The sequence below is a fragment of the Luteimonas arsenica genome, assembly GCF_004352825.1.
GTDB classification, from domain to species: Bacteria; Pseudomonadota; Gammaproteobacteria; order Xanthomonadales; family Xanthomonadaceae; genus Luteimonas; species Luteimonas arsenica.
In genome coordinates this window covers 901530-1361525 of sequence record NZ_SJRW01000001.1, presented here as the reverse complement: position 1 = coordinate 1361525, position 459996 = coordinate 901530, and the positions used below count along the sequence as shown (strand labels likewise).

Sequence of the window (459996 nt, the reverse complement as noted above, 5' to 3'; positions counted from 1 at the left end):
GGATTGCGCCTTGCCGTGAGTGCTGGATGGAAAGGAAAATCCGCGCGGCGGCATGCCACGCGGGACCATCTGCTGCGGAGGTTTCAGGCCGCGCGGCCGGGCACCAGGGCCAGGACGCGTTCGACCACGACGTCGATGCCCTGGCCGGTGGTATCGATGCGGACGGCGTCTTCGGCCGGTCGCAAGGGCGCCACCGCGCGGCTGGCATCGCGCGCGTCGCGGGCCAGAATCTCCCGCAGCAGACCATCCAATGTAACCGAAACCCCCTTGTCCTTCAACTGCTTATAGCGCCTTTCGGCGCGCTCCTCGGCGCTGGCGGTCAGGAACACCTTGATGGCGGCATCGGGGAAGATCACGGTGCCCATGTCGCGGCCGTCCGCGACCAGGCCCGGGGGTTGGCGGAACACCCGCTGGCGCTCCTTCAGCGCCGAGCGCACCTCGGGAATGGCGGCGATCGCGGAGGCCGCGGCGCCGGCGGTCTCGGTGCGCAGCTCGTCGGTGGCGTCGTGGCCGTTCACCAGCACCCGCGGCTCGCCGTCGGCGCTGTCGCGGAAGCCGATGTCGGTGTCGAAGGCGCAGCGGACCAGGGCCCCGGCATCATCGAGGTCGAGGTCGGCCCAGCCCGCGGCCACGCCGACGGCGCGGTACAGCGCGCCGGAATCCAGGTAGTGCCAGCCCAGGCGGGCGGCCACCGCGCGACTGATGGTGCCCTTGCCCGAGCCCGAGGGGCCGTCGATGGTCAATACGGGAATGGCGGCTTCGGTCATGGCGGGCTCCGGGTAAGATCGAACATTCTAGACCGCATGGCGGCGGAAGCCCCGCAAGTACTTGATCCGGGGCGGATGTACCCGCTAGAATTGCCGGCTTGTTTGCCCCAACCCTTTTCCGAGGTTCGTCATGAAGGTCCTGTCCTCCCTGAAGTCGGCGAAGGCCCGTCACCGCGACTGCAAGGTCGTTCGTCGCCGTGGCAAGGTCTTCGTGATCTGCAAGTCCAACCCCCGTTTCAAGGCCCGCCAGCGCTGAGCTGAGCGCCCGGCAGCCGCGTGCCCGTGCACGCAAGGCCGCCAGGAACGTCCGGAAGGCCGCAGAAATGCGGCCTTCCGCGTTTCCGGCCGCGCCCGGCGGCGTGACCGCGGCCCCGATTCCAGGCCCCGTCCGCGCTGCAGTGGCCCGCGATCTGTTAAAACGCTGCGGCTGCAACCGATGCAGCACTCCGGGGAGACCACCATGCGCCTGTTCCTTGCACTGACCACCGCCGCCCTGCTCGCCACCGCCGGCAGCGTCAGCGCCGACACCCTGCTGATCGACCGCGTCCAGCAGGAGGCCGGCACGCCCATGCCCACCCGCGGCATGAGCATGTCCCAGGTCGAGGCGCGCTTCGGCGCCCCCAGCCAGCGCCTGGACCCGCGTGGCGGCCAGAAGCGCCAGTGGCCGACCATCAACCGCTGGTCCTACCCGGGCTTCACCGTGTACTTCGAGAACAGCCGCGTGATCGACGCCGTCGCCAACCAGGCCACGCCGGGCGAGACCGGCCCCAAGCCACCCATCCGCTGAACCGATGACCGAGAAGACCCTGCGTTTCCCCGCGGAGTGGGAGCCCCAGTCCGCGATCCTTCTGGCGTGGCCGCACGCCGGCACCGACTGGGCCGAGCGCCTGGCCGAGGTCGAGGAAACCTACATCGCCCACGTGGCGGCGATCACCCGCTTCCAGCGCGTGCTGGTCTGCGTGGCCGACGACGACGTCGAGGCCTATGCGCGCGCGCGCCTGGCCTCGAACCGGATCGACATGGGCCGGGTGGATTTCATCCCCCTGCCCTACAACGACACCTGGCTGCGCGACACCGGGCCGATCACCCTGGCCGGCGGCAACGGTTTCGAGCTGCTCGACTTCCGCTTCACCGGCTGGGGCGGGAAATTCGAGGCCAGCGAGGACGACCTCCTGGTGCAGCGCCTGCACGAAGCTGGAACCTTTCTCAAGAGTTCGCTTCAATCCATTGATTTTGCACTCGAAGGTGGCGCCATCGAGACCGATGGCCAGGGCAGCCTGCTGACCACCTGGCGCTGCCTGCACGAGCGCCATCCCGACGCCAGCCGCGAGGAACTCGACCGGCGCCTGCGCGACTGGCTGCGCCAGGACCGGGTGCTCTGGCTCGACCATGGCTACCTCGAAGGCGACGACACCGACGCCCACGTCGACACCCTGGCCCGCTTCGCGCCCGACGACGCCATCGTGTTCCAGGCCTGCGACGACCCGGCCGACCCGCACCACGCCGAACTCGCCGCCATGGCCGCGGAGATCGCCGAGCTGCGCACCGCCGACGGCCAGCCCTACCGGCTGTTCCCGCTGCCGTGGCCGCAACCGATCATCGACGACGGCCGCCGGCTGGCCGCGAGCTACGCCAACTACCTGGTCATCAACGGCGCGGTGCTGATGCCCGCCTACGGCGACCCCGCCGACGATGCCGCCGCCGCCGTGCTTGCCCAGGCCCACCCCGGTCGCGAAGTGGTCCAGGTGCCCTGCCGCGCCCTGATCTGGCAGAACGGCAGCCTGCACTGCATTTCCATGCAACTGCCCGAAGGCCTCACCTGAGGGACAGCATTGCCGGCCTACAATGCCCGGCTCCACGCATGACCCCCGCAGGCCCGTCCCGATGAAGACCCGTACCCTTCCCGTCGCGCTCGTCCAGGAGCGCAACCACGGCGATGCCGCGGCCAACCTCGAGGTGATCGAGGCGCGCGTGGCCGAGGCCGCAAACCAGGGCGCGAAGCTGGTCCTGCTGCAGGAGCTGCACAACGGTCCCTATTTCTGCCAGCACGAGTCGGTCGACGAGTTCGATCTCGCCGAGACCATCCCCGGCCCGAGCACCGAACGCCTGGGCGCGCTGGCGAAGCAGCACGGCGTGGTCCTGGTCAGTTCGCTGTTCGAGAAGCGCGCCACCGGCCTGTACCACAACACCGCCGTGGTCTTCGACGCCGACGGCTCGATGGCCGGCAAGTACCGCAAGATGCACATTCCGGACGACCCGGGGTTCTACGAGAAGTTCTACTTCACCCCCGGCGACCTCGGCTTCGAGCCGATCGACACCTCGGTCGGCCGCCTCGGCGTGCTGGTGTGCTGGGACCAGTGGTACCCGGAAGCCGCGCGCCTGATGGCGCTGGCCGGCGCCGAACTGCTGCTCTACCCGACCGCCATCGGCTGGGACCCCGGCGACGACCCGGCCGAGAAGCAGCGCCAGCGCGACGCCTGGATCCTGAGCCATCGCGGCCACGCGGTCGCCAACGGCCTGCCGGTGCTGTCCTGCAACCGCGTCGGGCATGAGCCGTCGCCGCTCGGCGCGGCCGGCATCGACTTCTGGGGCAACAGCCACGTGCTGGGCCCGCAGGGCGAGTTCATCGCCGAGGCCGACGGCGACGCCACGATCCTCACCTGCGAAGTCGACCTCGGCCGCAGCGAGCACGTGCGCCGCATCTGGCCCTTCCTCCGCGACCGCCGCATCGACGCCTACGGCGACCTGCTGCGCCGCTATCGCGATTGAGCGCGCCGTCACGCTGCACCCGACCTCCCGGATCCCCATGACCGAGATTTCCACCCCGCCCACCGCGGGGACCGACCACGCCGATCCGGCCACTACCGGCTTCGACCTCGCGGAGCAGCCGCACGCCATCGTCGAGCGCAACGGCATCCGCTACACCCTGCTAGGCACCGCCCACGTCTCACGCGCCAGCGTGGACGCGGTCCGTGCCGCGATCGCCACCGGCGACTACGACACGGTCGCCGTCGAGCTCGACGAGCAGCGGCTGGCGGCGATGAACGATCCCGACGCCCTCGCACGCCTGGACCTGGTCAAGGTGCTGCGCGAGGGCAAGACCCCGCTGTTCGCCGCCAACCTGGCGCTGGCCGCCTACCAGCGCCGGCTGGCCGAACAGATGGGCGTGGAGCCCGGTGCCGAGCTCAAGGCCGCGGCCGCCGATGCCGGCGCCGCAGGCCTGCCTCTGGAGCTGATCGACCGTGATGTCGGCCTCACCTTCAAGCGCGCCATGCAGCGCCTGGGCTGGTGGGGCCGCGCCAAGCTCGGCGCCAGCCTGCTGATGGGCCTGCTCTCCAGCGACGAGGTCGGCGAGGAGGAGATCGAACGCCTGAAGCAGGGCGACGTGCTGGAATCGAGCTTTACCGAATTCGCCGGCGAAACGCCCGAGCTGTATGAAACGATCATCGCCGAGCGCGACCGCTACATGGCCGCGCGCCTGCGCGAAGCGCCCAGCGGCGCGCGCGAGGTGCTTGCGGTGGTCGGCGCCGGCCACCTCAAGGGCTTGGCCGAACACCTGCGCACCGACACCACGCCGCCGTCGGAAGTCCGCGGATCGCTGGAACAGGTGAAGCCGAAGTCCCGCGTGCCGTGGATGGAGATCATCATCGGCACGATCGTGATCGGCGGTTTCGCCTGGGGCTTCTGGCGCGGCGGCTTCGACGTCGGCACCGACCTGATGCTGCAATGGGTGCTGGTCACCGGCGGCCTGGGCGCGCTGGGCTGCGCGATCGCCGGCGGGCATCCGCTGAGCATCCTGTCGGCCTTCGTCGCCTCGCCGCTGACGCCGCTGCACCCCGCGCTCGCCTCGGGCACGGTCAGCGCCGTGGTCGAGGCCATGTTGCGCAAGCCGACGTATGCCGACTTCATGGCCCTGCGCGACGACGTCAACAGCGCGCGTGGCTGGTGGCGAAACCGTGTCGCGCGCGTGCTGCTCAACTTCTTCCTCACCAGCCTCGGAACCGCCATCGGCGTGTGGACTGGCGGACTGCGGATCCTCCGCACCATCTTCGTCTGAGCCCGCGTCCCCGGGAGGCACGGCAAACCACCCGGGCCTGCATGGCAATGCAATTGCCAAAACAGGCCCGGAGCGGCGATCCGCTACAGCGCCTCGATAATGTCGCAGACGATCTTGAACATCTCGCAGAAGCCCTTGTCGCGCGGGCTCTTCTCCTCCGCATTCGCGGTGCCGGCGAGGAAGGATGCCAGCAGCAGTACTGCGAACAGCGGCATTTTCATTCTGGACATAACCACTCCCTTGGTTGACAGGCGCCCATGGCGCCGGCCCGAATGCTTGCACGCACCCGGTTGCCGTTCAACTACGTCGCCCTGAGCGCTGGAGCCGCTCCTCTGCGCTGCCGCGCCCGCTGCCACAGGCGCGACGTACCGTTGGCAAGATCATCGAGGATCGCGTAGATCGTCGGCAGGAACAGCAGGCTGACCACGGTCGAGAACGCCAGGCCGCCGGCCACCGCGCGCGCCATCGGCGAGTAAGCCAGGCCGAGCACCACGGTCTCGCTGAGCGAGATCGGCACCATCGCCAGGATCGCCGTGCCCATGGTCATCAGGATCGGACGCAGGCGCTCGCGGCTGCCCTCCACCAGCGCATCGGTGCGGGAAAGGCCCCGCCGCCGCAGGGTGTTGATGTGCTCGACCATCACGATGCCGTTGTTCACCACCACGCCCATCAGCACCAGGATGCCGATGAAGGCCATGATCGTGAACGAGGTGCCGGTGATCCAGAACAGCCAGAACACGCCCAGGATCGAGAACAGCACGCAGCTCATGATGGCTGACGGGAACAGCAGCGACTCGAACACCGCCGCCATCACCACGTAGACCATCACCAGCGCCAGCACGAAGTTGAACAGCATCTGGTTCACGGCCTGCTGCTCGTCCTCGAAGCTGCTGCCCGCGAAACTGTGGCCGTAGCCCGGCGGCAGCGACACCGCGCCAAGGACGCTTTCCATCGCCTTGCGTGCCTCTTCCATGGTCGCCCCGCCCTCCAGGTTGGCCTGGATGGCGAGCGCCGTCTGCCGGTCGTGGCGGGTGATCTGCGTGGCCGACGGCGTCACGTCCAGCGACACCATGGCCGACAACGGCACCTGGCGACCGTCCGGCGCGCGGACCATGAAGCCGGCGATGTCCGCGGGCCCGTACTGCTGGGCACCGCTGAAACGCACCCATACCGGGACCTCGGAGTCGCCACGACGGTACTCGCGCAGCTGGGTGCCGCGCAGGGCCATCGAAACAAAGGACGACACCTGTTCCGCACTGAACCCGAACGCCGCTGCACGCTCGCGGTCCACCCGCACGGCCAGCTCGTCGGTACGGGTACCGCCGTCGATGGCGACGTCGCGCAGCTCCGGCCTCGCTTCGAGCATGGGAACGATGTCCGCGGCCAGTTCGCGCAGCACGGTCGCGCTGTCACCCACCAGCTGCACGCCGACGTTCTGCCCCAGGCCGCCGCCACCACCACCCTGGCCACCGGCGCTTGCCACGCCGATCTCGGCACGCGCAGACCGCGGCAGGTCCTTGCTGATCGCCTCCGACAGCGGCCTGACGTCGGCTATGCCATCCTCGAAGGTGATCATCGTTCCACCCTCGTTGCCCTCGCTGAAGTACGAGTACACCTGGATGATCCGGAAGCGTTCGCGGTTGGCATCGAGGTAGGCCTCCACGCGCGCGACCTCCTCCGACATCTGCGGCAGCGTGTAGCCGCCCTTCCACTTGTAGTAGAGCTGGATCTCGCCGGAGTCGCCGCCTCCGAACATGTCGAAGCTCGTGCCCTTCATCGGCACCATGCTGACCGCCACCACCAGAACGATGCCGAGCACGCTCCAGCCGCGATGTGCCAGGGTCCAGCGCAGCAGCCGCGCGTAGCGATCCTGCAGGCGACGGATCAACCCGCCCTTCTCGACCACCGCCGGCGGCGTACGCATGCGCGCGGACAGCATCGGGATCAGGCTCACCGCCACCAGCCACGAGGCCAGCAGCGAGACCGAAATCGTGATCGCGATCTGGGCCATGAAGATGCTGATGTTGTTGACCTCGCCCAGCAGGTTCGGCAGGAACACGATGCAGTGGCACAGGGTGCCGGCCGACAGCGCGATGGCGACGTGCCTGGTGCCGATGAGTGATGCCCTGAGCGGATTGTCGGGGTCCCGCTCGCGCTCCTGGTAGATACTCTCGACCACGACCACGGCGTTGTCGACCAGCATGCCGACGGCCAACAACAGGCCCATCAGACTGAGCACGTTCAGGGTGACCCCGAAGAAGTGCATGAAGCCAAGCGTCATGATGAAGCAGATCGGGATCGCGAGCGTCACCATCAGCGTCGACGGCCAGTGGCGCAGGAAGAAGAACAGCACCACGATTGACAGCAGCAGGCCCACGGCGCCGGCCTCGGCCAGTTCGACCAGCGAGCTGGTCACCTCATCGCCCATGTCGTGCATGACCTTGAACTCGATGCCCTCCAGGCCCGGATCGCGGCCGGCGGCGTTCATTTCCGCCAATACGGCACGCGAGACCTCCACGAGGTTGGCATCACGCTCCTTGAAGACTTCCAGCCCCACCGCCTTGCGCCCGTCGAGCCGGCGCGCATAGTCGATGCGCTCGGGCTTCAACCTGACTTCGGCAAGGTCGCCCAGGCGCAGGCCGCTGGCATCGATGACCAGCCCGCGCAGCTGATCGAGCGAATCGATCTCCCCCTGGGGCTGCACCCGCAGGCGCACGCCACCGTCTTCGACCATGCCGGCGGAGACCGAAAAATTGACCCCGCGCAGGCGCTCGGCAAGCGTGTTCAGCGCCACGCCGTGGGCGTTGAGGCGATCGGGATCGATGGCGATCTCGACCTCGTTGGCCGGGGCGCCGTTGATCTCCACCCGGGCCACACCGGGTACGCGCTCCAACCGGCGCTTGAGCAGGCGATCGAGCAGGTCGTAGGACGCCGACAGGTCCACGTTGCCCGCCAGGCGCACGCGCAGGATCGCCTGGTCACTGCTGGACCACTTGAAGACGAAGTAGCGGCGGAAATCGTCGGGCAACTCGTCGCGGATCGCATCCAGGCGCTCACGCGCCTCGGAGGCGGTGATCGCAATGTCGCGGTCCCAGTCGCGGAACTCCATGAAGATGCCGGCGCCATTGGCGTCGGCCTGGCCGCGCATGCGCTTGATGCCGGTCATCGTCGCCAGCGCCTCTTCGGCCGGGCGCAGCAGGTTGCGCTCCACCTCTTCCGGTGACGAGCCCTCGTAGGGCAACTGCACGAACAGGAACGGCGCCGACACGTCGGGCAGTGCCTCCAGCGGCAGCCGGAAAGCCGCGATCAGGCCGACCACCACCAGCGACACGAACAGCATCACCGTGGTGACAGGGCGCCTGAGGCTGAACTCGGCGACGGTCATGCAGGCAGGCCCTCGCGATCATCATCGTCGAGGTCATCGCCCGCGGCGATGCGCGCGCGGCGACCGCGCTCCAGGTACCAGGCATCGCCGCGCCGGTCGAGCAGGTCATAGACCACCGGAATCACCAGCAGGGTCAGCAGCGTCGACACCAGCAGGCCGCCGATCACCGTGATCGCCATCGGCGAGCGCACCTCGGCGCCCTCGCCGAAGGCCAGCGCCAGCGGCATGAAGCCGAACAGGGTCGACAGCGTGGTCATCACGATCGGGCGCAGGCGCGAGCGCGCGCCCTCGACCAGGGCTTCGCGCTTGGCCATTCCGTCCTCGCGCAGCTGGTTGACTTTGTCGATCAGGATGATCGCGTTCTTCACCACCAGGCCGACCATCAGGATCAGGCCGATGAACACCACCACCGAGATCGTGTTGCCGGTCAACAGCAGCGCCAGCACCGCACCGACCATCGCCAGCGGGATGGTGAACAGGATCACGAAGGGGTGCAGCAGCGACTCGAACTGCGAGGCCATCACGAGATACACCATGAAGATCGCCAGGCCGAAGGCGAACAGCAGCGAGGACATCGACTCCGCCAGTTCCTCGCCCTGGCCACCGACGTGCATGCCGATGCCGGCGCCCAGCGGGTTGGCGGCCACCAGCGCGCGAACTTCCTCCACCGCGGCACCCAGGTCGATGCCGCGAAGGTTGGCCGAGACCACGGCCACCCGGCCCATATCGGCGCGGTGGATCTCGCTGGGGCCGGTGGTCGCCACGATGTCGGCGACCGTCGACAGCCGCACCGGGCGCGCGGCGCCGGGGTTCACGATCAGGTCGCGGATCGCCTGCACCGAGTCGCGCTCGGACTCGCGGGCGCGCACCAGCACGTCGATCTTGCGGTCGCGGAAGTCGTAGCGCGTGGCCACCTCGCCGCGCACCGAATTCACCACCGCGTCGGCGACCTGGCGCGTGGTCAGGCCAAGGGCACCGGCGCGTTCCTGATCGAAGACGATGCGGATCTCGGGGGCGCCCTGCTCGACCGTCGACTTCACGTCGGCGTAGTGCGGGTTGTCGCGCAGCAGGTCGGCCAGGCGGTTGCCGGCGGCCGCCAGCGCGTCGAGGTCGTAGCCGCGCAGCTCGATTTCCAGCGGGCTGGAGAAGCTGAAGAGCGCCGGCCGGCTGAAGTCGACCTGGGCCCCGGCCTGGTCCTGCATCGTGCGCCGCAGGCCCTCGGTCAGGCGCGCCTCGACCGCGGCGCTGCCGCCGCCCTCCATCACCACCGAAAGCTTGCCGATGTTCTCGCCGCTGTCGGTGGGGTTCGCGTCCAGGCGGGTACCGGTACCGCTGACACCGAACAGCACGGACACGCCCTCGTCGCCCGCGTGCGCCTGCTGCACGCGGCGCATCATGGCGTCGGTCTCGCGCAGCGGCGTGCCCGGCGGCAGGCGCACGGTCATCTCGAAACGGTCCTGGGCCAGCTGCGGAATCAGATCGGTGCCCAGGGTCGGCACGATCGCCACGGCGACCGCGAAGGCCGCCGCCGCGATTCCCAATACCAGCCCCGGCCGCGCCAGCGCGCCGGGAAGCACGCGCAGGTAGCCGCGCTCGGCGCGATCGTAGGGCGCCATCGCGATCCGGCTGGCGGCGCCCATGGGCCTGCCGACGACCAACGCCAGCAGCCGGCCGATGCGGATCGCCACCCAAGCGATGGCGAAAAACACCCAGCGCACGCCCGCCCCGATCCAGCGCGCCACGGCGGCGAACGGACGCTGCCAGCGCGACGCCGGCCGCCACTGCGGGTGCGGCGCCTCTTCCGGAAAGGCCATCGGCGCCTGCGACTTCAGCCCGCTCAGCATCGGGATCAGGGTCATCGCCACGACCAGCGAAATGCCCACCGCCAGCGCGATGGTCAGCGCCTGGTCGCGGAACAGCTGCCCGGCGATGCCCTCGACGAACACCAGCGGCAGGAACACCGCGATGATGGTGAGCGTGGATGCCACCACCGCCATGCCGACCTCGCGCGTGCCGGCGATGGCCGCATCGATGACGCCCAGCCCGCGCTCGCGCGCCTTGGCGATGCTTTCCAGCACCACGATCGAATCGTCCACCACCAGTCCGGTGGCCAGCGCCAGGCCGCCCAGCGACATGACGTTGAGGCTCAGCCCCATCCGGTCCATGAAGAAGAAGGTCGCGACGATCGACACCGGCAGCGAGACGCCGACCACGAAGGTGCTCCAGCCGCTGCGCAGGAACAGGAAGATCACCAGGATCGCCAGGGTGCCGCCGAAGACGGCGTCGGTGCGCACGTCCGAGATCGCGGCGCGGATAAAGCGCGCCTGGTCGTCCACCACGTCCAGGCGCACGCCCGGCGGCAACTCGCCGCGGATCCGCTGCAGGCGCTGTTCGACCGCCTCGGCGGTGGCCACGGTGTTGGCGTCGCCTTCCTTGTAGATCGCGAGCTCCACGGCCTCGCGGCCGTCCAGACGGATGATCGCCTCGCGCTCCTTCCAGCCCTGGCGCACCTCGGCGACGTCGCCGAGGCGCACCGCGCGGCCGTCGGCCACGGCCCGGTTGGACGAGGCCGCGGCGCTCTGCGCCGACATCGCCGCGGCCATGACCGAGGCGTCGCCCGAGGCCGCCGCGATGCGCGCGACCTCGTCGGCACCACCGCCGCTGCCACCGGCCGACTGCGTGGCGACCAGCATCCCGCGGATCTCGTCGACGCTCGCGAACTGGTTGATCGTGCGCACCAGGTAACGCTGGGTGCCCTGCTCCAGGCGCCCGCCGGACAGGTTGATGTTCTCCTCGCGCAGGCGCTGCACCACCGCGTCGACCGACAGGCCGATGCGCGCCAGCGCCTGAAGGTCGAGCTCGACCTGGATTTCGTCCTCGAGGCCGCCACCGACCTTGACCGCGGCCACGCCGGTCACCGGCTCCAGCTTCTTCTTCAGGTCGTCGTCGGCGTAGCGACGCAGCAGGGTCAGCTGGCGCGTGGCGTCGCCCTCGCCCTCCTCCGCGCTCAACGCAAGCCGCAGGATCGGCTCGGTTGAAGGATTGAAGCGCAGCAGCACCGGCGGCTCGACCTCCAGCGGCAGCGCCAGGGTGTCGAGCTTGTCGCGCACCTCCAGGCTGGCCTGGTCCATGTCGGTGCCCCAGGCGAACTCCAGCACGACGTCGCTCTGGCCGGTGCGCGAGACCGAGCGCAGCTTGCGCACGCCCTTGACCACGCCCAGGGCCTCTTCGACCGGCTCACTGACCAGGGTCTCGATCTCCTGCGGCGCGGCACCGGTGTATTCCGTGCGCACCGTCAGCGTCGGATAGCTGATGTCCGGCAGCAGGTTGACCTTGAGATTGCCCAGTGCGATCAGGCCGAACAGCAGCATGCTGACCGTCACCATCGCCACCGTCACCCGGCGGCGCACCGAGAACCCGACCAGGCCGTCGGCACGCACGGTGCCGTCCACGCCGTGTTCCATGCCCTCCCCCTGCGCGCCGCTCATTGCAGCTCGCCGTCGGCCTTGGCGTCGCCGCCCGCTTCGGCGACCTCGACCGGATCATCGCCGATCACCTGCACCGCGCTGCCGTCGCGCAGCGCGACCTTGCCGGCGGTGACCACGCGATCGCCTTCGGCCAGGCCGTCGCGCACTTCGACGAAGCCGCCGTCGACGTAGCCGGTGGTGAGGGACGTACGCACGGCCTTGCCGTCGCGGACCACGTAGACCGCGGGTTCGCCATCGTCTTCCAGCAGTGCGACGCGCGGGATCGCCAGCGCTGCGGCTCGGCTGTCGTAGTCGATGCCGATGCGCGCGAACATGCCCGGCTGCAGCACGCCGTCGTCGGGATCGAAGGCACAGACCACGCGGAAGGTGCCGCTGCCCGAATCGACCACCGGGGCGATGCGGTCGACCACGCCCTCGAACACCTGGCCCGCCAGCGCATCGACCTGCATGCGCACCGGCAGCCCCGCGCGCAGCGTGGTCAGGTCGCGCTCGGGCACGTTGAGCGTGGCCTCCAGGCGCGAGTTGTCGACGATGCGGATGATCGGGGTGTTGATCTGGACGAAGTTGCCCGGCTTGATCGAGCGCGAGGCGACCACGCCGGAAATCGGCGCGACGACATTGGTGTAGGACAGCTCCAGCTGCGCCATGCGCAGCGTGGCCCGCGCGTTCTCCAGGTCGTAGCGCAGCTGGTCGTGGTCGCCCACGCTGACCATCTGCTGCTTCACCAGTTCGCTGGCGCGGCGGAAGTTGGCTTCGAGCTTCTTCACCTGCACGTCGGCCTGGGCCACGCTGAGCCGCGCGCGGTCGGCATCGATGCGCACCAGCGGCTGGCCGGCGCGGACCACGTCGCCCTCTTCCACCAGCACCTGGAGCGCGACGCCGGAGGTCTTGGCCACCACCTGCGACTCGGCGCGCGCCTCCAGCGAAGCGCTGCCGCTGTAGCTGGCGGCCATCGCACGCGGCTCGGCGGCCACCGCCTCGACGGTGACCGCGGGTGGCGTCGCCGTCTCTTCGGCCGCGGCATTTCCGGCCTTGCCGCCGCAGCCGGAAAGCAGGAGCCCCACTGCCACGAACAGGGCGGCGGGGCCGGCGGAGGAGCGTCGGACACGGGAATCGATAGCGTGCATTGGGGCGGGCCAGAATGGTGTGGTAGGAATGTACATCACCACCCCACCATGGCGTATGCGCCGAAGGTCATGCTGGCATCCGGCATGTTGGGGTGGGTGCAAGCGAGTCGGCCCGGCGGATCGCGACCTTTAACAGGCCTCCGGTCGGTCGCTATACTGGGTCGATGCCCGCGACGGGGGATGTCGCCGGTACGACCATTCTCACACAGCCATACAGCCACAGGAATCGGACCCCGACATGATGCGCCCGTTGCCGATCGTCGCCTGCGTCGCCCTCGCCTTTGCCGCGCACGCGCCCGCAGCCACCGCCCAGCAGGTCACGGGCAACGCCGAGACCGGCCGCGGGCTCACCTACACCTGCGTGGGCTGCCACGGCATCGAGGGCTACAAGAACGCCTATCCGCATTACCACGTGCCGAAGATCGGCGGCCAGTCGACCGAGTACCTGATGAATGCCCTCACCGAGTACCGCAACGGCACGCGCAAGCACCCCACGATGGAAGTCCAGGCGCAGAGCTTCTCCGACCAGGACATCGCCGATATCGCCGCCTTCCTCTCGGGCCTGACGAAGTGAGCCGCGCCATGAAGATTCCCGCACTCGTCCTCGCGCTCGGCGCAACCGCCCTCCTGTCCGCCTGCGGCGGTTCGCCGGCCGAACCGGGCCTGGCGCGCGCCACCACCGTCAACGCCCTGCCCGAAGGCCGCATCGCCGAAGGCGAGGCCAGGGCCAACGTCAAGGGCGCGGCCACCGGCCAGTCCTGCATCGACTGCCACGGCGCCGACGGCAACGTCCCGCTGGACCCGACCTATCCGAAGATCGGCGGCCAGTACCGCGACTATCTCGCGCACGCGCTGCAGGCCTACCGCTCGGGCAGCCGCGAGCACGCGCTGATGTCCAACCAGGCCACCGACCTCGACGACCAGCAGATCGCCGACCTCGCCGCCTACTTCGCCTCGAGGCCGGCGCAGATCCGCGACCTGCGCGGCGCGCACAGCATCAACTGAGTCACCCCGCCCGGCACGCCGCCGGGCCAGGCCATCCCACGCGAAGCCCGCCATGTGCGGGCTTCGTGCTGTCTGGCGACATACCGTCTGGCCGCGTGCAGTCCGGCGACGCGCCGGCTGGCGGGCGCCTCAGGAGCCAGACGGCGGCCCGAGGCTGTCCTGGTCTTCCTGCAGTTCGCGCTTGAATGGCACGTCCGGCGGCGGACGGGCCATCGCAGGTTGTTCCTGCAGGTTCGGATCGACGATGTCGCAGGCACCGCCAAGGGCCAGCATCACGGTGACGCAGCGGATCGATTTGGTGGTGCCCGGGATCGGGATCCGTACCTCGGTTACGCTCTTGCGCACCCACTCCTCGAGCAGGGTTTCGCTCGGCATCCAGAACCGGTCGAAGGCGGTCGGCTCGTAGTCGTAGGGCGGCCGCTTGAGCCAGGTCCCGTGACGGTCGATGTTCTCGAAGTCCTCGGTGATGGCGCCTGGCGGCAGGCCGCCGCCGACCCGGCCGCCATCGGCCAGCCGCGGGCGACCGTCCGCGTTGAACAGCCCGGAAGCACCCGGGGTACCGGCCTGGCGACCCGGCTGGCTGCGCGTGGAGTCGCCCCAGTCGTCGCTGCCGCGCGTGGAAGGCAGCGCCCCCGGCGGCTGGCCCTGGAGTTGCCCTGCGCCCGGCGCGGTATCGGCACTGCGCGCGCCGCTGCCGGCGACATCGGGACGTCCGCCCGGCGGTGTCGACGCTGGCGCCGCCACCCTGCCATCGCCCGTGGCCGGACTGGCGCTGGCCGCGGACGATGGCGCCTGTCCGCGCTCCACCGCCGGCGCCCCGGCAGGCATCGGCACCGCGCGCTCACGCACGGCGGGCACGGAGGCGCCCGGTTCGCGGGTCTGGATCGTGGACAGATCGCGAGTGCGGGCCGCGGATACCTCGCGGGTCTCGGCCAGCTCGATCCGGCGCTCGGCCACCGACACCCCACGCGGCGCGGCCTCGGGCACCGACACCTCGACTTCGCGCGGGGCGCGCGCGGACGGCGCCTGGACCTGGGCCTGCGCATCCACGTCGATGTCGCGGCGGCGCACGCTGACCTCCGCCGCCCGGGGGGCTTCAGGCACATCGACCACGACCTCGCGCGGCGGCGGCACCTCGAAGCGGCTGTCGGCCACCTCCACCTCGGTCACCTGCAGTGCCTGCGCCGCAACCTGCACTTCGGGCGCGGCCAGCGTCGGCACTTCGATCACCAGCTCACGCTCGGGCACCGGGGGTGGCTGGGTCTCGGCGAGCGGCTCGGGCAGCGGCTGCGTCGCCTCCGCAACAGGCTCGGGCCGGTCCTCAGGTTGCGGGGCGCCGGCCAACCCGGCCCCAGCCGCGGGTGTGGGCGAAGGTTCGGCAGGATCCGGGATATCCACCGGAGACTCCGCCGCACCGCCGCCGGCATCGGCCGGGGTGCCCTCGCCGATGTATTCGACCTGCAGCACGTGCTCTTCGCCGTCGCGGGCATCGGCCTCCGGCGCCGGGAAATGGAAGCGCACGAGCATCAGCCACACTATCGCCAGCAGGAACAGCAGGTGCAGCAGCAGGCTGCCGCTCATCGAGGCGATGCGCGTCCAGCGTTCGTCGCTGCTGGCCGGTTGCCAGTCCTGGCGCCACAGCGTGGCGAAGGCGCGCCAGCGGCCCAGGTCCTCCAGGGCCCGCGGCGGGACCAACGGTTCGCGCGCGGCCATCGCCGCGACCATGTCTTCGGCAGATGCGCCCGAAACCCGGCCGGGGCGCGAGGCCATGGCCGCGAACCACTCGCGCCAGGCGGGCGGGAATTCGCCCGGCGGCGGCAAGGGACGCAGGGAGCGCCGCATGCGGCGGCGCAGGGCTTCGATCAGTTCGGCGGAGGAGAACATCCGTCGCGGTCGAAGCGGTCCGGGGGATCAGGCCGAGGCGCGCGGGATGTAAGGCGCCGCACCGGTGTCGTGGTCGGTCGCATCGCGCACCGCGGTCACACCCGGTACCTGTTCCATCAGGGTCTTCTCGATGCCCTGCTTCAGGGTGACGTCGGCCATGCCGCAGCCGTGGCAGCCGCCGCCGAAGCGCAGCACCACCACGCCGTCGGCGCCGACTTCCTGCACGGCGACATGCCCACCGTGCGAAGCCAGCTGCGGATTGACCACGTGTTCGACCGTCCAGCGCACGCGCTCGACCAGCGAGGCCGCCTCGTCGGGCTTCGCACCCTTGATCCGCGGCGCGCGGATCTGCAGCTGGCCGCCGGTGGCCGCGGTCGCGTAGTCGATCTCGGCGCCCTCGAGGAAGGGCACGCTCTCGGCGTCCAGCCACAGGGTGAAGCCGTCGCAGTCCACGGCCCATTCGTCCCCACTCAGTTCGTCGGGGGCGGCGAACTCCAGGCGCACGTCGGCCTGCGGCGTGCCGGCGCGCATGGCGGCCAGGCGCACGCCCATGCCGGGCACCGCCTCGCGTTCGACCAGCTTGCGGAAATGGGCCTGTGCGGAATCGGATATCTGGATCATGCGCGTATTCTATCCATCCCGCCCAGGAGCCGACCATGACCGACCTCATCCCGCTCGCCCGCGCCCACTGCCTGCCGCGCCGCGGCTCCGAGCACCGCCTGGCCGACGCGCGCGTGCGCGAGCTGCTGCCCGAGGTGCCGGAATGGGCCCTGGCCGAGGAGGGCAAGGCCCTGGTGCGCACCTTCCGCTTCCCGGACTACCGGCACACGATGTCGTTCGTGAATGCGCTGGCGCACATGGCCAATCGCGAAGACCACCATCCCGACCTCGGCGTGCACTACGACCGCTGCGAGGTCCGCTGGTCGACCCACGACGTCGGCGGCCTGAGCGAGAACGACTTCATCTGCGCCGCGCGCACGGACGAGCTGGCGTCCTGAACCCGGGCGCTGCCGCCCGCCGCCACGGGCGCCGTACGGCCTGATTCAGCCCAGCCGGTCCAGGGCATCCACGAGGTCGGTCGCCAGCGGCGCGTTGAGCACGTAAGGCGTCTTCCCGCCGTCCAGTGCGAACTCCAGCGAGGTCGCGTGCAGGAACAGGCGGCGCAGGCCGACCTTGTCGCGCAGCCTGCGGTTGGCCTCGGCGTCGCCATACTTGTCGTCACCGGCGACCGCGTGGCCGATGTGCCGGGCGTGCACGCGGATCTGGTGGGTGCGGCCGGTCTCGATCCGCACCTCGCAGTAGGAATGCCCGCCGCGGCGCTCCAGCACGCGGAAATGGCTGAGCGAGGGCTTGCCCGCCGGGTCGACCTGCACGTGGCGCTCCCCGCCCTGGCGCAGGCCGACGTGCAGCGGCGCATCGACGCTCATCACCCCGTCAGGCATGCGGCCCAGCAGCAGCGCCAGATAGCGCTTGCGCAGGCCGGCACCGTGATCCTCGCGCATCAGCGCCTGCAGTTCGGTCAGGGCGGAGCGCTTCTTGGCCACCACCATCAGGCCCGAGGTGTCGCGATCCAGGCGATGGACCAGCTCCAGCTCCTGGTTCGGGCGCAGGGCGCGCAGGGTCTCGATGACTCCGAAGCTGATCCCGCTGCCGCCGTGGCTGGCGATGCCCGAGGGCTTGCTGATCGCCAGCAGGCGCGCGTCCTCGAACACGATGCTGGCGGCCATGGCCTCGAGCAGGCCCGGCGAGGGGCTGCCCTTGGCGGCGGGGTCCTCGATCCGCACCGGCGGGATCCGGACCTCGTCGCCCCCTTCCAGGCGCCGGTCGGCGCGGACCCGACCCCCGTTCACGCGGACCTGCCCGCTGCGCACGATCTTGTAGACCAGCGAACGCGGCGCCCCCTTCAGGTAGCCGAGCAGGAAGTTGTCGAGCCGCTGGCCGTCGCGGTCCTCGGCGATGCGGACCAGGCGCACGCCGCCGGTTGCTGGGGTCTTGCCTGGGTCGGTCATGCACGGGTTCCTGTGGGGTGGTGCCGGGGCCGGCGCGGACATCCGGGCCGAATGCTTTTCTGCTACACTCGATGAGCGAGCCAAGGTCCTGATTTCGCAGGAAGTTCCCCGGCCAAAAGCCGGCCTTCCGCGGGTTCGTCCAGTACGCGGCCACTGCCCCCGGGGCAGCCATGTTAGCGGCTGGACGGCAGGTGCTGCGATCGCCCGGTGCCCAGGCACCGGCGCTGAACATGTCCCGCGCGGCGCGCAGGCCTGCCCTCTTCAGGGCGTTCCTGCGCAGCCGCCGGCCCGAAACGACTGCAATAACGGAACAAGCGCTCCCGCGGCCCGCCGTGGTGTGCAGCGCTGGAAGCAACCAGGGTCGCCAGGCGCTCGCGCGCCGGCGGCAGGCCACATCCAGGCGAAACGCCCCGGCGTTCCGCGTGCGAGAGCGCGCGAGGAACGCAACAATGAAGCGCATGCTGATCAACGCGACGCAGGCAGAGGAACTGCGCGTCGCCACCGTCGATGGCCAGACGCTGTACGACATCGACATCGAGCAACCCTCGAAGGAACAGAAGAAGTCCAACATCTACAAGGGCCGCATCACCCGCATCGAGCCCTCGCTTGAAGCCGCCTTCATCGAATACGGCGCCGAACGCCACGGCTTCCTGCCGCTGAAGGAAATCTCCCGCGACTACTTCGCCTCCGGCGTCGACCACAACAAGGCCGGCATCAAGGAGCTCCTGCGCGAAGGCCAGGAGGTCGTCGTCCAGGTCGACAAGGACGAGCGCGGCAACAAGGGCGCCGCCCTGACCACGTTCATTTCGCTGGCCGGCCGCTACATGGTGCTGATGCCGAACTCGCCGACCGCCGGCGGCGTCTCGCGCCGGATCGAGGGCGAGGACCGCGCCGAGCTGAAGAAGGCGATGGACGCCCTGCAGATCCCCGACGATATGGGCGTGATCATCCGCACCGCCGGCGTCGGCCGCGATGCCGAAGAGCTGCAGTGGGACCTCGACTACCTGCTGTCGGTGTGGAAGGCCGTGGCCGAGGCCGCGCTGTCCAAGCCGGCCCCGTTCCTGATCTACCAGGAATCGCGCCTGATCATCCGCGCCCTGCGCGACTACATGCGCGCCGACATCGGCGAGATCCTGGTCGACACGCCCGAGATGTATGCCGAGGCCCGCGAGTTCGTCGAGCAGGTGATGCCGCACAACCTGCGCAAGCTCAAGCACTACACCGACGACGTCCCGCTGTTCAACCGCTTCCAGATCGAGTCGCAGATCGAGAACGCCTACGAGCGCACCATCCGCCTGCCCTCGGGCGGCGCGCTGGTGATCGACCAGACCGAGGCCCTGACCGCGGTCGACGTCAACTCGGCGCGCGCCACCAAGGGCGGCGACATCGAGGAGACCGCGTTCCACACCAACCTGGAGGCGGCCGAGGAAGTGGCGCGCCAGCTGCGCCTGCGCGACCTCGGCGGCCTGGTGGTGATCGACTTCATCGACATGTCGTCGAACAAGCACCAGCGCGAGGTCGAGAACCGCCTGCAGAACGCGCTCAAGTACGATCGCGCGCGCGTGCAGCTGGGGCGCATCTCGCGCTTCGGCCTGCTGGAAATGAGCCGCCAGCGGCTGCGCGCGAGCCTGGGCGAATCCAGCCAGATCGTCTGCCCGCGCTGCGAGGGCCACGGCCGCATGCGCAGCGTGGAATCGCTGGCCCTGGCCATCATCCGCCTCGCCGAAGAGCACGCGATGAAGGACAACACCGGACAGGTGCTGGTGCAGGCCCCGGTGGAGATCGCCAACTACCTGCTCAACGAGAAGCGCAGCGCCCTGCGCGAGATCGAGACCCGCCACGACGCGCCGATCGTGATCGTGGCCGACGAGCAGCTGCACACCCCGCACTACGAGGTCACCCGCCTGCGCGCGAACGAGCTGGACGAGGAAGCCGCGAAGCCGAGCTACCGCCGCGGCACCCCGCGCAAGGTGGCGACCATCGCCCTGACGAAGGCCAACCTCAACGTGCCCGCGGCCGCGGTCACCAAGGTCCAGCACGCGCGCCCGGCGCCCGTGCGCGAGCCGCGCCCGGAACCGGCACCCGCTCCCGCACCGGCACCCGCGCCGGTCGTGGCGGTGGCGCCCGTGGCCGCAAGCGGCGGCATCGTCGGCTGGCTGAAGTCGCTGTTCGGCGCGCAGCCTGCGGTGGAAGCGCCTGCCCGCGGCGATGGCCGCAGCGACGGCGAACAGCGTCGCGCCGAGCGCGGCCAGCGCCAGGAACGCGACGGCCGTGGCAACCGGAATGGCGGCCGCGACGGCGGTCGTCGCAGCGGGCGCCGCGGCGGCGGCAACGCCGACGACGCTGGCCAGGGTGGCGGCAAGCAGGCGCGCTCCGGCAACCAGAATGACGGCCAGAACGGCAAGGCCACGGCGCAGAAGCCGCCGCGCGAGAAGCCCGCGCGCGATGGCAAGCGCGGTGAGCGCGGCGATCGCCCGGAGCGCAATGAAGGCGAGCGCGGCGGCCAGGGCCGCCAGCGTCGCGGTGGCGGCGGTGAACAGTCACAAGCAGCCACGGCCACCCCGGCCAATTCGCAGGACGTGACCGACAAGGCCGCCTTCGCCGCCACCGCCGCCGCGGCCGCTTCGGCGACCGCCACGGCCGTGGCTCAAGGCGTGGGCACCGAAACCGACGCTCCGGTGCCGGACACGGAAGCTCAGCGGAAGGCGCCTCCCCCCGTGCCGGCGGCGACCGAAGCCGACGAGACCCGCGCCAGGCAGGAATCGGACAGCAGCGATGCCAATGCCTCTGCCCTGCCCGAAGCCAGTGACGAAGATGCGGGCAATGTTTCGGGCGAAGGCACGCAGAAGCGTCGCCGTGGACGCCGCGGTGGTCGCCGCCGCCGTCGCGGTGGTGGCGAAGGCAGCGCCGCGGAAAACGCCTCGGCCTCGGTCGTGGACGGTGATGGCGATGGCGCCGACGGCGATGCCGAACTGCCCGTCGCCCGCAGCTCACAGCCCGAATTCGACTTCGCGGACGATGCCGGCGACAGCCGCCCCGCCGCGTCCACCTCCGCGACGCCCGCGACCGTGGCGACGACAGCCGCCGTGGCCGCATCGGCCAGCGCAGCTGCGGCCAGTGCCAACGTGACGGAAGACCGCTCCGAGGCTGGCAAGGCAGGCAGCCCGGAAACCGCGACCGTGGTCCAGGCCGCTGCGCCTGCACCCGCTCCGACTCCGGCTCCGGCTCCCGCTCCGGCAGCAGCGGCTCCCGAGGTGGAAGCCGAACCCGTGACCGCTCCCGTCACGATTGATGAGCCGGCTCCGGCGCAGACACCGTCCTCGGTGCAGGCGGCACCCGAATCGCCTGGACTGTTCGATGGCCTCGAACCGGAGACTTCGGCAGCGAAGGCGGGCCCGGCACTGATGGCGACCCAGGAGCCGGTTGCCGCCGGAACCGAAGCCGCGTCGCCCGCGGAAGAAGCGGCCATCGCCGCAGCCGACGTGGATGCAGCCGAACCCGCTGACGCCGTATCCGCGCCGGAAGCGGAAGCCCAGCCTGAAGACGACGAGTCCCCTGCCCCGGCCGCCAAGGCCGCGGATGCGGCCGCCGCCGCCCAGGCTGCGAGCCAGGACGACGACCAGGCGCCTACCGGCGCCTGACCATGGCGCAGCTCCCGCACACGCGAACGCGTGTGCGGGAGTGACGACATGACGGAACGATCAGCCGGCCCGTTGCCGGCGACAGCTAGATGATGGCGTGGGCGGGATCGGCCATGCCGTACTGGCTGGCCAGGCGCGCGAGCGCGATGCTGTCGTGTACCTGCAGCTTCTCGAACAGCCGCGTCTTGTGCGTGTTGATGGTCTTGGCGCTGAGGCTCAGCCGACGCGCGATCTCCTCCTGGCGCATGCCCTGGATCAGCAGCATCGCGACTTCGGTCTCGCGCGGCGACAGCGAATCGAACGGCGACTGGTCGGCGTCCAGCCCCGACAGCGCCAGGGACTGGGCGACCCGGCTCGCCAGGAAACGACGGCCGCTCGCAACCTCGCGCACCGCGCGCAGCAGCTCTTTGGCGTCACCACCCTTGCCGACGTAGCCCGCGGCGCCCGCGGCGATCATCCGCCGCGGCATCGGCCCGTCCTCCAGCACCGACACCACGATCACCCTCGGCCCGTACTCACCACGGACGATGCGCTCGGTGACCTCCAGCCCGCTGACGCCGGGCAGGTGCAGGTCGCAGAGCACGATGTCGGGCTTGAGTGCCCGGATCTCGGGCAGCGCATCCTCGCCCGATTCCGCTTCGCCCACGACTTCGATGTCGGCCTCTGCCGACAGGATCATGCGCATCCCGGCGCGTACCAGTGCGTGGTCATCCACCACGTAGACCCTGATGGTCATCCTTGTCCCCTCATGACACCTTCGTGACCCCCTGTTCCGGTGAGCGAGGCTAACCCCGACACCAGTACGCCGCAAGCCGATCGCGGACGCAGTTCCACACGCAGTGTGACGGCGCGAACAGGATCCCGGTGGAACCGCAAAAACCCCGCATTCAGTGGTGGAAGAGGTGGGATTCGAACCCACGAAAGGTTGCCCTTTGCCGGTTTTCAAGACCGGTGCCTTCAACCGCTCGGCCACTCTTCCGGAACATCCTCGCGGCAATGCCCTACAGCCCGCCGGACATCCAGGCCGACGCGCGGGTCGCCACGCGACGGCGATTGTCGCACGCCGGACGCTCAGGCCGCTGCGGCTGCCTCGCGTGCATCCGCTTCGCGCCGCCCCTCTTCGCGCTCGTGGCAGCTCTGGCAGTCCAGGCGCGAGGACTCGATCAGCGGAGGCAGCTTCTCGGCCAGGAAGTCGATGAACACCCGCACCGCCGGCAGCAGGCCGCGTCGTGAGGCGAACACCAGGTGGGCGATGCCCTGCGGCAGGTGCCATTGCGGGAGCACCACCTCCAGCTCGCCGTTGCGCACGGCTTCGGCGCACAGCGTTTCCGGCAGCATGGTGATGCCCAGGCCCTGGCGTGCGAGCGCCATCAGCATCGGGAAGTCGCCGCCCGCCACGCGCGGCTTGAGGTCGATCCGGCGCACTTCGCCGTCCGCGCCCTGCAGCTCCCAGCGCTGGCGGACTTCGTCCTCGCCCATGGTCATCGTGGTGTGGTCGTTGAGCTCCTCGGGGGTCGTCGGACGGCCGGCGCGATCGAGATACGTCGGGCTGGCGACCAGCAGCTCCTGGATCTGGCCGAAGCTGCGCATCACCAGGCTGCCGTCGTCGTCGAGCTTGTTGCGCACGCGGATGGCGACGTCGAAGCCTTCGTTGATGACGTCCACGCGGCGGTTGCTGACGTGCATCTGCACCCGCACCTGCGGGTAGCGCGCGAGGAATTCGGGAAGCAGCTGCGGCATCTGCTGCTGCGCCAGGCCCACCGGCACGCTGGCACGCACCACGCCCCGCGGCTCGGCGCTGAGGCGGTCGACGACCTCGCGCGCGGCGGTGGCCTCGGCCAGCATCGACTGCGCATGCCGGTACACGCTCTGACCCACGTCGGTCACCGCGAAGCGACGCGTGGAACGCTGGAGCAGGCGCACGCCCAGTTCGGTCTCGAGCTGGCTGATGCGCCGCGAAAGCCGTGACTTGGGGATGCCCAGCGCGCGCTCGGCCGCGGCGAAACCGCCGTGGTCCACGACCATGGCGAAGTAATAGAGATCGTTCAGATCCTGCATTGCCGCGGCTCCAATAGAACAATTGGCCGCAATTTGACCAGCAAACCGATAAAAACGCAACGAAACAGGACCGCGATGGTCAGAATTATGCGCCGCGACCGGGCACACGTCCCGGGAATGACAGCGCCCGCGGCCGCCGCGATTGCCGCAAACCGCCGGTATCGCCGCTCAGGAAATGGTCTCGACCCCGCCCATGTAGGGCCGCAGCGCCTCGGGCACCACGATCGAGCCGTCGGCCTGCTGGCCGTTCTCCATCACCGCGATCAGTGCGCGCCCCACCGCCACGCCCGAACCATTGAGCGTGTGCACCGGATCCGGCTTGCCGCCAGCCTCGCCGCGCCAGCGCGCCAGCATGCGCCGGGCCTGGAAGTCACCGCAGTTCGAGCACGAGGAAATCTCGCGGTAGGTCTGCTGCGAGGGCAGCCAGACCTCGAGGTCGTAGGTTTTGCGGGCAGAGAAACCCATGTCGCCCGAGCACAGCAGCATGCGCCGGTACGGCAGGCCCAGGCGCTCCAGCACGACCTCGGCGCAGCGGGTCATGCGCTCGTGCTCGGCGTCGCTGTCCTCGGGTCGGGTGACCGAGACCAGCTCGACCTTCTCGAACTGGTGCTGGCGGATCATGCCGCGGGTGTCGCGGCCGTAGGCACCGGCTTCGGCACGGAAGCACATCGAATGCGCGGCCATGCGCAGCGGCAGGTCGGCACCGTCGACGATCGAATCGGCGACCAGGTTGGTCAGCGGCACTTCCGCGGTGGGGATCAGGTAGCGCTTCGAAGCGGCCTCGCCCTCGCCCACCGTGGTCGCGAACAGGTCGTCCTCGAACTTCGGCAGTTGGCCGGTGCCACGCATGGCGCCGGCGTTGACCAGCACCGGGACGTTGGTTTCGACGTAGCCGTGCTCGCCCGCGTGCAGGTCGAGCATGAACTGGGCGAGCGCGCGGTGCAGGCGCGCGAGCTGGCCGCGCAGCACGGTGAAGCGGGCGCCGGAGAGCTTCGCGGCGGCCTCGCCGTCGAGCCAGCCGTGGCGGGCGCCGAGGTCGACGTGATCACGCACCTCGAAATCGAATTCGCGCGGCGTGCCCCAGCGGTGCTGCTCGACGTTGCCCGATTCGTCGCTGCCGGCCGGCACGCTCCCGTCAGGCAGGTTGGGCAGGCCCAGTGCAATTGATTCGAGCTCGCCGCGGATGCGGTCCAGCTCGACTTCGGACGCCTTGAGTTCCTCGCCCAGGCCAGCGACCTCGGCCAGCAGCGGCGCAACATCCTCGCCCCTGGCCTTGGCCTGGCCGATGGCCTTGCTGCGGGTGTTGCGCTGGTTCTGCAGCTCCTGGGTGCGCACCTGCAGCGCCTTGCGCGCGGACTCGAGGCGATCGAGCGCTTCGGCGTCGAGCTCGAAACCGCGGGTCTCGCGCAGGCGCAGGGCCAGGGCGGCGGGGTCTTGGCGCAGCAGGTTGGGGTCGAGCATCGCGTCGCTTCAGGCAGTGTCTGGATCGGCCATTATCGCGTGTCACGGCAGGGTTTGCTGCGCGGCAGCGTGGCAGAATCGGGCCAACACACGCGCAAGGCTTTCCATGTCCGCACCATCCCCACGCCGTCCCCTGCCCCTTCCCACCGGCCGCGGCTGGTGGCTGGTGGCCGGTGGCATCGCCGTCGGCCTGCTGGTTTTCCTCGCGCTCTGGCTGGGCCAGCGCGACAGCACGCCCTGGCGCCCCGACGAGCAGCCACCCGCGGCAGCCGCCCCGGTGTTCCAGCCGCTACCTGCGCCGCCCACGTCGGGGGTGTCCGGCGGGCCGACCATGCCCGAGCCGCCCGAATCCGGGGCACGCATCGAGGAACCGCCTGCGCCGCCGCCGATTGCCGGTCCCGCGCCGGCGGCCACGCCGCCGCCGGCAGAGACCGCGCCGACCGAGCTTTCGGCGAGTTCGCCGGTGCCGATCGAATCGCCCGGCCCCCGCTACCCCTCGCGCGCCCTGCGCCGCGGCGAATCCGGCGAAGTGCTGCTCCGGATCCATGTCGACGCACGCGGCGTGCCCGCACAGGTCGACGTCGCGTCCACCAGCGGCTCGCGGGACCTGGACCGGGCGGCCCAGGCCGCTGCCCGGCGCTGGCGCTTCCGCCCCGCCATGCGCGACGGCAACCCGGTGGCCGGGGTGGTGAACGTGCCGATCACCTTCGAAAGCCCCCGCTGAACAGGGCCGCGTGCACACGCGGCGTCGACCCGGTTCATGGAAGGCTCCCGGTACTGCACCCGCAGACAAGGAGCACGCCATGGCCGATCCCAACCCGAACATTCCCCCGCAGTCCCCGCCGCCGCCGCACGAGCCGGAACGCAAGACCGCCTCGCCGCTCATCTGGATCCTGTTGCTGCTGGCCCTGCTCGCGTTCGGCTGGCTGATCTACAGCCAGCGATCGGGCGTCACCACCGCTCCGGAAACGCTGCCGCCGCCGGCCGCCGACATCGGCGACGGTCAGGACGCGGCCGCCGAGCGTGAGCGCGCCGCCGACGATGCACGCCGTGCCGCACGAGAGGCCGATGCCCGCGCCCGGGCCGAGACGCCGGCACCCGTGGCCGGCGCCGACCGCGAAGCCACCCCGCTGACCCGCGTCGAGCCGGAGTATCCGGTCGAGGCTTACCGCAAGCGCGAGGAAGGCACCGTACTGGTCGGCGCCAGCATCGACGCCGCCGGCAAGCCGCTGGACGTCCAGGTCGTCCGTCGCAGCGGCTCACGCGAGCTCGACCAGGCCGCCCTGGACGCCGTGCGCCAATGGACCTTCGAGCCTGCCGTCCGCGACGGCCAGGCCATCGCCTCCGACGTGCAGGTTCCGGTGACCTTCCGCATCGACCGCTGAGGCGGCTTCTCAGGCTTGGCGCAGGCCGAATCCCGCGGCCTGCGCCAGCGCCTCGAATCCAGGGAACGACGTCGCCACATTGGCGACGTCGTCGATTCCGACCTCGCCTTCCGCCTGCTGCGCCGCCACCGCGAAGGCCATCGCGATGCGGTGGTCGCCCAGGCTGTCGACCCGCCCGCCGCCCAGCCGGCCGCCTTCGAGCAGCATGCCGTCGGCGGTTTCCTCCACGCGGGCGCCCAAGGCCGCCAGGCCCGAAGCCATGGCATGGATGCGGTCGGACTCTTTCACCCGGAGCTCGCCGGCACCTGTGACGCGGGTGCAGCCTTTGGCGCAGGCCGCGGCCACCGCGAACACGGGGAACTCGTCGATCATGTCGGCGACCAGCGCTTCCGGCAGGTCGATGCCGTGCAGCGGCGCGTGCCGCACCTCGATATCGGCCACCGGCCCACAGACGCCGTCGCGGCGCCCGGTCTCGCGGATGTCGGCGCCCATCATGCGCAGCGCCTCCAGCAGCCCGGTGCGGCGCGGATCCACGCCCACCGAGCGCAGCCGCAGCGACGACCCCGGCACCAGGGTCGCGGCGACGATGAAGAAGGCCGCCGAGGAGAAATCGCCGGGAACCTCGATGTCCCGGGCCTGCAGGCGATGTCCGCCCGACAACCGCGCCTCGCCCGGCGCGAACTCCACCGGCCAGCCGAAGGCGGCGAGCATGCGCTCGGTGTAGTCGCGCGTGGGCCGCGGCTCACGAACCGCGGTCTCGCCCTGCGCGTACAGCCCCGCCAGCAGCACGGCGGACTTCACCTGCGCGCTGGCCACCGGGGAATCGAAGGCGATGCCGCGCAGCGGCCGGCCGCCGGAGATCCGCAGCGGCGGGCGCTCGCCGTCATCCGAATCGATCGTCGCGCCCATTTCGCGCAGCGGCGCCATCACCCGCAGCATCGGCCGCTTCGACAGCGAAGCGTCGCCCGCGAGTACGCAGTCGAAGCGCTGCCCGGCGAGCAGGCCCGCCAGCAGGCGCATCGCGGTGCCGGAGTTGCCGCAGTCAAGCACGTCCGCGGGCGCGCGCAGGCCGTCAATGCCGACGCCATGGACGATGCGGCACGAAGGCGACGGCGCTTCGATGCACACGCCCATCGCCGAGAAGATCGCCGCGGTGGCGCGGGTGTCCTCGCCTTCAAGGAAGCCATCGATGCGCGAGCGGCCGTCGGCCAGCGCGGCGAACATCACCGCGCGATGCGACACCGACTTGTCGCCGGGCACGCTGAGGTCGCCCGAAAGCGCACGGCCGCGCGAGGCGATCCAGGACCGCTCCGCGGCCTCGTGCGCCGACCCCGGGCCGGCCGCTCCACTCACGGCACCGCCACCGGGTACGAGCCCAGCACCCGCACCTCGCCGGCGAAGGCATCGATCTCGGCCAGCGCGTCCTTCAGCGGCGACTCCTCGACGTGGCCGCCGACATCGATGAAGAAGGCGTACTCCCACAGCGCGCCGTGCGCCGGCCGCGACTCGATGCGGTTCATGCTGATGCCGTGGCGCGCCAGCGGCTCCAGGATCCGATACAGCGCACCGGGCTGGTCGCGGATCGACACCATCAGCGAGGTGCGGTCGTGCCCCGAAGGCGGAAACGCGGCGCGTCCCAGCACCAGGAAGCGCGTGGTGTTGTCGCTGCGGTCCTCGATCGGGCCGGCCACGACCTTGAGCCCGTAGACATGGCCGGCGGTGTCGCCGGCGATCGCGGCCGCGTCGTCGGCGTTGCGTGCCCGGCGCGCGCCCTCGGCGTTGCTCGACACCGCCACCTTCTCCGCCAGCGGCAGGTGCTGGCGCAGCCAGTTCCTGCACTGCGCCAGCGACAGGCCGTGCGAGTAGATGCGCTCGACGTCCTCGATCCGGCCGGTGCGCGACATCAGGTACTGGTGCACGCGCAGCTCGACCTCGCCGCAGATCATCAGCGGCGAGGTCAGGAACATGTCGAGCGTGGACTGGATCGTGCCCTGCCCCGAATTTTCCACCGGCACCACGCCGAAGTCGGCGGCGCCGGAGGCGACCTCGTCGAACACCTCCTCGACGCTGGCCAGCGGCAGCCCGCGCGCGGAGTGGCCGAAGTGCTTGTGCACCGCCTGCTGCGAGAACGTGCCCTCGGGCCCGAGGAAGCCGACCTTCAGCGGCTCCTGCTGGGCGAGGCAGGCCGACATGATCTCGCGGAACAGGCGCACCAGCACCTCGTCCTGCAGCGGGCCGTCGTTGCGGTCGACCACGCGGCGCAGCACCTGCGCCTCGCGCTCGGGGCGGTAGTAGTCGATGGCGGCGGCCAGCTTGCCCTTGGCGCGGCCGACCTGGCGCGCGAACAGCGCACGCTCGGCGATCAGGGCCTGGATCTCGCGGTCGATGCCGTCGATCTGGGCGCGCACCGCGGCCAGGTCGGGCTTTTTCTCGTTCTCAGCCATGGCTGCGCTGGAATTCCTTCATGTGGTCGACGAGCGCCTGCACGCCTTCCAGCGGCATCGGGTTGTAGATCGAGGCGCGCATGCCGCCGACCACGCGATGGCCCTTGAGGCCGACCAGCCCGGCATCGCGCGCGCCGGCGAGGAAGGCCGCGTCCAACGCCGGGTCGGGCAGGAAGAATGGCACGTTCATGCGCGAGCGCACCGCCGGGTCGACCTCGTTGCGGTAGAAGCCGCCGGAGCCGTCGATGGCCGCGTACAGCAGTTTCGCCTTCTCGTCGCTGCGGCGCGCGAAGGCCTCCACCCCGCCCTCGTCGAGCATCCAGCGGAAGGTCAGGCCGGCGACGTACCAGTTCCAGGTCGGCGGCGTGTTGAGCATCGACTCGGCCGCCAGCTGCAGGCGGTAGTCGAAGATGTCCGCGCGCGGCTGGCCGGCGCGCTCGAGCAGGTCGCGGCGCACGATCACCACGCCGATGCCGACCGGACCGAGATTCTTCTGCGCACCGGCGTAGATGGCCCCGAAGCGCGAGACGTCGACCGGCTCGGAGGCGATGCTGGAGCTGAAGTCGGCGAACAGCGGCACCTCGCCGGTGTCCGGGAAGGCGTGGCCGCCCGGAGCCGGCGGCCGGAACTCGACGCCGTGGATGGTCTCGTTGGCGGTGACGTGGACGTAGGCCGCGTTCGCGGACAGTTTCCACTCATCCACCGCCGGGATGCTGCGGTAGCCGTCGGCTTCGCTGCTGGCGGCCACGTTCAGGTCGACGTAGGGCGCGGCCTGACGGGTCGCGGTCGCGCCCCAATGGCCGGTCAGCACGTAGTCCGCGCGCTGCCCGGGGGCGGCGAAGTTCAGCGGCAGCAGCGCCTGCTGGGTGGTGGCGCCGCCGGGCAGGAACAGCACGGCGTAGTCGGCCGGGATCGAGAGCAGCTCGCGCAGGTCGGCCTCGGCGCGGGCCGCGATGTCCAGGAATTCGGGCCCGCGATGGCTGATCTCCGCGATCGAGGCGCCGGCATCGCCGTACTCGAGCATCGTCTCGCGCGCCTCGAGCAGCACGGACTCCGGGAGCATGGCGGGTCCGGGGCTGAAGTTGTAGGCGCGCGACATGGTGGATCCTCGGTGGGTGGGAGCAATCCAGTATGCCGCAATGCAGCACTGGCGCACGCCGTGTCCATAACAGGCGCTGCCGTAGGATCGGGCGTGATCTCCTCACGAGGAATGCGCGCATGTCCCGATGCCGCCTGCCCCCCACGCCAGCGTCCCAGATCACCGGCGAAGCGGTCTATCGCGACCGCCGCCGCCTGCTCAAGGCCCTGGCCCTGGCGCCGGCCCTGTCAGTGGCCGGCTGCCGCGGCGAACCGCCACCTCCGCAGGACATCCCGCGCGCCGCCGGGACTGACGCGACCGGCACCGGCGCGGATGCCGCCGGGCCGCTGACCCGCTACGAGGACGCCACCAGCTACAACAACTTCTACGAGTTCGGCAGCGGCAAGGCCGATCCCTCGCGCGCGGCCAAGACCCTGGTCACCTCGCCCTGGTCGGTGGCCGTAGGCGGCGAATGCGCAAAGCCCGGGACCGTGCCGCTGGAAACCCTGCTCAAGGGCCTGGTGCCGGAGGAGCGCGTCTACCGCATGCGCTGCGTCGAGGGCTGGTCGATGGTCATCCCCTGGCTGGGCGTGCCGCTGGGCGAGGTGCTCAAGCGCTTCGAGCCCTCGTCGGACGCGAAGTACGTCGCCTTCACCACCCTCGCCGATCCGCGGCAGATGCCCGGCATACGTGCGCCGATCCTGGACTGGCCCTACCGCGAGGGCCTGCGCATCGACGAGGCCATGCATCCGCTGGCCCTGCTGGTGACCGGCATGTACGGCAGGCCGCTGCCACAGCAGAACGGCGCGCCGCTGCGGCTGGTGGTGCCGTGGAAGTACGGCTTCAAGGGCATCAAGTCGATCGTCGCCATCGAGTTCACGCGCAAGGCGCCGCGCACCTCGTGGAACGACATGCAGCCGCGAGAGTACGGCTTCTTCGCCAACGTGAACCCGGCGGTCGACCACCCGCGCTGGAGCCAGAAGAGCGAGCGCCGGATCGCCGGCGACGGCAACCGCCTGTTCGCCGACCGCATCGCCACCCAGCCCTTCAACGGCTATGCGGCGCAGGTCGCGTCGCTCTACCAGGGCATGGACCTTGCGCGCTGGTACTGAGCGCGGCGCGGGCGCGATGGTCGCGGCCAAGGCCGCCCTGCACGCGCTGGTGCTGGTTCCGCTCGTGCTGCTGGGCTGGAAGGCCTGGCAGGTCGGCAGCGGTACCGACCTCGACGCGCTGGGCGCCGACCCGGTGACCGCGATCGAACACGAACTCGGGCTGTGGGCGCTGCGCCTGCTGCTGGTCACCCTGGTGGTGACGCCGCTGCGCCAGCTCACCGGGCAGCCGCAGCTGCTGCGATTCCGGCGGATGCTCGGGCTCTGGGCCTTCGCCTACGCCAGCCTGCACTTCATGGCCTGGCTGGTGCTCGACCTGCGCGGCTGGTGGGGCCAGGTGTTCGCCGACATCGTCGAACGACCCTACATCACCGTCGGCTTCGCCGCCTGGCTGCTGCTGGTGCCGCTGGCCGTGACCTCGACCCGCGGCTGGATGCGGCGGCTGGGGCGCCACTGGGGCCGCCTGCACCGCCTGGTCTACGCCATCGCGGCGCTGGCGGTGCTGCACTTCTGGTGGGTGGTGAAGTCCGACTTCCGCGAGCCGCTGCTGTACGCCGTGATCCTGGCGGTGCTCCTGGGCTGGCGCGTTGCCAGGCGGCGGCGCCACGCGGACCCGCGCCCGCGCCCAGCGGCTTCAGCCGGCGCCGAACAGCAGTAGCAGGGCCAGCAGCCCCGCCAGCAGCGCAGCCACGATGACCAGCCAGGGCAGGCGCATGGCGCCGCCGCGGCGGACCGGTTCGTCGTTCGCGACGACCGGCTCCATCGACCCGGCCTCCTGCGTGGATGCACTCGAAGGGGCCTCCAGCACGAAGCGGTGGTGGGCGTCGAACACCACCTGGTCGCCCGGCTGCAGCACGGCGTCGCGCACCGGCTCGCCGTTGACCAGGCTGCCCTCGGCCGAGCCGAGGTCTCGCAGCACGACCTCGCCACGCAGGACCTCCAGCCGCGCGTGGCGCTCGGCGAAGGCCGCCTCGTCGATGCGGATGTCCGCCTCCGGGGCCCGTCCGACCAGGCGCGGACGCTCGAGGGTGAAGCTGCGGCCGTGGTAATGGCCGCCGACGCCGCGCAGCACGACACGCACGTCGCCGGCTTCGCCCGTGCTGTCGCCGAAGCCGGCCTCGGGCTGCCGCGGCGGCCGCGCCGACACCAGGCGGATGCCGCTGCCGTCCACGAACACCGCGTCGCCCACCCGCAGCATCGCCATGCGTTGCACCGGCCGCCCGTTCACGTGCACGCCCCGGGTGCCGTCGGGCACCGTCAGCCAGACGCCGCGGCGATCGACGCAGAAGTTGACCAGCGGCGACGCATCCACCGGCCCGAGCCCGGCCCCCGACCCCACCCGACCCATGCCGTGAACGCCCGCGGCCAGCGGGTATTCGTCGCCATCGGAATCAAATCGGAGCCTGAGGGTATTCATGCGCCGGGGAATCTATCACGCGCGCCCCCTTGGATCGCGGCCGCCACGCACCCAGAATGTCCGCCCCTTTCCACGGAACCCGCCATGGCCGGCATCGACATCAACCACCCTCATCGGCTTTCGATGCCGCAGGCGCGCGAGGCGGTGCAGCAGCTGGCCGACAAGCTGGTCGAGCGCTTCGGGGTGGACTGCAGCTGGCAGGGTGACGTGCTGTCCTTCAATGGGGCCGGCGTCGACGGCAACATCGCCGTGGACCCCGGAACGGTGCGCGTGCAGGCCCAGCTGGGCTTCCTGCTGTCCGCCATGCAGGGCCCGATCGAAGCCGAGATCCGGCGCGTGCTGGACAAGCATTTCGCCTGACCGCCGCCGCCCTGCCCGCGCCTTCACGCCGGCACCATCTATCCTTCTTCGCATCGGACTACGAGGTAATACGCATGCTGCAGTGGCTATCCGCGATCCTGGCGACCCTCGCCGTGGGCGGTCTGGCCACCTGGCTGGCGCAAGGCCCGCTGCGCCGCCGCGACGAGACCGCCGCCGGCATCGCCGCGCTTTCGGCGCTGTCCTGGCGCGAGTTCACCGGCATCGTCCTTGAAGCGCTGTCCAAGCGTGGCTACCAGCGCGTGGACGATCGCGGCAATCCCAGCGGCGACGCGGACTACACCCTTGTCCGCGACGGCGAACACTGGCTGCTGTCGGCCAAACACGGCAGCGCTTACGTGCTCGGCCGTCCGTCGGTGAACGAACTGGCTGCGGCCATGAGCCTGGCCGGCGCGGTCGGGGGACTGCTGGTCACCCAGGGAGCGATCGACGACGACGGCCGCGCGGCTGCCAAGGGCCGGCCGATCGAACTGCTTGATGGTCCCGTCCTCTGGCCGTGGCTCCGCCCACTGCTGCCGGGATCGGTGGTGTCGCCGATCGTGGCTTCGGCCGCCAAGCACGCGCGCGAGCGCAGCCTGGCGGGCTGGCTGCTGGCGCTGCTCGTGGGCGTGGGCGTGTTCTCCCTGGGCTTCCTGTCGCCGTCCGCGCCCGCCACCGCAACGCCTTCGCCTCCCGCCGCCGCGGCGGCCATGGACGCGCCCGCCGGCCAGACCGCGACGGACGGCACCGACGATGCCGCGGCGCCGAAGCAGGAGGCCCCCGGTGCCGCTCCCGACGCCAACCCGGACGCGGCGACCCTGGAGGCCCAGCGTCGCGAGCTGGCCAGCACGGTGGCTACGCTCCCGATGGTCCTGCGAGCGATCTGGACGAGCAGTTCGACCCTGGAGATCTTCCTCGGCGATACCAGCGACGATCCGGTCGCGGCGATCTGCCCGCTGGTCGAGCGCTATCCGGCCCTGGCCTCGTCGCGCATCCAGCTGACGCCGCCGGCGGACAGCGGCAAGCCGGTCCGCTTCCGCCAGTGCCGCAGCTACTGAAGCCACGCGGCGCTGTCACGAAGCAGTCACCGGAACGACATCATCGGGTCACCGCGCGCGCCTTGAATATGCGCCGAAGCCGGCGTGCGCGACATGCAGCGCGCACCCGCCTGCCGAACTCCTCCTCTCCTGACATTGCTTCCAGCTTCGCTTCGGGCCCTTCGGGGCCCGTTCTTTTTTGCGATTCTCCGCCGCCGGCCGCGGTCCCGATCCGGGCAGTGTCATGAAGCGGTCATAAAAACATCATCCAATGTCCGCACGCCGCCCGCGGCGCCTGCCCACACTGGAACCCCGACATGACCCTTCCCAAGCTGCGCATCGCTTCGCTCGCGCTCGCCACGGCCCTGCTCGCCGCCGCCTGCCAGCCTTCGGGCGACAAGCCCGCGGACGGCACCACCGGCAGCGCCTCGACACAGGTTTCCGGGGCCGGCGCCTCGTTCATCTATCCGCTGGTCTCCAAGTGGTCGGCCGACTACAACGCCGCCACCGGCCGCCAGGTCAATTACCAGTCGATCGGCTCGGGCGGCGGCATCGCCCAGGTCAAGGCCGGCACGGTCGACTTCGGCTCCAGCGACAAGCCGCTGTCGAGCGAGGAACTCGCCGAGGCCAACCTGGGCCAGTTCCCGTCGGCGATCGGCGGCGTGGTGCCGGTGGTCAACATCGAAGGGCTGGCGCCCGGCGCGCTGAAGCTCACCGGCCCGCTGCTGGCGGACATCTTCCTCGGCAAGGTGGCCACCTGGAACGCGCCGGAGATCACCGCCCTCAACCCCGGCCTGGCGCTGCCGGACGCCAAGATCAGCATCGTCCATCGCTCCGACGGCTCGGGCACCAGCTTCAACTTCACCAACTACCTGTCCAAGGTCAGCCCGGACTGGAAGCAGCGCGTCGGCGAAGGCACCTCGGTGTCCTGGCCGCTGGGCGTGGGTGGCAAGGGCAACGAGGGCGTCGCGTCCTACGTGCAGCAGATCAAGGGCGCGATCGGCTACGTCGAACTCGCCTACGCGCTGCAGAACACCATGCCCTACGCCTCGCTGCAGAACTCCGCCGGCAACTTCGTCGAGCCCAGCGCCGAGAGCTTCGCCGCCGCCGCGCGCACCGCCGACTGGGCTTCGGCCAGCGACTTCAATCTCGTGATCACCGACGCCCCGGGCGCGGATGCCTGGCCGATCACCGCCACCAACTTCATGCTGATGCCGAAGCAGCCGCGCGATCCGGCGCGCAGCCAGGCCGCCCTGGAGTTCTTCAAGTGGGCCTTCGAGGAAGGCCAGGCCCAGGCCAGCGAGTTGCACTACGTGCCGCTTCCCGAGGAACTGGTCGAGCAGGTCGAGGCCTACTGGGCCGCCGAGTTCAAGTAAGGCGCCCCGGCCCGCAGCCGCCGCTGCGGGCCGCCCCACCGCTCCGGGAAGCCCATGAACGCCACCACCGTTCCCGCCATCGCCCCCAGCCGCCGCGACCAGCGTGACGCCCGCGCCGACCGCTGGTTCCGCTATGCCCTGGTCGGCACCGTCGCCTTCGTGCTGCTGGCGCTCGCCAGTGCCGCGCTGTCGATGCTCTGGGGCGGTCGCGACGCCCTGCAGTCGCAGGGCCTGTCGTTCTTCCTGTCGGCCGAGTGGAACCCGGTCGAAAACCGCTACGGCGCGCTGGCGCCGATCTACGGCACCGTGGTCACCGCGATCATCGCCATGCTGCTGGCGGTGCCGCTGAGCTTCGGCATCGCGGTGTTCCTGACCGAGGTGGCACCGCGCTGGATGCGGGGCCCGGTGAGCGCGGCGATCGAGCTGCTGGCCGGCATCCCCTCGATCATCTACGGCATGTGGGGCCTGTTCGTGCTGGTGCCGGTGATGACCGCGCACGTCACGCCCTGGCTCAACGAGCACCTGGGCACCATCCCGGGCCTGGGCATCCTGTTCCAGGGGCCGCCGCTGGGCATCGGCGTGCTCACCGCCGGCCTGGTGCTGGCGATCATGGTCGTGCCCTTCATCACCTCGGTGATGCGCGAGGTGTTCCTGACCGTGCCCACGCGGCTGAAGGAGTCGGCCTACGCGCTGGGCTCCACGCGCTGGGAAGTGACCTGGGACATCGTCCTGCCCTACACCCGTTCGGCGGTGATCGGCGGCGTGTTCCTGGGCCTCGGCCGCGCGCTCGGCGAGACCATGGCGGTGGCCTTCGTCGTCGGCAACAGCGTGCGCCTGACGCCTTCGCTGCTCGAGCCCGGCACCACCATCGCCGCGCTGATCGCCAACGACTTCGGCGAGGCCACCGACACCTACCGCTCGGCGCTGCTCCTGCTGGGCTTCGTGCTGTTCATCGTCACCTTCGTGGTGCTGGCGCTCGCACGATTGATGTTGGCGCGGCTCGCGCGCAAGGAGGGCAACTGATGTCCGCCGCGCCTCCCGCAGTCCACGCAGCCGACGGCCTGTACCTGCGCCGCCGCATCGTCAACGTCGCCGCGCTGGCGCTGTCGTGCGTCGCCGCCGTGGTCGGCCTGCTGTTCCTGGGCTGGATCCTGTGGACCCTGGTGTCCAAGGGCATCACCGGCATCAACTGGGACCTGTTCACCAAGGACACACCGCCGCCGATGGCTGAAGGCGGCCTGCGCAACGCGCTGTTCGGATCCGCCGTGATGTGCGGCCTGGCGATCCTGATCGGTGCTCCGCTGGGCGTCGCCGCCGGCACCTGGCTGGCCGAGTATGGCGCCAACAGCCGCACCGCCATCGTCGTGCGCTTCGTCAACGACATCCTGCTGTCGGCACCGTCGATCGTGCTCGGCCTGTTCGTCTACACCCTGCTGGTGATGCATTCGGGTGGAAACTTCTCCGCGCTTGCCGGCGCGGTGGCACTGGCCTTCATCGTGCTGCCGGTGGTCCTGCGCACCACCGACGAGATGCTGCGCCTGGTGCCGGCGCAGATGCGCGAAGCGGCGCTGTCGCTGGGCGTCCCGCAGTGGAAGGTGATCGTGCAGGTGCTCTACCGCAGCGCCTCGGCGGGCATCGTCACCGGCATCCTCCTGTCGCTGGCGCGGATCAGCGGCGAGACCGCGCCGCTGCTGTTCACCGCCTTCGGCAACCTGTACTGGAACAGCGACGTCACCCAGCCGATGGCCAGCGTGCCGGTGGTCATGTACCAGTTCGCCGGCAGCCCCTACGAAAGCTGGCAGCAGCTGGCCTGGGCCGGTGCGCTGGTGCTCACCACCTTCGTCCTCCTGATCAGCCTGGCAGCACGTGCGCTGCTGCTGCGCAACCGTGTTTCCCATGACTGAGTCGACCACCGTCCCACGGATCCCGCCGATGAACGACAGCCACGCCCCCATCGAAACCGGACGCGCTACGCTGTCCACCGCCACCCCGCGCCGTGTCGATGCCGGCCCCGCGCCGGTGAAGCTCTCGGTGCGCGGACTGGACTTCCACTACGGCAAGTTCCACGCCATCAAGGGCGTGAACATGGAGATCCCGGAAAAGCGCGTGACCGCGCTGATCGGCCCCTCGGGCTGTGGCAAGTCGACCCTGCTGCGGGTGTTCAATCGCATCTACGCCCTGTACCCGGGCCAGGTCGCCAGCGGCAGCATCCTGCTCGACGGCGAGGACATCCTCTCGCCGAAGTACCCGATGAACCGCCTGCGCTCCAAGGTCGGCATGGTGTTCCAGAAGCCGGTGCCGTTCCCGATGACCATCTACGAGAACATCGCCTACGCGATCCGCCACCACGAGAAGCTGTCGAAGGCGGAGATGGACGCGCGGGTGGAGTCGGCGCTGCGCCAGGGCGCGCTCTGGGACGAAGTCAAGGACAAGCTGGGCCAGAGCGCCCTGGGCCTGTCCGGCGGCCAGCAGCAGCGCCTGTGCATCGCGCGCGCGGTGGCGCTGAAGCCGGAGGTGCTGCTGCTCGACGAGCCGACCTCGGCGCTCGATCCGATCTCGACCAGCCGCATCGAGCAGCTGATCGAGGAGCTGAAGGTCGACTACACCATCGTCATCGTCACCCACAACATGCAGCAGGCCGCGCGTGTCTCGGACTACACCGCCTTCATGTACCTCGGCGACCTGATCGAGCACGATACGACCGAGACCATCTTCTCCAATCCCTCGAAGCGCCAGACCGAGGACTACATCACCGGACGGTTCGGATGAACAACCAGCCCCATGACCACATCGTTCGCAGCCACGACGAAGAGCGCGAGCGCCTGATCGGCGAGATCCTGCGCATGGGCGAGCTGTCCGCCGCCCAGCTGGAGGCCGCGCTGGACGTGGTCGAGCGCCGCGATGACCGCGCCGCCGGCCACATCGTCGCCAACGACGAGGCCATCGACGAACTCGAGCGCGTGGTCAGCCACGACGTCATGAAGCTCTCGCTGCGCGGCCCGCTGGCGCGCGACCTGCGCGAGGTGCTCGCGGCCCTGCGCATCGTCTCCGACATCGAGCGCATCGGCGACTACGCGGCGAACATCGCCAAGCGCTCGATCGCGCTCAACCAGGCGCCGGCGCTGCCGGTGGCCGGCGGCCTGGCCCACCTGGGCACGCTGGCCGTGCGCCAGGTGCGCGACGTGCTCGCCGCCTACCGCGACCTGGATCCCGAGGCCGCTCACGCCGTTCGCGACCGCGATGCCGCCCTGGACGCCGAGTACACCCGCCTGTTCCGCGAGCTGCTGACCTACATGATGGAGGATGCGCGCGCGATCACCGGCTGCACCCACCTGCTGTTCATGGCCAAGAACCTCGAGCGCATCGGTGACCACGCCACCAACATCGCCGAGAACATCTGGTTCCTGGTGCACGGCGACGACAACCTGCCGCCACGCGAAAAGGCCGACGAAACCAACACCACCGCCTGAACAGGCAACGCGTCGACATGGCGTGAACATGGCTTGGGCATACTGGCGCCCCAGCGGTCGTCCGGCCGCACCAATGAGGAGCGCCAGCATGTCGAAGTCCCCTGCCAAACCCGTCGCCCTGGCCGTGGCCACCGCCCTGGGCGGCATCGCGCTGTCCGGCGCCGTCTTCGCGATGACGCCGCTGGCCAGCGGCTACATGGTTGCCGCCCCCGAGGCTGCGGCCGACGACGGCAAGGCGGACAAGGCCGAAGGCCGCTGCGGCGTCGAGCGCGCGGACAGCGATGGCGACGGCCGCATCTCGGCCGCGGAATTCGCCGCCGCCCATCCGGAGAAGGATCCCTCGTACTTCGCCGGCATCGACACCAACGGCGATGGCTTCATCGACCAGGCCGAACACGACGCCCACCACGCCACGAAAAAGGCCGGATCGGGCGACAAGGACGCCGACAAGGCCGCACACGAAGGCAAGTGCGGCGAAGGCAAGTGTGGCGGCGGCGCTGCCTGAGCCGGCCTTGATCGCGGTGTGCGCACCCGCGCGTGCCGCCCGGCCGTGGTGACACCGCTGCATCCGCGCGCCGTCGGCCTTGGCCTGCGCCGCGCCCTGCTGCCCGGGCTTCGCGCCGCGAAGCCAGGCAGTTTCGATTTCCTCGAAGCCGCGCCGGAGAACTGGATCGGGGTCGGCGGCGCCCTTGGCGATGCCTTCGCCGAACTCGCCTCGAAGCACCCGCTGGCCTGCCACGGGCTGTCGCTCTCGCTCGGCGGCCCGGCACCGCTGGACGAAACCTTCCTGCACAGGCTCCGGCGCTTCCTGGACACGCACCATGTGGCGCTCTACAGCGAACACCTGAGCGCCTGCGGCGACCGCATGGGCCAGCTCTACGACCTGTTGCCGCTGCCCTTCAGCGATGAGGCGGTGCGCCACGTTTCAAGCCGCATCCGGCGCGCGCAGGACATCCTCGGCCGGCGCATCGCGGTCGAGAACATCTCCTATTACGCGACCATCCATCAGGATCCTGCGGGCTCGCCACCGCTGACCGAACTCGAATTCGTCGACGCCGTGCTTGCCGAAGCCGACTGCGACCTGCTGCTCGACGTCAACAACATCGTGGTCAACGCCACCAACCACGGCTACGACGCCAGCGGCTTCCTGCGAGGGCTTGCCGGCGCACGCGTGGCCTGCATCCACGTCGCCGGCCACCGCGACGAGGAGCCGGGGCTGAAGATCGACACCCACGGCGCAGCGGTCGCCGATCCGGTCTGGGCGCTGCTGGCCGAGGCCTACGCCCTGTTCGGCCCGCGGCCGACCCTGCTGGAGCGCGACTTCGACTTCCCGCCGTTCGAAGAGCTGCTGGGCGAACTCGACATCGTCCGCGGCCACCTGGCCCATGCACCGGCACGCAGCCATGTCGCCTGACCTGCACGCGCAGCAGGAGGCCTTCACCGCCCACATCCGCGACCCCGAGCGCCACCCGCCGCCGCCCGGCGTGGACCCGCGGCGGATGCAGGTCTACCGCGACCTGTTCTTCAACAACGTATCCAGCCTGCTGGCCGGCAACTTCCCGGTGATCCGGCGCATCCATGGCGACGCCTGGGCGGCGCTGGTGCGCGATTTCTACCGCGGCCACGGCTGCCGCACGCCGCTGTTCCCGGAGCTGCCGCGCGAATTCCTGCGCTGGCTGGCGGACAGTGGTGGCCGCGAGCCCTGGCTGCCGGAGCTGGCGCACTACGAGTGGATCGAGCTGGCGCTGCAGATCAGCGAGGCGCGCCTGGACGATGTCGCGCACGACCGGCTGGATGCGCCCGACACCGACGCCGCCGCCGCGCTGCTCGACGGCCGTCCCCTGCTTTCGCCGCTGGCCTGGCCCCTCGCCTACACCTGGCCGGTGCACCGCATCGGCCCGGAGTTCCTGCCCGAGGCGCCGCCGGAGGCGCCGACGCTCCTGCTCCTGCACCGCGGCGGGGACGGCCGCGTGCGCTTCCACGCACCCAGTCCGCTGGCGTGGCGCCTGCTGCAGCGGCTGGACGAAGCACCGGAGCTCACCGGCCGTGCGCAGTTGGACGCGCTGGCGGTGGAAGCCGGTGCCGCCGCGGACGCGGTGTTCATCGAACAGGGCGTGGCGATGCTGCTGCGCTGGCACCGCGAGGGCATCGTGCCGGGCATTCGCGCATGAGGCCGCGCCGCCCGGCTCGGCTAGACTAGCGCCGGTGACCAGCCAGCCCCCGCCCCAGGCCGACCAGGCCACCCCCGCCTTCGCCCCCATGGCCACCCGCTTCCGCGGCTACCTGCCCGTGGTCGTGGACGTGGAGACCGGCGGCTTCGACTGGAACCGGCACGCGCTGCTGGAGATCGCGGTGCTGCCGATCGACCTCGACGACCAGGGCCGCTACGTGCCCGGCGAAGGCGCCAGCGCCCACGTCGTTCCCGCGCCCGGCACCGACATCGACCCGAAGTCGCTGCAGGTCACCGGCATCGACCTCGACCACCCCTTCCGCTTCGCCAAGCAGGAGCGCGACGCGCTCGAGCACGTGTTCACGACCGTGCGCGCCGCAGTGAAGAAGCACGGCTGCCAACGCGCGATCCTGGTCGGCCACAACGCCCACTTCGACCTGAACTTCGTCAACGCTGCGGTCGCCCGCAGCGGCCACAAGCGCAACCCCTTCCACCCCTTCAGCGTCTTCGACACCGTCACCCTGGCCGGCCTGGCCTACGGCCAGACCGTGCTCGCCCGCGCGGTGCAGGCCGCCGGCCTGGAGTGGAACAGCGACGACGCCCACTCCGCCGTCTACGACACCGAACGCACCGCCCAGCTCTTCTGCACCATCGCCAACACCTGCGGCCGCTTCGCGACCCCCGCAACCTGAGGGCTTCGGCTGCGGGAGGGCGTGTGGAAGAGCTTTTGCCACGGATTTACGCGGATAACGCGGATTTACACGGATAGAGCGGAAAAGGCAGAAAAAGCGGAAAGCTTTTTTGGCCACGGATTTGCGCGGATTACGCGGATCTGGCTGAGGCCAGTGCATGCACCACGCACTGCACCTGCTCTTTTCAGGTGGGCTTTCTGGCGTCAATCTTGCCTCGGCCAGATCCGCGTAATCCGCCAAATCCGTGGCTAAAGAGCGTTTTCTCCTGCTTCTGCTTTATCCGTGTAAATCCGCGTTATCCGCGTAAATCCGTGGCAAAAGCTTTCCCGGCGCCCCGCCTAGAGCCTCTGCCGGACGGCTTCGAAGAGGCATACCCCGGCGGCGACGGAGACGTTGAGGCTTTCGACGCCGGCTTCGGCGGCGCCGGGCATCGGCAGGGCGACGAGCTGGTCGCAGTGTTCGCGGGTCAGGCGGCGCAGGCCTTCGCCTTCGCCGCCCAGGACCAGGGCGACGTTGCCGCGCAGGTCGACGGTGTACAGGGAGGCTTCGGATTCGCCGGCCAGGCCGTAGATCCAGACGCCCTGCTTCTGCAGCTCGCGCAGGCTGCGCGAGAGGTTGGTGACGCGCACCACCGGGATGCTGTCGGCGGCGCCGGCCGAGGTCTTGCGCACGGTGGCGTTGACCTGCACCGCCTTGTCCTTGGGGATCACCACCGCGGTCACGCCAGCCGCGGCGGCGCTGCGCAGGCAGGCGCCGAGGTTGTGCGGGTCCTGAACGCCGTCGAGCACCAGCAGCAGGGCGCGGCCTTCGGCGGACTCGACCAGGCCCGGCAGGTCGTCCTCGTCATGGGTCTTCGCCGCGGCGTAGCGCGCGACCGCGCCCTGGTGGCGCAGGCCGCCGGCGACGCCGTCGAGCGCGTTCTGGGCGACCCGGCGCACGTCGATGCCGCGACGCCGCGCCTCGTCCTCGATCGAACCGATGCGCGGGTTCTTAGCACCCGCCTCCAGCAGCACTTCGCGCACGTTGTCGGCGTCGTGCTCGACCGCCGAGGCCACGGCGTTGATGCCGACGATCCACTGGTTCTGCTTGTTGCCTGCCATCCGGCCTGGGTCCTCAGTACTTCTTCTTGGCGCGCTTGGCCGGCTGGCCGCGCGGGGTCGGCGGCCTGGGCTCGCCCTTCTGGCGCTGGCCCTCTTCCACCAGCCTGAAATCGATCTTCAGCTCTTCCACGCTGGCCTTCAGCACCACTATGCGCACACGGTCGCCCAGCCGGTACTCACGCTCGGAGCGCTGGCCGGTGAGCGTCTTGCGGATCGGGTCGAAGTGGTAGAAGTCGTTGGGCAGCTGGGTCACGTGCACCAGGCCGTTGACCTTGGACTCGTCGAGTTCCACGAACAGGCCGAAGCTGGTGACGCCGCTGACCACGCCGTCGAACTCGCGGCCGACGTGTTCCTCCATCCAGGCCGCGCGGTAGCGCTCGTCGACCTCGCGCTGGGCCTCGTCGGCGCGGCGCGACCGCTCCGAGCACTGCAGCGACAGCGCCGCCATCTCGTGCGCGCTGTACTTGTACTGCACCGCATTGCCGCCGCGCAGCGCGTGCTTGATCGCGCGGTGCACCAGCAGGTCGGCGTAGCGGCGGATCGGCGAAGTGAAGTGCGCGTAGGCCTCCAGCGCCAGGCCGAAGTGGCCGATGTTGTCCGGCGAGTACACCGCCAGCGACTGGCTGCGCAGCAGCACCGACTCCAGCAGCGCCGCATCGGGGCGCTCGCGCACGGCCTCCAGCAGCTTGCGGAAATCCTTGGGCCGTACCTTCTGCCAGGTCGGCAGGCGCAGCTGGAACTCCTTCAGGAACTCCAGCAGGTCGGCGTACTTGCCCTCCGGCGGGCGGTCGTGGTCCCGGAACGGCGCCGGGATGCCGGATTCCAGCAGCGCATGCGCGGCCGCGACGTTCGCCGCGATCATGCATTCCTCGATCAGCTTGTGGGCATCGTTGCGCTGGATCATGCCGGCCTGGGTGACCTCGCCCTGCGGGCCGAGCACGAAGCGCACTTCGGAGGTCTCGAAGTCGATCGCGCCACGCTGCTGGCGCGCCTTGTCGAACACCTTGTACAGCTGGTGCAGGCGCCTGACCTGCTCCATCTGCGGGCCGATGAAGGCCTGCGCGGCCTCGCGATCGGCGTCGGGGATGCCGTCGCCGACCGCGTTCCAGACCTGGGTGTAGGTCAGGCGCGCGTGCGAATGCATCACCGCCTCATGGAAGGAATACGACACCACCTGGCCGCGGCGGTCGACCTGCATGTCGCAGGCGAAGCACAGGCGGTCGACCTTCGGCTTCAGCGAGCAGATGCCGTTGGACAGCGTCTCCGGCAGCATCGGCACGACGTAGCCGGGGAAGTACACCGAGGTCGCACGGTTCTGCGCCTCGACGTCGAGCGGGTCGCCGGGCAGCACGTAGCTGGAGACATCGGCGATGGCCACGATCAGGCGGAAGCCCTCGCGGTTGGGCTCGCAGTACACCGCGTCATCGAAGTCCTTGGCGTCCTCGCCGTCGATGGTCACCAGGGGCAGCTTGCGCAGGTCGAGACGGCGGTTGGCGGTGGCGGCATCGACCTCCACCGGGATCCGCGCCGCGGCGTCGAGCACCTCGGGCGGGAACTCGTGCGGGATGTCGTGGCCGTGGATCGCGGCCTCGACCGCGATCGAGGCGGTCAGCCGGTCGCCCAGCACCGCCAGCACGCGGCCGATCGGCGGCCGGTGGTTGTCGGGCGGCGTCACGATCTCGCAGACCACCAGTTGGCCGTCGCGCGCGTCCAGGCGCTCGTCGGCCGGGATCTGCACGTTGCGCTGGATCCTGCGGTCGTCGGGGACCACGTAGCTGATGCCATGCTCGAGCGCGAAGCGGCCGATCAGGCGCGTCACCCGACGCTCCAGCACTTCCACGATCACGCCTTCGCGGCGGCCGCGGCGGTCGACGCCGGTGACGCTGCCGAGCACGCGGTCGCCGTGCATGACCTTGCGCATTTCGAAGGGCGGCAGGAACAGGTCGTCGCCGACGCCGCTTTCGGGGCGCAGGAAGCCGAAGCCTTCGGGATTGGCGATGACCGTGCCGGGGATCAGGTCCGCGCGCGCGGCCGGCACGAAGCCGCCGCGGCGGTTCTTCAGCACCTGGCCGTCGCGCAGCATCGCCGCCAGGCGCTTGTCCAGCGCCACGGCGCGCTCGGGCTCGGCCAGGCCAAGCACCTGCTGGAGCTTTTCCGCGTCCAGCGGACCGTCGGCGTCGGACAGCACCTGGAGGATCGCTTCGCGGCTGGCGATCGGGTTCTCGTAGCGGTCGGCCTCGCGCGCGGCCTGGGGATCGCTGTAACCCCGGGTCTTGCCGGCAGCGCCACCAGGGCGCGGGGCCGTGCCGGCCTTCTTCGCCACGGGCGTGCGGGCCGCGGGTTCTGCCGGAGGGGCGCGATTCGTGTCGGCAGCAACCGGGCCGCGCGGTTTCATCGCGCGCAGCAGACCGGGATCGGGCATCCACCCCGGCAGCGCGCCCGACTTCGCCTTGCCGCCGCCCGGACCGCGTCCGCCAGCCTTCTTCGCCGGCGCCGCGGCCGCCTTCCTGCCAGCGCCCGATGCGCCCTTCTCCGCCCCCGCCTTCGCAGGCGTCTTGCCGCGGCCGGTGCCGCGCTTGCCGGTGGTCTTCGTCATCCGGCGATTGTACGCGGCCGCCGTGGACGCTCCGTTGGCGAAGTTTGTGAAACACCGTTGACAGACTCGTCGCCGCGCTGCACCATACGCGCCCACCTGCCCAGGTGGCGGAATTGGTAGACGCACTAGCTTCAGGTGCTAGCGGGGGCAACTCCGTGGAGGTTCGAGTCCTCTTCTGGGCACCATCTTCGGGTTCCGGCGGTCACCACCGGAATCCAGCGATGACAAGAAACCCCGCGAAAGCGGGGTTTTTTGTGCCCGGAGGTGTCGCGCGGCCGCCTGTCACCCCGCCATGCGCTGGGGTATCAGCGGGCGCCCGCGCCATCGCCACCGCGCGGCACGAACGGCAGCGCGTTGTGGGCATGGGTGGCCGCGATCGCGGCGTGCCCCACCGCCACCGAGATCTGGTTCAGCCCGCTGACGACGTCGCCGATGGCGTACAGCCCCGGCAGCCGCGTCTGCTGGTCGGCATCGACGATGATCTCGCCCTCCGGCGTGAGCCCGGCGCCGGCCGCCGCCGCGATCCCGGCGCTGGTGTCGGACCCCAGGTAGGCATAGACGGTGTCGAAGGCCACGGCCTCGCCGCCCGGCGGCGCATAGCTGCAGCGCTGCCCGTCGAAGGCCAGGCGCCCGCCGCCCTGCAGCCACTGCACGCCCGCCCCGCGCGATGCATCGCCGTCTTCGCCACCGTCGCCGTCGTCCGTGGGGAGGGCATGCACCGAGGCCGAGTAGCCGCGCAGGAATAGCGCATGGCCACCCAGCCCCTCGCTCGGCCCGTACACGCCGATGGCGAGGTCGCTGGCCTCGTAGGCGTCGCAGATCGAACACAGGCGAAGGGCGCCGCAGCCCACGGCGGCCTCGATCCAGTCGTCCCCCGGCAGGCGATCGCTGAGCCCGGTGGCGAGGATCACCTTTCGCGCCCGCCAGCGTCGTCCACCGGCCCGCACCTCGAAGCCTCCGTCCACGAGTGCGAGTCCATCGACCACGGCGCTCTCGAACGCGGCGTCGACCGCGCGAGCCTGCTCGCGCATGCGCCGCAGCAGCTCGGTGCCGGACACGCCGTGCGGGAAGCCGGGGCAGTTGTTGCTCTCCGGGATCCGGCGCGCCCGGCTGTCACCGGCGTCGAGCACCAGGCAGGAGCGGTGGAAGCGCCGCAGGTAGGCTGCCGCGGTCAGTCCGGCCGGACCGCCGCCGACCACGATCACGTCGATGTCCATCCGCGCATTCTCGTCCACCGGATCGGCAAGCCCGCGTGAGTACCGGGCATGGCGGAACCGACGCCGCTGCGGCTAGGCTTCCCTTCCCTGCCACGACCCGACTGCCCCGGAGCCCGAAATGCGCGCACTGCGCACCGCATGGATCGCCGCCCTCGTGATGGCCGGGGTCCTGGCCTTCCCCGCCGATGCGAACAAGAACGCGTCGCCCCTCACTCCCGAACTGCGCAAAGCGGTCCGCGCGGCCGAAGCGATCTTCGAACGCGGCGACCCCGGCACCTCGGCGATCGCGATGGAGGCGGTGGCATCGCACGCCGACTTCGGGGCGCTGGAGGCCAACGAACGTTCGGCCTACCTGCTGCGCGCGGCATGGCTGGCCACCGAAGCCAGGGACATGCCTCGTGCGCACAGGCTTGCGCAGGCCGCCGTCGATGCCGAGGGCAACGACCCCGATGCCTGGTTCCTGCTGGGACAGCTGGCCGCGGACCAGGGCCAGGACGAGACCGCCGCCCGGGCGCTGGCCCACCTGGCGTCCACCTGGCCCGCGCTCGTGGGGCACCTGCGCACGGAGCTGGTCAATCCACTGCTGCACAGGCTGGGCGTCACCTCGCCGCAGACCCTGGAACTCCTGGAGGCCCTGTATGCAGCCGACTGGACCGTAGATGGCATCGAACCGGACCATGCGTGGGCCCGGCTGGCGCTGATGCGCGCCGACCGCGGCGACCACGACGGCGCCCGCGCCGCGCTGGCCGGCGTCACTTCGGCAACCGTCATCACCTGGCTGCGCAGCGACCGGCGCTTCGATGCGCTGATCAAGCGCGACGATCCCCGCTACGAGCCCCGGAAGGCGGCCGCGGCCGAGGTCGACACGCTCCGTGGCCGGGCCGCCGGATCCCCGTCGTCGCTGGCCCTGCAGCGCGAACTGGCCTATTCGCTGCTCGTCGCGGGACGCCCCGGCGAGGCGCTTGCGCTGGCCGAGCAGGCACTGGCCGATCCGGGACGCTTCGACGACACCGACGACCTGCACTGGATGGCCAACCAGCGCGCCATTGCGCTGCGGCGCCTGTCGCGAACCGACGAGGCCCTGGCCGCGCTGACTGCCGCCGCCGCGATGGACGAGTCCGGCCAGGCCAACGTCAGCCAGACGCTGAACCTCGGGACCCTGCTTGTGGACATGGAGCGCCCCGAACAGGCCCTGGCCGCCATCGCCCGCGTCGACGGCATGAGCGGCTATGGCCTCCTCGTGCAGTCGATGGTGCGCCTGCGGGCCTACCGGCAGATGGGCCGCGACGACGACGCGGCCATCTGGCTGCAGCGGATCCGCGATGGCCGCGACGAGGGAACGATCCTGCACCTTGAGGCCCTGCTCCTCGCCGGCCACGAGGACGAGGCCGCGAACTGGCTGGCGGAACTGCTGGACGATCCCGATCGCCGCGCGGAAGCGCTCGCCTGGTGCCAGGACTACCTGGGTTCGGAGCCACTGGCCGGCCGCGTGCCGCTGCGCGAGGCCCGGGCGTCGCTGCTGGCACGCAGCGACGTGCTCGCGGCGGTCAACGCCGTGGGCCGGATCGAGGACACCGGCATCCACGACATCGTCGGCATCGACTGACTCCGGTGCCGCGGGGGCGGCAACCTCCGCGCGCCCGGTAGAATCACCCGTCCCGATGCCACTGCAGTCCCGATGAACGACCCCGTACGCCCCGTCTTCCACGGTTTCGAACAGATTCCCCTGCGCGAATACGCCGAGCGCGCCTACCTCGATTACTCGATGTACGTGGTGCTCGACCGCGCCCTGCCCTTCATCGGCGACGGCCTGAAGCCGGTGCAGCGGCGGATCATCTACGCGATGAGCGAGCTCGGGCTCAACGCCTCGGCCAAGCCCAAGAAGTCGGCGCGCACGGTCGGCGACGTGATCGGCAAGTTCCATCCCCACGGCGACAGCGCCTGCTACGAGGCCCTGGTGCTGATGGCCCAGCCCTTCAGCTACCGCTACCCGCTGATCGAGGGCCAGGGCAACTTCGGCTCCACCGACGACCCGAAGTCGTTCGCGGCCATGCGCTATACCGAGTCGAAGCTGACCCCGATCGCCGAGGTGCTGCTGGGCGAGCTCGGACACGGCACGGTCGACTGGACCCCCAACTTCGACGGCACGCTCGAAGAACCGACCTGGCTGCCCGCGCGCCTGCCGCACCTGCTGCTCAACGGCACCACCGGCATCGCCGTGGGCATGGCCACCGACGTGCCGCCGCACAACCTCAACGAAGTGGTCAGCGCCTGCGTGCGCCTGCTCGACGACCCCGAGGCGACCGTTGCCGACCTGTGCGAGCACGTGCGCGGGCCCGACTACCCGACCGCGGCCGAGATCATCACCCCGGCCGCCGACCTGCGCGCCATGTACGAGACCGGCCACGGCAGCGTGCGCGCCCGCGCCACCTTCGTGAAGGAAGGCCAGAACATCGTGGTCACCGCGCTGCCCTACCAGGTCAGCCCGGGCAAGGTGATCGAGCAGATCGCGGCGCAGATGCGCGCCAAGAAACTGCCCTGGCTGGAGGACATCCGCGACGAGTCCGACCACGCCAACCCGGTGCGCGTGGTGCTGATCCCGCGCTCCAACCGCATCGACGTGGACCAGCTGATGGGCCACCTGTTCGCGACCACGGACCTTGAGAAGAGCTACCGGGTCAACCTCAACATCATCGGCCGCGACGGCCGGCCGCAGGTCAAGGACCTGCGCAGCCTGCTGCTGGAGTGGCTGTCGTTCCGCTCCGACACGGTCACCCGCCGCCTGCAGCACCGCCTGGACAAGGTCGAGCGCCGCCTGCACCTGCTGGAGGGCCTGCTGGTGGCCTTCCTCAACCTGGACGAGGTGATCCGCATCATCCGCACCGAGGACGAGCCGCGCGCGGTGCTGCAGGCGCGCTTCGAACTCAGCGACGACCAGGTCGACTACATCCTCGAGACCCGGCTGCGCCAGCTGGCGCGACTGGAGGAAATGAAGATCCGCGGCGAGCAGGACGAGCTCGACCGCGAGCGCGACCAGCTGATCGCCACGCTGGGCAGCAAGGCGAAGCTGCGCAAGCTGATCAAGGACGAACTGCTGGCGGACGCGAAGAAATTCGGCGACGAGCGCCGCTCGCCCCTGGTCGCCCGCGACGCGGCGCAGGCCCTGGCCGAGACCGACCTGGTCGCCAGCGAGCCGGTCACCGTGGTGCTCAGCCAGAAGGGCTGGGTGCGCGCGGCCAAGGGCCATGACGTCGATGCCTCGACCCTGTCCTACCGCGAGGGCGACGGCCTGCTGGCGGCGGTGCGCGGGCGCAGCACGCAGCAGGTGGCCTTCCTGGATTCCAGCGGCCGCGCCTATTCCACGCTGGCCCACGGCCTGCCTTCGGCGCGCGGCAACGGCGAGCCGCTGACCGCGCGCTTCTCGCCGGCGGCCGGCACCTCGTTCGTGGCCATGGCCAGCGGCGAGGCCGACGCGCGCTTCACGCTGGCGTCCTCGGCCGGCTACGGCTTCGTCACCCGCTTCGAGAACCTGGTCGGTCGGCAGAAGGCCGGCAAGGCCATGCTCACCCTGCCCGAAGGTGCGCGCGTGCTGCAGCCCGCACCGGTCGCCAGCGTCGAGGGCGACCGCATCGTGGCGGTGACCAGCGCCGGCCACCTGCTGGCCTTCCCGGTGTCCGAGCTGCCCGAGCTCGACCGCGGCAAGGGCAACAAGATCATCGAGATCCCCAAGGCCAAGCGCGGTACCGAGCGCGTGGTCGCGGTGGCCGCGGTACCGGCGGGCGGCAGCCTGCTGGTGCATTCGGGCGCGCGCACGATGACGCTGTCCTGGCGCGACCTCGAAGCCTACCTCGGCGCGCGTGGCAGCCGCGGCGGCCTGCTGCCGCGCGGCTGGCAGAAGGTGGACGCGCTTTCGATCGAATAAGCCCGCATCATGGGGCGTCCGCCGGGGAGAGGATGACCGATGGTCCGCTGGATCCTGCGCATCGCGCTGCTGCTTGGAGTGATCGCCGCGCTGCTGGCCCTGGCCGCGTGGTGGGCGCTGCGCGGGAGCCTGCCGCGGCTTGACGGCAACGCCCCGCTGACGGGGCTGTCCGCACCTGCCAGCGTCTCCCGCGATGCGCTGGGCGTGGTCGGCATCGAGGCCGCGGACGAGATCGACGCGATGCGTGCGCTGGGCTATGTGCACGCGCAGGAGCGCTGGTTCGAGATGGACCTGATGCGGCGCTCGGCGGCGGGCGAGCTGGCCGCACTGTTCGGCCCGATCGCGCTCGACACCGACCGCCGGCAGCGTCTGCATCGCATGCGTACCCGTGCCGCAGCCGAGGTGACCGCCGCGCCCGAAGCCGAGCGCACCCTGCTCCAGGCCTATGCCGATGGCGCCAACGCGGGCCGCGAAGCCCTCCGCGCGCGCCCCTGGCCCTACCTGCTGCTGCGCACCACGCCCGAACCCTGGCGCCCGGAAGACTCGGTGCTGGTCGGCCACGCCATGTACTTCGACCTGCAGGACGCCGGCAACGCGCGCGAACTGGCGCTGTGGAAGGCGCGTCCGCACCTGCCCGAAACGCTGTATGCGCTGCTCGCGCACGCGGGATCGAGCTGGGATTCACCGCTGGTGGGCGCAGCGGTGGGCGATGCCGTACTGCCGGGAGCGGACGCGCTCGACCTGCGCCTGCTGCCGTCGCCCGATGTCGATGCGGCGGAAACCCACAGTCCCGGGCAGGCTTCAATCCCTGGGGCTGGCGCCATCGACGCAGGCCGTCGGGCCGCGATTGCCGCCGCACTCGAACCCGAAGCGCCGGGCAGCAACAACTTCGCCGTCGCCGGCGCGCTCACCGCGCATGGCGCCGCCCTGGTCGCCGACGACATGCACCTGGGCCTGCGCGCGCCGGGAATCTGGTTCCGCGCGCGCCTGGCCTACGCGGACGAGCGCGCGCCCGGCGGCCGCGTCGACGTCTCCGGCTTCACCTTGCCCGGCCTCCCGGCGGTGGTCGTCGGCAGCAACGGCCACGTCGCCTGGGGCTTCACCAACAGCTACGGCGACTACCTGGACTGGAAGCTGGAGACGCCCTGCGCGGGCGATGCCGCGCAGCCGGCCGTGGACGGCGATGGCGATGACGAAGACTGCGTCCACCTCGTGCGCCACCGCGAGACGATCGAGGTCGCCGGCGGCGAACCCGTGGCCCTCGACATCGAGGAATCGGACTGGGGGCCGGTGCTCCACCGCAGCGACGACGGCCGCGTGCTCAGCCTGCGCTGGACCGCACACCTGCCCGGCGCGATCAACCTCGGCCTCACCGGCATGGCGCGGATGCCCGACGTGGAGCGCGCCCTGGTGCTGGCGCGCGGGATCGCCTTGCCCAACCAGAACCTGGTGATCGGCGACCGCAACGGCCGCATCGCCTGGCGCCTGGTCGGGCCGATGCCACAGCGCGCCGAGGCCTGCGACGCCACCGCGCCGATGGAAGGCGCTGCGGCGGCCGCGTGCCCGCCCTGGACGATGAGCACCCGCCGCGGCCCCACCGTCGCCTCGCCCACCGCGGACCGCATCTGGACCGCGAACGCGCGCGTGGTCGGCGGCCCGGCGCTGGCGGCCATCGGCGACGGCGGCTATGCCCTGGGCGCGCGCGGCGCGCAGATCCGCGACGCGCTGAGGGCGCGCGAGCGTTTCGACGAACGCGACCTGCTGGCCATCCAGCTCGATGACCGCGCCCTGTTCCTCGAGCGCTGGCACGTGCTGCTGCTCGAGCGCGCGCGCGCGCAGGACGCCCCCGCCCTCCGGGCACTGGCCGATGCCAGCGCCGACTGGGATGGACGCGCATCGGTCGACTCCACCGGCTACCGGCTGGTGCGGGCCTGGCGCCTCGCGGTCAACGAGCGCATCGCCCTCGGACTGCTGGGGCCCGCGCGCGCCGCCCTTGGCGATGCGTTCGAGATGCCGGCGCTGCCCCAGCTGGAGGGTGTGGCCTGGCCGCTGGTGATGCAGCGTCCGCCGCACCTGCTGCCGTCGCACTACGCGGATTGGGACGCGCTGTTCGAGCAGGCCGCGGCCGCCGTGCGCGACGAGCTCGCGCCGGCCGGGCCGCTGGCCGAGCGCAGCTGGGGCGAGGCCAACACCGCACGCATCTGCCATCCGCTGGCCCAGGCCCTGCCGGGACCATTGCGCCAAGCGCTGTGCATGCCGGCCGACCCGCTGCCCGGCGACAGCCACATGCCACGCGTGCAGGCACCGGCGATGGGCGCCTCGCAGCGCATGGTGGTCGCACCGGGCCGTGAAGCCGAGGGCATCATCCACCAGCCCGGGGGCCAGAGCGGACACCCGCTGTCGCCGTTCTGGGGCGCCGGGCACGAGGACTGGGTGTCGGGACGGCCGTCGCCGTTCCTGCCCGGCCCGGCACGCCATTCCCTCGTGCTGGAGAGGCGCTGAGGGCGGCCGTCAAGGACGATCACCGCGGATTCATCACGCATGCGGAAAGTGTTCCGCATCGTCCCGACCACTCGAAGGAGCCCACCATGGCGATCCGCAGACTCGACATCCTGGCGCTTGCGCTCGGCATCGGCCTTGCAAGCGCGGCGACGGCCGCCGCGGCGCAGACCGTCGGCTACAACGTCCGCACCGGCGACGTCTGGGTCGACGCGCGCCTGGGCGAGATCAACGACTATGGCCGACGCTACCGCGATCCGTTCATCGACGAGATGCACGGCTACTACGGTGCCCCGCGCCCCTTGCTGGTCGACCTGCTCGACCGCCGTGGCTGGGCGCCTGGCGATGTCTATTACGCCTGTGCCATCGCGCATGCACTCGGGGTGCCCTGCCTGGACGTCGTGCACGAATACGATCGCAACCCGGGCCAGGGCTGGGGCGCGGTGGCGCAGCGCATGGGCATCAAGCCCGGGTCCGCGGCCTTCCACGCCCTCAAGCGCGGCCAGGTCGACACCTATGGCCGCTGGGGCCAGACCGTGGTGATCGATCGCCCGGTGCGGGTCGACTGGTCGCGCCACAGCCCCGGTCGCGACCATGGCCACAAGGGCAACGGCAACGGCGGCAACAACCGTGGCAACAATGGCAACAGCGGCCGTGGGAACAGCGGCAACAATGATCGCGGCAACAGTGGCAACGGCAACAAGGGCCGCGGCAACAATGGCAACAACGGCAAGGGCCGCGGCAAGGACTGAGCCACCATCGCCGATCCGACGACGGCCACCGCCCGCGGTGGCCGTCTGCGTTCCGGGCCCCGCGCCGGTCACCAGCGTCGAGGGCGACCGCATCGTGGCGGTGCCCGAGGGCGGCAGCCTGCTGGTGCATTCCGCGCAGCGACCGCGGCAACATCGCGACGCAAGGCGCTATAGCGCCGCCGCGTGCACCCCGGCCACCGCCCGCCCGGAAGGATCGGCCGCAGCCGCGAAGGCCGCGTCCCAGGCGATCGCCGCCGGCGACGAACAGGCGATCGACGGCCCGCCCGGCACCGTCCGCGCGCAGGCTTGGCCCGGGAACGCGGCTTCGAACAGGCTGCGGTACCAGTAGGCCTCGCGCGTGACCGGCGGGTCGTGCGGAAAACGCTTCGCGGCATCGGCGAAGGCGGCATCGCCCACGACCTCCGCGGCCCGCGCCTTCAGCGCATCGATCCAGCCATAGCCGACGCCGTCGCTGAACTGTTCCTTCTGCCGCCACAGGATCGACGCCGGCAGCACGCCTTCGAAGGCCTCGCGCAGCACCGCCTTCTCGATCGGCGGGCGGCCGTTAGGGCGCGGCGCGACCATCTTCGCCTCCGCGTCCATGCCCATCGCCAGCTCCAGGAATTCCAGGTCCAGGAACGGAACGCGCGCCTCCACGCCCCAGGCCATCATCGACTTGTTGGCGCGCAGGCAGTCGTACTGGTGCAGGGCGTCCAACTTGCGCACGGTTTCCTCGTGGAAGGCGTCGGCGTCGGGCGCGCGATGGAAGTAGAGGTAGCCGCCGAAGACCTCGTCGCTGCCCTCGCCGGACAGCACCATCTTCACGCCCATGGCCTTGATCCGGCGCGCCAGCAGGTACATCGGCGTCGACGCGCGCACGGTGGTGACGTCGAAGCTTTCGATGTGGCGGATCACCTCCGGCAGGGCGTCGATGCCCTCCTCCAGCGTGTAGGTGAAGCCGTGGTGCACCGTGCCCAGCGCTTTCGCCGCGACCTCGGCCGCGGCCAGGTCGGGCGAGCCCTCCAGGCCGATGGCGAAGGAGTGCAGGCGCGGCCACCAGGCTTCGGAGGCATCGTCGTCCTCGATGCGGCGACGTGCGAAACGCGCGGCGCAGGCTGCGACCAGCGAGGAATCGAGGCCGCCGGAAAGCAGGACGCCATAGGGCACGTCGGCCATCATCTGCCGGTGCACGGCGGCTTCGAAGGCCTCGCGCAGCGCCGCCGGTTCGACGCGGCGGCCCAGCGTGGCCCCGCGCTCGCGCCAGGGACGCTCGTAGTAGCGGCGAAGTTCGCCGGTGGCGGTGTCGTACCAGTGCCCCGGCGGGAAGACCTCGACGTCGGCGCAGCTGCGGGCCAGCGCCTTCATCTCGGAAGCCACCCACAGCCGGCCATCGCCGTCATGACCCCAGTACAGCGGGCAGACGCCGATCGGGTCGCGGGCGATGATCGCTCGGCCGCGGTCGCGATCCCACAGGGCGAAGGCGAAGATGCCGTTGAGGCGCGACAGCCATGCGCCGATGTCCTCGCAGGCAGCCCGTCGACGGCCCTCCACGCCGTCCATCGTTGCGGCGTAGAGCGCATTGATCACCTCGCAGTCGGAGCCGCTCTGGAAGTCATAGCCATCGCCGGTCGCGTCCTCCAGCTCGCGGTGGTTGTAGATCTCGCCGTTGACCGCCAGCACCAGCTGGCCATCGGCCGAGCGCAGCGGCTGCGCACCGCCCAGCGGATCGACGATGGCCAGGCGCTCGTGCACCAGCAGCGCGTTGGCATCGGCGTGCACGCCGCTCCAATCGGGGCCGCGGTGGCGCTGCAGCGCGGACAGCGACAGTGCGAGGGGACGCAGCACCGAGACATCGGCGCCGCGGCGGAGGTCGAAGATCCCGAGGATCGAACACATGATGGGGCTCCTTGTGCCGGACGGCCGGCGATGGATGCTCCCTGCGCGGAAAAAGCGAAACCCGCGCCGGGCGCGGGTTTCGGGGGGTATCGCGGTTGCCGCCGCCTAGCCTCCCGCCCACGCCGGGCGCGCGCGATTGTTCGAGCCGCGGTTGTTGGCGCGGTCGTTGCGGGCGTTGGCGGAGGTGGAGTGGCGGTGCATGTGGCGAACGTAGCAGGGAGACCCGGGGGGTCGCAAGGAAGGGGTTTGCGCGGGATTGCCCCCGTGACCCACTTCGGTGGTGACCGGAGCGAAAAAGCTGCGCCCCCCGACTCCGCCGCCTAACCCATCAGCAGCCTTTCCATCAGCGCCAGGTAAACCTCCGGCAGCGCCTCGAGGTCGGCGACGGACACATGTTCATCCACCTTGTGGATGCTCGCGTTCACCGGGCCGACCTCGATGCATTGCGCTCCCAGGGGCGCGATGAAGCGCGCATCCGAGGTACCGCCGCCGGTGCTCTCCTCGGGCGGCTCACCCGCCACGTTTGCAAGCACTGCCCGCGCCGCGGCGCGCAGCGGACCTTCAGGCGTGAAGAACGGCTCGCCGCTGCGGTGCCAGCGCAGTTCGAAGTCCAGGCCGTGCCGTGCCAGCATCGCCTCGATCTCCGACTCCAGCCGCGGCGCATCCCAGTGCGGGTTGTAGCGGAGGTTGAAGCCCACCCGCAGCTCGCCGGGGATGACATTGCTCGCGCCGGCGCCTGCGCCGACGTTGCTGATCTGCAGGCTCGTCGGCGGGAACGTCTCGTAGCCCTCGTCCCAGCGCCGCGCCGCAAGTTCGGCCAGCGCCGGCAGCGCCTGGTGCACGGGATTGCGCGCCTTCTCCGGGTAGGCGACGTGGCCCTGCACCCCGCGCACGGTGAGCGCGGCCGTCAGCGAACCCCGGCGCCCGACGCGCAGCAGGTCGCCCAGCCGCGCGGTGGACGAAGGCTCGCCGGTGATGCACCAGTCGATGCCCTGGCCGCGGCGGCGGAACTCTTCGGCCACGCGGCGCACGCCGTCGATGGCGTCGCCCTCCTCGTCCGAGGTCAGCAGCAGGGCCACCGTGCCTGGATGCGCGGGATGCGCGGCCACGAAGCGCTCCAGGGCGACGACGAAGGCGGCCACGCTGCCCTTCATGTCGGCGGCGCCGCGGCCGTACAGCACGCCGTCGCGGATTTCCGGCACGAAGGGGTCGCTGGCCCAGGCCTCGCGCGGGCCCGGCGGCACCACGTCGGTGTGGCCGAGCAGCACCAGCACCGGGCCGCCTTCGCCGTGCGTGGCCCAGAGGTTGTCGACCTCGCCGAAGCGCAGCTGCTCGCAGCGGAAGCCCGCGCGCCCGAGCCGCGCGGCCAGCAGCGCCTGGCAGCCGGCATCCTCCGGCGTCACCGAAGGCCGCGCGATCAGCTCGCCGGCCAGCGCCAGCACCTCGCTCATCCCCCGATCCCGAAGCGCTGCTTGAAGCCGTTGTCGCTGAAGCCCTGGCTCACGCCGCCGTCGCCGGTCACCACCAGCGGGCGGCGGACCAGCTGCGGGTACTCGCGCAGCAGCAGCTTCCATTCCGCGTCCGAACCCGCGGCCTTGCGGTGGTCGGGCAGCTGGCGCCAGGTGGTCGAGGACTTGTTGACCATGGCCTCGAAGCCGCCGAGCTTCCCGGCCCATTCCACCAGCGTTTCCGGCGAGGGCTTGTCGTCGCGGTAGTCGACGAAGGCGTGTTCGACGCCGAAGCGGTCGAGCCACTTCCGCGCCTTCTTGCAGGTGTCGCAGTTCTTCAGTCCATAGAGCGTGGTCGTCATCGGCCTTCCTCCCGGCTCAGAGCGCGTGGCCGCGCAGCAGGTCGTTGACCGAGGTCTTGGCACGCGTCTTCGCGTCGACCTGCTTCACGATCACCGCGCAATAGAGCGAATGCGAGCCGTCCGCGGCCGGCAGCGAACCCGCCACCACCACGCTGCCCGGGGGCACCACGCCGTAGCTGGTCTCGCCGGTCATGCGGTTGTAGATGCGCGTGGACTGCCCCAGGAACACACCCATGCCGATCACGCTGTGGTGGCCGACGATCACGCCCTCCACCACTTCCGAGCGCGCGCCGATGAAACAGTGGTCCTCGATGATCGTCGGCGCGGCCTGCAGCGGCTCCAGCACGCCGCCGATGCCGGCGCCGCCGGAGATGTGGCAGTGCCTGCCGACCTGGGCGCAGGAGCCGACCGTGGCCCAGGTATCGACCATGGTGCCCTCGCCGATCCACGCGCCGATGTTCACGAACGACGGCATCAGCACCACGTCACGGCCGATGTAGGCGCCGCGGCGTGCGATCGCGCCCGGAAGCACGCGCGCGCCGAGCTTGCGGAAGGCGGCTTCGTCGAAGTCGGCGAAGCGCATCGGGATCTTGTCCCAGTACGGCGCCGGATACTGCTCGCCGGCCTCCATCTCCTGCACGCGGAAGTACAGCAGCACCGCCTTCTTCAACCATTCGTTGACGATCCAGCCGCCGGCGCCATCGGGCTCGGCCACGCGCAGGCGGCCGGCCTCCAGGCCCTCGATCGCCTGCTCGACCAGGGGCCGGGTGGAGCCTTCGATCTCCTCCGGCGTCAGCATCGAACGGCGCTCCCAGGCGCTGTCGATCATGAAGGCGAGTTCGCGGTCGGCATCCGCCGGCTTCGGAGAGGCCGGCAGCTTCACCGCGGGCTTCTTCGCCAGCTTCGTCGCAGGCTTCACCGCGGAAACGTTCTTCGCGGCCACCTTCGTCACCGCGGCCTTCTTCGCTGGCGCCTTCTTCGCCCCCCCTTTTGTGGCGGCGGTCTTCTTCGTGGCCGCCTTCTTCGCGACAACCTTCTTCGCCGCCACCTTCTTGCCGGTACTCATCGTTGTGCTTCTCCATCGATCCTTGCCAGCAGGGCGTCGCGCAGCCTCGCGCACGCCGCCTCGCCGAGCGGTTGCTTGTCTTCACCGGTCACCCGGAACACGTCCTCGGCACGGGCGCCGAAGGTCGCGATGCGCGCGTCGTGCACGCGCAGGCCCTCGCTGCGCAGCACGTGTGCGACGTCGGCCAGCAGGCCGGGCCGGTCGGTGCTCACCAGGCTCAGCACCGTGGCGGTGCCGTCGCCGCTGGTGTCGAAACCGACCTGGGGCACGATGCGAAAATGGCGCAAGTGCCGCGGCTGCGTGCGCTGCGCCGGGCGCACGCGATCCAGCGGCCCGGCGAGCACCGCGGCCAGCTTGCGCGCCACCACCTGCGGGTCGCAGTCGGCGCGGCTGTCACCGGGCAGCACCTGGAAGCTGTCGAATACCGCGCCGCCGGGGCCGTCGAGCACGCGCGCCTGCTGGATCGCCAGCCCCAGCCGGTCCAGCGTCACCACGATCGCCGCGAACAGGCCGTCGCGGTCGGGGCCGTGGACGAACACCTCCATCGCCGCGCTGCCGGGCGCGACCAGGCGCACCTTGACCACCATCCGCTCCGGATCCTCGCCGGTGGCCTCGTGCAGGGCCCGGGCCTGCCATGCGACCTGCTCCGGGCGGGCACGCAGGAAACTGGCGGCCGGGAACCGGTCCAGCAGGACCTCGGTGGCGGCGGCATCGATGCCTTCGCCGGCCAGCATCGCCGCCACCGCGAAGCGAGCTTCGGCAATGCGCTCGGCGGCGGCCACCGGATGTTCCAGCCCGCGGCGCAGCGCCAGCCGGGTGGCATCGCGCAGGTCGGCCAGCAGCCGGTCCTTCCACGCGTTCCAGAGCTTGGGCGAGGTGCCGGCGATGTCGGCGCAGGTCAGCAGGTACAGATAGTCCAGGCGCTCGCGGTCGGCGACCTCGGTGGCAAAGCGGTGGATCACCGCCGGATCGGCGATGTCCTGCTTCTGCGCGGTCACCGACATCAGCAGGTGGCGCAGCACCAGCCACTCGACCAGGGCGGTGTCGGCCTCGCCCAGGCCGTGGGCCTCGCAGAAGGCTCGCGCGTCGACCGCGCCGAGTTCGGAATGGTCGCCGCCACGGCCCTTGGCGATGTCGTGGAACAGGCCGGCCAGCAGCAGCAGCTCCGGCTTTCGCAGCCCCGGCCAGACTTCGTGCGTGCGCGAAAAGCGCTCGTCGGGCTCGCCGGTCGCGAACGAGGCCAGGTTGCGCAGCACCGCCAGCGTGTGCTGGTCGACGGTGTAGACGTGGAACAGGTCGAACTGCATCCGCCCCGACACCTGCGCAAAGGCCGGGATCCAGCGCCCGAGCACGCCCAGCCGTGCCATGCGCTCCAGGCTGCGCACCGGCGAGGGCCCGCGCAGCAGGTCGAGGAAGGCGGCGCGCTGCGCGTCGCCGGCCGCGGTGTATGGCGAAAGCGCATCCAGCGCTTCGGCCAGGGCGCGCGCGGTGTGCGTGTGCAGGCCGCGCAGCTCGCCCAGCTGCGCCCAGGCGGCGAACAGCGAGAACACCTCGCCCACGTCGCCATGCGGCCAGCCGTGGTCGCGCGCGGCCAGGTAGCCGCGACGCAGTTCGAAGCGTTCGTCGACCGGTTCCGGCACCGCGGCGCCGTCGAAATGCTCCTCGAAGCGCTGCTGCAGGCGGTCGCCGATGCGGCGCACCACCGCCGCGCTGCGGTAAAAGCCCTGCATCATCTGCTCGACGCCGAGGTTGCGGGCGTCGTCGGCATAGCCCAGGCGCTCGGCCAGGGGCTTCTGGTGGTCGAAGCGGAGGCGGTCCTCGCCGCGGCCCGCCACCAGATGCAGGCCGTAGCGCAGCCGTGCCAGGGCCAGGCGCTCGCGCTCCAGGGCCGCCGCCTCATCGGCGCCGACGTGGCCCAGGGCCACCAGCGGATCGAGTTCATGGGTGCCGAAGGCGCGGCGCGCCATCCAGCCCAGGGTCTGCAGGTCGCGCAGGCCGCCGGGGCCGTCCTTCAGATTCGGCTCGAGGTTGTCGGAGGTGTCGCCGAAGCGCGCGTGCCGCTGCTCCTGCTCCTTCGCCTTGGCCAGGAAGAAGTCGCGCGCAGGCCAGGCGCGATCGGGCGCGATCGCGCGCGCCAGCGCCGCGCGCGCGACATCATCGGCCGCGATCGGGCGCGCATCGAGCAGCGCCGTCATCACCGTCAGGTCCTCGGCAGCAACCTCCGTGCACTGCGCCGCGCTGCGCACCGAATGGCTGACCGGCAGGCCGCAGTCCCAGAGCAGGGCGAACAGGCGCGACAGCGCGGAACCCGCCGCCATGCCGGGATCTTCATCGGACAGCACCAGCAGGTCGATGTCGGAGTGCGGGAACAGCTCGCCGCGGCCGTAGCCGCCGACCGCGAACAGGGCCAGCCCCGCCGGCTGCGGGAAACAGCGCCGCCAGGCGCCGGCGACCATCGCGTCCACCGCGCGCGCGCGCTCCACGGCCAGCCGGCCGGCGTCCTCGCCGCGGTCGAAGCGTGCGGCCAGCGCCGCGTCCGCCGCGGCCAATGCGTCCCGGCTAGCCTGCACCCAGGCCGCGTCGCCGGCATCGCCGGCGTCGTCGCTGCGGCCGGGCGCGTCGGGGGGCGCGGCCGCGTCCACGTCAGAGGTAGCTGTCGTTGTCGTCGCCGGGCACGCGCGTAAGGACGTCAGCGCCGTCGGCGGTCACCGCGATCATGTGCTCCCACTGCGCCGAAAGCTTGCGGTCCTTGGTGACCACGGTCCAGCCGTCGGGCAGCAGGCGAGTGTGGCGCGTGCCCTCGTTGATCATCGGCTCGATGGTGAAGGTCATGCCCTCCTCCAGCACCAGGCCCTCGCCCGGGCGGCCGTAGTGCAGCACCTGCGGCTCCTCGTGGTACACGCGGCCGATGCCGTGGCCGCAGTACTCGCGCACCACGCTGAAACGCTCGGCTTCGGCATAGCTCTGGATGGCATGGCCCACGTCGCCGAGCGTCGCGCCCGGCTTCACCGCGCGGATTCCGCGGAACATGGCCTCGCGGGTCACTTCCACCAGACGCTTCGCCATCACCGACGGCGTGCCGGCGAAGTACATGCGACTGGTGTCGCCGTGCCAGCCGTCCTTGATGACGGTGACGTCGATATTGACGATGTCGCCGTCCTTCAGGATCTTGGCCTCGTTCGGGATGCCGTGGCAGATGACGTTGTTGACCGAGATGCAGGTGGCCTTGGGATAGCCCTTGTAGCCGACGTTGGCCGGCGTGGCCTGCTGCACGTTGACGATGTGCTCGTGGCAGATGCGGTCGAGCTCCTCGGTGCTGACGCCCGGCTTCACGTGCGGGGCGACGACCTGCAGGACCTCGGCGGCCAGGCGGCCGGCGATGCGCATCTTCTCGATCTGTTCGGGGGTCTTGGGCGTGATCATGGCGGCCATTATCGCCGATCCGGTGGCCTCCGGGCCCGGTTCTTGCCCGGAACTGGCCTGCGAGCTAGAATTCGCGGGTTCGGTTGGCCGATTCCGGCCCCCGGACCGCCCACGACGGGCGTCACCGTCGAATACACACCTGCCGCAACAGCCCGTCCCGGGGTGTCCAGCGCGACAGGGGCCGCCAGGCCCCCGCCACGCCGGATTCGGAGACGGAAGCGGCAGGGAGGCCCAACCCCGGAATCCATCGCCCGCCTCGCGCGGGCAAGCCGCCCCTACCCTTTCCCGGCGGCCGGGTTCCACACCAGGAGTCACATCAATGCCCCAGATCACCATGCGCCAGATGCTGGAAGCCGGCGTCCACTTCGGCCACCAGACGCGCTACTGGAATCCCAAGATGTCGCCGTACATCTTCGGCGCCCGCGGCAAGATCCACATCATCAACCTCGAGAAGACGGTCCCGCTGTTCTCGGACGCGATGAACTTCATCTCGGGCATCGCCCAGAAGCGCGGCATGATCCTGTTCGTCGGCACCAAGCGCAGCGCGCGCGAGGCGATCAAGGAAGAGGCCGAGCGTTGCGGCATGCCGTACATGACCCAGCGCTGGCTGGGCGGCACCCTGACCAACTTCCGCACCGTCAAGGGCTCGGTCTCGCGCCTGAAGACCCTGGAAGCCGGCGAGACCGACGGCAGCTTCGAAAAGCTGGTCAAGCACGAAGTGCTGGGCCTGCGCCGCGAGCGCGAGAAGCTGGAAGCCTCGCTGGGCGGCATCAAGGAGATGAACCGCCTGCCCGACGCCCTGTTCGTGATCGACATCGGCCATGAAGACATCGCCATCAAGGAAGCCAAGAAGCTCGGCATCCCGGTGATCGCCGTGGTCGACACCAACTACGACCCGGCCCTGGTCGACTACCCGATCCCGGGCAACGACGACGCCATCCGCGCCGTGCAGCTCTACGCCCGTGCCGCCGCCGACGCCGTGCTCGAGGGCAAGGCCGCCGCGCCGAGCGCCGCGACCGTGCGCGAGGAGGAGTTCTCCGAGGCCGCCGAAGGCGACAAGCCGCGCCGCGCCCCGGCCCGCAAGAAGGCCGAGGTCGCCGAGGCCAAGCCCGAAGCGACCCAGGACGAGGCCCCGGCCGCCGAATAGGGCCGCCGGCGTCGCAGCCCTGACACGCGGCCGCGCCACCATGCGCGGCCGCGAACTTTGAACACCCACAGATCCCGAGGTCCCCAATGGAAATCACCGCTTCCCTGGTCAAGGAACTGCGCGAGCGCACCGGCGCCGGCATGATGGAGTGCAAGAAGGCGCTCACCGAGGCCGGCGGCAACATCGACGCCGCCGCCGAGGCGCTGCGCAAGTCCGGCCTGGCCAAGGCCGACAAGAAGGCCGACCGCGTCACCGCCGAGGGCCGCGTCGCCTTCGCCCAGGACGGCAACCGCGCCGCCATCGTCGAGATCAACTGCGAAACCGACTTCGTCGGCAAGGACGAGAACTTCCTGGCCTTCTGCGAGGCCGTGGCCAAGGCCGCCGTCGGCGTCGACGATGTCGAGGCCCTGAAGGGCGCTGACGTCGGCGGCCAGACCGTCGAGGAAGCCCGCGCCGCGCTGATCGCCAAGGTCGGCGAGAACGTCCAGGTCCGCCGCATGATCGCCCTGCAGAGCGACGACACCGTTGCCGGCTACGTCCACGGCGGCCGCATCGGCGTGCTGGTCGAGCTCAAGGGCGGCGACGCCGAGCTCGCCCGCGGCCTGGCCATGCACGTGGCGGCGATGAACCCGCCGCACAACAAGGCCTCCGACGTCCCGGCCGACTTCCTCGCCAAGGAGAAGGAAATCGAGCTGGCGAAGATGAGCGACAAGGACCGCGCCAAGCCGGCCGAGATCCTCGAGAAGATCATCAGCGGCAAGGTCGCCAAGATCGTCAACGAGGTCACCCTGTACGGCCAGCCGTACGTGCTCGACACCGACAAGTCGGTCGAGCAGGTGCTGAAGGCCGCCGGTGCCGACGTCGTGCGCTTCGAGCGCCTGGCCGTGGGCGAAGGCATCGAGAAGGTGGTGGAAGACTACGCCGCCGAAGTGATGAAGCAGGCCGGCCTGGCCTGATTCCCTGCCCTTCCCCGCAGCGCGGGGAAGGTGCCTGAAGGGCCGATGGGGGCAACCCCGCGAAAAACACGAAGGGCCGCGGATCAAACCGCGGCCCTTCGCTTTTCCGCTAGAATTCACGCCGCTTTCCGCCGGAGCCCCACCCCATGTCGCAACTCGCCTACCGCCGCATCCTGCTCAAGCTCTCCGGCGAGGCGCTGATGGGCGACGAGGACTACGGCATCGACCCCAAGGTCATCAACCGCCTGGCCGCCGAGATCATCGAGGCCCAGGCCGCCGGCGCCGAGATCGGCGTGGTGATCGGGGGCGGCAACATCTTCCGCGGCGCCGGCCTGGCCGCCGGCGGCATGGATCGGGTCACCGGCGACCAGATGGGCATGCTCGCCACCGTCATCAACGCGCTGGCCATGCAGGACGCGCTGGAGAAGCTCGGCGCCCGGGTCCGGGTGATGAGCGCGATCAAGATCAACGACGTCTGCGAGGACTACATCCGCCGGCGCGCGATCCGCCACCTGGAGAAGGGCCGGATCGGCATCTTCGCCGCGGGCACCGGCAATCCCTTCTTCACCACGGACTCCGGTGCCGCCCTGCGCGCGATCGAGATCGGCGCCGACCTGCTGCTCAAGGCCACCAAGGTCGATGGCGTCTACGACTCGGACCCGAAGAAGAACCCCGACGCCGTCCGCTTCGACCGCCTGACCTACGACGAAGTGATCGGCCGCGACCTGCAGGTGATGGACACCGCCGCCTTCGCGCTGTGCCGCGACAGCGACCTGCCGCTGCGCATCTTCGACATGGAGCAGCCGGGCCAGCTGCTGCGCATCCTCAAGGGCGAGCCGATCGGCACCCTGGTCCAGGGCCGCGGCTGACGCATCCAGTGGCAGCCTGAACGCATGCACTCGCATCACGGCCACCACGATCACCACCACGCACCGGCGCCGGGCACCGCCACCCGCACCTTCGCCATCGTCACCCTGGTCAACCTCGGCTACACGGTGGTGGAGGCGGCCTACGGCTTCCTGACCAATTCGCTGGCCCTGCTGTCCGACGCCCTGCACAACCTGGGCGACGTGCTGGGCCTGGCCATGGCCTGGGGCGCGGCGGTGATCGCGCAGTGGCCGGCCACCGACCGCCACACCTACGGTTGGCGCCGCGCCACCCTGCTCTCGCCGCTGGCCAACGCGGTGCTGCTGGTGGGCCTGTCCGGGGCGCTGGCCTGGGAGGCGCTGCGGCGGATGTGGGCGCCGCCCGAGGTGCCCGGTATGACCATCATCGTGGTCGCCTCGATCGGCATCGCGGTCAACCTGGGCACCGCGCTGATGCTCAGCGGCGGCCATGCGCACGACCTCAACCGGCGCGGCGCCTACCTGCACCTGATGGCCGACGCCGCCATCTCGCTGGCCACCGTGGTCGCGGGCGCGGGCATGCTGGTCTGGGGCTGGGCCTGGCTGGACCCGGCCACCGCGCTGCTGGTCGGCGTGGTGGTCGCCTGGGGTGCCATCGGCCTGCTGCGCGACAGCTTCAACGCGGCCATGGACGCGGTGCCGCCGGACATCGACGCCGCCGAGGTCCGCGACTTCATCGCCGGCCAGCCGGGCGTGGCCTCGGTGCACCACCTGCACATCTGGTCGCTGGGCGCGGGCGGCGTGGCGCTCACGGCCCACCTGGTGCGGCCCTCGGGCGAAGACGACGACGCCTTCATCCACGCCACCGGCGAGGCGCTGCGCGACCGCTTCGGCATCAACCATGCCACGCTGCAGCTGGAGCGGGGTGATGGAGCCTGCATGGACCCGGATCACGGCGGCCACGCCCATGGCGATGGCCATGGGCACGAACACGGGCACCCGCATCGCCTATAATCCCGCGATTGCGAACTGGAGCCGGCAGCCGATGCTCAACGAGATCAAGAAGGACGCGCAGACGCGCATGGCCAAGAGCGTGGACTCGCTGCGCCACGACCTGACCAAGGTGCGCACCGGTCGAGCCTCCACCGCGCTGGTCGACCACCTCAAGGTCAACTATTACGGCTCCGACATGCCGCTGACCCAGGTGGCCTCGGTGACCGTCAGCGACGCGCGCACGCTCACCATCACGCCGTGGGAGAAGCCGATGGTCGCCGCGGTCGAGAAGGCGATCCTGGCCTCCGACCTGGGCCTGACGCCCAACACCGCCGGCACCACCATCCGCATCAACCTGCCCGCGCTCACCGAAGAGCGCCGCCGCGAGTTGAGCAAGCTGGTGCATTCCGAAGGCGAGTCGGCCAAGGTCGCGATCCGCAACATCCGCCGCGACGCCAACCAGCAGGCCAAGGACCTGCTGAAGGAAAAGGCGATCAGCGAGGACGACGAGCGCCGCATGGAGACCGAGATCCAGAAGGTCACCGACGACGCCATCAAGGACGTCGACGAGGTGGTCAAGGCCAAGGAACAGGAGCTGATGGCGGTCTGATGGCGCCTGCATGAGCGCCCCGCCCGCCACCGCACCACGCACCCCGCGCCACGTCGCCATCATCATGGATGGCAACGGCCGCTGGGCCGCGCGCCGCCGCCGGCCGCGCATGATCGGCCACCGCGCCGGTGCCCGCGCGGTGAACCTGTGCATCGACTTCTGCCTCGAGCGCGGCATCGGGGCGCTGACCCTGTTCGCCTTTTCCAGCGAGAACTGGGGGCGTCCGGCCGACGAGGTCGGGGCGCTGATGAAGCTGTTCCTCAACGCCCTGGACCGCGAGGTCGTGGAGCTGCACCGCCGCGGCGTGCGCGTGCGCTTCATCGGCGACCGCAGCCGCTTCGACGCCGGCATCATCGCGCGCATGGACGCCGCCGAGGGCCTGACCTCGGGCAACACCGGCCTGGCGCTGTCGATCGCGGCCAGCTACGGCGGCCGCCAGGACATCGCCACCGCCGCCCGCGCGCTCGCGGTCGAGGTCGCCGCAGGCCGCCTGCGCCCGGAGGACATCGACGAGGCCGCCCTGGCCGGCCGCGTGGCCCTGGCCGACCTGCCTCCGCCGGACCTCTTCATCCGCACCGGCGGCGACCTGCGCATCAGCAACTTCCTGCTCTGGCAGCTGGCCTACACCGAGCTCTGGTTCACCGAGACCCTCTGGCCCGACCTCGACGCCGGCGTCCTGCAGCAGGCGCTGGACGACTTCGCCAGCCGCGAGCGCCGCTTCGGCCTCACCGGCGAGCAGGTGGCCTCCGCCTCCGCGACGGATACCATGGCGCCATGACCCGTACCCGAATCCTCGCCGCGCTGGTGATGGCGCCGCTGGCCATCGCCGCGGTGCTGCTCCTGCCCACGCCCTGGCTGATGCTGCTGGTCGCGATCCTGTTCATGGGGGCGCTATGGGAATGGTTCGCCCTGGCCGAGATCGAGGACTCGCTGGCGCGCAGTGCGCTGCTGGTGCTCAACCTGATGCTCATGGTCGTCCTTGTCTGGGGCACCGGCGGCACGGCGGCGACCCTGGTGCTGTTCAAGCTGGCGGTGATGCTGGGCGTGATCTGGTGGCTGCTGGCCATGCTGTGGCTGGTTCACTACGACTTCGCCTCCGACCACGACACCCACGCGCGGGTGTTCAAGCTCGCGGCCGCCACCTTCGCCGTGGTCCCCGCATGGTGCGGGCTCGCCCTGCTGCACAACGACGGCCCCGGCTGGCTGCTGCTGGTGCTGATGGTGGTCTGGGGCACCGACACCGGCGCCTACTTCGCCGGCCGCGCCTTCGGCAAGCGCAAGCTGGCCCCGCGGATCAGCCCCAACAAGACCGTCGCGGGACTGGTCGGCGGCACGGCCCTGGGCGTGCTGGTGGCCGTCGCGGGCGCGTGGATCCTCGACACCCCGCCTGCCCAACTGCCGCTGGTGGCCCTGGTCGGCCTGGTGACCGTGCTGTTTTCCGTGGTCGGCGACCTGTTCGAAAGCCTGCTCAAGCGCCACGTCGACGTGAAGGACTCCGGCCACCTGATCCCCGGCCACGGCGGCATCATGGACCGCGCCGACAGCGTGCTCGCGGCGCTTCCGGTGTTCGCGCTGGGCAAGATCTGGCTGGGCTTCTGATGCAGCGCGTCGCCGTCCTCGGCGCCACGGGCTCGATCGGTACGTCGGCGCTCGACGTCATCGCCCGCCATCCCGATGCCATGCGCGCCTCGGTGCTGGCCGCCGGCCGCCAGGTCGAGGCCTTGCTGGAGCTCTGTCGCCGGCACCGCCCGGACGACGCCGCGATCGCGGACGAGGCCGCCCTGCCCCGCCTGCGCGAAGGCCTGCGTGAAGCCGGCCTCGCCACCCGCGCCCACGCCGGCATGGACGCGATCGCCGCGCTGGCGGGCGACGGCGGCAGCGACACCGTGGTCGCCGCCATCGTCGGCGCCGCAGGCCTCGACTCGACGCTGGCCGCTGCGCGCGCGGGCAAGCGCCTGCTGCTGGCCAACAAGGAATCGCTGGTGCTCGCCGGCGAACTGGTGATGGCCACCGCCCGCGACCACGGCGCCCGCATCATCCCCATCGACAGCGAGCACAACGCCATCTTCCAGTGCCTGCCCGCCGACGGCCGCTGCGGCGACGTGCGCCGGCTGGTGCTGACCGCGTCCGGTGGGCCGTTCCGCGGCCGCGACCGCGATTCGCTGGCCGCGGTGACGCCGGCCCAGGCCGTCGCGCATCCGAAGTGGTCGATGGGCCCCAAGATCTCGGTCGACTCGGCCACCCTGATGAACAAGGGCCTGGAGGTGATCGAGGCCCACCACCTGTTCGGGCTGCCCGCGGCGCGCATCGACGTGCTGGTCCACCCGCAGAGCCTGGTGCATTCGCTGGTGGAGTTCATCGACGGTTCCACACTGGCCCAGCTGGGCCTGCCGGACATGCGCACCGCGCTGGCGGTCGGCCTGGGCTGGCCACGGCGCATCGAATCCGGCGTCGGCGGGCTGGACCTGCTGGCCCAGGGCCGCCTGGACTTCGAGCCACCGGACACCACGGCCTTCCCCTGCCTGGCGCTGGCCTTCGACGCCCTGCGCGCCGGCGGCACCGCGCCGGCCGTGCTCAACGCCGCCAACGAGGAAGCGGTTTCAGCCTTCCTTCAGGGCCGGATCGGTTTCCTGTCCATTCCCGCGCTGGTCGAAGAAGTGCTGGCAGCACTGCCGGCCGCACCCGCCGTGTCCCTGGAGGCGCTGCGGGAGGCCGACGCGCTCGCCCGCGACGCGACCCGCCGCGCCCTCGCCCACCACGCCGCCTGAGCACGCCAATGACTACGTTCCTCGGATCGGTGTGGTGGATGATCGTCAGCCTCGGCGTGCTGGTGACCTTCCACGAGTTCGGCCACTTCTGGGTGGCCCGCCGCAACGGCGTCAAGGTGTTGCGATTCTCGGTCGGCTTCGGCCGGCCGCTGTGGAAGCGCCTGGGCCGCGACGGCACCGAGTACGTGGTCGCCGCCCTGCCGCTGGGCGGCTACGTGCGCATGCTCGACGAACGCGAGGGCAACGTCGCCGAGGCCGAGCGCGACTCCGCCTTCAACCGCAAAAGTGTCTGGCAGCGCATCGCGATCGTGGCCGCGGGGCCGGTCGCCAACCTGCTGCTGTGCATCGCCCTGCTGTGGGCGATGTTCGTGATCGGCCGCCCCGACTACCAGCCGGTGCTGGGCCAGGTGCAGGGCGTCGCGGCCGAATCCGGGCTGTCCCGCGGCGACACCCTGCTCGCCATCGGCGACCGCCCGACGCCGACCTGGAGCGAGGCCGCGATGGCCCTGGTCACCCTGGCCGCGGACCGCGAGGACGTCAACGTCCGGCTGCGCACGGCCCAGGGCCAGGAGGCGACGCGCAGCCTGCGCCTGTCCACCCTGCCCGAGGGCACCGACGAGCGACGGGCCATCCAGGCCATCGGCCTGGTCCCCCAGGCCTTCGTGCTCCCTGCCGACGTCGGCCGGGTGGTCGAGGACTCCGCCGCCTGGGGCGTGCTGGCCGAAGGCGACCGCGTCACCGCGATCGACGGCAGCCGGGTCCATGCCTTCGCCGACATCCGCCCGCTGGTCCAGGAGCTGGGCGCGCGTGGCGATGGCGGCATGGTCGAGGTCGAGCGCGACGGCGAGCGCCTGGCGCTGGAGATCACGCCCAGGCTGGCCACGCCCGACGGCGGCGGCGAGCCCTTCTGGGCGCTGGGCATCGAGCCGGACGCCTCCGCGGCGGCGGAGTTCGACGCGACCCTCCGCCACGGCCCGCTGGCGGCGCTGCCGGCCGCGACCCGCGAGACCTGGCGCCTGGCCCGCGACACCCTGGGCATGGTCGGGCGCATGCTGACCGGCCGCGCCTCGACCGAGAACATCTCCGGGCCGATCACCATCGCCCGCTACGCCAATGCCTCGGCCAGCCGCGGCACCGCGTGGTTCCTCAGTTTCCTCGCCCTGCTTTCACTCAGCCTGGCGATCATCAACCTGCTGCCGATCCCGATCTTGGACGGCGGTCACCTGTTGTATTACCTTATCGAGTTGGTCAAGGGCAGCCCCTTGAGCGAGCGGGCGATGGTCGCAGGCCAGTATGTCGGCCTGGCCATGCTCGCAGGCCTGATGGGCCTGGCGTTCTACAACGACATCCTGCAACTGGTGCGATGACGCCCGCATGCACGACCGCCGAGCCCACCGCCCCACCCCCACGCAACGCCATACCCGGACGCCATTGATGACGCGACTCCCGAACCGCCGCCTGCTTGCCATCGCCCTCGCCTCGACGCTCGCCGCGCCGGCCTGGGCCCAGCAGCCGGTCGATCCCCAGGCCGCCTTCGGCTTCCCGGCCCAGCCCGCCACCGCCCCCATGCCGGGTGCCTTCACGGTCTCCGACATCCGCGTCGACGGCCTGCAGCGCATCGGCGCGGGCACCGTGTTCACCTACCTGCCGATCGAACGCGGCGACACGGTGGACGCCGGCCGCATCGGCGATGCCATCCGCGCCCTGTACGCCACCGGCTTCTTCGAGGACGTCACCGTCGGCCGCCAGGGCGACATCCTGGTGGTCGAGGTCCGCGAGCGCCCGGCGATCAACAAGCTCACGCTGACCGGCAACAAGGACATCCAGACCGAGGACCTGACCAAGGGCCTGCGCGACATCGGCCTGTCCGAGGGCGAGACCTTCGACCGCCTCGCGCTCGACCGCGTCACCCAGGAGCTCACCCGCCAGTACAACAACCGCGGCAAGTACAACGTCAGCATCGAGCCCACGGTTTCACCTCTGGACCGCAACCGCGTCGACGTCGCCATCAAGATCGACGAAGGCAAGGCCGCGAAGATCCGCCACATCAACCTGGTCGGCAACGAGACCTACGACGACGAGCAGCTGACCGACGCCTGGGAATCAGGCGAGACCAACTGGCTGAGCTGGTACCGCCGTGACGACCAGTACTCGCGCGAGAAGCTCGAGGGCGACCGCGAGAAGCTGCGCAACTTCTACCTCGACCGCGGCCACATCGACTTCAGCGAGGACAACATCCAGGTCGCGATCAGCCCCGACAAGCGCGACATGTACATCACCGCCGGTCTCACCGAGGGCGAGGTGTACACCGTGTCCAGCGTCGAGGTCACCGGCGACACCGTCCTCCCGAAGGAGGACATCGAGCGCCAGGTGCTGATCAAGCCCGAGATGACCTTCTCGCGCGCGCTGCTGGAATTCAGCTCCGACCAGATCTCGGCCACGCTCAGCAACATCGGCTACGCCTTCGCCCAGGTGAACGTGATCCCCGAGGTCGACCGGGAGAACCGCAAGGTCGCCATCAACCTGCAGGTCGTCCCCGGCCCCCGCGTCTCCGTGCGCCGGATCGTGTTCAAGGGCAACGCGCGCACCGCCGACGAGGTCCTGCGCCGCGAAATGCGCCAGTTCGAGGGCGCCTGGTACTCGCAGGCGGCGATCGACCGCTCCAAGGTGCGCCTGCAGCGCCTGGGCTTCTTTGAATCCGGCAGCGTCAACGTCGAAAGCAAGCCCGTGCCCGGCAGCAACGACCTGGTCGACGTCGAATTCAGCGTCACCGAGACCGCCTCGGGCAGCTTCATGTTCGGCCTCGGCTATTCACAGCTGACCGGCATGACCACCTCGGTGCAGCTGTCGCAGAACAACTTCCTCGGCAGCGGCAACCGCATCTCGATCGAGGCCCAGCGCAACGTCTACCTGCAGCGCTACTCGTTCTCGTACATGAATCCGTATTTCACCGACAACGGGCTGTCGCTGGGCTACAACCTGTGGTGGCGCGAATTCGACAACTCCGAATTCAATACCGCCCAGTACTCGTCGACCAGCCGTGCGGCGCAGATGGTCCTGGGCGTGCCGATCACCGAGCACGACACCGTCTCGGCGATGTTCGGCATCGACAGCAACCAGATCTTCGCCTACCGCGGCAGCACGCCGCAGTCGATCGTCGATTACATCGACGTCATCGGCCAGCGCACCTTCCACGCCTGGCGCGGCGAGGTGGCCTGGGCCCGGGATACCCGCAACGACTACCTGCAGCCCACGCGCGGCACCCTGCAGCGCGTGTCGGCCGAGGTCTCGCTGCCGGGCTCGACCGCCGAGTACTACAAGCTCAACTACGAGTTCTCCAAGTACTGGCAACTCTCGCGGGCGCTGGTGCTCAATACCCGCCTCGAGATCGGCTACGGCGACAGCTACGGCGACGCACGCTACGGCATCGTCTACGACCCCGACGGTCCCGAGGACACGGACGACGAGCCGGATGCCCGCATGGCCGTGGCCGACGGCCTGCCGTTCTTCGAGAACTTCTACGCGGGCGGCGCGCGCTCGGTGCGCGGCTTCCGCGACAACACCCTGGGCCCGCGCGAAGCGGCGTGGGGCAGCACCTACCAGCAGGTCATCGGCGGCGCGGTCAAGACCGTGGGCTCGGTGGAGATGTTCTTCCCGACCCTGCTCGACTCGCCGGCCGCGCGCATCTCCGCCTTCGTCGACTTCGGCAACGTGTTCAAGGACGTCGACGCCTTCGATGCCGGCGAGCTCCGTGCCTCGGCGGGCGTGGCACTGATGTGGCGCGCCCCGGTGGGTCCGATCTCGATCAGCTACGCCATGCCCGTCCGCAAGGAAGACGGCGACGAGCTCGAGCGCCTGCAGTTCACCTTCGGCGGCGCGTTCTAAGCCGCCGGGGACGCGGACGATGGAGTCCAGCATGTTGACGGCGGCGGCCCTGGCCGAGCGCTTCGGCCTCGCCCTGCGCGGCGACGGCGCCACCGCCATCGACTCGGTGGCCACCCTTGCCGGGGCTGGCCCGGGGCAACTCTCGTTCCTGTCCAATCCACGCTACCGCAGCCAGCTGGCGGAGTCCGCCGCCGGCATCGTGGTCGTCCGCGAGGACGATGCCGAAGGGCTGGATCGCACCCTGCTGGTCGCGCGCGACCCCTACGTGGCGTTCGCGAAGATCGCCGCCCTGTTCGATCCGCCTCCGGCGGCCAACCCCGGCGTGCATCCCTCCGCCGTGGTCGACGCCTCGGCCGAGGTCGATCCCGCCGCCGAAATCGGCCCGCTCGCCTTCGTGGGCGCGCGCTCTCGCATCGGCGCCGGCGCGATCGTCGGCCCAGGCTGCGTGATCGGCGAGGACTGCGTGGTCGGCGTCGGCAGCCGCCTGGTCGCGCGCGTCAGCCTCGTGCGCCGCGTGCGCCTGGGCGAACGCGTGCTGGTCCATCCCGGCGCCGTGCTCGGCGCAGACGGCTTCGGCCTGGCGATGGACGCGGGGCGCTGGATCAAGGTGCCGCAGCAGGGCGGCGTGGTCGTCGGCGACGACTGCGAGATCGGGGCCAACACCACGATCGACCGCGGTGCCATCGAGGACACCGTGCTCGGCGAGGACGTGCGCCTGGACAACCAGATCCAGATCGCCCACAACGTCCGCATCGGTGCGCACACGGCCATGGCCGGCTGCGTCGCGGTGGCGGGCAGTACGACCATCGGCCGCTACTGCCTGATCGGGGGCGCCGCGGGCATCGTCGGCCACATCAGCATCTGCGACCGGGTGACCATCACCGCGATGGCCCTGGTCACCGCTTCGATCGACGAGCCAGGGGAATATTCCTCGGGCACGCCGCTCATGGACAATCGGAGCTGGCGCCGCAGTGCGGCCCGGTTCCGGCAACTCGATGCGCTGGCCCGCCAGGTCCAGGCGCTCGCCAAGGAGAAGACATGACCGCCGACAAGCCGACCCTTCCGATCGGCGTCGAGGGCATCCGCGTGATGCTCCCGCACCGCTACCCCTTCCTGCTGCTCGACCGCGTGGTGGAGTTCGACGACGAAGGCAAGCGCGTGCTCGCATACAAGAACGTGACCGCGAACGAGGCCTATTTCCAGGGCCACTTCCCCGACCGCCCGGTGATGCCCGGCGTGCTGGTGGTCGAGGCCATGGCCCAGGCCGGCGGCGTGCTGACCCAGCTCCTGCGCGGCGGCGCCAGCCACGAGGGCCGCCTGTCCTACCTGGTCAAGGTGGACAACGCCCGCTTCGCGAACATGGTCGTCCCCGGCGACCGCATGGACATCGAGGTCACGATCAAGCGCGAGATCCGCAACATGACCCTGTACTGCGGCGTCGCCCGCGTCGACGGTGGCCAGGTGGCCAGCGCCGACATCCTCTGCGCCGAGGTCGATGCCTGACATGGCCGCGGCGTCGATCCACGCCAGCGCGGTCGTCGATCCCTCGGCGATCATCGGCGACGGCGCCAGCATCGGCGCCTTCACCATCGTCGGCCCCGGCGTCGAGATCGGCGAAGGCACGCGCATCGGCCCGCACTGCAGCGTGACCGGCCCGACCCGCATCGGCCGCGACAACCACGTCCACGGCCACGCCGCGATCGGCGGCGAGCCGCAGGACAAGAAGTTCCGCGGCGAAGACGTGCGCCTGGAGATCGGCGACCGCAACGTCATCCGCGAGTTCACCACCATCAACCGCGGCACCGGCGACGGCGGCGGCGTGACCCGCATCGGCAACGACAACTGGCTGCTGGCCTATACCCACGTCGCCCACGACTGCATCGTCGGCGACCACTGCGTGTTCTCGAACAACGCGACGCTCGCCGGCCATGTCGTGGTCGGTGACCACGTCATCCTCAGCGGCTTCGCCGGCGTGCACCAGTTCTGCCGCATCGGCGACCACGCCTTCATCGGCATGGGGGCCTTCGTCAACGGCGACGTGCCGCCCTTCCTGATGGTCGCGCAGGAAGGCTATGGCCGCCCGCGCGGCATCAATGCCGAAGGCCTCAAGCGCCGCGGCTTCGACCCCGACCGCATCGCCGCGATCCGCCGCGCCTACCGCGCGGTGTACATGTCCGGCGACAGCCTGGACGATGCCCGCGGCAAGCTGGCCGAGCTTGCCGGCGGCAGCGAGGACGTGCGCCGGATGCTGGACTTCATCGAGGGCGGCGACCGGCCGCTGCTGCGGTGACCGGCGGCGGGCCGCGCTTCGCGCTGGTCGCCGGCGAGGCCTCCGGCGACCTGCTCGGCGCGGGATTGGTCGAAGGACTGCGCGAACGCTTCCCCGACGCGGAATTCGCCGGCGTCGGCGGCGACGCCATGCGCGCGGCCGGCATGGACACCTGGCACGACGCCGGCGAACTCGCCGTCATGGGCCTGTCCGAAGTGCTGGCCCACCTGCCGCGCCTGCTGCGCCTGCGCCGGGGCCTGCAGCGCAGGATCCTGGACTGGAAGCCCGACGCCTTCATCGGCATCGACGCCCCCGACTTCAACCTCGGACTGGAGCGCCGGCTGAAGGCGAAGGGCGTCTGCACCGTGCACTACGTCAGCCCTTCGGTCTGGGCCTGGCGCCAGGGCCGTGCGGCGAAGATCGGCCGCAGCGCCGACCGCGTGCTGTGCCTGTTCCCGATGGAGCCGCCGATCTACGCCCGCCACGGCGTGGATGCGCGCTTCGTCGGCCACCCGATGGCCGACGCCATGCCGCTCAACCCCGACCGCCGCGGCGCGCGCATCGCGCTGGAGGTCGACCAGGACGCGCCGGTGCTGGCGGTGCTGCCGGGTTCGCGCCTGGGCGAGATCGAACGCCTGGGGCCGGCCTTCCTGCAGGCCGCGGCCCTGGTCGCCGAGCGCATTCCCGGGCTGCAGGTGCTGGTGCCGGCGGCCAACGCCGCCTGCCGCGAGGCCCTGGCCGCGATGCTCCCGGCGCCGGGCGCCACCGCGCCCGCGGTGCGTCTGCTCGACGGTTCCGCGCGCGCGGCGATGGTCGCGTCCGACGTGGTGCTGCTGGCCTCGGGCACCGCGACCCTGGAGGCCATGCTGGCCAAGCGCCCGATGGTGGTCGGCTACCGCATCTCCCCGACCACCCACGCCATCGTCAAGGGCCTGGGTATGCTCAAGGTCGACCGCTACGCACTACCCAACGTGCTCGCCGGCGAGACCATCGCGCCCGAGCTGATGCAGGACGACTGCACCCCGCTGAAGCTGGCCGAGGCCGTCATGGCCTGGTTCTCCGACCCCGACGCGGTCAAGCTGCTGGAACCGCGCTACCGCGAACTGCACCTGCTGCTGCGCCGCGACGCCTCGCGCGAGGCCGCGACCGCGGTGGCCGAGCTGCTCGACCCCCGGCCTTCCGCGCCAGAAGCCGCCAGCAGCGCCATGCCACCGCCGTGAGGCAGCGCGCGCCCCGCGGCGGCGTGAAGCTGCAGCCGGCGCCGCCCGGCAGGGTGGCGGTCTCCGCGCTGGTCGCAGGCGTCGACGAGGCCGGGCGCGGCCCGCTCGCCGGCCCGGTGGTGGTCGCGGCCGTGGTGTTCGATCCCGCGCAGGCGCGGATCAACGGCCTGGACGACTCCAAGGCGCTGAAGGCCGGGCGCCGCGACGAACTCTACGAACGCATCGTCGAACGCGCCCTGGCCTGGCGGGTCGTGTCGATCGAGGCCGCGGAGATCGACCGCATCAACATCTACCAGGCCACCCTGCTCGGCATGCGCCGCGCGATCGAGGCGGTCGCCCACGTCGCCGGCACCGCGCGCATCGACGGCAACGCGATCCCGCCCGGCCTGCCCTGCGCGGCCGAGGCCTGGGTCGGCGGCGACGCCCTCGACCGCAGCATCATGGCCGCCTCGATCCTGGCCAAGGTCAGCCGCGACCGCGCCATGCTCGAACTGCATGCACGACACCCCGAGTACGGCTTCGACGGCCACAAGGGCTACGGCACGCCGGCCCACCTCGCAGCGCTGCGCGCGCACGGACCCTGCCCGCAGCATCGCAGGAGCTTCGCTCCGGTCCGCGAGGCCGAAGCGCGCGACCTTTTCCCGCCTCCCTAGCCGGATCGCCGATCGCTGGGCCTAGTTCTTGCCCGACGGGCCGCCAGGCTTGGGCTTGTGCGGAATGGCGACCGGCCCCGTTGGGGGTGGCTTCACCGGCGGCACGGTCGGGCCAGCGCCCTTCCTCAGTGGATGCCCTGCCACGGACGGTGGCTGCTTGTTCGCCATGATGTGGCCCTCCTTTCACGTGATGCCCCTCGCGGGGCGGATCAGCCGCGCCCTTCGCTGGACACGGCCGCCTGCGCCTTCTGCAGTACCGGGCTGGCCCGGATGCGGGCTTCGTCGAGCCCCTCGCGAAGCGCGCGCGCGACCTCGGCCCGGGACGCTTCGCGCTCGCCCAGCAGGGCCAGCGTCTCGGCGTTGTAGAGCGCGATCTCGGCGGGGTCGCCGCGTCCCGACTCGCGCGCCAGTCCCACCTTTTCCAGCGCCTCGTCGCGCTTGCCCAGGTTCGCGCAGTACCAGCCCAGCGCGGCCAGCGCGTAGCCGTCGCCGGGATCGACCGCCAGGTAGCGACGCACCCGGCGCTCCGCCTCGGAAAACGTCTCGACCACGTCGCCCGGGGGCGCACCACTCTCGCGGAGACCGTCGCCGAGGAGGCCCCAGTTGACGTAGTCGTCGGGATCGAGTTCCAGCGCGCGCCGGTACAGTGGGACCGAAGCCGCATGCTCTCCGGACCATGCGCGCAGGGTGCCGAGATTGGCGAGCACGTCGGCCGTGGGCCTGATCGCGATCGAACGCTCGAAGGCGCGCGCGGCCTCGCCGGTATCCCCGCGCAGCATGTGCAGGAAGCCGTAGGTGTTCCAGTTGCCGGCGTTGTCGGGATCCAGCGCCAGGGATTCCCGGTAGTGGCCGATCGCGTCGTCGATGCGACCGTCGCGATAGGCCTGGAAGCCGACCTCGGCGCGTATCCGGGCACTGGCCGGGGCCAGCGCCAGCGCCTGCCTGAAATGCTCTTCCGCCAGTTCGGCCTGGCCGCGCGCCGCATGTACCTTGGCGATGCCGACCTGGGCCATGGCGGCGGTGCCCGGATCGGCCGCCGCGCGCTCGAACTGCGCCATCGCCCGGTCGAAATCGCCGCCGACGCGCTCGAGGTTGCCCAGCGCCAGCGCCGCTTCGGGCGGTGCCGGCTCGAAGTCCGCGGCGCGCGCGCAGGCCGCCAGGGCGCGCTTGTGGGCATCGACGTCGTTCCAGTATTCGAAGCGGGCGGTCTCCGTGGTGCACAGCGCGGCCTGTGCGCGCGCGAAACCCGCATCCTCCGCCAGCGCGGCGCGAAAGGCCTCGGCAGCCTGCGAACTGCGCTCCGGCGTCGCTGGCGCGCGCGCCAGGTACAGGCCGCGCAGGTAGGCGTCGAAGGCGGCCACGCTGCGCGTGGGTGCGAGCCGCCGCCGCAGCGACTCGCGCTGCTCGGGCATTGCGCCCAGCATCGACTCCACCACTTCGCCGGCGATCGCGCCCTGGGTGGCGAACAACTCGGCCATGGAATGTTCGTAGCGCCGGCTCCACAGCACGTAGCCGCTACGGGTGTCGCTGAGCCTGGCGCTGATGCGCAACCTGTCGCCGTCGCGGCGGATGCTGGCATCGAGGATCGCATCGACCGCGAGCTCGCGCCCGAGTTCGCGGACGTCTGCGCTGCGGCGCGGATCGTCGCCATCCATCAGCGCCGCCACCTCGAGGCCCGGCACCCCCGCCAGTGCATCGTGCATCTCCAGCGCCAGGCCTTCGGCGAACCAGACATCCCCCTCGCTTCCACCCAGCATCGAGAATGGCCGGACCGCCACCGCGGCGCCCGTCCGGGCCAGTGCCGGATCGCTCCCCCGCCACCACCAGCCCACCGCCGCCACCAGAAGCACCAGCAGCAGGGCCAGGCCGGGTGCCCAGCCCCAGGGCGGAGCGCGCTCCCCGGCCACCAGCCTGGCGGCGGCGTCCGTGTCGGCTGCATCAGCCGCTTCCCCCGCAGCGACCACCGCCTCCGCGTCGGCGGAAATTTCGCGCCCCTCCATCGACGGGGAAATTTCCGCCTCGGCCGCCTCCTGGGGCACTGATATCTCCGGCGCGCACATGAACCGGTAGCCGACCGCATGCAGGGTCTGGATGTAATGCGGATGCTCGGCCTCGTCCCCCAGCGCCTTGCGCAGCTGCGCCACCACCCGGTTGAGCACGCCTGGCGTGACGTGGCGGTGCCCCCAGACCCGGTCGAGCAGGTCGTCGCGCGCGATCGCGTGCCCGGGGTGCTCCAGCAGGGCCAGCAGGACCGAGTAGGCCTTGGGCTCCAGCGCCAGCTCGCGCCCGCCGCGCACGACGCGGTGCGCAGCGGTGTCGACCTCGACGTCGCCGAAGCGGTAGATGCGCGCTTCATCCGGCATTGCAGCCCCTTGGTCGGGTCCGCCCAGCAGCGAGCCCCGGTTTGAACGCAGGAATCAGCAAAAACCGGCTTCCATCGCGATTCCATCACCTGCTCCGCCGGTTTCCCTCAAGCTTCGACGGCGCGGCGGCGCGATCCTGCAGCTGCGCCAATCCGGCGCCCCCGATCCGGAGACAGCCATGAACGCCATCCTCGACAACCTGCCCCTGCCGACCGTCCGTCCGCAGTACGCCCGCCGCCACCGCATCGCCGGCCTGGAACCCAAGGCCCGCGGCGTCGAACGCTTCCATTCCGTGGCCCGCTCGCTCGCGGCCCATGGCAACGTGCCCAGCGTGGACGGCATCGCCAGCGCCGCGCGCAGCCTGGCCCAGGCCTATGCCGGCCATCCCTGGGCACCCTGCATCCACCAGCGCCGTCGCTGTCTGCAGGCGCTGCGGATGCTGGCGCGTGAACCCGGCTGGCGGCTGGATCCCGACCAGCTGGAGCGGATCGCCCTGCTGGCGGACTACGCCCGCGGCGGAGACCGCCTGGTGCCCGACAACGTGCCGGTGGTCGGCGGCCTGGACACCGCGGTGCTGCTCGACCTGGCCTGGCCCGCGCTGGCCGCCGACGCCGAGGCCTACCTGGACTTCCGCCGCCTGCGCGCCGAGGAAGCGATCCTCCGCGGCGAGCGCCCGGGCCGGTTCAGCTTCGGCCGGGACGAGTGGCTGGAGGCCCGCCGCGCCGAGATCGCCCTGCGCGCACACGTCGCCATGCGTGGCGCCGCGAGCTATGTCCCGGGTGTCGGCGCGTCGATGTTCCGCGTCCACTGAGGGGACGCCCCGCGCGGACCAGGCTGTCAAGCCTTGTCCCCGCGGGGGCTGGCACCTAACCTGCGGGGCTGCACCAGCGGCCCCGTGATGTCCCGACGCTTCGTCCACCTGACCCTGCACAGCGAGTATTCACTCGCCGATTCGACGATCCGGATCCCGGAGCTCGTCAAGCGCTGCGTGGCCCTGGGCCAGCCTTCGGTGGCGGTCACCGACCGCAACAACCTGTTCTCGCTGGTCAAGTTCTTCCGCGCCGCCGAGGGCGCCGGAATCAAGCCGATCGCCGGCGCCGACATCAGCCTGGCGGAGGGCGACGAGGCTCCCGCCACCCTCACCCTGCTCTGCCGCGACCATGACGGCTACCTGTCGCTGTCGCGCCTGCTCACGCGCGCCTGGATGGAGGGCCAGCGCCACGACGGCGTGGTGGTGCGCCCGCAGTGGCTGCGCGACGAGCACCAGGGCCTGTTCGCGCTGGCCGGGCGCCATTCGCCCGCCGGCCGCCTGCTCGCGGCCGGGCGCCACGACCAGGCCGAAGCCTGGATCCGCGACTGGCGCGGCGTCTTCGACGACGGCCTGCACCTGGCGCTGGCGCGCTGCGGCTTCGCCGACGAGGCGGCGTTCAACGACTTCGCGCTGCAGGCCTCGTCGCTGTGCGCGGTGCCGGTGGTGGCCGGCAACGAGGTCCGCTTCATCGACCGCGAGGGCTTCGATGCCCACGAGGCGCGCGTCTGCATCGCCTCGGGCCGCGTGCTCGACGACCCGCGGCGGCCGCGCGACTACACCGCCGAACAGCACCTCAAATCCGGCCAGGAGATGGCGGAGCTGTTCGCCGACGCGCCCGACGCGCTCGACAACGCCGTGGCCCTGGCCCAGCGCTGCAACCTCGAGCTGCGCCTGGGCACCTACCACCTGCCGGCCTTCCCGGTACCCGCCGAGCACACGCTCGATTCCTGGATCCGCAGCGAAGCCCGCGACGGCCTGGCGCGCCGGCTCGAGCACGCGCCGCTGGCCGCCGGCCACGACCGCGCCAGCTACGAGGCGCGGCTGGAGACCGAGCTCGACGTCATCATCCGGATGGGCTTCCCCGGCTACTTCCTGATCGTCTCGGACTTCATCCGCTGGGCGAAGGAGCACGGCATCCCGGTGGGCCCGGGCCGCGGTTCGGGCGCCGGCTCGCTGGTGGCCTGGGCGCTGGAGATCACCGACCTCGACCCCCTGCCCTACGACCTGCTGTTCGAGCGCTTCCTCAACCCCGAGCGCGTGTCGATGCCCGACTTCGACATCGACTTCTGCATGGACCGGCGCGACGAAGTGATCGAGTACGTCGCGCGCAAGTACGGCCGCGACCGCGTCAGCCAGATCATCACCTACGGCACCATGGCCGCGAAGGCGGTGCTGCGCGATGCCGGGCGGGCGCTGGGCTATCCCTTCGGCCTCGTCGACGGCGTCGCCAAGCTGGTGCCGATGACGCTGGGCGTGTCGCTGGAAGACGCGCTGGGCAAGACCGAGAAGTCGCAGAAGGACGACGCCTGGCGCTCGGACGAGCTGATCGCGCGCTACCGCGACGAGGAAGACGTCCGCGACCTGATCGACCTCGCCCTGCAGCTCGAGGACCTGACCCGCAACGCCGGCAAGCACGCCGGCGGCGTGGTGATCGCGCCGCAGCCGCTGTCCGAGTTCTGCCCGCTGTTCGCCGAACACGACGGCGAGGGCGGCGGCCGCAACCCGGTGACCCAGTTCGACAAGGACGACGTGGAAGCGGTCGGCCTGGTGAAGTTCGACTTCCTGGGCCTGCGCACGCTGACGATCATCGACTGGGCGGTGAAGGCGATCAACCGACGGGCGGCAGGCGGGGACGCGCCCGCGCTGGACATCTCCAAGCTGCCGCTGGACGACGTCGCCACCTACGAGCTGTTCGCGCGCGGCGATACCGTCGCGGTGTTCCAGTTCGAATCGCGCGGCATGCGCGAGCTGCTCAAGCGCGCGAAGCCCGACCGCTTCGACGACCTGATCGCCCTGGTCTCGCTGTACCGCCCCGGCCCGATGGACCTGATCCCGGACTTCATCGAGCGCAAGCACGGGCGCGCCGCGGTCGAGTACCCGCACGACCTGCTGGAACCGGTGCTGGCGCCGACCTACGGCGTGGTGGTGTACCAGGAACAGGTGATGCAGACCGCGCAGATCCTGGGCGGCTACTCGCTGGGCGGCGCCGACCTGCTGCGCCGCGCGATGGGCAAGAAGAAGGTCGAGGAGATGGCGAAGGAGCGCGCCAAGTTCGAGGCCGGCGCGCTGGAGACCCACGGCATCGAGCCGAAGGTCGCGGGCCCGATCTTCGACCTGCTCGAGAAGTTCGCCGGCTACGGCTTCAACAAGTCGCATGCCGCGGCGTATGCGCTGGTGTCCTACCAGACCGCTTGGCTGAAGGCGCACTACCCCGCCGAGTTCATGGCCGCGGTGCTGTCCAGCGACATGGACAGCACCGACAAGGTGGTCGGCTTCCTCACCGAGGCGCAGGCGCTGGGGCTCGAAGTGCTGCCGCCGGACGTGAACCATTCGACCTACATGTTCGAGGCCATCGACGCGCGCACGCTGCGCTACGGCCTGGGCGCGGTGAAGGGCGTGGGCCAGGGCGCCTGCGAGGCGATCGCCGCCGAGCGTGGACGCGACGGTGCATACACCGACCTGCTCGATTTCTGCCGCCGCAACGAATCCGCGCGCCTGAACCGCCGCACCCTCGAGGCCCTGGTCAACGCCGGCGCCCTCGATGCCCTGGGCCGCAACCGCGCCTCGCTGATGCTGCAGCTGCCGGAAGTGCTGAAGGCGACCGAGCAGCTGGCGCGCGAGCGCGAGGCCGGCCAGTCCTCGCTGTTCGGCGGCTTCGCCGAACCGGCGGCCGCCGCGGCGCAGATCACCCTGCCCGAGGTCGCCGAGTGGCCGCTGGCGCAGAAGCTCGCCGGCGAACGCGAGACGCTGGGCCACTATCTCAGCGGCCACCCGCTCGATCCCTGGCGCAACGAACTGAAGGCGCTGGTCGGCACCGATCTGGGCCAGCTCGACGCGCTCTGGGAATCCGGCAGTTCCGCGCGCAAGGGCGGCAATGGCGAAGGCGGCCGCGGCGGCTGGCGCCAGGAAGTCACTGCGATCGTCGCCGGCCAGGTGACCGGCATCCGCAAGCGCGGCGAGAGCCAGGCCTTCGTGGTGCTGGAGGACGGCCGCGGCCGCATCGAATGCGCCTTCTTCTCCGAAGCCTGGATGGAGCACGCCTCGCTGCTGGCCGGCAACCGCATCGTGATCGTCGAGGGCGGCCTGCGCGAGGACGAGTTCAGCGGCGGCTTCTCGCTGCGCGCGCGCCGCGCCTGGGACTTCCACGAGGTCTGCAACCAGTCTGCGCGCCGCCTGTCGCTGCGCCTGGACCTGGCCCAGCCGGGCATCCTCGACCGGATCGATGCCCTGCTCTCGGCGCACCGCCCGGGCGCCACCCCGCTGCGGCTGGACCTGCTGCTGCCGGCCGGCGCCGCCGGCAGCCTCGACATCAACGGCAGCCAGTCGGTGCGCGTGGATCCCGACCTGCTCGGCCAGCTGCGCGTGGAACCGGGCGTCCGCGCCGTCCACGTCGCCATGGGCAGCCGGCCCTGGGCGAACTGAACCGGCGATCGCCACACGGCCGGGTACGGGGTTCTGGCCGCGGTCGGCTAGACTGTCCGTTTTCCGGCCTCCAGGCCCACGGATGAACCCGAACTACCTCGATTTCGAACAGCCCATCGCCGACCTTGAGGCGAAGATCCAGGACCTGCGCCAGGCCAGTTCCGGCCAGGCCGTGAACATCGACGCCGAGCTGCGCACCCTGCAGGACAAGCTGCGCCTGCGCACCGCGCAGATCTTCCGCGACCTCAGCCCCTGGCAGGTGTCCCAGCTGGCGCGCCACCCGGCGCGGCCCTACACCAACGACTACATCCGCTACATCTGCGATGAATTCCAGGAGCTGGCCGGCGACCGCGCCTACTCCGACGACGCCGCGATCGTGGGCGGCATCGGCCGCATCAACGGCCGCAGCGTGATGATCATCGGCCACCAGAAGGGCCGCGACACCAAGGCCAAGGTGCGCCGCAACTTCGGCATGCCGCGCCCGGAGGGCTACCGCAAGGCGCTGCGCCTGATGAAGATGGCCGAACGCTTCAGGCTGCCCCTGTTCACCTTCATCGACACCCCGGGTGCCTATCCCGGCATCGGCGCCGAGGAGCGCGGCCAGTCCGAGGCCATCGCCCGCAACCTGATGGAAATGGCGGAGCTCAAGATCCCGATCGTGTGCACGGTGATCGGCGAAGGCGGCTCCGGCGGCGCGCTGGCGATCGGCGTCGGCGACCGCACGGTGATGCTGGAATACAGCACGTACTCGGTGATCTCGCCCGAGGGCTGCGCCTCGATCCTGTGGAAGGACGCCGGCAAGGCCAAGGACGCCGCCGAGCAGCTGGGCCTCACCGCGAAGCGCCTGCTCGGCCTGGGCCTGGTCGACAAGCTGGTGCGCGAGCCCATCGGTGGCGCCCACCGCAACCCGAAGCAGATGGCGCTGCGCCTGAAGGCGGTCCTGCTCAACGAGCTCGACGCGCTGGAAGGCCTGCCGGTGGAGACGCTGCTGGAGAAGCGCTACCGCCGCCTGCGCGGCTACGGCGCCTACGAGGCCGCCTGATCCCGTCCATGGGGCTGCGGCCTTGCGCCGTGGCACCATCCGCGCATGGACCCCGCCGATATCGCCCTCCCCGCGCTGCCATCGGCGCACGCGCAGGCACCGGTGTGCATCGCGCTCAGCGGCGGCCTCGACTCCAGCGTGCTGCTGGCGCTGGCCGCCGCCAGCCCGGCGCTGCGCGGCAACGGCCTGCGCGCGCTGCACGTGCACCATGGCCTGCACCCCGAAGCCGATGCATGGCGCGAACACTGCCGGCGGAGCTGCGACGCGTTCGGCGTGCCGCTGGAGGTGATCGAGGTCGCGGTCGAACCTGCCGGCGACGGTCCCGAGGCCGCGGCGCGGCGCGCGCGCCATGCCGCCTTCGCCAAAGCCCTGCGCCACGGCGAGGTGCTGGCGCTTGCGCACCATCGCGACGACCAGGCCGAAACCTTCCTGTTGCGCGCGCTGCGCGCCTCCGGCATTGACGGACTGGCGGCGATGCGACCGTGGCGCGCACTGGGAGCGGGCTGGCTGTGGCGACCCCTGCTGGACCTGCCACGGGCGCAGCTGCTGGCGCATGCGCAGTCGCGCGGGCTGGCATGGATCGAAGACCCGTCCAACGCCGACCTCCACCTCGACCGCAACTTCCTGCGCCACCGCGTGCTGCCGCTGCTGCGCGAACGCTGGCCGCAGGCCGATGCCGCCTTCGCCGCCAGCGCGCGGCTGGCGGCCGACGCCTCGGCCCTGCTCGACGGCGGAGACGAAGCGGCGCTTGCGACCGTCCGCGGCACCTCACCGCAGTCGCTGTCGGTGCAGGGCCTGCACGCCCTGCCGCCAGCGCGCCGCGCGCGCGTGCTGCGCCGCTGGATCGCGGCGCAGGGCCTGCCTCCGCTGCCGGCACGTGGCGTGGCACAGATCGAGGCCGACCTGCTGGGCGATGCCGCGGAGGATGGCCAGGCCCGCTTCGCCTGGTCGGGTGCCCTGGTCCGACGCTGGCGCGATGAACTGCACGCCATGCGTCCCGGGCCGGCGTTGCCGGGCGGCTACCGCGCAACCTGGGACGGTCGGACGCCCCTGCGCCTTCCAACCGGCGAAACCCTTGCGCTGATCCCGGGCGACGACGGAGCCACCGCCTCGACCCCAGGCACCCTCGCGGACATGCCCGACGCAGCCGCGTCGCCACCTTGGACCGTCCACGCACGCGCCGGCGGTGAGCGCATCGTGCTGCCGGGGCGGACGCATTCGCACTTGCTCAAGCACGTGCTGCAGGACGCCAACGTGCCGCCCTGGCTGCGCGCGCGGCTGCCGCTGCTGTCGGCCACGGACGGCCGCGTGCTGGCCGCTGGCGACGTGCTGCGCTCCGCCGCCTTCGACGCCTGGCTGCGCCACCATGGACTGCGCCTGCGCCTACAAAGCGCTCCGGGCTTCCCGTAGACTTCGGGCATGGCCCGCAAGACCACCCCGCAAGCCACCGAAGACACCTCGCCGGTGGCCGACTTCGAGACCTCGCTCGACGCGCTCGAGCAGCTGGTGGAGAAGATGGAGCACGGCGAGATGAGCCTCGAAGACTCACTCGCCGCCTACGAACGCGGCGTCGGCCTCTACCGCCGCTGCCAGCAGGCGCTGGAGGCGGCCGAACTTCGCGTGCGGCTGCTCACCGATCCGCAGCAGCCGGAGTCGGCCACGCCCTTCCCGGCCAGCGGCGACGGCGACCGTGCCTGAGGCGGGCGCCGGCGCGGCCGGCACCGCGGCAAGACTCGAGGACTGGCGGCAGCGCATCGACCGCGTGCTCGAAGCCGCCCTGGCCCGCCACCCCGCCGCCGAGCAGCGCCTGGGCGCCGCCATGCGCCACGCCGTGCTGCTCGGCGGCAAGCGCATGCGTCCGCTGCTGGCCTATGCCGCCGGTACCGCCTTCGGCGCCGACGAAGCCGCGCTCGACGCACCCGCCGCCGCGATCGAACTGGTCCACGCCTATTCCCTGGTCCACGACGACCTGCCGGCCATGGACGACGACGCCCTGCGCCGCGGCCAGCCCACCGTGCACGTCGCCTTCGACGAGGCCACCGCGATCCTCGCAGGCGACGCCCTGCAGTCGCTGGCCTTCGCCGTCCTCGCCGATGCGGCCTGTGACGACGCCGCGCGTGTGGCGATGTTGCGCGAACTGGCGGTGGCCGCCGGCGCGGGCGGCATGTGCGGCGGCCAGGCGATCGACCTGGCCGCCACCGGCAGCGGTGGCTCCGCCGGCCTCGAAGCGCTGGAGCGCCTGCACGCGCTCAAGACCGGCGCCCTGATCCGCGCCGCGGTGCGCATTGGCGCGATCGCCGCGGGTGCCGGCGCCGACGACCGCCGGAGCCTGGACGCCTATGCCGACGCGCTCGGCCTGGCCTTCCAGGTCCGCGACGACCTGCTCGACGTCGAGGGCGAAAGCGCCACCCTCGGCAAGACCGCCGGCAAGGACGCGGCCCAGGACAAGGCGACCTTCCCGGCGCTGATCGGCATCGAAGCTTCGCGTGCGCGGCTGCACGCGCTGTCCGCCGCCATGGACGCGGCGCTGGCACCGCTGGGCACGCGCACCGCCGAGTTGGCCGCGCTGGGCGAACTCGCGATCAAGCGCTCGCACTGAAGCCGGCGGCCAGGGCCGCCGGCGCCGATCTCACTTGATCAGTCGAAGCGTCAGCGGATAGCGGTAGGCCACGCCTTCGTTGGCCTTGATCGCCGCGATGATGGTCAGCACCAGCCAGGCGATACCCACGACCACGAACAGCGGCCCGGTGATGATGATGCCGATGCCGAGCGTGAAGATCGTCATCAGGAACAGCACCAGGAAGATGATCGCCACGGTGATGTTGAAGTTCAGCGCTTCCTTGGCCTGGTCGTCGACGAAGGGCATGGTGTCCTTCTTGACCAGCCAGATCACCAGCGGGCCGATGAAGCAGCCGAGACTGCCGCCCCAGGCCGTGGTCAGCAGGCCACCGAGCAGCGATGAAAGGTGCGCGAACATCGCCCACTGGCGCTGCTGCGGATCGCTGGAGCCGTCTCCCGCCGCCTGCGGAATCCCGTCCTGATTGCCTTCTTCGAACATGCTGTGCCTCCCCTGGCGTGATTGCCTCCAAGTCTACACGTCATCCGAGACCGGCAACCGTCACCCCGCCGACCAGGATCGAGCCGGTGCGGATGTGCGAGCGCGGGTCGACGTCGCTGCCCACCGCCTCGATGGCCATGAACATGTCGCGCAGGTTGCCGGCCACGGTGATGCCATCGACCGGGTGCGCGATCGCGCCGTTCTCGATCCAGAACCCCGAAGCGCCGCGTGAATAGTCGCCGGTCACGGTATTGACGCCCTGCCCCATCAGGCTAGTGACGAGCAGGCCGCGGCCCATGCCGCGCACCATTTCGTCGAGGCCGCCGGCACTCGCCGCGACCTCCAGGTTGTGCACGCCGCCGGCGTTGGCCGTGGTCTCCAGGCCCAGGCGACGCGCCGAATAGCTTCCGAGCACGTAGCGCTGCAGCACGCCACCCTCGACCAGCGGGGTTTCACGGGTGGCCACGCCCTCGGCATCGAAGGCCGCCGAGCGCAGGCCGCGCTGCAGGAAGGGCCGCTCGTGGATCGAGAACCAGGCGGGGAACAGCTGCTTCCCGGCGGAATCGACCAGGAAGCTGGCACCGCGGTACAGGGCGCCACCGGACACCGCGCCCAGCAGGTGGCCGATGAGTGAACGCGCGACCTCGGCCGAGAAGATCACGGGATAGCGCCCGGTCGCGAGCGGCCGGGGATCCAGCCGCTCCAGCGTGCGCTGCGCGGCCTTGCGGCCGATGGCGGCCGCGGGCTCCAGGTCGTCGGGCGACAGTACGTAGCTGTACCAGCCATCGCGCTGCATGTCCTCGCCGCGGCCGGCGATCAGGGCGCAGGACAGGCTGTGGTGGGTGCTGCGCTCGGCGCCGACGAAGCCATGCGAGTTCGCATACACCGAGAGCGAGCTGCCACTGCCGACGCCGGCACCGTCGGAGTTGCCGATCCGGGCGTCGGCGTCGCGCCCCGCCTGCTCGGCGGCCAGGGCCAGCTCGACCGCGTCCTGCGCGTCCAGCGCCCAGGGATGCCAGGCGTCGAACTCGCGCAGGTCACGCGCCATCAGCGCCGGATCGGCCAGCCCGGACGCGGCATCGTCCTCGGTGTGGCGCGCGATCGCGCAGGCCTGCTCCACTGTCGCGGCCAGGCTCTCCTCGCGCAGGTCGGCGGTGCTGGCGCTGCCCTTGCGCTGGCCGAAATAGACGGTGACCGCGATGCCGCGGTCACGGGTGGACTCGACCGACTCCACCTCGCCCATGCGCACGTTCACGTTCAGGCCGCGGTCCTCGCTGCAGGCCACCTCGGCCTGGCTGGCGCCGGCGTCGCGGCAGCGCTGCAACAGCTGGCCGGCGATGCCCTCCAGGCGCGCCAGGCGCTCGCGGCTGTCGTCGTGGTTCGGGCTGGCGTCGGTGATGGCGGTGGTCAATGCCTTATCCTTCGAGGTTCTTGAATGGTTCAACGGGCGGCTGGAACGACATGCGCGGCAAGGACGAAGACACCGGCGAATTCCTCGGTCCCAGCCGCAGCGCGCAGCGCCGCGAGGCGCTGGACGTGCTGGACCTGGCGAAAGTCCTGGTCGAGCTCGACCCGGGCCGGCTGGCCAAGCTGCCGCTGGGCGAGCACCTGCTGCCCTTCATCGCCCAGGCCCGGCGCATCAGCTCGCACATCGCGCGCAAGCGCGAGGTCGCGTTCCTGGCCAAGCAGCTGCGCCGCGAGGACGAGGAGGCGCTGGACGCCCTGCGCGACGCGCTCGACACCGATGGCGAGGCCGCGCGCCTGGACACCGCGCGCCTGCACCTGGCCGAGCAGTGGCGCGAGCGGCTGCTGGGCGAGGACGGCGCCGCGGCGCTGTCGGAACTGATGGACCAGTTCCCGGGCGCCGACAGCCAGCGCATCCGCCAGCTGGTGCGCAACACCCATGCCGAGCGCAAGGCCAACAAGCCGCCGCGCTCGTTCCGCGAGCTGTACCGCGAAATCCGCGCCCTGCTCGACCAGCCCGCCTGAGCCACCGTGCCTTGTGGGAGCGGCTATAGCCGCGATCCCCGCACCGCCTGCAGATCCGATCGCGGGTATAGCCGCTCCCACAGTTCCAACAGCTTCCAGAGCTTCCACAGCTCCCACGGCACCGGCGTTCCTCACGCTTTGGTGCCGCCCACGGTGATCGCCTCGACCAACAGCGAAGGCTGGCCCACGCCCACCGGCACGCTCTGGCCGTCCTTGCCGCAGGTGCCGACGCCGTCGTCGAGCGCCATGTCGTGGCCGACCATGCGCACCTTCTGCATCGTCTCCGGGCCGTTGCCGATCAGGGTGGCGCCCTTCACCGGCGCGGTCACCTTGCCGTCCTCGATCAGGTAGGCCTCGGTCGCCGAGAACACGTACTTGCCGTTGGTGATGTCGACCTGGCCGCCGCCGAAGTTGACCGCGTACAGGCCCTTCTTCACCGAGCGGATCATGTCGGCGGGATCGTCCTGGCCGGCGCGCATGTAGGTATTGGTCATTCGCGGCATCACCAGGTGAGCGAATGATTCGCGGCGGCCGTTGCCGGTCGGCGCCACGCCCATCAGGCGCGCGTTGAGCGTGTCCTGCATGTAGCCGGTGAGCACGCCGTCCTCGATCAGCGTGGTGCATTGCGTGGGCGTGCCCTCGTCGTCGACGTTGAGCGAACCGCGGCGGTTGTCGAGCGTGCCGTCGTCGACGATGGTGACGCCCGGCGCGGCCACGCGCTGGCCCATGCGGCCGGCGTAGGTGCTGGTGCCCTTGCGGTTGAAGTCGCCCTCCAGGCCATGGCCGACCGCTTCGTGCAGCAGCACGCCGGGCCAGCCACTGCCGAGCACCACCGGCATCACGCCGGCCGGCGCATCGATCGCCTCGAGATTGACCAGGGCCTGGCGCAGGGCTTCGCGCGCGAACTTCTCCGGGCGCCCGTCGCCGAGCAGTTCCTCGTACGAGTAGCGCCCGCCGTAGCCGGCGTAGCCGCTTTCACGCCGCCCGTCCTGCTCCACGATCACCTGCACGTTGAGCCGCACCAGCGGGCGCACGTCGCCGGCGACCACGCCGTCCGAGCGCGCCACGAAGATAGTGTCGACACCGCCGGACAGGCTGACCATCACCTGCTTCACCCGCGGGTCAGCGGCACGCAGCAGGCGATCGACGCGGCGCAGGGCCTCGACCTTGGCGTCGTTGGCCATGCCGTCGACCGGATCCTCGGCCGGGTACAGCGAACGCGCCCCCGCCGGCACCAGCGCCTGCACGCGATGCTCGGCACCGCTGCGCGCGATCGCGCGCGCCGAACCGGCCGCCGACAGCAGCGAGTCGGCGTTGATGTCGTCGGCGTAGGCGAAGCCGGTCTTCTCGCCGCTGATCGCGCGCACGCCCACGCCCTGCTCGATCGAATGCGCGCCGTCCTTGACGATGCCGTCCTCGACCGTCCAGCTCTCGCGCCGCGCGTGCTGGAAATAGATGTCGCCGAAGTCGATGCCCGGGCCCAGCAGGGTGCCGAAGGCGCGCTCCAGGCCGGTGCCGTCGAGGCCGGCGGGCAGCAGCAGGCGCGACTGGGCGATTTCCAGGGTTCGGGTCATGGCTGGATCCTGCGGAAAGTCATTCGAATGAGGTGCGGGCGCGAACGCGGGGATCAAGGCCGCCGGGGGATACCGGTGCCGGCATCGTCCGCACCATCGGCATCGGCGCCGGGGCTCCTGCCGGGCTCCGGCACCGTAGCCGGAAGCTCGCGCCCCTCGACCACCACCTTCGGATCCTTCCAGGGCCCGGTCACGTGGTAGGTGCGCGCGCCCATGCGCCCCAGCGGCTTCTCGAACACCGCGTTCGCCACCGCGCCCACCGCGGCACCGACCGGCCCGGCCGTGATCGCGCCGACCGCGGTCAGCAGGCCACCGGTACGCGGCAGCACCTCGATCACCTGGTCATAGGTCTGCGCGCGCAGGTCGGCGCTGCCGCGCACGTGGATCTCGGCAGCCGCGCCGTCGATGACCACGTTTTCGCCGCTCGCCATGCCGTCGCCGAAGCGCAGCGTGCCGCCGATGCGGTTGAACACGAAGCCGCGCGAGAAGAAGTCGCGGAAATCCAGCATCAGCCGCCGCGGCAGTTCGGCCACGCTGAGCAGGCCAAGCAGGCGGCCCGCGCCGGGCTCGACCTCGAGCAGGCGACCGTCCTTCACCGCCAGTGCCAGGCTGCCCTCGAGCTCGCCCAGCCTGAAGCCGGCGGGCGAACCGGGCCAGGTGCCTTCGAAATGCGCCGTGCCCGCGCCACCGTCCACGCGCTCGCCCAGGCCGAGTCCGGCCATCAGCGCGCCGAAGTCACGGCTGTCCACCGCCACCTGCAGGCGGGTGCGGGCGCGGTCTCCGCGGCCCTGCCATGACCCGCCGACGTCGATCGACTGCTTCGGCGAGCGCAGTTGCATCGACTCGACCTCGAGCCCGTCAGCAACCGGTCGCGTGCGCAACTCCATCCGCCCCAGCGGCGCGTCGGACACGCGCAGATCCTCGACCACGATGGCCAGCGGCGGGATCGATGCGGGGTCGATGCCGTCGTCCGCCGGCGTGGCAACGGCTGCATCGTCTTTGGCGGCGGCCGCAGCGGCTTCGGCATCCGCCGTGCCGGCATTGGCGCTGCGCCAGTACAGGCGCTGCAAGTCCGCCGACAACGCCTCGCCCCCGGCCTGCGGGATCGAAAGCGTGCCCGCCAGGGACTCGCCCTGCAGTACGACGCGGGTGCCCGCGCGCCCGGGCCGCGCGACCACCCGCGTTCCCGGGAACGCCGCTCCAAGCAGCTGCAGCCGGTCCACGACCAGGTCGATTCCGCGCAGCGCCAGGCCTTCGTTCCCGCTCGAACCGCCGAACAGGCCGGCCCACTCCATCGCATCCAGTACCGGCGTGCGGCCGGCGATGCGGATGCCCGATGCCGGAGGTGCCGCGTCGACACGGTCGCTGCCGAGCACCGCCAACACCCCGGTCTGACCGTTGCGGCTGCGCGCGCGCAGGGCGACGCGATCGCCCAGCACCACGTCGATGTCGTCCTCGCCCAGGGGCAGTTTGAGGTCGATGCGCGCGGCCAACGGTTCCGGGGCCGGTTTGCCCAGCGGTTCGGGCAGCGACAGCCGCGTGCCCACCAGGTCCGAGCGAAGCTGCAGGAGCCCACCGGCACCGTCGGCATCGGCGTCCTCGGGCAGGCCCAACGCCAGCGTCCAGGCCGAACGTCCCTCCAGCCGCGCACCCAGCCAGGCCAGCTCCGGCGCACGCGCCGCCAGCTCGGACGAGTCCAGCTCCGCCTCGAGTGCGGCTTCGAAGGCCATGCCGCGCGCCTGCACGTGACCATCGCCGGCACGCAGCGACAGCAATCCCGGCTGGCCGTCGTGGCGCACACGCAGGCCATCGGCGATGAAGCCGGACTGGCCGTAGCGGGCCTCGCCACGCACATCGTCGAAGGCGATCTTCCAGCGGGTTTCTTCCAGCCGCGCCCCGGCGAGATCGACGCGACCATCGACCCGCAGGCCGTCTCCGGCGTCATCGCTGCCCAGGGGGAGCACCATCCCGAAGCTCGCCCGCAGCGGCCCGGACGCAGCCAGGCCGTCGAGGATCTCCTCTCGCCCTTCGCGCAGCGGGCTTGCGCGCAGCAGCGCCAGCACCGGCGTGGCGTCGGCGGCGAACGTCGCATCCACCCGCAGCGGCGCGTCTCCGAAACTGGCGATCCCGGCGCGCAGCGAGGACACCGGCACCTCGCCCAGGCGCGCACTGCCGTCCACCCGGAAGCCGTCGGCGACGAAGTCGACGCGTGCATCGAGGTCGACGGCCGCAGGCCAGCCCGGGTCGAAGCGAACCACGCCGTCCTCGATCCTCGCCGCGGCATGGAAGAGTCCTTTGCCGGCGTTGCGCCCCTCGGCGCTGAAGGGCCAGTCATCGAGGTCACCGGAGACCACCGCCCGGCCCTCGAGCACCCGTCCGTCCACCAGTGCGGAATCCAGCCATTCGACGGCTTCCTCCGGCATCAGGTGGCGGATCCAGAATCGTTTCGCGATGGGTACGCGTGCCTCGTCGAGTTCAGCCGCGAGGTCGATCCCGGGCAGGCTGCCATCGCCCTGGAACAGCATTCCCCCGCGCACGTCGGCTCCGTAGCCGTCGCCGTCGATCCGCAGCGCCGGCGTGCGCACCTTCCAGCCCGAAGGGTCCTGCCAGGCCACCACCTCGCCGCGCAGCCGCACTTCGTGCGCTGGGGGGCCGAAGCCCATCGGCCAGTCGACGACGACCCTGGCCTCGGGGTCGGGCGTGAACACCAGGCCCTGCGCATCGCCGCGCAGGTTGCCGGACAGACCGCGCACGCCCGGCGCCTCGCCGAGCACGGCGAAACCGAATTCCTCGATCCGCGCATCCGCGCGCAGCGCGCCGCCGGCCTCGCCCACGACCTCCACCCCGTGCAACACGCCGCCGGGCCGGGCCGCGGCCAACCAGCGGGCCAGCGCCTCGGGCATCGCGGGCACAAGCGGCGCCAGCGCCAGCAGCGCGCCCGCATCGATGCGCTCGGCCACCAGGGCCCTGCGCGCGCCGCCGGCCAGCAGCAGGCCGTCGAGCACCTGGGCGTCCTGCCCGGCGCCGAGGCGCAAGCGTGGCGCGTCGAGGCGCCAGCCGCCATCGACCGCTGCCCAGCGCGCGTCCAGTCCGAGCTCGCCGAGATCCACCTCGCGCGGCGGCGCTGCGTCGCGGGCGGGCCCGTGCATGCGCAGGTCCTGAATCTCACCGCGCATCGTCACAGAGGCAACGCGGTAGCCCCGCAGGTCCACCCAGGTCTCGACCCGTCCGGCACCTGCCAGCGGCCCGACGCCACCTGCGCGCAACTCCGACCAGGCGGACAGGTCCGCCCTTCGCAGCGCCAGCCAGGCCTTGGCGTCACCGCTGGCGCGGTCGAACTCGGCGGTGATGTCCAGCGGCGACACGCCCGGCACCATCCAGGCCCGCGCCGCCGCGCGCACGCGGTCGCCATCCACGCGCAGGCGCACGTCGACCTCGTCCAGGCGCGCCTGCACGCCGATGCCCGGTGCCTCCACCGCCAGCACGCCGTCGATGACCTGCAGTTCACCCAGGCCCTCCAGCGCGGCGAAGGGATCGCCGTCGGACTGGGTCTCGCCCGGCAGGCCGCGCACCTGCCAGCGGCCGTCGTCGCTGCGCTCCAGCGTCAGTTCAAGACCGCGCAGCCGCAGCTCGGTGAACGAGCGCCCCGGCAGCAGGCCGGCGTACTGCGCCACCAGCACCTCGGCGGCACCGATGGGGATCGCGTGCTCGCCTTCCCCGATCCGCAGGCCTTCCAGGCGCAGCAGCGGTCCGCGCCGCGTCCATTCCGTCCGCAGGCCATCGAAGGACACCGGCCGGCCGGCGCGTTCGCCCAGCCACTGTGCGATGCGGTCGGGGTGGCGCTCGGCCAGCGGCAGCAGCTGGCTGGTGATGCCGGCGCCCAGCGCCATCAGCACCAGGCCGATGGCGATCACGTACCAGGCGCCGCGCCGCGCGCGACGCAGGCCGCGGCGCAGCCGGGCCGCCATCAATCGCCCGCGCGCCGCGCGCGGGGTTCAGAGCAGGACGACATCGAACTGCTCCTGCAGGTACTGCTCGTCGGCCTGGAAGCGGATCGACTTGCCGAGGAACTCCTCCAGCTCGGCCACCGCCACCGACTCCTCCTCGGTGATCCGCGCCACCACCTTGGGCGAGGCGATCACCAGCAGCCGCTCGGCGTCGAACTGTCGCACCGCGCGCACCACTTCGCGGAACACCTCGTAGGTCACCGTTTCCGCGGTCTTGAGCATGCCGCGGCCGCCGCACTCGTGGCAGGTCTCGCTGAGCTGGCGCTCCAGGCTCTCGACCGTGCGCTTGCGCGTCATCTCCACCAGGCCCAGCGGCGAGAAGTCGTAGACCGTGGTCTTGGCGTGGTCGCGCGCCAGCGATTTCTCCAGCGTCCGCAGCACCTGGCGGCGGTGCTCGGGATCCACCATGTCGATGAAGTCGATGATGATGATGCCGCCGAGGTTGCGCAGCCGCAGTTGCCGCGCCACCGCCTGCGCGGCTTCCAGGTTGGTGCGGTACACCGTCTCCTCGAGGTTGCGCTGGCCGAGGAAGGAGCCGGTGTTGACGTCGACCGTGGTCATGGCCTCGGTCTGGTCGATCACCAGGTAGCCGCCGGACTTCAGCGGCACCTCCTTCTCCAGCGCGCGGCCGATCTCGTCCTCGACGCCGTAGAGGTCGAACACCGGGCGCGCGCCGCTGTAGTGCTCGATCCTCTCGGCCAGCCCGGGCATGTACTGCGCGGCGAAGGCCTTCAGGCGGTCGCAGGTCTCACGCGAATCGACCTTGACCTTTTCCACGTCGCGGCGCATCAGGTCGCGCACCGCGCGCATCGGCAGGCTCAGGTCCTCGTAGACGCAGGCGCCCACGCGCGCCGCGGCGACGCCGCGCTCGACCAGGGCCCAGGCCCGTGCCAGGTAGGCCACGTCCTCCGCCAGCGCTTCGGCGGGCTGGCCTTCGGCATTCGTGCGCACGATGTAGCCGTGGCCGCCGGCCAGGGCGAGTTCGCCCACCAGCGACTTGAGCCGGGTGCGTTCGGCCTCGTCCTCGATCCGCGCCGAGACCCCGATCACCTTCGACTGCGGCAACAGCACCAGGTAGCGCGAGGGGATGCTGATCTGGGTGGTCAGGCGCGCGCCCTTGGTGCCGATCGGATCCTTGACCACCTGCACCACGACCTCCTGGCCGTCGCGCAGCAGTTCGCCGATCGGCGGCGTGGCCTGCGGCGCGGGCTGCGCCGGTGCCGGGAGCGGTCCGCCGGCCGGATCCTCGACCGCCAGATCGTCGGCGCGCCCGGGGCGCAGCACGTCGTTGGCGTGCAGGAAGGCCGCGCGCTCCAGGCCGATGTCGACGAAGGCCGCCTGCATGCCGGGCATCACCCGCTGCACCCGGCCCTTGTAGATGTTGCCGACCACGCCGCGGCTCCAGCCGCGCTCGATGTGCAGCTCCTGGAGCATGCCGTTCTCGACCACCGCCACGCGGGTCTCGCGCGGGGTGACGTTGACCAGGATCTCCTCGCTCATGCGCCGCCGCCCGCGCGCGGCGTGCGCGCGTGGATGCCGAAGCCCTGCAGCAGCGCCGCGGTCTCGTGCAGCGGCAGGCCCATGACGCCGGAGTAGCTGCCGGACAGGCGGCGGACGAAGCGCTCGGCGCCCCCCTGGATGGCGTAGGCGCCGGCGCGACCCATGGGCTCGCCGCTGGCGACGTACTCGGCGATGTCGTCATCGGACAGGGCCGCGAACTCCACTTCGCTGGTCACCATGGCCGAAGCCTCGCGCCCCGCGGACACCAGCGAGACCGCGGTCAGCACCCGGTGGGTGCGGCCGGACAGGCGCCGCAGCATCGCCGCCGCCTCGTCGGCGTCGGCCGGCTTGCCGAAGACCTCGTCGTCGAGCACCACCTCGGTGTCCGAACCCAGCACGACGGCGCCGGGCACGGCGACCACGCGCAGCAGGCCCGCGCCAGCCTTTTCCCGTGCGACGCGGGCGACGTAGCCTTCCGGCGACTCCCCCGGCTCCCGCTGCTCGGGGATGTCGACGTCGAGCACGCCGAAGTCGAGTCCCAGGCGCGCGAGCAGCTCGCGCCGGCGCGGCGATTTGGAGGCGAGATGAAGCATGGCCGAAGGATACCGTGCCGATGCCGCCGCAATCCTTCGAGCCGCGCCCATAACCCCGTTCCGGCTCACGACCCGTTCACTCCCCCGGCTCGACCCTTCCCCTCGCCCTTTCCAGGAGACTTCCATGACCCACGCCATCCAGCGCACGGCGTCCGTCGCCGCCCTTTCCCTCCTTCTCACGCTCGGGAGCCTCACCATGACCGCATCCGCGCAGACTCCTGCCGCCCAGGCGATCAGCGACGGCACCCTGCTGTCGGTATCGGCCCAGGGCGAAGCCAGCCGCGCGCCCGACATCGCCACCGCGTCGGCCGGCGTGGTCACCCAGGCCGCGGACGCGGGCGCCGCCATGCGCGAGAACGCCGCCAAGATGAAGCAGGTGATGGACGCGATCCGCGCCGCCGGCGTCGCCGACCGGGACGTCCAGACCAGCGGCATCAACATCCACCCGACCTACCGCCACGTCGACAACGAGGAACCGCGGATCACCGGCTACAGCGCCAGCAACACCGTGAACCTGAAGGTGCGCGACATCGCCAAGCTGGGCGAAGTGCTCGACGCCCTGGTCGCCAGTGGCGCCAACAACGTCAACGGCCCCAGCTTCGGCATCGATCAGCCTGAGGCCGTCTACGACGAGGCCCGGCGCAAGGCCCTGGAGCAGGCTCGCGGCCGCGCCGACATGTATGCCAAGACCCTGGGCCTGCGCGTGCGCCGCATCGTCAGCATCAGCGAGGGCGGCGGCTTCCAGCCCCCGCAGCCGATGTACGCCATGCGTGCGGCGGCCATGGACAGCGGTTCGACCCCCGTGGCCCCCGGCGAGAACACCCTCACCGCAAACCTTGATGTAGTGTTCGAACTCGGACGCTGACAACCCCGCGACCGCCGGTCGCACGTTGGCGCCCATGCACCCGGCACCGTGCCGGTACAACGAGGAGATGGTCCATGGTCCTGCAGCCCGAAGTCCGCAGTCCGTCCCCCGCCCTGCATGCGCGCCAGTCGTCGCATGACGATGCGCACCGCATGGATCCGGTGCGCATCGCCGGAATCGCCGGCGCCCTGCTGCTCAACGGCGCCGCACTGCTGCTGATGCTCGCGCCCCTCAGTCGCCCCGCCACCGCGCCCAGCGGCCCCCGAGGCATCGAAGCCGAGTGGTTTGAACCCAGGCCCGTGCCGCCGCCTCCGCCGCCGGACGTGGTGCCGGTGCAGCCCGCGGCCACGCCTCCCACGCCCGCGACGACCGTCCGGCGTGCCGTGGTCCCGGATCGCAGCCCGGTCGCGCCGCCCGTGATCGACGGCGGCAACGTCGCCGCCGATCACGCGCCGCCGGTGGTGGATGCCGGGCCGGGCGAGGTCGCGGTCGCACCTTCTTCCGGGCCGGTCAGCGGCGTCCGCCTCGCCTACGCCAAAGCCAGCGCGCCGCCCTACCCGCGCGAGGCGCTGCGTTCGGGTCACCAGGGCACGGTGGTGCTGCAGGTCCTGGTCGGCGTCGACGGCCGCCCGCTCGAGGTTTCGGTCGAGACCGGCAGCGGCTACCGCCAGCTCGACGAGGCGGCGCGCCGCCACGTCCTGCGCCACTGGCGGTTCCAGCCGGCGATGCGCGACGGCCACGCGGTGCAGGCGATCGGCCTGGTGCCCGTCCAGTTCAGCCTCGACCGGGGCTGAGCGCCGCAGCGCTCAAGCGCGGTGGTAGGGGTGGTTGGCGAGCAGCGCCGCGGCGCGGTAGAGCTGCTCCGCCAGCACCAGCCGCACCAGCATGTGTGGCAAGGTCAGCGGGCCCAGCGACCAGGTTTCGTCGGCACGGGCCAGCACCTCGTCGGCGTGGCCTTCGGGCCCGCCGACCAGGAAGGCCAGGTCACGCCCCTGGCCGCGCCAGTGCTCCAGCCGGCCCGACAGCTGCTCGGAATCCCAGGCGCGGCCACGCCCGTCCAGCGCCACCACGTGCACGTCGCGCGGCAGCGCCGCCAGCACCCGCTGGCCCTCGTCGCTGGTCGCGCGCGCGGCATCGCGGCCCTTGCCTCGCAGGCCGGGCGTGATCTCCACCAGTTCCAGCGGCAGCCAGTGCGACAGCCGCTTGCGGTATTCCGCGAAGCCCTCGGCGACCCAGCCCGGCGGGCGCTCGCCCACGGCGACCAGGCGCGCCTTCACCGACGGCCTCAGCCCGCGTCGCGGGCGTCGTCGTCGTCTTCGCCCGGCGGCTGGTCACCCACCGTCCACAGACGCTCGAGCGCATAGAACTCGCGCACGCGCGGCAGCATCACGTGGACCACGACGTCGCCCAGGTCGACCAGTACCCACTCGGCCTCGCGCTCGCCCTCGACGCCCAGCGGCTGGTAGTCCAGGCGCTTGGCGAAGCGCACGACTTCGTCGGCGATCGACTTGACGTGCCGGGTCGAAGTGCCCGAGGCGATCACCATGAAGTCGCAGACGCTGGTCTTGCCGCGCACGTCGATCTCGACGACGTCGACCGCCTTGAGCTCGGCGACGGCCTCCATGACGTTGGAAAGCAGCACGTCGACCGCGGGCGGCGGGCTGGGCAGACTGGTCTTGATGACTTGGGCTTGGCTGGTCAAGGGCGACGGACTCGTAGGCGTGGCTGGGGATTATAGCGAAGGCTCCGGGGCGGCCCCGTATCCGTAGAGCCGGCGTTCGCGGATGAATCCGGCCACGGCCGGCGGCAGCATCGCCGCCCAGTCGCCGCCGGTGGCGATCCGCTGGCGGACTTCGGTCGAGGATTCGGGGCGCAGTTCGGGCAGATCCAGCACCGCGAACCCGCCCGCGGGCGAGTCCGCAAGCGCCGCGGTCGGCCGGCGGCGGAAGCCGACCTGGCGCTCGACGGCCGGCGCACGTTCGGCGACATCGTCGATGCCGAGCGGCGATCCCGGCCGGGCCACCGCGAGGACATGGCCATGAGCGAAGATTTCCCGCCAGCGGTGCCAGCGGTCGAGCTGCAGCAGCGAGTCCCCGCCCACCACCCAGGCGATGGGCCGGTGCGGTCCCTGGCGCGCCCGCAGCAGGCGCAGGGTGTCGACCGTGTACGAGGGGCCCTCGCGATCAAGTTCCAGGGTGTCCACGTGCAGCCCTGTCTCGCCTCCGGCCGCGAGTTCGAGCATCCGCACGCGGTCGCCGGCATCGGCGTGGGTCGCATCCTTGTGCGGCGGATCCGCGGCCGGCACCAGCGCCACTTCGGCATCCAGGGCATCGCGCACGGCCAGCGCCACCGCCAGATGGCCCAGGTGCACCGGGTCGAAACTGCCGCCGTAGCAGGCCAGCAGGCTCATGCCGCCAGCAGCGGCATGGCGCGCGGGTCGGCGACGGCCAGCAGCAGGCGCTCCAGCAGCAGCCATTCATCGCCGGCGCCGCGGCCCTTGGCGACGCGGTCGACCTCGCCGGCCACGGCCACGAAGCGCTCCCAGCGCGTGGCCGGATGCCGCTCCAGGGCGCGGCGATAGGCCGCTTCCTTGGCGTCCCAGATCCGCTGCGCCTTGAACTCCGCGCCCAGGTTGCCGCCGCGGGCCTTGACCCGCGCCAGCGCCGCGGTGCGCTGCAGTTCCATCACCACCATGCCCATCAGCGCGGGCACGGCCTCGCCCTCGGCGCGCAACCCGGCGAGCATGCGCACGGCCTGCGCGCCCTGCCCATTCAGCGCGGAATCGACCAGGCGGAAGACGTCGTAGCGCGCGGCATCGGCCACCAGGGCCTGCATCCGCGGCGCGTCCAGGGTTTCGCCGGCGGCGAGCAGGGCCAGCTTGTCGATCTCCTGGGCGGCGGCGAGCAGGTTGCCCTCCACCCGCTCCACCAGCAGCTGCACGGCCGCGGCGTCGGCGCGCACGCCCTGGCGGCGCAGGCGCGCCTCCAGCCAGCCCTGCAGCTCGTGCGGCTTGACCGGCCAGGCCACGGCGATGGCACCGGCGGCGGCGATCGCCTCGCTCCACTTGCCGCCGTGCTTGCGGCTCCACTCGCCGCCGGTAACCAGCAGGCAGGTGTCGGGCGGCGGCTGCGTGCAGTAGCCGGTGATGACTTCCGCGCCCTGCTTGCCCGGCTTCGAAGTCGGCAGGCGGACTTCGATCAGGCGGCGGGCGGCGAACAGGCTGGGCGCGCGCAGGCTGGCCTCGAGGCCGTCCCAGTCGATGTCGCGGCCCTCGACCTCGAACACCTCGCGCTCGGCATAGCCCTGTTCACGTGCCGCCGCGCGGATCGCGTCGGCGCATTCGAGCACCCGCAGGGGCTCGGCGCCGGCGATCAGGTAGATCGGGGCCAGCGGGCCGCGGGACAGCCCCCCGGCCAGTTGCTCGGGGCTCAGCTCACGGGCCATCGGGCGCGGCGGCGTCATCGCCTGCCGCCGGAGCCTCGTCCTGGGCCCGGGCCCGGTTCACGGCATCGATCCGGCGCAGCACGGCCGCGGCCATATCGCGCTGCAGCTCGCGCGACAGCATCTCGCGTTCGCTCTCTGAGCCGGTGGAGTTGTTGGGCAGCGAGACATAGTCGCGCGACAGCTCGATCACCTGCTCGGGAACCAGTTCTTCGCCGTCAATACCCTCGAGCATGAACACCGAGGCGTAGCGCAGGCTGAACTCCTGGCCACGACCGTACTGGTCGACGCTGATCGCCTGCGAATCCCAGCGTTCGGACAGGATCCTCAACACGGCCACGCCCTCGCGATGGCGTTCGGGCACCTCGAAACCGGCGCGCTCGAGCGAGCGCGTGAGCGACTGTGCCAGCGGGCTGTAGGGATTGCGGGCAACCACCTGGACGCCGGCAAGGTCGGGCGGCAGCGCCAGCGGCTGGCGGAGCTGGAAACCGCACCCCTGCAGCAGCAGGACCAGGACGGCGAGGAACAGGGGCAGGCGTCGGTTCATGGCGTCGAAGTGTGTACGACACGCCGCCGGCTATCAACAGCGAACGCGCGCCCTGGTCAGCCTCCATGACAGAATCATTACAATGCGCCGGCGGCGCAATCGACCGGAGAGTGCAGCGTGGTGACCATAGGTACGGCAGGTAGTCGGAGCGCGCCCCTCGCGACGTTCCTGCGCTGCTTCCTGTCCGTGCTGCTCCCCCTGCTTTTCGCGCTCGGCGCCTGGCAGCTGGATCGGGCCTCCATCGGGGTCGCCGCCGATGCCTATCGCAGCCCCGCCACGATCGCGGCCAATGCCCTGCCAGGCCTCCTCGCGCTGCTCGCGGTTTTCATCGCCACGCGCCGGCTGCTGTTTTCCTTTCTGGCCGGCCTGGCCCTGCAGGCGGTGCTGTACCGGGTGTCGGAAATCAAGCTTGCGACCATCGAAAGCCCGCTCGTCCTCGAAGACGCCTACTTCCTGACCGGCATGGACCGGGGCGGCATTGCCCTGTTCTGGGCCTATGTCGAAAGCCCCGCCAGGTTCTGGACCATGCTCGTCGCGGGGCTGCTGGTGCTGGCCCTGGTCGCCTGGCGAGAGAAACCGTGGTTCCGCCATCTGGGGCCGGCCAGGTTCGTATTGCTGGCCCTGCTGGTCGCGGGATCCGCCTCGCTGGTTTCCGCGAGGTGGCCCTGGCCAGCGCTCTACCTGCAGGAGGGCCCGCAGCGCGCCCGCTTCACGGAAATGCCGGCGATCCTGCATTCGGGCCTGATGGCCCACCTGGTCCAGACGCACCTGAAGCGGGTCATGCGCAGTTTCGAGGTCGACACGGCGGCCCTGCACAAGGCGTTCGCCCAGCTGCCGGCGGCCCCGTCCGCCGGCCCGGGTGACCGGCCACTGGCCGGCCAGCGTCCGGACATCGTGGTGATCCTCAGCGAATCCTTCTTCGATCCCAGGATCGTCAAGCGCATGGACGCGCCGGCAGATTCCATTCCGAACGTGCGCACCTGGATCGAGGCCGGCCACGGCGGCTCGATGAGCGTGCCCGCCTACGGCGGCGGCACGATCAAGACCGAGTTCGAGATCCTCACCGGGATGCCCTACCGCGCCTTCCCCGACATCGGCTTCCCGTACGCGGGGCTGGATCTTCGTCCCACGCCCAGTCTGCCCAAGTTGCTGGCCCGCGACGCCGGCTACCGGACCGTGGCCATCCATGGTCACCAGGGTTCGTTCTACAACCGCGCGAATGCCTACAAGCCGATCGGCTTCCAGAAGTTCATCACCTCGCGCGACTTCCGCGGCAGCGGGTTCAAGGATGGCAACTGGTACTCGGACGAATCCATGACCGACCTCCTGATCGGTGAACTCGAGTCCAGCGAGGATCCGCTGTTCGCGTTCGCGATCAGCATGGAAAACCACGGCCCCTACAAGGATCCGCTGAAGCTCCGTCACATGGACGCCTGGCAGAGGATCGAGATGCCCGAAGGCCTGTCTCAACAGACCCACGCAGAGCTGCGCAACGTGCTCTACCACTTGGGCAACGCGGACGCCCAGTTCGCACGCCTGCTGGACTTCCTGCAGCGGCGCAACCGTCCCTTCCTGCTGCTGTTCTTCGGCGATCACCTGCCCGGGCTCAGTTCCTCGTGGACGGAGCTCGGTTTCGTCGACGGCAAGCCCCCGCGCAGCCAGCAGCCGCCCTGGGTGCTGATCCGCGGCCGGGGGGACGCCACCTGGCCGGCCGAAAGGGGCGTCGTCTTTCCCTGGCAGCTGCCCGCGGAACTGGCGTACGAGGCGGGGATCGAACATGCCTACTTCGACTTCAGCCGCCGGGCCGGGGCTGCCATGGGCATGGACTACGCGCGCAAGCCCGATTCGGTGATGGCGAAGGGCATGACCGCAGCCGCGCGCGCGAACCTGAAGGACGGATTCGAGGCGCAACTGCCATGACCGCGACCGGTGCCCTCCGCGGCCTGTCCCTCTCGCTGGCGCTGCTGACGCTTGCCGCGTGCTCGCCGCGGGGCGCAGAGCTGGAAATCATCCCTGCCCGCACCGCCTGCCCGCCGCCAAAGGTGGTGGCGGTTCGCTGGCGCCTGCCGGCGGACGAGCCGCTGCCGGCGCAGCTCACGATCAACGGCCCCGGCAAGCCGACCAAGCCGTGGCGCAAGGCGAGCACACACGAAGGCGAAGCGAACACCGGTTCCTGGGCCGGCGACGGCCTGACGGTGACCCTGGTGTCGAAGGCCGGCAAGCCCCTGGCCAGGCGCACGCTGACCCGGGAACCCTGCGCGAAACGCTGACTCAGCCGGCAACCACGTTCACGATCTTGCCTGGCACCACGATCACCTTGCGCACAGTGAGCCCTTCGAGCGCGCGAGCGACGCCGGGCTCGGCCAGCGCCTGGGCCTCGATGGCCTCGCGCGCGGCATCCGCTGCGACCTCGATCGTGCCGCGCAGCTTGCCGTTGACCTGCACCGCCAGCGTCACCGCGTCGCGGACCAGGGCGGCGGGATCGGCAATCGGGAACGGCACGTCGTCCACCACCTGTTCGGCATGGCCCAGCAATTGCCACAGCGCGTGGCAGGCGTGCGGGGTGACCGGGTTGAGCATCAGCACCATCGCTTCCAGCGCCTCGTGGCGCACGGCACGGCCGGTGTCACTGGCGTCATCGAACTTCGCGACGTTGTTGAGCAGTTCCATCAGCGCGGCGATCGCGGTGTTGAAGCTGTGGCGGCGGCCGTAGTCGTCGTTGACCTTCTGGATGGTCTCGTGGAGGTGGCGACGGAGGGTCTTCTGCTCCGGGGTCAGCGTGGCCGGAACCGTGCCGGGGGCGGGGCCGGCCGCGGCGTGGTCATGGACCAGGCGCCAGAAGCGACGCAGGAAGCGCGCCATGCCCTCCACGCCGGCCTCGTTCCACTCCAGCGACAACGTCGGCGGCGAGGCGAACATCGAGAACAGGCGCACGGTGTCGGCGCCGTAGCGATCGACCATGGCCTGCGGGTCGACCCCGTTGTTCTTCGACTTCGACATCTTCTCGGTGCCGCCCACGTGCACCGGCTGGCCGTCGGACGCCAGGCGCGCGCCGGTGACGCGGCCGCGCTCGTCGCGCTCGACCTCAACCTCGGCCGGGTTGAACCACTCCTTCGCGCCCTTGTTGTCCTCGCGGTAGTAGGTGTCGGCGACCACCATGCCCTGCGTGAGCAGGTTCACCGCCGGCTCGTCGCTGTCCACCAGGCCTTCGTCGCGCAGGAGCTTGTGGTAGAAGCGGAAATACAGCAGGTGCAGGATCGCGTGCTCGATGCCGCCGATGTACTGGTCCACCGGCGTCCAGTACTTCGCGCGTCCGTCGACCATGTCGGCCGCGCCCGGCGAGGTGTAGCGCGCGTAGTACCAGCTCGACTCCATGAAGGTGTCGAAGGTGTCGGTCTCGCGCTCGGCGGCGCCACCGCAATCGGGGCAGGTCGTCTTGCGCCACTCGGGGTCGGCCTTGATCGGCGACTGCACCACGCCCGAAGCAAAGGCGTCGGCCACGTCCTCGGGCAGCAGCACCGGCAGTTGCTCCTCGGGCACCGGCACCGCGCCGCAGGCCGGGCAGTAGATCACCGGGATCGGGCAGCCCCAGTAGCGCTGGCGGCTCACGCCCCAGTCGCGCAGGCGGAAGTTGACCTTGCGGCTGCCGCTGCCCTCGGCCTCGAAGCGCTTGGCCAGGGCGTCGAACGCGGCGTCGAAGTCCAGGCCGTTGTATTCACCGGAATTGATCAGGTAGCCGCGCTCGGTATACGCGCCGCTCTGCTCGATGCCGTCGAGGTAGTCACGGACCACCGCCACCGCGGCCGACATGTCGTAGGCGTCGACGCTGCCGCCGGCCAGCGCGGCCTGGAAGGGATCGGCGTCGTGCGCGACGTCGCCGATCACCTCGTTCAATGCGTCGCGCACCGCCGGCGGCACGATCACCGGGCGTACCGGCAGGCCGTAGGCCTTGGCGAACTCCCAGTCGCGCTGGTCGTGCGCCGGCACCGCCATCACCGCGCCGGTGCCATAGCCCATCAGCACGAAGTTGGCGACGTAGACGGGCACGTCCTCGCCGGTGACCGGATGGATCGCCCACAGGCCGGTGGCCATGCCGCGCTTTTCCTGGGTCTCGAGTTCGGCCTCGGAGACGCCGCCCTTGCGCAGCTCGTCGATGAAGGCGGCGAGCTTCAGGTTCTCCTGCGCGGCCTTCAGCGCCAGCGGATGCTCGGCGGCGATGGAGATGAAGGTCACGCCCATGAGCGTGTCCGGGCGCGTGGTGTAGACCGACAGCGGCGCGTCCTCGCCGTCGACGCGGAACTGGATCTCCAGGCCTTCGCTGCGGCCTATCCAGTTGCGCTGCATGGTCTTGACCGGATCGGGCCAGCCATCGAGCGTATCGAGGCCGTCGAGCAGCTCCTGGGCGTAACCGGTGATGCGCAGGAACCACTGCGGGATCTCGCGCTTCTCCACCAGCGCGCCCGAGCGCCAGCCGCGGCCGTCGATCACCTGCTCGTTGGCGAGCACGGTCTGGTCGATCGGGTCCCAGTTCACCACCGCGTTGCGGCGGTAGGCCAGGCCCTTCTTCATCAGCCGGGTGAACATGCGCTGTTCGTGGACGTAGTAGTCCGGGCTGCAGGTGGCGAACTCGCGTGACCAGTCGATGGCGTAGCCCAGCATCTTCAGCTGGCCGCGCATGTGGTCGATGTTCGCGTACGTCCACTTGGCCGGCGCGGTGCGGTTCTTGATCGCCGCGTTCTCGGCCGGCAGGCCGAAGGCATCCCAGCCCATGGGCTGCAGCACGTTGTGGCCGGTCATGCGCTTGTGGCGGCTGATCACGTCGCCGATCGTGTAATTGCGCACATGCCCCATGTGCAGCGCCCCGGAGGGGTACGGCAGCATCGACAGGCAGAAGAACTTCGGCCGGCCAGGATCCTCGGTGACTTCCCAGGCCCGCGACTGCTCCCAGTAGCCCTGGGCCGTGCGCTCGACGGCGGAGGGTCGATAGGAGGTCTGCTCGGGGGCTGCGCTGGGGTCGGACACGTCGGAAGGCCGCGAAAACGAGGGGCCGACAAGCCTACCGCGTGGCGCGCGCCGCCGCCACGCGGCCACCACATGTCCGGCCATATAATAAATGGTTACGACTTCCCGATCCCGCCCCACCGATGTCGAACCCGTCACGCCTGCGTCCCTACCGCAGGGTCTTCTCGATCCTGGCGCTCCTCCTGCTCGTCGGGGTGGGCGCGGCGACGGTTTTCGGCGTGCGCCTGCTGGCCGGCAGCAACGAGCGCGTGGAGCAGAGCTATCGCGTGCTGGAGCGCATCGAAGCCGCCCGTGCCACGCTGACCGCGGCCCAGGCGGCAGGGCGCGGCTACCGCCTGACTTCGCACAGGGCGCTCCGCGGCGAATTCGAGCGCGTGGCTCCGGAGGCCGTGCGCGCCGCGCGCGACCTGGCGGAAGCGACCCGTGACAACCCCAGCCAGTACGAGCGCGCACGCGCGATCCATGAGCAGTCCTCGCGACAGGTCGCGCGGATGCAGGAACTCCTGGACCTGCAGGAACGGGAGGGGGCCGCCGCCGCGATGGGGGCCATGCGCGCAGCCGATCTCGTGGACCTCATGCACCGTTTCAACCAGCTCTGCGAGGAAATGCGCGCGGAGGAGCTCGACCTGCTCGCCCAGCGCCGCTCGGTGAACACGCGCAACGCCGCGGCGTTGTTGTCCTTCATCCTGCTGAGCCTCGGGGTGTCGCTGGCGACGCTGTGGGCGCTTCTGAGCAGCCTCTCGCGCGAGAACAGCCGCAACCGGAGGCTCGAGCGCGAGACCCGCGCGGCGCTCGAGGGCCTTCAGCGCTCCCAGGCCCTGACCGAGCGGCTGTCGGCGCAGCGCTGGGCGCTCAGCGAATACACCGGCATGCTGCAGAGCGCGCAGAACCTCGACGAAGCGATGGAGCTCACTTCCGCGACCTTCGAGCGGCTGTTGCCGCACCTGGGCGGGCAATGCTACCTGTCCCGCGCGTCCCGCGACTTCCTGGAAAGCAGGGCCGCCTTCGGCCAGCCCGCGATCGCCAGCAGCGATGCCATGCCGCCCGACGACTGCTGGGCGCTGCGCCGCGGCCAGCCGCACCACCTCAGCGGCGGAGCCGGCAACGTGCGCTGCGCCCACCTCGACCACGGCGCCTCGATGTCGGGCGTCTCGACCCTCTGCGTTCCGCTGACCGCCCACGGCGAGACCCTGGGCATGCTCCACGCCAGCGGCCCCGCCGGCGGCGGCGAGGATGACAACGATGCCGCCATCATCGAACTGCTGGGCGAGCAGCTGGCGATCGCCATCGCCAACCTCCGGCTGCGCGAGACGCTGCGCCAGCAGTCGCTGCGCGACCCGCTGACCGGCCTGTTCAACCGCCGCTACTTCGAGGAGAGCCTGCGGCGCGAAACCCTGCGCTGCGAACGCAAGCGCCTGCCGCTGGCCCTGCTGGTACTGGATGTGGACCACTTCAAGGCCTTCAACGACAGCCACGGCCACAGCGCCGGCGATGCCGTGCTCGCCCATGTCGGCCGCAGCATCGCATCGCTGGTGCGGGTGGAGGACCTCGCCTGCCGCTACGGCGGCGAGGAGTTCACCATCGTGATGCCCGAGGCCGGCGCGGAAAGCGCGGTGGCGCGCGCGGCGGCCATACGCCGGGCCGTGTCGCAGAGCACCATCGAACATAACGGACGCACGCTCGGACCGGTGACCCTGTCGATCGGCGTCGCCGCCTTCCCGCGCGACGGCGTGACCCCGGAGCTCCTGTTCGAGGTCGCCGACGCGGCGCTGTACCGGGCAAAGGCGGAAGGACGCAATCGCGTGATCGATGCCGGCACCGGCTGAGCATGCAGGCGCGGACTCAGCCGGCAGCCCGTTCCCTGCCGCGCCAGCCGGCCCAGGCCACCCACGCGAACCACGTGAGACACGCGATGCGCTGCGCCAGCGGTGCGGGCAGCCCGCCGACGGCCAGCCAGCCCGGCAGGAACACCAGTGCGCCAGCGCCGAGGTGTCCCAGCGCCAGCCACGGCCGGCGCGCACCCAGCGCCGCCGCCGACAGCGCCACCACGGCCGCGACGAAGGCGATCCCCCACAGTCCCCAGGCGACGCCATGCAGCCGGCCGCGGCCGGCATCCGGGCCGGCGGCATCGAGCGGCAGCAGACCCTGCGCCGCGAAGGCCAGCGCGGCGAGCATCGCGAGCATCCAGCCCAGGCGCGCAGGCAGGCCCGCCGTCGCCGGCAATCCGCCGCGACGCGCCACCGCGACCGACGCCGCCAGCAGCCCCGGCAGCACGAAGCCCAGCAGGTTGAACGCGGTCGCCCGCGGCACCCCGGCCGCGCCCAGCAGGGCGACCGGCCAGGCCGCATGGTCGTAGCCTTCGAGCGCGGCGCCGAAACCCGCCAGCGCCAGCACGAAGCACGCGCCCGCGGCAAGGCCTGCGATGCGCATCGCAGCTGTCGACCAGCCGACCGTCGATCCCGCCATGCACGCAGTTCCCGGCAAAACCGGCATCCTCGCCCCCACGGCTTGCAAACGGCAAGCACTGGCACAATCTCGGGTTGACCGCAGAACGGATCGAACCATGTCCCCCACGCCAGCCAAACCACACGCCTTCGACGCCACCGCCGACAATTTCGAGGCCGAAGTCCTCGAACGTTCGCTGCAGGTCCCGGTGCTGATCGACTTCTGGGCCGAATGGTGCGGCCCATGCAAGACGGTGGGCCCGATCCTGGAAAAGCTGGCCGCCGAATACAACGGCGCCTTTGTGCTGGCGAAGATCGACGTCGACCGCGAGCAGCAGCTGGCCGGCGCATTCCAGATCCGCTCGATCCCGACCATCATCCTGGTCAAGGGCGGGCAGCCCGTGGACGGCTTCCCCGGTGCCCTGCCCGAGGGCCAGCTGCGCGAGTTCCTCGCCGGCCACGGGATCGTGCCGGCGGAAGCCGCGCCGGAAGAGCCCGAAGCCGAAGCCGCGCCCGCCGACCCGCACGCCGAGGTCCAGCGCCTGCGCGGTGAAGCCGAGGCCGCGCCGGACAACGACGGCCTCAAGCTCGACCTCGCCGTGGCCCTGCTTGCCACCGGCGCCACCGACGAGGCCTCCCGCCTGCTTGACGCCCTGCCCGCCAACCTCGCCACCGACGACCGCGCGCTGCGCGCCCGCGCCGCGCTCGGCTTCGCCGCCCTGCTCGGCGACGCACCGCAGGCCGCGGCGCTCGAAGCCGCGATCGCCGCCGACCCGGGCGACCTGCGCGCCCGCCACCTGCTCGGTGCCCGGCACATGGTCGAGGGCCGGCACGAGGCCGCGTTGGAGCAGTTCATGGAGATGCTGCGCCGCGACCGCGGCTTCGAAGACGGCCTGCCGCGCAAGGCCCTGATCGAAGCGTTCCGGGTGATCGACGATGCCGCCCTGGTGTCCCGCTTCCGGCGGCAGATGTCCTCCCTGCTGCTCTCCTGAGCCGTGCGCGCCTCGACCCTGTGCCGCGGCATGAACCTGTGGCCGCCGTTCCTGTTCGCCGGCATCCGCATCACCCGGATGGACGAAGATTTCCGCCACGCCCGCGTGGAGCTTCGCCAGCGCTGGTACAACCGCAACTACGTCGGTACCCACTTCGGCGGCAGCCTGTTCGCGATGACCGATCCGTTCTGGATGCTGTTGGCCATGCGCTCGCTCGGCCGCGACTACTTCGTCTGGGACCAGGCCGCCGAGATCCGCTTCCTCAAGCCCGGCCGCGGCACCGTGCGCGCGGACTTCGACCTGGGCGAGGACGTGCTCGAGGCCATGCGCGCGGCCACCGACGGCGGCGCCAAGTACCTGCACTGGTTCGATACCGACGTCGTCGACGATGAGGGCGACGTGGTCGCGGCCGTGCGCAAGCAGGTCTACGTGCGCCGCAAGCCGGCCAGCCGCGACCGGAAGCCTGGCTCGTGACCGCCGTCGCAACACCGTTCATCCCATCGTCGCGCCGCAGGGCTATCCTCGACAGCGCCTGAGGGGGGCCCGGGATGACGCAGCACCAGCCGCACCGCGACGACCAGCCGTTGCCGGAGATCTCCGGCTACCGAATCACGCGCGTGGTCGGCGCCGGGGGCATGTCGACCATCTACCTGGGCGAGCAGCTGTCGCTGGGCCGCGAGGTCGCGATCAAGGTCATGCTGCCCGAGGCCCTGGGCGACGAAGTCAGCCGTCGCCGCTTCGAGAACGAGGCCCGCACCGTGGCCCGCCTCGACCACCCGAACATCGTCGGCATCCACGACGTCGGCCGCACACGCGACGGCCTGCCCTACTACTCCATGCCCTACCTCGCCCGCGGCCACCTCGGCCAGCGCGACCTGCGCGGCAACGAGTACGCCGCGCGCGCGATCCTGCGCGGCCTGCTCTCGGCGCTGCAGTACGCGCATTCGCGCGGCATCGTGCACCGCGACGTCAAGGCCGAGAATGTGCTCTTCGACGACAGCGGCCGCCCGCTGCTGGCCGACTTCGGCATCGCGCTGCGTCGCGGCTACGGCTCGCGCGTGACCACCGCCGGCCTGGCCGTGGGCAGCACCGCCTACATGCCGCCCGAGCAGGCCCGCGGCGAAGGCGTGGACGCGCGCGCCGACCTCTACAGCGTCGGCGTGCTGGCCTGGGAGATGCTGGTCGGCACCCTGCCCTACAACGCCGCCGACGCGCTGTCGATGGCGGTGATGCACGTGCAGGACCCGATCCCGCGCCTGCCGCGGAGCCTCCGCCACTGGCAGCCCTTCATCGATCGCGCGCTGGCCAAGTCGGCCGGGCGGCGCTTCAGTGATGCCGCGCAGATGCTGGACGCCCTGGACCGCATCCCGACGCAGGGTCGCCGCGGCGTCCGCGGCATGCTGGACGACCTCGGCGACCGCCTGCGCGCGCTGCCGGCACGGGCCTGGATCGGCGCCGGCACGGTGGCGATCGCAGCGGTGGTCGCCGGCACCTGGCTGGAGCAGCGCGACGCGGCACCGGCGTTCTACCGCGCGGAGGGCGCCACCGGCACCGCCAGCGCCGGCACTGCGGCCACCCCGGAAGGCATGGCGGGCGCGACGACAGGGGCCCTGGCCAAGCCCCCGATCAGTCCCGACGATGCCCTGCTCCGCGCTGCCCCGGCCTCGGACGCCGAGCGCTGGCTGGTCGCAGCAGAGCGCCAGCTGCGCGCCGGCCGATTGATCGCGCCCGCCGGCGACAACGCCTACACCAGCCTGCTCAACGCCTGGCAGGCGGATGCCGGGCACCTGCGCCTCGGGCCGGCCATCGACGCCCTGATCGCCGGGCTCGCGGCCAAGGCCGAGCGCGACTTCGCCTCGGGCAACCCCGATGCCGCGCGCACGGCGCTGATGCAGGCCACCCAGCTGGCGTCGCGCACCTCACGCGCCGACGGGCCGGCGCTGCGGGACTTCAGGGATCGCATGGGCAAGGCGGTCGCGGCCGGGGTCGCGCGAGCCGCAGGCAACTACGATCGCGCCATGGCCCTGGACGCAGTGGAGGCCGCGCGCAGGATGGGCCTGGGCGCAACCACGATCGCCCGGCTGGAAACCCAGGCCCGCGCGATCCCCCTCCCCGGCGAGCGCCTGGGTGGCGACGGCATCGACATGGTCCTGGTGCAGCAGGGCGGCATCCGCCTGGGCGCGATGCGCCGCCCGGTCAGCCGCGACGAATACGCGGCGTTCGCCGACGCCACGGCACGCCCGCCTGCGCGCTGCCGCGAGCGTGCATCGCTGCTGCGCGTGGTCGCGCCGCGGAACTGGCGCAACCCGGGCTTCGAGCAGAAGGGCGGCGACCCGGCGGTCTGCGTGTCTTGGGAAGACGCCAGCGCGTATGCGCGGTGGCGGGGCCAGGCCGATGGCCTCGGTTATCGGCTGGCCACCTCATCGGAGTGGTCGCGTCTGCCCGCGGCCAGCAGCGCACGCAACGTCTCGGAATGGAACATCGACTGCAGCGGCAGCTGCACGCAGCGGGTCGCCAGCGGCGCCAGCTGGCGCGACGAATCCGCCGCGCCGGCCGGCCGCGAAGCCGAACGCGGCTATGACGACGTCGGCTTCCGGCTGGTCCGCGACCTCGGCGCGGACTGAGCGCCCTCAGGCGCTCGAACCACCACCCCGGCGGCCACCGCGGCCGCGACCGCCACGACCGCGTCCACCCGGCGCCTTGGGGCCGGCATGCGCGTGCGCCGCCGGCGGCTGGGCCTTGCCGTGCCCGCCCTGGCGGTGCCCCGGCTTGCCCGGTGCCCGCGACGGACGCCGCTCACCGGCGGCCTGGTCGCCGCTGGCCTGCGGCGCGCCGCGGCGCTGGCCGCCGGCACGCTGGCCCGCCGGGCGCTGGCCGCGACCGCCCTGCGGCGGCATCGGCGCGTCCAGGCGGATCGGGCGGCTCGGCTCGTAGCCGGCCACCACGTCCATGCGGATCTCGCCCTTGAGCATCTTCTGGATCTGGTTGAGCAGCGCGCCCTCTTCCGGCGACACCAGCGACAGCGCCTCGCCGCTGGCCCCCGCGCGGCCGGTGCGGCCGATGCGGTGGATGTAGTCCTCGGCCACCATCGGCAGGTCGTGGTTGATCACCAGCGGCAGGTTGGGAATGTCGAGACCACGGGCGGCGACGTCGGTGGCGACCAGGATCCGGGCGCGCCCGGCCTTGAACGCGTCCAGCGCCTTCTGCCGCTGCGCCTGGCTCTTGTTGCCGTGGATGGCGACGGCCGGCAGCCCGGACTTGTCCAGCTGCTCGGCCAGGCGGTTGCAGCCGTGCTTGGTCTTGCCGAACACCAGCACCTGGTCGGCGTGGCGCGCGGACAGGATGTCGACCAGCAGGTCGCGCTTGCTGGCGGCATCGACCGGGTGCGCCCGGTGCACGATGGTCTCGGCGATGGTGTTCTGCGCGGCGACCTCGACCAGGCGCGGCTTGCGCATGTGCTCGATCGCCAGCGCCTTGATGCGGTCCTCGAAGGTGGCCGAGAACAGCAGGGTCTGCCGCTCCTTCGGCACCCGCGCCAGGATCCGCTTCATCTGCGGCAGGAAGCCCATGTCGAGCATGCGGTCGGCTTCGTCCAGCACCAGCACCTCGACCGCGTCGAGCTTGGCGTGGCCGGCGTCCATGTGGTCGAGCAGGCGGCCCGGGCAGGCGACCAGGATGTCGACGCCGCGACGCAGGTTCTCGATCTGCGGCTGCATGCCGGCGCCACCGAAGATGGTGGTGACGTTCATGCGCAGGTGGCGGCCGTACTCCTTGAGGCTGTCGGCGACCTGCACCGCCAGCTCGCGGGTCGGCACCAGCACCAGGGCGCGCGGCTTGCGCGGGCCCTTGGGCGGGGTCTCCTTGGACAGCCGCTGCAGCATCGGCAGGCCGAAGGCGGCGGTCTTGCCGGTGCCGGTCTGGGCGGCGCCGAGCAGGTCCTGGCCGTCGAGCACCATGGGGATGGCCTGGGCCTGGATCGGGGTGGGAACGGTGTAGCCGCTCGAATCGAGCGCGCGCAGCAGCGCGGACGAGAGCCCGAGGCTCTCGAAGGTCCGGGTTTCGGACATGGGTTGGAACTCCTGGTTCGCGGCTTGCCCGGCGCTTTCCGTGATCCGCGCGGCGGGCAATGGATTTGACGGCTGCCGGAGGTTCCGGGCCGTGTCTGCGCGACGAGAGGCGTGCGGGAGTTAAAGGGCCGGGGCGCCAGGGGCGGCCGCGGCGGGGCAATGACCGGATAACGGGCTGCCGTGCGCGAACCGGTGCATGATACGGGAACATGGCTGAACCCGACACCTCGCAACTGTTCCACGTCGTCGTCCTGCTGGCCGCGGCGGTGGTCGCAGTTCCCCTCTTCCGGCGCCTGGGCCTGGGCTCGGTGCTCGGCTACCTGGCCGCGGGCGTGGTCATCGGCCCCTTCGGCTTCGCCCTGTTCGCGCGTCCCGAGGCGATCCTCCACGTCGCCGAACTGGGCGTGGTGCTGTTCCTGTTCGTGGTCGGCATGGAGATGCGGCCCTCGCACCTGTGGGCGCTGCGGCGGCAGATCTTCGGCCTGGGGCCGCTGCAGATCGGCGCCTGCGGCCTGGTGCTGACCGGCTGCGGGCTGCTGCTGGGCCTGACGCCGCCGGTGGCCTTCATCGCCGCCTTCGGCTTCGTGCTCACCTCCACCGCGATCGTGATGCAGATGCTGGCCGAGCGCGGCGACATCGCCATGCCGCGCGGCCAGAAGATGGTCTCGATCCTGCTGTTCGAGGACCTGCTGATCGTGCCGCTGCTGGCCCTGGTGGCGTTCATGGCCCCGGCGCAGGCCGGAGACGCCGGCGGCTCACGGCTGCTGTCGGTCGCGATCGCCGCCGGCTCGCTGGCGGCGCTGGTGGCCGCGGGCCTGTTCCTGCTCAACCCCCTGTTCCGGCTGCTGGCCGCGGCGCGGGCGCGCGAGGTGATGACCGCCGCAGCCCTGCTGGTCGTACTGGGTGCGGCGCTGCTGATGGAGATGGGCGGGCTGTCGATGGCGATGGGCGCCTTCATCGCCGGCGTGCTGCTGTCCGAATCCACGTTCCGGCACCAGATCGAGGCCGACATCGAGCCCTTCCGCGGCCTGCTCCTCGGCCTGTTCTTCCTTGCCGTGGGCATGTCGCTGGACCTGGCGGTGGTCGCCGCCGACTGGCGCTTCGTGCTGATGGCGGTACCGCTGATGATGCTCGCCAAGGCGCTGTGCATCTATGCCGTGGCGCGCGTGCTGCGCACCGGCCACATCGATGCCGTGGACCGCGCGGTGCTGATGGCCCAGGGCGGCGAGTTCGCCTTCGTGCTGTATTCCGCCGCGCAGGCCGCCGGCGTGCTTCCGGGCGAGATCAACAACGCCATGACCGCGGTGGTGGTGCTGTCGATGGCGCTCACGCCCCTGGCCGCGATCGCGACCCGGCGCGCCAGGCGCCGCGACAGCGAACCGGTGCCGGACGGCGTGGAGCCGGCCTCGGGGCAGTCGGGCAGCGTGCTGATGATCGGATTCGGCCGCTTCGGCCAGGTCGTCAGCCAGTCGCTGCTGGCGCGCGACGTCGACGTCACCATCATCGACAGCGATGTCGAGATGATCGCCAGCGCGGCCCGCTTCGGCTTCAAGGTCTACTACGGCGACGGCACCCGGCTCGACGTGCTGCACGCCTCGGGCGCCGGCAGCGCGCGCGCGATCGCGGTCTGCGTCGACGACCGCGTCGCGGCCGACCGCATCGTGGAACTGGCGCAGTCGGCATTCCCGCAGGCGCGGCTGCTGGTGCGCGCCTACGACCGCGCGCACAAGCTGGGCCTGGTCGCGGCGGGGGTGGATGTCGCCATCCGGGAGACCTTCGCCGCCGCCCTGCAGTTCGGCGAGGCCGCGCTGCGCGAGCTCGATGTCGACCCCGAGGAAGCCGCGCGGGTCACCGCTGAGGTGCGCAAGCTGGAAATCGAGCGCTTCGAGCTGGAGCGGTCCGAAGGCATCGGCGCCGGCGCGGGGATGATGCGCAACAACACCACGGGCCCGCAGCCGACCCCGCTGGTGCGGCCGCGGCGGCAGGCGAAGGTGATCGGTGCCGACGACGGGGAGCCCGCCGCGGACACCCCCGGGGATGCGGATGTCCCGGGCGCCCCGCCCCGCCTATGACCTTCAACACCCCCCGTTGGCCCGCCACAGGCGTAAATTCGACGCCCGGCCCGCCCGCAGGGGCGGCCGTTCCCCTTTGACCAGGCCCCTCGGGGGCGGAGTTCGCATGAGTCACCTTTCCAAGCACGCACCCAGGTTCCTGCTGCTGTCGCTGGCGGTCGCCACCGCCCTCGCCGGCTGCCAGCGCGACGCCGCCCCGGCGGCCGACGCCAACGCGGGCGCCGCCGCCCCGGACGCGCCCGCCTACACCCTGGACGAATCAAAGCTGCCTGACGTCAACCGCTTCCAGGCCAGCGACTTCGACGCCAACGGCAACGCCTGCACCGACTTCGGCGCCTACGTCAACGGCACCTGGCTGGCCGCCAACCCGGTGCCGGGCGACCGCACCTCCTGGGGCGCGTTCGAGATGCTCGACGAGCGCTCGCAGGCCATCCAGCGCCAGCTGGCCGAGCAGGCCGCGGCGATCGAGGGCGCCACCGGCGTGGAGAAGATCGTCGGCGACATCTGGGCCACCGGCCTCGACGCCGAGGCCATCAATGCCCAGGGCATCGCGCCGCTGGAGCCGGAGCTGGCCGCCATCGCCGCGCTCGACGCCCCGGAGAAGATCGCCGACTACCTGCGCACCAGTGCCGCCAAGGGCCAGTTCACCGTGTTCGGCTTCGGGCCGGAGGCGGACTTCATGGATTCGTCCATGAACATCGGCTACGCCGTCCAGGCCGGCCTGGGCCTGCCCGACAAGACCTATTACTTCGACGCCGACAAGAAGGACAAGCTCGAGGCCTACCAGGCGCACGTCGCCAAGGTGCTGGAGCTGTCCGGCGTGCCGGCCGCCGAGGCCGCGACCCAGGCCGCCGACGTGGTCGCGTTCGAGACCCGCCTGGCCAAGGTGTCGAAGTCGAGCGAGGAAATGTCGCGCGACGTCAGCCTGTACTACAACCCGGTCAGCCCGGCCGACGCCGATGCGCTGGCGCCGAACTTCCCGTGGACGAAATTCTTCGAATCCCAGGGCCTGGCAGTGCCGGAGAAGTTCTCGCTGGCGATTCCCGACTTCCACGCCGAAGTCAGCGCCATGATCGCCGACGTGGCCCCGGCCACCTGGCAGTCCTACCTGCGCTTCCACACCGTCGACGGCGCCGCGCCGTACCTTGCCGACGCCTTCGCCGAGGAGAACTTCAACTTCTACTCCGCCACCCTGCGCGGCCAGAAGGAGATGAAGGAGCGCGGCAAGCGCGTGCTCGACACCATCACCCGCCAGACAGGCGAAGCCTTGGGCCAGATGTACGTCGATGTCGCCTTCTCGCCCGAGTCCAAGGAGCGCATGGAGACCCTGGTGGCGAACCTGAGCGAGGCGCTCAAGGTCCGCATCGAGAACCTCGACTGGATGTCCGACGAGACCAAGGCCAAGGCGATGGAAAAGTGGGCCAGCTTCACGCCCAAGATCGGCTACCCGGACAAGTGGCGCGACTGGTCGGGCCTGGCGACCTCGCGCGACAGCTACCTGGGCAACGTGCTGGCCGCCAACGAGTTCAACTACAAGTGGAGCCTGTCCAAGGTCGGCAAGCCGGTCGACAAGACCGAGTGGGCGATGCCGCCGCAGATGGTCAACGCCTACTACAACCCGCTGCAGAACGAGATCGTGTTCCCCGCCGCGATCCTGCAGCCGCCGTTCTTCGACGCCAACGCCGACGACCCGCTCAACTACGGCGGCATCGGCGCGGTGATCGGCCACGAGATGACCCACGGCTACGACGACCAGGGCAGCCGCTTCGACGCCACCGGCAAGTTCCACAACTGGTGGACCGAGGCCGACGCCAAGGGCTTCCTGGGCCGCACCGACAAGCTCATCGCCCAGTTCAACGCGTACGAGGCCGCTCCGGGCCTGCACGTCAACGGCAAGCTGACGCTGGGCGAGAACATCGCCGACCTCGGCGGCCTGGCCACGGCCTACGACGCGATGAAGAAGGCCACCGAAGGCAGCGAGGACCCGATGGTCGAGGGCCTGACCCGCGACCAGCGCTTCTTCGCCAACTGGGCGACGGTGTGGCGCCGCAACTTCACCGACGAGGAGCTGAAGGTGCGCATCGCCACCGATCCGCACGCGCCGGCGAACTTCCGCGCGATCGGCGCGCCGTCGAACCTGCCGGCCTTCGCCGCCGCGTTCCAGTGCGCCTCCGGCGACGCGATGGTGCGCGGGGACGATGCCAAGGTCGTGATCTGGTAAGCGCCAGCGTCGGCTCGACGAGGAAGGCCCGGCCAATGCCGGGCCTTTTTCGTCTGCGACGCACATCACCGTTCAGCATCCCTGGCCAGGCATCGCCTCCGAAGGCCTGCCCGCTTGCTAGACTTCCGCGGTCATTTCGCCGGATTCCACGATGCCCAAGCACAGCCCCCTCGTCCTCGCGCTCACCGCCAGCCTCGCCTTCGCCGTGGCGGCCCCCGACGCCGACGCCCAGCGCCGCGCCGCCGCGCGCGCTCCGGCCGGGCCGACCGCCTGCGGCGACTACTTCGCCTTCGCCAACAAGGACTGGCTGGCGGCCAATCCGGTGCCCGAGGCCGGGGCGCTCTCCGCCCTTGGCGAACTCCGGGCGCGCGCGCTCGAGCAGCAGCGCGAACTGCTGTCGACCTCGATGAACGCGCCCCAGGGCAACGTGCAGAAGCTGCTCGGCGACTTCTGGGCCAGCGGCCTGGACGAGGCCGCGGTCGAGGCCGACGGCGCCAATCCGATCGCGCCCCTGCTCGACCGCATCAACGGCATCAGGCGCGCGAAGGACATCCCGCCGGCGATCGCCGCGCTGCACCAGGTCGGCATCCCGGTGCTGTTCAACTTCAGCGCCGACCTCGACCTGGCCGACCTCGACCGCCACATCGGCTACTTCGCCCAGGGCGGCACCGGCCTGCCCGACCCGGCCTACTACACCCGCGAGGACGCCGACTCGCGCGCCCTGCTCGGCCTGTACAACAACTACGTCCGCAGCATCCTGGCCCTGACCGGCACCGCCGAGGCCGACCTCGAGGCCGAATCGCAGCTGGTGATCGACCTCGAGACCCGCATCGCCCGTGCCTCGCGCCCGATCGCCGACCTGCGCGACCCGCGGCGCAACTATGCGCTCGTCCCCACCGCCGACCTCGGCAAGAGCTACAAGCGCCTGCAGCTTGGCGACTTCCTCGCCGCCCAGGGCGTGAGCGACGACAGCGTCTCGATCGCCAACCCCGAACTGTTCGCCACCCTGGACGGCCTGGTCGGTTCGCTCAAGCCGGCGCAGTGGAAGACCTACCTCCGCTTCCAGGTCGGCGACGCGATGGCGCCCTACCTGTCGAAGGGCTTCCGCGACGCGGCCTTCGGCTTCCGCGGCCAGGTGCTGCGCGGCGAGGCCGCGCAGCCGCCGCGCGAGCAGCTGGTGCTGCACGCCATCAACAGCGCCGCCGGACAGATGGTCGCGCGCGAATATGTCGGCCGCTACCTGCCCGAGGCCAACCGCAGCCGCGCCGAAACCATCGCCGGCGAGGTCCGCGACGCCATGCTGCGCGCGGTCGAGCGCGCCGCCTGGATGGACGACGCCACCCGCGCCGAGGCGCTGGCCAAGCTCCGCGCGCTCAAGATCGAAGTCGGCGCACCGGTGCGCGACATCGACTACACCGTGCAGCCGATGGGCCGCGGCAGCTTCGGCGGCAACATGCTGATCGCCTCCACCTGGCAGCGCCGCGAGGAGATGAAGCGCATCGGCCGCGGCAACGCCCAGCGCCGCTGGCCGCTGCAGCCGCAGGAGCCGGCGCTGGCCTACGACGCCGCCCACAACCGCCTGCTGGTCTCGGCTGCGGTGCTGCAGGCCCCGGTGCTGGACCTGAGCCGCGACGGCGCCGCCCACTACGGCAGCTTCGGCGCCCTGGTCGCGCACGAGCTCAGCCACGCCGTCGACGGCAAGGGCCGCCACGTGGCGGCCGACGGGAGCATCCGCGACTGGTGGACCCCGGTCGCCGATGCCGCATGGACCGACCGCCTCAACGCCCTGTCCGCGCAGTACGGCGGCTACGACTACCCGGGCATCGCGGGGCGCAAGCTCAACGGCAGCCTGACCCGCGAGGAGAACGCCGCGGACCTGGCCGCGGTCGAGATCGCCTGGGACGCCTTCGCCCAGGCCCAGCCCGAGGCGTCGAAGGAAGGCCGGGAGGCGTTCTTCGCCGCCTGGGCCAGCCTGTGGAGCGAACAGCTGTCCCCGGCCGTGGCCGAGCAGCGCGCCGGCACCGCCCTGCAGGCCCCCGGCCAGTGGCGCACGAACGGTCCGCTGGCCAACCTCCCCGCTTTCAGCGAGGTCTACGGCTGCAAGGCCGGCAATGCCATGTTCCGCAAGGACGAGGAGCGCATCGGCATCTGGCGCTGATCAGAAGCGGCGCGCGCGCGGGCGGCGGCCGAACGGCCCCTGCCCGCGCCAGTGCCGGATCATCAGCCAGCCGAACAGCATGCCGCCCAGGTGGGCGAAGTGGGCCACGTTCGCCTGCCTCCCGGTGAGCCCCATGAACAGCGTGATCACGCCGAACACGATCACCAGCGTGCGCGCCTTCATCGGGATCGGCGGAATCAGCAGCATCACCCGCTGGTGCGGGAACAGCATGCCGTAGGCCAGAAGCAGGCCGTACACGCCGCCCGAGGCACCCACGGTCGGGTACGGCATTCCGCCCTGCGCAACCGACCAGCTCGCTACGCCCAGCTGGCAGAGGCCGGCGCCAGCCACGCAGACCAGGAAGTAGGTCAGGAAGCGCTTCTGGCCCCAGGTGTATTCAAGCTGGGCACCGAACATCACCAGCGCCAGCATGTTGAACAGCAGGTGCGCGAGATCGCCATGCAGGAAGCCGTAGCTGAGCAGCTGCCAGGGCATGAAGCCCGGCAGGCCCAGTGCTCGGACATGCGCGTCGATGCCCAGCGGCCACAGCATCAGCGGCGCGAATACCGCGCTCGGCAGCAGCGCCTGCAACAGGAACACGACGGCATTGGCGATCAGCAACGCCTTGGTGACGGGCGGGAGATTGGTCAGCATCCGGGGTCCTTGCGCGAACGGGGCCAATGATAACGGTTGCAACGCGGCCGCCGGCCCGCGACTGCCATCAGTCCGGCCCCCAGACCTCGGCGTCCAGCGCATCCGCCCCGCGCTGCGCCCGCGCCACGTGCACCCGCCCTTCCACCACCTCCACGCCCTCGGCACGCAGGCGCGCGGCCTGCTCCCGCCAAGCCTCGGACTCCGGCGGGAACGCGATCCGCCCGTCGCTGCGCAGCACCCGGTGCCAGGGCATGCGCGGATCGTCGCTCGCGGCCAGCAGCCGCGCCACCCAGCGTGCCCGTCCGGGCAGGCCGGCGCGGCGCGCCACTTCGCCATAGCCGGCGACCTCCCCGCGGGGGATCGCGCGGACGGCGGCGAGGATGCGCGCGGCCGGATCTGGGGGTGTCGGCATTGCGCTAGGATAGCCACACGTCCGCACCGCGGGTGCCGCCATGCAGAACTTCGAGCAGGTCCGCCGCCACCTGGCCTCCAACGGCTTCCGGACCACGGTCAACGAGGCCTTCGTGGTCGGCGTCGAGCTCAGCCTCGACAACGGCCGCCGCCACCAGTCGATCTTCCTCTCCGAACTCCAGGACGACGACGGTCGCGGCTATCTCCGCGTGAGCACCGCGGTGGCCCCGATCACCGGCATCGACGCGCGCCGCGCCCTGGCCTTCAACTGGGACAGCCGCGTGGGCTACCTCGCGATCGGCCGGCTCGACGACGTGCCCTACCTGCAGCTGTGCGAGAACCGCCCCTACGACGGCCTGGACGCCGCCGAGGTCGGCCGCCTGGTGCTGGAGATCGGCGGCATGGGCGACCGCCTGGAGCGCATGCTCAGCGCCGACGGCGACCTGCTGTAGCCCGGCAGACGCCGCTTCGGGCTCAGAGCAGGCCCAGGGAACCCAGCAGCCGGTACAGACCGTAGGCGATCGCGCCCGACATCGGAATGGTCAGCACCCAGGCGCCGATCATCTTCTCGACCACGGTCCACTTGATGGCATTGAGGCGCTTGGCCGTGCCCACGCCCATGATCGCCGACGAGATGTTGTGGGTGGTCGACACCGGGATGCCCAGCGACGAGGCCGCCAGAATCACCGAGGCCGCGCTGGTCTCGGCCGCGAAGCCGTGGATCGGATGCAGCTTCACCAGCTTGTGGCCGAGCGTCTTGATGATGCGCCAGCCGCCGGCGGCGGTGCCGGCGGCCATCACCAGGGCGCAGGTGATCTTGATCCAGGTGTCGATGTCGCCTTCGGCCAGGGCGCCCTCGGAGGGATGCAGGAAGGCCAGCCAGCCCGGCAGCGAGTCCAGCGTGCCCGCGGACTGCGCGCTCACCAGCGCCAGCGCGATGATGCCCATGGTCTTCTGTGCATCGTTCATGCCGTGGGCGAAGCCCATGCCCGCGGCGCTGACGATCTGTGCCTTGCCGAAGAAGCCGTTGACCCAGCGCGGCCGCGCGATGCGCGCGAGCAGGCCGCCGCTGCGCGCCATCATCGAGATCACGAAGAACAGCACGCCCATCATCAGGAAGCCCGCCGCGAAGCCCAGCAGCGGTGAACTGACCATCGGCACGATCACCTTCCACAACACGCCGGCGCTGCGGTAGACCGGCTCGGCCGGCTCCGACCAGATGATGGCGTCCCAGTTGTTGGAGGTCGCCGCCAGCGCCGCGCCGATCAGGCCGCCGATCAGGGCATGCGAGGACGAGGATGGCAGGCCGAACCACCAGGTGATCAGGTTCCAGGTGATGCCGCCCAGCAGCGCGCACAGGATCAGCTGCGAACCGACCTCGACCACGCCGGCGTCGATCAGGCCCGAAGCAATCGTCTTGGCCACGGCGGTGCCGGCCAGGGCACCGATCAGGTTCATGCCCGCGGCCAGGCCCACCGCCTGCATCGGCGACAGCACCTTGGTCGCGACCACGGTCGCGATCGAGTTGGCGGTGTCGTGGAAGCCGTTGATGTACTCGAAGGTCAGCGCGACCAGGATCACGACCAGCACCAGGGTGAGCATGGCGCCGGCCTCAGCTGTTCTTGAGCACGATTTCGTAGGCCACCACGCCGGCCTCGCGGCAGCGGTCGATGGCCTTCTCGAGGATCTCGAAGAACTCCTTGAGCAGGAACATCTGCTGGGCGTCGAGCCGGCCGGAGTAGATGTCGCGGTAGAGCTCGAGCATCAGGCGGTCGGCCTCGTTCTCGATCGAGCGCAGTTCGTCGTTGAGCGCCTTCATCGGCTCCAGCTTCAGCTGGCGCAGCTGCTTGACCATCTTCACCACCACGCCCGCGGCCTGCTCAAGCATCGCCGCGCGCGGCGCGAAGTCGATGTGCTCGAGGTGGCGGGTGGCCAGCGAATAGCGGTCGGCGAACTTCTCGATCTGCTTGGGAATCTTGTACAGCGCCGAACCCAGGGCCTCGATGTCCTCGCGCTCGATGGGCGTGATGAAGCTGTCGACCAGGGCCTGGCTGATCTTGTCCGAGGCCTCGCGCTCACGCAGGCGGGCCAGCTTGAAGGCGTCCAGCGCCGGCTGGCGGTCGGCCTCGCGCAGCATCTGGTGGAGCGCGGTGGCGGCGTCCAGCGCGGCCTGGGCGGCCTCCTCGAGCAGCGTGTAGAACTGCTTGCCTTGGCCGAACATGGTCTGCAGGGAAAACATGGGCGCGTCGCCTCTTCGCGGGATCCAGGGGTCTGCCCGGGCTCGCGGGCTGCGGAATTATGACGGCAAGATGACGGCACGCCCACCCTTTTCGCCGCCGGGGGCCCCGCCCGGGCCTGCTATGATCCCGCCGTGCGCCCCGCGCACCTGGCCCCGGACCCCCATGGAAGACGACCCTAGACCGCCCTCCCGCACCTGCGGGATCGCCCGCTCCACCCCCGGATCGAGGCACGACCAGGCCACCGGGAGACCCCGGCGATGATCGAGCTGCTGCTGATCATCTTCCTCCTGATCGCCTGCAACGCCTTCTTCGCGCTGTCGGAGATGTCCGTCGTCACCTCGCGCAAGCCCCGGCTGAAGCAGATGGCGGCCGACCAGCGCAGCGCGCGCAAGGCGCTGGAGCTGGCCGAACACCCCGAGCGCTTCCTGTCCACCGTGCAGGTGGGCATCACCCTGGTCGGCATCCTGTCGGGCATGCTGGTCGGCGACGCGCTGGGCACCCTGATCGCGGCCTGGGTCGAGCTGCGGCTGCCGGTGGCCGGCGCCTACGCCGGCACCATCGGCAAGGTGGTGGCGGTCGGCCTGATCACCTACTTCACCATCGTCTTCGGCGAGCTGGTCCCCAAGCGCCTGGCGCTGCTGGCGCCGGAACGCCTGGCGAGCCTGGTCGCCCTGCCGATGCACGGGCTGTCGCGTGCCGCCACCCCCGCGGTGTGGCTGCTGAGCGCGTCGGTGCGCGGGCTGCTGAAGCTGATGCGCCTGGGCGACACCGAGGCCGCGCACGTCACCGAAGAAGAGATCCGCCTGCTGGTGAGCGAAAGCCACGAGCAGGGCGTGATCGACGCCGACGAGCGCAACATGATGAACCGCGTGCTGGCGCTGGGCGACCGCGACGCGGAAAGCCTGATGACGCCGCGCACCCGCATCGCCTGGCTCGATGCCGCCGAAAGCCTGGAAGAGAACCTGGCCACGATGCGCGAGACCCCGTTCTCGCGCTATCCGGTGTACCGCGGCAGCGATGCCGAGGTGGTCGGCATCCTCGAGGTCAAGTCGCTGATCGACCGCCTGCAGGCCGGCCAGTTCGACCTGTTCGAACACCTGCGCGAGCCGCTGTTCGTGTCCGAATCCACGCCCGCGCTGAAGCTGGTCGAGATCCTGCGCGAGGAGCAGCAGTCGCTGGCCCTCGTGGTCGACGAATACGGCGACGTGACCGGCATCATCAGCGTCAACGACGTGCTCGAGGCGGTGATCGGCCGCACCTCCAGCGGCGAGGGCGCCGACGCCCATCCGCTGGTGGTCGAGCGCGATGACGGCTCGCTGCTGGTCGACGGCGGCCTCAACGCCGACTCGCTGCGCGAACTGCTCGACGGCAAGCCGCTGCCCGATGGCGACGACCGCGATTACAACACCGCCGCCGGCATGACCATCGCCCACTTCGGACGCATCCCCGGCGTTGGCGAGCACTTCGAATGGGCCGGCTGGCGGATCGAAGTGGTCGACCTCGACGGGCCGCGCATCGACAAGCTGCTGCTGCAGCGGATCGACGCCGAGCCTGCCGGCGATGACTGAGCACCACCGGAAGCCGCCCGCGGCGAGTGCGCGCGCGGTGCTCGCCGCGCTGGCCGCGGGGCCGGAGGGGGAAGTCGTCACCCTCGGCTCGGTCATCGAGGGCCTCGGCGGCAGCCTGTTCGGGATGCTGCTGTTCATCGCCACCCTGCCCGCCTTCCTGCCGATCCCGGGCGTGGCCGGGGCGCTCAGCGGCCCGCTGGTGAGCCTGATCGGGCTGCAGCTGCTGGTGTTCATGCGCCGGCCCTGGCTGCCGCGGATGATTTCCGGACGCGGCCCGAAGCGCGGGACGCTGGCCCGCTTCGAACATCGTGTCTCGCCCTGGCTGCTGCGCCTGGAGCGCGTGGTCAGGCCGCGCCTGCCGGCGATGATCGACCACCCGCTCGCCCGCGCGTTCACCGGCCTGCTGCTGGTGCTGCTCGGGATCCTGCTCGCGCTGCCGATCCCGTTCACCAACTACCCGCTGGGCCTGTTGCTGCTGGTGGCCGCGCTGGCCCTGGTGGAGCGCGACGGCCTGCTGATGGTGTTCGCCTGGATCGCGGGCACCGTGGCGGTCGCGGTTCTGGGCGTCACCGGCGGCACGCTTGCGACGCTGGCGGCGGAATGGGCCGCCCGGCTGTTCTGACTACGCGCTGCAGCCCGGACGACAGGCCCGTGGCTCAGGACAGCAGGCCGCGGAAATCGTGCCCGGTCATGGGATGGCCGAGCCAGTAACCCTGGGCCAGGTCGCAGCCGCGTTCGCGCAGCACGTCGTACTGCCCTTCCTTCTCCACGCCCTCTGCGACCACGGTGATGCCAAGCGAGTGCGCCATCGCGATGATCGCCGTGGTCAGCGCCAGGTCGTCGGGATCGCGCAGCACGTCGGCGACGAAGCTGCGGTCGATCTTGACGCCGTCCACCGGCACCCGGCGCAGGTGGCTCAGGCCGGAGAAGCCGGTGCCGAAATCGTCGAGCCAGACCTTGACCCCGGCGTCGCGCAGCCGTGCGAGCAGGCTGCTCACCCGCACCTCGTCGCCGATCACCGCGGTTTCGGTCAGCTCGATGTGCAGGCCCTCGGCGGGCAGCCCGGTCTGGGCCAGCATCTGGTCGACCAGCGCGGCCAGGTCGCCGCTGCGCAGTTGCCGCGGCGAGACGTTGACCGAGACGAACAGGTCGCTGCCGGGGAAGTCGCGGCGCCACTGCATGGCGTCCTCGCAGGCCGCGCGCAGCACCTGCGGGCCCAGGGTCTCGATCAGCCCGCTCTGCTCGGCGACATCGATGAACACCGAAGGCGCGATCGCACCCTGCTCGGGGTGCTGCCAGCGCAGCAGGGCCTCGGCGCCCGCCAGGCGCCGGTCCTCGAGCCGGTACACCGGCTGGTAGGCCAGACTGAGCTCGCCGCGCTCCCAGGCGCCGCGCAGGTCCTGCTCCATGCGCACCCTGCGCTCCACCGCCTGGTCCATGGCCCGGCTGTAGAAGCGGTGGCAGTTCTTGCCGGCCACCTTCGCCTGGTACATGGCGATGTCGCCGTTCTTCATCAGCATGGCGGCGCTGACGGCATCGTCGGGGAACACGGTGACGCCGATGGAGGTGCCCAGGAACACCTGGCGCCCGCCGACCACGATCGGCCGGTTGAGCTCGGCGACCAGGGTCTCGGCCAAGTGGCCGGCCTCGTCGCGGATGCCGTCGCCGCTGTACGGGGATTCCGCCAGGATCACGAACTCGTCGCCGCCGAAGCGCGCCAGCACCGCGCCCTCGCCGCCCAGCCGGTCCACGGTCTCGCGGATCCGGTTGGCGAACTGCACCAGGACCTCGTCGCCGGCGTCGTGGCCAAGGGTGTCGTTGACCCGCTTGAAGTCGTCGATGTCGGCGAACAGCAGCGCCAGCTGGCGCCCGGCGCCGTGCAGCTCCATCAGCCTGCGGTCCAGCGCCTCGCGGAAGGCCAGACGGTTGGCCAGGCCGGTGAGCGAATCGGTATAGGCCATGCGCCGCATGTCGCGGTCGTGGCGGGCGATGCTCTCGCGCATGCGGCCGAAGGCACGCATCAGGTCGCCGACCTCGTCCCGGCGCTGGCTGTCGGGGAGCTCTGCGATGAAGTTGCCGGCCTCGATCTCGCGGGCGGCGTCGGCCAACTGGCGCACCGGACGCACCAGGGCACGCTGCACCAGCACGCCCAGGCCCACCGCCAGCAGCACCAAGCCGGCCATCAGCGCCACGATCCAGCCGGCGTGGCGCTGGCCGATGACCTCGAGCCTGCCGCCCATGCTGGCGGCCGCGCGCCGTTCGTCATCGGTCACCGAGGCCAGCGAATAGCCCATCCGCAGCCCGCCCAGGCGGACTTCGCCGATGTACAGCGGCACCGCCACGTCCAGCACCGCGTCGCTCACCTGCACGTGCGGCGCGCGCGCGGTGACGACCTCGAAGGCCATCGGGTCGTCCATCACCTGGCCATAGGTGCGGATGTCGCGGGAGCCGTCGTGGATCACCGCGCCGTCGTTGTCGTAGACCACGGCATAGGCGACGTCGGGCTGCCGCAGCGCGGCGCGCAGGAGGACGCCGATCTCGTCGAGGTCGAAGTAGTACAGGGGATTGACCAGGCCACCGGCGAGCTCGACCGCGGCCGCCTCCGAGCGTTCGGCCAGGCGGTCGAAGGCCAGCGCGTGCATGGACTGCTTGCCGAGGTCAAGGACCTCGCTGCGCATCACTTCCTGGCGGTGCAGCACCACCGCCACCACCGCCAGCACCGCCAGCACCGACAACGCCAGCGCGGCCAGGAAGCGGGTGTAGAGTCCGTTGCCGCCGCCGATCATTCGATCACCGTGCCAACGCGCAGGACGCCGTCGCGCAGTACGTCGAGCGAACGCCGGGTGTCGGCATTGACGGGCAGGAAGCGCGTGGTGCCGAAGAATCGCTGCAGGGCCTCGCTGGCCGCCGGGTCGTTGGCGGCGTCGGCCAGGACCTCGCGCAGTCGCGCGGCGACCGCCGGATCCAGGTCGCCGCGCACCATCTCGAGGGCGCGCGGGTACTCGTCGGTGACGTGGAACACCATCAGGTCCTGGCGGTAGCTCTCGGGCATCCGCTGGACGCTGTCCCAGTCGAGGTTGCTGAAGGCGCCGGCATCGACCAGGCCCTTGTGCACCCAGGTGGAGACGTTGAGCTCCGAGCGCGCGAACAGATAGCCCACCGAACCTTCGGCCGGGCGGTCGAAGGGCGACAGCAGGATCTCCATGTCGAGCCCGCGGCCGATCAGGGTCATCGCCGGGACGAAATAGGCGCTGGTCGAGGCCGGGTTCTGGAAGGCGATGCTGTGCCCGCGCAGGTCCTCGAGGCTGTCGATCCCGCGGTCGCGGCGGGCAATGAACACCGTGTGGTAGGCGCCCACCCCACTGCGTTCGGTCAGCAGCAGCGGCCTGGCCCCGGCGCGCGCCTCCAGCGCCATCGCGCTGGCCGAGGTCTCGGTGACCCAGTCCACGCGGCCGCGACGGAGGTAACTCTCCATCTGCTTGCTGTCGCGGGCCATCAGCACCCTGCCCTCGCGGATGCCGACATCGGACATGCGCGGCACGACGTAGTCGAGCAGCTGCTTGAGCTGGCCGTAGTGCGCGGCGGGGTCGTCGCTGATGCGGCCGAGGACCAGCACGCCGGGCTCGGCGGCGGCCGGGGCGCCCCAGGCGGCGATCGACGCGACCATCGCGGCCAGCATCAGGCGGAAGCGGCGGGGCATCGGGAAGCGGCTCGGGCTCGGCGTGCGGACGTTGCCGCAGCCTATCCGAAAACATGACGGCCGGCACATCTCAGCGGCGTTCCCCGCCGCTGGCGCCGGCCAGCCGTGCCATGCGCTGGGCATCGGCCAGCACCCCGCGCAGCAGCCGCACCTCGCGTTCGTCCAGCCCGCAGCGCAGGAAGATCCGCCGCAGCTTGCGCAGCGCCGATTCCGGCGCGCGGCCCTTGTGGAAATCGATGTCGTCGAGGGTGTCGCCCAACTGCGCGAAGAAGCCCTCGAGCTGCGCATGGCTGGCCAGCGGCTCGCGATGGCCGTCGCCGCCGCCGGTGGGCAGCGCGGCCCGCTCCAGCAGGGCCACCCGCAGCTCGTAGGCCAGCACCTGGACGGCCGCCGCGAGGTTCAGGGAGCTGTAGCCGGGATTGGCGGGGATATGCACCGCGGCGTGGCAGAGCTGCAGCTCGTCGTTGTCCAGGCCGGTGCGCTCGCGGCCGAAGACCAGGGCCACCGGCGCGCCGGGACCGACGGCATCAAGCAGGCGCGCGGCGCCCGCGCGCGGCGACAGCTCCTCCAGCTGGATGCGCCGGCTGCGCGCGGTGCAGCCAATGACCAGGGCGCAATCGGCCACGGCTTCGGCGAGGCTGCCCACGATGGCCGCGTCGGCCAGCACGTCGTCGGCGCCCGCGGCCATGGCCGAGGCGTCGGCGTGCGGATAGCGCTCCGGCGCCACCAGCACCAGCCGCTCCAGGCCCATGGTCTTGATGGCGCGGGCGGCGGAGCCGATGTTCCCGGGATGCTGGGTGCCGACGAGGACGATGCGGACCTCGCCGCCTGGCTGGACGGTGTTCATGGGCGCGAATGGTAAACTGTGCGACGGCCTCGAGCCGCCTGTTCTTTCCCCCTGCCGTCCACCCCAACGCCGGAGCCCGCCTGCGATGCAACAACCTGCCGTCAACATCATGGTCAAGGCGGCCCGCGCCGGCGGCAACGTCCTGCTGCGCCACATGCACAAGCTCGACGCGATCAACGTCGTCGAGAAGGACCGCATGGACTACGCCAGCGAAGTCGACCGCCAGGCCGAGGCGGCGGTGGTCAAGGAACTGCGCCGCGCCTATCCCGAATACGCGGTGCTTGGCGAGGAATACGGCGAGCAGAAGGGCAGCAAGGGCGCCAGCCGCTACACCTGGGTCATCGACCCGCTGGACGGCACCAGCAACTACCTGCGCGGCCTCCCCCACTGGTGCGTCTCGATCGCGCTGTGCGAAGGCCCGGAGCCGCTGCACGGGGTGATCTTCGACCCGTTGCGCAACGAGCTGTTCACCGCGACCCGCGGCGCCGGCACCCAGCTCAACGAGAAGCGCATCCGCATCGCCGACCGCAAGGACCTGGCCGGCGCCACCGTCGCCACCGGTTTCCACCCGCGCGAGCGTTCGCGCACCGCCGCCCAGTTCGACTGCCTGCGCCAGGTGCTGTCGGTGGCCGAGGACGTGCGCCGCACGGGCTCGGCCGCACTCGACCTCGCCTACGTGGCCGCCGGCCGCATCGACGGCTATTTCGAAGCCGGCGTGCAGGCCTGGGACATCGCCGCGGGCATGCTGATGGTGCGCGAGGCCGGCGGCAAGGTCAGCGACTACAAGGGCGCCGCGATCGGCCCGGTGCACGTGGCCATGCAGAGCCGCCAGATCGTCGCCGGCAACCTGCGCGTGGCCGACGCGCTGCAGAAGACCATCGTCGCCTCCGGTTACGCCGCCGCGTTCTGACAGGGCCTCAGGCCGGGGGCTTGCCGCTCCCGCACGCCCACGAAAGAAAAACCCCGCACTCCGGCGGGGTTTTTCGTTTGCGCAACCGCTTGCTCAGGGCCGGCGGGCGAGTTCGGCGTCGTCGCGCGCCTTGGGCAGCAGGTCCTGCTTGGTGACTTTGAGGAAGCCCATGGTCAGCAGCGGGCAGGCCACCAGGATCGACGAAAGCGTGCCGATCACGATGCCGAACATCATCGCCAGCGACATGCCCTCCAGCGAACCACCGCCGTACAGGTACAGCGCCAGCACGGTCAGGAACGCCACCACCGAGGTGATGATGGTGCGCGACAGGGTCTGGTTGATCGAGGCGTTGAGCACCTCCATCGGCGGCGCGCGCATGCTGCGGAAGTTCTCGCGCACGCGGTCGAAGACCACGATGGTGTCGTTGATCGAGAAGCCCATCACCGACAGCAGGCCCGCAAGCACCGTCAGGTCGAACTCGTGGCCGCTGATCGCGAACCAGCCGGCCACGATCAGCACATCGTTGAGCGTGGTCACGATCGCCGCGACCGCGAACTTCCACTCGAAGCGGAAGCCGATGTAGATCAGGAAGCCCACGACCACGAACAGCACCGCGTACAGCCCGTTCATCGCCAGGTCGCGACCCACCTGCGGGCCGACGAAGGCGCTGCTCTGGATGGTGGCGGTATTGGCCTCGGTGGACGCCGCCGCCAGCACTTCCGCGGCCGTGCGCGAGGTCGCGTCCGCGCTGGTCTCGCCGTCGCGCGGCTGCAGGCGCACCAGCAGGTCGCTGCCGCTGCCGAAGGTCTGCACCTGGGCGCCGGGGTAGCCGGCCGCGGCCAGCCGGTCGCGGACGCCGTCGACGTCGGCCGGCTGCTCGAAGCGCAGCTCGACCACGGTGCCGCCGGTGAAGTCGAGCGCGTAGTTGAAGCCCTTGCCGGCGATCGCCGCGATGGTGGCGACGGCGAGCAGTGCGAACACCGCCACCGACACCCAGCGCAGCCGCATGAAGTTGAGGTTGGGGGTGGCCGGGATCAGGCGCAGGGGAAAAATGTTCATGTGTCGTATGCCCGCGTCAGATGGCCAGGGTCTTGAGCTTGCGCTTGCCGCCGTAGACCAGGGTGGCGATGCCGCGCGAGACGGTCACCGCGGTGAACACCGAGGTCAGGATGCCGATCACCATCGTCACCGCGAAGCCCTTGAGCGGGCCGGTGCCGAAGGCGAACAGCGCCACGCCGGCCAGCAGCGCGGTCATGTTGGAGTCGAAGATGGTACCCGAGGCCTTGTCGTAGCCGTTGGCGATGGCCGCCCGCGGCGGCATCCCGGCGCGCAACTCCTCGCGGATGCGCTCGTTGATCAGCACGTTGGCGTCCACCGACATGCCGATCGACAGCGCCAGGCCGGCGAAGCCCGGCAGCGACATGGTCGCGCCGAACACGCTCATGATCGCGACCACCATCAGCAGGTTGAGCAGCAGCGCGACGCAGGTGAACAGGCCGAACATGCGGTAGTAGATGCCGAAGAACAGCAGCGTGAACACGAAGGCGTAGAGCACCGCCGTGGTGCCGCGCGCGACGTTCTCCTTGCCGAGGCTGGGGCCGACGATGCGCTCTTCGATGAAGTCCATCGGCGCGGCCAGCGAACCCGAGCGCAGCAGGCGCGCCAAGCCGTCGGCCTCGGCCTTCTCCAGGCCGGTGGTCTGGAACTGCTTGCCGAACACGCCGTTGATGTTGGCGACCGAGATCACCTCCTCGCTGACGCGGAAGCTGCGCACCTCCTCGCCCGCGGCATTGGTCGTCACCTGCGGCACGCGCTCGATGTACACCACCGCCATCGGCTTACCGACGCTGACCGAGGTGAAGTCGAACATGCGCTGGCCACCGATGTTGTTGAGCGTGACGCTTACCGCCGGCATGCCGTTCTCGTCCAGCGTGGACTGGGCCGCGACCATCTGCTCGCCCGAGGCGATCACGCGCTTGGACAGCAGCACCGGGATCGGCTTGCCGTCGATGCCGGTGCGGCGCTGGTAGTACAGGCGGGCTTCGGGCGGGACGTTGCCGGTGGCCGCGGCGTCATAGGGGTCGCCGTCGATCACCGCGCGGTATTCCAGGGTGGCCGTGGCGCCGATCATGCGCTTGGCCTCGGCGGTGTCCTGCACGCCCGGCAGCTGCACGACCACGCGGTCGTTGCCCTGGCGGGTGATCACCGGCTCGCCCACGCCGACTTCGTCGACGCGGTTGCGCAGGGTGGTGATGTTCTGGTCGATGGCGTCGGCCGAGATCTGGTTGAGCTCGGTCTCGGGCACGCGGATGGTGATGCGGCTGCCGACGGCCTCGCGCAGCAGGGTCGGCTGCGCCGTGGCCAGCAGCGACATGGCGCGGTCGGCGTCGGCGGCATCGGCAAGCAGTGCCACGGTGGTGCCGGCGGCGTTGCGCTCGACCGACTCGTAGCGGATGCGGTTGTCGCGCAGCACCTGGCGGACTTCGTCGGCATAGGCGTCCAGGCGCTTGTCCAGGGCCGCCTTCTGGTCGACCTGGAGCACGAAGTGCACGCCGCCCTGCAGGTCCAGGCCCAGCAGCATCGGCTTGGCGCCGAACCACGACAGCCAGTCGGGCACCGTCGAGGCGAGGTTCAGCGCGACCACGTAGTCGTCGCCCAGCACCGGGCGCAGGGCATCGGCGGCCTTCGTCTGGTCGTCGAGGTCGAGCAGGCGGACCATGCGCTCGCCTTCGTCGGTGGTGTCGACCGACTTCGCGGTGACGCCGGCTTCGGCCAGGGCGGCCTGGATCTTCGCGTCCAGCTCGGCGCCGGTGGCGGCACCGCGGTTGGAGGTGATCTGCACCGAGGGATCCTGCGGGTAGATGTTGGGCAGCGCGTACAGCGCGCTCAGCAACACCACCAGGAGGATGACGACGTACTTCCAGCGGGGAAATTCGAGCATGGTCGGGTCTTGCGCGAGGTCGTCCCGCGGGCGGGAGAGACGGGTTCGGGAGCGGGCGCCGGCCGCGGGCCGGCGGCGATGCCGGCCCCGGGGGTTCCGGCGGGTGTCAGTCGGCCTTCAGCGAGCCCTTGGGCAGCACGTTGCCGACGGCGTTCTTCTGCACGCGGATCTCCACCTTGTCGGCGATCTCGACGGTGATGAAGCTGTCGCCCACGCGGCGCACCACGCCGGCGATGCCGCCGCTGGTGATCACCTCGTCACCGACCGAGAGCTTCTCGACCATGGCGCGGTGTTCCTTGGCACGCTTCATCTGCGGGCGGATCATCAGGAAGTACATGATGAGCAGCAGGATCACCGGGAAGGCGAACATGCTCAGCGGGCTCTGCGCCGGCGGCGCGGCCTGGGCATAGGCGGGGGCGATGAAGAAGTCGAGCAGGTTCATTCAGGACGGTCCGGTGCGGAAATCAGCTGGCTAGTATGCCATGCGGGGCCTCGGGGCGGCTTTCAAGCCCCCGGACCCGCGCTGGATGGCGGTCAGGCGGCCTGCTGCGCGCGGGCCGCCAGGAAAGACCGCCGGAAGTCCCCGAAGGTTCCCGCGGCGATCGCGGCGCGCATGTCCGCCATCAGCTTCTGGTAGTACCAGAGGTTGTGCAGGGTGCCCAGGATCGGGCCCAGCATCTCGTTGCAGCGGTCCAGGTGGCGCAGGTAGGCCCGGCTGTAGCCGCCGCTGCAGGCCGGGCAGCCGCAGCCCTCCTCGATCGGGCGCAGGTCGCGTTCGTACTTCGAATTGCGGATGCGCACGGTGCCGAAGGAGGTGAAGTAGTGCCCGTTGCGCGCGTTCCGGGTCGGCATCACGCAGTCGAACATGTCCACGCCGCGGGCGACGCCGTCGACCAGGTCCTCCGGCCGACCCACGCCCATCAGGTAGCGCGGGCGGTCGGTGGGCAGCTGCGGGCAGGTGTGCTCGAGCATGGCGTTGCGCTCGGCCTCGGTCTCGCCCACGGCCAGGCCGCCGATGGCGTAGCCGTCGAAGCCGATGTCCTTCAGCCCCGTCGCAGAGCGCGTGCGCAGGTCGTGGTGCACCCCGCCCTGCACGATGCCGAACAGCGCGGCGTCGTTGCCCTCGTGCGCCCGTTTCGAGCGTTCGGCCCAGCGCAGCGACAGCTCCATCGAGCGCTCGATCACCCGCGGATCGACCGGCTGGCCGTCCTTCTGCACCGGCGGACACTCGTCGAAGATCATCACGATGTCCGAGCCCAGCACCTTCTGGATGTGCATCGATTCCTCGGGGCCGAGGAACACCTTCGAGCCGTCGGTGGGCGCGGCGAAGGTCACGCCCTGCTCGGTGATCTTGCGGCGGTGCGCCAGCGAGAACACCTGGAAGCCGCCGGAGTCGGTGAGGATCGGCCCGTCCCAGCGCCCGAAGCCGTGCAGGCCGCCGTGGGCCTCGATCACCTCCAGCCCCGGGCGCAGGTACAGATGGAAGGTGTTGCCGAGGATGATCTCCGCGCCCAGGTCGCGCACCTGCCCCGGCAGCATGCCCTTGACCGTGCCATAGGTCCCCACCGGCATGAACGCCGGCGTCTCCACCGTGCCACGGGGAAACGCAAGCCGCCCGCGGCGCGCCTCGCCGTCGGTGGCCAGCAGCTCGAACTGCATGCGTGACATCGGAAACCTTGAGTCGTGGGGGCCGGCTATTGTCGCGGAAAAGCGGAGAGCTTTTTTGCCACGGATTCACGCGGATTACGCGGATTGGGCCGAGGCGAGCGTGTGGCCCAGGGCCCACCCGCAACAGGGTGCGAAAGGCCATTTCAGATGGAAAGCCTATGCGGGGCGTGGTGTTTTCGCTGGCCTCAGCCAGATCCGCGCAAATCCGCGCAATCCGCGTAAATCCGTGGCAAGAAATGCTCTTGCCAGCCTCAGTCGAAGCGAACCAGCGCCCCGTCGAGGAGGCGCAGGCGGACGGGGCTGCCAGGGGGCTGGGCGGCCAGGGTGGCGGTGTCGGGGTCGTCGAGGTCGATCTCGACCAGGGGGCCGCCGGCCAGGCGCAGGGTCAGGACGTGGCCGGGGCCGCGGAACGTGAGTGCGAGCAGTTCGGCCTGCAGGGGGCCCTGCGGGTCGGGGCGCAGGGCATGGGGGCGCAGCAGCACGTCGCCGCCCGGCCCGAGGCCCAGCGCCGCGGCCGGCACCAGGGCGCCGCGGCCGATGAAGCCGGCGACGAAGCGGTCCGCCGGACGCCGGTACAGGGCCTCGGCGCTGTCCCACTGCAGGATGCGGCCGCGGTCCATGACGCCGATACGGTCGGCCATGGCGAAGGCCTCGGACTGGTCGTGGGTCACCATCAGCACGGTCGCGCCCGAGGCCTTCAGCAGGTCGCGCAGCTCCGCGGCCAACTGCTGGCGGGTGTCGGTGTCGAGGTTGGAGAAGGGTTCGTCCAGCAGCAGCAGGGCCGGGCCCGGCGCCAGCGCGCGGGCCAGGGCCACGCGCTGCTGCTGGCCACCGGACAGTTCGTGCGGATAGGCGCCGCCGCGATCGGCCAGGCCGACCAGGGCCAGCATCTCCGCCACCCTCGCCCGCCGCGCCTCGCGCGGGCGGCCGCGCAGGCCGAAGGCGACGTTGGCGGCCGCGTCCATGTGCGGGAACAGCGCGTAGTCCTGGAACATCATGCCGACGCTGCGCTTTTCCGGCGGCAGCGACAGCCCGGCGGCCGCCACCCGCCGGCCCTGCACGCCGATGTGGCCGTCGAGCACCGGCTCGAAGCCCGCCACCGCGCGCAGCACCGTGGTCTTGCCGCACCCCGAGGCACCCAGCAGGCAGCCGATCTCGCCTGCCGCCAGCGTCAGCGACAGGTCGTCGACCACCACCTGCGTCCCGCCGCCGGGCGCCGGATAGCCCACGCGGATGCCCGCGATCTCCAGCAGCGCATCCGTCACGACATCCTCTCCCTTCCATAGCGCACGCCGGTGCGCGCCAGCAGCACCACCGGCAGCAGGCCGACGGCGACGATCAGCAGCGCGGCCACCGCGCCTTCCTCATACGTCCCGCGCGAGGCCTCGGCGTAGAGCCAGGTCGCCAGGGTCTCGAAATTCAGCGGCCGCAGCAGCAGCGTCGCCGGCAGTTCCTTCATCGCGTCCACGAACACCAGCAGCGCGGCCGCGGCCAGCGCGGGGCGCAGCAGCGGCAGGTGGATGCGGCGCAGGGTCGATCCCGGCGCGTGGCCAAGGCTGGCCGAGGCCTGGTCCAGGCTGGGCGGGATCCGCGCCAGGCCTGCCTCGACGCCGCCGGCGGCCACCGCCAGGAAGCGCGCCATGTAGGCCAGCACCAGCGCCGCCGCCGAGCCCATCAGCAGCATCCGCGGGCTCATGCCGAAGCTCGCCAGCAGCCAGTTGGCGCCGTCGTCGAACCAGGCCAGCGGCAGCAGCAGGCCGATCGCCAGCACCGTGCCGGGCACGGCATAGCCCAGGCTTCCGCTGCGCAGCGCGAACAGCGCGCCGGCCGAGCGCCGCCGCCCCTGCGCCAGCCGCATCGACCAGCCGAGCACCAGGCCCGCGGCCAACGTGACCACGGTGGCGGCCAATGCCACGCCCACGGTGTTGCGGATGCCGGCCAGGAGCTGCGGCGACATGCCGTGCTGACCGAGGCGCTCGAACGCCTCCCAGGCGAGGTAGCCGGCCGGCAGCATGAAACCGACCAGCACCGGGAACAGGCCCAGCGCGAACGCCAGCGCCGCCGCGCCCCCATGCAGTCGCTGCGCGCGCATCGGCCGCGGCCGCTCGCCCGCCGCATAGCGCTGGCGCCGGCGCGCGTAGCGCTCCAGTGCCAACAGCGCGACCACGATCGCCAGCATCGCCAGCGCGATCTGCGCCGCGCCCGGCAGGTCCGAGCGCGTCACCCAGGTGGTGTAGACGGCCACCGTCATCGTCTGCACGCCCAGGAATTCGGAGGCGCCGATGTCGTTCAACACCTCCATCAGCGCCAGCGCGGTGCCGATCGCGATTGCCGGCCGCGCCAGCGGCAGGGCCACGCGCCGGAACACCTGCGCCGGCGTCGCACCCAGCGTGCGCGCCGCGTCCAGCAGGCCCGCGGCCTGGGTCATGAACATCGCGCGCGTGGTCAGGTAGACGTAGGGATAGAGCACGAAGCCCAGCAGCACGATGCAGCCGGCCAGCCCGCGGATGTCGGGCAGGCGGAAATCACGCGGGCTGTCGTAGCCGAGCATCGCCCGGACCGCGCCCTGCACCGGGCCCAGCGGATGCAGCAGGTCGAGATAGGCGAAGGCGACGATGTAGGTCGGCACCGCCAGCGGCAGCAGCAGCGCCCAGGACAGGGTGCGCCGGCCGGGGAAGTCGAAGGCGGTGACCAGCCAGGCCGCGCCGGTGCCGATCGCCACCACCAGCGCGCCGACGCCGAGCAGCAGCGCGAGCGTGTTGCGCGCCGCGGTCGGCAGCACGTAGCGGGCGACGTGGCTCCAGAGCCCGTCCTGGCCACCCTGCAGCGCGGTCCAGGCCAGCGACGCCAGCGGCAGCAGCACCAGCGCCGCGATCGCGACCGCCGCCCACTGCCAGGCGCCTTCGGGCAGCAGGCGGCGCAGGCCGCGGCCGGGAACGCCGCGGACCACCGGGTGCGATGCACCCGCGGGCATTCCCGTCGCCGCCATGCCGTGGCGTCAGTTGTCGAAGCCGACCTTGTCGGCGATCGCGCTGGCCTCGCGGCGGTTGGCGACCACTTCGCCCAGCGGCAGCGGGTCGGCATGGAGCTCGCCGAAGCTCGCCACCACCGGGTCGAGTTCGACGCCGGCCTTGACCGGGTACTCGTAGTTGGCACGCGCGTACAGGCTCTGCGCCTCGTCCGACACCAGGTATTCCATCAGCGCCACCGCGTTGTCGCGGTTGGGCGCGTGCGCCGCCAGCGCCGCGCCGCTGATGTTGACGTGGGTGCCGCCGCCTTCGACGTTGAAGCTCGGGCGGATGACCTTGATCGCCTCGCCCCACTGGTGCTGCTCGGAACCCGGCTCGGCGTTCTTCATGCGGCCGACGTAGTAGGCGTTGGCGATGCCGATGTCGCAGATGCCGGCGAGGATGTCGCGGGCCACGTCGCGGTCGCCGCCGGCGGCCTTGCGCGCCAGGTTGGCCTTGACCCCGCGCAGCCACTGCTCGGTGTACTCGGCGCCGTGGTGGGCGATCATCGCCGCGAACAGGCTGGTGTTGTAGGGATGCTGGCCGGAGCGGATGCAGACCCTGCCCTTCCACTTCGGATCGGACAGTTCCTCGTAGGTGAAGGATTCGAGGTCGAGGTCCTTGTCGGCGTACAGCACGCGGTCGCGCAGCGACAGCGCGAACCACTGGCCGTCGGCGCCGCGAAGGTGCTGCGGGATGGCCGCCTCCAGCACCTCGGACTGCAGGGCCTGGGTGTGGCCGGCCTCGACCACGTCGAGCAGGTTGCCGGTGTCGACGGTCATCAGCACGTCGGCCACCGAACGCTCGCCCTCGGCGCCCAGGCGCTCGACCAGGCCGTCCTTGAGCAGGACGGTGTTGACCTTGATGCCCGACTCGGCCGTGAAGGCGTCGAGCAGCGGCTGGATCAGGCCCGGCTCGCGGGTGGTGTAGAGGTTGACCTCGCCGGTGGCGGCCGGCGCGGCCTGGTCGCCGGTGGCGGCGGTATCGGCCTGCTGGCCGCCGCAGGCGGCGAGCAGCAGCGCCGAGCAGGCGACGGCCAGGGCGGCACGGGGGGCGCGGAAGCGGATGTTCACGGGCATCTCCAGTTCGGGGGGAGCCGGACGGCGCCGGCGCAAATGAGAATGATACTCGACAAGCCGAAACTCCGGCGCATTCAGCCGTCGGCGTGCAGGAGCATCGCGTCGCCGTAGGAGAAGAACCGGTAGCGCTCGCGCACCGCGTGCGCATAGGCCGCCAGCACGCGCTCGCGCCCGCTGAAGGCCGATACCAGCATCAGCAGGGTCGATTCGGGCAGGTGGAAGTTGGTCAGCAGCACATCGGCCGAGGTGATCCGGTAGCCGGGCACGATGAAGATCGAGGTTTCGCCGGCGAAGGGGTGGAGTTCGCCGTCGACCGTCGCCGACTCCATCGCGCGCATCACCGTGGTGCCCACGGCCACCACCCTGCCGCCGGCCTCGCGGGTGCGCCGCACCTGCTCGACCAGGGCCGCACCGACGTTGATCCACTCGCTGTGCATGCGGTGCTCGCGCACGTCGTCCACGCGCATCGGCTGGAAGGTGCCGGCGCCGACGTGCAGGGTCACGTGGCCGAAGCCGACGCCCTTCGCGCGCAGCGCTTCAAGCAGCGGCTCGTCGAAATGCAGGCCCGCGGTCGGCGCCGCCACCGCGCCGGCCTCGCGCGCGAACACGGTCTGGTAGCGCTCGGCGTCGTCGGCGCCGGGCTCGCGCTGGATGTAGGGCGGCAGCGGCATGCGCCCGGCCTTCTCCAGCCAGGCCTGCAGGGCGCCGTCGACGTGGAAGCGCAGGTGGTGGAAGCCGCCATCGCGCCCCACCACTTCGGCCACGCCACCGGCGTCGAGTTCGATCAGGTTGCCGGGCTTGGGCGTCTTGCTGGCGCCGACCTGGGCGCGGGCCTCGTTCCCCGGCAGCAGGCGCTCGATCAGGATCTCCACGCGCCCGCCGCTGCCCTGCTTGTGGCCGAACAGGCGCGCCGGGATCACCCGGGTGTCGTTGAACACCATCAGGTCGCCGGCGCGCAGCAACGCCGGCAGCTCGCGCACCTGGCGGTCGTCGAAGCCGGCGTCGCCGGGCGGCACCACCAGCATGCGGCTGGCCGAACGCTCGGCCAGGGGGGCCTGCGCGATCAGCGCCTGCGGCAGGTCGAAGGCGAAATCGGACTTCTTCAATCGGGGCCTCAGCGTTCGAACTTGGTCGACAGCAGCAGGGTGGAGGTGGTGCGCTCGACGCCGTCCAGCGCGCCGATGCGGTCTGTCAGTTCGTCCATCTCGCCGATGGTCGCCACCACCGCCATCGCCACCAGGTCCCAGGCACCGTTGACCGAATGCAGGGCGCGCACGCCCGGCATCTGGCGCAGCGCCTCGACCACGGCCGGCGCCTGCTTGGGGAAGACGGTGATCATCACCAGGGCGCGGATGCGCTCGCCCTCGTAGTCGTCGCCGACGCGCACGGTGTAGCCGGCGATCACGCCGCTGCGCTCCAGGCGCTCGATCCGGCTCTGCACCGTCGTCCGCGAAAGCTGCAGGCGGCGCGCGATCGCCGCGGTGGGCATGCGCGCGTCTTCGCGCAGCAGCGAGAGCAGGGCTTCGTCGGCGGGACTGGGCTTCATGCGCGGATTCTATCGTCGATCCGCCGAAAACTGCAGGGTTTCCGTGCAGATCGCACCTACCAACCGACGAACGCATCGCGATAATGGAAGGATCGCCCGGCCGAGGCCGGCCCAGGACACCAGGAGAAACGCATGACCGCCAACCCGATCGACGCCCTCGTCCCGCTCCGCGCCCGCAAGGGCCAGCGCCGCACGCCCGGCCTCGACGACGCCACCGTCGCGCGATTCGCCGCCGGGCATTCCGACCTGGTCGCCGCCATCGACGCCGCCGCGGCCGAGTTCGCGCGCATCGAGGCTGACGCCGCCGACCTGCTCGATCTCGACGAGGACGCCCAGGTCCAGGCCGTGCAGGCCGGCTTCGTCAACTTCTATCCGCAGGACGGCGTGAACCCCTACGTGGCACTGACCGCCCGCGGCCCCTGGATCATCACCCTCAAGGGCGCGGTGCTGTACGACACCGGCGGCTACGGCATGCTCGGCTTCGGCCACGCGCCGCAGGCGGTGATCGATGCGATGGCCAAACCGCAGGCGCTGGCCAACATCATGACCCCGAACCTGTCGCAGCTGCGCCTGGACCGTGCGCTGCGCGCCGAGATCGGCCACAGCGGCGGCGGCTGCCCCTATGCCGCCTTCATGTGCCTCAACTCCGGCTCCGAGTCGGTGTCGCTGGCCGCGCGCATCGCCGACACCAACGCCAAGACCATGACCGACGACGGCGGCCGCCACGCCGGCCGCACGGTCAAGCGCCTGGTGGTCAAGGGCGCCTTCCACGGCCGCACCGAGGCCCCGGCGCTGTACTCCGATTCCACCCGCAAGGCCTACCGCGCCGCCCTGGCCAGCTACCGCCACGAGGACAGCGTGCTGGTGGTGCCGCCCTACGACATCGACGCGCTGAAGCAGGCCTTCGCCGACGCCGACGCGAACGGCTGGTTCATCGAGGCGATGTTCCTGGAGCCGGTGATGGGCGAAGGCGACCCCGGCCGCAGCGTGCCGGTGGACTTCTACGCCGCCGCGCGCGAGCTGACGAAGGCGCACGGCTCGCTGCTGCTGGTCGACTCGATCCAGGCCGGCCTGCGCGCCACCGGCGCGCTGTCGATCGTCGACTACCCCGGCTTCGAAGGCCAGGAAGCGCCGGACATGGAGACCTATTCCAAGGCGCTCAACGCCGGCCAGTTCCCGCTGTCGGTGCTGGCGGTCAACGAGCGCGCCGCCGGCATCTACAAGCGCGGCACCTACGGCAACACCATGACCGGCAACCCGCGCGCGGCCGACGTCGGCGTGGCGGTGCTGGGCATGGTCACGCCCGCGGTGCGCGCCAACATCCGCAAGCGCGGCCAGCAGGCGCTGGACAGGCTCGAGGCGCTGAAGGCCGAACTGGGCGGGCTGATCACCAAGGTGCAGGGCACCGGCCTGCTGTTCTCCTGCGAGCTCTCGCCGGAGTTCAAGGGCTACGGCGCGGGTTCCAGCGAAGAGTGGCTGCGCGAGAACGGCCTGGGCGTGATCCACGGCGGCGAGAACTCGCTGCGCTTCACCCCTCGCTTCGAGATGGGCGAGGACGAACTGGACCTCGTGGTGTCGATGGTGAAGCGCGCCCTGCTCGAGGGACCGCGCCGCTCGAAGGCCGCCGCGGCCTGAGGGTCGTCGACGCGCAGCTCCCGGCGGGCCCGGCCCGCAGGGGGGAGGCGCCCCTCATGCGCCCGGAGCCTGCCCCGACTCCGGGCGCCGATGTTCAGCGCGCCGCTTCGATGGCCGAGCGGATCAGCGCTTTCGCTTCGGCGGCATCACCCCAGCCGCGCAGCTCGACGCGGCGGGTTCCCGACGGCAGGTCCTTGTAGACCCGGAAGAACGCCTCGATGCGTTCGCGCTCGATCGCCGGCAGGTCCTCGATCGATCGGATACCGGCGTAAGTCGGGTCCACGTCGTCGGCCGGCACGCCGATGATCTTCTCGTCCGCTTCGCCGGCATCGCTCATCCGCAGCACGCCCAGCGACCGGAACCGGATCAGCACGCCCGGATGCAGCGGCGCCCGGGTCAGGACCAGAGCGTCGAGCGGATCGCCGTCGCCGGCCAGGGTGCGCGGCATCGATCCGTAGTTCGCCGGATAGGCCACCGGCATCGACAGGAAGCGGTCGACGTGGACGAGGCCATCGTTGCCGGTCTCGTACTTGGTGAAGCCACCGGCCGGGATCTCGACCAGCAGCAGCGCCTCCTCCGGCGCGTTCGCCGGCTGGGGTACCTGCCGCGGGTTGGCCGCGCCGGCGGTGGCCACGGCGATCCACAGCGCGAACGCGGCGCCGGCGCGCAGGACGGGCCCCGGACGCATCAGCTCACTCCCAGCAGCGGTCGGCGCGGCCCTTCAGGGTCGCGGCGCGTTCGCAGTCGCGCTGCGGGATGCGGCCTTCGACGTGTTCGACGATGCTGCGGCCGCTTGCGCGGTCGCCGGTGATCGAGAAGGCGTCGTACAGCCGGCCGGTGACGGTGCGGGCTTCGTAGCGCAGTTCACCGTTCTCGATGCGCACGCGCTGGTACAGCTGGGTGTCCTCGGCCACCGGCGCCATCGTTTCGCGCGCCTCCGGCGAGAGCCGGTACTGCTTGGCGCCGGCGACGCTGACCACGTACTGCGGCGTGCCCTGCCGTTCGACCAGGCCGCCGCGGCGGCCGTAGACGTGGTCGTGGCCCTGCAGCACCAGGTCGACGCGGTGCTTCTCCAGCACCGGCAGCACGTGCTCGCGCAGCAGCACGTTTTCGCGGTCCTGGCGCGGCGAGAACATCGGCTGGTGGATGGCCACGATCGTCCACGCGCGCGGGCGCTCGCCCGACGCGGCGTCGCGCAGCACGCCGTCCAGCCATGCCGCCTGCGCCTGCGCGGTGCCCAGATCAAGCGCCGAGGTGCCGTCGAGCACCACGAAGCGCGCGTCGTGCATGTCGAACCAGTACGTCGTCGCCTCCACGCCCGGCGCACCGTTGCCCGGCAGCGCGAACATGTGCGGCCAGTGCGCGCCGAGCACGCGGCGCTCCTGCGGCGTATCCTCGAACTCCTCGAAGTACTCGTGGTTGCCGGTCACCGGCGCCACCAGCAGGGTCGAGGCAAGCGGCGCAGTGGCATCGAACCACTCGCCCCACTCGTTGTCGTCCTCGCCGTCGCCGCCGCTGACCAGGTCGCCGGCGAACAGCGCCAGGCGAGCGTCCGGCGCATGCCTCAGCGCTTCCAGCAGCACGCGGGTGGAGAGGCTGGCGTTCTTGTTCTGGGTGTCGCCGAAGTACAGGAACTCCAGCGGCGCGCCCGGCGCGGCGGCGGTACGCAGCTGCCGCCACGGGCTCCACCAGCCGTTCGCGCCCTGCACGCGGAAGGCGTACAGGGTGTCGGGCTCGAGGCCGTCCACCGCCACCTGGTGCTGCAGGCCTTCGCCGTGCTCGGTGGCCAGCGTGCGCGTACGTGCCTGCAGGCGGCGGGGCTCGCCCAGGTCGGGCGAATCGCCGGCCACGGCCAGCTCCAGCAGCGGCGCGTCGATGCCCTGCCCGCTGCGCCACGACACCTGGAAGCCGCGCGCCGGATCCGCCGCCGGCGAGGCGACGATGCGGTCGGGATGCGCGGCCGGCGCGTAGCGCGCGTCGCCCGCGGGCACCAGGGTGTTGGGCTCGTGCTCGCGCGCGGCCGCGGACGGCAGCGCCAGCAGCAGCGCCAGCACCAGGGTCGAGGCAGCGCGCGGACGCACGGCGATCACGGACTTCGCCGCCATCAGCGCGCGCACGCCGGCAGCGCCAGCGCCGAGGCGATCGCGCGCCAGTCGAAGGCCACCGCGCCCTGGTCGTCGTGCACGGCATACAGCACGCCGTCGGGGAAGGCCGTGCTCGCGGCCTCATCCAGCCAGATGCCGTCGGTATTGGCGACCGTCGGGCCGGTCACCGCACCGGCGTGCTCCAGGCTCACGCGGTCGAACAGGTGGAACACCGTGCGCCCCTTGCCCTGCTCGGTGGTGATCCACCAACCGCTGCCGTCGGCGCAGTGCTTGAGCATGATCCCCTCGGACTGCGCCTTGAGGAAGTCGGCGCCGATGGTGCGGCCGCTGTACCTGCCTTCGAGGTCGTAGACCTTGAGCTCGTTGGCGTAGGTTTCGTCCTCCTCGGCGATCATCAGGCGGTCGTTGGCCGGGTCGCCCCAGATCGACTCGACCACGCGCAGCGCACCCTCGGGCGACGTGTCGCCGAAGGCGCCGAGGTGGCGGGCGGCGAAGCCCTCGCCCTCGGGCGTGAAAGCGAAGCGGTGCACGCGGCGGGTCAGCTCCTCCAGCGGCGGCAGGATGTCCTCGCCCTCGGCGTCCTCGCCGGCCATGTAGGCGTCGGTGACGTAGAGCTCGTAGCCCGCATCGACCTTGTGCACCCACAGGCCGTAGGGCAGTTCAAGCGCATCGGCGCCGAACATCGCCACCGTCTCCATGCCCGGCAGGCGCAGAACCTGCACGCGGCGGTTGTCACGCTCGCCCACGAAGGCCAGGTCGTCGACGATGGCGATGCCGTTGGGGCGGTCGAACTGGCCCTCGCCGGCGCCGCGCTCGCCGACGTGGCGGACGAACTCGCCGGTGTCGCCGTCATAGACCACCAGGCGGTGCGTGGACTTGGCGGTCGCCAGCAGCAGGATCTGGCCGTCGGGCGCGGTCCAGCTGGCCACCGAGTCGATGTTGTCTTCGGGCGTCATCGGGGTGGCAAAGGCCTCCGGCACGATGGCGGCATCGGCCGTGCCCTCGCCGCGCGCGGCTTCGCGGACCTGGTCCGCGCGGTCTTCGGCGTCCACGGCGCCGGTCGCCGCGCCTGTGGCGGGCGCCGGGGCGCCGCCACAGGCCGCGAGAGCGAGGGTGAGGGCCGCAGTAGCCAGGACGGCCAGCGGCCTGCGGAGGTTCTTCGAAACGTGGGTCATCGCGCGCATCCTCAGAAATTCACCTTGACGCCCAGGGTGTAGTTGCGGCCGTACAGCTCGTTCTGCAGCGTGTTCGCCGGCGTGCCCTGGTACAGCTCCAGCGGCTCGTCGAGCAGGTTCGAGGCCTCGAAGTACAGGCTCCAGTGGTCGGCCACCTTGTAGTCGAGGCTGAAGTCGAGCTGGGTGTTCGACGCCACCCAGAGATCGTAGCGGGCGTCGTCGCCGATCTCGTCCAGGTACTCGCTGCGGTACACGGCCGCGAGGCGGGTGCTGATGCGGTCGTTCTCCCAGCCGATATGCGCGCTGTACAGCTGCTCGGACGACAGCGGCAGCTCGAACTTCTCGCCGGCGCGGTCCTCGGTGCCGGCCACGAACTCGGTATCCAGCCAGGTACCGCTCAGGCCGACCAGCAGGCCGCTCCAGGCGCCGGGCAGGAAGTCGAGCTTCTGCTGCCAGTTCAGCTCGACGCCGAACACCTCGGCGTCTTCGCCGTTGATCGGCTTCGACACCGCATAGCCCGGGTACGCCGGATCGTTCTCCGTCCAGGTCTCGACGATGTAGCCGTCGATGGACTTGTGGAACACGCCGGCGGAGAAAATGCCCGACTCGCCGATGTAGCGCTCGAACGAGACGTCGAAGTTGATCGACTCGTAGGGATCGAGCTGCGGGTTGCCCAGTTCGACCTCTTCGTCGTCGCGGTTGATGCTGACGCGCGGCGAGATGTCGCCGAAGCTGGGGCGCGCGATGGTCTTGGTGATCGCGCCGCGCATCACCCAGTCGCCGTCGGTGTCGTAGCGCAGGTGCAGGCCCGGCAGCACGCTGGTGTAGGCGCTCGAGGCCGACGATGGCGTCGCGGTCAGCTCACCGTCCTCGTCGATATCGACCATCCAGCCGTTGGCGTCGAACTCGGTGCGCTCCACGCGCGCACCGGCGATGACGCGCAGGTTGCCGAAGTCCATGGTACCCATCAGGTAGGCGGCGAGCACGTCCTCGCTGGCGGTGTAGTCCTCGATCAGCGAGATCATGGTGTTCTCGGCCACGTCCTGCGGGCGCGCCGAGAAGTCGCCCTGGTTGCTGCGCAGCCAGCGGCGCATGGCGCTGGAGGACAGACCGTCGCCGTAGTAGCCGTGGCGGTAGGACGGCGAGCCCGTCGTCCAGTCGGCCGGGTCGACGTCGGGGCCGTTGCGGTACTCGGCCTCGTCGACGTTGACGTCGCGGTCGCGCCAGCGGCCGAGCAGGCCGGCCTTCCAGGTCACCGCCTCGCCCGCGTAGGTGAAGTCGAACTTCGCGCTCAGCGCCTCGTCGTCCACCTGCTTCGGCGCGACCACCAGGCGGTCGAAGCCGTAGTTGGCGTTGCGCAGCCAGGCATCGCTGCCGGCCGGGTCGATGATGTCGAACGAGGGGATGCTGCCGGGGCCGACGCGGATCGCCATGTCCTCGTCGCCGAGGTATTCGAAGCGCATCTCGACCTCGTCGTCCACGCGCTCGCGCACCTTGGTGTAGCCGAGCTGGTAGTCGAACCTCGCGGCGCCGCGGCGGTTCATGCCGCCGGCGCTGACGGTGAAGGTGTCTTCTTCCTTGGTGCGGTAGCGCAGGCGGCGGCCGAAGTCGTCGGCCGAGATGCCTTCCACCAGCCAGCTGTTGCCGTCGTAGTCGACGATGTCGCCCTCGCCCATCGGGATGATCTGGTTCTGGCGGGTCTCGGCGTCGGTGAAGTCGGTGTACAGGGTGCGCAGGTAGTACTGGTTGTCGTTGTCCGGGCGCCAGTCGAGGTTGAGGTTGACGCCGGTGCGCTCGCGGTTGATCGAGTACTTGCGGCGCTGCATCTCGACCGGGGTCAGGCGGTCGCCGGCCACGTCCTCGAACTGGTCGTCGTACTCGACCTCGACATTGTCCGACTCGTAGTCGCGGTCCTGCCAGCTCAGGCCAAGGGCGACGCCGAAGGTGCCGTTGTAGACCTCGCTGAAGTTGAACGCGGCCTTGGGGCTGGTCTCGCCGCTGAGGTTCTGGTGGCTGGCCTCGGCCTTGAAGCGCATGCTGCGGCCGGCGCGGTCGAAGGCCGACGCCGATTCGACCATGATCGTGCCGCCCAGCGAATCGCCCGGCATGTCCGGGGTCGGGGCCTTGACCACGGTCAGGCGCTCGGTGGACTCCGACGGGATCACGTCCAGCGGCGCGGCACGGCTGCTGTCCTCCGGCGTGCCCATGCCGATGCCGTCGACGGTGACCGAGTTCTGCGCGGCATCCAGGCCGCGGATCACCACGTAGCGGCCCTCGCCCTGGTCGCGGGTGACGCTGATGCCGGGCAGGCGCGACAGCGACTCGCCGACGTTCTGGTCCGGGTACTGGCCCATGGAGTCGGCCGATACGGTGTCCTGGATGGCGTCGGAGGCGCGCTTGAAGTCGATCGCACGCATCTGCGATTCGAACTGGCCACGGACCTCGACGGTGTCGAGGGTGACAGCATCGGCGGGAACCGGTTCGGGCTGGGCGGCGGCGTCCTGCTGCGCGTTGGCGGGGCTGGCGACGACCGCCAGTGTGGCGACGATGGCGAGGTGCAGGGGGTGGCGCTTGGACACGGCAAGGACTCACGGGGAGGTAAAGGATGGGCGCACACGTTATTTCCGCCCTGTTGCAGTCCCGTTACCGGCGTCATGGTGTCCGCGCCGCGCTAGACTCCGGCCATGAAGATCGTCGAAGTCCGTCACCCGCTGGTGCAGCACAAGCTCGGCCTGATGCGTCGCGCCGACAACAGCACCAAGACCTTCCGCGAACTGGCCGGCGAGGTCGCCGCCCTGCTCACCTACGAGGCCACCGCCGACCTGGAGTGCGAGGACTCGGAGGTCGAAGGCTGGGCGGGCACGGTGCGCGTGCGCCGGATCAAGGGCCGCAAGATCACCCTGGTGCCGATCCTGCGCGCCGGCCTGGGCATGCTGCCGGGCGTGCTGGAGCTGATCCCCGCGGCCAAGGTCGGCGTGGTCGGCATCAAGCGCGACGAGGCCACGCTCGAAGCCATGGCCTACTACGAAAACCTGGTCGGCGACATGGCCGACCGCACCGCGCTGATCCTCGACCCCATGCTCGCCACCGGCGGCACCCTCATCGCCACCGTGGACATGCTGAAGAAGGCCGGCTGCACGCGGATCAAGGGCCTGTTCCTGGTCGCCGCGCCGGAAGGCCTGCGCGCGCTCGAGGCCGTCCATCCCGACGTCGATGTCTACACCGCCTCGGTCGACGAGCACCTCAACGAAGTCGGCTACATCCTCCCCGGCCTGGGCGACGCCGGCGACAAGATCTTCGGCACCCGCGCCTGATCCGCCCGGCGCTGGCCTGAGTCCGCGCCATCCCGCGTTGCCCGGGATGTGGCCACCGCTCCGCTCCCGCCGACAGCCCCGGCCCACGGAGGCCGGCCTTCACCGCCACGCACGCCGCCGGCGGGCGCTTGGCTGTTCGGACGCTATCGCCTGGAAACCGCCACGCGGCGCCTGCACGTCGACGGCAGGGCCCGTGAAGTGGATGCCCGCGCGATGGCCGTACTGGAGTGCCTCCTGCTGCGCGCCAACCGGATCGTGCCGCGGGCCACCCTGATCGCCGAGGCCTGGCCCGAGGCCGACGCCGTGTTCGACAGCGCCGTGTCCAAGGTGATGCGCCGCCTACGCACCGCCATGGGCGACGGCCACGGCCACGTGCTGCAGACCATCTACGGCGAGGGCTATCGCCTGGCGCTGCCGGCCACCCACCTGCCAGCGCCGCCACACGGGGCCGACTGGCCTGTGGCAGCGGCCTCCGCGGACCCCGATGCCCTCATGCCCCCCGACATGCCTGAGCAGCCAGCGCCCGCGATTCAGCCGTCGGAAGCAGCCGACAGGCCCGGGCACTTCCCCGCTCCCACGCGCCGCAGCGCCTGGCTGGCCCGGCTGCCCTGGATCATCGCCACCGCCTCGACTTCGCTGGCCGGATGGCTGGCCTGGCTGCTGCTGGCCCGTACCGGCGCCGCCTGAGCGGCCTCAGGCGGACTCGCCCAGTCCCCGCGCCTGCAGGCGCTCCATCTGGTGCACGCCAGCGAAACGGCCACGCCCGTCGCGCTCGAGTTGCGCAAGCGCACACACCGGGTCGTGGGTGAAGAACAGATGCACGTTGCGCGCCAGCTTGTCGTCGAGGAAGGCCTGCTTCTCGTCGATCAGGGTTTCGGCGCAGCGGTCGTAGCCCATGGTGATCGGCACGTGCACCCAGGGCAGGCCCGGCACGAGATCCGCGCAGAACACCACGCCGCCGTGGTGGCCGTCGTCGCGCAGCTCCGGGCCGAGCACCTCGGCCAGCATCATTCCCGGCGTGTGGCCGTGGCTCCAGTGGAAGCGCACCGCGTCGCCCAGCGCCGGCGTGCGCCCGCTGCCTTCATCAACCAGCTCCACGCGGCCGCTGGCTTCCAGCAGCGGCAGCAGCTCCGGGATATAGCTGGCGCGATCGCGCGGGTGCGGGTCATGCGCACGCTCCCACTGCTCGCGACCGATCACGAAGGTGGCGTTGGGAAACAGCAGCTCCGGCGCCTTGCCCTCCTCCCAGGCCGAGAGCAGGCCGCCGGCATGATCGAAGTGCAGGTGGCTCAGCACCACCACGTCGATGTCCTCGTGGCCGAAGCCCGCCCCTCGCAGCGAATCCAGCAGCACGTGGCCGTCGCCACCGATGGCGTAGCGCTCGCGCAGCTTCGGCTCGAAGAAGGCGCCGATGCCGGTTTCGAACAGCACCGTGCGGCCATTGAGCGGCGTCGCCAGCAGGGCGCGCGTGGCCAGCGGGATGCGGTTCTGCGCATCGGGCTCCATCCACTTCGACCACATCGCGCGCGGCGCGTTGCCGAACATCGAACCGCCGTCGAGCCGCTGGGTATTGCCTTCTATCGACCAGAGCTTCATGTCGTCACCTCGGCTTCGTGGGAGCGGCTACAGCCGCGATCGGGTGCAACTGCTCACTGCTCATCGCGGCTCTAGCCGCTCCCACAAAGACAGTTGCTCTCACAAAATCGTCAACGAACTTCGGCCTTCCCGACGGGGTTGCGGGGGTCGGTGCCGCCTTCAAGCCGGTTGTTGGCGATGTCCCAGGCCACGGTCTGGAAGTTGCCCCAGGCATCGCTGGAGCGTCGGCCTTCGGCGACCTCGTCTTCCGGCCGCACCACCGTGTGTCCCATCGCGCGCAGCGCCTGCGCGGTGGCCGCATCGAAGGTGCCGGTCTCGGCCTGGATGGCGTCGGGCATCCACTGGTGGTGGTAGCGCGGCAGCGCGGCCACGTCGGCGGCCGACAGCCCGGCGTCGTAGCCAAGCACGCCCAGCAGCACCATGGTGATGATGCGGCTGCCGCCCGGGGTGCCGAGCACGGCGACCTTGTCCGGCGACACCATGAAGGTCGGCGTCATCGAACTCAGCATGCGCTTGCCCGGCTGCGGCGCATTGGCGTCGAAGCCCATCACGCCGAAAGCATTCGGCGTACCGGGCTTGAGCGCGAAATCATCCATCTCGTTGTTGAGCAGCACGCCCGTGCCCGGCGCCACCAGGCCCGAGCCGTAGAGCAGGTTCACGGTCTGCGTGCCGCCGACGCGGTTGCCGTCGGCGTCAATGATCGAGAAGTGGGTGGTCTCCTCGTCCTCCAGCGGCGTCGGCGCGCCGGACAGCAGCTCGCTGGGCGTGGCCTTTTCCGGGTGGATGGTGGCGCGCAGGCCGGCGGCGTAGTCGGCGCTGGCCAGCAGGCGCTGCGGGATTTCGACGAAATCCGGATCGCCCAGGTAGAAGGTGCGGTCGCGGTAGGCGCGGCGCATCGACTCCACCACCAGGTGGGTCGAATGCGCCTCGTCCATGTCGTCCAGCGCGTAGGGCGCCAGGATCTGCAGCATCTGCGCCAGCGCGATCCCGCCCGAGGACGGCGGCGGCGCGGTCACGATCTCCCAGCCGTGGTAGCCGAAGCGGATCGGCTCGCGTTCGCGCACCCGATAGGCGGCCAGTTCGTCAGCGGTCCACTGCCCGCCCTCGGCGTTCACGCCGGCCACCAGCTTTGCGCCGACTTCGCCGCGGTAGAAGCCGTCGAAGCCCTTCTCGGCCAGCAGCTCCAGCGTGCGCGCCAGGTCCGGCTGGCGGAAGATGTCGCCCTCCTGGATCGGCCGGCCGCCGGCGAGGTAGACCTCGCGCGTGCCGGGATAGCGCTCCATCACCGAACTGCGCGCCGCATAGCCTCGGGCCATGCGTCCGTACACCGGGAAGCCCTCGCGCGCGATGCTAATGGCAGGCGCCAGGGTGCGCGACAGCGGCAGCTTGCCGTACTGCGCCTGGATATGGACGAAGGCCGCCGGCAGTCCCGGGATGCCCGCCGACCAGGCGCCGTTGGTGGCGCGGTCACGGTCGAAGCCGCCGTCGGCATCCAGATAGCGCTCGGGCGTGGCCGCCGCCGGCGACATCTCGCGGGCGTCGATGAACACGTCGCGGCCGCTGGCGGCGTCGTGCAGCAGGAAGAAGCCGCCGCCGCCGATGCCGGAGCTGATCGGCTCCACCACCGAGAGCACCGCCGACACCGCGATGGCCGCGTCGAAGGCGTTGCCGCCTTCGGCCAGCACGTCCAGGCCGGCTTCGGTCGCCAGCGCGTGCGCGGAAGCGATCGCGGCGCCTGGCGGAGTTGCCGCCTGAGCCGCCTGCTGCGGCCGTGCCGCCGCCTGTCCCTCGGCCGCGAAAGCCAGGCTGGCCGGGGCCAGCGCGATCAGCAGCGACAGCGCCACCCGGCGCCAGGGCATGGGAATGTTCAAGCAGCCTGCTCCTTCAGCCGCAGGAGCTTGGCCAGCAGCTGGTCATGGGTCTCGGGGAGGTCGGGGTCCGGGTCGATGCATTCGACCGGGCACACCACCACGCACTGCGCCTCGTCGAAATGCCCCACGCATTCGGTGCAGCGCGAGGGATCGATCACGTAGATGGTTTCGCCCTGCGAGATGGCCTCGTTCGGGCAGGCAGGCTCGCAGACGTCGCAGTTGATGCAGAGCTCGTTGATGCGCAGTGCCATGGGGCCATTGTAGACCCTGCACGCGCGAGCCGCCGCCGGCGCGCGGCCGGCGACGGCCCCAGCCGGGGCTTACTTGGCCTCGACGAAGACGAAGTCGACGCCGGCCGGGGCCACGACCTGGGCCACGCGATCCTTGTCGGCGGCGGCGCCGATGAACACAACGCGCACGCCCTTCATGGTGTCGGGCTCCACGCCGGTGAAGGATTCGGTGACGATGTCGGCCATCTTCGCCGAGTCCGAGGACGCGTAGGCCAGCATGTTGCCGCGGACGATGCCGCGCGCGACGTCGGTCTTGGCCTTGTCCTGCAGGCGCTCGTAGTTGCCGGCGTCGGCGTTCTCGTCGCCGGTGGGCGCCGGCAGGTAGTAGACGTAGGGCTGGTTGGCGATGCCTTCCATGTTGCGGGTCACCACGTCGGAGACGTAGGCGCGCCAGGCGCCGTCGTCGGCGGTGGCGGGCGCGGTCAGCGGCGCGGCGACGGTGGCCACCGGGGCCTCTTCCTTCTTGCAGGCCGCCAGCAGCGGCAGCGCGAGGACGGCGGTCAGCATCAGGCGGGTCATGGTCTTCATTGTTTCGTGTTCCCCAGGTGGTCCGTTGCGTTTGTGGTGTGAGTCTAGCCCGCGCGGCGCCATTCGGCCTGCAGCGCGCGGTCCACCGCCGCCGGCACGAAGCCCGAGACATCGCCGCCAAGGCGGGAAATCTCGCGTACCAGCGACGAGGAGATGAAGCCGTACTGTTCGGCCGGCGTCAGGAAAAGCGTTTCCACCTCGGGAATGAGGTGGCGGTTCATGCTCGCCAGCTGGAACTCGTATTCGAAGTCCGAAACCGCGCGCAGGCCGCGCAGCAGCACGCCGCCGCCGACCTCGGACACGAAGTGGGCGAGCAGTGAATTGAACCCCCTGACCTCGACGTTGCCGTGGGCGGCCAGGGCTTCGCGCGCAAGCTCCACGCGCAGCGCGAGCGGCAGCGCCGGGCCCTTGGCCGGGCTCTCGGCCACGCCGACGATCAGCTTCTCGAACAGCGGCGCCGCACGGTTGACCAGGTCGACGTGGCCGTTGGTGATCGGATCGAAGGTGCCGGGATAGACCGCGATCCTGTTTCGGGCTGTGCTCATGCCTGGCTGCGCCGTGGTTTGGGATGCTGGAGCCTGCGCGAGTGTATCAGCGCCGCGGGGCCGCAGATCAGGCCACGGCGGCGCTTCGCCGGTACAGGGCGTGATGGGCGTCGCGGCTTGCCGACTCGCGGTGCAGCCGCCAGCCCGGGCCGGGCGCGGCCGGGGCCTGGGCCGGGGACTCCAGGTAGAGCCAGGCGTCGTCGGCCAGCCACGGCGCCAGCCGTTCCAGGGCCGGCGCCCAGGCATCGGCATCGAAGGGCGGGTCCAGGAACACCAGGTCGAAGCGCCCGTGCAGCGGGGCGCGCAGCAGTTCGAGCGCATCCGCCCGCAGCACGGTGGCGGCTTCGCCGGCCTTGAGTCGCTCGCAGGTCTCGCGCAGCGACTGCGCCAGCGCGGGATCGCGCTCCACCAGCAGCGCTGCGCTGGCACCGCGCGACAGGGCCTCCAGGCCCAGCGCGCCGCTGCCGGCGAACAGGTCGAGCACGCGGGCACCGGGCAGCATCGGCTGCAGCCAGTTGAACAGGGTTTCGCGCGCGCGGTCCGAGGTCGGGCGCAGGCCCGGCACCGAGGCCACCGGCAGCTTCGAACCGCGCCAGCGTCCGCCGATGATGCGCACGCTGCCGGGGGCCGTGGATCGGGAGGGAGCGCGGGGGGCCGGTGGTACCATGGCGAGGCATTGTCCGCGCTTGCGCGGCCGCATGCACCCTCCCCCTTCCCTTCCCCTGGTCCGACTCGAGATGGTCAGCTTCTTCCGCCGCTGGAAACCCGACGCCGACAAGGCGAACCCGGCGAAGGACGAAGCCCCGACCTCCATCGCCGCGGCCGCCGCCGAAGCCATCGAAGCCGCCCGCGCCATGGGCGAGGCCGCAGCCGAACGCGCGCCCGATCCGGCGGACGTCGAGCCTGCACCGGCGCCCGCCGCCGGACGCCCAGCACCAGCACCAGCACCCGAACCCGACGTCGCACCTGCGGCAGCGGTTGCGGCCGCGATTCCCGGGGTCCCCACTCCGGAGCCCGGAGCCGTGAAGGCACCGCCGATGTCGGCGCCTCTGCCGCCGACCCGGCTTCCCGAACCCATCGCACCCGCCGCGCCCGCACCCACCCAGGAGAAACCGGCCGCCGCCCCCGGCAAGTCCGGCTGGCGCGAGCGCCTGATGGGCAGCGGCATCGCCCGCGGCCTGGGCGGTCTGTTCTCGCGCAACCCGCGCCTGGACGACGACCTCCTCGACGAGATCGAGACCGCCCTGCTCACCGCCGATGTCGGCATCAGCGCCACCACCGGCCTGGTCGAGTCCCTGCGCAAGCGCATGAAGGCGCGCGAGTTCGCCGACGCCAACGCCCTGCGCAGCGCCCTGCGCGCCGACCTCGTCGCCCTGCTGGAGCCGGTGGCGAAGCCGCTGGTGATCGACCGCGCCGCCAAGCCCTTCGTGATCCTCACCGTCGGCGTCAACGGCGTCGGCAAGACCACCACCATCGGCAAGCTGGCGAAACGCTTCAAGGACGAGGGCCAAGGCCTGATGCTGGCCGCCGGCGACACCTTCCGCGCCGCCGCGGTCGCCCAGTTGCAGGCCTGGGGCCAGCGCAACGGCGTGACCGTCGTCGCCCAGGGCCAGGACGCTGACCCGGCCTCGGTCGCCTACGACGCCCTGCAGGCCGCGAAGGCGCGCGGCACCGACGTCCTGATCGCCGACACCGCCGGCCGCCTGCACACCCAGCAGGGCCTGATGGCCGAGCTGTCGAAGATCAGGCGCGTGCTCGGCAAGCTCGACCCCGCCGCGCCGCACGAGGTGCTGCTGGTGATCGACGGCACCACCGGCCAGAACGCGCTCAGCCAGCTGCGCCACTTCCACCAGGCGGCCAACATCACCGGCCTGGTGGTCACCAAGCTCGACGGCACCGCCAAGGGCGGCGTGGTGTTCGCGCTGGCGCGGGAATTCGGCATCCCGATCCGCTTCGCCGGCATCGGCGAGCGCCCCGAAGACCTGCGCGTGTTCGATGCCGAGGCCTTCGTCGACGCCCTGCTGCCGGAGGCGCTCGGCGCGTGAAGCCGGGCAAGGGGGCCGCGCTCGCCGCGGCTGATGCCGGCGCCGACGCATTCGCCGCACCCCTGCTGGCCTGGTTCGACGCCCACGGCCGCCACGACCTGCCCTGGCAGCATCCGCGCACGCCCTACCGGGTGTGGCTTTCGGAAATCATGCTGCAGCAGACCCAGGTGCGCACGGCGATGCCGTACTTCCAGCGTTTCGTCGACGCCCTGCCCTCGGTCGCCGCGCTGGCCGCCGCGCCGCTGGACGACGTGCTCGGCCTGTGGTCGGGACTGGGCTACTACGCCCGCGCGCGCAACCTGCATGCCGCCGCGCGCGCCTGCGCGGAGCTGCACGGCGGCGAGTTGCCGCGCGACTTCGACGCCCTGGTCGCGCTGCCCGGCATCGGCCGCAGCACCGCTGGCGCGATCCTCGCCCAGGCCTGGGGCGACCGCTTCGCGATCCTGGACGGCAACGTCAAGCGCGTGCTCGCCCGCTACCACGGCGTGGAGGGCTGGCCGGGGCAGTCGGCAGTGGAGAAGCGATTGTGGACGCTGGCCCGCGGCCACCTGCCCGGCGAGCGCCTGGCCGACTACACCCAGGCGCAGATGGACCTCGGCGCCACCGTCTGCACCCGCCACGCCCCCGCCTGCGGCGACTGCCCGCTGCAGCCGGGATGCGAAGCGCACGCCAGCGGCCGAACCGACGAGTTGCCCACGCCAAAGCCCGGCAAGCCCCTGCCCACCCGTGAAGCGGTGCTGCTGGTGCTGCGTGACGCCGAGGGCCGCGTGCTGATGCAGCGCCGCCCGCCCGCAGGCGTCTGGGCGCAGCTGTGGTCGCTGCCGGAGGCCTCCGGCGAGGCGGCCGCGCACGACTGGTTCGACGCCCACGTCCAAGGCGATTTCGCGCGCGGCGAGGCGCTGGACACCATCGCCCACGTCTTCAGCCACTACCGCTTCAACATGCACCCGCGGCGCTGGCGCCCGGTCGCCACCGCCTCCGCCGTGCGCGACAATGGCGACCTGCGCTGGATCGGCCGCGATGCGATGGCCGGCCTCGGCATCCCCGCCCCCGTGCGGACGCTGCTCGAAGCGCAGTTCGACCAGGACCAGGAGAACCCGACGTGAGCCGCACCGTGTACTGCGAATACGAGAAGCGCGAGACCGAAGGCCTCGACTTCGTGCCCTGGCCGGGCGAACTCGGCAAGCGCGTGTTCGCCGGCATCGGCAAGACCGCCTGGGCCGCCTGGCTGGCGCACCAGACCATGCTGATCAACGAGAACCGGCTCTCGCCGATGGACCCGGAACACCGGGCCTTCCTGGAGCGCGAGATGGAGAAGTTCCTGTTCGGCGGCGGCGCCGAGAAGCCGGCCGGCTACGTGCCCGAAGCCTCCGCCTGAGCCCCGTCCCGCGCCGCCTTCTCGGCGGCCTTGATCTTCGTGGTGTCCAGCGGGCGGATCTCGCTGATCCGGCAAGGAAGCTGGATCGAGCTGCGGTTGTGCACCATCACCTTGTCGAAGCCCGCGTAGACGCGGTTGGCCTGGCTGGTCAGGCTGATCATCGGCGTGAAGTCGATGTCCTGGCAGCGGCCGTCGAAGGTCAGCAGGAAAGCTTCGCTCGGCCGCGTCCAGACCGCGATGTTGCGGTCGTCCAGCGGCGTCCAGCCATTGATGCGGCCGAGGTAGCTGAAGCTGTTGACCGGCTCGCCCGCGGCCGAACGGTAGGTGGCCAGCTTCTGGCCGTCATCCAGCGAGCCGGTGCTGGCGCAGCCAGGTAGAACCATCATCCCGCACAGCACGGCGGCGGCCGCGAGAACCTTGAGCTGCATGGTGACCTCCCGCCGCGGTGCGGCGTCGAAATGCCGGACCTGATCATCGCGCAGACGGCGTGTGGCGGCTGTAGTGAGCGGGAGGGTGTTCAGGCAGGAGATGGTCTTGCCTCGCCGCCGGGGGCTCCCGTATCATTGCGGGCTCGCCAGTGGCCGGGTAGCTCAGTTGGTAGAGCAGGGGATTGAAAATCCCCGTGTCGGGGGTTCGATTCCCTCCCCGGCCACCACTCGCGAGACACAGGAAACCCGCCTTGCGCGGGTTTTTTCATGCATCGCGCTAACCTTTGCCGATGGCTCCCTTTTCCGATCCCCGCGAAGCCGCGCTGCGCCGCCGCAAGGCCATCGCGCTCGGCCTGCTGGCGTTCGCCGGCCTCGGGCTGGCCGTGGTCTCGGTGCTCGAACGCACCCACCCGCACTGGGCCTTCGGCTTCCTGGCCGCCGTGTTCGAAGCCGCGCTGGTGGGCGGCCTGGCCGACTGGTTCGCCGTGGTCGCCCTGTTCCGCCACCCGCTGGGCATGGGCTGGATCCCGCACACGGCGATCATCCCGTCGAAGAAGGACGCCCTCGGCGCCAGCCTGGCCGACTTCATCTGCGACCACTTCCTGGGCACCCGCCAGGTGGCCGAAAAGCTGCAGTCGATGGACATCGCCGGCTCGATCGCCGGCAAGCTCGCGGATTCGGCGTTCTCGCAGACCATGGGACGTGCGCTGGCCAACGCCCTGCCCCGCATCCTCGACGCGCTCGACAGCGAGGAACTGCACCGCTTCCTGCACCGCATGGCCGACGCCCGCCTGCGCGGAGTGGACCTGTCCGGCGTGGTCGCGGTGCTGCTGCGCCAGCTCACCGACGATGGCCGCCACCAGGCCCTGGTCGACGCCGGGCTGGCCTATGCCGGCGACGTGCTGGCCGCGCCCGGCACCCATGAACGCATCTCCGACATGGCCTCGCGCGAGCTGTGGAAGGTGCTGCGCTACCTCAAGCTCGAGGGCGTGGTGGCCGACAGGGTCGCCGACAAGCTGGTCGCCGGCATGACCGGCATGGTCAACGACATGGCCGCCGACCGCGACCACGAGATGCGGCAGCGCATCGGCACCGAGTTCGAGCGCCTGATCCTGCGCCTGGAGGACGACCCCGCCCTGCGCGAACGGGTCAACGCCTTCCGCGACCAGCTGATCGAGGACTCCGACCTGTCGCGCTACCTGCGCAGCCTGTGGCGCGACCTCGCGGCCTGGATCCGCGACGACGTCGAACGCGAGGATTCCACCATCGCCTCGCGCATCGCCGGCGTCGGCGCCGAGATCGGCACCAGGCTCGCGGCCGATGACGACATGCGCGCCTGGATCAACGGGGGCATCGTCGGACTGGTCCTGCCCGAAGTCGAGCGCTACCGCGAGGGCATCCGCGGCTTCATCGTCGAGCGCGTGCATCAGTGGAGCGCGGAGGAACTCACCCGCGAGCTGGAACTGGCGGTCGGCTCGGACCTCCAGTTCATCCGCTACAACGGCACTGCCGTGGGCGCGCTGATCGGCGGCATCCTGTATGGCCTGGTGCACGGCATCCAGGCGCTGGTCTGAGGCGCTCCATCAACCGCGCGGCCCGCCCATCACGGGCAGGATCACGCCGTTGACGTAGGAGGACATCACCGGCGAGGCGAGGAACACGAAGGCCGGCGAGATTTCCTCGGGCTGGGCCGGCCGGCCCATGTCACTGTCCCTGCCGAACTCCGCCACGTCCGGCGCCAGCTTGTCCGCGGGGTTGAGCGGCGTCCACACCGGCCCCGGCGCCACGCAGTTCACGCGGATGCCTCGGCCCAACAGGTTGCTGGCCAACGCCATGGTGAAAGCGTGGATCGCGCCCTTGGTGGCGGAGTAGTCGAGCAGCTTCGGGCTGCCGAAGATGCCCGTCTCCGAGCCGGTGTTGATGATGCTGGCCCCCTCCTCCATGTGCGGCAGCGCCGCACGCGCCATGTGGAAATAGCCGGCGATGTTGGTCTGCAGGGTTTCCTGCAGGTGGCGGTCGCTCAGGTCTTCCAGGCGCTCGACGTGCTGCTGGAAGGCCGCGTTGTTGACCAGCACGTCCAGCCGGCCGAAGGCCTTGACCACCTTGCGCACGGCGTCCTTGCAGAACTTCGGGTCGCGCACGTCGCCGGCAATGACCACACAGCGGCGGCCCTCGGCTTCGACGTGGCGGCGGGTTTCGGCCGCATCCTTCGCCTCGGCCAGATGCAGCACCGCGACGTCGGCGCCCTCGCGCGCGAACAGCACCGCCACCGCCCGGCCGATGCCTGAATCGCCACCGGTGACGATGGCGGCCATGCCTTCCAGCTTGCCGCTGCCTTCGTAGCCGGGCGCCTCGAAACGTGGCTCCAGATCCAGTGCGTGCTCGTGTCCCGGCTTGGCCAGGTGCTGCGCCGGCATGGGGTTGGTGGGCTGGCGACGGTCGCCGGCCTGGGCGGGCTTCTTCTTCGCGGGCGCCTTCTTCTTCGCACGCTTCGAGGCCTGCACGGCCTTGTCCTGGATGTCGCGCTGGCGCGCCACGGTCGCCGCGGCCCCGCCCTCGCCCGCCCCGGGAGCCCGCTTGCCGTGCCCCTTGCCGTGTGAAGGCAATGCTCGCTTCGTGGCCATCCTGCACTCTCCGCTACGGTCGACAGACGGCCAACGCTAGCGATGCCGGTGTCGGGAAACCGTGGTGATGGAAACACTTGCGGACCCCCGCACCCGCTGCTGTATACTGCGCGGCCAACTCGGGCGGTTAGCTCAGCGGTAGAGCATTGCCTTCACACGGCAAGGGTCGCAGGTTCGATCCCTGCACCGCCCACCAGTTGGAACCTTGGATCCAGGGGATCTTCGAGAAAGCCGGCCTTGCGCCGGTTTTTTCATGGCTGCTTTCCGGCGGCGGCAAGCACGCGCTCCTGGCGCTGTGGCCATGCCTCCAGCCAGGCGGGAACGGCCGAAGCCGGCATCGGTTCGGCCAACGCCACGCCCTGCCCCATGTTGCACCCCAGTGCACGCAGGCAAACAAGGTCCTCGGGGTCATCCACGCCCTTGGCAACCGCCAGGACATCGAGTTCGCGGGCCAGCGCCAGCGTGGCCTGCACGATCGCCCGGCGCGACGTGTCCCGGGCGACGCCCCCCACGAAACTGCGGTCGATCTCCAGCTCCGAGAACGGCAGGTCGGCCCAATGCGCCAGGTTGGAGAACCCGGTCCCGAATTCGTCGATCACCAGGCGCACGCCCTTCAAGCGCAGCCGGCTCAGGATGTCCAGCAAGGCGGGCGATTCGAGCGGCAGGCGGGCCTCGGACAGCACCAGCACCAGGCGCTGCATCGGAAAGCCGGCCGCTTCGGCAAGCGCGGTCAGCCGATCGGGAACGCCGAGATCCTGGAAACTGGCCACCGAGAACTTGACCACCATGTCCAGCCCGGGCCAGTCCGCCGACCAGGCCTTCGCATCATGCAGCGCATTGGCCACCGTCGCCCTCGCCAGGGGCATGGCGAGCGGGTTCTGTTCCACCAGCGGCAGGAAATCGTCTTCAGCCATGATGCCGCGCGTCCCGTGCTGCCACCGCGCCAGCGCCCGCATGCCCACCACGTCGCCCGTGTGCAGGTCGATCCTGGGCTGGTACTCGTTGAAAAGTTCGCCCGCGGCGATCGCCTTCTCCAGCGCCACAACATCCGCCAGCGACGCCGGCGACGCCGGCGACGCATTCGCACCCGACGCCTGCGCCGACTCCGGGCGGCGCGGCGCCAGCATTGCGCGGAGCGCACCGGGTTCGACCGGCTTGCGGAGCGTGCCCCGCACGTCCAGCCCATGCCGCAGGGCCAGCTGCTCCACTGTCTGCAGCAGGCGCGGAGCGGCGCCACTGATCAACACCAGCCCGCCGCTGTAGCCCATTGCCGCCAGATGGCGCACGAACTCGACGCCATCCATGCCCGGCATCTGCAGGTCGCACAGCACCAGGCCGAAGCCGTTCGGTGCCGCCTCGACCCGGGCGAGCGCATCCGCGCCGCCCGAACTCGACTCGATCACCTCGAAACCGCTGGCTTTCAGGCCCAGCGCGCGCAGCTGGATCTGCAGCAGGCGGGTGGTGAACTCGTCGTCATCAACTATCAGGATCTTCATGGCCTAATCCTTGAGCAACCATGCGGTGCCGCGGTCTGGGTCTCCCGCCACTGGCGCGTCGCGGACAACGTTTCTTCCAGGGCGTCCAGCACGCCCGCCACCAAGGGTCCCCCGGACGCGGGATCGCCCGCGGCTCCCGACTTCTCCAGCTCGGCGCAGCGAGCGGCCAGCGGCATCGCACCGACCGACAGTGCCGAAGATTTGAGCTTGTGCGCCAGCGCCGCGGCCCCAAGCGGCCCGCCTGCGGATTCCGGATGCTGCAACTCGCCACCGATGGCGGCGGCAACGTCCTCGAAGAGGGTGACGACCTCCAGCAAGACGGCGGAATCGTCACCTAAAAGTTCACGGAGGACCTGGATGTCGAACGCCGGGACGATTGACGCCCCGGCCGATGCGAACGCGTTCGCACCCACCCCTTCGTGCCTGACGGTATCCGTCCGTGCTGCCACGCCCACTCCAAGGAGCAGCGACTCCCTGCCGCAAACCCCGACAGAATACCGAATCTCTGTGCAACGACTGGGTGTACGGGATCACATACTTGATGTCGGACAGCCTCCCAGCCGCTGAAAAGCCAGGTCTTCGTAGTCGTAGCTGAAGTCGGCCTCGGGATCGACCTTGGACATCGTCAGGCGCGGCGGGCCGTCGCCGGGACCGGAGGCGAAGTCCAGCCAGGCATCGGCGTCGGCGCCCAGGGTGTCGAAATCGACCAGCAGTCGATCTCCGGCGCGCAGCAGCGGGCCCGCCAGCCGGGGCGATTTCAGCGCTTCGAAGCGCACCCCGTCTTCGCTGGCGCAGACCGAGATCTCGCCGAACCACGGGTCGCGGTAGCGGCCGAGCCAGGGGGACAGCGAATCCGCGCTGGCAGCGGTGCGACTCACGGCCGCCGCGATTCCAGGCCGCGCATCGTCGGGCAGCGATGCCCCGGCGGTCGCACTCGCCCTCGCCCCCGCCCGCTCCGCCGCCAGCGCATCCGCGTAGAACGCCACGGTCCTGCCCGCTTCCGGCGCTGTGAAGTGCTTCGCCAGCACCTGCTCCAGCACGGTGCGTGCCTCGCCGGCATCGGCGTTGAACAGGATCACGAAGCCCGCATCCAGCTCCGGCAGCAGGGTCACCGCCGAGTACATGCCCGACAGCGTGCCGGTGTGTGCAACCTTCGCCGTGCCGTCGATGTCGTTGAGGCGCCAGCCGTGGCCATAGGCGTAGTAGTGGCTGCGGTTCCAGTCGCGCATGCGCCGGCCCAGCGGCATCGGCATGTGCGGGGTCCACGCGGCCTCGCGCTGCCCGGCCGAAAGCCAGGGACGGCCCGCGTCGTCGCGCGCACCGGGATCCAGCCAGGCCCGTACCCAGCGCAGCATGTCGTCCAGCCCGCAGCGCACGCCCCCGGCCGCCGCCATCGGCATGTCGGCCACGACCTCGCCGTCGGGACGCGCCACCCAGGCGCCATCGCGTCGACCGTGCGGCGCGGCCACGGAGCCGGCACCGTCGATGCGCCACTCCCCGATCCTGCAGCCGTCCATGCGCAGCGGTTCGAACACTTCGCGGCGCAGCAGCACGTCGAACGGCGCCCCGCCGGCCGCTGCGGCCACTTCCCCGGCGACGATGTACAGGGTGTTGTCGTAGGCGTAGCGCGAACGGAAACTCCAGCGCGGCTTCAGGTGCGCCAGGCCGGCGATCACGTCCTCGCGGGTGAACGAGTTCGGCTCGGGCCACAGCATCAGGTCGCCGGCGCCGGGGCCCAGGCCGCTGTTGTGGATGAGCAGGTCACGCACCTGCATCTCGCGCGTCACCCAGTCTTCGTGCATGCGGAAGCCCGGCAGGTGTTTCACCACCGGATCGTCCCAGGCCAACAGGCCGGCATCGACCTGCCGCGCGAGCAGTGCGGCGGTCATGGCCTTGGTGTTGGAGGCGACCTTGAACAGGGTGTCGCGTCCGATGGCGCTGCCGCTCCCCGCGACCGTCTCGCCGCGCAGCTCGACCTGGCGGACCTCGCCATCGACGACGATGCCCACGGCGATGCCGGGCAAGCCATAGCGCGCCACCACCTCATCCACGGCCTCCGTGACCGCCGCGGCCGGCCAGGTCCCGTCACGAGCCAGCGCCTTCCCCGACGCGAAAAAAATCGCGGCCGTGGCAACGACCGCGAAGAGGACCGCCCTTCCTGCCACTACTCCCCCTCCCCGCCGCGGGGAGGCGGCCGCCGTTCCGGCGCCGGCCGCCTCCCCCTTGCACGGGTGATCAGAAGTTCCAGGTCACCACCAGCTGCGCGTAGCGCGGTGACTGCCAGCGGGTGCCGGTGCCCCAGAGGCCACGCGACACACCGGGATTGGCCTCGTAGCGCTGGCGCACATTGATCACTTCCTGCTCGTTGAGCAGGTTGTAGACGGACAGCCTGGCCTTGAGGTCGATGCCTTCCACCGGAAGCGTCCAGGTCACGTTCATGCCCATGTTGTAGGTCCAGGGCATCCGGCCGCCCGCGCCGCGCCCGGCGTATTCGAACACCCGGTCGGCCATCGGACCGCTGCAGTTCTGCACGCAGTGCCAGAAGGTGCCGCCGCCCGAGCCTTCGGTGACGAAGCTGGCGCCGCCCGTGCTGTCGTCGGGCCACAGCACGCCGAACTGGTTGATTGGCGCGCCCGACATCGCGGTCAGGATGCCGCCGACCGACCACTGCTCGTTGAACGCATAGCTGCCGCGCAACTTGATCTGGTGCCGGCGGTCGTTGAACAGCGGGCCGTAATCCTGGTTGTTCGACGGATGATCCCAGTACTGGACCATGCCCGTGTCGCCATAGTTGGTGTCGGAGTTGACCGGCCCCTCGTGGTTGCCATCAGACTTCGACCAGATGTAGGAGGCGTTGAACGCCCACTTTTCGTCCCAGGCGCGATCGATCTGGAACTCCACCGAGGTGTAGGTGCGTTTGGGCTCGGAATAGCCCACCACCTCGCCGCTGCCGCCCTTGATGTAGCCGTCCTTCGAGGTATCGATCGTGATCCAGCCTTCGGCATCGCAGCCGATGCTGGCGTCGCCCCAGATCGTCAGCGGTTTGCCGGGGTTGGCGATCGGCCAAAGGTTGTAGCCCACCGGGCCGCAGGGCGTGTGGTTGATGCGGACATCGTCGAGCGCGTTCTTCATCCGCCGGTAGGTCGCGTTCACGCCCCAGGACCAGGCCTGGTTGATCATGCTCTGGTAACCGAGGATCAACTCGTCCTGGTAGACCGCGTCCAGGTCGCGGTCGACGCTCTGCCGCAGATCGTTGACCGAGACGTTGTAGCTGGTGTCGACCGGGCCGATCTGCTCGCCGATGATCGGCTCCATGTAAGTGCCCTCGCCCGCCGGGTTGGGCAGCTCGCGCCAGCCCTCCAGCACATAGAAGGTGCGCTCGTCGGTGAGGCCGCCGGCGAAGGTGTAGTTGATGTTGTTGGTTACCGGCAGGTAGTAGCGGCCCAGGTTGCCGAAGAACTTGGAGCTGCCGTCGCCCTTCATGTCCCAGGAGAAGCCGATTCTCGGCGACACCAGGTTGTCCATCTTGATGAAGCTGCCGCCGCTCGCGGTCTTGTTCTCGAAGCTGTCGACGCGCACGCCGAGGTTGAGCAGGAAGTCCGGGGTGACGCTCCAGGTGTCCTCGACGTAGTAGGCGCTGGCCTCGGTCTCGAACACGCCACCATCGACACGGCGGCGCCCCATCATCACCTCGGTCACACCGGGCGGCACCAGACTCCCGTTGTCGAGCTCGTCGCCGGGAGACATGACGTAGGCGGTGTAGCGCATGCCCGTGGGGCCGGGATAGAAGCTGGTGCGGTCGGTGGTCATCTTCTCGTGATCGATACCGAACCGGATCTGGTGGTTGCCCAGGGCCCATTCGAAGTCCAGGCGGCCGACTTCACGTTCGTCCTCGTGCGCCACGATCATTGCCGAGGTCGGGTGGCAACCCAGGGCGGGCTGGCCCATGGCCTCGTACACATCATCGTACGAATCGCTGTAGAAGACCTGTTCGCAGGGGCCGTCGGCCGGCGAGGACACGAAGGACCTGCTGCGATTGACGCCATACATCGCCTTGGCGATGAAATTCTCGCCGAAGTAACCGGTATAGGTCGCCGAACCGCTCTTGCCGCCACTCTCGGTGATGCTGACGCCCGTGGCATCGCCGACCTCACCCGCGTTCCAGTCGTAGGCATAGGTCGTGCTCCCGGAGTCGCCCTCATCCGAGAATGCAAGCAGCTCCAGGAGATGGTCGTCGGTGATGCGCCAGTCCATCTTCGCGCCCCAGAACCCGTTGTCCGACGACCCATCGAACCAGGAGCTGCCGTCATTGGACGTGTTCCTGGAGTCGCTGTCGCGCTGTTCGTACATCGCGAACAGGAACAGCCGGTCGCGGACCAGCGGCCCGGACGCCCATATGTTGGCCTTGGTGAAGCTGCTGCCATCGCGGCTGGCGCGATAGGTCGACGACACCGGCGTACCGTCGGAGTTCTCGCGTTCGTAGTAATGGTCGTTCGCGCTGGCTTTCCATGCCGCAGGCTCGAAGGTCAGTTCCACGCCACCCTCGAACTCGTTGCCTCCCGACCTCGTGACCGCGTTGATCACGCCGCCGGTGGCGCGGCCGAACTCGACCGAGTAGCCGCCGGTCTTGACCTGGTACTCGCGGAAGAAGGCGAATGGCGCCGAAGAGAAGCTCTGGCGACGATAGAAGTCAGTGACGTTGAGCCCGTTGATGAAGACCGAGTTCTCCGCCACCGAGGAGCCGCCAAAGGAGATGCCGCCGAAGGACGAGTTGCCGCCGACCACGCCCGGTGCCATCAGGGCCACCGAGGTCAGGCTCTGTTCCACAGGCAACCGGGCCCATTCTTCGCGGGTGATGTTGGTGGCCGACTCGGTCGAGCGCACGTCGACCCGGTTCACCACCCGGCTGCCCACCACGGTCACGCCGTCCAGGTTTGCGATTCCGCCGGCGCTGCCCAGGTTGATGGTCGTGGTGCCGCCGAGCGCGACGCTGAGGCTGACGGGCTCGCCCAAGGGCTGGCCGTCGCGGGTGACGACCAGGGTGTAGTCACCCACCGGAAGCTGGCCCAGGCGATAGGTACCGTCGGCGCCCACCGTCGCCGAGCGGGTCAGCCCGGTCGCCTCGCGAGTCACCACCACCTGGTCGCCGGCGGTTGCACGGCCCGCAACGGCACCCGTTGCACTCTGCGCCATCACCGCCGGCGTGATCGCTGACAGGCAGGCGCCCAAGGCGATACAAAGCGCGGCGCGGCGGAAGTTGGTATGGCTGGCCTTCATCGTTGCTCTCCCCGGAACAGGTCATCAATGGTGGTTGTCTTGCGGTGTCTCAGTCGCGCTCGTCCGTGACCGGCGGCAGCAGCTGCCACTCGAAGTCGTAACTCCACTGGTCGAAATACAGGTTCCCGCCGTCCCACTCGACCTCGCCACGCTGCAGGTCGACGGTTTCCGAACGCGGGTGCTGCTTGGCCGGCACGAACTCGCGCGACCAGTCGTCGTTGAAGGCGATGCGCCAGGCGTCCAGGCCGCCCAGGTAGAAGTCCTGCAGCGCGGGCGCGGCGTCGGGCAGGCGGCCGAAGGTCACGTCCATCGGCACCCAGCCGTAGGGGGCCAGGTACATCCAGCCCCAGTCGTGCATGTTGTTGTATTCGCCGTCGGAGAAGATCCAGCCCGACTGCCAGCGCGCAGGGATGCCGTTCATGCGCAGCAGGGTGATCAGCAGCAGGGTCTGCTGGCCGCAGTCGGCGTGGCCCTGCTCCAGGGCGTGTTCGCCGATGTTGGTGATGGTCGAGTACTCGCGCGCACCGGCCCAGGGAATCGAATCCACGGCGGCAAACAGCTTCTGCGCGATGCGGTAGGGGTTGGTCTCGTCGCCAACCACCTGCGCGGACTTCAGGCGCATGGCGTCGCTGAAGACCACGTGCGGCGCGCGCTCGGCGACGAAGGGCGCCAGCTCCGGGGTGATCTCCGCCGGCACCACTTTCTCCGGGTCGATGTCGGCGTACTGGGCCTGGACGGTCAACTCGTAGGTGACCGAGAACATGGTCGGCTCGCCGGCCACGGCCGGGGCCTCCATGTACACCGTGCGCTGCAGCGCGGATTCCGGCGCCAACTGGTGTGCTGCCGGAACCGTCGACTGCAGTTCGATGCCTTCCTGCTGCCCGGGAATCGCTCGCGGGAACGGCAGCCAGGCGCGGACGGTCTCGCCCGCCGGCACCTGGTCGGGCTTGACCGTCAGGGACTGGGTCACGCGCACGCGCTGCGGCGCGACCGCGCGTTCTCCGCTGGCCAGCGCGGCATCGCGCACCTGCACGTGGTGCGGGTGCGCTTCCTCCAGCGGGCTGTCGTAGAACTTCAGCGGCGTGACGCGGCGCTGGCGCGCCTCCCCGCTCAGCCGGTACAGATTGGACGGGCCGCGGTTGAACCAGCGGCGCTCGCCGTCGATCACCCGCGCTTCAATCAGGCCTTCGGCGTCCCAGCGCGCGAAGTCCGCATCGCTCATGTCCGGGATGTCGCGGCGCAGACGCTCTTTGGCGCCGGCCTCGTCCAGGCGGAAATCCAGCAGGATGCGCCGCATCCGTTCGCGCTGGAACTCGAGCGCCATGCGCTGGTCGGCCCCGAGCGAGGCGTCGTCCAGCGCGGTGGCGATGGCGGCTTCGGCACCCTTGAAGTCACCGGCATCGACCAGGTCGACGATGCGCTGCGGCGCGGCCAGCCGCGCACCGATGTCATCGTGGGCCGCGTCTACGACCGGCCGGGATGCGTCGGAATACCCCGCGTTCGCGACCACCGCGCTCCCCGCGATCATCGCAACCAGCACGGCAGCCGCAGCACCGGACGTACGCCCGGCGCGCCGGTGCGGCCCCCTTGCCGCGCTTGTTTTGCTGCACGCTGGATCGACTGCAGGCATCGCTGAAAGCCCCTCTCCTGGCCCCCGGAACTGCGTGCAGGCTGTGTAACATGGGGTTCATTGGTCGTCAATAATTTATTCTTTTTGATTGCATTGCTCGAATCATGTATTCCATGATGCGCTCCGGCACCGATCACGCCGGAAGGGGACGATCCATGCGATCCACCGCGCTGCTCCTCAGCCTCCTGCTCGCATTGCCGGCAGGCCTGGCCGCCCGCGGGCACGCACCCGCCACGCCACCGCTGGCCGTACCGGGCCTGCTCGAGGCCCATCTTTCGCCCGCCCACTGGATCGCCGCCCTGCCCGATCCCGACCGCGTGGTCCTGACGCCGGCGCAGATCGCCGCGCAGAACGCGCGCATGCAGGCCGAAGACCCGTCGATCCATGACCTCGAAGCCCTGCCCGCGCGCATCGACGGCGAGCAGGTGCGCGGCTGGATCGAAGCGCTTTCGAAGCTGCCCGAGCGCGAACTCTTCGACGACGCCGGCCGCCCGGTGCCCAGCGACGCGCTCCGCGACATCCAGGCCAATGCCGCGCTCGATGCCGTACCCGCCAGCCAGGCCACCCGCCACGGCATGGTCGTGGCCCGTGCCGACCTGCGCGCCTTCCCGACCCGCCTGCGCGTCTTCCACTCCGCCGGCGACCGCGACATCGATCGCTTCCAGGAAAGCGCGCTGTTCCCGGGCGATCCCGTCGTCGTCCTGCACGAGAGTCGCGACGGCGAGTGGTATTTCGTGCTCAGCCAGCGCTATGCCGCCTGGATCGAAAAGCAGTACGTCGCCGAGGGCGATCGCGAGGCGATCCACGCCTGGGGCCGCCGCGCGCCCTTCCTGGTGGTGACCGGCGCCACCGCACGCACCGCCTACACCCCGGAGAACCCGCGCGTTTCCGACGTGCAGCTGGAAATGGGCGTGCGCGTGCCGGTGCTGGCCGACTGGCCGGCGATGGAGGCCGTCAACGGCCAGCTTCCGTCGGCCCACCACGTGATCGAACTGCCGGTGCGCGGCGTCAACGGCAGCCTGTCCTTCGAGCCCGCCCTGCTGCCGCGCTCGGCCGAGGTCGCCAGCGACTACCTGCCGCTGACCGAAGCCAACCTGATCCGCCAGTCCTTCAAGTTCCTGGGCGAACGCTACGGCTGGGGGCATTCGTACAACGCCCGCGACTGCAGCGGCTTCGCCTCCGAGATCTACCGCAGCTTCGGCGTGCTGATCCCGCGCAACACCAGCGCGCAGGCGGTCAGCCCCGCGCTCAACCGCCTGCCCTTCGGCGCCGGCGACAGCCACGCCGCCCGCGTGGAGGCGCTGCGCGAAGCGCGCCCCGGCGACCTGGTCTACATCCCCGGCCACGTGATGATGGTGATCGGCCACGGCAACGACGGCGAAGTCTTCGCCATCCACGACACCAGCGGCATGAGCTGGAAGCCCGAGGGCGCCGACGACCTCGTCCGCCTGCACCTCAACGGCGTGGTGGTGACGCCGATCCTGCCGATGATGTCGAACGCGACCACGCCGACCGTCGACCGCATCACCAGCATCCAGCGCATCCGGCCCTGACGGAACCCTGCCGACCATGAAGATCACCGAGATCCGGCTCGCCATGCTGCGGGTTCCACTGAAGACGCCGTTCAAGACCGCGCTGCGCACCGTCGACACCGTCGAGGACATCGTGGTGACGGTCCACACCGACGACGGCCGCATCGGCTACGGCGAGGCCGCGCCGACCGCCGTCATCACCGGCGACACCCACGGCTCGATCGTCGAGGCCATCGGCAAGGTCATCGGCCCGCGCCTGGTCGGACGCGATGTCGCCGACCTCAACCGCAACCTGCAGCTGGTGCAGACCGCCATGGAGCGCAACACCAGCGCCAAGGCCGCGGTCGAGATCGCGCTCTACGACCTCTGGGCCCAGCTCTACGGCGCCCCGCTCTACCGCATGCTCGGCGGCGGCGGCGACCCGGTGGTCACCACCGACCTCACCATCAGCGTCGACTACATCGACAAGATGGTGGCCGATTCGCTGGCGGCCGTGGACCGCGGCTTCGAGTCGCTGAAGATCAAGGTCGGCAAGGACATCGGCCTGGACATCGAACGGGTCAAGGCCATCCACGCCGCGGTCGACGGCCGCGCCCTGCTGCGCCTGGACGCCAACCAGGGCTGGACGCCGAAGCAGGCGGTGTTCGCCATCCACGCCCTGGAAGACGCCGGCGTGCACCTGGAGCTGCTGGAGCAGCCGGTGCCTGCGCGCGACATGGACGGCCTGAAATACGTCACCGAGCGCGTGCACACGCCGGTGATGGCCGACGAAAGCGTGTTCGGCCCCGCGGAAGTGATCGACCTGATCCAGCGCCGCGCCGCCGACATCATCAACATCAAGCTGATGAAGACCGGCGGCATCTCCAACGCCGTGCGCATCGCCGACATCGCCGCGGTGCACGGCGTGGACTGCATGATCGGCTGCATGATCGAGTCCGCGATCAGCGTCGCCGCGGCCGTGCACCTGGCGGTGGCCAAGGCCGGCACCATCACCAAGGTCGACCTCGACGGACCGTCGCTGTGCACCTTCGATCCGGTCGATGGCGGCGTGGAGTTCAACGAGGCCGAGATCGCGATCAGCGACGCGCCGGGGCTGGGCATCCGTTCGGTGCGCGGGCTCGAACCGCTGGCGGGAGGCTGAGCGCGGGATGGCGCCGCTTGCGAAGATCCGCGGGGAGCGCGACCGGATGTCGGCGATCGAACGCCGCATCGCCGACTTCATCCTGGACAACGCCCACCTGCTGCGCGACTACTCCTCGCAGCAGCTCGCCAACGCCCTGGATATCAGCCAGTCCAGCGTGGTGAAGTTCAGCCAGAAGCTGGGTTTCAAGGGCTATCCCGACCTGAAGTTCTCGATCGGCGAATCGCTGGCGCGGCGCGAGTCAGGGAACGGCGAAGGCGAAGCCAGGGCCATCGGGCGCAGCGACGACCCGGGCGTCCTGCTCGCCGAATCGCTGTGGCGGGCCAAGGCCGAGGCCGTGAACGTGACACGCGCCCTCAACACGCACACCGACGTCGCCGCCGTGGCCGAATCGATCCGCGGCGCCAACAAGGTCTACGCCATCGGCATGGGACATGACGGCCTCTACGCGCGCGCGATCGCGATCAAGCTCGCACTGATCGGGCGCACCGCCATCCACCTCTTCGACCCGGCGCTGATGGCGGTGGGCACCTCCTCCACCGCGCCCGGCGACGTCCTGCTGGTGCTGTGCGAGCACGGCCAGGAAGCCGCGCTGTGCCACACCGCGCGACTCTTCCGCCAGCGCGGCGGCAAGGTGGTCACGATTACCCGCCACACCGCGAACGCCCTGCGCGCCCATGCCGACATCGCGCTCCTGGTCAGCGCCCACGACCCGCGGCCGCAGGTGGAACTGCTGCTGTACCAGGCGGCGCTGCAACACCTGCTGGACCTCGTGTTCCTGCTGCTGTGCGAGGACGAGGCGCACCTGCGGATGCTGGTGGAAAACGCGGCGCCGATCGAGTGATGATGCCGCCATGAACATTCCCTGCCGTCGCCTGCCCCGTTCCGTCTCCTCCCTGCTCCCGCTGCTCCAGGGCGGGGTGCACTGATCGTGCGGCGGCTCTCCAACGCGGCCCGCGTTCTGCTGGCGCTGGCCCTGGGTGCGATCGCCGGTCTGCTGCTGTCGTGGCAGGACCCTGAACTCGGCGCCCGGGCCGCCGACCTGGTGCAGCCGATCGGCCGGCTCTGGCTCAACGCCCTGCAGATGACCGTGGTGCCGCTGGTGGCGGCGCTGGTGGTGCTGGGCGTGAACTCGGCCACCGACGCGGCGGCCTCCGGGCGCACCGCGCGGCGCGCGATGGCCGTGTTCGCCGTGCTGCTGATCGCATCGGGCAGCTTCACCGCCTTCATGGCGCCGGGGCTGCTGTCGCTGGTGCCGCGCGACCAGGCGCTGGTCGATGCCTTCCGCCTGGCCATCGGCGCCGACGACACCGTGATCGGCCGCGCGCCCTCCTTCGGCGAGTGGATCACCACCGTCATCCCCAGCAATGCGTTGGCGGCGGCCGCGGCCAACGCCATGCTGCCGCTGGTGGTGTTCTCGCTGTTTTTCGGCTTCGCCGCCACACGCATCGCGCCGGAGCGCCGGGCGCGGCTGCTGGAGCTGGTGCAGGCCATCGCCGACACCATGATCGTGATCGTGCGCTGGGTGCTGCTGGCCGCGCCGATCGGCGTCTTCGCCCTGGTGCTGGCGGTGTGCGCGCGCGTGGGCCTGGCCGTGCTTGGCGCGCTGGGCTGGTACGTGCTGCTGCTGTGCACGCTGTACGTCATGGTCACGCTGATGCTGTACGGCGTGGCCCGCGTGGCCGCGAACGAGCCCGTGCGGCGCTTCCTGCTCGGCATCTTCCCCGCGCAGGTGATCGCCGCCAGCACCCAGTCCTCGCTGGCCTCGCTGCCGGCGATGATCGACTGCGCGCGCAACCGCCTGGGCTATCCGCTGCACATCACCGCCCTGGTCCTGCCGATGGCGGTGTCACTGTTCCGCATCACCAGCCCGGTGCAGTACATCGGCGTGGTGAGCTTCATCGTCTGGATGTACGGCCTGGATCTCAGCGGCCTGCAGATCGGCACCGCCATCGTGCTGTCGGCGTTGATCAGCATGGGCTCGGTGGGCCTGCCCGGGCAGGTCAGTTTCATGACCAACAACCTGCCGGTGACCCAGGCCATGGGCCTTCCGGTGGAGCCGCTGGGCCTGCTGCTGGCAGTGGACAACATCCCGGACATGTTCTCGACCGTGGGCAACGTCAGCGCCGACATGACCGCGACCGCCATCGTGAACCGCTTGGATGGCGGCGGCTGAGACCGCCGCCCAACGGCTCAATGCGTCTTCGAGGCCCGCATCTCAAGCACCCGCGGCGGCGGGGCGAAGGTGTCGGCGCGGGCGATGTCCCAGAAGGCCTTGAACACCGCATGCCGCTCCGGCACGCCGGCCAGCAGCTCGCCGGGCTTCAGGAACTGGTAGACGTTGGCCAGCGAACTCACGTGCAGCTCCGACACCCGGCGCACGATGTGCTCCGGGCCCAGCTCGGCCGGTGACGACAGCCCCGCCGCGCACAGCAGGTCGCGTATCGCGATCAGCGTGTTGCGATGGAAGTGGGCGACCCGGTCGGCCTTGATCTCCACGTCCAGGTGCTTCCAGCGGCGCGGATCCTGGGTAGCGATGCCCGTGGGACAGTGGTCATTGTGGCAACTGCGCGACTGGATGCAGCCCAGCGAGAACATGAAGCCCCGCCCCGCATTGCACCAGTCCGCGCCGATGGCCAGCGTGCGCGCGATGTCGAAGGCGGTGGTGATCTTGCCCGCCGCGGCCACCCGCACCCGGTCACGCAGGTCCAGGCCCACCAGGGTGTTGTGCACCAGCATCAGCGCCTCGTGCATGGGCACGCCGATGTGGTTGACGAACTCCACCGGCGCCGCGCCGGTACCGCCCTCGGCGCCATCGACCACGATGAAGTCCGGCAGGATCCCGGTCTCGCGCATGGCCTTGGCCACCGCGAACCACTCCCAGGGATGGCCGATGGCCAGCTTGAAGCCCACCGGCTTGCCACCCGCCAGCTCGCGCAGCCCGGCCACGAATTCCAGCAGCCCGACCGGCGACCCGAAGGCCGAATGCTGCGCCGGCGACACGCAGTCCACGCCCACCGGAACCCCGCGCGCGGCCGCGATCTCCGGCGTCACCTTCGCCCCCGGCAGCATTCCGCCGTGGCCGGGCTTGGCGCCCTGCGACAGCTTGATCTCGATCATCTTCACCTGTGGATCCGCGGCATTGGCCGCGAAGCGACCGGGATCGAAGCGCCCCTCGTCATCGCGGCAGCCGAAGTAGCCCGAACCGATCTCCCACACCAGGTCGCCGCCGTGCTCGCGGTGGTAGCTGGAGATCGAACCCTCGCCGGTGTCGTGGTAGAAGCCCCCGCGCTTCGCGCCCAGGTTGAGCGCACGGATCGCGTTGGCCGACAGCGAGCCGAAGCTCATCGCCGAAATATTGAACAGGCTGGTCTCGTACGGCGCCGCCCCGCCCTCGCCCACCGTTACCCGGAAATCGTGGTCGGCCAGATGGGTCGGCACCAGCGAATGGTTGATCCACTCGTAGTCCTTGCCGTAGACGTCGTGGATCGTGCCGAAGGGCACCGTGTCCTGCACCCGCTTCGCCCGCTGGTAGACCAGGGCCCGCTGCTCGCGCGAGAACGGCACCTCGTCGGTATCGCGCTCGATGAAGTACTGCCGGATCTCCGGCCCCACCGACTCCAGCCCGTAGCGGAAGTGCGCCATCACCGGATACAGCTGGCGCAGCGTGCTGGTGCGCTGGGTCACGTCGACCAGCCCCAGCAGCGAAAGCGCCCCCGCGATGGCCGCGCCCCACCACCAGTTCGGCGACCAGGACAGCGCCAGCGCGATGCTGAGCACGGTGAAGGCGATGCAGGCGAACCAGACGCTGTAGCGATAGCTCATCGTAGGAACGGGTTGGACGCGCGCCCCGGCGGCGCTGCTGCCATGATCACACAAGCCGGTGGCAAGGCTGCGTGGCAGCACTTTCCGACTCCCTTGATCGCGAAAGCTGGTGCCCGGGGTGGGAATCGAACCCACATGGCCTTGCGGCCGGAAGATTTTAAGTCTCCTGCGTATACCTGGTTTCGCCACCCGGGCCGATGGCGCGGCCCGGGTCACGGGTGCGCAGGGGGGCCAACGCCAGAAGACGCGCGCACCGGCCGCGCACTGAATGCGCATGGCCTCTCGTGCCAGGCGCGACGATATGCAGAAGATGTGGTGCCCGGAGTGGGACTCGAACCCACAATGACCATTGGCCCAGGGAGTTTAAGTCCCCTGCGTATACCGATTCCGCCATCCGGGCAGGCTCGGGGCCCGCCATGATGGCGGAACCCGGTGCTTCAGGCGACGTCTCGTAAGCGCATACGCTCGCGGCGGTCGGCCAGGTCGTTGACCGCCTGGTCATGGCCCGGGTCGTCGGCGCCGAGTCCGGTGCCGTGGCCGCCCGTACCGGTGCCGCTACCGGGCGGCTGACGCGGCGCCTTCACGGGACCGAACACCGGCAGCGCGCGGATCACGGCGAAGAAGCGCAGAACCAGGGCGCGCCGGCTGCTCAGCAGGTACCAGCCCACGCAAAGGCCCAGGAACGCCAGCAGGATCAGCGAATTGGGCACGTCCAGGCGCATCATCTGGCCGGCGACCAGGCCGGTGCAAAGACTGAAGAACGCCAGCGCGATCGCGGCCTGCGTCGGCCCGAAGCCGGCGTCCTGCATGAAGTGGTGGATGTGGTCGCGGCCGGCGGCAAACGGCGAGCGCCCTTCGCGCGTGCGGCGCACGGTCAGCACCAGGCAGTCCATCACCGGGATGGGAATCAGCCACAGCGCCAGCACCGGGTTCACCGGGTGGCCGGCATTCTGGGTCAGGCGGAACACCACCCAGGCCACCACCAGGCCCAGCCAAGCACTGCCGGCGTTGCCCATGAAGGTCTTGGCGCGCGGCTGCCAGGGGAAGCGCATGTTGTAGAGCAGGAAGGCGAACACCACGCCTGCGATCACCAGCGAGATCGTCGCCAGGGAAGGATTGCCCGCATAGGTCGCCGCCGCGGCGAGCATCACCAGACAGGCCGCCACCAGCGAGCCGGCCAGGCCGTCGGCACCGTCGACCATGTTGATCGCGTTGATGATGCCCACGGTGGCGAACACGGTGAAGGGCACCGAGATCCAGCCCAGGTCGCCCGTGCCGAAGATGCCGCCGAGGTTCTCCACGCGCACGCCTGCGCCGTAGACCATGATCAGGGCGGCCACCGCCTGGGCGAGCACGCGCCAGTACCACCGCAGGTCAAAGCGGTCGTCGTACAGGCCGGTGGCCACCAGCAGCAGCGAGGCACCCCAGAACGACACCAGCGTCTCCGACGCAAAGCCGGGCATGAACAGCAGGGTCACCAGCATCACGCCGGCGACCATCGCCAGGCCGCCGATGATCGGCGTTGGGTGCGCGTGGTCCTTGCGGCCTTGGGGGAAGTCGAGCAGGTTCAGGCGTGGCGCCAGCGGATGGAGGATTCTCAGGACACCCCAAGCCACCACGGCGGCAACCAGCGCGTGGCCCAATCCGATCTCCAGCATCCAGTCCATCACGACTCCATTCCCTTCCTTCGCGGCTTCGGCAGGGCAGGCGAGGCACCCCCAACCGAGTGCCAAGCAAGATGCGGGCCAACGAGCGCGGGCTCCGGCGGGAAAACGCATCCGCATACCGATCCGCGCCCATCCTGCCATCCCTCGCATGCACGAAGGATGACGACCGAGGCGGCAAGGTATTAATTTTACGGGCTTTGCTGCGTCGCAACAAGAGTGTTTGCCTTACTCCGACGGCCAGTGCCGGAGCGGGTGCCGCAAAGCGTCAGGCCCGGTAGTAGTCCTGGTACCAGCGCACGAAGTTGGCCACGCCCTCCTCCACCCCGACCTGCGGGCGATAGCCCACGTCGGCCACCAGGGCGGAGACATCGGCCTCGGTATCGGGCACGTCGCCGGCCTGCAGCGGCAGCAGCTCCATCACCGCCTTTTTGCCCAGGCACTGCTCCAGCACCTCGATGTAGCGCAGCAGCTCCACCGGCTCTTCGTTGCCGATGTTGTAGATCCGGTACGGCGCCACGCCGCTGCAGCCCGGATCAGGGGCTTCGCCCTTCCACGCCGGGTCCGCCGCCGGCACCCGGTCCAGCGCGCGCACCACGCCTTCGACGATGTCGTCGACGTAGGTGAAGCTGCGGCGGTGATGGCCGTGGTTGAAGACCTTGATCGGCTCGCCGGCCAGGATCGCCTTCGTGAACAGGAACAGCGCCATGTCCGGCCGTCCCCAGGGCCCGTACACGGTGAAGAAGCGCAGGCCCGTGCATGGAATGCCGTAGAGGTGCGCATACGAGTGCGCCATCATCTCGTTGGCCTTCTTGGTGGCCGCGTACAGCGTCAGCGGATGCTCGGTGCCCTGGTGCTCGTTGAACGGCATGTCCAGGTTGGCGCCATAGACCGAACTCGTCGAAGCGAACACCAGATGCTGCACGCCGTGGTGGCGGCAGCCCTCCAGGATGTGCAGGGTGCCGGTGACGTTGCTCGACACGTAGACGTGCGGGTTCTCCGCCGCATAACGCACGCCCGCCTGCGCCGCCAGGTGCACGACGCGATCAGGCTTGTGCTTCGCGAAGACATCTTCCACCGCGCCCCGGTCGGACAGGTCGGCCTGCACGTGGGTGTAGCCCGGATGGTCCATGAAGCGCGCCAGCCGCGCCTTCTTCAGGTTGACGTCGTAGTAGTCATTGAGGCTGTCGAAGCCGATGACTTCGTCCCCGCGCGCCAGCAGCTTGAGGGCGACATGGCTGCCGATGAAGCCGGCGGTGCCGGTGACGAGGACTTTCATGCGCGGAGGCTCCGGGGAAAACATGGATGATATCGCCCCCGGGCAGCAGGCAGGCTCGCGATCACGAAGCCCGCCGCCGCCCCGACACGTGCAGGTGGCCTGGCACGTGCCAGCGCCAGGGAAGCTCGACCGCACGGCTGATGCCGATCCTCGGCCCCACCGCCGGCCTGCGCGGCGGTGGCATGCCGTCGGAGACGATGCCGATGCCCCGTTCCGCCGTGACCAGGTCGGCGCCGTCCAACTCCCGCGTGATGCCCATCGCCTGCGACAGCTTGCCCGGCCCGCTGGCCAGGTCGCGGTCGCGGCGCGCCGCCGGCCGCAGCGGCCGCATCACCTCCAGCCCGCGCAGCGGCTCCATCGCGCGCAGCAGCACGCCCGTGCCCTCGCCCACCTCGCCGCAGACCGCGTTGCTGCCCCAGTGCATGCCGTAGGTGAAGTAGACATAGAGATGCCCGGCCTCGCCGAACATCGTCGCGTTGCGCGCCGTCATTCCGCGGAAGGAGTGCGCCGCCGGATCCTCGCTGCCCGCGTAGGCCTCGACCTCGACGATGCGGCCCGCGCGGCCGTCGGCGCGGACCAGGATCTTGTTCAGCAGCTCGGGCGCCACCAGCGTCGGATGCCGCCGGTAAAAGTCACGCGGAAGCAGCTGCCAGTCCGGTTCGATCGATGCGAGCACGCTCAGGTCCCAGGTACATCCCGACCGTGATCATCCACGATCGGGGGTGCAGTCGCGATTATGATTGGATACGGACACGCAGCAAGAAGTCGAGACATGGCAAAGGGAAACCCGCTCCAGGAACAGCTGCTCAAGGCGGGCCTGGTCAAGAAATCCAAGCTCGCCGAAGTAGCGCGCGAGCAGAACAAGGCCCGCCACGGCAAGAAGCCGTCGGGTCCCAACGAGATCCAGCGGGAGGCCGAGCGCGCGCGCGTCGAGAAGGCCGAACGCGACCGCGCCCTGGAGGCCGAACGCAAGGCCCAGGCGCGCGTTGCCGAGCTGCAGGCCCAGGCGCGCCAGATCATCGAGGACAAGAAAGTGCCGCGCAGCGGGGAAAGCGAGTACCGCTTCACCGCCAACGGCGCGATCCGCAGCCTGCTGGTCAATGAAGAGCTTCGCGGCAAGCTGTCATCCGGCGCCCTGGTGATCGTCGCCATCGGCGACCGCTACGAACTGCTGCCGCGTCCTGCCGCCGACAAGGTGCGCGAACGGGCACCGGAGATGATCGTGCTGGACCATGGCCAGCCCGGCGATGCCCCGGACGAAGCCGCCAGCCCCGAAGACGACGCCTACTACGCGCAGTTCCAGGTCCCTGACGATCTGATCTGGTGAGTCGCAGACGCCACCGTCCGCCAGCTCGCACCCTTCAGTACATGCCCGACCCTGATTCCGTCGTACGAACGGTCAGCGCCGCCCGCGCCGCGACAGCCGCGCTAACGCGCCGGGATCGGTCACCGCCTGGATGCGCGTGATGCCCAGCGCCTCGGCAAGGTAGCGCGCGTTCGCGCCGCCGACCCAGACCGGCACCGTGGGATCCAGCGCGCCATCGAGCACGCGCAGCTCGGCCAGCGCGGCGGGCGCCTGCACCGGATCGATCGAGCTCAACGCCACCGCCGCCGCACCCAGCCGCGCGGCCACGCGCGCGATCTCCAGCGCCGGCAGCTCCGTGCCCAGGTACAGCACCGGGATGCCGGCCTCGTAGCCATGCAGCGCCGCCCCCAGCAACCCCAGCTCGTGGCCCTCGCCCGGCAGCGTCGCGAACAGCACCCGCGGCCGCCGCTCGCGCGGATGCTGGTTGAGCACCGACAGCAGGCGCGCCCGCAGCAGGCTGCTGACCAGCCGCTCCTGCGCGATCGCCAGGCGCCCGTCGGCCCAGCGCACGCCCACCTCGCGCAGCAGCGGCGCCACCACGCGCGCCACCAGGACCGGCACCGGCAGGGTCGTGATCGCCACCGACAGCTCGCGGTCGAACACATCCACCTGGTAATCCGCGATGGCGTCGAGCATCCGCCCGGGCAGCGTCTCCACGCCGCCGTACCCGGCCTGGTGGCCTTCTTCCAGCAGCGCCTCGAGGGCGTCGTCGTCCAGCCCCGCCACGTCGCGGATCGGATGTCCCCGGTCGGTCAGGCGATGCAGGCGGGTGAGCCGCTCCACCATCGCCGCGTCGTACAGGCGCCGCCCCTTCGCATCCCGGTGCGGCGCGACCGCGGCATGGCGCCGTTCCCACGCGCGCAGGGTTTCGGGTGTGAGCCCGCTCAGCTCGGCGGCGGCCTTGACGGGAAACATGCTCGCGAATGTACAACACATGTACATGTATAACTTGTACAGAAATCTAACCGGTCGGGGCCGAGACTGGCGCCCTGACCCACCGGAGAGATCCCATGACCCGTTCCACCGCACCCATCCGCACCCTGGCCATCGCCCTTGCCCTCGGCCTGGCCGCACCGCTCGCCCTCGCCGCTCCCACCGCGGACAGCGCCAGCCCCGCCCAGACCCGCGCCCAGGCCGACATCGTCGACACCGCCATCGCCGCCGGGCAGTTCAAGACCCTGGCCGCCGCGCTGCAGGCCGCCGGCCTGGTCGACACCCTCAAGGGCGCCGGCCCGTTCACCGTGTTCGCACCGACCGACGCCGCCTTCGCCGCGCTGCCGGCCGGCACCGTCGACGAACTGCTCAAGCCCGAAAACAAGGACAAGCTCGTCGCCATCCTCACCTACCACGTGGTGCCCGGCAGCTACCCTGCCGCCCGCGTGGCCGCGATGGACACGGCCACCACCGTCAATGGCGACAGCGTCGACATCCGCGCCACGGACGGCGGCGTCACCGTGGACAGCGCGACCGTGGTCAAGGCGGACGTGACCGCCAGCAACGGCGTCATCCACGTCATCGACAGCGTCCTGATGCCGGGCAACTGACCCGCGCCTTTTCCCTGGCAACCTGGAGACATCGCATGAAAATCCTGAACATCGTGACCCTCGCGCTGGTCATCGTCGGCGGCATCAACTGGGGCCTGGTCGGCGTCGCCCAGTTCGACCTGGTGGCCACCCTCTTCGGCGGCCAGGACGCGCTGCTGGCGCGCGTGGTCTACGTGCTGGTCGGGCTGTCGGCCCTGTGGCAGATCCTCCCCCTGCTGCAGGCCGGCAGCGCCGGCGAGGTGGGTTCAGAAGCGCGCCGCCGGGCCTGATCCTGCCTTGACCCGTCCGACCGCGCTCATCTGGTTCCGCAGCGATCTCCGCCTGCGGGACCAGCCCACGCTCCACGCCGCCCTGCGGGCCGGGTTCGCCCCCCTCCCGGTCTACATCCACGCGCCGCATGAGGACGGCGCGTGGATGCCCGGCGCGGCGTCGGGCGCCTGGCGGCACCGCTCGCTCATCGCGCTGGATGCAGAGCTGCGGCAGCGTGGCTCCCGCCTGCACGTGTTCGCAGGTGACAGCCTCGCTGCCCTGCAGGCCGCGGCCGCCGCCACCGGGGCGGCCGCGGTGTTCTGGAACCGCCGCCACGAGCCGGCGATCGAAGCGCGGGACACCGACATCCGCCGCGCGCTGCGCGCGCAAGGGCTGCGCGCGGAGGCGTGGAACGGCAGCCTCCTGTTCGAACCCTGGCAGCTAGAAACCCGCGCAGGCGATCCCTATCGCGTGTTCACGCCGTTCTGGAAGGCCGCGCTGGCCGCGTGGAAGCCGCAGCCCACCCTGCACGCGCCCGACCAGCTCCCGCACTTCGACGCGCTGCCGGGCGAGACCACGATCGATGCCCTCGGCCTGCAGCCGACCCCGCGCTGGGACGAGAGCTTCTGGCACCACTGGACGCCCGGCGAACGCGGCGCCGAGGCCGCCCTCGAGGAGTTCGCTGCCGCCGGCCTGCACGACTACAACAGCGGCCGCGACCGCCCCGACCGCGCCCTCACCTCGCGCATGTCCCCGCACCTGCACTTCGGCGAGATCGCGCCCTGGCGGATCGTCGAAACGCTGGCGGACGCCGGCCCTCCGGACGAACGCGCGGCCTACGTGCGCGAACTGGGCTGGCGCGAGTTCGCCCACCACGTACTGCACCATTTCCCGCAGACGCCGGACGCCAACTTCAACCCGCGCTTCGACGACTTCCCCTGGCTCCAGCCCGATCCCGCCCTGCTGCAGGCGTGGCAGCGCGGCCGCACCGGCGTGCCCATCGTCGATGCCGGCATGCGCGAGCTCTGGGCCACCGGCTGGATGCACAACCGCGTGCGCATGATCGTCGCCAGCTTCCTGACCAAGAACCTGCGCATCCACTGGCGCCACGGCGCGCGCTGGTTCTGGGACACCCTGGTCGACGCCGACCTCGCCAACAACACCCTGGGCTGGCAGTGGGTGGCGGGCACCGGCGTGGACGCCGCGCCCTACTTCCGCGTGTTCAACCCCGTGCTGCAGGCGCGCAAGTTCGATCCGCAGGGCGAGTACATCGCGCGCTGGGTGCCGGAGCTGCGGGCGCTGCCGGCGAAGGCGCGGCACGCGCCGTGGGAAGCGGCGGCGGCGGAGCGCGCGGGGATGGGGGACTATCCGGCGAGGCCGGTCGTGGATCTGGCCGCGAGCCGGGCCGGAGCGCTGGAGGCGTTCGGGGGAATGCGGCCGCAGCGGTAAGGGCCTTGCAGGGCTGACCGTCATGGGCGCCCACCGGGGCTGACCGATCCGGAACAGACCCTGCGTTGGCTTCCACGCAGGGGTGTCCAGAAAAGCCGGGAGGCTTCATGTCCGGACCCGCTCTGCACCACCTGCTCGGGGAACAGCTCCGGGCGGCCATCCACGCCGGCTCGGGCCTGGGCCAGGACGCGGACTACGCAACGCTCCAGGCGCTGCTCGACGATCCCGCCAACCTCCCCTACTTCTTCCTCGGCTGCCAGGGTCCCGACATCCTGTTCTTCAACACGCGGGACTGGACCGACCTGCCGGTCGCCGACTTCGTCAACGCCTACCACGAGGTCTACGACCGCATCGAGGCGTTCCGGCAGTCCATCCTCGAACTGGTGCCGGACGAAGTCATCAGGGTGATCGAAACGGCACAACTCGCCGCCGACCAGGTCATCACCTCCTCGTCCACGCTGACCGAGGTCACCCAGCTGCTGCAGCAGATGCAGCAGGTCGTGGATGCGCTGGGCGCCGACATCATCGAGATGACCAAGCGCTACGTTTCCGAGCTGTCCCTCATGGACGTACTCAGCAGCCCGCTCGGCGACGGCGAGGAACCCGGCAACTGGTGGTGGTTCGACGCGCTCCACTACCGCAAGACCAACCGCTATCTCGAAACGCTGTTCAGGAACGCGCGACAGAGCGACGACAAGCGCCTGCTGCTGTACGCGCTCGGCCACCTGACGCACTTCACCACCGACGTCGTCGGCCATCCGTTCGTCAACGTCAATTCCGGCGGCCCGTACCGCAACCACGGCCAGCGCCACAAGACGGGCGAGAACTACCAGGACGTCTGCCACCTGCACGCCTTCGACACCCGCGACCTCAACACCTCGAAGCTGCACATCTTCTACAACTTCAATTTCGATGGCACACCGTCGCCGGATGCGCACACCGTACTTCCCGGCGCGCTGGCGCAGCTCATCGTGGACACCATCAACGAGGTCTACCCTGCGCAGGACGGCGCGTACGGAAGGCCGATCGGCACGGCCGACATCGACAGCGCCTACCGCTTCTACTACCGCTGGTGGACCAGCGCGACCGACACCGGCGTGCTCCCGCCCCCCGTCCCCTATTCCCTGAGCGCGGAGATCGCGGAAGTGTGGGAGAAGGCGACGGACAACCTGGGTGCGGTCGGAGAGATGCTCGCCGACGCCATCAACTCGGCGGGAAGCTTCAGCATCCTGTCCATCTTCAAGGCCCTGGCCGCGGCGCTGCTGGGCGCGGTCCTGGCCGCGGCCGCACTGCTTGACGCCCTGATCGGCATGCTGGCCACGCTCACGACGGCGGGGATCCGTGCCGCACTGAGCCTGATCTACGACCACCTGTACAACGCCTTCCAGACCTTCCGCCTTGCCGTCGCGCTGAAGGGGCTCGCCTACCCCATGCAGCAGCATCTCGATGAACCCAGGTTCCACCAGTTCCAAGACACCGGCAATCCCGACTCCACCCTCCGCTCGGCGATCAACCTGCGCGGCCACATGCCCGCCCGGGACATGGCCGCCGAACTGGCGTGGACGGACTGGGAGAAGTACTTCAACCTCGAACGTCACCTGATCTATCCGGATTCCGGGCCCGAGTTGCGCAGCACCCGCGAGGCCCCGCTCAGTTACTTCTCGGCGACGCCGCTGCACTACCTGTTCGGGCGCATCCCGCTGGACCAAGAGTTCATCGAGCGTCTGACGGCGCTCGGGGCCGCTTCGGATCCACCCGAAGATGGTGACGACGCGATGCGCCTCGCCGAGCTGCAAAGCCTGGCCGCGGATCGCGGCAGCGCCACGCTCGGCAACGCGCTGGATCTCACCGCGGAGATCCATGCCCGTGTGGCACGTGGCGACCGGGTGCCTGCCTTCAACCTGGATGCGGACCGCGGATACGCCTACCTCTGCTGGGCGCAGGTGAAGGACGCCCGTGCCGACCCCCCGAACCACCCGTCGGAGCTTCAAGGCGGCACCAGCCAGTCGCCGGTGCGCATCACCCTGCTTCCGCAGACCTGAGGACCCGCCATGCCCACCGATACGACCCGCGCGATGGAGGCCTACGTGCAGGAACTCCGCGAGTCGCGCGAACGGTACCTGGATGAAGCCGTGCCCGCCCTCGCCGAGCGCGCACGCAGCCGCGGATACCGCATGCCACCGCGGGAATTCAGGGACACCTCGTTCCTGCACATCCGCTCGCAAGCCGGCGATACGGGCGCCCGCCCGCTGGTCGGCGGGGTGCACTGGCACTCGCCGGACATCCAACTCTATCCGGCCCATGCCTTCCCCGGTCCGGGCAGCCACACCAATGAGCTGGTGGCAGGGCGGTCCTACCGGATCGTGGTGCAGATCCACAACGGCGGCGACCTGGCCGTGCCCTACCCCAAGCTGGAGCTGTTCCTGAGCGACCCCACGCTCGGCTTCGACACGCGCTTCTCCACCCACATCGCGACCACCCAGCACGAAGGCATCCTGCTGCCGGGCAGCAGCGGCCTCGTCCAGCACACCTACCGCGTGCCGCACACCGAATCGGGCCACAAATGCCTCTTCGCGCGCCTCTGGTCGTTCAGCCCGCCCGACCTGCCCATCGACCTCCATGCACTGGACCCGCGCATCGACCAACGCGTCGCGCAGCAGAACCTGCACATCGTCGGCCAGGGACAGCCCTACGCCTTCCAGATCGTGCATCAACCCAACGCAGCCGACCTGATCGAACTCGTCGCGCTGGAGCGGGACGAACTGCTCCGGCTACCACTGCCAGCCCTGGCCAATCACCGGGTGCGCGAGGACTCCGGCCGGGAGCGGGAGCTGCTGCGCCGGGTCGAGATCATGACGCTGGGAGAAGGACGCGGCAGGCTCGAGCCCGACCGCACGGGATTCCGCTTCACCAGCGAGGGAGATGGCCCGAGGCTCGAGGAGCAGTTCGCGCTGCTTCGCGACCTTACGGCCACGTTGTCCGGCAGCCACATGGAACATGGCGCGGCGGGCGCGCGCGAACGCTACGGGGCGCTGCGCACGGCGTGGCGGAAGATGAACCTGTCGAACACCCGGACACAGCTGGCCATGAAGGTGCCGGACTTGGGGCTGCAGCCGGGCGAGGCTGCTGCGTTCTCGATCGTCTGCAGGAGTGAGGGGACGGGGACGGTGCGGGGTGGTATCACGCTGGTGGTTACGGGTTCCGACAGTTCTTGAACTGCTCCGCAGAGGCAGCAGCCCCTACCTCCCCCGATACGGCTCGCACCCCACCCCATCGTTGTCCCGATCCAGATGCGGCCCATACCCGGGCTCCCCTCGCCTGACCGGCGCCGCGCCCGCCGCGCGCGCCTCCGCGCAGTTGGCGAAGGGCCGCGTCCTTGGCGCAGCCCGCGCAGGCGCCGCACCGTCAGACGCAGGCCTCTGCAACTCCTGCCTCGGCACGGCCGGACGCGAGGCTCCGGCATCCGGCCCTCGATGGCAGTGGTATTCCCCGGTGCTTCGATTGGTATGGCAGCCATGCTTGTCCAGGCCACCGCTGTGCGCGGCGGCCGGGCCTGCGGCGAACAGGATCGCCATGGCTGCAGCCAGCATCAGTCTGGTCATGCTCCCCCTCCCTCCGACACTCCGCGATCGCAACTAACGCTGTTCGCGTCGCCGCCCGGCGACCCATCGCACCCCGATCCCCATCACCACCCCAACCATCCCACCCGCCAGATTCACCAGCACATCATCCACCCGCGGCTCCCTGGACGGCGTCAGGCCTTGCGCCAGCTCCGCGGCCACCGCCAGCCCCACCACCAGCATCCAACCCTTCCACCCGCGCAGGTCCGCCCGCGCCAGCCACAGCAGCAGGCCCAGCCACACGAAGATCAGGAAGTGGGTCCAGTCGGAAACGCCCCAGGGTGTATGCGCCGCAAGCCGCCGCAGGAACAGCTCGCCATCGCGCCCAATGAAGCCGGTGATCTGTTCCCCCGGCATGAACAGCAATCCGGAAACCAGCATCGCCGACCCAAACAGCAGCACCCGGGCCACCGGGCCCGCGCGCCGCGCCAGGACCACGCCAACCACCAGCGCGACCACCGCCAGCAGGATGTCGGTCATCAACACGCGTCGCAGCCCCCGCAACGCGGCATCCGGTCAAACCCGATGCACATATACCTTCGACGTCTCACCACCATGCACCTCCACCTCGCCGGCCACGGTCGCGCCCATGCGCTGGTAGAACCGGTGCGCCGGCGCCAGCGCCTCGCCCACGGTAATGCGGAACGCATCCACTCCACGCTTCCGGAAATCTTCCACGAGCCGTCGATACAGTCCGTCGGCCACCGCCTTCCCGCGCCACTCCGGCGCCACGGCCAAACTGAGCAGCTCTGCATCCGGCAGTCCTTCGGGCAGGCCACCGTCACCGGAGTAGCGGACGATCTCGAGGATCCGCCGCACCTTGGCCGGCCGCAGCATCGCCGGTGCCAGCGCCAGGCCCAGGCGCATCGGACTGCGCATCATCCGGCTGTAGATCGGCCGCATGCCCACGCCACCGGTGATGAAGCCCTGCACCTGGCCCCCATCCTCGGCGACCAGCAGCGTGGCTCCCTCCGTGCGATCGATCGCTTCGTACATCAGCGCCAGGAAGCCTTCGCCCAGCGTGGCAAGGAAGCCCTGGTCCAGGCAGCGCATGTGCAGCCTCGCCACCTGGCGGTAGCGCTCGCGCGGTGTCATTCCGATGCCGATGTGCGAGCTGCGGCTACAGTCGCAGCCGAGACGGGCGCGCCCACCGCCCCACCCGCCGCCACCAGCTCCGCAGGCGGCATCGGCAATCCGCGGAACACGCGCCAGAACACGGTCGAGCCCGGCACCAGCACCACCCATGCCGTCACCACGATGCAGCACAGGTACGTCCACAGCCCCTGGTTCGCCACGTACCACTCTTCCAGCAGGCCCTTGTAGGGCATGATCACGTCATCGTAGAAGCGCTCGGGTTCGGCGCTGGCGTGCATCAGGTCCTCTTCGTCGCGGAAGACGATGGAGCCGATTCCGGACAGCCCCGGGCGCACCTTCATGATTTCGGCCTGCGATCGCATCGGGAATGCGTCGAAGCAGCGCTGCGTCTGCGGGCGCGGGCCCACGATGCTCATGTCGCCCTTGAAAATGTTCAGCAGCTGCGGCAACTCGTTGATCTTGGTCTTGCGCAACCAGCGGCCCAGCGGAAGCACGCGCGGGTCGTGCTTCACGGTCACGGTCCCGGTGCCCAGGTTCGGGCTGTTCTTGAGCATGGTGGCGAACTTGTACAGGCCGAACATGCGGCCACCGCGTCCCACGCGCTGCTGTACGTAGAACACCTCGCCCTCGCCGGTCAGGCGCAAGGCGATGGCGATCGGCACCAGCAGCGGGGAAAGCACCAGCAGGGCGAGGCCCGAAAAGAAGATGTCCAGGAAGCGTTGCATTGGCGGCCAGGGTCTCGCGAAGGCGCAGAAGCGCGAAAGGAAGAGAAATCTGCATCGTGTTCGCGTGCAGGAAGTTGCTGCGGGTCAGGGCGGCTGTTCGCGGGCGCGCGGCTCCTGCACGGAGTCGGGCCAGAACGGGTTGCGGATGCGCAGCTGTCCCGCCACCCGCAGGCCGTGATGCATATCTTCGCTCCACAGCGTGGTGCAGCCGGCCTCCAGGGCAGAAGCCACGATCATGGCGTCGTATACGCGGAACTGGTATCGCTCGGCCAGCTGCCTGCCCAGGTCGTAGGTGGTCTCCGTCAAGGGCTCGATGCGGCACGCAGTGCGGACCGTGGCCAGCACCTCGTCCACTTCGGCCCAATCCATTCCCAGCTTGCGCAGGCAGGCCAGGGTCAGTTCGTTGAGTACCTGCACGCTGACAATGCCTCCTGCCAGCAGCAGCGCCTCTACCCGCGCCGCCCGGCCGGCATCCGCCGCGGCGAAGTAGACAAGGGCGTTCGTGTCGAGGAACGCCTCGTCATTCACGCTCATGCAGCCCGTCCCGATCGAACCTGAAATCCTCGGGCAGACGGCCCCGGAACCGACGCAGGCGCTGCAGCATCTCTTCGATGCCGGGCTTGCGGCTCACGGTAAGGGTGCGGGAATCTCCCGCGAGCAGTTCGATCTCGTCGCCCTCGGCCAGCTGCAAGGTCTCGACCACGGCGACAGGCAGGCGCACGGCCAGACTGTTACCCCATTTGGCCACCTTCATTTCAACCTCCAGATATACACGCAGCGACTGTATATCTTACTACATCCTGCTATCCAGATACTTGCCCGTTTCCTTGTGGGCAAAGTCCGGGATCATGTGGTTGAAGAGGTCGACGATCTCGGGCTTGTCCCAGGTCTTGCCCGAGCGGATCGCCTCGATCGTGGTCAGGAAATACCCCAGTCGCTCGTCGTCGAACTCCGGCTCATTGAGGATCACGCCGATGTTCCCGAAGCGGTCCATGTCCAGCGTCTCGGCATCGGTGAAGAACTCCTCGAAGTCCTTCTCGCCCGTGGTGTCGCTGGCGAAGAAGTACACCGGCCACTTCTTGGCCGCGATCAGCTCGCTTGCGCGGTCACGCGCCTCGTCTTCGCTGGCGCACTCATGGGGCTTGAAGCCCAGCGACTCCAGGAACCGGACCGCGATGTCGGAGAACCGCGTCAGGTCCAGCTCCTCGCTCAGCTTCGGGAAGAAGATGTCCCGGTTGCCGCCCAGCAGGCACGAACTCAGGCACAACTCGCCGGACTCCTGCGGGGTCACGAAGTAGCGGCGCACGTCATTCGGCGCCGAGATCGGCTGCCGCTTGGCGAAGCGCTGGTTGAAACCGTGCAGCAGCGAGCCGTCGGAGAACGCCACGTTCGCGAACCGCGCCGTCGAGATCGGCAGTTCCAGGCTCGCGCGCATCAGGAACATCTCCATGATCCGCTTGCTGGCACCCATCATGTTGACCGGGTTGGCCGCCTTGTCGGTGGACACGCAGAAATACTTGCGCGCCCTGCCCGCCTGCGCCTGGGCGATGGTGCTGATGGTGTTGAGCACGTTCACCTCGATCAGCCGCATCAGGGTGAACGGATCCTTCTCGCTGCGCACGTGCTTGAGCGCGGAGAGGTTGAGGACGTAGTCGTAGCCCTGCCCCGCCGCCATCAGCGCGGCGAACTCGCGGCTGCCGCAATCGATGGCGAAGGTGCGGAAGTCGCCGTCGATGTAGCCCAGCGTGCTGCGGATGTCCCGCACCAGCTCGACCATGTTGTTTTCGCTGATGTCGACCACGTGCAGCGCACGCGGCTTGCGCTTGAAGATCTCGCGCGTGACCGCCTGGCCGATGGAGCCGGCGCCGCCGATCACCAGGAAGCGGCTGGATTGCACCAGGCCGGAGAGCTCGGCCTCGTGACGCTGGATGTCGGTGTCGAAAAGCGGCGCGGTGCGGCCGATCAGGTCAAGGATGTTCATCGGGAAAGCATGGGCTCAAAGTGTGTCGATATGTGATCGCAGCGCCGCCACGGTGGTGGCCAGACCCAAGGCCTGGTAGGTATCCAGCAGTTCTTCAGCCGTCCTTGAAGGATTCTTCAAAGACGCGCGCGCCTCGCGCACGGCCATGCAGGCAGCCACGGGATCCAGATCGTGGGCGTGCTCCAGAAACTCGTCGGGGTGCTGCGCGCAAAGCCCCAGCGGGGCAAGTACCTTCTCCGGGAAATCCTTGAGGTTGTACGTCACGATGGTGCCCGCGCCACACTTGATCGCGGCGGCCAGTACATGCCTGTCGTCAGGATCGGGAAGCTCCAGGGTGGGTTCGATTCCCTCATAGCCCGTCACCAGGCAATCCGGGACCGCCTGGTCCATCAGCTCGCGCGTACGCTGCAGCTGCGCCCGCTGGAGATCCGCGCGATTACGCAGGACGGCTTCAATCCACTCGTCGTGGATGCGATCGGTCCATCGAGCCCGGAACAGCCCCGTCACGGACAGGCGCATGAGCAGGTCGCGTATCGGTGCGGGATACAGGACGCAGGCGTCGAACACCGCCACGAAGCTCGAAGCCACCGGTCAATACCCCATGCCCAGCTCTTGTGCCTGCTGTGCCAGCGCGTCCAGGGCGGCCCGACTCTGTCCCAGCCGCTCCTTGCGGTACTCCATGAGATCGCGGAAATAGATGCGGCGATGCGTGCCCACCTTGTGGTGGGGAATCTGGCCCTTGTCCACGAGTCCCACAAGGTGCGGCCGGGAGACCCCCAGGAAGTCCGCGGCCTGCTGGGTGGTCAACTCGGCGTGGATAGGCACCAGGCTGATGGCATTGCCTTCCGCCATGTTGGCCAGGATGTCCACCAGCATGCGAAGCGCCGCCACGGGCACTTCGATCGCGTCCTCGCCGTCGATCACCCGGAGCCGGGCCGTGGGACCCTGGCCGATACACGCGGCCAACAGACGGCTGCTGGTGCGGGCCAGCTCGGCGTCTTGTCGCGTGGGGAGGAGTGGAGGGAGCTCGTTGTGGGCTGCGCTCATGTCGGGACCCGTGGTCAGGCTGGGTGGCGGAAAAGCATAGCGAATATTCGCAATATACGCAACAAGCGAAACAAACGTCACTCCCGCAGCCGGTGGAACTGGCTCTCCGGCACGCTCGACGGCAGATTCACCACCCGCGCCTCCAGCCAGCGGGAGTTCTCCAGCCCGTCATGCTGGCAGTGCTGGAACATCGGCAGCCGTGACATCAGCCGCCAGATCGGGCGGGTCATCACGTCGCGGCTGTTGGTGTAGTCCAGCAGCGCATCGCGGTCGGCCTCGGAGTCCAGCACGGTGGCGTTGAGCCACCAGTTGGCCGTGGTGCCGGGCAGCGGCTCCACGAAGCGGACGTCCGTGCCGGCGAAGAATCCGCGATAGCGCGCGGCTACCTCGGCCTTGATCTCCAGCATCCGGGGCAACCGCTCCATCTGCGCGCAGCCCAGCGCGGCGTTGAGGTTGGGCAGCCGGTAGTTGTAGCCCACCTCGTCGTGCACGAACTCGTAGGGGTGCGGGATCTTGGCGGTGGTGGTCAGGTGCTTGGCGCGGCGCGCCAGCGCTTCGTCGTCGGTGATGATCATGCCGCCGCCGCCGGTGGTGATCACCTTGTTGCCGTTGAAGCTGAGCGTGGCCAGGCGGCCGAAGGTGCCGGTGTGGCGGTCGCCGACCCAGCTGCCGAGGGACTCGGCCGCGTCTTCCACCACGCTGATGCCGTACTCGTCGCAGATCGCCACGATCTCGGCGATGCGCAGCGGGATGCCGAAGGTGTGCATGGGGACGCAGGCGGCGATCCGGCGGCCGGTGCGACGGTTCCAGGCCTGGCCGTCGCGCTGCTCGGCGTGTTCGGACAGCCAGCGGCGCAGGGCTTCGGGGCTGAGCCCCAGGGTGTCGCGATCCACGTCCACGAAGACGGGATGGGCGCCGGCGTAGCTGAGCGCGTTGCAGGTGGCGATGAAGGTCAGGGCCTGGGTGATGACTTCGTCATCGCGCTGGACGCCGGCCAGCTGCAGGGCGACGTGCAGCGCGGCGGTGCCGTTGACGGTGGCGATGGCGTATTTCGCGCCGGTGAAGGCGGCGATGTGCTGCTCGAACTCGATGACCTTCGCGCCCACGGAGGAGACGAAGTTGGAGTCGATGCAGTCGACGAGGTACTGGCGTTCATTGCCTTCAAAGACTGGGCGGTGAAGGGGGATAAAGCCGTCACCGTGCAGATCACGGACCAGGTGCACCAACGCGTGGCCCATCTCATTCGTCATTTCCATTCTTCCCATTGTCGCCAACTTCCAGCCTGCCAAGAATCGATCACCTGCATGCCAACCTCAATTCCCGCTTTTGGCGGCCACCAACAATGAGATTGCTAGCCAGTCCGCCGCAAGCGGGAGTGAAACACAGCCGCCAAACGACGATATCCGGCCAAAAGCGAGAACTTTTCTACATAGAAATCGAGCACCACCCTGCCGTTCCTGACATCCACGGTGTGCGGCCCCTTGGCGTCTGAGAAGCGCAATTCACCGACTTCGCGTTCCTCATAAGCATCAGGACTCAGCGTCGTGACCTGCATGATCCTGATGCCATTTCCGTACGATCCGGAGTTGTCCTGTCCGAACCGGTACAGTGCGCCGTCCCGCTGGATCAGGCGGCCGCCCATTCGGGCGCAGGAGGGATCCATCACCACGGGGTTCATAGGGTGCGGCAAGTAAGGGCCGTCCAAGGCGTCGGCCACGTAAACATAAAGCATGCCGGCCGCCGATTGAGGGTGGCCTCCGAACAGGTAGTAGTGATTCCCGTGCCTGACGAGCGACGGATCCACGATCCTGGCGTCTTCTAGGCCCCGCAATGGAATCTTCGCGTCGCCCGATGGCGTGAGCAGGTACGGGGCTTCGTGCCCGGCGACTTCGGGCAGGATGAACTCCTGGCCGGCGTCGGTCACGGTGTAGGGATACGAAAAGTGCGGCCCCGACAGCAGCTTGCGCGAGAGCTCGAGGGAGCTTTCGTCAAACTCGACGATTTCACCCAGTCCGCTGGAGGCCACCATGGCTTCCGCCCTCACAACGGAGCCATCCGCAGAGAAGAAGGGGTCGGCCAGGAAGCTGTACTTCTCCGGAATTCTTGGCTGCCGCCCGCTGGACACGGTGGCGGATGTGCGCGCGAAGACGTCCAGATCGTCGTGCACCACGATGTTCCACTTCTTCTCGAACAGCGCCCCGTACAGCAGACGGGAGAATTTCCGGCTCAGCATGCGCGCGCAGAATTTCGCGATCGTCCAGTTGCCGGGCAGGCGGTAGTTCTTTCCCTTGGGCTTGATCGCAACCTTCACGCCGTTCCGGTAATTCATCAACGCGCGTCGGAACAGCGCCGGGGATGCCTGGTACAGGCCCTGAATCGTTTGCCGGTAAGAGTACGGGTACAGTTTGGAATGCCCGAGCGCGAGCACTTCGCCAGCATCCAGAACGTTCGAGAGCTTCTGGACAATCATGCCTACACAGGAGGCATCATTCCGCATCTCATAGAAGCCCGCTGGCCTACCACGGTAGAACCGGGGATCGCCATGATGGAACGACAACACGTCTACGCCATCCAGGTTGTCCATGCGCAGCAAGGACATGCCGAACTTGATGATAGTCCCGACACCTTTTGCACGCATCGCGTCGACAATCTCGTCGGGGATCGATTGCCAGGCCCCCGAGTACAGCGAATCAAAGGTCAATACTTCGATCCTGCCGAATTCCACTGGCTGTGCTCGGGTCAATGCGCTCCGGATTGACAGAATATTGAGTGCGTAATAGCCCGCATGGGCGAACACCCGCTTGCGCGTGACCGTGTTGCTGCAGTTCAGGACCAGCACCACGTCGAGCAGGTCGGCAGCCTCAGATAGCGCTTCCTGATGCCACTTGCTCAGGGTGTGCCCATCGACAAGAAGCGCGGCTTTGATCTTCATCGCTCCAGGACTCCCGGCTGCGCAAAGCGGGGATCAGTCATGCTCCACCTCGACCCCAACACCAACTTTCCTGTAGTAGTCCGCGTACGTTGTCCACACCCGCTCACGCGCGAATCGGTCAATCGCCCACTGGCGCGCGCCCGCAAAGCGCAACCGCGTACGCTCGGGATTCTCGACCATCTCCTGCAGTACCGCCACGACGGCTTCCACGTCACCGAACGGCACCCGGATCCCGCTCACGCCATGCTCCACGCTGTCGCGAACGCCAACGACGTCGAAGGCAATCGTCGGCACGCCCATCGCCGCCGCCTCGATGGCCACGTTGCCGAAGCCTTCCCGGTGCGAGAGGAACAGGTGCACATCGGCCAGTGCAAAGTACGACGCCACGTCAGGCGTGAACGGCACATGGCGGACCATCCTCGATGACACAAGCTGGCCCAGCTGTGCAGTTTCCGATTCGCCTTCCGGAGGCCCGACCAGAACCAGCCGTGCAGCCGAACCTGCCAGGCGCTCGGCCACTTGCGCAATCTCATTCAGGCCCTTGTCGCTGCATATGCGGCCAACCACCAGCATCACGAAATCGCTGGCAGACAGATTCAGCTCCTGCCTGATCGCTTCAACCCGCGCCACTGGAGCCGCATCCGGCGTGAAGGCGAGCGTGTCGACCCCGTTGCCTGATCCATTGCCCAAGACGCGGCCCTTCGGTCCGGCTGCAGGGATCTCGGCCACGAACTCCGACATCAGCGAGCGGGACACAAACAGCACTTCGTGCACACAGGCAACACTGACGCGGTCGAAGAGCCGAAACACCTTGCGCCGCATTCCACGAAAGTTCTCGTATACCCGACCCCGGAAGAAGGCCACACGGCGACTCTGCAGGGTCAGGCAGGCCGCCAAGCTGCCAAGCAACAGCGCTTTAGGCGTTGAAGTCAGGACGAGATCGTAGCGATGGAAGCAGAAATGCCACAACAGGCGCAGCAGCGAAACGCCATCCGCCCACAGGCTCGGCGCACGAACAAGCCCAAGATCCACCACGCGGCCAACGTTCCGCGCCCGGAGCGAGTCCAACTGATCGTCTGATCCGCCGCAGATCAGCGTGAGGTCAAAGCCCTCACTGTGGAGGTACTCAAGCTGACCGCGATACAGGACATTGAAGGACAGCGCATCCGTGACCACGAAGCACAAGCGCCGCCTCATCCAGACACGCCTGCGCGGCCGGCACTACAAGGCAGGTCGATACTTCGAATCGACGCAATCTCGCTGACCAGCGCTTCATTGACTACGCCAGTCGGAACCACCTTGTTGCGGCGGCTTCGAATCAGGTCAAGCTTTCCGAGGCTGGACAGCGCGACGACCGCCAGCGACTTTCCATAGGACACAGCGATGGCCCGCGCACGCTCCCACATGCTGAATCCGCCTTTTGCATCGGTCACGATCGTATGCCGGCCGATCCTGTACGCAAGCAGCAGTTTTGGCGTGCTGACGTTGCCATCCTCTCGATAGTAGTAGAGCGGATCGGGAACGAAGGCGACCCGCAAGTCATTTCTTGAATACGCCTGCACCCAGAGATTCGTGTCTTGGGACTTCGCGAGAGATTCCTTGTAGGGATTCCGCTGAAACCACTCCCGCCGGCCAAGGACTGAAGCATGGAGAATTCCCGACTGGCCGGACAACAATCCACGTGGCGTAACCGCATGCCCCGGGGCAACGGGTCTGATACCAACCGGCAGGTAGTCGTCGCTCAGTGAACATACCCCAGTGGCCACCAAGTCGATATCCGGCCTGGATGCCAACAACTGCAACTGGCGCTCGAGCCTTGTAGGCGACATGAGATCGTCTGCATCCATTCTTGCCAGATAGTCGTGATTGGCCAAACGAGTCATCTCGTTGAGGCGCGCGGCAAGCCGCTTGTTCTTGCCGTCTGAGTAAACCCTGACACGGGGGTCGTCGATGGAGCGGGCGATCTCCAATGAGCCATCCGTCGAGCCATCGTCGAGCAGGATCAACTCCCAGTTCTGATGCGTTTGGGCAAAAACCGACCTCACGGAATCCAGAAGCGTGGTTTCCGCGTTGTAGAACGGGATTCCAATTGTCACCGATGGCAGTCGCCCACTCACCATGAAACCATCTCCAGGTTGAGTCGATATGGAGTCAAGTTGCTGAACGTGCTGGTCGTCAGCAGGAAGAACAGCAAGGTCACGCCGGCGAAGCCTAGCGCCAGAAGCCCACGAAGCGGCGTGGTCTTGAACTGCAGGAACACCATCGGCCACAACAGCACTGCCACTGAGCTGAAGTACAGGTGCAGCCGTAATAGACCAGAAGGATTCACTCCGGACAGCGTGGACGCCACCGCCGGGATCAGACCGATCAGGTAGATGTTGAGCAGGCGTCCGTAGTACCCATTTTGATCACGGACCTTGTCCTTGAACAGGTACAGCATGACCCCCTGCCCCAGTAGAAACGCGACCCAGACCTGTCCGCCGCCCTCGCCTTCCACTGCGTAAGCGGCGAACTTGTCATCGAGCAACGTGGCTGCAAGGCCCACGAAAACCTGCAGAAACACCACCAGCACCACCGTCGCTGCTCCCACCAGCGCCAGCCTGCGCCAGTCAACCCGCGGCGAGGCCAATGGATACAGCACAAGGGCTATCAATGCGGTCTGATGGAACAGCGCGGCTACGCCTACCGTGAGCAGGTAGGGAATCAGCCTGCGCTCCAAGAGAAATGGAAGCGCGGCGAAGCAGATGGCGGCCGCGATGCCCTGCCTGGCGCCATTGAAGAAGAACGTGTAAACGCCGAGGGTAATGAAGAGGAACAGCGCCGTCTCGTAGCGACGCGTCAGCTTGACGATGGTGGGCACGTAACAAGACACCACAATCGCCGCAATCATCAGAAGCAGGACAGTGTAGGAATCGGAAATATTCCTTGCCAACCAGGCGAGAAGTCCGTATCCGACTTCGCTCCCACGATCCGTCACACTGGCAAACGATTCGCTGAAACTGAACTGCCGCACGTATGTGCCGGTATCCGTGCCGACCCGATAGTCGCGGAGGCCCGCGAAGCCGACCAACGCAACCATAACCGCGCCAATGCTGATTCGGTGCGCGACCTTGCTGCCGGATCTGCGGCCGAAATAGGCCGTAAACACGACAAAGAACAGAAGCAGAAGATAGGGAATCATGCTGCGCCGTAGACTCCTTCAAGCAGACGAGCCCCGGATGCCGAAGAAAACCCCCGCTCTGCAAGTGCACCGCTCCTGAGGGTCTGCTCCGCAACGCTGGCGCGGCGCAGCTGGCAAACCGACTGCGCCCATAGAGCTGCCGGGTCATCCAGTCCAAGCATCTCGACCAGGTCCAACCCAAGATCAACCTCAGGAGATATCGCGCTGGACACCAAGGCCGGCAAACCCGCCGCCTGCGACTCCACCAGCACCACCGGGAACCCCTCATGCAGCGAGGGCATCAGCATGACGTCCGCGGCCGCCATCAGCTCCGGAATATCCTCGCGCAGGCCGAGCAGAATCACCTGTTCCTGCAGGCCGTGCGCTTTGACCGACGCCTCGATCTTGGCCTGCTCGGGGCCGGTGCCGACGAACAGCATCCGGTAGTCCACGCCCGCCTCCCTCAGTGCGACGGCGATCTGCACCGAGAACAGATGATTCTTCACCGGCATATACCGCCCCACCTGCAGGATTACCAGGCAATCAACAGACACGTCCAGTTCGCTGCGAATGTGGGCTCCCGACGCACCGGCGAAGCGGTCGATGTCGATCGCGTTGGGAATCACTGTGACATCACGTCGCCCCGGAAACAGATATTCGGCCGCTGCCACACCGCAGGCCACGTACGCATTGGGTGCCCATGCAAGCAAGCGTCGCATCAGGCTCTGATACAGTCGCCCTGCCCGGCTCGTACTGTTCGCGTCCTGCGTACTGTGGGAGTGCGCCACGCGATGCGGGATGCCGGCCAGCCGCGCCGCCGCCAGATGCATCCCACTGCTGAACAGGGTATGCGCATGCACGATGGTCCACGAGCCGCCGCGCAACAGCCGCCACAGGGCGAGGAATCGCGAAAGAGGATTACCTGCGGTAATCCGTTGGATCCGCCCCCCCAGCGCCTCGATTTCCTCGTCGTAGTCGCAGGGCGCGGCCGTGAAGTACACGAAGTCGAACTGGAACTTTGTCCTGTCGATCTCGCGGTACAGGTTCATCACCATGGTCTCGGCGCCGGCGCGATCCATGCGGCCGACGATGTGGAGCACGCGCCGGACGGTCATCGATCAGGCTCCACGTCGGCGCGCGCCGGGGCTTTGTCTAGCTCGTCCACGCGATCCCTGGTCAAAACGAAAAGATACGACGCCATGCTAAGCCACTCCGCTCGAGACAGATCTGACCTGGCTGGCCGCCTTTCGCCTAGCTGGAGACGCCCATGCCAAGGCTCCACGCAGTCCGCGGAAACCTACGACCGCGAGCGGCTGAGGAAGCGAAAGCAATCCATTCAGAAGCATCGACTTGATTCCTGCGGAACCGAACCTCCGCTGCTCTCTGGTCGCCTGAAAATGACTCTTTGCCCGCGAAACAGCTTCTTCCAGAAGACTCCCATCGATCATCGTAAGCACGAACCAAGTTCCATGAAGGATCTTGTGCGCCAGGATCTCTCTGACTGCATCCCCACCTCCGGATTGGTGCAAACACTCGGCAATCAGCGTGTGCGCCTTAAACTGATCAAGCAACTTTCGCCCGCCAGAGGACGTCACTGCGTCGCAGTGCTGTCTGTAGACATAAACAACTTCGTTGACGAAGGCCACTTTGGGCTGCCCGTTCACCAGAATCCGAGACAGGACAACGGAATCTTCGAGATAGCCGATCTCCTCAGGAAAGCGGGCCGCGAGCATCAGGTCGCGCCGGACCAGCTTGTTCCACAGCGCACTGTGATATTCCCCAGACAGGACGCCAGACAGAGCCTGTTGCGCTGTCTTCACGGGAGCGATGACCCGCCGTACAGTCCGACCGTTGTCGAAGATCAGGTAGTCACCCATGACGATATCGGCGCCGCTGGCATCAGCCCTGCCGAGCAGTTGCACCAGACCATCTTCGGCCACCCAGTCATCGGCATCGACAAACGCGATGTATCTGCCCTTGGCAAGGTCAAGCCCGCTGTTGCGGGCGGCGGATACGCCTGCGTTGTCCTTCTGAATGAACCTGGCGCGCGGCTCCTTCGCCACGTACTGGCGGCAGATGGCGGCAGTCCCGTCCGTTGATCCATCGTCGACTACGATGATCTCGACATCATCGAGTCGCTGCCCGGAGATGCTGCGAAGACATTCCTCGATGAACCTCTCACCGTTGTACACCGGCACTATCACCGACACGCTAGGCATAGTCATCGCGCATGTATTCCTGTCAGGCTTCGTGAGAGAAATGCTATGCCCTGATCACGCAAAGCTAGGCGTTCCTGGTTCACTTGAATCCAGTCGATTGGCCGTTGGACCAATTCGTCCGTGACCTCCGCACTGTCCTCGACCAGCCGGTCGGAAAGGCCGAAAGCCTCAAGCAATGACTCGAACCGCGCGCGCCCCCGCTCAGGGTTGGCCACGGCGACGAAAGGCTTGTTGAAGATTATCGAAAAGACGCAGCCGTGGAAGGAATCCGTAACCACGAATCGACTCGCGTCGAAGGCGGCCAGCCAATGAGAAACGGGCGGAAACACGTAGTGATCCGGCTGCTTCCTGAATCCTTCGTCGAACGGCCGAGGCATCATGGTGAACAATGGCAAGGACAGCCTTCCGGCGATACCTGGCAGGCTGGCCATGCGTGGCTCCGACGCGTCTAGGACATAGGCGAAGACGCCATCATCGAAAGCCGGAGACTGGGGCTCCTGATCGAGCAGCGCCCGATAGTCTGCGGCTTCAAGCAGCATGGTGGGGTCGCACACCTGCGCCGATTCAAAGCCAACATTATCCCGGAGAAGGTCGACCGCACTGGCCTCGCGGACTGAGACTGCATCGAACCCGTCCAGCGCGTTCGCAATCCTGCGCGTCTGCTGTTCGTCGAACCTCCAATCCGCGGTTCCGAACGATGCTGCGTAGGCAAGCTTGCCGGTGCCGGCCGCAACAAACTCAAGAAAGTAGGCGGCAAGCTCAGGCGCATACTCCGGACGCCATACCTGGTCACTGCCAACAATGATGGCGTCCAGCTCCTGGCTGACCGATGCGAGATCATTGAAAGAGACAGCGCCGGTTGAAGGAACGATCTCCTTATCGACAAACGCTCTGGTGTGACGAGAGATGATCGCCCTCTCCCGCCAGTTCGGGTAATAGGGCGAAGCCTTGCCCCGCAGGCGGCGTCTGGCGATCCGCTTGATATTGCGCCATGCGCCTGCCGCTGACGCAGGCTCCTCTCTCTGCACGTCGATATGCACCGCATCCATTCCAAGGCGGCGAAGTGCAACCTGCAATGCGTACGTCTGCAGAACGCCACCGTAGTTGTGCCAAAGCGGAAGAGTGAGAACCCCAACCCTCATGGCTTAAGTCCCGACAGCAGGGAGAGCATCAGGCCCTGGCTCAGTTCCGATGCCCCCTTTGCACGGGAGTACTTGTTGATGTAGATCGTGTCCCCGGATGCATGCACCACCCGCCCTCGATGGTCGACGCACAGCGCTGCTAGCGCCACTGCTTCCGCAGCATCAATACTATGGACTCCGCTTTGCTGGAAGGCATAAAGAAACATCAGCGTGCCCGACGAATCGATTGTCTTGTCATTCGTGTGTCCAAGGAACTGGGGCCAGTAACCTCCGGGCTCCTGCATGCCCTCGAGTACGTCTGCGTACTCTCGCATCGCGTCCCGCAAGGCCTGATCGCGTCCTGCACGGACCACCTCGGAAAGGCCGAGGAGAAGCCAGCCCATGCCACGCGCCCAGTTGACTGAGCCAAGCGGCTGTTGACGGATCAAGTCGAACGCATGAACTGCTAGTCCTTGCTTCGACTCAATGCAGTGAGACAGCGCAAACCTCACCTGCCTTTCGGCATCCTCCAGCGCGGAAACTGCACCTGTGACCTGGGCATATCGCACCAGGAACGGGCACAGCAGGCCAATGGTGTCGATAAAGAAGATTTCGAGCCCCAGCCTGTACCGGTACAGGCCGTCGTCCCCCTTGAAGCCCTGGATACCTTCGTTGATCCGATGTGAGCCAGCCAGATAGCGTGGTTCGTTGGTCAGTTCATACAGCCGAAGAAACACGAGTCCCAAGGTGGCCTGATCGATTTTGTCAATCTGAAACTTCAGGTCTCCTGCATCGCTGAGCAAGTCCTCACACTTGTGCACCACGTTCCTCAATGCCTGCTTATTCCCTGTTGCAGTGTGGTGATCAAGAAGACCTAGCAAGAGGAACGCTATTGGAAAATTGAAATAGGCATAGGCATGATGCCGGCGCCTTCCAAGCACAACATTCTTCCAGCCGGCAAGCATGGCGTAGAGGCTTTCGTCGTCATTGAACGACATCCAGACCCGTCGCGACGACAACCTCCTACTGGCCGCATCAAGAACCGATCTCTGAAGTGAGCTGACGTCCTTCGCGACCAGCATCCGGCACCGTTGCCCGAGCTTCCGCTTGATGAGCGGATAAAGAAGCAAAAACGACTGCAAGACCACCACGAAAGTCAGCAGCAGAATCATGTCTCCGCTTCCTCAAGCTGCAACCAAGGCTCTCTATTCAAGACACATTGCTCCTTTCAGGCCTCAGCTTGCGGAATAAGTTACGAGGGCCGCGTTGAAACGCATACCAGTACGTTTCTGGCGAGAAGAACCCCGGAACCTTTCGTCCCTCCCGCAGAATCTCTAGCTCGTGCGTGCCTCGGAGCTGCAGGCTGTCGTATTGGGTGAGATCTAGCGGCGGCAAGCCGGGATCGCGGCGCGGGGCGGCAAGCAGGGCGTCGACCACGGCGGGAAGTTCCGGGAACTGCTCCGGTTCGACAAACCTCAACTGCGGCACGTCGCACAGCCAGTCCTGCCAGGTCTGGCGAATCTTGTGATTGGAGTTGGGCAGGACCAGGCAAGGCGTGCCGGCCACCAGTGACAGGATCATGCCGTGCAGGCGGTCGGTCACCACCAGCCTGGCGCCAGCGAACTGCGCCAGCTTGTCGGCCAGCAGGTGCGCGCAGTGCGCTTCATCCAGCCGCGCGCCCCCGGCATGGGTGTCGGTCACGGTGATGCCCTGCGCCGTGTCTTCCAGCGTCTTGCGCAACTGCGCGAGCTGCTCCGGTGCAAGCGAGCGCTCACGGTCGTCGCGCATGCACAGCAGGATGCCCGATGGCTCGGGCCGGCCATCGAAGCCAAGCTCCGCGGCGCTGGCGTTCAGCACGACATCCGGCACATAGCCGATATGCACATTGGCGTGATCGGCGAAGAGGGCGCGCAGCTTGTCGCGCGACACGGATTCGCGGGCGAATACGTGGATGTCTGGATGCTTCGAGTACGTGGCTGTGATTCTGGCCAAGGCAGTGTCTGATTCCGGCGACTGCGTCCAGTCCAGGCTTTGCGGGAAGCACACAATCCGGTTATTCGGAAATGTGCGGATGGCGAGCTGACGCAGCTCCTCGATATCCGGATACAGCGAACCCATGTTTCCGCCGCCGATGATGGTGACCAGGTCGCCGGGCACCACTTGCCGGCGCAGCGACCTGATCACCTCGCGCGTGGCACTGATCGGCACCGGAACGATATGGTGGCTGGGTGCAGCCCGCGCGATGAAGTTGCGCTGCGCCGCTGTGATGGCCAGATCGCCGATGTTGCCGTAGTCGGCCGCAAGAAGTACGAATACTCTCGGCCCGCTGGGCAGCTCAAGCCATCTCTCGCAGAAAATTGAGACCAAAAGCCTCTTAAGCCCAGCGGGTACCAAGCGCTTTAATTCCTGTCCAAATCGCTTCACTATTTGTACCGCCAGCTTCGCGTGAAGCTACGATGGAGATCGACTGACCCGATGAGATTCGGCATTGCTGTTTGGCGTACCGGAAATGGCACCTCAGACCTCAGCAAAGTGCTCGACCGGCAAGTGTAGTGCCAACTTTTCGATCGCGACATCTGGAAGTAATACTCAGACTTATCACTCACCTCAGCCACCCGTCAAATTCCTCAAGCGGCCCCTCAAGCGCCTTATGTCCTCCACGAACCACGATGCCGACAACAGCGCAATCGTCAAAGCGTATCTCTTTCTGGTAAAGCTTGCGATCAGCGAGCGAGTGAATAATGACTGCGTCCTACCTACATAATTCGGAATGGTCTCCTCATAGATGTTTGACATTCTTACGGCACGAACTTGGCTCCAGCGATGCTTCAAAGGGGTATACCTAAGATTGTTTAATAGGTAAATCAAGATGTTTTCGATATATCCTAAAGAAATATCTTGGAGCAAAGCGCCCTTTTCAGCCTCATCGACTGGCCACTTATGCGCAGCAATACGTGCGGAATAATGGAATTCACACGACGTCAAGAGATTCTTCTTGTGGGCTCGGCTTGTGATCGAATCAGCGGTCTGATGATAGCGATACAAGGATGTTGGAATCACCTCCACCGACCGCGCGCGATTCATCATTTCGAGCACGAAGACGGAATCAGATCCGAGTTTGATAGAGGGACAAAAAGCGAGGCCCTGCAGCAGCGATGCGTGAACCACGCGTGCCCATAAGAAGTAAAACAAGTATTTGTTCTCAGACACCCTTAATTGTTTCTGACCAACATCATGCTCCGTCAAACTCTGGCGCGGAGGACAAAAACTAACTCGGGTGCCATCCAGATTCAGTCTGTCATGTCCGAACACCACTGCGTCTGAATTCGAAATGGAAAGAACTTCGTCAACTTCGGTAAAGAGAGAATCTTCGTACTCGTCATCCGAATCAATGAACGCGACATACCCATCAGACACACCCTTCAAGGCGCGATTCCGTGCGACAGCCACACCCCCATTCGTTTGACCATGCAGAACAATCCACGGATACTTACTTGCGAGATCCTTGCAGATCGCATTCGTCGAGTCGGTAGAACCGTCATCTACGATAACTAGAGTGACATCAAATTCTTTTCGTGCAAGTGCAACGCTTTCAACGCAGCGGGCGATGCTGCCTGCTGCATTGTAAGCAGGCAATATCACAGTGTAGCGACGGTTAGCCGCGCATGAAGCAGAATTCATTCTTTCTTCCATTACGTGTACCGCTTGAATTCAATCCGGAGTTGAGCACATCACCTGACATCGAGTACGCGAAAAGTTGCCTCGGGACGTCAGAACCACCTCGAGAGCGCGGCATGCTTCTGGCAGCGCGACAATTTCCAATAACCCAGCTCGATCAAACGAAACTTTTACTGTTTGATGATTACTCGGAGATAGATCTATTCATTCGAAGACCAAGAAGTTCCATCACCGCCCTGAGCCAGTCGTGGTTTGCGAACCAACTAATACCGATGTAAGCGGGACCCGCTACACCTATGCCGGCAGCCAGGCGCCACAGGGGATTGCTAATTCCGTGGGCGGCAAAATATCCACCAGAAACCGCAAGTACGGCGAGGAGGAACGGCCGCACGCACGCATTTATGTATTCTAGAAGTGTGGCGCCGCAGGCCTTTCTCACCAAGAAGTACCAGTTTGGAACGAACAACAGCAATTGTGCGCACAGCAAAGACGCCGCTATGCCCTCCGTTCCAAACTTGGATCCAACCCAAACAATTGGCGGTACGACCCCAAGCAGCGCCAAGTTCCACTTGAAGGCCAAGTCTGCTCGACCCACGCCCAGCAGCAAGCTGCCTACTGGATTGGCGGTCGAGCGAATCGCTCCCCAGATCGCCAGTATCCTCAGGATATCCGCTGCACTCTCCCATTTTGGGCCTAGCACGATGTGAATTACCTCAGGCGCAAAGAAGCATATCGTCAGATAGGCAGGCGCGTTAATCGAGGCAGTCATTTTTAACGTTTGCAGATAAACCGAGCGAACCCTCGCCAAGTCGTTCTGTACTTCTGCCATCAGCGGAAAAGCAACCCGACTAATGATGGGATTCACGACGAACTGTACCTGTAGCGTGAGGTTGCGTGGCACGCTATACAGGCCTAAATGCGTGGCCGCAAGCAGACGACCACCCAGAATCAGATCGATTGCTGAGTTGAGATAATTCACCAGATTGGACGCGACCAAGGCACCGCCGAACCCGAGGAACGATCGTACCTCATCGACTCGCATCCGGATGGCTGGGCGCCATCCATTCGACAGCAGAATCCAGTTCAAACCCGTAGTGATTGCGGCACCGCACAGTGAACCTGCTATCAACGCATAAACCCCCCAGCCTTCCAATGCTGCCAGCACGGCCACGAGGAAACCTGATAACGCCGCAACCATCTCGATCAACATGACTTTCTGAAATGCGAGGGCTTTCTCAGCCGCAACGCGGACCTGCTGACCCAAAGCAGAAACCGGGAATGCGAGCGATGCAAGCGCTATCAACGGCGCGACGCGCGGCTCGCTGTAGAAGCGTGCGAAAAGAGGGCTGCCCGCAACAACTAGCAGCATCAAACCAACGCTAAGCAGCATATTGAGCCAGAACAAGCTAGAGCGTTGATTCTCAGTTACGTCTCGCCGTTGAAGAAATGCGCTATTCAACCCGAAATCGGCAAATACCCTCGCAAGACCTATGATAACAGTGGCCATTGCCATCAGACCATAATCCGCAGGCAAGAGCAGCCGTGCCAGAACTGCGACTTGCGCCACCTGCAGTACGGCCTTACTTGCCATGCCCAAGGTGGTCCACCGTACCGCGGAGAAAGCGCGACGTCTCAAGTTCATGGGGGTAACTACAATGTCTTCACGTGAGATTGGAATCGGTAAAAGCGGGGGCAAATATTACCGAGAAAGCCATGTCTGGACTCGAGCTAGTGCGGGAGCCGCAGCTCACGTAGATATACCAGTCAACACATCAACTACATATTTCGTCTTGCGTCGCTTAACGTCGCGCCCCCAGATGGAAATCAAGCGTTCACGATTTAGCTGTACTTCTTTTACCGTCAGCGGCAAGAATTCCTCGGCACTACACTTACCTCCTGAAGCTGACGGGTCGAACTCAAATATGAGAATACCGCGTGTACGCAACCACGACAGCAGGGGATTCATCGAGTTCAAGTAGACCTTTGCTCCCATGCACAATAAAGCAACGATATTCCCGAGGCCCTGCTGCCGCACATGATTCATGAACACAAACCCACAACTCGACAACGTCGCGAAGTACTCTTCCTTAGGCTGAAACTCTAACAAAGGGACAAAACGTTCGCCGAAATATTCCCGGCCAATTTTCAACACCTGATCGACGTAGGCTGGATTTCCACCATAGCTAAGTGGAACGACAATCCGCCGATCTTGGGTGCCCGAGCACGCGAACAGCTGAGCAAAGGCTTCAGCATGATTATTAGTAGCTGCGGCACTGTTGCCCACTAGTATATTCCGCCCTTGGGCACACTGTACGTTGCGATTTGCCCAGTAGTCGTCCTCAATTGTTCCATAATTCCAAGACAGATATGCTGCCTTGAACCAAGGATTATTATCTTTAATCTGCTCGTATTCCCAATCCAAGACTGGGCTGAAATAATCTATTCTAGTTAACAAGTCGCGCGAAACCGCGCTTCTTTTTCCAAACAGGAGTGCCGCCACGAAGGTCTTTATGACCCCACGCTTGCGTGCGCGCTGCTCGGACTTGCGCGATGGAGTTAATTTATTCTGGGATAACAATGTGGGTCCAAACGTTCCCTGCTCCAGAAATTCGCGCCCGTAATAGTCGAAACCCCAGCCGATCCACATCACTCTGGTCTCCGCGGCGACAGCATCTAAGACGCTAATGCCACTAAAGAGGTTGTGGAGGCAGACTGCTCTTACGGACCTCCTCGTTAGCAATCGACGCGCTTTGCGCGGGGTCATAAACTCAACACGCGTCGCTTTGATGTAGCGAAGTGGCCGACGGCGGGCCAAGATAACGTACCGATTCTGACCTGGGCAGACTGCATCGAACTCCCGCGATGCCATGTCTACGAACTTTTCATCCGATATGAAGTGGATAATCACGGCATCAATAACCCGGCCTCATCGCTTTCGCACCGCCGGCACACCCGCCATTAATGCACCCGGTGCGACGGAACTGGTAACACAAGCACCTGCCGCAATCTTCGCGCCATCTTCAATTACGAGCGGCGAGGTAGCACTCCCATTGATGATATTGGCGCCGGTGCCGATGAGCACATCTTTCCCGATGTGCACGTGGCCTGACACATGCACGCCAGGTGATAACGTCGAAAAGTCGCCGATGCGAACGTCATGGCTAATAGTGCAGTCGACGTTGACATGCACATGTTCGCCGAGCGCGATATTGGTCGTCAGAATACTGCCCGCGCAAAGCACGCTTCCGGTCCCAAGCGAGACGAACCGGGACATCTCCACGCGGGGGTGCACAAGAGTTGCCGGCTGAAGCCCAACACCAATACATGCTACAGACGCTTTGCGTCGCAGCCCTGCATCGCCAACTGCAACGACAAATCGATCACCTTCCTGCACTGCGACATCGCTCACAAGTTGAACAGAGATGCCGTTCACAGGGGCAGTGACATAGGCAAGGTCGTCTACTATGAAAGCAATCGGGACTGCGTCTCCCAGAACCTGCCCTGCGAGCCACGCAATTTCGCGGCCAGACCCGCCCGCGCCAAAGATGTACAGACGCCTGAGGCCCGGTTCCATCTGGCAAGCTTCGTTGCGACCCGTAGTCATGCGACGACGGCCAAGCACCGGATTACCGCTGCAATGGTCCTCAGATCGGCCTCGGCGAGCGTGGTACCCGTCGGCAACACGATTACGCGATCGGACACTGTCTCGGTATGAGGCAACATTAGACCCGCATTCGGATAAAGCTCCCGGAACGGCTTCATGCGATGACATCCTGGCCAAAAATACTTACGTGCAAGGACATTTTCGGCATGAAGTGCTGCGACCAGTTGGTCGCGGCTAACGGGACAATCGTTGTCAATTTCAAGAATTACGTACTGGTAGTTATTCTTTTCGCCGTCATCGAACGGAATCAACCTCATACCTGGAAGGCCAGTCAGAGCGTGCTGGTAGGCGATATAGTTGCGACGGTTGGCGTCGATAACTGTATCTATGTAGTCAAAATTGGCAAGACCCATTGCGGCACATATCTCGACCATCTTGCCGTTGGTTCCGGGATGAATGACGTTATCGAGCCCGGAAAAGCCGAAATTTCGCATTAGCCGCATCGTCTCAGCGAGATCGTCATCATCGGTTAGGACGGCGCCACCCTCAAAAGTATTGAAGAATTTTGTGGCGTGGAAGCTCAGCACCTCGGCGCGCCCAAAACTGCCAATCATCTTTCCTCGGTGCGAGCATCCAAACGCATGCGCTGCATCAAACAACAACTGCAAGCCATGCTCATCGGCAACTGCCTGCAGCGCTTCGACTGGTGCGGCCCGACCCCACAGGTGCACTCCGATAATGCCGGAAGTGCGTGGAGTGATCATGCGACGCACTGCCTCAGGGTCGAGGTTATGCGTAACTGGATCGATATCGGCGAAGACGGGGGTAATACCTTGCCAAGCTAATGCTTGAGCAGTGGCGATGAATGTGTATGACGGGACAATTACCTCGCCCGTCATTCCGAGCGCACGGATAGCAATTTCCAACGCAATTGTACCGTTGCACATCGCGATGCAATGCTTGACGCCCGTGTAGTCCGCTACACGTTGCTCGAACTGCATCAGCAGCGGACCGTTATTGCTCAGCCAACGGCGATCGAACATCTCGCCCGCCAGCTTTAGGAACTTTTCCCGACTTCCGATGTTGGGGCGACCGACGTGCAGAGGCTCGGCAAAGGCCGGCGGCGCTCCGTTGATCGCGAGGTCTGCAGCGCATCCGATTGTTTTGGAAAGTTGCACATCGCCACGCTCGAGCGAATTCACTGCAGCACGTGACCCAATGGGGCCGGCAGCACCCGTACTCAATACTTTCATTTGTATGTCTTCCCGATCACAGGCGTCCGTCGACCGCTTCCCGCGGTAGCACATATTTCACGTCATACAAGACTGCCCCTGGCTTGCCATGCGCACGTATCCCCGCCGCACCCAGCTTCCGGAACTCCTCGTGTCCCACCGCCACGACGATCGCGTCGTACTCGCCCTCGCCCGGCTTGCACAGCGACAGCCCGTACTCATGTTTCGCCTCGCCCGCATCCACCCACGGATCACACACATCCACGCGCGCGTTGTAACCCTGCAGCGCGCCAATGATGTCCACCACCCGCGTATTCCGCAGGTCCGGGCAGTTCTCCTTGAACGCGAGCCCCAGGATCAGGATCCGCGCGCGCACCGGGTTGATGCCGTTGCGCACCATCAGCCGGATCACCTCGCCCGCCACGTACGCACCCATGCCGTCATTGGTGCGACGGCCAGCCAGGATCACGTCCGGGTGGTGCCCCACTTCCTGCGCCTTGTGCGTCAGGTAGTACGGATCCACGCTGATGCAGTGCCCGCCCACCAGGCCGGGGCGGAACGGCAGGAAGTTCCACTTGGTGCCGGCGGCTTCCAGCACTTCCAGGGTGTCGATGCCCAGCTTGTTGAACAGGATGGCCAAATCGTTGACCAGGGCGATGTTGAGGTCGCGCTGGGTGTTCTCGATCACCTTGGCGGCCTCGGCCACCTTGATGCTGCTGGCCTTGTGGGTGCCGGCGGTGATGATGCTGGCGTACAGCGCGTCCACGAAGTTCGCGGCCGCGGGCGTGCTGCCGCTGGTCACCTTGAGGATACTGGTGACGCGGTGCTCCTTGTCGCCGGGGTTGATGCGCTCTGGGCTGTAGCCGACGAAGAAGTCCTGGTTGAACTTCAGGCCGCTCACCTTCTCCAGGATCGGCACGCACACTTCCTCGGTGCAGCCGGGGTACACGGTGCTCTCGTAGACCACGGTGTCACCCTTGGCCAGCACCTGGCCGAGCGATTCGCTGGCCTTGACCAGCGGCGTCAGGTCCGGGCGGCGTGCGCTGTCGATGGGCGTGGGCACGGTGACAATGTAGACGTTGCAGGCGGCAATGCCATCCAGCTCGCTGGTGAACGTCAGGCGTGCGGCTTCGGCCAGCAGCTCGGGTTCGACTTCAAGAGTGCTGTCGCGGCCCTCACCCAGCTCGGCGATGCGCGCGGCGTTGATGTCGAAGCCCACGGTGTCGTACTGCTTGCCGAATTCCACGGCCAGCGGCAGGCCGACGTAGCCCAGGCCGACCACCGCGATGCGGGTGTCCTGCAGGGAAGGAAGAATGGTGTCCGTCACGTGTTCATGTCCCTTTGTGATCTGTGTATGCCGACCGCGGCCTGTCCGGCCGCGATCCCTGCCAGCACCGCCGCCACCGCCATCATCGCCGGGGTGCGCAGGGGATAATCCACGAAGGAGTGGGCGAGTATCGCGCCCAGCGCCACCAGCGCGGTCACCCCCAGAACGCGCGCCTGCGCGGGCTGTCGCAGCATGCTACGCAAGCTCAATGCCAACGCGACCGCGCCCAGCAGCATGGCCAGCACGGCGGGCACGCCGGCCTCAAACCACCACTGCGCGTATTCGTTGTGGGCGTGGTTGACGTAGTTGGCCATCAGCAGTTCGCGCGGGGCTTCCTGCTCGAAGACCGGTACGTAGCTGCCCATGCCGGCGCCCATGGGGGCGAAGCGCGCGGCGATCTCGCCGGTGAGCGCGCGCAGCGGGCCGCGCAGTTCGTCGATGGCCTCGACCTGCATCCAGCGCAGTGACAGGAACAGCGCCAGCGCGGCCACCGCAAGGCAGCCCACCAGCGCCAGGCGACTGCGCGCGCCGCCGCGCCAGGCCGGCCAGTGCGCGATCACCACCAGGGCGCAGGCCAGGATGATCAGCATCACGCCCGCGCGCGAGCCGGTCAGCGGCAGGGCCACGGCAGCCAGCAGCATCACCAGGGCCGCGCCCACGCCGTGCACCACGCGGTGCGGCCGGCCGGGGGGCCAGGCGCCGGCCACCACCGTCAGCCGGGCGCAGGCCAGGGTGGCCGCCACCACCAGCAGGGTCGCTTGGTGGTTCTGGTTGGCGAAGAAGCCATTCATCGCCGGCGCCCACTGCGGGTAGGGGTTGAGCGGGCTTTCCTGCGGGGCGCCCAGCTGGGCCACGCCCAGCAGCAGGCTGGCCATGGCCAGCACCACGATCAGCTGCGCCAACCGTCGCTGTGCGGCGCGTGGCAGGCTCACGACCAGGGCGAACAGCGCCAGCGCCGGCAGCAACTGGAAGGCGGCGGCGCGGCTGGCCGCAGGCGCCAGCGACCAGTGCGCCGGGGCGGCCACGCCGAACTGCGCAAGGTCGGCGGCCAGCGCCGCCCTGCCCTCGCCGCCTGCCAGCGCGCCGGGCAGCCAGGCCTGCAGCAGCGGGATGGCGAACAGCGCGGCCGCGAACGCGAACCACGCCACGTACAGGTAGGTATGTGCCGCGCCCGCGCCGCGAGACAACAGGCGCCACGCGCCCCAGGCCAGCAGCGGCAACGACAGCACTTGTGCGGCAAATACGCCGGTACCCGATGCCTGCGAGCTGCCGCCCGCCATCACGCACAGTGTCAGCAGCGCGCACGCGGCCACCAGCCCCGCGCGCGCCTGCAGGTCCAGTCTGCCTTCGTGATGGTGTGCGTCGGCGTGCGCGCCGTGCATGGTGTTGCGCCCCTGCAAACGAAAGCGGGACGGGTGCAAGCCCGTCCCGCCGTGTCCCCTATTCTACGCTTGGCCAGCGATCAGCGGCTGACCGGCGGGGGCGGCACGTAGGCCTGGTCGTCCATGCTGTTGAGGATGGCCGCGCCACCCACGGCAATGCCGGTGATGATCGCGGCGCCGCCCAGGTCAACGCCGCTGGCGGTGGCGCCCGCACCGCCGCCAGCGCCGGAGGCGGACAGCACGCAGGTGGCCGGCACGCCATGCACGCCGGCGCCGGTCAGGGGGCGGGTGCAGCCGTTGCCGTAGACCAGGGTGGCCTGGCTGCCTTCGGTCAGCATGACGCGGCTGCCCGGGGTCAGCTGGCTGCCGGAGGCAGCCGTGACGAACTCACCGCCGGTGCTGACCATGGCACTGCCGGCGTCGATGCGGAGCGTGGCGCCGCCGCTCTGGGCAAGCGCGGGGGCCGCGAACAGCGCGAGGGCCATGGCGGCGATCAGGGTGCGGGAGTTCTTCATGGAATCCTTCCAGTGTTCGGTGGTGAGTCTGGCGATGTTGCGCCGCAGTAAAGGGTACGCATCCGGCTACGCGACTGCAACCCGTTATTGCAACCCGCTTTCGCGGACAAACCCTGTTTTATCAGCTGGATGCGACAGCCGTGTGAAACCGGCGCCGGGACTCAGCGGCTGACCGGGGGCGGCCGGTCGCTGCCACCCCCGCCGCCGGCCGCGGCGGCCACCACCACCACGCCGCCCACGATGCCCACGATGGCGCCGGTGCTGAGACGGGTGCTGCGGCTGCTGTCCGCGGGGGCGCACTCTCCGCTGACCGTGTGTACGCCGGGGATCGCCAGTGGCTTCCGGCAGCCGTCGGCATAGTTCAGCGTGGCCGAGGCGCCTTCGGACACCAGCACGCGGTGGCCAGGCAGCACGGCCTGCCCGGGGCTGGCCTGGGTGAACTCACCGCCGGTGCTGACCAGGACGGAGCCGCTGTCCACGCCAAGGGTGATGCCCGGCGACTGGGCGTGGGCGCTGCTGGATGCCAGCACGGCGAGCGTGGCAAGGCCGATGGCATGGATCGACTGGCGCATTGGCAGGTTCTTTCCGCAAGAAGTGGATGCCGGGGAGTCGGCAATGAATGATGAAGCGATCATAAACGATCAAGCACGAAGCGTGCCACGTGTCACATTTCTATCCTGACTTCGGCCAGCTGCAGTTCCCCGCGCAGGGTCTGGGCCACGCCCCGCGGCGCCGGATTCACCAGGCGCAGCCACTGGCCTTCGCAGCCCTCGCCTTCGGGCACCGTGAAGGGCAGTTCCAGATCAACCCAGTCGCGGGCACCGCGCATGCGGGCGCCGCTGGCGATGCGGGTGCGGCCGTCGCTGCAGACCAGGCGCCATTCCAGGCCTTGGTCCGAGCGCAGGCCGGCGCTGCGCGCGCGCAGCCGCAGCACGTGTTCGCCCGGGGCCAGCAGCAGCGGGACTTCCAGGCCGGTATTGGCCACCGGGCGGCCAAGGAAGCGCAGCCTCGCGGCATGCCGGCCGCCGCCGGCATCGATTCGGTCAAACAGCACGCCGGGGGTGCGGCGCACGCGCCAGTCGAAGCCGGTGGATGACGGATTGCGTCCGAAATCGCCATTCCATGGGACAGGCAGGCGTTCGGGCGCGACCTCCAGGCCGCTCACCCAGCGGGCGTAGGCGCTGCCCCAGCGGCCGTCGCGCAGCATGCCGTCGATCCAGCGGGCGGTTTCGGCCTGGTCCAGGCCGCCGCGCGCGCGCAGTGCGGCATGGAGATGGTCGGCGGCGTCGGGCAGGCGGCTGGCGGTGGTGGCGCGGAGGACGGCGGTGCGCCAACGCGGCTGCTGCACCAGCCACTCGGCCAGCGCGTCGGCGAAGTCCGCGTCCTGCGCCAGTTGGGCGATCAGTTCCAGCAGCTCGCGGCGCTGCGCCGGGGCCACGGTCAGCAGGGCGTCCAGGTGGTCGACGGCGGCGGCATGGTCGCCAGCCTGCAGCGCCCGGGTGGCGAGCCAGCCGCGGACGCCAGGGTCACGGGGAGCGCGGCGGGCGGCGGTTTCGTAGCGGGCGCGGGTGGCGGCGTCGCCGCCCTGTCCGTCTTCGGCGCGGGCAATCACACCGAAGGCACGGCCCAGGGCGGGCTCACGCGCGAGCACGTCGCGCGCGATGGCGGCGGCGCGCACGCGGTCGCCCTGCTGGAGCGCGGCCTCGGCTGCGGCAAGGTCGGCTTCGAGCCGCGGTGACTGGTCGCGGCTGGCGATCAGGCCGGCACCGGCGGCAACCAGTGCCGCCAGCAGCGCGAGGAAGGCGATCCAGCGGGCAGCGCTCATCGTGCAGGCTCCAGCTGCAGGCCGGCCACGCGCCACTGGCGGTCGCGGCGGGCAAGTTCAACGCGGAGCATGCCGGTCTCCACGGTGCCGCGGCGCACGTCCAGGCGGTAGGCGCCGGACATCGAGGCCAGTTCCGGATCCAGGCTCCAGTTCGGCGCGTCGACCTCCACCCGTGCGCGCCGCCGGTCGCCATGGCGCTCCTGCAGGCGGCCGCGGATGCCGGCCGCTTCAAGGCGGGTGGGCACGTCGAGCCAGCGGGGCTCCGGGCTGCTTTCGTCGGCCAGATAGGCGGTGATGCCGCGGATGGTGTCTTCGGCTTCCAGGAACAGCTGGAGCGGGTCTTCTGGATACGCAGCGATCGCCGTGGGTGCGGGCGCGGGGGCACTTGCAGGCGCGAGGGCCGCCGGGGCAAGGGCCGCGGTGGCCGGCTGAGGCGCGCGGGTGCGCGTGGCGGCGGCGGCCTCTGCAGGTGCAGGTGCAGGTGCAGGTGCGGCTGCGGTTGCGGTTGCGGGTGCGGGTTCAAACGCCGGCGCGGGCGCGGCTGTTGCGCGCTCATCGGGCTCGGTGGTCGCGCCGGCCGTCGTATCCGTCGCCTGGATCCGGGCCAACGCGGTCACCTGCACGGGCTCTGCCGGCGGATCAGGCGGCGGCAGCCGGATCTCCATTTCAGCCAATCGCGTGGCCAGCGGCGCGTCCGCGGCATCCGCGGCCTCCGCGGCGTCCGCCGTCCGGTCGCGCCACTCGCCGACCACGGATTCGATGCGGTCGTCGCGGGTGAACGCGAGCCAGGCCAGCACCACGCACAGCAGGCCCAGCAGGCCGACGACCGCCGGCGGCGCATTCGTGCTCCAGCGCGAGCGTGGGATTTCCTCCACCGACACGGTCAGTGGTGCGGCCATGTGCGCGTAGGAGGACACGCCAGCACTGTCAGCCACCGCCGCGCCCGACTCGACCGGCGGCAGCGCGGCGTCATAGCGGCGGCGCGCCGCGTCGCTGCGCAGCTGGTTCCAGGCCTGGTTGACGCGCGTGGACAGCGCGGAATCCCACTGCGCGCCTTCGCTGCGATCGGGGTGCAGCCAGCGCAGCAGCAGGCGGTGGTGGTCGCGCAGGACGGCATGGCCGGCGTCGCGTCCGGCGCCCAGGACGCGGTAAGCATCGGCCCCTTCGGCCAGCAGCACCTGCTGCACGTAGAAGCGCGAGGCCTCGACCAGTTCCGTTTCGCCATGGCCGGTGCGCCGGGCCGCGCTGCGCGCCGCGTCGACAGAGCCCGATGCGATCGCCAGCACCTCCCCGACGCCCTGCGGCAGCGGGCGGGACCGCAGCGCCGCCCGCAGCGCAGGTGCGCGCAGCAGGCCCAGGGCAACGTCGAGCGCGTCGTCGTTGCCGGTCATCATCCCCGTGCGGGCCCCCACCCCACGCCGCTACTTCCCGGCCAGCCTCGGCTGGGTGCCGTAGGAGTAGTACGAGGCGTAGTCGTAGCCATAGCCGGCGACCTTGGCGTCGTAATGGGTGAGGATCGCGCCGACCACGTGCGCGCGCGCGGCGGCCAGGCGCTTGATCGCGGCCTGGGCGGTCTTGATGCGGGTGTTGCCGGCCTGGATCACCAGCAGGGTGCCGCCGGCGACGTTCGACAGGATCGGCGCGTCGGCGATGCCCAGCACCGGCGGGCCGTCGATGATCACCTGGTCGTACTTCTCAGCCGCCACCGTCAGCATCGACAGCAGGCGGCTGCCCGACAGCAGCTCCGCAGGGTTCGGCGGCAGCGGGCCGGCCAGCACCACCTTCAGGCGTTCGTCGTCGGTGTCCATGATCACCTGGTTGGCGCTGGCGGCGCCGGCCAGCAGGCTGGACAGACCGGTGTCCGAACGCACGCCCAGCACGCGGTGCAGCGAGGGGTTGCGCAGGTCGCCTTCGATCAGCAGCACGCGCTTGCCCAGCTGGGCGAAATTGCGCGCGAGCGTGTGCGCGGTGGTGGACTTGCCTTCCGAGGCGCTGGGGCTGGTGACCAGCAGCACCTTGGGCACGCCGTGGTCGGTGGAAAACTGCAGCGCGGTGCGCACCGAGCGGTAGGCCTCGGCAAACGCCGAGCGCGGGTCGGCCATGGCCTGGGCCACGGTCTGCTTCTTCAGGTGCGGGATGATGCCCAGCACGGCCAGGCGCAGCTGCTGCTCGACGTCTTCCGGGCCCTTGAGCGTGTCGTCCAGGAACTCGAGCACGAAGGCCAGCAGCACGCCCAGCATCAGGCCCAGCATCATGCCGATTGCCAGGTTCAGCGGCAGGTTGGGCTTGAAACGTCCGGTCGGCGGGATGGCACGGTCGACGATGGAGATGTTGTTGGTGCCGACGCCGGCGCCGGCGGCCACGCCGACTTCCTTGTAGCGCTGCAGCAGGCTGTCGTAGAGCTGGCGGTTGGTGTCGACCTCGCGGCTGAGGATGTTGTAGTCGATGGAGCGGCTGTCCACGTCCAGCGTCTTCGTGCGCAGGCCATCGATCTGGGCCACCAGCATGTTCTCGCGCGACTGCGCGGCGTCGTATTCGGCCTTGATGGAGGCACGCACGGCGTTGCGTTCCTGCGCGATCTGGCGGTCGACCTCGTCGATCTGGCCCTTGAGCGCGAGCATGCTCGGGTACTCGGGCTTGAAGGTCTTCAGCTGCTGCTGGTACTCGGCGTTGAGCGTGGCGCGCTGCTGCTGCAGCGTGTTGAGGATGGAGCCGCTGATGGCCGCCGCCGGCAGTTGGCCGCCGCCGGACACCTGGCTCCACGCCGCCTGGGCGCGGATGCGGTCGTTCTGGGCCGCGGCCAGTGCTGCGTTGAGTGCGCCAAGGTTCTGGCTCTCCAGGCTCTGGCTGCCCTCGCCGCTGCGGACGATGTTTTCCTTGGTGGCGAAGGCCACCAGCGCGCGCTCGGACTCTTCGAGGCGACCCTTGGCCAGCGCCAGCTGCTCTTCGATGTACTTGCTGGCGTAGGACGAGGCGTCGAACTTGCGCTCGATGGCGTGGGCGATGAAGCCGTCGGCCACGGCGTTGACCACGCGCGCGGAGAACGCCGGCAGCGTGGAATCGAAATGCACGCGCACCAGGCGCGAGTTGCGCACGGGCTCGACGGTCAGGCCGCGGCGCACGATGCCCACGGCCTGGCCGAGGCCGACCAGGGCATCGGCTTCTCCCGTCTCGTCCGTGCCGGGCTCGTCGCCAGCGCTCGCGGCCTGCGGCCGCAGCGCACTGGTCGCACGCTGCCACCAACCGGTGGAGTCCAGGCGCTCGACGGTGGCGGCATCGATGTTGAGCTCGTTGGCGACGCGCTCTGCCAGCGCGCGGCTCTTCAGCAGTTCGTACTGGGTGGTGAGGAAGTCCGGCGCGGCGGCTTCGGCATTGCCGACGCCTTCCACCTGCAGGATCTGCACGGATTCACGGTCGATCTGCAGCACGGCAGTGGCGCGGTACACCGGCGGCATCATCAGTGTGGTGATCAGCGCCAGCGCCACCACGGTGCCGAGCACGCCCAGCACCAGCCACTTGCGCTTGACCAGGATGCGCCAGTACGCAAGCAGATCGATCTCATCCTCGTCGCCACCGCGCTTGTCGTCGAACATTTCCAGCGCGAGCGCGCGCTGCCCGCCGCCAACGGCCAGTTGGCCCGGTCGCTGGACCGGCAGCTTGTCCGGGTTGCCGTCTTCAGGGCCGGCGGGGAGCTTGTCGTCGTCTTGCATGGGTCTGCGTTGTCCGTAACGTGGAGGTACTCAGAGGGCGAGGAACAGGCCCAGGGCGGGGACGGATCTCAGGAACTCGCGGAACGCCGACTTGCTGCCGGAGCGTTCGATCACGATCACATCGTCGCCATAGACCTGCGGATCCGCGAGCTCGCCGCGACGCACCAGCCTGAGGTCGTATGCTGCGGCCATGCGCTGGCCGTCGACGTGGCGGAACAGCACCACGCCTTCAAGGTCTGCGAATTCATCGGTGCCACCGGCCATGGCCACGGCCTGCAGCAGGGACGTCTTTCCGGTCAGCGGATAGATGCCCGGCTTCTTCAACGCGCCTTCGAGGGTCACGCGCTGGCTGGTGTATTCCTTGACGAACACGGTGACCTGAGGATTCTGCAGGTAGCCGTCGGCATAGCGCGCGCCCAGCTCCTTCTCCAATTCCGGTACGGTCTTGCCACCCGCCATCATGCCGCCAATCAATGGCACGTTGATCATGCCGTTCGAGTTCACGCGTGCCTGGTGGGTCAGTTCGGACACGCCGAACACGCTGATCTCCAACAGGTCCTGCGAACCGATCCGGTAATCGGTGGCGCCTTCGTACGCGCCCGATGCGGCGGTGGTGTCCGGCGCCGGCAGGTCGGCCCTTGCCACGTTCCTGGCGCCATACGAACAGGCACCCAGCAGCAAAGCGAACACGGCCGCGATCAGGATTCGGCTGGCTTGTTTCATGGGGGGAACCTCGGGAATCGGGACAGCTTCAGGCGGGACGCAAAAAACGGGCCAACAGGCCGCGACGACGGGCGCGGGGTTCCGGCGCCCTCAGGGGTGGCAGTGTATCCGGTGCGGCGTCGGCCACGATGCCTGCCGGGCGCGTATTCACCATGTGGTGGGCTTCTTCCGCGCCTACCAGGGCCGCCGCGGCCTCGCGGGCCTCGGCCAGCAGCGGCGGGCGGCGTTCAGGGTGATGCGCGTCGGTGGCGAGGATGTGGCAGTGGCCCTCGCCCACGAACTTGTCGCCCCAGTGCTTCGCGCGGCGGCCGTAGCGGCCGGTCAGCGCGCCGGCGGTGATCTGCATCCAGCAGCCGCGGTGGGCCAGGCGGACGAAGGTGTCGTAGTGCTGCTCGACCCAGGTCAGGCGCTCGGGATGCGTGACGACGGGCACATAACCGGCGGCCATCAGTTCGAACAGGGTCTCTTCCAGCCGCGGCGGGGCGACGTGGTGCGGGGGTTCGAACAGCAGGTAGCGGGAGCCGGCGATCGTGGGGATGCGGCCGTCGCGGATGCCGGCGACCAGGTTCTGGTCGAGGTGGACATCGGCGCCCTCGACCAGCTTCAGGGCGATGCCCTCGCGATCCAGCTCCGCCTGCAGCGCGGCGATGGCGCTGCGGATGCCGGGGCCGGTGTTCTCGTACAGGCCGGGGTAGATGTGCGGGGTGCAGGCGGTCAGCGTGATGCCGTCGGCCACGGCCATGCGCGCCATCTCGAGCGACATCGCCAGGTCGGTGGCGCCGTCGTCAATGGCAGGAAGAATGTGGCAGTGGAGGTCGAACAAAGCCGCGGATCCGTTTGCAGCCTGGGCGGCCGACTCTAGCACCGCGCCGTGACAGGCTTGCGAACTGGAGGCCTGAGTCGGAATCGAACCGGCGTACGCGGATTTGCAGTCCGCTGCATGACCACTCTGCCATCAGGCCGATGGGCTGATACGACAAGACCCCGTCTCCGGGGCCTTGTCAAAATCTGGAGCGGGAAACGAGACTCGAACTCGCGACCCCGACCTTGGCAAGGTCGTGCTCTACCAACTGAGCTATTCCCGCGTTGAGCCGGCTATTTTAGGCCCAAGAACAAGTCTGTCAATACTTTTCCCTTTCCCTTTTTTCCGTCCCCGGCAAAGCGGCGGAATCACTGGCGCCGCTCGCCTTCGCGGAGCGCCGGCCAGGCGGCGCGCAGATAGAGGAAGGCCGACCACAGGGTCAGGAGGGCGGCCACCGCCAGCATCCAGTCGCCGATGTGGAAGATCGGGCCGCCCAGCCAGGGCTCGGGGCGCGGGGGATCCTTGTCCGGGGTCACGGCATACAGCAGGCACAGCAGCGCCACCATCTGCGCCACGGTCTTGATCTTGCCGATGGTCGCCACCTTCACGGTGGCGCGCTGGCCGAGTTCGGCCATCCATTCGCGCAGGGCCGAGACCGCGATCTCGCGGCCCACGATCACCGCCGCCCAGAACGCCATCCACGGGGTGGGATGCCCCTGCACGATCAGGAACAGGGCGGTGGCCACCATCAGCTTGTCGGCCACGGGATCAAGGAAGGCACCGAACGCGGACGAGAGCTGGTAGCGGCGGGCGATCCAGCCGTCCAGCCAGTCGGTGAAGGCGGCCAGGCCGAACACGGCGGCGGAGGCGAAATTGCTCCACTGCCAGGGCAGGTAGAAGGTCAGCACCAGCACCGGGATCATCACGATGCGCAGCAGGGTCAACCAGGTGGGAAGCGTCAGGGTCATGGGGTTCCGGGGGCGTCCAACCCGTGCAGTGTGGCGTAAATCCGTTCGGCAAGGGCGAGATTGACGCCGTCCACGCGCGCGATCTCGGCCACGCCGGCCGCACGCAGCCCACCCAGGCCGCCGAAATGCTTGAGCAAAGCGGCGCGCCGACGCGGGCCGATGCCGGGGATGTCCTCGAGCCGGCTGCTGCTGCGCGCCTTCTGCCGGCGACCGCGGTGGCCGGTGATGGCGAAGCGGTGCGCTTCGTCGCGCACCTGCTGCACCAGCTGCAGGCCGGGCGATGCGGCGCCGGGCTTCAGCTCGCGTCCATCCGGCAGCAGCAGGGTTTCGTCGCCGGCCTTGCGCGCCTCGCCCTTGGCCACGCCGACCACGGTGATGCCGGGGATGCCGAGCTCCGCCAGCACGTCGTTCGCCTGGGCCACCTGCCCTGCCCCGCCGTCGATCAGCAGCAGGTCGGGCAGCACGGCGTCGTCGTTGCCGGCGGCGCGCTTGAAGCGCCGGGTCAGGGCCTGGTGCATGGCGGCGTAGTCGTCGCCGGGTTCGATCCCGCTGATGTTGTAGCGGCGGTACTGGCCGCGCACCGGGCCTTCGGCGTCGAACACCACCTGGGAGGCGACCGTCGCCTCGCCCATGGTGTGGCTGATGTCGAAGCATTCGATGCGCCTGGCGGGTTCGGCCAGGCCCAGCAGCTCGCGCAGCGATTCCGCGCGCGCGGTCTGGGCGGCCTGGCTCCCGAGTTGGGTGGCCAGCGAGTTCTCCGCGTTGCGGCGCGCGAGGTCGAGGTAGCCGGCGCGCTCGCCGCGGACGCTGGTCTTGATGGTGACCTTGTGGCCGGCGTTCAGCGCAAAAGCCTCCTCCAGCACCGGCACGTCCTCGATCGCGCGGTCGAGCACGATCTCGCGCGGCGGCGAGTGCGCGGTGTAGTACTGGGCGACGAAGGCGGACAGCACTTCGGCGGGATCTTCCGCGCCGTTGGTCTTCGGGAAGAAGGCGCGGGTGCCGAAGTTGCGGCCGTCGCGGAAGGCCAGCAGCAGGACGCAGGCGTTGGCACCCTGCATGGCGACGGCGAGCACGTCGAGGTCGGCGGCGCGGCCGTCGACATACTGGCGGGCCTGCATGCTGCGCAGGCTGGTGAGCGTGTCCCGCAGGCGCGCGGCCTCTTCGAAGGCCAGGCGTTCGCTGGCGGCCTCCATGGCGTTGCCGAGTTCATCCAGCAGTTCGTCGCTATGGCCTTCCAGGAACAGGCGCACGCGGCGCACGGCGGCTTCGTACTCGGCCGCTTCGACCAGGCCCACGCAGGGCGCGCTGCAGCGGCCGATCTGGTACTGCAGGCAGGGCCGCGTGCGGTTCTTGAAGACGCTGTCCTCGCAGCTGCGCAGTTTGAACAGCTTGTGCAGCAGGTTGAGCGTCTCGCGCACGGCCATCACCCCGGGATACGGGCCGTAGTAGCGCCCGGGCACCGACTGCGGGCCGCGGTGGAGCGCGATGCGCGGCCAGTCCTCGCGGGTCAGCAGCAGGTGCGGGTAGCTCTTGTCGTCCCTGAGCAGCACGTTGTAGCGCGGCTTCAGCGACTTGATCAGCTGGTTCTCCAGCAGCAGCGCCTCGGCCTCGGTGCGGGTGACCGTGACCTCCATGCGTGCGACCTGGACCAGCATCGACATGATGCGGGCGCTCTTGGGGCTGGCGCTGAAGTAGCTGGCCACGCGCTTCTTCAGCGCGCCGGCCTTGCCGACGTAGAGCACGTTGTCGGCCGCGTCGTACATGCGGTAGACGCCCGGCGCGGTGCTCAGGCCGCGCACGAAGTCCTTGCCGTCGAAGGGGGGCGCGGACGGCGCGGCGGGCTCCGGGGGGCCGCCGGCGGCGGTCATTCGCCGATCGGAACGTGCTTCAGGCTGCCGTCCCGCGTGTCGTAGCGCAGCACCGCGTGGGCATCGGTGTCGGCGATCCAGACCACCCCATCGGCGACTGCCAGTCCGCCCGGCGAGTGCAGGCGCTGCGGCAGCTGCACGGTGGTGAGCTCACCACCGCCCAGGCGCAGCGAGCGCAGGCTGTCGTTGCCGCTGTCGGCGATCCACAGCACCGGCGATCCCGGGTCGAGCGCGATGGCCTGGGGCTGCTGCAGGCGCGCATCGGCGCGCGCCCCGTCGGCGTTGCCGTGGCTCCAGGCGTCCTGGCCGAGGACGGTGGTGACCTTGCCGGTCACCGCGCTGGCCGAACGGACCGCCGAGCCCGCGGCATCGCAGACGTAGACCGCCTGCTGCACCGCGGCCAGCGACGAGGGTTCGGCGAAGGACGCCGCATCGCGGACGCCGTCCGCGATCGCCAGCTGGCCGGAACCGGCCACCAGCGACAGCCCCGGCGCACCGAGGTCGAAGCGCCACACGCGGTTGTCGCCGGCGGTGGCGATGTAGAGCGTGCCTGCCGCCAGCGATACCGCACGCGGCTGGTCCAGGGCCACCATGCGCGGGTCGGCCACGGGGCCTTCCTTCGGCGTGCCCGGCCGGCCGGCGCCGACCACGGTGTCGATGTCGCCGCCGCGCAGCTGGATGCGACGCACGGCGTGGTTGCCGGTATCGGCGATGTACAGCGTGTCACGCTCGATGCACAGCCCGTGCGGGCGGTTGAACGCGGCGAGTTCCATCGGACCGTCGATGAAACCCGAACCACCGCTGCCGAACTGCCGCAGCACGCGGCCGCTGAGGTCGCATTCGAGCACGCGGTGGTGGCCGCTGTCGGCGACGTACAGATAGTTGCCCGACAGCGCCAGGCCTACGGGGAAGCGCAGCGGCAGCATGGGCTCGCCGCCGCGGCGCATTTCGACGCGCTCGGCGTTGAACGAACGCGGCGTGGCTTCGGCCTGCAGGCGGCTGACTGCGGCGTCGATCTCGCGCAGCTGGCCGTCGCCCACGAAGCGGTCGCGGACACGGCCCTCGGCATCGAGCAGGACCACGGTGGGCCAGGCCTCGATGCCGTAGTGCTGCCACAGCGCCCAGTCCGCATCGTGGGCGACCGGGAACTCGAACTTGTTGCGGGCGAGTCGCTTGCCGGCGCGCCGGGGTTCACGCTCATGGTCGAAGCGCGGCACGTTGACCGCGACCACGTTGAGACGGTCCGGGTGCCGGTTGCGCAGGTGACCCAGGTCGACCAGGGTCTGGGTGCACCAGGCCGAACCGGCGTTGACGAAGGCCAGCGCTGAAACACGACCGAGCAGCTGCGACATGCGCAGCGGCCCGGTGGTATTCAGCCATTCAAGGCCCGGCGGGAACTCGGGAGCAAGCGCGGCGGCATCCATGGCCTGGATTATGCCTGTCCCGGCGCCGGGCCGGACCCGCTCAGGGCTCGCCGACGGGCGCGAACCCACGGTAGTGCGCTTCGAGAGCGTCCTGCGACTGCTCGCGCTGGCGGCGGCGCTGGGCGACCGTCAGGCACTGGCTGCGCGGAAGGCGCGTACCTGCCACCGGCTCGCGACGACACACCATGCGGCTGTCTTCGCTCGCCTTGGTCAGCCGGGTGTTGATCAGCTCCTGCGAGTTCATGAGCTCGACCTTCTCGGCCTCGCTGAGCTCGGACACGGAGCGGCCGCGGAGCAGCGTCTCCATCTTGCCGAGCTCGGTGGCGACGGTGGCACGGTCGCCATTGCTGATCTCGGAATAGGTTTCGCCATCGGCGAGGTCGGCTTCGATCTGCGCGCGCTGTTCGGCGAAGGAGCCCTTGGTTGCGTCGACCCTGGCCTTGCTGGCCAGCGCCACGCCGGACACCGCGAACATCACCACCAGGCAGGCAAGCGACTTCCTCAGATTCATTTTCCGCACCTCGATTCCGATTCCCCAGGAAATTCCGATCATACACGCTGGGGATCGCCGCGAAAGTGCCGCCTCAGGCCAAGCGACGCGCGGCGCGCTCCAGGTCCTCCGGCGTGTCCACGCCGGGCGGGAACGGCTCCGGGGACAGGGCCACGGCAATGCGGTGGCCGTGCTCCAGGGCGCGCAGCTGCTCCAGGGATTCGGTGCGCTCCAGCGGCGTGGGCGGCAGCGCGGCAAAGCGCTTCAGGAAGCCCGCGCGGTAGGCGTAGATGCCGATGTGGCGCAGCCAGTGGCCGCCGGCAGGCAGCCGGGCGCGGCCTTCGTCGCTGGCCCAGGCGTCGCGGGGCCAGGGAATGGGCGCGCGGCTGAAGTACAGGGCGTCGCCGCTGGCGGCGCGGACCAGCTTCACGGCGTTGGGGTCGGCGAGCGTGGCGGCATCCTCCACCGGCGTGGCCAGGGTGGCCATGTCGGCGCCGGAGTCGACCAGCGCCGCAGCCACGGCGCGGATACCGGCGGCGGGGGCGAAGGGTTCATCGCCCTGCAGGTTCACCACCACCGTGTCGTCGGACCAGCCGGCGATGGCGGCGCATTCGGCCAGGCGGTCGCTGCCGGAGGCATGGTCGGGCGAGGTCATGGCGATGCGCACGCCGCTGTCGGCCAGCGCATCGGCGATGCGCGCGTCGTCGGCGGCGACCCAGACCTCATCGGCGCCGGCGGCAAGCGCGCGGCGGGCGACGTGGAGGACCAGGGGTTCGCCAGCGAGCAGGCGCAGGGGTTTGCCGGGGAGACGGGTGGCGGCGTAGCGGGCGGGGATGGCGACGACGAAGGGGGCGGTCATGGCGATGCCCGAAGTGCAGATGGGGGCAATCTCGCGGCCAACGCGACCCAGAACGCCTCCGGCAGTTCTGCGCTCACCGGCACCGCATAGTGCTTCTCGTTGACGAAGGCCGCGCACTTCACCGCGTCCTTGGCCGTCATCAGCACCGGCAGGTCGCTGCCGAAGCGCAGGTCGTCCGCGGTATAGGCGTGGTGGTCGGGGAAGGCGTGCGGGACCACGGCGATGCCGAGGTCGCGCAGCATGGCGAAGAAGCGCTCGGGGTCGCCAATGCCGGCCACGGCGTGCACGCGGCGGCCGGCGAAGGCCGACAGCGGCAGGGTGCGGCCGCCGACCAGGGGCACGACTTCGCCCGGGGCCAGCCACATCGGCCATTCGCCGAAGCCGGCGGCCAGGTCGGGATCGCTGCCGACGTTGAGCACGCGGAAGTCGCAGCGGGCCCCGCGTTCGACGGGTTCGCGCAAAGGGCCGGCGGGAATCGGCAGGCCGTTGCCGTGGCGGCGGCGGCCGTCGATCACTTCGATCTCGATGTCGCGGCCCAGGGCGTAGTGCTGCAGGCCGTCGTCGCAGACCACGATGTCGCAGCCGGCCTTGGCCAGCGCGCGGGCGGCGGCGACGCGGTCGCGGTCGACGCGCACCTTGACGTCGGTCTGACGGGCGATCAGCACCGGCTCGTCGCCGGCACGCGCGGGCGGCGTGGCGGGCTCGACCCACAGCGCCTTCGAATCGTCGGCGCGGCCGTAGCCGCGGGTGGCGACGCCCGGGTTCCAGCCCTCGGCGCGCAGGCGTTCGACGATGGCGATGGTCAGCGGGGTCTTGCCGCTGCCGCCGGCCACCAGGTTGCCGACCACCAGCACCGGCAGCTTCAATCTCTGCGTGCGCAGCAGGCCCATGCCGTACAGTCGCGCGCGCAGCGCGACCAGGGCGGCATACAGCGGCGCCACCGCGCGCGCCCACATCGGCACGCGCGCGCCCGGCTCGTACCACCATTTCGGCGCCTCGCGTCCGCTCATGCCGCGCCGCCCTCGCGGAACTGCATGGCGTGGAGGTGGGCGTACAGGCCGCCGCGCGCCAGCAGCTCGGCGTGGGTGCCCTGCTCCACCATGCGCCCCTGGTCGAAGACCAGCACCTGGTCGGCATGTTCGATGGTCGACAGCCGGTGCGCGACCACCAGCGTGGTGCGGTCGGGCATCAGGCGCTGCAGCGCGTCCTGTACCAGGCGTTCGGACTCGGTGTCGAGCGCGGCGGTGGCTTCGTCGAGGATCAGGATCGGGGCGTCGCGCAGGATCGCGCGGGCGATCGCCAGGCGCTGGCGCTGGCCGCCCGACAGCAGCGAGCCGTTCTCGCCGATCGGCGTGTCCAGGCCCTGCGGCAGGCGCTCGATGAACTCCCAGGCGTTGGCGGCTTCGGCCGCGGCGCGGATGGATTCCACCGGTGCATCGATGCCGTAGGCGATGTTGGCGGCCACGGTGTCGTCGAACAGGGCCACGCGCTGGCCGACCAGGGCGATCTGCCGGCGCAGGTCGGCCAGCGGGTAGTCGGACAGCGGCACGCCGTCCAGCGTGATGCGCCCCGACGTCGGTTCGTAGAAGCGCGGCACCAGGCGCACCAGGCTGGTCTTGCCGCTGCCCGAGCGCCCGACGATGGCGGTGACGGTGCCGGGCGCGGCGCGGAAGCTGACGTCCTGGAGCGCGCTGCCGTCGCCGCGGGCGTAGCGCAGGCCCACGTCGTCGAAAACCAGTTCGCCGCGCGCGCGCTCGACGGCATGGCGACCGCGGTCGTCTTCCTCCTCGTCGTCGAGGATCGCGAACAGGCGCTCGGCGGCGGCCACGCCGCGGCCGATCACGCTCTGCACGTTGGTGATCCGGCGCAGCGAAGGAATGATGCCCATCATCGCGGTCATCAGCTGCATGAACTCGCCGGGATCCAGGCGCCCTTCCAGGGCCTCGTGGATCGCGACCCAGACGATCGCCGCCAGCGCGAACGCGGCCAGCACCTGCACCAGCGCCGAGGACATCGCGCGCGTGGCCTCGACCTTCAGGTTCAGGCGCAGCACGCGGTTGGCCAGCGCGGAATAGCGCGTCTGCTCGAAGGCCTGGGCGCCGTGCACCTTCACGTCCTGCTGCGCGGCCAGCGACTGCTCGGCGCTGTGCGCCAGCTCGCCCATGCCGGTCTGGATGCCGCGGCTGATGCGGCGGTAGCGGCCGCCCACGTACCAGACCAGGACGCCGATCAGCGGCGCGATCAGGATCATCGCCATGGTGACCTTGACGCTGGTGTACAGCATCAGGCCGAGCAGGAACACGATGGTCAGGCCGTCGGCGATGATCATCTTCAGCGCGTCGGCGCTGGCCTGGGTGACCTGCTCGGTGTCGAAGTTCAGGCGGCTGACCATCTGCGGCACGGCTTCGGTGTCGAAGCGGCTGCTGGGCAGGCGCAGGTACTTGCCCAGCACCAGTTCGCGCAGGTCGCGCACCACGCTGCGGCCGGCGCGGGCGATGCCGTAGTCGGTGCAGAAGGTGGCCACGCCGCGCAGCAGGAACAGGCCGATGATCGCCAGCGGCAGGATCAAGGCCATCTCCGGCTTGGGGTCGACGAAGCCGTCGTTGGTCAGCGGCTTCATCAGCCAGACGAAGGCCGAACCCGCCGCGGCTTCGACCACCATGCCGACCATGGCGACCGCCAGCAGCGGCCAGTAGCGGCCGGCATGGCCGAGCAGGCGGCGGTAGGTCTGCCAAGGGCTGGGCGCGGGCGCGTCCTCGGCGCTGCTCACTGCGCGGGATCCTGCACGACGCGGGCGCCGGCTTCGGGCGCGGTCGCGATCGACACCCGGCGGAAGCCGAGCTGGCCAAGCGCGTCCATCGCGGTGACCACCGCCTGGTGCGGGGTACGCGCGTCGGCGCGCAGCAGCACCGGGCGCTCGCGGTCGTCGCCGGCGACTTCCAGGATCGTGGCCTTGATCGCTTCGACGTCGGTGCGCAGGGCCTCGCGGTCGTCGATGAAGTAGCGGCCCTCGGCGTTGACCAGCACGCTCAGCGCCGGCTGCTCGCTGTCGGCCGGGCGGGCGTCGGCGCGCGGCAGTTCGAGCTTCAGCATCGAGCGCGAGTCGAAGGTGGTGGTGACCACGAAGAAGATGATCAGCACCAGGATCACGTCGATCAGCGGCACGAGGTTGATCTCGGGGATGTCCTCGGCGCGGCGGTCGCGGATGCGCATGCGGGGCTCAGGCCTGTGCCGGGCGGGTCGCGCCGCTGTGTGCGGCGGAGGCGTGCTGCCCGCCGGCGTGCGCGGGGGTGCCGGCGGCGGCGGGACGACGGTTGCGCGGATCCAGTGCATCCATCAGGGCGATGGCCTCGTGCTCCATCTCGACGATGTAGCCGTCGATGCGGCCGCGGAAGTAGCGGTGGAACATCAGCGCCGGCACCGCCACGATCATGCCCGCCGCGGCGCAGACCAGGGCCTTGCCGATGCCGCCGGCCAACTCGTTCACGTCGCCCACGCCCACGTCCATGATCCCCAGGAACATCTGGATCATGCCGACCACGGTGCCGAACAGGCCCAGCAGCGGACCGGCGCCGGCGATGGTGCCGAGCGCGTTGAGATAGCGCTCCATCCGGTGCGCGAGGTGGCGGCCGACGTCTTCGACGCGCTCACGCATCTCGTCGCGCGGGTGGTTGCGCATGTCGAGCACGCTGGCCAGCAGCGCGCCCAGCGGCGAGTTGCCGCGCAGGGATTCGATGTGGGCCGGGTCCAGCTGGCCGCCGCGGCCGACCCAGTCGCGCACCTCGCGGCCGAGGCCGGGGGGCAGCACCTGGCTGCGACGCAGGGTCCAGAAGCGTTCGACGATGATCGCCAGCGCCACCGCCGACAGCAGCAGCAGGGGCAGCATCGGCCAGCCGCCTGCCTTGACCAGTTCCAGCACGTATCGCTCCTGGGGCCGCGGGCCCGGGGGAAAACAGGGCCCATAGGATACTGCCCCAACCCTCCCCCTGTGGCAGCCCCTTCCTGTGTGGGAGCGGCTACAGCCGCGATTCTTCAATGGCCTTGCGGTGATCGCGGCTATAGCCGCTCCCACAGCAGAGCGCGCTTCGCCCGGTCATTGCCGTTCCTGCATGCGAACTGCGTCCCAGAATCGCGGGCGGCGCTTCCGCTCCGTCCCGGCCACGACGCCCTGCCCGGCCAGCCTCACCCTGATCGCCCCGCCCGCGGGCGTCGCCAGGACCTCAGCCCCGCCCCGCTCCCAGCGCGCCACCGCGCCCGCGTCCGGGTGCCCGAAGCGGTTGCCGTGTCCGGCCGACACCAGCGCCAGTCGCGGCGAGGTCGCGGCCACGAAGCCCGCCGTCGAGGAGTGCCGCGAGCCGTGGTGCGGGACAAGAACCACGTCGGCCGGCAGGTCCTCGGCGAAACGACCGGCCAAGCGCTCCTCGATGGCCTCCCCGATGTCGCCGGTGAGCAGGACCGCGCCGTGCGCGGTTTCGATCCGCAGCACACAGCTGGACTCGTTGCGCAGGTAGGGAAAGTGCAGCGGCGGGTGCAGGAAGCGGAAGCTGACGCCGTCGCGCTGCCAGCCGCTGCCGGCCAGGCAGCCCGAGGCGCCTTCGATCCCAGCGCCCTCCGGCGCCAGCACCACCGGCGCGGGGAAGCGGCGGCGCACGGCGTCGAGCCCGCCGGCATGGTCGGCGTCGGCGTGGCTGGCGACCAGGATGTCGAGCCGACGCACGCCCAGCGCGTGCAGCGCCGGCACCACGGTGCGCTCGCCGGCGTCGAAGCCGTCCGGAGTCGCCGGGCCCATGTCGTAGAGCGCGGCGTGGCCGGCGGTGCGCACCAGCACCGACAGCCCCTGCCCCACGTCCAGCATCACCAGTTCGACCTCGCCGTGGCGCGGCAGCTGGCGGTCTGGCCACAGCAGCGGCAGCCACAGCAGCAGCGCCAGCGACCTGCCCGGCACGCCGCGCGGCAGCAGCAGCCAGAACGCGGCCAGCAGCGCCATCGGCAGCGCGAACCAGGGCGGTTCGGGCAGCCACGCCAGCGCCAGCGGGCTGCCACCGAGGCGTTCGAACAGCGGCCAGGACAGGTCGAAGGCGGCCGCAGCCAGGCGCCAGGCGCCGCCGCCCCAACCCGTGTGCAGGCCCTCGAGCGCGGTGCCCAGCAGCGACAGCGGCACCACCACCAGGCTCCACCAGGGGATCGCCACCAGGTTGGCAAAGGGGCCGGCCAGAGAGGCCTGTCCGAACAGGATCGCGGTCATCGGCAGCAGTCCCAGCGTCGCCACCCACTGCGCCGAAAGGAAATCGCGCAGCGGCCGTCCGCCGGCCTGCGGCAGACACCACAGCAGCCAGGCCACGCCGCCGAAGCTGAGCCAGAAGCCCGCCGACAGCAGGGCCAGCGGATCGACCAGGACGATGGCGATCGCGGCCAGCGCCAGCGATTCGGAAATGCGCAGCGGGCGCCGCCACAGCCGCGCGGCCACAGCCACCGCGATCATCAGCACGGTGCGCACCGTAGGCAGGGCGAAGCCGGCGACCGCGGCGTAGCCGAGCGCGCCGAGGAAGGCAACAGCAGCCGCGGCCTGCGGACGGGGGACGAGGATGCACAGCGCCGGGAACAGCCGCCACAGTGCCGCGCCCAGCAGCGCGAAGAAGCCGGCGACCAGGCCAACGTGGAAGCCGGAGATCGCGATCAGGTGGGTCAGGCCGGTGGCGCGCAGCAGCTCCCAGTCAACGTCCTCGAGGCCGCGGGTGTCGCCCAGCGCCAGCGCGCGCACGTAGCGTGCCGAACCCGAGGGCACGGATTCATCGATCCGCCGGGCGATGCGGTCGCGCCAGGCGTCGATGCCGCGGGCCGGCTGCAGCGCTTCGGCCGTTGCCTGCTCGCGCACGTATCCGGTGGCGACGATGCGCGCGGCCATGGCGTGGCGCTCGGCGTCGAAACCGCCCGGGTTGCGCAGCCCGCGCGGCGCGCGAAGCCGCAGCTGCAGGCGCCATTCCGCGCCGGGCTGGAGTTCGTAGCGGCGCGATGCTTCGTCCGACCACTCGTTGTCGTACCAGGACAGGCGCAGCCTGGCGCCGCGCAGCGCGTCGGGCAGCGCCGGGTCGTCATCGACGCGGAACTGGAAGCGCGTGCGCTTCGCGTCCACTTCCGGCAGGCCGGTGACACGCCCGGACACGGTGAAATCGCCACGCGCCTGCGACGCGGGCAACTGCCCGCCGAGCGAGGCTCCCGCGTGCAGGCCGCAGAGCGCGAAGCCCGCGACCAGCGCACCCGCCCAGCGCCAGCGCCCCCGCAGTCGCCACCAGGCGGCCATACCCGCGGCCATGAGCACGACGCACAGCCACGCCAGCGGCAGGGATGGCAGGCGCAGGCAGGCCAGTGCGCCGGCCACCAGCGCCGCGGCGGCGGCCACGCCCAGGGGCGGAACCGCGATTGCTGTCGTCATTGCCGCTAAGCCCGGGACCGGAAACCTCCAGCCTGCGACGGTGGCCGCGCGCGTAGGATCGGCCGGCGTCCCGGACGGGCCTCAGGATTTCCCGCGCCGCACCGGCCGGGACAGCAGCCCCGGTATCCGGGGGCCGGCATCGAGACTCAGGCCGAAGCGGGATCGATCTCGCGCAGCCGGCCTTCGTGCAGCTCCAGCACCCGGTCCAGCCTGCGGGCCAGGCTGCGGTCGTGGGTGACCAGGACCAGGCTGGTGCGCTCGGCGCGGTTGAGCTCGAGCATCAGCTCGAACACCGTGGCCGCGGTCTTCTCGTCCAGGTTGCCGGTGGGCTCGTCGCCGAGCACGCAGGCCGGGCGATTGACCAGGGCGCGCGCGACCGCCGCACGCTGGCGTTCGCCGCCGGACAGTTCGCCGGGCTTGTGCTCCATACGGTGCCCGAGGCCCACGCCCTCCAGCAGCCCGCGCGCGCGCGCAGCCGCGTCCGTACCGTCGGCGCCGGACAGCAGCACCGGCAGCATCACGTTCTCCAGCGCGGTGAACTCGGGCAGCAGGTGGTGGAACTGGTAGACGAAGCCCAGCGCGCGGTTGCGCAGGCGGCCGCGATCAGCGTCCGACAAAGCGCTCATGCGCTGGCCGGCCACGTAGACCTCGCCCGCCGACGGCGTGTCGAGCCCGCCCAGCAGGTGCAGCAGCGTGCTCTTGCCCGCGCCCGACGCACCGAGGATCGCCACGGTCTCCCCTGCCGCCACGCTGAGGTCGAGGCCGTCGAAGACCGGGGTGCGCATGCGCCCCTCGGCATAAGTCTTGCCCAGGCCATGCGCGCCGACCACTTCGCCATCCGGGCGGCCGGACTGCGGCTGCGCGACAGCCTTCAACGCCGGATCACTCATAGCGCAGCGCCTCCGCCGGGGCCGTGCGCGCCGCGCGGCGCGCCGGGTAGATGGTCGCCAGGAAGGCCATGGCCAGGGCCACGCAGGACACGATGGTGATGTCCTGCGCGCTCAGCTCGGTCGGCAGGCCGGTGATGTAGTAGACGTCGGCCGGCATCAGCTCGGCGCCGGTCACCTTCTCGATCAGGCGCAGGATGCGCTCGAGGTTGAAGGTCAGCGTCAGGCCGCCGATCACGCCCAGCACGGTGCCCAACACGCCGATCAGGGTGCCCTGCACCATGAACACCTGCATCACCCCGCGCGGCGTGAGTCCGAGCGTGCGCAGGATGGCGATGTCGGACTGCTTGTCGGTCACCAGCATCACCTGCGAGGACACCAGGTTGAAGGCACCCATGGCGATGATCAGCGACAGCAGGATCGCGATCATGGTCTTTTCCAGCTTCAGCGCGCGGAACAGGTGCGCGTTCTCCATGGTCCAGTCGCTGACCATGTAGGGTCCGCCCAGCTTCAGGGCCAGGTCGCGGGCCACGGCGTAGGCCTGGTCCATGTCGTGCATCTGCAGGCGCACGCCGGTGACGCCCTCGCCCATGCGCAGCAGTCGCTGCAGGTCCTCGATGTTGACCACCGCCAGGCCGCGGTCGGCCTCCTGGTAGCCTGCTTCGAAGATGCCGCTGACGGTGAAGCGCTTGAGCTGGGGCATCGCACCCATGGGCGTGGCCTGGAAGTCGGTGGTCACGACCACGCTGTCGCCCATGCGAACGCCCAGCCACAGCGCCAGTTCGCGGCCGAGCACGATGTTGTAGCTGCGCGGTTCCAGGGTATCGAGGCTGCCCTCGACCATGCGCTCGCCGAGGATCGAGACCCGTGCCTCGTCGGCCGGCACGATGCCGCGCAGCATCGCCGGTTCGCGGCGCTTGCCCGAGAGCAGCGCCTCGGTGGAAATGTACGGCGCCGCCGCGGCCACGCGCGGATCGGCGGTGCCGACCTCGACCGCCTGCCGCCACTCGGTCATCGCCTCGCCGTGGGCGCTGACGGTGGCGTGCTGGGTCATCTGCAGCATGCGATCGCGGATCTCGCGCTGGAAGCCGCTCATCACCGCCAGCGTGGTGATCAGCGCGGTCACGCCGATGGCGATGCCGAGGATCGAGGCCAGGGAGATGAAGGAGATGAAGCCGTTGCGGCGCTTGGCGCGCAGGTAGCGCAGGCCGATGGCGACGGGAAGGGGTTTGAACATCGGGTCTCGGCCGGCTCGAAGGCCGCTATGGTGCCACCGATGGGCCCGTGCGCGCAGTGGGCAGCCGGCCGACGGCCAGCCGCAGTTCACGCCGCCAGCGCGGCGGCAGGGTGTCCGGCCACCAGGTGAGCCGCCCGCGACGGCCGCCGGCATCGCGCCAGGACAGGAAGGCCAGCGGACCGCGCCACTGCAGGCTTGCATCCCCGACTTCGTCGCCGTCGACCAGCAGCCGGCCGTCGCCGGTGAACAGCAGGCTGCGCGATGGCCGCCGCCATTCCCGCCGCGCCAGCCACAGCCCGTGCGCGACGGCCGCCGCGGCCAGCAGCCATGCGGCCGCGCGCGGCATCTCGCTGGCCAGTACGGCCAGCGGGGCGAGCACGGTCAACAGCAGCAGCGCGGCCAGCAGGCAGCGCGAAGGACGCCAGTCAATGCGGCAGGGCGCGGATCCGCTGCACCAGGGCATCGAGGGCTGCGTCATCGGGAGTTTCGTGGCCGAGGAACCATTTCCACAGCCTATCGTCCTCGCTGTCCAGCAGCCGCAGGAAAGCTTCGCGTTCGGGCGTCGGGGAATCCCGCCATCCCTGCTCGAGCCAGCGCTCGAGCAGGCGGTCGAGTTCGCGCATGCCGCGCCGGCAGCGCCAGCGCAGGCGGCGGAGTTCGGCGTCCTCGTCCTGCGTCACGCTCAGACCTGGCGGTCCAGCATCATCTGCTTGATCGCGCCGATGGCCTTGGCGGGGTTCAGCCCCTTGGGACAGGTCCGCGTGCAGTTCATGATGGTGTGGCAGCGGTAGAGCTTGAACGGATCCTCGAGGTCGTCCAGGCGCGTGCCGGTGTCCTCGTCGCGCGAATCGATGATCCAGCGGTAGGCCTGGAGCAAGATCGCCGGCCCCAGGTAGCGGTCGCCGTTCCACCAGTAGCTGGGGCACGAGGTGCTGCAGCAGGCGCAGAGGATGCATTCGTAGAGGCCGTCGAGCTTGGCGCGGTCCTCCTTCGACTGCAGGCGCTCCTGGTCCGGCGGCGGCGAGCTCTGGGTGCGGATCCAGGGCTGGATGGACGCGTACTGCGCGTAGAAGTGGGTCAGGTCCGGCACCAGGTCCTTGACCACTTCCATGTGCGGCAGCGGGTAGATCGGCACTTCGCCCTTGCCCTTGCCGCAGTCGTCGATCGCGCGGGTGCAGGCCAGGGTGTTGGTGCCGTCGATGTTCATCGCGCACGAACCGCAGATGCCCTCGCGGCACGACCTGCGGAAGGTCAGCGTGGGGTCGATCTCGTTCTTGATCTTGATCAGCGCGTCGAGAACCATCGGCCCGCACCTGTCGAGGTCGACCTCGTAGGTGTCGGTGCGCGGGTTCTCGGTGTCGTCGGGGCTCCAGCGATAGACCTTGAACTGGCGCACGCGGGTGGAACCCGCCGGCGCCGCGAAGTGCTTGCCCTTGTGGACCTTGGAATTCCTGGGAAGGGTGAACTCGGCCATCTGCTTTCGATCCTAGTAGACGCGCGCAACGGGCGGGACGACCTCGACCTCGTCGTCGAGCGTGTACATGTGCACCGGGCGGTAGTCGATGCGGGTGTTGCCCGCCTCGTCCACCCAGGTCAGGGTGTGCTTCTGCCATTCGGCGTCGTTGCGGTCCGGGAAGTCCTCGCGGGCATGGGCGCCGCGCGATTCCTTGCGGTTCTCGGCCGACACGATGGTCGCCAGCGACAGGCCGAGCAGGTTCTGCAGCTCGAAGGTCTCGATCAGGTCCGAGTTCCAGACCAGCGAGCGGTCGCTGACCTTGACGTCGGCGAAGGAGGCGTTGATGTCGCGGATCTGCTGCACACCCTCGGCCAGCGTCTCCTGGGTGCGGAACACCGCCGCGTGCGACTGCATCGAACGCTGCATCCGGTCGCGGATGACCGCGGTCGGGGTGTCGCCGTTGGCGTGGCGCAGGCGGTCGAGGTTGCCCAGCGCCGCATCGCAGGCGTCGCCGGCCAGGCGCTTGTGCGGCGCGCCCGGCGTGATGGTCTCGGCGCAGCGGTTGGCCACCGCGCGGCCGAACACCACCAGGTCCAGCAGCGAGTTCGAGCCCAGGCGGTTGGCGCCGTGCACGGACACGCAGGCGGCCTCGCCGATGGCGTACAGGCCCGGCACCACCGCGTCGGGGTTGCCGTCGCGCAGCTGCACCACTTCGCCATGGTAGTTGGTCGGGATGCCGCCCATGTTGTAGTGGACGGTGGGGATGACCGGGATCGGCTGCTTCTCGACGTCGACGTTGGCGAAGATCCGCGCGCTCTCGGCGATGCCGGGCAGCTTCTCGTGGATGTCCTTGGGGTCGAGGTGGGTCAGGTCGAGATGGATGTGGTCGCCGTGCTCGCCGACGCCGCGGCCCTCGCGGATCTCGATGGTCATCGAGCGACTGACGACGTCGCGCGACGCCAGATCCTTGGCGTTGGGCGCGTAGCGCTCCATGAAGCGCTCGCCGTTGCTGTTGCGCAGGATGCCGCCTTCGCCGCGCACGCCCTCGGTGATCAGGCAGCCGGCGCCGTAGATGCCGGTCGGGTGGAACTGCACGAATTCCATGTCCTGCAGGCCCAGGCCCGCGCGCAGCGCCATGCCGCCGCCGTCGCCGGTGCAGGTGTGCGCCGAGGTCGCCGAGAAGTAGGCGCGACCGTAGCCGCCGGTGGCGAGCACCGTGCCCTGGGCACGGAACAGGTGCAGGGTGCCCTCGGCCATGTCGATGGCGAGCACGCCGCGGCAGACGCCCTCCTCGTCCATGATCAGGTCGAGCGCGAAGTATTCGATGAAGAACTCCGCCTGGTGCGCCAGCGACTGCTGGTACAGGGTGTGGAGCATCGCGTGGCCGGTGCGGTCGGCCGCGGCGCAGGTGCGCTGGGCGATGCCCTTGCCGTAGTGCGTGGTCATGCCGCCGAAGGGGCGCTGGTAGATCTTGCCTTCCTCGGTGCGCGAGAACGGCACGCCCTGGTGCTCGAGCTCGATCACCGCCGGGATGGCCTCGCGGCACATGTACTGGATGGCGTCCTGGTCGCCCAGCCAGTCGGAGCCCTTGATGGTGTCGTAGAAGTGGAAGCGCCAGTCGTCTTCGCCCATGTTGGCGAGCGCGGCGGAGATGCCGCCCTGCGCCGCAACCGTGTGCGAGCGGGTCGGGAAGACCTTGGTGATGCAGGCGGTGCGCAGGCCCTTCTGGGCCAGGCCGAAGGTGGCGCGGAGGCCGGCGCCGCCGGCTCCGACCACGATCATGTCGTACTTGTGTTCGGTGATCTTGTAGGCGTTGGTCATGTCGGCTTCTTCGTCAGGCCAGCAGCGCGATGCGGGCGATCGCGTACAGCGACGCCAGCGCGCCGAGGCTGCAAAGGAGGATGTTGAGCACCAGCAGCGCGAGTTCGGCGGCGCGGTTGTGGACGTAGTCCTCGATCACGACCTGGAGGCCGAGCTTGGCGTGCCAGAACAGCGACATCACGAACACCGCCATCAGGATGGCGTTCCAGGGGCGCGAGAAGACGGCATGCACCTGGCCGAGGTCGGCGCCGACCAGCGACACCAGGGTACCCACCAGCCACGGCACCAGCAGCGCCAGCACCACGGCGGTCACGCGCTGCCACCAGAAGTGGCCGGTGCCCGACTTCGCCGAGCCCAGGCGGCGCGCCTTCTTCAGCGGGGTGCGGTAATCCGGCGCAGCCTTCACGTTGCTCATGCCGCACCTCCCATCGCAACGATCCAGATCAGCGCGGTGAGCACCACCGTCAGGCCGAACACCACGTAGCCAGACCGGTAGACCTCGGGGATCTCGAAGCCCCAGCCGGCATCCCACAGCAGGTGGCGGATGCCGTTGAGCAGGTGGTAGACCAGGCACAGCGAGAAGCCGAACAGCGCGACCTTCCCCAGCGGCGAGGCCAGGCAGGCGGCGGCGGAGGCGTAGGCCTCACCCCCCGCGGCGGCCGCGAGCAGCCACCACGCAAGCCCGAACGCACCAACCACCAGGGCGATGCCCGTGGCGCGGTGCAGGATCGACATGAGCATGGTGATCTGCCAGCGGTACACCTGGAGGTGCGGCGACAGGGGGCGGTTCGGGTGTGTCATCGCGGCAGGCATCTCTCGCTGGGCGGCGGTGGCGCCGCGTTGGCTTCTACAGGCAGGTTGTGATGGCCGCATCCGGCAGCCGTGACCGCATCAGAAATCGATGCAGCGTCCGTTCTTTTCCCAGTCCCCGTAGCGCGTCGGATCCAGACCTTCGCGCCCACCGTATTCGGGCGCCGCGGCGGGCGTCCCGGTGGTTGCCTTCGCATCGTCCGGAAGTGCTTCCGGAGCGGCCTCGGGCGGCGTTTCGCCTATGATTGCGGGGTCTGGCACCTGCCGAAGTTTACGTCCCGGAGCACAGTTTGGACAAGCCAGCGAGCGCCAAACCGCCGTTTTTCGCCCTTTCCGACCATGCCCTGCTGGCGCTGGAAGGCCGCGATGCGATCGCTTTCGCGCAGGCGCAGTGCATGAGCGATGTCGCCGCCCTGGCCGACGGCCAGTGGCAGTGGAGCGGCTGGCTGTCGCCAAAAGGCCGCGTACAGGCCCTGTTCGCACTGCTGCGGCTGGATGCAGAGACGGTCTGGCTGCTGCTCCCCGACGGCGATGCCGCGGCATTGAAGGCAGCCATGGAACGGTTCGTATTCCGCAGCAAGCTGAAGCTGCGGGTGCCGGAAGGTGTGTCCCTGTGCGGCTCTTTCAGCACGCCCGCAGCCGCGTCGGGCGCCCAGTCCGCCACCGACGCCAAGGGCCGCGTCGAGCTCGACTTCGGCGATGGCGAACACCCGCGCACCCTGCGCGTGTGCAGCGGCTGCGGCGCGCCCGCCGATGCCGACGCCCTCGCCCGCTGGCGCAGCTTCGACCTCGCCCATGGCCTGCCGCGCCCTGGCGCCGCGGGCCTGGACGCGTATACGCCGCAGCAGCTTTCGCTCGACCGTCTGCGCGCCTACAGCGTGCGCAAAGGCTGCTACCCCGGCCAGGAGATCGTGGCCCGGACCCACTTCCTCGGCCAGGCCAAGCGCGGCCTGGGGCTGTTCGCCAGTGACGCGCCGCCCGCCGCCGGAGCGCAGGTGATGGAGGACGACCGGGCCATCGGCAGCGTGGTTGCCGCCGCGCCCGGCTTCGGCGCTGGCGATCCGGCCGGGGCCGGCGCCGCACGCCCGCAGGCAAGCCTGGTGCTGGCCGTGCTGCCGCTGGATCGACCGGAAGACGCGCCCGCGCTGCATATCGACGGGAACGCCCTCGCTTCCCTGCCCCTGCTGGACGGCCTGGCCCGCTGACGCCCCCGGGGCCACGACCGGCGCCCGGAAACGCGACCACGGTTGCAGAAGCGCCACGATTGCGGGCTATGCTCGCCCGGGGGGATCCAGGCAGGCACCGGCATGGGGCCAGGTGCCACGTTGTTCACTGGAAGGGGAAATCCATGCATCGCCATACGAAGCCGTTCCTGGCCGCGCTCGCCGCTGCCTGCCTCACCGCCGCCTGCGCCTCCACGCCGGAACCTGAGCCCGCACCGGAACCGCCACCGCCGGCGTCGTTCAACCACACGCTGTCGGGCGATGCGCTGTTCGCCTTCGGCAAGGCGAGCGTGGACAACCTCAGCGACGCCGGCCGGGCCGACCTCGATGCGCTGGCCGCCCGGGTGCTGGCGACCCAGGACATCGACACGGTCCACGTCATCGGCCACAGCGACCGCATCGGCAAGGACGCGGCGAACGTGGAGCTTTCGCGCAAGCGCGCGGCGGCCGTGCGCGACTACCTGGTCGACGCCGGCGTGCCGGCGGACAGGATCACCGCCGTGGGCCGCGGCAGCGTCGAGCCGGTCGTGGCCTGCGATGGCGAGCGTGGGCAGGCCTTGATCGACTGCCTGGCTCCGAACCGTCGCGTGGAGGTTCGGGCGGTCGTGAGGTAAGAGCCCTTGGTTGGCTGCGGGGCGGAGGGTATTTGGGTGCTCTGCCGGCGTCGCAGCTTCGATGCTCTTTAATGCCGGCTGCGCACCCACACACCCTCCGTCACGCAACCACGCGGCGGGTTGGGAGGAAAAACGAAGAGCGCCGTGCATCGGCGCTCTTCGCTTCTGGCGCGGCGCTGCGGTGTGTCGCTGCTTTTTCCTGCGGCCTGCGGCGGTGGTCGTGTGGCGGGTTGATGGGTATGGAGTGGGCATTCAAGAGCAGCGAAGCTGCGACGCCCACGGAATACCCATCGACCCGCCACCCCGCAGCGCAGCCCAGGCTTTTCCCCTCAACCCGCGCCGGACTCCGGTTCGTCAGGTCGCGGCGAGCCTGTCCGCCGCCGCGAGGATTTCCTCTTCCGACGGGATCACCAGGAAGGCCGCGCCGGCCAGTGGGGTGAAGGTGTCGGCGCCGGTGACGCGCAGGAAGGGTCGCGCCGCGTAGCCGCCTTCGATCACGGCGGTGACAATGCCCTCGCCCACGCCCGCGCTGCGGCGGCCCTCGTCGACGATCAGGATGCGCTTCGCCGTCGCCGCCTGTTCGCGGATGAAGTCCTCGTTCAACGGCACCAGCCAGCGCAGGTCGACCACCCGCACCTTCCAGCCGTGCCGGGCCTCGATCGCGCGCGCCGCGCGCAGGCTCATCGGCACGCCGTTGCCGTAGGTGAAAACGACCAGGTCGTCGTTGCCTTCGCCGTAGACGCGGCCCTCGCCCAGCGCCATGGCCTCGCCGGGCGCCGGGAATTCCGTCAGCCAGCCGCCGTCGCCCGCTTCATGCAGGTCCTTGGTCATGTACAGCGCGATCGGCTCGAGGAAGGCGCAGACGCGGCCGTCGACCTTGGCCAGCGCCATCAGCGTGCGCAGCATCGTGACCGCATCGTCGCCGCGGCTGGGGCAGCCGACCACCAGGCCGGGGATGTCGCGCAGCGCGGTGATCGAGTTGTCGTTGTGGAAGTGGCCGCCGAAGCCACGCTGGTAGCCGAGTGACGCGATGCGCATCACCATCGGGTTGCGGTACTGGTTGTTGCTGAAGAACTGCAGGCTGGCCGCCTCGCCGCGGATCTGGTCGCAGGCGTTGTGGAAATAGGCCAGGTACTGGATCTCCGGCATGGGCAGCATGCCCATGTTGGCGTAGCCCTGCGCGAGGCCCAGGATCACGGTCTCGTCGAGCAGGGTGTTGAACACGCGGCGGGGGCCGAAGGCCTTCTGCAGGCCCTTGGTGACGGTGTAGACGCCGCCCTTCTGCGCAACGTCCTCGCCGAACAGCAGGACCTCGGGGTACTTGGCGAACAGGTCGTGCAGGGCCTGGTTGATCTGGATGGCAAGGTGCTTCGGCGGCTGGTTCTCCGGCAGCTTCGCCTCGCTGCCGAACACCTCGAGGCGGCGATCGGCGTAGTCGGTGCGCGCGGCTTCGGCACGCACGGCGTCAGGGGTGTACGGCGCCAACGGCGCCATCACGTCGGCCAGCGAATCCAAGCGCGGACGGCGGTCGGCGTCCTCGGCGGCGGCGAAGCACTTCGCGCGCGTGGCCTCGTACAGGTCGAGGATGTCGTCCTTCGACATCAGCCCCGACTCCAGCGCGATCGCGGCCGAGCGCAGCAGCGGATCGGTGGCCTCGACCGCGCACAGTTCCTCGATCGAACGCCATTCGATCTCGAAGTCGGTGCCGGCGTGGCCCATGATACGGGTGGTGCGCAGGTGCAGGAAGGTCGGGCGACGGGTGCGGCGGCAGTGCTCGACCGCGCGCTGCACGTCGCCGTAGCCCGCCGCAAGGTCAAGGCCGTCGGCGGCGAAGTAGTCCAGATCCGGGCGCTGGCTGAAGTTGCGCGCGATCCAGCCGTCGGGCGTCTTCACCGAGATGCCGATGCCATTGTCCTCGCAGACGAACAGCACCGGCGCCGGCAGGCGCTGGTAGGCGGTCCATGCGGCGACGTTGAACGCCGTCTGGGCGGTGGCGTGGTTGCTCGACGCGTCGCCGAAGGAGCAGATGGCGATGCTGTCGCCCGGGACCGGCAGCGGGTGGCCAATGCGCCGCGCCTGCTCGATCGCCACCGCGGTGCCAAAGGCCTTGGGCAGGTGCGAGGCGATGGTGGACGTCTGCGGCAGCACCCACAGCGGCCGGCTGCCCCAGACCTTGTGCCGCCCGCCGGAGGCCGGGTCGTCCTTGGATGCGGCGAACGACAGCGCCGAATCCATCACCGGATCCATGCCCGGCAGCTTGCGGAAGCGCTCGGCCATGAAGCCGCCCGAGCGGTAGTGCAGGAACGCCGGATCGGTGTGGCGCGTGGCGCGCGCGACCATGGCGTTGCCTTCGTGGCCGCTGGAGCCGATGGTGTAGAAGACCTTGTTCTGCACGCGCAGCACGCGCGCCATCAGGTCGAGGTGGCGGCTGATGAGCTGCGATTCGAACAGCTCGCGGAAGCCGCGGGCGTCGAGCGCGCTGCCGGACAGGACGGCTTCGTCGTCGCCGGGCGCACGGCCCGCGCGGCCTTCCCAGCCGCGTACGAATTCGCTGAAGTTGACGTCGCAGATCTCGGCGCGGTTGAGGCCGCGCATGCGCGCGGGGATCAGTGTCGGAACCGTGGGGCTTGCCATGCGGATGTGCTCGGGAACCGGTGGATGACGGGGGTCGATGGGGGCGTCTTCAGCCCGGCCGCTGGACCGCGGCTGCCACCAGCGCAAACGCGACCACCAGCACGACCAGGAACAGGGACGACAGCATAAGCGCGCCTAGCGCGCGCGCACGGGTGGTGCCCGCGGCCACGGCGTTGGCATTGACGGTGGCGACCAGGTACCACCACATGCCGACGGCGATGAACAGCAGCGCCGACAGCAGCGCGACGATCTCCCCGGGCTGCAGCTCATGGCCCTCGGTGAAGATTTCGAAGCGGCCGCCCAGGGCCAGGCAGGCCAGTAGCATGAACAGCAGGTAGGGCACGCAAGCCCAGGCCGCGGCCAGCAGCAGCGGCTGGAACCCGGCGCGAACCGAAAGCATGCGGAAACAGCCCTTGGTCAACAGGGTGAACAGCGGGAACCAGACCAGGGTCGAGGCGATACCGCCGACGAGCCGCAGGTAGCTGCCGTCGTCGCCGGTGGCGAACGCCGCGCCCTCCTCCATCCCGCCGATCAGCACGGACGTGGCCAGCACCAGCGCTGTTGCGCCCCACCAGGCGCGCCGGCTGTCGAGCAGCCGCGCCATGGCATGGCGCGGCGCGAACACCATGCCCGACAGCGGATCGGCCAGGCGGCGCCACCAGGCCAGCACCAGCAGCACGCATGCCAGGACGAAGGCCGCCAGCGGCCAGGCCCAGTCCGCCGGGCGCGCGGCCAGCAGCGGCACGCCCGCACCGAGGTTGACGTCGAACACGAGCAGGTCGCGGGCCGTGGCCACGTCTTCGCGGAAGCGCGCGTAGTCCGCCGCGGGCACCTCGTCGGCATGGCGGCGCCAGCTGCCCCTGACCACCAGGTCGCCGCCTTCCACGCTGACCCGGCGTTCGAAGGTGAACCAGGGATTCTCCACCCGGTCGTCCTCGGGTGAGATCGACCAGCCGCGCGGATAGTCGACGCGGATGGCGTGCGTCGCATGGTCGGGTCCGCCCAGCAGCAGCGGCATGTTCCTGTCGTCGCGCTTGAGCCGCGGCAGCCAGTCGGCGAGCTGGAACAGCACGATGCCGAAGTCCCGCCCCTCGCGCCCGGTATCCCAGTCCAGCCGGTAGCTCTCGACGACGCGCATGGCGCCGGGTTCAGGCGCATCCACCGCGCCCGGCAGGCCCGCGGCGGCGATGCCGTCGTAGAACCCGCGCATGTAGGACAGATAGCGATCGCCGATGTCCGAGGGCTCGTGATCCTCGTACTGCGCGCGCGTGCCCTCCGCGTTGCCACGACGGTAGTCGGTGACCACGCCGAACAGGGCCTGGGCGCGATCGCCCATGGTCTCCAGCCGGATGCGCTGGGTGACCTCGATCGCCGGCTGCACCGGCGGCGGCGCGGGAACCTCGACCAGCCCGCCGCCGCTGAAGACCGGCAGCCCGAAGCGGAACGGCAAAGGCTCCCGTGCCGCCAGCGGCGCGCGCTCGCGGTCGCGCGTGGGGTCGATCCAGACCTCGCCGTCGGCCAGCCGCGCGCGCACCACGACGTGGTCGAAGGCAAGCGGGCTGGGCAGGCGCTCGAGCACCGCGGCGCGCGCAACGGTGTTGACCAGCACCGGTTCGGCCTCGATCCCGGCCTCAGCCAGCAGCGACACCAGCAGCGCCGACTTGTCCTTGCAGTCGCCGAAGCGGCGCTCGAGGGTGGTTTCCGGCGCGCTGGGCGCGTGCGAGTTACTGCCCATGTCGATCGCGGTGTAGCGGACCTCGCCCTGCACGAAGGCGATCGCGCGCTCCAGTGAACCGCGCGGATCCGCGGCGTCCAGACCCAGTCGGCGGGCAAGTTCGACCGCCTGCGCGCGGTCGGTCAGGCGCGCGGGATACAGCGGCTCCGCCCAGCGCGCCACGGCCGGCCAGTCGGCCAGGGTGGAGAACTGCAGGCGCCCGAAGCTGTCGTGCCACTGCGGTGTGTCATCATCCTCGGTCACGCGCGGCAGGTCCGAGGCCCGCACCTCCAGGCTGCGATGGCCCTGGCCGCCGCCCTCCAGCACGCGGTAACCCGGGCGATCGGCGAGATGCCGCAGCTCGACGCCCGGCGGATACACGAAACGCACGCGGCGCTCGGCCAGCGGCACGCTGTACGCGGCGCGGTAGACGTCGTGATACTCGCTGCCGAAGATCGGATTGGCGCCGATCACGCTGAAGCGGTATTCGACCCGGTCGCCGACGCGGACGTCGGGGACGGTGATCTGCACGGTGAGCCGCCCGTCAAGGAGCCCGGACTCCATCTCCGCCTCGCGGCGCAGCACCTGCACGTCGGCGCGGCCGATCCGCTCCAGGCGCTCGCCGGCGCGCAGCAACTCGACCGCATGCAGCTCGACCCGCTGGTAGAGCGGCTGGAAATCGATCGAAAGCCGCGCGGCCGAGGCCAGTGCGCGCTCCTGCACAACCTGTTCGACCAGCCTGCGGTGCCAGACCGGCTCGGCACCGAGCAGGTTGACCTGGTCGTCGACCAGCAGGAAGCGGGCGCCGTCGGCCACCTGCGCGGAGCCCTCCCCGCCACGCACGGGCAGCATCTCGATCCAGTCCGGGTCCGGGGCGACGCGATGCCGCTCCGCACCCTGGCCCGATGCCGGGAACAGGACGATGGCCAACGCGAACAGACAGGCGACAACAACACCGGGATGCCTCAGCACGGCGCCTGGCACTCCCCTCGGCGCGCGAGCCACTGCGCGCGGGTCTGGCCCCACATCTCGCAGGCGGCATCCTCGTGAGGCGGCGGCAGCTTGCCGGGCCCGAGCAGGGTCGAGCCAAGGCGCCGCGCTACCTGCTTCGAGGCCGCGTTCTCGGGCGCGATGCAGTGGATGAAATCGCCCCAGCCGAGGTTGGCCAGCGCCCAGTCGATGGTCGCCGGCAGCGCCTCGGTGGCGTAGCCCTTGCCCCAGGCATCGCGGTGGAGCATGTAGCCGATCTCGTTGCCCGGCCACCCGTCCGGCTTCCAGGGCCCGCCCTGCCCCAGCCATAGGCCGCTGTCGCGGTCGATGATCGAGAACATGCCGAAACCCTGGATCATCCACGCGCCCGGCTGCTGCAGGAACTTGCGCCAGGCCGCGGCGCGCGGCTGGTGGCCACCGATCCAGCGCGACGCCTCTTCATCGGCCTGCAGTTCGGCGTAGCGCTCGAAGTCCCCGGCCCGCGGCAGGCGCAGGACCAGGCGTTCGGTTTCGATCCTGAGGTCGGCCAGGGACATGTGGCGCTCCAGCAGCAATGCAGGCCGCGCCGATGCGCGGCCGGATGGGCGCTCAGCCGCCGAAGGCGTTGATGCCGGTCAGTTCGCGGCCCACCACCAGCTGATGCACGGTCTCGGTGCCTTCATAGGTGATCACCGATTCCAGGTTCAGCGCGTGACGGATCGGGCAGTGCTCGGTGGTGATGCCGGCACCGCCCAGCAGGTCGCGCGCCTCGCGGGCGATGTCGATGGCCATGCGGCAGTTGTTCCACTTCGCCAGCGACACCTGCGTGGGCTGCATCTTCCCGGCGTCCTTCAGGCGGCCGAGCTGGAGCGACAGCAGCTGCGCGGCGGTGATGCGGCGCGCCCAGTCGGCCATCTTGAGCTGTGCGCTCTGGGTCGCGGCCACCGGGCGGCCGAACAGGATGCGCTCCTTCGAATAGTTGAGCGCCTCGTCCAGGCAGGCGATCGCCGCACCGATCGGGCCCCAGGTGATGCCGTAGCGGGCCTGGGTCAGGCAGCCCAGCGGACCCTTCAGGCCCTTCACGTTCGGCAGGCGGTTGGCCTCCGGTACGCGCACTCCGTCGAAGAACAGCGCGCTGGTGACCGAGGCACGCAGGCTCATCTTGTGCTTCACAAGCTGGGCCTTGAAGCCGGCGAAGTCCTTTTCGACCACAAAGCCCTGGATGCCGTCGTCGGTCTGCGCCCAGACGATGGCGATGTCGGAGAGGTTGCCGTTGGTGATCCACATCTTGGAGCCGTTGATCACCCAGTCGTCGCCGTCGCGCTTGGCATGGGTCTTCATGTTCGCCGGGTCGGAGCCGCCGTGCGGCTCGGTCAGGCCGAAGCAGCCGATCACCTTGCCGGCGGCCATGTCGGGCAGCCAGCGCTTCTTCTGCTCTTCGGTCCCGTAGGCGTAGATCGGGTACATGCACAGCGAGGACTGCACGCTGGCGAAGCTGCGCAGGCCGGAATCGCCGCGCTCGAGTTCCTGGCAGATCAGGCCGTAGCTGACGTAGTTGAGCTCCGAACCGCCGTATTCGGCCGGCAGCGTCGCACCGAGCAGGCCCAGGCCGGCGATCTCGGGGATCAGCTCGGTCGGGAAACGGCCTTCGTCGAAGCACTCGCCGATGATCGGCAGCACGCGTTCGTCGGTGAACCGGGCCACGGTGTCCTGGACGGCGCGCTCCTCTTCGCTGAGCAGGGAGCGGACGTCGTAGAGGTCGTAGGGATTCAGGGCCATGGAAGCGCTACCGGTGGGCGGGAAACCCGGCATTGTAGCGGTGCCCGCCGCCGTCGGGGGCTGCCCGGCGGAAGGGCATGTGGGAGCGGCTCCCACAAAAAAGGCCGCACCCCGGGTAGGGCGCGGCCTTGGCAACGGACCGGATGTGACGGGTTCAGCCGCGGACGCTGTCGCCATCCGCGGCGGCAACCTGGGTCACCACCTGGCCGTCGATCACCGGCAGACGGTCGCCGGGGCGCTGGTCCATGCGGATGCTGCGCTCGTCGCCGTCATAGCTGTAGGTGACGTCGTAGCCGACGGTGACCTCGGTGTCGCCCAGCGGAATGCGGTTGCCCGGCTTGCTGTCGGTGCGCATGCTGCCGGTGGTGCCGTCCGGATTGCGATAGGTCACGTTGTAGCCGACCACGCGCGAGGACTGCGAGCTGTCCTGCACGGTGCGGCACTGGCGGTCGACGCGCTCGACCACCTGACCACCGACGTGGCGGCGGTCGATTTCGCGGCCGGCGAAGCCGCCGCCGACGGCACCTGCCACCGTGGCCAGCTTGCGGCCGTTGCCGCTGCCCACCTGGTTGCCGACCAGGCCGCCGATGACCGCGCCGGCCACGGTGCCACCGGTCAGGCCGTCGCGTTCGGGCATCCGCTCCTGCACCACCACGTCCTCGCAGACCTCGCGCGGCGAGGTGCTGGTGGTGGTCTCACGGATGGCTTCCGAGCCGATCACGGTGGCGTACTGCGGCTCGCGCTCGGTCACCGGCTCGATGGCGAGCACGCGGGCGTACTCCAGGCGACCGTCGCTGGGGAGGGCCGCGTCGTCGGCGAAGCCCATGGCATCGTCGGCGAGCGCGGCGTCGCCGGACACCGGGGCGACGTCGGCGCGCGGGCCGTCGGCGCGGTTGCCCTGGAACGCGGCGACCGCGACGCCGCCGACCAGCAGCGAGGCAAGGGCGATGGCGAGCGTGTTGTTCTTCATGAGGCCTCCTCGGGGCGAAACCGCCTGTGTTGGCGATGGAAACAAATCTGCGTAACGGGATTCGAACACTTGCCACCTGAACAGCCCCCGGCCATCCCTCCACCGGACTGAGCGGCACGTGAACCCTGCCGTGATCCCCGCGTGATAGCGTGCGGCCAGTCGCGCTTTCCAGGAGGCAGCCGCCATGCCCAACCCGATCCTCGCCCCCGTGCTGCGCTGGCTCGGCCGGCTCAGCTATCCCAAGCTGTTCGTGCTGGCCGCAGGGCTGTTCGTGCTAAACCTGTTCGTGCCCGACCCCCTGCCCTTCGTCGACGAGCTGCTGCTGGGCATCGGCGCGCTGATGATCTCGCGGCGCAAGCGCAAGCCCGATCCTGCGCAGGCGCGCGTGATCGACGGCGAGGCGCGCCGCGGCTGAGCGCGATGCGCCTGGACCTGGTCGACTCGCACTGCCACCTCGACGCCACGGAGTTCGACGCCGATCGCGGCAAGGTGGTCGAGCGCGCACGCGCCGCGGGCGTCCGCGCGCAGGTGCTGCCCGCGACCCATGCCGACGAATGGCCCGCGCTGCGCGAAGCCGCGTCGCTGGCACCCGGCCTGCATGCCGCCTACGGCCTGCATCCGACCTTCCTGGAGCATCACCGGAACACACACCTGGCACTGCTCGAAGAATGGATCGAACGCGAGCGCCCGGTGGCGGTGGGCGAATGCGGCCTGGACTTATTCGTCGAAGGGCTGGACGCGGACGCCCAGTCGCGCTTCTTCGAAGGCCAGCTGCGCATCGCCCGCGACCACGGCCTGCCAGTGATCGTGCACGCACGGCGCGCGGTCGACCAGGTCACCGCGGCCATCCGCCGCATCGGCGGCCTGCGCGGCGTGGTGCACAGCTTTTCCGGCAGCCGGCAGCAGGCGGAGAAGCTGTGGGAACTCGGCTTCATGATCGGACTGGGCGGCCCGGTGACCTACGAGCGCGCGAACCGCCTGCGCACCCTGGTCGCCGACATGCCGCTGGAGCACCTGCTGCTGGAAACCGATGCGCCGGACCAGCCGGATTCGGGCATCCGCGGCGAGCGCAACGAACCGGCGCGCTTGCGAGTGGTCTGCGAAACCATCGCGCAGCTGCGGGGCGCAGCCGCGTCCGAAGTCGCCGCGGCCACGAGCGCCAACGCACGCCGCCTGTTCACGCTGCCTTCCCGGGGCGGCTGAGCCCCCGCTCCGGGGCCGCCGGCCCTGTCCTCAGGCCGCCGTCCCCATGTCCGCCCCGGGCGCCGCCGCTTCGCGCACGGGCGCGCGCGCCAGCAGCATCTCCAGCGCCTTGCCCGCGGCGGCGAACGCAAAGGCCCCGGTGATGTGCGTGGCCGCGCCCAGGCCGCCGCCGCAGTCGAGCTTGAAGCCGTCCTCGCCGCCGACCTGCGGGCGCAGGCCGCAGACGCTGCCATCGGCCTGCGGGTAGCGCACGTTCTCAAGTGAATACACCGCCGGGATGCCGAAGTAGCGCTTCGGGCCCTTGGGAAAGTTGAATTCGCCGCGCAGTTTCTTGCGCACCAGCGCCAGCATCGCGTCGTGTTCGGTCCTGGACAGGTCGCGCACCCGCACCAGGGTCGGATCGATCCGGCCGCCGGCCGAACCCACCGCCACCAGCGGCAGCTTGCGACGCCGGCACCACGCGATCATCTCGACCTTGCTGCGGAAGCTGTCGCAGGCATCGACCACCAGGTCGTAGCCGCGGTCGAGCAGCTCGTCCAGGTTGGACGGGGTGAGGAAACTCGGGATCTCGTTCACCACCATCGCCGGATTGATGGCGCGGCAGCGCTCGGCCATGGCTGCGACCTTGGCGCGGCCGTACTGGCCGGTCAGCGCCGGCAGTTGGCGGTTGGTGTTGGAGACGCAGAGGTCGTCGGCATCGACCAGGGTCAGGGTGCCGATCCCGCTGCGCGCCAGCGCCTCGGCCACCCAGGAGCCGACCCCGCCCAGGCCGACCACGGCCACATGGCAGGCGGCGAAGCGCTCGACCGCGCCGCGGCCGTAGAGGCGGTCGATTCCCGCGAAACGCTGGTTCCATTGCTCGTCCATGCGCCCATTTTAGCGGTCGCGACGCATACAATCCCTTGCGCCACCCACCGGAAACACAGGAAGCAGCCGCATGTCGACGCCCAAGCCGCAAGCCACGCCGGTCGATCCCAACAAGCCGCGGCCGCCGCGCAAGGCGCCGTCGGCCGCCGGACGCTACCTGTTCCTGTTCCTGCTGGGCCTGGTGATCGGCATCGTCGCCGTGGTGATGCTGTTGCGCAGCCTGGAAAGCCGCAAGACCTGGCAGGACCACTACCCGCACGCGGCCATGCAGCTGATGTCGGCGCACACCGCCCAGCTGTACCAGAAGCTGGAGGCCAACCGCTGCGCCGCCACCGACGTGCTCCCGCACCTGCAGGCGCTGCGCACCCTGGGCAACGACCTCGACCCCGCCTTCCCGGACCTGCGCGACAACAGCCGCTTCTCCGGCCATACCGGCAGCTTCCGCGGCACCCTGGACAAGGCGCTGGCGTCGCCGCCCATGAATTGCGCCGGCCTGAAGAGCACGCTCGACGACATCGGCCGCGACTGCAAGGCCTGCCACACCGACTTCCGCGGCTGATACCCGACGCTGCGCTGCACCGGCGCGCGGATCGCGCGCCGGTGCATGAACGATTGCTGCACGGATTGCACGCAAGAGCCCTGGAACCTGCGCGATTGATGGCCTGTTCACGGCCATCTGACTAACGTCGACGGCGAGGCATATCTCCCCCGTCCCGTGCAGGAGTTCCGCATATGAAGATCCGCCTGATCAGCGCCAGCGCGATGATCGCCGCAGCCACCCTGGTCGGCTGCGCCAGCACCTCCCCCGGCTATTCCAGCGGCGGCTACGGTGGCGGTTACGGCAGTTCCACACCCGCGCGCTGCGACACCTGCGGCGTGGTCACGCGAATCGACCACCGCGCCCGTGCATCGAACACGCCCAATGCCACCGGCGCGGTTCTGGGCGGCATCGTCGGTGCGGTTGCCGCCCGCGAGATTGCGGAGCGCAACACCGACAGCAAGGGCCGCACCAACACCGCCACTGCGGCGGGCGCCGTCGGCGGCGCCGTGGCCGGCAACGCGATCCAGAACCGCGTACAGGGCCAGTCGGTCTACGACGTCCACGTGCGCCTGGACAACGGTCGCATGACGGTCGTCACCCAGAACGACCTCGGCGGCATCCGCGAGGGTTCGTATGTGAGCGTCGCCAACGGGCGCGCCTTCATCCGCTGACCCTGCACAGATCCAATCACTCTCTCCCCTTCACGGCCCGCATCGCGGGCCGTCTTTTATGTGGCAGTCTGGCGCCATGGAACTGCAAGCCGTCTACTACGTGATCGCCGCGATCCTGGTCCTGGTCGGGATCGCCGGCACCATCCTGCCGGCGATCCCGGGCCTGCCGCTGGTGTTCGCGGGCATGCTGCTGGGCGCCTGGGCCGGTGGCTTCGAACACATCGGCATCCCCGTGATCGTGGTACTGGGGGTGCTGACCCTGGTCTCGCTGGTGGTCGATTTCTGGGCCACGGCCCTGGGTGCGCGCCGGGTCGGCGCCAGCGGCAAGGCGGTTGCGGGCGCGGTGGTCGGCACCTTCGTCGGCATCTTCTTCGGACCCATCGGCTTGTTCGCCGGTCCCTTCGTCGGCGCGCTGGCCGGCGAACTCCTGCATGGCCGCGATGTCGGCCAGGCCACGCGCGTGGGCTTCGGCACCTGGTTGGGCATCGTCTTCGGCACCGTGCTCAAGCTGGCGCTGGCGTTCACGATGATCGGGCTGTTCGTGCTGGCCTGGATCTTCTGATCGTCTCCACATTGTCGGAACCAACACGCGCCCGGCAGTCCATCGGCGATAGACTCCGCCGCTGAGCCCCTAGCGCTTTGAAGCCATGGAACGACTTGCGAACAAGCCCCTGATCCTGCTGTGTGCAGCGCTGCCTCTTGGCTTCGTGCCCCTGGCATCCGCGCAGGACGCCTCCACCGGTCCCGCGCTCGAGGCCTGCGTGGCCATCGAAACCGCCGCCGACCGCCTGGCCTGCTACGACCGCGCCATGCAGCGGACGGCGCCCGATCCGACGGACGCCGACCTCGCGGCGGCACGAGCGCGCGAGGGAGCCCGCGCCACCGAAGCCGAAGCCGGGCGCCCGCGCGAAGGCGACACCAGCAGCGACATGTTCCCGCACGACGACGACCCGCGCCGCGCCCTGGCCAATGCCGGCCGCGGCTCCCTGCTCGACGGCCGCTGGGAACTGGCGCGCGACTCCAAGCTCGGCACCTTCAACATGCGCGCCTACAAGCCGGTGTACCTGCTGCCCGCGTTCTGGAGCAGCAGTCCCAACCGCAACCCGACATCCTCGATCGACGGCCAAGCGCTGCAGATGGACGACATCGACGACGTCGAGACCAAGTTCCAGATCAGCTTCAAGACCAAGGCCGTGGAGAACCTGTTCGGCGACAACGGCGACATCTGGATGGGCTACACCCAGAGCTCGCGCTGGCAGGTCTACAACAGCGAGAACTCCCGCCCCTTCCGCGAGACCAACTACGAGCCGGAAGTGCTGCTGGTGTTCCGCAACAACTACAGCATCGGCGGCTGGAAGGGACGCATGGCCGCCGTCGGCATCAACCACCAGTCCAACGGCCGCCCGGACCCGCTGTCGCGCAGCTGGAACCGGATCATGTTCAACGTGGGCCTGGACCGCGAGGACTGGGCGATCATGTTCCGGCCCTGGATCCGCATCTCCGACGGCGACGACGACGACAATCCGGGCATCGAGGATTACCTCGGCCGCGGTGACGTCACCCTGGTGCACACCCGTGGCGACCAGACCTTCGCACTGATGGCGCGGCATTCGCTGCGCGGGGGCGACCGTTCGCACGGTGCCCTGCAGTTCGACTGGGGGTTCCCGATCAGCAGCCACCTGCATGGCCACCTCCAGCTGTTCAGCGGCTACGGAGAGAGCATGCTCGACTACGACCACAAGGCGACCTACGTCGGCTTCGGCATTTCGGTGCTCGACTGGTTCTGAAGCGCGGGAACTTCACGCCCCGCTGAATGCGCCTGCTGCACAGTGCCGGACCGGGCGTATCGACGCAGGGGGCCCGATGAGCCGCAGCCGCTGGAGCCGAAAGCACATGTCCTGGACGATCGTCCTCACCGTCGTGGCCACGGTGCTCGCCGTCGTGGTCGCAATGAACTTCGCGACCCCAGAGAAGAAGATCGAACGCAAGGTCGAGCATCGGCACGCGATCGCCGATCCGCAGTTCCGGCGGGAGATGTCGGTGCTGCTGGGCCCGGCGATCCTGCCCGGAAACCACGTCACCGGCTACCAGAACGGCGACGAGATCTTCCCCGCGATGCTTGATGCCATCGCATCCGCGCGCGAGACGATCACCTTCGAGACCTACATCTACTGGTCGGGCGACGTCGGCCAGCGCTTCGCCGACGCCCTGGTCGAACGTGCCCGCGCCGGCGTGACCGTGCACCTGATGATCGACTGGGTGGGCAGCATCAAGATGGACGAGTCGATGCTGCAGCAGATGGAGGGCGCCGGCATCCAGGTCGAACGCTACCGCCCGCTGCACTGGTACAACCTCGACCGCATGAACAACCGCACCCACCGGAAGCTGCTGGTGATCGACGGGCGGGTGGGGTTCACCGGTGGCGTGGGCATCGCCGACCAGTGGACCGGTCACGCCCAGGACCCCGACCACTGGCGCGAGGCGCATTTCCGCATCGAGGGCCCGGCGGTGGCGCAGATGCAGTCTGCCTTCAACGACAACTGGATCAAGGCCACCGGCCATCTGCTCAACGGCCCGGCCTACTTCCCGCCGCTGGAACGCGCGGGTGACATGGACGCCCACCTCTTCATCGCCTCGCCCGCCGGCGGCAGCGAGAGCATGCACCTGATGTACCTGTCGGCGATCGCGGCGGCCGAACACTCGATCGACCTCACCGCCTCCTACTTCGTGCCCGACGAGCTGATCGACAAGGCGCTGGTGGCGGCGCGCCAGCGCGGGGTGCGGGTGCGCATCCTCCTGCCCGGCAAGCACATCGACTCCGACACAGTGCGTCTGTCGTCCAGGGCCGGCTGGGGCAAGCTGCTGCAGGCGGGCATCGAGATCCACGAGTACCAGCCGACGATGATCCACGTGAAGCTGCTGGTGGTCGACGGCGAGCTTGTCTCGCTGGGGTCCACCAACTTCGACATCCGCTCCTTCCGCCTCAACGACGAGGCCAGCCTCAACGTCTACGACCGCGAGTTCGCGGCGCGGATGCTCGAGGTGTTCGAGAAGGACCTGGAGGATTCGATCCAGTACTCCTACGAGATGTGGGAGCAGCGGCCGCTGCGCGAGAAGCTGGCCGAGAAGTTCGTCCGCCCGCTCCGCTCGCAGCTCTAGCCGCTCCCACGAGGAAGTCAGGCGGTCTCGATCACGGCCAGCGGGATCTTGCCGATCCGCGACTGCCACTCGCGCGGACCCGTCTGGTGCACCGACTCGCCGGTGGAATCCACCGCCACCGTCACCGGCATGTCCTGGACGGTGAACTCGTAAATCGCCTCCATGCCCAGGTCCTCGAAGGCCAGGACCTTCGCCGCCTTGATCGCCTTGGACACCAGGTAGGCGGAGCCACCGACGGCCATCAGATAGGCCGACTTGTGCTTGCGGATCGCCTCGATCGCCGCCGGGCCGCGCTCGGCCTTGCCGACCATGCCCAGCAGGCCGGTTTCCGACAGCACCTGCTCGGTGAACTTGTCCATGCGCGTGGCCGTGGTCGGGCCGGCGGGACCGACGACCTCGCCGGCCACCGGATCGACCGGGCCGACGTAGTAGATGAAGCGCCCAGCCAGGTCGACCGGCAGCGCTTCGCCCTTGTTGAGCATGTCGACCATGCGTTTGTGCGCGGCGTCGCGGCCGGTCAGCAGCCTGCCGTTGAGCAGCAGGGTCTCGCCCGGCTTCCACGAGGCGACCTCTTCGCGGGTCACGGTGTCGAGATCGACGCGGCGGCCCTTCGAAGCGTCGTAGGTGATCTTCGGCCAATCCTCGAGCGAGGGTGGATCCAGCGCCACCGGGCCGCTGCCGTCGAGGGTGAAGTGCGCATGCCGGGTGGCCGCGCAGTTCGGGATCATCGCCACCGGCAGGTTCGCCGCATGGGTCGGGTAGTCCTTGATCTTGATGTCGAGCACCGTGGTCAGGCCGCCCAGGCCCTGGGCGCCGATGCCCAGCGCGTTGACCTTGTCGAAGATCTCCAGGCGCAGCTCCTCCAGCCGGTTCGACGCGCCGCGGGCCTTGAGGTCGACGATGTCGATCGGCTCCATCAGCGCCTCCTTGGCCAGCAGCATCGCCTTCTCGGCGGTGCCGCCGATGCCGATGCCGAGCATGCCCGGCGGGCACCAGCCGGCGCCCATGGTCGGCACGGTCTTCAGCACCCAGTCGACGATGGAGTCCGACGGGTTGAGCATCGCGAACTTGGTCTTGGCTTCCGAACCGCCGCCCTTGGCGGCCACGATCACGTCGACCTTGCCGCCCGGGACCACCTTCACGTTGACCACCGCCGGGGTGTTGTCGCCGGTGTTGCGGCGCTTGCCGGCGGGGTCGGCCAGCACCGAGGCACGCAGCTTGTTGTCGGGCAGGTTGTAGGCCCGGCGCACGCCCTCGTTGGCCATGTCCTCGACGCCCATGGTGGCGTCGACCCAGCGCACATCCATGCCGATCTCGAGGAACACGGTGACGATGCCGGTGTCCTGGCAGATCGGGCGGTGGCCTTCGGCGCACATGCGCGAGTTGATCAGGATCTGCGCCATCGCATCCTTCGCGGCCGGGGACTCCTCCCGCTCGTACGCCGCCGCCAGGTTCCGGATGTAGTCCACCGGGTGGTAGTAGCTGATGTACTGCAGGGCGTCGGCGACGGACTGGATGAAGTCTTCCTGGCGGATCTCGGTCACGGCTGGCTCGGGGATTGCGGGCTCGAACGGCCATTTTACGCCGCGGCGGCGGGCGGGCTTAAACCCTTTGCCGCGACGCTGCATCCGACTGGGTATGCTCGACGCCGCCATGACCGACAGCCCGCAAACCCCGGCCGCAGATGCCGGGGACGGCGACCACGCCCTGGCGCAGGCCGCGGCCGGTGGCGATGCCGACGCCTTCGAGGCGCTGTACCGCCGCCATGCCGGGCGCGTCCACGGCGTGGTCCTGCGCCTGGCCGGCTGGCAGCGCGCCCGCGCCGAGGATCTGGTCCAGGAGGCCTTCCTCCGCGCCTGGCAGGCGCTGCCGCAGTGGCGCGGCGAGGCCGCCTTCGGCACCTGGCTGCACCGGCTCGCGGTGAACACGGCGCTGATGGACCTGCGCGCGCGCCGGGTCCGGCCGGCCCTGGACGGCGATGACGACGAGGCCCTGGACGCCCTGCCCTCGGCCGATTCCGCCAGCCACGGCCCGGCGATGGCCCTGGACCTGGAGCGCGCCGTGGCCACCCTGCCGCCCCGCGCCCGCGCAGTGCTGGTGCTGCACGACATCGAAGGCTGGACCCACGGCGAGATCGCCGCCGCCCTGGACATGGCGACCGGCAGTTCGAAGGCCCAGCTGCACCGCGCCCGCGGCCTGCTCCGCGCGCGACTTGGAGATACCCCATGACCATCGACCCCAGGCATCGCGAAGACCCCGTGGATCCGCTGCCCCCGCCCCTGGCCGCCAACCTGCGCAAGCTGCGCGCGGACGTCGCGCCCGGCCGCGACCTGTGGCCGGGTATCGCCGCGAAGCTGCCACCGCGCGCACCCGGCGAAGCGCCCCTGGCCGACGCCGGCCCCGCCCACGCGGCCGCGCCCGCCACGGCCGTGCGCCGGGGACGCCACCGCTTCCGTCGCCGCAACCTGGGCTACGCCGCGGCCGCCACGATCGTGCTGGCCACGGCCATCGGCTGGCAGCTGCTGCCGGTGCAGGCCCCGCCCGCGCCCGTCGACGACCCCGCCGCCACGCTGGCGGCCGCCACCGACTTCGACACGCCCCTGCTGCACGCCGCCGACGCCCTGGCGCGCGAGTACCAGGGCGCGCTGCGCGAGGTCCAGGCCGCGAACGGCGCGACCGCCGCCACCGACGGCCTCGATGCCGAACTCGACCGCCGCGCCGCCGAAGTCCGCGCCGCGCTGGCCCGCGATCCCGACGCGCTGCACCTGTTCCACCGCCTGCAGCGCATCTATGCCCACCGCCTCGCGCTAAACCTGCGCCAGGCCTGAACCCGACCATCCGAAGGAGTCCACCATGATCCGCAGCCTCATCGGCCTCGCGCTCGCCGGCCTCGCCCTGCCCGCGCTGGCGGCCACGCCCATCAACGAAACCCGCCCCCTCGACGCCCGCGGCGAAGTCGAGGTGTCCAACCTCAAGGGCAGCATCGAGGTCCGCACCTGGGACCGCAATGAAGTCCGCATCACCGGCAGCCTCGGCGACGGCGTCGAGCGCCTGGAGATCGAAGACGGCGGCCGCAAGCTCTCGGTGCGCGTGCGCTATCCGCGCAACAGCCGCGACAGCGAGCCGACCACCCTGGTGCTGGAGATCCCGCGCCAGGCCAGCCTCGACGTCGATTCGGTGGCCGCCAGCGTCGACGTGCATGGCGTCGCCGGCGACGAGTTGGAGATCGACAGCGTCAGCGGCGCCGTGACCGCCGTGGGCGCGCCACGCAAGGCCAGCATCGAGAGCGTCAGCGGCGACCAGAAGCTCAACCTCAACAGCCGCGAGGTGGATGCCGAGAGCGTCAGCGGCCGGATCACGCTGCGCGGGCGCATCAGCGGCGGCATCGAGGCCGAGTCCGTGTCCGGCGACATCGACATCGACACCCGCGGCGAGCGCCTGGGCAAGCTCGACGTGAACACGGTGTCGGGCGACGCCAGGGTCCGCACCGGCATCGCCGACAGCGGCCGCTTCAGCTTCGAATCGGTCAGCGGCGACGTCCGCCTGGCACTGCCGGCCAACGCCTCGGCGCGGGTCGAGGCCAAGACCTTCAGCGGCGACATCGATGCGCCCGACGCCAACGTGGTGCGCAAGCGCTACGGGCCGGGCGCGAGCATGGAGCACCGCTACGGCACGGGCGGCGGCTCGATCGAAATCGAGACGTTCTCGGGCGACGTGCGGCTGCAGCTCGACTGAGCGGGCGGGCCGGTGGTCACGGTCACGGCCGCAGCCGCGACCACCGGAGCCCCATCCGCCAACGTGATCGCATCCTGCACGCCTGTCGCGGCATGATGCAGCGATGTCGACCGCCCCGAACGCCGCCACCGCCCCGGATCCCCGGGCCGCCCGCCCCTCCTTCCAGGAACGCCTGAGCGCGCTGCGCAACTTGCCGCCGTTCCTGCGCGAGATCTGGCGCACCAGCCGTCCGCTCACCATCACCACCCTCGGCCTGCGCCTGGTGCGCGCGCTGATGCCGGTGGTGATGCTGTACATCGGCAAGCTGATCATCGACGAAGCGATCGGCCTGGTCGGCACCGGGGTGGTGGGCGACGGCTTCGCCGAGGCCTGGCGCAGCGGCCAGCTCGACCACCTGGCCCTGCTGCTGGCCGCCGAGTTCGGGCTGGCGATCCTGTCCGACCTGCTCGGCCGCCTGGTCTCCTACTGCGACCAGGTGCTGTCGGAGATGTTCTCCAACGCCGCCAGCATCCGCCTGATGGAGCACGCGGCCACGCTCGACCTCGAGGACTTCGAGGATCCCGAGTTGCAGGACAAGCTCGACCGCGCACGCCGCCAGACCATGGGCCGGATGAACCTGATGGGCCAGCTGTTCGGCCAGGCCCAGGACATCGTCACCATCGTCAGCTTCTCCGCCGGCCTGCTGGTCTACGCACCCTGGCTTATCGTGCTGCTGGCGGTCGCCCTGATCCCGGCCTTCGTCGGCGAGTCGCACTTCAACGCGCTCAACTACTCGCTCAACTTCCAGTGGACGCAGGAGCGGCGACAGCTCGAATACCTGCGGCAGACCGGCGCCAGCGTCGATACCGCCAAGGAAGTGAAGATCTTCGGCCTGCACCACTTCCTGGTCGACCGCTTCCGCAGCCTGTCCCAGGCCTTCCTGCTGGCCAACCGCAGGCTGGCCCGCCGTCGCGCGGCCTGGGGCACCCTGCTGGCCGCACTGGGCACGCTGGGCTACTACGTGGCCTATGCCTACATCGCCTGGCGCACGGTGCATGGCGATTTCAGCATCGGCGACCTGACGTTCCTCGCCGGCAGCTTCCGCCGCCTGCGCCAGCTGCTGGAAGGCCTGCTGGTGGGCTTCTCGCAGGTGGCCGGCCAGGCCATGTACCTCGACGACCTGTACTCCTTCTTCGACATCGAGCCGGAGATCGTGTCCAAGCCCGGTGCCGCGACGATCCCGCGCCCGATCACCACCGGCTTCGTGTTCGAGAACGTCGGCTTCCGCTATCCGGAGGCCTCGCGCTGGGCCCTGCGCCACGTCGACCTCGAACTGCGTGCGGGGGAAGTGCTGGCGCTGGTGGGTGAAAACGGTGCCGGCAAGACCACCCTGGTGAAGCTGCTGGCGCGCCTGTACGACCCCGACGAGGGCCGCATCCTGCTCGACGGCCGCGACCTGCGCGACTACGACCTCGACGACCTGCGCGCGAACATCGGCGTGATCTTCCAGGACTTCGTCCGCTTCCACATGACCGCGGCCGAGAACATCGGCGTCGGCCAGATCGAGGCCATGGGCGACCGCGAACGCATCGAGGCCGCCGCCCGCCGGGCCATGGCCGACGAGGTCATCACCGGCCTGCCACGCGGCTACGACCAGGTGATCGGCCGCCGCTTCAAGAACGGCGTGGACCTGTCCGGCGGCCAGTGGCAGAAAGTCGCCATCGCGCGCGCCTACATGCGCGACGCCCAGGTGATGATCCTCGACGAGCCTACCGCCGCGCTCGACGCGCGCAGCGAGTACGAGGTCTTCCAGCGCTTCCGCGAGCTCTCCGACAACCGCACCGCGGTGCTGATCTCGCACCGTTTCTCCAGCGTGCGCATGGCCGACCGCATCCTGGTGATGGCCGACGGCCGGGTCGAATCCAGCGGCACCCACGAGGAACTGATGGCCGCCGGCGGCCGCTACGCCGAGCTGTTCGAGCTCCAGGCCGAGGGCTATCGCTGAGGGGAGGACAATCCGCCGCACCGCCGCGTCCGTCCCGGGCGCTACAATAGGCCGGTTTCCCTCCCCTGCCCGGCCAAGACCCGCATGTCCTCCGCGTTTGGCACCGAGACGGTGCTGGACGTCCGTCACTGGACGGACGACTACTTCAGCTTCACCACCACCCGCGACGACGGCTTCCGTTTCGAAAACGGCCAGTTCGTCATGATCGGCCTGCCCGTCGAACAGCCCGACGGCGGCACGAAGCCGCTGATGCGCGCGTATTCGATCGCCAGTGCGAACTGGGAAGAGCAGCTGGAGTTCTTCAGCATCAAGGTCGCCAACGGCCCGCTGACCTCGCGCCTGCAGCACGTCAAGGCCGGCGACGAGGTGCTGATCGGCCGCAAGCCCACCGGCACGCTGCTGATCAGCGACCTCCACCCCGGTCGCAACCTGTACCTGCTGGGCACCGGCACCGGCTTCGCGCCGTGGCTGTCGGTCATCAAGGACCCGGAGACCTACGAGCGCTTCGAGCGCGTGGTGCTCTGCCATGGCGTGCGCAACGAAGCCGACCTCTGCTACCGCGACTACATCGTCAACGAACTGCCGCGCCACGAGCTGCTCGGCGACGTCCTGCGCGAGCGCCTGGTCTACTACCCGGCGGTGACCCGCGAAGACTTCGTGTTCAACGGCCGTCCTCACCGCGGCCGCCTGACCGACCTGATGGCCACCGGCCAGATGATGGCCGACCTCGGACTGGATCCGCTGGATCCGGCGAAGGACCGCGCGATGATCTGCGGCAGCCCGGGCATGCTCGCCGACTTCCGCGCACTGCTCGACGGCCGCGGCTTCACCCCGTCGATGCGCATCGGCGTGGTCGGCGACTACGTCTTCGAGCGCGCCTTCGTCGAGAAGTGAGCGCGCCGCGCCGTGCCCTGGCGCGCGCCACCGCGTAGAATCCCGCCCATCACGCACGAGCCGAGGAACCCCCCATGAAGATCCTGGTCGCCATCGACGGCAGCGACATCAGCGTTCGCGCCGCGAAGTACGCCAACACTTTCGCCAAGAGCCTGGCCAAGCCGGCGAAGATCTTCCTGGTCGCGGTCGACGCCGCGCCCTTCCCGGGCGTGGTCAGCCGCATCGGCAAGGAAGCGATGGAGCGCATCCACGCCGAGAACCACGAGCGCATGCTGGCGCCGGCGCGCAAGGCGCTGGCCCGCAGCAAGGCGGACGTCCGCGAACTGGCCCTGGTGGGCGAGCCGGCCGAAACCCTGCTTGCCGCGGCGCGCGCGAACAAGGCCGACCTTGTCGTGATGGGTTCCCACGGCCGCGGTTCGGTCAAGGGCATCCTGCTCGGTTCCGTGTCGAGCAAGGTCATCGCCCAGACCGACATCCCGGTCACCATCGTCCGCTGAGGCCCCGCCGGCCCGGGCCGGCCATGCCTTTCGTCACGGGGGCGCCCATGCCGGGCGGGTTACCCTAGGGGACTCAGTCCCGAAGGAAACCCGTGATGAAGCACCCGCTGTCGCTCGCCCTGGCCATCGCCCTCGCCGGCGCGGGCCTGTCGCCCGCCCTCGCCCAGCAGTCCGCCAACGACAGGGAGCCCGCCATGTCCGCAAGCGCAGAGGCCCTCAAGGGCAACCCCTTCGCGGTCGAAAGCACCCTGCCGCTGCAGTACCCGCACTTCGACCGCATCAAGGACGAGCACTTCGCCCCGGCCTTCGACGCCGGCATGGCCGAACAGCTGGCCGAGGTCCGCGCGATCGCCGACAACCCCGAAGCGCCGACGTTCGAGAACACCATCCTCGCCCTGGAGACCAACGGCGAGACCCTGGGCCGCGCGATGCGCGTGTTCTTCAACCTGGTCGGCACCGACACCAACGACACCCGCAAGAAGCTGCAGGCCGACTATTCGGCGAAGTTCGCCGCCCACCGCGACGCGATCGCGCTGGATCCGAAGCTGTTCGCGCGCATCAAGACCCTGTACGACGGCCGCGCCGGGCTGGGCCTGGACGCCGAGGGCGTGCGCCTGGTCGAGGAGTACTACAAGGACCTGGTCCGCGCTGGCGCCGCGCTCGACGAGGGCCAGAAGGCGCGCCTGAAGGAGATCAACTCCGAGCTGGCGACGCTGGGCACGACCTTCAGCCAGAACGTGCTGGCCGAGGTCAACGACTCCGCCGTGGTGGTCGACACCGCCGCCGAGCTCGAGGGCCTGAGCCCCGAGCAGATCCAGACCGCCGCCAACGCGGCCAAGGCCCGCGGCCACGAGGGCAAGTACGTCATCACCCTGCTCAACACCACCGGCCAGCCGCCGCTGTCGCAGCTTGCCAACCGCGAACTGCGCGAGCGCATCCACAAGGCCTCGGTGGTCCGCGGCGCGCGCGGCAACCAGTGGGACAACACCGCACTGGTCGCGCGCGTGCTGGAGCTGCGCGCCGAGCGCGCGAAGATGCTGGGCTTCGACACCTACGCCGACTACGTGCTCGACGGCGAGACCGCCAAGACCACCACCGCCGTGAACGCGATGCTCGGCCAGCTGGCCCCGGCCGCGGTCGCCAATGCCCGCGCCGAGGCCGCCAAGCTGCAGGCGATGATCGACGCCGAGCAGAAGGCCAAGGGCGAGCCCACCTTCCAGCTCGAGCCCTGGGACTGGGCCTACTACACCGAGAAGGTGCGCAAGGCCGAGTACGACTTCGACGAATCGCAGCTCAAGCCCTACCTGGAAATGAAGAGCGTGCTGGAGAACGGCGTGTTCTTCGCCGCCACCCAGCTCTACGGCATCACCTTCAAGCCGCGCACCGACCTGCCGAAGTACCACGAGGACACCTGGGTCTACGAGGTCTCCAACGCCGACGGCAGCCAGCTCGCCTTCTTCATCTTCGATCCCTATGCGCGCGACTCCAAGCGCGGCGGCGCCTGGATGAACTCCTACGTCTCGCAGTCGGAGCTGGAAGGCACGAAGCCGGTGGTGGCCAACCACCAGAACATCCCCAAGCCCGAGGCCGGCAAGCCGACCCTGCTGACCTGGGACGAGGTCACCACGATGTTCCATGAGTTCGGCCATGCCCTGCACGGCATGTTCTCGGACGTGAAGTACCCCTACTTCAGCGGCACCAGCGTGCCCCGCGACTTCGTCGAGTTCCCCTCGCAGGTCAACGAGATGTGGGCCGACTGGCCGTCGATCCTGGCCAACTACGCCAAGCACCACGAGACCGGCGAGCCGATGCCGCAGGCGCTGCTGGACAAGGTGGTCGCCACCGCCAAGTTCAACCAGGGCTTCGCCACCACCGAGTACCTGGGCGCGGCCATGCTCGACCAGTACCTGCACCAGCTGCCGGCCGACCGGCTGCCGAAGGCCGGCGACATCCTCGACACCGAGGCCGCCGCACTCAAGGCCGCCGGCCTGGACTTCGCCGCGGTGCCGCCGCGCTACCGCACCACCTACTTCAGCCACATCATGGGCGGCTACGCGGCCGGCTACTACGCCTACATCTGGTCCGAGGTGCTGGACGCCAACACCGTGGCCTGGATCGAGGAGAACGGCGGCCTGACCCGCGCCAACGGCGACCGCTTCCGCGCCACGCTGCTGTCGCAGGGCGGCAGCAAGGACGCGCTGCAGCTGTTCAAGGACTTCTCGGGCAAGGATCCGGACATCCGCCCGTTGCTGGTCAAGCGCGGCCTGGACGGTGCCGTCAGCGACGGTGCCCCGCCGGCCGAAGCAGCCCCGCAGGACTGATCTCCAGCCCCGACTTCCCCCGCTCCGGCGGGGGAAGTCGTTTCCGCACCCCGGTTCCGGTCAGCGCGGGACGACCAGCCCTCCCGGCACCCCACCCGGCGACAGCAGGATCTGCCAGAGCTGGATCCGCCGGGTCCTGAAGGCCGCCATCGACCCGGCCAGGTAGTAGCGCCACATGCGCCGGAAGCGTTCGTCATAGCGTGCCGGCAACGTGTCCCAGGCGGCCTCGATGTTGTCGCGCCAGGCCTGCAGGGTCAGGTCGTAGTCGGCGCCGAAGTTGTGCCAGTCCTCGACCACGAACAGGCCTTCGCTGGCCGCGGCGATCTGCGCCACCGAGGGCAGCATCGAGTTCGGGAAGATGTGCCGCGCGATCCAGGGATCGGTGCGCCGGCGCGAGACGTTGGCGCCGATGCTGTGCAGCAGGAACAGGCCGTCGGGTGGCAGCAGCGAGCGCACCAGTTCGAAATAGCCGCCGTAGTTGCGCACACCGACGTGCTCGAACATGCCGATCGACAGCACCCGGTCGAAGCGTTCGCCGCGCAGCCCACGGTAGTCCTGCAGGCGGAACTCCAGCGGAAGTCCCTCGCACAGGCCGGTGGCGAAGGCCTGCTGTTCGCGCGAGACGGTCACGCCCACGCCGTGGATGCCGTGGCGCTCGGCGGCGAACTTCAGCGCCTCGCCCCAGCCGCAGCCGATGTCGAGCACCCGCATGCCCGGGCGCAGGCCCAGCTTGCGGCAGACCAGGTCGAGCTTGGCTTCCTGGGCCTCGTCGAGCGACTCCGCCCGCCGTCCATCGCGGTCGTGCCAGTAGCCGCAGCTGTAGACCAGACGGCGGCCGAGCATGGCTTGGTAGAGGTCGTTGCCGAGGTCGTAGTGGCGCTCGCCGACGGCGAAGGCGCGGCGGCCGAACTGGAGGTTCAGCAGGCGGGCGGCCAGCACGTCGCGGACGTCGGCCAGGCCGGGCGCGCGCCGGTCGATCCGGGCCGCAAGCAGCCGCGCCAGCAAGCCGTCGAGGGAGTCCGTGTCCCACCAGCCGTCCATGTAGGCATCGCCCAGCGCCAGAGAGCCTCCGGCCAGCAGTCGCGCCGGCAGGCGACGATCGTGCACCTGCATGTCCCAGGGCCTGTCGCCGCCGACCCGCACGTCGGCCTCGGCCAACAGGCCGTGGATGCGATCCCGGAGCGGATGCATCGCATGCTTCCCGAGGGGGCCCGGGCCGATGCTAGCCCGCCGCTGGCGGGCAGGCCAATGGCTGCGCCGGCTCAGCCGGCGGCGAACAGCTCCCGGTACTCCGGGGCGACGTGCGGCAGCAGCACCGGGGCCGGCACCTCCACCGTCTGCATGCCGTCGGAGTACGGCCCGACCTGATAGGGCGGGAACACGAAGCGCAGCCCGCGCAGGCGGCCGCCGCTGCCCTGGATCGGCTCGAACTGGGCGAAGTTTTCCGGTGAGGCGCCGGTGCCGTCATCGATCATCTTGCCGCCGCTGCGCTGCAGCCGGGAGCGGTCCTGGGGTTCCAGGTCGTCGGCATCCAGGCGATGGGACAGCGCCGCGTGCAGGGATTCGCGCACGAAGGCCGAGATCTCGCGCCAACCGTCCTCGCCCGGGACCAGGGCCTCGGCGCGGAGCAGTTCGTCACGCTGCGGCAGCCAGACGAAGCGCGCCACCAGCGGATTGCCGTGGGCGCCGCCGGTGTAGAGGGTGCCCCAAGCCTGCACGGCCACCACCGCGGGGGTTTCCATGAGGACATCGTAGGACAGGGTCAGGTCGTAGGGCACGCCCGCGCTGCCTTGCGCCGGGTCGTAGGCCTCGACCGCCTCCATCAGATCGCCGCGCGCGGCGTCGGCGTAGCGTTTGAGTTCGGCGGCCAGGCCCGGATAGCGGTCCATGCCTGGCGGGTAGCTGATGCCGATGATGTAGCGGGGATCAGACTCCATCACATCCTCGAGCCGGACCGGGCCGGCTTCGGGCGTGGCATCCGGAGCGGCCGCCGAACCATTGGCAGCGCCGTCGACGGCACCCCCGGGCACTTCGGCCTCCTGCCGGCAACCGGCCAGGGCCAGGGCAAGCAGCAGCGCCGCGGGCACGATGCGGTGGGAAATGCGGTACATCCTGTAATCCCCTGAAGTCTGTGACGCGTAAAGGCTAGCCGCCCGCGCGTGATGCCGGCGCTCACGCAGCCCGTGGCGGACGCACAAAAAAACCCCGGACGTCGCCGTCCGGGGTTCTGGTCACGCGAGGCGGGCCTTAGATGGCCTGCACCTCGTCAGCCTGCAGGCCCTTCTGGCCCTGCACGACCTTGAACGAAACCTTCTGGCCTTCCTGCAGCGACTTGAAGCCGGTGCCCTGGATCGAACGGAAGTGCACGAACAGGTCCTGGCCGCTCTCGGGGGTGATGAAGCCGAAGCCCTTGGCGTCGTTGAACCACTTGACGGTGCCGGTCTGACGATCGGACATGGTGTTACTCCTTGGAACAGTTTTAAAGTGACACGGTCCGCCTGGCGGATCCGAGACTGCGAAGCAAGGGGTAACACAGGAACGATGGAGCGGATCTTCAGGACCCGGCCGTGACCGGCCTTGAAACCTTGGATCTACCGCACCGGAGCCACGATGTACCGTGATCCCGCTTTGAACAGTGGGCGCACCATACCGCACTTTTCATTGCAAATGTGAATACCTGGCCCCGCCCGTCGCCGCCGGGAAGCCGCCCGACCGGCGCTACCAGGCCTCCTGGCGCGGCAGCAGCGCGGCCAGTTCGGCATCGGTGAGGTTGCGCCAGCGCCCCGGCTTCAGGTGCCCGACCTGGACCGGACCGATCCGGACCCGCGCCAGCCGCTTTACCCGATAGCCGAAATGCGCGGCCATCAGCCGGATCTGCCGGTTCAGGCCCTGCACCAGGGTGATCCGGAACCCGTAGCGGCCGAGCTTGCCGGTCCGGCACGGCAGGGTGACCTGACCGTGCACTGGCACCCCGCGGGCCATGCCGCGCAGGAACTCGTCGGTCACCGGGTTGTTCACGCCCACCAGGTACTCCTTCTCCAGCCTGTTCTCCGCGCGCAGCACCGCGTTGACGATGTCGCCATTGCTGGTGAGCAGGATCAGGCCCTCGGAATCCTTGTCCAGGCGCCCGATCGGGAAGATCCGCTCCTGGTGGCCGACGAAGTCGACGATGTTGCCAGCCACGCTGGATTCGGTGGTGCAGGTGATGCCGACCGGCTTGTACAGGGCGATGTAGACGTGGCGGCGCTTGCCGGGGGCGGCGCTGCGCGCCTTCAGCGGCTGCCCGTCGACCAGGACCTGGTCGCCCTCGCCGACCTCGGCGCCGATGCGGGCGCGGATGCCGTTGACGGTCACCCGGCCTTCGCCGATCAGCCGGTCGGCCTCGCGGCGCGAGCAGGCGCCGGTTTCGCTGATGTGCTTGTTCAGGCGCATGGACGGCCGCCGGCCCGCGGAAAAGGGGCGCAAGTCTGCCAGATCGCGCGCCGGGGCGCGCGATCCCGGCCCGCCTCAGCCCAGCAGGTCGGCGTATTCCGGGTGCCGCTGCACCCAGGTCTCGGCATAGGAACACAGCGGGCGGACCTTCCAGCCCTCCGCTCGTGCGTGGTGGAAAGCGGCCTCCACCAGCTTGCCGGCGATGCCCCGGCCGCCGATCGCCTCCGGCACCCGGGTATGGGTGATGTGCATGATGCCGTCGGCCATCTCGTAGTCGAGGTTGGCGACATGGCCGTCGACCTCGGCCACGAAGCGACCGGGGATGCCGTGGTGGGTGATGTCGATCGCGCTCATGGCCTGGTCCTCTCAGTCGCTGTCGCCGCCGCGGTGGTCGCGCTTGCCCTGGTTGCGGCGGTCGCGCGTGGACATGCTGCCATGGATGGAGGCCATCCGGGACTCGCCGGCGTGCAGTTCCTGGGCCTTGTGCGCGGCCTGTCCCGACTGGTAGCCGGCCTGGGGCACGTGGTCCGCGGCCGGGTCGAGCGACTGCCAGGGCTGGGGGCTGCGGTCGCGCTCGTGCTTGGCTTCGAGCAGCTTGCGGGTGTTCTCCAGCGCGACGTCGGGGGATACACGGCGGGCGGCAGGCTTGCGGGCAGGCGCCTTCCTTGCGGCGGTCTTCTTCGCGGCGCTCTTTTTCGCGGGCGCCTTCTTTACGGCAGCCTTCTTGGCAGCGGCCTTTTTCACCGCAGCCTTCCTGGTGGCGGACTTCTTCGTGACAGTCTTCTTCGTAGCGGACTTCTTCGCAGCGGCTTTCTTCGCAGCGGCTTTCTTCGTCGCAGCCTTCCTGGTCGCTACCTTCTTAACTACGGTACCCGGGGCGTCGCGGCGGGCGTCGACGAAACGCGCCAGGATCTCGACCAACAGGGCTTCCTTGCGCGCGGTGCGCGCGGCGATGCCGTCGGACTTGCCGTCACCACGCTTGCGCGCGGCCAGCCGCTGCCGCTTGAGCAGGTCGCGGGCACGGTCGCGGGCGGCACGGGTGCGCGCCACGCGTCCCGCCAGGGCCGCGCGGTCGAAGCCACGCAGCGCGTTGGCGCGACTGTCGTCGAACAGCTGCATCTCGGACTTGTTGAGCAGTTCGGTCGCCTGGGCACGCGTGAAGGCCATATGCAGTCTCCATTGGGTCGGGGTGCTCCCATGGGTAGCACGCCAAGGATTCAGGCGCGGTGAGTACGGCCGGTCCGCGTCAGTGCCCGCCGGCCACGGGCCGGGACTGACCCCGAACGTCACCATCACCCCTCGGCTTCGTGCAGGGCGCGCATTGGCACGCTTGATGCGTGTCACAGGTCACGCAAACAACCCGGAGAGCCCGCCATGGCGACCACCATCGACTCCAGCGCCGGACACGAAGCCGTCACCCGCCTGTTCGACCTCGTCCGCTCCGGCGACGTCGACAACGTCGAGTTCAACCAGCTCGATTCGCTGGTCTACTCCCGCCTGCTCGAGACCTACGAGTGCGACCAGGGCGGCATCGGCACCGGCGGCGAATCGATCTCCTGATTCAGAACGACGGCGACATCAGCCGCGCGAAGAATACCTCGACCACGCGCGGTTCCATGATCACCGTGAACAGCACGCCGTAGCCCGCGCCCCATAGATGGGCGCTGTGGTTGACGTTGTCCCCGCCCCTGCGGTCCATCCAGATCGAATAGCCGACGTAGAACACGGCGTAGACGATCGCGGGCACCGGGATGAAGAACACGAAGATCAGCGTCCAGGGCTGCACCAGGATGAAGGCGAACAGCACCGCCGACACCGCGCCCGAGGCGCCCAGGCTGCGGTAGCCCGGATCGTTGCGGTGCCGCAGCCAGGTCGGCAGGATCGCGACCAGGATCGCCGACAGGTAGAACAGCAGGAAGCCGAAGGGGCCGATGTAGGGCGCGAAGATGCGCTCCACGTATCGGCCGAAGAAGTACAGCGTGATCATGTTGAACAGCAGGTGCTGCCAATCGGCATGCACGAAGCCGTGGGTGACCAGGCGGTCGTACTGGTGCTGGCGAGCGACCGCCGGCGGCCACAGCAGCAGCCGCTCCAGCAGGCGCCGGTTGCCGAAGCCCTGCCACGACACCAGCACCGTCACCGCGAGGATCGCGAGGGTGACCACGCCGTCGCCCATCAGGCCGCTCCCCCGCTGACGCGGTAGTTGTCCTGCATGGGGTAGTTGCGTGCATAGGCCGCGAAGGCCGCCGCCGCCACGAAGGCGAAGGCCGCGAAGAAGAACATCAGGAAGGCGTTCTCGCTCATGCCGGTGGAGGCGATGGCGGCGGTCACCGCGTCATTGCGCACGCCGGCGTTGGTCAGCAGCACCCAGAGGCTGCCGAAGGTGCTGGTGAGGTACCAGAAGGCCATGATGACCCCCTTCATCGCATGCGGCGCCTGGCTGTAGGCGAACTCCAGCGCGGTGGCCGACACCAGCACCTCGCCGAAGGTCAGCAGCAGGTAGGGCAGGCCCTGCCAGGCCAGCGAGACCTCGCTGCCGCCGTCGATCCACAGCTGCAGCACGCCGGCCACGATCCACGACACGCCCGAGATCGCGATGCCCCAGCCCATGCGCCGCAGCGCGGTGACGGTGAAGCCCATGCGCCGCAGCGCCGGGTACAGCACCAGGTTGTTGAACGGGATCAGCAGCATCACCAGCAGCGGGTTCAGCGCCTGCATCTGCGCGGCTGACGCCGAAATCTGCATGGAATATTCCTCTGTCCCGGCTGGTGCCGTAGGCGCGGGGATCAGGAAGTTCGGCCACCACCAGGCCTCCGGAACCACCATCGCCCGACCTTGGATGATCCAGGTCGAGGCCTTCTGGTCGAACAGCGACCAGAACGGGGTCACCAGCGCGAACACGATCAGGATGCGCAGCACCGCGCGCACGCCGTCGACCGCGGCGTCGGGATGGCGGCCGCGCGCGCGGTCGAGCTGCAGCGAGGCGCCCCAGCCGCCGGCCGCGATCAGCACGCCCAGCGCCAGGCAGGCGGTGATCACGAAGCCGAAGGAGTCCGGCCACCACGGCAGCGCCACGCCCACGGCCTTCAGCACCCACAGCACCAGCATCAGCACGGCGACCGCGATGCCGGTCCAGGCCACCATCGAGCCGGCGTTGCCCTGCCCTTCGCGGCGCTCGCGCAGCGCGGTGCGCACGACGTTGAGGAAGGAGTCCGGGTCGCGCCCCGACGGTGGCACGTTCACGTACTTCTTCCGCCCCAGCCAGAACACGAAGGTGGCGATGAACATCAGCACGCCCGGCACGCCGAAGGCCACCGCCGGCCCGTAGCTGCGCAGCAGCAGCGGCGCCAGCAGCGAGGCGAAGAAGGAGCCGAAGTTGATGATCCAGTAGAAGGCGTCGAAGACCACCTTGGCCTTGGACTTGTTGCTCTGGTCGAACTGGTCGCCGCAGAACGACACCACCAGCGGCTTGATGCCGCCCGAGCCCAGCGCGATCAGGAACAGGCCGGTGTAGAAGCCGTTGCGGTTGTCCTCGAACAGCGCCAGGCAGGCATGGCCGGCGCAGTAGATCAGCGAGAACCACAGGACGGTGTTGTACTTGCCGAAGTAGCGGTCCGACAGCCAGCCGCCCAGCAGCGGGAAGAAGTACACGCCGATGACGAAGGTGTGGAAGATGTCCTTCGCGGCGCCCTCGCGCTCGGGGCCGGCCGGCAGGTAGGCCAGCAGCATCGAACTGATCAGGAACGGGATGAGGATGTTCCTCATGCCGTAGAAGCTGAATCGCTCGCAGGCCTCGTTGCCGATGATGTAGGGGATCTGGCGCGGCATCCTGCCGGCGTCGGTGGCAACGGGGGCTGTACTCATGCGGGTCTGGGTCTTCCGGGCGGAAGCGTGAAGGCTAACGCATCGGCCTCCGCCGCGCTTTGGTTGGTGGGCCTCGAGCGGTCATCATGGGACGATCCGCGGCGCTTCAGCCCCTTCCCAGCCCAGATGCCCATGACCCGAACCGATCCGGCGATCCCCTCCGCAGTGCGCCCGGCGCGCGCCTTCCCGCTCACCACGGCCCTTGTGCTGGCCATGGCGACCGCCGCGGCCGCGGCCGGCCCCGCCCCTGCAGGCACCGGGAGCCCCCGGGAACCCGCGGCCACGATCCCGGTACTGACGACCGAATCCGAGCGCTCGGGCTTCGTCCGCACCGGCCGCTACGCGGAAGTCATCGAGCTCTGCGCTGCCTTCGCCGCCCGCCACCCGGACGCCGTGCGCTGCGTCGACTTCGGCACCACGCCCGAGGGGCGGCCGATGAAGGCCCTGGTGGCCTCGCGCAGTGGCGCGCTGACGCCCGAGGCCGCGCGCGCCGCCGGTCTGCCGGTACTGCTGGTCCAGGGCGGCATCCACGCCGGCGAATCCGACGGCAAGGACGCCGGCTTCCTCGCCCTGCGCGAGGCGCTCGAGGACGGAGCCGCGGGTGACGGGCTGGAACGGCTGGTGCTGGTCTTCGTCCCCGTGTTCAACGCCGACGGCCACGAGCGCTTCGGCGCCTGGAACCGCCCCAACCAGCGCGGCCCCGAGGAGACGGGCTGGCGCACCACCGCCCGCAACCTCAACCTCAACCGCGACTACCTGAAGGCCGACGCGCCCGAAATGCAGGCGATGCTGCGCCTGGTCGAAGCCTGGGACCCGATCGCCTACGTCGACCTGCACGCCACCAACGGCGCCCAGTTCGAGCACGACATCTCGGTCCAGCTTGAGCCGCTGCACTCGGGTGATCCGGAGCTCGCGCGTGCCGGGCTGGCACTGCGCGACACCCTGCTTGCCGGACTGGCAGCGCAGGGATCCCTGCCCCTGCCCTTCTATCCGTCCTTCGAAACCCATGACGACCCGTCATCGGGCATCGCCGACGGGGTGTCGCCGCCGCGCTTCTCGCACGGCTATTTCACCCTGCGCAACCGCTTCGGGATCCTGGTCGAGACCCACTCCTGGAAGGAATATCCGGTACGCGTGCGCATCACCCGCAACCTGGTGCTGGGCATGCTCGAGCAGACCGCACGCCAGGGGCGCGACTGGCTGCGGACGGCCGCGGCTGCGGACGCCCGCTCGGCGGCGCTCGCCGGCGAGGACGTGCCCCTGGACTGGACCGCCACCGACCGGGTGCGCACTGTCGACTTCCGCGGCTACGCCTGGACGCGCACGCATTCGGACGTCTCCGGCGCCCTGGTCACCCGCTACGACGAAGGCACGCCCGAGGTGTGGAAGATGCCGCTGCGCGACGAGATCGTGCCCAGCGTCACCGTCACCGCGCCGCTGGGCGGCTACATCGTCCCGGCCGCGTTTTCCGGGATGGTGGCCGCGAAGCTGGACCTGCACGGGGTCCGCTACTCGCGCATCGGCCGATCCCGTTCGATGGACGTGGAGGCTTTCCGCGCCGAGCGGTTCGACTTCGCCGCCCAGTCGGTCGAAGGCCACCAGCGGCTGTCCGTCGAAGGTGCCTGGACGTCCGGGCAACAGGCCGTGGGCGAAAGCGCCCTGTTCGTACCGATCGCCCAGCCGCGGGCGCGCCTGGCCATGGCCCTGCTCGAACCGCAGGCGCCGGATTCACTGCTGCAGTGGGGCCTGTTCAACAACGCCTTCGAGCGCAAGGAGTACATGGAGGACTACGTCGCCGAAGAGGTCGCCCGCGGAATGCTGCGCGATCCGGCGGTGCGCCAGGCCTTCGAACGCCGCCTGGCCGAGGACGCGGAATTCGCCGCCAGCCCGCGCCAGCGCCTGGAGTGGTTCTACCGTCGTCACTCCAGCTGGGACGAGCGTTACGCCGTGTATCCGGTGCTGCGCACCGCCACCGAGCCGCGCTGAGGCGCGGCGTTCAGCGCACCCCGCCAAACGCGACCGTGGCGGGCTCGACGCGGTTGCGACCAGCGGCCTTGGCCCGGTACATCGCCGCATCCGCGCGCTTGAGCCACTCCTCGGCGTTGACCACCGACAGGTCGGCTTCGGCCAGGCCGATGCTCAGCGTGCAATCGCCGCGCGCGGCCTCGGCCGGGCGCTGCTCGAGGAAGGCGGTGCGCACGCGCTCGGCCACGCGCATCCCGCCGCGCAGGTTGGTCTCGGCCAGCAGCACGCCGAACTCGTCGCCGCCGTAGCGCGCCGGGGTATCGATCTCGCGCGTGCACGACGACAGCACCGAGGCCACGCAGCGCAGCACCTCGTCGCCCACGAGGTGGCCGCTGGTGTCGTTGACGTCCTTCAGGTTGTCGACGTCCACCAGCATCAGCACCGCCGGGCGACGGGTGCGCGCGTGGCGCGCCAGCTCGGCCACCATGGCCTCGTTCCAGCCGCGACGGTTGGCCAGGCCGGTCAGGGCGTCGATGCGGTTGAGGCACTGCAGCTGCCGGTTCCTCTCCGCAATGCTGCGCCCCAGCCCGTAGGTGGTCGCGGCCAGCGCCACCGGATACGCGAACAGGAAGGGCAGGGTTGCCAGGATCTGGGGCAGGCTGCTCTCCAGCGACACCGGGAAGCCCTGCAGCAGCCAGACCCCGCCACAAGCCAGCAGCAGCGCGGGCGCAGCCCGGCCCAGGAAGCGCCAGCCGCCCACGGCGACCTTGTCCATCGTCACCATCGCCAGCAGCACCGCGCTGGGCACCAGGTTGAACTGCATGATCGCTATCCAGGCGCCCGCAGCCGCGGAATCCATCATCAGGTAGCGGTGCGCCGCCTGCACGGGCTCGGGCGAACGCAGGGTCAGCCGGTTGGCGAGCACCGGCCAGGCGAAGCCGTTGAACGCCCACAGCGCCCAGGCCCAGGCGGGGGCACCGTTGCCGTGGAGCACCGAAGCGACCAGCAACGCCGACAGCGCCGCGCCCAGGGTCCGCATGTGGTGGACGCGGGCGACGAAGCGCAGTTCGCGCTCCCGGACTTCGGCTTGGTCGGTCAGTTGCATGGGCGCAGGGTGGCGTCGATCGCTCCCAGCGACAAGTGCATGCCATTCCGCCGGGTCTCGATCCGGCACTGTGTCACGCTTGTTCCGCGACGACGCGAAGGGGTCTAGCATGTCGCGGTCGCCCGCATCGGGGCGGCTTCCAGGGGGAACCAAGCATGTCCAGTCCAGTCCTCGGGCGTATTGCGTCCGCGCTCGCGATCACACTCCTGCCCGGCGCCGCGCTTGCCGCCGGCACCTACGATTCACCCACCATCGAAACCGTCGTGGTGATGGACGACATCGACGCCATCGCCATCGTCGGCCGTAACCTGCCCACGCTGCGTCGCGATCTGTCAGTGCGGCTCGGCGCCGATGGCGAACCCGGCGACATCAGCGCGTCCTGCCAGCCGGCGGCGCCCCTGTCGAGGGCACTCACCTGCCGCCTCGCCGGCGGCCTGCCCCCGGCGGGAGACTACCTGCTGCGCGTGGCGAACACTCGCGGCAGCGGTAGCGCGGAGTACGCACTGACGATCGGTGCGGTCGGTCCGCAGGGCCCCGCTGGCGAGGCGGGACCGATCGGTCCTGTCGGCCCGGCCGGTCCGACAGGAGCGTCCGGCCCCGCAGGCCCACAGGGCGAAGCCGGACCCACGGGTCCGCAAGGCGAGGCCGGCGCCACGGGACCAGCGGGACCCGTGGGCCCACAAGGCGAAGCCGGACCCATGGGTCCGCAAGGCGAGACCGGCGCCACGGGACCGGCCGGACCCGTGGGCCCGCAGGGCGAAGCTGGCCCCATGGGTCCGCAAGGCGAGACCGGTGCGACGGGACCGGCCGGACCCGTGGGCCCGCAGGGCGAAACCGGTCCCGCGGGTACGCAAGGTCTGCAGGGAGAAGTCGGTCCGCGTGGCGTGGACGGTGCGGCGGGGCCGCAGGGAACGCCAGGCGAAGCAGGGCCCACCGGCGCCACTGGAGCGCAGGGACCTGCGGGGCCTCAGGGGCCTCAGGGGCCTCAGGGCCTGCAGGGGCCTCCGGGCAACTCCGAGCTTTCGACGCGTTTCGGCCAGCGGACCGGCACCGGCATCGAAGGCTGGGGCCGCGAGTGCTACATCGGCGAGATCATCCTCACCGCGGGGCGCGTCGTGCAGGGTCTCCGGGCCGATGGCCGGCTGCTGCCGATCAGCCAGAACCAGGCACTGTTCTCGCTGCTCGGCACGACCTATGGCGGCAACGGGAGCACGACCTTCGCCCTGCCCGACCTGCGCCCCGTGACCCCCAACGACATGACCTACTCGATCTGCCACATCGGGATATTTCCCTCCCAGAACTGATCGTCCGGCGCATCAGCCCGAGGCCGCCTCCAGCGCTTCCCAGCGCAGGTAGGTGGCCTCGAGTTCCGCCTGGGCTACCGCCATCGCCGCATTGTGCGCGGTGATGGCGGCAGCTTCGCCCTGGAAGAAGGCCGGATCCGACAGCGCAGCCGTCATCGCGGCCAGCCGTGCCTCCAGTGCCTCGATCCGCGCCGGCAACTGTTCCAGCTCGCGGGCTTCCCTGTAGCTGAGCTTCTTCCGTTCCGGCGCGGGTGCAACGGGAGGCGACGGCTTCGGCGCCGCCGCGACGTCCTTGCCGGCCGCGGGGGCCGGCACTGCCGGCTGCGACCGCTGCCGCAGCCAGTCGCTGTAGCCGCCCACGTACTCGCCCACGCGGCCTTCGCCGCCGTCCTGCATGACCAGGACCGAGGTCACCACATTGTCGAGGAAGTCGCGATCGTGGCTGACCAGCAGCAGGGTGCCGGCATAGTCGGCCAGCAGTTCCTCCAGCAGCTCTAGGGTCTCGACGTCGAGGTCGTTGGTGGGTTCGTCCATCACCAGCAGGTTCGAGGGCTGCGCGAACAGCTTCGCCAGCAGCAGCCGGTTGCGCTCGCCGCCCGACAGCCGGGTGATCGGCGCGCGCGCGCGTTCGGGCGTGAACAGGAAGTCCTGCAGGTAGCCGATCACGTGCTTGCGCTTGCCGCCGATCTCGACGAAGTCCTGGCCTTCGGCCACGTTCTCCAGCGCGTTCCAGTCCTCGCGCAGGGTGGCGCGGTACTGGTCGAAATAGGCGACCTGCAGCTGGGTGCCGATGCGGATCTCGCCGGACTGCGGCTGCAGCTGGCCCAGCAGCAGCTTCAGCAGCGTGGTCTTGCCGCTGCCGTTGGGGCCGACCAGGCCGATGCGGTCGCCGCGCAGGATCGTGGTCGAAAGGTCACGCACCATCACCCGGTCGCCGAACGCGAAGGACGCCGCCTTGGCCTCGATCACCTTCTTGCCCGAGGCCGCCGCCTGCGCGGTCTCCATGCGCACGTTGCCGGTCAGCTCGCGGCGCTCGGCGCGCTCGTTGCGCATCGCCTTCAGGCGGCGCACGCGGCCCTCGTCGCGGGTGCGGCGGGCCTTGATGCCCTGGCGGATCCAGGCCTCCTCCTGCGCCAGCAGCTTGTCGAAGCGCGCGTTCTCCTGCGCCTCGGCGTTGAGCCGCTCCTCCCTGCGCCGCAGGTAGTTGTCCCAGTCGCCCGGCCAGCTGGTCACCTGGCCGCGGTCGATCTCGACGATCCGCGTCGCCAGCGCGCGCAGGAAGCGGCGGTCGTGGGTCACGAACACCAGCGCGCCCGACCAGCCCTTGAGGAAGGTCTCCAGCCAGTCGATCGCGGCGATGTCGAGGTGGTTGGTGGGCTCGTCGAGCAGCAGCAGGTCGGGCGCCGAGACCAGCGCGCGCGCCAGCAGCACGCGGCGCTTCATGCCGCCGGACAGCTCGGAGAAGACCAGCTCGCCGTCGAGGTCGAGCTTCTGCAGGGTTTCCTCGACGCGCTGGTCGGCCGCCCAGCCATCGGCGGCGTCGATCTTCGCCTGCACGGCGGACATGGCGTCGGCGTCGAAGTGCTCGCCGTGGCTGAGGTGGTGGAACTCGGCCAGCCAGGCGCCCAGCTCGCCCATGCCCCCGGCTACGACGTCGAAGACCGTGCCCGAGGCGCCCGCTGGCACTTCCTGCTCCAGCCGCGACACGCGCACCGTACCGTCGCGGCGGATGTCGCCGTCGTCGGGCCTGATCTCGCCCGACAGCAGGCGCATCAGGGTGGACTTGCCGGCGCCGTTGCGGCCGATCAGGGCGATGCGCTCGCCAGGTTCGATGGCCAGCTCGACCTTCTCGAGCAGGAGCGGGCCGCCGACGCTGTAGTCGACGGCATTCAGTGTGATCAGGGGCATGCGCGCATTCTACCGGTGCTCGGCGCCCGGCCCGAGGCTCAGGAACTGCAGGACAGCATCGAGCAGCCGGCGCGGTCGAGCGCCCAGTCCGGGCGCAGGGCGGCGTAGGCCTCGCGGCCGGGCTGCTCGCCGTACGGATCACGGAGCACATCGAGGAGCTCCGCGATGCCGGCCTCGTCGCCGGCCTCGGCGCGGTCGATGGCCTGCTGGGCCAGGTAGTTGCGCGGCACGTAGCGCGGGTTGGCGGCGTGCATGCGCGCCACCCTCGCCTCCCGCGGCAGGCCGCCGGCGCGGCAGCGGGCGGCGTAGCGCGCCAGCCAGTCACCGAGCGCATCGGCATGTTCCGCCAGCCGCGCCGGTGCGTAGAACGCATCGCGCAGCGGCTCCAGCCCCGGCGCCTCCGCATCGACGTCGACATCGGACAGCGCGCGGAAGAAACGCGTCATGTCGGCCCCGGCCCGCTGCATCAGGGCCTGCAGCTCCCGCATCAGGACGAGGTCGCCGTCCAGGCAGTCCTCCAGCCCGAGCTTGGCGCAGGCGTTGTCGCGCTCGCACTCCGCCCAGGTGGCCGCGTAGGCATCCAGTCCCGCCTGCAGCGGCGCGGCATCGCCGAACAGCGGCGACAGCGCGCCGGCCAGCCGCCCCAGGTTCCAGTGCGCCACGCGCGGCTGCCAGCCGTAGCGGTAGCGGCGACCCTGGGCGTCGGTGGTGTTGGGCGTCCACTCCGGGTCGTAGTCGTCGATCCAGCCGTAGGGGCCGTAGTCGATGGTGAGCCCGAGGATCGACATGTTGTCGGTGTTGAGCACGCCGTGGACGAAGCCCACGCGCATCCAATGCCCGACCAGAGCGGCCGTGCGCACGCAGATCTCGTGGAACCAGCGCGCGAACAGTGTTTCGTCGAAGGCCTTCGTCGCGCGCAGCTCCGACAGCGACCGCCCCGCACCGGATCCCGTCGCCCCCGCGCCCGCCTGCTCGCCCAGCAGCCAGGGGAAGTCGCGCCAGACGCAGAATTCGGCCAGCGCGCGCAGCAGGTCGAGGTCACCGCGCGAAGCCGGCAGCTCGAAAGTCCCGAAACGGATGAACGAGGGCGCCACCCGGCACACGATCGCGCCTGGCTCCGGCCGCGGATGGCCGTCGTAGAACATGTCGCGGACCACGGCCTCGCCGGTGGCGACCAGCGACAGCGCGCGCGTGGTCGGCACGCCGAGGTGGTGCATGGCCTCGCTGCAGATGAACTCGCGGATCGACGACCGCAGCACGGCGCGACCGTCGGCGCTGCGCGAATACGGGGTCGGACCGGCGCCCTTGAGCTGCAGTTCGTGGCGCGTGCCGTCGGCAGCCACCGCTTCGCCCAGGCTGATCGCACGACCGTCGCCCAGCTGCCCGGCCCAGTGGCCGAACTGGTGGCCGCCGTAGTTCGCCGCCCAGGGATCCATGCCTTCCAGCAGCGCGCTCCCGCCGAAGACCTCCGCGAACGCCGGCGAAGCCACGTCCCCGACCGCCACTCCGAGCTGCGCGGCCACCTCGGCCGAATGCGCGACCAGCCGCGGTGCCGCCACCGGCGTCGGCATGACCCGCGACCAGGCCGCGCCCTGCACGTGGCGCAGGCGCGGCCCAGCCTCCGGATCGCCGGGAAGCTCGCGCAGGACCGCGTTGTCGAAGCTCAGCCGCATGCGCGCAGTGTGGCAGGCGACGCACGAGCGCGCCGCCCCGCTCAGCGGCTGCAGCCCTCCAGGCGCAGCTGCTGGCCGGTGCGGATGGCATAGGCCGGCGCCTTGAGGCCGTTGGCCTGCGCCAGCCGCTTCGAGTCGCAGCCATAGCGCCGCGAGATGCTGGCCAGGGTGTCGCCGCGTGCGACGCGGTGCTGGCGCGGCGCCGACGTGCGGGTCGGCACGCCGGTGGCGACCGTGACCGGGCCCGACGCCGGCAGCACCTCGATCGGCCCGGTGCGCACCAGGGCCGAATCCGTCCTGCTGCCCATCAGCTGGTGCGCGAGGTCGGCGCGGCGGCCCTGGGCGCACCAGCGCTTGTACAGCGCGGCCATGCGCGTGGTGCCCTGGAGCACGGCGCCGGCGGGGATGACCTGGTCGGCCTCGAAGCGCGGGTTGAGGTTGCGCAGCTGCCGCATGTAGCCGTTGCGGCTGCCGCTGTCGCCCATGCACACGGTCAGCTCATAGATCGAGGCCGGGCGCGCGAGCACGAAGTTCGTCGGCCGCACGTCGATCTTCGGGAAGCTCAGGCCGTACTCGCGCGGATGCAGGTACAGCCAGGCCGCGGCGATCACCATCGGCACGTAGTCGCGGGTCTCGGCGGGGAACTGGCTGTAGACGTCGGCGTCCCAGAACTGGCGGCCGCCGCTGGCGTCGTGGATGCGTTTGGCGCGCCCCTCGCCGCCGTTGTAGGCGGCCAGCCACTTCTCGACCTCGTTGCCGAACTCGGCGAAGCGCTCGCTGAGGTAGGCGGCGGCGGCATCGGCGGACTGCGCCGGGTCGTAGCGGGTGTCGAAGCCGGTGCCGTCGGGCCCCAGGCCGAAGCGGCGGCCGGTGGCGGGCATGAACTGCAGCGGCCCTACCGCGCCCGCGCGCGAACCGGCGTGGACGCGGCCGTTGGACTCCTTCGCCATGATCCCGAACAGCAACGCCTCGGGCAGGCCGCGCTTCTCGAAGGCCGGGGCCATCAGGTGGCGCATGTACTGGTAGTTCTCGTGGCTGGTGATGAGCGAGACCCGCATGTCGGTCAGCCAGCGGCGGATGCCCTCCTGCACCGCCGGATTGAACTGCACCATGCGCACGAAGCGCTGGCCGTCCTCGCTCAGCAGGGCCGCGGCGCTGGCGGCCTCGGGCACGTCGCCGGTGGGCATGCCGTCCTCGTCCAGGCCGTCGGGCCCGAAATCGTCTTCCCCGACGCCGGCGGCGTCGTCGGCCTGCGCCTTCAGCAGCCGCTTCCAGCCCGACAGCATCGAGGCCAGCTGGCAGCCGCGCTGCTTCTCGCAGGCCAGCATCACGTCCTCCATGTCCTCGAGCGCGGCGTTGCCCTCCTCGATGGCCGCGGGATCGGCATTGGCCGCCTTCACCAGCGATTCGCGGTAGCGGGCTTCGGCGGCAGCCATACGCTCAGCCAGCGCCTCGGCGGCGGCGCGGTCGCGCTTGGACTGGGCGGCGGCATCGGGAACGTGGGAAGCAAGCAGGGCGACGGCCGTGGCGAGCACGACGCGGCGCAGGACGGGGGCTTGTGGGAGCATTCGACAACCGGGACTTCTGGAGCGAGCCGGCAGGGTAGCGGCCGCCTCCCGCGAGCGCAAAGGCCCCGTGCCGGCCACCGCCGTGCAGCGGCTTGTCGCTAGAATCCGGGCATCACGAACAGGAGCCCCCATGGACCCGATCCTCGTCGGCAAGGCCGTCACCCAGCCCGATTCCCTGCCCGACACCGGCGGTCGCGTCTTCCTGCAGCCGAAGTTCGGCAACCGCCATGGCCTGGTCGCCGGCGCCACCGGCACCGGCAAGACGGTGACCCTGATGACCCTGGCCGAAGGCTTCTCGCGGATCGGCGTACCGGTGTTCCTGGCCGACGTGAAGGGCGACGTGGCCGGCCTGGCGGTGCCCGGCGAGATCGGCGACAAGCTGCGCCAGCGCGCGGAGATGATCGGCGTCGACGGCTACGCGCCCGAGGCCAGCCCGGTCATCTTCTGGGACATCTACGGCAAGTCCGGCCACCCGGTGCGGACCACGGTGAGCGAGATCGGCCCCACCCTGCTGGCGCGCATGCTCGAGCTCAACGACACCCAGTCGGGCGTGCTCGACATCGTGTTCAAGCTCGCCGACGACCGCGGCCTGCTGCTGCTCGACCTCGCCGACCTCCGCGCCCTGCTCGCCCTGGTGGCCGAGGAGCGCAAGGCCATCTCCACCCAGTACGGGCTGGTCAGCACACAGTCGGTCGGCGCCATCCAGCGCGCCCTGCTGCGCCTGGAGCAGGAAGGCGGCGAGGCCTTCTTCGGCGAGCCCGCGCTGGAGCTGGCCGATATCATGCGCACCACGACGGACGGCCGCGGCGTGGTGAGCATCATGGCGGCCGACCGACTGATCCTGAAGCCGCGGCTGTATTCGAGCTTCCTGCTGTGGCTGCTGTCGGAGCTGTTCGAGACCCTGCCCGAGGTCGGTGACCTCGACAAGCCGAAGCTGGTCTTCGTGTTCGACGAGGCCCACCTGCTGTTCAACGACGCACCCGCCGCCCTGCTGCAGCGCATCGAGCAGGTGGTGCGCCTGATCCGCTCCAAGGGCGTGGGCGTGTACTTCTGCTCGCAGTTCCCCGACGACGTGCCCGACAACGTGCTCGGCCAGCTCGGCAACCGCGTCCAGCACGCGCTGCGCGCCTACACCCCGCGCGACCAGAAGGCGGTGCGCACCGCGGCCGAGACCTTCGTCGCCAACCCCGGGCTGGACGTGGCCAAGGCCATCGGCCAGCTCGGCACCGGCGAGGCCCTGGTGTCCACGCTGCAGGGCAAGGGCGCGCCGATGCCGGTGGAACAGACCCTGGTCGCGCCGCCGCGCTGCCGCATGGGCGCGATCACCGAGGCCGAGCGCGAGCGCGTGCGCGCCGGCAGCCCGGTGGGCGCGAAGTACGACACCGCGGTCGACCGCGAATCCGCCTTCGAGATCCTGTCGAAGAAGGCCGAGGCCATGGCCGAGCAGGCCAACGCGCCGAAGGCCCGCACCGCGAAGCAGGACGAACAGGAGGCAGGCGGCGGCTTCGCGCAGTCGGTGAAGGACGCGGTGTTCGGCACCAGGCGCCGCCAGGGTATGGTCGAGACCATGGCCAAGCAGACCGCGCGCACCGTGGGCAACCAGATCGGGCGGCAGATCCTGCGCGGCATCTTCGGCGGCATCACCGGCAAAAAGTGAACGGCACCCTACCCGGGCCCGTGCCCGGTCCACGCTGCCACCACGGGCCGACGGCGACACTGGCCGCAGTCCAGACGGGTTTGTCGCATGTCTTCCAATCGGGTGTCCGCGGCGCTGCTTGCCGCTGCACTTTCCATCCTCGCCGGCTGCCAGCATGACGCTGCGGATACCGCTCAGGCGTCCCTCGACACGGTGTCGCCGGATGCCGCAGCGCCTTCGCCGGATCCGGACTTCGACGTCGAAGGCTTTTCCGGCGGTTTCAGCACCGAAGGCGTCGACCTGGTGATCGGCGTGGACGGCCGTTACCGCCTGCGCGAAAGCAAGCCCGCAGGCGGAGCCGCGGAATCGGAGGGCCTGTGGTCGCTCGAACCCGGCAGCGGCCAGCTGCTGCTCGTCCCGCACGTCGCGGATGAGCCACGACGCCGATACGCCATGCCTTCGCACGACGAACTCGCGCCCGAGGACGGCGGGCCGTCGCTGCGCCGCGGCAGCCCGGCCGCGGCCCGCTGACGCCGCCTTGGGACGCTGGCGACCGCCGCCCGAGAAGGCCACCGCCCTGGTCACGCCGGGCGGGCACGCGCGCCTGAAGGCCGAACTCGACGAACTCTGGCGCCTGCGCCGGCCCGAAGTGGTGCGCGCGCTCGCCGCCGCCGCGGCCGAGGGCGACCGCTCGGAGAACGCCGAGTACACCTACCGCAAGAAGCAGCTCGGCGAGATCGACCGCCGGGTGCGCTACCTGTCGAAACGGCTGCAGGAACTGCGTGTGGTCGACACCGTCCCCTCCGATCCGGACGCGGTGTACTTCGGCGCCACGGTCGAAGTCGAGGACGTGGACAGCGGCGAATCCGCGACCTACCGCATCGTCGGACCCGACGAGACCGATGCCGCCAAAGGCTGGATCAGCATCGACTCGCCGCTTGCGCGGGCGCTGCTGAAGAAGCGGGTCGACGACGAAGTGGAAGCGGAGCTTCCCGGTGGGCGCCGCGGCTTCGTGCTGGTCGCGGTGGATTATCCCGCGGACTGACGCGTTCCCTGCCCCGGTTCGGCTGCCGGCTCAGTCGTTGTATTCGACTTCGCCGTACAGGTCGTGCTCGTCGCTGCCCATGATGCGGATGTCGGCGAACTCGCCCGGGCGCAGGCCGGCCTCGCGGCCATCCTGCACCTGCACCAGGCCGTCGATCTCGGGGGCATCGGCCATCGAGCGCGCGATCGCGAGGTCGCCGTCGATCGCGTCGACGATGCAGCGCTGCACCGTGCCGACCTTCGCCTCCAGGCGCTGCGCGGAGATCTCCGCCTGGCGCGCCATGAAGCGCGCCAGCCGTTCCTGCTTTACCTCTTCCGGCACCGGGTCGGGCAGCGCGTTGGCCGCCGCGCCCTCCACCGGCGAATAGGCGAAGGCGCCGACGCGGTCCAGCTGCGCCTCGTCCAGGAAGTCCAGCAGGGCCTCGAACTCGGCATCCGTCTCGCCCGGGAATCCGACGATGAAGGTCGAGCGCACGGTCAGCTCCGGGCAGGCCGCGCGCCAGGACTGCACCCGCTCCAGCGTCCGCTCGACCGCGCCCGGGCGCTTCATCAGCTTCAGGATGCGCGGGCTGGCGTGCTGGAACGGGATGTCGAGGTAGGGCAGCAGCCGCGGCGTGCCGTCGGCCTTGTGCTGCGTCATCAGTTCGATGACGTCGTCGACGTGCGGATACGGGTAGACGTAGTGCAGGCGCACCCAGGCGTCGAGCTCCGACAGGCCTTCGCACAGCGCCTTCATGCGCGTCTGGTACTCCCTGCCCTGCCAGGTGCGCGCGGCATAGCGCAGGTCGACCCCGTAGGCCGAGGTGTCCTGCGACACCACCAGCAGCTCGCGCACGCCGCCGCGCACCAGGCGCTCGGCCTCGCGCAGCACTTCATCGACCGGGCGCGAGACCAGGTCGCCGCGCATCGAGGGAATGATGCAGAAGCTGCAGCGGTGGTTGCAGCCTTCGGAAATCTTCAGGTAGGCATAGTGCTTCGGCGTCAGCTTGATGCCGTCGGCGTAGTCCTCGGCGGCCAGCCGCGGCGCGGGCACCAGGTCGACGAAGGGATCGTGCTTGGGCGGCAGCGCGGCGTGCACCGCGTCCATCACGCTGGCGTAGTCCTGCGGGCCGCTGATCGAAAGCACGCCCGGGTGCGCCTCGCGGATCACGTCGGCGCGCTTGCCCAGGCAGCCGGTCACGATCACCTTGCCGTTCTCGGCCATGGCCTCGCCGATCGCGTCCAGCGACTCGGCCACCGCGGAGTCGATGAAGCCGCAGGTGTTGACCACCACCACGTCGGCATCGTCATAGCTGGGCGACAGCTCGTAGCCCTCGACCCGGAGCTGGGTGAGGATGCGCTCGGAATCGACCAGGGCCTTGGGGCAGCCAAGGCTGACGAAGCCGACCCGGGGGCTGGCGGCGGAAACGGAGGGAGTGGACATGCGCTGGCGCTGGGCTCGCTGCTGGGCCGCGGGATCGCCGGCCGGAGGTGGATTTCGCGCCGCGATTATAGCGGCCACCCGGCGGGCCGCCCCCGGGGCGGCGCCTGCAGGGGCACGGGGCTAGAATCCGTGGCGAAGGCCGGCCCGCCCGGCCGGCAGCGGAGCTGGCGATGGGCATGCGTACCAGGCTCGAGGTTCCCGGGATCGGCGAGGTCGGCGCCTGGCTGGCGCGGCCGGACGGGGCGCCGCTGGGTGGCCTGGTGGTGATCCAGGAGATCTTCGGCGTCAACGCCCACATGCGCGCGGTCACCGACCGCTACGCCCGCGAAGGTCTGCTCGCACTGGCCCCGGCGCTGTTCGACCCGGTGGAGCGCGACGTCGAACTGGCCTACGACGAGGCCGGCTTCGAGGGCGGCCGCGCCCTGGCCGCCTCCCTGGGCTTCGAGCGCGCGGTGGCCATCGTGGAGGCCGCCGCCGCGCAGCTGCGCAGCCTGCTGGCCGAAGCCGCGCCTGGTGGCCGCGGCGGTACCGATGCCGGAGACGGCGACATCGGCGTCGTCGGCTTCTGCTGGGGCGGCAGCGTCGCCTACCTCGCCAACACCCGCCTCGGCCTGCCCGCGGCCAGCTACTACGGCGCGCGCACCGTGCCCTTCCTCGACGAGCCGTTGCGGGCACCGATGCTGTTCCACTTCGGCGCCCGCGACCACAGCATCCCGGCCGCCGACATCGAGGCCCACCGCCACGCCCAGCCTGCCGCCACCATCCACGTCTACGACGCCGGCCACGGCTTCAACCGCGACGTCGACCCGCGCCACCACGACGCCGCCAGCGCGCGGCTGGCGCATACCCGAACCCTCGACTTCCTGCGGCGCGCGTTCGCGTCCGCCGCGGGCCACTGACAGGAGGCAGGCATGTCCAGGCACAGTCCACCGCAACCCGGACCCTATGCGATGCACCCGCAGCTCGCCGCCGACAGCCATCCGGTCGCCGCCCTGAAGCTCAGCGACCTGCAGCTGATGGACGACGACAACTACCCCTGGCTGGTGCTGGTGCCGCGCGTGCCCGGCGCACGCGAACTGACCGATCTCGATCCGGAGCAGCGCGTCGTGCTGATGGAGGAGATCGCCCGCTGCGAGCAGCTGCTGCTCGACGTGTTCCAGCCGCACAAGCTCAACGTCGCCGCGCTGGGCAACCTGGTGCCGCAGCTGCACGTGCACGTCATCGCCCGCTTCGAACACGACCCGGCCTGGCCGGCGCCGGTCTGGGGGCGGGTTGCCGCGCGCCCCTACGCGCCCGAAGCCCTGGTCGAACGCGTGCGCGAACTGCAGTCCGCGCTGCTGACCTGAAGGCTCAGGTGCGCGGCAGGGTGACCCCGGTCTGGCCCTGGTACTTGCCGCCGCGGTCCTTGTACGAGGTCTCGCAGACGTCGTCGGCGTCGGACTGGAAGAACAGCATCTGCGCCACGCCCTCGTTGGCGTAGATGCGCGCCGGCAGCGGCGTGGTGTTGCTGAACTCCAGCGTCACGTGCCCCTCCCACTCGGGTTCGAGCGGGGTGACGTTGACGATGATCCCGCAGCGCGCGTAGGTGCTCTTGCCCAGGCACACCACCAGGGTGTCGCGCGGGATGCGGAAGTACTCGACGGTGCGCGCCAGCGCGAACGAGTTCGGCGGGATGATGCACTCGTCGGCCTCGATGTCGACGAAGCTGCCCGGGTCGAAGTGCTTCGGGTCGACGATGGTCGAATTGATGTTGGTGAACACCTTGAACTCGCGCGAGCAGCGCACGTCGTAGCCGTAGCTCGAGGTGCCGTAGCTGACGATGCGTTCGTCGCCGGCGCCGCCCTTGGAGGCGAACTTGACCTGGCCGGGCTCGAAGGGCTCGATCATGCCCTGTTCGGCGGCCATGCGACGGATCCAGCGGTCGGACTTGATGCTCATGCGGCTCCCGGGTGTGAGACCCGGCGACTGGAGCGGCCGGGGCAGATCCGCGATTGTAGGGAAAGGCGACCGGGACGGCATCCGTCGCACGGACCGCCCGGCACCGCGCCCTCAAAGCAGGGACGCGGAAATCGTCGCCGGCGCGCGCGGGCGCTTCGCCAGCTCTTCGGCCAGCCTGACGGCCAGTGCCCGGTAGCCCGCGGCCGCCGGCGAATCCGGCGCCGCCAGCACCACCGGGGTACCGGCGTCGCCGTGCTCGCGGATCGCCCGCTCCAGCGGCAGCGAACCCAGCAGCGGCACGCCATACTGCTCCGCCATGCGCGCGCCCCCGCCCTCGCCGAAGATGTGTTCGGCGTGGCCGCAGTTCGAACAGACGTGCACGGCCATGTTCTCGACCAGGCCCAGCACCGCGACCTCGACCTTCTCGAACATCTTCAGGCCCTTGCGCGCGTCCAGGGTGGCCACGTCCTGCGGCGTGGTCACGATCACCGCGCCGGCCACCGGGATCTTCTGTGCCAGGGTCAGCTGGATGTCGCCGGTGCCCGGCGGCAGGTCCACGATGAGGTAGTCCAGGCCCTCGTCGCCGCCCCAGAGGGTGTCGTTGAGCAGTTGGGTCAGCGCCGAGGTGGCCATGGGACCGCGCCAGATCATCGGCGTGTCCTGCTCGACCAGCAGTCCGATCGACATGGCCTCGATGCCGTGGGCGCGCATGGGCAGGATCGACTTGTTGTCGGGGCTCTCCGGCCGACCCGACAGGCCCAGCATCGTCGGGATGCTGGGGCCGTAGACATCGGCGTCGAGGATGCCGACCCGCGCGCCATCGGCAGCCAGTGCCAGCGCCAGATTGACCGCGGTGGTGGACTTCCCGACCCCGCCCTTGCCGGAGCCGATGGCAAGGATGTTGCGGACCCGCGGCAGCGGCCTGAGGGCCCCCTGGACTGCGTGGGCGGGTACCCGCGCGCCGGCTTGGGCCTGCTTGCTTGAGGTCTGCACTTCTTCTCCTGCGGTCTCGGCATCGGTACTGGGGCGCATAGCTTGCTCCAATGTCCCTCCCATCGCGAATTCAGGCAAAAGCCGGCGGCTTTTATACGGACCACAGCACTATGGCAATACGGTTAAGTGCGTGTTAAGTTCCGATTGACCGCGGCGCCCAGGGAGGGGGGCAACGGCATTCAATCGGGATAAAAACCCAATAAAAACAGATATTTATTAAAGCGCAGGGGATCAGCAATGACTGAACAGAGCCGTAACGGCCTCAAGCCCAATTCGCTCAGCGTGGCGCTCGTCGCCGCACTGACGATGTCCGTCTCGGGCCTCGCGATGGCCCAGGAGGCCACCGAGGACGAGAGCACCACCACTTCCAGCAGCGCCACGACACTCGACCGCGTCACCGTGACCGGCTCGCTGATTCCGCAGACGGAGATCGAGACCTTCACCCCGGTCACCGTGATCACGGCCGAGGATATCCAGGCTCGCGGCTTCACCAGCGTCTCCGACGTGCTGCAGAAGAGTTCGTTCGCCACCGGTGGCGTGCAGGGCGCGCAGTCGTCCGCCTCGTTCACCCAGGGCGCCGAGACCGTCAGCCTGTTCGGCCTGCCGCCCGGCTACGTCAAGTATCTGATCGACGGTCGCCCGATGGCGAACTACCCGGCGCTGTACAACGGCTCCGACACCTTCAACAACATCAGCGGTATTCCGATCGATCTGATCGAGCGCATCGAGATCCTGCCCGGCGGCCAGTCCTCGCTGTATGGCTCCGACGCGATCGCGGGCGTGATCAACATCATCCTGAAGAAGCGCATGGATGGCGTCGCGCTGAACATCCGCGGCGGCGGCTACAGCGAGGGCGGCGGCAACAGCTTCCGCGCCAGCGTCGCCACCGGCTTCTCAGCAGCCGACGACCGCCTGAACATCCTGCTTGGTGGCCAGTACGAGGATCGCAGCGCGATCTGGGGCTACCAGCGCGACATGACCAGCACCTACTTCGATGGCGGCCAGGGCGCGCGTCCCGCCAGCCGTGACTTCCTGGTCCACAGCCCGTTCACCAGCTACAAGTGGCTGGACCCGAACAACTGCTCGAACGTCGAGCACCTGTTCGACGGCGGCGAAGGCATGGTCGAGCGTCCGGGCTTCGGTGACGGCTACTACTGCGGCTCGTACAACAGCCCCGGCTACCGCACCCTGCTCAACGCCAAGGAAGCCACCCAGGCCTACGGCAACCTGACCTTCGACATCAACGACTCCACCCAGCTGTACGCCAGCGCGCTGTACAGCCGCGAGACCGTCAAGTACCACGTCGGCTCGAACTACACCTGGTGGGGCACCGGCCCCGGATGGGGCTACTACTTCGATCCGCGTGTGGGCAACGATATCGCGACGGTGTACGGCGAGTACTTCTGCGGCGAGGATCCGGATCCGGCGTGCCTTGCGACGCTTCCGTCCGGTTCCTACCTGGGCCTGCAGCGCGCGTTCGCCCCGGAAGACATGGGGCCGGGCGGCTTCAACAACTCGATGCAGCAGGACAAGAGCGAATCGACCCGCGTCACCCTCGGCATCAACGGCACCTTCGGCGAATCGGCCTGGGACTACGACATCGGCTACACCCGCACCGACTACAAGCTCAACGAGCACGGCTGGGTCCGCTGGGCCGAGGCCATGAACAACTACTTCCAGGATCGCGTCCTCGGCCCGCAGCTGGGCGTTGATCCGCTGTTCGGCGCCTACCCGATCTTCGAACCCGACTATGCGGCGTTCTACCAGCCGATCTCGCCCGAGGACTTCGCCGCGATGACCGGCTATGCCGTGTCGCGCAGCAAGACCGTGGACGAGATGGTCCGCGCACAGGTCACCAATGCCAGCCTGTTCGGCCTGCCCGGCGGCGACGCCGGCATCGCCGTGGCACTGGAGTACGGTCAGCAGTCCTGGGACTACACGCCGCATCCGGGCTACCTCAACGGTGACATCTGGGGCACCACCGCAGTCGCCGGTGGTGGCGATCGCGACCGTTATGCCGTCGTGACCGAGCTGCGCATGCCGGTGCTCGACCCGCTGACCGTGACCCTGGCCGGCCGCTACGACTCGTTCAAGGCCTCCGGCCGCACGATCGACAAGCCGACCTACAGCCTCGGCCTCGAGTGGCGCCCGAGCGACACCCTGCTGCTCCGCGGCAAGTACGGCACGGCGTTCCGCTCGCCGACCCTGTCCGACCTCTACCAGGGCGAGAGCGGCTACTACACCTTCGTCACCGACTACTACAACTGCGCGCAGCTGGGCTTCGAGCCGGGCGACACCACGCGCTGCCCCGCGGCCTTCTCCAACCGCCAGGTGTTCGGCATCCAGGAAGGCAGCACCGAGCTCGATCCGATCAATGCCGACGTCTGGAGCGCGGGCGTGGTCTGGGCGCCGATCGACCGCATGTCGTTCAGCCTCGACTACCACAGCTGGGACATCGAGGACGAAGTCACCCAGCAGAGCCCCGACAGCCTGTTGCTGCAGGAATACCGCTGCCGCACCGGCCTGGAGGACATCAACTCGATGCTCTGCCAGATGACCCTGTCGCAGATCACCCGCGGGGCCACCGGCAACGTGAACGAGATCTACACGCCGAAGGTCAATGTCTCGCGCCAGACGCTCGAGGCGCTCACCGCCGGCGTCAACTATGCCTTCGACGCAGGCGTGGTGGGCGAGTTCAACGTCCGCGCCAACTACACGCAGAAGCTGAACCACGAGTACCAGCAGTATGCGGAAGACCCGATGGTCGACATGCTGCGCAGCCCGTGGTGGACTTCGGATCCGCAGCGCAAGGCTGACGCGTCGTTGACGTGGATGAAGAACAACTGGTCGTCCACGCTGTACGCCAACTGGACCGGCGCGACGCCGAACTATCGCGCCCGCGTCATCGATGGCTACGGCGAGGCCCTGTCCCACAAGATCGGCTCGTTCACGACCTACAACGCGACGGTCACCTGGGCACCGATCGAGAAGCTCAGCTTCTCGGTGCTGGTCAACAACGTCTTCAACAAGATGCCGCCGATCGACGACTCGTACCCGAATACGAGCGGCGCTCCGTACAACAGCTCAGTCTGGAACGTGTACGGCCGTGCGTTCTACCTGGAGGCCCGTTACCACTTCGGCCGCTGATCGGGCCAAGCGGTTTCCTGCAGCACCAGGGGGCCCCGCGCAAGCGGGGCCCTCTGCTTTCCGGCGCGCAGCGCCGTGGACGCCGCATCGGCCACCATTGCGGTATAACTTGCCCATCGCGGCCCCGGGGGCCGCACCCCACGGAGTCTCGAATGCGTCCGATCCAGCTTGTCCTGCCCCTGCTCCTCGCCCTCCCCGCCGTCGCCTTCGCCCAGGCCTCGCCCGTCGGCCGCTGGAAAACCATCGACGACGAGACCAACAAGGCGAAGTCGATCGTCGAGATCACCCAGGCAGCCAATGGCAGCTACAGCGGCCGCATCGTCGAGCTGATCGATCCCAGCCAGCCCAACCCCGTCTGCGACAAGTGCAAGGACGACCGCAAGGGCAAGCCGATCACCGGCATGGAGATCATCCGCGGCATGAAGGCCGACCGTTCCGGCTTCTCGGGCGGCACCATCCTCAAACCCGACGAGGGCAAGGTCTACAAGTCGAAGATGGAGCTGGTCGAAGGCGGCGCGAAACTGAAGGTCTCCGGCTGCGTGGCCTTCATCTGCAAGTCGCAGGTCTGGGAGCGGATCTGACCTCCTAAGCGCGACACCGATCCATGCAGGGCCCGGCCACCGCCGGGCCCTTGTCGTTCAGGGGCCCCACTCCCTCACCGGGTCCGGGGGCGCCAGCCCGGCATGCGATGACCGCCGTGCGATAATCCGCCTCCCTCCGCACCCCAGCACGCCATGCCTCGCCCCGCGCTTGTCACCAACGCCCTGCCCTACGCCAACGGTCCCCTGCACATCGGCCACCTGGTCGGCTACGTGCAGGCCGACGTCTGGGTGCGCGCGCGGCGGATGGCCGGCGGCACCGTGCACTACGTCTGCGCCGACGACACCCACGGCACGCCGATCATGCTCGCAGCCGAGAAGGCCGGGACCACGCCAGAGGCCTTCGTCGCCGGCATCCAGGCCGGGCACGAGCGCGACTTCGCCGACTTCGGCGTCGCCTTCGACAACTACGACTCCACCAACTCCGACCGCAACCGCGCGATCACCGAAGCGATCTACCAGCGCCTGGATGCGGCCGGCCACGTCACCCGGCGCTCGGTCGCCCAGCTCTACGACCCGGTCAAGGGCATGTTCCTGCCCGACCGCTACGTCAAGGGCAGCTGCCCGCGCTGCGGCACCGCCGACCAGTACGGCGACAACTGCGAGCACTGCGGTGCCACCTATTCGCCCACGGAGCTGATCGAACCCCGCTCCGTGGTCAGCGGCGCCACGCCCGAACTGCGCGAGAGCGAGCACTTCTTCTTCGAACTCGGCCACTTCGAGGCCTTCCTGCGCGACTGGCTGGCCGGCGACGTCGCCGTACCGGGGGTCAAGGCCAAGCTGCTGGAGTGGGTCGACGGCGAAGGCGGCCTGCGCGCCTGGGACATCTCGCGCGACGCGCCCTATTTCGGCTTCGAGATCCCCGGCCATCCGGGCAAGTATCTCTACGTCTGGATCGACGCGCCAATCGGCTACCTGGCCAGCTTCCAGGCACTGTGCGAACGCGAAGGCATCGACTTCGACGCCTTCACCGCCGCCGGCAGCCAGGCCGAGATGCACCACTTCCTCGGCAAGGACATCATCAACTTCCACGGCCTGTTCTGGCCGGCGGTGCTGCACGGCGCCGGCCTGCGCGCACCCACGCGCCTGCACGTCAACGGCTACCTGACCGTGGACGGCGCCAAGATGTCGAAGTCGCGCGGCACCTTCGTGATGGCGCGGACGTACCTCGATGCCGGGCTGCCGGCCGAGGCGCTGCGCTACTACTTCGCGGCCAAGTCCGCCGGTGGCGTCGACGACATCGACCTCAACCTCGCCGACTTCGTGGCCCGCGTGAACTCGGACATCGTCGGCAAGTTCGTCAACCTCGCCAGCCGCTGCGCCGGCTTCATCGGCAAGCGCTTCGACGGCATGCTCGCCGACGCGCTGCCGGAGCCTGCGATGTACGCGCGCTTCGTCACCGCGCTGGCGCCGGTGCGCGAGGCCTACGAGTGCAACGAGCCCGCCAGCGTGCTGCGCCAAGTGATGGCCCTGGCCGACGAGGCCAACCGCTACATCGACGAGCGCAAGCCCTGGGTTATCGCGAAGCAGGACGGTGCCGACGCGGAACTGCAGGCGGTGTGCAGCCAGGGGCTGAACCTGTTCCGCGTGCTCGCCGGGGCGCTGCAGCCGGTGCTGCCGGCAATGGCCGCGCAGGTCGCCGGCTTCCTCGATGCGCCGCTGGCGCGCTGGGAAGACCTCGACGCGCCCCTCACCGGCCACCGCATCCAGGCCTACCAGCCGCTGTTCACCCGCATCGACCCGAAGCAGATCGCCGCCATGACCGAAGCCAGCAAGGAAGACCTCAAGCCCTCCGACGCCACCACCACGGGCAAGGCCGCGGCAGGCGCGAATGCGAAGGCTGCCGCCTCCACGGCGAAGGCCGCCGCGGCCGCCGAGGCGCAGGCCGCGCCCGATGCCGCGCCGGCCACCATCGGTATCGACGACTTCGCGAAGCTCGACCTGCGCATCGGCAAGGTGCTCGCCTGCGAATCCGTGGAGGGCTCCGACAAGCTGCTGCGCTTCGAACTCGACGCCGGCGACCTTGGCAGGCGCCAGATCTTCTCCGGCATCCGCGCCAGCTACGGCGATCCCGCCGCCCTGGTCGGCCGCAGCGTGGTGTTCATCGCCAACCTCGCGCCGCGCAAGATGCGCTTCGGCCTGAGCGAGGGCATGATCCTGTCGGCCGGCTTCGACGGCGGCGCACTGGCGCTGCTGGGCGCGGACGCTGCCGCCGAGCCCGGTATGCCGGTGCGCTGAGCCCGCCATGGGCGCACGCGCCTCCGAGGCCCTGGTCGAGCGCCTCGACCGCCTGCTTCCCCAGACCCAGTGCGGCCAGTGCGGCTACGCCGGCTGCCGTCCCTATGCCGAAGCCATGGCGGCCGGCGATGCCGCCGTCGATCGCTGTCCGCCCGGCGGCGACGCCGGGGCCCGGGCGCTGGCAAAGCTGCTGGGCGTGCCGCCCCTGCCCTACGACCGCGACCTCGGCGAGCATCGCCCGCCCGAGGTCGCACTGGTCATCGAGGCCGATTGCATCGGCTGCACGAAGTGCATCCAGGCCTGCCCGGTCGACGCGATCGTTGGCGGCAGCAAGCGCATGCACGTGGTCCTGGAACCGCTTTGCACCGGCTGCAGGCTATGCGTGCCGGTCTGCCCGGTGGACTGCATCGCGATGGTCCCGCCGCCTCAGTCGGCGATGTCGATCCCCGCGGCTTCCAGCAGCTCACGCACCGGCTGAAGCTGGCGTTCATAGCGCTTCCAGCGCCCGATGGCACGCCGGTTCACCGGCTCACGCACCTGGACCGCGCTGGCCGTGGCCACCGGCGTCGGGTTCTCCTCGAAACGTAGGCAGGCGTCTTCCCAGGGCAGGCCGCAGAAATCGACCACGCGACGCGCACCCGTCTCGAAATCGTCGACCAGCGCCTCGTACGAAACCTCGAGGATCCGTCCCGGCATGCGCTCCTGCCAGCTGCGCATCATCCGGTCGAACAGGACGTAGTAACGCGCGGTATCGAGAAGGTCGAACGAGTACTCGTACATCGGCGACCCGAGCGCGAACAGCTGACGGAAGTTGCCAAGCACGCTGTCCATGGGGTTTCGGCGCAGGCAGATGATGCTCGCCTTCGGCAGGGCCGCCGCGATGTAGCCGGCGTAGAGGAAGTTGTGCGGAAGCTTGTCCACGAATCGCGGCTTCACCGCCGTGCCCGGCCGCGTGCTGGCAAGGTAGGCCTCGCCCAGCGCCCCCCAGTCCAGGCCAGCACGGGTCCGCGCGACCACGTCCAGGTCCAGCACCGTCGGCGTCATGCTCCCGCTGGCGCGCTTGAGCGCGACGCTGAAGTTCTGCAGTTCGCCCGCCGCATGCACATGCGAGTGGCCTGTGACAACACGCTCCACCAAGGTGGTCCCCGAGCGCGGCAGGCCGATGATGAAGATCGGGTCCTGACTGTCACAGCCGGCCTCGGGCGGACTTGAGGGGCAGGCCTCCACGAGCGCATCGAACAGGGCTTCGTCGGTGGCGCTGGTGTAGGCGGGCGAATGCCGGCGCCAGGCGCGCTTGCCCGCGACCAGGCGATCCAGCGCTTCTTCGTGCTCGCCGCAATCCTCAAGCTCCTTGGAGAGCGCCAGGTCGATGCACAGCAGCGCCATGGGATCGTCGCCGAGGCCGTCGCGGATGCGGCGCAACTCGTCGATGTGGCTGTCGCCGCGCGAATGGCGCCTCAGCTGGGCGCGGGAGAGATAGGCCTTCCAGTAGCCGGGATCCAGGCGCAGGCAGGCGTCGAGCGCCTGTTCCGCACCTTCGGTATCGCCCGCATGGATCAGCGCGGTGGCATGGTTGTATTGGAACCGCGCCGAGTCCGGCGCCATCTCGGCGGCATGCCGGAACATCGTGGCGGCCTTCGCGTACGCGTGGGTGGCGGTATAGGCAAGGCCAAGCGCATCGAGCGTGGTGGCGTCGGCGCCCGGCAGCGCCGCTCCGCGCTCGGCGGCCTGGTAGGCGCGCGAAGGCTCGCTGGCCTGTGCCAGCGCGCGCGCGAGCTGCGCGAAGTAATCGGGACGAGCGGGATTGAGCCGCACGGCCTGCTCCAGCAGCTCGATCGCCAGCGGAATCTGCAGCAGCTCGCGGGCGGCGACCCCGGCCACGAAGCACACGCCAGCATGCGGCGGCACCTCGCGCAGCAGCGCCATCGACAGCGACTGTGCCGTGCGCCAGTCGCCACGGTTGAGCGCCTCGATCGCCTCGTGGTAACGCTCGCGGGGATCCGTGCTCACGGCGCCGCGCACACCGAGCACACGCGCTCGACGGTGTAGCCCTTCGCGCGCAGCTTCTCGACCACGCCGTCCTTGCCCAGCAGGTGCATGGCACCGACGACCACGAGGGTGTCGTCCTCGCCGTCCTCGCGCAGGCGCGCCTCGAGCCTGGGTACCCAGGCATCGTTGCGTTCGACGTTGATCGCCCGGTACAGCTCCGGGAAATCGCGGCGCAATTCCGCCACCGTGCCATCGAGGATCGCCTCGACGTCGCCCGCCCTCCACGCCGCGTGCAGGGCCAGCATCTGGTCCGCGCCTGCTTCGGCCTGGTCGAGCGCCTGCTCCAGCATCTGCAGCTGTTCGGCCGGGGCCATGCCGTCGAGGAAGGCGATCTGCTGGGCGCCGCTCTCGAGTCCCGCCGTCGGCTTCTGCGCCTTCTGCGCCAGGCCGCCCATGTGCGCGTCCAGGCCCAGGGCCGGGTCGAAGCCGATCCCGGTCATCTGGGTGATGGTCACCATCATGCCCACGAACCAGGGCTCGAAGCGCTGCAGCAGTTCGACCGTCATGCCGGTCGCGGCCAGCTGGGCGGCGTTCTGCGTACCCCAGTCCGCCAGCTTCGCCGCCAGCTCCGGGCCGAGCTGCTCGTCGAGCGTACTGCCGTCGGTGCGCATCGCGGCCTGCGCCATCTGGATCCCCAGCTGCGGCGAGGCCAACTCCTCCGGCGACATCTCGAACACCAGCTTCTCGGCATCGGCGAAGGCCAGGTCGACGTCGCGCGACAGCGGATAGTCGTCGGGCAGCAGCAGGTGGAACGAGCCCAGCAGGTACAGCGAGTTGTCCTCGTCGGACACCTTCCAGAGCAGGGGCACCGGCGGCGCCTTGGCGGCTTCCGTCGCGGCGGCCGGCTTCGGCGCGTCCGTCTGCGCGGCGGTCGCGCCGCCCGGTGCCGCAACCGCGGCGATGGTAGCGCCTGCGGCGACGATGGCGGCAAGCACGGCAACGATCATGGGCGCGCGCGCCCGGTTCTGGGTCTGGGACATGGGCTTCCTTTCGTTCGTGTGTGACAGGTGGTGACGGGTCAGCTGCCGGCATTGGCGGGCGCGGGCTTCGCATAGGCCTTCTCGCCCGCGGTCACGGCGAGGTCGAGCCGGTTGTCCGGCGGCGGCAGCGGGCAGGTGGCAAAGTCGGTGAAGGCACAGGGCGGATTGTAGGCACGGTTGAAATTGAGCATGATCCGGCCCTGCGCATCAGGCGCGGCGGTATCCAGGTAGCGGCCCGCACCGTAACTTTCATGGCCACTGGTGCGGTCGGCGAGGATCAGGAACAGTCCGCCCTCGCCGCCGTCCAGGGCTTCGAGACGATAGTCCGCGCCGCCGCGGCTGAACTCCACGACGCCCGGATTGGGCATCTGGTCCACACCGCCGACGATGTTCGCGACCTCGATCGTCTGCCCCGGCGGATGCGCCACGAAGCGCCCTTCAAGCACCCAGGCTTCGTCCACGGGCCAGTAGTCGATGCGGCCGAAGCCGGTGCGCGCCGGTGCATCGGCATGCTTCATACGCAGCGCCTTGCGCGCCCCGCGGGTGATCAGGGACAGGCGGCCACGGCCTTCGTCGAAGCGCAGCTCGGTCGGGGCTTCGGCGGCATCGTCGTGCAGCTCCACGCGGCCGGTGACCGGCGCGTCGTCCACGGTCACCGCCACGCCGCGCTCGGGGGTGAAGTACACCTTGCTCCTCTCCTGCTGCACCAGGCCCAGCTTCTCCGGCCCCAGCGCCAGGCGGATGCCGCTGGTGGGACTGCTGCCGATGTAGTGCGCGCGCAGCTCCAGCCAGTGCAGGCCGACCAGGCTGGTCCAGCCGTCCTCCGCGAGCAGGCCCACGCGGCGCTCTTCGCGCCATTCGGCTTCCGACGCGGCCAGTGCGGCGCTGGCTTGCGGTTGCGTCGCGGCGGCGTCCCCGGCGCCATCGCCCGCGCCAGGCGCGCTCGAACCACAGGCCGCCAGCGCGGCGGTGAACACCAGGCAGGCCGTGGTGGCGGCCCTGCGCGGGATGGATCCGGTCATCAACGTCCCCTCATGAACCAGCGATCGATTTCGGCGAGCGAGAAGCGCGTCCAGGTCGGACGGCCGTGGTTGCACTGCCCGGAGCGCTCGGTGGTCTCCATGTCGCGCAGCAGTGCGTTCATTTCGGCGATGGTCAGGCGACGGTGCGCTCGCACCGCGCCGTGGCAGGCCATCGTCGAGAGCAGTTCGTCGCGGGCCGCGCGCACGCGGCGGCTTTCCCCATGCTCGCGCAGGTCGGCGAGCACGTCGCGCAGCAGGGCCTCGGTGTCGCCGTGGGCCAGCAGCGCCGGCACGCCGCGCAGCATCAGCGACTGCGGGCCGGTGCGCGAGACCTCGAAGCCGAGCTCGGCGAACGTGGCCGCTTCGCGCTCGGCGATGTCGGCCTCGCGCTCGCTCACCGCCACGGTCTGCGGCACCAGCAGCGGCTGGATGCGCAGGCCGCTGCCGTCATGCGCGGCCTTGAGCTTCTCGTAGCCGATGCGCTCGTGGGCGGCGTGCATGTCGACCACGACCATGCCGTCGGCGGCCTCGGCGAGGATGAAGATGCCGTGCAACTGGGCGACGGCGAAGCCGAGCGGCGGGATGCCGTCCTCGCCAGTATCCGGCATCGGGCCCTGCGGGCCGGGCAGCGACCAGCCACTGTCGGCCACGGCGCTGCCGGACGGCGCACCCGCGCCCCCGGCATCGAAGCCGCCCGCCACACCGCCGCCATAGAGCATCGCCATCGCGTCGCGCGCGCCGTCGCCGCTCAGCGACAGGTTCGACTGGCCGCCCACGCGCGCGGCCAGCTCGCGCGAGACCTGGGCCTGCGTGCTCACGGCCGCCACCAGCGGCGCGTTGCCCGCGCGGGTGCCGGCGAGCGCCTCGTGCAGGGCGCGGTAGACGAAGTCGTGGACCATGCGCGCATCGCGGAAGCGCACCTCGTGCTTGGCCGGGTGCACGTTGACGTCCACGCGCGCGGGATCGAGCTCGAGGAACAGCACGTAGGCCGGCTGCCGCCCGTGGAACAGCACGTCGGCATAGGCCTGCTTCACCGCATGCGCGACGCTGCGGTCGCGCACCGCGCGGCCGTTGACGTAGAGGTACTGCTGGTCGGCGCTGGCGCGCGAGTACGTCGGCTGCGCGATCCAGCCGTGCAGGCGCAGCGCGGGCGCGGCGTCGCGGCCCTCGTCGGCCGGGCGCGGTGCGGTGGCGTGTTCGACCCGCAGCGCGGCCTGGGCGAAGGCCTCGCCCAGGGTCTCGACCAGGCGCTCGCCGCCCTCGCCTTCCAGCAGCCCCTCGCCCTCGCCACCGCGGTAGCGCCGCGACGGCCGGCCGTTGTGCGAGACCCGCAGCTCCACGTCCGGCCGCGCCAGCGCCAGCGAGCGCAGCCATTCCTCGATGTGCCCGAGCTCGGTGCGCTCGGCGCGCAGGAACTTGCGCCGCGCCGGCACGTTGTAGAACAGGTCGCGCACTTCCACCGTCGTGCCCTGTGGATGCGCCTTCGGCACCACCTCGCCCACGCGGCCGCCGTCGACCGCCAGCGAGGCACCGTGGTCGGCACCCGTGCGGCGCGAACTCAGGCTGAAGCGGCTGACCGAGGCGATCGACGGCAGCGCCTCGCCGCGGAAGCCGAGCGTGGCCACCACTTCCAGGTCGTCGAGCGAGGCGATCTTGCTGGTGGCGTGCCGCGACACCGCCAGCGGCAGCTCGTCGGGCGGAATGCCCTGGCCATCATCGCGCACGCGCACCAGGCGCACGCCGCCTTCCTCGAGGTCGATGTCGACGCGGCGCGCACCGGCGTCCAACGCGTTCTCCACCAGTTCCTTGACCACCGATGCGGGGCGTTCGATGACCTCGCCGGCGGCGATCTGGTTGACCAGGATGTCGGGTAGCTGGCGGATGCTCAATGAACTGCGCGCGCCCGGCGGAACACGCCGGGCCGATGGGGGCCAGCCCCGATGATAAGCGAGCTTCGCGCCCTCAGCGGCTGCCGCCGCTGGCCGCCGCCGAAGAACCGCCACCCGAAGCCGCCCGCATCGCGAACAGCGTGCCCGGCGGCGGCTGGCTGGTGAAGTAGGTCTTGACGCCGTCGAGCACGGCGGTGGCGACCTTGGACTGGAAGGCCGGGTCGATCAGCCGCTTCTCTTCCTCCGGATTGGACAGGAAGGCGGTCTCGACCAGCATCGCCGGCATGTCCGAAGTGCGCAGGACCGCGAAGTTGGCGCGCTCGATGTGCGGCTTGTGGTTGTTCCCGATGCGCTTGAGGCCGGCCAGGATGTGGTTGCCCGCGTCTTCGGAGGCCTTCATCTGCCCGCTCTGGGTGAGATCCAGCAGCACGTTGGTGAGCGTGCTGTCCGACGTCGCCACCTTGCCACCGCCGATCAGGTCGGCCGCGTTCTCCTTGTCCGCGAGCCAGCGCGCGCGCTGCGAGGACGCACCCTTGAGCGACAGCACGTAGACCGAGGAGCCCTTGGCGTTGCGGTTTTCGGCGGCGTCGGCGTGGATCGAGATGAACATGTCCGCGCCGGCGGCGCGCGCCAGCTGGGCGCGACGGTTGAGCGGGATGAAGACGTCGGTGTCGCGCACCAGGTGGGCCTTGAGGCCTGGCGTGGCATTGACCTGGCGCGCCAGCTCGCGGGCGATGGCCAGGGTGATGTCCTTTTCGCGCTTGCCGGTGGGGCCGACGGCGCCGGGGTCCTGGCCGCCGTGGCCGGCATCGATGGCGATCACCAGCGGACGGGCGGGCCCGATGGCTGCAGGCTTTGCGGCAGGCGGCGGCGGGGCGGCCTGCGCCGCGGGCTCGCGCTGCACCGGCGTGGGCACGCCGGTCGCGACGGTGGTCGGCACCGCCTGCTGCGGCGACGGGTCGCTCGATGGCTGCGGCCGCTGCGGCGATGCCGTGGACGGGGCCGTGGGCGCGCTGGCACCCGCGGCCGGAAGATTCGCGATCAGGCGCGAGGTCGCCTCGGCCGAAGCGCGCGCGGTGTCGGCAGCCGAGGCCTCGGCCGCCTGCGGGCCGGCCTGGGTCGCGGCCGCGATCCGGGCGATCGGGTCGGCGCCACCGGCAGCGGCCGGCGCGGGAGTGGTCGCAGCCGTGGCAGGACCGTGGTCACCCGGCCATTCGAGCACGAGGCGGACGCCATCAGCGTCGGATTCGAAGCGGGGCTTGAGCGCGACCACCGGCATCGCCAGGTCAAAGACCACGCGCGTGGTGCCCGGCTCCGGCTGGCCCACGCGCACGCCTTTGACCACGCCGGCGCCCGCCGGCGGTGCCACGCGCTGCGCGACGCGGCTGCCCGGGAAGTCCACGACCAGGCGGTCGGGGCCTGACAGCGGGATCAGCTTGTAATCGGCCTGCGCGTCGAGCTTCAGTTCCGCCCGCGTGCCCGTCGGGCCTGCGGTGACGCGCAAATCATTGATTTCCGAAGCTTTCGCGAGATTCCAGATCAGCGCGGCCAGCAGGGCCGCGCCGAGGAGGACTTGTTGGAGGTTGATTCCCCGGACTCGCATGGGCGCAAGTGAAGCACCATGTCGCGATCTTTGCAACAGGTTTTCCCTTATTAATCCGGCACCTGCCCACCCTTCCTGCGGCTACGGTTCAGGAAGCCCCCGCAAACGGCATTGTTCTTCGAAGGTGGCCAGCCAAGCTGCGCCCGCAGGGCCCTGGAAAGCCAGGCGGCAACCCCTTCCCACGCCACTGACCGCCAGCGAGACCTCCAGATCAGGCCCGGGAAGCGCCCCGAGACCGCGTTCGGGCCACTCGACCAGCCACAGCGGGGCGTCGGCATCGTCCAGGCCCAGGAATTCCAGCTCGCCGGCGTCGCCGATGCGGTACAGGTCCAGGTGCAGGGCCTCGCCGCCGCCCTCCAGCGGGTAGCGCTCCACCAGGGTGTAGGTCGGGCTGCGCACCGGCCCGGTCACGCCCAAGGCCCGCAGCCAGGCCCGGGCCAGGGTCGATTTGCCGGCGCCGAGGTCGCCGCGGAGATGGACGACGGCGTTCGACGGTCGGCTGGCCGCGAGTGCCGCGCCCAGCGCGGCGGTGGCGTCTTCGTCGGCGAGGAACAGTTCGCGCACGCCGGCCATCAGTCCCGCCCCGGCTGGCGCAGCGCCGCGATCAGGTCGCTGGGCAGCAGGCCGCGGCCACCGCCCGTGGCCGCCGCGCGGTCCCCCGCCACCGCATGCTGCAGCGCGCCGGCCACCGCAGCTTCGGCCGCTGGCAGGCCCTGCGCGCGCAGCGCGGCGATGATGCCGGTGAGCGCGTCCCCCATGCCGCCCACGGCCATGCCCGGGTTGCCGGCATCGATGATCCACGTCGATCCGCCGGGTGCGGCCACCACGCTGCCAGCACCCTTGAGCACCACCACGCAGTCGAAGCGGCCGCACAGAGCACGGGCGGCGCCGATGCGGTTGCGCTGGACCTCGCGCACGGTCCGCCCGAGCAGGCGAGCGGCCTCGCCAGGATGCGGCGTGAGCACCGTATCCGCGGGCAGGCTGCGCGGACTGGTGGCGAGCAGGTTGAGCGCGTCGGCGTCCATCACCAACGCATGGGCACCGGTGACCGTCGCACGGAGCATGCCCGCGGCCCAGTCGTCGCGCCCCAGCCCCGGGCCGACGGCGCAGACGTCGGCGCTGGCGACCAGGCGGGACACCCCGGCCGGATCCTCGACCGCGTGCGCCATCGCCTCGGGCGTGTGCGCCAGCAGCGGGGCCACGTGGATCGCACGCGTGGCGACGCTGACCAGTCCTGCACCAGCACGCAGCGCCGCCGCCGCAGCCAACAGCACCGCGCCGCCCATGCCGTGGTTGCCGCCAACCACGAGCACGTGGCCGGAGCTGCCCTTGTGCGCGGTTCGCGCGCGTCGCGGCAGCAACGACTCGAGCGAAGACTCGCGCAGCCGCCAGGCCGCCGCCGGCACCCCGTCGAAGGCCCCGCTCGGCAGGTCCAGCGGCGCCACCGCCGTCTCGCCGACGTGGTCCAGCGCTGCACCGGTCGCAAGTCCGGCGTGGTGGGCGATGAACTGCAGGGTGCGCTTCGCGCGGATGGCGATGCCGGCCACGTCGCCGCAGGATCCATCCACGCCGGAAGGCAGGTCGAGCGCGAGCACGTCGGCGCCGCTGCTGGCGATCGCCGCGAACAGCGCGGTGCTGGCGTCGTCGGCACGGCCGTCGAAGCCGATGCCGAAGATCGCGTCGACCACCAGGTCGCAGTCGGGCAAACCGGCACCGGCCGCGGATACCGGGCCCCCGGCCGACACGAATGCGGCCCAGGCACGCCGCGCCAGCGCGCTGCGCGGTGCCTGCCCCTCGGCGTGCAGCACGCGCACGTCGCGCCCCGCCTCCAGCGCGTGCAGCGCGAGCACGTAGCCGTCGCCACCGTTGTTGCCGGGGCCGCAGGCCACCACGATGCGCTGAGCCCGCGGCCAGTGCTGCAGCAGGTAGCGCCAGGCCGCCGCGCCTGCACGCCGCATCAGCTCGAAGTCGTCCCCGTCCAGCAGCGCGATCGCCTTCGCCTCCGCCCGGCGCACACCGGCGATGTCGTACAGCGGCGTGGCGGCGTCGGCGCGGGGAACCTGCATCGTCGGGGATTCTATACTCGCGCCACCATGTCCCCGCCTCCCGCCAACGCCCGCGTCGCGGCCGCCCTGCCGGCCGCCGCCAGCCCGCCGGATCCGGCCGCGCTCGCGGCGCGGATCCGCGGCCTGGTGCGCGAGGCCGGCTTCCAGCGCTGCGGCATCACCGGCATCGACCTTGGCGCCGACGAGGGTCACCTGCGCGGCTGGCTGGCGCGCGGCTTCCACGGTTCGATGGACTGGATGGCGCGCCACGGCGACAAGCGCTCGCGGCCGCAGGAACTGGTGCCGGGGACGATCAGCGTGCTCTCGGTCGGCCTCGACTATGGCCGCCGCGACGACATTGAGGCCTGGGAGACCCTGGCCGACGGCGAGCGCGCCTACGTCGCCCGCTACGCGCTCGGCCGCGACTACCACAAGCTGATGCGCAACCGGCTGCAGAAGCTGGCCGACCGCATCGCCGCCGAGGTCGGTCCCTTCGGCCACCGCGTCTTCGTCGATTCGGCGCCGGTGCTGGAGCGCGCGCTGGCGCGCAACGCCGGCCTGGGCTGGATCGGCAAGCACACCTGCCTGATCGACCGCGACGGCGGCTCCTGGTTCTTCCTGGGCGAGATCTACCTCGACCTCCCGCTGCCGCCTGACGCCCCGGCCACCCCGCACTGCGGAAGCTGCACGCGCTGCATCGATGTCTGCCCGACGCAGGCGATCCTGGGCCCGAACGTGCTGGATGCGCGGCGCTGCATCAGCTACCTCACCATCGAGCACGAGGGATCCATCGACGAGGAACTGCGGCCGCTGATGGGCAACCGCATCTTCGGCTGCGACGACTGCCAGCTGGTGTGCCCCTGGAACAAGTTCGCGCGGCGCAGCGACGAGCCCGACTTCCGCGCCCGCAACGACCTCGACACCGCCAGCCTCGCCGAGCTGTTCGCCTGGGAGGAGGACGAGTTCCTGCGCCGCACCGAAGGCACCGCCCTGCGCCGCAGCGGGCATGCGCGCTGGCTGCGCAACATCGCCATCGCTCTGGGCAACGCACCGACCACGCCGACGGTTCTGGCGGCTCTGGAAACCCGCAGCGCCCACCCCGACCCGGTCATCCGCGAACACGTGGAATGGGCCCTGGCACAACACGCCCCCCCGGACCCAGCGCCCCGCGACTTCAACCGCGCGCGCGGATCTCTTCGATGAGCGCATGCGTCACCGGGTCGCCAGCCCCCGCCTCGCCGCGCAGCGCAGGCAGCAGTTCGCCGGCGATGCGCTTGCCCAGCTCCACGCCCCACTGGTCGAAGGCGTTGATGCCCCAGAGCACCGACTGCGCGTAGACGCTGTGCTCGTACATCGCCAGCAGCGCGCCGAGCGAATGCGGCGTCAGTTCGTCGAGCAGGAACAGCGTCGACGGCCGGTTGCCCGGATAGGCCTTCTGCGGATCCTCCGCGGCGTGACCGTTGCCCAGGGCTTCGGCCTGCGCCAGCAGGTTGGCCAGCAGCGCCTCGTGGTTGCCGCGGTGACCGTGCGCCGGGCGCACCACGCCGATGAAGTCGGCGGGCACCACGTCGCTGCCCTGGTGCAGGGCCTGGAAGAAGCTGTGCTGGGCGCCGGTACCCGCCCCGCCCCAGACCACGGGCACGGTCGCCACGCCCGGCGCACGGCCGTCGCTGCGCACCGACTTGCCGAGGCTTTCCATCACCAGCTGCTGCAGGTAGTCGGGCAGTCGCGCCAGGCGCTGGTCGTAGGGCAGCACCGCCTGCGTCGGCAGGCCGAGCGCATTGCGGTTCCACACCGCCACCAGCGCGTGCAGGATCGGCAGGTTCGCTTCCAGTGGCGCCTCGACCGCGTGCGCATCCATCTCCGCGGCACCGGCCAGCAGCGCCTCGAAGCCGTCCGTGCCGATCGCCAGCGCGATCGCGAAACCCACCGTGGACCACAGCGAATAGCGCCCGCCGACCCAGTCCCACATCGGCAGCACCCGCGACGGATCGACGCCGAAGGCCTCGGCTGCCGGCACGTTGGCGCTGACCGCATACAGCCGCTCCCCATCGCCCAGCCACTCACGCACCAGCGCGCCGTTGAGCAGGGTTTCCTGCGTACCGAAACTCTTGGACACCAGGATCGCCGCCGTGCGCGCCGGATCCAGGCCGCGCAGCGTGTGCTGCACCTCGCTGCCGTCGACGTTGCTGACGAAATGCAGCCGGAAGCGGCCGTCGCCGAAATCCTTCAACGCATCGACCGCGAGCCGCGGACCGAGGTCCGAGCCGCCGATGCCGATGTTGATGACGTCGGTAACGCCGGATTCGCGCAGCGCGGCGACCAGCGACGCCATGCGCGCGCGCGCTGCCAGGGCATCGGCGTGCGCCGCGCGCGCGGCCTCGCCGCGGCCGAGGTCCGAGCGCAGTGCCGTATGCAGCGCCGCGCGCCCTTCGGACACGTTGACTTCGGCGCCATCCACCAGCGCGCGCAGCGCCAGCGACAGGCGCACGTGCCCGGCCAGCTCGCCGAGCGTGGCCAGGGTGGCCGCGTCGATGCGCTGGCGCGCGAAGCTCGCGTACACCGGCCCCACGCGCAGCGCCATCGACCGCGCGCGCGCGGGGTCCGCGGCGACCAGGTCGGGAATGCGGGCGCCGGCGAGGCGCTCGGCGTGGTCGAGGAACTGCCGGACGAGCGCTTCGCCCGCCACGGCTCAGGCGGCCTGTGCCGGGATGGCGTCGTTGGTATGCGTCATCCGGTTCTGGCGGTCGACGTAGACCAGGCTGGGCTTGAACGTCGTGGCCTCGGCCTCGTCGCAGCTGCCGTAGGCGCAGATGATGACCAAATCGCCGGGCTCGGCCTGGTGCGCGGCGGCGCCGTTGACCGAGATGATGCCGCTGCCCTCTTCGCCGCGGATCGCGTAGGTCGCGAAGCGCTTGCCGTTGTTGATGTTGTAGATCTCGATCCGCTCGTACTCGCGGATGCCCGACAGGTCGAGCAGACGGCCGTCGATCGCGCACGAGCCTTCGTAGTGCAACTCGGCGTGGGTCACGGTGGCGCGGTGGATCTTGGCTTTGAGCAGGGTGAGAAGCATCGTGGGGAACCGCTGGTTGCCGGACGCCCGGCGTCAACGGCGGATTCTACAAGATGGCGTCCGCCGCCCCGCCCGTCCCGGTGCGCGGGGGCGCGATTCCGGTTCAGGAATCCGCCCCCTGGAGCGTGAACTCGAGGTTGTCGATCAGGCGCGTGCGCCCCAGGCGGGCGGCGACCAGGGCCACGCGTTGGCCATCGTCGCCGGGGACCGGCGATTCCGGCGGCTCGACCAGCAGCGGCGTGCGCAGCACCGCGTAATCGACCACGAAGCCCGCGGCCTGCAGCCTTGCCACCGCCTCGGCCTCCAGCTCGCGCCGACCCTGTCCCGCCTGCGCCGCATCGCGCATGGCCAGCAGCGTGCGATGGATCTCCGGCGCCAGCACGCGCTCCCCTGCCGACAGGTACTGGTTGCGCGAACTGCGCGCCAGGCCATCGTCCTCGCGCACGATGTCCGCGCCCAGCAGCTCCAGCGGAAACGCCAGGTCGCGCACCATGTGCCGGATCACCGCCAGCTGCTGGTAGTCCTTGCGCCCGAACACCGCCACGTCCGGCCGCACCTGGTTGAACAGCCGCGCCACCACCGTGCACACGCCGTCGAAATGGCCCGGCCGGTGCGCGCCGTCGAGCACCCCGGTGATGCCCGGCACCTGTACGCGCACCGCGCGCGCCGTGCCCAGCGGATACATCGTCTCCAACGGCGGCATCCAGGCCAGGTGGCAGCCGGCGGCCGACAGGCCGGCGACGTCGGCCTCGGGCGTGCGCGGGTAACGCTCGTAGTCCTCGCCCGGCCCGAACTGGGTCGGGTTGACGAAGATGCTGGCGACCACGCGGTCGGCGTTCTCGCGCGCCAGCCGCACCAGGCTGTAGTGGCCCTCGTGCAGGTTGCCCATGGTCGGCACGAAACCGATGCGAAGGCCCTCGCGCTTCCAGGCATCGACCCGGGCGCGCAGCATGCCGAGGCTGTCGGCGACCTCCATTCCCGCACTCATGCGTAGGAATGCGCCGCGTCGGGGAAGCTGCCGTCGCGCACGGCGGCAACGAAGGCCCGCGCCGCGCCGGCGACCGAGCCGCCTTCGGCGAGGAAATCCTTCACGAACTTCGGCCGCCGGTGGCCCGAGTCGAGGCCGAGCATGTCGTGCATCACCAGCACCTGGCCATCGCAGTCGGCGCCCGCGCCGATGCCGATGGTCGGCACTGCGCTGTCGCGGGTGATGGCGGCCGCAAGCGGTGCCGGCACGCCCTCGAGCACGATCAGCGCCGCGCCCGCCTCGGCCACCTCGCGCGCCTCGGTGCGCAGGCGTTCGGCGGCGGCATCCTCGCGCCCCTGGACCTTGAAGCCGCCGAAGCGCAGCACCGACTGCGGCGTCAGCCCCAGGTGCGCGCAGACCGGGATCTCGCGCTCGACCAGGAAGCGGATCACCTCCAGCTTCGGGCCGGCGCCCTCGAGCTTGACCATCTGCGCGCCCGCCTGCAGGAACCGGGTGGAGGCGTCTAGCGCGCGCGCGCGCGTGGCGTCGGCCTGGAACGGCAGGTCGGCGATCAGCAACGCATACCTCAGCCCGCGGGCCACGCAGGCGGTGTGGTAGGCGATGTCGTCGACGGTCACCGGCAGGGTCGATTCCAGTCCACGCACCACCATGCCCAGGGAATCGCCGACCAGGATCAGCTCGACGCCCGCGGCGTCGAACACGCGCGCGAAGCCGGCGTCGTAGGCGGTCAGCATCGACAGCCGGTGCCCGGCGGCGCGCGCTTCGGCAAGGCCGGGCACGGTCATCGGCCTGCGGTCGTCCCGACCTGCGGCGGTGGGCTTGCTCATGGGGTGTCCGTGGTGTGGGGAAACCGCCACATCTTACGCCGCCGCAACGGCGCGGACGTCGCTCAGGCCGGAACGATGTCGCCCGTGTCGACCGCGTCCAGAAGCACCTGCACGCGCCCCCGTCCGGGCACCTCCGCACAGGGCGCGATCTCCGCCAACGGCACCAGAACGAAGGCGCGCGCGTGCAGTTGCGGGTGCGGCACCAGCAGGCCCGGTTCATCGATCACCGCGTCGCCGTACAGCAGCAGGTCGAGGTCGAGGGTGCGCGGGCCCCAGCGGCTGCCGTCGGCGGCGCGCTCGCGGCCGTGCGCGCGTTCGATCGCGAGCAGCGCGTCAAGCAGGTCGCGCGCGGGCAGCGTGGTCTCCAGCAGCGCGGCGGCGTTGATGAAATCCGCCTGGTCCTCCACGCCCCAGGCCGGCGTGCGGTAGAGGCGCGAGGCCCCCAGCAGGCGCGTGCCCGGCAGCCCGTCGAACGCGGCCAGCGCGCCGCGCAGGGCGGCGGCGACGTCGCCGATGTTGCCGCCAAGGCCGACGCAGGCCCGGACCGGCGCGTTCATCCCGCGGTCGCGGAGCGCCGGCGCCGGCGGCGACGCGGCGTGCGCGCGGCATCGTCACCCTCGCCCTCCGGGCTGTGGGCGATGGCCATGTCGGGATCGAGCTGAGCTTCGCGCCAGAAGGCGATGTCGGCGGCATGTTCGTCCGACCCCGCCTGGCGCACCTTCAGGAAGTCGAAGGCGGCGCGGAAGCGCGGGTGCGCCAGCATCCGCATCACGCGCTTGCGCTGACGCAGGCCGAAGCGCGACTGCAGCAGCCATATCTCCTGCATCGGCACCGAGAAGCGCCGCGGCAGGGCGATCGTCGACAGCTCATGCACGGTGACCCGGTCGGCGGCGCGGCGCTGGGCGTCGACCGGCGGCACGTCCTGCGCTTGCAGCGACATCAGGGTACGGCAGTAGGCCGGCCACAGCAGCAGCGCGAACAGGAAGGCGGGCGACACCGGCTCGTCCGCGGCCACGCGCGCGTCGGTGCCGCGCAGGCCTTCCAGCACCACCGCGCGCAGGGCGCCGCTGCGATTGGCCTTCATCGCCGCCGCGGCTTCGGGCAGCAGCACCGCCAGCAGGCCGTGACGCTCCAGCCCCTCGAAGCTGGCCACGCCGTGGCCGGACAGGAACAGCTTCAGGCACTCCTCGAACAGGCGCGCGGGCGCGGCCTCGGACAGCAGCGGCGCCAACTCGCGGATCGGCCCTGCGGTGGCCGGATCGATGCTGAAGTCGAGCTTGGCTGCCAGCCGGACCGCGCGCAGCATGCGCACCGGGTCCTCGCGGTAGCGCGTCTCCGGGTCGCCGATGAGCTTGAGCACGCGGTTGCTGACGTCCTCGAAGCCGCCGACGTGGTCGCGGACCGAGAAGTCGTCGATGGTGTAGTACAGGGCGTTGGCGGTGAAGTCGCGACGCACCGCGTCTTCCTCCACCGTGCCGTAGACGTTGTCGCGCAGCAGGCGACCGTCCTCGTGGGTCTCACGGTCGCCGCTGCCGTCGTCGACGTTGGCGCGGAAGGTCGCGACCTCGATGATCTCGCGGCCGAAGACCACGTGCGCCAGCCGGAAGCGGCGGCCGATCAGGCGACAGTTGCGGAACAGCGCCTTCACCTCCTCGGGCGTGGCGCTGGTGGCGATGTCGAAGTCCTTGGGGTGGCCGCCGACCAGCAGGTCGCGGACCGCGCCGCCAACCAGGTAGCCCTCGTGGCCGCCCTCGCGCAGGCGGTACAGCACCCGCAGCGCATTGGGGCTGATGTCCTTGCGGGAAATGCTGTGCTGGTCGCGGGGGATCGCCCGCAGGACCGGTGTCTCGGATGGGGTGTCGTTGGGCATCTGCAAAAAAGTACCTGCTCTGGTTGCCCAGCGGCAGCCTGTGCTTGCTATACTACCAAGCTCGCACCGCCACCATGGCGACTGCGGGCCGGTCGTCCAGCCGGCGCCCCTCCCCCGGGAGCGGCGAAGCAACAAATGCTCCCTTCGTCTAGAGGCCTAGGACGTGGCCCTCTCAAGGCTAAAACACGGGTTCGAATCCCGTAGGGAGCGCCATATTCCGCAGGGCCCGCACCGGCAACGGTCGCGGGCCCTGTCTTTTCCGGCGCTACAATACGCGCCCCGCCACAGCCAGCTCGTCGAGCCCAGCGAACCATGCCCTTCGTCGTCACCGAGAACTGCATCAAGTGCAAATACACCGACTGCGTCGAGGTGTGCCCGGTGGACTGCTTCCATGAAGGCCCGAACTTCCTGGTGATCGACCCCGACGAGTGCATCGACTGCACCCTGTGCGAGCCGGAATGCCCGATCAACGCCATCTACCCCGAGGACGACGTCCCCGCCGGCCAGGAGGGCTACGTGGCCCTGAACGCCGAGCTGTCGCGGGAATGGCCGGTGATCACCACCCGCAAGGAGCCCCTGCCCGACGCCGACCAGTGGGACGGCAAGCCGGGCAAGCTGCCCCTGCTGGAGCGCTGAGGCCTTACTGGCCCAGGCCGGCGCGCAGCGCCTCGATCACGCGCGTCGCGTCCTCGCCGGTGGCCGGCACGCCGCGCGGGTCGACCGCGGACACGTAGCTGCCGGAGTCCGCCGAGGCCACGCGCACCAGGAACTTGCTGTCGCCGGCGTCGATATCGTAGGTGCCCAGCAGCTGGGCCTTGCTGACCACGGTCACGCCCTCGATGCCGGCCAGGATCGGCTCGACCCGGGCGAAGACGTCGTCGCGCGCGGCGGCCACGGTGAAACCATTGGCCGCGGCGGCCTGCGGTGCGGCGGCTGGCGGCGTCGCCATGCCGGAGCGCGTCACGCTGGCCGGAGCGGCATCGGACACTGCCATCGCCGAACTGGTGTCGGGACGATCCAGGTCCGGCGGCACCTCCAGCGGGCGGTCCTGCGGCGCCGGCGCGTAGAGCGCACTGTCCTTCCGGAACCAGGAGCAGCCGGCGGTGGCGACCAGGGTCGTGGCAAGGGCGACCGCGACGGCCGGACGGAGCATGGAACGGGAAGGCTGCATTGCTGTCTCCTGGTGGATCGGTCAGGCCGCGAGCACGTCGCGGCAGGTCTGTTCAAGCGCCTCGAGCTCGGCGGCGATGCGGTCGGCGGCGGCGGCATGCGCCGCCGACAGCGGCAGCAGCGGCAGGCGGATGCCCTCCGCGTCGCCGAAGCCGCGGCGGGCCAGCAGCGCCTTGACCGGGATGGGGTTGGATTCGACGCCGCAGAAGTCGACCAGCGCGGCGATCCGGGCGCCCAGCTTCGCACAGCCATCGGCGTCACCGCCTCGGGCCAGGTCGCAGAGGCGCCGGAAGGCCGCCGGCGCGGCGTTCGAGGCCACCGAGACCAGGCCGTCGGCGCCGGCCAGCATGGCGCGAGCGGCCGTGCCGTCGTCGCCGCTGAGGATGCTGAACCCCGGGCCGGCCAGGGCCAGCAGGTCGCGCATGCGCGATTCGTCCGCGACCGCTTCCTTGATGCCGACGATGCGCTCGTGGCCGGCCAGCGCCGCCACCGTGTCCGGCAGCATGTCGCAGCCGGTACGCGGCGGCACGTTGTACAGGACCACCGGCAGCCCACCGTTGTCGGCGACCGCGCGGTAGTGCGCGACCAGTCCGGGCTGGGTCGGGCGCACATAAGGGGGGGTCACCACCAGCGCCGCGTCGGCGCCGCAGGCCTGGGCCAGGCGGGTGCGTTCGATGGTGTGGGCGGTGCCCGACTGCCCCGTGCCGGCGACCACCGGCACGCGACCGGCCACCCGCTCGACGGCGGCGCGCAGCAGGGCCTCGTACTCGCCGGCGGTCAGCGCGGCGGCTTCGCCGGTGGACCCGGCCACGACCAGGGCCTGGGTGCCACCCGCGAGCTGGGCGTCGACCAGGCGCAGCCAGGCGTCGGTGTCGGGTTCGCCGGCGGCCTGGAAGGGCGTCGCCAGCGCGGTGATGCTGCCGGAAAGATGCAATCTGGGCCTGCGAGGGAAGCCGTGCGGGAGGGCTGCGCGACCGGGCCGCGCAACGCCGTGATCTTACTTGCGGCTTCGAAGCACGGGCAAGTATGCTGGCCGCAGCCTCGGAGCCACCGCCAAGCGCCCGTGCCCAAGGCACGCACGGAAGCCGGCAGCCCGGCTCCCCGCCACCGCCACTCCGTGGACCCCGCTTTGACCGACACCGATACAACCCGGCCCGCGCCGACCGAGAACCACCTCCTGATCAACGCCTACACGACGCATCCGCGCTCGCCCCTGCTGGCGGTGTCGCGGCGCATCGCCGACAGCGGCTGCAACCTGGTCGATACCCGCCTGTCCACGGTCGGCCGCGACGTCTCGGTCACCGCGCTGGCGACCGGCTCATGGGACGCGGTGGCCAAGCTCGAGGCCATGCTCTCGCGCCTGGAGCGCGAGGAGGGCCTGAAGCTGGTCTGGTACCGCACCGGCGCCAAGCCGATCCAGTCCAACCTGCTGCCCTACATCGTCGAGGTGGTGGCCTCGGACAAGCCCGGCATCCTCTACCAGCTGGCCGACTTCTTCGACCGCCAGGGCATCACGATCGAGAGCCTGCACTGCTCGCGCTACCGCGCCATGCAGACCGGCGCCGACATGTTCTCGGCCCAGGTCACGATCGGTGTCCCGGCGGACATGCACATCGCCGCGCTGCGCGACGATTTCCTCGAGTTCTGCGACCACCTCAACCTCGACGCGATCATGGACCCGATGAAGTTCTGAGCGCCCAGGGAACGGAATGAACGAAGGCGACAAGCTCGACCGCACCACCCTCAGGCTCCCGCTGCAGCTGTCCGGCGGCGCCACGGCCACCCTCGCCGACCACGCCGGCCGCTGGCTGGTGCTTTACTTCTATCCCAAGGATTCCACGCCCGGCTGCACCACCGAGGGCCTGGACTTCAACGCCCTGCTGCCGGAGTTCGACGCGCTCGAAGCCGACGTGCTCGGCGTCTCGCGCGACTCGGTGAAGTCGCACGACAACTTCTGCGCGAAGCAGGGCTTCGCCTTCCCCCTGGTCAGCGATGCCGACGAGGCCCTGTGCCGCGCCTTCGACGTGATCAGGGAAAAGAACATGTACGGCCGCAAGGTGATGGGCATCGAGCGCAGCACCTTCCTGGTCGACCCGAAGGGACGCATCGCGCGCGAGTGGCGCAAGGTGCGCGTTCCCGGGCACGCCGACGCCGTCCTCGAGGCGCTGAAGGAAGCCCGCGCCAAGTGACCCACCGCAACGCCCGCGCCCTGCGCCGCCCCGCCATGCGGGCCGCGGCGAACCGCGCGTGCGCCGATCCCCGCAACGCGACACCCCGCCCCATCCACACAACCCCGGACGGACCGACAGCGTGATGAACCACGGCAAGCGGATCTACGTACTCGACACCAACGTGCTGATGCACGACCCCACGGCGCTGTTCAAGTTCGAGGAGCACGACGTCTACCTGCCGATGCAGGTGATCGAGGAGCTCGACAACGGCAAGAAGGGCACCTCGGAGGCCAGCCGCAACGCGCGCCAGGTCAGCCGCTTCATCAACGAACTGATCGAGGCCCAGGGCGCCGACCGCATCGCCTCGGGCCTGAAGCTGGAGCGCCCCGGCGGCCTGCAGCTGCGCGGCACCGGCTCCAGCGGCGTGCTGCGCTTCCAGACCACGGTGCCGAAGGAGGACAAGGCCTCGTTCGGCGCGGTGGCCCCGGACAACCGCATCCTCGGCGCGATCCTGGCCCTGGTGCGCGAGGACTCCGCCTACCCGGTGGTCTTCGTTTCCAAGGACATCAACCTCCGCATCAAGGCCGCGATCGCCGGCATCGCCAGCGAGGATTACGAGAACGACCGCGCGCTCGACGACTTCAGCCTGCTCTACACCGGCGCCACCGCCCTGCCGGAAGATTTCTGGCAGCGCCACGGCAAGGACCTCAAATCCTGGACCGACAAGGGCCGCACGTACTACGAAGTGCGCCGCGGCGAGGACGACGACTGGCACGCCAACCAGTATCTCTACCTGCCCGGCGACGAGGAGTCGGAGTTCCGCGTGGCCTCGGTGGAAGGCGAGCGCGCGGTACTGCAGATCGTCGACGACTACCGCAGCAGCCAGCACGCGGTCTGGGGCATCACCGCGCGCAACCGCGAGCAGAACTTCGCGCTCAACGCGCTGATGGACCCGGAGATCGACTTCGTCACCCTGCTCGGCACCGCCGGCACCGGCAAGACCCTGCTGGCGCTGGCCGCGGGCCTGGCGCAGACGATGGACGCGCAGCGCTACCGCGAGATCATCATGACCCGCGCGACGATCAGCGTCGGCGAGGACATCGGCTTCCTGCCGGGCACGGAGGAGGAAAAGATGACGCCGTGGATGGGCGCGCTGACCGACAACCTCGAGGTGCTGATGCCCTCGAACAAGGAAGCCGGCAGCTGGGGCCGCGCGGCCACCAACGACCTGCTGGCCTCGCGCATCAAGATCCGTTCGCTGAACTTCATGCGCGGCCGCACCCTGCTCGACCGCTGGTTGATCCTGGACGAGGCGCAGAACCTGACGCCGAAGCAGATGAAGACGCTGATCACGCGCGCGGGCCCGGGAACGAAGATCGTCTGCCTGGGCAATGTGGAGCAGATCGATACGCCCTACCTGACCGAGACCACCTCGGGCCTGACCTATGCGGTGGACCGGTTCAAGCACTGGGCGCACAGCGCGCACGTGACCTTGCGCCGGGGCGAGCGTTCGCGGCTGGCGGATTACGCGTCCGAGGTGCTTTAGGGGCCCTGGTCGGCTGCGGGAGGCCTTGGTCGGCTGCGGGACGGAGGGTGTGTGGGTGCTCCGCCGGCGTCGCAGCTTCGCTGCTCTTTAATGCCGGCTGCGCACCCACACACCCTCCGTCGCACAGCCACGCGGCGGGTTGAGGGGAAAAGCGAAGAGCGCCGTAGATCGGCGCTTTTTGTTTTCTGGCCTGGTACTACGGTGTACCGCCGCTTTTTCCTGCAGCCTGCGGTGGTGGTCGTATGGCGGGTTGATGGGTATGGAGTGGGCATTCAAGAGCAGCGAAGCTGCGACGCCCACGGAATACCCATCAGCCCGCCACCCCGCGACGCCACCCACGCAACACCCAACAACCCGCCAGCCCGCAGCGTCGCCAGGGCTTCCCCCGGTTACGGCGCCGGAGGATCCACAGGAGCCGTCCGCAAGGACTCGATGTAAAGCAACGCCTCCGACAGATCCTTGAAATAGCTGCCCGACGTATCGCGGCGCACGATGTCGGCGCGAACGAGCTTGCGCAGCACGCCCATGCGCGCCCCGTTGAGCAGCACCTGGACACCGCGGCCGCGCAGGCTGTGGATCGTGGACTCCAGGCGCTTCAGGCCCGTCGCATCGATGAACGGAACGCGCTCCAGGCGTAGCGCCAGGTAGCGCGGCTCCGAGCGTGACCATGACAGCGCGCGCTCCAGCGAATCGACCGAACCGAAGAAGAACGGCCCGTCGATCGAGTACACCAGCACGTCGTCCGGCAGCGCCTCCAGGCCCGCCTCGGCGAGTTCCTGGCGCAGGCTCGCCTGCTTGTGCTCGACCACCTCCACCGACGAGCTCATCCGGCGCATGAACTCCATCATCGCCAGGATCACGCCGATGTTCACCGCCACCACCAGGTCGGTCAGGATCGTCAGCGCGAAGGTGATCAGCAGGATCGCCACGTCCGCGCGCGGCGCCTGGCGCACCATGCGCAGGAAACGTGGCGCCTCGCTCATGTTCCAGGCGACCACGAACAGGATCGCCGCCAGCGCGCACAGCGGCACCTTGCCTGCCCAGGGCGCGATCACCAGCAGGATCAGCACCAGCACCACCGAGTGCACCACGCCGGCGATCGGCGCATTGCCGCCGTTGCGGATGCTGGTCGCCGTGCGCGCGATGGCGCCGGTGGCCGCGATGCCGCCGAACAGCGGCGAAACGATGTTGGCGATGCCCTGGCCGACCAGTTCCTGGTTGGAGTCGTGCCGGGTACCGGCCATGCCGTCGGCAACCACCGCCGACAGCAGTGATTCGATCGCGCCGAGCATGGCGATGGTGAAGGCCGAAGGCAGCAGCAGCATCACGCTGTCGAAGCCGATCGACGGCAGCTGCAGCGAGGGCAGCGAGCGCGGGATGGCGCCGAAGGTCGACTCGATCGTGGCCACGCCCGGCAGGTCGAACAGCGCCGCCACCGCGGTCGCCACAACCATCGCGATCAGCGGCCCCGGCACCCGCGACAGACGCGGAATGCGCGGGCCGTACAGCGCCAGCACCAGGCTGCCCAGGCCGAGCAGCGCGGTCGGCAGGTGCATCTGCGGGAACGCGCGCAGGAGCTGCCAGGCCTTGAGGTAGAACGGCCCCTCGCCCGCGGTCGGCAGGCCAAAGAAGTACTGCCACTGCCCCACCCAGATGATCACCGCGATGCCGGCGGTGAAGCCCACGATCACCGGGTCGGGGATGAAGCGGATCACCGCACCCATGCGCGCCAGGCCCATCGCCACCAGGATCACGCCCGCCATCAGGGTTGCCACCAGCAGGCCCTCAACCCCGAACTGCGCGACCACGCCGGCGAGGATGACGATGAAGGCACCGGTCGGCCCGGCGATCTGCACCCGCGAGCCGCCGAACAGCGACACCGCGATGCCGGCGATGATCGCCGTGTACAGGCCCTGCTCCGGCTTCACCCCCGAGGCGATCGCGAAGGCCATCGCCAGCGGCAGCGCGACCACGCCCACGACCGCGCCGGCGGCGAGGTTGCGCGGCCAGTTGCGCGGCTGCAGCAGGCCGGCGCGCGCGGCTTCGACGATGGCGATCATGCGTCGCCGCCCGGCTTCAGGCGCACGCCGCGACCACCCGCGGGGCTGGGGCTGTTCTCGCCGATCAGTTCCACGCCCGCCGCCTCCAGCGCCTCCACCACCTTGGTCAGCGAGCCGACCACGCCGCGGACGTTGCCGCTGCTGGCCTCCATGCGCTGGATCGTGGGCAGGGACAGGCCCGCCAGCTCGGCAAGGGTGCGCTGGTCGATGCCGAGCAGGGCCCGGGCGGCGCGCATCTGGGCAGCCGTCATCATGGACGATCTCCCGTCTGGGACATGTTTTTTAATGTGCAGAACATCAGTAAGGCGGTATTTTACTGCGACAAGGGGCTGGATGCGACGCGCACCGGGGCGTCATCGCCCTGCCCGGCCGCCGCCGCCCGGCCCCGCGACTGCATGCGCCACCGTATGCTTCCCATGAATCCGTCAACGACTCTCCACGCCACCATGACCAGGCCCCTCTGCGCACTGACCATCGCCGGCTCCGACTCCGGCGGCGGCGCCGGCATCCAGGCCGACCTCAAGGCCTTCGCCGCCCACGGCGTCCACGGCCTGTCGGCGATCGCCGCGCTCACCGCCCAGCACACCCGCGGGGTGACCGCGGTGCACGTGCCGCCGGTGGAGTTCCTGCGCGCGCAGATCGACGCCTGCTTCGACGACTTCGACATCGGCGCGGTGAAGCTGGGCATGCTGGCCTCGGCCGCGGTGATCCATGCCGTGGCCGACGCGCTGGACGCGTACCGTCCGCCGCAGCTCGTGGTCGATCCGGTGATGGTGGCGACCTCCGGCGCGCGCCTGCTCGAGGAGGACGCGCTTGACGCGATGCGCACGCGCCTGCTGCCGCAGGCCAGCCTGCTCACGCCCAACATCCCGGAGGCGGAACTGCTGCTTGGCCGGCGCATCACCGACGCCGCCGGTGCCGAAGCGGCGCTGGACGCCCTGCTCGCGCTCGGCGCGGGCGCGGTGCTGCTCAAGGGCGGGCACCTCGACGAGGGCGACCAGGTCATCGACCGCTATGCCGATGCCAGCACCCGCCACGCCTTCCGCAGCCCGCGGCTGCAAGTCGACGGCCACGGCACCGGCTGCACCCTGGCCTCGGCGATCGCCGCCAACCTGTGCCTGGGACGCGCGATGCCCGACGCCTGCGCCGCCGCGGTGGACTACATCCGTGACGCGCTGCGCGCGGGCACGCGGCCGGGGCGCAGCGAGGTGCTGGTGCTCGGCCACTTCGCCGCGCGTCGCCCAGCGTGACGCCCGAAAGCACGGCGGCCACGACCGCGCCGACCGGGGCCACGCCCAGGACCATCTCGCTGGAAGCCAGCGACGGCCACCGCTTCGAGCTGCTGGCCTGCGTCCCCGCCGATGCCCGCCGCAGCTTGCTCTGGCTGCCGGCACTGGGCGTGGCCGCACGCCACTACCTGCCACTCGCGGAATCGCTCGCACGGCACGGCGTGGCCGTGTTCCTGCACGAATGGCGCGGCCACGGCAGCAGTTCGCTGCGCGCCGGCCGCGACTGCAGCTGGGGCTACCGCGAACTGCTGGCCGTCGACATCCCCGCCAGCGAGGCCGCGGTCGCCGCCGCGACGCCCGGGCTGCCGCGGGTCGCCGGCGGACACAGTCTGGGCGGCCAGCTCGCCTGCTGCCGCCTGGGGCTGGAAGCCGACGCCTGCAAAGCCCTCTGGCTGGCCGGCTGCGGCGCGCCCTACTGGCGCGCCTTCCCGCCGCGCGAACGGCTGTGGCTGCCGCTGGCCTACCGCATCCTGCCCTGGCTGGCCGAGCGCGCCGGCAGCCTGCCCGGGCGACGCATCGGCTTCGGCGGCAACGAAGCCCGCGGGGTGATGCGCGACTGGGCCGGTACCGCGACCAGCGGCCGCTACGCCGCCGCCGGCGTCGGGGACCTGGAACCGGGCATGGCCGCCGCCGACGTGCGCGTGCGCGCCGCGCTGTTCGCCCACGACTGGCTGGCGCCCGAATCCTCGCTACGCCACCTGCTGTCGAAGCTGCCGCGCGCCGCGGCCGAGGTCGAACGCTTCGACGCTCCCGTCCTGGGCGTCCCCGCCGACCACTTCGCCTGGATGAAGTCGCCCGAAACGGTCGCCGCCTGGCTCAGCGGCTGAGCGCAGCGTCCACGGGCGCCCCGCCGGCCGCGTCCGCGTCGACAGCACCGTCTTCGTAGCCCCGCGGGTTGTTCGACTGCCAGCGCCAGGCGTCGCGGCACATGGCGTCGATGTCATGTTCGGCATGCCAGCCCAGCAACGCGTGCGCCAGTGACGGATCGGCGTAGACCTCGGCCACGTCACCCGCGCGGCGCGCGACGATGTCATAGGCGACCATCCGGCCGGACGCGCGCTCGAAGGCCCGCACCAGCTCCAGCACGCTGGTACCACGCCCGGTACCGAGGTTGATGTTGGCGCTGCGGCCCTCGCGCACGAGGAAATCCAGGGCGTCGGCATGCGCCCGCGCCAGGTCGACGACGTGGATGTAGTCGCGCACGCCGGTGCCGTCCACCGTGGGCCAGTCGCCGCCGAACACCGCCAGCCGATCGCGCTGGCCCACCGCGACCTGGCAGACATAGGGCATCAGGTTGTTGGGCACGCCGCCGGGCGCCTCGCCGATCAGGCCCGAGGGATGCGCGCCCACCGGGTTGAAGTAGCGCAGGTTCACGGCATGGAAGCCGGGATCGCTGGCGCAGAGGTCGCCGATCAGCTGTTCCATCACCAGCTTGGTCCGGCCATAGGGATTGGTGACCCGCAGCGGTGCGTCCTCGCGCACCGGCACCGCATCGGGATCCCCGTAGACCGTGGCCGAGGAACTGAACACCAGCCGGTGGACACCGTGCGCCTGCATGGCCTGCAGCAGGTGGATGGTGCCGGCGATGTTGTTGTCGAAATAGTCCAGCGGCCGTTGGCAGGATTCGCCCACGGCCTTGAGGGCGGCGAAGTGGACAACGGCGTCGAAGCGCTGGCCGGTGAAGAGGCCTTCGACCGCCCCCCTGTCCCGCAGGTCCACGCGATGGCAGGCGAGCGGCGCGCCGACCAGCGTCTGCAGGCGCTGCAGGACCCGTGGCGAACTGTTGACGAAGCTGTCGGCGATCACCACCTGGTGGCCGCGCGCGGCCAGCTCGACGCATGCATGGCTGCCGATGTAGCCGGCCCCGCCGCAGACAAGGATGTGCATCCGACTCCCCAACTCCATCCGTGGCCAGGCAAACGCGGATCGCGCAGCTGGCCGGCAATGCCGGCATCCGGCGTTGTGTCGAGTCTAACGGACCGCAGGCAGGCCCCGGCATGGCCGGGCCCCGCGGCAGGTTCCGTTTCCGTGAATGGAACCATGGAGAGCTGTCTGATGAACCGCCTGCACCGCCTGTTGTGTGGCCTGTCGCTGACCTGCCTGCTCGCCGCCTGCGCCACGCCGGGCTACGACACGACCGTGGCGCCGCTCCCGCCCGAGACCACCAATGTGGATTCCTACCGCCTGGGCGTGGACGACATCGTCCAGGTGTCGGTCTGGGGCCATCCCGATGCCGGCGTCACCGCGCCGATCCGCCCGGACGGCATGATCTCGGTGCCGCTGCTGGGCGACGTCGCCGCCGGTGGCCGCACACCGCCGGAAGTCGCCCAGGACATCCAGACGCGCCTGCAGGAGTACGTGAAGGATGCGCGGGTGTCGGTGATCCTCACCGAGCTGCACAGCCACGAATACCTTTCGCGCGTCCGGGTCACCGGCGCGGTGCGCCAGCCCGTGTCCATTCCCTACCGCGCGGGCATGACCGTGCTCGACGCCGTGCTGGCGGCCGGTGGAGTGACCGAATTCGCGGCGCCCAACCGCTCCAGCCTGCACCGCAAGACCGGCAGCGGCACGGGGAGCTACTCCGTGCAGCTCGACAACGTGCTGAACGGAGGCGACCTGACGACCAACTACCCGGTCGCGCCAGGCGACGTGATCACGGTACCGGAACGGATCCTGTAGCCCCCACATGAGCAATCTCATCGAATGGCATGCCCCGGAAAGCCGGCCCAGCCTGCCGCAGCTGGTGCCGGTCGTGGCCAGGGAAGTCCGGCGCCATTCAGTGCTGCTTGCCGGCCTGTTCGCGGCGATCGCCATCGCCGGCCTGGCCCTGGCGATGCTTTCGCCCAGGTCCTACACCTCATCGACCACGCTGCTGGTCGAGGAGACCAACATCATCGAACCGCTGCTGGAAGGACGCACCGTGCCGACCACGGTGGTCGACCGCGCGGCGATCGCCCGCGAAGTGGCGTTCAGCAGCCAGTCGATGGACGAGATCATCGAGACCGGCGGCTGGCCGGGCGCCGCGAGCGACCCGCTGCGCCGCGAACAGCTGGCCGACGAGGTCATCGCCCGCACCGACATCGCCAACCCGCGCGAGAACCTCAAGCTGATCCGGATCAGCTACACCGATACCGATCCGCGGCGCGCGCAGCGGGTGACCGAGCGTTTCGGCGAACTGATCATCCAGGAAAGCTTCCGCACCAAGGAGCGCGAAAGCCGCGCCGCCTTCGAGTTCATCGATTCGCAGGTCGACGACTACCAGCGCAAGCTCAACGACGCCGAGGACCGGCTGGCGCAGTACCGTAAGGCGCATCCGGAAGTGCTGCTTGGCGACCAGGAGGACGTGACGCGGCGCATCAGCGAGCTTCGCATGGCGATCGACCGCTCGCTGATGGACCAGGCGGAGCAGCAGTCCCAGGTCGGCGCCTGGGCCTCCCACGTCTCGCGAGAGCAGGGCATCAGCGTCGCGCAGGCGCGCACCGGACCGATCCAGGCCCGGCTGGATGAACTCCAGGCCGAGCGGGTGCGCCTGTCCGGCAGCTACACCGAGCAGCACCCGGACATGGTCCGCATCCAGGGGCAGATCAGCGACCTCGAGGCCCAGCTGGGCCAGGGCGGCATCGCCACGGGCACGGCCAGCGCCGCGCCCGCCCCGGGGAACGGCGTGGACCGCGGGCGGCTGACCGAGGCGCGCAGCCGGAGCATGGGCTCGGCGTCGCGGGTCGCGGCCGGGAACAACCTGCTGATGCAGGAAATGGAACGGCTCAATCGCGTCGCCGCGCTGGGCAGCGAGCTCGCGAACCTCACGCGCGACTTCGAGGTCAACCGCGCCCTGTACCAGGACCTGCTCGAGCGCCGCGAGAACGCAAGGCTGGCCATGAACCTCGACATCCAGCGCGGCGGCCTGAACTTCCGCGTCCAGGATCCCGCGAACATTCCCCTGCGCTCCAGCAGCATCAGCCTGACCCACCTCGCGATCGGCGTGCTGTTCCTGGCCGTGGCGGTGCCCGCCCTGCTGCTGGCCGGCAAGCTGCGCTTCGACCAGCGCGTGCGCACGCCGTCGCAGATCGAGACCGTCGCCGGACTGCCCGTGCTCGGATCGATCCCCCAGGGAAACAACCGCCGCAGCCGCGCGCGCAACCGGCATCGCTTCGCGCTGGCCACGGCGCTGATGCTGGCGGTCCCGATCTCGTACGCCGTCGCCCTGACGCTCAAGTAGGCCTCCATGATGGAACCCGCCCCCGATGTACTGGCACGCGCTGACCGGCGCATCGAACAGCGGCTGGTCGAGTACCGGTCACTGGTCGATGCCGAGCCGCCGACGGCGCTCACTCCGGCGCAGGTCGAGGAGCGTTCGACGATCTCGCTTTCGGAGATGGGCAATCCGCACGTCGATGCCTTCCGGGAACTTCGCACGCGCCTGATCGCGGCCACCCGCAACGACGACGGCATCATCATCCTGGTGGCGCCGGTGAGCCGCGGCAGCGGGGGCAGCTTCGTGGCGCGCAACCTGGCCGCGGCATTCGCCTTCGACGACGCCACCAGCGCCGTGCTGGTCGACTGCGACCTGTTCGCGGCCAGCCAGCACGAGACCATGCGGGTCGAAGCCGACAAGGGCGGGCTGGTGAACTACCTGGAGAACCCGTCGACCCTGGTGGGCAGCATGCTCTACCACACCGGCATCCCGCGCCTGCTGCTCCTGCCCGCGGGCATCTCGTCGGGCGACCATGCCGAATACCTGTCGTCGTTCCGCATGCGGCTGCTGGTGGACGTGCTGCGCAGCCGCTCGCCGCTGCGCCACGTGATCCTCGACAGCCCGCCGGTGAACGGCGCCCCGGACGCAAGAATCCTGGCCGACCTGGCCGACGTGGTGATCCTGGTGTCCGGCTATGGGCGCGACCGCCCGGAACAGATCGCCCGCGCCGCGGCGAACTTCGACCCGCACAAGTTCGCCGGCGTGGTCTTCAACGAGGGGGCATGAGGATCACCCATGAAGAACGGACACCGGGCCAAACGCCGCATTCCAGCCGCCCGCAGGCCAAGGCGGCTGCCGTGCCTCGCGCTGCTGGTCGCCCTGCCGACCACCTGCCTTGCCGTCGACCTGGAGTACGAGTTCGGGGTGTCGGCGGTGCACAGCGACAACATCGATCTCGGCGAGTACGGCGGCCTGAGCGACACGGTGCTGGCACCGCACCTGCGCTTCGCCCTCGAGCGCCGGGGGTCGGCGGTCAAGCTCGAGGCACGCGGCGAGATCGAGCACCGGAACTACCTCGAGAACACCTACTCCAACGAATGGCGCGGCGAGATCGCGGCCCAGCTCGACTGGTCGATCGTGCCGCAGCACGTGGACCTCGTGCTCGAGGACTACCTCAGCCACCAGCCGGTGGACCTGGGCGTGGGGCTTTCGCCCGGCAACGTGCAGCGGGTCAACGTCTTCATCGGCGGCCCCAGCTTCCATGCGCGCTTCAACGACGCGACCCGTTTCCAGCTCGACCTGCGCGCCGCCAACAGCCACGCCGAAGTCAGCCGTGACTTCAACGGCGACCGCTACAGCGCCGCGGCCAGGCTGCAGCGCGAGCTCGGGCCGACCCACCAGGCCTCGCTGAACGTCGTCGCCACCCGGGCCGATTTCGACGAGGCCGGCGGCATGTCCGACTTCTCGCGCGAGGACGCCTACGTCGGCTACCGGCGCGAATACGCGCGCGGCCTGATGGAGTTCGAGCTGGGCCGCTCCCGGCTGCGCCCCGAGGCCGGTAGCGGCACGGAGTCCGCGGGCCTGGCCCGCGCCAGTGTCACCTGGACGCCCACCGCCCGCAGCCGGCTCCATGCCGACGCGCGCTACCAGCTCGCCGACAGCACGCAGGACCTCATCGTCCGCCAGGCCGACCTGAACGACTTCGCGATGTACGACATGTCGGCCTCCGGCCTGCAGGTGAACGCGGACGTGTACCGCCAGAAGCGGTTCGCACTCGACTACCGCTACCGCGGCGAACGCCTGGAGGTCCGGCTGCGGCCGCGCTACCGCAGCCAGCGCTACCTGGAAGACACCGGGAACGACCACGAGGACTACAGCGGCCAGGTCGAGATCGGCTACCGCGTCCGCCCGCGCCTCACCCTGTCGCTGCAGGCGCTCGCGCTCAGGCGCGAGTTCCCTGCGTCCGGACGCAAGGATCGCGACCGCACGTACGGCATCGAGGCGGAATACCGCTGGACTCGGCAGCTGTCCCTGCTGGGAGGCGTCTACCGCAACACCCGCGATTCGAACAACGCGGACTTCGAATACAGCGAGAACGTGGCCAGCATCGCCATGCTGTGGCGCCGGTGAAGCCGCCGGCCGGCAGCGACGCGGGCGTGGCCGCGATCCACGCCGCACCACGTTCTCAATGGCATGCCTGAAGCCATCATCGATGACAGCGCAAGCAGCGTCGACACGCCGCGCCCGCGGCGCGTCCTGTACGTGGTGTCGCTGTTCCCGAGCTGGACGGAGACCTTCATCGTCCGCGAGATCCGCACCCTGATCGACAGCGGCATCGATGTCCGGATCCTGTCCCTCAAGGCGCCGGCGGGGGGGCTGGTACATGCCGAGGCCGCCGCGTTGATGGACCGCGTGCTCCAGCCACGGCCGTGGCCTGCCGGTCTGTGGAACACGGCGCGCGCACTGTTCGCGCATCCACGCCAGGTCGTCCGCGACGCCGCGACCATCGTTGCCGAAACCTGGCGCATGCCGGTCGTGCTGCTCAAGTCGCTGCTGTCGATGGCCCGCGCGCTCGAGCACCTGCCCTGGCTCCGCGGCTTCGACCCGGACTTCATCCACGCCCACTGGTCGACGTGCCCGTCCACCGCGGCGTGGGTGCTGTCGCACGCGCTGGACCGGCCTTTCGGCTTCACCTGCCATGCCCACGACATCTTCGTGAACCGGCACATGCTGCCGCGCAAGATCTCCGAATCGGCGCTGGCGGTCACCATTTCACAGCACAACGTCGACTGGCTGGGCAGCAACGTGTCGCCGCTCGCGCCGGAGAAGATGAAGGTCGTCCACTGCGGCGTCGACCTCGAGCAGATCCCGTGGCGACCCGGGGGGCGCGACGAACCCCGCATCCTCGGCGTGGGGCGCCTGTCGCCGGAGAAGGGCTTCGCCACCCTGATCGATGCGCTGGCGCTGCTGCGCGACGACGGCGTCGCCTTCCACTGCGACCTGGTGGGCGAAGGGCCGTTCCGCGACGAACTCCAGGCCCGGGTCGACCGGCACCGGCTCGGCGCACGGGTCAGCATGGGCGGCGCCCTGCCGCAGGAGGCGGTGCGCGCCGCGCTCGACCGGGCTTCGGTCTTCGTGCTCCCCTGCGAAATCGCGGCCGACGGCAGCCGCGACGGCATTCCCGTGGCCCTGATGGAAGCGATGGCCGCCGGCTGCCCGGTCGTCAGCTGTCCGGTGTCGGGCGTGCCCGAGCTGATCAGCGATGGCGTCCACGGGCTGCTGGCCGCCGAGCGCGACGCCGCCGGGCTGGCACATGCGCTGAAGCGCCTGCTGGAGGACGAGGGGCTGCGCCAGCGCGTCGCCTCCGCCGCGCGCGAGCGCATCGAGCTCGAGTTCGATGCGCGCAAGGAGGCACTCAGGCTGCACGGCCTGATGACGGAGGCCCTCGGCCATGCCGCCTGAACGCCTGCTGCTCGTCATCGACGGCATGGAGGTGGGTGGCAGCCAGCGCCAGATCCAGCACCTGCTGGCGGGCCTGGACCGGACGCGCTGGGAGCCGGAGCTGGCCTATTTCCGCAGCGGATCGCACCTGGTCGACGACATCCGGCGCAGCGGCGTCAGCGTGCATCTGATCCCCAAGCGGCGCCGCATCGACCCGCCGTTCCTGTTCGCCCTGGCCGGGCTGCTGCGACGCCGCGACTATGCCCTGGTCCACGCCTATTCGCAGACCGCCGAACTCTGGTCGGTGCTCGCCCGCGGGATCTCGGGGCGTCGTCCAGTGCTGGTCGCCTCCGAGCGCAGCTTCGACGTCGACAGGCCTGCCTGGCAGTGGTTTTCCAAGCGAATGGTGGTCGGCCGCTGCGCGGCGGTCATCGCCAATTCGCATGCCGGCGCCAGCGCGGTGGTGCGCCACGCGCGGGTGCCGGAAGCGAAAGTGTCGACGGTGGCCAATGGCGTCGGCGTGCCGGTCGCCCTCGCACCGGGCGGGCGCGAAGCGATCCGCCGCTCGCTGGGTGTTCCGGAGGGTCGCGTGTTCGGCCTGTTCGTGGGCCGGCTGGTGGAAGCCAAGAACCTGCCCTGCCTGGTCGATGCCCTGGCGGCGATGGCGCCGGACGAGCGCCCCTGGATCGCGCTCGCCGGCGACGGCCCCGTGCGCGCATCGATCCAGGCCCGCGCCGCGGACGCAGGGGTGAGCGCCAGCCTCCACCTGCTCGGCGAGCAACGCGATCCGGTGCGGCTGATGCAGGCGGCCGACTTCCTGGTGCTGCCATCGCATTTCGAAGGCCAGTCCAATGCGCTGCTGGAGGCCATGGCCGCGGGCTGCCCGGTGATCGCATCCGCCGTGGGCGGGACCCCGGAGCTGGTCGACGATGGCCGCACCGGGCTGCTGTTCCCTGCCGGCGACGCGATGGCGCTGGCCGCGGCGATGCGGCGCATCAGCCATGACGCGGCGCTGCGTGAGCGCCTTGCCCTTGCCGCCGGCGCGTGGATAGCTGCGCGCCACGGCCCGACGGCGCTCGCGGCCGCCACTTCGGCGGTCTACGAACGCTGCCTGGCCGCGCACCGCGGCCGTGGACGCATTCCCGCGCCGGCCACGCTCGCGCGCGCACCGCGCCCCCCGCACTAGGCGCACCGGCCATGCACTGGTTCTACGCGCTGCCGATCGTGATGCTGCCCAACGCGCTGCACCTGCCTGCGGACATGGGCGTGGGACTCTCCCTGGTCCTGCTGGCCGGTGCCGGCATCTTCGGTCCGCGCGAACCGCGACCGCTGCAGGGCGGCAGCTGGCTGCTGCCTCCGCTGACCGGCCTGTTCCTGGCGCTGATGGTGGGCTACGTCCTGGCGCTGCGGCACGACGCTTCCGATCCCGGCGGCGACCTGGTCCGTGCGAAGTACGCCGTCATCTATCCCCTGCTCTACCTCGCCTACCGCCACTGCGGCATGGACCTTGCAACCACCCGGCGCCTGATCATGCTGGTCGTGGTGGTGGCCGTGCTGGCGGGGCTGGAGGCCGTCATCCAGGGCCTGCAGTTCGACCTGGGCGAGTTCGCGGGCGACCAGCGCGCCACCGGACCCTTCGGTGAGATCACCGCAGCCAACCGCGCCGGCGTGTTCTTCGCGATGTTCCTGCCGCTGGCGGTCGCCCTCGCCCTGCGCCGCGACGGCCGCAGCTCGGTCCGCCTGATCGCGCTGGCGGGAAGCGTGGTCCTGGTGGCCGCGATCCTGTTCACGTTCTCGCGCCAGTCCTACGTCATCGCGGCCTTCGGCATCCTGCTCCTCCTGTTCCACCGGGGCGTGCCGGCGGCGCTGCTGGCCTGCCTGCTGTTTGCCGGTGCCGGTGCCGCGCTGATGCCGGAAAGCGCAGTGCAGCGGATCGAGGAAACCCGCCAGGTCGGCGCGGGCGGAACCGCATCGATGGACGACAGCACGGCCAGCCGCCTGGACATCTGGAAAGGCGCCGCGGCGATGCTGGCGGCCAATCCCCTGGGCGTTGGACTCGGACAGTTCGACGACCACATCGGCGAGTACTCGAACTTCCCCGGCATGGACGCGCACAACGGATTCGTGCTGATGCTGGCCGAATGCGGGCCCTTCGGGCTGGCGATGATGCTCTGGCTGTTCTGGAGGCTGCTGGTGCTGGCATCGCGGCTGCGCAGGGTCGCCCATGCCGGCCTGCCCGAAGACCGGGCGCTGGCGCTGGGCATGACCGTGGCCGTGCTCTGCGTGGCCGCGAGCAACCTCTATGGCAGTCCGTTCTTCGCGGCCCTGGTGATGAACAGTTTCTGGATCCTCTGCGGGCTCATGGAGCGCCATGGCCTGCTGCTCGCACAGGCGGCAACCTCACGCCTGGGCCCTGCGGCCAAACCCGTCGCCAGCCCCGCAGCCAGGTTCCCGCTCGCGGCACGCGCCATGCCGGGACTGGTCGCAAGGCAGCGGCAGCGGGCGGGCGGATGAAGCGCTCCGGCCCGGGCGCGATCCGGCGGACGGTCCACGGCATGCTGGCCGTATCCGGCGCGTGCGCAGCCGGCCTGCTGCCCGTGCATGCGGCAGCGCCGCCCGCCTGCACGCGCGTCGAGGCACCGCGGCCACCGCCTGCCACGGCCCTGGTCGAAGACCGGGATCACGGCGGCACCATCCACTACGTCCGCACCGACGGTGGCAGCGCCGCCCAGTGCACCGGCCGCAGCGACGCGGCCTACCCCGGCAGCGGCTCCGCACAGGCCTGCGCCTGGAACAGCCCCCTCGTCGCACTCCCCGCATCAGGCGCCGCACGCATCGCCGGCGGCGACACCCTCTATATCGGCAGCGGCACCTACCAGATCGGCAGTGCCATGCAGCCCGTGCCCAGCGGCAGCACCTCCAACCGCACCCGCATCCTCGGCAGGACCGGCGGCAGCGTGCCCAAGCTCGCCGGCATCAACGGCATCCACCGCGTCATCGACCTCACCAACAGCTCCAACGTCGAGATCGGACACCTCGAGGTCACCGACCTCAGCGACTGCGTCTACGGACACCCCTCCGCAGGCTGCCAGAGCGGCGGCGCCTGGGCGCGTGGCGGACTCTACGCCAGCAACTCGCGCAACGTCTGGCTCCATGACATGAACTTCCACGGCCTTGGCGCACGCGGCATCCAGGCCGGCGGACTCACCGACTGGACCCTCGAGCGCGTCAAGCTCAACCGCAACGGCACCGCCGGATGGGTCGGCGACCTCGGCTCCGGAAGTTCCTCCAACTCCGGCAACATCGTCATGCGCGACATCGAGATCGGCTGGAACGGCTGCGGCGAACGCGTCGCCACCGGCGAAGCCTGGGCCTGCTGGGGACAGCAGTCCGGCGGCTACGGCGACGGACTCGGCACCGCCGCCACCGGCGGCCACTGGCTGATCGAGGACGCCTACATCCACCACAACACCTCCGACGGCCTCGACCTGCTCTACATGGACGGCGGCAACGATTCCAGCGTCACCCTCCGCCGCGTCTATGCCGTCGCCAACGCCGGCAACCAGGTCAAGGTCACCGGCAACGCCCTGATCGAAAACTCCGTCATCGTCGGCCACTGCACCTTCTTCAAGGGCAAGTACACCATGCAGGACAGCGAAAGCTGCCGCGCCTACGGCGCCACCCTGCTCCTCAACCTCACCGGCAACGACACCGTCACCGTCCGCCACAACACCCTCGCCGGCGAAGGCGATGCGCAGATCGTCCACACCGGTGGGCAGTCTTCGGACCGCATCAACATCATCGACAACGTCGTTGTGGGCTTCCCTTATTTCGCCGACGGCTCGACTCGCCCGCTCAACGCCGGCGATGCACCGGGCCGGGTGACGGCGTCGGGCAACGTCGCCTGGAACGTCGCGTCCTGCCCTCCGGGCTCGCGCTGCGGCCGGGACCCGAAGCTCACCGGCATGGGCCTGGCCGCCTTCGACGTCGGGACGCTCGCCGGCAGCACGGCGACCGCCGCCGCGGCCATGCCCTGCACCCGGCAGGACGGCGGCACGCGCCCCTGAGGCTCAGCGCCCGCGGCTGGCGGCCAGCCAGGACTGGAACATCAGCACCGACCACAGCCGGATCCCGTAGGCCGCCGTGCCCCGGAGGTGCTGTTCCCATGCCATGCGGACGGGCACCGGGTCGAGGAAACCCTCCTCGCGCAGCCGCTGCGGTTCCAGCATGGCCTCGGCCCAGTCGCGCAGGGGCCCGCGCAGCCACTGGTCCAGCGGAAAGCCGAAACCCATCTTCGGCCGGTCGTACAGCGCGGTGGGCACATGGCGGTCGAGCAGCCTGCGAAGCAGCCACTTCCCGCGCCCGTCGCGAAGCTTCATGTCCATGGGCAGGGTCCAGGCGAACTCCATCACGTCGCGGTCGAGCAGCGGCGCACGGGTTTCCAGAGACACCGCCATCGCCGCGCGATCGACCTTCACCATCACGTGGTCGGGCAGGTAGGTCATCGCGTCCAGTGCCATCATCCGCGCCACGGGATCGTGCAGGCGGGGCCACAGCCAGCGCTGGTCGAGCAGGTTGTCCGGCATTCGGGCGCCCTGCACCACGCTCTCCGGATTCGACCAGTCGGACACCAGGCGGCAGTAGAGATCGTCCATCCCGTCGATGCGCCCGTCGGCGAACACGCTCGCCAGCCGGCGCAGCTTGGGTGCGGCCTGGGGCGCCCCGAGCCTGGATGTCAGCGCCGACGGCAGGGCCGCCGCCGCGCGCAGCAGCGGCCCGCGCAGCCCCGAAGGCACGCGGCCGATACTGCGCCACAGCTTCGGGCCGAGAAGGTAGCGGTTGTACCCGCCGAAGAATTCATCACCGCCGTCGCCGGACAGGGCCACCGTGACGTGCTCGCGCGCCATGCGCATGACCAGGTGCGTGGGCAGCTGCGAACTGTCGGCGAAGGGCTCGTCGTACATCGCCGGCAGGTCGGGAATGATCGCCAGCGCGTCGCTGCCGGCCATGCGCAGCTCGGTATGGCGGGTCCCGAGGTGGGATGCGATCGCGCGCGCGTGGCCCGCCTCGTCGTACTCGCCTTCCTCGAACCCGATGGTGAAGGTGCGAACGGGCTGCGGGCTGCCCGCCTGGATCAGGGCCGTGACCAGGCTGGAATCGATGCCGCCCGACAGCAGGCTGCCCAGCGGCACGTCGGCGACCATCTGCCGGCGCACGGCGGCGCCCAGCAGGTTCTCGAGATGATCGACCGCCTCTTCGTCGCTGCCCTCGAACGGCTGCGCCTGCCCCTGCTCGGCCACCTCGGCCAGCGACCAGTACGCCACGGGGTCGACCTCGCGACGACCCGGGCGGAGCACCGCCCAGGTCCCGGGCGGCAGCTGCGCGATCCCGCTGTAGATCGAATGCGGCGCGGGTACGTGGTTATGGCGCAGCATCAGCGCCAGGGCGCCGCGGTCGACCTCGCCGATGAACGAAGGATGCGCGCGCAGCGCCTTGAGCTCGGAGCCGAACAGGAAGGCGTCGCCCTGCCATCCGTAGTACAGCGGCTTCTCGCCGGCCCGGTCGCGCCCCAGCCACAAGGCCCGCTCCCGGCGGTCCCAGGCTGCGAACGCGAACATGCCGATGCTCGCGCGCAGCGTGACGTCCACGCCCCAGGCCTCGATCGCCGCGAGCAGGGTCTCGGTGTCGGAGTGGCCGCGCCAGCCGCTGGCCGCCCCCGTCTGCTCGAGCTTCCGGCGCAGTTCGCCGTGGTTGTAGATCTCGCCGTTGAAGACGATCACCCAGCGTCCGCTGGCCGACGGCATCGGCTGGTGCCCGGCGGGCGACAGGTCGAGGATCGACAGGCGCCGGTGCGCCAGTGCGATGCCCGCTTCGTCGTCCACCCAGGTCCCGGCGTCGTCCGGCCCGCGGTGCCGGAGCGCGTCTGCCATGCCGGCGGCCACCACGGCACGCCCGTCGATGCCGCTTCCCCCGAGGAATCCAGTGATACCGCACATGCTCAGGCAGCTCCCGGCCGGCTCCGTCCATGGCGCGCCAGGCGCCGCATCATCGCAGCGGCGTCCAGACCACGACCTTGTCGCCCCTGGCGAAGCGCACCAGGCTGATCGCCGATGACAGATTGGTCAGCAGGAAGTAGTAGGGCTGGGCCAGCAGCCGCGAACCTCCGAACCTGCGGCTGGCATGGAACCCGAGCAGGCCGACCGCGATCCCGGCAACCTGCGCCAGCAGCAGCAGCACGTACTGCCCCTGCCCCTGCAGGGCGAGCGCGATGTTGGCGAGCAGCGCGACCAGCCAGAACACCGGCGACAGGTAGCGCAGCAGCTTGTGCGAACCCAGCTGCCACGCGAAGCTCCCGTACCGCAGCGGGTTCAGCAGGTGGCGGTTCCTGGCGAGCGCGAGCAGGCTGCGCAGGGTCACCCGGACCCGCATGGACAGTTCCTGGTCGGAACGGTCGAGGGTTTCCTCAAAGCAGACCGCACCGGGCTCGAGCACGGTGCGGAAACCCATCTCGCGGACATCCATGGCGATCACGAAGTCGCTGATCAGGTCCGGCGCGATCGGACGGTACACGGCCGCGCGCACCGCATAGAGCTGGCCGCTGACGCCGATCAGGGAGCCCAGCGCGCTCTCCGCCATCCGCAGCGCGCTTTCGTACTTCCAGTAGGAGGTGCCGCCGTTGCCGGTCGCATCGGCCAGCTTCGAGGTGTACACCAGGCGCCCGGCCACGCAGCCCACGTCGGGATCGTTGAAGTTCCTGGCCATCGCTCGCAGGGCCTTGGCCTCGACCATCGTGGTGGCGTCGGCGAACAGCAGCACGTCGCCCGTGGCAACGTCCGCCGCGGCGTTCTGGCAGGCGGTCTTGCCGAGTCGCCCTTCCACGCGGAGCAGCCGCACGCGGGGATCGTTGAAGCCGAGCACGATCCCGTCGGTGCCGTCGATGGACGCGTCGGAAGCCACGATGATGTCCAGCTTCTCCCGCGGGTAATCCAGCGAGAGCGTGTTGCGGATCTTGGCGGCGATGCTCTTTTCCTCGTTGTACGCGGAAATGATCACGGTGATCGACGGCTCGCAGTCGCCGCGGCGCACGTGGCGCGGGAACAGCCGGCCGATCGCGATCGCCAGCAGCGGGTAGCCCACGTAGATGTAGGCGAGCATCGCGATCGCGCCCCAGAACATCACCTCCAGCATCACTCACCCCTCTGCCAGGAACAGGAACCGCTCGTTGCAGGTGAACGTGCAACACCGCTTCCGCCGGTCACGGCGCCGCCCCTGACGACGCATGCCCGCGGCGACTGTCCTTGTCCGGGCCGGGCCTGCGTTGTCACCGATGCATGCCCCCGCGGCGGTGCCGGCCGTGCCCGAAGGCCGCCCCTGCCGCGCCATCGACTGGGAGACGATCGATGTATTCGGAGAGCCCTGGACGCGATGCCGTCCGCTTCGCCAAGGCGGTACTGACCAACCAGATGGCCCGTTTCACGCCGGGCCTGTACTTCGGCCTGACCCGGCAGACCGGCCGCGGCAAGGGCAGCGAAGAACCGGCGGAGATCGCCGCCTACTTCATCCGCTGCTTCAACGAGTACATGGAACGGCTGGCCGACGGCAGGCCCGCGGACGAATACCTGGCCGGCAAGTCGGTGCTCGAGTACGGCCCCGGCGACGTGCTGGCGGTGGCCCTGCTGATGTACGCCCACGGCGCGGCGTCGGTGCACTGCGTGGACCGCTTCCCGATCCAGCGGATCAGCGACACCAACATCCGCACCTATCTTGCGATCATCGATTCGCTGGATCCCCCGCAGCGGGACCGGGCGCGCCGGGCGTTCAAGGAGTTCGGCGACCCGGCCAGCGGCCTCGATCCCGAAGCCGTCCGCTACGTGGTCACCCCCGACGGCCTGATCGACCGGCCGGACAGCTACGACCTGATCGTGTCCCGCGCGGTCCTCGAGCACGTCGACCAGCTCGACATGACGATCGCCGACATGGCCGCGGCCCTCCGCGCCGACGGCGTCGCCATCCACAAGGTCGACCTGAAGAGCCACGGCATGGATCGCTACCTGCCCTTCGACTTCCTGACCTGGCCCGAGCCCGCCTATCGGCTCATGAACAGCCACAAGGGCAATCCCAACCGCTGGCGCGTCGACAAGTACAGGGAACTCGTCCACCGCCACGGGCTGAGGTTCAGGGCACTTGCCGACACCGGCCAGCTGGCGCCCGAGGACATCGACCGGATACGCGCCGGACTGGCCGCCGGATTCCGCGACATTCCGACCGCGGACCTGACCTGGCTCGGCTTCTGGATGGTTGTCGACAGGACCCCGGGCCTACACAGCTAGGCGGCCTTGCGCGATGCGATCCATGCGCCCTTGATGGCGAGGATATCCAACGGCTTGGCGCTGAACCGCGCATCCAGGCGGATGCCGCCCTCCTGCAGCAGCTGCTGCGACTTCGGGTCCACCTTCGGTTCGTCCATCACGATCCGCTGGCCCGTGGATTCGAACAGTCGCAGGTAGTCGTCGTGGCGCAGGCGGTTGACGTACATGTAGCGGTTGCCTGCGAACCTCTGCCAGCGCCTGTCCGAGAACTGCAGGAAATTGATCGCGGATATCCGTTCGTCCGAATGCCAGAAGTGGTCGCTGTAGTCGATCCGGTGGATGAACAGGCCGTTGTCCGCGAGCACCCGCTCGCCCTCCACCATGATGGATTCGAGCACCGGTTCGGGGATGTGCTCGAGCACGGTGTACGAGGTGTGGAAGTGGATCGATCCGTCGGGAAGCCCGGTGTGGGCGGCATCGCCGGGGGCGATGTATTCGATGCGGCACAGTGAAAGGAAGCGCTCCAGCGAAAAGCCGCCATCGGCAAATTCCAGCAGCGCCGCCATCCGCTCCTCGCGAAGCAATGGACCGAACAGGCCCCTGATCTCCCCGGCATGGTCGCGGATGTAGCCGATGCTCTCCTCGACCAGGTCCGCCCGCAGGTAGGGATTGAGGTCGATGGTGACCGTCCGGTCCGCGCCCAGCAGCCAGTACGCCAGCGGCACCACGGGCACGCGCCCGGTGCCCACCTCGAAGAACACCTTGCCGGAGGGATCCTGGCCCAGGGCCTGGATCCGCTTCCAGGTCTCGATCCCGGCGGAGAGCCGGTCGACCGGATTCATCGCCCTCAGCCCACCGAACCGCCTCTGGAGCCAGAACTGGGCCGGATAGGAGACCGACGCCGGCAGGACGGCAATGGCGTTCTGGATCGCTGCCTTGATCTTCCAGTGCATCGACAATTTTCCTCGCGCATGCGCGGCCACGCGGGAACGTGGCCGCCTGTGCAGGCAAACGCAGGAAGAACGCCCGGGGGGCCAACGCCGGGGCGGGCCGGACCGTGGGCAAACAAGCGATTCAAACAAAAGCTGAACGGGGCTCTTTACCACGGACAAGGGTCGCAAATGCAGAAGCCGGGGCGGGAAAAATGCGACACAACCCACAATTACAGAACTTTCGGGTACATGAAAGCAGGCATCCCCCCCTAAAGTGCGCGACCTGGACCACGGATGGACCTTTCCCCCGAAATCCTTCCGGAGCTCTACCGTGCCCCACGCTTCCAACGCCCAGTTCCACCCTCCCTTATCGTTATGCCCTGACTTACCGGTTTCCCCCAAGCCCCGTTCACTGACCCGTTTCCTGCTTCTCGCTTCACTCGGCCTCGGCGCCATCGGTTCGGCCCAGGCCGCCACGTACTACGTCCGCACCGACGGCGGCAGCGCCGCCCAGTGCACCGGCCGCAGCGACGCGGCCTACCCCGGCAGCGGCTCCGCTCAGGCCTGCGCCTGGAACAGCCCCCTCGTCGCACTCCCCGCATCAGGCGCCGCACGCATCGCCGGCGGCGACACCCTCTATATCGGCAGCGGCACCTACCAGATCGGCAGTGCCATGCAGCCCGTGCCCAGCGGCAGCACCTCCAACCGCACCCGCATCCTCGGCAGGACCGGCGGCAGCGTGCCCAAGCTCGCCGGCATCAACGGCATCCACCGCGTCATCGACCTCACCAACAGCTCCAACGTCGAGATCGGACACCTCGAGGTCACCGACCTCAGCGACTGCGTCTACGGACACCCCTCCGCAGGCTGCCAGAGCGGCGGCGCCTGGGCGCGTGGCGGACTCTACGCCAGCAACTCGCGCAACGTCTGGCTCCATGACATGAACTTCCACGGCCTTGGCGCACGCGGCATCCAGGCCGGCGGACTCACCGACTGGACCCTCGAGCGCGTCAAGCTCAACCGCAACGGCACCGCCGGATGGGTCGGCGACCTCGGCTCCGGAAGTTCCTCCAACTCCGGCAACATCGTCATGCGCGACATCGAGATCGGCTGGAACGGCTGCGGCGAACGCGTCGCCACCGGCGAAGCCTGGGCCTGCTGGGGACAGCAGTCCGGCGGCTACGGCGACGGACTCGGCACCGCCGCCACCGGCGGCCACTGGCTGATCGAGGACGCCTACATCCACCACAACACCTCCGACGGCCTCGACCTGCTCTACATGGACGGCGGCAACGATTCCAGCGTCACCCTCCGCCGCGTCTATGCCGTCGCCAACGCCGGCAACCAGGTCAAGGTCACCGGCAACGCCCTGATCGAAAACTCCGTCATCGTCGGCCACTGCACCTTCTTCAAGGGCAAGTACACCATGCAGGACAGCGAAAGCTGCCGCGCCTACGGCGCCACCCTGCTCCTCAACCTCACCGGCAACGACACCGTCACCGTCCGCCATAACACCCTCGCCGGCGAAGGCGATGCGCAGATCGTCCACACCGGTGGACAGTCTTCGGATCGCATCAACATCCTCAACAACATCGCCGTGGGCTTCCCCTACTTCGTCAATGGCCAGGCACGGCCGTTCAACGCCGGCAATGCGCCGGGCACGAAGTCGATCTCCGGCAACCTGGCGTGGAACGTGTCCTCCTGCCCCTCGGGCGTGAGCTGCAGCCAGAACCCGAAGCTCACCAACATGAGCCTGGCCGCCTTCGACGCGGAGCCGCTCGCCGGCAGCCCCGCGATCGATACGGCGCCGCGGATCGCCGCCGTCACCACCGACTTCCTCGACGGGGCGCGCCCGGTGGGCGTGGCCAACGACATCGGTGCCTACGAATACGGCTCCGACGCCGGCGTGCCGCCCGAGGATCCGCCGTCCAACCGGATGCGGACCGGCGGCAACGCACCGCCGCTTCCCAGCAATCCCGGGAGCGGGAACAAGGGCCGCCTCCGCGCGGCACCGGTGCCGGGCAACGGTTCGACCGGCACCGCGGCCCCCGCACAGCGGGCCACCCCCGATGAACAGCCGGCGTCCAGGCCCCAGGCCCTGACAGCACTGGTGCGCAGGATGTACGACGCCATCTTCGCGAACTGAGCGACGCAGGCAACGAGGGCGGGCCGCAAGGCCCGCCCTTTTTCGTGCGCCGGACTCAGCCGCGGCTGCCGAACGCCAGCACCGACCGGCGGAAGCCCGGGTCGAGCGCGAACACCGGAAGCGCGTACAGCACCAGCAGCAGCCCGCCAGCGGCGAACAGGCGCTGCCACGCACCATCCAGGCCGAAAAGATCGATGCCCCGCGCCACGAACACGAACACGCCCCCGCACGCGAGCGACAGGGCCAGGGTCCGCGCGCTCGGCCACTGCACAAGCCCTTTCGGACAACACGCGAACTGCATGGCACTCATCGCCGTGTAGCTGATCGCCCCCGCCCATGCCGCGCCCATGTAACCCTGGCGCGGGATCAGGACGAGATTGAGCGCGATGTTCAGGAGCATGGTCAGGACCGTGATCACCAGCACCACCATCGTCCGGTTCTTGAGCAGCAGGCCGAAGCTGGAGATGCCGAACAGCGAGTTCGCCGCCACGGCCATCCCGAGGACGACGAACACCGGCCCGGACGCGGCCTTGGACGGCCCGCTCAGGGCCACGATCGCGTCATGCCCGGTCACGAACACCAGCGCCACGATCGCGACCACGGCATAGGTCATCGGGACCAGCACCCGCTCCTTCAGCTCGCGCACCGCCAGGTTGCCGCCGGTCTCGTAGGCCCTGTTCGCCACCGGGACGAAGGCTTCCGACAGGGTCGCGTCGATGAACAGCGTCACCTGCATCGCCAGCGCCCAGCCGATGGTGTAGATGCCGACCTGCGCGAAATCCCCGGTGATGCCCTTCAGGAGCACCCGGTCGATGTTCGAAAGCACGCCGTAGGCGATTTCATGCGCCATCAGCGGAAGGCCATAGACCAGACCCTTGCGCAGCGCGCCGAAGTCGACCGCATCGCGCGCGAAGTGCACGTTCCTGCGCAGCCAATGCAGCAGCCAGGCCAGCAGCAGCGCGGCGGCGAGCATCTTCGCGCCGAACACGGCAAGGGCGCTCTGCTGCACGAGAATCACCGCGGCCAGCACCAGCCCCAGTTCCGCAAGGCGACCGGCGATGCGCGTGGTCATGACGATGTCGGAGCGTTCGCTGGCGCGCATCACCGACTGCACGATCGCGATCCCGGCCATCATCGGCGTGAGGAGCAGCGCGCACCACAGGATCAGCCCCGGGTCGCGGCCGAGCACCAGGCTCCATACCGCGAGCCCGAACGCGCACAGCAACCACAGCACGCCCGAGATCAGCAGCGGCAGCAGCACCATGTTGGTGCCGAAGCCGGTGACCCTGGCCGGATCGCCGTCGTAGGGATAGAGGCGGACGATCGCGTGCGGCGCCCCCAGCTTCACGATCCCGATGCCGATCAGCATGAAGGTCTCGTAGTACCTGAGGATGCCGAACTGCGTGTTGTCCAGGAGCCGCGTCAGGATGGGGAAGGAAATGAAGCCGGCCACCAGCACCAGCGCATTCGACGCCGAATAGCGCAGGTAATGCGTGGCCATGCTCGGGAGCTTGCGGCGCTGTTCCACGTGCTGCTGGCCGGGCGTGGCTGCGGAATCCGGGATGTTGCTCATTCGCCGGCGGCTTTCGCTGGCGATCGCGCGGCGCCCGCGAACCGCTCGGGGATCGCACCCCGTACAGCGCTGGCACCCGATTCCGGGGCCGCTGCCCTGGCGGCACCTCGAGCGCATCCACCATCCAGCAGTTCAAGCCTGTCCGCGCCGGCCGGCGGCCTACCGAGGATATCGAGCACCTCGATGCCGCCGTCGCTGCTGTAGGAGTGGCAGGCATCGACTGCACCGACCTGGCTGGCGGCGAACCGCGACAGCACCCGCTCCCGATAGGTGTCCGGCCCAAGCTCGAGGATCTCGTTGAACACGATCGCACTGCCGTAGCAGGGACCGCAGTCCTGGCCGGGACGGATGAGGCGGCCGCGGTGGGTGAATATCCGGCCGGCCATGCGCGCGCGTCCCACGTCGCACACGATGGGACTGGCGGGATGCGGCGTGAACGGTCCTTCCGGGCTTGCCGCGACGAACAGGAACAGGTCTTCGCTGGTGCTGTTGCCGCTCTCGGCCACGTTGACGAACAGGTACCAGCGGCCCTCATGCTCGTGCAGCACGGGATCCACGCAGGCCCAGCCCGTGAGCAGGTCGCGCACGCGGGTCCATTCGCGGGGGAAGTCGACGGCACGGTACAGACTGACGCGACGGTCATAGCCGGACTCGACCATCAGCTGCCACTGTCCCTGCCAGTTGAACACCTGCGGGAAGGACAGGTGTCCCGGCTCCTGGAGGACGATGCCGAGGTCGCGCGCACCGCCGTCGGCCAGCTCCGCACAGGCGATGCGGGCCAGCCCCGTGGCCGGATCCATCTCCTCGACGAAAACCAGCTTCCGTCCTCCGGCGTCGACCATGCAGGGATCGGCCCACCACCCGCGGCTGCCCTGGAGGATCCGGTACGCATCGAGCACCGGGGATCCGGGATCCATCGGCGATCTGGCCTCGCGCACGACCAGTGACCAGTCCTGGCTCTTCAGGCGCGAGACCACCGAAGCCACCTGCGCCCTGAGGGTCGATGCCAGCAGGCGCAGGCCCGCGGCGCGAACCGGCACGGCTTCGGGCTGCAGCCGCAGCGTCCGCACGGCACCGCGCTTCGCTGGGGGCTGCCGGGAAGCGATCCCGTGCAATGAGCGCAGCAGCAGTGGCGGCAGCTTGCGGTACGCGTCGTCACGGGTCAGCAGGAACGCGGTCGCACGCGTCTTTACCCGGCTGTGCGCCAGTGGGACGCTGGATCCGCTGCCGTCATCAAGCGTGAGGCCGACGTGGGTCGACGCCTCGCCGCGCAGCAGCGGCGCCAGCAGCGACAGGCCGGCGTGGCGCGGATCGGTGAGGCCGGCATCGATCTGCCAGCACCCCCACGGCGCGTGGCGCGCGAGGGAGGCCGCCCATGCCTGCGGCCCGGCCAGGAGCACGACATCCGGCTGAAGGTGCTCGACCCGTGCTTCCAGCAGCGACAGGGACGAAAGCCGTTCGTCACCAGCGCCGCGCGCTGCCCTGGAAGGTGTCGCGGGCATCAGGCTGGCATTGGCGTCCGGACGAAGCAGGCGCTCCCAGGCCAGGAACAGGCGCAGGCCCGATGCCACGTCGCGCACCGTCGGAAGCCGCGTCTCGGGGCCTTCGAGCACGGTGACCTCCACCCACGCGTGCTGGCGCGCAACGGCGGCGAAGGCGTCCAGCCAGCCGGGCAGATCCGACGATGCCGCCAGCACCACGCGCAGCGGCCGCTCCAGCCCCGCCGGGGTGGCGTACAGCGCACTGGCGGATGCACCGCTCATGGCGCCCCCCGCCCAGCGAGCGCGAGCATCCACTGTTCGATGGTCGCGATCAGCCGCTCGCGATGCAGCCCGCCAAAGTAGGTGTGGTCGCAATCCGGCCAGAAGTGCATGTCGACCCGCGGATCGTGCACCGCGCGACCGAAGCTCCATTCGAACTGGCGGGGATGCAGGAAATGGTCCTCGTACGCACCGCTGAAGACGAACAGCATCGGCACGTCGCGCTCCAGGAACCGGGCGAACTGGTGCCGCGCCTGCGCATGGTCGGGCCAGTTCCGGAAGTCCTCGGCCTCGAAGCCGGCCTGTTTCCCGATGCGTCCGGGCAGCATGCGCGCGAAGCGGCGCCATTCACCGGGCAGGCGCCGCAGCAGGCCCAGCACTCGCGCATAGCGGTACCAGGGACCGCCGAAGCAGATGCCGTCCAGCATCAGCAGCGCGGACACCCGGCTGTCCAGGGTCGCAGCCTCCCAGCCGGCATCAGCGGCACTGCAGATACCGCCGGCGGCGAAGATCCGGCAACCATGGTCCTGCTCGAGCCGGTCGATCGCCGCGATCGTGGTCCGCGCGGGATCCCAGCCCGGCAGCCGCGGCGCCTCGCCCACGCCGGGCACGTCGTAGCGGAAGCTGCCGATGCCGCGGGCGGCAAGCCGCTGCGCAAGTTCCACGTGCAGCCGGAAGGGGCCGGAGCGCGGCTGCAAGCCCGCGCTGGGCAGGAGCAGGGTCGGCCCGGATGCACCGGAGCCGGCCAGTATTCCCGTGAGGCGATTGTCCGGGCCGAAGCGCACCAGCACGCTGGCTGCCTGTGCCATGCCCTGTTCCTGGACGGGGCGGACGGCCACGTTCATGCCCACTCCGCCTCGCGCATTCCCGAGCCCAGCTCGCGGACAAGCGCACGCACCGCCGGTGCGAGGAAGAGGGTGGCGTCCATCGACACGCCGCCGGAGAACGCGGGTGCCGACGCCGGCAGCGGGAACAGCCGTGTGAACCCTTCCGGCGAAGCGTCCCCGGCCCGCAGCACCGCCCAGGTGCGCCCCGGGCGACGGCCCAGCCCGGTCCCCAGGCGCGCCCCGGCGAGTTCGTCGCGCAGGCGCGGCGACACCCTGAATCCCATCAGCTGGCCGTCCGACGTACTGCCGGTGCGCGGCACCCCCGGCCGCGGCGGGGGCAGGATCGCCCTGGCCCCGGCATCGGCATCGACAAGTTCACGAAGCCATGCAGCGCCATCCGCCAGCGGCTCCCACAGTACCAGCAGATCCGCCGTGCCGCCCTTGGCCACCCATTCGTCCACGAACAGCGCGCTCCCGCGCAGTGCCAGCACCACCACGCGCGACACCCCGGCGCGTGCGCGCAGCGCCGCGATGGCAAGCCCGAGGTCGATGCGCATGGATTCGAAGTCGAGTTCACCACCTTCCCCGGACGAATCGCCGGTACCGTGGAAATCGAAGCGCAGCGCAGGCAGCCCCGCCGCCGCGAGTTCGCTCGCGATCTCGGTGACGAAGCGTCGGCTGCGCGGCAGTTCGTCGACCAGCGGCGGAACGATGACCACGCCCGTCCCCGGCGTGCCGGCCACCGGATGCAGGGCGGCGTACAGCGAGCGCGCAGATGCGCCGATCCAGAACGCCTGCCAGTCGTCGATGCCCCCACGCCCGCCGGCTCCCGCTCGACCGTTTCCGCCGTCTGCCAATCCACCGTCCATCAGCTCCCCTGCCGGCAAATGCGATCCATGCCTGATTGAACGCCGGCCGGACGCAGCACCGGCCATCGGCGGCGCTGTTGCGCAAGCGCGGAACCCTGCGCGGCGGCTACCGCGCGCCGCGACGGAACAGCACCACTTCCACCGTCTGCAGCAGGATCATGATGTCGAACACGATCCCCTGGTTCTTGACGTAGTAGAGGTCGAACGTCAGCTTCTCTTCCGCGTCACGCACCGATGCGCCGTAGGGATAGCGCAGCTGCGCCCACCCGGTCAGCCCCGGCTTCACGCAATGGCGGACGTTGTAGTAGCGGATCTCGCGCTCGAGCATTTCGACGAACTGGGGGCGCTCCGGCCGCGGGCCCACGAAGCTCATCTCGCCGCGCAGGACGTTGAACAGCTGCGGCAGTTCGTCCAGGCGCGTGGCGCGTATGAAGCGCCCTGTGCGCGTGCTGCGGTCATCGTCCTGCGAGGCCCAGCGCGCGACACCATCGCCTTCCGCGTCCGTGCGCATGCTCCTGAACTTGACCAGCTCGAAGTTGCGCCCACCCTCGCCCACCCGGATCTGCCGGTACAGCACCGGCGACCCCGATTCCAGCCAGACGCACAGCGCCACGATCGCCATCGCCGGCCAGGCCACCAGCAGCAGCGTGCTGGCGGCCACGAGGTCGAACAGGCGCTTGTTCACGCGGCGCTGCCGCGACTGGTCGAAGCCGCGGGAGAAGACGAACCACGACGGATCCGCGACATTGACCGTGACCATGCCCGCCTCGCGCTCGAACAGGGTGGACAGGTCGGACACCGCGATGCCGCGCTGCGTGCAGCCGAGGAGTTCGTCCATCGGCAGGCCACCCCTGCGTTCGTCCGGCGCCACGACCACCTCGTCCACCCGCAGCTCGCGGGCCAGTTCGGCCAGGCCCGATGCTGCCTGGAGCTGGAGATCCCGCGGCACCACTGCTTCCTGGCCCTCGACCGGCAGGAAGCCCACGACCACGAACGATTTGCGGTCGGAGTGCCGGCGCAGGCGGTGGTTGATGAGGTCGGCATTGCGTCCTGCGCCATAGACCAGGATCCGGCGCTTGAAGGCATCGCCGCGGAAACAGCTCCAGGTCAGCGTGCGCAGCGCCACCACGCCCACCAGCCCGAGCGACAGCGACGCGAAGAGGACCACGCCACCGATGTAGGCGGCCGGCACCAGCAGGTACAGCAGCACCAGCGCGATCGCCGCCACCGAAAAGGCCAGGAACAGCCGGAGCATGAACTCCCGGTTGCTGTGGCGTGCATGCACCTGGTAGAGCCCGAATGCCGACATCGCACCGGTCACGAACGCGGCGACCAGCAGCGCCTGCAGCGTCGCCCCGCCGGACGCCGCGGCATCGCTGCCGGACTGGTCGACGAAGTGCAGGTACAGCCTCGCGGCCGCGACCACCACCACGGCGATGAGCAGCAGCTCCGCCAGCCACTGCACCTGGGAAGCCCGCACCTTGCGGCTTGCCATCCTCGTGTTCATGGCGATACCCCCTGAATGACGTCAGTGGCCCAACCTGTCGAAGAGGCTGCGGGTGAGGGTTCGACCTCGATGCAGCACGCCCGACAGGGACCGACCCCTGCCCGCTGCCACCGGCTGCGCGAGATCCTCGGCGGCGGCGGCGACCGGAACTTGCGTCCCGGCATCGACCGGAAGCTCCTCCGCAAGGTCGCCCAGGGTCTGCGTGGCCAGCGCCAGCAGCTTGATGCGATGGCCTGTTTCCGACAGCACGCGGTTGGCCATGCCCACCGCGAGCATGGAGTGGCCACCGAGATCGAAGAAGTTGTCGTCGGGCGACACCTCGGTGCCGAGGATTTCTCCCCACGTGGCCATGAGGTATGCCACCCGCGGATCGAGCGGGCCCGGGTCCCCGGGCGGCGCGGCTACGGCCGTCGCGGGTACCGGCGTGACGGCCGCCAGCGCCTTCCTGTCCACCTTGCCGTTGGGCAGCAACGGGATGGCATCCAGCACCACGATGTGCCTGGGCACCATGTAGTCGGGAAGATGCTTCCTCAGGTGCGAGGCAAGCTCGGCCTCGATCCCGGCGGACGCCGCCGCGGGCACCACGTGGGCCACCAGGCGGACGTCGCCCGGCCGGTGTTCGCGCGTCGTGACCACCGCGCGCGACACCGCCGGATGCGCCAGCAGGCTGCTCTCGATGTCGCCGGGCTCGATGCGGTAGCCGCGCACCTTGATCTGGAAGTCCAGGCGCCCGAGGTGCTCCAGGTTGCCGTCCGCGCGCCAGCGCCCGCGGTCACCGGTGCGGTAGAGCAGCGGCGCATCGATGCCGGTGCCGAAGCCCCTGGCCGGATCGGCGAAGCGGTCGGGAATGAATCGATCCGCGGTCAGTTCGGGCCTGCCGAGGTAGCCCAGGGTCACGCCTTCGCCGCCGATGCAGATCTCGCCCGGAACGCCTAGCGGACAGGGCTGCCCGTGGGCGTCGAGCATCCACACCTGGGTATTGGCGATCGGCCGTCCGATGTGGATGTCGGGCAATCCACCATCCCCGTCGGCGCGCACGCGCATCGCGGTAGACCACACCGTGGTCTCGGTGGGGCCGTACAGGTTCCAGAGTTCGCCGCAGCGCGACAGCATCGCCTGGGCCAGGTCGGGCGGCAGCGGCTCGCCGCCGCACAGCGCCTTGAACGACGGATCGCCCTGCCAGCCCGCCTCGATCAGCACCCGCCAGGTCGCCGGCGTGGCCTGCATCACGTTGGCGCCCGACTCGCGCAGCAGCGCGTCCAGGGCGAAGCCGTCGGCCACCGTGGCCCTGTCGGCCAGCACCACTTCGGCGCCGACGCTCAGGGGCAGCATCAGTTCCAGCACCGCGATGTCGAAGGACACCGTGGTCACCGCGAGCAACCGGTCCCCGCGGTCCAGGCCCGGCTGTTCCTGCATCGAGGCGATGAAGTTCGACACCGCGCGATGCGGCACCTGCACGCCCTTCGGGCGTCCGGTCGACCCCGAGGTATAGATGACATAGGCGGGCGACTCCGGCCCGGCCGCGCCGGCGTCACGACCGATGCGATCGTCCGGCAGCGCGTCGAGGCCGATGCCGGGATCGTCCAGGACGAGGACCGGGCGCCCCGGGAGCGTGAACGCGCCGACACAGTCACGCTGCGTGACCAGCGCCGCGAGCGCGGCATCCTCGACCATGCCGGCAAGTCGCTCGGGGGGAAAGTGCGGGTCCATCGGCACGTAGCTGGCGCCCGCCTTGAGGATGCCCAGCAGCGCGGCCACCACGTCGGCATTGCGCTCGAGCGCCAGCCCCACCAGCGCGCCCGCCTGCACGCCGTGCTGGCGAAGCAGCCTCGCGATGCGGTTGGCGCGGGCCTCGAGCTGTCCGTAGCTGAGCGCTTCCTGCCCGATGCGCAACGCCACGCGATCCGGCCCGAGGTCGCACTGGCGCTCGAACAGCTCGTGCATGCGGCAGTCGCGGTCGAACGCGACGGCCGGCGGCTGCAGCGCGGCCAGTTCCCCGAAGGCCCTCGCGTCGAGCAGTGGCAGCTGCGCGAGCTCGGCCCCGGGCGATTCGCAGGCCGCGCGCAGCAGCGACTCGAACGCGGCCAGCCAGCGGCGCACCGTCGCCGCGTCGAACAGCGCGGTGTCGTACTGCGTTTCCAGGCGCAGGCGGCCACCGACCTGGACCGCGTTGACGGACAGCTCGAAGTTGTCGTGCCGGCGGGGCTGGGTGGCGACCTCGACATCGAGGCCCGGGAACCTTCCACCGTCCAGTTCCATCGCCTGGTCGATGTTGAACATCACCGACACCAGCGGCAGGCGGGCCGGGTCACGCGGGACGCGAAGCGTCTTCAGCAACGTGCCGAAGGTGAAGCGCTGGTGCTCCAGCGCATCCAGCAGCAGGGCCTGCGCATCGTCGACGACCGACTCCACGCTGGCGCCCGCCTGCAGTCCGAACCGCAGCGGCAGCAGGTTCACGCAATGCCCGACCAGGTTGGCGTGGCCGTCGACGGACTGGCCGGCGGCGGGAATGCCCACCACCACGTCGTCCTGCCCGGACAGGCGCGAGAGCAGGCTGGCGAAGCTGCCGAGCAGGGTGGCGAACAGGCTGGCGCCCCGCCGCGCCCCCAGGCGGCGGATGGCGGAGACCAGGTCGGCGTCGAGTTCATGGTCCTCGCGACATGAGGCGAAGTCGCGCCTGTCGGGGCGCGGCCGGTCGGTCGGCAGGTCGAGCGCGGGCGGCAGGGTGGTGAACCTCGACAGCCAGTACGCTTCGTCCCCATCCGCTCCGGCAGCATCCAGCCGTGCAGCCTCGCGCCGCGCATGGTCGACGTAGCTCTCGGCCCCGGGCAGCGCGGTGCCGGCGGCATCGTCCAGCCCGTAGGCCGTCCCCAGTTCACGGATCAGCACCCACCAGGACCAGCCGTCGCAGGCGATGTGGTGCGCGTGCATCAGCAGGACGTGCTCCCCCGCGTCGAGCCGCACCAGCTCGGCGCGGAACAGGGGGCCGTGTGCGAGGTCGAACAGCGTCCCTCCGCTCCTGCGGGCATGGTCCGCCAACTGCTGCCGGCGCTCTTCCGGAGGCAATGGCGAAAAGTCGTGCAGCGGCACCGGAAGCGGCGACGGCTCAGGCACCCGGAAGGTTTGCCCGTCCGGTGCGTACACGGCGCGCAGCGCATCGTGGCGTGCAACCACCTGCTGCAGCGAGCGCCGCAGGCGGTCGACGTCCAGCGCACCGCGCAGGCGAAGCGACAGGGACAGGCTGTGGGCGAGCGAGGCTTCGTCGCCCAGCTGCGAGGCGAGCCAGATTTCCCGCTGCGGCTCGGTGCTGGGCACATCGATGACCGGCGTTGCGGCGCGGCGCGGCAGCAGCCCTGCGTCCTGCAGCTCCAGGATCGACTCCTTGAAGGCATGGACGATCGCCTTGATGTCGGCCTCGCCGTGCGCGGTGGTGAGGAAACAGGGAAAGTTGTCGAGGATGTGGATGCCGCGGCTGCGCATCATCGCGAACAGCAGGTCCTGCAGCGGATGGTCCTCGTCGAAATGCGTCCGCCAGAGCGAAGCGAAGTGCCGGACCTGCACGGGCGCGCCGACCTCCCCGCAGAAGGCGTTGATCTCCGAAGCCATGGCCGCGGTGCGCTGGTTCAGGCCCTCCTGCAGGCCCGGCCCCTGCGCCTTCACGTGCAGCAGCGAGGCCCTGGCGGCCGCGAGCGCGAGCGGATGGCGGACGAAGGTGCCGGCGAAATAGGTCACGCCCGCCGTGGGGACCGAATCGTCGCCGTACTGCCAGTGCCCGCCGTCGAGCGCATCCATGAACTCCCGCCGGCCCGCGATCACGCCCACGGGGTAGCCGCCACCGACGACCTTGCCGTAGGTGGCGAGGTCGGCGCGGATCCCGAACAGGGCCTGCGCGCCGCCCGGATGGGCGCGGAATCCGGTGATCACCTCATCGAAGACCAGGGCTGCGCCGGATTCCGCGGTGATCGTCCGGAGCTCGCGCAGGAATTCGACCGGCTGCAGGTCGGGCCGCCGGCTCTGCACCGGCTCGACCAGGACCGCGGCCAGCTCGTGCGCGCGATCGCGGATGATCTCGAGCGTTTCCGGCGTTCCGTACTCCAGCACCAGCACCTTCTCCGCGGTGTTGTGCAGGATGCCGGGCGCGGCCGGGACGGCGCGCAGCTTCTCCGTGCCGCGCACGATCACTTCGTCGTTGATGCCGTGGTAGGACCCCGAGAACATGACGATGGTCTCGCGGCCGGTGACCGTGCGCGCGATCCGCATGGCGCCGAGCACGGCTTCCGAGCCGGTGTTGCAGAGCGCCGCGCGATCATGTCCGGTCAGCTCGCAGACCAGGGCGGTCACCTCGCCGGCCAGCGGATGCATCGGACCGATCTCGCAGCCGCTGTCGATCTGCCGCTTCACCGCGTCGATCACGAAGTCCGGCTGCCAGCCGAACAGGCTGGTGCCGAAGCCGTTGAGCGCATCCACGTATTCGTGGCCGTCGATGTCCCAGACCCGCGCGCCCTTCGAGCGATCGACGACGATCTGGTAGACGATCTCCTTGGTCAGCGGCCGGAATCCGGTGACCACGCGCGGATCGGCCATGTGCGCGCGGTTGCGCTGCGCGTAGGCCCTGGACCCGGGCGTGCGCGCGATGTACCGCTGTACGAAGGCATCGAGCCGCCCGCGCTGGCGTGGCGTGAGTTCCACGCGGCTCCCGGCATCGATGCGGGCCATGGCGCCGTGGACCTTCTTCGCATCGCAGGGTTCGTCGGGCACCGGTGATTCATCGGTGACAGGGGACGGGGTCGCGACCGGAGCCGGCAGCGACGGCAGCGACGGCAGCGACGCCGCTGCGGACAGCGCCGCGCCCGGCGTGGACGAGAGCAGCGCCAACTGCCGGGCCATCAGCTGCATCTGCCAGTCGACCAGTGCACGCAGGGCGGCCGCGTGCGCGGGTCCGCCTGGCATGGACGGCACAGTGAGCGAAGGAATCCCGGCGTCGACCCGCGCTGCAGCGTCCACGGCGGCCGGTGCCTCGGCTGCCGCTGCGGATACGGATGCCGGCACGGCCGCGGGCGACGGCGCTTCATCAGGCGGCAGCTGCGCGTCCAGCGCCGACACCAGGCGGTCCAGGCTCGCGTACTCCCCCATCAGCTGCCGGAACGTCACCTTGACCGGAAAGGCCTTCTGCAGCTGCAGGGCCACCTGGGTCAGCATGAGGCTGTCCATTCCCAGTTCGATGAAGTTGGCACCGCCGTCCCCGGCGTCGATGTCGAAGCCTGCGACCTCCTCGAATACTTCCCTGATCCGGGCCGACAGGCGCTCGCGCCGGTCGCTGGTGTCACCTGTTGTCGTCTCGCGGGTCATCCGTTGGACTCCGGGCCGTCGGGGCGGTGTTGAAGGGGTTGGGCGCGGCCGGGAAGGACACATCGCCGGACCTGGACCGGACGTGGAGGCCGGCATACCCAGTGGAATACGCAGAACACGCCGGGGACCGGACCGCCAGGCCGCCTCAGTCCTGCCGCCCGAACAGCCATGCCCTGGCCTGGCTGATGAAACCGCCAGGCGCCGGACGGCGTTCGACCTCGCCAAGCCTGGCGCCGCCGGCCTCCGAGAGTCGCGCCGCGATCTGGCCCAGGGTCGATGTCGCGAGGACCAGCACGTTGAGCCTGACCCCGGTCTCGCCATGGACGCGGTTGAGGAACCTGACCGCCAGCAGCGAATGACCGCCAGCATCGAAGAAGTTGTCGTCGGCGGTGACCTCGGCCCCGATGAGTTCGGAGCACAGGCCGGTGACATAGGCCACGGCATCCGACCCCACCGGCGCCGCAGTGGCCGCATCGCCCGTTCCCGCCGCCTGTTCGCGTGCCGGCGCCCGCGGATCAAGGCCGGGTTCGCCGATCGCGGCGTCCGGGAGCGCGGCGAAATCCTCGAGCAGGGCCGCGAACCTGCGTGCCATGCGGCTTGCCGAGTCCGGCGCGATCACGTCGGCGTTGTAGTTCAGGTCGACCAGCAGGCGCCCCTCGTCCTCGTCGATCCAGAGCGAGAGGTCGGTCAGGGCACTGTAGTGCGGCAGCGCGACGTCTTCGCAGGTCACGTTGCCCCAGTGCCGTACCCGCGTGCGCGAATCGTCCATCGAGAACAGCGCCTGGTACAGCGGCGAGCGGCTCATGTCCCGTGGGAGCGCGAGTTCGTGGACCAGCCGTTCGACCGGCACGTCGGGATGCGCGAAGCACTCCAGCATCTCGCCGCGGACCTGTTCCAGCAGCTGCCTGAACGTCCAGTCCGGGTCCAGCCGCAGGCGCATGGGCAACACGTTGACGAAGAATCCGATGACATCGCGCAGCTGCTCGGCCATCTGGCTCCGCACGGGCAGGCCGACCACCAGGTCGCGCTGTCCGGTGCTCCGGTGGAGGAAGGCGAAGTACGCGGCAAGCAGGGTCATGAACAGCGTGGCGCCGTTGTCGCGCCCGAGTTGCCGCAGCCGCTCCGCCAGCGCGCCCTCGACCGTCACGAACTCGCTGCCGCCGCGCCCCGTGGCCAGCGGCGGGCGCGGCTGGTCCTCGGGCAGCTGCAGCGGCTCGATGTCTCCCGACAGCCGGCCACGCCAGTGCTCGACCTGCGCCCTGATCTCGTCGCCGTGCGCTTCGCCGACATGCCACGCCGCGAAATCCAGGTAGCTGCGCTCGAGCGGCCGCAGCATCGGTGCGACGCCCGAGGCATGGTCGGCATAGAGCGCCCCCATCTGCTCGCAGAACAGGCGTTCCGAGGCGCCATCCCAGATCGCGTGATGGACCTGGAAGTACAGGATGTGGTCCTCGTCCGAAATCCGGAACAGGCGCGTGCGGAACAGCGGCGCACGGTCGGTGCGGATGGGGTCGACGATCAGCGGTTCGACGCGGCGCATGAACTCCGCTTCGACATCGCCGGCCGGGTACATGGACAGGTCTTCGACCGGCAACAGGCTCACGTCCAGCCGGTCCAGCACGCGCTGCACCGCGCCGCCGTCATGCGGCTCGAGGAAGGTGCGCAGCGCAGGCTGGTGGCCGACCACGTCCGCGAAGGCACGGTCCAGCGCCTGCAGGTCCAGCCGTCCCCGCAGGCGCAGCGCCGAGGGAATCATGAAGTTGGTCGATCCCGGGTGCATCTGCTCCTGCACCCAGAGCCGCTCCTGCATCAGCGACATCGGGCCGCGGGCCTGGTCCTGCCACCGCGGCAGGCGGCGCGCATCCGCAGTCCCTGCATCGCCGCCTGACTGCGCAAGCACGGCCTCCGCCAGGGCCGCCGGCGTCGGCGCGTCGAACAGCAGGCGAAGCTTCACCGTGGTGCCGAACGCCTGCTCCAGCCAGTCCGCCAGCCGCGCCGCCAGCAGCGAATGGCCTCCGGCGGCGAAGAAGTCCTGGCCGGTGGAGAACGCGGGCAGCCCGAGCAGTTCCCCCATCTTCGAAGCGATGCGCTCCGCCAGCCCACCGTCATCGCGCTGCGGTTCCGCCGTCGCCGTGGTGAGCGGGGCTGGCGCGGGCAGCTTCGACGGATCCAGCTTGCCCGTCGCCGACAGTGGCATCGCATCCAGCACCACGATGCGCCCCGGCATCATGTAGGGCGGCAGCCGCTTCCTGAGCCCTTCGCCAACGGCACGCGCATCCAGCGCGATGCCGCTGCGCGGCACCACCCAGGCGACCAGCTGCGCGGCGCCGGCGACGTCCTCGCGCACGGCGACGACGGCATCGGCCACGGTCACGTCGGCGCGCAGGGCGGCTTCGACATCGCCCGGCTCGATCCGGTAGCCGCGGAGCTTGACCTGGCGATCCTGGCGTCCGAGATGCTCCAGGCTGCCGTCCGCGCGCCAGCGGCCGCGGTCGCCGGTGCGATAGGCACGCGGCGCGGCTTCATCGCCGGCCCCTTCCGCGGAAAACACCTCGGGCACGAACTGCGCCTCGGTCAGCCCGGGCCGATCGAGGTAGCCCAGGGCCACGCCCTCGCCGCCGATCCAGAGTTCGCCCGACGCACCGCGCGGACACAGCTGGCCGAAGCGGTCGACGATCCAGGCGCGGGTGTTGTCCACCGGCCGGCCGATGTGGATGTCCGGCAGCCCGCCCGCGCCGCGCGTGATGCGTGCGCCGGTGGCCGTGACCGTGGTTTCGGTCGGGCCGTACATGTTCCAGACCTCGCCGCAGCGCTCGAGCAGCGCGGCCGCGACGTCGGCGGGCATGGCCTCGCCGCCGCAGATCGCCTTGAATCCGGCGCGGCCCGGCCAGCCGGCATCCAGCAGCACGCGCCAGCCCGAAGGCGTGGCGTCCAGGTAGCTCGCCCCGCTGCGCTCGATGACGCCACGCAGCGCAGCGCCATGGAGCGCCGTGTCGCGGTCCACCAGCACCATCCGCGCGCCGACCGAAAGCGGCAGGCAGAGGTCGACCACGGAGGGATCGAAGGACAGCGGGGTGACGGCCGCCACCGCATCGTCGGCCGACAGCGCCAGCCAGCGCTGCATGCAGGCGATGAGGTTGGCCACCGCGCGATGCGGCACGCGCACGCCCTTGGGCATGCCGGTGGTGCCCGAGGTGTAGATCACGTAGGCCATCGACTCCGGGGCGGCCGCCCCAACGTCACGACCGGGGCGCGTCGCCGGCTGCCGCGACAGTGCCTCGTCGTCGGCGTCGAGCACGATCAGGTGCTCTCCTCCTTCGACCAGGCGGGCGGCGTTCGCGGAATCGGCCAGGACCGCCGCCAGGTCCGCGTCGCTGGCGATCGCCGCCAGGCGCGACTTCGGCAGCTCGGGATCCAGCGGCACGTAGCCTGCGCCCGACTTCAGCACGCCGAGCACGGCCGCCGGCATCAGCAGGGTCCGCTCCATCGCGATGCCGACCAGGTCTCCACGCGCGACCCCCTTCGAACGCAGCAGGTGCGCGATCCGGTTCGCCTTCGCCTCCAGAGAGGCATAGTCCATCGTGTCGCCGCCCTGCCACAGCGCGACCCGTGCGCCGTCCAGGTCGCACTGGCGCTCGAAATGCTCGTGCATCAGGCAGTCGCGGTCGTACGCGACGCGGGCCGGCTGCAAGGCCCGCAACTGCTCCATCGCGGCGCCATCGACCAGCGGCAGGCTGGAGAGCACCCGGGTCGCGTCCGCGACCAGCGCGCGCAGCAGCGTTTCGTAGGCCTCGAGCCATGCCGCGACGGTGCCCTCGTCGAACAGCGCGCTGCTGTACTGGCATTCCAGGCGCAGGCCGTCGCGCGACGGGATCGCATTGATCGCGAAGTCGAAGTTGTCCCTCACCATGGGAATGACCGACAGGTCGAGCACCAGTCCGGCGAAGGCATCGCGCTCGCGGTCGGCGATCTGGTCGACGTTGAACACCACCGGCACCAGCGGCGGGCGGCTGGAATCCCGGGGGAGCCTCAGCTTCTTCAGCAGCGAGCCGAAGGTGCAGCGCTGGTGGTCCATCGCTTCAAGCACCGCCATGTGCGTCGATGCCAGGCACGTCCCGAAGGACTGCCCATGGTCGACGACCAGGCGCAACGGCAGCATGTTGACGCAGTGCCCGACGAGCGGACCCGCCTCGGCGTCACCCGCCTGGCCGGCCACCGGGATGCCGATGACCAGGTCGTCCTGTCCGGCGATGCGCGAGAGCAGGACCGCGAACGTCGCCAGCAGGCAGGCGTGGAGGCTGGCGCCGTGCGCCGCACCGGCCTTGCGCAGGTCCGCCATCAGGTCCGCGTCCAGGACGTGCGCGGCGAACCCGGCGGCCGGGTCACGCTCGGGCGCGCGCGGCCGGTCGGTGGGCAGGTCGAGCACCGGCGCACCGTCCGCGAATCGCGACAGCCACCAGGCTTCATCCTCGGGGCTCACCGACAGCCCCGGCTCCCGCTCCAGACGCCTTGCGTGCGCCGCGAAGGAACGCGCCTGCGGCAGCGCCAGCGCAGGGCCGCCGCACAGCCTCGAGTACACCGCACCCAGCTCCGGCACGATCACGTTCCACGACCAGCCGTCGCAGACGATGTGGTGGGCGTGCAGAAGCAGCGCGTGCGCATGCCCCGACATCCGCACAAGCTCTGCCCGGAACAGCGGTCCCCGCTCGAGGTCGAACGGCGTCTCCACGCCCGCCTGTTTGCGTGCGGCAAGGGCCTGGGCCTGCGCATACCCGTCCAGTGTCGAAAGGTCCGTGACCGGCACATCGAGCACCATGGCCGGCGCGATCGACAGCGATTCGCCGTCGGCGGACACGGTCGCGCGCAGCGCATCGTGGCGATCAACGACTTCGCGCAGCGCGGATATCAGCGCCTGGACATCCAGACCGCCCTGGAACGACAGCGCGATCGACTGGTTGAAGGCCAGGGCCACCGACGGATCGACCCGCGCCGCCAGCCAGATCTCGCGCTGCGGCTCCGTGGTCGGGACCACGATGGCCGTGGCGGCGGCCGGCATCGGCTCGGGTGCCTGTTCCCTGGCGCCACCTCCCGGATCGGGCGCGGGAGGCGATGACGCCACCATCTGCAGCTGCCGCACCATCAGGGCGTGCTGCTGCTGCAGGATCGGCAGCACGTCCTGCGCGCTCGACTCGCCGGCCCGCGACAGGGCCGCCACCTGGGCGGACATCAGCTGCATCTGGCGTCCGAAGATCGCCGGCAGGTCGCCGGGTGGCCCGGATTCCACGGCTTCCATGCTTGCCGCAAGCGCCGCGGAGGTAGCTGCCTCCACGTCCGTGTCCGCGCCGGCGGCGTGGCTGCGCGGCTCCACCCAGTGGCGCTTGCGCTCGAAAGGATAGCCCGGCAGGCGGACCCGGAGCCGGCGCCCGCGGCGGTCCAGCACCTCGGGCCGCAGCGCCGCGCCTTGGGCCCAGGCCTGGCCGAAGGCCTCGAGCAGGACGGCGTGCTCGTTGCCGGGACTGTCGGCCAGCGACGCGATCGCGCCGATGCGCTGCTTCTGCAGCAGTGGCTGCTGGCGCGACAGCGAAGCCAGCGTGTTGCGCGGCCCGCACTCGAGCAGCACCCGCGGCTGCATGGTTTCCAGCACGCGCGCGATCGCGGTGGAGAAGCGCACCGGATCGCGCAGATGGCGTGCCCAGTAGTCGGCCGACATCGCGCTGGCATCGTCCAGAAGCTCGCCGGTGGCCGTCGACACGATCGGGATCGACGGCGCCCGGCGCTGCAGCGCCTCGACCTCGGCGCGGAACGGCGCCACCGCGGCGTCCATCAGCGAGGAGTGGAAGGCGTGCGAAGTCTTGAGCGCACGGCATGCGACGCCCTCGCCTTCCAACTGCTGCTGGAAGGCGGCGATATCCTCGTGCGAACCCGCGACGACGCAGGTGCCCGGCCCGTTCTCGGCCGCCAGCGACACCCCCGCCGGCAGCCGCGGCGAAAGCGCGTCGAGCGGCAGCCGCACCGACAGCATCGCGCCCGGAGGCTGCGCCTGCATCAGGCGGCCGCGTCGGGCGACCAGCCGCAGCGCATCGGGCAGCTCGAACACGCCGGCAAGCGTCGCGGCCACGAACTCGCCGACGCTGTGGCCGAGCATCGCCGAAGGCACCAGGCCCTGGGCCATCCACCAGCGTGCCAGCGAATACTCGATGCTGAAGATCGCCGGCTGCATGATCGAGGTCGGCAGCAGCGCCTCCGCGTCGTCGCCGAAGACCAGCCCGCGCAGCTCCAGCCCCAGTTCGGCGTCGAGCACCTCGGAACAGGCATCGAAGGCTTCGCGGAACGCCGGCTCGTGCCGGTACAGCTCGCGGCCCATGCCGGCGTACTGGCAGCCCTGCCCGGGGAACATGAACACGACGTCGCCGGGATTCGCCGGTCTCGTCCTGGAGATCGCCGCAGCGGTTTCCTCGCCGCGCAACCGCGCCGCGGCAGCGGCGCCATCGTCGGCCGCGATGGCCAGCCTGTGTGCGAAGGCCTTGCGCCCCACCGCAAGCGTCCAGGCCACGTCCGCCAGGTTGAGGGACGGATCAGCCTCCAGGTGCGCGGCCAGTCGTGCCGCCGACTCCGCCAGCGCCGCCGGGGTCCGTGCCGACAGCACCAGCAGCTGCGTACCCGACGCCGGTTCCGACGGCGCCACCGCGGGCGCCTCTTCCATCACCACGTGGGCATTGGTGCCGCCCACCCCGAACGAACTCACGCCGGCACGGCGCGGCACACCGTCCGTCGCCGGCCACGGCAGCGATTCCCCGCTGGCACGGAATGGCGTGGATGCGAAGTCGATCGCCGGATTGGGGCGCCGGAAATGCGCCGTCGCAGGGATCACGCCCTGGCCCAGGGCACAGGCGGTCTTGATCACCCCTGCCGCGCCCGCGGCCATCAGGGTGTGGCCGATGTTGCTCTTGACCGAGCCCACCACGCAGAAGCCGGTGTCCTGCGTGCCCTGCCTGAAGGCACGCGTCAGTCCCTCGATCTCGATCGGATCGCCCATCGGCGTGGCGGTGCCGTGGGTCTCGACATAGCCGATGCTGCGCGGCTCGACGCCGGCGTCGGCGTGCGCCATCGCGATCACCGCCGCCTGGCCCTCGCTGCTGGGCGCGGTGAAGCTGGCCTTGCCGCCACCGTCGTTGTTGATCGCGGCGCCGCGGATCACGGCGTGGATCGGATTGCCGTCGGCGATCGCGTCGGACAGGCGCTTGAGCAGCACCACCGCGGCACCATCGGCGAACACCGTGCCGGTGGCATCGGCGTCGAAGCTGCGGGTCGCGCCGTCGGCCGAGAGCATCCCGCCCTCCAGGTACAGATGGCCGCTGCGTACCGGGCAGGTGATCGCGATGCCGCCGGCCAGCGCCATCGCGCAGCGGCCCGCGCGAAGGCTGTCGACGGCCTGCACGATCGCGACCAGCGAGGTCGAACAGGCAGTGTGCACGCTGACCGCGGGACCGGTGAGGTTCAGCCGGTGCGAGACGCGGGTGGCGATGTAGTCCTTCTCGTTGCCCAGCATCACCTGGAAGGACCCGACCTTGTCGACCAGGTCCGGGTGCGCCAGCACGTGGTGCTGGTGGTAGCTGGCGTTGTACATCCCGGCGAACACGCCGACCGGCGCCGTGGTGGCATCGGGCACGTGGCCGGCACGCTCGATGCACTCCCAGCACAGTTCGAGGAACACGCGCTGCTGCGGGTCCATCAGCTCGGCCTCCTTCGGCGAGACGCCGAAGAAGGCCGCGTCGAACATGTCGTAGTCGTCGAAGACGCCGCGCGCGGGCACGTAGCCCGGATCGGCGCGGAGCGATTCCGGGATCGAGGGATCGAGTTCATCGGGGCTGAAGTGCGTCACGCCGTCGCGGCCGGCGCACAGGTTCTCCCACAGCGCCTCCACCGAGGCCGCGCCCGGGAAACGCCCCGCCATCGCGACGATGGCGATCGGATCGTCCAGGCCACCGCGACGCGACGACATGCGTGACGCATCCAGCGCCAGCGGCGCATCGCCGGCCGCCATCTCCGCGGCCAGCAGGGCCGGCGTCGGCGAGCGGAACAGGGCCATGGCCGGCACGTCGCCGAGACGGTCGCGGCGCGCCGCCTCCAGCACGCGGATCGCCAGCAGCGAGGTGCCGCCGAGGTCGAAGAAGTTGTCGTCGCGGCCCAGGTCCTCCAGGTCGAGCACGTCGGCGAAGATCCGGCACAGCCCCGCTTCCACCGGGCCGCGCGGCGCGGCGTACTGCCCGGCCCACTCGGGGCGCCCGCGCCCGGGCCTGGGCAGCGCCGCCCGGTCGAGCTTGCCGTTGGGGGTCAGCGGCAGCGCGTCGAGCTGCACGAAGGCAACCGGCACCATGTAGTCGGGCAGCCGTTCCACCAGCTGCAGCCGCAGCTTCTCGAGATCCACCGGCGCGGCCGGATCACGCGGCGACAGGTAGGCCACCAGCCGCTTCACGCCCGGCGCGTCTTCCCGCGCCAGCACGCAGGCTTCGCGCACGCCGGCGAAGGCCATCACCTGCGCCTCGATCTCGCCCAGCTCCACGCGGAAGCCGCGGATCTTGACCTGGAAGTCCTGGCGGCCCAGGTACTCGATGTTGCCGTCGGGCAGCCAGCGGCCGAGGTCGCCGGTGCGGTACATGCGCGCGTCACCGCCGACGAAGGGGTCGTGCAGGAAGCGCTCGGCGGTCAGCGCGTCGCGCTCGAGGTAGCCGCGCGCGACCACCGGCCCGGCCAGGTACAGCTCGCCGACCACGCCCTGCGGCAGCGGGCGTCCGCGCGGATCGAGCACGTACACGCGCGCATTGGCGATCGGCCGGCCGATGCTCGGCAGCCGCGGCCAGCGCGCCGGATCCTCGTCCAGCGTCAGCGCGGTCACCACGTGGGTTTCGGTCGGGCCGTAATGGTTGTGCAGGCGGCAACCGGGCAGGCGCTCGAAAAAGCCCACGATCTTCGGCTCGATGCGCAGCTGCTCGCCGGCGGTGATGACCTCGCGCAGATCGCAGCGCACGGGCTCGCCCACGGGCAGCGCCGCGATGTGGCCTTCCAGCCCTTCGGCCAGCATCTGCAGCGCGAAGTACGGCAGGAACAGCCGCTCGATGCGGTGCGCGACGATGAAGTCGAACAGCTTTCCGGCGCTGAGCCGCGTGGCCTGGTCGATCAGGTGCAGCTCGCCGCCGGCGGCCAGGGTGGCGAAGACTTCCTGGAAGGCCACGTCGAAGCCGAGCGCGGCGAACTGCAGCGTGCGCAGGGGCCCGCCGTTGCCGGGCTCGCGCAGCTGCCACTGGACCAGGTTCGCCAGCGGCCCGTGGGTCATGGCCACGCCCTTGGGCTTGCCCGTGGAACCCGAGGTGTAGAGCACGTAAGCCAGGCTGCCCGCATCGACGCCGCATTCGCCCGGCGCCAGGTCGTGCGGGGGCTGTCCGGCCCAGATCGCGTCATCGGCCTGGAGGTCGATCACGGCCAGCCCGGGCGGAAGTTCGCCGAGCGCGTCGGCCGCCTCGACCTCCATGCCCGACATCGTCAGCAGCACCCGCGGCCGGCTGTCGGACAGGGTGTAGGCCAGGCGCTCGGCGGGATAGGTCGGATCCAGCGGCACGTAGGCGCCGCCGGCCTTGAGCGTGGCCAGCAGGCCCAGCACCACGTCCACGCCGCGCTCGACGTAGATCGCGACGCGCTCGTCGGGGCCGACGCCGCACTGCCGCAGGTGGCGCGCCAGCCGGTTGGCGCGGGCGTTGAGCTCCGCATAGGTCAGCCGGACCTCGCCCTGCACCAGCGCGACCGCGTCCGGCGTGCGCGCGGCCTGGCGTTCGAACAGGCGATGCACGCCCGCAACCTGCGGGAAGTCGATCGCCGTCGCGTTCCCGTGTTCGATCGCGTCGCTGCTCTGCGCCCCGGTCATCATCGGCAGATCGACGATGCGACCAGCGGCATCCCCCAGCATCGAGTGCAGCAGCGTTTCCCAGCAGGCCAGCCAGGCCGCGGCCTGGCCCGCATCGACCAGCGCCCGGTCGAACTCGAGCCAGACGGCGATCGGCTCCCCGGCATCGCCTGCGGCGACGCGCATGGCCAGCAGCGTGCCGTCTTCGTGCTGCGCAGGCGCCGCTTCGCTGTCCACGAACAGGGCCTGCCAGCGCGCCGCAGCCGCGCCGGAGGCCTCGAGCGCCGCCACATGCCGCGTCGCTTCCGCGGTCCCTGCCGCGGCAAGGCGCAGGCACGCGGCCACGTCGACGTCGTCGGCCGGTTCGAAGCGCAGGGGCAGCGCGTTCCCGCCGCTGCAGCGGCGACGGACGACCAGGTCCGCCTGCGAGGAAAGCCGGTGGAGCAGCGCCACGAACGCCGCCAGCAGCGCATCGTCGACCGCAACACCTTGCTCCGCAGCCAGCGCGCGCAGCCGCGCGGCCGTCGGCGGTTCCAGCACCGCCTCGACGATGCCGAATCCGCCCGCATCCGCCGCCCGTGCACCTTCGGGCACCAGACCGATCGATTCCGGCGCGCCGGCCAACGCCGATTCCCAGTAGCCGCTGGCCTCACCCATGTCCCTACCGCCCCCTGCCCCGATTCCATCCATTCGATGAAACGGACGGAAACCCCGGGGGGCAGCGGCCAAAGCGGTGCCGGATTCAGGGGCTTGCCGCGCAGACCTCCATGCGCACCGGCGCACCCGGCTCCGCCGCCAGCGCCAATGACCAGCCGGGCACGCCATCGAGCATCCGCAGCTCGGCCGTCCGCCCCGGGAAGGTATCGCCGGGCAGGGCCAGGGCCACGCCCTCGGGCGCCATGAACTCCTCCATCTCCTGCTCCAGGCCGATGCCGGCGGCCTTGAGCAGTGCCTCCTTGCGCACCCACAGCCGCAGCAGCGCGCGATCGCGGTCCGCGGCCGGCAGTCCTGCCAGCGACTGCAGCTCTTCGGGGTGCGCGACGCGCGCCGCGATGTCGTGCATTCCGCGCGCGCGCGCATCGGCTTCGATGTCGATGCCCACCGGCCCCGTCGCGGTGGCCGCGACGGCCACGCACCGGCCGGCATGGCTCAGGCTGGTATGCAGCCGGTCACCCGGCAGCCGCGGGCAGCCCTTGGCATCGCGATGGATGCCGACACGATCCGGCGTACACCCGAGCAGCTGCGCCAGCAGCAGGCGATGCAGCGCATAGGCCAGCACCAGCGCATCGCGGTTGGCGGGATCGCGCTGCCGCGCCGCGCGCGCCGATTCCGTCGGATCGATGATCGCCGCCGCCTGCGGCGCGTGGGCAGACCAGTCGCCGAGGTCGAACACCGCGACCACCACGCCGTCGGCCGCGGCGGCCGCGAGTCCGCCAACGGCCAGCCGCGATGCGAACGCCTGCGTCAGGCCGGTCCGCCCGGACGAATCGCAACCTGGTGCGGAGGCGCATTCCATCCGCGGCATCGTCCCAGCGCGGACCGGGCTTGGCAACCGTGACACCGGCGGCCGCGCGCGCACGGCGAATCGCCAGAAAGCAGAAAGGGCCGGCGGGGATTGCCCGTCGACCCTTGTGCATTCTTCTGTGGCGCGCCCGGAAGGATTCGAACCTCCGACCCCCAAGTTCGTAGTCGGTGCTTGGGAGTCGGCGTCTACCGGTTCCGGGTGGTTCCAGCCGAGATTAAACGGAAAAACCCTTCCAGGTCAAGGGTTTGGCGCATGCACTTCACAGCCCGTTCTCTACCGGTTAGTCCCGGCCCGGAGGCCCATTGGCACAGAGTGGGCACGGGGCCCGGTAAAAACGAGACCTCCAAGTGTGTGGCACGGCACTCGCCAACAACCGCTGCTTGGGGGTCGCGACATTCGATCCAAAGCTCGAGTTCAATGCCCCTCGGCCAACTCGTCAGCGAGGACCTCCTCGATGGACTTGCCGGACACTTGTCCAGCCAGAGCCTTGCCGATTCGGCTGCCCAGCAGAATTTTCAGCTCTTCCCAAGCCTGATCGCCATCGGCATCGCCGTGGACCAATCTCTCCAGCGGATCGTACTCCATCCCCCTGCCCTCCATTGCGGCCATTGCCCCCAGGTCAACGTCGGGGTGCGCCCTGGATCCACCCCTCGCGAGGCTTCCAGCACCAGCTCCCATCATCATCCTCGATCAGAGGCAGCAGGAATCGCGCAAGGTCAGCGACCACCTCCGCCAGTTGCCCAGGCGCGGCCGCCATGCGCTCACGCGTCAGGAACGCCTGCCACTGCCCGCCCCAGGATTCCACATAAGCCTGGCTGAGCCCGGTCAGCTCCCCATCGGGAAGCGCTGTTTCACGCCGGTCGAAGGTCTGGCGAACGGCCTTGGCCAGCGGTGCCCTTTCCAGCTCGAACGTCTCAGCGATCAGCCACAGATCGTAGTAGTCCTTCAAGCGGCTGTTGGCGATGCCAAGGGTGACAAGGGCGTGGAGCTTCTCAGCGACCACGGTCTCGACCGGGTACGCCCTCAGATGCGGGGCGGGCGCATCAAGCAGCACCGGGTAGTCGATCTCGACCGAACCTGGGGTGATTGCATCGCCAAAACCCACGTCCACCTGGATCGGAACACGTGCACCGCCGATCATGGCCCGAGTGCGCACCCGCACGCCGCCGTACTCGATGCCCTCGCGGATCGACGCAGCTTCAAGTCCATGGAGATCGAACACCACGCCATCGTCATCGACCGCCAAGGCCAGGATCGCGCGGAATGCGTCGCCGATCGCCTCGGGCGTGTTCTCGCCGTAGCCAAGCAGGTCCAGGTCGCGCGTCGGTCGGAACGGCGCCTCCACCCAGGTCACGAACAGCATCGCCCCCTTGAGGATGAACCGATTCCGATGCTCCGACAGACTCAGCCGGTACAGCAGCCTTTCCAGCGCATAGCGCGTCAGCAGGATCTGGAAATCCGTACGCTCGTCGCGGGAGCGTTGCAGCAGCCTGGCGCGCACGGAGGCTCCGATGTTCTTCAGGGGTTCACGCGCCATCGGCCACCGTCGCCTCGACATAGGGTTTCATGGTCGACCAGATTCTCGCCTTCGTGGCATGGCGCCACAGTTGGTCGCTCGTTGCCTTGCGCTGCCGTAGCCCCTCGCGCAGCCCTTCCAGCGCGACGTCGATCCCGATCTTGGCCCGGTAACGGAAGCAGTCGACGATGGTCCGTGACGGATCGGTGATCGGGACCTCGATGCCTTCGATGCGATGGCGCTCAACGCCTTCACTGAGGGCCACGGGGGTGAAGCGCACGAACCGGATGGGGGGATGGTCGATGCGTGGGCGCCACGCCGTGCGTTCGATCGCCATCCATACGGTTGACGGCATCTGCAGTGTCAGCCCGTGGAATTGCAGTGCTGATACCAGGCAGATCACGCCCTTGGGGACCAGCGTCGCGGCTTCAGCCAGAGCATGGCGGGCATCACTGGGACCATCGGCGAGTTGGTAAAGCCCCCGCGCCGGCCGCACCACGACGCCATCCCGGACAAGGCGCGACAGCGTCTCGGGGGAGATCCCATGGGCGGCAAAGTCCCTTGCCCGCAGCATGGAATGGCTGCCAAGCAGATCGAGTGCCTTTTCGCGCTGAGCCGTGGCCATAGGAATGTGACGTTACCTCTGCTTCATTCGCATATTAGCATAGGTTTTATCACGCAATTCGGGTTCTTCAGACGTCCTCGGCCACCAGATACCGAGCAATACCCCTATCGAACCAGAAGCGCCGCCGTCTTCGCCCGGGTCAGCGATACGTAAACCAGATGCGCCAAATCGTCTTCGCCCATTCCAGCCGACTGTGCCAGCACCGCAACGCGATCGAATTCGAGCCCCTTCGCCCGATGCATCGTAGACACGCGGACAGCGGAGGATTCAGCCGAATCAATGCTGTCCGCCTCGATGGTGGTCGTTTCGATGCCCTGCTTACCCAGCGCTCGGACCACCTCATCGCGCAGGCGGATGGTCGGCGCCATCACGCACACGGTGGGCGACTCCGGTTCAGCCATCCAGTCCACCACCCGCTCGACGGCAAGCCCAACGGCCTCATCCACATTTGCCGACTCCAGCACTTCGGGTACCGGCCCATGCGAGAGCGACTTGTAGCGGCGATTGTCGTCACTGCCTCCGTCCAGGTCATCGATCTCGCGCCCTTCCAGCAGCGCCACGGCCAGGCTTCGAATCTCGTCGGTCGTCCGGTAGTTGAGATACAGCTTGCGCGAGCGCCCCCGGATGTCGATGCCACAGCGACCCAGGACCGCCTTGTGCTTGGAGTAGATGCGCTGGTGGCCATCACCAACGAAGAACAGATCGTTGTTCCCGGCCGGAACCATGGCCCGGATCAGCCTCAACGCCTGCGGTCCGAAGTCCTGGGTTTCATCGACCACGATCGCCGAATAGGGAGAGCCAGGCTTTTCGGCCAGCAACTGTGCCGCATCGCGATACGCGTCATCCACGTCCTTCATGCGCTTTGCGCTGAGCTGGGCCCGATACTCTTCGAACACCGGCCACACCAGATCGCGCTTGCTCCGGGACAGGATGGACTTGCGCCCAATCCGGCTGACCCGGCGGTACTCGTCCAGACTGTCCACGCCCTGCGCCGAAATGATCTGGTCCCACTCGTCGGCGTAGAAGGCCTCGTCCAGTCCCACTTCCGGTGACGCGACCTGCAGGGCACGCCCCCAGGCCTCGTCGTCGCGCTTGTAGATGATCCTGTGCTCGTAGTTGCGCTGGCGAAGGAAGCGGTAGACCCAGCGGTCCAGGTTGCACACTTCGACCTTGGCCAAGTCCGGGTCGTCCAGGAACAGGGACCTGAGGTTCTGTTCCACATCCAGGGCGAGATTGCGGGTAAAGGTGGTGAACAGGACCTTCTGTCCGTCAGGCGTACGGTTCTTGGCGAGCCACTTGGCCCTGTGCAGCGCCAGCACGGTCTTGCCCGTACCGGCACCCCCCAGGATCCGCACAGGACCACTGCGATCTCCCACAGCCAGCTTGCGCTGCACCGGATGCAGGAACACGCGCCACTGCGCCAGCGGTGCGTTGAGGATCGCGGTCATCTCCGCATCGCTCGTCACCACCACGAAACGGGACTGGCTCTCGGCCGAGTCCAGCGCCGCGGCATAGTCGCTGTCGTCGTAGCGGCGATCCACGCGCGTCTCGCGTTCGTGCAGCACCTGCGAGACGGTATCGCCCGCGGCCACCAGGAACAGGCCTTCATAGGCCTCCACCGGAAGCTGTGCCTGGATCCCATCCAGCTCCGGTTCGCTGCATACCCGGCGGACGAGCGGCAGCAGCTCCACCGGCGTTCCGAGCTGCACCAGCGCCTCGTCGGACACGCCGGCGAACAAGGGCTCAGCACGGGGTTCAGCGCGGATCTCACCCGAAGAGACGCCTACCACGGTTTCCGCGGCCGGCTCCAGCGCCTCCACCGCCTCCAGACTCACCAGCTGCAGCGCACCCGTCACAGGGTTCACCGCCATCTTGCGTCGCTCGGCCCAACGGTAGGCTTCGTCGTGATGGTCGACGTGGAGCAGGATGTAGAGATCGCCCTTGTCCGGCTTGAAGACGATGCCCCGCCAGTCCTGGTCGATCCTGACCGATCGCAGGTTCGGATCGCGGGCGGCCTTGATGGTTTCGTAGTTGATGCCCGGCGACATCGGATCTTGCTGGAACTTCAGCGCCCACTTGACGATCCGTGCGTGCACGGCCGAGGGCAGCTTGCCCAGCTTCAGCAGGAAGTCCTGCGACAGTGCGACTCGTGGTGCGATGCTCATCCTTCACTCCTTGTCTTGTCCAGAACCAGCCCAGGCCATCCCGGCCCATCGGCATCGATCACCGTCCAACCCGCCACCTCCCACGCTGCACGCATGTCGCCCTGGTGTGCAGCAAGCACAATCAGCCGGACACCCTCCCACGCGAGCTCGCCTTCGGCAACGACGTCACCCGAAGCGGAGGCCAGTTCGTAGCCCACATGATCCGGCAACGGCGCGTTCGCGTCCCGCAGCTGGTCGAGCCCCGCATGTAGCTCGTCGAGGGCCAGCTCCTTCAGGGGATACCACGGATCACTGCCGGCACCAGCCACCACACCGGCAGCGCTTGCACCCACGCCGGGCACCAGCGCGGCGTAGTCACCATGCAACATCCCTGCCGTCTCCAGCAGGTAGGTGTTCGGCAACACCTGTACGCGGTTGTAGAGCGCCAGCCACTCACGCCAGCCCTGCTTGAGCTCCTCCGCCGAGCCCGCCAGATCCGGGGACAGCCGTACTCCGCCAAACCCGGCGTCGAAGGTCTTGCCCATGAAGGTCCTGGGCCAGGCATAGCAGAAGGTAGCGGCGCGAGTCGCTTCGCGCGACAAGGCCAGAGCCGCGCCCGGAGGATGGTCCTGGCATCCGTCCGGCAAGGCCGCGGCCACGTCCTGCAGGGCCTGAGAGGCAAGCACCTGATCGCCAGATCCCGGAGGTACGATCAGGCGCGCTGCCAGCATCGCCGCCTGGCGCTGCAGCCGCGCAAGGCCTGTGTCCTCGCCTTCCGCACAGGGCATCGCCAGCCATCGCAACAGGCCCGCCACGGCATTCTCGTCCCGGTCCGCCGCAGGGACGCCCAACGCCAGCGAAGCCTGTGCAACCAGCGCATGTCCCGCGTCCAGACGGGCATGTCCGGCCTGAAGATCAAGGTCGGTCTCCAGCCCGCTGGCAAGCGCAGCCTCCACGTCCGTCCACGTCACCGACCACACCCAGTAACGGCCGCTGGCCACCAGCGCGGACCGTTTGCGCGCGTCCTCACGCAGGCAATTCTGGTGGTCGGCCCAGCCGTCGGCATAGACCGCGATCGACCGGCGCGGAGAGTTCGAACGCACCGGCGTCAGCAGGAAGTCCGGCCGTGTCTTTACCGCCACACCTTCCTCCGGACCAAGATCGACCTGCAGCCGCATCCAGTATCGCTCGCCGCCCACCTCCAGCAGGTAGCCGGACTTGCCCTGCACCACCTCCTGCATCACACGGACCGCCGGCAGCGCATGGTGGCCCTGCGCGTCCCTGGCGCCGCCCATGCGGCGCAGCGCCTCCACGAATCGGGACTCAAGCACGGAGTCGAAGTGCGGATTGATCAGGATCTGGGACACGGATGCCACGCGCGTGAGCTTGTCCAGCGAGCCCACCAGTTCGCCGAGCACGTTCGCGGCGGTCTTGCGCGACACCTGCGCCATCGCCCGCCCTTGTCGGTACTGGTAAACGCAGCGATAGCAGCCGTCCTTGTCCGGATCGCTCTGACAGGGACAGACCTGGATCAGGGCATAAGCCTGCTTTAGCACTTCGCCCAGTGTCTGGGCGTCTTCGCTCAGCAGCTGATGCAGGTAACCGGTACCACCCGGCACCGAATCGTAGAGCAGCACGTACTGCCGACGTGGCCCGCCATCCACGCCTGGCTCCTCCTGCGGTGTGATCCGCAGGTGATCGACCTTGCCACCGAAGCGCTGCTTCAGGCCAAGCTGCAGAGCGGCCATGAAGGATTGCAGCACCGTCTCGTCAAGGCCCGAGCGCGTATACGGCACCAGGATGCGCAAGGCTTCGGATGAGAACTCCCGGTAGAGGTACAGGCAATCGATGATGTTGTCGGGATCGTCACCGCCGAAGGCCACGCAATCGCGGGCGTGGCTCTGGGCGGGAGGCGGAGCCTGCCCCGCCGCCCTGCGCCTGGGCGGCTTCTGCACCATCCCGCAATGCCGGCACAGCTTGAAGCCAGGACGCACCGAGTCGCGGTCGGCAACACGGAAGCTCTCGCCATTGCGCCCCTTCTCGCCGAAATTGATGTCGCGGAAGCTGGCCCGACGGATGAACTCGAAGCCGAAGGCGATTTCGTCGGACTCCAGCTTCCAGGCGATCGCCACCTCGTCGGGCTCGAAGTCCACCAGCAACTGGCGGACGAAGAACCGGGGCTCGCGATCGTCCGAGCTGTCGTCGATCCGCGAGCGATCATCACGGGCGTTCGCCATCGCCTGCTTGAAGCGCAGCAAGGTGCGCTTCTGCGACACGTTGGCCCACATCGCATCGCCGCAGCGCGGGCAGGCGGGATGAGCGTCGCCGCTCAGCTCCACGTTCTCGACGTGATGGCAGGAGGGACACAGCCGCCACTGCTCGGCCTTGGCCAACTGCATGTTGATCTGGTCGATCTCCACGCGGCGGCGGTTGGCATAGAAGCGACTTTCCGGCGCGAACTCCGACAGCGCCGACGACGCCGGCCGCTCATAGCGCTCCGCAGGCAGGGTCACATAGGCGCCGTTGCCTTCTTCGCCATCGCCTCGCTTGCGCCACAGGATCGACTTCAGCTCCACGCCCGCTTCCGGGAACGCGTAGTTGGGAATCAGCCCTGCATCGGTCAGCGTACCCAGCAATTCGCGACCGCCGATTTCGCGCGCCAGCTCCAGCGCCTTGTCGCGCTCCCGGGTCAACTCGCCGATCTGCTGCTTTGTGGCTTCATCCTGGGGCTGGGCCTTCAGTGCGGTGATCCGCTGCTTGCCGTCGGCCGCGCGCCGGCGGTGGGCCGCCCGTTCCCGGGACATTTCTTCCAGGACCTTCAGCAGGCCAAGCCGCAGCCCGTCCATGTCGGCGCTGCCGAACATGCAGTCACGCAGACGAGCCTCCACCCGCGGATGCAGGTCCTGGCCCATCAGCCCGAGGAAACGCCCGAACAGCCCTTCCTCGTCCTGCTGGATGAAGGCCAGCAGGTTGTAGGGGAAGCGGGCCGGATCGTTCTTGTCGATGGCATCCAGGGCCGCGCTGGTCTTGTCGGGGAAGGCGGTATCGGCGATGCCCGTCGCCACCCAGGCATCGATGCAGAACGCCAGCAGCTGGCGGCGAAGCACCTCGGCGGCCTGCAGGAACACACCGGGCGGATTGACCTGCCCGGCCATCATTTCCTGGGGCTGCTCGTAGAAGTAAAGATCGTGTGGGCTGGCGCCGTCGGCCAGCGTGACCACCATCGCGTTGCCGTCTCTGCGTCCCGCACGGCCTACGCGCTGCAGGAAGCTGGCCTGCGACGGCGGCACCGAACACAGCAGCACCGACGACAGGCTGCCGATGTCCACGCCCATCTCCAGCGTGGGCGTGGCCGAGAGCAGGTTCTCGAACCAGGGTTTTGCGTCGCCTGCAGACGCCTTGAATCGAATCTCCAAGGCTTCGCGGGCATCCCGCTCCAGCAGACCCGTGTGCTCGGCCGAGATCACGCGGCGGATGTCGCCTTCGCGGAAGCGCCGCGCCATCCAGTCCCCGGCACCACCCGGCACCTCAACCCGGGCATAGGTTTCCTGCATCGCGTCGAGGCATGGCATTCCCTGCAACTTGTCCGCCAGACCGGTCGGAACCGACAGCGTGCGCCGGCCTCGTTCCGAGCGCAGGTGGGCGACGCGCGTATCCAGCACCAGCCGTTCGGCATTCAAGGCCACTGCGCGGCCCGGTGCACCATCGGCTGCCACCAACAGGCCATCGGCCAGCAGTGCATCGATGGCGGCGCCATAGAGATCAAGCTCGGCGCGCGGCGGCAGCAGGCCCGAGCGCCCCAAGGTCGCGAGCAGCCATTCCTGGTACCAGGTCCGGCCACGCTGCTGCACCAATCGGTCCGCGTCCCGGTGCGTTCCCAAGGTCAGGAACACCGGATGCGGACCGAACTGGGTCATGCCCGGCAGCCACAGCTCCCTGCCCCCACGCGCAAAGGCGAACAAGCCGCCCTCGCGGAAGTAGTGCTCCATCTCCGGGTGGCTCACGGCACCGCGCTGCCGCAACCGGATCACGAAGCCCCACAGCCAGTGCAGCACCGTGTCCGCAGAGAGTTGGTGCATGCCGAACTGCTCGCACAGCGTTTCTGCCAGGTTCGCCGCCACCTTGTCCAGCGCATCGGCCGGAAGCGACAGCGTGGCCATGCCGAGGCGGTCCAGCGTGCGGCCACGGCTGCCCAGATAGGTGAACTCGGACACTGCCTGCCAAGCCAAGCGCTTGCCGACCCGCTCCAGCAGGCCGCTGCCGGCGGGCAGACTCCCCGATTCCCGCAGCGCGTCCCACTCGTGCTGCCAGGTCATGTTCGGCCCGATGAACTCGGTGACAAAGGCCTCGGGCGTGAGCCGGTCGGGATCACGCCACCATGCGGGCAACGCAGCGAGAAAGTCCGTCCAGCCGATGACCGGCTGTGCCTTCGCCTCCAACACGCGCGCCATCGCCATGCGCACGTTGTTGAGCCAGGTGCGGCTTCCGAAGAAGCCGGCCCGGTGCGCCGCGTCCTGCACCGAATCGGAGAACGCGATCAACTTCTTGTCGTCGTTGTAGGGCGTGGCCCAGCTCTGCTCGATCAACTGGGCACCCAGAGTCGCGCTGCGCGCACCGACCAACAGCAGGCGATCGCGCGAGCCGCAGGCCGGGCAGACCTTGTCATGCCAGTTGAAAGCCACCCCGCCGCGGTCCGACTGGCGCTGCGCCAGGATCTCCCAGACCGGCACCAGCTCGTCGTGACCACAGGACGCGCATACACCGGAGGCGTCCTGCAGTGCGCCGCACTGGCTGCACAGATGCACGTCGCGCTTGTCGCATTGCGGCGCGGGCACGCCCTCGCGCGGGTACAACCGGGCCACCTCGGGCGCGGCGCGGAACCAGGCGTTGTAAACGGTCTCCAGCTCGTGATCCAGCCGCGGCGCGTGGGCCGGCCGACGGGCCAACCACCCCGTGGTCCGACACTCGGAGCATTGCACCAGCGGCAAGTTCAGACTCCCGACTTCGGCCTTGAGGTCCGCTGCCGACCGCAGTTCCACTTCCTCACGCTTGGCGGTGACGCTGGCGACCAGTCGCCGCAGCTCGCGCATCCATACCTGCACACGCAGATTGACCAGCGGCCGCCCTGAAGCATCCCGTGCCCAGGCCAGCAGGGCCACCAGTGCATCCAGCACCTGTCCGGCATGCGCACGGGCCGCCTCGGGCAGAGGCCCGGCCATCTGCTGCTGCAGCAGCGGCCAGTCGCCAATGCCGCCCTTGAGCAGGCGCAGCAGGTTGTGGAACAGCAGGTGCTGCTTGAGCAGCTCGCCCAGTTCAGACCGCCATGCCGGATCATTCACATCACCCGGCGCCGGCTCGCTGGGGAAGAACAGTGGGAACCAGGCCGCAATAGCCTCTTCCGGCGTCGCGTACCGGCTGGCGTCCAACTGTTGGGCCAGATCGGCACGCCCGTCCAGCACATGCAGGATCGGCTTGTCACCGAGGAACTCGGCCACGCTGTCGCGGCTTTCGGTCACCACCGACTCGGCCGGGAACTCGCTGGCGAAAATCTGCCGCGCGTACTCACGCAGCGGCAGCGTGTCGCCGTCCCCCAGGGTGGCGGAAGTCCCGGCATGGATCAGATGTCCGTCCGGCGTCTGCAGCCGCGCGCGCAGCCGCCGCAGCAGCAACGACAGGTCCGTGCCCTGCGCCCCGTCGAAGGTGTGCAGCTCGTCCACCACCACGTAGCGCAGCACCTCCGGCCCGTTGTGCGCCCACAGCTTGCGGTCTTTCGGCCGCACCAGCAGGTAGTCGAGCATCTTGTAGTTGGTCAGCAGCACGTCCGGCGGTGCCTTGCGCATGGCATCGCGATCGGTGATGACCGAGGTCGGCGTCATCATCGTTTCGCCGCCCGCCTTGCCGCCGCCACCCACGTACAGACCCACGCGCAATCCCTTGAACTCGGGCGTGTTGGCGATGACTTCGGCAAAACGCCGCGCCTGGTCGGACGCCAGCGCGTTCATCGGGTAGATCACCAGCGCCTTGATGCCTTGGACCTGTCCCGCCTGGCGGGCTCGCAGGCAATGATCGAGCACCGGATACAGGAAGCATTCGGTCTTGCCGCTGCCGGTGCCCGTCGCGACCAGCGTGTTGGCGGCTTCGCGGGTGGACGCCAGCCGCCGCCACGCGGCTTCCTGATGGGCGTAACCGGGCTGGGCAATCTCGAATCCGTCAAAAAATCCCTTGCCTTCTGTCCCGGTACGGAAGGGCAGGCCCACCTGCAGGTACGGCCCCTTGTCGATGCTGTGCTCGCGATCCACGAAGCGCTGCATCACGCCGTGGAAGAAGCCGTCCGAGGCTTCGTAGGCGGAGACGAGGAAGCTGCGGGTGCTCTTGCGGATTTCGCTGGCGAGGATGGAAGGAAGCACGCGAGCACCTTGGGTGAATACGAAGAGAATAGCGGCCGACGCCGCGTCGCACGACCACCGGCAACTACTGCCCTGGCTTTACGGCCAGGCCAATGTACGGTAATATCACGTACACAGGAGCCTGCCATGACCGCCGCCGCCCGCCTCGACTTTCGCCTCAACCCCGCCGACAAGGCGCGCATCAGCCGCGCTGCGGATTTGCGCGGCGTGCCGCTGTCCACGTTCGTACGCGATGCCGTGCTGCGTGAAGCCGAGAACGTGATGGCCGCCGAGCTCTCCGTCACCCTGTCGGCCGAAGAGTCGCGTCGCTTCCTCGCCGCGCTTGACCAGCCGTTCGCACCCAACGCGCGGCTCAGGAAGGCAATGGAACGCGGACTGGTCCGGCGCTGATCGGTGCTCGTCGTTCAACGGCTGGATGGCCGGATACACGATCGTGCAGGCTTCGACTGCGGCGAAGCTTCGCTCAATCGTTACCTGCATGATCTGGCCAGCCAGCATCACCGTGCCGGCGTCGCCACCACGCATGTGCTGGTCGAGCATGACGCGCCACCGAAGATCCTCGGCTACTACTCGCTCGCCGCGGCGCAGATGTCCCTGGTGGACCTGGCACCAGCGGACCAGCGCCGACTGCCGCGCCACCCCGTGCCCGTGGCGCGGCTGGCGCGCCTTGCCGTGGCGCTTGCCGAACAGGGCCATGGCTTGGGCGAGGCCCTGCTCCAGGATGTCGTGAAGCGTTGCCTGGGGCTGCGCGAGGAGCTGGGCATCCATGCCTTGCTGGTGGACGCGCTGCACGCGCGCGCCGCCGCCTACTACCGTCGCTACGGCTTCCGCGCAACGGCGGACGACGCACTGACCCTGTACCTGCCACTGGGAAGCGCCAGGCAAGGCGGAGCGTGAGCCGCCAGCAACTTCTCGTACCTTTCCGCGTTGAAGTCACGTAATCAGTAGCGCTCCATGAACTCTGCACCGCTCAACATCGTCCAGCCTGGAATACCTGGCTTCTCCGCGATGCAGATCGCGATCTTCCTCGCAGGCCAGGCGGCTTCAACTTCCGCGATGACCGTCTGGTCCTTTCCTGCAAACTCGTAGCCGATCTCAGGTGGTTCGAAACCACGATGGCGGGCATGCGATATCGCACCGTGGACGGACAGGTCAGCCAGCTTCAGCACCGAGCCCCAGTCACTACCCACCAACCGCTGCGCATTGCGAAGCCGGGTGATGATGGCCATGTCCTTCGCATTGACAAACATGCGCTCATGAAACGGCTGCTTGCGATGGCAATCCGCGCAGAGCGGCCGCAGGTTGCCTGCGGAATTGTCGGACTTCACCCCGTTGACATGGTGCACGTGGAGGAGGTTCCGATGAGCGGACAGGTCAAGTCCGCAGTCATCACACCGAAAACCACAGCGGCTGCGGATGTCGGCGGAAATTTTCGCCCAGTCATCCGTGTATGTCCCTGAACCTGGCCGTGGCGCGATGTTGCGCGGCAAGTAGCGAAAGCTGGTGCTGAAGGTATTGAAGAACTCGGCGATCTCGAAGTTCGTCCAGATGCCCCGGCGCTCGCGTCCATGCGAGTGGTGCGCATAGTCCCTGTAGTTCACCGCCTCAAGGCAGTTCATGCACACGCGAAGCTCGGATTCGACCTCCCGATACCTGCCGGACGAATCATTTCCTGTGATCAGGAACATGCCATCCAGCTTGTTCGTGGCCAGGTACCGCTGAAAGCGCCCCTTTGCCCGCATCTCCTGCAAAGTCTTGCAGTCCGCAACATGGAACCGCTTTCCCTTCTCGGGCGAGGCCTGGACGATGTCCACGGCCGCATGCTGGTCCGGAATGAACAACAGGACCTGCCGGCCTTCGACACTCAGCAGGCCATTGACGACATCCAGGTCATCCAGCTGGACTTCTTTGCCCTGACTGAGCTGGATGTCGATCGGATCGAGTACGACGCTGGCCGTCCAGTCGAACGGGACGATATCCTCGCTGACGCGCCTGGCCTGCCGCCAGAGCGCGGCAAGGTTGACATCAAGCTCCATCGAGCTTCTCGATGATGTTGCGGATCTTCAGTTCCGAATCCGTGATCACCCGGAAATTGACTCGCCGGGAACGCGCAGCGTCTTCCTGCCCTGTGTCCTTGTTCACGATGCTCCGGGAAGAGGAATAGCCGACCGCCGCAAAGCTTGAGCGGACCCACTCGCGGTCGGCACCATCCGGCAACCGCGACAAGACGTACTGCAGCACCTCACGCGTGCGATCCTGCGACAAAGACATGTTCGGAAAATAGGCGGCCTCCCCCTGCAAGCGGCCCCAGTCACTGCTGGTGTGCCCCTCAATACGGATCTCATCGATCGTATCGCGATACTTTGCGAGCACGCCGATGTACCGGGGGAAGAAATCCTCGAGAGTGCCCCTGAACTTCGCGTTCAACTCCGGTGATCCCGGCTGGAACAGCGCTTCCGGATTGTTGAACGTGAACTCCAGCGTGTCGCGATCAATCGCCGCGTTCCATCCACCAAGATCGCCGCCAAACTCTTCGATCAGGTCGCGGTGGATCGCCACCTGCGTATCCTTGTAGGCCACCGCGATTTCACGCACGGTATCGCGTTCGACCTGCACGTAATACATGTAGGCCACGGCCATGAACAGGAACACCATCATCAGGCCGGACATCATGTCCGAGATGCCGATCCAGTGCTCGGCGTCATCCTTCTTCGAGCGCGAAGCGCCGAACAGATTCTGCATTGCCGCCATCAGGCGCGCTCCCTGGCGGCCGTGTATTCGGCATGGTCATCGGCAATCCGGCGCGAGATCGTCGCCAGTGCCGAACCCATTTCGTTGAACACCTTCTGCAGCTCGCGCTCGATGGCTCGGTCCAGCGCGTTGAGCTGGGCGGACAGGGCCTCGTTGGCGCGCTCGGTTGCTTCCTTGACCTGAGCCTCGACCGCGCCCAGTGTCCGGTTCGACGTTGCCTGCACCTGCTCCTGGGTCTGGCTCAGGTTGGCCTCCACCGTGGTCCTGAGCGTGCGCATGGTGGTCTCCACCGCCCCGCCAACGGATTCATGGACCTGCCCGACGACCCGCTTGAACTCGTCGGACATCGCCTTTGCCGCCTCGTCCACCGCACGCTGCATCTGCTCGCTGAACGCATCCGCGCCACGCGACATGTGCTCCAGCGTCTCGCGCGATGACCGGTTGAATCCTTCCGCCGCATCCTTCAGGTCGTCGTGGATCTGCTCAGTCCGGGAGCTGACCACATGGGCGACCTCGGTCAGCGCGGCATTGGTGCGGTCAGCGGACTTGCCAAACTCCAAGGCTCCCTCGTGCATGGACGACAACACTTGGGCCATCTTGTCGGCCAACTCCTGCGAAAGCTTGTCCATATGCTGCTGAAGCTCAGGAACGGCCCTGGTTGCGGCATCGCGCATGGTCGTGAACGCCTCCAGGTGCCGTTGTAGCTCCTGCAACTGGTTCTGGTTGACCTGCATGACGCCCTGCAGACCATCCATTGCCACAGGGATCGTCTGGCAATGCGTGTCGATGGACGAAATCGAGCCTTCTGCGTTCATCAACGATGTGCTGACCTGCTCCGTTGCCGTGGCGGAGCGCTCCAGCGTCGTGATCGCCAACTCGACACGCTCTTCGAAGGCCTCCAGATGCGCCTTGTACCCGACCTGCCAGTCCACCAGCTTCTTGACCGAGGCATCGAGCGCCTTGAAGTTGTCGCCAAACTGCTCGACCAGGTGCTTATTGAAGTCGTGGATCACCTGGCGCAAGGCTTCGATGACGGTCTCGGTCGCCGACTTCGCAAGCATCTGCGCGAAGTTGTCCATGTGCTCGAACAGTTGCTTCTCGAAGGCCTCACGGTCACGCCCAATGGTGTTCCTGAAGTCGGAGATATCCGTGCGCAATAGTTTGAGCTGTCCCGCCACCGAACCTTCCTCGTTGCCGGTGAGCGACTGCCCGAGCGCTTCCAGCAACTCCACCTGCCGCGTCATGGCCCCGTAGATATGCTCCGGCGTCACCGCCTCGACAACGGCTCCCCGCATTCGGGCGGGTGCAAACCACCAGGTGTCCAGTCCCTTGAGCGCGATCGACAGGGTCATGCCGACCAGGCTGGTGATGAACGCCGTCTTCAGGCCGTCGAGCAGGTCCTCGATGCTGTCCTGGATATTGTGCGCGTCGAAATCAAGCAGGCCAATGACGATGCCCACGAACGTTCCCAGGATACCGACCGACACCAGCACGGCAGGCGCATGCTCCAGGAACAAGTCGTGCCTGCCCTTGCGTCCCTGGAAAATGGCGACCGCGAAGATCGCCAGCATCACCAGCACGAAGCCCTCGGTCACAGACTCGGCCGACAGGTCGCGCAACAGCGCCTCGAGAAAGGCAGAAATCCCCATGTCCACAAGCTCCATATCTCGCGTGGACCGGGAAGCCGACCCATCAACAACAAAGCGGCCTGACGGCCGGCTATCTCATTGCAAGCAAAACATGTGCCAGAAGCTGTGCATCCAGCAGGGCCCCATGCAGATCCCGCTGAGCGGGGATCCCGAGTCGCCGCAGCAGGTCGTCGAGCTTGTTGGGCATCCCCGGGAAGCGGGCACGGGCGAGCTTCAGGCTGCACGTCACCCGGCATATGTCCGCAAGCCGGCTGCGGCCATTCCACAGGTGCAACTCATGATCCAAGAAGCCGGTGTCGAATGGGGCATTGTGGATCACGACCTCGCTGCCACGTACGAAATCCAGCAGCTCGCCCGCCCTGTCCGCGAATGCGGGCTTGCCCACCAGCATGTCGTCGCTGATGCCATGCACCCGCCTCGCACCGGGGTCTACCGCCCGCCCGGGCTGCAGATAGGTGTGGAACTGGCGCCCGGTGATCCGGCCATCCATCACCTCCACAGCACCGATCTCGATGATCCGGTGGCCGAGCCGTGCCGACAGCCCCGTGGTTTCCGTATCCAGAGTGACAATCCTCGTCACAATCTCCCCCTTCAATTGCCTGTGAGCAGCTACAGGATTCCTGTTCCCGTCTCCGACTTCAGGAGTACCGCAAGCTGCGAACCGCTCTTCAGCTTCTCGATAAACGGACAGCCTTCGTCGTTCGGAAGCCAGTACGGACAACGCAGGTGATACATGTCGAGCAATCCCTTGGCGCCACTTGCCTTCTTCTTCAGAACCAAGGCCTCGCCATGGACGGGGCAGGTGGCGACCTCCACACCCGCATTCTTTGTGCCGAGATCCGACGCCAGATCATCAACGCGCTCGATAACGGTCTTCTGGATATCCGGAATCCCGAGAATCGCGCTGAAGTCTTCCTCGGTCGTCTGGAACTCAGGCATTGTCGTATCAACCATCAATGCCCTGTCATTCGCATCAAGCTTCTGAGTGTTCGTGCAACGGCGCTTGCCGCCGTTCTGGAAGTACCACCCGGTACATCCCCAGAAAAGATCGGATGACGATGGCGAATCGATGTCCCGCCGCCACTGCAGCTTCATCTTTCTACCGCACACCCCGCACGTCTTGTTGACGACATCGGCGAACGCGTTGGCCGTGATGATGTGGATGTTTCCGTCATCGATGACGACCTTGTTGATTCCCTCCGCACCATCAATGATCTTCTCGGCCGCACCGACCTCCTTGGCCTGGTCCTGCTCCCGCATTGTCTCTGCACGCTGCTCCCGCAAGTCGCCCCACCTGCGGCGCTCGGCATCGCCGGCGCGACCCTCCCTGGCCCTTCGCCGGATATCGGCCAGCTCTGCATTGATGTCCTTGAGCGTGTCGGATCGGCGCGCGCGCTCGGCCTTCGCCGCGCCGCGAGTCACACCTCCACGTTTCTTGTAGTTCTCGTATCCGCTCTTGACCTCGTCTATCACGGTGCGTGCTGTCTCGACCATCACGCCGATGACCGTGCCAAGGCCGGTTGCGATGCGATTGAACCAACTCATGCGCGCCCCTCCAGCAGCAGTTGTCGATGACGATAGGTTGCCAGAGACAGGAGTCGGTCCGTACCGTGCGCATAACGCTCGTCCAGACCGTGCACGTTGCGGAACCTGTCATACCAAAGCCCGCCCGCTAACCCGGCAGGAATCGCCAGCAACCCGCCTCCCATCGCGAACACCGTCGCCCCTGCCAGCTTGATTGCCAGCAGTCGCTTCCCACGGACGGCCATCTGATCGACGAAGGAATCGACACTGGCCTGACCGACACTGACCTTGTATCCCTCCATCGCAGCCATCGCCATCAGCGGCCACAGCGGACAGAAGTAATCGACAAACCGCTCCGTCACCGCGTCATCCGCCAGATCCACGGCACCTCCCACTTGCCGCTTCAGTTCGTCGTTCCCGATACCGGCATCCAGGACCATGTCGTGGCCATCCAACCGCCCAGCCGCTTCGGATGTGCTGACGATCTGGATATCGGGATAGCGCTCCAACGCTTCTCGTATATAGGCACCGCTGTCGGTGGCCTTCATCTGCAGGTATTGGATGACCGAGCCATCATCACCGACGATCTGCACGTCCCAGCCAGCTTGATTCATCGATTCCGCGATCACGGCCTGCTGACCCGTGGCCAATGTGATGTCTCCTACCTGCTCGCCTGCGTTCAGGCGCTCCACGACCAGGTACTCGAAGTACTTGCCTTTCGCGGCATTGATCGCCCCCATCCGCTCATCCGCATCCATCGTGACCCACCGGCTCTCTCCCAATCCGGGATTGGTCTCGCGCACCGCCTGCTGCAGCAGCGGATCAAGGTCGTCAAAACCCTCCCACACCTGAGCCTGCGCGGCACTCGCCTCCATGGCCACATCCAGCAGAGTCTGTCGCTTTCGCTGCAGGAAACGGGCGTTGGCCGCCCAGAAGGCATTCATGCCGGCGCCGGCCTCCGGCCCCACATAAAGCTCATGATAGGCGCCGATTCGACCAGAATCCGGGACAAGCCCGCTCACCGGACTTCCCTGCGCATCTGGTCGACCACGGCAGAGAGACGATGCAGTTGGGCGAGCGCGCCTTGCGTGGTCAGTCCGTCCGGGTCCAGCCCCAGCACGCCCTCGATCCGAGCCAGCCGCCCCTCGAGTTGCTGGACGTAGAGATCCAAACCACCCAGCACTTCTTCGACGGCCATCAGATGCTCGTCCATGCGGGATCTGAGGTCCTTCAGCGTCACATCACCGATCATGATTGTGCTCCTTTGAATCAACGCCTGCCGTTCCGGATGCCGGTGCTGCCGCCGTACAACAGCTCCCATACGCCGTCCAACAGCTTCACCGGCAAGGTGACGTAATCAACGCTGTCCCAGTAGTTGCTCATGTCGATGCAGCCTCCGCCGCAAAGAACGCCCAGCCGGTGCGGTAGTCGTCCTCGCGGTTGGCGAGGGTGAAGGGGGCGATGTAGCGGCGGGTTTTCTGGTGGGGGCCTTGGGGGAGGGTGTCGTCTGGGACGGTCTGTTCGATGACGGTGCCGGCGGGGAGGTCGCGGATGTCTTCCCAGCCGTGGTTGCCGCGCGTCTGCTTGCCATCGGGGTGGATGATGACGGTGGGCGGGGCTTGCCTGGCGCCCTTGCGGGGCAGGCCGACGCCGACCAGGCCCTTGGAGTTGGTGAAGACGATGCGGCCGTGGATGTCGTACCAGGTGTCGCGCTCGTACTGCTGCATCACCGGGAACTGGACGCGGTAGATCAGCAGCAGTTCGTCGAGGGTGAGGCCCAGAGCCTGGGCGACCAGCACGTCGATCTCGACCAGGGCCATGCGGCGCGCGTAGTCGGTGCGCAGGGCGCAGTCGCGGGTCCAGTCGCTGGTGAGGTCGGCCCAGAAGTCCTGCGGCAGGCGCGGGTTGTCGGGCTGGCTCCAGCGCTGGTCGGTGAAGGCGAGGTCGAAGACCTGCTCCCAGAGATCGGCGTAGTGGGTGGTGAGGCAGTTGAGGGCCAACGCTCTCGCAAGCACTCCGTCATTCTCTAGGTATGGGATACGCGAGAACGTCGAGTCATAAAGATCGCCCTGCCCCGTCGTCTTGACATACGCATCGATCAGCAAAGATTGCGCGAGCCCAAGAGTCGTAGCCAGATCGCGTGGTGCTTTGAACGTCAGAGACAGGACGGTATGAACATGTGCTCCGCCTGGCGGCAGTACTGTCGGAATCAGCGTACGCTCCATGCTTACGCTGATGCGTCGCCGATGGACGTAACGGTAGTATTCCGTCACCGGCAACGCCACCTTGCGCTCGACTTCGCCTTCCTCGCCCTCGCAGTTGGCCGCTTCTTCCGGAGTCATCTGCACTTTGGGCAGGACCACGGTGCGGGTTTCGGTCCAGCTCACCTTCGGCACGCGGCGCAGGTATTCCTTGCGGTCTGCCATGGGGCGGTAGTTGCTGCGCGGCAAGTAGTCGTCGGGCAGGGTTTCCAGGTCGATGACGTCGTAGTGCTTGTTGGCGGTGCAGACACGCTTCGGCGTCTTGTTGTAGGGGTTGGCGAGAAAGAAGTGCGGGCCGGACAGCACCCAGTCCTGCGCGGTGTCCGGGAAGGCGTTGTCGCCCGGCGCGCGACGGACAAGGGTGCCGTCACGCTGCGAATAGGTCTCGTCGAACATCACGGTCGAGAAGTAGTCTCGACCCAAATCACCCAGCCGGCGCGGATAGTCGGCCAGCTTGCGCAGCACGCTGTTCAGCGTCCCGGCGTGCAGCGCGGGCAGGCGCGCGCGGCGCGGCGGGGTGCCGGGTTCGTCGTAGAGCTTCGCGAACACTTCCAGCGCGGCATCGTCCACGCGCACGATGCGGTCGCGGTGACCGACGAAGTTCCATTTACCATCGTCGGTCTTGTAGCCCGGAACTGTCCCGCTACCGTCATGTGCATAGCAGGCATCCACGGTTGGCGGCACGAACAGATTGGCGATCTGGTCGAAGCCCGGCGCGGCCTGGGTCGGGCCGTAGATGTTGACGCTGAACTTGGTGAGGTTGTGCACCTCAGCGAACAGATGCGCCTCATTGACGAACTGGAAATGCGCCCGCAGCCGCGCATACAGCGCCTCGCGCAGCCCGCCACCCTTGGGGTCGTCATAAGGCCCTTCCGGATGCAGCAGCCCGGTCACACCCTGCCCGCTTGCCAGTCGCCACGCCACCGGCAGGAAGCACTTGTACAGATTGGTCTGCACGCCCTTGAGCAGTGGGTAATTCTGCACGGCGTTGAGCATGGCCTGGGTACCTTCGGCCTCCTCCAGCTCGGCGGTCCAGTCGCCTTGCAGGCCGCTGAAGGTATCGAAGGCCTCGGCGCGCAACCTGGTCAGCTCGCTGGCGCTGAACTTGCGGATGGCGAACAGCGGGTTGGCCTCGCCCAGGATGCCGGCCTCGTTCCACTCCACCTTCAGCCACGGCGGATTGCCCAGGATCAGGTCAAAGCCGCCACGGCTGCGGAAGATGTCGGCAAAGGCCAGCTCCCAGTGCATGAAGCGGCGCTGTTTCGCTATCGCTTCCACCTCACGCACGCGCGGGAACACCTCACGCAGCTTGTTGATGCGCAGGCGGCCGAAGCGGTCGTGCAGGGTGGGCTGGGCCGGGGTAGCGGTGAGGTCGAGCTGTGACTCGAAGCCGGCCAGCGTCGGCTGCGGCTTGGGTGCCAGTTCCTGAGGCGCGGCGGTGGCGGCCAGGTCCAGCGAAGCCTGCGGAGCAAGGTCCACCACGTTGCCTTCGAGGATCGCGCCCACTTCCATCCACCACTGCTCGCGGCTGGGCAGGCTGGCGCTGTCCTGGATCGGCCAGAACCACAGCGCGCACCAGTAGTCCATCACCAGCTTCAGGCGTCGGTAGGGCGTGGCTTCGTCGGCGTCTTCGTTGAACAGACCCTTGCGGCGAGTGGCTTCCTTTTCGGCGCGGGTGGTGCGGCGCTCGGCGGGCTCGGGGTGCGGCCATACCGCCATCGGGTCCTCGGTGGCTTTGCGGTCGCGGGCCAGCCACTGGGCGTGCTCATCCCAGAGCGCGTCGATCTTTCCGCTGAGCTGCTGCAGGCGGGCGATTTCGTGCGTTTCCAGCGGTCTGGTGAAGGCGCGGCGCCAGTCCTTCAGGCGCTGGAAGTCGTCCGGGTACAACGCCTTGGCGACTTTGTCGGTGTAGGCCGCCATGCCCGGATCAGGCAGCAGGAAGTGGTGGATCTCGCTGGGCTTGCGGTCGGGCCGCTGCGGGTCGAGGCGGCGCGGGGCTTCGTCATACCAGCGCGGCTTGGCACCCTTGAGCAGGGCGCTGGCGTTGTAGACCTCGTTACGCGCGCCGATCAGGCTGTTGCCGTCGAACAACTGGTAGCCGAACCAGGGCACGCGCGCCGGCTGCGGCGGCAGCGCATTGCCGTCGCTGTCCTGGGTGGGTTCGCCGTAGATGGCGTTGAGCCAGAGCGAGACTTCGGCCAGCTCCACGGCAATCGGGTTGAGGTCCACGCCGTAGACGTTGCGGTCGGCCAGGTACATGCGCACCTTCTGCAGCTCGCGCGGGTACTCGTCGTGCGGAATGCGGCGCTTTGTCTCGTCCTGCTTGAGCTCCAGGTACTTCTCGGCCAGCTGGTTGACGGCTTCGTTCAGGAACGCGGCGCTGCCCATGGCAGGCTCGCACACGGTGAGCTGCAGGATGTCGTCGGCCTTTTTCCCCTGCAGCAGCTCCTTGAGCGCGTACTTGACCAGGCACTGGGTGAGCACCTGCGGGGTGTAGTAGCTGGCGGATTTTTCGCGGTCGCGGCCGGCCAGGCGGTAGATGAAGCTGCCCTTGGGGTAGCGGCGCAGCTTTTTGTGTCCGTTCTCGTCGAGGTCGTAGACGCGCTCGTTGTCCTTGTATTCGCCCAGGCGGCTTTCGGGCACGAACCAGGCGCTGCCCATCAGGTCGGTGCTGGTGCCGGTGCCGGTCTCCTCGTCTGCGCCCTCGCCGTCCTCGTCATCCTCGCCGGTGGCCTTGGCCTTCTTCGGCGCTGGCTGGACTTCGAACAGGTCTTCCTTGGCGAAGAAGCCACGGTAGGACAGCAGCGCCTCGTACACGGCGCCGAGCTGGTTGATGGATAGGAGCTGATAGCTGACGCGGCCTCGGCGGCGGCCCCGGCCCTTGCTGCGGGTGAGCGACATCTGGGCGATGACCTGCTGCCACAGCCAGTTGGGGAAGCGCAGGCGGTTAAGCAGCTGGGTGGCGGCCGGGTCGAACAGGCGGCTGTCCAGCGGCGCCAGGGCGAAGGCCTCGCGCACGGTGGCGGCGTGGCCGCGCAGCTCCGGGCTGATGGCATCGCCGCTGCCGGTGTGGATCAGGCCGAACAGGCGCTTGAGGGTGGCGTCGAAATAGAAGCCGTTGCGGGCCTCGTCGGTGTTGAGCGGCACCAGCTCCAGGTCGCGCAGGGATTCCAGGCTGTAGCCCTTGAGGTAAGTCTCGCTGCGCTGGATGGGCACGTAACCCAGTTCGGGGCGGGCCTCGATGTAGAACACGAACAGCAGGCGGTACATCAGCCGCAGGCATTCCAGGCTGAGCTGCTCGGCGTCGAGCTCGCCGCGGCCGGAGAACACGGATTTCTTCTGGTCTTCGGCCAGCTCGCGCAGCTGGCGGGCGGCTTCGTTGCCGATCAGCTCGATGGATTCGCGCAGGGCGTACTTGAGGTCCTCGCTGACGCCGAAGGCGTGCTTGTGGGCGTTCTCGTCCAGGCCGTCGAGCAGGATGCTGCCATCAATGGGGGCGAGGCTTTCCCGGTGCAGCAGGGCGGCGGCGGCTTCCAGCGTGGGGCCGTCCTTGCGGTCGAGGATCTCGCCCCAGGCAAAGCGCAGGGCGCGGTTGTTGGGCCACTTGTAGCGGTCCACGAGCAGCCAGTCGTCCAGGCCCACCAGCAGCACAAAGCGCGGCGGGTGGTCGGCGCCGAACACGGCGTCGGAGAGCCAGTCGGCCCAGGTGGCGTCCTTGGCATCCTTCGGCGGCTCGCCGGGGTAGCCGGACAGATCGATGGGCTGGTCGAGGATGTCTTCCTCGGCGTGGCCGTGGACGGCGGCGGGAATGACCAGCAGCTGCGGGGCGCGATCGCCGGGGCCGAGGCGCTGCCAGACGCGGATGGGGTTCCCGTCCACCAGGGTAATGACGGCCGGTTCGATGGCATAGCCGAAGGCCTGCAGCAGCGGCTGCTGGAGCTGGGCGAAGTGCTGGGCGAAGGTGTCGGCATCGTGGGCGTGGCGCAGCTTTTCGCGCTCGCGGAACCAGCGGCCGCCGGCGCCGGCGAGCACGCGCTGCGGGCTGCGCCAGGACGTGTCGGCGGCGTCAGCGGATGCTTTGGCAGCTTCCTTGGCCTCGTCCTCGCGCGCCTGCCAGGCGTTGAGGCGGTCGCGGATGTCACCCTTGAATACTTCGGCCAGGTAGTGGTGGCCGTAGAACTCGTTCTCGTTGCTGATGCCGGCGAAGACCTGGGCGGCGGTGTCGGTACTCATGTTGGTGTCCGCTCCTGGTCGTTGCCGTTTCCTTCGGCCTCCAGCCGCATCCGCAGCGCCCGTGCGATGACGTCAGGCAGGGGCACGACGGCCTCGATGGAGTCGTCGACGTTGGCGTCATCCACGACGGGATTGACCTCCGATGTGTTTCCGGCGCGGCCGGCCGTTTCGACCGCGTAGTTGGCACCCATTGTCACCTCGAACAGGTGCGCACGTGCGTGGACGCGACGAAAGCGGTACTCGTCGTAGGTGTTGGCGACATAGGGCACCACGACGTCCAGTACGCCCGCCTCTTCTCCTTTACCGGCCAGGCGCTCGGCCTTGCTACCGATGCGATCCACGCGGCCGGTCCGCTGCTCCAGCGTGGCGGGATTCCAGGGCAGGTCATGGTGGATGACGTGGCGGCACTCGCGGTGCAGGTCGATGCCTTCCTGGCCGACCGAGGTAAGGATCAGTACTTCGGGGACGAGCGGCGTGTTGAAGCCGCTAAAGAAGCGGTCGCGTTCGGTATTGGCGACACCACCGGTGACCCGGGCGACGGTATCGCGATTGCGCGCCGCGTCTTCGTAAGCACGGGTTCCCATGTCATGGCCGACGACCTTGCGCAGGGTTTCAAGATAGGCATTGAAACGATCCCGCGCCGATTCCCCGCCGGCGGGGGGCGCACACCACCGATCATGGAGGCGAATCGCCCATTCGCCATCGGGATCGTCATCGCCTTCATCCCGGACAGACCCGGTGGCGACATCATTGAACAGGAAGCGCGCGAGGAATCCGGGTGATCGCACCATGCGACGCAGCATGCGGGTGGCCAGTGCGCGGTGACGTGCAGGCAGGCCATGCAGCTCGGCGGCATGCCAGCGCAGCAGCAGGCTGGGCACCTCCACGCCATCGGCCAGATAAGGCGCGAGGGCGGCCTGCCCCGCCCTTCCTGCCAGCACGTCGCGCCATGCGGCTTCGTGCGCGGGATCGATCGCCTCGCTGGCGCTGCGATGATCTTCATCGTCGGGGAAGGGCTCCGCCTCGGCGTCCTTCTGCATGCCTTCGAAACGGCTTCGTCGCAGCGACGGCCAGTCCGGCGACAGGATCTTCTCAAGCAGATGCTCAGGACCCTCAGGGATGCCCGGAAGGACTGCTTCCAGCCATGCGCTGCCATGCGCCGTCTGTCGCCAGCGCGCCACCAGCACATGCTCGGTTGCCGCCAGGACCCGACGCCGATCAAAACGGGAACCATCCCTGGGCGGACCACCAGCGGCGAGCATCCGCGTGACCTGGGCCAGATCGACTTCGCTCAAGGCCAGATGTGGGGGGACCCGGCCTGCAGAACCCGCTAAGGGGTGGTCCTGAAGCAGCAGGAACAGCGATTGCCGGTAGTTGTAGAGCCGCTTCTGGAAGTTCTCCAGGCGCTTTGGGTACTCGTCGGCGCTGCAGCCGAACGCGGCCATGAGGGCTGCCTGCTCGTGGCTGCGTATGCGCTCGGAAATCGCATTGCGCAGCGCGTCGACGGTCAACGGATTGAAGCAGAAGATGAGTGTCTTTTCTCCATGCAACCAGGCATTGAACGCACGCTCGACGGTGACACGTACCTTTGGATGCGCCTCGCGCGCCGACTGGCCGGTTGCGATGTCGACCAGCTCGAGATAAGGCTTGGCGGACGGTTCGCCCTGCTCATTGAGTCGCTTGAGCCCGTGCTCACGGAAGAAATCGTAGGAGCCGCCCAGGTCAGCGCCCAGGCTGGTGACGCCCTTGCCCTGCTTACTCTCCTGCGTTGCGCGCATCATCAGGTAGTGCACGAGTTCGCCGTCGCCGCGGACGTCCAACCCCGGGCGCCAGGAAAGGGTCCGTGCATTGCGCCGGGTATCGTGCAGGGGCGCTTCGGCATCACAACCCACCCGCCAGCGTCGATGGCGGGTATCCCGCCGATGCCGGACCAGAAATGGATGCAAGCTGGCCATGAGGTTGTCGTGGGCGGACTCGACGGTCATGGCCGCGCGCAGGGCATGTTCGATTCTTGACGGCATGCCGCCGGGCAATCCGGTCGAACGCTTTCTCCAGGCTTGCTCGATGTCGCCAATGTCGGCCGCGCGCACCTCTCCCCAGGCCCCGGCCAGCTGCGAACCCGCCTGCTGCGCCTGTTCCAACCGTGTACCCAGCAGGTCAACGGATTGGTCAAGTGTCCGCCCCCTGTCCTCGTCCAAGCGCAGGCACTTGCGCAGTTCGAGGATCCTGATCAGCTCGTCGGGGCCGAGTTGGAAGGGCGTGGCGGAAAGTCCAAGCATCCGTTCGATGCGGCCGCCAAGCATGTTCAGGAAGCGCCGCCAACCCTTGGGGTGGTTTTTCCAGTTGTGGATTTCATCCACGATGACCAGCGGCAGCGCTCCTGGAATCCGCTGGCCAAGGGCCGCGCGGGCCAGTTCCCTGGCCGAAGACTGGAAGTCGCTTCGTGGACGATTGCCGGCCCGGACCCGTTCGACGCTGGTGTCGATACTGTCGATCACCCCAGGGGCAACACGGCGCAGTCTGTGCATGGCGCGCTCGACGTGGCGACGCCCGTATCCAACCCTTTCCTCACTCTCGGCGGCTGCCCAGTATTGACCAGAGCGGCGCAGATCGACTTCGTCGCGCGAATGCAAGACGGACAGGCCATCGACCAGCATCAGCCTCTGGTCGACCCCAAGCCGGCGTTGTCCGTCGTTGAAGAGTGTGTGGAGCGTCGCCCCCATGGCGATCTCATAGCTGTGCAATCGGCCTTCGAATGCCGACATACGCGCGATGACGACAGTCGGCCGCCGCTCACATAGGGCTTGAGCGAGCTCGTGCGGCGTCTCCACGGGACGAGGGATGACCTTCGGCTCGTTCGGCACGGACTCCTTCAGGAAGGTCTCAACGTCACGCTGCCACTTTCCGAAAAGCGCCTTCGAACTCGGCGTCACGATCAGGATCGGCTTGGACGGCAATCCATCCCGGATGCGGCCAAGCAATACCGACCAGGCCACCCCCAAAGCGACAAACGTCTTTCCAAGACCAACTTCGTCTGCCAATAGCACCAGTTCCCGGCGCTCCGCGTCGCTTGCGTCGTACATTCGCCGCAACAGCGCGTCCACGGTGCGCTCCTGACGCACTGCAATGGCTTCAATCTCCGCGCGATCCCCCTGGCCCATCAGGTGGGTAAGCGATTGACGGTAGTCCAAGCCTTCATGCCGTCGCATGGCGTCTCTTCCCCCGCGAGGCAACGTACTGTCCGAGAACCGGCTCCAATGGCTGCTTGAACTGATCGATGATGGTGACAAGTGCCCTATCGATGCGTGCGAGGCATTGCCCGCGCAGTTGTTCGGTCACACCATCGGGCAATTCGGGCAAGGGGGCGCTATTGACCAGTTTGTGCAGCTCAATGAGCTGGAAAGTGGTGGCGACATCGGTCTTCCCCGGCCTCCCCTTGGCGGGCTTCATTCGTGCATCAAGGATCTCGTCAGCCAGTTTCGCCGGCGATCGTGGCCCGAGCAGAGCCGTGCGCAGCCCCGTCTCGGTCGACGCGCCGTCCTCAAGATGCGCGCGGATGCCGGGCAAGGCATGCACGAAGTCGCGAATGAGATAGCTGAGGATTCCCGCACGCTCTCCCGCGTCGGTGACCTGGTCGATGGTCTCGGGATCGAAACCGTGCCCGTACCCATCGGCGTCCGCCTCATCGGCCGGGCGCAGCCCGAGGAACCAGTCAAGGAGCATGCGCTCGTCTTCGCGGGCGGTGCGCTCCACGACCGGGAACTCATGCTTGTCGATGAAGACGACCGGCAGGACGGTCCTTTGCTCATCCCACTCCAGCAGGACTTCAAGATCCGGCAGCGCGGGATAGCGGGAAAGCGCCTGCTGCCCCTCTTCTTCCATCCAGCCTGCGACAAGCGCGAGTTCGGCCCGAACGTCCTCCCCGGCTGGCGGGCGGGCGATCACCCAGGGATCGAAGTTGCGATCCATCTGGAGCAGACGCGAGCGGATGTCACGCATCGAAACCTTGAGTTCAGCCGGCCAGGCAGCGCCGTCTCCTTCGAGGATCAATACGTCCCGGCTGGCGCGGATGGAGCGGATGAATGCGGGCCACTGTTGCCCGTTCTCGCCCTCCATCGGGCCCGGCGCGATGACCAGCTCGTCCAGTGCACCGTCCACCTTGCGCCAGGGGCCGGAGAATCCGAGCGCCTGCCGCAGGCGCGCGGATGACTTCGCAGGAACATGCCAGATCATTCCCGCCTCGGTGTTGGCCGCGCGCTCATGCAAACCCAGACCTCGGCGGGTGAAGTTGAACGAGCCCATCGCCAGCACACTGGCCTTGGAGCCTTCAATCAGCAGTGCCTTGGCGTGCAGTGGCCGCCATGCTGCAAAGGCGGCTGTGGTGTCTGTGCCAATATCGTCGTACTCGCCTTCAGCATCCGCAGGCGTGGTGCTTTCGGGGGCGCATCCAAAATCTGGAACCGAGTGGGAAACCTCAAGCTGCTCAACACCCAGCGCCTGCAACGACTTCAGTAGCGCCGGCGGCATCTCGGGGTACAGCCGTCCCTCCACCGCGTGCCAAGGTCCAATCAGGCGGACCAGATCCGGAACGCCCCCGCATGACTGCAGCACTCCGGACGCAATGTCGCTGGCATCCTCTCCCCCGGGCCAGAACGGGCTTGCCGCGGTCAAGGTATGGACCTTGCCAAGGTCCAGGCCTGACAGCGCCTGCATCAAACCGCCCTGTCGCGGCAGGCCGACGAATACCATCTCCGTGCGGTCGGCAGAGACCGTGCGGGCAGCGAACACCGCCTGCATGGCGCGATGCTGGGAGCGTGCCTGCTCAGTGTCCGGGGGAAGGATGCGGTGCAACCATTCGGCAGCATCCCGCACGGCGGTGACAACGACCGGGGCCGCGCCGGGCGCATCGTCCATCGCAACGGCCAGCTCGATGTTGTGTCGATAGCCGCTGGCCGTCAGGTTGGCCGACCCCGTCACCAGACGCACAATCCTGGCCGCTGGCTCGTCGCCCTGCTCCGGTACGAACAGGAGCAGCGACACCTTGGCATGAAGCTTCCGAAGCCGGGACTCGGGTACGGGAATCAGGTCGACCCGGGGACTTCGCCGCAGTCCCGGCGTATAGCCGTCCGGGTGCAGGTAGACGGTGATCTCTGCATCCTGCAGCGTCTTTTCCAGCTCGATCCGGAACTCGCGCCCCCGCGCCGGTGATTGGCGCAGCCCAAGTGCCACGGGAAGCAAGTCTTCTTCGATGAAGTCGGCCTGGAGCTGGTAGGTGGTGGCGATGACGCTCGCCAGGCGATAGCCGGGCGGCGGCGCCCACAAGTCGAGAAGGCGCGTGGTACTCATGCAGCCGCTCCCGGCTGCTCGACTTCGGCCAGCATTCCTGCAAAGGATTCGATCCTGTAGGGGTGCGTGAAGGCGGTGGCTTCGCGTGGCTGCGGCACGCCGTCGATCGCAAATCGGGGAGAGACCACGAAGTGGTCATCGTGAAGCGTAACCCAGGCTTGCTTTGGCTGTCTGGAGGCGTCGAGTTTGCCGGCCTGTACACGATCATGGTGGCTGCAGATGGCCTGCAAGAAGGCGTCCTTCGTTCCGGCTTCCAGCACCGGGCGCACGTTCGCGAGGAACTGGCGTACCGGAGTGGCGGTTTCCCTTGGCAGGTCCGGAAGGGTGTTCAAGCAACGATCCAGCTCGCCCCCCCGCTCCGCAAGGCCGCCAGAAAGGTCCAGCGCATTGACCGCTGCTTTTCGGTCCACCGGTGTTCCGCGCAAGTCGAGTGACCTCAGGCGATCAAACTGGTCGAGCAGGCCAACATGGACACGCTCGAAGGCGCGAGTCATTTCCATGACTGCCGCCATCCTTGCGGCGGTGTCGTCTTTTTCCTTCCTGAGCGCCCGCTCAAGGCGCTTGAAAGTGTCCTGGTTCGATTTCGGAATCTTGACCGTGCCGATGGTCCGGGACAGGAGACGTTGTGCCCTTGGCTCCAGCAGGGCATCACGCAAGCCTCGGACTTCGGCAACCGACCCAGATGAGGTATTGAGCGAAACGATCTTGCCCCAGCCGACGAGATCGCTCTTGGAGAACACAGGAACCTCGCCGCCAAGGATCCTGCGCAGCCGGTTGCGCACCGGAGTACCCAGCCGCTTGAGGAACTCTTCAGCCAGCTTGGTGCCGCGATCAGTCAACTCTGCCGACATGTCCTCGACCAAGCCGCCCTGCACCATGGTCACCCAGTAGGTGCCCACGCCTCCCACGCCCGTCTGGTTCTTGAGCAATTCAAACTCCGTGGACGTTGCTCCTTGTCCCAGGGCATTGCGGACGTAGCTGATTCCGCGCAGGCCCCGCCATTCGGGGGCATCGTTGGGCAATTCGCTCGACACTGCGTAATAGCCAGTGGCGAGAACGAGGAAGCGCTCCCATGCCAGGAGTCGCTGACGCCGACTGCGCGCTGCGGTGCCTCCAGCAGGTGCACCATCCACCTCATCGAGAAGACACAATCCCGCGCACAGCCAGGACAGATAGCGAACGCGCGTGGTGATGGTGGTCACACCGGGAAAAAGGAATCCCGCGATTGCGTTGTAGGCGCGCAAAGCCCCCAGGGGGTCGATGCTTCCCGAGGACATGGCACGCGGATCCCAGGATGAGATGATCGGAAAGGGAGTCGACATGACGCCCACTACCCGACCACTGCGGCGAGCACCTGGATGTACGGGTGCGGTTCGGTCTGCAGGCTGTCGCGGACCCACGTTTCGTATTCGTCGAACACGCGGCGGATCTGGCCGACGCGGCGGTCGCGTTTGCCCTGCCGCAGGTTCTCCAGGCCACCCTGCTTTTCCAGGCGAAGTTCGAGCTGTTCGATCTGCCGCTCCTGCAGGTGCTTGAGGTTGCTCAAGGTCTCTTGCAGGCGCTCGCTCATTTCGGCGGAGAAGGCCTGCTGGCGCTGCTGCATGTGCGCCTGCATCTGTTGCACAGCGGTTTGCAGGTCGGCCTGCAGCGGCTCCAGGGCGAAGGCCTTGCCCGGGTTGGGCAAGGTGCCGGCGTTGAGTCCGGCGCGTTCGCGGAAGGCGTCGAAAGGCTCCAGGACTGGCGGCTGCTTGCCGCGCATCACGGCCACCTGCCAGTCGACCAGCAGCGATTGGCCCTTGCGGTTGGGCACCAGGCCCATCATCACAATGGCGCGCTCGTCCTGCGCCAAGTCTGGTGAGCGCAGCACCGGGGCGGTGTGGCGGCCGAAATGGGTGAGTACGCGATCGCGCAGCCACTCGCTGATCGGGTGCTGCGCCCACAGGTAGTGCACGCGCGGCCAGCTTTCCTCGTCGCGCTTGGCCTGGCGGGCCTTCTCGATGGCCTCGGCCACGCGCTGCGGCTGGCCGGAGAGCACGTAGCGGTCGTCGGCGTCGCGGGCTTCACGCGGGATCTGGCGCAGGCGCTGCTGCAGGTCCAGCGGCGCGGTGAGGGTGAGCGTGCGCGAGACTTCGTCGTGCGACCACTGGGCGATTGGGCGGACGCGGCCGAGTTCCTCCAGCGCGGTCTTGGCGAAGGCGAAGTCGTCGGCAAACAGGGACGGCGTGGCCGCGATGCGCTCGGTGGCGCTGGGCTTGGCGCGGGCTTCGGCGGCGGCGCCGTCGAAGAACTTCAGCAGCCAGTCGCCCTCGCCTTCCGTTGCCTGTGTGGCCTCCTGCTCCAGATCCTGGGCCACCTGTTCCGCGGCTTGGCCTTCTGCCATGCGGCGGGCGATGTCCTGCGCTTCCAGGTCCGGGTCGTGCAGGTTGAGGAAGGCGCTGGGGTCACCCAGGTCGCGGTTGGCACGCTCGTCCTTCTGCTGCAGCACTTCGAGGATGCGCAGGTCGCCGCGGATCTTCTCGACCTCTGTTTCGGTCAGCAGGTAGGTGATGCGGGGTTGTTGCTGCTGGCCGTAGCGGTCGATGCGGCCATTGCGCTGCTGGAACACCATCAGCGACCACGGCAGGTCGAAGTGCACCAGGCGGTGGCAAAAGTAGTGCAGGTTGAGGCCTTCGGAGGCCACGTCCGAGCACAGCAGGACGCGGATGGGATCCTCGCTGCGGCCGAAGCGTTCGACCAGGGCTTGCTGTTCGGTGTCACTGAGGCCGCCGTGCAGCACGTCGACCTGGTCGGGTTTGAGCTTCAGGTCGGCCTGCAGGCGCTCGCGCAGCCAGTTGATCGTTTCAACGCGCTCGGAGAACACGACGAGGCGATCGTTCGTGTCCTTCGGCGACCAGGCGTAGTCGGGGTCGGTCAGCAAGCGCAGGAAGCGCTGGTACTTGGCGAACTGATCCTCAGTGACCGCTGCCAGCGACTGCTGGAACGTCTGCAGGGCCGCGACTTCGTCGTGCTCGTCTTCGGTCGGCGCATCCCTGCCCTGCAGGGTGACGATGCGGTTGCGGGTGGACTGCAGGGCCGCCGCGGGGCTGGAGAACAGGCCCTTCTGCATACCCACGCGCTGAAGCTCGTGCTGGCGGCCGCTCTGGCGCTTGCCGCCCTGGGTAAAGGGGATCTCCAGCAGGGCATGGAAAGCCGCCTCCTCGGCCGGGGTGGCCTGGGCGCGTATGACTTCCGTGATGCGATCGCGGAAGTCGCCTTCGACCTGGTCGCGGATGTCCTTCTTGAAGCGGCGGATCACCAGGCCCTTGTCGCGGAAATCCTCGGGCGTGTAGTCGTCCGGGTCGCTGATGGCGGTTGGATCGAGCAGGCTCATCAGCGAGGCGAACGAGCGCGCCGAGCCGTCGTGTGGGGTGGCCGAGAGCAGGATCAGTGTGTCGGACCTTGTCGAGAGCAGCCGTGCCAGGCGGGCGCGACGCGACAGGCCGCCCTCGTTGGCGCGCGCCGCCACGTTGTGACACTCGTCGATGATGATGATGTCCCACCACGCGTTCTCGAGGTAGTTGCGGTACTCGAGGTTGTTCTTGAGCGTGTCGATCGAAATGATCGCGCGGTCGTAGTGGTTGAACGGGTTGTGGTTGGCGGGGATGCGATTGCGCACCGAGCCCAGTCCAGCCGAATCCAGACGCACCAGCGGGATCGAGAAGCGGCTCCAGAACTCCTTCTGGAACTGGGTGAGCATGCTCTTGAGGGTGATGACCAGGATGCGGCTGCCGCGGCCGCGCTGGATCAGCTCGGTGGCGAGGATGCCGGCCTCCAGGGTCTTGCCCAGGCCGGTGGCATCGGCGATCAGGATGCGCTGGCGCGGCTGGGCCAACGCCTGCAGCGCCGGGTCCAGCTGATAGGGCACGAGATTCATGACCGCGCGGTGGCCCAGGCGGATGCGGTCATCGTTGGGCAGGTTGCGGCGCAGGACACCTTCGATGTAGAGCATCGAGGCGTTGAAGTGGCTGGAATCGTCCTGGACCAAGTGGGTCTGGGCCGGATGCAGCAGCTCGATGCGCTCCTCGAGCTTGGTCAGGAAGTGCGCGCTACGGCCGCGGACCAGGTCGGACACGCCGTCACAGACCAGCAGATCACCGCCATCGCTGGACGGATCCACCCGGCGGACCAGCCACTCCTCGTCCCGAATCAGTACCCGTGCGCCGGGTGCCGCGATTCCTTCCAACACCATCCCCCTGTTCCCGTTGCGCAGCATTCAGCGCAACTGACGCGGCGACGCCAGAGCAGTCGCCTGCAGGGAATAATGCCTTGTCCGTGTCGCAGGTGGCGAGACCACCAAGCGTAATGACCCGTTCCGTGTGAATTGGGCACGCAATCGGGAGCGGCCGGGCACGGCGTGGGCACAAACTGGGCACAGAAGATGCGCGGCGCCCACAACGCAAAAGGGCCAACGAGCGCTAAGCCGTTGACCCTTGTGCTTTTTCTATGGCGCGCCCGGAAGGATTCGAACCTCCGACCCCCAAGTTCGTAGCCTGGTGCTCTATCCAGCTGAGCTACGGGCGCGTCGTGCAGAAGCGGAATTATGAAGAGGCGAGCGACTTCCGTCAATCGTCTCGATGGAACTGGCGGAGACTGAGGGATTCGAACCCTCGATGGAGCTTTTGACCCCATACTCCCTTAGCAGGGGAGCCCCTTCGGCCTCTCGGGCAAGTCTCCGGGTAATGCGCTCGGGCCCTGCGGGCGTCGAGGGGCGTAAGAATACCGGCTGGATGCGAAACCGGCAAACCTCAGTCGTCGTCGCCCTCGGTTCCGGCCGCCGGAGTGGCATCGTCACGGTGGATGCGCTGGTAGATCTCTTCGCGGTGGACCGAGACATCCTTGGGCGCGGTGATACCCACGCGCACCTGGTTGCCCTTGACGCCCAGCACGGTCACGGTCACGGAATCACCGATCATGAGCGTCTCGCCAACCCGCCTGGTCAGAATCAACATTGGGAAAACTCCATGCGCCGGGTCTCTGCCCGGTCTGTAGTGGGAGGTCCGCAGAATGCGGCCTTCCCTGATTGTTCACACAAGTGAACCATGATAGCGACCCCCCCTCCGGCGTGTGTATGCAGAAAGTAACGTCGGTCAGGCCGGGGTTCAGCCAAGCCGCTCCGCCACCCAGCCCGGAACGGCCGCCAGTGCGGTCGCCAACGCCGGGCCGTCTTCGCCACCGCCCTGGGCCATGTCAGGCCGGCCGCCACCCTTGCCGCCGACCTGGGCGGCCACGTGGGACAGCAACTCGCCAGCCTTGACCCGCCCCAGCGCCGAGCCGCTGACGCCGGCCACCAGGGCCGCACGACCGTCGCTGGCCCCGGCCAGGAGCACCACGGCATCGCCAAGCTGCTGCTTGAAGCGGTCCAGTGCATCGCGCAGGGCCTTGGCATCCAGGCCTTCGATGCGCGCGGCCAGCACCTTGATGTCGCCGACGTCGACCGCGCCCGCGGCAAGGTCGGCGGTGGCGCTGCTGGCGGCCCTGGCCTTCATCGCCTCGAGCTCGCGCTCGAGCTTCTTCTGGCGGTCGAGCAGTGCGCGCAGCTTGTCGCCGACTTCGGTGGTGGTGCCACCGAGCAGGCGCGCAACCTCGGACAGCTTCGCCTCCTCGGCCGCGACGTGGTCGAGCGCGGCACGGCCGGTCAGGGCCTCGACGCGACGCACGCCGGCGGACACGCCGCCTTCGGACACCAGCTTGAACAGGCCGATCTCGCCGGTGCGGCCGACGTGGGTGCCGCCGCAGAGTTCGACCGAGTCGCCCATCTTCACCACGCGCACGCGCTCGCCGTACTTCTCGCCGAACAGGGCGATGGCGCCGGCGTCGATGGCCTCCTGCATCGCCATCTCGCGGATCTCGACGCCGTGGTCGGCGCGGACCTCGTCGTTGACCCGCTGCTCGACGTCGCGCAGCTCGTCGGCGCTGATCGGCTCGAAGTGCGAGAAGTCGAAGCGCAGGCGGTCGGGCGCGACCAGCGAACCCTTCTGCGCCACGTGCGTGCCCAGGCGCTCGCGCAGCGCGCCGTGCAGCAGGTGGGTCGCGCTGTGGTTGAGCACGGTGGTGGCGCGACGCGCGCCGTCGACGCTGGCCAGCACGTGGTCGCCCACGGCCAGGGCGCCGCGGGCCACGCGGCCGACGTGGCCATGGAACTGGCCGGCGAACTTGCGGGTGTCCTCGACGGCGAAGGCGACGCCCTTCTCGTCGAGCTCGCCGGTATCGCCGACCTGTCCGCCGGACTCGGCGTAGAACGGCGTGCGGTCGAGGAAGACGATGGCCTCGTCGCCGGCCTCGACGCGGTCGACCGGGCGGCCGTCGCGGAGGATGGCCACGACCTCGAGGCCGCCGGCCTGCAGCTGGTCGTAACCGAGGAAACCGGTCGGCGCCATCTGCGCCACCAGCTCCGCCGGCAGCGTGGTACCACCGCCAAACTTGCCGGCCGCGCGCGCGGTCTCGCGCTGCTGCTCCATCGCCGCCTCGAAGCCGGCGGTGTCGACCTGCATGCCACGCTCGCGCGCCATGTCGGCGGTGAGGTCGAGCGGAAAACCATAGGTGTCGTAGAGGCGGAAGGCGTCGGCGCCGGGGATCGTACCGCTGCTGCGCGCGGCGACCTCGTCGAAGATGCGCATGCCGCTGTCGAGCGTCTCGGCGAAGCGCTCCTCCTCCGCCAGCAGGGCGCGTTCGACCAGGGCGCGCTGGCTGCGCAGCTCCGGATAGGCCTCGCCCATCAGCGCATCGACCGTCGCCACCAGCTTGTGGAAGAAGGGCTGGCGCACGCCCAGCATCCAGCCGTGGCGCAGCGCGCGGCGGATGATCCGCCGCAGCACGTAGCCGCGGCCCTCGTTGGACGGCAGCACGCCGTCGACGATCAGGAAGCTGCACGCGCGGATGTGGTCGGCGATCACGCGCAGCGACTTGTTGCCCAGGTCATCGGTGCCGGTGAGCTTCGCGGCCTCGCCGATCAGCGCCTGGAACAGGTCGATCTCGTAGTTGCCGTGCACGCCCTGCAGCACCGCGGCCAGCCGCTCCAGGCCCATGCCGGTGTCCACGCAGGGCGCGGGCAGCGGGTCGAGGCGGCCGTCGGGCTGGCGGTCGAACTGCATGAACACCAGGTTCCAGATCTCGATGAAGCGGTCGCCGTCCTCGTCGGGCGAGCCCGGGGGGCCGCCGGGGATGTGCGCGCCGTGGTCGTAGAAGATCTCGGTGCAGGGGCCGCAGGGGCCGGTGTCGGCCATCTGCCAGAAGTTGTCCGAAGCGTAGGGCGCGCCCTTGTTGTCGCCGATGCGGATGATGCGGTCTTCCGGCACGCCGACCTCGTCGCGCCAGATACCGTAGGCCTCGTCGTCGGTGTGGTAGACGGTGACCAGCAGGCGTTCGCCCGGGATCTTCCACACCTTTGTCAGCAACTCCCAGGACCAGACGATGGCGTCGCGCTTGAAGTAGTCGCCGAACGACCAGTTGCCCAGCATCTCGAAGAAGGTGTGGTGGCGCGCGGTGTAGCCGACCTGGTCGAGGTCGTTGTGCTTGCCGCCCGCGCGCAGGCAGCGCTGGACGTCGGCGGCGCGCACGTAGCTGCGCTTTTCCGCACCCAGGAACACGTCCTTGAACTGGACCATGCCGGAGTTGGTGAACAGCAGGGTCGGATCATTGCCGGGCACCAGCGAAGCCGAGGGCACGATGGTGTGGCCGCGGCTGCTGAAGAAGTCGAGGAAGTCGCGGCGGATGTCGGCCGTGGTGGGACGCGCGGGAGTGGCTTCGGAAGCTGGCATCTGGGGCTTGCGGAAAGGTGGGGGGCGGCGAAGCCCCGGCGCCCGCTCGGCCGGGGCCTGTACGGATGCCGGGCGCTGGCGCTCGGGTCCCGCTAGGTTAACAGGCCGCGGCGGTGCCCCGAAGCGCCGCCAGCCCGCCCTGTCGAGCCCCTTCAGGCGTCGTCGAAGTCGAAGGCGGTGGCGGCGCGGACGGTGTCGCCGTCGAAGCCGCGCCGGAACAGGAAATCAGCGGCCTTGCGCCGCAGGCCCGGGTCTTCGGCCACACCGGTGCCGTAGCGCCGCTCGACCAGGCCGCGGGCGCTGGCCCGCCAATCATCCTCGCCGGATTCCGCCAGGGCATCGAACGCGCCCCGGATGAGGTCTTCCCCCAGACCATGGGTGCCCAGCTCGGCGCGGATGCGCAGCGGGCCGTAGCCGGAGAGCGCGCGGGAGCGGGCCAGGCCGGCCGCGAAGCGCTCGTCGTCCTGCCAGCCCGCCTCGGCCATGCGCGCGACAGTGGCCTCGGCCTCTTCACCGTCGATCCCCCGGGCTTCCAGTTTGCGGGCCAGCTCCCGGCGCGAATGCTCACGGCGGACCAACAGGCCCATCGCGCGCTGCGCCGGCGTTGGTTCCGGCCGGCGTCGACGTTCATTGGCAGCCTCGCCCTCGCCGGCACCTCCACGGGATCCGCGGATGCGCCGCCGCGGGCCGAAGCCGCCTGCCCCGCCCATGCTCAGGCCTTGGCGGCCCGGCCGCCGCGCTTGCCGGCGCCTTCGCCGCCCGCGTCGTCGCCGTCGTCTTCGGCCTCATCGGCTTCGGCCACGGCGGTGACCACCGGCGCCATCTTCGCGCGCAACTCGGCCTCCAGGCGCTCGGCCACCGCGACGTTCTCCTTCAGGTACTGGCGGGCGTTCTCCTTGCCCTGGCCGATGCGCTCGTCGCCGTAGCTGTACCAGGCGCCAGCCTTCTCCACGAGCTTGGCGTCCACGCCCATGTCGATCAGTTCGCCCTGGCGGCTGATGCCCTCGCCGTAGAGGATCTCGGTGATGACCTGCTTGAACGGCGGCGCCATCTTGTTCTTGACCACCTTGATGCGGGTCTGGTTGCCGATGATTTCGTCGCCCTTCTTGATCGCGCCGATGCGGCGGATGTCCAGGCGCACCGAGGCATAGAACTTCAGCGCGTTGCCGCCGGTGGTGGTCTCGGGGCTCTGGCCCGGCATCATGATGCCGATCTTGTGGCGCAGCTGGTTGATGAAGATCACCAGGCAGTTGGAACGCTTGATGTTGCCGGTGAGCTTGCGCAGCGCCTGGCTCATCAGGCGTGCCTGCAGGCCGGGGAGCTGGTCGCCCATTTCGCCCTCGATCTCGGCCTTCGGCGTCAGCGCGGCAACCGAGTCGACCACGACCATGTCCACGGCGTTGGAGCGCACCAGCATGTCCGCGATCTCCAGCGCCTGCTCGCCGGTGTCGGGCTGCGAGACCAGCAGGTCGTCGACGTTGACGCCGAGCTTCTGCGCATAGGTCGGGTCGAGCGCGTGCTCGGCGTCGATGAAGGCCGCGGTGCCGCCCTGCTTCTGGCATTCGGCGATGGCCTGCAGGGTGAGCGTGGTCTTGCCCGAGGACTCCGGACCGTAGATCTCGACCACGCGGCCCTTGGGCAGGCCGCCGATGCCCAGCGCGACGTCGAGCAGCAGCGAACCGGTCGGGATCACCGGGATGACCTCGGCGACGCGGTCGCCCATGCGCATCACCGAGCCCTTGCCGTACTGCTTTTCGATCTGGCCCAGGGCCGCGGAAAGCGCGCGCTTCTTGTTCTCGTCCATCGTGGTGTCCTCAGTGCTTGGAATTGCGGGATTCGGGAATGGCTGCAGTGTGTCCGGCAGCGGTCGCAGGGGCTGCGACGCAGCGGCACAGACCTGAAACTAGGGCTCGGGACGCGCGCGGGGCAGCGGGCGACGCCGCGGGCAACGGTGAGGGAATCCCTTGCCCGCCGGTCGCGGCGAAGGCAGGACCGGTGCGGCCCGCCACACTCACCGGTTGGGCCTCACCAGACCGCAGTACAGCCCCTCGATAGCGAAGTCCTGGTCCGGCAGAACCTCGATCGGTGCGTAGTCGGGATTGCGTGGCAGCAGGCGGATGCGGTCCTTGCCGACCTTCAGCAGCTTGACCGTGATTTCGTCGTCGATGCGGGCGATGACGATCTGGCCCGAGCGCGCGTCGGCGGTGCGGTGCACGCCGATCAGGTCGCCGTCGAAGATGCCTTCGTCGCGCATGGAGTCGCCGCGCACGCGCAGCAGGTAGTCCGGCGCCGGCGAAAAGAAGGCGCGGTCCATCAGCACCATCTGGTCACTGCCGGGCATGCCGTCAGGGGCGTGGGCGCCGATGGGAAGACCGGCGGCGACCTGGCCAAGGACCGGAAGCTCGAGGACGTCGGCGGCGTTCGCGGCGGCCGCTGAGCCTGCAGGCATGCCCCCCGCGATCGCCGCATCGTCGAACCCGAGGGCCGCCTGCGGCGGCTCCGGCGCGCGCAGGACGCGGATGCCACGGGCCCGCCCCGGCACGCGCTCGATGGCACCGGCGGCCTCAAGGGCCTCCAGGTGGTACTGCGCGGCGCGGACGCTGCTGAATCCGAAGGCGCGGGCGATCTCGGCCTGCGAGGGCGGCATGCCCTCCTCCGCGATGCGCTCGGCGATCAGGGCGAGGATGGCCTGCTGGGTGTCGGTGAGCTCCATGGTTAGTAGTAATACTACTAACCGGCACCGGAATCAACGCCTGTGCGCGCCCTTCCAGATCGAATACAGGATCCACACCCCCGCCGCCGCCGCGCCGACGAAGCCCAGCACCCCCAGCGCCATCAGCCAGCCGTTGCCGCTGCCCCCGCCGCCGACGCTGTTCATCACGATCGACGAGCCGATGATCAGCGCCGCAGTGATCACGCCCATGGTCAGGCGGCTGGCCGCGCGGTCGACCTGGTCGCCGAAGGCCTGCAGCGTGGGGATGTCGATGCGCGCCCCGAGGCGGCCGCCGCGCGCGGCGCGCAGCAGCCTGCGCAGGTCGCGCGGCAGCTCGGCGCCGAGCTCCAGCATGCCCGCCAGGCCACGGCGCCCGCGCCGCGCCAGCACCGAGGGCGCGAACCGCCGCAGCATCACCCGCTCCAGCCACGGCCGCGCCTCGCTGGCCATGTCGAAGTCCGGATCCAGCTGGCGGCCGAAGCCCTCCAGGGTCAGGAAGGCCTTGATCACCAGCGCCAGATCCGGCGGCAGCACCAGGCCATGGGCACGCAGCAGGCCCGCGGCATCGGACAGCATCGTGCCCATGCGCAGGTCCTTCAACGGCACGCCGCGGTAGCGGTCGACCAGCGTCTCGGTGTCGGACTCCAGCCGCTCCTCGTCGACCTCGCCGCCGATGCTCCAGTCCAGCAGGATGTCGGCCACGGCCTCGGCGTCCTGCACCACCATGCCGTGCAGCAGGCGCGCGATTTCCAGCCGGCGGCGCTCGCCGAGGTGGCCGACCATGCCGAAGTCGATGATCGCGATCCGGCCGTCGCGCAGGAAGAAGAGGTTCCCGGGGTGCGGATCTGCGTGGAACAGGCCGTCCTCGAGCAGCATCTTGAGCACGATGCCGGTGCCGGCGCGCGCGAGCTCCGCGCGATCCAGCCCGGCGGCGTCCACCGCGGGCAGGTTGCCGGCGGGGATGCCGTCGATGAAGTCCTGGACGTTGAGCCGCTCCGAAGTCCACGCCCAGTGCACCCGCGGCACCACCACGCCTTCGTCGTCGGCGAAGTTCGCGGCGATGCGTTCGGCGCTCCGGCACTCCGCCGCAAAGTCGAGCTCGCGTCGCAGGGACGTGCGGAACTGCCTCACGACTTCGACCAGACGATAGCGGCGCAGGTCGGGCAGCTTCGATTCCACCGCCTCCGCCAGCCGGGCCATCAGCCGGAGGTCGGCCTCGACCACCTCGACGATGCCCGGGCGGCGCACCTTCAGGATCACCGCCGTGCCGTCGTGCAGCCAGGCGCGATGCGCCTGCGCCAGCGATGCGGCCGCGACCGCCACCGTCTCCAGCCTCGCGAACACGGCCTCCGGCTCGGCGCCCAGGTCCTCGACCAGTTGCGGCCGCACCTCCTCCCACGGCAGCGGCGGCACCGCGTTCTGCAGCTGCCCAAGCTCGGCGATCCACTCCGGCGGCAGCAGGTCGACGCGCGTGGCCAGCACCTGGCCGAGCTTGACGAAGGTCGGTCCCAGTTCCTGCAGCGCGCGGCGCAGACGGGCTGGCGGCTGCAGCTCCAGCCGCTCCTCGACGTGCTCCCAGTGCAGCAGGCGCCCGGCGCGCTCGAGCACCCCGGCCATGCCGCTGCGCCGCACCAGGTCGCCGAAACCGTGGCGCACGAAGACGCTGGCGATCTCCTGCAGCCGGCCGAGGTCGCGGACGCTGGCCAGCGTATCGAGCATGGTCATGGCGCCGGGCCCACTACAGCCGCTCCAGTCCGCGCAGGGCCTCGGCCACGGTCTGCCTGCGCACCGCGTCGCGGTCGCCGGCGAAGGCGAACACCTGCGCCTGCGGATAGCCGCCGCGGCGCTTCCACGCGATCCACACCGTGCCCACCGGCTTGTCCTCGGTGCCACCGCCGGGGCCGGCGATGCCGGTCACCGCCACCGCAACCGTGGCACCGGAGTGCACCAGGGCGCCGGACACCATCTCGATCGCGGTCTCGCGGCTGACCGCGCCGTGTTCCTCCAGGGTCTGCGGGCGCACGCCCAGCAGGGCCTGCTTGGCCTCGTAGCTGTAGACGGCCATGCCGCAGTCGAACCATGCGGACGACCCCGCGATGTCGGTGACGACCTTGGCGATCCAGCCGCCGGTACAGCTCTCGGCGGTGACCAGCATGTCGCGGTTGTCATGCAGGCGCGCGCCGATCTGTACCGCGATTTCGTGCAGTTCTTCGTCGTCAGGCAGTGATGTGGGCATCCGGGGGGGCCGTGGGGGAGGCAGCCGCCGTTGTACCGCAATCATCCGGGCCTGTCGCGCCCGCGAGGTCACGAAAAAGCCCGCGCATCCAGGGATGCGCGGGCCGAAGTGCCACAGGGGAGATCAGTAGCGCACGCGGAAGGTCACGCCGTACATGCGCGGTGCGGCCGGGAATGCGTTGTAGGTGTTGAACGGGTTGCCGGGATCGGGGAACAGCGCCTGCAGCGGGCCATCGAAGCCGACCTGCACGTACTCGGTGTCGGTGATGTTGGTGCCCCAGAATTCCAGCATCCAGCGGCTGTCCGCGCGACCGATGCCGAAGCGGGCGTTGACCACCGTGTACGAATCCTGGTGCTTCTCCACGTCCAGGTCCGAACCGGTGTTGTAGTCGCCCATGAACTTGGCGCCGATGTTGAAGCGGCCGACCAGGTTGCTGGAGAAGTCCCACTCATAGGTCGCCGACAGCGAGCCGGACCATTCCGGCGCGAAGGGCATCGTGGCGCCCGGCAGCTTGTACAGCGCGCCGGAGGTGCTCAACGGCGTGCCCTCGACGAAGTCGGGGCCGGGGATGTTGCTCCCGAACTCGGTCTTCGCGTACATCAGGCCGCCCTGCAGCATCAGGCCCTGCACGGCGCGCGGCTGCCACAGGAGCTCCGCATCGAGGCCCGTGGAGGTGACCTTGGGGATCGAGCGGACCACGAAGCTGGTACCGAGGAAGCTGTTGAGCTGGAAGTCCTCGTATTCCTGGTGGAAGGCCGTGGCATTGAGCAGCAGCGTGCCATCGGCCCAGGTGGTCTTGGCGCCCAGTTCGAAGCTGTCGACGAACTCGCCCGCGAACGAGGTGTCGTTGACCGGCATGATGCCCGCGCCGCTCTCCGAGTTGCCGTCGGCCGACTGCACGCGGTCGAGGTTGAAGCCGCCGCCCTTGTAGCCGCGGGCGAACGACGCGTAGGTCATCACGTTGTCGTTCCAGCGGTAGGCCGCCTTCAGCGTGCCGGACCATTCCTTGTCGTCGGTTTCCTGCAGGGTCGAACGACCGTGGTGCAGGGCGTTGGCCCAGGGCAGGCAGGAATAGCCGATGATCTGGCTGGCCGCCCCGCCGATGATCTGGGCCTGGACTTCCGGAGGCAGCATCGCCAGCCCCGGGATGCGCTGGTACAGCGCCCCGCCCACCCGCGCGGCCGGGTTGGCCAGCATCGATCCGCAGCCGATGCTGCCGTTGGGGTTGCTGTAGTCGGAGTGCAGCTCCTTCTTCTCGCGCGTGTAGCGCAGGCCCAGGGTGAGGTCGAGCGCGTCGGTCGCGTGCCAGGTGTTGTTGGTGAACAGCGCCAGGCTTTCCGAGTTCTGCTTGTAGCGGTCGTTGGCGCCCAGGCCGGCGAAGTTGGTGCCGAAGGGCTGCCCGCTGACCTGGGACACGAAGAGCGCCGGGTTCGACATGTCGACCGGGATCTGCAGGGGCGCCAGCTGCTGAGCAATGGCGCCCAGCACCAGGTTGCCGATCAGCGACGACACGTAGGGCTCGTAGTGGGGACCGATGCGGTAGGTCTCGCGGCGGGTCAGGTCTTCGTCGGAATAGAACAGGCCAAACATCCAGTCCACCCGCTCGGTGGACCCGGTCAGCCGGAACTCCTGGCTGAAGGTCTCGAACCCGGTGAAGGATTCGTCCTCGGTCGGGTTGCGGTAGAGGATGTCGGCGGTGCTGAAGTCGTAGTCGAGGCCGTTGATGCTCTCCCACTCGCGCGAGGCGGTGATCGAGGTCAGGGTCGCGCCGCCGAACCAGCCCGGCTCCCAGTTGATCTCCATGGCCACGCCGCTGTCCTTGATCTTCTGCGTGGTCGGGCGGTTGCTGTAGGCGACGCGGTCGAACGGATCGTCGCCGGGCGCGGCGACCGCCTGCCGGCCGGCCACGGCGTTGAGCACCAGGGCGCTCTGGCCCACCACGGTCTGCACGGCAGTACAGCAGTTCTCGTCGCGGCTGGTGAAGTCGCCCGAAAACAGGATGTCGAGGTTCTCCGTGGGCTCGAACAGCAGCTTGCCGCGAAGGGTGTGGAAGTCCTGGTCGTAGTCCTTGTCCTCGGTGCGCGGGCCGTTGCCGGTCTCCACGTCCATCCAGCCGTCGCGCTTGCGCTTGGCCGCGTAGACGCTGAACGCCGCCTGGTCGCCGAGGGCATCGTTGTAGCTGCCGGCCACGCCCATCGCACCGTAGTTGCCGGCGGTGATCTCGGCCTCGGCACTCTGGGTGTAGCTCGGGCGCCGGGTGACCACGTTGATCACGCCCGCGGAGGTGTTCTTGCCGAACACCGTGCCCTGCGGGCCCTTCAGCACCTCGATCCGCTCCAGCTGGCCGAGGTCGCCGAAGCCGACGCTGTTGCGCGGGCGGTAGACACCGTCGATCACCACGCCCACCGACGACTCCAGGCCGACGTTGTCGCCGACGGTGCCGATGCCGCGGATGCGCGCGGTGGTGATCGCCTCGTTCTGGGTGCTGGTCACGGTCAGGCCGGGCACCAGGATCTGCATGTCCTTGATGTCGCGGATGCCGGTGTCCTGGAGCAGCTGCTCGTCGAGCGCAGTGACCGAGATCGGCACGTCCTGCAGCGCCTCCTCGCGCTTCTGCGCGGTGACGGTGATGCCGGCAAGCGTGGTGGGTTGTTCGTTGGCTGCCGGTTCTGCGTCCTGGGCATGCGCCGTGGACACCAGGGCGGGGCTTGCGAGGATGGCGAGGAGCGCGACGGCGAGCGCGTGGCGTTGCGGATGGCCTGAGACCATGGGTGTCCCCCTACGTGACGAGTCTGGTTGAGTCATCGGTTTTCGGCGCGACCGCCGCCATGGAAGAACATGGCGGAACGCACCGGGCCTGCGTGGGGGACTGGCCCGGTGCTGCGGTACCGCAGCCTTGCGACGGACGCTAGCACAATTCCGGACGCCTGCGTATGCACCCTCGCCGGGCCACCCCGGCCGGTACAATCCGGGGTCCGGCGCGCCCGACCGCGCGCCCGACCGCCGGACGAACGACGCTGGACAAGACGCCCGAACACACCCCGCTCATGAAGCAGTTCTTCGCCGCCAAGGCGGAGCACCCCGACGTGCTGCTGTTCTTCCGCATGGGCGACTTCTACGAGCTGTTCTACGACGACGCCCGCAAGGCCGCGAAGCTGCTCGACATCACCCTGACCCAGCGCGGCGCCTCGGGCGGGCAGCCGATCCCGATGGCCGGCGTGCCCCACCACGCCTCCGAGGGCTACCTCGCGCGCCTGGTGGCGCTGGGGGAGAGCGTGGCGATCTGCGAGCAGATCGGAGATCCGGCCGCGAGCAAGGGCCTGGTCGAGCGCAAGGTGGTGCGCATCGTCACTCCCGGCACGGTGACCGACGAAGCCCTGCTGTCCGAGCGCCGCGACACGCTCCTGCTCGCCGTCGCGCGCGGCAAGTCGGGTTACGGCCTGGCCTGGGCCGATCTGGCCGGCGGCCGCTTCCTCGCCAACGAGGTCGCCGGCGACGACGCGCTCGAAGCCGAGCTTGCGCGCCTGGATCCCGCCGAGCTGCTGCTGCCCGACGAGGAAGGCTGGCCCGCCTTCGCCACCGGCCGCGGCGGCGTGCGCCGGCGCGCGCCCTGGCTGTTCGACGCCGACAGCGGCCGTCGCCAGCTGCTGCAGTTCTTCGGCCTGCACGACCTCACCGCCTTCGGTATCGACGAGCGCCCGCTGGCCATCGCCGCCGCTGGCGCGCTGCTGGGCTACGTGGAGGAGACGCAGAAGCAGCGCCTGCCGCACCTGACCTCGATCGCGGTCGAGTCCAGCGACGGCGCCATCGCGATGAACGCCGCCACCCGCCGCCACCTCGAGCTCGACACCCGCATCGACGGCGAGCAGAAGCACACCCTGCTCGGCGTGCTCGACTCCACGGTGACGCCGATGGGCGGGCGCCTGCTGCGGCGCTGGCTGCACCGACCGCTGCGCGACCGCGCGGTGGTCGGCCAGCGCCAGCACGCGGTGGCCGCGCTCATCGACAGCGGCAGCGAGCGCGACCTGCGCGAGCGCTTCCGCGGGCTGGGCGACGTCGAGCGCATCCTGTCGCGCATCGCCCTGCGCTCGGCGCGGCCGCGCGACCTGTCCACGCTGCGCGACGCGCTGGGCATGCTGCCCGATGTGCGCGCACTGCTTTCGCCGGTGGACTCGCCTCGGCTGCAGAGGCTCGTCGAAGGCCTGGGCGAACATGTCGCACAGGCGGCGCTGCTGGCCGACGCCCTGGTCGAGCAGCCGCCGGTGCTCGCGCGCGACGGCGGCGTCTTCGCCGATGGCTTCGACACCGAACTCGCGGAGCTGCGGCGGCTGTCGACGAACGCGGACCAGTTCCTGGTCGACCTCGAGGCCCGCGAGCGCGAGGCCAGCGGCATTCCCACGCTCAAGGTCGGCTACAACCGCGTCCACGGCTATTACCTCGAGATCAGCAAGGCGCATGCGGCGAAGGCGCCAACCCACTACACCCGCCGCCAGACCCTGGCCAACGCCGAGCGCTACATCACCGAGGAGCTGAAGGGCTTCGAGGACAAGGTGCTGTCCGCGCGCGAGCGCGCCCTGGCCCGCGAGCGCCTGCTGTACGAGCAACTGCTGGACGAACTCAACCTGCACCTGGAGTCGCTGAAGCGCTGCGCCGGCGCGCTGGCCGAGCTTGACGTACTGGCCGGACTCGCCGAGCGCGCGCAGGCCCTCGACTGGTCGCGCCCGGAGCTGGTCGACGAGGCCTGCCTGGAGATCGAGCGCGGCCGCCACCCGGTGGTGGAGGCGGTGCGCGACGAGCCCTTCGAGCCCAACGACCTGGTGCTTGGCGACGACCGCCGCATGCTGGTGGTCACCGGCCCGAACATGGGCGGCAAGAGCACCTACATGCGCCAGAACGCGCTGATCGTGCTGCTGGCGCACATCGGCAGCTTCGTGCCGGCGAGCGCCGCGCGCATCGGGCCGATCGACCGCATCCTCACCCGCATCGGCGCCGGCGACGACCTGGCCCGCGGCCAGTCGACCTTCATGGTCGAGATGAGCGAGACCAGCCACATCCTCCACCACGCCACCGCGCAGTCGCTGGTGCTGATGGACGAGATCGGCCGCGGCACCTCGACCTACGACGGCCTGGCGCTGGCCGAGGCCTGCGCGCGCCACCTGGCGGAGCACAACCGCTGCTACACCCTGTTCGCGACGCACTACTTCGAACTCACCGCGCTGGCCACGCCGGGCAGCGGCATCGCCAACGTGCATCTCGACGCGGTCGAACATACCGACAGGAGCGGGGGCGACACCCTGGTGTTCATGCACGCGGTCAAGGACGGCCCGGCCAACCGCAGCTTCGGCCTGCAGGTGGCGGCGCTGGCGGGCCTGCCGAAGCCGGTGCTGCGGCAGGCGCGCGCGCGGCTGGCCGAGCTGGAGCAGCAGGGGCCGGCGGCATCGCCGCCACTGTCGGCGGAAGCGCTGGATGCGCCGCAGCAGTTCGGCCTGTTTGCGTCCTCGTCGGCGGCCCTGGAGGCGCTGGCCGGCATCGATCCCGACGATCTGACGCCGAAGCAGGCGCTGGAAGCACTGTACCGGCTCAAGGCGCTGTCATGAGCGGGCCGGTTCCCGCGGATCGCGCCGCCTGCGACGCTGCCGGCGGCGACGGGCAACCGGCCGTGGCCACGCGCATCGACGCCCTGCTCACCGGCGTCGCCCTGCCTTACACGCGCCCCGGCAGCCGCAGCGGCATCGCCAAGTCGCCGCGCAGCGGCCGCGTGCGCATCGGCGAACTGGGCCTGGAAGGCGACGAACAGGGCGACCTGCGCGTGCACGGCGGCGTCGACAAGGCCGTCCATCACTACCCCTTCGACCACTACGCCGCCTGGCGCGCGGAGCTCGGCGAACTGCCGCTGCTGGCGACACCCGGCGCCTTCGGGGAGAACATCAGCAGCCACGGCCTCGACGAAGGCACGGTCTGCCTGGGCGACCGCTATGCGCTCGGCGATGCGGTGCTGGAAGTCAGCCAGGGCCGGCAGCCGTGCTGGAAGCTCAACGACCGCTTCGGCGTGCGCGACATGGCGCGCCGCGTCCAGGACACCGGCCGCACGGGCTGGTACTACCGCGTGCCGCAGCCCGGCAGCGCGCAGGCCGGCGACGCGCTGGTCCTGCTCGAACGCCCCTGGCCGGCGTGGCCGCTGCGTCGGCTGATGCGCCTGCTCGCCGACCGCGTGCTCGATCCCGGGCAGCTGGCCGAAGCCCTGGAACTGCCGCTGGTGCCCTCGTGGCGGAAGCTGGTCGAGCGCCGGCTGGCCTCCAGCCAGGTCGAGGACTGGGCGCGCCGCATCGACGGCCCGCCGCAGGGCTGACAGCAGCCACGCCGCCGTCGGGCGCGCGTACCATCGGGAGTCCCGAAGACCGGAGTCCCCGACATGGCCACGCTCACCGAAGACCTTGCCGCCCAGCTCCAGGGCGCGCCCACCAGCCAATTCGCCCAGCAGCTCGGCATCAGCCAGGAGCAGTCCTCGGCCGCGATCAGCGCTGCCCTGCCGCTGCTCATGGGTGCGCTCGGCAGGAACGCCAGCCAGCCGCAGGGCGCGCAGGCGCTGTTCGGCGCGCTGCAGAAGGACCATGCCGGCGTCGACATCGGCAGCGTGCTGGGCGCGGTGCTCGGCGGTGGCGGCCAGACCCGCCAGGCCGACGGTGCCGGCATCCTCGGCCACATCTTCGGCGGCCAGCAGGCGCGCGCGGAAACCGGCGTGGCCCAGGCCACCGGCCTTGGCCAGGGCCAGGCCAGCCAGTTGCTGAAGATGCTGGCGCCGATCGTCATGGCCTACCTGGCCAAGCGGATGATGTCCGGCGGCGCGTCGCAGCCCGGCGGCGGCGCGCAGGCGCTGGGCGGCCTGCTCGGCCAGGAGCAGCAGCAGATCCGCCAGCAGGGCGGGCTCGGCGGCGGCCTGCTCGGCGCGGTGCTCGACCAGGACGGCGACGGCCAGCTCGGCATCGGCGACCTGATGAAGCTCGGCGGCCTGTTCGGCAAGAAGTGAGTCCGATCCGATAGAGAAACACTATCGATCGATTCCCATTATTCGATTTTACCTTTCTATCGGGCGGACATAGAGTCGATCGCAGACCCTCGTCAGCCACCTGAACCCAGGAGCCAGCGCAATGAGCAAGCCCTCCGACAACGCCCCGAAGAAGTGCCCCGTCACCCACCTGACCACCGACTTCGGTGCGCCGGTGCCGGACAACCAGAACAGCCTCACCGCAGGACCGCGCGGCCCGCTGCTGTCGCAGGACGTCTGGCTGCACGAGAAGCTCGGCAACTTCGTGCGCGAGGTGATCCCCGAGCGCCGCATGCACGCCAAGGGCTCGGGCGCCTTCGGCACCTTCACCGTCACCAACGACATCACGAAGTACACCCGCGCCGCGATCTTCTCCAAGGTCGGCAAGCAGACCGAGATGTTCGCCCGCTTCACCACCGTGGCCGGCGAACGCGGCGCGGCCGACGCCGAACGCGACATCCGCGGCTTCGCGCTGAAGTTCTACACCGAGGAAGGCAACTGGGACATGGTCGGCAACAACACGCCGGTCTTCTTCATCCGCGACCCGCGCAAGTTCCCCGACCTCAACAAGGCGGTGAAGCGCGACCCGCGCACCAACCTGCGCTCGGCCACCAACAACTGGGACTGGTGGACGCTGCTGCCCGAGGCCCTGCACCAGGTCACCATCGTGATGAGCGACCGCGGCATCCCGAAGTCCTACCGCCACATGCACGGCTTCGGCTCGCACACCTACAGCTTCTGGAACGAGAAGGGCGAGCGCTACTGGGTGAAGTTCCACTTCCGCACCCAGCAGGGCATCGAGAACCTGAGCGATGCCGAAGCGGCCGAAGCCGTCGGCAACGACCGCGAGACCCACCAGCGCGACCTGTACGAGGCGATCGAGCGCGGCGACTTCCCGAAGTGGAAGATGTACGTGCAGGTCATGCCGGAGGAAGAGGCCGAGAAGGTGCCCTACCACCCCTTCGACCTGACCAAGGTCTGGCCGAAGGGCGACTACCCGCTGACCGAGGTCGGCGAGTTCGAGCTCAACAGGAATCCGGAGAACTTCTTCGCCGACGTCGAGCAGAGCGCCTTCGCGCCGTCGAACCTGGTGCCGGGCATCGGCGCCTCGCCGGACAAGATGCTGCAATCGCGCCTGTTCAACTACGCCGACGCGCAGCGCTACCGCCTGGGCACCAACTACCAGCAGATCCCGGTGAACAAGGCGCGCTGCCCGGTCAACAGCAACCACCGCGACGGCATCGGCCGCGTCGACGGCAACTACGGCAGCCTGCCCCACTACGAGCCCAACAGCTTCAACCAGTGGCAGGAGCAGCCGCAGTTCCGCGAGCCGCCGCTGAAGATCACCGGCGACGCCGACTGGTGGAACTTCCGCGACGACGATGCCAACTACTACAAGCAGCCCGGCGACCTGTTCCGCCTGATGACCCCGGAGAAGCAGCAGCTGCTGTTCGACAACACCGCCCGCGCCATGGGCGATGCGCCGGACTTCATCAAGCGCCGCCACGTGGAGAACTGCAGCAAGGCCGATCCGGCCTACGGCGCGGGCGTCGAGGCCGCGCTGCGCAAGCTCGGCGCCTTCGCGGGCGAGGATTCGCCCAACAGCCTCGACTGAGGTCCCGACGGCGGACGGCGCAGCCTCGCCAGTTGCCTCGAACGCGGTAGTCGAAGCCGCGGTTCCATCAGGAGCCGCGGCTTTTTTCGCTCCGTCTCAGCTCGCGTCGATGTCCCCCAGCGCGCGGATCAGCCGCCGCGCGCGTTTGTCGGGGCGGTGCTCCGGCGGCCGGTAGCCGTCGCGGGCGGCGCGGCGCGCCAGGGCCGCTTCCTCGCGCGCCTTCATCGACGCATCCGATTCACGGTAGAGCTGCTGCGCGACCGGCGCCGGGCCGCGGTCGTCAGAAAGCCCCAGCACCTCGATCTCGAACACCTGCTCGCCGCGCACCACGCGCAGGGCGTCACCCACGCGCACCGTGCGCGAGGCCTTGGGCCGCTGGCCGCCGACTTCGACCTTGCCGGTGTCCACCGCCTGCTTCGCCAGCGTGCGCGTGCGGAAGAAGCGCGCGGCCCAGAGCCACACGTCGATACGGACGCCGGCCTCGCGGCCCGGTTCACCTGCCTGTTGCACCATGCGCGGATTCTAGCGCCGCCGCCCTGCCCTGCCCTTCCCGCTGCCGCGTCCCGGACGCTGTCCGCAGGCCACTCCCCGGAAACGCGAACGGCCGCCCTGGGGCGGCCGTCCGGCGGTGCGCTGCGAAGCGCGGTGCTGCGATGGCTTACTCGGCCGATTCGGCCGCGGCGGCGGCTTCGGCGGCAGCCTTGGCGCGCGCCTTGGCGTTGCCCGCCAGGTCTTCCTTGATGCGCGCCTTGCGGCCCTCGAGCTCGCGCAGGTAGTACAGCTTGCCGGCGCGGACGGCGCCACGGCGCTTGACCTCGACCGAGTCGATCGCGGCGCTGTGGTTCTGGAACACGCGCTCCACGCCATAGCCGTGGGAGATCTTGCGCACGGTGAACGAGGAGTTCAGGCCGGCGTTCTTCTTGGCGATGACCACGCCCTCGTAGGCCTGGACGCGCTCGCGGTTGCCTTCCTTGACCTTGACGTTGACGATCACGGTGTCGCCGGGGCCGAAGGCGGGGAGCTGGCGGGTGACCTGCTCGGTCTCGAAGTTCTGCAGCAGCGTGTTGAGCGAGGGCTTGTTCATGGTGGTGGTTGCCTGTTGGTAGTGCCCTGTGGGCTGTTGTAGCGCGAGTGCACGTGGACCCGCGTCTTGGCGTGGTGATAGCTAGCCGCGCATTGTAGCGCGATTTTTTCCTTGTGCGCTAGGGGCTTAGGCCGCGCCCTGCGCGCCCGCGGACGGGGGCAGGCCGGCCTCGGCCAGCGCCTCGTCCAGCAGGCGCCGGTCCGCCTTCGACAGCGTGGCGGGATCGATCAGGTCCCGGCGCCGCTGCCAGGTGCGCAGCAGGGCCTGCTGGCGGCGCCAGCGCGCGATCCCGGCGTGGTTGCCGGACAGCAGCACCGGCGGCACGGCGCCGAGTTCATGCTCGACCGGGCGGGTGTAGTGCGGGCAGTCCAGCAGCAGGCCGCCCTCCCCCTCCGCCGGCGGCTCGAAGCTGTCCTGGGCGGCGGATTCGGCGTCGTTCAGGGCGCCGGGCAGCAGCCGGGCCACGGCGTCGACCACCACCGCGGCGGCCAGTTCGCCGCCGGACAGCACGTAGTCGCCGATCGACAGTTCTTCGTCGACCTCGGCCGCCAGCAGGCGCTCGTCGACGCCCTCGTAGCGGCCGCAGAGCAGGACCAGGCGCGGCAGCGCGGCCAGTTCGCGGGCTTTCGCCTGGTCCAGCGGCCGCCCCTGTGGGCTCATGTAGACCACGCGCGCCGGCGCCGGATCGGCGGCACGGGCCGCGGCCAGGGCCGCGCGCAGCGGGTCGATCAGCATCACCATGCCGGGGCCGCCGCCGAAGGGGCGGTCGTCGACGCGGCGGTAGTTGCCCTCGGCATAGTCGCGCGGGTTCCAGCCGGTGAGCGACAGCAGGCCGCGCTCGGCGGCGCGCCCGACCACGCCGTGGCCGGCGACCTGGGCCACGAAATCGGGGAACAGGCTGACGATGTCGAAGCGCATCGCCTAGAACTCCGGATCCCAGTCGACCGTGACCAGGCCGGCCTCGAAGTCGACCGAGACCACGTAGTCCGGGGTCACGAAGGGAATCATCCGCTCGCGGTCGCCGCGCGCGACCAGCACGTCGTTGGCACCGGTGGAAAACAGGTGCGAAACGGTGCCGAAGTCGACGCCCTCGACGTTGGCCACGCGCAGGCCTTCCAGGTCGACCCAGTAGTACTCGCCCGGGGCCGGCGGCGGCAGCGCCGAACGCGGGACCCAGACCTCGGTGCCGCGCATGGCCTCGGCGGCGTCGCGGTCCTCGATGCCCTCGATCGTCGCCACCAGGCCCTTGCCGCCCTCGCGGCCGCGCGCGCCCGAAAGCTCGCGCTCCCGGCCCTGCGCGTCGCGCAGGATCCAGGGCTGGTAGCGGAAGATGGCCCGTGCCGGGTCGGTGAAGGATTCGAGCTTCAGCTCGCCACGCACGCCAAAGGCGCCGTGGACCCTGCCCAGCAGGATGCGGCGCCCTTGGGTGTCCATGATGCGGGATGCGGCCGCGCGCGGAGGCGCGGCCCGGGCATCAGGCGGCGGTGGCCGCTGCGGTCTTGGCCGCTTCCTTGTACAGGTTGCGGACCTTGTCGGTCAGCTGCGCGCCCTGCGAGACCCAGTGGTCGACGCGGGCGGTGTCCAGCACCACGCGCTGCTCGGCGCCCTGGGCGACGGGGTTGTAGTAACCCACGCGCTCGATGTTGCGACCGTCGCGCGCGCTGCGCGAGTCGGTGACGATGATGTGGTAGAAGGGGCGCTTCTTGGCGCCGCCGCGGGTGAGGCGGATCTTGACCATGGTGCTTTCTCGTGTTGCCCAGTCGCCAGGATGGCGAGGTAAGCCGGGAATTGTAGCCAAGATCCGGGGGCTGCGATACCCCGGGGTACCTATTTCCCCGGAAAACTGTACCCACGGGTACATCTTCCCCCGCCCCTGCCACCCGCCCGGGCCCGCGCGAGCCCCGCCGCTTCAGGGTCGCTGCCAGGGGCGGGCGGCGAGCAGCTCCCGCAGCAGGGCGCCGAAGCCGCCGTCTCCTTCGAAGGCACGGCCGTCGACTGATGCGACCGCCTGGATACCGCGCGAGTTGAGTGCGAAAGCGGCGCGGAAAGCGTCGAGCGCGTCGAGTCGCACCGCTTCCCTGCGCTGTGGCACTCCGGCCCTCGCCAGCGCCTCCTGCAGCAGCCGCTGGGTCACGCCGTCCAGGGATGGTGCATCCGGCCAGACGAGCCCGTCCCCGTGCAGGAAGGCGATGTTCCAGAACGTCCCTTCGGCGATGCGCCCGTCGGCGTCGACCAGCAAGGCATCGTCGAAGCCCGCCGCCTGTGCGGCGCGGCGCGCTTCCAGCTGTGGGCCGATGGCCAGGTGCTTCAGGGTCGCGCGTTCGCGAAGCCCTCGATGGCTGCACAGCCGCAGGGCCGCGGCACCGGGCTCGCGCGGAGGCTCGATATCGATACCGGCATCGATCACCACGCCAGTGCCGCCGACCGGCCCGGCGCGCACCGCAACCCGCAGCGTGCAGGCTTCGGCGTGGCCGCCATCCGCGTCCAGCACCTGCCGCAGACGCGCGCGCAGCGCGCCTTCGTCGAGGCTCGCGCCAAACAGTTCCATCGTGGCATCGCACAGCCGCGCAAGGTGCAGGTCCAGGCCCTGGACCGCGCCGCCGCGCACCTGCATCGTGGTGAAGTGGCCGGCCGCCGCAGGGGCGTCACCGGCAGCAGCGGTATCGACTGGCGGACGCGTTCCGGCCACGCCAGCAGCGACGCTCAGCGGAACGGCATCGCGCCGCGCCCGCCCATCATCCCCTGCAGGCCGCGCATCATGCCCTTCATGCCGCCGCGGCCCAGCTTGCCCATCATCTTTTCCATCTGCTGGTACTGCTTCATCAGCTTGTTGACATCGGCGGGCGTCACGCCGGAACCGGCGGCGATGCGCTTGCGGCGCGAGCCGTTGAGCAGCGCCGGGTTGCGGCGCTCCTTCTTCGTCATCGAGTTGATGATCGCGACCATGCGCGGCACTTCCTTGCCGGTGACCTGGTTCTTCACCGCGTCGGGGATCTGGCCCATGCCCGGCAGCTTGTCCATCAGGCCGTGGATGCCGCCCATGCCCTGCATCTGCTCGAGCTGGTCGCGCATGTCGTTCAAGTCGAACTTCTTGCCCTTGGCGACCTTCTCGGCAAGCTTCTGCGCCTTGTCCTTGTCGACCTGGCTTTCCACCTGCTCGACCAGCGACAGCACGTCGCCCATGTCGAGGATGCGGCTGGCGATGCGGTCGGGATGGAAGACGTCCAGGCCGTCGACCTTCTCGCCGGTGCCGATGAACTTGATCGGGCGGCCGGTGATGTAGCGCACGCTCAGCGCGGCGCCGCCGCGGGCGTCGCCGTCGGTCTTGGTCAGCACCACGCCGGTCAGCGGCAGCGCCTCGCTGAACGCCTTCGCCGTGTTGGCCGCGTCCTGGCCGGTCATGGCATCGACCACGAACAGTGTCTCGACCGGGTTCACCGCGGCGTGCAGGGCCTTGATCTCGGCCATCATCGCCTCGTCGATGGCGAGGCGGCCTGCGGTATCGACCAGCAGAACATCGATGAAGGACTTCCTCGCGTCCTCGATCGCCGCGCGAACGATTTCGACCGGCTTCTGCGAGGCCTCGGAGGGGAAGAAGCGCACGTCGACCTGCTTCGCCAGCGTTTCGAGCTGGGCGATCGCGGCCGGACGGTAGACGTCGGCGCTGACCACCATCACCTTCTTCTTGCGCTTTTCCTTCAGCAGCTTCGCGAGCTTGCCGACGGTGGTGGTCTTGCCCGCGCCCTGCAGGCCGGCCATCAGCACCACGGCCGGGGCCGGCACGTTGAGGTTGAGGTCGGAAGCGGCGGCACCCATGACCGCGGTCAGTTCGTCGCGCACGACCTTGATCAGGGCCTGGCCCGGGGTCAGCGACTTCAGCACCTCCTGGCCGACCGCACGCACCTTGATGCGCTCGATCAGGGCCTGCACCACCGGCAGGGCGACGTCGGCCTCGAGCAGGGCGATGCGCACCTCGCGGGTGGCCTCGCGGATGTTCTCCTCGGTCAGCCGGCCGCGGCCGCGCAGGCGCTCGATGGTGCCGGAGAGGCGCTGGGTGAGGGACTCGAACATGCGGGGAACCTGATGCGTGGGGCTGCGGACCGGCGATTATAGCTTTCGCGCCGACCAGGGCTCCCACAGGTGGCTCAGCCCGCCTTCGGCTCCCGGCGCCGCTGTGGCGGACCGCGATGGCGCACGCTGTCGCGCACATCGACTTCGAAGGAGACTGCGAGCGTTTCGTCGCCTTGCCCCAGCGCCAGCTCCAGCGCGTCCCGGCACGGCAGCCGGTCCACGTAGTCGCGCAGGGCACCATCGGGCAGGCCGATGTGCCAGCCGTCGGGGCCGACGGCGAAAGTCGGCGCCTCGCCTTGCACGGCCCGCACGAAATGCCCGAGGACCACGCCGGGCGCACGGGTTTCGTTCGCCACCGCCTCGCCGGCCAGCAGCTGCGCTAGCTCGTCCTCGCCGATCCGCAGGCGCAGCGACTGGCCCTGCAGCTGGATCTTCATCGCGCCGCCCCGTCGCGGTGGACATCGCCGTGGTCGTGCTCGCGTTCGCCGGCGCCGTCCGTGTCATCGCTGCCGCACAGCGAGCAACCCTCGCTCCACACGCTGTCGCCGTCCTCGTAGTGCTCCTGCTTCCAGATCGGGCTGGTGTGCTTGACCCGTTCGATCAGCTCGCGGCAGGCGCGGAAGGCCTCGTCGCGGTGCGGGGTTCCGGCGGCCACCACCACCGCGAGGTCGCCCACGCCCAGGCGGCCCTTCGCATGCGCGACGTACAGGCGGACCTTCGGGCCAAAGCGGGTGTCGATGTCTTCGGCGATCGCCCGGAAGCCGTTCAGCGCCAGCGGTTCGAACATGTCGTAGCTGACGCCGGTGACCACACGCCCGTGGTTCAGGTCGCGCACGCGGCCGACGAACATGGCGATGCCGCCGAAGCCGGGGTCGGAGACGAAATCCAGCGCCGCGGCCGGATCCAGCGGGCCGTCGGCGATGTCGGTGACCGCGCAGTGGAACCGCTCCATGCTCAGCCCCCGCTCACCGGCGGCAGCACCGCCATCGGCACGCCCTCGGGCAGCGCCTCGGCGTCGCGCAGCACCGTGGTCTCGCTGGCGAAGGCCGAGGCCTTCAGCAGCTCGGGCCGGTACGCGGACCAGTGCTCGCGGGCGTAACGGTCGAGCGCCTCGCGCAGGTCGGCCACGCGCGCGCCCTCCGGCACCTCCAGCACCAGCTTCGCGCCCGGGTCATGGCTGCGGAACGCGCCGAACAGGCTCAACTCCACCTTCACTGCACCACCTCTTCGATCTTCAGGCCCTCGGCGTGGCCGGGCGCATAGACGTCGACCATGTCGCCGGCCTGGAACTGCATGGTGTCCTCGGGCAGCACGATCCAGGCGTTGGCCACCAGCAGCGGCTGCACCTTGAACGATTCCTGGCCGTGGAGGATCCGCGCGCGCAGCACGCCGCCCGCCAGCTCGACCCGCCCCTTCAGATGGAAGCGCAGCGCGGCGCGCTTGCTCCAGTCCGCGGCCAGCGGCATCCGCAGCGGCCGCTCCGGCGCCTGGCCGGTGAACGCACGCAGCGCGGCTTCGGCGAAGAAGCGCAGGCCGACGGCCGCCGACGCCGGATTGCCGGGCAGTCCGAAATACAGCTGCCCACCCGCCAGCCGCGCGAACAGCAGGGGTCGGCCGGGGCGGATCTCCACCTTGTGGAAGCGGATGTCGGCGCCGATCGAACGCAGGGCATCAGGCACGAAGTCGTGGCGGCCCATCGACACCGCGCCGGTGCTCAGCACCACGTCGGCGCCGGCGGCCAGCGTGCGCTCCAGCGCGGCGAGGAAATCGGCGGGCTCGTCGGTCACGGTCTCGCGCAGCACCAGCTCCGCACCCGCGGCGGCGACGCGCGCGGCGAGGAAGGGGCCGTTGCTGTTGCGGATCTCACCGGACGCCAGCGGTCGCCTGGGGTCATCGACCAGTTCGCGGCCGGTGTTGAGCACGGCGACCTTCGGCCGGCGCCGCACCGCCACGCGGTCGACGCCCAGCGAGGACAGCACCATCACCGCCGCGGAATCCACCACCGTGCCGGCGCGCAGCACGGTCGTGCCGCTTTCGACGTCCTGGCCGCGCAGGCGGACGTTGTCGCCCGGCTTCACGTCCGCGGTCAGGCGGATGCGGCTCGGCCGACCGGCGTCGTCGCGCCCGATCACCTCGATGCGCTCCACCGGCACCACGCTGTCCAGCCCCGCGGGCATGCGCGCGCCGGTCATGATTTCCCAGGCGCCGCCCTCGCCCGCGGCCGTCGCCTCGTCGCCCGCGACCTGGGCGCCGGCCACGTCGAATTCCGTGCCTGCCGCCACCGTCCGGCCCTCGGCGCGCAGCGCGAAGCCGTCCATCGCCGAATTGTCGAAGGGCGGCAGGTCGACGTCCGCCACCACCGCTTCGGCCAGCACCAGGCCGGCGGCTTCGGCCAGCGGACGGTAATCGATCGCGAAGGGCGCGGCCTCGCGCAGGACGATCGACAGCGCCTCCTTGCAGCTGACGGCCTGCCCGCTCATGGATGCCCTCCCCCGTCGACCATCGCCAGCGCATGCGCCAGCACCGGGGCCAGGATGTCCATGCCCTGCTTCACCGCGCGCTGGCTACCCGGCAGGGCGAACACCAGCATCCCGCCCACCTGCACCACCTCGGCGCGGCTCAGCCAGGCCAGCGGCGTGTGCTTCGCGCTTTCGCTGCGGAACATCTCGGCCAGGCCCTGCACGCCGCGGTCGGCGACCGATCGCAGGGCCTCGGGCGTGGCGTCGTTCGGGCCCAGGCCGGTGCCGCCGGTGCACAGGGCGATGCGCACGCCCTGCCCCGCCAGCGCGCGCAGGCGGCCGGCCAGCGGCTCGACGCCATCGGGCAGCACTTCGGCCTCGGCCACGCGCGCACCGAGGCGACGCAGGCCTTCGACCAGCAGCGGGCCCGAGCGGTCTTCGTACTCGCCGCGGCTGGCGCGATCGCTGAGCGTGAGCACCGCGCAGGGCACCTCGTCCAGGCGCGCGATGTCGCGCGGCCGGTAGTGCGCCAGCTCATCGTCATCCATGCCGTCGGGATGCAGCCACAGGCCGCTCTTGCCGCCTTCCTTGAACAGCAGGCGGATGCCATCGATGCCCAGCGCGGGCTCGACCGGCTTGGTCAGGTCGTACAGCGTCAGCAGCGCCGCGTTGGCGCCGGCCAGCGCCTCCATCTCGACGCCGGTGCGCGCCTCGGTGGCGCATTCGCAGTAGACGCGGATGGCGTTGCGCTCCGGCACCGGCACGCAGCGCACCTGCACCAGCTCCAGCGGCAGCGGGTGGCACAGCGGCATCAGCGCCGAGGCCATCTTCGCGCCCTGCAGGCCGGCGACCTCGGCCATCACCAAGGCGTCGCCCTTGGGCAGGCGGCGCTCGACGATCATCGGGAAGGCGGTGGCGCCGGCCAGCAGTTCGCCCACGGCCACTGCGCGGCGGCGGGTCGGGCGCTTGTTGCGGATGTCGGCCATGTGGAAGGCGGCCGAGCGTTCGTTGGTCATTGCGTGGCTCAACTTCGTGTCGTTCATCCGCCGATCGAGGCCAGGTGCGGGGTGAGGCCGGTCTCGCCCTGGTGCAGGCCGTGGCCGGCGGCTTTCAGCCCGAGCTGGGTGCTGATGCGCGCGACCAGGGCGTCGAAGTCGTCGTCGGACTGCAGCAGCTCGCGCAGGCCGATGCCGAAGTCGCCGAACAGGCACAGGCGCAGGTCGCCGCGCGCGGTCACGCGCAGGCGGTTGCAGCCGGCACAGAAGTCCTTCGAGTACGGTGCGATGACGCCGATGCGACCGCGGTAGCCGGGGTGCGAGTATTCGCGCGCCGGACCGGCATCAGGCGCGCGCGCGCGCAGCCGCCAGCCGGCTTCGACCAGTTGCTCCTCCAGCGCGTCGGCGCGCAGGTGGTGGCGCTCGAAGAACTCGCGGTTGTCGCCGGTGCGCATCAGTTCGATGAAACGGATGGCGACGTCGCGTTCGCGCAGGTAGTCGAACCACGCCGGCAACTCGTCGTCGTTGCGGCCGCGCAGCAGCACGGCGTTGAGCTTGACCGAGTCGAAGCCCAGGCCCAGCGCCATCTCCACGCCTTCGGTGACCTCGGCGAAGCGGTCGTGTCCGGTGAACGTGCGGAAGCGCTCCGGGTCCAGGGTGTCCAGGCTGACGTTGAGCGCGGTCAGTCCGGCTTCGCGCCAGGCGCGGATGTGGCGCGGCAGCAGGGTGCCGTTGGTGGTGATGGCGACCTTGCGTACCCCGGGCACCGCCGACACCGCGGCGATGATCGGCACCAGGTCCTTGCGCACGCTGGGCTCGCCGCCGGTCAGGCGGATCTTGCTCATGCCCAGCGCGGCGAAGGCCCGCACCAGGCGCTGGATTTCCTCGAGCACGAGGAAGGTCGGCCGCCCGTCCGGGTGATAGCCGTCGGGCAGGCAATAGCTGCAGCGGTAGTTGCAGGCCTCCGTCAGGGACAGCCGCAGGTAGGGGAACGACCTTCCGAACCGGTCGACCAGGGACGCCATCGATGTGCTCCATTCCGATACAGGGAAGCCGGCCCGTTTCCAGTCCGACCCGGTGGCCCGCGAAGGCCACGGCCCGGTGGCCATATCCCTGGGGACACAGGCAGCCGGGCTTGGAGTTCCGCGGGACCATGGCCCCGCGAATGCCCAGCATAGCCCCTGGCGTGCGGAACGTCGCCACCCGTTCAGCCAGCCCCGCGCTGTGCGACACTTCGCGGATGATTCCCGTCCTCATTTCGGTCGTGTCCTACCTCGTGGCCAGCGGCCTGCTGGTCGCCGGAATCCGCCGCGACCGGCGTGCCCCGGCCTGGCTGTTCGCGGCTTGCGTCGGGATGCTGGCGCACGCCCTGGAGCACTCCCTGGTCTGGCGCAGCCTCGGCGGCGCGGACATGCATTTCTTCGCCGCGATCTCGCTGGTGACCCTGGGCATGGCGGTACTGACCACCGTGGTCGGCGCGCGCGGACGCATGGCCACGCTGGGCGTGCTGGTCTACCCGATTGCCGCCGCGGCGCTGCTGGGCAGCCACCTGTACGGCCACCGCCCGCCGGAGCCGCTGGACTGGCGCCTGCAGCTGCACGCCTGGCTGGCCCTGCTGGCCTACGCCACGCTGGCGGTGGCGGCGCTGCTGGCGGTGATGCTGTGGCTGCAGGAGCGCGCCCTCAGCCGCCGCGAGGTCCACGGCTGGCTGCGCGCCCTGCCGCCGCTGGTCGAGCTGGAGACGCTGCTCTTCCGCACCATCGCCACCGGCTTCGTCCTGCTCAGCGCCACCCTGCTCACCGGCCTGCTCTTCGTCGAGGACCTGCTGGCCCAGCACCTGGTGCACAAGACCGTGCTCAGCCTGCTGTCCTGGCTGGTGTTCGGCGTGCTGCTGCTGGGTCGCTGGCGCCAGGGCTGGCGCGGGCGCACGGCGGTGCACTGGACGCTGGCGGCGATGGTGCTGCTGGTGCTGGCCTTCTTCGGCAGCAAGTTCGTGCTGGAACTGGTACTGCAGCGGGGTTAGTGCTCCACGAGCAAGGGAACTGTGGGAGCGGCTACAGCCGCGATCGAATTACCCGCCAATCGCGGCTGTAGCCGCTCCTACACGGCGGCATCGATGGCGTCGGCGAGGCGCTCGACCGCCACCACTTCCAGGCCCTTGTAGGCACCCGACTTCGGCGCGTTCGCCTTCGGCACGATCGCGCGCCTGAAGCCGTGGGTCGCTGCCTCCTTCAGCCGCTCCTCGCCGTTGGGCACCGGGCGGATCTCGCCCGACAGCCCGACCTCGCCGAAGGCCACGGTCTTCTCCGCCAGCGGCCGGTCCTGCAGCGAGGACAGCACCGACAGAAGCACCGGCAGGTCGACCGCGGTCTCCTGCACGCGGATGCCACCGACCACGTTCACGAACACGTCCTGGTCGCCGACAGCGATGCCGCCGTGGCGGTGCAGCACCGCCAGCAGCATCGCCAGCCGGTTCTGCTCCATGCCCACGGCCACGCGCCGCGGATTGGATAGCGGCGACGAGTCCACCAGCGCCTGCACCTCGACCAGCAGCGGCCGGGTGCCCTCGCGGGTCACCATCACGCAGCTGCCGGGCTGGCGGGTGGCGCCTGAAAGGAAGATCGCCGAAGGGTTGGGCACTTCCTTCAGTCCCTTCTCGCCCATCGCGAACACGCCCAGCTCGTTGACCGCGCCGAAGCGGTTCTTGAAGGCGCGCAGCACGCGGAAGCGGCTGCCTGAATCGCCTTCGAAGTACAGCACCGCATCGACCATGTGCTCGAGCACGCGCGGGCCGGCGATGCCGCCCTCCTTGGTGACGTGGCCGACCAGGAACACCGCGGTACCGGTCTCCTTGGCGTAGCGCACCAGGCGCGCGGCGGACTCGCGCACCTGGCTGACCGAGCCCGGGGCCGCGGTCAAGGTCTCCGTCCACAGCGTCTGCACCGAGTCGGCGACGATCAGCTTCGGCTTCAGCTTCGAGGCGTGGCCGAGGATGTGCTCGACGCAGGTCTCGGCCAGGGCGTTGACGCCGTCCAGCGGCAACCCGAGGCGGTGGCCACGCCCGGCGACCTGCGCCAGCGATTCCTCGCCGGTGACGTACAGGCCCGGCAGGGTCGCCGACAGGCTGGCCACCGCCTGCAGCAGCAGGGTCGACTTGCCGATGCCCGGGTCGCCGCCGACCAGCACCACCGCGCCTTCGACCAGGCCGCCGCCGAGCACGCGATCGAATTCGCCGATGCCGGTGGATACGCGCAGTTCGTCGGCCTGGCTGACTTCCGCAAGCGGGGTGACCTTCGGCGCCTCGGTCTTGCCCGCCCAGCCGCCGCGGCGCGCGGGCGCAGCGGCCTTCGCCGAGGCGGCACTCTCCAGCACGATCTCCGACACCGTGTCCCAGGCCCCGCAAGCACCGCACTGGCCCTGCCACTTGCTGAAATCGGCGCCGCATTCGTTGCAGACGTAGGCGGTACGGGCCTTGGCCATGGGGGATCCGGTTGCGGGTGAGGCGGCAGGATAGCCGTCGGCGGTCGCGCCGGACGAGACGCGGTGGCGAGCCGACGGGTCGGGGGATTCCGTTTTGACCCGGACGCGGGCACGCCCCTACAATGTACGGCCCTGCCGGAATAGCTCAGTTGGTAGAGCGGCGCATTCGTAATGCGTAGGTCGTAGGTTCGATTCCTATTTCCGGCACCAGGAAGCAAACCCCGGGAAGCCCGTCTTCCCGGGGTTTTTTCTTGTCCAGACGCCAGTACTCGGGTCAGCCCCAGCTGTCACGCGCATCCGGGGAGCGCTAGGTTCAGGCCAATCCTGCGAAGAGACCCCGGCCATGAGCATCGACGGCATCCGCGGCAGCCAGATCGACCCCAGCGCGTACCGGCCCGCCGATGCGGCCAGCAAGGACGCCGCCGCGACCTCTCCACTGCCCACCGGCCCCTACCGGATGGAGCCGTCGTGGAACCCGGCACTGGCCGGGCTCCTGTCCACTCTTCCTGCCCTGGGCAATGCCGGCGGCGGCAACGCGGCCAACTCGGTCGATTTCGATGCCCAGGTCCGCGGTCAGGACGCGAAGGCCATCGACCTGGAGATGATGGAGATCTCGGCCGCTGTCTACGACCCGGCGGTCACCGAGGTCGGCGACTGGACCCGCCTCACCGACGAACAGCTGCTGGAGGCCGGCATCGATCCCTCGATGCTCGAGAACCCGGACACCGGCTTCCGCGCCGGCATCTACACCGACGGCGAGGGCCGCCATGTCCTCGCCTTCGCCGGCAGCAACGAGCTGCAGGACTGGACCGGACCCAACTTCCAGCAGGGCGTGGGCTGGTCGAACGAGCAGTACGACCAGGCCGTCGAGCTGGCCCAACTGGCCGACACCGCCTTTGGCGACTCGCTGGTGATCACCGGCCACTCGCTGGGCGGCGGCCTGGCCGCCACGGCCTCGCTGGCCACCGGCAACGCCGCGGTGACCTTCAACGCCTCGGGCGTGCACGACAACACCATGGAGCGCCTGGGCCTCGACCCCGACACCGCCAAGGCCGATGCCGCCGACGGGCAGATCCGCCGCTACAACATCTCCGGCGACCCGCTGACCGCGGCGCAGGAAGACACCTGGGGCACGCGCACGCTGATGCCGGACGCACCGGGCCACGAGATCAACCTCGACGACCCCTATCCGCCGATCGAGGGTCCGGAGTTCACCTGGAACCCGATCGAGATGGGCAAGCGCATCTACGAGCATGGCGAGGCGAAGCTGCAGCGTGCCGGCGACCTGCATGGACAGCAGGGCGTGCTGGACGCGCTCCGCCAGCAGCAGCCCTGGAACTGACCGCTACGCCCGGCATCACGCCGTGGCGGCAACGCGCCGCGTGACATAATCGCCCCGATGCGCAAGCCCGCGACCCTCCTGCTGCTTGCACTGGTGTTCGCGGGCGCCGCCTGCCAAGGACATGCGATGGATGCCAGCAAGGCCTTTCCCGACCCCGCGGTCGCCGCGCTGGCGCAGGCCGCCGCCGACGGCGACAAGTCGGCCGTGCACGAACGCGCCGCGGCCGGTGCCGACGCGAACGCACGCGGCGCCGACCAGGTCACGCCGCTGCAGTTCGCGATGCTGGCGCAGAGCAAGGACGGCGTCGAAGCACTGATGGAAGCCGGCGCCGACGCCTCGGTTCCGGGACTGGCAGGCCGCACCGCCGTGCACAGCGCCGCGATCGCCGATGACCCCGGTTACCTGCGGATCCTGCTCGACCACCGCGCCGACCCCGACGCCCGCCACGGCCAGACCGGCGGCACCGCGCTGGCCGACGCCGCCGGGCCGCGCACCGACGCCCAGTTCCGGATGCTGCTCGACGCCGGTGCTGACCCGTCGATCGCCGACCGCACCGGCAACACCCCGCTGCACAAGGCGGCGATGATCAACGCCGGCGCCCACGTGCTGCAGCTGCTCGAACGCGGCGCGCCGGCCTCGGCCAAGAACGCGCAGGACGCGACGTTCCAGGCCTACTACTACAAGCTGCCGGCCGCGAAGCTGAGCGAAAAGGCGCGCGGCGAGCGCGCCGCGGTCACTGCCTGGCTGGAAGCCAACGGCGTGCCGCTGGAAGCCGGCGCCGCGGACTGACCCGCCTCCGGGTCGCGCTCGCCCGCGCGGGACCGGGCCCTCAGTCGACCAGTTGCAGCCGCAGTTCCTTGGGCAGGGCGAACACCATGCTCTCCGGCTCGCCGGACAGCTCGCGCACGCCGGCCGCGCCCAGTTCGCGCAGCCGCGCCAGCACGCCTTCGACCAGCACGTCCGGCGCCGAGGCGCCGGCGGTCACGCCGACGTGGCGGCGGCCTTCCACCCAGCGCGGATCGATCTCCTCCGCGCCGTCGATGAGGTAGGCCTCGACGCCCTCGCGTTCGGCCAGCTCGCGCAGGCGGTTGGAGTTGGAGCTGTTGGGCGAACCCACCACCAGCACCAGGTCGCACTCCGCGGCAAGCTCGCGCACCGCGTCCTGGCGGTTCTGGGTGGCATAGCAGATGTCGTCGTTCTTCGGCCCCTGGATCGCCGGGAAGCGCCGGCGCAGGGCCTCGATCACGCTCCGGGTGTCGTCCACCGACAGCGTGGTCTGCGTGGTGTAGGCGAAGTTCTCCGGTTGCCCGACCTCGAGCGCCTCGACGTCCTCGACGTCCTCGACCAGATGGATCGAGCCGGTGCCACGTTCCCGGTTCCACTGCCCCATCGTGCCCTCGACCTCGGGATGGCCGGCGTGGCCGATCAGCACCACGTCGCGGCCGGCGCGGCAGTGGCGGGCGACCTCGAAGTGGACCTTGGTCACCAGCGGGCAGGTCGCGTCGAAGACCTTAAGGCCGCGGCGCTCGGCCTCGGCGCGCACCGCCTGGGACACGCCGTGGGCGCTGAAGATCACCGTGTTGCCATCGGGCACCTCGTCGAGCTCCTCGACGAAGATCGCGCCGCGCTGCTTGAGGTCGTCGACCACGTAGCGGTTGTGGACCACCTCGTGGCGCACGTAGATCGGCGCGCCCAGCGTCTCGATCGCGCGCTTGACGATCTCGATCGCGCGATCGACGCCGGCGCAGAAGCCGCGGGGGTTGGCAAGGACGATATCCATGCCGCCGATTGTACCGGCAAGACCCTGACCCGATCCCCGCAGGCGGGAGCAGGGGCTCCGGCCGCGGTGGAGGGCTCGGGTGGGCCTCAGGGGGCCTTGGACTTGCCGCCCAGGATGCCGAACAGGGCGATCCCGATGGCCCCGCCCACGATCGCGGCGTCGGCGATGTTGAACGCAGGCCAGTAGTAGTCCCGCCAGTGCCACTGGATGAAGTCGATGACGTGGCCGTGCTGCAGGCGGTCGATGACGTTGCCGATGGCGCCGCCGATCACCAGCGCGAACGGCAGCGCCGTGCGCCAGTCGCCGCGCGGGGTCTTCGCCAGCCAGACCGCCAGCAGGCCGCTGATGCCGAAGGCCAGCACCGTGAAGAACCACTTCTGCCAGCCACCCGCATCGGACAGGAAGCTGAACGCGGCACCGGTGTTGTAGGTGCGGTACCAGTTCCAGAAGCCCTCGATCACCGGGATCGCGGTGTACTCCGGCAGGCTGGTGAGCACCCACTGCTTGCTGACCTGGTCCAGAACCAGCACCAGCAGCGAGACCAGCAGCCAGGGCAGCGCATTGGGGCGGGGCTTCAGAACCACTGGCGCGCCTCCCCTTCACCGTCGACGTTGGAGACGCAGCGGCCGCACAGCTGCGGATGCGCTTCGGTCGTGCCGACGTCGCCACGGCGCTGCCAGCAGCGCACGCACTTGGGCTTGTCGGTGGGCACCGCCGACACCGTGATCGCCTCGGCGCCGTCGTCGGCCACCAGCGACACGTCGCCGCTGATGAAGAAGAAGCGCAGCTCGTCGAACAGGCCCGACAGCCAGTTCTGGTCGGCCACGCCGCAGGCGAGCGTGATCTCGGCGTCCAGCGCGGCGCCGATCTCGCCGCCGGCGCGCATCGGCTCCAGCACCTTGGCCACCTGCTCGCGCAGGCGCAGCAGGTCGTCGAACTCGCGCGCGGACAGCGGCGCGCCCTCGGGCAGCGGCGCCAGGCCGTCATGCCAGGTGGCGAACAGCACGTTGTCTTCGCGCGCGCCGGGCAGGTAGCCCCACATCTCGTCGGCGGTGAAGGCCAGGACCGGCGCGATCCAGCGCACGAAGGCCTCGGCCAGGTGGTACATCGCCGTCTGCGCGCTGCGCCGGCCGCGCGAATCCTCGCGCATGGTGTACAGGCGGTCCTTGGTCACGTCCAGGTACAGCGAGCCCAGGTCGACGCTGCAGAAGTTCATCAAGAGCTGCACCACCTCGGCGAAGTCGTAGCGCGCGTAGGCATCGGTGATCTTCTGCTGCAGCTCGTGCCCGCGGTGCACGATCCAGCGGTCCAGCGCGACCATGTCCTCCGGCGCCACCTGGTGCACGGCCGGGTCGAAGCCGTGCAGGTTGCCGAGCAGGAAGCGCGCGGTGTTGCGGATGCGGCGGTAGGCGTCGGCGTTGCGCTTGAGGATCTCCTTCGACAGCGACATCTCGTTGCTGTAGTCGGCGCTGGCGATCCACAGGCGCAGGATGTCCGCGCCCAGGGTCTTCATGATCTCCTGCGGCTCGATGCCGTTGCCCAGCGACTTCGACATCTTGCGGCCGTGCTCGTCCACGGTGAAACCGTGGGTCAGGCACTGCCGGTACGGCGCCGCCCGGTCCATCGCCACGCCGGTCAGCAGCGAGGACTGGAACCAGCCGCGGTGCTGGTCGGAGCCTTCCAGATACAGGTCGGCGGGCTTGCCCAGGCCGCGCGCGGCGAGCACGCACTCGTGGGTGACGCCGGAGTCGAACCAGACGTCGAGGATGTCGGTGACCTTGTCGTACTGCGGAGCCTCGTCGCCCAGCAGCTCGGCCGGGTCGAGCTCGTGCCAGGCATCGATGCCACCCTGCTCCACCCGGTCGGCGGCGGCACGCATCAGTTCACTGGAGCGCGGATGCGGCTCGCCGGTCTCGCGGTGCACGAACAGCGCGATCGGCACGCCCCAGGTGCGCTGGCGCGAGATCGTCCAGTCCGGGCGGCCCTCGACCATACCGGCGATGCGCGCCTCGCCCCAGCCGGGGAACCACTCCACGCCCTCGATCGCGGCCAGCGCGTCGCGGCGCAGGCCGGCCTGGTCCATGGAGATGAACCACTGCGGCGTGGCGCGGAAGGCCACCGGCGTGCGATGGCGCCAGCAGTGCGGGTAGCTGTGCTCGAGCTTCGCCAGCGCCAGCAGTGCGCCGCTGTCGCGCAGCAGCTCGACGATGGCGTCGTTGGCCTTCCAGATGTGGGTGCCGGCCAGCTCGACACCGTTCGCGGCCGGCGTCGACGGCAGGTAGACGCCGCGGCCGTCGACCGGATTGAGCTGCGCGGCGGCGTAGCGATCGACGATCCCGTACTGCTGCGCAGCCGCGAAGTCCTCCTGGCCGTGGCCGGGCGCGGTGTGCACGGCGCCAGTGCCGTCGTCGTCGGTGACGTGGCCGCCGAGGATCAGCGGGATGTCACGCTCCGCGTAAAAGGGATGCGCCAGCAGCAGGTTTTCCAGCGCCGCGCCGGTGGCGTGGCCGTGCACCACGGCATCGCCTTCGACGCCGTAGCGCGCCAGCGCGCGCTCCACCAGCGACGAGGCCAGCACCAGCCAGCGGCGGCCGCCCTCGCGCGCGGGACCTTCGACCAGCGCGTACTCGATCTCCGGGCCCAGCGACACCGCCAGCGAGGCCGGCAGCGTCCACGGCGTGGTGGTCCAGATCGGCACCGCGACCTCGACGCCCTCGGGCAGCACGGCGCCGAAGGCCCGCGCCAGGGCTTCGGAATCGCGCGCCGGATAGGCCACGTCGATCGCCGGCGAAACCTTGTCCTGGTACTCGATCTCGGCCTCGGCCAGCGCCGAGCCGCAGTCGAAGCACCAGTACACCGGCTTGGCGCCACGCAGCAGGTGGCCGTTGTCGATCACCTTCGCCAGCGCGCGCATTTCGTCGGCCTCGAACTTGGGGTCGAGCGACAGGTAGGGATCGTCCCAGTCGCCGAGCACGCCCAGGCGCTTGAAGTCCTGCCGCTGCAGCTCGACCTGGGACAGCGCGTACTCGCGACAGGCCTGGCGGAAGGCGGCGGCGTCGAGCTTGGTGCCCACGCGGCCGTGCTTCTTCTCGACCGCGATCTCGATCGGCAGGCCGTGGCAGTCCCAGCCCGGGACGTAGGGCGCATCGAAACCCGCCACCGTCTTCGAGCGGACGATGACGTCCTTCAGGATCTTGTTGACCGCGTGCCCGAGGTGGATCGCGCCGTTGGCGTACGGCGGGCCGTCGTGGAGGACGAAGCGCGGGCGCCCGGCGGCCTGCCCGCGCAGGCGCTGGTACAGCCCTTCGCCCTCCCAGCGCGCGAGCGCAGCCGGCTCGCGCTTGGGCAGGTCGCCACGCATCGGGAAGTCCGTCTGCGGCAGGAGGATGGTCGGCTTGTAACGCTGGCTGTCGTCGGTCACGCGGTCGCTCGCTGGGGGGTCTGCATCAGGATTTCGCGCGCACGTGCGGCGTCGCGGTCCATCTGCGCGACCAGGGTCGGCAGGTCGGGGTACTTCTCCTCGTCGCGCAGGCGCGCAACGAATTCCACCTCGATCCGGCGACCGTACAGGTCGCCGGCGAAATCGAACAGATGGGCTTCGAGCAGCGGCTCGATGCCGTCCACCGTAGGCCGGGTGCCGAAGCTCGACACCGAGGGCCGGGGCGCGTCGCCGACGCCGTGCACGCGGGTGGCGTAGACGCCCTGCAGCGCCGGCACCTTGCCGCCGAAGCGCAGGTTGGCGGTGGGATAGCCGAGCGTGCGCCCGAGCTGGCGGCCGCGGACCACCCGGCCGCCGATGGCGTAGGGGCGGCCGAGCAGGCGCGCGGCGGCGGCGAAGTCACCGTCCACCAGGGCGGCGCGGATGCGGGTGCTGGACACGCGCTCGCCGTCGAGGTGCACGGGCTCGATTTCGCCGGCCGTGAAGCCCAGGCCTTCGCCCGAGGCCTGGAGGGTGGCCAGGTCGCCCGCCCGGCGGCTGCCGTAGCGGAAGCCCGGACCGACCCAGACCTCGCGCGCGCGCAGGCGCCCGGCCAGCACGCGCCCGGCGAATTCGTCCGGCGACATCGCCGCGAAGGTGGCGTTGAAGCGCAGCAGGCCCACCACCTCGGCGCCCAGCGCCCACAGGCCCTCGGCGCGCGCGCGCGGCAGCATCAGCCGCGGCGGCGGCGCGCCCGGCGCGAAGAACTCGCGCGGCAGCGGCTCGAAGCTCAGTGCCGCCAGCGGCACGCCCAGCGCCCGCGCACGCGTCGCGGCGTGGCGCAGCAGCGCGCGGTGGCCCAGGTGCAGGCCGTCGAAGGCGCCGATGCAGGCCACGCTGCCTTCGGGGCACAGGGGCCCGCCGTCGACGTCGCGGAACAGCTGCTTCATGGAATCCAGGATGGTGTGGCGCGGCCGCCGGCGGCGGCCCGCCCGACGCGGGTCGGCCCGCAAGTATACCGGCGGCGCCCTGCCCCACGTCCCGGGGACGCGACGCGGGTGACGCCGGTGGTCAGTGCCGCAGGTGGCGCGGGCGCAGGCCCAGCGCCAGCATCGCCACGCCGTAGGCCAGCGCGCCGGCGACGACCACCGCGAGCAGCAGCACCGCCCGCAGCAGCAGGCTCCCGATCGCGGTCCAGTCGCCGATCCAGGCGCTCAGCGCCAGCACCGCCGCCGCCATCACCGCGCAGGCCACCACCAGGCGCAGCCAGAACAGGCCCCAGCCCGGCTGCAGCCGCACCAGGCCCGCGCGCTTCAGGTAGCGCCACAGCAGCCAGGCATTGACGATGCCCGCCAGCCCCGTCGCCAGGGCGATGCCGCCGTGCGCGCCCGGCACCTCCCACAGCCACAGTGGCGTGGTGAAAGCGATGGTCATCAGCACGTTGGCGACGACGGTGATGATGGCCGCGCGCATCGGCGTCTTCGTGTCCTGCCGGGCGTAGAAGGCCGGCGCCAGCACCTTGGTCAGCATGAAGGCCGGGATGCCGATGCTCATCGCCGCCAGGCTGATCGCCGCCATCCGCGTGTCGTGGGGCGTGAAGCGCCCGCCCTGGTAGACCACCGAGGTCAGCGGCTCGGCCAGCAGCAGCAGGCCGATCGCGGCAGGCACGCCGGCCAGCAGGGCCATGCGCAGCGCCCAGTCCAGCGCGGCACCATAGCCCTCGCTGTCGTCGGCCGCGTGCCGGCGCGACAGGTGCGGCAGGATCACCGTGCCGATGGCGACGCCGAACAACCCCAGCGGGAACTCCACCAGGCGGTCGGACAGGTACAGCCAGGTCTGGCTGCCGGTGACCAGCAGCGAGGCGAACACCGTGCCCACCAGCAGGTTGAGCTGGGCCACGGAGGACGAGAACAGGGTCGGCACCATCAGTTTCGCCACCCGGCGCACGTCGGGGTGCCTGAAGCCGGGCTTGAACCGCGGCCTGAGGCCGAGCCGCCCCAGCGCCGGCCACAGCACCGCCAGCTGCAGCACGCCGGCCACCAGCACGCCCCAGGCGAGCGCCTTGACCGGCTCGGCGAAGTACCGCGACACCCAGACGATGGCGACGATCATCACCAGGTTGTGCAGCACCGGCGTCACCGCCGGCAGCGCGAAGCGGCCGAAGCTGTTGAGCACCGAGGCCACCAGCGCCATCAGCGAGATGAACACCAGGTAGGGGAAGGTGATGCGGAGCATGTCCGCGATCAGGGCCAGCTTCTCCGGGTCGTCGAGCGCGCCGGGGGCGAACATGCGCGCCAGCAGCGGCGCAGCCAGCATGCCGACGGCCGCGAACACCAGCACCACGGCAAGCAGGGCGCCGGCCATGGCGTCGAGGAATTCCTTCAGCGCGCGCTCGTCGCCGCGCTCGCGCAGTTCGTTGAACACCGGCACGAAGGCCATCTGCACCGAGCCCTCGGCGAAGATCCGGCGCAGGTAGTTCGGGATCCGGTAGGCGATGACGAAGGCGTCCATCGCCACCGACACGCCGAACACGCGCGACTGCAGGGCGTCGCGCAGGAAGCCGGCGATCCGCGACAGCAGGGTCATGGAACTGAAGACCGCGGTGGAGCGCAGCAGGCCGCCGCGACGGCGACCGCCTCCGGCACCACCCTTCCCGCCGCCGGAACCACCAGGGCCGGCGCCCGGGCCACCGGCCGCCTCTGCAGCCGCCTTCGTCGCCGGCATCGAGGCCGCGGGATCCAGCCCTGCCGCTCCCGTGCCCGGCCGCTCGGGGGCACCCTGGACGGGCCCGCTCACGCCAGCCACCCCGTCCGGGCACCATTGTTGACGCAAGCCCCTGATTCCCCCATAATTTCCTGCTCGCTCGACCCGAATTCCGTCTTCACACCCGTTTCCAGGATCCCATCGTGGCCAACATCAAGTCTTCCAAGAAGCGCGCCAAGCAGGCCGTCGTGCGCAACCTGCGCAACAACAGCCAGCGTTCGCAGCTGCGCACCGCCGTCAAGAAAGTGCTCAAGGCGCTCGACGCCAACGACGCCGCCGGCGCGCAGGAGGCCTTCACCGCCGCGCAGCCGCTGCTCGACCGTTTCAGCGCCCGCGGCCTGATCCACAAGAACAAGGCCGCCCGTCACAAGAGCCGCCTGACTGCGCGCATCAAGGCCCTCAAGGCCGCCTGATCCACGCGTCACCGCAACACCCGAAAGCCCGGCCCCGGCCGGGCTTTTCGTTTGCGGGCCCGGAAAAGCAAAAGCTTCTGCCACAGATTTACGCGGATTACGCGGATCGGGCCGAAGCGGACTGACGCGCCTCGCGCTACCCCTGCCATTTCTGCAGACAAGCCCATTGCGATGGATCGGCCTCGGCTGAATCCGCGTAATCCGCGCAAATCCGTGGCAAAAAAAGGCTCCTGCCCTTTCCATTCCGCCCGCCTCAGCCTTCGATGGCATCGGCCGCGTCGGCGGCGTCGCGGGCCTGTTCGTCGAGGAAGGCCTGGACGCGGAGCATGACTTCGCGGGTACCTTCGTGGGCCAGGCCGGAGACGATGAACCAGGGGCCGGTCCAGCCCAGTTCGGCGACCACGCGCTCGGCGTGCGCGCGGGAGTCCTCGGCCGGCAGCAGGTCGGCCTTGTTGAACAGCAGCCAGCGCGGCTTGTCCATCAGGCCGGCATCGAACTTCTCCAGTTCGCGCTCGATGGCGCGGATCTGGTCGGCGGCGTCGGAGCCGTCCAGCGGCTCGACCTCCACCAGGTGCAGCAGCAAGCGGGTACGCTGGATGTGGCGCAGGAACAGCGCGCCCAGGCCGGCGCCGTCGGCCGCACCCTCGATCAGGCCCGGGATGTCGGCAATCACGAAGCTGCGCGCCGGCTCCACGCTGACCACGCCCAGGTTCGGGTAAAGCGTGGTGAAGGGATAGTCGGCCACCTTCGGCGTGGCCGCGGACACCGCGCGGATCAGGGTCGATTTGCCGGCGTTGGGGAAGCCCAGCAGGCCGACGTCGGCCAGCAGCTTCAGCTCCAGGCGCAGTTCGCGCTGCTCGCCCTCGCCGCCCGGCGTGGCCTTGCGCGGCGCGCGGGTGATCGAGCTCTTGAAGTGCATGTTGCCCAGGCCGCCCTGGCCGCCGCGGGCCACCAGCAGGCGGTCGCCGTCGCCGACGAGGTCGCCGATCACTTCGTCGGTGTCGATGTTCACGACCTGGGTACCGACCGGCACCCTGATCACGATGTCCTCGCCGCCCTTGCCGTAGCGCTGCTGGCCCATGCCGTCCTGCCCGCGCTGGGCGCGAAAGATCCGCTGATGGCGGAAATCGACCAGGGTGTTGAGGTTGCGGGTGGCCTCGAGCCAGACGTCGCCGCCGTTGCCGCCGTCGCCACCGTCGGGGCCGCCGAGCGGGATGAACTTCTCGCGCCGGAAACCGACGCAGCCGTTGCCGCCGTTGCCGGCGATGACGGAGATTTCGGCTTCGTCTACAAGTTTCATGGGCTCAGGAACCGGATCTTGGGGAGAGAACGTACGGACACGCCGCGCGCCATGCGCAGGCGTCGCCGCGTGGCGGCGGCAACGCGCTGCCGGAAGTGTAGCGGGTGCCGGCAGCCGCACCCGGCGGAGAAAAGAAAAGCCCCGCCGGAGCGGGGCCCTTCGCGGAACGCTGCGCCGGGCTCAGGCCTCGGCGACGACGTTCACGGTGCGGCGCTTCTTCGGGCCCTTGGTCGTGAACTCGACCTTGCCGTCGATCAGCGCGTACAGGGTGTGGTCGCGGCCGAGGCCGACGCCCGAACCCGGGTGGAACTGGGTGCCGCGCTGGCGGACGATGATGTTGCCGGCGTCGATCGCCTGGCCACCATAGATCTTCACGCCGAGGTACTTCGGGTTGGAGTCGCGGCCGTTGCGCGAGGAACCTACGCCCTTTTTATGTGCCATGGCTGCGTCTCCTTACTTCTTGTCGCCACCGGCAATGCCGGTGATCTCGATTTCGGTGTAGTGCTGCCGGTGGCCCATCTGCTTGCGATGGTGCTTGCGGCGGCGGAACTTCACGATGCGCACCTTGTCGGCGCGGCCGTGGGCCTTCACGGTGGCGGTGACGGTGGCGCCCTTCAGCGCGTCGCCGACCTTGATGCCATCGGAATCGCCGAGCATGAGCACGTTGTCGAACGTGATCTCCTTGCCGGCCTCGACGTCAATCAGCTCCACGCGCAGGGTCTCGCCCTGCATCACGCGATACTGCTTGCCGCCCGTTACCAGGACTGCGTACATGACCAGTCTTCCTCTGTAGTTATTGTGGTCGCTGGCCGCCATCGGGGGCGGACAGGAGCGGAATTGTAGACGGATCAACGGTTTCGGGTCAAACAAACCTGAATGCAGCTTGTACGGTTGCGCTGCCCACCCGCTATCCGGTAGGTTCGATGGGTCGGATGGGTCACAGGGGACCGTCCGCTGCAGGATCGCTTCACCAGTCCGCGCCGGCGCCGCCCAAGCGCCGCGTGGTCGTAATAACCGCCTCTTCTCCAGGAGTGCCCCTGTACGTGCATCGCCCGATCCGTACACACAAGACGGCGCAGGACCACGACAGCCCGAGGCGGCCGGCGCAAGACTGCGCCACACCTTCTACCAGGCCGGCCGCACCGCGCCCGCCGCAAACCGTATTTCGCACCCCGCAGGCCGTCGACCACCGGTCGCGCCGCGGGCGTGCGCGCAGATTCCACTGTAAGTAGCGACAGCCACTGCGTGGATGGGGCCGACGCCACAGCGCGTTCGGATCGATGAGAAGGAGAGAGGACCGAAATGACAAGCAAGACTCGGAGCACCACAACCACGGCACTCGCGGTAGCCATCACCGCCGTGCTCGCCGCGGCACCGTCGTACGCGGCACTGAAGGCCCCGGCAGCGGCCAAGCCCGGACAGGCCTCCAAGGCCGCCCCGAAGGCCCCGGCCACGCAGGCGCCGCTGTTCTCGAAGCCCGGCCATCCCTATGGCATCAACCTGAAGGCCCCGGCGGAGAACAGCTACGACTCGTTCATCGTCAGCTTCAAGAAGGGCGCCAAGCCCAGCGCCGACCTGCAGCGCCAGCTCGATTCCGTCGGCAAGCTGCTCGGTACCCGCATCGCCGTCGAGCGCACCCTGGGCACCGGCGCCCAGCTCGTCCGCCTCGGCCGCGACATCGACGTCGGCGAACGGAAGCAGCTTGAAGCCGCGCTGATGGCAAACCCGTCGGTCCGCGCCGTAGAGCCCAACGGCCGCATGTACCGCACGCTCGAGCCGAACGACCCGCTGTTCGCGCAGCAGTGGCACTACCAGGGCGGCGGCATGGGCATCAATGCCACCGAGGCCTGGGACAGCGTCGACGGCACCGGCTACATCGTCGCCGTGCTGGACACTGGACAGGTCAACCACGCCGACCTCGACGGCCAGTTCGTCGCCGGCTACGACTTCATCTCCGATCCCGCCAACGCGCGCGACGGCGACGGCCGTGACCCCGATCCGAACGACGAAGGCGACTGGGACAGCAAGTACGACAGCAGCTGGCACGGCACCCACGTGGCCGGCACCGTCGCCGCGGTGACCGACAACAACCTCGGCGTGGCGGGCGTGGCCCATGGCGCCAAGGTCCAGCACGTCCGCGTGCTCGGCAACGCCGGCGGCACCTTTGCCGACATCAACGACGCCATTGTGTGGGCGTCCGGCGGCAGCGTCCCCGGCGTGCCCGACAACGAGACCCCGGCCCACATCATCAACCTGAGCCTCGGCGGCGCCACCGCCTGCCCGACGGCGATGCAGGATGCGGTCGACATCGCCCGTGCCAACGGCACCATGGTGATCGCGGCGGCGGGCAACTCGAGTTCCGAAGTGTCCGGCTTCAGCCCCGCCGGCTGCAACGGCGTGGTCGCGGTGGCGGGCACCGGCCCGAACAACACCAAGTACGCCTCCACCAACTTCGGCGAGGGCATCAGCGTCGCAGCCCCGGCGGGCAGCGGCGTGGTGCCCGAGACCGACCAGGTACTGTCGACCCTGAACGACGGTGCGGAAGGCCAGGGCGCTGACTCCTACGCCTGGTATGCCGGCACCTCGATGGCGGCCCCGCACGTGGCGGGCACCGCTGCCCTGGTCCTCGAGGCCTCCGGCGGCGTACTGGATGCCGACGAGATCGAGACCATCCTGCGCAACACCGGCTATGCCGCCAACGGCCTGGTCACCGGCTGCGACAACGCCGACATGTGGTGCGCCAGCCTGATCGACGCCGGCCGCGCGGTCGCCGTCGCCGCGGGCGACGAGGAACTGCCTGGCGACCCGCCGGGTCCGCCGCCGCCGCCGCCGCCGATCGAACTCGAGAACGGCGTCGCCGTCGAACTCGGTGCCATGACCGCCGGTACCGACAAGTTCTACGTGCTCAACGTACCGGAAGGCCAGGGTTCGGTGATCTTCAACCTGGATCCGGGCACCGGTGCCACGGGTGACTCGGACATCTACGTCCGCTATGGCGCACGCCCGAACAACAGCACCTTCGACTGCCGTCCGTGGACCGGCGGCACGGTTGCCGAGGTCTGCTCGTTCGACAACCCGCAGGCCGGCGAGTGGCACGTCCGCGTGGTCGCCTACAACGCCTCCAGCGGCTACAGCGTGAAGGGCACCTACAGCGGTGACGGCCCGCCGCCGCCGCCGCCGCCGACCGAGCTCGAGAACGGGGTCACGGTCAGCGACATCAGCGTCGGCACCGGCGAAGAGCTGTTCTTCGTGCTGGACGTGCCGGCGGACGCCACCGACCTGAACTTCACGATGGCGGGTGGCACCGGTGACGCCGACCTGTACGTCCGTGAAGGCGAACTGCCGACCTCGACGCTCTACGACTGCCGTCCGTACCTGACCGGCAACGACGAGACCTGCGACTTCCCGACCCCCGCGGCCGGCCAGTGGTACGTCCGCATCGCCGGCTACGCCGCGGCGACGGGCATCTCGCTGACCGCCAGCTACACCGGCGACGAAGAGCCGGGTGGCGAGTCGCCGCAGGATCTGATGGCCCGCTATGTGTTCGCCCTGAAGGGCCAGCGCATCCGCGTGCCGCTGGCCTGGACCGGTGGCGAGGGTGAACAGGTCGACGTGCTGTTCAATGGCGAGATCGTTGCGACCTCGGCCAACAACGGCGTGTTCAACCACACCTTCACCGCCGAAGCGGTCGGCCCCGGCAGCGCGACCTACCAGGTCTGCAACGCCGGTACCAGCGACTGCTCTGCGGAGATCACGGTGAACTACACCGCGCGCCGCTGATCCAGGACGCAAGGTGACATGCGAGGGGCCCGGTTCGCCGGGCCCCTTTCTTTATGGCTGTTTGCCCCCATCCATCGGGCTCGGTAGGCTGGTTGATCGCCCACCCTCCCCTTTCCTCCGGATCCCCACCCGATGGCGCTGGACCTCATCCGCCTCCGCGGAGCCCGCACCCACAACCTGAAGGACATCAGCCTCGACCTGCCCCGCGACCGCCTGATCGTGGTCACCGGCCTGTCCGGTTCCGGCAAGTCCTCGCTCGCCTTCGACACGATCTATGCCGAGGGCCAGCGGCGCTACGTCGAGTCGCTGTCGGCGTATGCGCGGCAGTTCCTGAGCGTGATGGACAAGCCCGACATCGACCACATCGAGGGCCTGTCGCCGGCGATCGCGATCGAGCAGAAGTCGACGTCCCACAACCCTCGCTCGACCGTCGGCACGATCACCGAGATCTACGACTATCTGCGCCTGCTCTACGCCCGCGTCGGCCAGCCGCGCTGCCCGGACCACCACTACCCGCTGGAGGCGCAGACCGTCAGCCAGATGGTCGACCAGGTGATGGCGCTGGCGAACGATCCGGCCAACGCCGAGCGCCGCTGGATGCTGCTGGCGCCGGTGGTCCGTGACCGCAAGGGCGAGCACGCCCAGGTCTTCGAGCAGCTGCGCGCCCAGGGCTACGTGCGCGTGCGCGTGGACGGCGCGGTGCACGAGATCGACGCGGTACCGCCGCTGGCGCTGCGCCAGAAGCACAGCATCGAGGCGGTGATCGACCGCTTCCGGGTGCGCGAGGACATGCAGCAGCGCCTGGCCGAATCCTTCGAGACCGCGCTCAAGCTCGGCGACGGCATGGCCGAAGTGCGCGCGCTCGACGACGACGCGGCCGAACCGATGCTGTTTTCCTCGCGCTACAGCTGCCCGGTCTGCGACTACGCCCTGCCCGAGCTGGAGCCGCGACTGTTCTCGTTCAACGCCCCGGCCGGCGCCTGCCCGACCTGCGACGGCCTGGGCGTGAGCCAGTTCTTCGACCCCGACCGCGTGGTGGTGCATCCCGAGCTGTCGCTGGCCGCCGGCGCCGTGCGCGGCTGGGACCGCCGCAACCACTACTACTTCCAGCTGATCGCCTCGCTGGCGAAGCACTACGGCTTCGACGTCGACACGCGCTGGCAGGAGCTGCCGGACGACGTGCGCCAGGCCGTGCTGTACGGCAGCGGCGAGGACGAGATCGCCTTCACCTACGTCACCGAAAGCGGCGTGCGCAGCAAGCGCAGGCACCGCTTCGAGGGCATCGTGCCCAACCTCGAGCGTCGCTACCGGGAGACAGAATCCTCCGCGGTGCGCGAGGAGCTGTCGAAGTACATCAGCGAACAGCCCTGCCCCGACTGCGGCGGCGCGCGCCTGAACCGCTCGGCACGCAATGTCTTCGTGGCCGAACGCGCCATGCCCTCGATCGTGGTGCTGCCGATCGGCGAAGCCCTGGACTTCTTCCAGCAGCTCGAGCTGCCCGGCTGGCGCGGCGAGGTGGCCGCGCGCATCGTCAAGGAGATCCGCGAGCGCCTGGGTTTCCTGGTCGACGTCGGCCTCGACTACCTGACCCTGGAGCGCAAGGCCGATTCGCTGTCCGGCGGCGAGGCCCAGCGCATCCGCCTGGCCAGCCAGATCGGCGCCGGCCTGGTGGGCGTGATGTACGTGCTCGACGAACCCTCGATCGGCCTGCACCAGCGCGACAACGAGCGCCTGCTGGGCACGCTCACCCGCCTGCGCGACCTCGGCAACACCGTGATCGTGGTCGAGCACGACGAGGATGCGATCCGCCTGGCCGACCACATCGTCGACATCGGCCCCGGCGCCGGCGTGCACGGCGGCGAAGTGGTGGCCCAGGGCCGCTATGAAGACATCCTGGCCGAGCCGCGTTCGCTGACCGGGCAGTACCTGTCGGGCACGCGCCGCATCGAGATCCCGGCCAGCCGCCATGCGCCGAACCCGAAGCTGGAACTGCGCCTGCTCGGCGCCAGCGGCAACAACCTCAAGGACGTCGACCTGGTGATCCCGAACGGGCTGTTCACCGTGGTCACCGGCGTCTCGGGCTCGGGCAAGTCGACGCTGGTCAACGACACGCTGTACGCGCTGGCCGCGAACGAGATCAACGGCGCCTCGCACAAGCCCGCGCCCTTCCGTGCGGTGGAAGGCCTGGACCTGTTCGACAAGGTGGTCGACATCGACCAGTCGCCGATCGGGCGCACGCCGCGTTCGAATCCCGCCACCTACACCGGCCTGTTCACGCCGCTGCGCGAGCTGTTCGCGCAGGTGCCGGAGGCGCGCGCGCGCGGCTACGGCCCGGGGCGCTTCAGCTTCAACGTCCGTGGCGGCCGCTGCGAAGCCTGCCAGGGCGACGGTCTGCTCAAGGTCGAGATGCACTTCCTGCCCGACATCTACGTGCCCTGCGACGTCTGCGGCGGCAAGCGCTACAACCGCGAGACGCTGGAGATCCGCTACAAGGGTCTGAACATCCACGAGGTTCTGGAGCTCACCGTGGAAGCGGCGCTGGACCTGTTCCATGCGGTGCCGGCGCTGGCGCGCAAGCTGGAGACCCTGGCCGACGTCGGCCTTGGCTACATCCGCCTCGGCCAGTCGGCGACCACCCTCTCGGGCGGCGAGGCGCAGCGCGTGAAGCTGTCGAAGGAACTCTCGCGTCGTGACACCGGGCGCACGCTCTACATCCTCGACGAGCCGACCACCGGCCTGCACTTCCACGACATCGACCACCTGCTCGGCGTGCTGCACAAGCTGCGCGACGACGGCAACACAGTGGTGGTGATCGAGCACAACCTGGACGTGATCAAGACCGCCGACCACGTCATCGACCTCGGTCCCGACGGCGGCCACCGCGGCGGCGAGATCATCGCCCAGGGCACGCCGGAGGAAGTCGCGGCGATGCCGCAGTCGCACACCGGGCGCTTCCTCGCGAAGCTGCTGGCGGAGCAGGCGGCCCACGCCGGCAAGCCACGCATCGACGACACGCCGAAGCCACGCTCCCGCGGCAAGACCGGAACCCCCACACGCCGCCGCAAGGCACGGGACATTTCATGAGCCGCGAACCCGCCGAACACGGACAGGTGCTCCACCGCATGCCCATCGAGCTGCGCTGGCGCGACCTCGACGCCTTCAACCACGTCAACAACTCCAACTTCATGACCTACCTGGAGGAGGCCCGGATCCGCTGGTTCGAGTCCCTGGGCGAGGAATGGGTGACCGAGAATACGGCGCCGCTGCTGGCCGCGGTGCAGATGAACTACCGGCAGCCGATCCCCTATCCGGGCTCGATCGTGGTCGAGCTGACCGCCGACCGCGTCGGCAGCACCAGTGTGACCCTGGGCCACCGCATCACCAGCGCCGACGGCGCCGTGCTGCACGCCGACGGCCACGTGGTCATGGTCTGGATCGACCGCGCCAGCGGTCGTCCGACCGCCCTGCCCGATCCGGTGCGGAAGATGGCGGGAGCCTGAGCCGGGTTGCTTCAGCGCGCGTCGGGCGCCCGCACCTCGAAGCCGGCGGCAACGCTGCGGCCATCGGCCAGGACGAACTCGACGCGGACGCTGTCGCCCGTCGCCAGCGGCGATGCCGGCTTCATCAGCATCAGGTGCAGGCCGCCCGGGCGCAGCACCGCTTCGCCGCCCGCGGGCAGCGGCACCTCGGCCACCGGGCGCATGCGGCTGACGCCGTCGACCACGGTGGTCTCGTGCAGTTCGATGCTTGCGAAGGCATCGCTGCGCGCCGCCACGATGACGGCCCCGCCCGCGCAGGGATTTTCCACCCGTGCGAAGCCGGCCATCATCGGCATCGGCATCGGCGGCGAACGCAGCCAGCCATCGACGACGCGTGGCTCGCATGACGCGTCCGCTCCGGTGGCCGGAGCATCCGTCGCGGCGATGGCGGGCAGCGCCGCGCTCGACGCTGCGGCGGCGAGCAGGGCGAAAACAAGGCTGCGGGAGGTCATGTCCATGCGCCGTATGATAGCCCTCCACTCCCGACACAGGCCGGCGCGCGCATGACCGCACTCATCGACACCATCGGACACGGCGCGATCATCGAGCTCAGGCTCGCGCGCCCACCGGTCAACGCCCTGAACCAGGAACTCTGCGCGGCGATCGCGGCCGCGGTGCCGGCGGCGGTCGATGGCGGTGCGAAGGGCATCGTGCTCTCGGGCGGCGAGAAGGTGTTCTCCGCAGGCCTGGACGTGCCCCACCTGCTGACGCTGCGCACGCGCGACGAACTCGGCGCGGCATGGACAGGCTTCCTCGACGCCGCGCGCGCGATCGCCGCGTCGCCGGTGCCGGTGGCCGCGGCGATCACCGGCCATTCGCCGGCCGGCGGCTGCGTGCTGGCGCTGTGCTGCGACTACCGGGTGATGGCCGAAGGGGCGTTCCGCATCGGCCTCAACGAAACCCAGGTCGGCCTGGTCGCGCCCGACGGCATCCAGCACCTGATGCGGCGCGTGGTCGGCGCACACCGCGCCGAGCGCCTGCTGGTCGGCGGCGAACTGGTGGAAAGCGCGCGTGCGCTGGAGATCGGCCTGGTCGACGAACTCGCCGCGCCCGGCGACGTGGTTGCGCGCGCGACGGCCTGGCTCGAGGCCCTGCTGGCGCTGCCGCGCGAACCCGTGCTGCGCACCCGTGCGATCGCGCGCGCCGACCTGCTGGCCGCGCTGGCGCCGGAGCGCATCGAGATCGACACCTTCGTCGACGCCTGGAACGCTCCCGACACCCAGGCCGGGCTGCGTGCGCTGGTGGCGCGACTGGGCAAGTAGGCCACGCGCTGCCGCGCAAGCGTGGCGACCGGGCCGCGCTCAGCCTGCGCCGGTCGCGACCGGATGGCGCGGATCCTCGATCCAGCCGCTCCAGGAGCCGGTGTAGAGCCCGGCGCCTTCCAGTCCCGCATGCGCCATCGCCAGCAAGTGGTGGCAGGCGGTGACGCCGGAGCCGCACATCACGACCACCTGCGAAGGCCCGCCTTCGCCCAGCAGTGCGTCGAACTCCCCGGCCAGCGTTTCCCGCGGCTTGAAGCGTCCCGCTTCGAGGTTGCACGCAAACGGCCGCGAGGTCGCGCCCGGGACGTGCCCGGCGCGCGCGTCGATCGGCTCGACTTCGCCGCGGTAGCGTTCGCCGCCGCGGGCGTCGAGCAGCAGGCCACCATCGTCGAGATGGGCCTGCACGCGGGCGGCATCGAACAGCCGCGCACGGTCGAAGTCGACGGGGTACGGCACAGCCGGCGACACCGCCGGAACCTCCGCATCCAGCGGCAGGCCCTGCGCCCGCCAGGCCGCAAGGCCGCCGTCGAGCACCGCCACGCGCGCGTGGCCGGCCATGCGCAGCAGGCACCAGGCGCGCGCGGCGAAGGCGCCGTCGGACTCGTCACAGGCCACGACCTGGTGTTCGCGGGTGATGCCGAAGGCCGCCAGGCTACGGCCGAAGTCGGCGGCCTCCGGCCAGGGATGGCGGCCCGCGCCCGGCGTGTGCGCGCCCGAGAGGTCGCGATCCAGGTGGGCGTAACGCGCGCCGGGAATGTGGGCTTCGCGCCATGCGGCTTCGCCGGCGGCCGGGTCGGCGAGCGAGAAGCGCGCATCGAGCACCACCAGCATCGGGTCGCCCAGGCGTGCCGCAAGCTCGGCGGGCGACACCAGGGTGGTCCAGTCGGTCGATCGGCTCACGGCAGGCCTCCGGCGGCGAGCAGGCGCTGCCGCAGGTTGTACAGGATCGAGGCGGTCGCGCCCCAGACGCGCTGGCCGGGTGCGCCCTCGTGGCGCCGGTATTCGAAGACGTGGCGCTCGCGGCCGCGGATGTCGATCGCGATGCGCCGCAGGTTTTCCGGCGCCATCAGCCAGGACAGCGGCAGGCTGAACACCTCGGCGACTTCCCCCGGCTGCGGCCTGGCCTCGAAGCCGGCGGGCACGCGCGCAACCACCGGCAGCACGCGGAAGCCGGAGATGGTGGCCAGCGGATCCAGGTAGCCGAGCACGCTGGCCTCGCTGCGCGGCAGGCCGATCTCCTCTTCCGCCTCGCGCAGGGCGGCGGCCACCGGACCGGCGTCGCCCGGGTCCACGCGCCCGCCCGGAAAGCTGACCTGGCCCGCATGGTTGCGCAGGCCGTCGTGGCGGCGGGTCAGGATGACCCGGGTCTCGCGCTCGCCCACCAGCGGCACCAGCACCGCGGCATCGGCCAGCGCGGCCCGCACCGGCAGCAGGTCGCGAAGTTCGTCGAGGTTCCAGGCCGGACCCACCGGCACCGCCTCCGGCGGTTCCAGCGCGGCCTGCAGCGCGGCGTCGGCGGGCCTGGGAACCATCAGCCGCGGCGCGCCTCGCGCTCGGGCAGCACCGTGTCCATCAGGTGCTCGCGCTGGGCATCGTCCATGGCCAGCCAGCCGGCGATCTCGTCCCCGGTGCGCAGGCAGCCGTCGCAGAGGCCTTCGTCATTGAGCGTGCATACGCCGATGCAGGGACTCTGCACGGCGCGGAAAACGGTGTTCATCGTGACGCCGGGCCCTCCGGGGGCCGAAACGCAAACGCGCCGGCACGAGGCCGGCGCGTCCCTGGAACAGTGGCGTGCGCGGCAGTGGCCGCGCACTGGTGCAAGGGGCGCCGGCGGCGCCCCGCGGTCACTTGACGCTGACCAGCTTGACGTCGAACACCACCGCCTGGTTGGCCATGCGGCCGGCACGGATGTCGTTGCCGTAGGCCTTGTCGCCCGGCATCACCACTTCCCAGCGCGAGCCGGCGGGCATCTGCAGCAGCGCCTCGCGCAGGCCCTCGAGCGGCACCTGGCTGACCTTCAGCGCCACCGGGCCCGGGGTCTGGCCCTGCGGCACCTGGTTGGTGTCGACCAGCACGGTGCCGTCGGGCAGCGAGCCCTTGTAGGTCAGCTGGACATCGCTGGCCTGGGTCGGCTTGGCGCCGTTGCCGGTCTCGATGATGCGGTACTGGACGCCGCTGGGCAGGGTCTGCACGCCCGGCTTGGCCTTGTTCTGGGCGAGGAAGCTGTCGCTGGCCGCCTTGTTGGCGTCGGAGACCCGCTTGAACTCGGCCTCCATCTTGGCCTGCTGGCGCTTCTGCATGTTCTCGACAGCGGTGCGCAGCTGGTCGACCGGCACGGCGGGATCCTTCTTGCCGTAGGCATCCTGCAGCGCCTTGATGACGGTGTTGACGTCGACGGCTTCACCGCGCTCGGTCAGCTCCGCGAGCTCGGCGCCGGTGTTGTAGCCGATCGCGTAGCTGAGCTTCCCCTTCTCGGAGGAGGTGTCCTGGGCAACGGCGGTACCGGCGACCAGGGTGGTGGCCGCGAGGGCGGCGGTGAGCAGGCGCAACTTCATTCGTGGGACTCTCCGGAGTTACCGATTTGGGTGGGTCCGATGACGCGGCGGGGCGGCCTGGCCGCCCCGTCTGGACACGTTAGGATACTGGTCCCAGTGCTTAACCGCCACTGACACCACGGCTTCCGACACCGCGCGGGACGGGAAGTTCCCACGCGCCTGCATACAAGGGAAATCCATGCCCGACCTGATCCAGACCACCGACCACGGCGCTGTCCGCGTCCTCACCGTCAACCGTCCCGACAAGCTGAATGCGCTGAACCGGGCGACCCTCGAGGCGCTCCAGGCCGCCTTCGACGCCGCCGCGGCCGACGATGCGGTACGCGCCGTCGTCCTCACCGGCAGCGGCGCCAAGGCCTTCGTCGCCGGCGCCGACATCGCCGAAATGTCGGGATTGAGCGCAGTGCAGGCGCGCGACTTCTCCCTGGTCGGCCAGCGCCTGATGCGGCGCATGGAGCGCATGCCCAAGCCGGTGGTGGCGATGGTCAACGGCTTCGCCCTGGGCGGCGGCCTGGAGCTGGCGATGTGCTGCCACCTCCGCATCGCCGCCGACAGCGCCAAGCTCGGACTGCCCGAGGTGACCCTGGGCCTGCTGCCGGGCTTCGGCGGCAGCCAGCGCCTGCTGCGCCTGGTCGGCCGCGCCGCTGCACTGGAGCTGACCCTGACCGGCGCTCCGGTGGACGCGGCACGTGCGCTGGGCCTCGGCCTGGTCAACCGCGTGGTGCCCGCCGCGGAACTGGAGGCGGAAACCATGGCGCTGGCGACGAAGCTGGCGGGCAACGCGCCGCTGGCGATGCGCGGCATCCTCGACGCCATCCACGTCGGCGGCGAGTGCGCGATCGACGACGGCCTGGAGTATGAAAGCGCGCAGTTCGGCCTGGCCTTCGCCACCGAGGACGCGCGCGAGGGCATGGCCGCCTTCCTCGAGCGCCGCAAGCCTGCGTTCAACAACCGCTGAGCGACGCCCGAATGGCCGAACCTGCCTCCACGCGCCGCGACGCCGGCCCGGTTCCGTCGGGCGCCGCGGCGTGCCCGCCGGACGCGGCGCAGGCGATGCGCATCCTCGTGCTGCTGCGTGGAGACGACCTCGACGCCGCGATCGAGGCCGGGCTGGCCGCGTTCGTGCCGCTGGCGGAGCTGGACGCCGCCGACAACGGGGCACTGGTCGAAGCCCGCGACCGCCTGCTCGCGGCCTGGGCCGCGCGCGAACGCCACCGCCAGCGCGGGCAGCGCCTGGAACGCATCGCCCGGGAACGCAGGCGTGCGCGCAGCGCAGCGCCGGGCGAAACCTCCGACAGCGACAACACGGCGCCGACGAACGAGGACGCTGCGCCGGGTGACGCTGGCACCCGCACTGCCGACGCCCCCGCCGCGCGCGCCGCCCTGCCCGCCGCCGCCGCCGCGGCGCTGGCGCGCGCCCGGGCGCGCGCAGCCGGACGCCAGCCATGAGCCCGCCGCAGGAACGCCGCGGGCGCGTCATGCCCAACGCGCACGTGCGCGAGATGTTCGAACGCCTGTCCGCGCTCGATCCGAAGCCGACCACCGAACTCAAGTATTCGACGCCCTACGAACTGCTGGTGGCGGTCACGCTGTCGGCGCAGGCCACCGACGTCGGCGTCAACAAGGCCACCCGCCGCCTGTTCCCGGTCGCGAACACGCCGCAGGCGATCGCCGCGCTGGGCGAGGACGGCCTCAAGCGCTACATCAGCACCATCGGCCTGTTCAACGCCAAGGCCGCGAACGTGGTGGCGATGGCGAAGCTGTTGATCGAACGCCACGGCGGCGAAGTGCCGCAGACGCGCGAGGAACTGGAGGCCCTGCCCGGCGTCGGCCGCAAGACCGCCAACGTGGTGCTCAACACCGCCTTCGGCCAGCCGACGATGGCCGTGGACACGCATATCTTCCGCGTCTCCAACCGCACCGGCCTGGCCCAGGGCAAGGACGTGCGCGCGGTCGAGGACCGGCTGCTGAAGCGGGTGCCGCCGGAATACCTGCACGACGCCCACCACTGGCTGATCCTGCACGGGCGCTACGTGTGCAAGGCGCGCAGGCCCGACTGCGGGCCCTGCGCGATCCGCGACCTCTGCACGTATCCCGACAAGGTGCTCAGCGAGCCGCCGCGTACGACACGGTGACGTTGGGATCCAGCGGCAGCACGGTCTTGCTGGAGAAGCGCTGCGCGTCGGGCCCGGTCCAGCTGCACTCCGCGACCGACGAGTGCGGCCCGAGGTAACACACAGGCCACAGCAGGGTCGACGATACCGCCCGTCCGTCCACCTGCTCGGGCGAGAACTGCCAGCTGCGCGACGCCGAGGCGGCCGCGTTCGCCATCGCCCGCGAGACCGTGCCGGTGGCGGCATGCACGTCGGAGGCGCGCACGGCGCCATCCGGACCGACCTCCAGGCGCAGCACGACCATGCCCTGGTTGCCGGCGAGCTGGTCGCGCATCGGGTACTCGGGCGCGGTCATCGCCGCCAGCGCCGGGCCGGTGGTCGCCGAGACCACCTGGTAGCTGCCGCCGGCGGACTCATCCACCACCACGCGCAGGTAGGTGCTGGCCGCGCCTTCGCCGGCCACGTCGCCGGCGTTGAACACCCAGCCGCGGATCTCGGATGCCAGCGCGTCGCCGGCGGCACCGGGCAGCGGGCCGTGCGGCGCGAGGGCGGCAATGCGACCATCGGCGCCAAGCTCGACGGCGTAGGTGTAGACCTGCTGGGTGGGCGTCGCCGGGGCATCGGCGGCCGAGGCGGCGAAAGGCAGGGCCAGGGAAAGAAGGAAGGGAATCGCGATCCGCTGCATGTGGGTGCTCCTGCGCGTCGGGCGCCTGAATAGTGAAGTTGATGGAGCGATCTCACTACGCACGGCCCAGCAGTGGGTTACACCTCGATGACAAACGCCTTTGGCATTGACAAGCGGTATGTATTGACCGACAAACGGTCGATCACAAGTGGCGGCCGACGCGCAGCCACTTGGTCGCCACCCATTTTTCGCCCTCCACCACCGGCGCCCCGCCATGCAGGCTGCCGGTCATCGGGTGCGGCCGGTCATAGGCGAAGAACACGGCGTTGCCCTTCACCGCAGCGACCTCGAAGCGCGCGTCCGGGAAGGTCGTCGCGCCGCCGCTCAGCGGGGTGTTGAGGTACATCACGATCGACGCGACGCGCTGCCCGCCGCGCGACAGCGCCACGTGCGCGCCGGGACGGTCGGGATCGAAGTAGTCGTAGTGCGGCTTGTACTCGGCGCCGGGGCCGTATCGCAGCAGCTGCAGGCCCTCGCCGTTCTCCAGCGGCCAGTCGACCAGTTTCGCCAGCCGGCGCTCGATGCGCGCGCAGAGACCGTTCTCGCCGCGGCGGAAGAAGGTGCCTTCGCTGCTGCGCGCCTCGTGCTTCTCGTCGGCGCCGGTGTCGGGGTTGAACACCGCCGACGGCTTCAGCTTTCGGCGGCCCATCTCGACCATGGCATCGCACTCCTCGTCGGACAGCACGCCGCCGAACGCCACCACGCGCGGATGCAGCATGTTCGCGAGCACCACCACCTTGCGGTCGCCCGCGTCGATCACCGACGGGCCGTTCATTTCGACCGGGCACGGCACCTTCTCCGGCGGCGGCAGGCCATGTTCGCGGGCGTGGCCGGCGAGGTGTTCGCGCATCGCTTCCTCGAGGGCGGCGATGGCGTCGTCCTCCTGCCAGCCGCGCGCCTCCATCGATGCGACGACATCTTCCGGCGATGCACCCGACTGCACCTGGCCGAGCAGCCATTGCAGCGTGGCCTGGTCGATCCGCGGCCCGCTCTCCATCCCGTTGCTCCGTTGCGCCCGTACCCGCGCAAGCAGGCCCGCGGGACGTGACAGGAGGATGACATCCGTCGCACGAACGTCATCCGCGCGCAATGCGGATGCCGCTGGATGACAGCCCGCGACGAACCGTCGTGCGACTGCAAGAAAGCTGTCACCGGGGCGACCTAGCCTTCACCCCCGATTCATCGGAACGCAGCGGTGGCCGCCCCGAACGGGCGGGACAGGGCCGCGGTTCCCCTGCTGCGTCCGCAGTCCATTCCTCCCGGAGACCCACCCGATGTCCATGCGCCACAGTTCCAAGGCCCTCCTCATGACCTTCGGCGCGGTGATCGCGCTGAGCGCCTGCGGCGGCGGTGCCGACCGCGTCGCCTCGCCGGGCGAAGGCGCCTTCCCGCCGCCGCCGCCGACGACCCCGCCCCCGCCGCCGCCGACCACCCCGCCGCCGCCCCCGCCGCCGACCAGCGGCCCGGCCGAAAACTGTCCGGAAGGCTTCCGCAACGTGGGCATCGTCGCCGACCTGCGCGCCTGCGAACTGCCCCAGCGCATCATTGGCGAGCTGACCGTCCCGAAGACCGACGGCACGGTGTTCGCCATCAACGGCGCCACCCACGTCGGCGAGGACATGGGCGGCGACGCCGCCAACCCGCGCGCCGGTGCCCGCGAAGGCATCCTCAACATCGAGCCGGGCGTCACCATCTTCGCCTCGGCCGGCCCCGATGCGCTGATCGTCAACCGCGGTTCGAAAATCTACGCCCTGGGCACCCGCGAGGAGCCGATCATCCTGACCGCGCGAATCGACGTCGAAGGCAACGCCGACGCCGAAACCGAAGGCCGCTGGGGTGGCCTGGTGCTCGCCGGCCGCGCTCCGGTCAACACCTGCATCGGCAACTTCCAGCCCGGCGACGCCGGCTGCGAAACGCGCATCGAAGGCGGCGACCTCGGCATGTACGGCGGCAACTCGCCCACCGACAACTCGGGCACCGTGCAGTACATGCAGGTCCGCTACTCGGGCTTCGCCTTCTCCGGCGGCAACGAGCTCCAGGGCCTGACCACCGGCGGCGCCGGCAGCGGCACCACCCTGGAATACATCCAGGTCCACAACAGCTCCGACGACGGCATCGAGATCTTCGGCGGCACCGTCAACGCCCGCCGCATCGTGGTCACCGGCGCCAGCGACGACAGCCTCGACATCGACTCCAACTGGAGCGGCGCCGTGCAGTTCGGCATCGTGGTCCAGCGCGACAGCACCGGCGACAACATGAACGAGTGGTCGGGCACCAACAGCAGCAACCCGATCCCGCTGACGCCCGAGCAGTACTCGCATCCGCACGTGGCCAACTTCACCTACGTCGGCCGTGCCGGTGGCACGAGCGGCAACGGTTCGGGCTTCACGGTCAACCTCGGTGCCCGCGCGTCGATCTTCAACACCGTGGTCACCCGCAAGGCCGGCGGCACGGGCAAGGGCGAGACCTGCCTGAGCGTGGAGAACACCGACGGTCGCGGCGCTGCGGCCGTGCTCGAGTCGGTCTTCTTCGCCTGCCCGAACAACTTCAACAACGCCGATTCCGAAGCCGCGTTCAACGCCGGTGCCAACAACGTGGTCGGCACGTCGACACTGACCAGCGTGTTCGTCAACGGCGCCAATGAAACGGCCGTGCCGGCGGTGCAGAACCTGACGGGCAAGCATCCCTTCTTCCAGCAGGTCGATTACATCGGCGGCGTCAAGGACGCCAACGACACCTGGTGGCAGGGCTGGACCTGCGGCCTGACCGCCGACAGCTCCTGCATCTGATCGGGACCCGACGTTCGAAAGCAAAGGGGCGACCGGCACCGGTCGCCCCGCTCCCCGTAGCGCCCGGCCCCCGTTGCCGCTCAGACCAAGGTCCAGACATGAAGTGCACCCCGACACGCAGCGGCCTGTCCGTCGCGATCACCACCCTCCTCGCCTGCCAGGGCGCGTGGGCCCAGCAGCCCGAAGCGCCGGGTGGCCACGCCGTCGTGCCGGCACAGGCCACGGTCGTGCACGCCACGATCGCGCAATCGGCGCCGGCCGCAGCTGCGCAGGCGGAGCCGTCCGACCCCGCCCTGCTCGACGCCGTCGAGGTGCGCGGCGAGTACATCCCCGAGCCGATGCTGCAGACCGCCGAAGTCGCGTCCTTCGTCACCCGCGAGGACTTCGAGCGCACCGGCGACGGCGACGCCGCCGAAGCGCTGCAGCGCGTGTCAGGCGTGAGCATCGTCGGCGACAAGTTCGTCTACGTGCGCGGCCTCGGCGAGCGCTACTCCTCGGCCCTGCTCAACGGCTCGCCGCTGCCCAGCCCCGAGCCGATGCAGCGCGTGGTGCCCCTGGACCTGTTCCCGGCCGAAGCCCTGCAGGGCATGACCGTGCAGAAGACCTACTCGGCGAAGTATCCCGGCGAGTTCGGCGGCGGCGTGGTCGACCTGCAGTCGCTCAACATCCCGGAAGATCCCTTCTTCAAGATCAGCGTCGGCGGCGGCGGCAACAGCGAAACCACCGGCGAGAAGGGCCTGACCTACTACGGCGGCGGTGACAGCGACTGGTGGGGATACGACGACGGCACCCGCAAGATCCCGCACGAACTCAAGGAGGCGATGGCCAGCGGCCGTCGCATCGACCGCAACAATTTCAGCAACGAAGAACTGGCGAAGATCGGCCGCAGCCTGCCCAACGCCAGCCTCAACCTGCTGCAGGAAAACGACAGCATCAACCCGGACGCCAACTTCGGCTTCAGCGCCGGCTGGTCGGAAGACGTGGGCGACGACGCCCGCCTGGGCTTCATCGCCGTCGCCGGCTTCGAGAACGAATGGCGCACGATCTTCGGCGACCAGGAGCAGGGCGTGTTCCTCGGCGAGAACGAGGAAACCCTGTCCTACGCCAAGGACTACGAGTTCCTCACCACCCGCAACAACGCCCGCGTCAACGCGCTGCTCGGCGCCGGCTACGAGTGGGGCAACCACCGGCTCGACCTCACCACCCTCTACGTGCACGACACGCTGAAGGAAGCCCGCAGCCGCGCCGGCATCGACTACGTCAGCGGCTACCGCTACCGCGAGGACGACACCCGCTGGTTCGAGCGCGAGCTGATCAACAACCAGCTCAGCGGCAAGCACGAATTCGGCGAGTACGGCGACCTCAAGGTCGAATGGCGTGCCGCCTGGGCGCGCGCGACCCGCGACGTTCCCTACGAGAAGCAGATCGGATTCCGCGACGAGGGCGACGGTTACTGGGCGTACTCGGTGCGCAACCAGGAGAATTTCACCCGCTTCAGCGCCGTCCAGGACGATGTCGCCAGCGGTGGCGTCGACCTGACCTGGCGCCTGCCGATCGAGCGCGACGTCACCCTCAGCGCCGGCGCGTCCTACATGGACAACGACCGCAACGCCTGGTCGCGCGAGTTCCGCTTCTTCGCCGGCGACGGCCCGGGAAACGGCGCCCAGATCCCGTTCTACTTCCCCTACCAGCGCCCTGACTACCTGTTCTCGGACTACAACCTGAGCCAGGGCTGGCTGCGGCTGGAGGAGACCACCGGCATCGGCGGCCAGGCGGCCTATGACGCCACGCTGAAAGTGCTCGGCACCTACGTCCAGGTCGAAGGCGAGATCACGCCGAACCTGCGCGGCACCCTCGGCGTCCGCTACGAGGACGCCACCCAGGCGGTGCATCCCTACGACATCTACACCGGTGCCCGCGTCGGCAGCCTGGTGCCGCTGGAGAACGACTACTTCCTGCCGGCCCTGACCCTGACCTGGAACATCGCCGACAACCAGCAGCTGCGCTTCGGTGCGTCGCAGACCATCGCCCGCCCGCAGTTCCGCGAGCTGTCGCCGCAGCTCTACACCGACCCGGACAAGGATCGCCAGATGTACGGCAACCCCTACCTGGTCGACAGCGAACTGACCAACTTCGACGCCCGCTACGAGTGGTTCTTCGGCGCCGGCGAGTACTTCACCGCCGGCCTGTTCTACAAGCAGATCGACAAGCCGATCGAGTCGATCATGTTCACCGGCGGCGGCGACGTGCTCTGGCAGACCTTCGTCAACGCGCCGGAAGCCACCGTCTACGGCTTCGAAGTCGAGTACAAGAAGTACTTCGATCCCGGGTTCGCGGCCGACTGGTGGAGCGGCAACCGCCTGTACCTGGCCACGAACTACACCTGGACGGATTCCGAGGTGAACGCCGGCGAGGACGACACGGTTGCCATCGACAGCGGCACCGGCCTGTCCCAGCCGGCGCGCAGCCTGATCCAGGACGGCAGCCCGATGCAGGGGCAGTCCGAACACATCGCCAACCTGCAGTTCGGCATCGAGAACAGCGAGAAGGACCTCCAGGCCACCCTGATCGCGAACTACGTCAGCGAGCGCATCTCGGCCCGCGGCAACAACCTGCGCCAGGACTTGATGGAAGAACCGGGCCTGACCCTGGACTTCGTGCTGCGCAAGACCCTGCGCTTCGGCGAAACCCCGGTGACCCTGGGCTTCGCGGCCCGCAACCTCCTCGACACCGAGTACGACGAGTACATCGAGGGCGGCGGCGGCCAGAAGATCCACGTCCTGCGCTACGACCCGGGCGTCTCGTACTCGTTCAGCATCTCGACCGAGTTCTGAGCCCCGCCGTTTCCCCGCACCGGGGAACGGACTGCTGGAAGACCGCGCCGGATTCGTCCGGCGCGGTCGTTTCCGGGACGCGACCGAATTGTGTCAGTTGAAACGGCGCTGTCATGAAACCTACGCAAGCTGGGACATCGGCGTCGTTTCCGCGCCTGGACGGACTGCACGTGCCCACGCTTCCCACCCTGCGAGATCCCCACGCGTTGCTGGCCGGCCTCCGCGACGCGGAACGGCTCCGCCGCGGGCTCGAGGTTGCGATCGTCGTCCTGCTCGCCGTCCAGGCCGCGCGCCTGGCCTGGTTGCTGCTGCCGCCGGCGGCGCTGGGCACCCTCCCGACAGAGGCCGCCTCCGCGGCCAGGCCGGACCCGGGGCGCCTGGCCATCGACGCCTTCCATCCCGTGCGCGGCCCGGCAACCGCCGCCGACACCTCCGGCCTGCAGCTGTTCGCCGTCCGCCCCGCCGCTGGCGGCGGCAGCGCGATCCTTGCCATGCGCGACGGCGCGCAGCGTTCATACGCGGCCGGCGACGAGGTCGCGCCGGGCGTGCGGCTCGCGGCCGTGGCGTCCGACCATGTCGTCGTGCTCGACGGTGGCGGCCGGCGCAGCGAACTCCGCTTCGCGCAGCCCGATCACGCGGCACCGCGCAGGCCAGCGACGCAGGCCGCGCCTCCACCCGCGGGCGCGACTCCCACGTCAACCGCACCAGCGGCCAGCGCACCGGCAACCGCACCGGCGATCGACCCCGCGGCGCTGATGGCCGACATGGGACTCATCCCCGAACAGACCGATGGCCGCGTCACCGGTTACACGGTGGTCCCCCGCGGCAACGGCGCCGCGCTGCGCGCAAGCGGCCTGCAGGCCGGCGACGTGCTGGTCTCGGTCAACAACGAGGCGCTGGATCCGGAGCGCTACGCCGCGCTCGCCGAGACCCTCGGCGGCGCCTCCACGATCACCCTCACCTACCGGCGCGACGGCCAGATCCGCAGCGCGACCCTGCAGGCCCAGACACCGTGAAACAGCGCATCCTCGCCGCCGCCCTCGTCTTCGCGCTGGTGGCCCAGCCCCTGCCTTTCGCCCATGCCCAGGCCGGCGCCGGCGTGACCGCGCAGGACGCCGACATCCGCGCCTTCATCCAGGACGTTGCCCGCGCCACCGGCACCACCTTCATCATCGACCCCGCGGTGCAGGGCAGCGTCAGCATCACCCGCGACGTGGCCATGGACGAGGCCGAACTGCTGGGCGTGCTGCTGGCGGTGCTGCGCGCCAACGGCCTGGTGGCCGTGTCCGCCGGCCCCGGCGCCTATCGCGTCGTGCCCGACACCGCGGCCGCGCAGCTGCCGGGCAGCGGCGGCATGGGCGGCTCCGCCTTCACCACCCAGGTGCTGCCGTTGTCCACTGTCGACGCGCGCATCGCCGCCGAAACCCTCAAGCCGCTGATCGGCCGCGGCGGCGTGGTGGTGCCCACGCCGCAGGGCAACGCGTTGCTCATCGCCGACTACGCCGACAACATCCGCCGCATCCGCGGCCTGGTGGCGCAGATCGACAGCGATACCGCGGGCATCGACACCGTGACCCTGCGCAACAGCTCCGCGCGCGAAGTCGCGGCCACCGTGAACCAGCTCTTCGGCGGCGGCGAAGGCCGTGGCGGCCAGCTCACGATCCAGGCGGTGGAAGGCAGCAACTCGATCGTCGTCCGCGGTGCGCCCAGCGCCGTGCAGCGCGCGGTGCAGACCATCCTCGACCTGGACCGCCGCGCCGAGCGCACTGGCGGCGTGCGCGTGGTGCGCCTGCAGCACGCCAGCGCCGAGCAGCTGCTGCCGGTGCTGCAGCAGTTGGTGGGGCAGAACCCCGATGGCGAGGATGGCGCCGGCAGCGTCGCCGCCAGCGCCGCGGCCCCGGACGCCACGACCGCGCAGCTGATCACCGCCGTGCCCGGCAAGCGCCCGACCATCGTCCGCTATCCCGGCTCGAACTCGCTGATCATCAACGCCGATCCCGAGACCCAGCGCCTGCTGGTCGACGTCATCACCCAGCTCGACACCCGCCGCGAACAGGTGCTGGTGGAGGCGATCGTGGTCGAGATTTCCGACAACGCCGCCAGGCGCCTCGGCGCGCAGCTGCTGGTGGCGGGCAAGGAGGGCAGCAACATCCCCTTCCTCGCCACCCAGCACCCCGGCGCCGGCACCGGGATCATGCCGCTGGCCGGCGGCTGGTATGCCGAGCAGCAGCGCCGCGCCGGCAACGACGACGACAGCGTGCTCGACCTCGCCCGCCAGGCCGCGGTGCAGTCGCTGCTCGGCATCAACGGCGCGCTCGGCGGCATCGCCGGCAGCAACGACAACGCGACCTTCGGCCTGATCATCGACGCGGTGAACAGCGACACCGCGTCCAACCTGCTGTCCACGCCCTCGATCCTGACGCTCGACAACGAAGAGGCGCGGATCCTGGTCGGCCAGGAAGTGCCGACCACCAGCGGCGAGGTGCTGGGCGACAACAACTCCAACCCTTTCCGCACCATCCAGCGCCAGGACGTGGGCATCCAGCTGGAAGTCACGCCGCAGATCAATTCCGGCGGCGGCATCACCCTGACCCTGCGCCAGGAGGTGTCTTCGATCGCCGGGCCGGTGAGCGAGGACTCCTCGGAGCTGGTGCTCAACAAGCGGGAAGTCGAGACCCGGGTGCTGGTCGATGACGGCGAGATCGTCGCCCTCGGCGGCCTGCTCGACCAGAGCGACCGCAACACCGTGTCCAAGGTGCCGCTGCTGGGCGACATCCCGATCGTCGGCGAGCTGTTCAAGCACCGCTCTCGCTCGCGCGAGAAGACCAACCTGATGGTCTTCATCCGCCCGACCATCGTGCGCAGCACCAGCGACGCGCAGGCCATGACCGCCGGGCGCTACGGCTACATCCGCAGCCACCTGCCGGTGATGGGCGAGCGCGAGAACGCGCTGGACGAACTGGTGCGCGACTACCTGCGCACGGCGCCGCCGACGATGCCGATGCCTGCGCCTGCGCCTGCACCCGCGCTGCCGCCCGCGGGCGGCACGCCGCGCGATGCCGGTGCCGCGCCGCAGGCCGCGGCCGCACCCGCCACCGAAACCGACGCCGCGCGATGAGCGAAGCGCTGCCCGCCTTCGCCTACGGCTTCGCCAAGCACCAGGGCGTGGTGCTGCTGGCGCTGGGCGAGCGTGCCCGCGTGGGCCTGCGCGAGGATGCCGATCCGGTCGCGCTGCTGGAAGCGCGCCGCAGCCTGGGCGTCGAGCTCGACGTCGAGGTGCTGCCGCGCGCCGCCTTCGACCGCCGGCTGTCGGAGCTCTACGCCGATGCCGCTCTGGCCGGCGGCGCCAGCGAACTCGACCTGCCCGGCGACCTCGACGCGCTCGCCGGCGACATCCCCGCCACCGCCGACCTGCTCGACGCGCAGGACGACGCGCCGGTGATCCGCCTGATCAACGGCCTGATCGCCGAAGCCGCGCGCATCGGCGCCTCCGACATCCACATCGAGCCCTTCGAATCCGCCCTGGTCGTGCGCATGCGCGTGGACGGCGTGATGCGCGAGGCGCTGCGCCTGCCCGGGCGCATCGCGCCGCTGCTGGTGTCGCGCGTGAAGGTGATGGCGCGCCTGGACATCGCCGAGAAGCGCCTGCCGCAGGACGGACGCATCGGCCTGGCGATGGGCAGCAAGGCGCTGGACGTGCGCGTGTCCACCCTGCCCGCCCGCGGCGGCGAGCGCGTGGTGATGCGCATCCTCGACAAGGATCAGGGCACGCTCAGCCTGGAAGGCCTGGGCATGCAGCCGGCCGTGCTCGACGCGCTGCGGCGCGCGCTGCGCGTGCCCAACGGTATCGTGCTGGTCACCGGCCCCACCGGCGCCGGCAAGACCACCACCCTGTACGCGGCGCTGGCCTCGCTCAACGACGGACGCCGCAACATCCTCACCGTCGAGGATCCGGTCGAGTACGCCATCGACGGCGTCGGCCAGACCCAGGTCAACTCGCGCGTGGGCATGAGCTTCGCCGCCGGGCTGCGCGCGATCCTGCGCCAGGATCCGGACGTGGTGATGGTCGGCGAGGTGCGCGATCCGGAGACCGCGCAGATCGCGGTGCAGGCCAGCCTGACCGGCCACCTGGTGCTGTCGACCGTGCACACCAACGACGCGCCGGGCGCGGTCACCCGCCTGCGCGACATGGGCATCGAACCCTTCCTGCTGGCGTCCAGCCTGCGCCTGGTGCTGGCGCAGCGGCTGCTGCGGCGGCTGTGCACGGCCTGCCGCGAACCCATGTCCGGCGAAACGCTGGCGTCGGCACTGCGGCTGCTCGGCGATGGCGCCAGGGCCGATGCCCGCGACTCCGGTGCTGCGGCCCACGCCACGCTCTACCGCGCCACCGGCTGCGCGCAGTGCAGCCACACCGGCTATGCCGGCCGCCTCGGCATCCACGAGGCGCTGGAGGTCGACGAGCGCATCCGCCAGCTGATCGGCGCCGGCGCCGACGAGGATGTGCTGGCCGACGCCGCCTTCGCCCGCGCGGGCCGCCTCGGCGACGCCGCGCGCGCGGCCGTGCTGCGCGGCGAGACCACGCTGGAAGAAGCCATGCGCGTCACCCGCCAGGAACTGCAGGATCATGGCGGCGTTTGAATACTCGGCGCTGGACGTCCAGGGGCGCAGCCGCGACGGCGTGGTCGACGCCGGCAGCGCCGCGGAGGCGCGCCGCCTGCTGGAAGGCCGCCGGCTGCTGCCGGTGCGCGTCGAGCCCGCCAGCGCGCGCGCGGACGCGGCCTCGACGCTGCGCGGGCGTTTCAGCGCCAAGGACCTGACGCTGCTCACCCGCCAGCTCGCCACCTTGGTGGCGGTGGCGCCGCTGGAGGAGGCGCTGCGCACCATCGGCAGCCAGTCCGAGCGCGCGCCGGTGCGCCGCGTGGTGATGGCGACCCACGCGCGCGTGGTCGAAGGTTTCCGCCTGTCCGATGCGATGGCGCGAGAGCCCCGCGCCTTCCCGCCTCTGTACCGCGCCATGGTCGCCGCCGGCGAGGGCACCGGTGCCCTGCCCGCCATCCTCGAACGCCTGGCCGACCTGCACGAGCGCGACCAGCAGGTGCGCGGCAAGCTGGTCTCGGCCCTGGTCTATCCGGCGGCGCTCGCGGTCACCGCGGTGCTGGTGGTGATCGCGCTGATGGTGTTCGTCGTGCCCAAGGTGGTGGAGCAGTTTGAGTCGATGGGCCGCGAGCTGCCGCTGCTCACGCGCATCGTCATCGGCATCTCGGAGACGCTGTCGACGTGGTGGCTGCCGCTGCTGGTGCTGCTGGTGGGGACCGCGTTCGCCGCTTCGCGCCTGCTGCGCCGCCCCGCGATCCGCCGCCGCTTCGACGCCGCCCTGCTGAAGCTGCCCCTGCTCGGCCGCCTGCTGCGCGACGTCCACGCCGCGCGCATGGCGCGCACGCTGGCGACCATGTCCGAAAGCGGCCTGCCGCTGATCGAAGGCCTGGCGATCACCGCGCGCACGGTCGGCAACACCGTACTGCGCGAGGCCACCGAGTCGATGGTCGAAGTGATCCGCGAAGGCGGCAGCCTGTCGAGCGCGATGAAGCGCGCCGCGGTGTTCCCGCCGACGCTGCTCTACATGGCCACCAGCGGCGAGGACAGCGGGCGCCTGGCGCCGATGCTCGACCGCGCCGCCGATTACCTGGAGCGCGAGTTCAACACCTTCACCACGGCGGCGATGAGCCTGCTCGAACCCCTGATCATCATCGTGCTCGGCGCGGCGGTGGCGGTGATCGTGCTCGCCATCCTGCTGCCGATCCTGCAGTTCAACGCCCTTGTGGCCGGCTGATGGAGGCCGACATGCACCACCGCGACACCCCCACCCCCGCCCGCCGCCGCAGCGCCGGCTTCACCCTGGTCGAGCTGATGGTCGCGATCGTGATCATCGGCCTGCTGTCGACGGTGGTGATGATCAACGTCATGCCCAGCCAGGACCGCGCCATGA

381 protein-coding genes, 12 tRNA genes, 3 pseudogenes and 1 riboswitch (1 of these 397 cut by a window edge) are annotated in these 459996 nt (G+C 69.7%); of the genes and pseudogenes, 156 read left to right on the top strand and 240 right to left on the bottom strand.

Translation table 11 applies throughout. The features are described from left to right. Nucleotides 1-83: 83 nt before the first annotated feature. Nucleotides 84-767: a (d)CMP kinase gene (gene cmk, locus E2170_RS06160; RefSeq protein ID WP_132999699.1), complete on the bottom strand. Its 684-nt coding sequence runs from the start codon at nt 765-767 to the stop codon at nt 84-86. A 130-nt stretch (nt 768-897) separates the two neighbouring features. Here cmk and ykgO point away from each other — a divergent pair, with 130 nt between their 5' ends. The 5 genes from ykgO (at nt 898) to E2170_RS06135 (ending at nt 4824) form a co-directional block, all read left to right on the top strand. Further along, a complete protein-coding gene (gene ykgO, locus E2170_RS06155; RefSeq protein WP_010342887.1) occupies nt 898-1023 on the top strand; it encodes a type B 50S ribosomal protein L36 in 126 nt (41 codons plus the stop codon). A gap of 204 nt (nt 1024-1227) precedes the next feature. Beyond that, the gene (locus E2170_RS06150; protein WP_132999698.1) at nt 1228-1554 is read left to right on the top strand and encodes a hypothetical protein; all 327 of its coding nucleotides are present in this window, start codon (nt 1228-1230) and stop codon (nt 1552-1554) included. Nucleotides 1555-1558: 4 nt separating this feature from the next. Further along, nucleotides 1559-2590: an agmatine deiminase family protein gene (locus E2170_RS06145; RefSeq protein ID WP_132999697.1), complete on the top strand. Its 1032-nt coding sequence runs from the start codon at nt 1559-1561 to the stop codon at nt 2588-2590. 61 nt (nt 2591-2651) lie between these two features. After that, on the top strand, nt 2652-3536 hold the full coding sequence (locus E2170_RS06140) for a carbon-nitrogen hydrolase (RefSeq protein ID WP_132999696.1): 885 nt from the start codon (nt 2652-2654) through the stop codon (nt 3534-3536). 37 nt (nt 3537-3573) lie between these two features. Then, on the top strand, nt 3574-4824 hold the full coding sequence (locus tag E2170_RS06135) for a TraB/GumN family protein (protein ID WP_132999695.1): 1251 nt from the start codon (nt 3574-3576) through the stop codon (nt 4822-4824). An 83-nt stretch (nt 4825-4907) separates the two neighbouring features. Here the strand turns inward: E2170_RS06135 and E2170_RS13800 are convergent, their stop codons facing one another. The 4 genes from E2170_RS13800 to E2170_RS06120 all read right to left on the bottom strand — a co-directional run bounded on the left by E2170_RS13800 (nt 4908) and on the right by E2170_RS06120 (nt 12824). Beyond that, the gene (locus E2170_RS13800; protein ID WP_165942174.1) at nt 4908-5054 is read right to left on the bottom strand and encodes a hypothetical protein; all 147 of its coding nucleotides are present in this window, start codon (nt 5052-5054) and stop codon (nt 4908-4910) included. Between the two features lie 71 nt (nt 5055-5125). Then, on the bottom strand, nt 5126-8209 hold the full coding sequence (locus E2170_RS06130; RefSeq protein ID WP_132999694.1) for an efflux RND transporter permease subunit: 3084 nt from the start codon (nt 8207-8209) through the stop codon (nt 5126-5128). Then, nucleotides 8206-11697: an efflux RND transporter permease subunit gene (locus E2170_RS06125; RefSeq protein ID WP_132999693.1), complete on the bottom strand. Its 3492-nt coding sequence runs from the start codon at nt 11695-11697 to the stop codon at nt 8206-8208. Before E2170_RS06125 ends, E2170_RS06130 begins: the two co-directional genes overlap by 4 nt. Then, nucleotides 11694-12824: an efflux RND transporter periplasmic adaptor subunit gene (locus E2170_RS06120; RefSeq protein WP_132999692.1), complete on the bottom strand. Its 1131-nt coding sequence runs from the start codon at nt 12822-12824 to the stop codon at nt 11694-11696. Before E2170_RS06120 ends, E2170_RS06125 begins: the two co-directional genes overlap by 4 nt. A 241-nt stretch (nt 12825-13065) precedes the next feature. On the opposite strand from E2170_RS06120, the gene E2170_RS06115 reads away from it, so the two are divergent. Further along, the gene (locus tag E2170_RS06115) at nt 13066-13398 is read left to right on the top strand and encodes a c-type cytochrome (RefSeq protein WP_133000048.1); all 333 of its coding nucleotides are present in this window, start codon (nt 13066-13068) and stop codon (nt 13396-13398) included. After that, entirely contained in the window at nt 13395-13829 is a 435-nt protein-coding gene (locus E2170_RS06110; protein WP_425477829.1) for a c-type cytochrome, read from the top strand. The genes E2170_RS06115 and E2170_RS06110 overlap by 4 nt, the downstream gene beginning before the upstream one ends. A 129-nt stretch (nt 13830-13958) precedes the next feature. Here the strand turns inward: E2170_RS06110 and E2170_RS06105 are convergent, their stop codons facing one another. Together E2170_RS06105 and E2170_RS06100 are read right to left on the bottom strand one after the other, a co-directional pair. Further along, a complete protein-coding gene (locus E2170_RS06105) occupies nt 13959-15713 on the bottom strand; it encodes a hypothetical protein (protein ID WP_132999690.1) in 1755 nt (584 codons plus the stop codon). A gap of 27 nt (nt 15714-15740) precedes the next feature. Continuing rightward, nucleotides 15741-16334 (bottom strand): NfuA family Fe-S biogenesis protein, encoded by a 594-nt coding sequence (locus E2170_RS06100; RefSeq protein ID WP_132999689.1) that lies wholly within the window; start codon nt 16332-16334, stop codon nt 15741-15743. A 35-nt stretch (nt 16335-16369) separates the two neighbouring features. Between E2170_RS06100 and E2170_RS06095 the strand changes: the two genes are divergently transcribed. After that, nucleotides 16370-16711, top strand: coding sequence for a 4a-hydroxytetrahydrobiopterin dehydratase (locus E2170_RS06095; RefSeq protein ID WP_132999688.1), 342 nt, complete (start codon nt 16370-16372; stop codon nt 16709-16711). A gap of 45 nt (nt 16712-16756) precedes the next feature. Here E2170_RS06095 and E2170_RS06090 read toward each other — a convergent pair whose 3' ends face one another. Then, the gene (locus E2170_RS06090) at nt 16757-17722 is read right to left on the bottom strand and encodes an RluA family pseudouridine synthase (protein WP_132999687.1); all 966 of its coding nucleotides are present in this window, start codon (nt 17720-17722) and stop codon (nt 16757-16759) included. 449 nt (nt 17723-18171) lie between these two features. Here E2170_RS06090 and E2170_RS06085 point away from each other — a divergent pair, with 449 nt between their 5' ends. Continuing rightward, complete coding sequence (locus E2170_RS06085) at nt 18172-21363, top strand: Rne/Rng family ribonuclease (RefSeq protein WP_132999686.1); 3192 nt, start codon at nt 18172-18174, stop codon at nt 21361-21363. Between the two features lie 85 nt (nt 21364-21448). On the opposite strand, the gene E2170_RS06080 is transcribed toward E2170_RS06085, so the two are convergent. From E2170_RS06080 to serS, 4 genes are all read right to left on the bottom strand, one after another. Continuing rightward, complete coding sequence (locus E2170_RS06080) at nt 21449-22099, bottom strand: response regulator (RefSeq protein ID WP_132999685.1); 651 nt, start codon at nt 22097-22099, stop codon at nt 21449-21451. A gap of 155 nt (nt 22100-22254) precedes the next feature. Next, nucleotides 22255-22342: transfer RNA gene (locus E2170_RS06075), tRNA-Ser, on the bottom strand. 92 nt (nt 22343-22434) lie between these two features. Beyond that, the gene (locus tag E2170_RS06070) at nt 22435-23421 is read right to left on the bottom strand and encodes a LysR family transcriptional regulator (RefSeq protein WP_165942173.1); all 987 of its coding nucleotides are present in this window, start codon (nt 23419-23421) and stop codon (nt 22435-22437) included. 168 nt (nt 23422-23589) lie between these two features. Beyond that, a complete protein-coding gene (gene serS, locus E2170_RS06065) occupies nt 23590-24882 on the bottom strand; it encodes a serine--tRNA ligase (RefSeq protein ID WP_132999684.1) in 1293 nt (430 codons plus the stop codon). A 106-nt stretch (nt 24883-24988) separates the two neighbouring features. On the opposite strand from serS, the gene E2170_RS06060 reads away from it, so the two are divergent. Both E2170_RS06060 and E2170_RS06055 read left to right on the top strand, forming a co-directional pair. After that, the gene (locus E2170_RS06060) at nt 24989-25606 is read left to right on the top strand and encodes an energy transducer TonB (RefSeq protein WP_132999683.1); all 618 of its coding nucleotides are present in this window, start codon (nt 24989-24991) and stop codon (nt 25604-25606) included. 79 nt (nt 25607-25685) lie between these two features. Further along, the gene (locus tag E2170_RS06055; protein WP_132999682.1) at nt 25686-26267 is read left to right on the top strand and encodes an energy transducer TonB; all 582 of its coding nucleotides are present in this window, start codon (nt 25686-25688) and stop codon (nt 26265-26267) included. Nucleotides 26268-26276: 9 nt separating this feature from the next. Here the strand turns inward: E2170_RS06055 and aroA are convergent, their stop codons facing one another. The 3 genes from aroA to serC are packed head-to-tail and all read right to left on the bottom strand — an operon-like array spanning nt 26277 to nt 29810. Then, on the bottom strand, nt 26277-27620 hold the full coding sequence (gene aroA, locus E2170_RS06050; RefSeq protein ID WP_132999681.1) for a 3-phosphoshikimate 1-carboxyvinyltransferase: 1344 nt from the start codon (nt 27618-27620) through the stop codon (nt 26277-26279). Next, a complete protein-coding gene (gene pheA, locus E2170_RS06045) occupies nt 27617-28711 on the bottom strand; it encodes a prephenate dehydratase (protein ID WP_132999680.1) in 1095 nt (364 codons plus the stop codon). The genes aroA and pheA overlap by 4 nt, the downstream gene beginning before the upstream one ends. Then, a complete protein-coding gene (gene serC / locus E2170_RS06040) occupies nt 28704-29810 on the bottom strand; it encodes a 3-phosphoserine/phosphohydroxythreonine transaminase (protein ID WP_132999679.1) in 1107 nt (368 codons plus the stop codon). Before serC ends, pheA begins: the two co-directional genes overlap by 8 nt. A 119-nt stretch (nt 29811-29929) precedes the next feature. Here serC and msrP point away from each other — a divergent pair, with 119 nt between their 5' ends. Then, nucleotides 29930-30901 (top strand): protein-methionine-sulfoxide reductase catalytic subunit MsrP, encoded by a 972-nt coding sequence (gene msrP / locus E2170_RS06035; RefSeq protein ID WP_132999678.1) that lies wholly within the window; start codon nt 29930-29932, stop codon nt 30899-30901. Between the two features lie 16 nt (nt 30902-30917). Beyond that, the gene (locus E2170_RS06030) at nt 30918-31556 is read left to right on the top strand and encodes a protein-methionine-sulfoxide reductase heme-binding subunit MsrQ (protein ID WP_133000046.1); all 639 of its coding nucleotides are present in this window, start codon (nt 30918-30920) and stop codon (nt 31554-31556) included. Here E2170_RS06030 and E2170_RS06025 read toward each other — a convergent pair. Further along, nucleotides 31533-32315, bottom strand: coding sequence for an FHA domain-containing protein (locus E2170_RS06025; RefSeq protein WP_132999677.1), 783 nt, complete (start codon nt 32313-32315; stop codon nt 31533-31535). The two genes, E2170_RS06030 and E2170_RS06025, sit on opposite strands and share 24 nt — an antisense overlap. A gap of 84 nt (nt 32316-32399) precedes the next feature. On the opposite strand from E2170_RS06025, the gene E2170_RS06020 reads away from it, so the two are divergent. From E2170_RS06020 to rnt, 11 genes are all read left to right on the top strand, one after another. Further along, nucleotides 32400-32675: a polyhydroxyalkanoic acid system family protein gene (locus E2170_RS06020; RefSeq protein WP_132999676.1), complete on the top strand. Its 276-nt coding sequence runs from the start codon at nt 32400-32402 to the stop codon at nt 32673-32675. A gap of 74 nt (nt 32676-32749) precedes the next feature. Beyond that, on the top strand, nt 32750-33730 hold the full coding sequence (locus E2170_RS06015) for a restriction endonuclease (protein ID WP_132999675.1): 981 nt from the start codon (nt 32750-32752) through the stop codon (nt 33728-33730). Between the two features lie 296 nt (nt 33731-34026). Then, nucleotides 34027-35085: a phosphate ABC transporter substrate-binding protein PstS gene (gene pstS, locus E2170_RS06010; protein ID WP_132999674.1), complete on the top strand. Its 1059-nt coding sequence runs from the start codon at nt 34027-34029 to the stop codon at nt 35083-35085. 54 nt (nt 35086-35139) lie between these two features. Next, nucleotides 35140-36108, top strand: a complete 969-nt coding sequence (pstC, locus tag E2170_RS06005) for a phosphate ABC transporter permease subunit PstC (protein WP_132999673.1) — start codon at nt 35140-35142, stop codon at nt 36106-36108. Beyond that, a complete protein-coding gene (pstA, locus tag E2170_RS06000; RefSeq protein WP_132999672.1) occupies nt 36108-36989 on the top strand; it encodes a phosphate ABC transporter permease PstA in 882 nt (293 codons plus the stop codon). The genes pstC and pstA overlap by 1 nt, the downstream gene beginning before the upstream one ends. Before the next feature lie 28 nt (nt 36990-37017). Further along, a complete protein-coding gene (pstB, locus tag E2170_RS05995; RefSeq protein WP_132999671.1) occupies nt 37018-37854 on the top strand; it encodes a phosphate ABC transporter ATP-binding protein PstB in 837 nt (278 codons plus the stop codon). Then, nucleotides 37851-38555: a phosphate signaling complex protein PhoU gene (gene phoU, locus E2170_RS05990; protein WP_132999670.1), complete on the top strand. Its 705-nt coding sequence runs from the start codon at nt 37851-37853 to the stop codon at nt 38553-38555. The genes pstB and phoU overlap by 4 nt, the downstream gene beginning before the upstream one ends. Before the next feature lie 88 nt (nt 38556-38643). Next, nucleotides 38644-39060 (top strand): HvfA family oxazolone/thioamide-modified RiPP metallophore, encoded by a 417-nt coding sequence (locus tag E2170_RS05985; RefSeq protein WP_165942172.1) that lies wholly within the window; start codon nt 38644-38646, stop codon nt 39058-39060. Between the two features lie 18 nt (nt 39061-39078). Further along, a complete protein-coding gene (locus E2170_RS05980; protein WP_132999668.1) occupies nt 39079-39969 on the top strand; it encodes an HvfB family MNIO-type RiPP peptide maturase in 891 nt (296 codons plus the stop codon). Beyond that, nucleotides 39959-40726 (top strand): HvfC family RiPP maturation protein, encoded by a 768-nt coding sequence (locus E2170_RS05975; protein ID WP_132999667.1) that lies wholly within the window; start codon nt 39959-39961, stop codon nt 40724-40726. Before E2170_RS05980 ends, E2170_RS05975 begins: the two co-directional genes overlap by 11 nt. An 88-nt stretch (nt 40727-40814) precedes the next feature. Further along, nucleotides 40815-41417, top strand: coding sequence for a ribonuclease T (gene rnt, locus E2170_RS05970; protein ID WP_133000045.1), 603 nt, complete (start codon nt 40815-40817; stop codon nt 41415-41417). Nucleotides 41418-41755: 338 nt separating this feature from the next. Here rnt and rlmB read toward each other — a convergent pair whose 3' ends face one another. Both rlmB and rnr read right to left on the bottom strand, forming a co-directional pair. Beyond that, complete coding sequence (gene rlmB, locus E2170_RS05965; RefSeq protein ID WP_132999666.1) at nt 41756-42517, bottom strand: 23S rRNA (guanosine(2251)-2'-O)-methyltransferase RlmB; 762 nt, start codon at nt 42515-42517, stop codon at nt 41756-41758. Nucleotides 42518-42530: 13 nt separating this feature from the next. Then, nucleotides 42531-45113 carry a ribonuclease R gene (gene rnr, locus E2170_RS05960; protein WP_132999665.1) on the bottom strand — a complete coding sequence of 861 codons (2583 nt, stop codon included), beginning with the start codon at nt 45111-45113 and terminating at the stop codon, nt 42531-42533. Nucleotides 45114-45211: 98 nt separating this feature from the next. Between rnr and E2170_RS05955 the strand changes: the two genes are divergently transcribed. Beyond that, a tRNA-Leu gene (locus E2170_RS05955) sits at nt 45212-45298 on the top strand. Nucleotides 45299-45418: 120 nt separating this feature from the next. On the opposite strand, the gene E2170_RS05950 is transcribed toward E2170_RS05955, so the two are convergent. Continuing rightward, on the bottom strand, nt 45419-46330 hold the full coding sequence (locus E2170_RS05950; RefSeq protein ID WP_132999664.1) for an NAD(P)/FAD-dependent oxidoreductase: 912 nt from the start codon (nt 46328-46330) through the stop codon (nt 45419-45421). A 118-nt stretch (nt 46331-46448) separates the two neighbouring features. Here E2170_RS05950 and E2170_RS05945 point away from each other — a divergent pair, with 118 nt between their 5' ends. The 4 genes from E2170_RS05945 to E2170_RS13795 all read left to right on the top strand — a co-directional run bounded on the left by E2170_RS05945 (nt 46449) and on the right by E2170_RS13795 (nt 53503). After that, a complete protein-coding gene (locus E2170_RS05945; protein ID WP_132999663.1) occupies nt 46449-47936 on the top strand; it encodes a tetratricopeptide repeat protein in 1488 nt (495 codons plus the stop codon). 72 nt (nt 47937-48008) lie between these two features. Beyond that, nucleotides 48009-50252 carry a DNA topoisomerase IV subunit A gene (parC, locus tag E2170_RS05940; RefSeq protein WP_132999662.1) on the top strand — a complete coding sequence of 748 codons (2244 nt, stop codon included), beginning with the start codon at nt 48009-48011 and terminating at the stop codon, nt 50250-50252. Nucleotides 50253-50291: 39 nt separating this feature from the next. Then, entirely contained in the window at nt 50292-52754 is a 2463-nt protein-coding gene (locus E2170_RS05935; RefSeq protein ID WP_207914922.1) for a penicillin acylase family protein, read from the top strand. 86 nt (nt 52755-52840) lie between these two features. Further along, complete coding sequence (locus E2170_RS13795) at nt 52841-53503, top strand: hypothetical protein (protein WP_165942112.1); 663 nt, start codon at nt 52841-52843, stop codon at nt 53501-53503. Between the two features lie 168 nt (nt 53504-53671). On the opposite strand, the gene asnB (E2170_RS05925) is transcribed toward E2170_RS13795, so the two are convergent. The 6 genes from asnB (E2170_RS05925) to map form a co-directional block, all read right to left on the bottom strand. Further along, entirely contained in the window at nt 53672-55399 is a 1728-nt protein-coding gene (asnB, locus tag E2170_RS05925) for an asparagine synthase B (RefSeq protein ID WP_132999661.1), read from the bottom strand. 320 nt (nt 55400-55719) lie between these two features. Continuing rightward, nucleotides 55720-56850: a succinyl-diaminopimelate desuccinylase gene (gene dapE / locus E2170_RS05920; RefSeq protein WP_132999660.1), complete on the bottom strand. Its 1131-nt coding sequence runs from the start codon at nt 56848-56850 to the stop codon at nt 55720-55722. Beyond that, nucleotides 56847-57209, bottom strand: coding sequence for an arsenate reductase (locus E2170_RS05915; RefSeq protein WP_132999659.1), 363 nt, complete (start codon nt 57207-57209; stop codon nt 56847-56849). The genes dapE and E2170_RS05915 overlap by 4 nt, the downstream gene beginning before the upstream one ends. A 16-nt stretch (nt 57210-57225) precedes the next feature. Then, complete coding sequence (gene dapD, locus E2170_RS05910; protein ID WP_132999658.1) at nt 57226-58275, bottom strand: 2,3,4,5-tetrahydropyridine-2,6-dicarboxylate N-succinyltransferase; 1050 nt, start codon at nt 58273-58275, stop codon at nt 57226-57228. Continuing rightward, nucleotides 58272-60917 carry a [protein-PII] uridylyltransferase gene (glnD, locus tag E2170_RS05905; protein ID WP_165942171.1) on the bottom strand — a complete coding sequence of 882 codons (2646 nt, stop codon included), beginning with the start codon at nt 60915-60917 and terminating at the stop codon, nt 58272-58274. The genes dapD and glnD overlap by 4 nt, the downstream gene beginning before the upstream one ends. A gap of 1 nt (nt 60918) precedes the next feature. Beyond that, nucleotides 60919-61707, bottom strand: coding sequence for a type I methionyl aminopeptidase (gene map / locus E2170_RS05900; RefSeq protein ID WP_132999657.1), 789 nt, complete (start codon nt 61705-61707; stop codon nt 60919-60921). A gap of 310 nt (nt 61708-62017) precedes the next feature. Between map and rpsB the strand changes: the two genes are divergently transcribed. The 15 genes from rpsB (at nt 62018) to E2170_RS05825 (ending at nt 77044) form a co-directional block, all read left to right on the top strand. After that, nucleotides 62018-62845: a 30S ribosomal protein S2 gene (gene rpsB, locus E2170_RS05895; RefSeq protein WP_132999656.1), complete on the top strand. Its 828-nt coding sequence runs from the start codon at nt 62018-62020 to the stop codon at nt 62843-62845. A gap of 86 nt (nt 62846-62931) precedes the next feature. Beyond that, nucleotides 62932-63801, top strand: coding sequence for a translation elongation factor Ts (tsf, locus tag E2170_RS05890; protein WP_132999655.1), 870 nt, complete (start codon nt 62932-62934; stop codon nt 63799-63801). A 146-nt stretch (nt 63802-63947) separates the two neighbouring features. Next, nucleotides 63948-64670 carry a UMP kinase gene (gene pyrH / locus E2170_RS05885; protein ID WP_132999654.1) on the top strand — a complete coding sequence of 241 codons (723 nt, stop codon included), beginning with the start codon at nt 63948-63950 and terminating at the stop codon, nt 64668-64670. Nucleotides 64671-64694: 24 nt separating this feature from the next. Continuing rightward, the gene (locus E2170_RS05880) at nt 64695-65660 is read left to right on the top strand and encodes a cation diffusion facilitator family transporter (RefSeq protein ID WP_132999653.1); all 966 of its coding nucleotides are present in this window, start codon (nt 64695-64697) and stop codon (nt 65658-65660) included. Nucleotides 65661-65691: 31 nt separating this feature from the next. After that, nucleotides 65692-66249 carry a ribosome recycling factor gene (gene frr / locus E2170_RS05875; RefSeq protein ID WP_133000042.1) on the top strand — a complete coding sequence of 186 codons (558 nt, stop codon included), beginning with the start codon at nt 65692-65694 and terminating at the stop codon, nt 66247-66249. Between the two features lie 10 nt (nt 66250-66259). Further along, nucleotides 66260-67027 (top strand): polyprenyl diphosphate synthase, encoded by a 768-nt coding sequence (uppS, locus tag E2170_RS05870; RefSeq protein ID WP_132999652.1) that lies wholly within the window; start codon nt 66260-66262, stop codon nt 67025-67027. Beyond that, nucleotides 67024-67848 (top strand): phosphatidate cytidylyltransferase, encoded by an 825-nt coding sequence (locus E2170_RS05865; protein WP_132999651.1) that lies wholly within the window; start codon nt 67024-67026, stop codon nt 67846-67848. The genes uppS and E2170_RS05865 overlap by 4 nt, the downstream gene beginning before the upstream one ends. Next, nucleotides 67848-69017 (top strand): 1-deoxy-D-xylulose-5-phosphate reductoisomerase, encoded by a 1170-nt coding sequence (locus E2170_RS05860; RefSeq protein ID WP_165942170.1) that lies wholly within the window; start codon nt 67848-67850, stop codon nt 69015-69017. The genes E2170_RS05865 and E2170_RS05860 overlap by 1 nt, the downstream gene beginning before the upstream one ends. A gap of 8 nt (nt 69018-69025) precedes the next feature. Further along, complete coding sequence (gene rseP, locus E2170_RS05855; protein ID WP_132999650.1) at nt 69026-70384, top strand: RIP metalloprotease RseP; 1359 nt, start codon at nt 69026-69028, stop codon at nt 70382-70384. A gap of 67 nt (nt 70385-70451) precedes the next feature. Beyond that, the gene (gene bamA, locus E2170_RS05850; RefSeq protein WP_132999649.1) at nt 70452-72902 is read left to right on the top strand and encodes an outer membrane protein assembly factor BamA; all 2451 of its coding nucleotides are present in this window, start codon (nt 70452-70454) and stop codon (nt 72900-72902) included. A gap of 19 nt (nt 72903-72921) precedes the next feature. Beyond that, nucleotides 72922-73944 carry a UDP-3-O-(3-hydroxymyristoyl)glucosamine N-acyltransferase gene (gene lpxD / locus E2170_RS05845; protein WP_132999648.1) on the top strand — a complete coding sequence of 341 codons (1023 nt, stop codon included), beginning with the start codon at nt 72922-72924 and terminating at the stop codon, nt 73942-73944. Next, complete coding sequence (gene fabZ / locus E2170_RS05840) at nt 73941-74405, top strand: 3-hydroxyacyl-ACP dehydratase FabZ (protein ID WP_132999647.1); 465 nt, start codon at nt 73941-73943, stop codon at nt 74403-74405. Before lpxD ends, fabZ begins: the two co-directional genes overlap by 4 nt. A gap of 1 nt (nt 74406) precedes the next feature. After that, complete coding sequence (gene lpxA, locus E2170_RS05835) at nt 74407-75192, top strand: acyl-ACP--UDP-N-acetylglucosamine O-acyltransferase (RefSeq protein WP_425477839.1); 786 nt, start codon at nt 74407-74409, stop codon at nt 75190-75192. After that, nucleotides 75189-76391 carry a lipid-A-disaccharide synthase gene (lpxB, locus tag E2170_RS05830; protein ID WP_132999645.1) on the top strand — a complete coding sequence of 401 codons (1203 nt, stop codon included), beginning with the start codon at nt 75189-75191 and terminating at the stop codon, nt 76389-76391. The genes lpxA and lpxB overlap by 4 nt, the downstream gene beginning before the upstream one ends. Nucleotides 76392-76414: 23 nt before the next feature. Next, nucleotides 76415-77044: a ribonuclease HII gene (locus E2170_RS05825; protein WP_243708109.1), complete on the top strand. Its 630-nt coding sequence runs from the start codon at nt 76415-76417 to the stop codon at nt 77042-77044. Nucleotides 77045-77253: 209 nt separating this feature from the next. Here the strand turns inward: E2170_RS05825 and E2170_RS05820 are convergent, their stop codons facing one another. Beyond that, nucleotides 77254-79407, bottom strand: coding sequence for a winged helix-turn-helix domain-containing protein (locus E2170_RS05820; RefSeq protein WP_132999643.1), 2154 nt, complete (start codon nt 79405-79407; stop codon nt 77254-77256). Between the two features lie 178 nt (nt 79408-79585). Here E2170_RS05820 and E2170_RS05815 point away from each other — a divergent pair, with 178 nt between their 5' ends. The 6 genes from E2170_RS05815 (at nt 79586) to E2170_RS05790 (ending at nt 87501) form a co-directional block, all read left to right on the top strand. Then, nucleotides 79586-80218 (top strand): hypothetical protein, encoded by a 633-nt coding sequence (locus E2170_RS05815; RefSeq protein WP_132999642.1) that lies wholly within the window; start codon nt 79586-79588, stop codon nt 80216-80218. 84 nt (nt 80219-80302) lie between these two features. Further along, complete coding sequence (dnaE, locus tag E2170_RS05810) at nt 80303-83860, top strand: DNA polymerase III subunit alpha (RefSeq protein WP_132999641.1); 3558 nt, start codon at nt 80303-80305, stop codon at nt 83858-83860. 82 nt (nt 83861-83942) lie between these two features. Further along, the gene (locus E2170_RS05805; RefSeq protein ID WP_132999640.1) at nt 83943-84902 is read left to right on the top strand and encodes an acetyl-CoA carboxylase carboxyltransferase subunit alpha; all 960 of its coding nucleotides are present in this window, start codon (nt 83943-83945) and stop codon (nt 84900-84902) included. Between the two features lie 45 nt (nt 84903-84947). Beyond that, on the top strand, nt 84948-86312 hold the full coding sequence (gene tilS / locus E2170_RS05800; RefSeq protein WP_132999639.1) for a tRNA lysidine(34) synthetase TilS: 1365 nt from the start codon (nt 84948-84950) through the stop codon (nt 86310-86312). A 9-nt stretch (nt 86313-86321) separates the two neighbouring features. Next, nucleotides 86322-86600 carry an exodeoxyribonuclease VII small subunit gene (locus tag E2170_RS05795; protein ID WP_132999638.1) on the top strand — a complete coding sequence of 93 codons (279 nt, stop codon included), beginning with the start codon at nt 86322-86324 and terminating at the stop codon, nt 86598-86600. Further along, complete coding sequence (locus E2170_RS05790) at nt 86593-87501, top strand: farnesyl diphosphate synthase (protein WP_132999637.1); 909 nt, start codon at nt 86593-86595, stop codon at nt 87499-87501. The genes E2170_RS05795 and E2170_RS05790 overlap by 8 nt, the downstream gene beginning before the upstream one ends. 30 nt (nt 87502-87531) lie before the next feature. On the opposite strand, the gene E2170_RS05785 is transcribed toward E2170_RS05790, so the two are convergent. Together E2170_RS05785 and pmbA are read right to left on the bottom strand one after the other, a co-directional pair. Beyond that, nucleotides 87532-87879 carry a DUF4870 domain-containing protein gene (locus tag E2170_RS05785; protein WP_133000040.1) on the bottom strand — a complete coding sequence of 116 codons (348 nt, stop codon included), beginning with the start codon at nt 87877-87879 and terminating at the stop codon, nt 87532-87534. 121 nt (nt 87880-88000) lie between these two features. Next, complete coding sequence (gene pmbA, locus E2170_RS05780) at nt 88001-89371, bottom strand: metalloprotease PmbA (protein WP_243708066.1); 1371 nt, start codon at nt 89369-89371, stop codon at nt 88001-88003. 50 nt (nt 89372-89421) lie between these two features. Here pmbA and yjgA point away from each other — a divergent pair, with 50 nt between their 5' ends. Then, nucleotides 89422-89949 carry a ribosome biogenesis factor YjgA gene (gene yjgA, locus E2170_RS05775; RefSeq protein ID WP_133000038.1) on the top strand — a complete coding sequence of 176 codons (528 nt, stop codon included), beginning with the start codon at nt 89422-89424 and terminating at the stop codon, nt 89947-89949. 131 nt (nt 89950-90080) lie between these two features. Here yjgA and tldD read toward each other — a convergent pair whose 3' ends face one another. From tldD to E2170_RS05755, 4 genes are read right to left on the bottom strand one after another with little or no spacing between them, the layout of a single operon-like run. Continuing rightward, nucleotides 90081-91523 (bottom strand): metalloprotease TldD, encoded by a 1443-nt coding sequence (gene tldD, locus E2170_RS05770; protein WP_132999636.1) that lies wholly within the window; start codon nt 91521-91523, stop codon nt 90081-90083. Between the two features lie 53 nt (nt 91524-91576). Continuing rightward, nucleotides 91577-95491, bottom strand: coding sequence for a YhdP family protein (locus E2170_RS05765; protein ID WP_132999635.1), 3915 nt, complete (start codon nt 95489-95491; stop codon nt 91577-91579). Nucleotides 95492-95518: 27 nt separating this feature from the next. Next, nucleotides 95519-97030 carry a ribonuclease G gene (gene rng, locus E2170_RS05760; RefSeq protein WP_132999634.1) on the bottom strand — a complete coding sequence of 504 codons (1512 nt, stop codon included), beginning with the start codon at nt 97028-97030 and terminating at the stop codon, nt 95519-95521. Further along, nucleotides 97027-97623 carry a Maf family protein gene (locus E2170_RS05755; protein WP_132999633.1) on the bottom strand — a complete coding sequence of 199 codons (597 nt, stop codon included), beginning with the start codon at nt 97621-97623 and terminating at the stop codon, nt 97027-97029. Before E2170_RS05755 ends, rng begins: the two co-directional genes overlap by 4 nt. 124 nt (nt 97624-97747) lie before the next feature. On the opposite strand from E2170_RS05755, the gene E2170_RS05750 reads away from it, so the two are divergent. Both E2170_RS05750 and E2170_RS05745 read left to right on the top strand, forming a co-directional pair. Further along, nucleotides 97748-98488, top strand: a complete 741-nt coding sequence (locus tag E2170_RS05750; RefSeq protein ID WP_132999632.1) for an SIMPL domain-containing protein — start codon at nt 97748-97750, stop codon at nt 98486-98488. Between the two features lie 74 nt (nt 98489-98562). Then, nucleotides 98563-99282 carry an energy transducer TonB gene (locus E2170_RS05745; RefSeq protein ID WP_425477828.1) on the top strand — a complete coding sequence of 240 codons (720 nt, stop codon included), beginning with the start codon at nt 98563-98565 and terminating at the stop codon, nt 99280-99282. Between the two features lie 12 nt (nt 99283-99294). Here the strand turns inward: E2170_RS05745 and rlmH are convergent, their stop codons facing one another. The 5 genes from rlmH to E2170_RS05720 are packed head-to-tail and all read right to left on the bottom strand — an operon-like array spanning nt 99295 to nt 102476. Further along, the gene (gene rlmH, locus E2170_RS05740) at nt 99295-99765 is read right to left on the bottom strand and encodes a 23S rRNA (pseudouridine(1915)-N(3))-methyltransferase RlmH (RefSeq protein ID WP_132999631.1); all 471 of its coding nucleotides are present in this window, start codon (nt 99763-99765) and stop codon (nt 99295-99297) included. Nucleotides 99766-99773: 8 nt separating this feature from the next. Further along, on the bottom strand, nt 99774-100190 hold the full coding sequence (gene rsfS, locus E2170_RS05735) for a ribosome silencing factor (RefSeq protein WP_132999630.1): 417 nt from the start codon (nt 100188-100190) through the stop codon (nt 99774-99776). Between the two features lie 30 nt (nt 100191-100220). Next, entirely contained in the window at nt 100221-100898 is a 678-nt protein-coding gene (gene nadD, locus E2170_RS05730; protein ID WP_132999629.1) for a nicotinate-nucleotide adenylyltransferase, read from the bottom strand. After that, nucleotides 100895-101932, bottom strand: a complete 1038-nt coding sequence (gene holA, locus E2170_RS05725; RefSeq protein WP_132999628.1) for a DNA polymerase III subunit delta — start codon at nt 101930-101932, stop codon at nt 100895-100897. The genes nadD and holA overlap by 4 nt, the downstream gene beginning before the upstream one ends. Next, nucleotides 101922-102476 carry an LPS-assembly lipoprotein LptE gene (locus tag E2170_RS05720; protein WP_132999627.1) on the bottom strand — a complete coding sequence of 185 codons (555 nt, stop codon included), beginning with the start codon at nt 102474-102476 and terminating at the stop codon, nt 101922-101924. Before E2170_RS05720 ends, holA begins: the two co-directional genes overlap by 11 nt. A gap of 186 nt (nt 102477-102662) precedes the next feature. Between E2170_RS05720 and E2170_RS05715 the strand changes: the two genes are divergently transcribed. Both E2170_RS05715 and E2170_RS05710 read left to right on the top strand, forming a co-directional pair. Continuing rightward, nucleotides 102663-104396, top strand: a complete 1734-nt coding sequence (locus tag E2170_RS05715) for an LTA synthase family protein (protein WP_132999626.1) — start codon at nt 102663-102665, stop codon at nt 104394-104396. Then, nucleotides 104393-104746 (top strand): hypothetical protein, encoded by a 354-nt coding sequence (locus E2170_RS05710; RefSeq protein WP_132999625.1) that lies wholly within the window; start codon nt 104393-104395, stop codon nt 104744-104746. The genes E2170_RS05715 and E2170_RS05710 overlap by 4 nt, the downstream gene beginning before the upstream one ends. A 1-nt stretch (nt 104747) precedes the next feature. Here the strand turns inward: E2170_RS05710 and leuS are convergent, their stop codons facing one another. Further along, a complete protein-coding gene (leuS, locus tag E2170_RS05705) occupies nt 104748-107498 on the bottom strand; it encodes a leucine--tRNA ligase (RefSeq protein WP_243708065.1) in 2751 nt (916 codons plus the stop codon). 122 nt (nt 107499-107620) lie between these two features. Between leuS and E2170_RS05700 the strand changes: the two genes are divergently transcribed. Continuing rightward, nucleotides 107621-109324: a sensor domain-containing diguanylate cyclase gene (locus E2170_RS05700; RefSeq protein WP_132999623.1), complete on the top strand. Its 1704-nt coding sequence runs from the start codon at nt 107621-107623 to the stop codon at nt 109322-109324. A 16-nt stretch (nt 109325-109340) separates the two neighbouring features. Here E2170_RS05700 and E2170_RS05695 read toward each other — a convergent pair whose 3' ends face one another. Next, nucleotides 109341-109964, bottom strand: a complete 624-nt coding sequence (locus tag E2170_RS05695) for a DUF998 domain-containing protein (RefSeq protein ID WP_243708064.1) — start codon at nt 109962-109964, stop codon at nt 109341-109343. A 97-nt stretch (nt 109965-110061) separates the two neighbouring features. Between E2170_RS05695 and trxA the strand changes: the two genes are divergently transcribed. The 3 genes from trxA (at nt 110062) to E2170_RS05680 (ending at nt 113558) form a co-directional block, all read left to right on the top strand. Beyond that, complete coding sequence (gene trxA / locus E2170_RS05690) at nt 110062-110934, top strand: thioredoxin (protein ID WP_132999622.1); 873 nt, start codon at nt 110062-110064, stop codon at nt 110932-110934. Between the two features lie 3 nt (nt 110935-110937). Further along, nucleotides 110938-111408: a DUF4442 domain-containing protein gene (locus E2170_RS05685; protein WP_165942169.1), complete on the top strand. Its 471-nt coding sequence runs from the start codon at nt 110938-110940 to the stop codon at nt 111406-111408. A gap of 74 nt (nt 111409-111482) precedes the next feature. Further along, nucleotides 111483-113558: a bifunctional serine/threonine-protein kinase/formylglycine-generating enzyme family protein gene (locus E2170_RS05680; RefSeq protein ID WP_132999620.1), complete on the top strand. Its 2076-nt coding sequence runs from the start codon at nt 111483-111485 to the stop codon at nt 113556-113558. Between the two features lie 6 nt (nt 113559-113564). Here the strand turns inward: E2170_RS05680 and E2170_RS05675 are convergent, their stop codons facing one another. Next, nucleotides 113565-115001, bottom strand: a complete 1437-nt coding sequence (locus E2170_RS05675) for a DEAD/DEAH box helicase (RefSeq protein ID WP_132999619.1) — start codon at nt 114999-115001, stop codon at nt 113565-113567. Nucleotides 115002-115210: 209 nt separating this feature from the next. On the opposite strand from E2170_RS05675, the gene E2170_RS05670 reads away from it, so the two are divergent. The 3 genes from E2170_RS05670 (at nt 115211) to E2170_RS05660 (ending at nt 121452) form a co-directional block, all read left to right on the top strand. After that, nucleotides 115211-117073 (top strand): monovalent cation:proton antiporter-2 (CPA2) family protein, encoded by a 1863-nt coding sequence (locus E2170_RS05670; RefSeq protein ID WP_132999618.1) that lies wholly within the window; start codon nt 115211-115213, stop codon nt 117071-117073. 139 nt (nt 117074-117212) lie between these two features. Then, nucleotides 117213-119294: a M13 family metallopeptidase gene (locus E2170_RS05665; protein ID WP_207914945.1), complete on the top strand. Its 2082-nt coding sequence runs from the start codon at nt 117213-117215 to the stop codon at nt 119292-119294. A 151-nt stretch (nt 119295-119445) separates the two neighbouring features. Beyond that, nucleotides 119446-121452: a M13 family metallopeptidase gene (locus E2170_RS05660; RefSeq protein WP_132999616.1), complete on the top strand. Its 2007-nt coding sequence runs from the start codon at nt 119446-119448 to the stop codon at nt 121450-121452. Here the strand turns inward: E2170_RS05660 and E2170_RS05655 are convergent, their stop codons facing one another. Both E2170_RS05655 and E2170_RS05650 read right to left on the bottom strand, forming a co-directional pair. After that, nucleotides 121453-122106 (bottom strand): rhomboid family intramembrane serine protease, encoded by a 654-nt coding sequence (locus E2170_RS05655; protein WP_132999615.1) that lies wholly within the window; start codon nt 122104-122106, stop codon nt 121453-121455. A 67-nt stretch (nt 122107-122173) separates the two neighbouring features. After that, nucleotides 122174-122518, bottom strand: coding sequence for an MGMT family protein (locus E2170_RS05650; protein WP_132999614.1), 345 nt, complete (start codon nt 122516-122518; stop codon nt 122174-122176). A 40-nt stretch (nt 122519-122558) separates the two neighbouring features. Between E2170_RS05650 and E2170_RS05645 the strand changes: the two genes are divergently transcribed. Then, nucleotides 122559-122969: a hypothetical protein gene (locus E2170_RS05645; RefSeq protein WP_132999613.1), complete on the top strand. Its 411-nt coding sequence runs from the start codon at nt 122559-122561 to the stop codon at nt 122967-122969. Nucleotides 122970-122991: 22 nt separating this feature from the next. Here the strand turns inward: E2170_RS05645 and E2170_RS05640 are convergent, their stop codons facing one another. Together E2170_RS05640 and E2170_RS05635 are read right to left on the bottom strand one after the other, a co-directional pair. Then, entirely contained in the window at nt 122992-124119 is a 1128-nt protein-coding gene (locus tag E2170_RS05640; RefSeq protein ID WP_132999612.1) for an inorganic phosphate transporter, read from the bottom strand. A gap of 10 nt (nt 124120-124129) precedes the next feature. Then, on the bottom strand, nt 124130-124756 hold the full coding sequence (locus tag E2170_RS05635; RefSeq protein WP_132999611.1) for a DUF47 domain-containing protein: 627 nt from the start codon (nt 124754-124756) through the stop codon (nt 124130-124132). A gap of 258 nt (nt 124757-125014) precedes the next feature. On the opposite strand from E2170_RS05635, the gene E2170_RS05630 reads away from it, so the two are divergent. Both E2170_RS05630 and E2170_RS05625 read left to right on the top strand, forming a co-directional pair. Beyond that, a complete protein-coding gene (locus tag E2170_RS05630; protein WP_132999610.1) occupies nt 125015-126325 on the top strand; it encodes a hemolysin family protein in 1311 nt (436 codons plus the stop codon). Continuing rightward, a complete protein-coding gene (locus E2170_RS05625; RefSeq protein ID WP_132999609.1) occupies nt 126318-126947 on the top strand; it encodes an exopolysaccharide biosynthesis protein in 630 nt (209 codons plus the stop codon). Before E2170_RS05630 ends, E2170_RS05625 begins: the two co-directional genes overlap by 8 nt. A 34-nt stretch (nt 126948-126981) precedes the next feature. On the opposite strand, the gene E2170_RS05620 is transcribed toward E2170_RS05625, so the two are convergent. The 3 genes from E2170_RS05620 to E2170_RS05610 all read right to left on the bottom strand — a co-directional run bounded on the left by E2170_RS05620 (nt 126982) and on the right by E2170_RS05610 (nt 130872). After that, nucleotides 126982-129111, bottom strand: coding sequence for a putative bifunctional diguanylate cyclase/phosphodiesterase (locus tag E2170_RS05620; RefSeq protein WP_132999608.1), 2130 nt, complete (start codon nt 129109-129111; stop codon nt 126982-126984). Beyond that, entirely contained in the window at nt 129108-130025 is a 918-nt protein-coding gene (locus tag E2170_RS05615) for a phosphate/phosphite/phosphonate ABC transporter substrate-binding protein (protein ID WP_132999607.1), read from the bottom strand. The genes E2170_RS05620 and E2170_RS05615 overlap by 4 nt, the downstream gene beginning before the upstream one ends. A 70-nt stretch (nt 130026-130095) precedes the next feature. After that, a complete protein-coding gene (locus E2170_RS05610) occupies nt 130096-130872 on the bottom strand; it encodes an RNA methyltransferase (protein ID WP_132999606.1) in 777 nt (258 codons plus the stop codon). Nucleotides 130873-130957: 85 nt separating this feature from the next. Between E2170_RS05610 and E2170_RS05605 the strand changes: the two genes are divergently transcribed. Beyond that, the gene (locus E2170_RS05605) at nt 130958-131782 is read left to right on the top strand and encodes an inositol monophosphatase family protein (protein WP_132999605.1); all 825 of its coding nucleotides are present in this window, start codon (nt 130958-130960) and stop codon (nt 131780-131782) included. A gap of 93 nt (nt 131783-131875) precedes the next feature. Here the strand turns inward: E2170_RS05605 and secF are convergent, their stop codons facing one another. From secF to E2170_RS05560, 9 genes are all read right to left on the bottom strand, one after another. After that, on the bottom strand, nt 131876-132841 hold the full coding sequence (gene secF / locus E2170_RS05600; protein ID WP_132999604.1) for a protein translocase subunit SecF: 966 nt from the start codon (nt 132839-132841) through the stop codon (nt 131876-131878). A gap of 16 nt (nt 132842-132857) precedes the next feature. Beyond that, the gene (gene secD, locus E2170_RS05595; protein ID WP_132999603.1) at nt 132858-134723 is read right to left on the bottom strand and encodes a protein translocase subunit SecD; all 1866 of its coding nucleotides are present in this window, start codon (nt 134721-134723) and stop codon (nt 132858-132860) included. 106 nt (nt 134724-134829) lie between these two features. Then, the gene (yajC, locus tag E2170_RS05590; protein ID WP_132999602.1) at nt 134830-135165 is read right to left on the bottom strand and encodes a preprotein translocase subunit YajC; all 336 of its coding nucleotides are present in this window, start codon (nt 135163-135165) and stop codon (nt 134830-134832) included. 92 nt (nt 135166-135257) lie between these two features. Then, nucleotides 135258-136391 carry a tRNA guanosine(34) transglycosylase Tgt gene (tgt, locus tag E2170_RS05585; protein WP_132999601.1) on the bottom strand — a complete coding sequence of 378 codons (1134 nt, stop codon included), beginning with the start codon at nt 136389-136391 and terminating at the stop codon, nt 135258-135260. 251 nt (nt 136392-136642) lie between these two features. Then, nucleotides 136643-137656: an ABC transporter ATP-binding protein gene (locus tag E2170_RS05580; protein ID WP_207914921.1), complete on the bottom strand. Its 1014-nt coding sequence runs from the start codon at nt 137654-137656 to the stop codon at nt 136643-136645. Next, on the bottom strand, nt 137653-139365 hold the full coding sequence (locus E2170_RS05575; RefSeq protein ID WP_132999600.1) for an ABC transporter permease: 1713 nt from the start codon (nt 139363-139365) through the stop codon (nt 137653-137655). Before E2170_RS05575 ends, E2170_RS05580 begins: the two co-directional genes overlap by 4 nt. A 24-nt stretch (nt 139366-139389) precedes the next feature. Further along, on the bottom strand, nt 139390-140472 hold the full coding sequence (locus tag E2170_RS05570; protein ID WP_207914920.1) for a Fe(3+) ABC transporter substrate-binding protein: 1083 nt from the start codon (nt 140470-140472) through the stop codon (nt 139390-139392). Nucleotides 140473-140552: 80 nt separating this feature from the next. Then, entirely contained in the window at nt 140553-141584 is a 1032-nt protein-coding gene (gene queA, locus E2170_RS05565; protein ID WP_132999598.1) for a tRNA preQ1(34) S-adenosylmethionine ribosyltransferase-isomerase QueA, read from the bottom strand. A gap of 8 nt (nt 141585-141592) precedes the next feature. Continuing rightward, nucleotides 141593-142024 carry an Lrp/AsnC family transcriptional regulator gene (locus E2170_RS05560; protein ID WP_132999597.1) on the bottom strand — a complete coding sequence of 144 codons (432 nt, stop codon included), beginning with the start codon at nt 142022-142024 and terminating at the stop codon, nt 141593-141595. A gap of 132 nt (nt 142025-142156) precedes the next feature. Here E2170_RS05560 and E2170_RS05555 point away from each other — a divergent pair, with 132 nt between their 5' ends. Then, nucleotides 142157-143659, top strand: coding sequence for an aminotransferase class III-fold pyridoxal phosphate-dependent enzyme (locus E2170_RS05555; RefSeq protein WP_132999596.1), 1503 nt, complete (start codon nt 142157-142159; stop codon nt 143657-143659). 94 nt (nt 143660-143753) lie between these two features. Here E2170_RS05555 and E2170_RS05550 read toward each other — a convergent pair whose 3' ends face one another. Genes E2170_RS05550 through E2170_RS05535 form a run of 4 tightly spaced genes read right to left on the bottom strand, consistent with a single transcriptional unit; the run spans nt 143754 to nt 149518 of the window. Beyond that, the gene (locus E2170_RS05550; RefSeq protein WP_132999595.1) at nt 143754-144347 is read right to left on the bottom strand and encodes an inorganic diphosphatase; all 594 of its coding nucleotides are present in this window, start codon (nt 144345-144347) and stop codon (nt 143754-143756) included. A 4-nt stretch (nt 144348-144351) separates the two neighbouring features. Further along, nucleotides 144352-145764 carry a purple acid phosphatase family protein gene (locus tag E2170_RS05545; RefSeq protein WP_132999594.1) on the bottom strand — a complete coding sequence of 471 codons (1413 nt, stop codon included), beginning with the start codon at nt 145762-145764 and terminating at the stop codon, nt 144352-144354. Beyond that, nucleotides 145764-146939: an NHL repeat-containing protein gene (locus E2170_RS05540; RefSeq protein ID WP_132999593.1), complete on the bottom strand. Its 1176-nt coding sequence runs from the start codon at nt 146937-146939 to the stop codon at nt 145764-145766. Before E2170_RS05540 ends, E2170_RS05545 begins: the two co-directional genes overlap by 1 nt. Before the next feature lie 11 nt (nt 146940-146950). Then, nucleotides 146951-149518: a TonB-dependent receptor gene (locus E2170_RS05535; RefSeq protein WP_132999592.1), complete on the bottom strand. Its 2568-nt coding sequence runs from the start codon at nt 149516-149518 to the stop codon at nt 146951-146953. A gap of 105 nt (nt 149519-149623) precedes the next feature. Between E2170_RS05535 and upp the strand changes: the two genes are divergently transcribed. Next, the gene (gene upp, locus E2170_RS05530; RefSeq protein ID WP_132999591.1) at nt 149624-150253 is read left to right on the top strand and encodes a uracil phosphoribosyltransferase; all 630 of its coding nucleotides are present in this window, start codon (nt 149624-149626) and stop codon (nt 150251-150253) included. Nucleotides 150254-150301: 48 nt separating this feature from the next. Further along, a complete protein-coding gene (locus E2170_RS05525; protein ID WP_341777132.1) occupies nt 150302-150940 on the top strand; it encodes a winged helix-turn-helix domain-containing protein in 639 nt (212 codons plus the stop codon). 6 nt (nt 150941-150946) lie between these two features. Here E2170_RS05525 and E2170_RS05520 read toward each other — a convergent pair whose 3' ends face one another. The 6 genes from E2170_RS05520 to rsmD form a co-directional block, all read right to left on the bottom strand. After that, nucleotides 150947-151849 carry an MBL fold metallo-hydrolase gene (locus E2170_RS05520; protein WP_132999589.1) on the bottom strand — a complete coding sequence of 301 codons (903 nt, stop codon included), beginning with the start codon at nt 151847-151849 and terminating at the stop codon, nt 150947-150949. A 110-nt stretch (nt 151850-151959) separates the two neighbouring features. Beyond that, a complete protein-coding gene (gene ggt, locus E2170_RS05515; RefSeq protein WP_133000034.1) occupies nt 151960-153708 on the bottom strand; it encodes a gamma-glutamyltransferase in 1749 nt (582 codons plus the stop codon). An 8-nt stretch (nt 153709-153716) separates the two neighbouring features. After that, nucleotides 153717-153971: a YfhL family 4Fe-4S dicluster ferredoxin gene (locus E2170_RS05510; protein ID WP_132999588.1), complete on the bottom strand. Its 255-nt coding sequence runs from the start codon at nt 153969-153971 to the stop codon at nt 153717-153719. Nucleotides 153972-154040: 69 nt separating this feature from the next. Beyond that, nucleotides 154041-154538, bottom strand: coding sequence for a hypothetical protein (locus tag E2170_RS05505; RefSeq protein ID WP_132999587.1), 498 nt, complete (start codon nt 154536-154538; stop codon nt 154041-154043). Nucleotides 154539-154582: 44 nt separating this feature from the next. After that, nucleotides 154583-155083: a pantetheine-phosphate adenylyltransferase gene (gene coaD, locus E2170_RS05500; protein WP_132999586.1), complete on the bottom strand. Its 501-nt coding sequence runs from the start codon at nt 155081-155083 to the stop codon at nt 154583-154585. A 67-nt stretch (nt 155084-155150) separates the two neighbouring features. After that, nucleotides 155151-155783 carry a 16S rRNA (guanine(966)-N(2))-methyltransferase RsmD gene (rsmD, locus tag E2170_RS05495; RefSeq protein ID WP_165942168.1) on the bottom strand — a complete coding sequence of 211 codons (633 nt, stop codon included), beginning with the start codon at nt 155781-155783 and terminating at the stop codon, nt 155151-155153. A 37-nt stretch (nt 155784-155820) separates the two neighbouring features. On the opposite strand from rsmD, the gene ftsY reads away from it, so the two are divergent. The 3 genes from ftsY to E2170_RS05480 are packed head-to-tail and all read left to right on the top strand — an operon-like array spanning nt 155821 to nt 158506. Further along, nucleotides 155821-157128 (top strand): signal recognition particle-docking protein FtsY, encoded by a 1308-nt coding sequence (gene ftsY / locus E2170_RS05490; protein ID WP_132999584.1) that lies wholly within the window; start codon nt 155821-155823, stop codon nt 157126-157128. Further along, the gene (gene mutY / locus E2170_RS05485; protein ID WP_243708063.1) at nt 157125-158234 is read left to right on the top strand and encodes an A/G-specific adenine glycosylase; all 1110 of its coding nucleotides are present in this window, start codon (nt 157125-157127) and stop codon (nt 158232-158234) included. The genes ftsY and mutY overlap by 4 nt, the downstream gene beginning before the upstream one ends. After that, nucleotides 158231-158506, top strand: a complete 276-nt coding sequence (locus E2170_RS05480; RefSeq protein ID WP_132999583.1) for an oxidative damage protection protein — start codon at nt 158231-158233, stop codon at nt 158504-158506. The genes mutY and E2170_RS05480 overlap by 4 nt, the downstream gene beginning before the upstream one ends. On the opposite strand, the gene E2170_RS05475 is transcribed toward E2170_RS05480, so the two are convergent. Continuing rightward, entirely contained in the window at nt 158482-158934 is a 453-nt protein-coding gene (locus E2170_RS05475) for a DUF6491 family protein (RefSeq protein ID WP_132999582.1), read from the bottom strand. The genes E2170_RS05480 and E2170_RS05475 overlap by 25 nt on opposite strands. Before the next feature lie 151 nt (nt 158935-159085). On the opposite strand from E2170_RS05475, the gene E2170_RS05470 reads away from it, so the two are divergent. Together E2170_RS05470 and E2170_RS05465 are read left to right on the top strand one after the other, a co-directional pair. Beyond that, nucleotides 159086-159161 (top strand) — tRNA-Phe (locus E2170_RS05470). A 63-nt stretch (nt 159162-159224) separates the two neighbouring features. After that, complete coding sequence (locus E2170_RS05465; RefSeq protein WP_132999581.1) at nt 159225-160508, top strand: DUF445 domain-containing protein; 1284 nt, start codon at nt 159225-159227, stop codon at nt 160506-160508. A gap of 9 nt (nt 160509-160517) precedes the next feature. Here the strand turns inward: E2170_RS05465 and E2170_RS05460 are convergent, their stop codons facing one another. Next, on the bottom strand, nt 160518-161558 hold the full coding sequence (locus E2170_RS05460; protein ID WP_132999580.1) for an SDR family oxidoreductase: 1041 nt from the start codon (nt 161556-161558) through the stop codon (nt 160518-160520). A 121-nt stretch (nt 161559-161679) separates the two neighbouring features. Here E2170_RS05460 and E2170_RS05455 point away from each other — a divergent pair. After that, nucleotides 161680-161754 (top strand) — tRNA-Val (locus E2170_RS05455). A 55-nt stretch (nt 161755-161809) separates the two neighbouring features. On the opposite strand, the gene E2170_RS05450 is transcribed toward E2170_RS05455, so the two are convergent. The 5 genes from E2170_RS05450 to E2170_RS05430 all read right to left on the bottom strand — a co-directional run bounded on the left by E2170_RS05450 (nt 161810) and on the right by E2170_RS05430 (nt 169859). Then, nucleotides 161810-163054, bottom strand: a complete 1245-nt coding sequence (locus E2170_RS05450) for an EAL domain-containing response regulator (RefSeq protein ID WP_132999579.1) — start codon at nt 163052-163054, stop codon at nt 161810-161812. Then, the gene (locus E2170_RS05445; RefSeq protein ID WP_165942167.1) at nt 163051-163503 is read right to left on the bottom strand and encodes an Hpt domain-containing protein; all 453 of its coding nucleotides are present in this window, start codon (nt 163501-163503) and stop codon (nt 163051-163053) included. Before E2170_RS05445 ends, E2170_RS05450 begins: the two co-directional genes overlap by 4 nt. Before the next feature lie 81 nt (nt 163504-163584). Next, nucleotides 163585-165219: a serine hydrolase gene (locus tag E2170_RS05440; protein WP_484496901.1), complete on the bottom strand. Its 1635-nt coding sequence runs from the start codon at nt 165217-165219 to the stop codon at nt 163585-163587. A gap of 70 nt (nt 165220-165289) precedes the next feature. Then, nucleotides 165290-168331 carry a TonB-dependent receptor gene (locus E2170_RS05435; protein ID WP_132999577.1) on the bottom strand — a complete coding sequence of 1014 codons (3042 nt, stop codon included), beginning with the start codon at nt 168329-168331 and terminating at the stop codon, nt 165290-165292. A gap of 49 nt (nt 168332-168380) precedes the next feature. Beyond that, nucleotides 168381-169859: a transglutaminase-like domain-containing protein gene (locus E2170_RS05430; RefSeq protein ID WP_132999576.1), complete on the bottom strand. Its 1479-nt coding sequence runs from the start codon at nt 169857-169859 to the stop codon at nt 168381-168383. A 257-nt stretch (nt 169860-170116) separates the two neighbouring features. On the opposite strand from E2170_RS05430, the gene E2170_RS05425 reads away from it, so the two are divergent. From E2170_RS05425 to E2170_RS05410, 4 genes are all read left to right on the top strand, one after another. Then, nucleotides 170117-171514 carry a C40 family peptidase gene (locus E2170_RS05425; protein WP_132999575.1) on the top strand — a complete coding sequence of 466 codons (1398 nt, stop codon included), beginning with the start codon at nt 170117-170119 and terminating at the stop codon, nt 171512-171514. 16 nt (nt 171515-171530) lie between these two features. Beyond that, the gene (locus E2170_RS05420) at nt 171531-172634 is read left to right on the top strand and encodes a dipeptide epimerase (RefSeq protein ID WP_132999574.1); all 1104 of its coding nucleotides are present in this window, start codon (nt 171531-171533) and stop codon (nt 172632-172634) included. Between the two features lie 7 nt (nt 172635-172641). Continuing rightward, complete coding sequence (locus E2170_RS05415; protein WP_132999573.1) at nt 172642-173478, top strand: MurR/RpiR family transcriptional regulator; 837 nt, start codon at nt 172642-172644, stop codon at nt 173476-173478. A gap of 87 nt (nt 173479-173565) precedes the next feature. After that, nucleotides 173566-174810, top strand: a complete 1245-nt coding sequence (locus E2170_RS05410; protein ID WP_132999572.1) for a dicarboxylate/amino acid:cation symporter — start codon at nt 173566-173568, stop codon at nt 174808-174810. Between the two features lie 17 nt (nt 174811-174827). Here E2170_RS05410 and E2170_RS05405 read toward each other — a convergent pair whose 3' ends face one another. The 6 genes from E2170_RS05405 to E2170_RS05380 form a co-directional block, all read right to left on the bottom strand. Then, nucleotides 174828-176459 carry an FMN-binding glutamate synthase family protein gene (locus tag E2170_RS05405; RefSeq protein WP_132999571.1) on the bottom strand — a complete coding sequence of 544 codons (1632 nt, stop codon included), beginning with the start codon at nt 176457-176459 and terminating at the stop codon, nt 174828-174830. 107 nt (nt 176460-176566) lie between these two features. Beyond that, nucleotides 176567-176654: transfer RNA gene (locus tag E2170_RS05400), tRNA-Leu, on the bottom strand. A 118-nt stretch (nt 176655-176772) separates the two neighbouring features. Further along, a tRNA-Leu gene (locus tag E2170_RS05395) sits at nt 176773-176859 on the bottom strand. Between the two features lie 37 nt (nt 176860-176896). Further along, nucleotides 176897-178126 (bottom strand): MraY family glycosyltransferase, encoded by a 1230-nt coding sequence (locus E2170_RS05390; protein WP_165942166.1) that lies wholly within the window; start codon nt 178124-178126, stop codon nt 176897-176899. 265 nt (nt 178127-178391) lie between these two features. Further along, nucleotides 178392-179402, bottom strand: a complete 1011-nt coding sequence (locus E2170_RS05385; RefSeq protein WP_132999569.1) for an NAD-dependent epimerase — start codon at nt 179400-179402, stop codon at nt 178392-178394. 61 nt (nt 179403-179463) lie between these two features. Further along, nucleotides 179464-180078 (bottom strand): DNA-3-methyladenine glycosylase, encoded by a 615-nt coding sequence (locus E2170_RS05380; protein ID WP_132999568.1) that lies wholly within the window; start codon nt 180076-180078, stop codon nt 179464-179466. 96 nt (nt 180079-180174) lie between these two features. Between E2170_RS05380 and E2170_RS05375 the strand changes: the two genes are divergently transcribed. Next, the gene (locus E2170_RS05375; RefSeq protein ID WP_132999567.1) at nt 180175-180729 is read left to right on the top strand and encodes a DUF2058 domain-containing protein; all 555 of its coding nucleotides are present in this window, start codon (nt 180175-180177) and stop codon (nt 180727-180729) included. 72 nt (nt 180730-180801) lie between these two features. Here E2170_RS05375 and E2170_RS05370 read toward each other — a convergent pair whose 3' ends face one another. Then, complete coding sequence (locus E2170_RS05370) at nt 180802-181683, bottom strand: MerR family transcriptional regulator (protein ID WP_207914919.1); 882 nt, start codon at nt 181681-181683, stop codon at nt 180802-180804. A gap of 95 nt (nt 181684-181778) precedes the next feature. Here E2170_RS05370 and E2170_RS05365 point away from each other — a divergent pair, with 95 nt between their 5' ends. The 5 genes from E2170_RS05365 to E2170_RS05345 all read left to right on the top strand — a co-directional run bounded on the left by E2170_RS05365 (nt 181779) and on the right by E2170_RS05345 (nt 187225). After that, on the top strand, nt 181779-182312 hold the full coding sequence (locus tag E2170_RS05365) for a fasciclin domain-containing protein (protein WP_132999565.1): 534 nt from the start codon (nt 181779-181781) through the stop codon (nt 182310-182312). A 35-nt stretch (nt 182313-182347) separates the two neighbouring features. Continuing rightward, entirely contained in the window at nt 182348-182581 is a 234-nt protein-coding gene (locus E2170_RS05360) for a DUF378 domain-containing protein (RefSeq protein WP_132999564.1), read from the top strand. A 7-nt stretch (nt 182582-182588) separates the two neighbouring features. Continuing rightward, entirely contained in the window at nt 182589-184010 is a 1422-nt protein-coding gene (locus tag E2170_RS05355) for a cryptochrome/photolyase family protein (protein ID WP_132999563.1), read from the top strand. Nucleotides 184011-184117: 107 nt separating this feature from the next. Beyond that, the gene (locus E2170_RS05350) at nt 184118-186052 is read left to right on the top strand and encodes a zinc dependent phospholipase C family protein (protein WP_132999562.1); all 1935 of its coding nucleotides are present in this window, start codon (nt 184118-184120) and stop codon (nt 186050-186052) included. 9 nt (nt 186053-186061) lie between these two features. Next, the gene (locus E2170_RS05345; RefSeq protein WP_132999561.1) at nt 186062-187225 is read left to right on the top strand and encodes a hypothetical protein; all 1164 of its coding nucleotides are present in this window, start codon (nt 186062-186064) and stop codon (nt 187223-187225) included. A gap of 24 nt (nt 187226-187249) precedes the next feature. On the opposite strand, the gene E2170_RS14135 is transcribed toward E2170_RS05345, so the two are convergent. The 54 genes from E2170_RS14135 to E2170_RS05075 form a co-directional block, all read right to left on the bottom strand. Continuing rightward, the gene (locus tag E2170_RS14135; protein WP_279432862.1) at nt 187250-187585 is read right to left on the bottom strand and encodes an excalibur calcium-binding domain-containing protein; all 336 of its coding nucleotides are present in this window, start codon (nt 187583-187585) and stop codon (nt 187250-187252) included. Nucleotides 187586-187645: 60 nt separating this feature from the next. Continuing rightward, nucleotides 187646-188110: a VanZ family protein gene (locus tag E2170_RS05335; protein ID WP_132999559.1), complete on the bottom strand. Its 465-nt coding sequence runs from the start codon at nt 188108-188110 to the stop codon at nt 187646-187648. A gap of 36 nt (nt 188111-188146) precedes the next feature. Continuing rightward, nucleotides 188147-188725: a GNAT family N-acetyltransferase gene (locus tag E2170_RS05330; protein WP_165942165.1), complete on the bottom strand. Its 579-nt coding sequence runs from the start codon at nt 188723-188725 to the stop codon at nt 188147-188149. After that, nucleotides 188722-189450 (bottom strand): sugar transferase, encoded by a 729-nt coding sequence (locus tag E2170_RS05325; RefSeq protein ID WP_132999557.1) that lies wholly within the window; start codon nt 189448-189450, stop codon nt 188722-188724. The genes E2170_RS05330 and E2170_RS05325 overlap by 4 nt, the downstream gene beginning before the upstream one ends. A gap of 84 nt (nt 189451-189534) precedes the next feature. Further along, nucleotides 189535-189984, bottom strand: a complete 450-nt coding sequence (locus E2170_RS05320) for a PIN domain-containing protein (RefSeq protein ID WP_132999556.1) — start codon at nt 189982-189984, stop codon at nt 189535-189537. After that, on the bottom strand, nt 189971-190204 hold the full coding sequence (locus tag E2170_RS05315; RefSeq protein WP_132999555.1) for an AbrB/MazE/SpoVT family DNA-binding domain-containing protein: 234 nt from the start codon (nt 190202-190204) through the stop codon (nt 189971-189973). Before E2170_RS05315 ends, E2170_RS05320 begins: the two co-directional genes overlap by 14 nt. A gap of 39 nt (nt 190205-190243) precedes the next feature. Further along, entirely contained in the window at nt 190244-191431 is a 1188-nt protein-coding gene (locus E2170_RS05310) for a UDP-N-acetylglucosamine 4,6-dehydratase (RefSeq protein WP_132999554.1), read from the bottom strand. Between the two features lie 15 nt (nt 191432-191446). After that, on the bottom strand, nt 191447-192004 hold the full coding sequence (locus E2170_RS05305) for a PIN domain-containing protein (protein ID WP_243708061.1): 558 nt from the start codon (nt 192002-192004) through the stop codon (nt 191447-191449). Nucleotides 192005-192022: 18 nt separating this feature from the next. Further along, nucleotides 192023-192478 carry a helix-turn-helix domain-containing protein gene (locus E2170_RS14225; protein ID WP_132999552.1) on the bottom strand — a complete coding sequence of 152 codons (456 nt, stop codon included), beginning with the start codon at nt 192476-192478 and terminating at the stop codon, nt 192023-192025. A gap of 77 nt (nt 192479-192555) precedes the next feature. After that, nucleotides 192556-193728, bottom strand: a complete 1173-nt coding sequence (locus E2170_RS05295) for a LegC family aminotransferase (RefSeq protein WP_132999551.1) — start codon at nt 193726-193728, stop codon at nt 192556-192558. 101 nt (nt 193729-193829) lie between these two features. Next, entirely contained in the window at nt 193830-195410 is a 1581-nt protein-coding gene (locus E2170_RS05290) for a glucosamine inositolphosphorylceramide transferase family protein (protein WP_132999550.1), read from the bottom strand. A gap of 33 nt (nt 195411-195443) precedes the next feature. Then, nucleotides 195444-196586 carry a glycosyltransferase gene (locus E2170_RS14000; protein ID WP_243708105.1) on the bottom strand — a complete coding sequence of 381 codons (1143 nt, stop codon included), beginning with the start codon at nt 196584-196586 and terminating at the stop codon, nt 195444-195446. A gap of 17 nt (nt 196587-196603) precedes the next feature. After that, nucleotides 196604-197530 carry a glycosyltransferase family 2 protein gene (locus tag E2170_RS05280; protein ID WP_132999548.1) on the bottom strand — a complete coding sequence of 309 codons (927 nt, stop codon included), beginning with the start codon at nt 197528-197530 and terminating at the stop codon, nt 196604-196606. Further along, nucleotides 197524-198591, bottom strand: a complete 1068-nt coding sequence (locus E2170_RS05275; RefSeq protein ID WP_132999547.1) for an EpsG family protein — start codon at nt 198589-198591, stop codon at nt 197524-197526. The genes E2170_RS05280 and E2170_RS05275 overlap by 7 nt, the downstream gene beginning before the upstream one ends. Beyond that, entirely contained in the window at nt 198588-199685 is a 1098-nt protein-coding gene (locus E2170_RS05270; protein ID WP_132999546.1) for a glycosyltransferase family 1 protein, read from the bottom strand. The genes E2170_RS05275 and E2170_RS05270 overlap by 4 nt, the downstream gene beginning before the upstream one ends. Nucleotides 199686-199772: 87 nt before the next feature. Continuing rightward, nucleotides 199773-200789 carry a glycosyltransferase family 2 protein gene (locus E2170_RS05265; RefSeq protein ID WP_279432860.1) on the bottom strand — a complete coding sequence of 339 codons (1017 nt, stop codon included), beginning with the start codon at nt 200787-200789 and terminating at the stop codon, nt 199773-199775. A gap of 2 nt (nt 200790-200791) precedes the next feature. Then, nucleotides 200792-201931 (bottom strand): polysaccharide pyruvyl transferase family protein, encoded by a 1140-nt coding sequence (locus E2170_RS05260; RefSeq protein WP_132999544.1) that lies wholly within the window; start codon nt 201929-201931, stop codon nt 200792-200794. Then, nucleotides 201928-203082, bottom strand: a complete 1155-nt coding sequence (locus E2170_RS05255) for a glycoside hydrolase family 88 protein (RefSeq protein ID WP_132999543.1) — start codon at nt 203080-203082, stop codon at nt 201928-201930. The genes E2170_RS05260 and E2170_RS05255 overlap by 4 nt, the downstream gene beginning before the upstream one ends. Before the next feature lie 37 nt (nt 203083-203119). Continuing rightward, nucleotides 203120-204277, bottom strand: a complete 1158-nt coding sequence (locus tag E2170_RS05250) for a polysaccharide pyruvyl transferase family protein (RefSeq protein ID WP_165942162.1) — start codon at nt 204275-204277, stop codon at nt 203120-203122. A 240-nt stretch (nt 204278-204517) separates the two neighbouring features. Next, nucleotides 204518-205603, bottom strand: a complete 1086-nt coding sequence (locus E2170_RS05245; protein WP_132999541.1) for a glycosyltransferase family 2 protein — start codon at nt 205601-205603, stop codon at nt 204518-204520. Between the two features lie 169 nt (nt 205604-205772). Continuing rightward, nucleotides 205773-207230: an MOP flippase family protein gene (locus E2170_RS05240; protein ID WP_132999540.1), complete on the bottom strand. Its 1458-nt coding sequence runs from the start codon at nt 207228-207230 to the stop codon at nt 205773-205775. 105 nt (nt 207231-207335) lie between these two features. Continuing rightward, entirely contained in the window at nt 207336-208235 is a 900-nt protein-coding gene (locus E2170_RS05235) for a TDP-N-acetylfucosamine:lipid II N-acetylfucosaminyltransferase family protein (RefSeq protein WP_243708104.1), read from the bottom strand. A gap of 279 nt (nt 208236-208514) precedes the next feature. Further along, nucleotides 208515-209162 (bottom strand): LbetaH domain-containing protein, encoded by a 648-nt coding sequence (locus E2170_RS05230; RefSeq protein WP_165942160.1) that lies wholly within the window; start codon nt 209160-209162, stop codon nt 208515-208517. Between the two features lie 26 nt (nt 209163-209188). Then, the gene (locus E2170_RS05225; protein ID WP_243708059.1) at nt 209189-210394 is read right to left on the bottom strand and encodes a DegT/DnrJ/EryC1/StrS family aminotransferase; all 1206 of its coding nucleotides are present in this window, start codon (nt 210392-210394) and stop codon (nt 209189-209191) included. Between the two features lie 67 nt (nt 210395-210461). Continuing rightward, a complete protein-coding gene (tviB, locus tag E2170_RS05220) occupies nt 210462-211751 on the bottom strand; it encodes a Vi polysaccharide biosynthesis UDP-N-acetylglucosamine C-6 dehydrogenase TviB (RefSeq protein WP_243708058.1) in 1290 nt (429 codons plus the stop codon). Beyond that, nucleotides 211748-213133 carry an O-antigen ligase family protein gene (locus tag E2170_RS05215; RefSeq protein WP_132999536.1) on the bottom strand — a complete coding sequence of 462 codons (1386 nt, stop codon included), beginning with the start codon at nt 213131-213133 and terminating at the stop codon, nt 211748-211750. Before E2170_RS05215 ends, tviB begins: the two co-directional genes overlap by 4 nt. A gap of 80 nt (nt 213134-213213) precedes the next feature. Next, the gene (locus E2170_RS05210; protein ID WP_132999535.1) at nt 213214-213648 is read right to left on the bottom strand and encodes a hypothetical protein; all 435 of its coding nucleotides are present in this window, start codon (nt 213646-213648) and stop codon (nt 213214-213216) included. A 161-nt stretch (nt 213649-213809) separates the two neighbouring features. Beyond that, complete coding sequence (locus E2170_RS05205; protein ID WP_132999534.1) at nt 213810-214220, bottom strand: hypothetical protein; 411 nt, start codon at nt 214218-214220, stop codon at nt 213810-213812. Nucleotides 214221-214312: 92 nt separating this feature from the next. Beyond that, complete coding sequence (locus E2170_RS05200; RefSeq protein ID WP_132999533.1) at nt 214313-215473, bottom strand: tetratricopeptide repeat protein; 1161 nt, start codon at nt 215471-215473, stop codon at nt 214313-214315. Then, nucleotides 215470-216864: a J domain-containing protein gene (locus E2170_RS05195; protein ID WP_165942159.1), complete on the bottom strand. Its 1395-nt coding sequence runs from the start codon at nt 216862-216864 to the stop codon at nt 215470-215472. The genes E2170_RS05200 and E2170_RS05195 overlap by 4 nt, the downstream gene beginning before the upstream one ends. Nucleotides 216865-216894: 30 nt before the next feature. Beyond that, a complete protein-coding gene (locus E2170_RS05190; RefSeq protein ID WP_132999531.1) occupies nt 216895-219183 on the bottom strand; it encodes a GumC family protein in 2289 nt (762 codons plus the stop codon). 30 nt (nt 219184-219213) lie between these two features. Then, nucleotides 219214-219906 (bottom strand): polysaccharide biosynthesis/export family protein, encoded by a 693-nt coding sequence (locus E2170_RS05185; RefSeq protein ID WP_132999530.1) that lies wholly within the window; start codon nt 219904-219906, stop codon nt 219214-219216. A gap of 28 nt (nt 219907-219934) precedes the next feature. Then, nucleotides 219935-220729, bottom strand: coding sequence for a tyrosine-protein phosphatase (locus E2170_RS05180; RefSeq protein ID WP_132999529.1), 795 nt, complete (start codon nt 220727-220729; stop codon nt 219935-219937). A gap of 65 nt (nt 220730-220794) precedes the next feature. Next, a tRNA-Cys gene (locus E2170_RS05175) sits at nt 220795-220868 on the bottom strand. 47 nt (nt 220869-220915) lie between these two features. Then, a tRNA-Gly gene (locus E2170_RS05170) sits at nt 220916-220991 on the bottom strand. Nucleotides 220992-221076: 85 nt separating this feature from the next. Continuing rightward, entirely contained in the window at nt 221077-221676 is a 600-nt protein-coding gene (gene pgsA / locus E2170_RS05165; protein ID WP_132999528.1) for a CDP-diacylglycerol--glycerol-3-phosphate 3-phosphatidyltransferase, read from the bottom strand. After that, entirely contained in the window at nt 221673-223544 is a 1872-nt protein-coding gene (uvrC, locus tag E2170_RS05160; RefSeq protein WP_132999527.1) for an excinuclease ABC subunit UvrC, read from the bottom strand. The genes pgsA and uvrC overlap by 4 nt, the downstream gene beginning before the upstream one ends. Continuing rightward, nucleotides 223541-224968 carry a redoxin family protein gene (locus E2170_RS05155; protein ID WP_132999526.1) on the bottom strand — a complete coding sequence of 476 codons (1428 nt, stop codon included), beginning with the start codon at nt 224966-224968 and terminating at the stop codon, nt 223541-223543. Before E2170_RS05155 ends, uvrC begins: the two co-directional genes overlap by 4 nt. A gap of 40 nt (nt 224969-225008) precedes the next feature. Continuing rightward, nucleotides 225009-225479: a hypothetical protein gene (locus tag E2170_RS05150; RefSeq protein WP_132999525.1), complete on the bottom strand. Its 471-nt coding sequence runs from the start codon at nt 225477-225479 to the stop codon at nt 225009-225011. 73 nt (nt 225480-225552) lie between these two features. After that, nucleotides 225553-226317, bottom strand: coding sequence for a 3-deoxy-manno-octulosonate cytidylyltransferase (kdsB, locus tag E2170_RS05145; RefSeq protein ID WP_132999524.1), 765 nt, complete (start codon nt 226315-226317; stop codon nt 225553-225555). Further along, a complete protein-coding gene (gene lpxK, locus E2170_RS05140; RefSeq protein ID WP_132999523.1) occupies nt 226314-227327 on the bottom strand; it encodes a tetraacyldisaccharide 4'-kinase in 1014 nt (337 codons plus the stop codon). Before lpxK ends, kdsB begins: the two co-directional genes overlap by 4 nt. Next, nucleotides 227324-229087: a lipid A export permease/ATP-binding protein MsbA gene (gene msbA / locus E2170_RS05135; protein ID WP_132999522.1), complete on the bottom strand. Its 1764-nt coding sequence runs from the start codon at nt 229085-229087 to the stop codon at nt 227324-227326. The genes lpxK and msbA overlap by 4 nt, the downstream gene beginning before the upstream one ends. Continuing rightward, entirely contained in the window at nt 229084-229530 is a 447-nt protein-coding gene (locus tag E2170_RS05130) for an ExbD/TolR family protein (protein WP_132999521.1), read from the bottom strand. Before E2170_RS05130 ends, msbA begins: the two co-directional genes overlap by 4 nt. 7 nt (nt 229531-229537) lie before the next feature. Further along, nucleotides 229538-230236 (bottom strand): MotA/TolQ/ExbB proton channel family protein, encoded by a 699-nt coding sequence (locus tag E2170_RS05125; protein ID WP_132999520.1) that lies wholly within the window; start codon nt 230234-230236, stop codon nt 229538-229540. Between the two features lie 174 nt (nt 230237-230410). After that, nucleotides 230411-232750 (bottom strand): DNA internalization-related competence protein ComEC/Rec2, encoded by a 2340-nt coding sequence (locus E2170_RS05120; protein WP_132999519.1) that lies wholly within the window; start codon nt 232748-232750, stop codon nt 230411-230413. Between the two features lie 146 nt (nt 232751-232896). Next, nucleotides 232897-233640: a lipoprotein-releasing ABC transporter ATP-binding protein LolD gene (gene lolD / locus E2170_RS05115; RefSeq protein ID WP_165942158.1), complete on the bottom strand. Its 744-nt coding sequence runs from the start codon at nt 233638-233640 to the stop codon at nt 232897-232899. After that, complete coding sequence (locus E2170_RS05110) at nt 233633-234874, bottom strand: lipoprotein-releasing ABC transporter permease subunit (RefSeq protein ID WP_132999518.1); 1242 nt, start codon at nt 234872-234874, stop codon at nt 233633-233635. The genes lolD and E2170_RS05110 overlap by 8 nt, the downstream gene beginning before the upstream one ends. Nucleotides 234875-234899: 25 nt before the next feature. Beyond that, nucleotides 234900-235352: a protein YgfX gene (locus tag E2170_RS05105; RefSeq protein ID WP_243708057.1), complete on the bottom strand. Its 453-nt coding sequence runs from the start codon at nt 235350-235352 to the stop codon at nt 234900-234902. Then, nucleotides 235300-235497 (bottom strand): FAD assembly factor SdhE, encoded by a 198-nt coding sequence (locus tag E2170_RS05100; protein WP_133000028.1) that lies wholly within the window; start codon nt 235495-235497, stop codon nt 235300-235302. Before E2170_RS05100 ends, E2170_RS05105 begins: the two co-directional genes overlap by 53 nt. 59 nt (nt 235498-235556) lie before the next feature. Continuing rightward, nucleotides 235557-236348, bottom strand: a complete 792-nt coding sequence (locus E2170_RS05095) for a succinate dehydrogenase iron-sulfur subunit (protein ID WP_132999517.1) — start codon at nt 236346-236348, stop codon at nt 235557-235559. Nucleotides 236349-236360: 12 nt separating this feature from the next. Beyond that, a complete protein-coding gene (gene sdhA / locus E2170_RS05090) occupies nt 236361-238151 on the bottom strand; it encodes a succinate dehydrogenase flavoprotein subunit (RefSeq protein WP_132999516.1) in 1791 nt (596 codons plus the stop codon). 13 nt (nt 238152-238164) lie between these two features. After that, the gene (gene sdhD / locus E2170_RS05085; protein ID WP_132999515.1) at nt 238165-238566 is read right to left on the bottom strand and encodes a succinate dehydrogenase, hydrophobic membrane anchor protein; all 402 of its coding nucleotides are present in this window, start codon (nt 238564-238566) and stop codon (nt 238165-238167) included. Continuing rightward, on the bottom strand, nt 238563-238952 hold the full coding sequence (sdhC, locus tag E2170_RS05080; protein WP_132999514.1) for a succinate dehydrogenase, cytochrome b556 subunit: 390 nt from the start codon (nt 238950-238952) through the stop codon (nt 238563-238565). Before sdhC ends, sdhD begins: the two co-directional genes overlap by 4 nt. A gap of 90 nt (nt 238953-239042) precedes the next feature. Next, nucleotides 239043-239222: a DUF1674 domain-containing protein gene (locus E2170_RS05075; protein ID WP_243708056.1), complete on the bottom strand. Its 180-nt coding sequence runs from the start codon at nt 239220-239222 to the stop codon at nt 239043-239045. Between the two features lie 29 nt (nt 239223-239251). Between E2170_RS05075 and ygfZ the strand changes: the two genes are divergently transcribed. Together ygfZ and E2170_RS05065 are read left to right on the top strand one after the other, a co-directional pair. Then, on the top strand, nt 239252-240166 hold the full coding sequence (gene ygfZ / locus E2170_RS05070; protein WP_243708055.1) for a CAF17-like 4Fe-4S cluster assembly/insertion protein YgfZ: 915 nt from the start codon (nt 239252-239254) through the stop codon (nt 240164-240166). 143 nt (nt 240167-240309) lie between these two features. Next, a complete protein-coding gene (locus E2170_RS05065; RefSeq protein ID WP_165942157.1) occupies nt 240310-240798 on the top strand; it encodes an OmpA family protein in 489 nt (162 codons plus the stop codon). A gap of 354 nt (nt 240799-241152) precedes the next feature. On the opposite strand, the gene E2170_RS05060 is transcribed toward E2170_RS05065, so the two are convergent. The 5 genes from E2170_RS05060 to E2170_RS05040 all read right to left on the bottom strand — a co-directional run bounded on the left by E2170_RS05060 (nt 241153) and on the right by E2170_RS05040 (nt 248864). After that, on the bottom strand, nt 241153-243432 hold the full coding sequence (locus E2170_RS05060; RefSeq protein WP_132999512.1) for a thiamine pyrophosphate-dependent enzyme: 2280 nt from the start codon (nt 243430-243432) through the stop codon (nt 241153-241155). A gap of 49 nt (nt 243433-243481) precedes the next feature. Next, a complete protein-coding gene (locus tag E2170_RS05055; protein ID WP_132999511.1) occupies nt 243482-246118 on the bottom strand; it encodes a DUF3857 domain-containing protein in 2637 nt (878 codons plus the stop codon). Further along, nucleotides 246112-246672 carry a GNAT family N-acetyltransferase gene (locus E2170_RS05050; protein ID WP_132999510.1) on the bottom strand — a complete coding sequence of 187 codons (561 nt, stop codon included), beginning with the start codon at nt 246670-246672 and terminating at the stop codon, nt 246112-246114. Before E2170_RS05050 ends, E2170_RS05055 begins: the two co-directional genes overlap by 7 nt. 52 nt (nt 246673-246724) lie before the next feature. Then, the gene (locus tag E2170_RS05045) at nt 246725-247894 is read right to left on the bottom strand and encodes an acyl-CoA dehydrogenase family protein (protein WP_132999509.1); all 1170 of its coding nucleotides are present in this window, start codon (nt 247892-247894) and stop codon (nt 246725-246727) included. Between the two features lie 154 nt (nt 247895-248048). Then, a complete protein-coding gene (locus E2170_RS05040) occupies nt 248049-248864 on the bottom strand; it encodes a glycine zipper 2TM domain-containing protein (RefSeq protein WP_132999508.1) in 816 nt (271 codons plus the stop codon). Nucleotides 248865-249048: 184 nt separating this feature from the next. On the opposite strand from E2170_RS05040, the gene E2170_RS05035 reads away from it, so the two are divergent. Beyond that, entirely contained in the window at nt 249049-249279 is a 231-nt protein-coding gene (locus E2170_RS05035) for a DUF6116 family protein (RefSeq protein WP_132999507.1), read from the top strand. Nucleotides 249280-249290: 11 nt separating this feature from the next. Beyond that, nucleotides 249291-250067 (top strand): TatD family hydrolase, encoded by a 777-nt coding sequence (locus E2170_RS05030; protein WP_425477838.1) that lies wholly within the window; start codon nt 249291-249293, stop codon nt 250065-250067. 30 nt (nt 250068-250097) lie between these two features. Here E2170_RS05030 and E2170_RS05025 read toward each other — a convergent pair whose 3' ends face one another. Continuing rightward, nucleotides 250098-250934: a tRNA threonylcarbamoyladenosine dehydratase gene (locus E2170_RS05025; protein WP_132999505.1), complete on the bottom strand. Its 837-nt coding sequence runs from the start codon at nt 250932-250934 to the stop codon at nt 250098-250100. Between the two features lie 70 nt (nt 250935-251004). Here E2170_RS05025 and E2170_RS05020 point away from each other — a divergent pair, with 70 nt between their 5' ends. From E2170_RS05020 to E2170_RS05000, 5 genes are all read left to right on the top strand, one after another. After that, nucleotides 251005-251493 (top strand): hypothetical protein, encoded by a 489-nt coding sequence (locus E2170_RS05020; RefSeq protein WP_243708054.1) that lies wholly within the window; start codon nt 251005-251007, stop codon nt 251491-251493. Nucleotides 251494-251666: 173 nt separating this feature from the next. Then, nucleotides 251667-252146 carry a glycine zipper 2TM domain-containing protein gene (locus E2170_RS05015; protein ID WP_132999504.1) on the top strand — a complete coding sequence of 160 codons (480 nt, stop codon included), beginning with the start codon at nt 251667-251669 and terminating at the stop codon, nt 252144-252146. Between the two features lie 76 nt (nt 252147-252222). Beyond that, nucleotides 252223-252708: a DUF456 domain-containing protein gene (locus E2170_RS05010; protein ID WP_132999503.1), complete on the top strand. Its 486-nt coding sequence runs from the start codon at nt 252223-252225 to the stop codon at nt 252706-252708. 85 nt (nt 252709-252793) lie between these two features. Then, nucleotides 252794-253933 carry a phospholipase A gene (locus E2170_RS05005; RefSeq protein WP_132999502.1) on the top strand — a complete coding sequence of 380 codons (1140 nt, stop codon included), beginning with the start codon at nt 252794-252796 and terminating at the stop codon, nt 253931-253933. Between the two features lie 106 nt (nt 253934-254039). Beyond that, nucleotides 254040-255305, top strand: coding sequence for a phospholipase D-like domain-containing protein (locus E2170_RS05000; RefSeq protein ID WP_132999501.1), 1266 nt, complete (start codon nt 254040-254042; stop codon nt 255303-255305). Between the two features lie 17 nt (nt 255306-255322). On the opposite strand, the gene E2170_RS04995 is transcribed toward E2170_RS05000, so the two are convergent. Next, nucleotides 255323-256849: a fumarate hydratase gene (locus E2170_RS04995; protein WP_165942156.1), complete on the bottom strand. Its 1527-nt coding sequence runs from the start codon at nt 256847-256849 to the stop codon at nt 255323-255325. A 94-nt stretch (nt 256850-256943) separates the two neighbouring features. Here E2170_RS04995 and E2170_RS04990 point away from each other — a divergent pair, with 94 nt between their 5' ends. The 7 genes from E2170_RS04990 to E2170_RS04960 all read left to right on the top strand — a co-directional run bounded on the left by E2170_RS04990 (nt 256944) and on the right by E2170_RS04960 (nt 264736). Then, nucleotides 256944-257534, top strand: a complete 591-nt coding sequence (locus E2170_RS04990; protein WP_132999499.1) for an RNA polymerase sigma factor — start codon at nt 256944-256946, stop codon at nt 257532-257534. Further along, on the top strand, nt 257531-258133 hold the full coding sequence (locus E2170_RS04985; protein ID WP_132999498.1) for a hypothetical protein: 603 nt from the start codon (nt 257531-257533) through the stop codon (nt 258131-258133). Before E2170_RS04990 ends, E2170_RS04985 begins: the two co-directional genes overlap by 4 nt. A 25-nt stretch (nt 258134-258158) precedes the next feature. Then, nucleotides 258159-259040: a DUF4097 family beta strand repeat-containing protein gene (locus tag E2170_RS04980; protein WP_132999497.1), complete on the top strand. Its 882-nt coding sequence runs from the start codon at nt 258159-258161 to the stop codon at nt 259038-259040. Nucleotides 259041-259143: 103 nt separating this feature from the next. Continuing rightward, complete coding sequence (locus E2170_RS04975) at nt 259144-261024, top strand: ABC transporter ATP-binding protein (RefSeq protein ID WP_132999496.1); 1881 nt, start codon at nt 259144-259146, stop codon at nt 261022-261024. An 84-nt stretch (nt 261025-261108) separates the two neighbouring features. Continuing rightward, on the top strand, nt 261109-261918 hold the full coding sequence (locus tag E2170_RS04970) for a ferredoxin--NADP reductase (protein ID WP_132999495.1): 810 nt from the start codon (nt 261109-261111) through the stop codon (nt 261916-261918). Nucleotides 261919-261992: 74 nt separating this feature from the next. Next, on the top strand, nt 261993-262415 hold the full coding sequence (locus E2170_RS04965) for a universal stress protein (protein WP_132999494.1): 423 nt from the start codon (nt 261993-261995) through the stop codon (nt 262413-262415). Between the two features lie 95 nt (nt 262416-262510). Further along, entirely contained in the window at nt 262511-264736 is a 2226-nt protein-coding gene (locus E2170_RS04960; protein WP_132999493.1) for a M3 family metallopeptidase, read from the top strand. Nucleotides 264737-264796: 60 nt separating this feature from the next. Here E2170_RS04960 and cfa read toward each other — a convergent pair whose 3' ends face one another. From cfa to E2170_RS13875, 6 genes are all read right to left on the bottom strand, one after another. After that, complete coding sequence (gene cfa / locus E2170_RS04955) at nt 264797-265927, bottom strand: cyclopropane fatty acyl phospholipid synthase (RefSeq protein ID WP_132999492.1); 1131 nt, start codon at nt 265925-265927, stop codon at nt 264797-264799. A 71-nt stretch (nt 265928-265998) separates the two neighbouring features. Beyond that, the gene (locus tag E2170_RS04950) at nt 265999-266847 is read right to left on the bottom strand and encodes a DUF3298 and DUF4163 domain-containing protein (RefSeq protein WP_132999491.1); all 849 of its coding nucleotides are present in this window, start codon (nt 266845-266847) and stop codon (nt 265999-266001) included. A gap of 136 nt (nt 266848-266983) precedes the next feature. Then, nucleotides 266984-267193 (bottom strand): cold-shock protein, encoded by a 210-nt coding sequence (locus E2170_RS04945; protein WP_132999490.1) that lies wholly within the window; start codon nt 267191-267193, stop codon nt 266984-266986. A 261-nt stretch (nt 267194-267454) separates the two neighbouring features. After that, a complete protein-coding gene (locus E2170_RS04940; RefSeq protein ID WP_132999489.1) occupies nt 267455-268168 on the bottom strand; it encodes a pseudouridine synthase in 714 nt (237 codons plus the stop codon). 75 nt (nt 268169-268243) lie between these two features. Next, entirely contained in the window at nt 268244-268522 is a 279-nt protein-coding gene (locus tag E2170_RS04935) for a GNAT family N-acetyltransferase (RefSeq protein ID WP_132999488.1), read from the bottom strand. 12 nt (nt 268523-268534) lie between these two features. After that, nucleotides 268535-269335: a hypothetical protein gene (locus E2170_RS13875; RefSeq protein WP_207914918.1), complete on the bottom strand. Its 801-nt coding sequence runs from the start codon at nt 269333-269335 to the stop codon at nt 268535-268537. 207 nt (nt 269336-269542) lie between these two features. On the opposite strand from E2170_RS13875, the gene E2170_RS04925 reads away from it, so the two are divergent. Beyond that, nucleotides 269543-269728 (top strand): hypothetical protein, encoded by a 186-nt coding sequence (locus E2170_RS04925; protein WP_132999487.1) that lies wholly within the window; start codon nt 269543-269545, stop codon nt 269726-269728. 1 nt (nt 269729) lies between these two features. Here the strand turns inward: E2170_RS04925 and E2170_RS04920 are convergent, their stop codons facing one another. Both E2170_RS04920 and E2170_RS04915 read right to left on the bottom strand, forming a co-directional pair. After that, nucleotides 269730-270332 carry a rhomboid family intramembrane serine protease gene (locus E2170_RS04920; RefSeq protein WP_165942195.1) on the bottom strand — a complete coding sequence of 201 codons (603 nt, stop codon included), beginning with the start codon at nt 270330-270332 and terminating at the stop codon, nt 269730-269732. 11 nt (nt 270333-270343) lie between these two features. Then, complete coding sequence (locus tag E2170_RS04915) at nt 270344-272032, bottom strand: POT-type proton-dependent oligopeptide transporter (RefSeq protein ID WP_132999485.1); 1689 nt, start codon at nt 272030-272032, stop codon at nt 270344-270346. Nucleotides 272033-272245: 213 nt separating this feature from the next. On the opposite strand from E2170_RS04915, the gene E2170_RS04910 reads away from it, so the two are divergent. After that, entirely contained in the window at nt 272246-274018 is a 1773-nt protein-coding gene (locus tag E2170_RS04910; protein ID WP_133000025.1) for a M14 family metallopeptidase, read from the top strand. Between the two features lie 10 nt (nt 274019-274028). Here E2170_RS04910 and E2170_RS04905 read toward each other — a convergent pair whose 3' ends face one another. Then, nucleotides 274029-275102, bottom strand: coding sequence for a sensor domain-containing diguanylate cyclase (locus tag E2170_RS04905; protein ID WP_165942155.1), 1074 nt, complete (start codon nt 275100-275102; stop codon nt 274029-274031). Between the two features lie 155 nt (nt 275103-275257). Here E2170_RS04905 and E2170_RS14220 point away from each other — a divergent pair, with 155 nt between their 5' ends. Then, nucleotides 275258-276406, top strand: coding sequence for a phage tail protein (locus E2170_RS14220; protein ID WP_207914917.1), 1149 nt, complete (start codon nt 275258-275260; stop codon nt 276404-276406). Between the two features lie 12 nt (nt 276407-276418). Here the strand turns inward: E2170_RS14220 and E2170_RS04895 are convergent, their stop codons facing one another. From E2170_RS04895 to E2170_RS04885, 3 genes are read right to left on the bottom strand one after another with little or no spacing between them, the layout of a single operon-like run. Next, the gene (locus E2170_RS04895; protein ID WP_132999483.1) at nt 276419-278314 is read right to left on the bottom strand and encodes an ATP-binding cassette domain-containing protein; all 1896 of its coding nucleotides are present in this window, start codon (nt 278312-278314) and stop codon (nt 276419-276421) included. A gap of 38 nt (nt 278315-278352) precedes the next feature. Further along, entirely contained in the window at nt 278353-279987 is a 1635-nt protein-coding gene (locus E2170_RS04890; RefSeq protein ID WP_132999482.1) for a protein adenylyltransferase SelO, read from the bottom strand. Nucleotides 279988-280028: 41 nt separating this feature from the next. Beyond that, complete coding sequence (locus E2170_RS04885) at nt 280029-281555, bottom strand: transglycosylase SLT domain-containing protein (protein WP_132999481.1); 1527 nt, start codon at nt 281553-281555, stop codon at nt 280029-280031. 130 nt (nt 281556-281685) lie between these two features. Here E2170_RS04885 and E2170_RS04880 point away from each other — a divergent pair, with 130 nt between their 5' ends. The 3 genes from E2170_RS04880 (at nt 281686) to greB (ending at nt 284236) form a co-directional block, all read left to right on the top strand. Continuing rightward, the gene (locus tag E2170_RS04880) at nt 281686-283212 is read left to right on the top strand and encodes a helicase HerA-like domain-containing protein (protein ID WP_132999480.1); all 1527 of its coding nucleotides are present in this window, start codon (nt 281686-281688) and stop codon (nt 283210-283212) included. 87 nt (nt 283213-283299) lie between these two features. Continuing rightward, nucleotides 283300-283722 carry a hypothetical protein gene (locus E2170_RS04875; RefSeq protein ID WP_132999479.1) on the top strand — a complete coding sequence of 141 codons (423 nt, stop codon included), beginning with the start codon at nt 283300-283302 and terminating at the stop codon, nt 283720-283722. Between the two features lie 7 nt (nt 283723-283729). Continuing rightward, complete coding sequence (gene greB / locus E2170_RS04870) at nt 283730-284236, top strand: transcription elongation factor GreB (protein ID WP_132999478.1); 507 nt, start codon at nt 283730-283732, stop codon at nt 284234-284236. Between the two features lie 30 nt (nt 284237-284266). Here the strand turns inward: greB and rimO are convergent, their stop codons facing one another. Further along, the gene (gene rimO, locus E2170_RS04865; protein WP_132999477.1) at nt 284267-285658 is read right to left on the bottom strand and encodes a 30S ribosomal protein S12 methylthiotransferase RimO; all 1392 of its coding nucleotides are present in this window, start codon (nt 285656-285658) and stop codon (nt 284267-284269) included. Between the two features lie 170 nt (nt 285659-285828). Between rimO and E2170_RS04860 the strand changes: the two genes are divergently transcribed. Both E2170_RS04860 and E2170_RS04855 read left to right on the top strand, forming a co-directional pair. Continuing rightward, complete coding sequence (locus tag E2170_RS04860) at nt 285829-286557, top strand: dienelactone hydrolase family protein (RefSeq protein ID WP_132999476.1); 729 nt, start codon at nt 285829-285831, stop codon at nt 286555-286557. 12 nt (nt 286558-286569) lie between these two features. Next, nucleotides 286570-287004, top strand: coding sequence for an HIT family protein (locus E2170_RS04855; protein WP_132999475.1), 435 nt, complete (start codon nt 286570-286572; stop codon nt 287002-287004). A gap of 4 nt (nt 287005-287008) precedes the next feature. On the opposite strand, the gene dcd is transcribed toward E2170_RS04855, so the two are convergent. Then, on the bottom strand, nt 287009-287596 hold the full coding sequence (gene dcd / locus E2170_RS04850; RefSeq protein ID WP_132999474.1) for a dCTP deaminase: 588 nt from the start codon (nt 287594-287596) through the stop codon (nt 287009-287011). Nucleotides 287597-287707: 111 nt separating this feature from the next. Then, nucleotides 287708-288652 carry an iron-sulfur cluster carrier protein ApbC gene (gene apbC, locus E2170_RS04845; RefSeq protein ID WP_425477827.1) on the bottom strand — a complete coding sequence of 315 codons (945 nt, stop codon included), beginning with the start codon at nt 288650-288652 and terminating at the stop codon, nt 287708-287710. A 174-nt stretch (nt 288653-288826) separates the two neighbouring features. Here apbC and E2170_RS04840 point away from each other — a divergent pair, with 174 nt between their 5' ends. The 4 genes from E2170_RS04840 (at nt 288827) to rnfB (ending at nt 295051) form a co-directional block, all read left to right on the top strand. Continuing rightward, complete coding sequence (locus E2170_RS04840; protein ID WP_207914916.1) at nt 288827-291736, top strand: TonB-dependent receptor plug domain-containing protein; 2910 nt, start codon at nt 288827-288829, stop codon at nt 291734-291736. A gap of 152 nt (nt 291737-291888) precedes the next feature. After that, on the top strand, nt 291889-292317 hold the full coding sequence (locus E2170_RS04835; protein WP_132999472.1) for a DUF2147 domain-containing protein: 429 nt from the start codon (nt 291889-291891) through the stop codon (nt 292315-292317). 153 nt (nt 292318-292470) lie between these two features. Beyond that, nucleotides 292471-294573: a methionine--tRNA ligase gene (metG, locus tag E2170_RS04830; protein WP_132999471.1), complete on the top strand. Its 2103-nt coding sequence runs from the start codon at nt 292471-292473 to the stop codon at nt 294571-294573. 7 nt (nt 294574-294580) lie between these two features. After that, a complete protein-coding gene (gene rnfB / locus E2170_RS04825; RefSeq protein WP_132999470.1) occupies nt 294581-295051 on the top strand; it encodes an Rnf electron transport complex subunit RnfB in 471 nt (156 codons plus the stop codon). Here rnfB and E2170_RS04820 read toward each other — a convergent pair. From E2170_RS04820 to E2170_RS04790, 7 genes are all read right to left on the bottom strand, one after another. Beyond that, a complete protein-coding gene (locus E2170_RS04820) occupies nt 295000-296583 on the bottom strand; it encodes a tetratricopeptide repeat-containing sulfotransferase family protein (protein ID WP_243708053.1) in 1584 nt (527 codons plus the stop codon). The two genes, rnfB and E2170_RS04820, sit on opposite strands and share 52 nt — an antisense overlap. Continuing rightward, nucleotides 296580-297569 carry a TraB/GumN family protein gene (locus E2170_RS04815; RefSeq protein WP_133000021.1) on the bottom strand — a complete coding sequence of 330 codons (990 nt, stop codon included), beginning with the start codon at nt 297567-297569 and terminating at the stop codon, nt 296580-296582. Before E2170_RS04815 ends, E2170_RS04820 begins: the two co-directional genes overlap by 4 nt. Nucleotides 297570-297640: 71 nt before the next feature. Then, nucleotides 297641-298624: a DUF1684 domain-containing protein gene (locus E2170_RS04810; RefSeq protein WP_132999469.1), complete on the bottom strand. Its 984-nt coding sequence runs from the start codon at nt 298622-298624 to the stop codon at nt 297641-297643. Then, entirely contained in the window at nt 298624-300513 is a 1890-nt protein-coding gene (mutL, locus tag E2170_RS04805; RefSeq protein ID WP_132999468.1) for a DNA mismatch repair endonuclease MutL, read from the bottom strand. The genes E2170_RS04810 and mutL overlap by 1 nt, the downstream gene beginning before the upstream one ends. 73 nt (nt 300514-300586) lie before the next feature. Continuing rightward, nucleotides 300587-302116, bottom strand: a complete 1530-nt coding sequence (locus tag E2170_RS04800) for an N-acetylmuramoyl-L-alanine amidase (RefSeq protein ID WP_132999467.1) — start codon at nt 302114-302116, stop codon at nt 300587-300589. A gap of 81 nt (nt 302117-302197) precedes the next feature. After that, entirely contained in the window at nt 302198-302689 is a 492-nt protein-coding gene (gene tsaE / locus E2170_RS04795) for a tRNA (adenosine(37)-N6)-threonylcarbamoyltransferase complex ATPase subunit type 1 TsaE (RefSeq protein WP_132999466.1), read from the bottom strand. Further along, a complete protein-coding gene (locus tag E2170_RS04790) occupies nt 302689-304182 on the bottom strand; it encodes an NAD(P)H-hydrate dehydratase (protein ID WP_132999465.1) in 1494 nt (497 codons plus the stop codon). Before E2170_RS04790 ends, tsaE begins: the two co-directional genes overlap by 1 nt. Nucleotides 304183-304209: 27 nt before the next feature. Between E2170_RS04790 and queG the strand changes: the two genes are divergently transcribed. After that, on the top strand, nt 304210-305364 hold the full coding sequence (gene queG / locus E2170_RS04785; protein WP_425477826.1) for a tRNA epoxyqueuosine(34) reductase QueG: 1155 nt from the start codon (nt 304210-304212) through the stop codon (nt 305362-305364). Here the strand turns inward: queG and pgi are convergent. The 6 genes and pseudogenes from pgi to pcnB all read right to left on the bottom strand — a co-directional run. Continuing rightward, nucleotides 305336-306850 (bottom strand): glucose-6-phosphate isomerase, encoded by a 1515-nt coding sequence (gene pgi, locus E2170_RS04780; protein ID WP_132999464.1) that lies wholly within the window; start codon nt 306848-306850, stop codon nt 305336-305338. The two genes, queG and pgi, sit on opposite strands and share 29 nt — an antisense overlap. 3 nt (nt 306851-306853) lie before the next feature. After that, on the bottom strand, nt 306854-307234 hold the full coding sequence (gene panD, locus E2170_RS04775; RefSeq protein ID WP_132999463.1) for an aspartate 1-decarboxylase: 381 nt from the start codon (nt 307232-307234) through the stop codon (nt 306854-306856). A 103-nt stretch (nt 307235-307337) separates the two neighbouring features. Next, on the bottom strand, nt 307338-308210 hold the full coding sequence (gene panC, locus E2170_RS04770; RefSeq protein ID WP_133000019.1) for a pantoate--beta-alanine ligase: 873 nt from the start codon (nt 308208-308210) through the stop codon (nt 307338-307340). Nucleotides 308211-308218: 8 nt separating this feature from the next. After that, nucleotides 308219-309049: a 3-methyl-2-oxobutanoate hydroxymethyltransferase gene (panB, locus tag E2170_RS04765; RefSeq protein ID WP_207914915.1), complete on the bottom strand. Its 831-nt coding sequence runs from the start codon at nt 309047-309049 to the stop codon at nt 308219-308221. 62 nt (nt 309050-309111) lie between these two features. Beyond that, nucleotides 309112-309606, bottom strand: a complete 495-nt coding sequence (gene folK / locus E2170_RS04760; RefSeq protein WP_132999462.1) for a 2-amino-4-hydroxy-6-hydroxymethyldihydropteridine diphosphokinase — start codon at nt 309604-309606, stop codon at nt 309112-309114. Continuing rightward, a pseudogene (gene pcnB / locus E2170_RS04755) lies at nt 309603-310886 on the bottom strand (polynucleotide adenylyltransferase PcnB); the annotation flags it as partial. The gene folK and the pseudogene pcnB, both read right to left, overlap by 4 nt. Before the next feature lie 170 nt (nt 310887-311056). On the opposite strand from pcnB, the gene E2170_RS04750 reads away from it, so the two are divergent. Together E2170_RS04750 and fdxA are read left to right on the top strand one after the other, a co-directional pair. Then, nucleotides 311057-311132, top strand: a tRNA-Glu gene (locus E2170_RS04750). Between the two features lie 99 nt (nt 311133-311231). Then, on the top strand, nt 311232-311555 hold the full coding sequence (gene fdxA / locus E2170_RS04745) for a ferredoxin FdxA (RefSeq protein WP_132999460.1): 324 nt from the start codon (nt 311232-311234) through the stop codon (nt 311553-311555). 4 nt (nt 311556-311559) lie between these two features. Here the strand turns inward: fdxA and E2170_RS04740 are convergent, their stop codons facing one another. Then, nucleotides 311560-312090: a hypothetical protein gene (locus E2170_RS04740; protein WP_132999459.1), complete on the bottom strand. Its 531-nt coding sequence runs from the start codon at nt 312088-312090 to the stop codon at nt 311560-311562. Between the two features lie 21 nt (nt 312091-312111). Then, on the bottom strand, nt 312112-313023 hold the full coding sequence (gene dapA / locus E2170_RS04735; protein WP_132999458.1) for a 4-hydroxy-tetrahydrodipicolinate synthase: 912 nt from the start codon (nt 313021-313023) through the stop codon (nt 312112-312114). Between the two features lie 195 nt (nt 313024-313218). On the opposite strand from dapA, the gene E2170_RS04730 reads away from it, so the two are divergent. The 3 genes from E2170_RS04730 (at nt 313219) to E2170_RS04720 (ending at nt 315806) form a co-directional block, all read left to right on the top strand. Further along, entirely contained in the window at nt 313219-313782 is a 564-nt protein-coding gene (locus E2170_RS04730; protein ID WP_132999457.1) for a glycine cleavage system transcriptional repressor, read from the top strand. Between the two features lie 16 nt (nt 313783-313798). Further along, nucleotides 313799-314278 carry a peroxiredoxin gene (locus E2170_RS04725; protein WP_132999456.1) on the top strand — a complete coding sequence of 160 codons (480 nt, stop codon included), beginning with the start codon at nt 313799-313801 and terminating at the stop codon, nt 314276-314278. Nucleotides 314279-314402: 124 nt separating this feature from the next. Next, nucleotides 314403-315806, top strand: coding sequence for a PhoH family protein (locus E2170_RS04720; protein WP_132999455.1), 1404 nt, complete (start codon nt 314403-314405; stop codon nt 315804-315806). A 389-nt stretch (nt 315807-316195) separates the two neighbouring features. Here the strand turns inward: E2170_RS04720 and E2170_RS04715 are convergent, their stop codons facing one another. Both E2170_RS04715 and E2170_RS04710 read right to left on the bottom strand, forming a co-directional pair. Next, nucleotides 316196-317866, bottom strand: coding sequence for a SulP family inorganic anion transporter (locus E2170_RS04715; RefSeq protein WP_132999454.1), 1671 nt, complete (start codon nt 317864-317866; stop codon nt 316196-316198). Continuing rightward, nucleotides 317863-318120 carry a helix-turn-helix domain-containing protein gene (locus E2170_RS04710; protein WP_132999453.1) on the bottom strand — a complete coding sequence of 86 codons (258 nt, stop codon included), beginning with the start codon at nt 318118-318120 and terminating at the stop codon, nt 317863-317865. Before E2170_RS04710 ends, E2170_RS04715 begins: the two co-directional genes overlap by 4 nt. Nucleotides 318121-318312: 192 nt before the next feature. On the opposite strand from E2170_RS04710, the gene thiD reads away from it, so the two are divergent. Continuing rightward, the gene (gene thiD, locus E2170_RS04705) at nt 318313-319116 is read left to right on the top strand and encodes a bifunctional hydroxymethylpyrimidine kinase/phosphomethylpyrimidine kinase (protein WP_132999452.1); all 804 of its coding nucleotides are present in this window, start codon (nt 318313-318315) and stop codon (nt 319114-319116) included. Next, nucleotides 319113-319982 (top strand): alpha/beta hydrolase family protein, encoded by an 870-nt coding sequence (locus tag E2170_RS04700; RefSeq protein WP_243708051.1) that lies wholly within the window; start codon nt 319113-319115, stop codon nt 319980-319982. Before thiD ends, E2170_RS04700 begins: the two co-directional genes overlap by 4 nt. On the opposite strand, the gene galE is transcribed toward E2170_RS04700, so the two are convergent. Beyond that, entirely contained in the window at nt 319972-321042 is a 1071-nt protein-coding gene (gene galE / locus E2170_RS04695; protein ID WP_132999451.1) for a UDP-glucose 4-epimerase GalE, read from the bottom strand. The genes E2170_RS04700 and galE overlap by 11 nt on opposite strands. Nucleotides 321043-321210: 168 nt before the next feature. On the opposite strand from galE, the gene E2170_RS04690 reads away from it, so the two are divergent. From E2170_RS04690 to E2170_RS04655, 8 genes are all read left to right on the top strand, one after another. Further along, nucleotides 321211-321834, top strand: a complete 624-nt coding sequence (locus E2170_RS04690) for an XrtA/PEP-CTERM system exopolysaccharide export protein (RefSeq protein ID WP_132999450.1) — start codon at nt 321211-321213, stop codon at nt 321832-321834. A 7-nt stretch (nt 321835-321841) separates the two neighbouring features. Further along, the gene (locus E2170_RS04685; RefSeq protein ID WP_132999449.1) at nt 321842-323374 is read left to right on the top strand and encodes a hypothetical protein; all 1533 of its coding nucleotides are present in this window, start codon (nt 321842-321844) and stop codon (nt 323372-323374) included. 6 nt (nt 323375-323380) lie between these two features. Continuing rightward, a complete protein-coding gene (locus tag E2170_RS04680; RefSeq protein WP_132999448.1) occupies nt 323381-324136 on the top strand; it encodes a P-loop NTPase family protein in 756 nt (251 codons plus the stop codon). A 9-nt stretch (nt 324137-324145) separates the two neighbouring features. Next, nucleotides 324146-325480 (top strand): outer membrane beta-barrel protein, encoded by a 1335-nt coding sequence (locus E2170_RS04675; protein ID WP_132999447.1) that lies wholly within the window; start codon nt 324146-324148, stop codon nt 325478-325480. Between the two features lie 63 nt (nt 325481-325543). Next, nucleotides 325544-326812 carry a glycosyltransferase family 4 protein gene (locus tag E2170_RS04670; protein WP_132999446.1) on the top strand — a complete coding sequence of 423 codons (1269 nt, stop codon included), beginning with the start codon at nt 325544-325546 and terminating at the stop codon, nt 326810-326812. Next, a complete protein-coding gene (locus E2170_RS04665) occupies nt 326802-327977 on the top strand; it encodes a glycosyltransferase (protein WP_132999445.1) in 1176 nt (391 codons plus the stop codon). The genes E2170_RS04670 and E2170_RS04665 overlap by 11 nt, the downstream gene beginning before the upstream one ends. Before the next feature lie 11 nt (nt 327978-327988). Further along, entirely contained in the window at nt 327989-329305 is a 1317-nt protein-coding gene (locus E2170_RS04660; protein ID WP_132999444.1) for an O-antigen ligase family protein, read from the top strand. Between the two features lie 41 nt (nt 329306-329346). Continuing rightward, nucleotides 329347-330858, top strand: a complete 1512-nt coding sequence (locus tag E2170_RS04655) for a hypothetical protein (RefSeq protein WP_132999443.1) — start codon at nt 329347-329349, stop codon at nt 330856-330858. A 3-nt stretch (nt 330859-330861) separates the two neighbouring features. Here E2170_RS04655 and asnB (E2170_RS04650) read toward each other — a convergent pair whose 3' ends face one another. Beyond that, a complete protein-coding gene (gene asnB, locus E2170_RS04650) occupies nt 330862-332787 on the bottom strand; it encodes an asparagine synthase (glutamine-hydrolyzing) (protein WP_132999442.1) in 1926 nt (641 codons plus the stop codon). A 49-nt stretch (nt 332788-332836) separates the two neighbouring features. After that, on the bottom strand, nt 332837-333979 hold the full coding sequence (locus E2170_RS04645; RefSeq protein ID WP_132999441.1) for a glycosyltransferase family 2 protein: 1143 nt from the start codon (nt 333977-333979) through the stop codon (nt 332837-332839). A 212-nt stretch (nt 333980-334191) separates the two neighbouring features. Between E2170_RS04645 and E2170_RS04640 the strand changes: the two genes are divergently transcribed. Then, entirely contained in the window at nt 334192-335121 is a 930-nt protein-coding gene (locus E2170_RS04640) for a methyltransferase domain-containing protein (RefSeq protein WP_165942154.1), read from the top strand. Here the strand turns inward: E2170_RS04640 and E2170_RS04635 are convergent. Continuing rightward, nucleotides 335118-336053: a class I SAM-dependent methyltransferase gene (locus E2170_RS04635; RefSeq protein WP_132999439.1), complete on the bottom strand. Its 936-nt coding sequence runs from the start codon at nt 336051-336053 to the stop codon at nt 335118-335120. The two genes, E2170_RS04640 and E2170_RS04635, sit on opposite strands and share 4 nt — an antisense overlap. 652 nt (nt 336054-336705) lie before the next feature. Between E2170_RS04635 and E2170_RS04630 the strand changes: the two are divergent. Next, a pseudogene (locus E2170_RS04630) lies at nt 336706-337911 on the top strand (choice-of-anchor Q domain-containing protein); the annotation flags it as partial. A gap of 322 nt (nt 337912-338233) precedes the next feature. Here the strand turns inward: E2170_RS04630 and E2170_RS04625 are convergent. The 13 genes from E2170_RS04625 to E2170_RS04570 all read right to left on the bottom strand — a co-directional run bounded on the left by E2170_RS04625 (nt 338234) and on the right by E2170_RS04570 (nt 372178). Next, nucleotides 338234-339751, bottom strand: coding sequence for an oligosaccharide flippase family protein (locus tag E2170_RS04625; RefSeq protein WP_165942153.1), 1518 nt, complete (start codon nt 339749-339751; stop codon nt 338234-338236). Next, on the bottom strand, nt 339748-341514 hold the full coding sequence (locus E2170_RS13785; RefSeq protein WP_165942152.1) for a glucosamine inositolphosphorylceramide transferase family protein: 1767 nt from the start codon (nt 341512-341514) through the stop codon (nt 339748-339750). Before E2170_RS13785 ends, E2170_RS04625 begins: the two co-directional genes overlap by 4 nt. Further along, nucleotides 341511-342356, bottom strand: a complete 846-nt coding sequence (locus tag E2170_RS04620) for an alpha/beta fold hydrolase (protein ID WP_132999436.1) — start codon at nt 342354-342356, stop codon at nt 341511-341513. Before E2170_RS04620 ends, E2170_RS13785 begins: the two co-directional genes overlap by 4 nt. Next, entirely contained in the window at nt 342353-343195 is an 843-nt protein-coding gene (locus E2170_RS04615; protein ID WP_132999435.1) for an alpha/beta hydrolase family protein, read from the bottom strand. Before E2170_RS04615 ends, E2170_RS04620 begins: the two co-directional genes overlap by 4 nt. Nucleotides 343196-343313: 118 nt before the next feature. Beyond that, entirely contained in the window at nt 343314-344702 is a 1389-nt protein-coding gene (locus tag E2170_RS04610) for a TIGR03013 family XrtA/PEP-CTERM system glycosyltransferase (RefSeq protein ID WP_132999434.1), read from the bottom strand. 33 nt (nt 344703-344735) lie between these two features. After that, a complete protein-coding gene (locus E2170_RS04605; protein WP_243708050.1) occupies nt 344736-350063 on the bottom strand; it encodes a non-ribosomal peptide synthetase in 5328 nt (1775 codons plus the stop codon). A gap of 145 nt (nt 350064-350208) precedes the next feature. Then, nucleotides 350209-360618 carry a non-ribosomal peptide synthetase/type I polyketide synthase gene (locus E2170_RS13995; RefSeq protein WP_243708049.1) on the bottom strand — a complete coding sequence of 3470 codons (10410 nt, stop codon included), beginning with the start codon at nt 360616-360618 and terminating at the stop codon, nt 350209-350211. A gap of 85 nt (nt 360619-360703) precedes the next feature. After that, nucleotides 360704-361477, bottom strand: coding sequence for a 4'-phosphopantetheinyl transferase family protein (locus E2170_RS04595; RefSeq protein ID WP_165942151.1), 774 nt, complete (start codon nt 361475-361477; stop codon nt 360704-360706). Between the two features lie 423 nt (nt 361478-361900). Then, the gene (locus tag E2170_RS04590) at nt 361901-362095 is read right to left on the bottom strand and encodes an antitoxin (protein ID WP_308430326.1); all 195 of its coding nucleotides are present in this window, start codon (nt 362093-362095) and stop codon (nt 361901-361903) included. 10 nt (nt 362096-362105) lie between these two features. Continuing rightward, a complete protein-coding gene (locus tag E2170_RS04585; RefSeq protein ID WP_132999429.1) occupies nt 362106-363023 on the bottom strand; it encodes a nucleotidyl transferase AbiEii/AbiGii toxin family protein in 918 nt (305 codons plus the stop codon). Beyond that, on the bottom strand, nt 363013-363627 hold the full coding sequence (locus E2170_RS04580) for a type IV toxin-antitoxin system AbiEi family antitoxin domain-containing protein (protein WP_132999428.1): 615 nt from the start codon (nt 363625-363627) through the stop codon (nt 363013-363015). The genes E2170_RS04585 and E2170_RS04580 overlap by 11 nt, the downstream gene beginning before the upstream one ends. A gap of 104 nt (nt 363628-363731) precedes the next feature. After that, nucleotides 363732-365792, bottom strand: a complete 2061-nt coding sequence (locus E2170_RS04575; protein ID WP_132999427.1) for a UvrD-helicase domain-containing protein — start codon at nt 365790-365792, stop codon at nt 363732-363734. After that, entirely contained in the window at nt 365789-372178 is a 6390-nt protein-coding gene (locus E2170_RS04570) for a DEAD/DEAH box helicase (protein ID WP_132999426.1), read from the bottom strand. Before E2170_RS04570 ends, E2170_RS04575 begins: the two co-directional genes overlap by 4 nt. Nucleotides 372179-372304: 126 nt before the next feature. Here E2170_RS04570 and E2170_RS04565 point away from each other — a divergent pair, with 126 nt between their 5' ends. Together E2170_RS04565 and E2170_RS04560 are read left to right on the top strand one after the other, a co-directional pair. Beyond that, nucleotides 372305-372568 (top strand): type II toxin-antitoxin system TacA family antitoxin, encoded by a 264-nt coding sequence (locus E2170_RS04565; RefSeq protein WP_132999425.1) that lies wholly within the window; start codon nt 372305-372307, stop codon nt 372566-372568. Between the two features lie 3 nt (nt 372569-372571). After that, nucleotides 372572-373075, top strand: a complete 504-nt coding sequence (locus E2170_RS04560) for a GNAT family N-acetyltransferase (protein WP_132999424.1) — start codon at nt 372572-372574, stop codon at nt 373073-373075. Between the two features lie 44 nt (nt 373076-373119). On the opposite strand, the gene E2170_RS04555 is transcribed toward E2170_RS04560, so the two are convergent. The 22 genes from E2170_RS04555 to E2170_RS04450 all read right to left on the bottom strand — a co-directional run bounded on the left by E2170_RS04555 (nt 373120) and on the right by E2170_RS04450 (nt 405456). Further along, nucleotides 373120-374214, bottom strand: a complete 1095-nt coding sequence (locus E2170_RS04555) for an HNH endonuclease (protein ID WP_132999423.1) — start codon at nt 374212-374214, stop codon at nt 373120-373122. Continuing rightward, entirely contained in the window at nt 374204-374929 is a 726-nt protein-coding gene (locus tag E2170_RS04550) for an OmpA family protein (RefSeq protein ID WP_132999422.1), read from the bottom strand. The genes E2170_RS04555 and E2170_RS04550 overlap by 11 nt, the downstream gene beginning before the upstream one ends. Next, nucleotides 374929-376578, bottom strand: a complete 1650-nt coding sequence (locus E2170_RS04545; protein ID WP_207914914.1) for a coiled-coil domain-containing protein — start codon at nt 376576-376578, stop codon at nt 374929-374931. Before E2170_RS04545 ends, E2170_RS04550 begins: the two co-directional genes overlap by 1 nt. A 70-nt stretch (nt 376579-376648) precedes the next feature. Then, nucleotides 376649-377158, bottom strand: a complete 510-nt coding sequence (dnaQ, locus tag E2170_RS04540; protein ID WP_132999421.1) for a DNA polymerase III subunit epsilon — start codon at nt 377156-377158, stop codon at nt 376649-376651. A 29-nt stretch (nt 377159-377187) separates the two neighbouring features. Next, on the bottom strand, nt 377188-378123 hold the full coding sequence (locus E2170_RS04535; protein WP_132999420.1) for a hypothetical protein: 936 nt from the start codon (nt 378121-378123) through the stop codon (nt 377188-377190). Further along, complete coding sequence (locus E2170_RS04530) at nt 378120-379124, bottom strand: hypothetical protein (RefSeq protein WP_132999419.1); 1005 nt, start codon at nt 379122-379124, stop codon at nt 378120-378122. Before E2170_RS04530 ends, E2170_RS04535 begins: the two co-directional genes overlap by 4 nt. Beyond that, nucleotides 379121-379354, bottom strand: a complete 234-nt coding sequence (locus E2170_RS04525) for a hypothetical protein (RefSeq protein WP_132999418.1) — start codon at nt 379352-379354, stop codon at nt 379121-379123. Before E2170_RS04525 ends, E2170_RS04530 begins: the two co-directional genes overlap by 4 nt. A gap of 127 nt (nt 379355-379481) precedes the next feature. Continuing rightward, the gene (locus E2170_RS04520; protein WP_132999417.1) at nt 379482-384596 is read right to left on the bottom strand and encodes a DNA methyltransferase family protein; all 5115 of its coding nucleotides are present in this window, start codon (nt 384594-384596) and stop codon (nt 379482-379484) included. Next, complete coding sequence (locus E2170_RS04515) at nt 384593-387805, bottom strand: DEAD/DEAH box helicase (protein ID WP_132999416.1); 3213 nt, start codon at nt 387803-387805, stop codon at nt 384593-384595. The genes E2170_RS04520 and E2170_RS04515 overlap by 4 nt, the downstream gene beginning before the upstream one ends. Continuing rightward, nucleotides 387792-389942 (bottom strand): hypothetical protein, encoded by a 2151-nt coding sequence (locus E2170_RS04510; RefSeq protein WP_132999415.1) that lies wholly within the window; start codon nt 389940-389942, stop codon nt 387792-387794. The genes E2170_RS04515 and E2170_RS04510 overlap by 14 nt, the downstream gene beginning before the upstream one ends. After that, complete coding sequence (locus E2170_RS04505; protein WP_132999414.1) at nt 389939-391219, bottom strand: hypothetical protein; 1281 nt, start codon at nt 391217-391219, stop codon at nt 389939-389941. Before E2170_RS04505 ends, E2170_RS04510 begins: the two co-directional genes overlap by 4 nt. 53 nt (nt 391220-391272) lie before the next feature. Beyond that, on the bottom strand, nt 391273-394170 hold the full coding sequence (locus E2170_RS04500) for a DEAD/DEAH box helicase (RefSeq protein ID WP_132999413.1): 2898 nt from the start codon (nt 394168-394170) through the stop codon (nt 391273-391275). A 255-nt stretch (nt 394171-394425) separates the two neighbouring features. Beyond that, nucleotides 394426-394502, bottom strand: a tRNA-Arg gene (locus tag E2170_RS04495). A gap of 60 nt (nt 394503-394562) precedes the next feature. Further along, nucleotides 394563-394655: transfer RNA gene (locus E2170_RS04490), tRNA-Ser, on the bottom strand. Between the two features lie 71 nt (nt 394656-394726). Beyond that, a complete protein-coding gene (gene csrA / locus E2170_RS04485; RefSeq protein ID WP_132999412.1) occupies nt 394727-394930 on the bottom strand; it encodes a carbon storage regulator CsrA in 204 nt (67 codons plus the stop codon). A gap of 150 nt (nt 394931-395080) precedes the next feature. Continuing rightward, nucleotides 395081-397738 (bottom strand): alanine--tRNA ligase, encoded by a 2658-nt coding sequence (gene alaS / locus E2170_RS04480; RefSeq protein ID WP_132999411.1) that lies wholly within the window; start codon nt 397736-397738, stop codon nt 395081-395083. Nucleotides 397739-397890: 152 nt separating this feature from the next. Beyond that, nucleotides 397891-398448, bottom strand: a complete 558-nt coding sequence (locus tag E2170_RS04475; RefSeq protein WP_132999410.1) for a regulatory protein RecX — start codon at nt 398446-398448, stop codon at nt 397891-397893. Between the two features lie 2 nt (nt 398449-398450). Continuing rightward, on the bottom strand, nt 398451-399542 hold the full coding sequence (gene recA / locus E2170_RS04470; protein ID WP_132999409.1) for a recombinase RecA: 1092 nt from the start codon (nt 399540-399542) through the stop codon (nt 398451-398453). A 207-nt stretch (nt 399543-399749) separates the two neighbouring features. Then, the gene (lexA, locus tag E2170_RS04465) at nt 399750-400451 is read right to left on the bottom strand and encodes a transcriptional repressor LexA (protein ID WP_132999408.1); all 702 of its coding nucleotides are present in this window, start codon (nt 400449-400451) and stop codon (nt 399750-399752) included. A gap of 33 nt (nt 400452-400484) precedes the next feature. Continuing rightward, the gene (locus E2170_RS04460; RefSeq protein WP_133000015.1) at nt 400485-402170 is read right to left on the bottom strand and encodes an ABC1 kinase family protein; all 1686 of its coding nucleotides are present in this window, start codon (nt 402168-402170) and stop codon (nt 400485-400487) included. A gap of 19 nt (nt 402171-402189) precedes the next feature. Then, nucleotides 402190-402687 (bottom strand): CinA family protein, encoded by a 498-nt coding sequence (locus E2170_RS04455; protein ID WP_165942150.1) that lies wholly within the window; start codon nt 402685-402687, stop codon nt 402190-402192. Between the two features lie 123 nt (nt 402688-402810). Continuing rightward, entirely contained in the window at nt 402811-405456 is a 2646-nt protein-coding gene (locus tag E2170_RS04450) for a TonB-dependent receptor (RefSeq protein ID WP_132999407.1), read from the bottom strand. A gap of 278 nt (nt 405457-405734) precedes the next feature. Here E2170_RS04450 and mutS point away from each other — a divergent pair, with 278 nt between their 5' ends. From mutS to E2170_RS04430, 4 genes are all read left to right on the top strand, one after another. Beyond that, the gene (gene mutS / locus E2170_RS04445; RefSeq protein WP_243708048.1) at nt 405735-408284 is read left to right on the top strand and encodes a DNA mismatch repair protein MutS; all 2550 of its coding nucleotides are present in this window, start codon (nt 405735-405737) and stop codon (nt 408282-408284) included. Next, nucleotides 408281-409036, top strand: a complete 756-nt coding sequence (locus tag E2170_RS04440; protein ID WP_132999405.1) for an MOSC domain-containing protein — start codon at nt 408281-408283, stop codon at nt 409034-409036. Before mutS ends, E2170_RS04440 begins: the two co-directional genes overlap by 4 nt. A 63-nt stretch (nt 409037-409099) precedes the next feature. Next, nucleotides 409100-409714, top strand: a complete 615-nt coding sequence (locus tag E2170_RS04435; RefSeq protein WP_132999404.1) for a DUF937 domain-containing protein — start codon at nt 409100-409102, stop codon at nt 409712-409714. Nucleotides 409715-409835: 121 nt separating this feature from the next. Next, nucleotides 409836-411347 (top strand): catalase, encoded by a 1512-nt coding sequence (locus E2170_RS04430; protein ID WP_132999403.1) that lies wholly within the window; start codon nt 409836-409838, stop codon nt 411345-411347. A gap of 96 nt (nt 411348-411443) precedes the next feature. On the opposite strand, the gene E2170_RS04425 is transcribed toward E2170_RS04430, so the two are convergent. From E2170_RS04425 to moaA, 13 genes are all read right to left on the bottom strand, one after another. Then, nucleotides 411444-411860: an RNA-binding S4 domain-containing protein gene (locus E2170_RS04425; RefSeq protein ID WP_132999402.1), complete on the bottom strand. Its 417-nt coding sequence runs from the start codon at nt 411858-411860 to the stop codon at nt 411444-411446. Between the two features lie 145 nt (nt 411861-412005). Continuing rightward, nucleotides 412006-412431 (bottom strand): 50S ribosomal protein L19, encoded by a 426-nt coding sequence (gene rplS / locus E2170_RS04420; protein WP_132999401.1) that lies wholly within the window; start codon nt 412429-412431, stop codon nt 412006-412008. A gap of 126 nt (nt 412432-412557) precedes the next feature. Continuing rightward, nucleotides 412558-413349: a tRNA (guanosine(37)-N1)-methyltransferase TrmD gene (gene trmD, locus E2170_RS04415; RefSeq protein ID WP_132999400.1), complete on the bottom strand. Its 792-nt coding sequence runs from the start codon at nt 413347-413349 to the stop codon at nt 412558-412560. A gap of 3 nt (nt 413350-413352) precedes the next feature. Then, the gene (rimM, locus tag E2170_RS04410; protein WP_132999399.1) at nt 413353-413865 is read right to left on the bottom strand and encodes a ribosome maturation factor RimM; all 513 of its coding nucleotides are present in this window, start codon (nt 413863-413865) and stop codon (nt 413353-413355) included. 40 nt (nt 413866-413905) lie between these two features. Beyond that, nucleotides 413906-414169, bottom strand: coding sequence for a 30S ribosomal protein S16 (gene rpsP, locus E2170_RS04405; protein ID WP_132999398.1), 264 nt, complete (start codon nt 414167-414169; stop codon nt 413906-413908). Between the two features lie 171 nt (nt 414170-414340). Further along, the gene (locus tag E2170_RS04400; RefSeq protein ID WP_279432855.1) at nt 414341-415120 is read right to left on the bottom strand and encodes an aminotransferase class IV; all 780 of its coding nucleotides are present in this window, start codon (nt 415118-415120) and stop codon (nt 414341-414343) included. A 14-nt stretch (nt 415121-415134) separates the two neighbouring features. Next, entirely contained in the window at nt 415135-416502 is a 1368-nt protein-coding gene (ffh, locus tag E2170_RS04395) for a signal recognition particle protein (RefSeq protein WP_132999396.1), read from the bottom strand. Between the two features lie 74 nt (nt 416503-416576). Continuing rightward, nucleotides 416577-416939 (bottom strand): hypothetical protein, encoded by a 363-nt coding sequence (locus E2170_RS04390; protein WP_132999395.1) that lies wholly within the window; start codon nt 416937-416939, stop codon nt 416577-416579. After that, nucleotides 416936-417454 carry a molybdenum cofactor biosynthesis protein MoaE gene (locus E2170_RS04385; RefSeq protein ID WP_132999394.1) on the bottom strand — a complete coding sequence of 173 codons (519 nt, stop codon included), beginning with the start codon at nt 417452-417454 and terminating at the stop codon, nt 416936-416938. Before E2170_RS04385 ends, E2170_RS04390 begins: the two co-directional genes overlap by 4 nt. Before the next feature lie 2 nt (nt 417455-417456). After that, complete coding sequence (locus tag E2170_RS04380) at nt 417457-417717, bottom strand: MoaD/ThiS family protein (RefSeq protein WP_132999393.1); 261 nt, start codon at nt 417715-417717, stop codon at nt 417457-417459. Next, on the bottom strand, nt 417714-418982 hold the full coding sequence (locus tag E2170_RS04375) for a molybdopterin molybdotransferase MoeA (RefSeq protein ID WP_132999392.1): 1269 nt from the start codon (nt 418980-418982) through the stop codon (nt 417714-417716). Before E2170_RS04375 ends, E2170_RS04380 begins: the two co-directional genes overlap by 4 nt. After that, nucleotides 418979-419977, bottom strand: a complete 999-nt coding sequence (gene moaCB, locus E2170_RS04370) for a bifunctional molybdenum cofactor biosynthesis protein MoaC/MoaB (RefSeq protein ID WP_132999391.1) — start codon at nt 419975-419977, stop codon at nt 418979-418981. Before moaCB ends, E2170_RS04375 begins: the two co-directional genes overlap by 4 nt. A 23-nt stretch (nt 419978-420000) precedes the next feature. Then, the gene (gene moaA / locus E2170_RS04365; protein ID WP_132999390.1) at nt 420001-420981 is read right to left on the bottom strand and encodes a GTP 3',8-cyclase MoaA; all 981 of its coding nucleotides are present in this window, start codon (nt 420979-420981) and stop codon (nt 420001-420003) included. Then, nucleotides 420973-421109, bottom strand: a riboswitch (molybdenum cofactor riboswitch). It overlaps the preceding gene by 9 nt. Nucleotides 421110-421196: 87 nt before the next feature. Here moaA and E2170_RS04360 point away from each other — a divergent pair. Then, nucleotides 421197-421979: a cytochrome C assembly family protein gene (locus E2170_RS04360; protein ID WP_132999389.1), complete on the top strand. Its 783-nt coding sequence runs from the start codon at nt 421197-421199 to the stop codon at nt 421977-421979. 77 nt (nt 421980-422056) lie between these two features. On the opposite strand, the gene radA is transcribed toward E2170_RS04360, so the two are convergent. Further along, nucleotides 422057-423436 (bottom strand): DNA repair protein RadA, encoded by a 1380-nt coding sequence (gene radA, locus E2170_RS04355; protein ID WP_132999388.1) that lies wholly within the window; start codon nt 423434-423436, stop codon nt 422057-422059. 134 nt (nt 423437-423570) lie between these two features. Here radA and E2170_RS04350 point away from each other — a divergent pair. From E2170_RS04350 to E2170_RS04340, 3 genes are all read left to right on the top strand, one after another. Then, nucleotides 423571-423646, top strand: a tRNA-Thr gene (locus E2170_RS04350). 133 nt (nt 423647-423779) lie between these two features. Beyond that, on the top strand, nt 423780-424778 hold the full coding sequence (locus tag E2170_RS04345) for a Tle-like phospholipase domain-containing protein (protein WP_132999387.1): 999 nt from the start codon (nt 423780-423782) through the stop codon (nt 424776-424778). Between the two features lie 57 nt (nt 424779-424835). After that, nucleotides 424836-425567 carry an ankyrin repeat domain-containing protein gene (locus E2170_RS04340; protein ID WP_132999386.1) on the top strand — a complete coding sequence of 244 codons (732 nt, stop codon included), beginning with the start codon at nt 424836-424838 and terminating at the stop codon, nt 425565-425567. Nucleotides 425568-425607: 40 nt separating this feature from the next. Here the strand turns inward: E2170_RS04340 and ispH are convergent, their stop codons facing one another. The 5 genes from ispH to murJ all read right to left on the bottom strand — a co-directional run bounded on the left by ispH (nt 425608) and on the right by murJ (nt 432772). Further along, nucleotides 425608-426558 (bottom strand): 4-hydroxy-3-methylbut-2-enyl diphosphate reductase, encoded by a 951-nt coding sequence (gene ispH / locus E2170_RS04335; protein ID WP_132999385.1) that lies wholly within the window; start codon nt 426556-426558, stop codon nt 425608-425610. 86 nt (nt 426559-426644) lie between these two features. Continuing rightward, nucleotides 426645-427142 carry a signal peptidase II gene (gene lspA, locus E2170_RS04330; RefSeq protein WP_132999384.1) on the bottom strand — a complete coding sequence of 166 codons (498 nt, stop codon included), beginning with the start codon at nt 427140-427142 and terminating at the stop codon, nt 426645-426647. Further along, nucleotides 427133-429919 (bottom strand): isoleucine--tRNA ligase, encoded by a 2787-nt coding sequence (gene ileS, locus E2170_RS04325; protein WP_243708101.1) that lies wholly within the window; start codon nt 429917-429919, stop codon nt 427133-427135. Before ileS ends, lspA begins: the two co-directional genes overlap by 10 nt. Nucleotides 429920-429975: 56 nt before the next feature. Then, a complete protein-coding gene (locus E2170_RS04320) occupies nt 429976-430926 on the bottom strand; it encodes a bifunctional riboflavin kinase/FAD synthetase (RefSeq protein ID WP_132999382.1) in 951 nt (316 codons plus the stop codon). Nucleotides 430927-431047: 121 nt separating this feature from the next. Next, entirely contained in the window at nt 431048-432772 is a 1725-nt protein-coding gene (gene murJ, locus E2170_RS04315) for a murein biosynthesis integral membrane protein MurJ (protein WP_279432854.1), read from the bottom strand. Between the two features lie 110 nt (nt 432773-432882). Between murJ and rpsT the strand changes: the two genes are divergently transcribed. Then, the gene (rpsT, locus tag E2170_RS04310; RefSeq protein ID WP_132999381.1) at nt 432883-433152 is read left to right on the top strand and encodes a 30S ribosomal protein S20; all 270 of its coding nucleotides are present in this window, start codon (nt 432883-432885) and stop codon (nt 433150-433152) included. A gap of 253 nt (nt 433153-433405) precedes the next feature. Here the strand turns inward: rpsT and cgtA are convergent, their stop codons facing one another. From cgtA to rplU, 3 genes are all read right to left on the bottom strand, one after another. Then, nucleotides 433406-434452, bottom strand: coding sequence for an Obg family GTPase CgtA (gene cgtA / locus E2170_RS04305; RefSeq protein ID WP_132999380.1), 1047 nt, complete (start codon nt 434450-434452; stop codon nt 433406-433408). A gap of 180 nt (nt 434453-434632) precedes the next feature. Next, on the bottom strand, nt 434633-434893 hold the full coding sequence (gene rpmA / locus E2170_RS04300) for a 50S ribosomal protein L27 (protein WP_132999379.1): 261 nt from the start codon (nt 434891-434893) through the stop codon (nt 434633-434635). A 12-nt stretch (nt 434894-434905) separates the two neighbouring features. Continuing rightward, on the bottom strand, nt 434906-435226 hold the full coding sequence (gene rplU / locus E2170_RS04295) for a 50S ribosomal protein L21 (protein ID WP_132999378.1): 321 nt from the start codon (nt 435224-435226) through the stop codon (nt 434906-434908). Nucleotides 435227-435754: 528 nt separating this feature from the next. On the opposite strand from rplU, the gene E2170_RS04290 reads away from it, so the two are divergent. The 3 genes from E2170_RS04290 (at nt 435755) to E2170_RS04280 (ending at nt 441732) form a co-directional block, all read left to right on the top strand. Continuing rightward, nucleotides 435755-438232, top strand: a complete 2478-nt coding sequence (locus E2170_RS04290) for a S8 family peptidase (RefSeq protein ID WP_132999377.1) — start codon at nt 435755-435757, stop codon at nt 438230-438232. A gap of 132 nt (nt 438233-438364) precedes the next feature. Next, entirely contained in the window at nt 438365-441316 is a 2952-nt protein-coding gene (gene uvrA, locus E2170_RS04285; protein WP_132999376.1) for an excinuclease ABC subunit UvrA, read from the top strand. Beyond that, on the top strand, nt 441313-441732 hold the full coding sequence (locus E2170_RS04280; RefSeq protein WP_132999375.1) for an acyl-CoA thioesterase: 420 nt from the start codon (nt 441313-441315) through the stop codon (nt 441730-441732). Before uvrA ends, E2170_RS04280 begins: the two co-directional genes overlap by 4 nt. An 11-nt stretch (nt 441733-441743) precedes the next feature. Here the strand turns inward: E2170_RS04280 and E2170_RS04275 are convergent, their stop codons facing one another. Continuing rightward, the gene (locus E2170_RS04275) at nt 441744-442229 is read right to left on the bottom strand and encodes a copper chaperone PCu(A)C (protein WP_132999374.1); all 486 of its coding nucleotides are present in this window, start codon (nt 442227-442229) and stop codon (nt 441744-441746) included. Nucleotides 442230-442274: 45 nt separating this feature from the next. Here E2170_RS04275 and E2170_RS04270 point away from each other — a divergent pair, with 45 nt between their 5' ends. Then, nucleotides 442275-443033: an enoyl-CoA hydratase/isomerase family protein gene (locus E2170_RS04270; RefSeq protein WP_132999373.1), complete on the top strand. Its 759-nt coding sequence runs from the start codon at nt 442275-442277 to the stop codon at nt 443031-443033. Between the two features lie 39 nt (nt 443034-443072). Here E2170_RS04270 and E2170_RS04265 read toward each other — a convergent pair whose 3' ends face one another. The 3 genes and pseudogenes from E2170_RS04265 to E2170_RS04255 all read right to left on the bottom strand — a co-directional run bounded on the left by E2170_RS04265 (nt 443073) and on the right by E2170_RS04255 (nt 445588). Continuing rightward, a complete protein-coding gene (locus tag E2170_RS04265; protein ID WP_132999372.1) occupies nt 443073-443933 on the bottom strand; it encodes a sulfurtransferase in 861 nt (286 codons plus the stop codon). Then, nucleotides 443930-444750, bottom strand: a pseudogene (locus E2170_RS04260) (CoA pyrophosphatase). Before E2170_RS04260 ends, E2170_RS04265 begins: the two are co-directional and overlap by 4 nt. A 127-nt stretch (nt 444751-444877) precedes the next feature. After that, the gene (locus tag E2170_RS04255; RefSeq protein ID WP_132999371.1) at nt 444878-445588 is read right to left on the bottom strand and encodes an FKBP-type peptidyl-prolyl cis-trans isomerase N-terminal domain-containing protein; all 711 of its coding nucleotides are present in this window, start codon (nt 445586-445588) and stop codon (nt 444878-444880) included. Nucleotides 445589-445766: 178 nt separating this feature from the next. Between E2170_RS04255 and E2170_RS04250 the strand changes: the two genes are divergently transcribed. Genes E2170_RS04250 through nth form a run of 3 tightly spaced genes read left to right on the top strand, consistent with a single transcriptional unit; the run spans nt 445767 to nt 447723 of the window. Beyond that, complete coding sequence (locus E2170_RS04250) at nt 445767-446546, top strand: enoyl-CoA hydratase-related protein (protein ID WP_132999370.1); 780 nt, start codon at nt 445767-445769, stop codon at nt 446544-446546. An 11-nt stretch (nt 446547-446557) separates the two neighbouring features. Further along, on the top strand, nt 446558-447037 hold the full coding sequence (locus E2170_RS04245; protein ID WP_243708047.1) for a hypothetical protein: 480 nt from the start codon (nt 446558-446560) through the stop codon (nt 447035-447037). Further along, nucleotides 447034-447723, top strand: coding sequence for an endonuclease III (gene nth, locus E2170_RS04240; protein WP_132999369.1), 690 nt, complete (start codon nt 447034-447036; stop codon nt 447721-447723). Before E2170_RS04245 ends, nth begins: the two co-directional genes overlap by 4 nt. Here the strand turns inward: nth and E2170_RS04235 are convergent. Both E2170_RS04235 and E2170_RS04230 read right to left on the bottom strand, forming a co-directional pair. Next, nucleotides 447695-448387, bottom strand: coding sequence for a TonB family protein (locus E2170_RS04235; RefSeq protein WP_132999368.1), 693 nt, complete (start codon nt 448385-448387; stop codon nt 447695-447697). The genes nth and E2170_RS04235 overlap by 29 nt on opposite strands. A gap of 142 nt (nt 448388-448529) precedes the next feature. Continuing rightward, nucleotides 448530-449384, bottom strand: coding sequence for a 2OG-Fe(II) oxygenase (locus E2170_RS04230; RefSeq protein WP_132999367.1), 855 nt, complete (start codon nt 449382-449384; stop codon nt 448530-448532). Between the two features lie 277 nt (nt 449385-449661). Here E2170_RS04230 and E2170_RS04225 point away from each other — a divergent pair, with 277 nt between their 5' ends. The 7 genes from E2170_RS04225 to gspG all read left to right on the top strand — a co-directional run. After that, a complete protein-coding gene (locus tag E2170_RS04225; RefSeq protein WP_132999366.1) occupies nt 449662-451176 on the top strand; it encodes a hypothetical protein in 1515 nt (504 codons plus the stop codon). Between the two features lie 98 nt (nt 451177-451274). Beyond that, nucleotides 451275-454010: a TonB-dependent receptor domain-containing protein gene (locus E2170_RS04220; protein WP_132999365.1), complete on the top strand. Its 2736-nt coding sequence runs from the start codon at nt 451275-451277 to the stop codon at nt 454008-454010. Nucleotides 454011-454180: 170 nt separating this feature from the next. Then, nucleotides 454181-455026 (top strand): type II secretion system protein N, encoded by an 846-nt coding sequence (locus E2170_RS04215; RefSeq protein WP_165942149.1) that lies wholly within the window; start codon nt 454181-454183, stop codon nt 455024-455026. Beyond that, nucleotides 455023-457128 (top strand): type II secretion system secretin GspD, encoded by a 2106-nt coding sequence (gene gspD, locus E2170_RS04210; protein ID WP_132999363.1) that lies wholly within the window; start codon nt 455023-455025, stop codon nt 457126-457128. The genes E2170_RS04215 and gspD overlap by 4 nt, the downstream gene beginning before the upstream one ends. Continuing rightward, on the top strand, nt 457125-458648 hold the full coding sequence (gene gspE, locus E2170_RS04205; RefSeq protein ID WP_132999362.1) for a type II secretion system ATPase GspE: 1524 nt from the start codon (nt 457125-457127) through the stop codon (nt 458646-458648). The genes gspD and gspE overlap by 4 nt, the downstream gene beginning before the upstream one ends. After that, nucleotides 458635-459840, top strand: coding sequence for a type II secretion system inner membrane protein GspF (gene gspF, locus E2170_RS04200; RefSeq protein ID WP_132999361.1), 1206 nt, complete (start codon nt 458635-458637; stop codon nt 459838-459840). The genes gspE and gspF overlap by 14 nt, the downstream gene beginning before the upstream one ends. Before the next feature lie 11 nt (nt 459841-459851). Next, nucleotides 459852-459996, top strand: the beginning of a protein-coding gene (gene gspG, locus E2170_RS04195) for a type II secretion system major pseudopilin GspG (protein WP_243708046.1). It continues 305 nt past the right edge of the window; the window shows 145 of its 450 coding nt (coding positions 1-145); its start codon is at nt 459852-459854; its stop codon lies beyond the right edge, outside the window.

Excerpts from the sequence above, each read along its gene's own strand:
- cmk (WP_132999699.1), bottom strand. The coding sequence starts at position 767 with ATGACCGAAGCCGCCATTCCCGTATTGACCATCGACGGCCCCTCGGGC.
- ykgO (WP_010342887.1), top strand. The coding sequence starts at position 898 with ATGAAGGTCCTGTCCTCCCTGAAGTCGGCGAAGGCCCGTCACCGCGAC.
- E2170_RS06150 (WP_132999698.1), top strand. The coding sequence starts at position 1,228 with ATGCGCCTGTTCCTTGCACTGACCACCGCCGCCCTGCTCGCCACCGCC.
- E2170_RS06145 (WP_132999697.1), top strand. The coding sequence starts at position 1,559 with ATGACCGAGAAGACCCTGCGTTTCCCCGCGGAGTGGGAGCCCCAGTCC.
- E2170_RS06140 (WP_132999696.1), top strand. The coding sequence starts at position 2,652 with ATGAAGACCCGTACCCTTCCCGTCGCGCTCGTCCAGGAGCGCAACCAC.
- E2170_RS06135 (WP_132999695.1), top strand. The coding sequence starts at position 3,574 with ATGACCGAGATTTCCACCCCGCCCACCGCGGGGACCGACCACGCCGAT.
- E2170_RS13800 (WP_165942174.1), bottom strand. The coding sequence starts at position 5,054 with ATGTCCAGAATGAAAATGCCGCTGTTCGCAGTACTGCTGCTGGCATCC.
- E2170_RS06130 (WP_132999694.1), bottom strand. The coding sequence starts at position 8,209 with ATGACCGTCGCCGAGTTCAGCCTCAGGCGCCCTGTCACCACGGTGATG.
- E2170_RS06125 (WP_132999693.1), bottom strand. The coding sequence starts at position 11,697 with ATGAGCGGCGCGCAGGGGGAGGGCATGGAACACGGCGTGGACGGCACC.
- E2170_RS06120 (WP_132999692.1), bottom strand. The coding sequence starts at position 12,824 with ATGCACGCTATCGATTCCCGTGTCCGACGCTCCTCCGCCGGCCCCGCC.
- E2170_RS06115 (WP_133000048.1), top strand. The coding sequence starts at position 13,066 with ATGCGCCCGTTGCCGATCGTCGCCTGCGTCGCCCTCGCCTTTGCCGCG.
- E2170_RS06105 (WP_132999690.1), bottom strand. The coding sequence starts at position 15,713 with ATGTTCTCCTCCGCCGAACTGATCGAAGCCCTGCGCCGCCGCATGCGG.
- E2170_RS06100 (WP_132999689.1), bottom strand. The coding sequence starts at position 16,334 with ATGATCCAGATATCCGATTCCGCACAGGCCCATTTCCGCAAGCTGGTC.
- E2170_RS06095 (WP_132999688.1), top strand. The coding sequence starts at position 16,370 with ATGACCGACCTCATCCCGCTCGCCCGCGCCCACTGCCTGCCGCGCCGC.
- E2170_RS06090 (WP_132999687.1), bottom strand. The coding sequence starts at position 17,722 with ATGACCGACCCAGGCAAGACCCCAGCAACCGGCGGCGTGCGCCTGGTC.
- E2170_RS06085 (WP_132999686.1), top strand. The coding sequence starts at position 18,172 with ATGAAGCGCATGCTGATCAACGCGACGCAGGCAGAGGAACTGCGCGTC.
- E2170_RS06080 (WP_132999685.1), bottom strand. The coding sequence starts at position 22,099 with ATGACCATCAGGGTCTACGTGGTGGATGACCACGCACTGGTACGCGCC.
- E2170_RS06070 (WP_165942173.1), bottom strand. The coding sequence starts at position 23,421 with ATGCAGGATCTGAACGATCTCTATTACTTCGCCATGGTCGTGGACCAC.
- serS (WP_132999684.1), bottom strand. The coding sequence starts at position 24,882 with ATGCTCGACCCCAACCTGCTGCGCCAAGACCCCGCCGCCCTGGCCCTG.
- E2170_RS06060 (WP_132999683.1), top strand. The coding sequence starts at position 24,989 with ATGTCCGCACCATCCCCACGCCGTCCCCTGCCCCTTCCCACCGGCCGC.
- E2170_RS06055 (WP_132999682.1), top strand. The coding sequence starts at position 25,686 with ATGGCCGATCCCAACCCGAACATTCCCCCGCAGTCCCCGCCGCCGCCG.
- pheA (WP_132999680.1), bottom strand. The coding sequence starts at position 28,711 with ATGGCTGAGAACGAGAAAAAGCCCGACCTGGCCGCGGTGCGCGCCCAG.
- serC (WP_132999679.1), bottom strand. The coding sequence starts at position 29,810 with ATGTCGCGCGCCTACAACTTCAGCCCCGGACCCGCCATGCTCCCGGAG.
- msrP (WP_132999678.1), top strand. The coding sequence starts at position 29,930 with ATGTCCCGATGCCGCCTGCCCCCCACGCCAGCGTCCCAGATCACCGGC.
- E2170_RS06030 (WP_133000046.1), top strand. The coding sequence starts at position 30,918 with ATGGTCGCGGCCAAGGCCGCCCTGCACGCGCTGGTGCTGGTTCCGCTC.
- E2170_RS06025 (WP_132999677.1), bottom strand. The coding sequence starts at position 32,315 with ATGAATACCCTCAGGCTCCGATTTGATTCCGATGGCGACGAATACCCG.
- E2170_RS06020 (WP_132999676.1), top strand. The coding sequence starts at position 32,400 with ATGGCCGGCATCGACATCAACCACCCTCATCGGCTTTCGATGCCGCAG.
- E2170_RS06015 (WP_132999675.1), top strand. The coding sequence starts at position 32,750 with ATGCTGCAGTGGCTATCCGCGATCCTGGCGACCCTCGCCGTGGGCGGT.
- pstS (WP_132999674.1), top strand. The coding sequence starts at position 34,027 with ATGACCCTTCCCAAGCTGCGCATCGCTTCGCTCGCGCTCGCCACGGCC.
- pstC (WP_132999673.1), top strand. The coding sequence starts at position 35,140 with ATGAACGCCACCACCGTTCCCGCCATCGCCCCCAGCCGCCGCGACCAG.
- pstA (WP_132999672.1), top strand. The coding sequence starts at position 36,108 with ATGTCCGCCGCGCCTCCCGCAGTCCACGCAGCCGACGGCCTGTACCTG.
- pstB (WP_132999671.1), top strand. The coding sequence starts at position 37,018 with ATGAACGACAGCCACGCCCCCATCGAAACCGGACGCGCTACGCTGTCC.
- phoU (WP_132999670.1), top strand. The coding sequence starts at position 37,851 with ATGAACAACCAGCCCCATGACCACATCGTTCGCAGCCACGACGAAGAG.
- E2170_RS05985 (WP_165942172.1), top strand. The coding sequence starts at position 38,644 with ATGTCGAAGTCCCCTGCCAAACCCGTCGCCCTGGCCGTGGCCACCGCC.
- E2170_RS05975 (WP_132999667.1), top strand. The coding sequence starts at position 39,959 with ATGTCGCCTGACCTGCACGCGCAGCAGGAGGCCTTCACCGCCCACATC.
- rnt (WP_133000045.1), top strand. The coding sequence starts at position 40,815 with ATGGCCACCCGCTTCCGCGGCTACCTGCCCGTGGTCGTGGACGTGGAG.
- rlmB (WP_132999666.1), bottom strand. The coding sequence starts at position 42,517 with ATGGCAGGCAACAAGCAGAACCAGTGGATCGTCGGCATCAACGCCGTG.
- rnr (WP_132999665.1), bottom strand. The coding sequence starts at position 45,113 with ATGACGAAGACCACCGGCAAGCGCGGCACCGGCCGCGGCAAGACGCCT.
- E2170_RS05950 (WP_132999664.1), bottom strand. The coding sequence starts at position 46,330 with ATGGACATCGACGTGATCGTGGTCGGCGGCGGTCCGGCCGGACTGACC.
- E2170_RS05945 (WP_132999663.1), top strand. The coding sequence starts at position 46,449 with ATGCGCGCACTGCGCACCGCATGGATCGCCGCCCTCGTGATGGCCGGG.
- parC (WP_132999662.1), top strand. The coding sequence starts at position 48,009 with ATGAACGACCCCGTACGCCCCGTCTTCCACGGTTTCGAACAGATTCCC.
- E2170_RS05935 (WP_207914922.1), top strand. The coding sequence starts at position 50,292 with ATGGTCCGCTGGATCCTGCGCATCGCGCTGCTGCTTGGAGTGATCGCC.
- E2170_RS13795 (WP_165942112.1), top strand. The coding sequence starts at position 52,841 with ATGGCGATCCGCAGACTCGACATCCTGGCGCTTGCGCTCGGCATCGGC.
- asnB (WP_132999661.1), bottom strand. The coding sequence starts at position 55,399 with ATGTGTTCGATCCTCGGGATCTTCGACCTCCGCCGCGGCGCCGATGTC.
- dapE (WP_132999660.1), bottom strand. The coding sequence starts at position 56,850 with ATGAGCGAGGTGCTGGCGCTGGCCGGCGAGCTGATCGCGCGGCCTTCG.
- E2170_RS05915 (WP_132999659.1), bottom strand. The coding sequence starts at position 57,209 with ATGACGACCACGCTCTATGGACTGAAGAACTGCGACACCTGCAAGAAG.
- dapD (WP_132999658.1), bottom strand. The coding sequence starts at position 58,275 with ATGAGTACCGGCAAGAAGGTGGCGGCGAAGAAGGTTGTCGCGAAGAAG.
- map (WP_132999657.1), bottom strand. The coding sequence starts at position 61,707 with ATGGCCGCCATGATCACGCCCAAGACCCCCGAACAGATCGAGAAGATG.
- rpsB (WP_132999656.1), top strand. The coding sequence starts at position 62,018 with ATGCCCCAGATCACCATGCGCCAGATGCTGGAAGCCGGCGTCCACTTC.
- tsf (WP_132999655.1), top strand. The coding sequence starts at position 62,932 with ATGGAAATCACCGCTTCCCTGGTCAAGGAACTGCGCGAGCGCACCGGC.
- pyrH (WP_132999654.1), top strand. The coding sequence starts at position 63,948 with ATGTCGCAACTCGCCTACCGCCGCATCCTGCTCAAGCTCTCCGGCGAG.
- E2170_RS05880 (WP_132999653.1), top strand. The coding sequence starts at position 64,695 with ATGCACTCGCATCACGGCCACCACGATCACCACCACGCACCGGCGCCG.
- frr (WP_133000042.1), top strand. The coding sequence starts at position 65,692 with ATGCTCAACGAGATCAAGAAGGACGCGCAGACGCGCATGGCCAAGAGC.
- uppS (WP_132999652.1), top strand. The coding sequence starts at position 66,260 with ATGAGCGCCCCGCCCGCCACCGCACCACGCACCCCGCGCCACGTCGCC.
- E2170_RS05865 (WP_132999651.1), top strand. The coding sequence starts at position 67,024 with ATGACCCGTACCCGAATCCTCGCCGCGCTGGTGATGGCGCCGCTGGCC.
- E2170_RS05860 (WP_165942170.1), top strand. The coding sequence starts at position 67,848 with ATGCAGCGCGTCGCCGTCCTCGGCGCCACGGGCTCGATCGGTACGTCG.
- rseP (WP_132999650.1), top strand. The coding sequence starts at position 69,026 with ATGACTACGTTCCTCGGATCGGTGTGGTGGATGATCGTCAGCCTCGGC.
- bamA (WP_132999649.1), top strand. The coding sequence starts at position 70,452 with ATGACGCGACTCCCGAACCGCCGCCTGCTTGCCATCGCCCTCGCCTCG.
- lpxD (WP_132999648.1), top strand. The coding sequence starts at position 72,922 with ATGGAGTCCAGCATGTTGACGGCGGCGGCCCTGGCCGAGCGCTTCGGC.
- fabZ (WP_132999647.1), top strand. The coding sequence starts at position 73,941 with ATGACCGCCGACAAGCCGACCCTTCCGATCGGCGTCGAGGGCATCCGC.
- lpxA (WP_425477839.1), top strand. The coding sequence starts at position 74,407 with ATGGCCGCGGCGTCGATCCACGCCAGCGCGGTCGTCGATCCCTCGGCG.
- E2170_RS05820 (WP_132999643.1), bottom strand. The coding sequence starts at position 79,407 with ATGCCGGATGAAGCGCGCATCTACCGCTTCGGCGACGTCGAGGTCGAC.
- E2170_RS05815 (WP_132999642.1), top strand. The coding sequence starts at position 79,586 with ATGAACGCCATCCTCGACAACCTGCCCCTGCCGACCGTCCGTCCGCAG.
- E2170_RS05805 (WP_132999640.1), top strand. The coding sequence starts at position 83,943 with ATGAACCCGAACTACCTCGATTTCGAACAGCCCATCGCCGACCTTGAG.
- tilS (WP_132999639.1), top strand. The coding sequence starts at position 84,948 with ATGGACCCCGCCGATATCGCCCTCCCCGCGCTGCCATCGGCGCACGCG.
- E2170_RS05795 (WP_132999638.1), top strand. The coding sequence starts at position 86,322 with ATGGCCCGCAAGACCACCCCGCAAGCCACCGAAGACACCTCGCCGGTG.
- E2170_RS05785 (WP_133000040.1), bottom strand. The coding sequence starts at position 87,879 with ATGTTCGCGCACCTTTCATCGCTGCTCGGTGGCCTGCTGACCACGGCC.
- yjgA (WP_133000038.1), top strand. The coding sequence starts at position 89,422 with ATGCGCGGCAAGGACGAAGACACCGGCGAATTCCTCGGTCCCAGCCGC.
- tldD (WP_132999636.1), bottom strand. The coding sequence starts at position 91,523 with ATGACCCGAACCCTGGAAATCGCCCAGTCGCGCCTGCTGCTGCCCGCC.
- E2170_RS05765 (WP_132999635.1), bottom strand. The coding sequence starts at position 95,491 with ATGGCGGCCCGGCTGCGCCGCGGCCTGCGTCGCGCGCGGCGCGGCGCC.
- rng (WP_132999634.1), bottom strand. The coding sequence starts at position 97,030 with ATGAGCGAGGAGATCCTGGTCAACGTCACCCCGCGCGAGACCCGCGTG.
- E2170_RS05755 (WP_132999633.1), bottom strand. The coding sequence starts at position 97,623 with ATGCTTCATCTCGCCTCCAAATCGCCGCGCCGGCGCGAGCTGCTCGCG.
- E2170_RS05750 (WP_132999632.1), top strand. The coding sequence starts at position 97,748 with ATGACCCACGCCATCCAGCGCACGGCGTCCGTCGCCGCCCTTTCCCTC.
- E2170_RS05745 (WP_425477828.1), top strand. The coding sequence starts at position 98,563 with ATGGTCCTGCAGCCCGAAGTCCGCAGTCCGTCCCCCGCCCTGCATGCG.
- nadD (WP_132999629.1), bottom strand. The coding sequence starts at position 100,898 with ATGAGCCTGCTGGCCTGCTACGGCGGCAGTTTCGACCCGGTGCACCTG.
- holA (WP_132999628.1), bottom strand. The coding sequence starts at position 101,932 with ATGGCCCGTGAGCTGAGCCCCGAGCAACTGGCCGGGGGGCTGTCCCGC.
- E2170_RS05720 (WP_132999627.1), bottom strand. The coding sequence starts at position 102,476 with ATGAACCGACGCCTGCCCCTGTTCCTCGCCGTCCTGGTCCTGCTGCTG.
- E2170_RS05710 (WP_132999625.1), top strand. The coding sequence starts at position 104,393 with ATGACCGCGACCGGTGCCCTCCGCGGCCTGTCCCTCTCGCTGGCGCTG.
- E2170_RS05700 (WP_132999623.1), top strand. The coding sequence starts at position 107,621 with ATGTCGAACCCGTCACGCCTGCGTCCCTACCGCAGGGTCTTCTCGATC.
- E2170_RS05695 (WP_243708064.1), bottom strand. The coding sequence starts at position 109,964 with ATGGCGGGATCGACGGTCGGCTGGTCGACAGCTGCGATGCGCATCGCA.
- trxA (WP_132999622.1), top strand. The coding sequence starts at position 110,062 with ATGTCCCCCACGCCAGCCAAACCACACGCCTTCGACGCCACCGCCGAC.
- E2170_RS05680 (WP_132999620.1), top strand. The coding sequence starts at position 111,483 with ATGACGCAGCACCAGCCGCACCGCGACGACCAGCCGTTGCCGGAGATC.
- E2170_RS05675 (WP_132999619.1), bottom strand. The coding sequence starts at position 115,001 with ATGTCCGAAACCCGGACCTTCGAGAGCCTCGGGCTCTCGTCCGCGCTG.
- E2170_RS05670 (WP_132999618.1), top strand. The coding sequence starts at position 115,211 with ATGGCTGAACCCGACACCTCGCAACTGTTCCACGTCGTCGTCCTGCTG.
- E2170_RS05660 (WP_132999616.1), top strand. The coding sequence starts at position 119,446 with ATGCCCAAGCACAGCCCCCTCGTCCTCGCGCTCACCGCCAGCCTCGCC.
- E2170_RS05655 (WP_132999615.1), bottom strand. The coding sequence starts at position 122,106 with ATGCTGACCAATCTCCCGCCCGTCACCAAGGCGTTGCTGATCGCCAAT.
- E2170_RS05650 (WP_132999614.1), bottom strand. The coding sequence starts at position 122,518 with ATGCCGACACCCCCAGATCCGGCCGCGCGCATCCTCGCCGCCGTCCGC.
- E2170_RS05645 (WP_132999613.1), top strand. The coding sequence starts at position 122,559 with ATGCAGAACTTCGAGCAGGTCCGCCGCCACCTGGCCTCCAACGGCTTC.
- E2170_RS05640 (WP_132999612.1), bottom strand. The coding sequence starts at position 124,119 with ATGCTCACCCTGGTGCTGGTCGTGATCCTGGTCGCGCTGACCTTCGAG.
- E2170_RS05635 (WP_132999611.1), bottom strand. The coding sequence starts at position 124,756 with ATGTTTTCCCTGCAGACCATGTTCGGCCAAGGCAAGCAGTTCTACACG.
- E2170_RS05630 (WP_132999610.1), top strand. The coding sequence starts at position 125,015 with ATGATCGAGCTGCTGCTGATCATCTTCCTCCTGATCGCCTGCAACGCC.
- E2170_RS05625 (WP_132999609.1), top strand. The coding sequence starts at position 126,318 with ATGACTGAGCACCACCGGAAGCCGCCCGCGGCGAGTGCGCGCGCGGTG.
- E2170_RS05620 (WP_132999608.1), bottom strand. The coding sequence starts at position 129,111 with ATGATCGGCGGCGGCAACGGACTCTACACCCGCTTCCTGGCCGCGCTG.
- E2170_RS05615 (WP_132999607.1), bottom strand. The coding sequence starts at position 130,025 with ATGCCCCGCCGCTTCCGCCTGATGCTGGCCGCGATGGTCGCGTCGATC.
- E2170_RS05610 (WP_132999606.1), bottom strand. The coding sequence starts at position 130,872 with ATGAACACCGTCCAGCCAGGCGGCGAGGTCCGCATCGTCCTCGTCGGC.
- E2170_RS05605 (WP_132999605.1), top strand. The coding sequence starts at position 130,958 with ATGCAACAACCTGCCGTCAACATCATGGTCAAGGCGGCCCGCGCCGGC.
- secF (WP_132999604.1), bottom strand. The coding sequence starts at position 132,841 with ATGAACATTTTTCCCCTGCGCCTGATCCCGGCCACCCCCAACCTCAAC.
- secD (WP_132999603.1), bottom strand. The coding sequence starts at position 134,723 with ATGCTCGAATTTCCCCGCTGGAAGTACGTCGTCATCCTCCTGGTGGTG.
- yajC (WP_132999602.1), bottom strand. The coding sequence starts at position 135,165 with ATGAACCTGCTCGACTTCTTCATCGCCCCCGCCTATGCCCAGGCCGCG.
- tgt (WP_132999601.1), bottom strand. The coding sequence starts at position 136,391 with ATGTCACGCATGCAGTTCGAGCTGCTGGCCACCGACGGCGAGGCGCGC.
- E2170_RS05575 (WP_132999600.1), bottom strand. The coding sequence starts at position 139,365 with ATGCCCGCGGGTGCATCGCACCCGGTGGTCCGCGGCGTTCCCGGCCGC.
- E2170_RS05560 (WP_132999597.1), bottom strand. The coding sequence starts at position 142,024 with ATGAAGCCCAGTCCCGCCGACGAAGCCCTGCTCTCGCTGCTGCGCGAA.
- E2170_RS05555 (WP_132999596.1), top strand. The coding sequence starts at position 142,157 with ATGACCGCCAACCCGATCGACGCCCTCGTCCCGCTCCGCGCCCGCAAG.
- E2170_RS05550 (WP_132999595.1), bottom strand. The coding sequence starts at position 144,347 with ATGCGTCCGGGGCCCGTCCTGCGCGCCGGCGCCGCGTTCGCGCTGTGG.
- E2170_RS05545 (WP_132999594.1), bottom strand. The coding sequence starts at position 145,764 with ATGGCGGCGAAGTCCGTGATCGCCGTGCGTCCGCGCGCTGCCTCGACC.
- E2170_RS05540 (WP_132999593.1), bottom strand. The coding sequence starts at position 146,939 with ATGACCCACGTTTCGAAGAACCTCCGCAGGCCGCTGGCCGTCCTGGCT.
- upp (WP_132999591.1), top strand. The coding sequence starts at position 149,624 with ATGAAGATCGTCGAAGTCCGTCACCCGCTGGTGCAGCACAAGCTCGGC.
- E2170_RS05520 (WP_132999589.1), bottom strand. The coding sequence starts at position 151,849 with ATGAAGCTCTGGTCGATAGAAGGCAATACCCAGCGGCTCGACGGCGGT.
- ggt (WP_133000034.1), bottom strand. The coding sequence starts at position 153,708 with ATGCCCTGGCGCCGGGTGGCGCTGTCGCTGCTGATCGCGCTGGCCCCG.
- E2170_RS05510 (WP_132999588.1), bottom strand. The coding sequence starts at position 153,971 with ATGGCACTGCGCATCAACGAGCTCTGCATCAACTGCGACGTCTGCGAG.
- E2170_RS05505 (WP_132999587.1), bottom strand. The coding sequence starts at position 154,538 with ATGAAGACCATGACCCGCCTGATGCTGACCGCCGTCCTCGCGCTGCCG.
- coaD (WP_132999586.1), bottom strand. The coding sequence starts at position 155,083 with ATGAGCACAGCCCGAAACAGGATCGCGGTCTATCCCGGCACCTTCGAT.
- rsmD (WP_165942168.1), bottom strand. The coding sequence starts at position 155,783 with ATGCGGCCGCGCAAGCGCGGACAATGCCTCGCCATGGTACCACCGGCC.
- ftsY (WP_132999584.1), top strand. The coding sequence starts at position 155,821 with ATGGTCAGCTTCTTCCGCCGCTGGAAACCCGACGCCGACAAGGCGAAC.
- E2170_RS05475 (WP_132999582.1), bottom strand. The coding sequence starts at position 158,934 with ATGCAGCTCAAGGTTCTCGCGGCCGCCGCCGTGCTGTGCGGGATGATG.
- E2170_RS05465 (WP_132999581.1), top strand. The coding sequence starts at position 159,225 with ATGGCTCCCTTTTCCGATCCCCGCGAAGCCGCGCTGCGCCGCCGCAAG.
- E2170_RS05460 (WP_132999580.1), bottom strand. The coding sequence starts at position 161,558 with ATGGCCACGAAGCGAGCATTGCCTTCACACGGCAAGGGGCACGGCAAG.
- E2170_RS05450 (WP_132999579.1), bottom strand. The coding sequence starts at position 163,054 with ATGAAGATCCTGATAGTTGATGACGACGAGTTCACCACCCGCCTGCTG.
- E2170_RS05435 (WP_132999577.1), bottom strand. The coding sequence starts at position 168,331 with ATGAAGGCCAGCCATACCAACTTCCGCCGCGCCGCGCTTTGTATCGCC.
- E2170_RS05430 (WP_132999576.1), bottom strand. The coding sequence starts at position 169,859 with ATGATCGCGGGGAGCGCGGTGGTCGCGAACGCGGGGTATTCCGACGCA.
- E2170_RS05425 (WP_132999575.1), top strand. The coding sequence starts at position 170,117 with ATGCGATCCACCGCGCTGCTCCTCAGCCTCCTGCTCGCATTGCCGGCA.
- E2170_RS05420 (WP_132999574.1), top strand. The coding sequence starts at position 171,531 with ATGAAGATCACCGAGATCCGGCTCGCCATGCTGCGGGTTCCACTGAAG.
- E2170_RS05415 (WP_132999573.1), top strand. The coding sequence starts at position 172,642 with ATGGCGCCGCTTGCGAAGATCCGCGGGGAGCGCGACCGGATGTCGGCG.
- E2170_RS05405 (WP_132999571.1), bottom strand. The coding sequence starts at position 176,459 with ATGAGCTATCGCTACAGCGTCTGGTTCGCCTGCATCGCCTTCACCGTG.
- E2170_RS05390 (WP_165942166.1), bottom strand. The coding sequence starts at position 178,126 with ATGGACTGGATGCTGGAGATCGGATTGGGCCACGCGCTGGTTGCCGCC.
- E2170_RS05385 (WP_132999569.1), bottom strand. The coding sequence starts at position 179,402 with ATGAAAGTCCTCGTCACCGGCACCGCCGGCTTCATCGGCAGCCATGTC.
- E2170_RS05375 (WP_132999567.1), top strand. The coding sequence starts at position 180,175 with ATGGCAAAGGGAAACCCGCTCCAGGAACAGCTGCTCAAGGCGGGCCTG.
- E2170_RS05370 (WP_207914919.1), bottom strand. The coding sequence starts at position 181,683 with ATGTTTCCCGTCAAGGCCGCCGCCGAGCTGAGCGGGCTCACACCCGAA.
- E2170_RS05365 (WP_132999565.1), top strand. The coding sequence starts at position 181,779 with ATGACCCGTTCCACCGCACCCATCCGCACCCTGGCCATCGCCCTTGCC.
- E2170_RS05360 (WP_132999564.1), top strand. The coding sequence starts at position 182,348 with ATGAAAATCCTGAACATCGTGACCCTCGCGCTGGTCATCGTCGGCGGC.
- E2170_RS05350 (WP_132999562.1), top strand. The coding sequence starts at position 184,118 with ATGTCCGGACCCGCTCTGCACCACCTGCTCGGGGAACAGCTCCGGGCG.
- E2170_RS05345 (WP_132999561.1), top strand. The coding sequence starts at position 186,062 with ATGCCCACCGATACGACCCGCGCGATGGAGGCCTACGTGCAGGAACTC.
- E2170_RS14135 (WP_279432862.1), bottom strand. The coding sequence starts at position 187,585 with ATGGCGATCCTGTTCGCCGCAGGCCCGGCCGCCGCGCACAGCGGTGGC.
- E2170_RS05335 (WP_132999559.1), bottom strand. The coding sequence starts at position 188,110 with ATGACCGACATCCTGCTGGCGGTGGTCGCGCTGGTGGTTGGCGTGGTC.
- E2170_RS05330 (WP_165942165.1), bottom strand. The coding sequence starts at position 188,725 with ATGACACCGCGCGAGCGCTACCGCCAGGTGGCGAGGCTGCACATGCGC.
- E2170_RS05325 (WP_132999557.1), bottom strand. The coding sequence starts at position 189,450 with ATGCAACGCTTCCTGGACATCTTCTTTTCGGGCCTCGCCCTGCTGGTG.
- E2170_RS05320 (WP_132999556.1), bottom strand. The coding sequence starts at position 189,984 with ATGAGCGTGAATGACGAGGCGTTCCTCGACACGAACGCCCTTGTCTAC.
- E2170_RS05315 (WP_132999555.1), bottom strand. The coding sequence starts at position 190,204 with ATGAAGGTGGCCAAATGGGGTAACAGTCTGGCCGTGCGCCTGCCTGTC.
- E2170_RS05310 (WP_132999554.1), bottom strand. The coding sequence starts at position 191,431 with ATGAACATCCTTGACCTGATCGGCCGCACCGCGCCGCTTTTCGACACC.
- E2170_RS14225 (WP_132999552.1), bottom strand. The coding sequence starts at position 192,478 with ATGAGCGCAGCCCACAACGAGCTCCCTCCACTCCTCCCCACGCGACAA.
- E2170_RS05295 (WP_132999551.1), bottom strand. The coding sequence starts at position 193,728 with ATGACGAATGAGATGGGCCACGCGTTGGTGCACCTGGTCCGTGATCTG.
- E2170_RS05290 (WP_132999550.1), bottom strand. The coding sequence starts at position 195,410 with ATGAAGATCAAAGCCGCGCTTCTTGTCGATGGGCACACCCTGAGCAAG.
- E2170_RS05280 (WP_132999548.1), bottom strand. The coding sequence starts at position 197,530 with ATGGTGAGTGGGCGACTGCCATCGGTGACAATTGGAATCCCGTTCTAC.
- E2170_RS05275 (WP_132999547.1), bottom strand. The coding sequence starts at position 198,591 with ATGATTCCCTATCTTCTGCTTCTGTTCTTTGTCGTGTTTACGGCCTAT.
- E2170_RS05270 (WP_132999546.1), bottom strand. The coding sequence starts at position 199,685 with ATGACCGTCCGGCGCGTGCTCCACATCGTCGGCCGCATGGATCGCGCC.
- E2170_RS05265 (WP_279432860.1), bottom strand. The coding sequence starts at position 200,789 with ATGCCTAGCGTGTCGGTGATAGTGCCGGTGTACAACGGTGAGAGGTTC.
- E2170_RS05260 (WP_132999544.1), bottom strand. The coding sequence starts at position 201,931 with ATGAGGGTTGGGGTTCTCACTCTTCCGCTTTGGCACAACTACGGTGGC.
- E2170_RS05255 (WP_132999543.1), bottom strand. The coding sequence starts at position 203,082 with ATGATTCTGCTGCTGACTTTCGTGGTGGTCTTGCAGTCGTTTTTGCTT.
- E2170_RS05245 (WP_132999541.1), bottom strand. The coding sequence starts at position 205,603 with ATGGAAGAAAGAATGAATTCTGCTTCATGCGCGGCTAACCGTCGCTAC.
- E2170_RS05240 (WP_132999540.1), bottom strand. The coding sequence starts at position 207,230 with ATGAACTTGAGACGTCGCGCTTTCTCCGCGGTACGGTGGACCACCTTG.
- E2170_RS05235 (WP_243708104.1), bottom strand. The coding sequence starts at position 208,235 with ATGTGGATCGGCTGGGGTTTCGACTATTACGGGCGCGAATTTCTGGAG.
- E2170_RS05230 (WP_165942160.1), bottom strand. The coding sequence starts at position 209,162 with ATGGAACCGGGCCTCAGGCGTCTGTACATCTTTGGCGCGGGCGGGTCT.
- E2170_RS05215 (WP_132999536.1), bottom strand. The coding sequence starts at position 213,133 with ATGCACGGCGCGCACGCCGACGCACACCATCACGAAGGCAGACTGGAC.
- E2170_RS05210 (WP_132999535.1), bottom strand. The coding sequence starts at position 213,648 with ATGAAGAACTCCCGCACCCTGATCGCCGCCATGGCCCTCGCGCTGTTC.
- E2170_RS05205 (WP_132999534.1), bottom strand. The coding sequence starts at position 214,220 with ATGCGCCAGTCGATCCATGCCATCGGCCTTGCCACGCTCGCCGTGCTG.
- E2170_RS05200 (WP_132999533.1), bottom strand. The coding sequence starts at position 215,473 with ATGAGCGCTGCCCGCTGGATCGCCTTCCTCGCGCTGCTGGCGGCACTG.
- E2170_RS05195 (WP_165942159.1), bottom strand. The coding sequence starts at position 216,864 with ATGACCGGCAACGACGACGCGCTCGACGTTGCCCTGGGCCTGCTGCGC.
- E2170_RS05190 (WP_132999531.1), bottom strand. The coding sequence starts at position 219,183 with ATGCAAGACGACGACAAGCTCCCCGCCGGCCCTGAAGACGGCAACCCG.
- E2170_RS05185 (WP_132999530.1), bottom strand. The coding sequence starts at position 219,906 with ATGAAACAAGCCAGCCGAATCCTGATCGCGGCCGTGTTCGCTTTGCTG.
- pgsA (WP_132999528.1), bottom strand. The coding sequence starts at position 221,676 with ATGACCCTGACGCTTCCCACCTGGTTGACCCTGCTGCGCATCGTGATG.
- uvrC (WP_132999527.1), bottom strand. The coding sequence starts at position 223,544 with ATGACCGCCGCCGGCGGCCCCCCGGAGCCCGCCGCGCCGTCCGCGCCC.
- E2170_RS05155 (WP_132999526.1), bottom strand. The coding sequence starts at position 224,968 with ATGGATGCCGCCGCGCTTGCTCCCGAGTTCCCGCCGGGCCTTGAATGG.
- E2170_RS05150 (WP_132999525.1), bottom strand. The coding sequence starts at position 225,479 with ATGAATCTGAGGAAGTCGCTTGCCTGCCTGGTGGTGATGTTCGCGGTG.
- kdsB (WP_132999524.1), bottom strand. The coding sequence starts at position 226,317 with ATGACCGCCCCCTTCGTCGTCGCCATCCCCGCCCGCTACGCCGCCACC.
- lpxK (WP_132999523.1), bottom strand. The coding sequence starts at position 227,327 with ATGAGCGGACGCGAGGCGCCGAAATGGTGGTACGAGCCGGGCGCGCGC.
- E2170_RS05130 (WP_132999521.1), bottom strand. The coding sequence starts at position 229,530 with ATGCGCATCCGCGACCGCCGCGCCGAGGACATCCCCGAGATCAACCTC.
- E2170_RS05120 (WP_132999519.1), bottom strand. The coding sequence starts at position 232,750 with ATGACGACAGCAATCGCGGTTCCGCCCCTGGGCGTGGCCGCCGCCGCG.
- lolD (WP_165942158.1), bottom strand. The coding sequence starts at position 233,640 with ATGAGTGATCCGGCGTTGAAGGCTGTCGCGCAGCCGCAGTCCGGCCGC.
- E2170_RS05110 (WP_132999518.1), bottom strand. The coding sequence starts at position 234,874 with ATGTTCAAACCCCTTCCCGTCGCCATCGGCCTGCGCTACCTGCGCGCC.
- E2170_RS05105 (WP_243708057.1), bottom strand. The coding sequence starts at position 235,352 with ATGACGCAGCCCTCGATGCCCTGGTGCAGCGGATCCGCGCCCTGCCGC.
- E2170_RS05100 (WP_133000028.1), bottom strand. The coding sequence starts at position 235,497 with ATGCGCGAACTCGACCGCCTGCTCGAGCGCTGGCTCGAGCAGGGATGG.
- E2170_RS05095 (WP_132999517.1), bottom strand. The coding sequence starts at position 236,348 with ATGGCCGAGTTCACCCTTCCCAGGAATTCCAAGGTCCACAAGGGCAAG.
- sdhA (WP_132999516.1), bottom strand. The coding sequence starts at position 238,151 with ATGACCAACGCCTACAAGATCACCGAACACAAGTACGACATGATCGTG.
- sdhD (WP_132999515.1), bottom strand. The coding sequence starts at position 238,566 with ATGAGCAACGTGAAGGCTGCGCCGGATTACCGCACCCCGCTGAAGAAG.
- sdhC (WP_132999514.1), bottom strand. The coding sequence starts at position 238,952 with ATGACACACCCGAACCGCCCCCTGTCGCCGCACCTCCAGGTGTACCGC.
- E2170_RS05065 (WP_165942157.1), top strand. The coding sequence starts at position 240,310 with ATGCATCGCCATACGAAGCCGTTCCTGGCCGCGCTCGCCGCTGCCTGC.
- E2170_RS05060 (WP_132999512.1), bottom strand. The coding sequence starts at position 243,432 with ATGGCAAGCCCCACGGTTCCGACACTGATCCCCGCGCGCATGCGCGGC.
- E2170_RS05050 (WP_132999510.1), bottom strand. The coding sequence starts at position 246,672 with ATGTCCCTGGCCGACCTCAGGATCGAAACCGAACGCCTGGTCCTGCGC.
- E2170_RS05045 (WP_132999509.1), bottom strand. The coding sequence starts at position 247,894 with ATGGCCCTGAATCCCTACGACCTCTACGACGTCCGCTCCCTGCTCAGC.
- E2170_RS05040 (WP_132999508.1), bottom strand. The coding sequence starts at position 248,864 with ATGAAGAACAACACGCTCGCCATCGCCCTTGCCTCGCTGCTGGTCGGC.
- E2170_RS05035 (WP_132999507.1), top strand. The coding sequence starts at position 249,049 with ATGCCCAACCCGATCCTCGCCCCCGTGCTGCGCTGGCTCGGCCGGCTC.
- E2170_RS05025 (WP_132999505.1), bottom strand. The coding sequence starts at position 250,934 with ATGGACGAGCAATGGAACCAGCGTTTCGCGGGAATCGACCGCCTCTAC.
- E2170_RS05020 (WP_243708054.1), top strand. The coding sequence starts at position 251,005 with ATGTCGACGCCCAAGCCGCAAGCCACGCCGGTCGATCCCAACAAGCCG.
- E2170_RS05015 (WP_132999504.1), top strand. The coding sequence starts at position 251,667 with ATGAAGATCCGCCTGATCAGCGCCAGCGCGATGATCGCCGCAGCCACC.
- E2170_RS05010 (WP_132999503.1), top strand. The coding sequence starts at position 252,223 with ATGGAACTGCAAGCCGTCTACTACGTGATCGCCGCGATCCTGGTCCTG.
- E2170_RS05005 (WP_132999502.1), top strand. The coding sequence starts at position 252,794 with ATGGAACGACTTGCGAACAAGCCCCTGATCCTGCTGTGTGCAGCGCTG.
- E2170_RS05000 (WP_132999501.1), top strand. The coding sequence starts at position 254,040 with ATGTCCTGGACGATCGTCCTCACCGTCGTGGCCACGGTGCTCGCCGTC.
- E2170_RS04990 (WP_132999499.1), top strand. The coding sequence starts at position 256,944 with ATGCTCGACGCCGCCATGACCGACAGCCCGCAAACCCCGGCCGCAGAT.
- E2170_RS04985 (WP_132999498.1), top strand. The coding sequence starts at position 257,531 with ATGACCATCGACCCCAGGCATCGCGAAGACCCCGTGGATCCGCTGCCC.
- E2170_RS04980 (WP_132999497.1), top strand. The coding sequence starts at position 258,159 with ATGATCCGCAGCCTCATCGGCCTCGCGCTCGCCGGCCTCGCCCTGCCC.
- E2170_RS04975 (WP_132999496.1), top strand. The coding sequence starts at position 259,144 with ATGTCGACCGCCCCGAACGCCGCCACCGCCCCGGATCCCCGGGCCGCC.
- E2170_RS04970 (WP_132999495.1), top strand. The coding sequence starts at position 261,109 with ATGTCCTCCGCGTTTGGCACCGAGACGGTGCTGGACGTCCGTCACTGG.
- E2170_RS04965 (WP_132999494.1), top strand. The coding sequence starts at position 261,993 with ATGAAGATCCTGGTCGCCATCGACGGCAGCGACATCAGCGTTCGCGCC.
- E2170_RS04960 (WP_132999493.1), top strand. The coding sequence starts at position 262,511 with ATGAAGCACCCGCTGTCGCTCGCCCTGGCCATCGCCCTCGCCGGCGCG.
- cfa (WP_132999492.1), bottom strand. The coding sequence starts at position 265,927 with ATGCATCCGCTCCGGGATCGCATCCACGGCCTGTTGGCCGAGGCCGAC.
- E2170_RS04950 (WP_132999491.1), bottom strand. The coding sequence starts at position 266,847 with ATGTACCGCATTTCCCACCGCATCGTGCCCGCGGCGCTGCTGCTTGCC.
- E2170_RS04945 (WP_132999490.1), bottom strand. The coding sequence starts at position 267,193 with ATGTCCGATCGTCAGACCGGCACCGTCAAGTGGTTCAACGACGCCAAG.
- E2170_RS04940 (WP_132999489.1), bottom strand. The coding sequence starts at position 268,168 with ATGCGCCTGAACAAGCACATCAGCGAAACCGGCGCCTGCTCGCGCCGC.
- E2170_RS04935 (WP_132999488.1), bottom strand. The coding sequence starts at position 268,522 with ATGAGCGCGATCGACATCACCCACCACGGCATCCCCGGTCGCTTCGTG.
- E2170_RS13875 (WP_207914918.1), bottom strand. The coding sequence starts at position 269,335 with ATGGCCTTCACGCGTGCCCAGGCGACCGAACTGCTCAACAAGTCCGAG.
- E2170_RS04925 (WP_132999487.1), top strand. The coding sequence starts at position 269,543 with ATGGCGACCACCATCGACTCCAGCGCCGGACACGAAGCCGTCACCCGC.
- E2170_RS04915 (WP_132999485.1), bottom strand. The coding sequence starts at position 272,032 with ATGAGTACAGCCCCCGTTGCCACCGACGCCGGCAGGATGCCGCGCCAG.
- E2170_RS04910 (WP_133000025.1), top strand. The coding sequence starts at position 272,246 with ATGGCGACCGCCGCGGCCGCGGCCGGCCCCGCCCCTGCAGGCACCGGG.
- E2170_RS04905 (WP_165942155.1), bottom strand. The coding sequence starts at position 275,102 with ATGCAACTGACCGACCAAGCCGAAGTCCGGGAGCGCGAACTGCGCTTC.
- E2170_RS14220 (WP_207914917.1), top strand. The coding sequence starts at position 275,258 with ATGTCCAGTCCAGTCCTCGGGCGTATTGCGTCCGCGCTCGCGATCACA.
- E2170_RS04895 (WP_132999483.1), bottom strand. The coding sequence starts at position 278,314 with ATGCCCCTGATCACACTGAATGCCGTCGACTACAGCGTCGGCGGCCCG.
- E2170_RS04890 (WP_132999482.1), bottom strand. The coding sequence starts at position 279,987 with ATGCGGCTGAGCTTCGACAACGCGGTCCTGCGCGAGCTTCCCGGCGAT.
- E2170_RS04885 (WP_132999481.1), bottom strand. The coding sequence starts at position 281,555 with ATGCTCCCACAAGCCCCCGTCCTGCGCCGCGTCGTGCTCGCCACGGCC.
- E2170_RS04880 (WP_132999480.1), top strand. The coding sequence starts at position 281,686 with ATGGACCCGATCCTCGTCGGCAAGGCCGTCACCCAGCCCGATTCCCTG.
- E2170_RS04875 (WP_132999479.1), top strand. The coding sequence starts at position 283,300 with ATGTCTTCCAATCGGGTGTCCGCGGCGCTGCTTGCCGCTGCACTTTCC.
- rimO (WP_132999477.1), bottom strand. The coding sequence starts at position 285,658 with ATGTCCACTCCCTCCGTTTCCGCCGCCAGCCCCCGGGTCGGCTTCGTC.
- E2170_RS04860 (WP_132999476.1), top strand. The coding sequence starts at position 285,829 with ATGGGCATGCGTACCAGGCTCGAGGTTCCCGGGATCGGCGAGGTCGGC.
- E2170_RS04855 (WP_132999475.1), top strand. The coding sequence starts at position 286,570 with ATGTCCAGGCACAGTCCACCGCAACCCGGACCCTATGCGATGCACCCG.
- dcd (WP_132999474.1), bottom strand. The coding sequence starts at position 287,596 with ATGAGCATCAAGTCCGACCGCTGGATCCGTCGCATGGCCGCCGAACAG.
- apbC (WP_425477827.1), bottom strand. The coding sequence starts at position 288,652 with ATGGGAGGGACATTGGAGCAAGCTATGCGCCCCAGTACCGATGCCGAG.
- E2170_RS04840 (WP_207914916.1), top strand. The coding sequence starts at position 288,827 with ATGACTGAACAGAGCCGTAACGGCCTCAAGCCCAATTCGCTCAGCGTG.
- E2170_RS04835 (WP_132999472.1), top strand. The coding sequence starts at position 291,889 with ATGCGTCCGATCCAGCTTGTCCTGCCCCTGCTCCTCGCCCTCCCCGCC.
- metG (WP_132999471.1), top strand. The coding sequence starts at position 292,471 with ATGCCTCGCCCCGCGCTTGTCACCAACGCCCTGCCCTACGCCAACGGT.
- rnfB (WP_132999470.1), top strand. The coding sequence starts at position 294,581 with ATGGGCGCACGCGCCTCCGAGGCCCTGGTCGAGCGCCTCGACCGCCTG.
- E2170_RS04815 (WP_133000021.1), bottom strand. The coding sequence starts at position 297,569 with ATGATCGTTGCCGTGCTTGCCGCCATCGTCGCCGCAGGCGCTACCATC.
- E2170_RS04810 (WP_132999469.1), bottom strand. The coding sequence starts at position 298,624 with ATGACCGGATCCATCCCGCGCAGGGCCGCCACCACGGCCTGCCTGGTG.
- E2170_RS04800 (WP_132999467.1), bottom strand. The coding sequence starts at position 302,116 with ATGCGAGTCCGGGGAATCAACCTCCAACAAGTCCTCCTCGGCGCGGCC.
- tsaE (WP_132999466.1), bottom strand. The coding sequence starts at position 302,689 with ATGGCCGGCGTGCGCGAACTGTTCCTCGCCGACGAAGACGCCACCGCC.
- E2170_RS04790 (WP_132999465.1), bottom strand. The coding sequence starts at position 304,182 with ATGCAGGTTCCCCGCGCCGACGCCGCCACGCCGCTGTACGACATCGCC.
- queG (WP_425477826.1), top strand. The coding sequence starts at position 304,210 with ATGTCCCCGCCTCCCGCCAACGCCCGCGTCGCGGCCGCCCTGCCGGCC.
- panD (WP_132999463.1), bottom strand. The coding sequence starts at position 307,234 with ATGCTTCTCACCCTGCTCAAAGCCAAGATCCACCGCGCCACCGTGACC.
- panC (WP_133000019.1), bottom strand. The coding sequence starts at position 308,210 with ATGGAGGTCGCCGACAGCCTCGGCATGCTGCGCGCCCGGGTCGATGCC.
- panB (WP_207914915.1), bottom strand. The coding sequence starts at position 309,049 with ATGAGCAAGCCCACCGCCGCAGGTCGGGACGACCGCAGGCCGATGACC.
- folK (WP_132999462.1), bottom strand. The coding sequence starts at position 309,606 with ATGAACGCGCCGGTCCGGGCCTGCGTCGGCCTTGGCGGCAACATCGGC.
- fdxA (WP_132999460.1), top strand. The coding sequence starts at position 311,232 with ATGCCCTTCGTCGTCACCGAGAACTGCATCAAGTGCAAATACACCGAC.
- E2170_RS04740 (WP_132999459.1), bottom strand. The coding sequence starts at position 312,090 with ATGCAGCCTTCCCGTTCCATGCTCCGTCCGGCCGTCGCGGTCGCCCTT.
- E2170_RS04725 (WP_132999456.1), top strand. The coding sequence starts at position 313,799 with ATGAACGAAGGCGACAAGCTCGACCGCACCACCCTCAGGCTCCCGCTG.
- E2170_RS04720 (WP_132999455.1), top strand. The coding sequence starts at position 314,403 with ATGAACCACGGCAAGCGGATCTACGTACTCGACACCAACGTGCTGATG.
- E2170_RS04715 (WP_132999454.1), bottom strand. The coding sequence starts at position 317,866 with ATGATCGCCATCGTCGAAGCCGCGCGCGCCGGCCTGCTGCAGCCGCGC.
- E2170_RS04710 (WP_132999453.1), bottom strand. The coding sequence starts at position 318,120 with ATGATGACGGCTGCCCAGATGCGCGCCGCCCGGGCCCTGCTCGGCATC.
- thiD (WP_132999452.1), top strand. The coding sequence starts at position 318,313 with ATGACCAGGCCCCTCTGCGCACTGACCATCGCCGGCTCCGACTCCGGC.
- galE (WP_132999451.1), bottom strand. The coding sequence starts at position 321,042 with ATGCACATCCTTGTCTGCGGCGGGGCCGGCTACATCGGCAGCCATGCA.
- E2170_RS04690 (WP_132999450.1), top strand. The coding sequence starts at position 321,211 with ATGAACCGCCTGCACCGCCTGTTGTGTGGCCTGTCGCTGACCTGCCTG.
- E2170_RS04685 (WP_132999449.1), top strand. The coding sequence starts at position 321,842 with ATGAGCAATCTCATCGAATGGCATGCCCCGGAAAGCCGGCCCAGCCTG.
- E2170_RS04680 (WP_132999448.1), top strand. The coding sequence starts at position 323,381 with ATGATGGAACCCGCCCCCGATGTACTGGCACGCGCTGACCGGCGCATC.
- E2170_RS04675 (WP_132999447.1), top strand. The coding sequence starts at position 324,146 with ATGAAGAACGGACACCGGGCCAAACGCCGCATTCCAGCCGCCCGCAGG.
- E2170_RS04670 (WP_132999446.1), top strand. The coding sequence starts at position 325,544 with ATGCCTGAAGCCATCATCGATGACAGCGCAAGCAGCGTCGACACGCCG.
- E2170_RS04665 (WP_132999445.1), top strand. The coding sequence starts at position 326,802 with ATGCCGCCTGAACGCCTGCTGCTCGTCATCGACGGCATGGAGGTGGGT.
- E2170_RS04660 (WP_132999444.1), top strand. The coding sequence starts at position 327,989 with ATGCACTGGTTCTACGCGCTGCCGATCGTGATGCTGCCCAACGCGCTG.
- E2170_RS04655 (WP_132999443.1), top strand. The coding sequence starts at position 329,347 with ATGCTGGCCGTATCCGGCGCGTGCGCAGCCGGCCTGCTGCCCGTGCAT.
- asnB (WP_132999442.1), bottom strand. The coding sequence starts at position 332,787 with ATGTGCGGTATCACTGGATTCCTCGGGGGAAGCGGCATCGACGGGCGT.
- E2170_RS04645 (WP_132999441.1), bottom strand. The coding sequence starts at position 333,979 with ATGCTGGAGGTGATGTTCTGGGGCGCGATCGCGATGCTCGCCTACATC.
- E2170_RS04640 (WP_165942154.1), top strand. The coding sequence starts at position 334,192 with ATGTATTCGGAGAGCCCTGGACGCGATGCCGTCCGCTTCGCCAAGGCG.
- E2170_RS04635 (WP_132999439.1), bottom strand. The coding sequence starts at position 336,053 with ATGCACTGGAAGATCAAGGCAGCGATCCAGAACGCCATTGCCGTCCTG.
- E2170_RS04625 (WP_165942153.1), bottom strand. The coding sequence starts at position 339,751 with ATGAGCAACATCCCGGATTCCGCAGCCACGCCCGGCCAGCAGCACGTG.
- E2170_RS13785 (WP_165942152.1), bottom strand. The coding sequence starts at position 341,514 with ATGAGCGGTGCATCCGCCAGTGCGCTGTACGCCACCCCGGCGGGGCTG.
- E2170_RS04620 (WP_132999436.1), bottom strand. The coding sequence starts at position 342,356 with ATGAACGTGGCCGTCCGCCCCGTCCAGGAACAGGGCATGGCACAGGCA.
- E2170_RS04610 (WP_132999434.1), bottom strand. The coding sequence starts at position 344,702 with ATGGCAAGCCGCAAGGTGCGGGCTTCCCAGGTGCAGTGGCTGGCGGAG.
- E2170_RS04605 (WP_243708050.1), bottom strand. The coding sequence starts at position 350,063 with ATGACCCGCGAGACGACAACAGGTGACACCAGCGACCGGCGCGAGCGC.
- E2170_RS13995 (WP_243708049.1), bottom strand. The coding sequence starts at position 360,618 with ATGGGTGAGGCCAGCGGCTACTGGGAATCGGCGTTGGCCGGCGCGCCG.
- E2170_RS04595 (WP_165942151.1), bottom strand. The coding sequence starts at position 361,477 with ATGGAATGCGCCTCCGCACCAGGTTGCGATTCGTCCGGGCGGACCGGC.
- E2170_RS04590 (WP_308430326.1), bottom strand. The coding sequence starts at position 362,095 with ATGGCCGCAATGGAGGGCAGGGGGATGGAGTACGATCCGCTGGAGAGA.
- E2170_RS04585 (WP_132999429.1), bottom strand. The coding sequence starts at position 363,023 with ATGGCGCGTGAACCCCTGAAGAACATCGGAGCCTCCGTGCGCGCCAGG.
- E2170_RS04580 (WP_132999428.1), bottom strand. The coding sequence starts at position 363,627 with ATGGCCACGGCTCAGCGCGAAAAGGCACTCGATCTGCTTGGCAGCCAT.
- E2170_RS04575 (WP_132999427.1), bottom strand. The coding sequence starts at position 365,792 with ATGAGCATCGCACCACGAGTCGCACTGTCGCAGGACTTCCTGCTGAAG.
- E2170_RS04565 (WP_132999425.1), top strand. The coding sequence starts at position 372,305 with ATGACCGCCGCCGCCCGCCTCGACTTTCGCCTCAACCCCGCCGACAAG.
- E2170_RS04555 (WP_132999423.1), bottom strand. The coding sequence starts at position 374,214 with ATGGAGCTTGATGTCAACCTTGCCGCGCTCTGGCGGCAGGCCAGGCGC.
- E2170_RS04550 (WP_132999422.1), bottom strand. The coding sequence starts at position 374,929 with ATGGCGGCAATGCAGAATCTGTTCGGCGCTTCGCGCTCGAAGAAGGAT.
- E2170_RS04545 (WP_207914914.1), bottom strand. The coding sequence starts at position 376,578 with ATGGGGATTTCTGCCTTTCTCGAGGCGCTGTTGCGCGACCTGTCGGCC.
- E2170_RS04535 (WP_132999420.1), bottom strand. The coding sequence starts at position 378,123 with ATGAGTTGGTTCAATCGCATCGCAACCGGCCTTGGCACGGTCATCGGC.
- E2170_RS04525 (WP_132999418.1), bottom strand. The coding sequence starts at position 379,354 with ATGATCGGTGATGTGACGCTGAAGGACCTCAGATCCCGCATGGACGAG.
- E2170_RS04520 (WP_132999417.1), bottom strand. The coding sequence starts at position 384,596 with ATGAGTACCGACACCGCCGCCCAGGTCTTCGCCGGCATCAGCAACGAG.
- E2170_RS04515 (WP_132999416.1), bottom strand. The coding sequence starts at position 387,805 with ATGCGACGGCATGAAGGCTTGGACTACCGTCAATCGCTTACCCACCTG.
- E2170_RS04510 (WP_132999415.1), bottom strand. The coding sequence starts at position 389,942 with ATGAGTACCACGCGCCTTCTCGACTTGTGGGCGCCGCCGCCCGGCTAT.
- E2170_RS04505 (WP_132999414.1), bottom strand. The coding sequence starts at position 391,219 with ATGTCCTCGGGAAGCATCGACCCCCTGGGGGCTTTGCGCGCCTACAAC.
- E2170_RS04500 (WP_132999413.1), bottom strand. The coding sequence starts at position 394,170 with ATGGTGTTGGAAGGAATCGCGGCACCCGGCGCACGGGTACTGATTCGG.
- csrA (WP_132999412.1), bottom strand. The coding sequence starts at position 394,930 with ATGTTGATTCTGACCAGGCGGGTTGGCGAGACGCTCATGATCGGTGAT.
- alaS (WP_132999411.1), bottom strand. The coding sequence starts at position 397,738 with ATGCCAGCTTCCGAAGCCACTCCCGCGCGTCCCACCACGGCCGACATC.
- E2170_RS04475 (WP_132999410.1), bottom strand. The coding sequence starts at position 398,448 with ATGGGCGGGGCAGGCGGCTTCGGCCCGCGGCGGCGCATCCGCGGATCC.
- recA (WP_132999409.1), bottom strand. The coding sequence starts at position 399,542 with ATGGACGAGAACAAGAAGCGCGCGCTTTCCGCGGCCCTGGGCCAGATC.
- lexA (WP_132999408.1), bottom strand. The coding sequence starts at position 400,451 with ATGGAGCTCACCGACACCCAGCAGGCCATCCTCGCCCTGATCGCCGAG.
- E2170_RS04460 (WP_133000015.1), bottom strand. The coding sequence starts at position 402,170 with ATGCTCGATACGCTGGCCAGCGTCCGCGACCTCGGCCGGCTGCAGGAG.
- E2170_RS04455 (WP_165942150.1), bottom strand. The coding sequence starts at position 402,687 with ATGCCCACATCACTGCCTGACGACGAAGAACTGCACGAAATCGCGGTA.
- E2170_RS04450 (WP_132999407.1), bottom strand. The coding sequence starts at position 405,456 with ATGGTCTCAGGCCATCCGCAACGCCACGCGCTCGCCGTCGCGCTCCTC.
- mutS (WP_243708048.1), top strand. The coding sequence starts at position 405,735 with ATGAAGCAGTTCTTCGCCGCCAAGGCGGAGCACCCCGACGTGCTGCTG.
- E2170_RS04440 (WP_132999405.1), top strand. The coding sequence starts at position 408,281 with ATGAGCGGGCCGGTTCCCGCGGATCGCGCCGCCTGCGACGCTGCCGGC.
- E2170_RS04435 (WP_132999404.1), top strand. The coding sequence starts at position 409,100 with ATGGCCACGCTCACCGAAGACCTTGCCGCCCAGCTCCAGGGCGCGCCC.
- E2170_RS04430 (WP_132999403.1), top strand. The coding sequence starts at position 409,836 with ATGAGCAAGCCCTCCGACAACGCCCCGAAGAAGTGCCCCGTCACCCAC.
- E2170_RS04425 (WP_132999402.1), bottom strand. The coding sequence starts at position 411,860 with ATGGTGCAACAGGCAGGTGAACCGGGCCGCGAGGCCGGCGTCCGTATC.
- rplS (WP_132999401.1), bottom strand. The coding sequence starts at position 412,431 with ATGAACAAGCCCTCGCTCAACACGCTGCTGCAGAACTTCGAGACCGAG.
- trmD (WP_132999400.1), bottom strand. The coding sequence starts at position 413,349 with ATGCGCTTCGACATCGTCAGCCTGTTCCCCGATTTCGTGGCCCAGGTC.
- rimM (WP_132999399.1), bottom strand. The coding sequence starts at position 413,865 with ATGGACACCCAAGGGCGCCGCATCCTGCTGGGCAGGGTCCACGGCGCC.
- rpsP (WP_132999398.1), bottom strand. The coding sequence starts at position 414,169 with ATGGTCAAGATCCGCCTCACCCGCGGCGGCGCCAAGAAGCGCCCCTTC.
- ffh (WP_132999396.1), bottom strand. The coding sequence starts at position 416,502 with ATGTTCGAGTCCCTCACCCAGCGCCTCTCCGGCACCATCGAGCGCCTG.
- E2170_RS04390 (WP_132999395.1), bottom strand. The coding sequence starts at position 416,939 with ATGAAGATCCAGCTGCAGGGCCAGTCGCTGCGCCTGCGGATCGGCGAG.
- E2170_RS04385 (WP_132999394.1), bottom strand. The coding sequence starts at position 417,454 with ATGGAGCGGTTCCACTGCGCGGTCACCGACATCGCCGACGGCCCGCTG.
- E2170_RS04375 (WP_132999392.1), bottom strand. The coding sequence starts at position 418,982 with ATGAGCGGGCAGGCCGTCAGCTGCAAGGAGGCGCTGTCGATCGTCCTG.
- moaCB (WP_132999391.1), bottom strand. The coding sequence starts at position 419,977 with ATGACCAACGAACGCTCGGCCGCCTTCCACATGGCCGACATCCGCAAC.
- moaA (WP_132999390.1), bottom strand. The coding sequence starts at position 420,981 with ATGGCGTCCCTGGTCGACCGGTTCGGAAGGTCGTTCCCCTACCTGCGG.
- E2170_RS04360 (WP_132999389.1), top strand. The coding sequence starts at position 421,197 with ATGATTCCCGTCCTCATTTCGGTCGTGTCCTACCTCGTGGCCAGCGGC.
- radA (WP_132999388.1), bottom strand. The coding sequence starts at position 423,436 with ATGGCCAAGGCCCGTACCGCCTACGTCTGCAACGAATGCGGCGCCGAT.
- E2170_RS04345 (WP_132999387.1), top strand. The coding sequence starts at position 423,780 with ATGAGCATCGACGGCATCCGCGGCAGCCAGATCGACCCCAGCGCGTAC.
- E2170_RS04340 (WP_132999386.1), top strand. The coding sequence starts at position 424,836 with ATGCGCAAGCCCGCGACCCTCCTGCTGCTTGCACTGGTGTTCGCGGGC.
- ispH (WP_132999385.1), bottom strand. The coding sequence starts at position 426,558 with ATGGATATCGTCCTTGCCAACCCCCGCGGCTTCTGCGCCGGCGTCGAT.
- ileS (WP_243708101.1), bottom strand. The coding sequence starts at position 429,919 with ATGCGTGGCGACCTGCCCAAGCGCGAGCCGGCTGCGCTCGCGCGCTGG.
- E2170_RS04320 (WP_132999382.1), bottom strand. The coding sequence starts at position 430,926 with ATGAAGCAGCTGTTCCGCGACGTCGACGGCGGGCCCCTGTGCCCCGAA.
- cgtA (WP_132999380.1), bottom strand. The coding sequence starts at position 434,452 with ATGAAACTTGTAGACGAAGCCGAAATCTCCGTCATCGCCGGCAACGGC.
- rpmA (WP_132999379.1), bottom strand. The coding sequence starts at position 434,893 with ATGGCACATAAAAAGGGCGTAGGTTCCTCGCGCAACGGCCGCGACTCC.
- rplU (WP_132999378.1), bottom strand. The coding sequence starts at position 435,226 with ATGTACGCAGTCCTGGTAACGGGCGGCAAGCAGTATCGCGTGATGCAG.
- E2170_RS04290 (WP_132999377.1), top strand. The coding sequence starts at position 435,755 with ATGACAAGCAAGACTCGGAGCACCACAACCACGGCACTCGCGGTAGCC.
- uvrA (WP_132999376.1), top strand. The coding sequence starts at position 438,365 with ATGGCGCTGGACCTCATCCGCCTCCGCGGAGCCCGCACCCACAACCTG.
- E2170_RS04280 (WP_132999375.1), top strand. The coding sequence starts at position 441,313 with ATGAGCCGCGAACCCGCCGAACACGGACAGGTGCTCCACCGCATGCCC.
- E2170_RS04275 (WP_132999374.1), bottom strand. The coding sequence starts at position 442,229 with ATGGACATGACCTCCCGCAGCCTTGTTTTCGCCCTGCTCGCCGCCGCA.
- E2170_RS04270 (WP_132999373.1), top strand. The coding sequence starts at position 442,275 with ATGACCGCACTCATCGACACCATCGGACACGGCGCGATCATCGAGCTC.
- E2170_RS04255 (WP_132999371.1), bottom strand. The coding sequence starts at position 445,588 with ATGAAGTTGCGCCTGCTCACCGCCGCCCTCGCGGCCACCACCCTGGTC.
- E2170_RS04250 (WP_132999370.1), top strand. The coding sequence starts at position 445,767 with ATGCCCGACCTGATCCAGACCACCGACCACGGCGCTGTCCGCGTCCTC.
- E2170_RS04245 (WP_243708047.1), top strand. The coding sequence starts at position 446,558 with ATGGCCGAACCTGCCTCCACGCGCCGCGACGCCGGCCCGGTTCCGTCG.
- nth (WP_132999369.1), top strand. The coding sequence starts at position 447,034 with ATGAGCCCGCCGCAGGAACGCCGCGGGCGCGTCATGCCCAACGCGCAC.
- E2170_RS04235 (WP_132999368.1), bottom strand. The coding sequence starts at position 448,387 with ATGCAGCGGATCGCGATTCCCTTCCTTCTTTCCCTGGCCCTGCCTTTC.
- E2170_RS04230 (WP_132999367.1), bottom strand. The coding sequence starts at position 449,384 with ATGGAGAGCGGGCCGCGGATCGACCAGGCCACGCTGCAATGGCTGCTC.
- E2170_RS04225 (WP_132999366.1), top strand. The coding sequence starts at position 449,662 with ATGTCCATGCGCCACAGTTCCAAGGCCCTCCTCATGACCTTCGGCGCG.
- E2170_RS04220 (WP_132999365.1), top strand. The coding sequence starts at position 451,275 with ATGAAGTGCACCCCGACACGCAGCGGCCTGTCCGTCGCGATCACCACC.
- gspE (WP_132999362.1), top strand. The coding sequence starts at position 457,125 with ATGAGCGAAGCGCTGCCCGCCTTCGCCTACGGCTTCGCCAAGCACCAG.
- gspF (WP_132999361.1), top strand. The coding sequence starts at position 458,635 with ATGGCGGCGTTTGAATACTCGGCGCTGGACGTCCAGGGGCGCAGCCGC.